This is a genomic window from Maribacter aestuarii, assembly GCF_027474845.2.
GTDB lineage: Bacteria > Bacteroidota > Bacteroidia > Flavobacteriales > Flavobacteriaceae > Maribacter > Maribacter aestuarii.
This window is the reverse complement of sequence record NZ_CP107031.2, coordinates 1741904-2203276: the sequence shown is the minus strand read 5'-3', so window position 1 is coordinate 2203276 and position 461373 is coordinate 1741904. Positions and strand designations below refer to the sequence as shown.

The following is a 461373-nucleotide window of genomic DNA, read 5'->3' as shown; positions in this document are numbered from 1 at the left end:
TAAAATTAATTTCTAAATTTGCACCTCCTTAGAAAACAGGGACTTCCAAGTCTCTAAAAGCAGCCAAGGACACAACATTCTTAATTATGCCGTACCAAGTTCCCGAGCCTAAAATTTTTGCATGCACACAAAGTATGACTTTGGGTAAAAAAATTGCCGATGCTTATGGTATGGAATTAGGAAAGGTTCTTTTTTCAAGGTACAGTGACGGGGAGTTTCAACCTTCTTTTGAGGAGTCCATAAGGGGCACTAGGATTTTTATTATAGGTTCTACCCATCCCGGACCTGAAAACCTGATGGAGATGCTTTTAATGATAGATGCGGCCAAAAGAGCATCCGCTAGACATATAACGGCAGTTATGCCCTATTTTGGTTGGGCTAGGCAAGATAGAAAGGATAAACCTCGAGTCCCGATAGCGGCAAAACTCGTTGCTAAAATGTTGGAAGCCGCTGGGGCAACACGTATTATTACGATGGACCTGCATGCGGATCAAATACAAGGATTTTTTGAAAAACCTGTTGATCATTTATTTGCTTCCACCCTGTTCCTACCTTACCTGAAGAACTTAGAACTGGAAAACTTGACTATTGCGTCTCCAGATATGGGAGGTTCTAAAAGGGCCTATGCCTACTCGAAGGCATTGGAGAGCGATGTAGTGGTTTGTTACAAGCAAAGGGCCAAGGCCAATGTAATATCCCATATGGAACTGATTGGAGATGTACAGGGAAAAAATGTGGTTCTGGTAGATGACATGGTAGACACGGCCGGGACTTTGACCAAAGCCGCGGATGTTATGATGGAGAGGGGGGCGATAAGCGTCAGGGCAATTACCACACATGGTTTGTTATCTGGAAATGCCTATGAGAAAATTGAGAAATCGCAATTGAAGGAATTGATCATTACGGATTCTATTCCTATTGAAATAAAAAGTGATAAAGTAAGAGTCTTGAGCTGTGCCAATTTGTTTGCAGATGTAATGCACAAGGTACATAACAACAACTCTATTTCTTCCAAATTCTTGATGTAACTGGAGGAAAAAATTATTCAGAATTATTAATTTTTAATATATAAAATGAAGTCAATTACAATTAAAGGATCAGAAAGAGAAAGCGTGGGCAAAAAGGCAACGAAGGCCCTACGTAATGCTAGAAAGGTTCCTTGCGTGGTATACGGAGGGGATAAACCATTACACTTTTCAGCAGATGAACTAGCGTTCAGGGATTTAGTGTATACCGCCGCCGCACATACCGTAAAGGTTGACTTAGGTGAAGGAAAAGTAAGGGCGATAATGCAGGATATACAGTTTCATCCGGTAACGGATAAAATTTTGCATATCGATTTTTACCAACTCTTCGACGATAAGGAAGTTACTATGAACATTCCCGTTCGCCTTCAAGGTAACGCACCGGGGGTTAGAAATGGTGGACGTTTATTGTTCAGAAAAAGAAAATTGGCCATTAAAGCCCTACCGGACAAATTGCCGGATTTCTTTGACGTTGATATTTCGAAACTGAAAATAGGGGATAATATCACCATTGAATCTTTGTTGAGCGATGATTTCACAATCTTACATCCAGAGACAATGGTAGTAGTTCAGGTGAAAACACAGCGTGCGGCCATAGTTGTTGACGAGGATGAGGAATTAGAAGGTGAAGAAGGAGCAGCGGAAGGTGCTGAAACTGCAGCTGAGGGAGCTGAAACTCCAGAAGCTACCGATGGTGGTGAAAGCAAGGAATAATAATTTCCAGCGATTTTAATAGCAAAGCATCCCGATAGCAATTTCGGGATGCTTTTGTATTTTTGAGTTTTGCTAGACCCACCCGCATGCTACAATTATTGAAATCTCTCTTTAAGTCGGATAAAGCTATATTAGACACAGAAGAACCCATGAAAAAATTCTTAATTGTAGGTCTTGGAAATATTGGTGCTGAATATTCAGAAACCCGTCATAACATAGGGTTTAAAATTTTGGATGCCTTGGTCCTTGAAGAGGATCTTACATTTGAAACCGCAAAGCTGGGTGACATTGCCACACTTAAAATAAAAGGTAGGAGTGTGCTTTGTTTAAAGCCGTCCACCTACATGAACAGAAGCGGTAAGGCTATAAAATATTGGCTGGACAAGGAAAAAATACCCTTAGGAAACTTACTGGTCATTACAGACGACATCAACTTGCCATATGGTACCATCCGTATTAAGACCAAGGGAAGCGATGGAGGACACAACGGCCTTAAGGATACACAGGAATACCTACAAACCACAAATTATAACAGATTTCGTTTTGGTGTGGGTTCAGATTTTGGAAAGGGTAGACAGGTGGAATATGTGTTGGGAAAATGGAACGATGAGGAACTGGCCCTTATGGATGAACGCCTTAAAAAATCCATTGAAATAATTAAATCCTTTGTGCTTGCCGGAGTGGCTCGTACCATGAACCAATTCAACGGAACGTAATTCAGTGAAACTGATAAAGATTACAGTACCTTGAAACTGTAAATTCCCGACTCCGAGGTATTTCCTTCTGAATCTTTCGTCACGACATTCCAATAATATACCGTATTCGAAGCCACGCTAACTTTTAAAGAATTTGAGCCGCTTGATACCGTGCCCACTAAATTTATCGGCGTAGTCTCTACAGAAAAATAAATTTCATAGCTGGTGATATCATCGTCTAAATCTGATCCGGTCCAAGAGAGTACCACTTCATTATTAATATCCTTAAATACATTATCGGACATCCTAGGAGAAACGATTTCTGCTGGAAAAGGTACGAAAGTCGTCCTTGAGCCTGCATTGTAAAAGCTCCAGACTTCACTGGAGACGGTTTGTGCCACTTCTGTATTCTTGGAACGTACCAACCAGGAAAATTGTTCCCCTTTTGCTATGGGCAATCTGGCCGTATTGCTAATCGTAGTAATAGTTTGCGTTGTTCCAGTACTCGTATTAGTGACACGCAACTCATACGAATCCGTATTATCCGCCAATTGCCACCTGAATTCCACTTGACTTGTAGTTGGGCCTAAACTCTGTCCCGTGGTACATTCGGAGTTTCTTTCAGGAAAAACCAATTGAACCGCTTCAGGAGGAGCCGGAGCCCTTTTCTTTTTACAACCCGATAGCATCATCACAATACACAGGGCCGTGAAAATATATCGTATCATTCCTTTATGATTTTTACCGTTGCTTTAGTACCGGGGCCTTCAACCTGCAAGTAATAGATACCTGTGCGCAGTTGGGTCAAATCCAGTTGTATTCGGCTGCCAGTAACTGTTTTTGTTTCGCTCCTTACCAATCTGCCATCAGTACTGAAAATCCGGATAGTCACCTTTTCTTGTAAGCTTCCCAAAAATACTTCCGCAAAATCGGATACAGGATTAGGGAACACTATGGGTTCTTTTGCCAGTATAAATTGTTCTTCAAATGTTCCTTGACAAGATAAGTTGGTGGATACCTTAAGGAAGTTCACTCCGTTCATCAAATCCAGGGTAAGCTCGGATTCTGCTGTTTGCAACAATTCCCCGTTAAGCTCGATGTTATAGAAATTTGAGCCCTCCAAATTCACCGTCAGTTGAGTACCATCTAAAGAAGTCCTTAAATTAACGCCCAATAGTTGTGGTTCGGATATTACAACCTCAAAACAGTATTCTTCATATTCGATTATACCATCCGTTCCGTTGATACAGACCGCATAGGTTCCAGCACTAAGTTCAGAAAGGATGTAATTATCCGTGAAACTTTGGATTACGTTCACTCCTACCCCGGATATGGTGACCTCATAATCTAGAAATGTTTTAGGTGTAATCTGAATTTGACCATCATTATTTCCACGGCACGTTTCACTCTCCAGACTTATACTAAAATTCTCATTCGGGAATCTGTAAATAGGACATCCGGAAGCATCAACCTCAAGACCTATCGGGGTATCTAGACAAAGATCGTCCCCGTCATCAAAAACACCATCCCCGTCAGCATCTGGCCTAAAGTCCCCTTCGACGCATACTTCAAGCGAAAACCGGTTCAACTGACCTCCATCGGAAGCGGCGTTATCCTGTATTTCCAAAATCCATTCTCCCAATATAGACTCTCCATTGAAAGAGCTTAAAGAGCCCAATGGTTTCACCATCCCATTAATTGCCGGAGTTCCTGAACAAGTAAAAGCATTTGCGTCATCATCAAAAATAGCGTCGATATCTCGGGCATCGCCACATGAATTAGAAGTAAGAACCACCGTGGTGCCGGCGGGCGAAGTAAGGCTAATGACAAGGTCCGCTAAAAAACTATGCTCAACATCCAATATGACATTAATATCCGCCAAAGGCAAATCCTCAAAAAAGGAAATTTTAGAGGTTATAGTTGGAGTTCCACTGGATGAAATCGCCAAAGGAAGACCAAAAGCATTTTTGGTGCTACAGTTGAACTGTATGGTCCTAAAACTGTTGGGTGAACTAAAAACACCCTCTCCACAATTATTTTTAGGCTTTACACGCCAAAAATATTCCGTATCGTTTTCAAGGTTGGAAGGTGGATACGAATTATCTAGAACGGTAACAGATTCAATGATAGTATTAAAGGAAGCATCCGAGGCAATTTCAACATCATAGGCCGTATTTTGAAAATTGTCCTCCCATTCCAATAACAAATCTTTAGAAGCGTCCTGAAATCCGTCTACCGGTGTAGTAAGCACAACTGGGCTGAAATTAGTGTCATACACGTTGAGCATTAATTCTACCTCTTTGAATGCGGTGGCGGAATTGGCACGTACCTGTAATGGATACTGCCCAACAGCCAAAGTAGCAATTCCTGAAATGGAGAGTTCAATCTCCGTTCCATTATCCGTTGCGGTGTTCGGGGTGAAGACGGCATTGAGTCCCGGTGGAAGTGATAGTATACTAAAGGTGCTCTCTTCAGCAAAACCCAAATAGGTCTCGTAGGTAAATGTAATCTCTAAATCTTCCGGTTTACAAACCTCGTACTCCAGCTCGGAAAAGTTCAGGACAATTTCAGCATCTGTGATGGTAAAATTTGCGTCGTTAACTGCAAAGAAAATATTATCCGAGGCCTTAACCATAATACGGGCAGCCGAAGTTGAAATCCCTGGAATAACAACGGGTTGGCTACCATCGTTAGGAACATTTTCATTGATTACAATAGGAAAGGTCAATCCTCCATCGGTAGATAATAATATATCCACGGTCGATGCTGAAATAGGTGATAAATTCGTGTTGGCTACATCCCATATTATGTTCTGTACCTGTCCCGCTTGAAGCGTGGTCGTCGTGCTTAACGATGTAACCTCAAATGGGCCCGCACCATTAATTACGGAGACCAAAACCTCATCTGAAACCAATTGGCCTCCCTCCAGTGCGTTGTCCCGAACCGTTAACGAAAAGTTCAGATCCCTTTCTGCCGTGGGTACCGTTTCCCAAGCCTCACCTATACTCGGCGTCGTCTGGGTCAAATTACCCGATAAAACCCGTTCTAGTTTAGGAAAATATCTTGTAGGAGCAATTGTAGGTGGCAAAGACCTGAACAAAGCTCCAGAGGGATTGGTAGGTCCAAATGTAGCTTGTGTCACTACCCCATTATCTATTTGTTCCCAGGCATAGGTTAGCACATCTCCCACGTCTAAATCAGAGGCATTACCGGTAAGGGCAAAGGCAGTTCCCTTTGGGATAATATAGTCCGGAACGGGGGTCAAGGTTGGTGGCGTATTCGTCAAGGAAATGGTTTCTCCGCAGGAAACCGTTTGCAAGTAATCACGGATCTGAACAATACTTACATAATGAAAATAGTCATCGCTATTTGCCAACACATTATTTACCCCGGTAATCCCTGCATAGCCCATAATCGTTGTTCCACTTGCAGGCTCTACTTGTACTTGGGTTCCTTCCGAGAGATGGGAAAAACTATGATTGGCCCCAAATTGATGTCCTATCTCGTGAGCTACGAGATCGATATCAAAAGCGTCTCCCTCCGGCGTACTAAAGGTAGTGTACCCACTACCTTTTCTATTGTCCCTACAAACCGCTCCGATAAACCCTGAATTTCCATCCAACGTATTTTCCCGTTGGTTAAAGAGATGGCCCACATCATAATTTTCCTCTCCTATCACACTCGTAAATGTATTCTGTGCCTGTGAGCTTAGGCTTCCCGAAAATGGGTCCGTTTCCGGGTCTAAATAAATTACCTCATCCGTATTGGCAATGAGTTCCAATGTAACCCCTAAATCCCTCTCAAAGACCCCATTTACCCTCGTCAACGTAGCATTGATAGCAGCCAGAGCATCACTCTTTGTACCGCCATGGTAGTCAGTATACTCTCCAGAAGCCGCTACGGCAAGCCTGAATTTTCGTAAGGTTTGATCATCTACAAGTTTGGCGGTAAGCGATGGTTCCCACTCCATGATCTTTGAAGTTGTCCTACAGATAAAGCCCGTTTCCTTTAGCGTATGGTCATCTCCCTTGTAAAGAATATAGGATTCTCCTTCTACTTTCTGCATGAATAAAGCGCCCCTTTTCTCAGGGGCGGTAATCATACTTTGAATTCCCTTATGGGATACACTAAATCGAATCCTCTCCTCTCTATTTTTGACTCCCCTACCCTTGTAGGATTTTATATTCGGATATTTTTTAGCTAGTTGTTCAGAGAATATTTGGACCTCTTCCACCTCATAAGCCACAAGGAACCCCTCTTCGTTTGGGAAACGAACGATACTACGCGATTTTCCAAGGATAGATTGCTTGTTAAGTTCCTCACGAAAAACACGCTCGTTCAAGGTAAAGGCGTGCCCTTCTTTCAGGTTAAAACGCTCTAAAACATCGTTTCTAAAAGTGCCTTTCAAATCCTGATCTCCCCAATAAGCGTCTTGCGCAGTTGCGTAAAAGGACAGAAATAATATGGTAATTGAGAAAACTAGGCGTAATTTTGTAACCATTAGGGGCTTTTATCTCTGAATCAAATATAAGTCTTTTTATTTTCTATCGTCGGTGATTACAGTCCATAGCATTTCAAAATATAATGAACAAAAGCCCATTGCCATTACCATTGGCACTTTTGATGGCGTTCACATCGGTCACCGTAAAATACTCGAAAAGGTCATAAACCATGCCAAATCATCAGACCTCCGTTCTGCCGTGCTTACATTTTTCCCGCACCCGAGAATGGTACTGCAAAAAGATGCCGATATTAAATTACTGAATACCCTAGATGAAAAAATTTCCATTTTAGAAGAAATGGGACTAGACATTCTAGTGGTGCATCCTTTTACCAAGGAATTTTCAAGGCTGTCGGCTACGGAATATGTTAGGGATATACTGGTAAACAAACTAAAATCAAAAAAATCATTATTGGTTACGATCATAGGTTTGGTAGAAACCGGAATGCCAACATCAATGATTTAATCGCCTTTGGCAACACCTTGGATTTCTCGGTAGAAGAAATACCCGCACAGGAAATAGATGATGTATCCGTAAGTTCCACAAAAATAAGAAAGGCACTGGAGGAAGGGGATGTGGAAACTGCAAACGCGTACCTAGGATACCCTTATATGCTTACGGGGACTGTTAAGAGGGGCAAGGGAATAGGACGACAGCTAAACTTTCCCACCGCAAATGTACACATCTCCGAATCGTACAAGCTTGTGCCTAAAAACGGGGTCTACATCGTTAAGAGCATGATAGCGGATAAGACTGTCTACGGCATGATGAACATTGGGTTCAACCCTACGGTAAATGGAAGGGAAAAGACTATAGAGATTAATTTTTTTGATTTTGAAGGGGATCTGTACGAGAAAGAGATTCAAGTACTTTTACTTCACCGCCTCCGGGATGAACAAAAATTTAAGTCGCTCGATGCCTTAAAAGCACAGTTATCAAAAGACAAACAGAAGTCCATTAAAATAATTTCTCAGTAAGATGTTGAACGCATTCTTTTTTAAAAGAATAGACAACAGTTCGCTTATCATTTTCCGTATTTTTTTTGGTATCCTAATCGCATTGGAATGTTTTGGGGCTATTGCAACAGGATGGGTGAGAAGAAATTTGGTAGCACCGGAATACACCTTTCCGTTTATAGATTTTGAATGGTTAAGTCCGTTGCCCGGTTATGGTATGTACCTGTACTTCTCCGTAATGGGACTATTGGGTATTTGCATTGCGCTAGGGTATCGTTATAGGATAAGCTGTATCGGCTTTACCCTTCTTTGGGCAATGGTATACCTAATGCAAAAAACAGCCTACAACAATCACTATTACCTTTTGATTCTAGTTTCCTTTCTCATGTGCTTATTTCCTGCGAATGCGAATAGCTCCCTAGATGCCAAGCAAAATCCTTCCCTGAAAAAAGATTCCATGTTAGCTTATGTTAAATGGATAATAATGCTACAATTATTCATCGTCTACGTTTATGCTTCCATCGCTAAACTTTATGGTGATTGGTTGGATTTTGGTATGATTAAAATATTGATGCTGCCCAAGGCGGATTACTACCTCATCGGAGATGTATTGCAACAACCTTGGGCGCATAAAATTATAGGAACGGCAGGTATTCTGTTCGATTTGCTTATTATTCCCGCACTTTTATGGAAGCCTACTCGAAAAATTGCTTTCATTGCTTCTATTTTCTTTCACTTGTTCAACTCCATAGTTTTTCAGATAGGTATATTCCCGTACCTCTCTCTGGCCTTTTCAGTTTTCTTTTTTGAAACCCGTACCATTCGGAAATTATTCTTTAAAGCAAAGCAGCCCTTTGTCTCCAATAGAATTGAAATACCTGGCTACAGACATTGGTTCTTAGTTGCTTTTTGCTGTTATTTTCTACTTCAGTTGACCTTACCCATTAGGCATCATTTTATTAAGGATGATGTATTGTGGACAGAAGAGGGACACCGCATGAGCTGGCGCATGATGCTTCGTAGCCGTGTTGGTCGGGGGCAGTTCAAAGTAGTAAACCATACGGAAGGAAAAACTATGTTCATCAAACCAGAAGATTATTTGACTAAACCCCAAGTGCGAAAAGTATTTTCTTATCCAGATTTTGCATGGCAATTTGCGGGCTATTTAAGGAAACAGTTTGAAAAGGAGGGCAACAAAGTATCCGTTTATCTGGTTAATTCAAGAATAAGTATAAACGGAAGACCTTACGCCCCTTTCATTGATTCCGAAACAGATTTAGCGAACACCCCTTGGCTACCCTACCAACATCATGATTGGATTTTACCCTCACAATTATCTAACCAACCATAACGCGCCCGTTTGATCATTATACCTACAATAGACGTCCGTTTAAATCAGAAGATTAGTTTAAATTTGCACTCTTAAACATCTAAACAATGCTCCAATTACAGGCTATACGAGAACATAAAGACCAAATAATTTCTGCGCTTAAAAAGCGAAATATCGATGGAAGTGCTTTACTTGAAGACGTACTCGTATTGGATGAAAAGAGACGTACAACACAAACACATTTGGACTCCGTCCTTGCCGAGTCCAACAGTCTTTCCAAGGAAATTGGCATATTGTACAAATCTGGCAAAGCACAGGAAGCCAATAGATTAAAAGAAAAAACGGCGTCCCTAAAGGAAGAGTCCAAACAATTAGCTGAAGATTTAAACAATGCTGCCGAAGCGCTTCAAACCTTGCTTTATACCATACCCAATGTTCCTCATGAATCAGTTCCTGCCGGGAATACCGAAGAGGATAATGAGGAAGTTTTTAGGGAAGGAAACATCCCAACGCTAGAGAAGGAGGCGCTTCCACACTGGGAGTTGGCCAAGAAATACGATATCATTGATTTTGAGCTGGGCGTGAAAATTGCCGGTGCCGGGTTTCCTGTTTACAAAGGTAAAGGTGCAAGGCTGCAACGCGCATTGATCGCCTATTTTTTGGATAAGAATACGGAAGCAGGTTATACCGAAATACAGGTTCCACATCTAGTTAATGAATTATCGGGCTATGGTACCGGCCAATTACCGGATAAAGAAGGGCAGATGTACCATATAACGGCAGACGACCTTTACTTGATACCCACAGCTGAGGTTCCGGTGACCAATATTTTTAGGGATGTAATACTCAACGAAACCGATTTCCCTATTTGCTATACGGGATATACGCCATGCTTTAGAAGGGAAGCTGGAAGTTACGGGGCTCATGTTAGAGGACTGAATAGGTTACATCAATTTGATAAGGTAGAGATTGTGCGGGTAGAACACCCTTCCAATTCATATTATGCATTGGACGGAATGGTAGAACATGTGAAAACCATATTGCGCGAACTCAACTTACCGTATCGTATTTTGCGTTTGTGCGGAGGGGATTTGGGCTTTACCGCCGCCTTAACCTATGATTTTGAGGTATTTTCTACTGCGCAGGATCGCTGGTTAGAAATCAGCTCGGTTTCCAACTTTGAAACGTATCAGGCCAACCGATTGAAATTACGTTATAAGGACGAGAACGGGAAAAGTCAATTAGCCCATACACTAAACGGAAGTGCTTTAGCGCTCCCCCGCGTTTTAGCAGGTATACTTGAAAACTGCCAAACGCCAAGCGGCATTAAAATACCGGAGGTTTTGGTCTCGTATTGTGGGTTTGAGATGATCGATTGACGTGGCAAGTTTTTATTCAAAACAAGTACTGGCCAATATTAAATAACGTGGAAGCAGGAAATTGCCGTAAAGCCTACAAAAAAACCAAAATTACACAATTTGAATCCCTGAATTTAAGCAAAGAGATTTCATTAAAAATTCATTAAAATCTGAGTACCATTACGAGACTCCCAAAATTACGTACCAAAAAGGGGCTAACAGTTGTTTTAGTTTAGAATATTCCTATCTTAAACGTAGCTAATTCAATACGCCATACTTTGCTCAGAATTCTATTTATTCTTACCCTCTGCATTTTTTATTTTAATCATAACATGGTTGCTCAATCCGAATTAGAAGCACAGACCATTATTACTGTGGACAATATAATTGGTTATGAAAACACGGGGCTGTTCAATGGTACGAGATATGTAGAACTATACCGGACCGCCAATGAGCGACATAAATTTTTTATAAGCAGTGAGTTCCAAAAAGGAAGCCTGATGTACAACGACCATTTTTATGGCAATATCCATTTAAAATATGATTTGGAGGCCGATGAAGTTCTTTTGGATATTGGCTACAAATACAAATTTCCAATTCTAAAATTATATAAGGAGCGAATAAGCGAATTTATTTTAGGCGGTAAGAAATTTATTAATATTGGGAATTCAGGGTCTGATATAACAAAGGGATTTCATGAGATTTTATGGACCTCTGACGATTTGAGACTTCTAAAGAAACACCGAAAGAAGAAATTCAGGAGAATTTTCCAAACACAGGTTTATTTTGAGTTCGAGGAAGACAATAGCTATTACTTCAACTACGAAGACAGGTTTTACCCGCTGGAGAAAAAAGGCGATTTAGCAAAAGTTTTTCCACAGTTCAAAAAAGAAATCAACCGACTATACAATAAAAAATTAATCAAAATTAATCCGGATGGCAACTTCATACTAATTTTTGGAGAGCTTCAAAAATTAATGGAAAATGAAAAGATTTAAAAAGCCATTACTGATTCTTTTTTTCTTCCTAGGGCTTATCCCAATGGCCGTTGCACAGAAAGGGCAGGAAAATAAGCTGATTTCCATAAATCTTCAAAATGTTACGTTGCAAGAGGCAATTAACCAATTGGAAAATGAAACAGGGATAACCTTTTTTTACGATGAGAGGTGGCTTAAGGATAAGAAAATTAATTTGAATGTCTCCAATAAGGCTCTCAACGAAGTACTGGATGATATTTTTGCTGAGACAACTATCAATTATTATCGTTATTCAAAGGAACAGATCATTCTTACGAACAACAATCTCGTATATGATGAATTGCCCAATACGTTCTTTGGAGCCAAACAACGTGACACCATTATTTCATCAGAATTCAAAAAAGAATACAGACCGGTTTTTTTTGATGAGCCCCAGCGAAGTAATAGAAATGGGGCAAATAGCGTACAAACCATACGTATCGGCAAGGAAACCTCCGGTAATTCGGAAGAATCGTTTAAGATAAATGGTTATGTCAGAGATGGTAAAACCAATGAACCACTACAAAACCTTACCATTACCTTGAATAATAGAAGAACTGGTACTACCACAGACAATGATGGGTATTATGAACTTCAAGTGCCCTCGGGTGAAAATTTTATACGTTATAGCTCCATAGGAATACAAAGTGCTACCAAACGTGCCATTGTTTACAATGACGGTCAATTGGATGTAATTTTGAACGAAAGCGTGGAATATCTGGACGAGGTGGTAGTTGCCGCAGATGCCAATAAAAATGTGGAAGATGCCTTAACGGGGAATACTTCAATCGTTGTAGAAGAGACCAAAAATATTCCTTTAATACTTGGCGAACGGGATGTACTCAAGGTTGCCACTACCCTTCCGGGTATTTCAACGGCCGGAGAGGGAGCTGCAGGTTTTAATGTTCGTGGTGGATCTACCGACCAGAACTTGATATTATTGGACAATGCGGTTATCTACAATCCATCCCACTTTTTTGGAATTTTCCAAGCAATAAATCCCTTTACAACAGAGGATGTACAGATTTACACTGGAGGTATTCCCGCCCAATACGGGGGTCGACTTTCATCGGTTTTTGACATAACCTCGAAAGATGCAAATACAGAAAAGTTTGCAGGAGAGGCCGCCATAGGTCCTGTAACTAGTAGTATTGCCTTGGAAGTGCCGATGGTGAAAGAGAAATCCGGTTTACTTCTTGGAGGCAGAAGCACCTATTCCAATTGGATACTACGCTCATTGGACGAGCCCGCCTTTCAAAATAGTCAGGCCTCTTTTTATGATGCAATCGCAAAATACACTCATAAGGTAAACGATAATAATACTGTAACGGCTACGGGTTATTACAGCAAAGATAATTTTAGCATTACCTCTGATTCCTTATACGGGTACAGCAACCGACTATTCTCAATTGATTGGGAGCATCAATTTAACGAGAAGAATACAGGTGAGCTAACGATTGCCAATAGCCAATACAAATTCAATATAGAATTTGATGGTAGCTCCAACAACGATTTTGATTTGGGATTCGCCATCAATGAAACCGAATATAAGTTGCGCTTAAAGTATCTATTCAGTGATAAACATAAGTTCGATTACGGTATCATGGCGAAATTTTACAATACAGAACCCGGCTACCTGAGACCTATTGGGGAAAGCTCCGAAGTTGAGGAAATCAATATTGCGGAGGAACGAGCCATGGAATCGGCGATATATCTATCCGATAGCTACAAGGTAAGCGATAAACTTTTATTGGATATTGGTTTCCGTTACTCCTTTTTTGCAGCTTTGGGTCCTAGGGAAGAACGTTTCTACGAAGAAAATGAACCTAAAAACGACCAAACAAGGACAGAAACCGTGCCCTATGAAAGTGGTGAGTTCGCTACGACTTACGGGGGCCCGGAAATACGTTTGGCCGCCCGTTATTTATTGCAGGAAGATTTCTCCTTAAAGGCCAGTTATAACCGCACCTACCAATACATTCACCGATTGTCCAATAATACGACCATATCTCCCGTAGATACTTGGAAGCTATCGGACAATAATATTGCGCCACAACTTGGAAACCAATATAGTGTAGGCCTGTTTAAAAATCTAGACGGCAATACTTACGAGCTCAGCATTGAAGGTTATTATAAAACCGCCGAAAATATGCTCGACTTTAAAGTGGGATCGGAACTACTACTGAACCAGACCATAGAAACAGAAACATTACAAGGCAATGGCAAGTCTTATGGTGTAGAGGTCCTTGCCAGAAAGAACAATGGTATTTTGAACGGTTGGGTATCCTATACCTATTCAAGATCATTTTTACAATTGGATAGCGAATTTGCCGAGGAACGCGTTAACGGGGGCGAATATTTCCCTACGAACTATGACAAGCCCCATGATTTTAGTGCGGTACTCAATTATAAGTTTACCAAACGCTTTAGCCTGTCTGCCAATTTTGTATACCAAACCGGTAGGCCCGTAACCTTCCCTTTGGGAAGATATAATTTTAATAATGGCGAGTATGTGTATTATAGCAACAGAAACGAATTTCGGATACCCGATTATTACCGTTTGGACCTAGGGTTTAATATAGAGGGTAACCATAAAATCAAAAAATTCGCCCATAGTTTTTGGAACATATCCATCTACAATGTGCTGGGTAGGAACAACCCGTATTCCGTTTTTTTTGTGACCGAAAACGGGGAACTGAAGGCATTGCAAAGCTCTATTTTTACCATACCTGTCCCTACTATCACCTATAATTTTAAATTTTGATGCAGGATTTACATATAAAACTTAAGTATGTCATAGTTCTGTCTGTATTGACAGTAGTATGCTGTACCGAGCCGTTCGATATCCCGAAAACCAAAACAGAGGGCATCCTGGTAGTAGATGCTCGGATTACCAATGAGAACAAACAACAGGTTGTACGACTATCCAGAACAGTCCCTTTGGACTCAAACGCCATTAACGGTGAAGCGCAGGCCCAAGTGCTTGTAAGTGATGATTTGGGAAATGAATTCCGGTTCAACGAGAGTGAATCCGGAACCTACTTGTCCGACGCCAATTTCGCCGTCGTACCTGGTAGGGTATATGAACTAAAGGTAGAGACTAGTGATGGTTGGTCCTATAGCTCCCAAAGGACACAGGCGCCACCAGCAGCACGAATAGACCGCCTGTATGCCGAAAAGGGTATAAGGGACAGTCTGGAACAGGGGGTTTTTATATATGTGGATAATGACGAACCGGCCAATGGCCCGTTTTACTATAAGTACGAGTATGAAGAAACCTATAAGGTATTTGCTCCTTATTGGGTTCCTGAGGAGGCCTATCTTGTTAATTTTGACCCTACTATTTCGGGTGCAGTCCCCACTGATGTGCGCCCAAAAATGCAAGAAGAGCAGGTTTGTTATCCAAGTGTGAAGTCCAAACGTATTATTCAAGGGAACACGGCAGGGCTTACGGGTAATAGCTTGGAGAAATTCCCTGTGCGTTTCGTTGCGCAGAGCAATTATATCTTGGCCTACCACTACACTATTTTAGTGCGACAGTACGTGCAATCTCCGCAGGCCTATACCTACTACGAAACCCTAGCAAAATTGTCTAGTGTGGAAAACGTCTTTTCCCAAATCCAAACAGGTTTTTTTGAAGGCAACATAACTAGCGATGTAGATGTTTTGGAACCCGTTTTGGGTTATTTTGAAGTTGCCAGTGTGGACGAGCAGCGTATATTCTTTGACTATGGGGATATTTTCCCAGGAGAACGTAGACCTAATTTCCCGTTCCTTTGTGAATTTCAAGCACCGTTGAGGGGATTGAGATCAGCAATTGAATTTGAAATTTTAGAATTTTACGATTATAACGACCCACCGGATCCTCAATATTCGGAACCAGGACCTTATATTATGGTGCCAAGAGTATGCGGGGACTGTACGGTATTGGGAAGCAACGTAATACCGGATTTCTGGACAGAATAAAAATAAATTTGGAATAAGCGATTGAAGCTTCTAAAACTAACATATAAAACATTTGTACTGGTATTTTTATCAGTGTTATTTGGCTGTACAGAACCCTTTCAATTCGAAGATCCTGTCTTTGAGAGTGCTTTGGTTATAGAGGCGACTATTACGGATGAGGACAAAATTCAAAGTGTTCATATTTCCCGCTCCTTTCCCTTGGATACCGTTGCAGCTAAGGGTGAACGAGGGGCCTTAGTTGAAATCACAGACGAGACGGGAAGGGTTTTCGGCTTTGATGACAATGGAAATGGTACATACAGCTCAAGAATGGCCTTTGCAGCACAAAACGGAAGGTCATATCAACTTTCCGTAAGAACATCCTATGGTAAATCTTACCAATCGGAAACTGTTAGTATAAGGGCCAGCTCCACTATTGACGAAATCTACGCTGTGCGTGAGTTCAAGGACGATTTGGAAGAGGGTGTCTTTATTTATGTGGATAGTTATGATGCCAGTAATAATAGTCTTTATTATCGATATGAATATGAAGAAACTTACAAAATCATAGCTCCATTCTATTCTGGTTTTGAGGCCTTTGTATTTTCGCCATTACCAAGTACTTCAGTAGGGTTTAGGGCATCAGATAGTGTAGGCCAGGTTTGTTACGCTACCGATAATTCCAGAAGGATAATTCAGACCACAACGACCAATCTAGGAGAGGATAGAGTGAGCAGATTTGCCGTAAGGTTTATAAATAGGGAGAACTATATCATCTCCCATCGTTACAGCATATTAGTTAAACAATATGTACAGAGCAGAGAGGCCTTTTCCTACTATAAAACCTTGGCAACATTATCAGGTTCAGAAAGTCTATTTTCCCAAATACAGACGGGCTTTTTGGACGGGAACATAAGCTCACAACAAGACAGTTCTGAAAAAATCATAGGTTTCTTCGAGGTTGCCTCGGTAACCGAAAAACGTTTGTTTTTTGATTATGAGGACTTGTTCCCAGGGGAAGCTTTACCAGACTATATCATAAATTGTCAATTTTTATCACCTCCTTTGATTGGCTTAAGCGGCCAAACATTTCCCCTATATGACGCTGTATATTTCGGTTTTGTTGATTTTTATGATGAATATGACACAGAAAGAAACCCCTTAAATTTTGGTCAATACGGTCCGTACCTAATGACCCCCGCAGGATGTGGGGATTGCACCAAATTTGGCAGTAGAACAGTCCCAAGTTTTTGGACGGAATAAAAATTGAAATGAAAAAAGTAATAATCTATTTTGTAGTGTTATCCTGTTCGACGAACAGTCTTGTTTCCCAAGCAACAAAAGCAGTATTAGATAAAATTCCTCAAGAATCTGTGTATCTCCATACCAATACCAACCTCATATTTGCAGGGGAGTATCTTTACTATCAATTCTATTGTCTCTTACCGGAAACCAAAAAACTAAGTAACATAAGCACCATTGGATATGTGGATTTAATAGACCAAAATAAAACCACTGTTTTCCAACATAAACTTAGACTCACAGATGGAACCGCTTCCAGCGAGTTCTTTCTACCTGCCGATATTCCTTCAGGAAATTACAAGCTTATTGGCTACACGAACTGGATGCGTAGTTTTGGGCCTACTACCTTCTACAAGAAAGACCTTACCATTATAAATCCTTACATGGGAGACCAAAAAGTATTTTTGAAAGATAGTACCCAATCCAACCCTACTAATAAGAAAAGAGGATTGAGTCAAATTAGCACGGCCCCTTTTGACATCCGAATTGGAAAAAGTCTATTTGAAAATCGGGAAGAAGTAGAACTTAGTATAGTATCGAAGTCGGGCAGCAAGCTCAATGGTACCTATTCTCTTTCTGTTAGAAAAAAGGCGGAAATAAAAACTATTGATAATGAGGGCATGGAATATGCAATCACACCCGTCCAACAGCGTACAAATCCTGTTTCCTATGACCATTTGCCAGAGACTAAAGGGCCATTTATCTCGGGAATAGTTGAAATGGAACCCAATGCTTCCAAAAGCGGTCAAAAACTCATGATCTCATTACCCGGAGACAACAGTGTATTTAAAATTGCCACTACGGACACCACGGGAGCTTTTAAAACACAATTAGAGCATACCGCTACTAGAGAAACAATGCTGCTGAGAACTTTAGACGCCACAGAAGAAACTCAAAAAGTTCAATTGGACACTAATCGCATTGTGGATTACGGTGAAATTGACTTCTATAATTTTAGACTTAGTGAAGAGATGAAAGATTATATATTGGAACGGAGTATCCATAACCAGATAGAGAACGCCTATTTTGGCAACCGACCCGATTCGATCTTACAACCAGAGCCCATTAAACCCTTTTATGATGGTCAAGTTGCAACTTATGACTTGGACGACTACACGAGATTTTCCACTTTAAAGGAAACGATTATTGAAATATTGGACCACGTGTGGATTGATGAAAATAGTGAAGGAAAACTCGAATTTAAGGTAAGGTATTTTTATCCACTACAAGATTCAGGCGATAGGCCTTTGGTTTTTTTAGATGGGGCCTATATTCACGATCATGAAAAATTACTATCACTTCCATCAAAATCCATTAAGACAATTAAAGTTGGTCGGGATCAATATTTATATGGGTCACATGTTTTTCAGGGAATCATAGATATCTCCACCTTTGAAGGAAATTCATTCGAAGCCTATTTAGATACTAACACACAGGTCATTTCATTTGACCAGCCTAGGATAAAGAAGAATTATTATAAGGAAGATTATGCCGAAGCTATGAGAGATACTAAAAAAAGACTTCCGGATTTCAGAAGCCAATTATTGTGGCTCCCAGAAATACGGCCAAATGCAAGTAGTTTCAGTATTAACTTTTATACCTCGGATGTATCTGGAGAATTTGAGATTATTTTGGAAGGGGTTTCCAATTTAGGAGTTCCAATCTCAATAACAGAATCGTTTACAGTAAAATAAATAATGGCCGAACTACCCTATAAATCATTATACTTGAATTCATAGGATTCCCATTGGTATCCCATTTGCACACGTCTAAAAGAAAAGATTTTCTCGCCATCGGTTCTAACATTTATAATGCCTGGAAGTATTTTTTTAAAACGCTGCCTTGCCTCGGAATTGGCGTTGGAATTAGAGAAATCCAAGTCATCCAACGTAGTTACTTCCGTATTAGCATGGGCTACGGCATCCGTGTCTCCTGCATCTACGAACAGTGCAGAAAGTTCCGTAGAAAAAATGAGCGGCAAACGCCCCCTACCGGCTAGACCCAGTCCTCCCAAAAACACTGCACGTGGATGACCATGATCTGGGGTTTCGCCGGAGGATACTACCGTCACCATAGGATGAACGGCATGCAAGAATTCTTGTGAAAATTCATGACTCCCATGATGTGGCGCTTTAAAAATATGAGCATTTGCCCTAAGATTATTACCAGGAACCGATAGAAAATGCTCACTACCCTCAACGTTTAAATCTCCTGAGAAAAATGTTCGGACATGTTTATGATCCAATCTAAAAATTACGGAATGCCCGTTTATAGTGTGGGATTTTCCACCAAACCATTTAAGGGTATTGCCGGGCTCCAAAATAGGCCCCAATACCTCTAATTGAACACTGGCATCCCCAATAGGCAAGAAACCTGTAGAGGCGTCCAAACGTTTATAGGTAGCACCACTGGCAACTACCGCATCAATCCAATTTCTAAAATCACTTTTTAAGCTTTCACCCGCCAAATCTTGAACCGAGCTATGCAGCGTCAGTAATTTATCGCTTAGCATCGTTCCCAATTCCGTGTTATGGCCACTCTCGTATAGACCGATTCCGTTGTGGTAAATATGCCTTACCTCTATTTTAGGATGGTTAAGAAGTGGAATCAACCCCACCACGTGATCTTTATCGGCGTGACTTAAAAAAAGATGGTCGATGACGACACTGTTTTGGGCTTGGTCCAGTCGGTATTTCCATATTAGGAAACCAAGGGCCCTATCCTTTAGACCACCGTCAACCAAAATTTTGACGTTATCAGGTGTTACTATAAAAGAAGCATCTCCTTGACCAATATCCAGAAAATAAAGTTCAAGACTGCGTTTTGTCAATAATTTGGTATTGGACGCTATGGTGCCCTGCCTGCCTCTATAAGTGGCATCTCGTCTGGTATTTGTAGTATTGTCTTGTGCGGGGTCTACCAGCAGTTCGTCTCCGTGTATGGCCACATAACTCGTATCCTCAACGCCGTTATTAAAGTAGAACCGTTTTGTTTTATTGGCAAGAAATCTTTTTTCCATAACGATATAAATTAATATCGAATCACTAATTACTTCTTAAAGCTACTACTTAAAATTGCTTTTATACGGAATATACTTACAGGTGGATAAAAAAATTGTATGGCTAACGCTTTTACCGCTTTTGTATTACAAACTTCCAAGCAGTTGGGGGAATCGTCCGTTAGTATCGAATTAGCGAACACTTAACAGATTCTTTTCCTAGGCTTACGTAAATTTGATAAATTTCCTTTATGAGATTTTTTTATTGCATTGCATTCCTGCTTTTTTCTTTGACGCTTTGCGCCCAGGATGATTTTTTGGCCAAGCAATATTTTTCTGACGGTGATTTTGAGAAAGCGGTAGTTTTTTATGAAAAGCTGGTGGAGAAGAACCCGCGGAGAACGGATTACGTTCAGGGACTCATCGCCTGCTATCAACAATTGGAACGCTATACGGATGCGGAACAGTTCCTCTCCGAACAATTGAATATGCGTAGCCCACATCCAACACTTTTGATAGAGATGGGTTACAATTACAAGTTGCAGGAGCGAACGGAGAAAGCGGATAGTTACTTTGATCAAGCTATATCCGTTATTGAACAAAATCCCAATTTTGGGTACGCCCTGGGATATCAGTTTCAGAAATACAGCCTATTGGACCGGGCCATAATAGCCTATCAAAGGGCTATGGAAATGAATCCGGCTTTGGATTACAACTATCAATTGGCACGTATTTATGGGGAACAAGGAGATGTAGAGCGTATGTTCCGTTCTTATCTAAACCTTATCAGTACGGGAAAAACTTCCAAATCCAATATCTTAAGAAGTATAGACGATTTTGTAACTAGTGATGCAGAGCAAAAAGAACAACTTATTGTTGAAGCAAATACTCTTGGAAAAAGCACAAAAGAATCCCGAGCTTATATGGAACGAACTTTTAAGTTGGTTGTTTGTGCAGCAAAATCAATTCAGTAGCGCATTTCGGCAAGAAAAGGCCATTTTTAAAAGAGCGGAGGGGAACAATGTGCAACGCCTAGAAAATTTAGGCGACATGGCCTTGGAAGCTAATGAAGCAGGCGTCGCCAAGGATGTTTTTGAATACATTTCTGAAAATACGAATGATGAGATTACCCGACTTAACGCACAACTGAATCTAATAGATATTGATTTACTAGAGGCAAATGAAAAGGAACTGGACGCAATCCAGAAAAAATATGAAGAATTGGTTGCTATTCATGGATACAAAGGTCAAACCTTACAGCTACAGGTGGCTTATGCCAATTTCCTGACCTTTAAACGCAACAATCCGCAACCGGGGGAGAAGCTGCTAAAAAATAGTCTGGAACTTCCCCTTAATGAACGGGGCACCGCATATATTAAATTGGCACTCGGGGATATTTTGGTATACAATAGAAAGTTCAACGAAGCACTTATCTATTTTTCGCAAATTCAACAACAGCTTAAAAACGATGTTCTGGGACAGAACGCTCGCTTCAAGGTTGCCCAAACTAGTTTTTATAAAGGTGATTTTGATTGGGCATTGACACAACTAAAAGTGTTAAGAGGTTCCACTTCACAGCTCATTGCCAATGATGCCATGCAGTTGAGCTTATTGATTTCGGATAACTCTTTGGAAGATTCTACCCAAACGGCATTAAAGATATATGCCAGGGCCGATTTTTTAGCCTATCAGAATAACACAAACGAAGCGCTTTCCGTATTGGAGGATATCCTTCAAAACCATAAGGGAGAAAAAATCGAGGACGAAGCTCTGTTTAAGCAGGCCCAACTTTATGAGACCCTTAAAAAGCATGAGGAAGCCAGTCTCAATTACGAAAAAATTATAACGTTTTATGGCAATGGAATTTTAGCCGACGATGCCTATTTTGCCTTGGGCGAGCTCTACCGAAAAGTATTTAACGAACCGGAAAAAGCAAAAAATTATTACGAAAAAATCATTTATAACTATCAGGATAGCTACTATTTCCCCCAGGCCCGTAAGAATTTTAGAATGCTTAGAGGGGACGCCATAAATTGAAAATCCTGAATACTAACCATTGATTATTGACTACCGAAGAAAATGTACATCTATAACGTAACCACCAATGTTGATAGCTCCTCCCATAAAGATTGGGTGCATTGGATGCAATCCAAACATATTCCCGAGGTTTTGGCGACCGGTAAATTTCTAAGCGCAAAAATGACCAAGGTGCTTGTAGAGGAGGATATGGGCGGCGTCACCTATTCCGTACAGTTTACCGTTAAGGACAAAGCAGCGTTGGACCGTTATTACCAGGAAGATGCCCCAAGGCTAAGGGAGGATGCGCAAAAATTATTTGCTGGGAAGGCAATTTCTTTCCGGACCGAACTGGAAGTGCTGGACGAGTTCTTTGTGCGAAGACCAACCGCTACGCACCATCTTTTCGCTTATGGAACCCTGCTGGAGAAAGACGTGCAAGTCGGTGTTTTTTCAAGGCCGTTAGGTGGATTAAAAGACGTACTCTCCAAATACAAGGTTTCAGATTTTAAAGTTGCCGATAGGTATCCAACCTTGGACCACACCGGAGATGAGCAAGATGTAATCAAGGGGGAGGTTTATGCGCTAACCCCAGAAGAGCTTAAAATTGCTGATCAATATGAAGGTGATGCCTATGAGCGAATAGAAGTTGAATTGGGATCCAGCAAAAAAGCTTGGGTGTATATCGCCAAAAAATAAACAAATCAAATTAGGGGAGATGGGTAAGAAGTGGAAAAAGAGGAAAGATGATTATACCTATAAAAAATCAGCCGAAAAAGGGCCTGTAAAAGCCAAAAAATATTTAGGCCAGCACTTTTTAAAAGATGAGGATATAGCTCAAAAGATAGCTGATACACTATTGCTCAAAGACTATAAAAACGTCATAGAAATAGGGCCTGGAACCGGGGTACTCACCAAATATCTTTTACTTAAGGACCTCAATTTGGTGGCAATGGATTTGGATGCAGATTCCATTATCTACCTAAATCACAGTTTTCCGTTGGAGCACCCCAAAGTTTTACAAGGAAATATCTCCTTTCAGGTGATTGAAGCAGACTTCCTCAACTACGATATGCAAACCCTTTTCGGTAAAGAACAGTTTGGGATCACTGGTAATTTCCCCTATAACATCTCTACCCAAATCGTGTTCAAAATGCTGGAAATGCGGGAACAGGTCCCTGAATTTTCGGGCATGTTCCAAAAAGAAGTTGCCCAACGGATTTGTGCTACGGAAGGCAATAAAACCTATGGCATCCTTTCGGTACTGGTACAAGCGTTTTATACGACGGAATACCTCTTTACCGTGCATCCACAAGTTTTTGACCCCCCGCCTAAGGTACAATCCGGTGTCCTTAGATTGACCAGAAAATCCGATTTTGAGTTGGGTTGTGATGAAAAGCTTTTTTATCGCGTTGTAAAGACAGCTTTCAACCAAAGAAGAAAGACCATTCGTAACAGTTTAAAAACCTTTTCCCTCTCAGATAATCTAAAAGAAGATGTTATATTTGACCAGCGCCCGGAACAACTGTCCGTAGCCGATTTTATAGCATTGACCAAGAGGATAGCAAATGACACCGTTTAAACTTACTGAAGAATTTGTAGGGGAGATTGAAGTACTCATAGAGCAGAAAGAAGACGCAGGTTTACTAGCGCTTTTGGAGGATGTTCATTATGCGGATGTCGCCGAAATCATCAACGAGCTTAATGATCAGGAGGCCACCTATCTTATTAAATTACTGGATAGCGATAAAACCTCCGATGTACTTACCGAGCTGAACGAAGACGTTAGGGAAGCCATTCTGGGCAACCTTTCTTCCAAGGAAATAGCAGGAGAGTTAGAGGAATTGGATACCGATGATGCGGCAGATATCATTGCGGAACTTCCACAAGAAATAGTACAGGAGGTTATCTCCGAAATAGAGGACCGTGAGCATGCCAAGGACATCGTAGACCTGCTCCGTTATGATGAAAACTCGGCTGGTGGTCTTATGGCGAAAGAGTTGGTGAAAGTCAACGAAAATTGGACCGTACTTAACTGTGTAAAGGAGATGAGGGCACAGGCGGAAAATGTTACCCGTGTGCATTCCATTTATGTAGTGGACGATGAGGAAAAGCTTAAGGGACGTCTTTCCCTAAAAGACTTGTTAACGGCTCCTACCAAAGCTTATATCAAGGATGTATTTATCGCCAACGTGGATTCGGTTAACGTCAATGAAAAACCCGAGGAAGTAGCCAAGATTATGAGCAAATATGACTTGGAAGCTATCCCCGTAGTAGATGAAATTGGAAGATTAGTGGGTCGTATTACCATTGATGATATTGTGGACGTTATCAGGGAGGAAGCTGAAAAAGATTACCAAATGGCTGCCGGTATCTCTCAGGACGTTGAGGCAGACGATAGTATATGGGAGCTTACACGTGCACGTTTACCATGGCTCATTTTAGGCCTTTTTGGCGGGGCCGCAGCTGCTGTGATTATGGGAGGTTTTGAGGAGATGTTCCGAAAATACACCATATTATTTTTGTTCACGCCTTTGATAGCGGCCATGGCGGGCAATGTGGGTGTGCAATCCAGCGCCATTATTGTTCAAGGGCTTGCCAATGATGATATCAAGGGAAGCATTGGCAACCGTTTGATTAAAGAAATGCTCTTGGCCCTTTTGAACGGCACCATTTTAGCGGTGCTCTTGTTGTTCTTCACTTGGATTTGGAAAGGGGATTTCATGACCGCCTTGGCCATATCAGTTTCGTTGATTGCCGTAATTGTAGTTGCCGGTTTTATAGGAACCTTTACACCTTTGTTTTTACATAAAAGAGGTGTTGATCCGGCCATTGCTACCGGACCTTTTATCACAACCAGCAACGATATCTTTGGTATACTCATTTACTTTATGATCGCAAAAGTGATACTTGGTATTTAGGGCACTCCCCTGAAATCAGGGTCGGGCTTTCCGCGCTATACGATAGCTAGCTCCAATCCCTAGTGCAAAAATTGATATCTTTAGATTAAATAATCCTCCCTATGAAACCCATCAACCTTAAAGAAAAACATGCCCTTTTTACCAAACAATGGCATCCTCATCAAATTGCCACAGTTGACGATATGCAGGTGATATTGGCAAAAATTCAGGGCGAATTTGTATGGCACGCCCATGAGCATGAAGACGAGCTTTTTCAAGTTTTAAAAGGTACGATGTACATGAAATTTCGGGACCGTACCGAGGTGGTAAAAGAAGGGGAGATTATTGTGGTTCCCAAAGGTGTGGAACACTGCCCATCTACCAAAAATGGTGAAGAAGTACAGCTCTTACTTTTTGAAAAACAGAATACTGCACATACTGGTGGGGTAAAGCATGAACTTACGCAAACGGAATATCCAAGGATATGAGCCGATTAAAAGGTGTTTGTATTTTTTTTAGCTGCCTGCTGTTTTATTGCGGGACTACTCAAGAATTGAGTAAGTCCGAAAAGTCCTTTACAAAAATTAAGGTAAGCCAGGGCATACAGAATAAAACGCTCAGTAACCATTATGGGAATAAGTATCAGGTAATACTAGACTTTCCAGATACGAACCTTGATAAATATCAGCTGATCATAGCGCTCCATTGGGCAGGTGGTGGAGATACATACAAGACATTTTTTGAATGTTTGGCGTTGCCTGGTCTGGAAGATGATAAAACCGTAATCATTGCCCCAGAAGGAGAAAATCAGCTATGGAGCACAGAAAATAACGTGACAAAAGTAATCAACTTGGTTACATATGCCATCAAATACTGGAACGTAGACCCGGAAAAAATTGCGGTCATGGGTTATAGCAATGGTGGTAATGGGAGTTGGTACTTTGCCGAACACCATCCAGAAACTTTCTCTGCGGCAATTCCCATGGCAAGCTCCTACGCCATCACCGAAAAAATTGGTATTCCGCTCTATGTCATACACGGTGAGCGCGATGAGCTATTTAGCGTGACAAAAACCTCTGAATGGGTCAGAAAATCAAAAGAGGCCGGCAGCGACATTACCTTTGTTAAAAATGAATCGCTCTCCCATTTTCAGGGGTGTTCCTATGTTGGGGAACTTAAAAGAGCACACGAATGGTTACAAAACTTATGGAAGGACAAATGAAAGTATTACATGTAGACATCAACCACCCGCTTATTATAGAGCAATTCAATGAACTTGGTTTTGAGAATGATGAAGATTATACAGGCACAAAAGCCGAAATCGAGACAAAAATTCCTGAATACGACGGACTCATTATCCGTAGTCGGTTCTCCATAGATGCCGAATTCTTGGATAAGGCAACCAATTTAAAATTTATTGGGAGACTGGGCGCAGGGTTGGAAAATATAGACGTCCGGTATGCGAAGGCCAAGGATATATTTTTGGCCGCCGCTCCGGAAGGAAACCGCAATGCCGTTGGCGAACATACCTTAGGTATGCTTCTATCTTTATTCAACAAGCTGAACAGTGCCGATGAAGAAGTGCGGAATGGTAAATGGGACCGAGAGGGAAATCGCGGAGTGGAACTGGAAGGAAAAGTGGTAGGTATCGTCGGCTATGGAAATATGGGAAAGGCCTTTGCCAAAAAACTTAAAGGCTTCGATGTGGACGAAGTGATCTGCTACGATATCGAAGGTGGCGTTGAGGATGAAAACGCACGTCAAGTGGGTATTATGGAGCTTCACCAACGAACCGATGTTTTAAGCCTGCACGTACCGCAAACAGAACGGACAATAGGTATGGTAAATACCGAATTCATAAACAAATTCCACAACCCCTTTTGGATTTTGAACACCGCCCGGGGAAAATGTATCAAGACAACGGATTTGGTCGCTGCATTAAAAGATGAGAAGGTTTTAGGTGCTGGATTAGATGTGCTGGAATATGAAAAAAGCTCCTTTGAGGATATGTTCACCGATAAAAAACTTCCTGAAGCTTTCCAATATCTTATTGATGCAAAAAATGTTCTGCTAACTCCCCATGTGGCCGGCTGGACGGTTGAAAGCAAAATAAAACTGGCGCAAACCGTGGTAGATAAAATAAAAGCTAAGTTTTGCTAAATTTATGTAGTGAAAAGAACGGTCTACATATTCAGTGCGCTTATTATAGTGCTGCTATTACTTTTTCAAATTAGCAAATATGCCATTTACACCAATGACCTAACCCTAGAGTTTACCATCGCTTTCGTTGCTATCGTTTTTTTCTTCATTGGCGTTTTACTCAACAAAAAAAGTTCCACTAAAACACAGATATCCCAAGAGGACGTCGATTTGAAAAAATTAAAGACGCTCTCCCTAAGTGATAGGGAGTATGAGGTCTTAAAAGAAATTGCTTCCGGTTTATCCAATAAGGAAATTGCCGAAAAACTATTTCTTACGGAGAGTACCATCAAGACCCATGTATCTAATTTATTCGTAAAGCTAAATGCCAAAAGAAGGACGCAAGCCATACGAATGGCGAAAGAGATGAGAATAATTTAAAACTTTTCGACACCATTAAACTCATTTTGGAACTTTAGTATGAGTCTGTCTTTTAGCAAAATGCATACTTTGGAGAAACTTAAAATACTTTTCCATGAAAAAAATAATCATACGAAATGGCACATACGCTTTTTTATGCGCCTTCCTATTATTCATAGTTGTTCTTTATGCAGGACTAGGTTTAGATTTTGGGCTACAAGAGGTATTGGGCTACCTTACCATAATAACATCACTGGCCTTCATATTTCCTGCCATAGAAAGCTATAGGGAAAATGTAAACAACGGGGTAGTCTCCTTTAAAAATGCCTTACTTATAGGACTTGCCATTTCGGCGTTAGCCGGAATCGGGTTTGCAATTGCGGATACCTTATATGTTGTGTTCATAAATCCAGATTTCGCACAGCAATATTTTGAATATTCCCTGGAAAAAATGGAAAACGAACTTCCATTGGAAGAATTTGAAATTAAAAAAGCCGAGCTGGAGGGTCAGATAGCACAATACAATAATCCTGCTTTTAACGCCATAGTTATGTTCCTGACCGTTTTTTTAATGGGGACCTTAATTTCCATAATATCAGCATTCATTTTACAACGAAAGAAATTAATCCATCGCCAATAGGTATTCCATTTTTAGAGCAACAAAAAAAATCGAGTTTATTCATTAAAAATTATCAAATATGCAATTAGGAACATTTTCAGTAAGTTTAAGCGTCAAGGATATCAAAGTATCCAAAGCATTTTATGAAAAGTTGGGCTATGTCGTCTTTCATGGGGATATAGATCAAAATTGGCTTATAATGAAGAATGAAACATCTACCATTGGATTGTTTCAGGGTATGTTCGAAAAGAACATACTCACCTTTAACCCAGGTTGGGATGAAAATGCCCACCCCTTAAAATCCTTTACCGATGTCAAGGAACTACAAAAGCAGCTCAAAAGTAAGGGGATAGAAATAGTGACGGAAGCAGATGAAAGCACAATGGGACCTGCAAATTTTGTGATTACGGATCCAGACGGAAATCCTATTTTAATAGACCAACACGTATAAGATGAACTATAAAGCGGATTCACCCGAAGACTATTTGAAACAATTACCAGAGGAGCGACAAAAAGTGGTCTCCAAATTAAGGGAAACCATTCTCCGCAACCTACCCAAAAGTTTTGAAGAACAGATGAGCTACGGTATGTTAGGCTACGTTGTACCGCATAGTATTTATCCAGATGGGTACCACTGCGACCCTAAATTGCCCCTGCCTTTTATTAATCTTGCGTCACAAAAGAATTTTGTGGCCTTGTACCACTCAGGAATATATGCAGATAAAAAGTTGCAAGATTGGTTCGTCAACGAGTATCCAAAACATTGCGAACGAAAATTGGATATGGGAAAAAGTTGCGTTCGTTTTAAATACATGGATGATATTCCGTATGATATGATTGCAACACTTTGCACTAAAATGACCGTTGAAGAATGGGTAACACTTTATGAGAAGACTGTAAAGCGATAGCACCTGGTTAATTATTACACTATAATAATTTAAAACTCATTGAACATGAAAAACAGAGTAACCGGATTGGGTGGATTCTTTTTTAAGACCAAAGAACCCGACAAAATAAAAGATTGGTACAAAAACCATTTAGGGCTTAATACCGACGAATACGGTTGTACTTTTTGGTGGAAAGATAAGGAAGGGAACGATTGTTCCACACAATGGAGTCCTATGAAAAATGACACTTCATACTTTGAACCTAGCAAATCGTCATTTATGATGAACTTTAGAGTAGAGAACTTGGTAGAACTCCTAGAAGTTTTAAAGGATGAAGGAGTGACCATCGTCGGTGAAATTGAAGAATACGACTACGGCAAGTTTGGGTGGATATTGGATCCGGACGGGAACAAATTAGAACTCTGGGAACCTGTTGATAAAGCATTTTTATAGCTAACGAATTATTTGTTACATTTAGTAATGATTTAACCACCAAAAACAAAGAACATGTCAGAAGAAAATAAAGATTTAGGAGATGAGGCCAACGAGGCTATGAAAAATGCGAAAAAGAAAGCGGAGAACTTAGGCGACAAGGCCAAAGACTCCTTTGATAAAGGAAAAGAAGAAACTAAGGACCTTGGGGATAAGGCAGAAGAGGCCTTTGACGACGCTAAGGAAAAGACCAAAGAATTTACGGAGGATACGAAGAAAAAAGCAAAGGAGTTTACGGAAGACACCAAGAAAAAAGCTAATGAATTTGGAGATAAAGCCGAGGAAGCTGCCAAAGACTTTAAGGAAGATGTCAAACAAACTTTCGATCCTAAAAGCCCGGATAGCGGAAAAACTGTCGCTATATTGGCACATATTACAATTATCGGCTGGATTGTAGCCATAATTATGAACAGTCAAAACAAGACGGAATTCGGGAGCTATTATATACGTCAGACCCTCGGTATATGGATAATCGCAATTATTCTCAACTTTATTCCGGTAGTGGGTTGTTTCGCTTCACTAATTTGTTTGGTGTTGATAATTATTAGCTTGGTAAATGCAGCTAATGATAAGATGGTACCTACAGTAGGAGTAGGCCACCTGTTCCAGGACTGGTTTAAAAGCTTATAGAACATCAAAAAGTCAGATTTTATTGGTCTGACTTTTTTTATTTCATTTATTATCGTAATATTGCAATATATAAATATGAAATGGGGATTACTAAAACACAAATATTTAACGCAAAGCAGAACGAACTGGCCACGATTTTCAAGGTACTTTCCAACCCGGCCCGTATTGCGATCTTACAATACATTAGCAAGCAGGATGCCTGCATCTGTAATGACATTGTGGACGAAATAGGTTTGGCGCAACCTACGATTTCACAACACTTAAAGGAGCTTAAAAGCATTGATTTGATAAATGGAGAGATAGAAGGCAAAAAAGTATGCTATTGCATCAACCTAAAAAAATGGTCCGCCATTCAGGACCTGTTTAATTCTTTTTTCAATACTACAAAAACCAATTGTTGTTAATTTAAAACGATACCGATGAAAACACACGAATTTCTATCCTTACTAAAGGAAAATCCCAATAAGAATCTACTCTTTGAATATAAGCCAGGAGCTTTGGTAGGAGCTAATTATCACATTACAGAGGTAAAAAATATTACCATTGACGCGGTGGATTGTGGTGCCAGTACAGATTTCTGGAAAGAGACCATCATACAACTTTGGGAAAGTCCAGAAGAAATTGGCAAACGAGATTATATGTCGGCGGACAAAGCACTAGCTATTTTAAACAGGGTAGATAAAATAAAGCCTATGGAAAAGGACGTAGAAGTGAAATTTGAATACTCCAACACCAGTTTCCATACCGCACAGTTATTTGTAAATGCCCATCAAGTAGCGGGAGAAAATTTAGTCTTTCATCTAGGTGTAGAACAGACCGACTGTAAAGCAAAGGAAACTTGTGGCGAACCTGTAGCGGCCTCAGCTCAAGAAACTTCCAATTGTGCGCCTGGAAGTGGTTGCTGTTAATTAATAGTTCTGTTTTCTATGGCCTCTATCCAAATAAGACCTATGAAACCTGAAGACTGGGATTCCGTTTCAAAAATATATGAAGAAGGAATTGCCACCGGGTTCGCAACTTTTGAAACCAGTATCCCTACGTACGAATCTTGGGACAACGCCCATCTAAAAACGTGTAGGTTAGTTGCTGAAAGAAATGGAGAAGTACTGGGTTGGGCCGCACTTTCACCGGTTTCAAGTAGATGCGTTTATGGTGGTGTGGCAGAGGTAAGTGTGTATGTTGGACAAAATAATCGAGGTTTAGGCTTGGGAGAATTATTGATGAACAGATTGATTTCTAAAAGCGAGGCGGACGGCCTATGGACTTTACAATCTGGTATATTTCCAGAAAATGAGGGAAGTATCAAACTTCATAAGAAAGTTGGTTTTCGTTGTATAGGAAAACGCGAACGGGTGGGTAAACTGGCGGGAGAATGGAAAGATAATGTCCTTTTTGAACGTAGGAGCACCACTGTTGGTATTGATTAGGATTCCTCTTCTTTTAACTGCATCTGCGACTCCGCTAATTTTCTTTCCAGTTCGGCCTGAAACTCTTCCATTACTGGTTTTACGGTGCTTTCCGGTAAATCCGCAATCTTAATATACATCAATCCATCCACGGAATTGTTAAATAGGGGGTCCACATTAAAGGCTACGACTTTTGCATTTTGCTTAATATACTTTTTAATCAAAACTGGGAGGCGCAGGTTTCCAGGCTCTACCTCATCGATCAAACGGTCAAATTTGTTCAAATCGGCTTGGGTCTCATCAAAGACGAATTCTTTATCGGCATCCTTTAATTTTACCTTAAATTCCTTTTTGGGCCTTATATATTGTGCCACGTATGGATCCCAATAATTAGACTTCATAAATTCAATCATCAAGGACTTGGAAAAATTGGAAAACTGGTTACTTATACTAACCCCACCGATTAAGTATTTATGTTCCGGGTGTCTAAGGGTGGTATGCACGATTCCTTTCCAGAGCAGGAAAAGCGGCATCGGTTTTTGTTGATATTCTTTGACAATATATGCGCGTCCCATTTCAATCGAATTACGCATCATTCCATAAAGCTCCGGCTCAACACGAAACAAATCCTGAAGGTAGAAACCATCTATTCCGTACTTTGGGAATATTTCAGACCCCATACCCATTCTATAGGCGCCCACAATGCACTTATCGTCATCGTCCCAAAGAAAAAGATGATGGTAGTAGGAATCAAAAACATCCAGGTCGATAGCCTTGTTCGTGCCCTCCCCTATGGCCCTAAACGTCACCTCTCTTTGCCTTCCAATTTCTTTAAGGATAAAAGGCATGTCCTTTTCCTTGGCCAGGAAAACCTCATAATTTTTACTTTGTAAAAGCCGGCAATCTTTTTCGCGAAGCTTATCTATTTCTCCCTGCATTACCTCCTTTCGCATTGCTGAAGCAATTTTTTTAGGCGGCTTCGGAATTTTTAAGGAAGTGGGGATTTGATCAATCAACCGTTCCTTCTCATAAGCATTGGCCAGGATGTATGTTTTTCTGCGCAGCAAATCCGTGAACTCCTCTAAATTTTCCTGTTCCTTCTGTAATTGAACAGAAATAGGCTGCCCTATCCTGACTTTAATGGGCCTATTTCTCTGAGAATAAACCTGAGAAGGAATCAGTGCGGTCCTAAATACATCCGCCCATCGAGAAAGACGGTAGAATAGTTTACTGTTTTTAGCATGAAAATAAATAGGAACCACTGGCACCTCGGCTTTTCGTATCAACTTTAAAGCGGCCTCTTCCCAAGGTTTGTCCACAATTAGTTTTTCTTCCCTGTGGGTAGACACTTCCCCAGCAGGGAAAATTCCTAGAGGGTGACCGTCCCTAACATGTTGCAGGGCATTTTTGAAACCAGCAATACTACTTTTAGCACCTTTGTGCTCTTCGAACGGGTTAACCGGTAATATATAGGGCTCTAGCGGCACCATCCGCTGAAGTAAAAAATTGGCCATTATTTTAAAATCCTGCCTTTGGGGCAACATCAGTTTCATTAATAAAATACCATCTATAGCTCCTAGCGGATGATTACTTATAGTGATAAATGAACCGTCCTTGGGCAATCTTTTAAAGTCGTCTTCGGGAATTTCATAATCTATCTCAAAATGCTCCAAGATGGCGTCCGCATATTCCTTACAATCCAGATGCGCAACTTTATCATAAAATTTATTGATGCTGGATAACCGAGTGACCTTCATCAATAGCCAAGCTGTTAAAGTACCTAAATAACCATATTTGGATAAATTAATGGCTTTTGCCACTTCTTTTGCGGTCACTAAACCCATAAATCGAAAAGATTAAAGTGCCGTAAATATAGGAAAAAGCCTAGTGGAGCAGGCTATTTTAACATTAGAAAAAAGATTGTACGCAACTACTTGACCACCAATTGAACCGTCTCTTTTCCACGTTGTTCCAACAAGATTTCATGACCGTTTTGTAAAGATTCCAAAGCTTTTGAATTAAAATGTCTGATGGTATACAGGGAAACTCCTTCTTGGTGCACCACTTTGAACTTACTTTTCAATTGATCTAGTAAGGCTTGTAAACCTCCGAACTTGTTGTCTACGCAAACCGAAAAACTAATGGCCGAATTCTGAATCAAATCCACCTTCATTTTATGCTCATGAAAAAGTTTAAAAAGTTCGCTTATGCTGTCTTCAACGATAAAAGAGAAATCCAAAGAAGACAATTTCATCAACACTTGATTTTTTTTGACGATAAAACAAGGTACTTCGGGCTCAATCCCTACCCCTTTTCCTACCGTGGTTCCGGATTCCATAGGGTTTAAAAAAGATTTAACGTGTAAGGCTATTTCCTTTCTTTGAAGCGGTTGTAATGTCTTAGGGTGAATAACCGATGCACCGTAAAAAGCAAGTTCTATAGCTTCCCTATAGGAGATATTATTCAATAATTGTGTCTCTTTGAAATACCGTGGATCGGCATTCAGAACACCCGGAACATCCTTCCAAATGGTTACGGAATCTGCATTTAGACAGTAGGCCAGGATGGCTGCGGAGTAATCGGACCCTTCCCTGCCTAGCGTAGTGGTAAAATTATTTTCATCACTGCCTAAAAAACCTTGGGTTATATTAAGAATACTCCGATCAATTTTGGAAATGTGCTCTTGGGTCTTTTCCCAAATAACCGTGGTATCCCTATAACTGCTATCGGTTTTTATAAAACTTCTTACATCCAGCAATTGGTTTCTAATCCCAATTTCTTCAAAATAGGCACTTACAATGGCTGTAGATAAAAGTTCTCCATATCCTACTACCTGATCATACACAAAATTGTATTTGGGCGATTTGTTCCATGCCAAAAAACCTTTTACTTCTTCTATTAGCGTTTTTACGTCTTTGTAGACTTGATGTTGATGATTGGGAAACAACTCTTTTAAAATTCCGTTGTGATACTCCACAACTGCATCGATTTTGTGCACGATTTCCGTTTTGTCATCAAAATATGCATCCACGATTTCTTCCATGGCATTAGTGGTTTTACCCATAGCCGAAATCACTAACAATGTATTTTCGTGACCAACCTCTTTAAGGACCTTAACCACATTCTTTACGCCGTCCGCATCTTTTACGGATGCACCTCCAAATTTGAATACCCTCATAAAATTCGTATCAATTCAATTTGAAATATTTCCTATTGTTCCATGTTTTTCAAAAAATCCGCAATGCCCTGTTCGTTCAACTGAACCACATCCCAATCACGCATTACCCTAGCGCCTTTACTTTCATAAAAGTTGATGGCGGGTTCGTTCCAGTCCAATACTTCCCAGCTGATACGTTTTACACCTAAACCATGACCGTATTGCACCACTTTATTTAAAAGTGCTGTTCCAAGACCTGATCCCCGCATATTTTCCGTAATGATCAAATCCTCTAAATGAATGACGGGTCCTTTCCAAGTGGAATACCGAGGATAAACCAACGCCATGCCCACTATATCAGTTTCAGATTCAGCCACAAAGCATTGGAATTTTTTAGGATCGGAAAATCCATCCTTTACCAAATCCTGCTCTGTTACCTCTACTTCATCTGGTTCTTTTTCAAACACCGCAAGTTCCTTTACCAATTTTAGAACTTGGGACATGTCTTCTGGCAATGCTTCTCTTATTAAATATTCCATAATTGTTACAATTATAACACAAAGTTATATATTTTAAAAACGAAAGTAGGACGAAATCGATATAGTTTCACAAAATACCCGATATTTGTGGTCAAATTAACCACCCTTCATGATTAGAAAAAGAAATCAGACCCTTGGGGAGTTCATTATTGAAAACCAGGATTCTTTCAAATACTCATCCGGAGAACTTTCCAAGCTGATAAACGCCATACGCTTAGCGGCAAAAGTAGTTAACCACGAAGTAAACAAAGCAGGTCTTGTCGATGTTATTGGGGCTGCCGGAGACACCAACATTCAAGGAGAAGATCAACAGAAATTGGATGTTTTCGCCAATGAAAAGTTTATCCAGACCCTTAAGAATAGGGAAATAGTCTGTGGAATAGCCTCGGAAGAAGAGGACGATTTTATCAGTATCAATAGCAATGATGAACAGCATCAGAACAAATATGTCGTTCTAATTGATCCCCTGGACGGTTCTTCTAATATAGATGTCAATGTTTCCGTTGGGACAATTTTTTCCATTTACCGAAGGATCACCCCTGTTGGAACACCTGTCACACTGGAGGACTTTTTACAGCCTGGTAGCAAACAGGTTGCCGCTGGCTATGTGGTATACGGCACGTCCACCATGCTGGTATACACCACTGGGGATGGTGTTAATGGCTTTACCCTAAACCCGGCATTGGGTACCTTTTACTTGTCCCACCCCGATATGAAGTTTCCGGAAACCGGTAAGATATATTCGGTCAACGAGGGCAACTACATACATTTCTTACAGGGTGTTAAAGACTATATCAAATACTGCCAAGAGGAAGAAGACGACAGACCTTATACTTCCAGGTATATTGGTTCCCTAGTATCGGATTTTCATAGAAATATGATCAAGGGAGGTATTTATATGTATCCCAAAAGCAGTATTACGGAAAGTGGAAAGCTTAGACTGCTATATGAGTGTAATCCAATGGCGTTTATAGCGGAACAAGCGAACGGATTGGCAGTAGGCGGTAAAACCCGTATTCTGGACATTGTTCCCACGGAACTACACCAACGTGTACCTTTCTTTTGCGGAAGTCGAAAAATGGTAGAAAAACTACAACAATTTTTGGATAAGTATCATTAAAAAGAGAGACTAAAAGTCTCCCTTTTTTTAATGCAATTCAATTTAACGTTTCAATAAGTAGCTGTAATCTTCAAAATCAATTTTCCCACTAAATATTTTGACGGAACGTTTTATAATTTTGTCCGCAGTTTCAGTAGAATACCCAAGACCGATGGCATATTTTCTCAACAGCACCATTTCTTCGTCATCTATAACACTATCCGCAAAAATAATCGTAAAAAGGTCATATAGTCGCTCCAATCTCTTTTCTGAATCGATGGGTGGTTCAATAGGATATTTATTGGTGGGTTTCATTACCTCCTTATATTCTTCAACAGAGATATTCAACTTAAGTGCAAACCTGTCCAATAACTCTTTTTCTTGCTCGTCTATTACCCCATCAGAAGCCGCCAAAGTAGCCATGGCTGCAAAATGCGCTAAATTTCTTCTGTGTTCACTATTACCGTATAAATCTGTAAATGACATATAATATTAATTATTAGGACACAAATATAAATTTTTTAGAGGTCATAGTTTATATACTTACGAACTTTGTTTTGGGTTCAAATTCGTATTTTCACAGGGCTATGAAAGACCCACTTTTAGAATTTACAGATAAAGGAATTTACTGCAGTGCCGCCAAGGTATATTTAGACCCATGGAAACCTGTGGACAAGGCCATAATTTCGCATGGCCATGCGGATCACAGTCGCTGGGGGCATAAACATTATATTACCCATCACAGAAATGTACCCATAATATCTCACAGACTGGGAGAGATAAACGTCGTTGGAAAAGAATGGGGCGAGACCTTTATTATAAACAATGTGAAATTCAGCCTGCATCCTGCTGGGCATATCATTGGATCGTCCCAGATTCGTGTGGAGCACAAAGGTGAAGTATGGGTATTTACGGGCGATTACAAAACGGAAGATGATGGTATCTCAACACCTTATGAGCCCATAAAATGCCATACCTTCATTACTGAATGTACTTTTGGGCTACCGGCCTTTAAATGGACTGCCCAAGCGTCCGTTTTGGATGATATAAATCAATGGTGGAGTGAGAATAGAGCAGAAGGAAAAACATCCGTATTATTCGGGTATAGTCTAGGTAAGGCACAGCGCTTGTTAAAATATCTGGACACTGATATTGGAAAAATATATACGCATGGTGCCATTGAAAATATGACTCAGGTCTTGCGCCCTTTGGTCGATTTTCCTGAAACTACTTTAATCACAAGGGAAACCAAAAAAGACGAACTTTTGGGAAATATAGTGCTTGCCCCTCCCAGTGCCCATGGCTCCACATGGATCAGGAAGATGGTGCCTTTTGTAACGGCTTCCGCCAGTGGATGGATGACCTTTCGCGGTGCCAGAAGACGTAGGGCAATTGACAAGGGCTTTGTGCTTAGTGACCATTGTGATTGGCAAGGACTTTTGGACAGTATTGAAGCAACAGGTGCTGAAAAAATTATTAGTACCCATGGCTATACAGAAATATTTTCTCGCTATTTAAGGGAGCAAGGTTATGATGCCCGTACCGAGGAAACACAGTACGGGGAAGAAGAAATTGAAGCGAATGTCGCTAAGGAAGAAGTTGAAGCATGAAGAAATTTGCAGCACTTATCAAAGCCTTGGACAGTACGAACAAGACGAACCTTAAAGTTAGTGCGTTATCAGCGTATTTTAAGAATGTGGATGATAAGGACAAAGTATGGACTATTGCCATCCTTTCCCACCGCCGTCCACCCAGACCCGTGAATACGACACTTCTACGAGAATGGGCTTCTGAGTTGGCCGACATCCCTTTATGGCTTTTTGAAGAAAGTTATCATATCGTGGGTGATTTGGCAGAGACCATCGCACTGATAATTCCATCCTCTAAAACATCCACGGAAAAAAGTTTGACCCAGTTCCTTGAGGAAATGATTTCATTAAAGAAGAAATCCGATGAGAAGAAAAAGGCCTACCTCTATGATAATTGGAAAGTACTGGATTACTATGAGCGATTCGTTTTCACCAAATTGATTACTGGTGGATTCCGTATTGGTGTGAGTCAAAAATTAATGACGAGGGCCCTCTCCAGCGCAACGGAGATTGACGAGGATATTTTAGCTTATAAACTAATGGGTAATTGGGATCCCAATATCATCAGCTTTCAAGAACTAATACTTGAGGAGAACGAAAGTGATTATCTATCCAAACCTTACCCATTTTATCTAGCCTATGCCATTGAAGATGAAGTGGAAGATCTGGGACCGGTAGCCGACTGGTCCTTAGAACATAAATGGGACGGTATTCGTTCGCAGGTTATCCTAAGAAACGACGAAATATTCGTTTGGAGTCGTGGCGAGGAATTGGTCACCGATAAGTATCCTGAATTCAATTCCTTCATAGGCAGCATTCCCAACGGTACGGTAATCGACGGAGAGATACTACCTTTTCCTAACCAAGCAATTGGCACTTTTAACGAGTTACAAACAAGAATCGGCAGAAAAACGGTTTCAAAATCACTCTTGGAAAAGGTTCCCGTAATCCTAAAAGCTTACGACCTTTTGGAATGGGAGGGCCAGGATATACGGAACAAACCTTTTTTAGAAAGAAGGCGTTTACTGGAAACTTTATTTAAATCGATAGGTCGTACTGAGGAAATTCAAGGTACAGACTCTCAGCACAGTCGAAGTGTGGTCCCTGAGAGGAATCAAATTGTGGTCCCTGAGCGGAGTCGAAGGGACATTCCCTTTCACCTCTCTGAAACCATGTCCTTTAATTCATGGGAAGAAGTGGCCAAAGAGCGGGGACGGTCCAGGGAAATGCGGAGCGAGGGATTGATGTTGAAGCGTAAGGATTCGCCCTACTTGGTCGGCAGGAAAAAAGGGGATTGGTGGAAATGGAAGGTAGACCCCTTAACTATTGATGCCGTACTTACCTACGCCATGAGAGGTCACGGTCGAAGAAGTAATTTGTTTACCGATTATACTTTTGCGCTTTGGGACGAGAACGAAGATGGAGAAAAAGAACTGGTCACTTTTGCTAAGGCCTACTCCGGATTGACCGATGCGGAATTCAGAAAAGTGGATGCGTGGATAAAGAAAAATACACTTGAACGTTTTGGACCGGTCCGCAGCGTGACGCCGCATCATGTTTTCGAAATCGCTTTTGAAGGCATAGCGTTATCCAAACGCCATAAAAGTGGTGTGGCTACCAGGTTTCCTAGAATTTTACGGTGGAGAAAAAGACAAGACCATCCACGAGGCGGATACTTTGGTCACCCTAAAACAAATGATTGAATAGGGTTGGTTATGACCAGAGACGAACTTTACCAAATTGCTAAAGACTGGTTCAATGAACAGGGATGGAAACCTTTTCCGTTCCAAAAACAAACCTGGAAGGCTTTTTTGCAGGGTAAACACGGACTTCTAAACGCACCCACGGGCAGTGGTAAGACCTATGCGTTATGGTTTCCCATTGTACTGAATTACATTAAACAAAACCCTGACTATAAAAACAATCACAAAAAGGGTTTAAAAGCGGTGTGGATTACTCCTTTACGTGCACTATCCCAAGAAATAAGGCAATCGGCACAGCGTGTAACTGCGGATTTGGGCACCCAAATGACCGTTGGCATAAGAACAGGCGACACCACTACAAAACAAAGGGCCCAGCAAAAAAAACAGATGCCGGATTTATTGATTACCACTCCGGAAAGCCTACAACTTTTGCTTGCAACTAAAGGGTACGATAAAATTTTTAAGGATTGTAATGCAATCGTCGTAGATGAATGGCACGAGCTTTTGGGTACTAAAAGGGGTGTGCAGATGGAGCTTGCCTTATCTCGATTAACAAACGTCTCCAAAGACCTTCGTATTTGGGGAATATCCGCCACCATCGGCAACTTGGAACAAGCACGAGAAGTTTTACTGGGCCCTGATACTAAGGCTTTGGAGAACTCGGTTATGATCAAAGCCAACATCAATAAGAAAATTACGGTACGGAGTATCATTCCTGATAAAATGGAAACTTTTCCGTGGCGCGGGCACTTAGGCCTTCATTTACTGGAATATGTAATACCCATCATCAATAAAAGTAAAACCACACTGCTTTTCACCAATACCCGGAGCCAATGTGAGATATGGTTCCAAAAGATATTAGAAAAACATCCGGAATTTGCCGGAGAAATAGCCATGCATCATGGCAGCATTAATAAAGATACGCGTGTTTGGGTAGAAAATGCTATTCGTAATGAAGAGCTAAAGGCCGTGGTTTGCACATCCAGTCTAGATCTTGGTGTCGATTTCGCTCCTGTGGAAACTGTGGTCCAAATTGGTGGTCCAAAAGGGGTTGCCCGTTTTTTACAACGTGCCGGAAGAAGCGGACACAGACCGGGAAAAGAAAGTGTAATTTATTTTCTTCCCACCCACGCCATAGAGTTAATAGAGGCATCGGCGTTGCAAGAAGCCGTAAGGCAAAATGCGGTGGAGGACCGCATGCCCTATCTCAATAGTTTTGACGTTTTATTACAATATCTGACCACCTTGGCTATATCTGACGGATTTTATCCCGATGAAATATACAATGAGGTCCGTAACACATTTTGCTATCAAGCGCTGTCCAAAGAACAATGGCAATGGTTGTTGAATTTTATAGTCATGGGTAGTCAGAGCTTACAGACTTATGATGAATACAAAAAAGTGGAGATTGAAGCTGATGGCAAATTCAAAGTAAATAACAAAGGGGTAGCAATGCGGCATCGGTTTCAAATTGGTACCATAGTCGGTGATGTTAACCTTACGGTACGTTATCAAAAAGGTGGCTACATTGGCTCCATAGAGGAATATTTTATTTCCAAGCTCAACCGTGGCGACGTTTTTACGTTTGCGGGAAGAAACTTGGAATTTATCCGAATAAAGGACATGCAGGTTCATGTAAAGAATTCCACTAAAAAAACGAATAAAATATCTAGTTGGATGGGCAGTCGTTTAACGCTTTCCGCCCAAATGTCGAAGTTACTCCGTGAGGAAATGTACACTGCAAATGACGACCCAAAGAACCAATCGGTTGAAATAAGATCATTGTCCCATTTATTCGAGCGACAACGAAGGGAAAGTATCGTACCTGGACCCGATGAATTTCTGATAGAATCCTTTAAAACAAGGGACGGGTACCACCATTTGTTCTATCCTTTTGAAGGAAGATTTGTACATGAGGCCATGGGCAGTCTTTTAGGCTACCGTATAAGCCTTTTATCACCCATAACATTTTCGCTCGCGTTCAACGATTACGGTTTTGAGTTGTTGTCGGATAAGGAAATAGATATTCAACAAGTATTGGACAACAATCTCTTTACTTCTGATTATCTTTTGGACGACCTTCAAAAAAGTCTGAACGCTACAGAGATGGCTCGACGTAAATTCAGGGACGTCGCGATTATCAGCGGAATGGTCTTTACGGGGTATCCAAACAAGGGTATAAAAATGAAGCACTTGCAAAGCAACTCGCAATTATTGTTTGAAGTTTTCCGAGATTATGAGCCGGAAAACCTTCTGTTTCAACAGGCTTTCACCGAGACTTTTCAACATCAACTAGAGGAGGGGCGTTTGCGACTTTCCATGGAGCGTATTGCCACACAGAAAATCATCTGGAAACAATGTGAAAAAGCAACACCGTTCTCTTTTCCACTTATAACAGATAGGCTGAGTAGGGAAAAATTATCCAGTGAAAAACTGGAGGACCGCATTAAACGTATGGCCGCATTGTTGATGAAGAAATAATCACCGGGCTGCGATGATCAGCATAAGGCCTGCTATGTAAATTAATAACATCGCATTTAACATCCCTCCTACCCCTTTAGGAGCTCCTTTGAATTCTTTCCATACAAAAATCCCCCAGAGGGCTGCGACCACGGTTGCTCCTTGTCCAAGACCATAAGAAATCGCCGGGCCGGCCTTATCAGATGCCAAAATGCTAAAAGACATTCCAATACACCAGATGACTCCTCCCAAAATACCCATCACATGAATTTTCCTGCTGCCTTGAAAATAATTTCGATAGGAAACAGGCGCGCCCTCAAAAGGTTTTCGCATGAGAATTGTATTGAAAACGAGGTTACTTCCAAGAATTCCCAAGGCAAAAATGAACACTGCTGTGTACGGACTAAGCTTTCCGTCCACGGGAACGGTAAAATCTGAAAACATAGAATTGGCTACGTACTTATAAAACAATCCCATGAGAAGTCCCGCTACTACGGCCAATATTAATCCCTTCGTAGGCACCTTCTGCTGTACTTTGGTCAGCTTCCGGTATGCATTTGCATTTAACAATATAGCCAAAACAACCATGCCAACCCCGGCGAACAAAAGCTTAGAATCCCCCACAGGAGCATCCAAATAATTCACGATAACCCCAACTACTAGAGCAAGACCGATACCTACCGGAAATGCCACGGACATACCGGCCAGGGTAATCGCAGCTACCAAGAGAATGTTCGCTAAATTAAAGAGAATACCACCTAGAAAGGCCGACCACAAGTTACTGGAGTCCGCCTGCATTAAATCTGTCCAAAACGGTCGCCCCTCTGAACCGATGCTTCCAGCTGATAGCGCAAATAATAGTGCAAACAGGACGATACCGAATACGTAGTCCCAATAGAATAGTTCAAAACGCCAGTCTTTGGCCGCTAGTTTTTGAGTATTTGCCCAAGATCCCCAGGCCATCATCGTTATAAAACAGAAGGCAACTGCCAGTCCGTACGTTTCAATAATGAACATAGTATTTAGTGTTGGTTGATTTCTTCTTTGTAAGGCGCAGAACCTTGTGCGCCCATCTTGGTCACGGAAAGTGCCGCCGCCTTATTGGCATAAGAGATACTTTCCTTCCAAGACAAACCTTCGGACAAACAGACTGCCAATACCCCATTGAATACATCGCCTGCCGCGGTCGTATCCATGGCGGTCACTTTTTCCGTTGGTACTACCAGCTGCATATCTTCGTTCATAAAAAAAGCACCCCGCTTTCCTAAAGTAATAATAACGTTCCTTACTCCTTTGGACAATAAGGCCTTACCAGCAGCTTCCATGGATGCGTCATCATCAATGGTTATTCCCGTCAAAATTTTTGCTTCCGTCTCATTGGGCGTAATCAAATAAAGACCATCTAAAACTTCATCTTCCAAAACCTGGGCAGGAGCGGGGTTGATGATAAGCGGCTGATCGGTCAGTTTACTATAGCGGGCTAAAAAGGAAATGGTTTCCAAAGGTATTTCCAACTGGGTCAATATTAAGGCATCATTATCCATTTCCTCCATAACCTCAGATACATATATTGGAGAAAGCAAAGCATTGGTTCCTGAGGCTACCACAATTTCATTTTCACCCAGCTCATTCACTGTTATTAAAGCTACACCGGAGGCTGCACCCTTCACTATTTTGGCCTTGGAAATATCAATCCCTTCTTCTTCGTATCCTGAAAGCGCATTTTTACCAAACACATCATCTCCTACTGAACAGATAAAAAAAACTTCTCCGCCAGCCCTAGTGGCCGCAACGGCTTGGTTTGCACCCTTTCCACCAGGGAACATAAAGAAATCCCCGCCAATAATAGTTTCTCCCGGTTCCGGGAAACGTGGGGTTTTAACTACCATATCCGTATTGGAACTTCCAATAACGATTATTTGGGCCATTTTTTATGAGTTGTATTCCTGTTACAAAGTAGGCATTACCGGAAAATAAAACAAGCCTCAATTCTTACCTTTGTCATTGTGAACACAGCTTCTATTCTTCTCCAAAATCAAAATTTCGTCATGCACCCCTCGGGTGTACTCTTTTGGCAAGAAAGGTCCACCCTCATCATAAGTGATGTGCATCTAGGAAAAATATCCCATTTCCGGAAATTTGGAGCGGCCGTTCCTCAAAAAGCGGTTGGTCAGAATTTTATGGTCATGACGGGGGTTATCCAACATTTCAAGCCGACGGTCATCATTTTTTTGGGTGATTTATTCCACTCTTCCGTTAACAAGGAGTGGCAATTCTTTGAGAAATGGATTGCAACACTTACTGCAAAAATTATTTTAGTAAGTGGAAATCATGATATTATTTCTCCTCTACGCTATGAAGATATAGGGGTTCAGGTGTCCAAGGAGATTATATGGGAAGATTTTCTGCTTACACACCACCCGGAAGAAAGGGAAGGTCTCTTTAATTTTTCAGGTCATGTGCATCCCGCCATACGGTTGCATGGGATTGGGAGGCAGTCGGTTCGTTTACGGTGTTTTTTTAGAACTAAAAATCAAATGATTTTGCCGGCTTTTGGGGAATTTACAGGTAATTACACTATGAAACCTACACCTGGATGCGAGGCCTATGCGCTACTTGGAGATACGGTGCTTCAAGTACCATTAAAGGAGACAAAGCGACGCAGAAGATTTTAGAAAAGTCCGTATTGTGCTGGTTTGAGACAAATCAATACACTTAAAGGCTATATTTTAGCGAAAATAATGTCCTATGAAAAAGCTTGCGGTTCTCAACTTATTTTCAGTGGTTTTAGTAATTGCCGTTAATTATATTTCACAGGCACTTAGGCTGAATAATACTACTATTGGGGAAATTAGTGCCAAATACGATAATCTATTTACTCCTGCCTCATACGCTTTTGCCATTTGGGGAATAATATTCATTAGCTTATTGGCGTACGGAATATTTCAAGTGCGTCGGGCTTTTTTTAGCGACAAACAAAGTGAATTTATTCAAGAAACCGGTTATTGGTTCCTAGCGTCCAACCTTTTGAATGCAGCCTGGGTGTTTGCTTTTGTATACGACTTTACGGGACTATCGGTAATAATCATGCTTGGAATCTTGTTCTCCTTGATAAAAATAATTTTGAACATGAACATGGAACGATGGGATGCCCCAATAACTACAATCGCTTTTGTTTGGTGGCCCATCTGCATTTATAGCGGTTGGATTGCGGTAGCGACCATTGCCAATATTGCTGCTTATTTAAGCAAACTCGGGTGGAGCGGAAACCCGTTATCCGAGATTAGTTGGACCATAATAATGATTGGAATAGCAACCCTACTAAACCTCTTAATGGTTTGGATGCGTAATATGCGGGAGTTTGCATTCGTAGGAGTTTGGGCCCTATTTGCTATCTATATACGCCACAAAGAAACTTTGGAAAACATTGCCTACAGCGCTTTAATCGGCAGTATTTTGCTCTTGGGCGCTATCCTAGTACATGGCTATAAGAATAGGCATACCAACCCTTTCGAAAAATTAAAAGAAAGATTGGCGAGCGACTAGACCATACTTTTAATGTCATTGACCCATGATGGATACGTGAAAATCGTACTCTGCAAATCATCGGCGGTCATTTTGGCATTGATGGCCATGGTCAGAATATTGATAGTCTCCCCAGCATCAGGGCCTAAGATATGAGCTCCAACAATTTCTTGAGTCCGTTCGTTCAAAATAATTTTATAGCTGTATACTGGTGCGTTGATTCTTTTGGCGTTAAACCAATTGGGAACCGAAGCTTGTTTGACCAGAATACTTTTATACCTGCTTCTCGCTTCCTCCTCGGAATATCCAACAGAAGCCAAATTGGGCAATGTAAATATCACCGACGGGATAACCGGGACGTTTATTTTTTTAGAATTTCCGTTCAAAATGTTAGTAGCTACTACATAACCCTCACGTCCGGAAAGTGGGGTAAGTGGTAATCCATTGGCAGAGACGTCGCCACATGTATATACCTTAGGATTACTTTTACTCTGCAAGAAAGCATTGGTCTCTATGCCACTCTCGCTAAAAGTGACGTTTCCTTTTTCCAACACAAGTTCGGATAGTGCTGGAACCCGACCGGCCGTATTAAATACAGCTCTGGACTTCAAAGATTTGGTAGTCCCGTTTATATCGTATTTCAGTTTAAAATTCTTCCGTAATTTTTTGACCGCTGCGGTCTTGGCGCCAAAAATGAATTCTATACCCAGTTTTTTTGAGTATTTGGTGAGCTCCTTTACCAACTCGGCATCAAAAGCGCTCAAGGGACGTTCGCCTGTTTCCAAGACCGTAACCTTGGCTCCTGCCCTGACCGCCATATGAGCAAATTCCAAACCCACATAACCGGCGCCAATAAACGTAATATGTTTGGGCATTTTTTTTAACCTTAAAAAATCGTCACTGGTTAATAAATGCTCATGCCCCTTAAAGGACAATTTGCGTGGTTCATAACCCGTGGCAATAACAATTGTTTTTGCGGTCACTTTTTTCCCTTCTACCTTTAAGGTATCCTCGTTCAGGAATTTTGGGGATTGATGGTACAGTTGAATGCCCAGACCCTTTAAATCCTTTTCTGTGCTTTTTGGAACGGCAGCGGTAAATTCTTTTTTAAACTTCTGAAGTTTTTTCCAGTTTATTTTGGGGAGTTTTGTAATACCCTTCCCTTGTAATTGACGAGCAGCTTCAAGAACTTCCGTAGTCCCTAAGAGTACTTTTTTAGGGTCGCAGCCTCTATTGGCACAGGTACCCCCGTATTCACGTTTGTCGGCAATGGCCACTTTTTTACCTGCTTCGGCACATGCCTTGGCCACCGTCTGACCTGCGATACCGCTGCCAATCACGAAAACATCAAATTGATTTTCTTTCATCACTTTAAGATATAAAAATTAAAGATGGGGCGTTAATGGGGTTATCATTGATGCAAATTAGACAACTTTGAACGCAATACGTTTCGCATGGTTATGTATCTTTGCATTTCAAATTTTTAGCGGTTGACGCATTCCTCCATTCAACAACTATTCGCACAGTCTTCCAACACCGGAAAACTAGTAAATGCTATTGCCCAATCCGAAGGTTCGGATGATTCCAAAGTTTATATAAAGGGTCTTACAGGTTCGTCTCTTTCCTTTGTGCTTTCACATGTCTTCAAGGAAGCAGACGCTCCATTTTTATTGATTTTTAACGATAAGGAAGAGGCCGCCTATTATCTGAATGATATAGAAAGACTTGTAGGTGAAAAAGACGTGCTTTTCTATCCGGGCAGTTACCGCAGGCCCTATCAGATAGAGGAGACGGACAATGCGAATGTCTTGCTCCGTGCCGAAGTACTGAACAGAATCAATTCCCGAAAGAAACCCGCCGTTATTGTCACCTATCCGGATGCGCTTTTTGAGAAGGTGGTTACCCGTAAGGAACTGGATAAAAACACCCTTAAGATAAAGCTCAACGATACACTTTCTCTGGACTTTCTAAACGAGGTGCTTTTTGAATACAAGTTCAAACGCGTGGATTTTGTAACGGAACCAGGTGAGTTTTCGGTACGCGGCGGAATTGTAGATGTATTTTCTTTTTCACACGATGAACCTTATCGGATTGAATTTTTTGGGGACGAAGTAGATAGTATGCGAACCTTTGATGTAGAGACGCAGCTTTCTACGGAAAAGGTGAAAAAAATCAGTATTATTCCTAACGTAGCCAATAAAATGCTACGGGAAAAACGGGAGGGTTTCCTCAAATATATAGCATCTGAAACGGTAATTTTTTCCAAAAACACCGATTTTCTTTTTGACCGTTTGGACGACTTTTTTGTAAAGGCCAAAGAAGCTTTTCAAAAATTATCCAAAGAAATAAAGCATGCCGAACCAGAGGAATTATTCTTAAATTCAGACCAGTTCAAAGAACAAGTAGAACATTTTAGATTGATTTCTCTCAACGCTACCCAAAATGGAGGTACCGTAATTAAATTCAATACAAAACCGCAACCTTCTTTCAATAAGAAGTTCGATTTATTGATAGAAAACCTCAACGAGAATCACTCTAAAGGATATTCCAATTATATTTTCTGCGCATCGGAACAACAGGCAAAACGCTTCCATGATATTTTTGAGGAAGTCGGGCAACAAGTGCATTATAAGACCATTGTTTTTCCCTTGCACCAAGGATTTATAGATGATGACCTTAAACTGGTCTGTTATACGGATCATCAAATATTTGAACGCTACCATAAGTTCCATCTAAAGAATGGGTATGCCAAAAAGCAGGCTATTACCCTAAAAGATTTGAACAAACTGGAAATTGGGGACTACGTCACCCATATAGACCATGGTATCGGAAAATTTGGTGGACTTCAAAAAATAGATGTAGAGGGCAGGAAACAAGAAGCTATTAAGTTGATGTACGGGGAACGTGATATTCTCTATGTGAGCATTCATTCCCTACACAAAATATCCAAATTTAATGGAAAGGACGGTGCAGCACCCAAAATCTATAAATTAGGTTCAGGGGCTTGGAAAAAGGCGAAGGACAAGACCAAATCCAGGGTAAAGAAAATAGCATTTGACCTTATAAAAGTGTATGCCAAAAGACGGTTGGAAAAAGGCTTTCAATATGACCCGGACAGCTATCTGCAGAACGAACTGGAAGCCTCCTTCATCTATGAGGATACACCAGATCAGAGTAGCGCAACGGACGATATTAAAAAAGACATGGAAAGCGAACGCCCCATGGACCGTTTAATTTGTGGTGATGTAGGCTTCGGCAAGACCGAAGTTGCCATCCGTGCCGCTTTTAAAGCCGTGGATAATGGCAAACAGGTTGCCGTATTGGTGCCCACGACGATTCTGGCATTCCAACATCACCGCACATTTACCGAGCGATTAAAGGATATGCCCGTTTCCGTAGATTACCTAAACCGGTTCCGTACAGCAAAGGAACGTAGGGAGACCTTGGAAAAACTGGAAGCCGGAAAAGTGGATATTATCATCGGTACGCATCAATTGGTGAACAAAAATGTGAAGTTTAAGGATTTGGGGCTTCTAATTGTTGACGAGGAACAGAAATTTGGCGTGGCCGTAAAAGATAAATTGAAATCGATTAAAGAAAACGTAGATGTACTAACCTTAACGGCAACCCCAATTCCTAGAACGTTACAGTTTAGTCTTATGGCGGCTAGGGACCTCTCCGTTATCAACACCGCACCACCCAACCGATATCCCATAGAAAGTAGTGTAATCAGATTTAACGAAGAAACCATACGGGACGCGATCAGCTATGAAATTGAACGTGGTGGACAGATTTTCTTTATCCATAATAGAATAGAAAATATTAAAGAAGTAGCGGGCATGATCCAGCGTTTGGTACCTGATGCCAAAGTAGGTATTGGACATGGCCAAATGGAGGGAAAACGGTTGGAAAATTTAATGCTAGGCTTTATAAACGGTGAGTTTGACGTTCTCGTTTCTACGACCATCGTAGAAAGCGGCTTGGACGTTACAAATGCCAATACCATTTTTATAAACAATGCGAACAACTTTGGACTCAGCGACCTACACCAGATGCGCGGCCGCGTAGGTCGTGGAAATAAAAAGGCATTTTGCTATTTCATAACCCCGCCCTATGACGTGATGACGACCGATGCCAGGAAACGAATTGAGGCACTAGAGCAATTTACGGAGCTGGGAAGTGGTTTCAACATTGCCATGAAAGATTTGGAGATTCGTGGTGCCGGGGATTTGTTGGGAGGTGAGCAGAGCGGGTTTATTAATGAAATTGGATTTGAAACCTATCAAAAAATTCTAGCGGAAGCCATTGATGAGCTCAAGGAAAACGAGTTCAAAGACTTGTATGAGGAGGTAGAAGGAAAGACCGATAAAATTTTTGTGAAGGAAACTCAAATCGATTCTGATTTTGAGCTGCTATTCCCAGACGATTACATTAACAACATCACCGAGCGCTTGACTTTGTATACCGATTTGAACCAGGTTAAGAATGAAGAGGAACTCCAGAAGTTTGAAGCACAACTCGTGGATCGTTTTGGTGAACTTCCTACAAATGCAGAGGATTTGTTGAATTCCGTCCGTATCAAATGGATAGCGAGCAACATTGGGCTTGAGAAAATAGTGATGAAAAAAGGCAAGCTTATTGGATATTTCATCGCGGACCAACAATCGGATTTTTATCAAAGTCCAACGTTTACCAAAGTACTTCAATTTGTACAGAGCCATCCACAGCACTGTAAAATGAAGGAAAAAAATACCCGTAAAGGACTCCGACTTTTATTGACCTTTGAACATATCACTTCGGTTGATAAAGCCCTAAAAGCTTTGAAGCCTTTTGAGACTAAAAAGGCAACTGCCGTTCAAACCAGTTAGCTGAATTATTAGTGAAAGATCGGCTGCTAAAAAGACTTCAAAAACAGCCACAGCACCGGTATTTCATGGAAATGCCGTGATAATGTCGGGTCAAATTTCAGAAAGTTCGTAGGTTTGGTTTTATCTTGATTGTATCATTGTGGAAACATGTTAAATGCAACATCATGAAACAACCATTATTAGGAATTAAAATCACGGAACTCCGCAAGCAAAAAGGATTTACGCAAGAAGAATTGGTGGACTTGTGCAATATAAATGTCCGCACCCTACAGCGCATTGAAAATGGAGAAGTAAGTCCAAGGAGCTATACGATCAAAACAATTTTGTCAGCGCTTGATCAAGATTATGAAGAATTATATGAGAAGGATGCCGAAATATCTGAAAAATTAAACCTCGATTCTCCCAAAGAGGCAACCTCGGTTTATAAATTATTGACGTTCGCATGGATAGCCGGTATTATCTACTTTCTTTTTGGTGTCCCGGAAGGCATTGCAGATTGGTTTCGATTTTCGGAGGATGAATTGGTCTTTGGTACCACAGGGCATCTGGCCTTAAAAATAGGGTCCTTTATTTTTTACGCCTTCACCATTTATGGTTTTTTAATAGCGGGAAGACTGCTGAAAAATTATTTGATGAAAATCATTTCCATTTTGATGCTCTTCGCGCTATTCTTTTTTTACCTTTTTGATGGTATCTCACTATTTTATCCCTCCATCGCCGTAGAAGCCATTTTCGTGGCAGAAAGTATCCTTACCGGAATATTGGGAGTTCTCTTCGGTATTGCCATCATCAAGTCCCAAAAGCAATTTGGGTCGGTGGCCTATGTGGCCGGAGGTATGGAAATTTTGGCGGCCTTCTTTCTTTTAACTATCGTTCTTGCTCCTCTGGGTTTGATATTGTTACTCCCGGCCATAATTCTGGAAGTGGTGCTGCTTTATAAGTTAAGCGCCATGGTAAAGGAGTACAAAGGCTAATGATTGGGATTTAGTCTTCGTAATTATGTATCTTCATGTCCTTCTAACCCACAATTAGAAAAATGTCTATACCCACACTATCCTTCTCACTGGCGGAGAAATCGGCCATTGTCAAATTGATGTATGCTGTAATCCTGGCCGATGGATATTTGCATCCCGGAGAAATCAATGCTTTTAAGCATTTCATGTACGCCTTTGATTTTGACAGTAATTTTATACAACAGGCAAATGCCATAAGTAAAGAACAAGGAGAAATGATTCTTCTACAAATGCCGGCAGAAAAAAAGAGACATTTCCTTCAACTTCTAAAGGACATGGCAAAATCAGATGGTTTTGTGCATAAAAAGGAAATAGCATTGATTCTAAATTTTTGCGCCACCATAGGGATTGAGTAACAAAGAAAGCAAAGAGGAACAGTACATTTTATACCTAAAGGAGACTCGAAATAAAGGATTATATTTAAGTATCTTTAAATATTATGGTCCAACCATTTATAAATTTTAGATATCATGAAACGCATATCCTTCATATTGTATTGTTTTATACTGATTGTCTCCTGTAAAAGTGAGCCGAAAGAGAATTCTGTTGACCGTTCAACGATTATTACGGATCAAGCCATAGCACGATTGGATTCCGTTTTGCAAAACTTTGTAGATTCTGGGAACGTTGCCGGAGTTTCAGCCCTCATATACGAAAAAGACAAAGAGGTCTATTATAACGCTTTCGGTTATGCGGATAGGGAGTCAAATAAAAAAATGGATCGTAACACGATTGTACAAATATATTCGATGACCAAACCGATTACGGGAGTGGCCTTAATGACGCTCTATGAAGATGGAAAATTTGACTTGGATGACCCACTGTCTAAATATGCACCGGAATTTGCAGACATGAAGGTTTACGTGGGCGAAGATACTAATGGGAACCCAATACTGGAAGATGCCAACAGGGAGATTACCATAAGGGATATTACACGCCATACTGCAGGTTTTAAACGCAGTGCGGATTCAACCTATGTAGGTCAACTCCTAGCGAAGGCCGATCCTCTGAATAGAGAGAATACCTTGTCGCAGATGGCAGAAAAAATGGGGGCTATACCCTTGGTCTTTCACCCGGGGAAGCAATGGGAATATGGACCTTGCGTAGATGTGCAAGCTTTTATGGTAGAGCGTATTTCTGGAATGCCCTATGCCGACTATGTTCAAAAAAACGTTTTGAACAAATTAAGGATGAACGATACCCGTTATTTTATTCCCGAGGAAGATCGCAAGGATTTCGCTGCCATGTACATAAGAAAAGAAGAAGGGGAATTGGTACGGGATTCCCTTACGTACGAAAACTACACTAAACACTGGCCATTGACCCGCGGGGGTTCGGGACTCACCTCTACGCTAGACGATTATATGAAATTTGCCCGAATGCTTTTAAACAAAGGAACATTGGACAGCACTACTATTCTTAATCCTGAAACCATAGAACTTATGGCCACCAACCAATTGGCCGACAGCGTTACGGAACGCTCTTTTCTTCCTAGCAAAGGGCAGGTGGGCTTTGGAATCGATTTTGCCATAAGAGTGGCGCCGCCCGCATCTGCCGATGAGAATATGGGAGAGGTAGGTGAGTTTTTCTGGGACGGTGCCGCTTCAACACTTTTTTGGGTAGACCCTAAAAACGAACTTACAGCCGTTCTTTTTGTTCAACTGTTCCCATATGATCCCATAAGACTCCATAAAAGTTTTAGGGATGCAGTTTATGGGCTTTATGAATCCGATTCTACTTCCAAAAAGCTGTGATAATCATAACAGTAAGTCGCCATATAAGTTTATAAAACTTATTTTTAAAAAATACTTATAAACTATGCTAAATTCATATTGGAGAACTTGTTCTGTTATGCTCGCTCTGGCATTTACCATGCTTTTCACGGCATGTACGGATAAGGAATCCCCGGTAGATTTTATCGTTTGGAACGCTACTATTTGGACCGGCAATAGTGAACTAGCTACGGCCAAGGCCATGGCAATATCTGGGGATACCATTATAGATATTGGGGCGGATATTGATATTCTCACATTAAAAGGGCCAAATACGAAGCTATTGGACATGGAGGGTGCATTTATTACACCTGGGTTTATTGATAGTCATGTGCATTTAATGATGGGTGGCAATGCGTTACTTAGTGTACAATTACGAGACGCCGCAACCCCGGAAGAATTCACCAAACGCATTGGAGATTATACAGCTACTTTACAACCGGACAATTGGGTTCTAGAAGGAAATTGGGATCATACCCTTTGGGGAGGAGAGCTTCCTAAGAAAGAATGGATTGATGAGGTTACGAGTGAAAATCCAGTAGCCTTGTATCGTTTGGACGGCCACATGCTTTTAGCAAATTCGCTAGCATTAAGACTCTCAGGAATCGATAAAAATACCCCTGACATCGAAGGTGGGCAAATTGTAAGATATCCAGATGGCACACCGACGGGCATCTTAAAGGATAATGCAATGAACTTAGTCTTGGAAAATATATCTCCCATGACAACTGAAGAAAAAGAAAGTGCCTTAAAAGCAGCGATGAATTACCTATTATCTCAAGGAGTTACCTCCGTTCATGATGTGGATAGTTTGGGCACCTATTCCGTAGCCAAAAAATTAAAGGAAGATGGAAAATTAGGCATTCGGATTTACGCAATAAATCCCCTAAATTATTGGAACCGAAGATATGACAGTAGCTTGGAAAGTGACCAATGGTTAAAAACAGGCGGGCTAAAGGGCTTTGTAGATGGTTCCTTAGGTTCGCATACCGCGGCCTTCATGGCCCCTTATACGGATAAACCAAACGACAACGGATTTTTGATCAATTCAGAAGAAAATCTTTACGAATGGATTGCTATGGCGGACAAGAAGGACTTACAGGTTTTGGTTCATGCCATTGGTGATAGGGCCATCCATGAACTATTAGATATTTTTGAAAAAGTAACCAATGAAGAAGGAGTGAAAGATCGACGATTTCGAATGGAGCATGTACAACACATTACAGCCAAAGATGTCCGAAGACTTTCCGATTTAAACATTATCGCCAGCATGCAGCCATATCATGCTGTAGATGATGGCCGGTGGGCGGAAAAATTAATAGGCCCTGAACGCATAAAGACCACCTACGCCTTTAGGGATTTGTTAAATGCGGGAACGGTACTTGCATTTGGTAGTGATTGGCCTGTGGCTCCTGCCACTCCTTTGGAAGGAATCTATGCTGCGACAACACGACGTACGCTAGACGGTAAAAATCCGGATGGATGGGTGCCCGAACAAAAAATTACTGTAGAGGAAGCCCTACTGGCTTACACCAAGAATGGTGCTTTCGCATCCTTTGAAGAAGCCATAAAAGGGACACTGGAGCCAGGTAAACTGGCCGATTTTGTGGTTCTAGACAAGAATATTTTAGGGGAAAATCCAAATCAGATAAAAGATATTAAAGTATTGAAAACTTTTGTGGGCGGACAGAAAGTATATGAAGCTACATCAAATTAGATTGGTTCGAATTTTTGGTTTTGTCTTTGTGCTATCGTTATTATGAAAAAAATATTCTTCCTCTTCTTGATATTTGTGATGAACATTGGTTTTAGCCAATATTCCATTTCTGGAAATTTGACACCCACGAAGGATTTCAAATGGCTAATCGCTTATAAATTAACTCCAACAGGGCAAAACTATATAGCGGATACCGAGGTCAGCGAAGGTTATTTTAATTTAAAACTACCGGTTACAGCTCAACCAGGAATGTATCGGTTAGTCTATGCCGTTCCCCAAGATGAGTACTTTATCGATGTTATTTATAATAAAAAAGAGGATATCGAATTCAATTTCGATTTAGATCAGGGCATCAATTTTATCAAATCCGAGGAAAATTTGTTGTACACGAATTATTTAGATGAAATAAATAGTGCACAAAATGAATTGTTGGATTATTACTCGACCGGAAGAATATCTCAAAATGAATTCAATGAGATTACTGATCAGCTTAGGAATGTCCAAAACAGATATGAAGCTATTGCTCCGGAGTCTATTGCGCATCAATTCATAAGTTCAAACAGAAATTACGTTCCCGAAAGTCAGGTGCCCTTGGAAACTTTACTTCAAAACAAAAAATCGTCTTACTTTGAACATTTGGATGTGGACAATCGCATTTTACAGAGTTCGGGTTTTCTAACCGATAAAATTACGAACTACGTGTTTTCTGCTCTTTCACCGAGTATTTCTACCAAAGTTGAATTGGAAAAAGCGATTAATGAAAACATAGCGGTCGTACATCAAAAAATTTCATCTACACCTGAAGAATATAAACTAGCCGTTTTTCATAAACTCTGGAACATGGCACAAGATAATTCCCTCTCTACTGTAGGCGATTTGATTTATGAAAACTATTTGAAAGTCTTAGCCCTGGAAAACGGAAACACAACAATAATCGATGAGATAGAAACTACATCAAGATTACGGTTGGGCACTAAATCCCCTGAAATTACCTGGGAAAAAAATGGAAAAACCTATTCTTTGTCAGATTTGCAAGGAGCGGAAAATTATGTACTTGTATTTTGGAGCAGCACCTGCTCCCATTGTTTAAAAGAGGTTCCACAACTTCATAAAGAACTTGAAAATTTCAAGAATGTAGCGGTTTTAGGCGTTGGTTTAGAGGTTGATGACATCAAATGGAAAAAGGAAGTAGCCCGTTTACCGAACTTTGAACATGCCATTGCTCTTGGGAAATGGGAAAGCGATTACGCCAAGGTTTTCGCTATTGACAAAACACCTACATATTTTATCCTGGACTCGGAAAAAAGATTTATCGCACAACCAGAAAGTGATAAAGAGCTGATAGAATTTCTTAGAAAGAAGGAATAATTTTAAAGCGTCTTCAAATCTTTGATGGTCTTAAAAGCGATATCTACCTGATCATCGTTGACCAAAATGGTGAATTCATTGGTCGTAGAGATAACCTCATAAAGTACGATTCCCTCCCATGCCAATCTTTGAAATATGAAATAGTAGATTCCCGGAACCGATACATTCTCGGCTGGCAGTTTAACGGTAATTGAAGATAATTCTTCTGCCTTTTGAGTACACCTTTCATCCTTGAACAACTTCTCGACCGTTTTGTCCATAACATTGCTGATGACAATATTGATTTCGTTAACACCACGGGAAGATGTATAGAACACATCTTGTTTATTATTTATTTCTTCCAGCAGCTTAGCTTGTTTTACCAAAATATCGTCCGATGCTAAAAAGGTATAATCAGTGAGCGAAGACCTTACGGTAATTTCCCCAATATTTTTGAGAACCTTTATAATCTTATGGGTAGCGCGGAATTCCAAATCGTCCGAAAGACGTTTCAAGGCCATAACGATAGCCCCGTTACGGATGTCCTTACCCAGTTCCTCTTCAATTTCCGGTTTTACTATTCTTGACAACGATGTAAGGTTGATGATACCTTGCGCCAAAGCACTTTGCAAAAATGGTTTTTTTCTTATGTACTGCTCTACAATGGATGAGATTGTTTTCATGATTGATATATTATATTCAAATATAACAACATGTTACAAATAAAACAAATTGTCTTAAAAATTCAATTTTTTGATTTAGTAGAATAATCAGAAATGAAAGAAGGCATTTTCTAAATGTTCCATTTCAAAACTTTGTTTGTTCTTTAGAATAGTAATAATATCGAAGCGGACTTCAACGTCAAGATTTGCCTCGGTCACATAATGGTCCGCAGCCATGACCAACAATTTTATTTTCTTGGGCGTTATAGTATCGGCAATATTTTCTATAAAGTTAGAGCTACGGGAACGTACCTCAACAATGGCCAAAATTTTCTCTTTTTGTGCGATAATATCAATTTCTGCTTTTAAATACCTATAATTCCTATAGGTAATTTTATATCCCTGTTTTAATAGATAATCCACCGCAATTTGCTCACCCTCCTTACCAAATTCATTGTGTTTGCCCATAAAATTAGCCAGATATAGTGCAGTTCATCGAAAATATAGGCAAGTGAACGGCTTTTTAGAAATTTGCGCTTACTTTCGAATGTCAGTTGACGAAAGTACACGGATTAGTATACTAAGCCAAATTTCGTGACGTTAAATAGAAGCCCCAACTCTATGAACGTAATATACTAACGCCTTTTAGACTATGGAATATTTCATTAATTGTAATACTTCTACTCTTGCGCCTTATAATGCTCCACTAGATCAACTTAGAGCTTCGCATTTGTATAGAAGATTAGGATTTAGTGCATCCGTTGACACCATTAACCAGGCAGTTGGTCAGAATGCAGGTACGCTGGTTGATGCCTTGGTAGACCAAGCCATCAACATGCCTCCACTTGCGGCCCCTACTTGGGCTGACTGGACCAATGCCAACTATCCGGCAGACGATGATGCCCGAAGACAATTAAGAAACCAGCAACAGAGCGAGTTTCGACTGGCTTATGCCAATGGTTTATTAAACAACAACCTCCGAGATCGGTTAAGCTTCTTTTGGAGCAACCACTTCGTTACAGAATTGGATGTTTACGACTGTAATTCGTTCTTGTACTACTACATTAATTGTTTACAACGAAACGCCATCGGTAATTTCAGAGATTTTACCAGCGAAATTGGTTTGACCAGTGCAATGCTTTACTATTTGGATGGGGTATTCAATAATGGTAACAATCCAAACGAAAATTATGCTAGAGAACTCTACGAGCTTTTCACGCTGGGAGAAGGAAATGGTTATACGGAAGAGGATGTGATTGAAACCGCACGCGCGCTCACAGGTTATGTGGAACGTGGCGAAGTAGGTTGTACACCGGTAACGTTTAGGGCAGACCGACATGATGCCGGCACAAAGACCATTCTTGGTCAAACGGGGAACTGGGGTTACGATGATGTCATTACCATTTTGTTCCAGCAACGACCAAATGAAATTGCAGAATTTATCTGTAGGAAATTATACGAGTTTTTTGTTCACCCGGATTCAAAGGACGAAGCCAATAATGCACAGGTCATTATCGATGGTTTGGCAGCTACTTTTTTAGCCAATGACTTTGAAATAGCTCCTGTCCTAAGGCAATTGTTCAAGAGTGAACACTTTTTTGATGATGAGGCCATTGGGGTGATCATTAAAAGTCCAATGGACTTTTATTTTAATACGTTGAAGGAAACCAGCTTTGCCTACACGGATACTACCGTAAGCGAAATGCTGAACTATAGCAGATTACTGAGCCAGGAATTATTTGACCCGGTTGACGTTGCCGGTTGGCAACGCGATAGAACGTGGATCAATACGAACTTCATTATTGGCCGCTGGTTGACGATTGAAAGTATGTTGGAAGCATTTTATCAGGCAAACAACGAACAGTTCCGGTCTTTGGGCCTTTCTATCTCCGGAAATGTTGGACTCACCAGTAACAATCCTGATGAAGTTTCTAGACTAATCATTGATTTTATCCTACCCAAAGGTCTTTTGGACGATGGGGAATATCAAAAGGCTTACGACATCTTCAGAAGTGATGTCGAAGACGTATACTATGAAGGAGGAAATCAAGAATCATGGACCCTGGCTACATGGCCGGCAGCTCCCTTCCAAGTCTACTTACTACTACAATATTTGGCAAGACAACCTGAATTTCAACTAAAATAATACCTACGATTATGTGCGATATAAATCACAATTCTCCTCATAAAGGCCTTCAACACGATGGTCACGATCACGAACACCAATATTGGAGCCGTCGTTCCTTTTTACAGGCATTGGGTATAGCCGGTTCTGGCTCTATGATGTTGGGCGCCAATATGCTCACGGCCTCTGCCCCTTCCCCATTATCTGCGGGTATTGCGGCAGCTGAAACCGATAATATTTTGATATTGATACGCTTATCCGGAGGTAACGACGGTCTAAGTACGGTAATCCCTATTGAGCAATACGATAGTTATGCCAATGCAAGACCTAATATCTATATTCCGGAAAGTAAAGTCTTAAAACTTACCGATGAATTTGGAGTTCCTTCCTACATGAGTGCTTTAGAACCCATGTGGGGAGAAGGTCAGTTCAAAGCTGTGCACGGGGTTGGATATGAAGGTCAAAGTCTTTCCCATTTTACGGGGTCAGATATCTTCGCAAACACCGATTTGGCTACGACCGGCTTTAGTGGTTTGAATACAGGCTGGATGGGTAGGCATTTTGAAAACATCTATCCAGATTACTTAGTCAATCCACCAGCGGCCCCTGCGGCCATTCAAATTGGTCAGTTTGGTAGTTTAGTGTTTCAGGGAGAGGAGACCAATTATGCTTTCGTGACTTCTAATATCAATCAATTGGAAGAAATTGCCGAATCCGGAGTTGTATACGGTTTGGACGATTCTCTTTTTAACGATTGTATGTACGGTGACCAATTGAAATTTTTAAGAGGAGTTGCCAACACGACCTATGAATATTCCGGCTTGATTCATGAAGCATACGAACGCGGTGACGCATTAGGATGTGGTGTAGAGTATCAAGATAACGGCTTTGCAAGACAACTATCCGTCATTTCCAAGCTTATAAAAGGAAATTTAGGGACCAAGGTCTACATGATTTCCATGGGTGGTTTTGATACACATGGTAACCAACCTCTGGCCCATGAGCGACTTATGTCCAATCTATCCATAGGTATCAATAGTTTTTATGAGGATTTGGCCTGTACACAACAGGATAATCAGGTTTTGAGTATGACTTTTTCCGAGTTCGGTAGAAGAATATTTGAAAACGGTTCCAATGGTACCGATCACGGTAAAGCGGCACCCACCCTATTCTTTGGTTCTGGACTAAACGGAAGTGCCTTCGTTGGAGATCACCCAACTTTGGACAACCCGGATGGTCGTGGAAACCTGGAATATACCATGGATTTTAGAGATTTGTACGCAACCGTCCTTGCAGAATGGTTGTGCGTAGATATACCCCTAGTGGAACAACATTTGTTGGATCACCCTTACGCCCCTGTAAATCTTGGATTTAACTGTAGTGGTGTTGACTTTCCGGACATTGTTTACAGTGATGGAGATGTCACCCCACCAACACCACCAGACGGCGAAGGGATGGATCCAGCGCCATTTGACCCAGATTTACTGAATGCTATAGTTCACAAACCGTTCTATCCTACGGATAGTACACCCCACATTTACTTGGAAATGCCGTTCACGGCCCAAGTAGACATCCAATTATATAACATTCTTGGACAAAATGTGGGCACCGTCTTTAACGAGATGATGCTAGAGGGCTCCACAGAAATAAACATACGAGAGCGCATGCCCAAGCACCTATCTACTGGCAAGTACATTTATCGTATAAGTGTACAGAATCAGAAAATGAGTAAGTCAGTTATGGTAGCTTAATCTGTTTCCCCACTATGCAACTTGGCCTTCGGCGGTATCTATTAGATATGCCGAAGGTTTTATTTTTAGGGCAACACGCAATTCTTAGGTATAAAAATCTTTATTTTTGTGGCCTAATTCGAATACATGTCTACCAAAATAGAAGTTCCTAACCGGTATACCATTACAGCCGCATTACCTTATACAAATGGTCCTATACACATTGGTCACTTGGCCGGGGTGTACGTACCGGCAGATATATATGCACGCTATTTAAGATTGGTAGGTAAGGACGTCGCCTTTGTGTGCGGAAGCGATGAGCACGGTGTGGCTATTTCAATGAAGGCCAAGAAAGAAGGCATTACGCCCAAGGATGTCATTGATAAGTATCACGGAATTATTAAGCAGTCTTTTATTGATTTTGGAATCACTTTTGATAATTATTCAAGAACGTCTGCTCCCGTACACCATAAGACCGCATCGGACTTTTTTATTAAACTATATGAGAATGGTGACTTCATTGAAGAAACCACTGCGCAATTATATGACGAGGATGCCCAACAGTTTTTGGCCGATCGCTTTGTCATCGGAACCTGCCCCAAATGTGGAAATGAGGAAGCCTACGGCGACCAATGTGAAAATTGTGGGTCCTCGTTAAATGCTACCGACCTCATAAATCCTAAATCTACCATAACCGGAAGTATCCCAACCACCAAAGAGACTAAACATTGGTTCTTACCCTTAGACCGTTATGAAAATTTTCTACGGGAATGGATATTAGAAGGGCATAAAAACGATTGGAAATCCAACGTTTATGGGCAATGCAAATCTTGGATAGACGGCGGGCTGGAACCAAGGGCGGTTACTAGAGATTTGGATTGGGGTATTCCAGTACCTGTTAAGGGAGGGGAAGGCAAAGTACTTTACGTATGGTTTGATGCTCCCATCGGTTATATTTCTTCCACAAAAGAATGGGCCGAACGTGAAGAAAAAGATTGGGAACCCTATTGGAAATCAAATGATACTAAGCTCGTACACTTTATAGGCAAGGATAATATCGTTTTTCACTGTATTATTTTTCCGGCAATCTTAAAAGCCCATGGAGATTTTATACTTCCGGACAACGTACCTGCCAATGAATTTTTGAATTTGGAAGGCAACAAATTGTCGACCTCCAAAAACTGGGCGGTCTGGCTCCATGAATACTTGGAGGAATTTCCAAATATGCAGGACGTACTTCGTTATACCTTAACCGCAAATGCTCCAGAAACAAAGGATAACGATTTTACCTGGAAAGATTTTCAAGCAAGAAACAATAACGAGTTGGTTGCCATCTTAGGAAATTTCATCAATCGCGTGGTGGTATTGACACATAAGTATTATGGTGGAATAGTTCCTAGTCCCAATAGTCTAACAAACGTTGACTCGGAAACCTTGACGGCCCTTAAAAACTTCCCAGAAATCATTTCGAGTTCTATAGAGCGTTACCGTTTTAGGGAAGCAGGACAGGAATTGATGAATCTTGCCCGCTTGGGGAACAAGTATTTGGCGGATGAAGAGCCCTGGAAAGTCGTTAAAGAAGATGAGGAACGGGTAAAGACAATCATGTTCGTTGCTTTACAGATTGCCACTGGCTTAGCGGTATTGAGCGAACCCTTTTTACCTTTTACTTCAAGCAAACTAAAAGATATCTTAAATGTCAGTTCGAGTGATTCGACCTTGGAGAATCGTATCGAGAACAAATGGCAAGATGTTTCTCAAAAAGAGACCCTGCTCCCTTCCGGACATCAAATTAACGAAGCGTCACTACTTTTCAGAAAAATAGAAGACTCGGAAATTCAAGCACAATTGGATAAACTTGCAGCCACAAAAAAAGACAACGCAAAAATGGACGTATCTCTGGAACCACAAAAAGACACCATAAGTTTTGATGATTTTACTAAATTGGATATGCGGGTCGGAACCATCGTAGAAGCCGAGAAAATGGCCAAGACCAAGAAATTATTGGTCCTCAAAGTGGACACCGGGCTTGATAAAAGAACTATAGTTTCAGGTATCGCAGAGAGTTTTAGTCCAGAAGAAGTCATTGGTAAAAAAGTTACTGTCTTAATTAACTTGGCACCTCGTGCACTTAGGGGTGTAGAAAGCGAAGGCATGATTTTGATGACCGAGAACACAGACGGAAAATTAGTCTTCGTTAATCCCGATGAGGAAGATGTTGATAACGGAAATACAATTAGTTAATTGGAACACCCTAGCGACTTAAAACCCTAGGGTCATAATCATCCTATGCTAAAAATTGCCTTCCATCCCATTTACAAGCATCCCTTACCGGAAGGCCATCGATTTCCCATGCTGAAATACGAATTGCTACCCAAGCAATTATTGCACGAAGGTACCTGTACGGCCGATAATTTTTTTGAACCTGAACTACCCAACGACAAGTACATCGTTGCCGTCCACGATCCTGAATATTATTACGATTTGTTGAATATGAAAATTCCTCACAGGGAAGCCCGTAAAATCGGATTCCCTTTATCCGAGGTTCTCGTGGAACGCGAACGTATCATAGCCGATGGTACTATGAAAGGCTGCGAATTCGCCCTTGAAAACGGAATTGCCATGAACATTGCTGGTGGCACCCACCATGCCTACACTAACAGGGGTGAAGCATTCTGCATGCTGAACGATCAGGCGATTGGCGCACGATACCTTCAGAAGAACGGTCTTGCCAAAAAGATTTTAATAGTAGATTTGGACGTACATCAAGGCAACGGAACTGCAGAGATATTTCAAAAAGACGCTTCGGTCTTCACTTTTTCTATGCACGGAGCCGGCAACTACCCTTTTAAAAAAGAAAAATCCGATATGGATATTCCTCTAGTAAAAGGGACGGGTGACGATACCTATTTATCCATCCTTAAAGAAACTTTGCCCAAGCTCATAGCTACGGAAAAGCCCGACTTCATCTTCTACCTATGTGGCGTGGACGTCATCGCTACTGATAAATTGGGAACTTTAGGGCTGACCGTAGAAGGGTGTAGGCAACGCGATAGGTTTGTTTTGGACACTTGCCATAAATTACAAATACCGGTTCAATGTAGTATGGGCGGTGGCTATTCACCAGAAATAAAAGTGATCGTGGATGCACACGCAAATACTTTTCGAGAAGCCAACGAAGTTTATTTTTGATATTTCTCACCAATAATGGTTTCAAAATGAGCTATTATTTCTTCGAAACGAATCCATTTTCCACAGAAGTAATATTAATTTTATGACATGAAAAGATATCTCCTAGTACACCTACTACTTCTCGGAAGTTTCCAGACTATTTATTCCCAAGACAGCTTAAGCATTAAAAATCCCGATACCCGATGGGAAATGTTTACTTATGATATAGGCAACGTATTTACTGGAGTAGGTTATTCCTATGCCCGTCCTTTTCATTGGCAGGGCAAGCAATGGGCCCATTTCGGAGCAGTGGTTGGCGGAACCGGCCTGGTATATCTAGCTGACGATAATACTTCCAGATTTATTAGAAACAATAGGGAAAGCGTTCCTTCCTGGTTAAGGGATTACGGCGAACTTTACGGTAGCCCGGAAAATAATTATATAGCCACTTCCGGGGTATATCTTGCAGGTTTGATAACGAAAAATGAAAAATTACGCCGTACTGGGGTATTATTGATATCATCAGCTACTTCCGCGGGACTTTTACAACAGGTCTTAAAATCTGTGGTAGGAAGGGCTAGGCCATTAGCAAACTTGGGCAAAGACACTTTTGATCCTTTCAACTCAAGCAGGAATTTTCATTCCTTTCCCTCAGGACATGCACTTTTAGCATTTACCAATGCCTATGCTATAGCAAAGCAATTTAAAAATCCATGGGTAAAAGCAGGGATTTACACCGTTGGGGCGATTCCGGGTTTATCCAGAATATGGGACGGCCAACACTGGTTAAGTGATTTCGTTTTTGCCTTAGCAATTAGTGTCGCAACCGTGGAATCGATAGACCGATACCTGGACAGGAAATACGATGAAAAATATAACAACCAGCAAAAAATGGTCAGTTGGAATCTCAACTTTGGTCCAGGTCAAGTGGGCCTGAACATTCGTTTCTAATTTTTTAGAAAATAATATAGGTGCTAAGTACCAAGGCCGTAACCAAAGCGCCTGCTATCCAAGCATATTTCCAGGGAGTTGTGTCGATTACCTCCGTTGTTTGGGGCACATAGATTTCCGTTTTCGGCTTAATGGCTCCTATTATAAGCATGATTACCACATTGATGACGAACAATATTCCCATGATGTGTAAAAAATGAGGATAGGCCTCCGCCTCTATAATTGCTAGTTGACCGGCATCAGTAATACCGTTTGCCTCTGCTTCGGCAAGCGCGGAACCAATCATTTTTGGCCCTAGGTACAGCAAACTTACGAGATACATCAACACACCCCCGATCAACACAATTTTGGCACCTATTGCCGGAACTTTCTTGGTCAATATCCCAATAGCTACTACAGCTAAAATTGGGACACTTAAACTTCCCAAAGCCTGCTGAATGTAAGAGAATAGACCATCTGGGGCATAGCGAATAAATGGGGCTATCGACATGGATACTAATGCCAATCCAAACCCGAAGAATTTTCCAGCTTTTACCGCTTTGTGTTCCGAGGCTCCGTGATTAAAGAATTTCTTGTAGAGATCAAATCCGAAGAGGGTAGCACTACTGTTCAGTAAACTATTGAACGAACTCAGTACGGCACCAAATAAAACGGCAGCAAAGAAGCCCAATAGGCTGGCTGGCAAAACACGGCGTACCAGCTCTGGGTAGGCAGCGTCGGCATCGTTAAGCTCGCTTCCAAACAGATGCCAAGCAATGATTCCCGGAAGCACGACGATTACCGGTATTAAAAATTTGACAAATGCTGCAAGCATCATTCCCTTTTGACCTTCGGCCAGGCTTTTAGCTCCAAATACACGCTGTAAAATAGCTTGATTGGTCCCCCAATAATACATTTGCGCAATCATCATTCCTGTGAAAACCGTACCGAAGGGAATGGACGAAGTGGTGTCTCCTATTACGTCAAACTTATCTTGATTTTCCGTCCAGAGGGTGCTTAGCCCATCGACTAAACTACCGTCTCCCACAAGGGCCAAGCCAAAAATCGGGATGAGCAATCCACCAATAAGCAGACCTATTGCATTAATTAAATCGGAAACGGCGACGGCTTTTAGGCCTCCGAAAATTGCGTATACGATACCGATTGATCCGATACTCCAAACACAAATCCAATAGGAAGTGGTTTCTGAGATACCGAGTAGCTCTGGAAGTTCGAACATTGTAATAAATGCCTTAGAACCAGCATATAGAATAGTTGGCAACAGGACAATTCCAAAAGCTATCAAAAACAGAACGGAGAGTATGGCCTTTGTGTTTTCGTCAAAACGTTCTTGTATAAATTCGGGTATGGTGGTAATACCCTTGTTCATATACTTTGGGAGTAACCAGACCGCGGTAATCACCATAGAAATTGCCGCTAGGGTTTCCCAGGCCATGACCAAAATACCTTCTGAAAAGGCCTGCCCGTTAAGTCCCACAATTTGTTCTGCGGATAGGTTAGTTAACAATAAAGATCCTGCGATCGTAACAGCCCCTAAACTTCTACCTCCAAGATAAAAACCATCTGCGGAACTTTCATCCGTTCCTTTTGTAGCATACCATGCTACTCCTGCAACCAAAAGCGTGAACCCAATGAAAGTAATTATCGAAAGCATAGATTATAATTTAAAGTTAGTTGGTGGTTATTTTTAATTGTCGATTTCTTTCAAAACTTTACATGGATTTCCAGCCGCCACAACATTCTCGGGTATATCTTTAGTGACCACGCTTCCTGATCCTATAACACTATTTTTCCCAATGGTTACTCCTGGATTTATGATGGCTCCGCCGCCAATCCAAACATTATCCCCAATCGTTATGCTTTTTGCAAATTCCAGTCCCGAATTTCGTTCTTTGAATTCAATTGGATGGGTTGCAGTCAACAATTTTACCGATGGGGCCATCATGACATTTTCCCCAATGTACACAGGGGCGGCGTCTAATATAATACATCCAAAATTAGCATACGAATTTTCACCCCAATAAATATTGGAGCCATAATCGCATGTAAAAGGGTTTTCTATGTAAAATTTTTGACCTGTTTTACCCAACAATTCTTTAAAAAAGTGCTTACGTTGCCGTTCCTTATCCTCAGGTATTTCTGCAATTTTTCTCAAAAGTAAACGAGCTTTTAATCTGCCAGATACTAATTCTTTATCACTAGGATCGTACATAAGACCCTTGATCATTTTCTCTCTTTCCGTCATATCCTGCTCTTAGTTATTTTTTTGCTATCATAATTCCGCAAGGTGGAATTGAAATCTCCAGTAACCCCTTCCTATATTCTATTTTTTCATTACTTCTAGGTTTACCCTGACAATCAAAAATTTCACATTGATAAGTCCCCATATCCTGTAAAATTTTCAGGACTACACTTTGGGTTGTTTTACCGTTGATAATATGAATCTTTGACCTATCATTTTTAATAGGCACAACATAATCCTCATAAACCCCAATGATATGATAAACCGAATCGGAGACCTCGAGCAGCGGATAATTGGCAAGTGGTCTTGAAGGCATAAAATATCCATTGACTAAAACATCGGCATAGGTTTTCCAGTATGTTGTCCAAAAATTGATCATTTTGATGTAAGATGGTCTCGCCTTATTGAGTAGTATCGATAATTGTGGAACTCCAAATAGAGTATTCACCATTTGCAACGCAGCAATCTCCAAGGGCTCATTTGGATGCCAAGTAATCATATCCGAATGTACCGCAGTGTTGCCGGCCAACATTCGTATATCGGTAATACGCACTCTGTTCATAGTGGCATCTCCCGGACAGTCAAAAGCCCGGAACATGTTCCCGTATTTACGCATCGCCGGACCCGTATATTTTTGTCTGAACTCTATGATTACTTCTGGATTTATTTCCTTTAGGGCATTTTTAGTATCTGCAAGTAGTCTGTCAACTGCCGTATTTATGGAATCGTAGTCCATGCCTTCGATTCTACCGGAAGTGTTTTCATACCAGTGAAAATCATCAATGAAATCCAATTTAAAGCCATCCAGGTTCCAATCCCTAACAGCACTGGTGTATATATTGATAAGGTGTTCCCGTACCTCTGGATATCTAGGATCAAAAACAGGTGCCCATCTGTGCTCTTCGGTTAAAAATTTTCCTTTGAATTTCTCATAGGCCTTAGATTTTTTCCCACAAAAAGGAACCGAGTACCATAGTGCTACCTTCATTCCTAGGTCGTGGATTGTTTTGACAAATTCTCCCATTTCTGGAATACGTTCCGGGCGCCAATCTCCCGTAAAATCGTACCCTCGGTTAGAATCCTTTGTCTGCCATCCATCATCTAGAATAATTACCTCGTATCCCATTTCTTTAGCCAGTTTACATTCCTTTAATAGTAATTCTGGCTCTAAATTTTGGTGAAATTGGTACCATGTAGAATAAACCGGTTTTTTCGCTATCTCCGGAACATAGGCGGGCTGAAGGTTTTTAAAAGATTCCCACCATCTGGAGACATCCCTGATACTTTCGGAAAAATGGACACTTCTTGAATCTAATCTTAATTGGGCATTGAACCCGTCTAAAGGATAATGCTGCTCCGAAAAAAAAGTGATATTACAGTAAATCAAATTATCCTCCTCTCGTAAACTTGCGTTCATTTCAAGTCTATCAATGGCATTGGAGCACGAGAAAGTGAAAATATTTTCATCCTGGCTTCCGAAAAGACAAATTACAGGAGCATTTATGGATATTCTTGATTCCATTTGTAGCAATTCCCAATCTGCCTGTATCCTTTTGTTGAAATCAGCCGTTGGTTTCCAAATTCCCTTTACGTTTATCCCAGGTACTTTCCATTTCAAACTAATCGTCTCACAAGGAACGAATAATTGTCCTATTATCTTAAAATCAAGGATAGTGACTCCCTTTTCATGGTGAACCTCGGTAATTTTAGTTTCAATATTTGGATTATCGTTTACTATCTGAACATTCCATCCATTTTCCACCTCAAAACTTACTGCCATATGGCTAATATTATGTTCATAAAAAACAAATCAAAGAAAAAATACCTAAATCCATTCAAACTAATAATTTAAAATTAACAAAAGCCAAGCAAATGTTTTTACTCGGCTTTCAAATTCTAGGATAGAAAACAACTAACTCAACTTAATTATTATATACTATGCTATTTTTGTAAAAATAATTAAAAACCCGTTGTGAATTACTAATGACATTAAATATTCGCAAGTATTATATATGAATACTGTGTTTAATTAACAATATAATTAAAAGACCAACAATTTAACTACCATTAAATTAAAGAATAGAGATTTTTTTTTATTTTTAATCAACCTATGAGTAGATTTAATGCATACATTTGTTTGTAGCATAGAGTATCATAATACAGTTTTGAAACAGTACGTTTCTTTATTGTACATAGCTCTTACGAGAATAACTAACTTAAACTAACCGATTATGGAACACAATCTTAAAAAGCAAAGTGGATGGAAAATTATTACAATCCTATTTGTTTTCCTTTCATTTCTTACAGCAAGTTCAGCAATCGCCCAAATTACCGTTTCAGGTACTATAAGTGACAATGTTGGACCCCTTTCCGGTGCTAGTGTGGTGGTCAAGGGAACGACCAATGGAACGGTCGCCGATTTTGATGGCAACTATACCATTGACGTGCAAGATTCCAATGGCACCTTGGTTTTTTCTTACGTAGGCTATGCCAGACAAGAAGTTGCCATTAACGGTAGGACAACAATTAACGTGACCCTGCAAGAGGACACCGAAGCTTTGAGCGAGGTCGTCGTGGTCGGTTACGGCACCCAAAGAAAAGCGGATTTAACTGGAGCCGTGGGTTCAATAGGCGCTGCGGAAATTATCAAACAGCCTATTGTAAGTCCAGACCAGATATTGGCGGGTACCATATCGGGTGTTAACATAACGAACCGTAGTGGTGATCCGGGCGCTCCCGTTAGTGTTAATATACGTGGTGTTGGAACCTTGAGTGCAGATGCCAATCCGCTTTATGTTATTGACGGTGTTCCGTTAGTTGGCACCAACAACATTACCGTAAACACTTCATCGACTACAGATTCGAACCCATTAGCCAGTATTAATCCCAGTGATATTGAAACAATAGATGTTTTAAAAGATGCGGCTTCAGCTGCTATATATGGTGCAAGAGGCGCAAATGGTGTTATAATCATAACTACTAAGAAAGGTTCTGCCGGAGACCCTAAAGTGACCTATGACGGATACGCATCCGTTGCCTCTGCGAGAGATCAATTAGATGTGCTTAATGTTCAACAATTTATAGATATACAAAGTGAGCTTGGTAGGGATTTTTCACAATTTAGTGGTCAGCCAACCGTAGACTGGCAAGATGCTATTTTTCAGAATGGCTTTGTACAAAACCACAATGTTGGTGTTAGTGGAGGTGGTGAAAATGGAACGTATTATATTTCCGGATCTATTTTGGACAATGAAGGTATTCAGAGAGCACAGTCATTTAAACGATATTCCTTAAGGGCGAATTCGGAATTTAGGGTAGGTAAAAGACTAAAATTCGGTGAATCTTTGCAAATTAGCCAGAGCGATAGATTAACGCAGAGCGAAGGCGCATTGAACGCCGGTTTCAATGCGGCTTTGAACGCTCCTTATTTTGAAGTATTCGGTGATGGACCCTTCGGCTATAATCTAGCAAATCCAAGCACTTTAGGAGGGGCAAGTGGCTCAAATTATGTCTTACTAACTGATGAACGAATAAACAGTACTACCATTCAGAACAGAAAAGTATTGGGGCATTTTTACGGAGAACTGGAAATCATAGACGACTTAAAATTAAGACCTTCTATAGGAATTGATTATAATGTAGGCTCCGGTGATTTCTTCCAAGCAGCAACTACATTGGATGGAAACTCAGAAAGGCAATCTTTATTAGTGCAATCGAGACCAATTGAATTTACCCTAACCACGGGTGCAACACTTTCATATGACAAAACTTTTGGAGACCATAATATTGGAGCATTGATTGGGGTTGAACAAACAAAATTTAGATTTAATAAAGTTAGACTACAGGGAAGGAATCTTTTTAATGATAATTTTGCCGCTAGTGGTACGGCCGTAGCCGGGGCGAACGAAGCTGATTTATGGACTTTACAGGGTATTATAGGTCGTATAACCTATAATTACCAAGGAAAGTATTTAGCAACTGTCAATGTTCGTAGGGATGCAACCTCTAAATTTGCTGATGGTTTCAGGGATGATGTTTTTCCATCTATATCAGTAGGTTGGCGTATTTCACAGGAGGATTTTATGAGTGATTACGATTTCATAGATGACTTAAAACTAAGAGTTGGATACGGCGAACTTGGAAACCAAAACTTGGGCGATGGGACAGCCAATACTTTTCCTTATTTGACCACGCTTAACAATAATATTTTCTATGTAATAGGCGATGGTCAAGGCACAGTAGTAGGTCCCGCTCCAACAACCTTCGCTAACCAATCAATTGGTTGGGAAACTTCCAAACAAATTGATATTGGTCTGGACTTTAGTTTGCTAAAGGGTAAGATTACAGGGGTGTTTGATTATTACAAAAAAACCAATCAAGATGCATTAGTACAACTTCCATTACCCTTCGCCAGCGGGTTTTTCTTACCAGCTCCGACCAACGCGGGTGAGATAACCAACTCTGGTATAGAATTGGCATTGAACTACAAGAATAGAATTGGTGATTTTGAATACGGTATAGGTGGTAACCTAACAACAGTAAAAAACGTTGTACAAAGTTTAGGTCCCGTAGAACAAATTATTTCAGGCGTCGGTGGCGCTGGTTCACATAGAACAATAGTAGGTGAAAGCCTTGGGCACTTTTTTGGATATAAAACCGATGGGCTCTACCAAAACGCCGCCGAAGTTGCAGCGGCTTTACCTGATGCAAATGGAACTCCGTCTCCAGGTGATATCCGTTTTGTTGATGTTAATGGTGATGGCGTAGTAGATGCCAATGACAGAACCATTTTAGGCAGTCCGTATCCAGGATTTTTCTACGGGGTTAATTTTCAGGCTGCATATAAAGGTTTCGATTTTTCCATGTTGCTGAGAGGTGTAGGAGACAGACAAATTTTTAATTCATCCAGAATCGCCTTGGAAGGTTTGACGGGAACCAATAACTTTAGTACCTCAGTTTTAAATAGATGGAACGGTGAAGGTTCGACAAACTCAAGTTCAAATCCAAGATTGGCAGCTGGGGATCCAAATGGAAACAACAGGGTTTCTGATCGTTTTATAGAAGATGCAGATTATCTAAGGATTCAGAATATCCAATTGGGGTACACGTTACCTCAAGATAAGCTACAAAGCTGGACTGGGGATTTTGTATCCAATATGCGGTTTTACCTTAGCGTACAGAACTTAGCGACTTTTACCGGCTATTCCGGATTTGATCCGGAAGTTGGACGGGCTCAAAGTTTCCAAAAGGGTAATAATCCACTTGCCACAGGGCAAGATGACGGACAGGCTCCCTTGCCAAGGATAGTTCAATTAGGTTGGTCCGTAAGCTTTAATTAAAAAATTGTTATTTTAAAATATAAAAGAGAAATTATGAAAAGTAAAATTTTATTTCTTGTCGCCTTATGTACGATGACAATATTCTCGTGCACTGATGAATTAGATTTACAACCTTTGGATAGTATAACCATTGATTCCTTCTATAATACCAGAGGTGATTTCGACGGCGCAATTTTTGCCGCCTATTCTTCCATTCAGGATTTTTGGGGAACAAGTACCGAAACACTCTCCGAAAGAGGTGAATTTTGGAAATTGTCCATGGTGATTACAGATGACGTTACAGCTGATCCTGTCACGGCAGCTGGAGATCAGATTTCCATAGATATCGATAATTTGCAGCTAAGAGCGGCAGATACTCCATATGCGGCCGTATACACTCAAATTTACGAAGGTATATATCGAACAAACCTAGTGCTCAGCAATTTGGATGGCGATAATGAATTAACGGAAGAAGACAAATCGGTATTGGAAGCCGAAGCAAAATTCTTAAGGGGATGGTTTCATTTCCAAGCACTTAAACTCTTTGGCACGCCTCCCATTGCATTAGAGGTGCTTACCGACATAAATAACTTGGCTTTGCCGAACGCTACCCAAGATGAGCTTTATACAGCAATTCTAAGTGATTTTGCAGCTGCGGAAGCGGGACTTCCCGAGTCTTGGGACTCAGGGAATACAGGAAGGGCGACATCCTGGGCCGCAACTTCGTTTATTGGAAAAGTAAATGTTTTCAAGGAAGACTGGGGTCCTGCGATTACGGCATTAGGTAGGGTTGTGGACAGTGGCCCATATAGCCTTGTTCCAAACTACGAAAATGTATTTTCATTTGAAAACGAAAACAATTCCGAGTCCATTTTCGAAGTGCAGTATGGTGGCCCCCAATCTGACGATAATCTCTGGGTATTTGATGATACACATTCAGAAAATTTTAAAGCATCACAAGGAACCGGCAGAGGTTGGTATTGGGATGCAGGAAATGGAGCCCCTGGTGGTAAACTGGGCTGGTGGGCACCTACTCAGGATTTACTCGATGCCTTTGAGGATGGCGACAGCAGAAAACAAACTATACTCTATGAAGAAGGCGATATGTATTTTACAACGTTTACTTCGTTGCCATATGATACAGAATGGTCCTCTACGAACCTAACTTTGAAAAAGTATCGTGGTGAAACAAATACAGTTCCGGCAAACCATGCACCTAATCAACAAGCAGATTTTAATAATGAAAGATGGTTCAGATTTGCCGAATTAAAGCTGCTCTACGCAGAAGCTTTAATTAGAGGTGGTGGAGATTTAGGAGTTGCAAGAACTCAAATAGATGATATTAGGGACAGAGCTGGCCTTGCTCCTACTACAGCGGCTGATGGTGATTTACTAATGGCCATGATGCAGGAAAAAAGGGTAGAACTGGCATTCGAACCTCATCGTTGGTTCGACATCGTAAGATGGGACCTTGGACCAACTATCTTTGGCTCAACTTGGAACGATAATTATCGCGTATTCCCTTTTCCACAATCTGAGGTAGATCGTTCTAACGGGCTTTTAACTCAAAATCCAGGATACTAAACACATCCATTCTTATAAATTCCGTATTTCAAACGGCTTACAAGGAATCCAATCAATTTTTCAGATTGGATTCCTTTTGTTTAACCCATAGTCAGTATATTAGTTCTATGCTCCAAAAAGAGAAAATCTATCTGCTCGCGCTACTAATTTTATCGAACTTTTTCTTTTTTTCATGTTCAGAAAGAGATGCTACCCTATTTGAAAAAAAATCTAAAAAAGAGACCGGTATAACCTTTGCCAACAACCTGGACCTAGATGGAGATTTGGTCGTATTGGATTTTGAATACATGTACAATGGTGCAGGGGTAGCAGTTGCCGATTTTGACAATGATGGGCTACAGGATATCTATTTTACCGGAAATATGGTAAGTAATAAACTGTACAGGAACCTTGGCAACTGGGAATTTAAAGATATAACACAATCCTCCCGAACCGGTTCGGCTAATTGGTCCAACGGCGTTGCGGTCGTGGACATAAATCAAGATGGCAAAAAGGATATCTATGTGTCCAGGGGTGGTCCGCGCGGCTCCAGTTCACAAGCACGTAAAAATTTGTTGTTTATTAATCAAGGAGTTATTGATGGCCAATTAATATTTGAGGAGAAAGCTGAGTCCTGGGGTCTGGCGGATGATAGTTACTCTGTACAAGCCAATTTCTTTGATTATGATAGAGATGGTGACCTGGACCTCTATTTACTGAGCAACGCCTTGGTGGATTTTAATAGGAATACTTCTCGCCCAAAGGACAGAAGCGGAAAAGCCCCATCTATGGATAAGCTGTTTAGGAACAATGGTGATGAAACCTTTACGGATATTTCCAAGGAAGCAGGTATCCTAATTGAGGGTTTTGGATTAGGTGTTGAGATATGTGACATGAATACGGACGGTTGGCCGGATATTTATGTTTCTAATGATTTTTTAACGGATGACCTTCTCTATATCAATCAAAAGGATGGAACTTTTCAGAACCAGATTGCCGATTACTTCAAACATTTGACATTCAATGGTATGGGGAACGATATTCAAGATATAAATAACGACGGATTAATGGATGTAGTCGTATTGGATATGTTGCCTCCCGATAACAAGCGTTGGAAGCTGACCATGATGGGCAACAATTACGACGAATTCCAAAGCGGTTTGGCAAACGGATATCAACCGCAATACATTAGAAATACCTTACAAATTAATAACGGAAACGGTTCATTTAGCGAAGTAGGCCAGCTGTCCGGCATCTCCGCTACCGAATGGAGTTGGAGCGCGCTATTGGCAGATTTTGATCATGATGGGTTAAAAGATCTTTGTATAACGAATGGATATAGGCAAGATATTACCAACTTAGATTTCATGGTTTACGGCAATCAAGCCTTAACAATGGGTACCGAAGAGGCCAATAAAAAAGAGAGGCTTGCAGCCCTGAATAAATTGGAGGGTATAAAAAAAACGAATTATTTCTTCAAAAATAAGGGCAACCTTCAATTTAAAGATATTTCTAAAGAAGCTGGTTTTACAGAGCCGACTTACTCCAATGGTATGGCCTACGGGGACTTGGATAATGATGGGGACTTGGACTTGGTCGTCAACAATATAGATGACCCTGCAGGATTATTTGAAAATACTACGAAGCTAAACGATACTAACCACTACTTGCGTGTAAAATTTCAAGGTGACAAGCCTAACCGGGAAGGAATTGGAAGTGAAGTTGTCATTTATTACAACGGAGTATCCCAAAAACAATACCTTACTCCTTTTAGAGGTTATTTATCCACTGTGGAATCATCACTTCATTTCGGTTTAGGAACGGAGACTATAATAGATAGTTTGAAGGTAAGGTGGCCGGATGGAAGAATTCAGGAATTATATGATTTGGAAACGAATAAAGAGATTGTATTAAAACAAGAGGAGAGTATTGAAAAAGCTATCAAAATTACATACAATGCTGATTCTGTGCCTTTGTTTTTTCAAACGGATAGTTTAGGAATAGATTTTAAGCATGAAGAGGATGATTTTGTGGATTATAGAGTCCAAGCGCTCTTACCCCATATGCATTCAAGGAACGGTCCCGGTATTTCGGTTGCGGACGTTAATGGTGACAAAAGAGAGGACTTTTATATAGGTGGCGCGGCCGGACAGGAAGGAGCCTTGTTCATTCAAAATTCCGCGGGCAGCTTCGACCAACAAATCCTAAAAGATTTTAAATCTGAGGATATGGGCAGTCTCTTTTTTGATGCGGACAATGACGGGGACCAAGATTTATATGTAGTTAGTGGTGGTTCTTCGTTTGGGGTGAACCATCAGTATTATCAAGACAGATTGTATGAGAACGACGGTAAAGGTAATTTCAGCAAAATCGAGGGAGCATTACCAACTAATTTTGTAAGCGGATCGGTAGTTTCTGCTTGCGATTATGATAAGGATGGGGATTTAGACCTGTTCGTTGGCGGAAGAGTTCGTCCCGGTGAATATCCATTACAAACTAAAAACGTATTGCTCCAAAATAATTCTGCTTCTGGAGAACTTGTGTTTATAGAAGACCCCCAACATGTACAAAGTATTTTTTCTGAGTTGGGCATGGTTACTTCAGCTTTGTGGACAGATTATGACAACGATACATGGCAAGATTTAATTGTTGTGGGGGAATTTATGCCCGTACGTATATTTCACAATATTAAGGGCGAATTAAGAGAAGTTACAGAAGAGACGGGTCTGAATCATACTTCAGGTTGGTGGAATAGCATATCAGGAGGTGATTTTGATAATGATGGTGATACAGATTACATTCTGGGCAATCTAGGTTTGAACAGTCGGTATAGAACAAGCCCACAAGAACCCCTATGTATTTATGCCAAAGATTACGATAAAAATGGTCAAATAGACCCTGTCATGTGTTATTACGTTGATGGAAAAAATTACATTGCGCACTCCCGTAATGATCTTATTGATCAGATTAATGCCATGAGAGGTCGGTTCAAGACCTATTCAGATTATGCCAATGCCACTTTTGAGGAGTCTTTTTTAAAAGATGAGATTAGTGATGCCTACATTCTTAAAAGCGAAACCTTTGAAAGCAGCTACCTGCAAAATTTAGGCGGTGGAAAATTTGCGTTGACACCCCTGCCACTGTTTGCACAAACGGCACCTATCTACGGTACGCTTGTAGGCGATTACACGAAAGATGGGAATTTAGACATCCTAGCTGTTGGTAATTTTTATAGTGGAGAAGTTTTTGCCGGCCGGTACGATGCTTCCATTGGATGGTTAATGATAGGAGATGGAAAGGGGAATTTTACGAATTCTGATGTAAGAGAAAGTGGATTTTACATTCAGGAAGACGCTAAAGGACTTGCCAATCTCATTACCAGCGGTAAAGAATTGATCATAACCGGAGTCAATGACGGGATGTTAAAAACACATACATTTTTAAGGCCTGACAATAATGTTTATAGACCTATGCCTTATGACATCTATGCAGTTATTACGCTAGAAAATGACAAAAAACAAAAAATAGAATTTCACTATGGGTCGGGCTATCTCTCCAGCTCTAGTCGATCTCTTTTAATTCCGTCTACGGCAAAATCAGTCATCATAGGAGACAGTTCGGGAAATGAAACTGAAATTCTTGCAGTAAAATGAAAAAATCGATTTTACACATCTGCATCTTCATTGTTTTGACTGGTTTAGCATCTTGCAACAAACAAGAGTCTAGGCAATTTACACTTTTGGACGCTTCTCAGACCGGAATTGATTTCAACAACAAAATTCAGGAAAATGATAGTGTAAACGTTTTTGGATTTATGAACATTTATACCGGTGCTGGTGTAGCAGTTGGCGATGTTAACAACGACGGACTTGTAGATGTATATTTTAGCGGGAATATGGTTTCGGGTCGTCTGTATCTGAATAAGGGGGATATGCAGTTTGGAGAGGTGACCAGAGAGGCAGGTCTCATGGATAACAAATGGGGAACTGGAGCGGTCATGGTCGATATAAATCAAGATGGTTTTCTGGATATCTACGTCTGTGTATCTGGCGGAGGTGATGTCAAAAATCGTGCTAACATGCTCTATATTAACAATGGTCCATCAGAGGGTTCCGGGCAGATAACTTTCACAGAAAAAGCCGCAGAATATGGCCTTGCCGATACCAGGCAATCCATGCATGCTGCTTTTTTTGATTATGACAAGGACAATGATTTGGATATGTATCTTTTAGTTAACCCGGCGGCCTACGAGTACCAAGTAAATACGAGCCTTCCAAGAAAACTGAACGGAGAATCTATAAGCAACGACCGGCTCTATGAGAATAACGGCAACGGTACGTTCACGGATGTATCTATGGAAGCTGGCATCTTAGTCGAGGGCTATGGTCTGGGAGTTGGCATCTCAGATATCAATGATGATAATTGGCCGGATATTTACGTCTCCAACGATTTTATAGGAAATGATATCATGTATATTAATCAAAAAGATGGCACGTTTAAAGATGAGATCTCTAAGCACATAAACCATACCTCCTATGCCGGAATGGGCAATGATATTGCCGATATAGACAACAATGGCAAGCCTGACATAATGGTCTTGGATATGCGTCCGGAAGACAACGAAAGACAAAAATTAATAATCTCCTCAACCGGATATGATCGGTTTCAATTGATGTTAGAGGCAGGTTATGACCCGCAGTACAGCAGAAACACTTTACAGCTTAATCAAGGTGAAGGCAAATTTAGCGAAATAGGGAACTTGGCCGGAGTAAGTAGTACAGACTGGAGTTGGAGCGCACTCTTGGCGGATTATGATAATGATGGATACAAGGATATGTACATTACGAATGGTTTTTTAAGAGATTTAGGAAATCTGGACTACATTCATTATCAGGGTATTTACGATAATCCTTTGGGGGAAAGGGAAGTAAAAATTCAACAAAAATTAGAATCAATTACCCATTTACCGCCTGCTAAACTTGTAAACTATGCTTATAAAAATGAAGGTGGAATTACCTTCAAAAAAGTATCTGAAAATTGGGGAATAGTAGATGCCAGTTGTTCCAATGGAGCCGCCTATGCGGACTTGGACAATGATGGAGATTTGGATCTTTTAGTCAATAATGTCAACCAAAAAGCATTTGTTTATCAAAACAATGCGAAGAAGAATCATTTTTTAAAAATCAAACTCAAAGGTAAACCTGGAAATCACAACGGTATCGGGACCAAAATAGAGTTAAGTTCAAGAAATAATACACAACACTACCAACATTATTTAAGCAGGGGCTATGAATCCAGTGTGGAGCCGACAGCACATTTCGGGTTGGGTAAAGATTCCATTATCGAGCGTATAAAAATTCAATGGCCAGATGATTCCATACAAATCCTGAATAATGTTAGAGCCAACCAAACTATAATGGTTTCTCAAAAAGATGCTGGGATAATAATCTCACCAGTAGAGAAAATGAAATCTAAAGAAGTTCTGTTCAGTGATGTGACGGACAGTTTGGGGATTTCTTTTAAACATCAGGAAGATGATATGGTAGACTTTAAACTGCAACCCATACTTCCACATATGCACTCCCGTAATGGCCCAGGTATTTCCGTTTCCGATATTAACAATGATGGGTTGGATGACTTCTTTGTAGGTGGAGCTACCCAGCAGTCGGGTCAAATATATACGCAAGAAGCAAATGGAAATTTTACGGTGAAGGAATTAGGATTTGACCTTGAGAAGGAAGATATGGGCAGTCTGTTTTTTGACGCAGATAATGACGGAGACCAAGATTTATATGTGGTTAGCGGTGGCGTACTAATCGCACCCGACACTTCCGTCTATCAAGACAGACTGTATATGAATGACGGCAAAGGAAATTTTACTCAACCAAAAATTATGCTGCTGCCCAGCATAAGTGGTTCTCTGGTAACGGCTTCCGATTTTGACAAAGATGGTGATTTAGACCTTTTTGTTGGTGGAAGAATAAGTCCAGGTAAATATCCTCTCCCCGTACAAAGCTTTCTATTGGAAAATAGAACAGTAAAAGGGGAAGAACCAATTTTTGTGCATGTAGGGAACAGAATAGACGGCTGGGATAATTTGACCATGGTTACGGCTGCAAACTGGACGGATTACGATAATGATGGATGGTTGGATTTAATCGTTGTGGGCGAGTTTATGCCAATTACTTTGTTCCATAATGACAACGGAACTCTGAAACATGTGCAAAATCCCAAAGGATTAGAACATACGGAAGGGTGGTGGAACAGTATCTCCGGAGGAGATTTTGATAATGATGGGGATATAGATTATATCCTAGGGAACCTTGGACTAAATACAAAATTTAAGGCAACTGCAGATGAACCGCTTTGCATTTATGCAAGCGACTATGATAAAGACGGAAGGATAGATCCGGTTATGTGTTATTACATAGAAGGGAAAAACTATTTAGCACATTCTAGGGATGAAATCATAAGTCAAATCAACGCTATGAGGTCACGTTTCAAGACCTATGAATCTTATGCAAAGACACCCTTTAAAGAATCCTTTCTTCCTGAAGAAATTGAACAGGCGTATATTGTAAAGAGCCATTTGTTCAAAAGTTCTTATATGGAAAATTTAGGTGATGGGAGCTTTAAGTTGAAAGGGTTGCCATTGGAAGTGCAATTAGCACCTATTGAAGGGATTCTTGTAGAAGATTTTAATGAAGACGGCAATCTAGATATTGCCCTAACCGGAAATTCTTATGGCACTGAAGTAGCCACCGGACGTTATGATGCCCTATTGGGTAGTATTCTGATGGGAAATGGAGATGGCACTTTTAACAATTTATCGCTAGAAGAAAGTGGTTTTCTTAATAATTTTGATGGTAGCGGGCTTGCTAAACTCAAAAATGATTCAGGTAGAACCTTAATTATTTCAGCAAACAATAACGGTCCGTTGAAAACTTTTGCCCTAAATAATTATTCAAGAACTGTGCGATTAGGAGACGATGTGATCTACGTGGACATATTATATGAAAACGGTGAAAAAAGAAAGCAAGAATTTTCCCGTGGCACAGGTTATTTATCACAAAGTTCAAGAAGGCTAACGATAACTAACAATATAAAGGAAATACAGGCCATCAATTATAAAGGGGATAAAAAAATAATTTACTCCAAATGAAGAAATCGATTACAGGATTGCTCTGCATACTCTTTGCTTTTGCTTGCAAGGCGCCTCATAACCAGGCAGCATTGGACGCCTATTTTGAGGATGGGATAATGCTTTATAACCGTAAGCTGACCGATGTAATCGTAGCCGATATTTTTACTCCACCCGTTGCCAGTAGAATTTATGCTTACAGTAATATTGCGGCCTACGAAGGCATCCGTTTTATGGAGCCTCAAAAATTAAGTTTGGCCGGTCAACTTAACCATCTGGATTCCATACCCACACCGGACCCTAATAGAACCTATTATTATCCCTTGACTTCTTTGATTGCATTTACGGAGGTTGCGAAGAAGTTAGTCTTTGATTTAGAGCGAATGGAAAAATTACAAATGGATTTGATTTCTGAAGTTCAAGAAATTGGTATTGATAAGGATATCCACGATAACTCGGTTGAGCTGGGCAAGTCAATTGCAGAAAGTGTATTGGCAAGAGCAAGCGAAGATGGGTACCTAAGGAGAACTGCATTACCTAGATATAGCGTAAGCGATGACCCGGGTAGGTGGCGCCCTACCCCACCAGATTACATGGAGGCTATAGAACCTCATTGGAATACCATAAAACCTTTTGTCTTGGATTCCGCTGGTCAGTTTGATCCTGGTCTCCCAACAGAATTTGAAATTGATGAAGACTCACAATTTTTCAACGAGGCTAGAGCAGTTTATCAAGCTGTTCTGGAAGTACGGCCGGAACAATTGGAAATTGCCAAATTCTGGGATTGCAATCCAAACATATCCACTACAAAAGGTCATGTCATGTATTTTCAACAACAGATATCCCCTGGTGGACATTGGATTCATATTGCAGCACAGGTTTTGGAAGCTGAAAATAAAAGCATAGTCGAAGAACACGCCATTTTAGCGCAAACCAGCATTGCAATTGCAGATGCCTTTATTAGCTGTTGGGATCAAAAATATAAAAGTAGTCTTACAAGACCAGAAACCTTCATCAATAACTACATTGATCCAAATTGGGAACCTTTATTACAGACCCCTGCTTTTCCTGAACACACATCCGGTCATAGTGTTGCCTCAACCGCCGCCGCTACAGTCTTAACCAAATTGATTGGAGAGAACTATAAATTCACAGATTCTACAGAGGTACCTTATGGATTGCCTACTAGAACCTATAATTCCTTTCTTGAAGCTTCCCAAGAGGCTGCCATCAGTAGATTTTATGGCGGAATACATTATAAACCGGCCATAGAATTGGGAGTGGAACAAGGAAGGAACGTCGGAGAATTTGTATTAAATAGTCTAAAGTTTTAGAGCGAGTTTCTTTTTATAAGATCAATGGCCATTATTTCTTGGGTGAGAACAGGATTTTTCACGTAATTAGCCGCTTTTACAGCCATCTCCCTAAAATCCGTAGAAATAGTGGTGATACCACCAAATACAATTTCTTTAACAATATGGTCATCACAAGATAATATACCCACGTCATTCCCAACAATGTATTCATTGCTTCTGCAATCTTTTAAAACCTCCCAAAGAAAACTATCTCCTATAAAAAAGTAAAGGTTTCTCTTCCTTAAAGTGCCCCTAACATAACTATGCTGAATACTACCTTTCACGTCAAAATCATCCAAAAACCTTTGGAAAGCTTTTAAAGTCCCTTGCGGATAGTAACTATCCTCTGACGCTATCAACAACATCTTTTTATAACTCTTTATTTTAGGTAATAGCTCCACAAGCCTACTGTACATGCTGTCCTCAAAAACTTGTGAAATATAGGAATAGGTCTCAGGCAACGAGAAGTAACGGTCTATAATTAATAATTTAGAGGGTTCAATACTAAGCAATAATGGTTTAATGGAAATATCCGGTATCGGAGCAACCACATACATACCATATTTACCGCTAATATTATTGAAAATGGTTTCAAAAACCGAAACATTGTTGTGATGGAAGAATACATCGATCTGAAATCGTTTTCCAAGTTCCTTACGAAAAGTATTATAGAACTCCTCCTGAAAATTTTTGAAAGCGAATAGCAGTAAGGCCACTTTTAACTTTACTTTGGTTTCCTGACTTATGATGAAGTACCCTTTTAATCGCTTAGATTCTACAAGTCCCCTATCCTTAAGTTCTTCATAGGCCTTAACAATAGTCTTTCTAGCAAAACCTAATTCCGCGACCATGGCATTTATAGACGGTAACTGATCTCCGATTTTCAAATCTCCAGCATCTATAGTTTCCATTATTCCTTGAACCAACTGCTCGTGCTTTGAAAGAGTATTAACCCGCTCCAACTGCTTAATTTTCTGAATTAATGACATGTGTCAAATGTATGAAGTAGCAATTAAACTTGAGGAATCCTTTCCATAATAATACGAAATAACTGATAAACAGCGAATAACGGTTTCAATTAATCCAAACGAATAAAATCATTCCTTATACTTAATAGAAATACTTATGTTACTACCCACGACCTTATATCCTCCGGCAATGGATAATTTGTTAAATGATTTTAGCGAAGTTCTGAACCATATTATTGAAATTTACCACAACGAAATTGGCACGGAGGAAATAAAAATTAAGATAGCCTCCATAAGTTTGTCCAATCAACTTTTGAGCGATATTAAGAATCATTTTAGGTCCAAACTCCGTATCTCTCCTAAAATTGAACTGACCACGTTGAAAGAAATTCAAATACTTCAGGCGTCCAAATTGGGCCAAAAACCTATAAAAGTAATCGATAAAAGGATTTGATTATGAGCCTTTTGAAATTAACAAGAAGCAGGAACTGAAATTTTTAAACATCTTTTCCTACTAACTTTACATACTTTTCCTACACTTTTACAACAAAAATTCTTAGGATTATGCATTTCAGACCATATTTAGCTCATAATTGGGTCATATGCCATTCTCAAAATTTACAATCTTTTATACTGTTTTAGCTTTTTTCGTAGGATCCTTTACCTATGGTCAAGTTAAGATAGGTGATGATGTCAGCACCATACATGACACTTCGCTACTAGAATTGGAAAGTACAACCAAAGTATTGGTACTTACCAGGGTGACTACCACCCAAATGCTTTCTTTGACCCCATTATCCGGAGGGATGGTCTTTAATACCGATACCGGCTGTGTTCATTCTTATACCGGTACGAACTGGGTAAGCTTGTGCGACTCCAATTCCGGTATGTTTTCCTTTGTCGATAATAACGATGGAACCTTCACCATCAATTATGCAGATGGATCTGATTTCACCTCTAGTGATTTAACCGGACCACAAGGTGAAAAAGGTGAAACTGGCGATACAGGTGCCACAGGACCCCAAGGAGTTCAGGGAGAAACTGGACCACAGGGAATACAAGGTGAAAAAGGTGATACAGGAGACACAGGCCCAACAGGTCCGCAAGGAATACAAGGTGAAACAGGACCACAGGGAATACAGGGAGAAACTGGTCCGCAAGGACCGCAAGGGATTCAAGGGGAGACCGGAAATACTGGTCCACAAGGACTTCAAGGCATTCAAGGGGAAACCGGACTTCAAGGACCGCAAGGAATTCAGGGTGAAAAAGGGGACACTGGAGATACCGGAGCAGCAGGACCCCAAGGGATTCAAGGAGAAACCGGAGATACGGGCCCACAGGGAGTGCAGGGCGAAGCTGGACCTCAAGGAATACCAGGTGCAAAAGGAGATACCGGAGAAACTGGGCCACAAGGAATTCAGGGTGAAACTGGACCTCAGGGCGCAACAGGTCCACAGGGGGAAAAGGGTGATACTGGCGATACTGGGGCAACAGGACCACAGGGAATTCAAGGTGAAACTGGTCCTCAAGGACCGCAAGGGATTCAAGGGGAAACTGGGCCACAGGGAATACAGGGAGAAAAAGGAGATACCGGAGATACTGGACCTCAGGGTGCAATAGGTTCTCAGGGAGAAAAGGGTGATACTGGCGATATTGGGGCAACAGGTCCACAAGGAATCCAAGGGGAAACTGGGCCACAGGGAATACAGGGAGAAAAAGGAGATACCGGAGAAACAGGGCCTCAGGGCATCCAGGGAGAAACTGGACCTCAGGGCGCAACAGGTCCACAGGGGGAAAAGGGTGATACTGGCGATACTGGGGCAACAGGACCACAGGGAATTCAGGGGGAAACTGGTCCGCAAGGACCGCAAGGGATTCAAGGCGCAAAAGGAGATACTGGCGATACAGGTCCGCAGGGAATACAGGGTGAAACTGGACCTGAGGGTCCTTCAGGTAATGATGGAACCAATGGAGAAGATGGCAATAACAGCTTAATAGTAAGCACAGATGAGCCTATTGGTGCTAACTGCACCAATGGAGGTATCCGTGTTGATAGTGGACTGGATGACAACAGCAACGGTACGCTTGAAGCTAGTGAAATAGATGTCACAGAATATGTATGCAATGGAGGTAATGGAGGAAATGGCGCTAATGGAATGAACTGTTGGGATACCAACGAAAATGGCACCAATGACCCCTCGGAAGATACCAATGGAGATGGTAATTTTAATTCGTTGGATTGTAAAGGGGACAAAGGTGATAACGGGCCCAATGGTCCGAAAGGAGACAAGGGTGACAAAGGCGATCAAGGACCACAGGGAAATCCCGCAACGGATGACCAAACGCTAAGCACAAACAATTCACCGGGAAACATTTCTATCTCCGAGGGTAATACGATTGTCTTAAATGTGGATGATGATGATGCTGACGCATCCAACGAAATCCAAGTCTTATCAAAATCTGGAAACACCATAACCCTAAGCAATTCGGGTGGAAGCATTACCGAAACCAAAACATCAATTGCACAGAATATAAGTACAGGTGTAATTACTCATAATAGCGAAGATGGAGCTTCACAATCCGTGAACGTTATAAGTGCCAATACCAATAACGGTATCTCCGTGGGAACAGATGGCGGCGCGTATTCTTACAATCCTATTAAAGCCTATGGCAAGTTTGATTCTTCAACAGGAGTTGTTAATTCTTCCTTTGGTATTACAAACATAGTTGTTATAAGTACCGGTAAGTATAGAATAGAATTTAGTGAATCTAGGGCAAGTTCAAATTATGTAGTTCAATTAACCGTACACAAAACATCTACCGACAATATTTCCCTTTACGTAAATGCTCAAACAACTACTTACTTTGAGGTAAATATGAGAAATTATACGTTAGGCATGCCTGCTAGCTCCAACCATGATTTTTCATTTACTGTCCTAGAATAAAATGATTGATGAACAATAAATATTTTACGCTTTTAATGGTTCTGTTATCCTCACTTTTGTGTGGACAAGAAGTTCGCAATTTCGGCGACTTGGAAATCCACGAAAACGCCCAATTGGGTTTTTATTCCGCAGTTGAAAATGACGGAAGCTTGTTTGCATCATCTGGTCTGGTAGGCTTTTATGGGACTACTTCGTATTCGTTTTCCGGGTCCTTTATTCCGAATATATATGATTTAGAAATTGCCAATGAGGAAGGCGTTTTCCTAGAATTACCGATTAGCGTAAGCAACCACATGAATTTCATTTATGGGAATATCGCAACCGATAGGGACCAAGAATATAATTTTCTGGAACTTGGCAATCGAGCGACCTATCAAGGAGAATCTAATTTTTCTAAGATAAACGGCTTTGCACAAAGCACGGTCAACGAATCCTACATATTTCCAGTTGGAGATGCGTTCTATTTCCGCCCATTAGCCTTAAAAACTAGCGCAGATAACACGGTCTTTAAATGTGCTTACTTCTTTGAGAATCCACTTGCCCAATATTCCGATAATAGAAATTCGGGTAGTGACATACTTGCCATAAGCCAGAATGAATTCTGGAAGCTTCGGGGTAGTTCGCCGGTTTCGGTCAGCTTAATTTGGGACAATAGAAGTTCGCTATTGGCCTTAAGCTCCATAACCCAAAACATTACCGTAATAGGCTATCATAAAATACAGAAGGAGTGGGTGGACCTTGGAGCATCGGAAATTACCGGAACTATATACGAAGGGTGGGTAACCTCAGAAGATTTTATCCCAGACGAATACGAAGTCCTGACTTTTGGTTCAGTGGAAAGAACGGCCCCGCTTGCGAACAAAAGATATAATTATATATTGACACCGAACGATGATGGGCTCAACGATTTCCTATATATCCCTGAACTCGAAAATTACCGGCAGAACAAGCTTATGGTTTTTGATCGTAACGGTTTAAAAGTGTTTGAAGTAGAAAACTATACCAATGAATTTACGGGCATGTCAGGCATTAATATTCCATCCTTGAATAGGGATGCCGGATTACCACAGGGCATTTATTATTATCTGGTGCATCTAAACAATGAAGAGCTTAACATGCAGGGCTTTTTATATCTGCAACGGGAATAATCAAAACAAAAAAACCCCATACACCTTTTCGGAGTATGGGGTCTTTATTTTATTTGATACTTAACTATTTCCCAAGCATCAAGAGCTCATTGCATCGTACCTCGGTAATATATCGCTTCTCCCCTTCTTTGGTTTCGTAGGATCGGTGTGTTAATTTCCCCTCTACGGCAACCTGTTTCCCCTTGGTTAAAAAGTTCTCTACGATTTCGGCTGTTTTACCCCAGGCCACGACATTGTGCCACTGGGTATCCTCAACTTTTTCACCCTTGGCGTTTTTGTAGCTATCCGATGTAGCTATGGAAAATTTTGCCAATTTAGTTCCCCCGTCAAGGTTTACAATTTCTGGGTCCTGACCCAAGTTTCCAATCAACTGTACTTTGTTTTTAAGTGCGTTCATAATAATTTGTTTTATCGTTAAACAGTTAATACTATCAAGCCTCCTTGACTTGACACTGCAAACATAAAACCGACTTCCAAAGTTATTCGGTTATAAATTATTTACTTTCGTTTGTAATCATTTGTAGTCGTTTAAAAATGTTTATTATATTGAATATTAATTTATTATGTTGTACATAAAATATTAAATTTTTGAAAAACAATTTATATGAGGCCTATTTCCCTTCGAAAATTTCTTTTCCTTATCTTAAAACTTTATTTAAAAAAACACCCATGAGTATAGCATTAGACGTTCAGGACAATCCCTCCGCCAAACAATATGAAGCCCATATTGAAGTTGTGACCGCCAGAATTGAATACATTAAAGCAAAAGACAAAATTTACCTTACCCATACGGAAGTACCCCAAGCCCTTAAAGGAAAAGGAATAGGTTCCGCCTTAGTGTTAAAAGCCCTCGAAGATATAGAGGAAAAAGGATTAACCTTGGTGCCCTTATGCCCATTTGTGGCCCTCTACCTTAAAAGACATCCGGAGTGGAAAAGATTAGTAATGAAGGGTATTAATATTGAATAGAATCCCATGAAAAAAGACATCAGAAAGGAATACTCCAATGGCGAACTGACGGTGATATGGCAACCCGCCAAATGCATTCACGCCAAGGAATGCATCAAAGCCTTACCGGAAGTTTACAAACCCGAAGAGAAACCTTGGATTAACCCAGAAAATGCAAGTACCGCAAACTTGAAGGCACAGATTAAGAAATGTCCATCCGGGGCATTGACCTATACGATGAACGGAGAGGAAGAATTCCGATTGGATGGTAAAATGGTAGAAGTAACAGTGTCCGAGAATGGCCCGCTGCTCGTAAAGGGAAAACTCCGTATTAAGGATATATCCGGCAATGAAAAGGAAAAGGATGGCCCGACCGCCTTTTGTCGTTGTGGAGCATCCAATAACAAACCTTATTGTGACGGATCTCACAATTCCTCGGGATTTAAAGGTTGAGTTCAATCAAACTCATCTGTACGTCCTAGAGCAAAAGGAAATTCCGTTTTTTTCGATTATCTTACTAACTGTAAGCATAAAACCACCTACCACTAATGAAATTAGCGATACACAATTGGATGCGGGCGGAATCCTTGGAAAGCACCCTATCCCGGATTGCCGGCATGGGCTACTCCCATCTCGAAATCCAAGGCACTCCAGAAAGTTATGACACCAAAGCTGTAAAAGCACAGATGGATTCCTATGGCATTCAATGCTGGGGCTCCGTTACGTTGATGCTCGAAGAACGCAATATGTTGGCCAAGGATAAGGGGCAGCGCCGGATGTCCGTTCAATACGTTCTGGACCTCGCCAAAATGGTTAAGGAATTGGGTGGTTCCGTCATTTCATTGGTTCCCGCAACGGTCGGTAAAATCATCCCTGATGCACGCCCAGAGGAGGAATGGGAATGGGCCGTGGAGGGCATCAAAGAAGTATATGCCTATACCGAAGCCAACGGTTTAAAAATAGGTATTGAACCTATTAATCGTTTTGAAACGTACTTTATCAATCGTGGGGCGCAGGCACTTGCTTTGGCAGAAGCCGTAGGTCCCAATTGTGGGGTGTGCCTGGACACTTTTCATATGAATATTGAGGAAGAGGATATGTTCACTACCATCAAAAATATTGGCGACCGACTCGTTAACTTTCATGTGGCGGACAATAATCGCATGGCACCAGGTATGGGACATTTGGATTGGAACCGTATCATGTCCACCCTTAAAGAAATAAATTACGACGAAGTTTTATCTGTGGAGTTTTGTGCGCCTATGGACCGTACCCCTGCCAATCCCTATCCGAATTCGATTGACGAGGCACCGGTAGGGTTAAGTGATGAACAATTGAAATTTCTACAAGATCACGGTAGTTCTGCAGTTACTGAAGAATTCTACACCATGCTGACCCAAAAATCAATGGACACCTTAAAACCTTATTTATAGATGCAGATTACGAATGTAGAGGCCTTTTGGCTCCGGTGTCCTATCCCAAAGGAGAAACAGCATTTCTCGGATTATGGCCTCCTGACCAATTTTGATATGACGCTTGTGGTCATCACAACAGATTCCGGACTCAAAGGTTTTGGGGAAGCGAAAGCTGCGGTAGGTTCCTCGGGTTCCTGTGCAAGCATTGTAAGTTGTATCGAGAATGAAATCAAACCTATATTACTGGGTAAGGATGCACGGCATATCACGCGCATCTGGGAACATATCTATAACGGTACGCGCGACCATTATTCCCTGTCCAGAGGACGCAAATTTCCTATTTTGGGAAGGCGCGGTTTAACGATATCCGCTATGAGCGGGGTCGACACCGCTCTTTGGGACCTAAAAGGAAAAGCGCTTGGGGTGCCAATCGTAGAACTGTTGGGTGGTAGCTGCAGGGAAAAAATGCCCGCGTATGCCAGTGGTGGTTGGGCCAAAGCGGATGCCATTGGCGAACAATTACTAGGCTATACCTCAAAAGGATTTTCCGGCGTAAAAATGCGTGTCGGGGTCATGGACGAAACCGTTCAAGAAAGTGTAAAGAGAGTACAGGCCGCACGGGAAGCTTTGCCAGACCATATCAAGTTGATGACCGATGCCCATGGTACTTTTAGTGTACCGGAAGCCAAACAATTTTGTAGGGGCGTGGCTAATTGCAATCTCTATTGGTTCGAAGAACCCATCAGTCCGGATAATAGAACCGGAACTGCAGAAGTTAGGGCGAGTACCCATATTCCTATAGCAGCCGGGGAAAGTGAATATACCGCTTTTGATGTTCGTGATATGATCGCCGAGCGGGCCTTGGACGTTGTGCAACCGGATTGTGCCATAATTGGTGGAATTACAGAGGCGATGCGCGTTTCGCAGTTGGCACATACGTACCAACTGGAACTGGCCCCACATTGTTGGGGATCTGCCTTTTCGTTCATGGCGGGGGTATCGGTAGCCTTTGCTTCGCCCTCCGCTAACGTTATTGAGTTCTCCTTGGGCGGTAATCCGATGATGTATGATCTGGTCGAAGAGCAAATAACCGTAGATGCCAACGGGATGCTTTCCGAACCGGAAAGACCTGGCCTGGGCCTAACCCCAAATTGGGATTTTGTAAACGAATTTAAACAGTAGATTATGGCAAGAGCAGTGAAAATAAACCATGTGGCCCTTGTGGTAAGCAACCTTGAGGAAGCTTGTAAATTTTACGAATACGAACTGGGCCTAGAACCCATCCCTGCATTCTTATTCGATTACCCGACGGCCTTTTTCAAATTTAACGAAGAACAGCAATTACACTTAACGGAGTGGGAAGATGCCTATTCCTTCCGTGGGCATATTTGTGTTCAAGTGGACGATATCAATACGATTTTCTTCCGGATGAAAGAATTAGGTGTTATTGACATTGAGCCTTGGGGGAATGTGCGCCAATTGCCCGATGGGGCCATACAAATGTTCGTACGTGACCCTTCGGGAAATTTAGTAGAACTGTCTTCCGAACCGGGTACACATATTGATCCTAAGATTTTTGAAGACGAACTATTTAAACCGGGAATTTATGTCTCTGGCAGAAACGATTTTAGGGGTTACAAGTCCAAGGATGCTACCTTATACCATAAAAAATAGATGGCCTATACCGTTCTGCTCTTAGAGACAATTGCCGAAGAAGCCATGCAACTTTTAGAGGATGCCAAGGACATTAGCGTCCGTACCGGTTATGATGAACAAACGCTTCAATCCCAACTTAATGCTCATGAGATCGATGCCATAATTACCCGCGGCAAAGGTCAGGTGAGAAGTAGTTTAATGGCCAAAATTCCATATTTAAAAGTGATTTCCAGATGTGGGGTCGGTCTCGATAATATTGATGTAACGGAAGCATCACAACGAGGCATTAAAGTAGTGAACGCTCCAAACTCCAATGCCAATACCATTGCAGAACACACCATATCCTTGCTTCTACTGTTGCAACGAAATCTGTACAATGCCATTACCATGGTTAAGGAAGGTCGTTGGCAAGAGCGGGGCACTTACGTAGGCGATGAGGTACATGGAAAGACCTTGGGTATTCTAGGCCTTGGCAACATCGGAAAAAAAGTGGCTAAAATTGCCGATGCTTTGGGCATGAACGTAATTTACTGGAGTGCTCAAAAAGAGAATGTCCCCTACCCTTTCGAATCCTTGGATACCGTTTTGAGAACATCGGATTGCATCAGTCTTCATTTGCCTTTAACCCCGGAAACCGAAAACTTAATCAATACCGAGGCACTGGCCAAAATGAAGTCGACGGCACTGCTCATCAATACGGCAAGGGGAAAAATAATTGACCAAAAAGCCTTAAACGATGCCCTATCGAACAAGAAGTTGGGAGGCTTTGCAGCCGATGTCTTGGCTACCGAACCCCCTGAAGAAAATGAATCGCTCATAAAACACCCCAGCACCTATATCACCGCCCATGTTGGGAGTTTAACGGCCACCACCTATACTCAAATGTGTGTTATGACGGTGGAGAATACGTTAAACATCCTTAGAGGTGAGCAACCTAACGGTAACTGTATTTTCAATCGGGACCAACTAACTCAAAATTACTAACACTTATGAAATTTTTATCCTTCGCCCTTTTTCTAGTTGTATTTTCAACAAACTCTTTACTACTTCAGTCCCAGGTTAAAGTCGATCAGAATCGACTGGAAAAGCGAATTATGGATTTAGCAAAATTCGGACTTCAGGAGAATGGAGAAACCGAACGTGTTGCTTTCAGTGATGCCGATGTGGCCGCGCAACAATGGGTGATTTCGCAACTAAAGGGCATGGGCCTCGCCACGACTGTAGATTACGCGGGCAATGTAATAGCCAAGCGCTTCGGAAGCGATAAAAATGCAGCCCCCATTTCTTTTGGCTCCCATATTGACCGTGTCCCCAACGGTGGAAATTATGATGGCTGTGTAGGTTCCATGGCCGCATTGGAAGTCATTGAGACCCTAAATGAGAATGATATCGTTACGAAACATCCCTTGGAAGTCATCATTTTCTCCAACGAGGAAGGGGGCGTAATGGGGAGCAGGGCCATCGCCGGACATTTAGGAAAGGAGGCCTTAGCGATTAAAAATTCTAGTGGGTACACTATGGGCGAAGGTATCATACGCTTAGGTGGGGATACTACCAAGATTACCGAAGTGGCCCGCAAAGAAGGAGACATTGCAGCTTTTCTGGAACTTCATATTGAACAAGGCGGAACCTTGGAAAAGGAAAATATAGACATCGGCATCGTAGAAGGTATCGTTGGCCTTAAATGGTGGGACGTAGAATTTAACGGTTTTGCGAACCATGCGGGCACCACCCCTATGAATGCTAGAAAGGATGCGCTTTTAGCCGCTTCTAGATTTATTATCGCAGTAAATGAAGTCGCCAATAGTTTTGAGGGTGCGCAAGTGGCTACAGTTGGTCGTATTCAGGCAGCGCCTGGAGCACCTAATGTGATACCAGGAAAAGTAATCACTAGTTTAGAGATACGGGATTTATCCTCAGAGGTTATCGAAAAAGTATACTCGGCAATTAAAGAACGGGGCAATGCTATCGCCAAGGAATCCGATGTCAAAATCACCTTCGCCCCTCTGGATACCACGGCAGATCCCGCCATTATGAACGACTTGATTCAGCAAGAAATAGCGGAAACCTCAAAAAAACTAGGATTGAGTTTTAAATATATGCCTAGTGGTGCCGGTCATGATGCCCAGGACATGGCCTTGATTGCACCCACAGGAATGATATTTGTCCCCAGCAAAAGTGGCATAAGCCATTCCCCAAAAGAATTCACATCGGCTGAAGATATGGCGAACGGAGCCAATGTCTTATTGCACACCATACTGTCTTTAGATAAAAATCTTAACTAATTTCCGTATGAAAAATACAGACCCGATAATCGTTACGCAACTTTTAAAAGCACCTATCAAAACTGTATGGAAAGCTATTACAGAATTGGAACAAATGCGACAATGGTATTTTCCAAATATTCCCGATTTTAGACTAGAAGTCAGTTTCGAAACACGGTTTCTTGTTCAAAATGAGGGAAGAGATTTTACCCACATCTGGAAAATCAAAGAAGTTATACCCCATAAATTGATTGGCTATAGCTGGAATTTTGAAGAATACTCAGGAGAGGGCTATTCTACTTTTGAATTGACGGAGAAAAGCGATGTGACGGAACTTACCCTTAAAAGTTATGTAATTGAAGCGTTTCCCGCGGATCTTCCAGAATTTAAAAGGGAAAGTGGTCAGGCCGGATGGGAATATTTGATACAAAAAAGTCTACCGGACTATCTTGCCAAACAAAATGGGTAATGGCTGTAAAATAACAAACTTCCCCGCTTTAATCAGTATATTAGTTACTTTAATAACCGAAGAATATATAAAAATGAAAAAAGGAATACTCGCCTTCGCTTGCTTGTTATTTATTACCGTTGGATTTACACAAACTACAGAGGATATTGTGGCCGCTATAGAAAAAGAGGCCAATGAAAACTCCCAGTTGGAACAACTCGCCTATGAACTCATGGATGTGAATGGCCCAAGATTGGTAGGCACACCACAAATGAAAACGGCGCATAATTGGGCCGTAAATACCTATAAAAAATGGGGCATTTCTGCGGAGAATCAGCAATGGGGAACTTGGCGGGGTTGGGAACGGGGAATTACCCATGTAGACATGGTCTCGCCCAGAATAACTTCATTACATGCGACCCAGTTGGCATGGAATCCGAGCACAGGCAAAAAAGGAATAACGGCCGAATTAATCACACTACCCATGGTTTCCGATTCAATGGCCTTCGTCAATTGGCTTCCCAACGTAAAGGATAAAATTGTAATGGTAAGTATGTTGCAGCCTACAGGGCGACCCGACTATAATTGGGAGGAATTTGCCACCCCCGAATCTTTTGAGAAAATGAAAAGCGAGCGGGAGGGACTTGAAAAGAAATGGCGCGAAAACCTTAACAACACAGGCTATACCAGTCGTAATATTAACGAAGCTTTAGAAAAAGCGGGAGCAGCAGGAATTGCACAGTCCCGATGGTCCGAGGGTTTTGGTGCCAACAAAATATTCAGTGCCGGCACCGAAAAAATTCCAGTGGTAGATATATCCTTAGAAGATTATGGCATGCTGTACCGTATGGTGGAAAAGGGCGCTAATCCAAAAATAAAAATAGTTGCGGAGTCAAAGGATTTAGGAGAGGTACCAACGTTCAATACGATTGCGACGATTCCGGGGACGGAGTTCCCGGATGAATATGTAATTCTCTCCGCACATTTTGACTCGTGGGACGGGGCAACAGGAGCAACAGATAATGGGACGGGAACCATTACCATGTTGGAGGCTGCCAGGATACTTAAAAAGGTATATCCCAATCCAAAGCGCACCATTCTCATTGGACATTGGGGAAGCGAGGAGCAGGGACTTAATGGATCTAGGGCTTTTGTAGAGGACAACCCAAAAATTGTTGAAGGGCTCCAAGCTTTGTTCAATCAGGATAATGGAACCGGACGCGTAGTCAATTTATCCGGACAAGGGTTCTTGCATGCCTACGATTATTTAGGTCGCTGGTTGGAAGCGGTTCCCGAGGATATTACAAAACACATTGAAACTAACTTTCCCGGCACCCCTGGGGGTGGCGGTTCTGATTACGCATCTTTTGTGGCGGCAGGAGCACCAGCATTTTCACTGAGTTCGTTGAGTTGGAGTTACTGGAACTATACGTGGCATACCAATTTAGATACCTATGATAAAATTGTGTTCGACGACGTGCGGAACAATGCCATCTTAACCGCGATTCTTACCTATATGGCTTGTGAAGACCCTGAAAAAACATCCAGGGAAAAAGCTACGCTAATTGGCAAAAGCCGCTGGACCGGAGAACCGTTGACATGGCCAGAAACAAGAAGCCCAGAAAGAAAAGGAGGGCAAGATTAGGAACACTGTCAAACATGGTAGGGCGAGATTGGTAATTACCAAACTGTTCTCAGTTTCGCCCAAACAAATCAATAAATTTAAGATAATTGCGAACCACAAATAGACCAATTCATGAAAACCATACGCTTACTACTTCTTTTTGCTTTACTAATTCCTTTCGCCACAGTCTCACAACGTAGAAAAACCAAAAACCCCGCCCCTTTAGTAAAAATTGAGGATTCCTTATTTCAAGGGTTGAAATGGCGCAATATTGGTCCGTTTAGAGGCGGGCGAAGTGTCGCTTCCTCGGGTGTAGTTGGGCAGCCCATGACTTATTATATGGGAACTGTAGGTGGTGGCATTTGGAAAACTACCGACGATGGCATCAGTTGGAAAAATATTTCAGACGGCTTTCTAAAAACTGGTACGGTGGGTTCCATTGCGGTTTCGGAGAGCAATCCAAACATCGTCGTTGCCGGTATGGGCGAACATGCCGCTCGCGGAGTGATGACCTCCATGGGTGACGGTGTTTACAAATCTACCGATGCCGGTAAAACATGGTCCCATATAGGTCTTGATGAAACGCGCCATATCTCTGATGTGGTCATTCATCCCACCAACCCCGATATCCTTTTCGTCGCTGCACAGGGTGCCCAATACGGACCAAGTGCTCAACGCGGTATCTACCGATCTCTTGATGGTGGGACTACTTGGGAGAATGTTTTGTTCATAGATAATACCACCGGGGCATCCGATTTATCCATGGACATGAAAAACCCGTTAATTCTTTATGCGGCCATGTGGGAGCACAGGCGCTATCCGTGGATTATGGAATCTGGAGGGAAAAATTCAGGTATTTATAAGTCAGTCGACGGCGGAACTACTTGGAAGCGGTTAAAAGAAGACCTGCCCAAGGAATTTGGAAAAGCCGGTATTTCAGTCTCAAGAGCCAACCCGGAACGCGTTTTTGCGGTCATCGAGGCCGAGGGTGAAAAAGGAGGCGTTTACCGTTCCGATGATGCAGGAAAAAAATGGACGCAAGTGAACAAGGACCGCATTAACATCGCACGGTCTTGGTACTACATGGAGATTTTGGCGGATACCCAGGATGAGAATATCGTTTACGTGCTAAATGCACCTGTGACTAAATCTATCGATGGGGGAAAATCCTTTACCCCATTACCTACACCACATGGTGACAACCATCATTTATGGATTCACCCTGATAACAATCAGGTGATGATCAATTCCAATGACGGGGGCTCCAATGTTTCCAATAATGAAGGGAAGAGCTGGAGCACTCAGGAAAATCAAAATACGGCACAATTTTACCGTGTTATTACCGATAATCTTGTTCCCTACAACGTCTATGGAGGGCAACAGGACAACTCCACCGTTGCCATTGCATCCCGTACCAACGACCAAGGAATAGATTGGAAGGATTGGTACCCCGTAGCTGGTGGGGAGAGCGCGTTTTTAGCTTTTGACCCCGACAATCCAGAGCTTATTTATGGCGGCACCTATCAGGGAAATATTGATAAGTGGGACGCCAAGACCAAGGAGTCTAAACCCATAAAACAATATCCGGAACTGGGCTTGAGCGTAGCGCCTAAGGATTCGAAATATCGCTACAATTGGAACGCACCTATTATTACATCGCCCCATAACCGAAAAACCATTTATCATGCCGGGAACGTGGTTTTTAAGTCCACGGATGAAGGATATAGCTGGACTACCGTAAGTCCGGATTTAACGCGAAACGAAGAAGAGAAACATGGTCCGGGTGGTGGGCCCTATACCAACGAAGCTGCCGGTGGTGAAAACTACAATACCATAACCTATTTGGTAGAATCGCAGCACGAGGAAGGTGTTCTATGGGCGGGTACGGATGATGGTTTGCTACACATCACAAAAGATGGAGGCCAAAACTGGTCTAACGTCACCCCTACGGGAATCCAGGATGGGATTATTAATAGTATCGAGGTCTCTCCCCATAATCCCGCAACCGCATACGTTGTCGTCATGCGCTATAAATCCATGGACCTGAACTCCTATATTTTTAAAACGACCGATTATGGTGCCACATGGACCAAAATCACCAATGGAATTACAGGAGACCATACCTTTACAAGGGTGGTACGGGAGGATAGAAAGCAAAAAGGATTGCTCTATGCCGGTACGGAAACCGGATTGTTCATCTCATTGGACGATGGACAAAACTGGCAACCGTTTCAACTTAATCTTCCGGTTGTGCCGATAAATGACTTAACCATCCAAGACAACGATTTGGTCGCCGCAACGGCAGGACGTGCATTTTGGATTTTGGATGATATCGCAACGATTCAGAATATAATGACCCCAAAGAGTAAAGTAACTTTATTCAAGCCCAAGGATACTTATCTGTTCTTTGGAGGCTCTAGTGAAAAACCGATTCCCGGATTGGGCTCCAACCCACCCAGTGGGGTCACGTTCGACTATTATTTAGAACAAAAACTGGACAGCACAGAGCTCAAATTAGAGGTGTTACAAAACGGGAACATAATCCGGACCATCACCAACCAAAAGCCAAAGGACTTTAAGACTTGGCCAGGTGGCCCGTCCAAAGCTCAAGTGCTTCCTTCCAAGAAGGGTTATAACCGATTTACGTGGGATTTTAGGAAGGATAACCTTCCAACGGTCGACAAGGTTTTTGTATTGGGGGGCGACCAAGGTTCCAATATTGCACCGGGCACCTACACACTAAGGCTAACCATGGAGGATAATAGTTCGGAGACCATGGTCACGATTTTACCTAATCCAAAAGTTAAAGGAACTATGGCGGATTATGAAGAACAGCAAGAAGTATTGAACAAGATTGAAAATGCGGTAACAGAAATACATACTTCCGTAAACGCCATGCGCTCCGCTAAAGCTCAGTTAAAACAATATTCCGATTTACTGAAGGATAACGAGCAAGCCGAAGCTTTACTGGAAAAAGGAGATTCTTTGGTAAAAAGAATTACGAAATGGGAAGAAAACTTAATACAACCCAAACAAAAAACTTTTCAGGATGTCATTAATTTTACCAACAGGCTTAATGCGCAATTATTGAATTTAAGAGGATATGTAGATGTAGCGGAGCCCAAGGTAACCGAAGGTGCAAAACAGCGCCTGCAAGATCTTTTGGGACAATGGAGTACTTTCAAAAAAGAGCATGATGCAATCATCAATACGGAAATGAAAGCATTCAATGACTTGTACGATGAATTGGGAATACCGGCAATAATCATGACGAAGGAATAACTCATTTTTAAAGTAAAATTTAGCGTATGCCGGGCTTCATATCCGATCAATTGTTTGAAGGGGCAAATTTTGTAAAGGAGCGGTTGCCCAAAGGTGAGTATGAAAACTGCACTTTTGAGAACTGCGATTTTTCCAATGGCTATCTGGACAACCAAAACTTTATGGAATGTAAGTTTCTAGAGTGCAATCTAAGTAATACCAATATTGCCCATAACCAGTTCAACGATGTGCTGTTTGACCATTGCAAAATGATGGGGTTAAAATTTGAGGAATCCAATGATTTTTTGATGGATTTCGCCTTTAAGCAGTGCATGTTAAATTTTAGTTCCTTCGTTGGACTTTCCCTAAAGAAGGAACATTTTTTCAATTGTAAACTCATTGAGGTCGATTTTACGGAAACCGATTTAAGGAACGCCAAATTTGAAAAATGCGATTTGGAGCGGGCCATTTTCCATAACAGTATTTTGGAGGGCGTAGATTTTTCCTCTGCTCAAAATTTTAATATAGACCCGGAGAAAAATCGGTTAAAAGAGGCAATCTTTACCTCAAAAGCATTACCAAATTTATTAAGAAAGTATGAGCTTAAAATTTTGGATTGACTGAGTCAACCTGTTTGATTAAAAATTAATTAAATAGGCCAAACTAGTACTAACCGTTTGTAAACGGATAATTTGTAACTTGTTGTAAACAAATGATTATGAAAAATCTGCTTTTGATCGTATTACTCATAGGTTTCGGACTACAAGGCCAAAACACGATGACCTTTTTGGAGGATACCGTTTCCGCCGATGCTTCAATTTCTCAGATGGAATGGATGACGGGTCATTGGAAAGGCGAAGCCTTTGGGGGAGTTACCGAGGAAATATGGAGTCCGCCAGCTGCAGGGGTAATGATGTTCGTTTTTAGACTGATTGCCAAGGGAGAAATCAATTTTTATGAAATAGGTCATATTCGGGAAGTGGATAACACCTTGGTTTTTGAACTGAAACATTTTGACAAGGACCTGAAAGGTTGGGAGGAGAAAGATGAAGTGCAGCGTTTTAGGTTGATAAAAGTGGCCGAAGACCGACTCTATTTTGATGGCTTCACTTTTGAGAAGGTTGGGCCTAACGAAATCAATATTTACGGCCTGATCCATCAAAACGATGGTTCGGCAGAGGAAATTAAGTTCAACTACAAAAGGCAATAAATGAAGAAAAAATGCTTGGAGTGCGGGACTGAAATTATAGGCAGAGTAGATAAAAAATTCTGTAATGATTATTGCAGAAATGCTTACAACAATAAGGTAAATAAAGACAGTAAGAACCTGATGCGCAACATTAATAATCGCTTGCGCAAAAATTACCGCATCTTGGACAGTTTTAAACTTACCCAAGGAAAAACTAGGACTACCAGGACCAGGTTATTGGACAAGGGTTTTGATTTTGATTTTATTACCAACCTGTACACCACCAAAAAAGGGACGACCTATTATTTCGTGTACGATTTAGGCTATTTGCCCTTGGATAATGATTACTACATGATAGTGAAGCGGGAATAACATCCTCTTGACCCCATAATTAAAAACTTCTTTCGAATAAAATCCCTAAGAATTATAGTGTGAGCTCTAGTTCAACAAACAAAAAATGCTCCCCCTTTGGGAAGCATTATCTTTTATTACTATGAATAGCCCCTTCTGGGACTAAAAACCTATTTCCAATTATGCCCACTTAATTTTAAGGCAGCCACTACAATATCCTTACGACTTATTTGGCCAACAAGAATATCGTTTTTCATTACGGGTAATCGTCTTCTATTGTGCTGAGCAAAAATACCGGCCGCATCGAAAATTGAAATGTCATGAGGAATGGTCTCCACATTTTTTGTCATAAACTTCTCCACACTTTTATCCAGTATAGGTTGGTTAAAATAACGACTTTCGGAAATTTGCTTCATACAATCCGCTTCCGAAATTATTCCTACCAAAAACCCATTACTATCCAAGACGGGTCCTCCGGAAATGTGATGTTTAGCAAACTTCTCCATCACTTCTAAAATAGACTGTTCCGGACTAAAAGTTATCAATTTGGTCGTCATGTAATCGGAAACCAATATTGGAGCTTTAAATTCCTTCTTTATCGCCTTTCGTATGCCCTGAAAACTTTTGATTCCCATAACTATTTATTTTGGAGGTTAATTACTAAAGATAGAAAAAAATACTGGATATCTTAAAAAAACCCGATGTACGGGGAATAGCCCTTAATATTTCCTAATTTTAGGCCAGAACCTGAACCAATGAAAAAAACGACCACCGTACTCACCCTGCTACTTCTTGTTCTGGCAATTTATTGGAGTTTCAAGGCTTTAATGCCCCAATACAATCCGGATATAAGTGCCCCTGAAACTTCATTTGCCACAGATAGGGCCATGGCCCACGTTAAGAACATCTCTAAAGAACCCCATGGCGTCGGCTTTCCAGGACATTCGAAAGTGCGATCGTATATTATAGCTGAGCTGGAAAAATTGGGGCTCACAACTAGCGTACAGGAAGGCTATACCGCAGGGGACTGGGCCAATTTAAGCAAGGCCACCAATATTTTGGCCCGTATTGAAGGGAAGGAAAACGGAAAAGCTTTATTGTTATTATCCCATTATGATAGCAGTCCCCACTCTTCTTTCGGTGCGAGCGACGCGGGAAGCGGCGTTGCCACCATACTTGAAGGTCTAAGGGCTTTTTTAGCTAACGGGAAGCAGCCAAAAAATGATATTATTATCCTGATTACGGATGCGGAAGAGTTGGGACTTAACGGGGCAGACCTTTTTGTTAAGGAACATCCTTGGTCAAAGGATGTAGGTTTGGTCCTCAATTTTGAAGCGAGAGGAAGTGGCGGTGCATCCTATATGCTCATGGAGACCAATAGGGGCAACGCCAATCTTATTCAAGAATTCATAAAAGCCAATCCGAGGTATCCCGTCGCAAACTCCCTGGCGTATAGTATCTACAAGATGCTCCCCAACGATACGGATCTAACCGTTTTTAGGGAAGACGCCGATATAGAGGGCTTCAACTTAGCCTTTATAGATGACCATTTTGATTATCATACGGCAATGGACACCGCGGATAGATTAGACCGAAATACACTGGCACATCAAGGGAGCTATTTAATGCCATTACTAAATCATTTTAGCGAGGCCGATTTATCAACGATGAAAAGCCTCAGCGATAACGTTTATTTTAATATTCCTTTCTTCAAAATTATCACCTATCCGTTTGAATGGATTTGGCCCATGTTCGGTCTGGCTTGTCTACTTTTTGTGATTATCCTCATTCAGGGGTTCAGAAAAAATGTCTTAAATGCCAAAGATGTCTTTAAGGGATTCGTACCGGTTTTCATTGCCTTGGCGATAAACGGTTTCGTAGGGTTTTACAGTTGGAAAGTGCTTAAATGGGTCTATCCCTCCTATAAGGATATGCTCCATGGATTTAGCTATAACGGACACGCCTATATTTTTGCCTTTGCCTTTTTCTCGGTCGCCGTTTGCTTCTACGTGTATCATAAATTCAGGGTGGTTAAAAATCCAAATCTGTTGGTTGCCCCCATACTCATTTGGTTGATTATATGTGGAGCCGTTGCACAGTATCTTCAAGGAGCTGCATTCTTCATAATACCGGTATACGCGGTTCTCGTCGCTTTTTATATCCTTATCAATCAGAAAAAACCAAACCCGTTCCTGTTAGTTTTTCTAGGACTCCCCGCTATTTTTATTTATTCGCCCTTTATTCAAATGTTTCCCGTTGGCCTTGGGTTAAAAATGATGGTGGCCGCAACTGTTTTTGCGACCTTGCTCTTTTTTCTACTGCTACCGGTTATTACGAACTACCGCAATAAAGGCGCATTGGCGACACTGTGTTTTTTACTTTTTATAGGTTTTTTGGTTTCCGCACAACTAAATTCAGGTTTTGGAGAAGATACACCCAAACCCACCAGTCTACTGTATGTTATGGATGCAGATGCCAACGAGGCCAAATGGGCCACTTATGAAAATGAGCCCTCGGAATGGACCAAGCAGTACATTGTGAAAGAAAGGAGTACACCTGAAAAATTGACCGAAAACACTATAAGCAGCAAATATAGTTCCGGTTTTACTTATTCGGCGGAAGCTCCATTAAAGAAAATAGCCCCGCCTAAAGTAGAAATCCTGACCGATACCGTAGTTAAGGAAACCAGAAGATTAAGACTCTGTATCACCCCACAGCGCAACGTTAACAGGTTGGAAATATTCAGTAACGAGACACCTATAAAAAAGGCCACCGTTAATGGTATAGAATTGTCCGATTATTTCCTTAAAAATAGAAGAGGAGGAAAATTAATTACTCATTATATCAGTGATAACGAATTTACTGAACTCCTTTTGGAAGTGCCTAAGGATTCCTCTTTAGAGCTCGTTGTATATGAGGCATCCAACGATTTACTGGATAATCCCTTATTTTCGGTTCCCAAACGCCCAAAGGATAACATCCCGATGCCCTTTGTTCTAAATGATGCGATTCTCACCATTCAAAAACTGAGCTTTGACTAAATCAGTAGGGGTCCTAGGCTGTGGATGGTTAGGCCTTCCCTTAGCAAAAAATTTGGTGGGTCAAGGTTACTCCGTAAAGGGTACTACAACTTCCAAAAACAAACTCGAAATCTTAAGAAACGCGGGGATTGTTCCCTATCAGGTATCACTTTCAGAGGAAAACATACGAGGGCCTATTTCCGATTTTTTGAAAAATCTACATGTACTTATTATCAATGTTCCGCCCGGTTTCCGTGGTAAAGGACCAAAGGAAAGTTATGTGAAAAAGATGGGGTTACTTCATAAGGCGACTAAACAATCCCCTATCGAAAAAGTGATTTTTGTAAGTAGCACCTCAGTGTATGGTGATATTAAAGGTGAAGTAAACGAGGAAACAACACCGAAACCTGTGACGGAATCCGGAAAGCAACTTCTTGACTGCGAACGTTTATTCAAAGAAGATGAAAATCTACAATGTACTATTATTCGTTTTGGAGGTCTTATCGGTCCCGATAGACACCCGGTAACCATGTTGTCCGGAAAGAAAAATGTAAAAGGTGGCAATGCACCGGTAAACCTAATTCATTTGAATGACTGCATCAATTTAATTAGCACCATCATAAAAGGTGAGCAATGGAACCAGATAATAAATGGGGTATTTCCTGATCATCCTCTAAAGAAGGATTATTATACAGAAGAAGCTAAAAAGAGAGGCTTGGCACCTCCGCAGTATAAAGATGATGAAGGTGAATCCGACAAAAAAATTGATACTTGTAAGTTATTTCTTATTAAAAATAAAGTTCTTTTCACCCCTATTCGCTCTTAATTGACCACAACTTCTGCTATTTTCACAACAAAAACAGCTCTCCCACTGTTAATATACTACTGATTTTTAAGTACTTATCGATGAAATACATACCTTTAAGTAATCATTAAAATCAAAAAGTTATGAAAAAGTCTAAGTTGAGGGAGAGGATTTTGATGGAATTAGAAAATCTTATCTCCCTAAGTTGTAAAAACGCGCAGAGATCAAAAAAATATGAGCAATTACATATCGCTCTACTTAAAAAGTATTACAATGCCACGGAGGTAAGTATTGATTATCACAGACATCGAATTGAGATGGATATTGTTATGGACGATAAAGTTTACAACCCAAAAGAAGTAAACACGTATTTGCCAACGCTACATACCAATTTATTGTTCCACAATTTAAAGAAATTCTTAAGGTCCTGTATTGAAAAAGACGATAGGAGCATTGGGTTCTATGCGCAGCTTTTAAACAGCTTTACGCCTCAGGAGAGTAAATACTCCCTCGCCTAGCATATTGCAATAAAAATTACCCTTTTTTGAAAAGACGCTCTCGGGCGTCTTTTCCTTTTTAAAGGATTTAAGGCTTTCCTTAACAGGGTTATATGGAATATTTTAATAGTTTAGCGCACCAAAAAATAACTAAACGATGAAAAAATTAATTTTTGCGCTTTTCGTATGTACCTGTTTTTATGGAACTGCGCAGACCACTACCGAATTACAAAAGCACTATGAAGCTTTCTACAATCAGATGCGCCTACAGGGTGATATCGATGGCGTCATAAACGCACTCACCCATCTTAATGTGTTATCCCCATCCAAAGAAAGAATGGACACCTTGGCATATATCTATGCCAACGACAATCAGCATCTACAAGCCTTAAATACCATTGGTATTGAAAAATTGGCTACCGATTCCGATCTTGCCGTACAGGTAAAGGCAATTTCCCTAAAGGCTTTAAACCAGCCAAAAAGAGCTTTGGAGCAATTTGAGGTTTTAAATACGAGGGAACCCAATGCCTATTTAGCCTACGAATTGGCGGATTTAAAGATTCAGACCGGGGACAACGCCGGAGCATTGACCCACATTGAGTACGGTATAGCCAATGCCACCGATGAAATGAAATATGCATTTTACGAACGCCAACAACCCTATGAAGTTTCGTTGAAAGCAGCTTTTATGCACCTCAAAGGATTAGTACAGTTCAATATGGACAAAACAAATATTGACGCAGCGATTGCTATTATAGATGAAGCCTTAAAAATGGACCCCAACTTTAATTTGGCAAGTTTAAGCAAGCAGGCACTGGAGTCTAGAAAAGAGGCACCTGCCGAACCAAAGCAATAGTATGCTAAAAAATTATAAGAAACTGAAAACGGGCTAATTGCCCGTTTTTTTATGATTTAGATTTTCCAGAAGGATATTGTCCCTTTCCTTTTTAATCTCGATAAGTTCCGAAACATGTTCATTGGGTACGGCTATGGACAGCACATAATGCCCAATTTTCCATTTTCCATCTACTTTTTTGAGTATGCCAGAGCCACGACAAATCTTCATTTGCGTATTCAGTAGCTCATCGAACCAAGCAAAATTTTCGGAAGTATTTACATAAACATTGCGCTCCACCAGAGTGAAATTCCAGGCCTTACCCTTATCAAAATGTGGCTTGGAATAGGCTTTGAACTCGGTTAGGTCCCAGTTTTCCGTGGCGTCCGTTCCAATGAAGACCGCATCGTCCGACATCAAACTAAAATAGGTATCAAAGTTTGCTTCGGCCGCAGCGTTGTGCCAAGTGTCTAATACCGCATTAATTTCTTGTTGCGGTTGCTCCTGTGCAATGCAAGCTATGCTCCAAAATAACAGTAAAAATTTAGCTTTTCTCATTTTTGATTAGGTCCTCTGGCAAAGTATTGTTTACCACTACGTTAAATTGTTCCCTTAAAGCATTAAATGCCTGTATCACCTCCTTTAAGGAGTCCTCTGGATTTAGACGATATTCTAAATCTCCCTTTGTTTTTAAAATGTAGGTCTTCAAGACTTTTTGCCTTCCCTTTATTTGCGGGATATCAAACTCCGAAGGATATACGGATGCTTCCAGCACTTTTTGTTTTTCCACCAAATCCTCCGTAACCAATATTAAATCTTCCCTATTCTCACTCGTGTATAATCGGTCGAACGTTGTTTCGAACATACTGAACTCCTTCCATTTATTAAGAATTGCAGCAGCTTTGCCGTTCACCGCACTTTTTCTAGGCAATTCACTCGAGTCCAATGTCCAACCTATACCCTGCGAATCCGCAGTAGCAGCCGGTGTATCTTTGCAGGCCATTAAAAGCAGTGATAGCATCAGAAAAACAAACATTTTTGACATGTGGCGAATGTACAAATTTTAGGAAAGGGTATCTTTATGGCAGAATTCATTTAACTTCTTTTTAATGGAGAAATATATTTTGATTATTGGAGCGTGTGGACAAATAGGTACAGAGCTAACCTTTGCCTTGCGAGAGAAATACGGATCTAATAATGTCATCGCAAGCGATATCCGGGAAGGAAGTGAGGAAATGATGGCCTCGGGACCTTTTGAAATTTTGGACGCGACCGATTATGATGCGCTGGAGGAGGTGGTAGCCTATTATGAAATTAACGAGGTATATTTAATGGCGGCCATGCTAAGTGCTACAGCGGAAAAATTTCCCATGCGGGCTTGGAACCTAAACATGAACTCCCTTTTAATGTTCTTAACCTAGGAAAAGAAAAGAAAATAGATAAGATTTTTTGGCCATCTAGTATTGCGGTTTTTGGCCCCAATACGCCCAAGGAAAATACGCCACAAAACACTATTATGGAACCCAGCACCGTCTACGGCATAAGTAAACAGTCCGGAGAGCGCTGGTGTGAATATTACCATAACAAGTTTGGAGTAGATGTCAGAAGCATCCGTTATCCCGGTTTGATCAGTTGGAAAACCATGCCAGGAGGTGGCACTACCGATTATGCAGTTGAAATCTACCACAAGGCCTTGTCCAAGACCTCCTATACCTGTTTTTTAAAAGAAGATACGGCCTTGCCGATGATGTTTATGGATGATGCCATTAGGGCTACCCTACAGATTATGGAATCCCGTGCAGATGACATAAAAGTGCGCTCTTCTTATAACCTTTCCGGGATGAGTTTTACACCAAAAGACATCGCAGAAGAGATTAGCAGAAATATTCCAGATTTCAAAATTTCGTACGAACCTGATTTTAGACAAAAAATTGCAGACTCATGGCCCAGTAGTATAGACGACTCTAACGCCCAAGAAGACTGGAACTGGAAAGCTGAATACGATTTGAGGGAAACTACAAAAGAGATGTTGAAAAATTTGAAAGGCTAAGGTTAAATTATATAGTTAGATTCAATCTAGCTTTATTGGAATCGGGCATTTTGCAGGAAATATGACGCCATGTCATCTTATCTATCCTTTTATAGGAATTGAAATGCCTAATGCAAATGCTCCGGCATATTGTTGGACACTCGGTTGAAAATAGTAAGCCAAACCCAAATCAATATTATTTTTTCGTCCTACTTCCAATCCGAAGGCAAATGGTATGTGGTAAATAAATCCACTTTTATTAATGTCATCAAACGCCGTAAAGGTTTCAAATTTTCCAATCGATGCACCAATTCCAATCTCCACATACGGGGCAACCCAAGGAATTGGAGCACTAATTCTTCCTTTCCCTCCAATTAAAAAAGCTTTGGTTTCTGCCTTTTCCACGGTTGGATTACCATTAATATCATCTCCATTGGAACTTGTTAAAATCATACCAGCATAGGGTCTCAGTTCAAACCAGGAAGCGATTCCTAGAACATATTCACCTTGAAGGAACAAACCGTCATCGACAATTTCATCCACACTATTATAAGGGGAACTCAATCCAAATCCTATTTGTGCGTTAATAGATTCGTTTTTGATGAATTGCGCTCCGACGAGCGTTGACGTTAGTCCTATTATCAATACAACCAAAGAATTCTTCATAACATATTCATATTTCCTATGGATAAAGGGATTATTTGTAGATATCTACTATTTTGGGCCTGATGATAAACGAGGAACTATCCCTGAGTAAACTTCAATTTTTTCTCTATGGCCAGGATCATTTCATTGGCAATATCTTTTCCCGTAGCATTTTCAATACCTTCCAGACCAGGAGAGGAATTGACTTCTAATAACAAAGGTCCTTTATTGGAACGGATAATGTCCACGCCAGCCACGGCCAAGTTCAGGACTTTGGCAGCCTTTTGTGCCAATTTACGTTCCTCCGTCGTAATTTTTATCCTAGAGGCTTTTCCTCCTTGATGAATGTTGGCCCTAAATTCTCCCTTTGCCGCTTGGCGCTGCATTGAGGCAACAACCTTCCCATTGACCACAAAGCAGCGGATATCCTGCCCGTTGGCTTCTTTTATGAATTCCTGTACCAAAATATTTGTATTAACACTTTTAAAGGCGTTGATAACACTTTCTGCCGCCTTATTGGTCTCCGCTAAAACCACACCTTTACCTTGTGTGCTTTCCAGTAGCTTTATGATCAACGGGGCGCCATTAACCATTTTTATCAAGTCTTTAGTATCCATAGGTGACTTGGCAAATCCGGTAATCGGGATATGAATGTCATAATTGGAAAAGAGCTGCGACGCAAAAAGTTTGTCCCTGGATTGGGTTATGGATTCCGCTGAATTTTGACAGTAAACCCCCAAGTTCTTGAACTGACGTATAAGGGCACATCCATAAAAGGTAACCGATGGTTTTATACGCGGTATTACAGCATCGAAATCCTTTAAGATATTTCCACCACGGTAGCGTATTTCTGGGGAACGAGCATCTAGTTTCATGTACGCCAGTTCAACGTTCAAAAAAACGATTTCATGCCCCCTGGCCTCTGCCGCTTCCATAATGCGTTTGTTACTGTATAAATTAGGATTGCTAGCTAATAGCCCAATTTTCAGGCCTGTTTTTTCCTTAAAATAAGGTTGGTACTTCTCTTCAATCTCCTCTTCAACAAATTCCTGCACGGCATAGTTGATTGCCGGATTTACAATAAACCGTTCGTTAAGTGCTTCACGCCCTAAAAGCATGCGGAACTCCATTGTATCCCGGTTGGCCAAGGTCAGCTCTATATCAAAAGTATGATCACCTATGGTCACCGGGGTCTTTACCACTAATCGTTCTTCAGAAATGCCGGATGAGCTTTTAACCATACGGCGGTCTACCAGCTGCGCTTCACAGGAAATTCCGATACTTCTATTTTCCGGTAAAGGATTAACTTCAAATTTTACCCATTCCTTAGCTCCTTTGTTGAATACTTTAAGATTAGTTGCCTGAATAGATGAGGTTTTTGCCCCGGAATCTACACGCGCTTTAATGGCAGGAATGCCTAATTCCTCAAAGACACACCATTCTTCACTCCCTATAATCTTTAAATCCAAATCCTTTATCTTTTTCTAAGTTCAAAAATATCGGTACGCCTATCCTTTAGATTCCGCACGGCACCGAATTGGTTCAACTCCCGTAGCAAATCGATATCCACATCGGCAATTAAAATCATCTCTGTGTTGGGTGTAGCTTCCGCTTTTATACCATTTGTCGGAAACGAAAAATCACAAGGTGTAAATACCATGGATTGTGCAAATTGGATATCCATGTTCTGGACGTTAGGTAAATTTCCAACACTCCCAGCAATGGCCACATAACACTCGTTCTCTATGGCTCTTGCCTGAGCACAGTTCCGCACTCTGGAATAGCCGTTCTGTGTATCAGTCAAAAATGGAATAAAAAGAATATCCATTCCTTCGTCTGCCAAAATTCGACTCAATTCCGGAAATTCAGAATCATAACAGATGAGGATTCCGATTTTACCGCAGTCGGTATCAAAAGCTTTTAACTGATGTCCGCCCTGCATTCCCCATACTTTAGCTTCGTCCGGAGTAACATGTAATTTTTCATAACGCTCCATACTCCCATCCCTTCTACACAGGTAGCCAACGTTATAAAGCCGTCCCTCAATCATTTCCGGCATACTCCCGGTGATGATATTGATGTTGTAGGATATGGAAAATTCCGAAAATTTTTGAACGATGGCTTCCGTATGTTTTGCCAGTTCCCGAATTGCATCTGGCGTGGACAAATGATTGTCCTTAGCCATTAAGGGAGCATTAAAAAATTCAGGGAAGAGTGCAAAATCCGATCGGTAACCACTTACCGCATCTACAAAATACTCCGCTTGCTGTAACAGTTCATCTAAATCCTTATAGGGCCGCATTTGCCATTGAATCAAACCCAGACGGATTATCGTTTTTTTGGTGGCCGCTTTTTTAGATGGTTTTTGGTAATAAATATTGTCCCACTCCATCAAAATCGCAAAATCATTCGATTCCGCATCGCCTTCCAGATAGCCCTTCATGACTTTGGCAGGGTGAAAATCGTTACTGATCTGAAAGTTTAATACAGGGTCCTGAATTTCTTTGCGGCGTACTTTGGCAATGTACTCTTTTGGAGTTAGTTCATCTGCATATTCGTGATAATTGGGCATGCGTCCCCCAAAAACTATACTTTTCAGGTTCAGTTTTTCGCAGAGCTCTTTACGATAATCGTACAATCTACGTCCCAATCGTAGCCCACGAAACTGTGGCTTGATAAAGACTTCTATACCGTAGAGAACATCCCCATCGTTATTATGAGTGTTAAAGGAATAATTACCGGTAATCTGCTCGTAGGTATGTTCATCATCATAAGCATCATAGTCTACGATTATTGATAGGGCAACACCTGCCAATTGTCCGTTTATTTTTATAACGACCTGGCCTTCCGGGAATTTTTCTATGAGTGATTTGATATGCTCCTCCTTCCAATAAGCCCAGGGCATATTAATATACGCGGCGAGCATGGCAATTTTAAGTTCTTGATAATCATCAAGACTCAAGAACTTTAATTCAATATTTTCAATTTCTTCTATTTTCATTTTTGAAATAGTATGATAGCATTAAGTTGGTTATGAAAGGCAACGAACAATACGCACCAGTTCACCTAAAGGGATGGAATAAGTTTAAAGTAGATTTAGAAATGCCAGGGCGCGGTAAAATTTAGTCTTCATCCCCGTCCACCATATCTTCCGGGTCGGGTTCCACTACTGCCTCTGGATCATCGTCCTCAAAATCCTCGTAGTCATCCTCATCGTAGTTTTCCATGGTATATTCCAGTTTGGCACTGATCTTAACCAGGTATTTAGTGTCTTGAGTGAGTACCTCAACGGCTTCAATACGTTCGCCTTGGCCATTCTTAAAGGTGATGATATTGCGGTCATCATACCCATCGGGATAACGTTCTACCAAAAGTTTCAATACTTCTGGAGTAAGCTTTTTAAAGTCTACGATGACTCTTTTCAAATGTGCGTTCTTGTCCATATTTATAAGTCCAAAAGGTAAGCAAAAATTAGGGGAGCAACAATTGTCGCATCACTTTCAATTATATATTTTGGGGTATCAATGTCCAATTTCCCCCAGGTAATCTTTTTCATTGGGTACGGCACCCGAATAGGAACCGTAACTGGTAGTACTATCACTTATTTGACAGAAATAACTCCAGAAAGGTGTATCCGTCCGCTCCATATCCTGATACAACATAGGAACTACACAAATAGGGAAATCTCCAGCGATTCCTCCACCAATTTGAAAAAACCCTATACCGTTTTGAGAGTTGTCCGTGTACCAATCAGCTAAAAAGGTCATATATTCTATACCCGATTTCATGGTACTGGCCTTAAGTTCATCCTTCAAAACATACGAGGCAAAAATATTACCCATGGTGCTATCTTCCCATCCGGGACAGATAATTGGGAGATTTTTTTCGGCAGCGGCGTACATCCAAGAATCCTTTAAATCAATTTCGTAATATTGCTCCAATACCCCGGAAAGTAACAGTTTGTACATGTACTCGTGCGGTAGATACCGTTCTCCTTTGGCTTCGGCATCTTTCCAAATTTTTACGATATGTTCCTGTATTCTACGGAAAGCCTCTTCCTCCGGAATACACGTGTCCGTAACCCTGTTCAAGCCTTTTTCCAACAAGTCCCACTCTTCTTGAGGCGTAAGATCTCGATAATTTGGTACTCTTTTGTAATGCGAATGTGCCACCAAGTTCATTATATCCTCTTCTAAGTTAGCCCCGGTACAGGAAATGATCTGTACTTTGTCCTGACGTATCATTTCGGCGAATATCTTACCTAATTCTGCGGTGGACATAGCTCCAGCTAAGGACACCAACATTTTGGCGCCATTGTTCAGCTGCTCTTCATAGCCTTTGGCAGCATCTACTAGGGCTGCCGCATTAAAGTGTAAATAGTATTTTTCAATAAAATTGGAGATTGCCCCCTTAGTCTTCGTCATCCTCGAATTTTGAATTTGTAGAACCGCCTTTATATTCTATATCATACGTGTTATCATAATTATCATCCACATCCTGTCCCATAAACTTATAGCTCAACATTTTATAGTATAATTTGGCAGCCAAGAAGTCAGAAGATTTATCGGCTGGATTGGGACATAGCTCCACCATATCAAAACCTACCACATTCTTCTCTTCAAATACCTGCTTTAAAAACTCCAAAGTCTCGTACCAAAAAAGTCCGCCCGGTTCAGGGGTTCCAGTAGAAGGCATAATGGATGGGTCAAGTGCGTCCAAATCAAAAGTTATGAAAACATTGTCCGTTAGGGCTTCAATTACTTTATCCATCCAATATTCATCATTGGCCATGTCATGGGCGAAAAAGGTTTTTTCTTCATCCATATAGGTCTTTTCAATAGCATCCATGGAACGAATACCAACTTGGACCAAATTGGTAGTCTGGCTTGCCTCATGCACGGCACAGGCATGGTTGAATTTTGTACCCTCGTAAGACTCGCGCAAATCCGCATGGGCATCAATATGCAACACGGTCAAATTATCAAAACACTCATTGAACGCACGAATGGTCCCGATAGAAACCGAATGTTCCCCGCCAAGAAGGGTTACAAATTTATTGCGCTTTATAAAGTCTTTTGTGACCTTATGCACACTTTTGACCATTGCCTCTGGTGAGCTATCCTCCGTTATCGCATCCGCTAAATAAATACCTTGTTCGTAAACCTCACTATCCGTCTCGATGTCATAAAGCTCCATATTTTCGGATGCGTCCAAAAATGCCCTTGGACCTTTGTCCGCACCTTTACCCCAAGTACTGGTGCCGTCGTAGGGAACAGGGATTAAAATAACCTTCGCAGTTTCTAACTGCGCGAATTTATCGGGAATTCCCGCGTAATTCTTTGTGCTCATTTTTATAAAAATTAATTTCTCAGTTTAAATATATATGGTTTTTTAGGGAAAATGCATCCAAAAGAAGGAATTTGTATGATCAGTCTATAACCCCGTCCTTAACTTTTTCTCTCTTTTCTTTCTTTATTTCTGTTTCGCCATACCCGAGAATCTTTAATAAATCCTCCGCCTTCTGCTGTGGGTTAAAAAGCTGGGTCGTTATGTTACCATTCGCATCCTTATCTATTAAAATATGCTTTGGCTGCGGAATAAGGCAATGCTGTAAACCACCGTAACCACCTATAGTCTCCTGATAGGCACCTGTATTAAAAAACCCTATATATAATGGCTTGTCTTTTTTATACTTGGGTAAATATATGGCGTTCATGTTCTGCTCACTATTGTAATAGTCATCACTATCGCACGTTAGGCCGCCCAATAGCACTCGCTCGTATTCATCGTTCCATCTGTTTATGGGCAACATGATAAAACGCTTATTGATGGCCCAAGTATCCGGTAGGGTCGTGATAAAGGAAGAATCGATCATATTCCATTTTTCCCTATCGTTCTGTTGCTTTTGATACAATATCTCATAAATGGCCCCACCGCTTTCACCTACGGTAAAGCTACCAAATTCTGTAAATATATGAGGTACGGGCACATCGGCCTCGGAACAAGTAATATTGATTTGATTCAAGATCTCATCGATCATATACTGATAATCGTACTCAAAGGCCAGTGAATTCTTAATAGGAAATCCCCCACCGATATTCAAACTATCCAAAGACGGACATATTTTTTTCAATCGGACATAAACCTTTAAACATTTCACCAATTCGTTCCAGTAGTAAGCATTGTCCCGGATGCCGGTATTAATGAAAAAGTGGAGCATTTTTAGTTCTACCTTATCATTGTCCTTTATCTGGTTTTCATAAAACGGGACAATATTTTTATATCCGATACCTAATCTGGAGGTGTAAAATTCAAAAGTTGGCTCTTCTTCAGATGCGATGCGTATACCAATTTTAAAGGTATCATTAATACTTTCGGACAAAAGGTCTATTTCCTCGTAGTTATCAATAATCGGAATACAGTTTCTATGTCCGTTATTTATCAACCTCGCAATATTTTCAATATACTGGGAGCGCTTAAAACCATTGCAAATGATGTAAGCGTCATCCTTTAATTTACCATCGGCCTTTAGCTTTTCAATAATATTGATGTCAAAAGCGGAAGAGGTCTCCATATGTATATCGTTCTTCAACGCTTCGTGCATTACATGCTGAAAATGGGAGCTTTTAGTACAATAGCAATAGTTGTATTTACCCTTATAATCATTCTTTTCAATAGCATTTGCAAACCAATTTTTTGCCCTTTTAATATTTTCAGAGATTTTTGGCAAATAGGTAAACTTTAAAGGACTACCGTATTCGGCAACCAATTCTTTAAGTGGAATGCCATGAAACTGAAGATTGTCTTCTTTAAGTGTAAACTCTTCTTGAGGAAAAAAATAGGTTTGATCTATTAAATCTATATATTTTGTATTCATGTAAACGGATTATCGTAAAATTTCAATGTAGAAAAATTTAAGGTATTTGCAAGATGTATTGCGTCAAGTAACACAACTAAACCTAAAATCAAATTTGAAACTCCCGTTGGGTTGTAGGTATAAAGAAATAATCGTGTTGGCTTTCCACGATGGTAGTAACAAAATTGGAAGTTAGCTTTAAAATTCGGCGACCTATCTGATAGACTACTATGGGGTTTGACTTCCTAATTCCCAATAGTCCGAACATAAAAACATTTGGCATGATGTTCAGCTAAAAGCCATATCCAAAAGTAAAAATAAAATTCTCAAATTTGGAGCGCAAAAGAAAACAAAATATTTGAAAAAACCTGGTTTTAGAAATCAAATTACGACGAAATGCAAAAAATAGTTTTACAAAGCTTTTATACTATTTTAAAGATGCTATAACCTGTTCATTTGTAAGGTTTTAATTTTTATATTTATTACTAAATACTTTATAATGAAATTGAAAAAATTAAACATTTTTACCATCCCCCTATTTTTCGTTTATGGAATTGGAATTATTAATTCTCAAATACAGCCAGGAGTATACGTTACCGAAGTAGACAATGTTCGTCATGAACTTAAACTAAGTGATGAATATTTGATCCACTCGGTGTATAAAATGGCACCGGCCGACTTTAAAGAAACCCATGGCGGATTTTATCAAATAAAGGATGGGGTGCTACATGTAGACTTAGAGTTTAATTCCAATTACGAAAGCGATGGGGTAAAGAAACTTACCATTCCTTTTTCCCAACAAGATGAAGAACTCATACTGAAAACCGACCCACAACTCACCTTTTTTCGTATGGAATCTACTGAACAAGATTTGGACGGGGCCTGGCTCTTTGCGACCAGAGGTCCGGATACGGGTCAAGAAAGAAGGGGAGAAGAAAACCCCAGGAAGACCTTAAAATTCCTGATGGACAATCGTTTTCAATGGATAGCCTACCAGACCGAGACCATGAAGTTTTCTGGTACGGGTGGTGGATCCTATACTGCGGAAGATGGGGTCTACACCGAAAATATAGAATACTTTTCAAGAGATAACTCGCGCGTAGGTGCAAGTCTGGAATTCAATTATGAAATTAAAGGCGATGACTGGCATCATACCGGAAAGAATAGTAAAGGGGAGCCCATGTACGAGATTTGGAGTATGAGGCCATCAAAGAACAAATAAAGGTTAAAATGTTTTTTAGGGTTAATTGATCAAATATTCTATTTTTGCCCATCTTATCGGCCTCGTAGTTCAATGGATAGAATAGAAGTTTCCTAAACTTTAGATGCAAGTTCGATTCTTGCCGAGGCTACAAATTTTAAAAAAGGTAATGACTTGGCTTAGACTGCAGAGTAAATGCTTCGAAATCTGTATAAGTACCAGATAAGCCTTACCCCTATTTCATTTCTTATGAGTTTTATTGTTTAAAAGCCCCTTTTTTCCTTGGAGTTGCTAATAATCAATAAAGTATTTCATGGCTGGTTAGGAACCTTATTTTGAGCATTTATTTTATTTCATTTTTCAGTTCGTTGTTTTTTTCAAAAGCTGTAATATTTTCTAGGGTGGTTGTGGTTATCTCATCCATTGCTTCTGTTGTGAAATAAGCTTGATGAGAGGTAATAAGAACGTTCGGGAAACTATTCAATCTTAAGATTAAATCATCTTGGATAATATGTTCCGATAAATCTTCAAAAAATAGATTCTCTTCTTGTTCATAGACATCGATACCCAAGAAACCTACTTTCTTTTCTGTAAGGCCTTTTATAACATCAACTGTATCTATAAGAGCACCTCTACTAGTATTTATAATCATTACACCATTTTTCATTAATCCAATACTACGCCCATTGATCATATGTTTTGTGTCCTGGTTCAATGGACAGTGCAAGGACAAAATATCCGCTTCTTTAAATACTTCATCCAACGGTAAATATTCAACTCCTAAATCAATTAATTCTTTAGATTTGATAATATCAAAAGCAATAACCCTACATCCAAAACCCACAAGTATTCTACTACATTTTGCCCCAATTTTACCTGTTCCAATAACACCCACTGTTTTACCTGAAAGATTAAAGCCGATAAGATTATTCAAAGAAAAATTTCCCTCTCTCACTCTATTATAGGCTTTATGTGTTTTTCTGTTAAGGGTTAAAATTAAAGCAAGTGCATGTTCTGCAACAGCTTCTGGTGAATATGCTGGAACACGAACTATGGTTATTCCATTCTTCTTTGCCGCTTTAAGGTCTACGTTATTATATCCAGCACAGCGCAATGCAATAAGTTTAATTCCATTCTTTGCAAGGGCTTGCATTACCACTTTATCGATTTGGTCATTCACGAACGCACAAACGCAATTAAAACCTTCGGTAAGACCTACAGTATCTTTTTTTAAAGCGGTTTCAAAAAACGAAAATTTATGATTGTGCATCCCTGCGTGCTTTTCAAAATATTTTTGGTCATAAGATTTTGTACTGAATACGGCTACTTTCATGTTCAAATTTTTGAGCTAATTAAAAAAACTGAATAACGTACGATGACTTTTTAAACTTTGATTTCTTGTAGACACCTTTATTTATTTTACAAAAAAATTTATTGGACAATCCCATACGGTTGCAAAATAGGGTCACAACTTTAGTTTTGCCGCAAATCTCAACACATAGTTAAACATAATATTTTAGTGTCCATTAGATTATGCACAACACTACACGTTGCTGGCCAAGGATTCATTTTCGTACTTGTTATGAATTACAATTATAGTTAAGCCAAATAGTACGGCAACGACTATAAGGACAGTGCTTGTTAAGCCACTAACTCCAAAGGACAAACGAATTAAAATTGTAGAGATGACAAATCCTGAATTCCTTATTATTTTGTGAAATTGATTAGTATAAAAAAATGATATCAACAATAATATAACATCCACTAAAATCAAAATCGTAAAGAACTGGTCAAAAAAGAGATTATTTATACTATTAAACTCAAGTATCTCATCGGATGCCATAGAAACGGCAAAAGACCAATTCATGAACGTATATACCGCCATAATCAGGAATAACGGCACTAAAATTACCGCTATGATTTTTTTACTTTTTATAAAGCGTTCAATAATAGGTTTATCCTCCAACTTATTATTTAATTTTTTCTTCCCTTGCCTTTCAAACAAAAAAATGAGATAAAAAAGTAGTAATGATGCTATTAGGTCATAAGTGAATTGCAAGTCCCCTTTTATTTCGAACCAATTAGATGTTAGTTCCAAGGCTGAAAGGTCGTTGAATAATTTACGGATGATAATAAGCGTAATTATTTCATATTGCTTTGTTATATACGTGGTAAATGATTTAGGTAGATAAAAAATTAATAAATAAACTTCATAAACTAAAATGAAAGAAAAAGGCGTGTAAATAGAAGATATAGGATTCTGCAGTAACTCGGATTCATTAAAATTTGGGATAATATCCATTTTTACTAAATAGATTAGTATTAAATGGACAAAAAAACTAAAAAGGGCAATGGATAGAATCGTTTTTTCTATTTTCTCACGCGTATTTTCGGATAGAAGTGCAGCATATAGTGTGGTGAATAAATTTTCTAAATATATCATGTTCCTGTAAAGAGTTTAAACTTTAGAAATATCTATTCATATTACTAACAGCCAGAAATGCTCAGAATAGCTGTCCTATAATTGAGTTTCCAATGTTTCTAACACATAAATGGAATTTGGGTAGTAAATAACTAAAACGAATTATGAATTAATTATTGATTCCATAGATTTTCTTACTAGCTCGATTAAAGTATTGCCTTAAATTTAAGACTTTTTGTTTAATATTTTAGTATATTTAATGAACAAAATTAAAATCATGGATTGGATAGAAAAGGCATGCGAGTTTGAAAAAAGGAAAATGTCTCACATGAGCACAAGTGATAGGGTAAGTGCTTCGCGAGAGGCAAAAAAAATTGTTTTAGGTTTAAACGAGATATATAAAGCCAATAAAGACAAAAACCTAATGGATTGGATGAAGCGCGTCACGATTAAAAAGCGCAAAATAGATAAGCGTATTAAAGGCAGGTTGGAAATATAAATTTCTTCGAACTCACTTTTCTTTATTATATGGCTTTTTAATAGCTGCGCTCTGCGCTTCAAGAAAATGCATTATTTCAGATGGACTTGTAATCTGAAAAAAATGCTTATTGACGACCAGTATAGGTTGTTTCAAAATATTTGATTCATTTTGAAGAATACGTACCCAATCGTTAAAATCAAAATCGACCGAATTTGAACCGAATTTCTTTTTGAAATCACCATGATTTTTTTGAACAATCTCGCCCATCATCTTATCAAGCCCTTTGGCTACTTCCGCCCATTGCGTTCCTGTCAAAGAAGCTTTAGAAATGTCAAAAGCCTTTATTTCCTTTTTAGTAGCCTGTAAATAAGCTAAAGCTTGTTTCCCTATAGATGTATTTGAATCATATATAATAGTAATAATTCTGTTATTCTTTGCTATTGCACTCATATTCTAAATCAATTTAGTTTTAATTTTTTGTTTCTTAACGATACTTAAGCATTGTACATCAATTGGTAAAGATTATAATATTTACAATCGCTTATCATTTTAATATATTCATATTTCAAACTCAGTACCCATTTTACCTATTGCAACGGTCAAAATAGCAATACCTCCGGTAAAAATTTTCTTGTACTTTTTAAAGATAAGGTATTTTGTTTAACTTTATAAAAAAAATATTAAACAATAATTAGAATAAAACAGTTATACGACATAAAATATGAAAAAGACAAATATGAAAAAGGGTGTGGTTATACTTTCCGGAATATTAAGTTTAAGCGTATTGGTGATTTCCTGTGGGGATAACGCTACTAAATCAAAGTTAGAAACAAAGGGTTCTGTATACTCAACCTCCTTAGATTTTGAACGTTCTGTAATGCAGATTTTAGACCAGTCTCCCGTTTATAACAGTTTTCTGAAGCTAGTAAATGCAGCCTCATTTTTTGATGAAATCAAGGAGATGAACAATATCATAGTTTTTGTGCCTACTGATGAGGCATTTGGCCCTAGTAAATACGCAATTAACGATCTTACAGCTCCCGACAGTTTATATAGACTCCCGAGTATTCTAAAATATCATTTTGTTGAAAGTGAAACCGATGTAGAAACATTAATTTCAAGTTTAAAAATTGGAGGAAAACCAATGCGTCTAAAAACACTACATGGAGGATTTCTTGCGCTCCGCTTAGAAAATAACAAGCTTAAAATATTGGATGAAAGTGGAACTTTAGCTACAGTGAGTTCAAAAAGTATTAGAGGTTCTAATGGAATTGTTTATACCATTGATAAAATATTGGAGCCTAGAAGTCAAATGAACATGACTAACTCAACAAAGTAAAATTTATGAACCGCTATTTTTTGTGCAAAGTATTTTGAAACTAAACTTTTAAAGCAGTAATTGCCTTCATAGGTCTTGAAATATTATTATGTGAAGCATATGGCGCTGAAACTTTGATTCATCCTTTATTTTCAATTCTATGTAGTATTGCACAATACTAAAAAGTATAAATTTTTCATTTTAAAAGTGTAAAATGGATGCGTCCACTTCGATTTATTAATTAGCTTAAAACCTGGGCAATCCAAACATTTCCTATTTTAGGGGTAACGAACCAATGTAAACCAATACATGACACTTTCCCTATGGGATATTGGAATTGTACTAGCCTATGTGATAGGCGTCTTGGCCTTAGGTTTTTATCTTTCCAAAAAATCTTCCAAAAATCTTAACTCCTATTTCTTGGGTGGTAATGAGCTTCCCTGGTATTACTTAGGACTCAGCAACGCCTCTGGCATGTTCGATATTTCGGGTACCATGTGGAGCGTAGGAATCCTTTTTGTTTATGGATTAAAAAGTGCTTGGCTTCCTTGGCTTTGGCCAGTATGGAACCAGGTTTTCGTATTTGTCTATCTGGCTATTTGGATGCGCCGCTCCAATGTTATGACCGGAGCAGAATGGATTACTTTTCGCTTTGGTGACGGTAAAGGGGCCAAGTTATCACATATTATTATCGTCATTTTTGCGGTCATTAGTGTCCTTGGTTTTATCGCGTATTTTTTTGAAGGCATTGGAAAGTATTGTACGGCCATTCTACCTTGGGATTTTGGTTTTGATTTTTTCGGATATCAAATTTCTTCTGCCAGAAGTTATGCGCTTCTCATTTGCGGGCTCACCTCTTTGTACACGGTAAAAGGGGGCATGCACAGTGTTGTGGCCACGGAGGTCATGCAGTTTGTCATCATGACCATTGCCTGCGTTGGGGTGGGAATCGTTGCCTATACTATGGTCTCGGCTGAGCAGATTGCTGCGGTTGTTCCAAAAACTTGGGACAAACTTTGGTTTGGGTGGAATCTGGACTTGGATTGGAGCAATACCACCTTCCCACAGGTGAATAATAAAATTGCCTCAGACGGATTTGACCTTTTCGGAATACTCTTCATGCTCATGGTGCTTAAGGGCGTCTTTGCTTCCATAGCGGGACCTGTTCCCAGTTATGACATGCAACGTATTTTAGCCACTAAAACCCCGGCCGAAGCGGCCAAAATGAGTTTTTTGACCATTTGTGTTTTATATGTTCCAAGGTATTTCATGATTATCGGCTTTGCCGTACTTGCCTTAGTTTATTTAGGCCCTGAAATGGCCGCAATGGGCGATAATATAGATTTTGAACAAGTGCTTCCCATGGCCATCAATAAATTTTTGCCTGTGGGGCTAAAAGGCTTGATGCTTGCCGGTTTTCTCGCGGCTTTCATGGGGACTTTTGCCGCGTTCGTAAACTCTGCTCCCGCCTATATTGTCAATGACATTTACAAAAAATATATAAACCCCGGGGCTCCTGACAAGAAATTAGTACAATTAAGCATCCTATCATCATTGGCATTGGTAATGGTAGGTATTGCTTTTGGCTTCAACGCTGGTTCGCTCAACTCTCTAATCCTTTGGCTAAGTTCTTCCCTTTATGGTGGTTATGTTGCGGCCAATATCCTCAAATGGATTTGGTGGCGATTTTCAGGAAATGGTTATTTCTGGGGAATGCTTTTTGGATTGATAGGGTCGACTGTCAAGTTCATTTTTTTTCCGGAGTATGTCGATATTTTTGTGTTCCCTATTATTTTCTTCTTTGCATTGATAGGATGTATCGTCGGTACATTTCTTGAACCATTGCCTAATCGTGAACAGGTCAAATCTTTTTATCAGAAGACGAAGCCATGGGGATTTTGGGGGCCAATTAAATCAGAAGTTATGACGGAAAATCCGAACTTTAGGCCTAACATAGATTTTAAAAGAGATGCCTTTAATATCGTAATCGGAATCATTTGGCAAATGGCTCAAGTGGTCATCCCCTTATATTTTATGCTTCGGCAGAATACAGAAATGGTTATTTGGAGTGCGGTCTTGATATTGACAAGCGTCTTATTGAAAAGATATTGGTGGGATAATTTGGAGAAGGTATAGTATGAAGATAACAGGAACATTTATAGACGAAATCAGCCATGACATTCCCCATCAAAATTGGGGCGCAAAAGAATGGGACATGGACTTTGCCCTCATGAAAAAAATGGGGATTGATACCGTGATTTTGATACGCTGCGGATATCAACAATTTTTGACCTATCCATCTTCTTATCTTATAAAACAACGCAACTGTTTCAGACCTCCTTTAGATTTGGTCAAATTGTACCTTGAACTTGCTGAAAAATATGGTATGACCTTTTATTTTGGAACTTACGATAGCGGTGTCTATTGGGAAACCGGAGATATGCACCAAGAAGTAGACTTAAATCTTCATGTTGTGGAAGAAGTCTATAGAACTTACGGACATTATAAAAGTTTCGGAGGTTGGTATTTAAGCTTGGAACTGAGCCGAAGAACAAAAGGAGCAATAACTTCCATTGTCAAATTAGGAGACAAATGTAAAGCTGTGAGCAACGGATTGCCTGTTTTGATATCACCGTGGATAGATGGGAAAAAAGCAGTTTCGACAAGCTCAGATCAGCTTACGAAAGAAGCAAGTGTATCACTCAAAGAACATGAAGAGGAATGGGATGAAATATTCAGAGGAATTAAGAACAGCGTAGATATCGTAGCTTTCCAGGACGGTCATGTGAGATACGATGATTTAGAGGATTATTTAAGGTTAAACAAAACCTTGGCCGATAAATATAAACTGGAATGTTGGACGAACTCGGAATCCTTTGATCGCGATATGCCCATTAAATTCCTTCCCATAAAATGGGAAAAATTATTACTGAAGCTGAAAGCTGCAAAAAGAGCAAGTTGCACAAAAGCGATCACTTTTGAGTTCTCACATTTTATGAGTCCGCAATCGGCTTACAAGCAGGCAGGGCATTTGTATAACAGATATATGGAACATTTTTCTATATAGCTAAAAGGAATCGCTACCGTCTTGGCTCTGTTTAGGAACGAGAGGAAGAAATAACGCCAGGGATATAACCAAAGACTGGAAAACCTTTTATAACATAAAGATACATTTTGAACGCATACGCAGAAATTTACAAGGACGAGCTTTTAAACGAGGTCATCCCCTTCTGGGAAAAATATTCGTTGGACAAGGATTGTGGAGGATTCTTTACTTGCCTTACCCAAAATGGGGAAGTGTACGATACGGATAAATTTATTTGGTTACAAGCAAGGCAAGTTTGGATGTTTTCGACTTTATACAAGTCCGTTCAAAAAAAGGAATCTTGGAAAGAAATGGCCGTCTCTGGAGCTGATTTTCTTGAAAAGCACGGTCGGGACCAAAAGGGTAATTGGTATTTTTCCTTAAATCAAAGCGGTCGGCCTTTGGTCCAACCCTATAATATCTTTTCCGATTGTTTTGCAGCAATGGCATTTGGAAAATTGTATGAAATTGCACCTGAAGAGCGGTATAAGAAAATTTCAACGAACACCTTTGCAAATATTCTAAAGAGACAGCACAATCCAAAAGGCAATTACAATAAAGCTGTCCCTGGCACTCGCAATCTTCAGAATTTTGCCTTACCCATGATTTTGTGCAATCTGTCTTTAGAGCTAGAACCACTATTAGGCTCTGATAGCGTCACAGAAATCACCGATTCTGTAATTGATTTGGTCATGAATACCTTCTATGATGAAACGAGCGGTTTAGTTCTTGAAAACGTTTCGGATATGGGGGAGTTCATAGATTGTTTCGAGGGTCGTCTCTTAAATCCGGGGCACGCCATTGAAGCCATGTGGTTTGTTATGAACCTTGGAATTCGTAAAAATGACAAAGCATTAATTGAAAAAGCGGAAAAAATCATGTTTCAGCAATTAGAACACGGTTGGGACGATGAGCACGGAGGTATTTTTTATTTTATGGACGTAAAGGGTTACCCGACCCAACAGTTGGAACACGACCAGAAACTATGGTGGGTACACTTGGAAACACTGGTAGCGCTCGCAAAAACGTATGCCTATAACCAAAACCCGAAGGCAGCCAACTGGTTTAAGAAAGTTCATGACTATACTTGGGAACATTTTAGAGATACTAAAAATGGAGGTGAATGGTTTGGCTATCTGAATAGGGAAGGGAAAGTGTTGCTAGACCTTAAGGGCGGAAAATGGAAAGGGTGTTTTCACGTTCCAAGAGCCTTATTGGAAGTTTGGAAAACTTTGAAGAATACAGCTATATGAAAACAATACATCTGGTTTTAATTACTCTTTTATTCTCGACTTTAGGCGTTGCGCAAAATCAAATTGATATTGTAATCATCGGCGGCGGTGCAGGCGGCACATCTGCGGGTATACAAGCAGCTAAAATGGGGGCTAAAGTTCAAATAATAGAAGCCACTCCATGGTTAGGCGGAATGTTGACGTCGGCAGGTGTATCGGCAATTGATGGTAATCACCAACTGCCATCGGGAATTTGGGGCGAGTTTAGACAAAAGCTCCGTGACCATTATGGCGGAGCAGAAGCCTTGGCAACGGGCTGGGTAAGTCATACGCTATTTGAGCCTTCCAAAGGAAACAAAATATTGCAGAAAATGACCGAATTTCCAAATTTGACCATTGCCTTTAACGCCAAGTACACAAGTATTGAAAAGCTAGACGACGGCTGGTCGGTTAGTTACCAGCAGAAAGGCAAAACGTATGTTACAACTGCTAAAATTCTTATCGATGCTACTGAAATTGGTGAATTGCTCCCCTTAGTAGGGGCGGATTTCAGGTTGGGTATGGATGCAAAATCAGATACTGGAGAAAATGAAGCGCCCGATAGTGCAAACCAAATTGTCCAAGACCTGACTTATGTGCTTATTTTAGAGGATAAAGGCGATACTCCAGAAAAAAAAGGATTAGTAAAAAAGCCGAACGATTACAATCCTCAAGCATATGAATGTGCTTGCAACCGAGAAAGTGGTGAAATGTTCGGTGGCGTTTCCAGTTGTGAACAAATGCTGAACTACGGTAAACTTCCAAACAATAAATACATGATAAATTGGCCCAATTGTGGGAATGATTTTTATTTGAACTGGCCAGAACTTACCACTGATGACCGGCAAAACAAATTAAAAGAAGCCAAGGATTTTACCCAAGGTTTTGTTTACTATATCCAAAATGAACTAGGTTTCAAAAACTTAAGAGTGGCTGAAGAATTTCCTACAGGCGACAACTTTCCTATGATTCCCTATGACCGAGAGGCAAGGAGGATAAAAGGGAAGGTCTTCTTAACGGTGGATCATTTAGAACATCCCTATGATTTCAACCTCTATAGAACGGGCATTGCCGTAGGGGATTACCCTATAGATCATCATCATGATAAGAATCCGGAAGCACCTGAAATCGATTTTATAAATATAAAGATCCCTAGCTATAATATTCCCATAGGTAGTTTGGTTCCAGAAAACGTAGATAACTTCCTTGTTGCTGAAAAGAATATCAGTGTTTCCAATATCGTTAATGGAGCTACACGATTACAACCCGTAGTACTAGGAATTGGTCAGGCCGCTGGTGCTTTGGCGGCCATAGCTATTTCCGAGAATAAAAAGCCTTCAGAGATATCCATTAGAAAAGTCCAGAATACGCTACTGGAATACAATGCTTACCTGATGCCCTTTATAGATGTCAAAATAGAGGATGTAGCTTTTGCAGCAATGCAGCGTATTGGCGCTAGCGGAATTCTAAAAGGAACTGGCATCCCCTTTAAATGGGCAAATCAAACTTGGTTTTATCCAGAGCAAATCGTATCCGAATACGAATGGAAAAATGGTCTCCTCCCATACTTTTCTCAATTGGAAAATTTACCTGCATCAGGAAAAGGGGTAACACTAAAATTTGTTATAGAAATTATGAAAACATTGAATCCCAACTATCAAGAACAAAGCTTACTTGAAAATTGGGAGTCTTGGGGCATTAAGCAATCTGCAGACGGGAACACCAAATTAAACCGACGAACTATCAGTATTATAACCGACAGATTATTGAATCCGTTCGACAAAGAAATTGACTGGCAAGGTAATATTATTTCAAATTAGCGTCCTGTCATTATTCCCAAACCTCCACGATCATTTCTACCTCAACGGCCATGTTCCCGGGTAAAGAGCCCATACCAACGGCAGCGCGTGCATGCTTACCATTTTCACCAAAAACCGCTACCATTAAGTCGGAATAGCCATTGATAACTTTGGATTGGTCAGTAAAATCGGGAGCGGCATTTACCATTCCCTTTACTTTTATAATGCGTTTAACGCGGTTGAGGTTCCCAAGCATGTCTTTGAGTACCGATAATTGATTTATTCCAACTTCACGTGCGGCGGCGTACCCCTCCTCCACCGTCAACTCAACCCCTAACTTACCTATAATATTCTCTCCATTGGCTTGTTTGGGACCTTTCCCCGCCAAAAAAATCAAATTGCCAGTTTGTACGCCATGTACATAATTGGCAACTGGAGTGCCCTGATCTCGAAACTCCACATCTAACTTTGCAAGGTTCGCCTCTGGATCATAACCCTTTGGGATAACGGAGCCCTGGGCGGACTCTCCCATTTTTTTATCCTCAGTATTGGATACAGGGTTACAGGATACTATAAGAAACGTAAGTAACACTATTGAATATAATTTCATGCTATACTTTATTTATATTAGTCAAACTTAAAGCATTCATATTATGTATGAAGATATGACGCTTTTATTAATTTACATAGTCCAGAAATCCGTATGTCGTATATTTAAAAATCTTCTAACCGCTGAAATTTCATGAGTTCTACTATCAATACCAAGTATCCATCCATAGATGACCTAAGAAAGCTGGCAAAAAAAAGGGTGCCCGCTTTTGCATTCGAGTATTTGGATGGAGGGTGTAACGAAGATGTAAGTCTGGCTCGGAATACTTCAGAAATAAGAGAGATACAATTACAACCTAGATATCTAAATAATTATGGGAACAGTTCTACAAAGACCAAGGTACTGGGAATGGAGTTTGATGCGCCTTTTGGAATTGCGCCCGTTGGTTTGAGAGGTTTGATTTGGCCCAATTCGCCCGAAATCCTGGCAAAGGCCGCACATGCCCACAACATACCATTTATTTTAAGCACCGTGGCCACCATGGATATTGAAAGAGCCAGCGAACTGACCGAAGGAAGGGCTTGGTTTCAATTATACAATCCGGTAGAGGATGCAATAAGAAACGATCTATTGGACAGGGCGGAAGCAGCCGGATGCCCTGTTTTGGTCTTATTATGCGATGTCCCGACCTTTGGTTATAGACCCCGTGATATTCGTAATGGCCTTGCCCTTCCACCAAAAATGTCGGCTAAGAATATTCTTCAAATCCTTGGAAAACCCACTTGGGCCTACAACACGTTGAAATACGGTCAACCCACTTTCGAAAATTTGAAGCCCTATACCCCAGAGGGGTTAAACCTAAAACAACTGGGACAGTTTATGGATAAGACTTTTTCAGGCAGGTTAAACGAGGAAATAATAAAACCTATTCGGGATAAATGGAAAGGGAAATTAGTACTGAAGGGGGTGGCATCACCACAGGATACGGCCGATGCCATACGCTTGGGTTTTGATGGCATCATCGTTTCAAATCACGGTGGCAGACAATTGGATGCCGCGCAATCCACCATACATTCCCTAGAAGGGATAGTGGCCAATTATGCCGACAAAATAGAAATCATGATGGATAGCGGACTACGTTCAGGTCCGGATATTGCCAGAGCAATCGCGAGTGGAGCTAAATTCACCTTTATGGGTAGGGCATTTACCTACGGTGCTGCCGCATTGGGAAATGAGGGAGGGGAACATACTATTGCCATCCTTAAGAGACAGTTTAAACAGGTCATGGACCAGTTGTGCTGCGAACGGGTGGAAGATCTACCTAAACACCTGCTTCCAAGGCAGTCTTAACCTTTTAGAAGAACACTAAAAGCTTAGAATTCAACAATTAATTATACGAAGCAATATGATTTCGATAAAAAATAAGTAAAATAATTTCATTTTTAGTAGATTAGCGTGTTAACCAAAGCAATAAATAAACCCAATAATTTATGGAAAGTTCAACGACTAGCCCAAATGTAAATGCCAACAGACTATTTTACGGTAGCTGTTTTGCATTGATAACCACCGCTTTCTCCTTCGCTATTGCAGCTGGAATTTTGGATCAATTGAAAACTGAATTGGAATTAACCGCAAGTCAGGCGGGATTAATTACATCTATGTGGTTCCTAGGTTTTCCCATTTCTATGGTTATTGGTGGCCTCATTTACCATAAGGTAGGTGGTAAAGCCATTATGCAATTTGCTTTTTTCGCTCATGCTGTAGGTATATTGTTATTGATTTTCTCAGGTAGTTATATGGGTTTATTGATAGCAAATCTACTAATAGGGTTAGGTAATGGCTGTACAGAAGCAGCTTGTAATCCGATGATTGCTGATGCATACAAAGGGACAAGAATGAGTAAGATGCTGAATCGTTTTCATATGTGGTTTCCAGGCGGTATAGCTGTAGGAAGTTTGCTTTCAGGTTTAATGACTTATTTTGGAATATTAGGGCAAGATCAAGTATGGTTACTTTTAATTCCTGCTCTAATTTATGCCTATTTGTTTTATGGACAGGATTGGCCTAAAGCAAAAGTACAGGAGGCAGCAACACTAAGTAGCAATTTGAAAGCTTTGATTACCCCATTATTTATTTTTATTGGTATATGTATGGCCCTAACAGCTATTTCTGAATTCGGACCTAACCAATGGGTTAGTCTTATTCTAGCGAAAAGCGGTGCAAATCCTTATTTAATTTTGGCGCTAACTGCGGGTTTAATGGCAGTTGCCAGATATTTTGGTGGAGATATGGTAAAAAAATTCGACCAGACTGGAGTACTCCTGGGCTCTGCTATCTTAGCAACAATCGGGATTTACTTGTTCAGTACGCAAACAGGGGCTATGGCCTATGTTGCAGCTATTATATTTGCACTTGGTATTGCCTATTTTTGGCCCAATATGATTGGTTTAGTAGCCACCAAAGTGCCCAAAAGTGGTGCCTTGGGTATGTCCATTGTCGGTGCCGTTGGCATGTTCTCATCGTCAATTTTCCAACCCATCATCGGTGGGTGGATTGATTCTGATAGAGCCGACGCCTCGGCACAGGGTTTAACTGGGGATGAACTGGAATTAGTCTCTGGACAAGCAACACTAGAAACAATGACTATTTTTCCCGCAATACTGATTGTACTTTTTACTATTTTGTATTTCTGGATGAAGAATAGAAAAAGTGAGGTAGAGGTGGAAGTAGCCTAATCGATCTTTATTCAATAAAAATGGCCAAACTAATATATGTTTGGCCTTTTTTAATTCAACTTTTCTATTTTTCCGATATTAATAATTCTAATATCTCTATTGCGGCGTCACTGATTTTAGTCCCGGGCCCATAAACAGCTGTCGCCCCTGAATCCAACAAATATTGATAGTCCTGTTTGGGGATAACACCTCCTACTATAACCATGATATCCTCACGACCATAGCGCTTAAGTTCTTCTATTACTTGAGGCACCAAGGTTTTATGACCCCCGGCCAAAGAAGAAACCCCAAGAATATGCACATCATTTTCCACCGCTTGTTTTGCCGCTTCCTTTGGGGTCTGGAATAACGGTCCAATGTCTACATCAAATCCTAAATCCGCATAACCCGTAGCAACTACTTTGGCTCCGCGGTCATGACCGTCCTGTCCCATTTTAGCGACCATTATACGGGGTCTACGACCATCTCGTTCCGCAAACTTATCTGCTAGCCCTTGCGCTTTTTTAAAGCTTTCGTTATTCTTGATTTCTTTGGAATACACTCCCGTAAATGATTTAATTTCTGCTTTATGGCGACCAAAGGCAGCCTCTAGGGCATCACTAATTTCGCCTAAAGTTGCTCTTTCCTTTGCCGCGGTTACTGCTAAAGCTAGCAAATTATCTTCAGATACTCTCGAATTGATTTTGGCTTTTGCTGCGGAAGTCAACTGCGCTAGTATCTCATTTACGCGCTGCTGATTTCGGTTATTCTTAACCTCCGCCAGCCTGTTTAACTGTTGCCTACGCACCTCTTGGTTATCCACTTCCAAGATGGACATCTCATCCTCAGTCTCTAAACGGTACTTGTTAACCCCCACGATAACATCTTGTACACCGTCGATACGCGCTTGTTTACGGGCAGCTGCCTCCTCAATACGCATTTTTGGGATACCAGCTTCGATGGCTTTTGTCATTCCACCCAATTCCTCTACTTCTTCCATTAACTGCCATGCCTTTTGGACGAGTTCGTGGGTCAGATGTTCTACATAATAACTACCTGCCCAAGGATCGACCGTTTTTGTTATTTTGGTTTCCTCCTGCAGGAATAATTGTGTTTCGCGGGCAATCCTTGCCGAGAAATCTGTGGGCAGGGCAATGGCCTCGTCCAAAGCATTGGTATGCAAGCTTTGGGTTCCTCCAAAAACTGCGGCGGCAGCTTCAATGGTAGTCCTTGCTACATTATTGAACGGGTCCTGCTCCGTAAGGCTCCAACCACTGGTTTGGCAATGTGTCCGAAGCATTGAGGATTTCGGGTTTTTCGGATTAAATTGCTTCACCACTTTTGCCCATAGCATTCTTGCCGCCCGCATTTTGGCGACTTCCATAAAATGGTTCATCCCGATACCCCAGAAAAAAGATAATCGGGGGGCGAATTCATCAATTTTAAGTCCAGCCTTCAGTCCGGTTCTAATGTACTCCAATCCGTCCGCCAACGTATACGCCATTTCGATATCCGCTGTAGCACCTGCTTCATGCATGTGATATCCGGAAATACTGATACTATTGAACTTGGGCATGAATTTACTGGTGTACTCAAAAATATCGGAAACGATTTGCATGGAGGGTTCTGGTGGATAGATATAGGTATTCCGCACCATAAACTCCTTTAAAATATCGTTCTGAATCGTACCTGATAGCTGGTTTAAGGAAGCGCCTTGTTCTTGGGCCGCTACAATATAGAATGCCATTATGGGTAAAACCGCTCCGTTCATGGTCATAGAAACCGACATTTCGTCTAAAGGAATACCATCGAACAAAATTTTCATGTCCTCTACCGAATCTATGGCTACGCCGGCCTTGCCTACGTCACCCACTACCCTTTCATGGTCACTATCGTACCCTCTATGTGTGGGTAAATCAAATGCAACCGATAGTCCTTTTTGACCTCCCTTTAAATTTCGGCGATAAAAGGCATTACTTTCGGCTGCCGTTGAAAAACCGGCATACTGTCGTATCGTCCATGGGCGTCTTACATACATCGTGGAATAAGGCCCACGCAAATAAGGTGGAAGTCCGGCGGCAAAGTTTATATGTTCCGCTGCTTCAATATCCTTCGGGGAGTAAGAGGGTTTTAGAGAAATGCCCTCGCCTGTATCATAGCTCGTTGTTCGACGCTCTTCTTGATGCCCTAGGCCTTCTGATTTCAAAGTGATATGTTGAAGGTCTTTTCTACTCATCCTTCAATCGTTTTTGCTCCATAGCTTCAGCCAATCGTTTTTCAAAAATTGGTGCTATAAGTGTTTTTCTTGTATTCGATTTGAGAAAAGGATAAAGTTCCAAGTTGTCCTTCATTCGGTCATCAGAATTTACATATGTATTGGTTCCTACCAACACTTCAGTCTTAGTATTAAACCGCTCCTGTTCCTTTGCAGCACTCTCATTAATCTGCTTTTGAATCACGTGTGCCTTCAACTGCTTTAAAAAGCCTCCCTGTTTTTCCAAATTTTTAAACAGCTGTAATGCTTTTTCTGCAATTTGATGAGTAAGACTTTCTATATAAAAGGTGCCATCCGCAGGGTTTCCCACTTTATCAAAATGACTCTCTTCCTTTAACAGTATCAATTGATTTAGAGCAATCCGATCACCAAATTCATTGTTCTTGTGATAGATGGCGTCATAAGGCAAGTTGAACACAACATCCGCGCCTCCTAAAATGGCCGACATACACTCAGTAGTTGAACGCAGCATGTTCGTATTATAGTCGTAAAGTGTCTTGTTTCTCTTGGTAGGATACGCACTTATATGACAAGCCGTAGTAATTCCATACTCGGATGCCAATGTACTCCATAAAATTCGTAACGCCCTTAACTTGGCAATTTCAAAAAAATAGTTTGTTCCTACAGCTACCTTAAAGTGCATGGTGAACCCACTACTATTTTCAAGTCTTGATTGAAAATGGTTCAGGTATTCGTTGGCATGTGCCAGTCCATAAGCCAACTGCTGGGTTATAGTGGCCCCGGCATTTTGATATAGGGACAAATCTACCTGAAGCGTGTTTCGCAAATCCATATCCAAGATACTTGTCAAAGTACTATGGTCTTTCTCCAAACCCTCGAACCAGTTCCCTGATCTGGCCAAATTTCCTATGATATCGATGTTTAAAAAAATAGGTGAAGCAGCGTTTCCTAAATGGGACTTAATTCCGTTTACATAATCTGCGGATAGAAAATGAAGTTCAAAATAGATTGGTGTATTTTCAAAATTAAGGTTCTTTAAAAGCTCCTCTATTTTTATAGCTGCCGAGGGTATTTGAAATAAAATACATTCTGCACCTTTTTGCAAAAAGTCCCTTGCTTTTGCATTGGCCATGGCGGCATTTCCGGCATAAACAACTTGACCTATTTTCCAGTCTTTGTTATTTACCGATTGTAAATTTAATTTAGAAATATCCTCTTGATGGTAGAAGGGTTTCACTTTAATACCTTCCGGGGATTCCCAGACCAAGGTTTCGTTGTAATCCGCACCTTTCAAATCATACTGTATTTGCTGTTTCCAAGCTTTGGCGGAAACCTCAGGGAAATCACTAAACAACTTATCCGACATTGTACTGATTATTCATTTGAATATTCTTGCTCCTTTACCAAGGAGCTACACAAGCCTAAAATTAGGTATTTAATAAGACAAATAGTGATAAGTAAACACTTAGATTATGGTGCTTATTGAAATCTAGCCCTTTGCAGGTTCTGATGTTGTTGTGGAACTATTCTGGGCAATATTTGCAGTAGGTTTTTCATAAATCTCCTTTATGATTTGACGTAAATCCGGAATAACCGTTCTCGCCAATCTGGAATTACTGTTCAAAAGCACACAAATTCCCAAATCATCCTCCGGATATACTGCAATTTCGTTCCTAAAATTATTCACGCTACCTCCATGGTGCCAGATGGTTTTTTCATCTGGAGACAATTCATCGGAAAATTTGTGGATTCGCCATCCAAAGCCGTAATATGATTTTATGTGACCTGGCCAGCGGTGGTAGTACTTGTTCCGCCCAGGAATCTCTATAAATGGCTCAAATGCCTGATCAAATGCGGATTGAGCCATTACTTCGGAATCATGGCCTAATAAGAAACGCATCCATTTACCCATATCGTGGGCGCTGGCGTTTATTCCGCCTGCCGCAATTGCATTAAAATAACTATCTGAAAGTGATAAGGTTCTATATCCCCGTTTCCTTTTTACATGTGGAAGGGCCACATTTTCCCTTTCGGAAAGCGTTTTATAATCCATAGAAACGGAACACATCCCCAATGGCTTAAATATCCGTTCATACAAACCTGTTGCCAAGTCTTTTCCAGTCGTTGCCTGCGCTATTTCTCCGGAAAGGGCGAAGAGCGCATTTTGATAACTATATTGCAAGCCGGGTTCGCTAATGGGTGTTACCTCCTTAAAACGGGCAGCAATTGTTTCAAGCGAAAGGTCCGCTTCTACAAGATTGGTAAAACTATGGTAGGGCGCTCCCGTACTATGTGATAAAATATGCGAAAGATTTATCTTGTTCGTATTATTTCTATCCCCTAACTTGAATTCAGGTAGATAATCTACAACCTTATCCTCCCATGTTATTTTGTTTTCATGTTCTAGGTTGGCCATGTAAACTCCGGCAAAACCTTTGGAAAGCGATCCAAGTCTAAAGACGGTTTCCCCGTCCACCCGGGCAGTACCATTAGCACCTCGTTTACCGTATCCTTCTGATAAGATGATAGCACCTTTCTTTACAATACTCAATCCCGCTCCAACTATTTTTCCTGAAGCTATAGCCCTTTCAAAATAGGATTGGAGTGCAGTACTTAGTTCTTGTTGCTTAGCGGCGTCTGGTATAATCACCTCTAAATCCTCTCCATTTTTTGCCAGTGTCTGCTTAGCTAACACCTTCTCTGGTGCCGGATTACTTGCACTTGAAATAGTAATGAAAAATAAGAGTAAGACAAGTAGATATCCTACAAAGATTTTAAATCGATGCACGAGCAAAGTGGAGATAGGTTTTGGGAATAAATGCATAGAATTTGGGACGTAATGCATATATAACGGATGAAATGCACGTTTTGGTATAAATCCATACCCTTTTTAACACTTAAAAAATAATGGAGCCTATTAAGTCATGAAACAAAAAAACCTCGAAGAATATTATAGATCCCGTTTAAAGCTCCATCACTTTGACCAGCTTCGACCGAGCTTAGCATAAACTTCTAGCAAAACAATAACAAAAAAAAGACCTTACATTGCTGTAAAGTCTTTTTAGCTCCTCCTCTTGGGCTCGAACCAAGGACCCTCTGATTAACAGTCAGATGCTCTAACCAACTGAGCTAAGGAGGAAAATTACCCGCTTTAATCTCTTAAAGCGGGTGCAAATATAATCGTTTTTTCAAATACCCCAAATAATTAAAATGTAACTTTTTGTTTTTTGGTAAAATAAAAAGCCGAACCCAACGGCTCGGCCCTAACTTTTAAAAGTTACTCTTAGTTTAAAGTCAATTCAAAATCTAATGAGGTTTCATTTGCAACTACGATAGTTACTACTTCTACACTCGCCTCAGCGTAATTTAAAGCTTCAACAACTACTCTGTAACTGCCAGCCTCAAGACCAAGAATTGTATAGCCCCCTGTTGCATCTGAAAATGCAGAGGTCACTTGGGTATCGCCAGAAAAAACACTTATCATTGCGCCTTCTAAGGGCATACTAACTTCATCCTCAACAGTGCTTATCATACCGGACAAGCTCCCCGCCATACTCATATTGGAAGCTCTAATAACAGGTTTAAAATTGAATCCAGTGATACCGGACACAGCATTTACGTTTCCTTTCGGCACAAACGATTTATTTACATCAAAATCCAAAAGTAAATCGCTTGATAATTGGGTTACCACTTCAATAGATGGTTTTATGAAGACCTTAATCCCGGTTTGTTCTCCACTAGGAACTTTTAAATCATAAATAGTTCCATCCGTCAATAGTACATTTCCATTAGAAACGTAAACCCGTACTAAATCATAAGTGCCCACGGGAACTTCAATCTCACCCATACTCTTGGTTACTCCGTTTGTAAGCTCCAAAAGATTAACGGTCATTTCACCTTCAAAAAGGGTTATAAAATTTGAGTTATCATCCAGATTTTCAGTGTCAGAAGGATTCTTATGACGTGCATCTATTTTAAATATGGTGACATTGGCCTCAGATACAAAGTCGTAGGGAAAGGGCGCATCCGTAAGTTGTACCGAGAGTGTGCCATACTCCACATAGGATAATTCATTACCATACTTGGAACATGCAGCTAAAGTAATAACAACAGAAGAGAGCACAAGAAGTGCTATTTTGTAGGTTTTCATAGGTAGTATACATTTGGGAAATTGTATTGCTACAATCTTATTTTACTCTAAGGTAAGTGGATAGGACTATTCTAAGATAAATTCTCGATATACTGCCAAAAAACGTGGGCTAGTTTCCTTCTTGGTGGGCTAACGATCAAAAATCCTATTTAAAAAGCCACTTATAGACATCGTTACCATTGGCGAACAATAAAAGTGCTATCAACAAGAAAAAGCCAATCATTTGCGCATATTCCAAAAACTTGTCGCTTGGCTTTCTACCCGATACTATTTCATATAATAGAAACATAACATGACCGCCATCCAGCGCGGGAATGGGCAATATATTCATAAAAGCCAAAATGATGGAAATGAATGCCGTAGCACTCCAGAATGCGGGCCAATTCCAACCATCTGGAAAAAGACCACCAATGGCCGCAAAACCGCCGACACCTTTATAGGCACCGGTAGACGGATTGAATATCTTTTTCATCTGCTTTACGTAACCCGTAAGGGTACTTACCCCCATCTCAATACCTGCGGGAATAGATTCTAGAAAGGAATAGGTAGTTGTTTCCAATTTCAGTATATCCCTATTTTCAAGATCTTCAAAACTTAGTCCTCCAAGACCAACGCCAATAGTTGCAGAGTCACTTATAATTACAGGAATCTGAAGTTCTCCAGCACCTTCTCTTTTTATCTTCAAATCAATCTGCTGTCCTTTGTATTTTTCAAGTATTTCCTTTGCCTCATCAAAGTAGGTAAAGGTATCGCCGCCTATGGCAATGATTTCATCCTTTACTTCTATCCCGGAATCCTTGTTGGAAGACTCCTCGGGAATAGAACCTATAACGAATGGATATCTGGGACTTAGAAAACGCATTTTTTCTTCATCTTCCAATAAAGTAGCGATAAAATCTACGGGGATTTCCTTCTCTATTACCCGGCCATCTCGTTCGATGGTAAACGTATTACCATTGATCAGCTCAAGGATAATTTTATTAAAATCATCTATAGGCTCGCCATCTACCGAAAGTATTTTATCCCCAGTCTGAATACCCACTTTATCTCCTATAGCAGTCTCATTGACATAAACACCATCCTTAAGACTGTCGTTGGCTATAAATTGATCTCCGTAGGCATAAGCCAATCCGATGTAGATGATGACCGCCAAAATGAAGTTCACCGTAACGCCACCCAACATAATAATGAGTCGTTGCCATGCCGGTTTACTACGAAACTCCCAAGGTTTGGGCTCCTCTTTCATGGCCTCGGTATCCATACTCTCATCTATCATCCCGGCTATTTTTACATAACCTCCCAAGGGTAACCACCCAATACCGTAGACTGTTTCTCCTATTTTCTTTTTGAACAAGGAAAACTTTACATCAAAGAAAAGGTAAAACTTCTCTACTCTAGTCTTGAACAATTTTGCTGGGATAAAATGTCCCAACTCGTGCAAAACTATAAGTAGTGAAAGACTTAAAAAGAATTGTATCGTCTTTATAATAATGGGGCTCATCAGCTTCTTCTAAAATTAAAATCGGACAAAAGTACGTTTTTACATAGTCTTAAAAAAAGAAACCGTTCCAGCCACCTTCATTTTAAGAATATTTTGGCAGCTATTACATTCCCCAATATTGATACACTCCAAAGGGTAGCTTATCTTTGTGCAAAAATTGATGCGCTCCTTTTTTAGTAAATACAAGTTTTTCGGGATGGTGCTTTTTGGGCTGTCCGTAGTAATTGTTTACTTGTTCTACAACGCCCTTCAACCTCAACAAATTCTCCCGGTCTATTCACCTGCCATGGTCAATTCTGAGCTGGTTCCCGAAGAAATTCAACACATTCGTAAATACCACACGATTGCCGACTTTTCATTAATAAATCAAAATGGCGAGGAAGTAACTCAAGAAGATTACAAGGACCGTATTTATATTGCCGATTTCTTTTTTACGACCTGCCCTACCATCTGCCCCATAATGACCAAGAATATGGCCGTTATCCAAAATGAACTTCACGATGATCAAGAGGTTTTATTGTTATCGCATTCCGTAACCCCTGAAATAGATTCGGTAGAACAGCTAAAAAAATATGCGTTGGAAAAAGGGGTTGATGACAAAAAATGGAATTTGGTTACCGGCGATAAAAAGGAAATTTATGAACTCGCCAGAAAATCGTACCTAGCCGTAAAAACCGATGGGGACGGTGGTCCTTTTGACATGATACATACAGAAAATTTTATTTTGGTGGATAAGGAGCGCCGTATTCGAGGCTTCTACGACGGCACCAAAACTGAGGATATTGAAAAACTGATGGAGGACCTTAAAATTCTTAAGGCTTCGTATACCGATTAGTTTATACCCGATAGGTGGAAAGAATTAGAAAATCCCTGCAGCTTCGTAGTTACTTAACTTTAAATTGATTCGAGTAGCCATTTTAGTTGAGGAATTACTCACAGCGACGCGCACTACCAAATACCCCTGAAAACTGTTCGGTTTTTTTAAATATTATCATGAACATTTCAAGATTTTTCCCTTACTTTTGTTCTTACTTATAATCAATCTAAATAAAAATTGGAGATTACAGTAGCTCATTTGCGACGTGGACAGAAAGGAATCATCAAAGAATTTTCTGGGGATATCATTCCCATAAAATTACTGGAATTGGGTTGTTTACCAGGAAATGAAGTCGAAATGGTGCAGGTAGCTCCCTTAAAGGATCCAATATATATTAACGTAAACGGGACCCATATTGCCATCCGCAGAAAGATGGCATTACTCATTGCATTGGATATCGTTGATGAGGCAGTTGGACTATGAGCAAGGAGATAAAAGTTGCGCTCATAGGAAACCCCAATACCGGCAAGACTTCGGTTTTTAACCAGCTTACAGGTCTTAAACAAAAAGTAGGTAACTACCCAGGCATTACGGTCGAAAAAAAGAGGGAGTCTGTAAACTTCCCAGAGGCGTTAAGGCGCATATATTAGACTTACCCGGCACCTACAGTCTTAACACCACTTCCCTTGATGAAAGTGTTGCGGTAGAACTACTGCTGAACAAGAATGCAAAGGACCACCCAGATGTAGCAGTGGTAGTGTCCGATGTAGAAAACCTCAAAAGAAATTTACTTTTATTTACGCAGATAAAGGACCTTAAAATTCCTGCAATTCTGGTCATTAATATGGCCGATAGGATGTCCAGAAAAGGAATTAGTATTGATATATCCTTATTAGAGGAAAAGCTAAATGCCAAGGTTGCCCTGGTAAGCACAAGGAGAGGTACCGGAATTGAAAGGCTAAAAGAACTGATTGGAGATTTTAAAAATTTATCCAAAGTTCCTAACGTGGATACCACGGTTATTGATCCCAAATATTTTGAGCGTCTTAGGACCACATTCCCAAAAGAGGACTTGTATAAGCTTTGGCTGGTTATCACTCAGGATGTGAACTTTATGCCTATTGAGAAAAAACTGATAAAGGACACTTCTTCCTTTGCCACTAAATCCAAATCTGAACTAAAACGTTTACAACAAAAGGAGACCATTCTCAGGTACCAGTTCATAAACGGAATTTTAAAGGAAACTTATAAAGTAGATGCGAATGCCGCTAAGGGGTTCCGTGCAGGCCTGGATAAAATACTAACGCACAAGGTTTTTGGATATCTTATCTTTTTTATTATCCTGCTTACTATATTTCAAACCCTATATAGCTGGAGTGAGTACCCGATGGACTTAATTGATGCATTTTTCGCCTCAACAAGTGAGTGGGTAAAAGACAATCTTCCCGCTGGGGTTTTTACCGATTTAATTGCAGAGGGTATTCTAATCGGTATAAGCGGCATAGTCATCTTTATACCTCAAATAGCTTTTTTGTTCCTTTTTATTTCTTTGCTTGAGGAGACAGGCTATATGAGCAGGGTGGTCTTTCTTATGGACCGGATTATGCGTCCCTTTGGACTAAGTGGCAAGAGTGTCGTGCCCCTAATTTCAGGAACTGCTTGTGCTATTCCAGCGATTATGGCAACAAGAACTATTGAAAGTTGGAAAGAACGCCTCATAACTATTTTGGTTACTCCCTTTACGACTTGCTCCGCCAGACTCCCTATTTATGTCATCATTATCGCCTTAGTAATTCCCGAAGGGCGATTTTTAGGATTAGGCTACAAAGCACTTACATTAATGCTTTTATACTTATTAGGATTTGCAGCGGCCATTCTATCCGCTATGATCTTAAACAGGATTCTCAAGATTCAGAGTAGACCGTTTTTTGTAGTGGAAATGCCCAATTACAAGCTTCCCCTACTAAAAAATGTTGGTTTTACGGTCTTAGAAAAGACCAAGAGCTTTGTTTTTGGTGCAGGTAAAATCATACTTGCTATTTCAATCATCCTTTGGTTCTTAGGCTCTAACGGATTTTCAGACGATTTTAAGAATGCCGAACAGATTGTTTCCGAAAGAGTAGAAAAAGATGGATTTAGCCCTTACAGCCAAGCATACATTCAGAGTAAACTCCAAGATTCCGAAGCCCTTGAAAAAACCGAATTAGAAGAACGTGCCATAAACCAAGAAATAGCCAGTTATAAACTGGAACATTCTTATATGGGCTACATGGGTAAAGCAATTGAGCCCATTGTACGTCCGTTAGGATATGATTGGAAAATAGGGATTGCAGTACTGACCTCGTTTGCGGCAAGGGAAGTCTTTGTGGGAACTTTAGCCACGATTTATAGTGTTGGGAATGATGAAGAAGAAACCATAAAATACAGAATGGCGGCAGAGGTAAATCCCAATAACGGAAAGCCTTTGTTCAACCTTGCCTCTGGGATATCGTTATTATTATTTTATGCATTTGCCATGCAATGCATGAGTACCTTAGCAGTGGTGAAGCGCGAAACAAATTCTTGGAAATGGCCTGCCGGGCAGTTGGTATTCATGAGTCTTTTTGCTTATATTGTAGCTTTAATAGCATATCAAATCTTGAAATAAAATATGGACATTTTGCAACATACTTTGGTTTATATTACTTTGATACTTTCCGTGGGATATATTGTAAAAAAGTTCTTTCTTCCTAAATCGTTGTTCGCATCTAAAAAGTCCCATCAAAAGGTCTGCGGACAGGATGACTGTGGCTGCCACTAGAAGTACTTCATAAATTGATATAAAGTTCAGATCCAATCACAGGTCTTGTAACAAATTCATAGGCCAAAGCGTCATTTCTCAAAACTTAAGCCTTCCGGGCGTTAAAGAAATAATAAATACATCCTAATGAAATCAAAAAGTATATGGTTTTGATAATAGGTATACTTTAGTTTGTGCTGTCAACCCAATTGTATGAAAATCAATTCCAAGTCGTTATTCTATTTAATTTTTACCTGTTTCGTATTCAACTTTCTCCAAGCGCAAACACTTACCTCGGTCGTACTGGACTCGTCTACACAAAAACCCATTCCTTACGTAACGGTTTTATTGAACAACAGCGGTGTCATTACCAATGAAGAAGGTAGATTTTTGTTTCAATTAAATGGTGACGTTACTGAGAACGACTCCCTTAGAGTATCCTGTATAGGCTACGAATCCATTGGAAAACCATTGAACGAGTTTGACGGAAAAGTAATTTACCTAAGCCCAAAGGCTATAGAACTTAAAGAAGTAATCGTTTCCAATAAGAACTATACCCCAAGGGAAATTATAGATTTGGTGGAAGAGAATCTAGAGAAAAACTACCAATACGGATACACAAAAAAACGTTTATTTCTTAGGGAATCTTACCAAAACACGATTGATAAGACCAATTACTCCATAAAAGAATCCACAATAGATGCGTTCAACAAATCATTTTTGGATAGTGTCTTGCGCACGGTTCCAAAGAATGACACCTACTATACCGAGAGTCTTGGAGACTTATATGGCAACGAAGATGATGATGAACAAAAACTGAGCCTGATCAAAGCCTCAGAACTGTATGACAAAAGCAAACGTCTGGATTTGGAAAATTTGGAAGAACGTTTTAATCAAATCATTAAAAAGAATGTAAAAACCGATTCTTATTTTAAGGTAAAGTCGGGTCTTTTCGGGACGAAAGTAGATGCCGATGAACTTTTTGAGGCGGATATTGATTCTACCGATGTTAATGCCTTGAACAAGCAGCTAGAAGAAAAGAAAAAGGAGAAAGAGAATCAAAAAGAATTCTTCGCCAACTACAAACGAAGAACATTGGGAAATCTGTATTCCAACCTTCCCATTTTTAAGGACACGGACTATAATGTCCTGCAACGACCTGGACGTTATGATTTGACTTTGGAAGATTTTACCTATATCGGGGACAAAGCCTTGTACGTAATAAGCTTCAGCCCAAAGCGTTCAGAGGAGTTTAAGGGAAAATTATACATTAATTCAGATGACTTTGCCCTGGTGAAAATGGAATTTGAAAACGTAACACCACTTCGCAAATTTAAATTGTTAGGGGTTTCATTGAACGAGTATTTGGCAAAAGGAAGCATCCTTTTCGGAAAAGGCGACAATGGCCTTTACAGCTTAAAATACTATGAAATTATTAAAGGGAATAAAGTTGGCTTCAAAAGACCGGTACGCATTATAGAGAAAAATAAAAATGTTAGAGGTAGGCGAAAACAGAACGAACTACACTTAAAAATTGATGCCGCTTTTAGTGGTATTAACAGGTATGAAGTTGTGGTTTTTGACACAGAGCCCATAAACGAAGCGCAATTTGAAAGTCTTTCAGAAGATAACAATGTGCTCCCACAATACATGCCCAACTATAATGCAGATTTCTGGAAAGGATATACCATCATGGAGCCTAATACAGCTATTAAGGAATTCACCTCCGAAGTACAGCTAGAGAAATAGATTTACCCAAAATCATCACATAAAAACTTAAGTTCAAATCGCCCTATTATGAAACGGGGCGATTTTTTTTATATCCTGATGTAACCTTTTGTAATTTTCTGACTATATATGAATGTACACTAACTAAAGCGTGTCCTTTTGAAGGAATTAACCAACGAGGAATTGATGACCACTGTGGCTAAGGGAGACTTGGATATGCTCAAAATTCTCTTTGAAAGACACCACGTTCACGTTTTTAATTTCTTATACAAAATGTGTGGGGACAAAATGTTGAGTGAGGATTTGACCCAAGAGGTTTTTTATAAACTTATGAAGTATAGAAATTCTTATAATGGCGGCAATTTCATTTCTTGGCTATTTACCATCGCCAGAAATTGCTTAAGCACCCATTTTAGAAAAAACAAGGAATATCACGAGGATATAAATGCAGTTGCATACAAATTTCCTTCCAAGCAGGAGGATGATGTTGAAACGTATTCCCAACTCCAAATGGCACTATCGAAATTAAACCGGTCGGATAGAGAGCTTATTGTCCTTAATCGCCTTCAGGAAATAAAATATAATGAGATTGCCGAAATAATAGGAAGCACCCCTGGCGCTGTAAAGACCAGGGTAAGCAGAGCTATCCAAAAATTGAAAATAATATACTTTTCTAATCTATGAAGAAAGACGAAAACCATATCGTAGCATTAATTCAGGCATATTTAGACGATGAACTAAGCGTTAAAAAAAGAGCCTCGGTGGATAAACATTTGATTGCTTGTGAATCTTGTAAGGAGAAGCTTTTAAGGTTCAAAGAATTGTTCCAATCTTTAAAGGAAGAAGCCGTCCTGCAACCTTCAGATGAACTTAGAGATAATTTCCTTGAGGCTTTGGAACAAGAAAAAAGAGCTCAGGTCAATTTACTTACACTAAATGAATCGAAAAAGGGAAGCAGTTGGACAAGTTCGTTCCTTAGAATTGCCGCAGGCATTGCGCTACTTGTCGGTGCATTTGTGTTGGGAAGCTATCAGCAAAAGCAAAAATTCGATAGGGATATTGCACTTCTAGAAACGGAATCCTTGACAATGAAGCAAACCGCCATGCTATCCCTAATGGACAATCAATCCGCTCGAAAACGAATCCAGGGTGTGAATTTTATAAACCAATTTGAAAGTCCGGACGAGTCCATTATCAAAGCTTTGACCGATAGGATGCTATTTGACCAGAATACCAACGTTCGCTTAACCGCTGTGGATGCCTTATCCCGCTTTACGCGTTCAGAAACCGTAACATCGGCCTTTATTGAGGCGTTGGCCACGGAAAAAAATCCAAGTGTACAAATCGCAATTATTGAAAATTTAGTGCGGATTCAAGAAAGTAAGGCTACTGCTCCAATGCGCAAGCTAATGGAACAGGAGGATACCCAGCCTTTTGTAAAAGAAGAAATAAATAGAGTACTATCAGAAATCATATAAAACGAAAATCATGAATAAATTATCATTACTTGTAATCCTAAGTTTTTTTGCTTGGAACCTCCCGGCACAAAATGATTATTCAAAATCATTGGATGGTGTAGAATGGGTTAAAATTGAATCCAAATCCGAAATCATTTTAAAAACGCACGATAAAAACGAATTGCTCATTAAAGTTTTTAATCAAGAACCTAAACCTGAAAAAGCCCAAGGACTTAAGCTTGTGGGTGTAGGTGGTGAAGACAATACCGATGTAGGCTTTAATGTAATTCAATCTGGAAACAACCTCGTTGTAGAGAGTGTTAGGAAATCTGGCGGTGCAGAAATATACTTGCCCAAATCCCAAAACGTTTCTGTGACCAATACTTGGGACGGGGATATTTATATTGAGGGTTTTAGTGGTGAAGTAGAGGCCAATGCCAATCTTAACGGAGGCCTTAATTTAACCAATTTATCAGGTCCAATAACCGCCTACTCCTTGAACGAAGGAATACGGGTAGAGTTTGACAACATAAACCAAAATTCCCCTATTTTGATTCGAACAACTAACGGGGAAATTGATGTCACCTTGCCCGCTAACACATCGGCAAATTTGGAATTAAGTTCTTGGAACGGGGACGTATATTCCAACTTCGATCTAAAAAGACCAAAAAAAGATGGTTTAACATCGCTGTCCAGAAAGGACATAAAAGGAGCTATCAATAATGGAGGAGTAAATATCACATTGAAGTCCACCAATGGAAATATCTACCTCAGAAAGAAATAAAACAATTCAAAAACGAACAGTCATGAAAACTTTAAAAATTACTTTTTTGTTAGGCCTCATCAGTCTTACAATAAATGCGCAGAAGATTATAGAAAAGAACATAGATTTTAAAAATCAGTACGTAGAGGTAGACCTAAAATTCGCTTCGGAGATAGCAGTAAAAACATGGGATAAAAACACGGTATATTTTAAGGCCGAAATCAATACGAAAGATGGAAAATTTTTGGATGCTTATAAGCTAGACCTAAAAGAAACGTCCGATAGAATTAGTATAATTTCAGAAGCTGAAGGTGTATTCAAAAAATTCCAAGATGAATGGAACGCCAATAATAAAGACAAAAAAAAACGGTACTATAATTCAGGAGATTGGTATACTTTTAATTATGCCCTTTATGTTCCTAAAAATGCCAAATTTAAGGTCAGCAGTATCAATGGGGATTTAAGTTCAGATATTCTAGAGGGTGATTTTACTGCAGATCTCATTAATGGAAATATTAGCATAAAATCCTATTCCGGGAATCTAAACTTGACCACTATCAACGGAGAAATTGATTTAAAAATGGTCAATGCCAATTTAGTTGCAGAAACCATTCATGGAGATATTTACGCAGATGAAAAGTTGAAATTTAATTCAGAAGATCGCCATGTGGGGCAAAAAATCTCAGGGCAAATCGCGGAAGGAAAGAATAGGCTGCGCCTTAACACGATTAATGGCAACATGTATTTAAGGCTCTAAGTTAATCCATGACAAATATTTCAAAAATCTATCTGATTTTTTTCATGATATTCTCCTGTTCATCAGAAGAGCAGCAAGTTCAAAAGGATATCCAAAAATTATTAGATCAATGCGTTCTAGCCGTTACGACCAAGGATATTGATTTGTATATGCAAGGTATACCAGATGATTTTGTAATTAAGGATGAAAATGGGAACTATATTACCAAGAAAATGCAGCGGGAATATGCCTTGCGAGACTGGGCCATTATAGATACAACATTATCCAATAATTATGTAGTAGACAGCCTAAGAGTCTATGGTGACAGTGCCATGGTTTTTACTTCGCAAAAATGGAAACGTATCATGTTTCAAAAAGACGGAGTTACCACAGACACGGTTTTAACAGCCCAAACTCATCGTGAAGTATGGAAAAAAAGAAAATCGGTTTGGATAAACTATAAAATTGATGAACTGGGTGGTGATATTTTTGTTAATGGACAAAAATATAATCCTTAGCTATTCTGCTCTTTAAGATTATAAAAGATTTCTTATAATAGAGTACAGTAACATACTCCAGCCCATAACCAAGAACAAACCGCCAATAGGTGTAATTGGGCCTAAAAACTTTAATTTCCTACCTTTTGATGCGCTTAAACACAGACCATAAATACTGAATGAGAAAAGGAAGGTCCCGATTACAAAACAGTAAATCATATACTTCTCTAAATCGGTATCTAGGTTTAGATTAAAACTGAGCATCAGCAATACCAACGAGTGATACATTTGATATTTTACGCCCGTTTCAAAACTTGCCAATTGCTCCGGAGTAAAAGATTTTTTCAGCATATGTGCGCCAAAAGCGCCAAAGATAATTGCCAATAAACCGTATAATGCCCCTATGGACTGCGCTAAAAGAACCATTTTTTAAATTTTGGGCCTAAGATAGGTATTCAAATGACATCAATAGGATTATTACAGCATAAGGAAACATGGTTATTTGGGTTGAACACCTCATACGTGTAAAGCAAAACCCCGTTGGAATAACCAACGGGGTTTATTCATGTCAATTTTAATTTATGCCTCATCATAAAAAAACTGCTCTTTCACAATTTTGCCTTCTTTGACCTCATAAACTGCTATTTCCGACATTGTCGATCGATGTCCGGATGGTTTGTGCGTAGTATCCATTTCAAAGCGAAGCGAAAACCAGTTGTCCGCAACTATAGGTTCGGACACGGAAGTGTTATGTACTTCAAAATTCTCTTGCCACCACTCCCCTTTTTTCTGTATGCCTTCAAAGCCTTCAACACGACCACCTTCCGAGGTTCCATCGTTTTCAATACTCACGATGTTTGGACTGTACAGTTCTTTATAGGGCTTTTCAAAATCTCCGTCTTTACACCATTTTACGAGTTTTTCAGCAATCTCTTTTGTTTCCATATATCTTGATTTTAGATTGTTAGGTTCAAATTACAAAATTTGTGAATCGATGCTCATAGATTAACATAATATTAAAATCTGGTTCACGTGTTGATAAAGTTGCCTGCTCTATCAATTTTCGATACTTTCATGGCTCAACACAATCCACCTGTTATGAGAACCATATTCATGCTTTTTCTGCTTTCCATTTCAATACAAAGCAATGCCCAAGGCACCCAATTACTACGTCAGCCCACGGTTTCGGATACTGAAATCGTATTCGTCTACGCCAATGACCTGTGGAAAACCAATATAAATGGTGGCACGGCAATTCGACTTACCAGCAACGAGGGTTATGAAATGCTGCCCCATTTCTCTCCTGATGGAAAACAAATTGCCTTTACGGCCGAATATGATGGTAACATCGATGTTTTTGTAATCCCATCAGACGGCGGGGAGCCCAAACGATTGACCTATCATCCCAGCAACGACTTTGTGCAAGGTTGGACACCCGAAGGTGCCGTTTTGTTCCGTTCGGGAAGAACAGCCAAACCGACCCTCACCGATAGATTTTACACCGTACCGGTTAGCGGTGGTTTTCCAACCGCCATTGATTTGCCCAATGCGGCCTTTGGTGAAATTTCACCTGATGGCAAACATATGGCCTATGTACCATTAAGAGCTTGGGATGCGGAATGGCGCAATTATAGAGGCGGGCAAGCCGTACCCATCTGGATCGTGAATATGGAGACCAAAGAATTGGAGAGGATTCCACAGCCAACGAAGGAACGTCACTTGGATCCGGTATGGTTTAAAAACAAAGTATTTTACTTGTCCGAGCGCGATTATGCGAGTAACATCTGGTCTTTTGATATAGATACACAAGAGGAGAAGCAAATCACCTTTCACAAAAAATTCGATGTAAAAAGTTTGGATGCAAGTTTACGACATATTGTTTACGAACAGGGAGGCTATCTCCATTTATTGAATCCCGAGACCGGAGCTGCAAAAAAATTGAATATAACGGTAAACGGGGATATGAATTTTGCCCGCCCACGATGGGAAAACGTAACTGCAGGACAACTTTCAAATCCAAACCTGTCCCCTACCGGAAAACGTGCCATTTTTGAACATCGGGGGGAAATTTTTACAGTCCCAAAAGAAAACGGTACTTGGCGTAATTTGACCAGTTCTCCTGGTATTGCGGACAGAGCACCGATATGGTCGCCCAAGGGGGATAAAATAGCTTGGTTTTCCGATAAAAGCGGTGAATACCAATTGGTGGTTTCCGATCAAGACGGAGCAAATCAAAAATACTATCCACTTCCAAACCACACTTTTTATTTTCAGCCCGATTGGTCGCCTGATGGTAATTATATTGCCTATTCCGATACACATTATAATATTTGGGTCATCGACTTAGCTAGTGGAGATGTAGAAAAAGTAGCAACCGATAATTATGCCCATCCTAACCGGACCATGAATCCGGTTTGGTCTCCAGACAGCAAATGGATCGCCTTCCCTAAGCAGTTAAAAAGTCACTTTAAGGCTATTTTTGCCTATAATATCGGAACAAAACAAACCGTGCAACTAACAGATGGCATGGCGGACGCCATTAGTCCGGTATGGGACGAGAATGGAAAATACCTTTATTTTCTGGCCAGTACCAATTATGGATTGCAGTCCGGTTGGCTGGATATGAGTTCTTATGATACCGACCTTACTCGAAGCCTCTACACCATCGTTTTATCAAAAACTGATGCAGCTCCCAGCCTGCCAAAAACCGATGAGGAAAAAATTGATAAGGAGGCCATATCGGACAAGAATAAGAAAAAAGATAAAAAGGACGAAGAAGAAACTCCAGAGCCGGTTACCGTAAAATTAGATGCGGATGGTATATACAACCGCACCGTTGCTTTGAAATTGGACAGCCGAAACTATCTCTCCCTCGCCGTGGGACCAAAAAATATAATTTTCATAGCGGAGCAGATTCCTAACGAAGAAGGCGTAAAGGTCCATAAATATGATATCGAGAAAATGGAACCCGAAGAATATGCTACCGGTGTTTCTGAAATGGTGGTTTCTTCCGATAGAAAGAATATACTATTGAGGCAAAATGGTTCTTGGATGCTTTCAGCCACCGACGGCAAGCCAGATCCGGCTAAGGACAAACTTTCCATTAACATGAAAGTAAAAGTAGACCCTGCGCAAGAGTATCAGCAAATCTTTAAAGAAGGCTGGCGTTTTATGCGCGATTTTCTATATGTAGATAACGTTCATGGCGCGCCTTGGGATACTGTATACGAATGGTACTCCCCTTGGATTCAGCACGTAAGACATCGTACGGACCTTAATTACGTAGTGGATATTCTCAGCGGTGAAGTAAGTATTGGACATTCCTTTGTCTATGGTGGTGATTTCCCGGATGTAAAGGAAGTACCCGTTGGTCTTTTAGGAGCCGATTTATCCATTGAAAATGGCTTTTATAAAATTGATAAAATATACAATGGGGAAAACTGGAATCCTGATTTATATGCTCCATTGGCCCAACCCGGAATAAATGTAAAGGTCGGGGATTTTATTACTCACATCAATGGAAAAGAACTTAAAGAAGGTGTAAATCCTTACCAATTATTAGAACAGACGGCAGATCGGGAAATAACGATCAAAGTGAATTCAACACCTAGCCTTTCGGGCTCAAAAGATATTCTTATTAAGCCTGTGGAAAGCGAACGTGGTCTAAGAACATATGATTGGATGGAAGGAAACCGAAGAAAAGTTGATGAACTGTCCGGCGGAAAATTGGCATATGTCTATGTGCCGAATACCGGAGGAGGTGGTTTCACCTCTTTTAACCGCTATTATTTTTCTCAACAAGATAAAAAAGGGGTCATTATAGACGAGCGAAATAACGGAGGAGGTTCCGCTGCCGATTATATGATCGACATTATGTCCCGGGAACTCTTCGGATATTTTAATAGCAGAACGGAGACCAATAGACCGTGGACCACCCCAATGGCGGGAATATGGGGGCCTAAGGTGATGCTGATTAACGAAAATGCAGGTTCTGGTGGTGACTTGTTACCCTATATGTTCCACGCAAAAGAGATAGGCCCTTTGGTAGGAACACGAACCTGGGGCGGACTTGTAGGCACATGGGACACTCCCAATTTTATTGATGGTGGCAGAATGGTAGCACCCCGCGGTGGTTTCTTTGATGTGAATGGCCAATGGGCTGTTGAGGGAGACGGAGTCGCGCCCGATATTGAAGTTATCCAAAATCCAAAACTGGTATTGCAAGGTAAAGACCCACAGCTAGAAAAAGGCGTTGAAGAAGCAATGCGTTTATTAAAAACCGAAGAATTTGAAATGAAATCTGAGCCTGCACCGCCCCTTAAATGGAAACGACCGGAAGGTTTTGATGAAGAGTAAGGTCCATTTGTTTTTATAAGAGTTTTATTCGTCTTGCTTTTATAATAAAGATGATACCCGACATAAAATGAGGTTTCCTATTTGTAGGTTTTATATCTTATAAGAATTAGAAAAAACAAAACATGAAAAAAGTATTGATCTTCTTTACAGTACTAACGCTACTATCCTCTACAGGTTGTAACTCCTCCAAACAGACCACTACTTCAAAATCCAATTTAAATAGAGAATTAACGGAGACGAACAAGGGCAATATATCTTTATTGCAAAGAATAAGTCAGAAAAGAGGAATTATTGTTAGAAACGGGGTTCCAATCATTAATAAAACGGCAAATTCTCTTTCCTCTAGCGCTACGGAAGAACCTCTGTATGTGCTTAATTCACAAATTATAGGTAGCTCCTTTAAATCTATAGATGCTATTGTTGATAATTTTGTTGTAGAGAGTATTGAAATATTGAGCGGAGCCGAGGCAGCTTCCTACGGGACCCAAGCAGCAAACGGGGTCATCCTCATAAAAACATACGACTAAAATATATCACTTCTTTGTAGCTTTGCTTTTACTGCAAATTAATATGAATATTGGTATTGGAGACTATTTCAAAAGCACATTCGTCAAACTTAGGTGGTCCGAACATTTTCATTTTTGCCCTTGAAAATGCTATTGCTTCCTTAGGTATGCCCATAAAGTTGGTATCGAGTTTTTCGTTCCCATTTTCATCATGAAAAATGGCAACAGCATACTCCCCTACAGGGATATCATCAATCTCTATATGGGTACTCCCCTTCACCGCCCTTTCCGAGCCTATCTTAAAAACCTTATCGAACTTTAAAAAGGAATTCTGGTCTTGATAAATGGCCACGCATACGTTACCATTATCTGAACTAACACCACTAATATCCAAACTAAGCTTATGCTGACCAAACCCAAACGAACAGGTTAGAGAAACAATGAGCAAAAGCAATGATTTTTCAATTTTCATAACCAACTATTAACTGTATTAGAAAACTATAAATTACGATAAATAGTATTGATTCGGTTCTTTTTAATTTGAGGAATAAATATTAATCGGGCAAGACTTCACTTTCCAGTTTTTTATGAAGAAAATCGAATAATCCCAAGGTTTTTAGAGAGTCCTTATGATTTACATACAACTTAATCGAATCCCTATAGACTAATTTTATTTTCTGTTGTGAAATGTTGTCCACGAATACATACACCTTTTTATCCGTCAAAGAATCTTTAAATTCCTGAAAGATACCTTTTTCCTTCTCTAGCGCAGAAAAGCCGTTTAATCTCTGCATTGGTGGAATTTTTTCTATGAGCTTCACACTATCTAGATCAGCATAGGCGACATCTACCTTGTAAAAACCCGATAAAATCTGAACTTGTTCCGGCTTTAGTTTAATCCAATTCTTATAATGCATTACCAGTGCCGAGATACAAACGATTACGGTTATCACCATCAGCAAATTCCAAAACCAATGCCTTTTTTTAACGGCCATACTATTCTATGGGTTTTTTATACTTGTCCAGCCAAGCCAAAGTATGTGCTATTTTAGTAATTAAGTTGCTAGGTCTGTTGGCGATTCCGTGGCTTGCCCCTGGAATTTCTACAAGGACCGTTTCCACCTTTCTTAGCTTCAAGGCATGATACAATTGCTTAGCTTCACTAGGTGGTGTACGCAAATCGTCCATTCCTACCAATACCATGGTAGGAGTCTCTATATTACCAACGAGAGAAAGTGGCGAAAATTTCCAATAGCCCTCAAAATTTTCCCATGGTTGACCAGGATATCTGGAATTGGCATAACCAAAATAGTTGTCCGCTACCAAAGTCTTACTTATCCAATTCATTACCGGCTTGGCGACCACAGCTGCCTCAAACCTATTGTTCTTTCCAATCATCCATGCGGACATGATGCCACCTGCGCTACCTCCTGTAACGAACAACTGGTCTTCATGGGCAATTCCTTTTGAGATGCAATAATCAACGCCGTCCATAACGTCATTGTAATCTTCCCCGGGATAATTATTGAATAACAAATTACCAAACTCTTCACCATAACTGGTACTCCCACGTGGGTTTGGATAGAAAACGATGTAACCGTTTGCAGCGTACAACTGCATTTCTGCAGAAAAACGATCTCCATAGTTTAAAATAGGTCCTCCATGGTTTTCCACCAAGAAAGAATATTTCTTATTGGGGTCGTAATCCGGTGGATAAACCACCCAACCCTGAATATCACGTTGGTCAAAAGTAGATTTATACCAAACCTCCTCCACTTTTCCCAAGTTCTTGTAATCCAACAAGGCGATGTTTAAGGCAGTTATCTTGGATGGAGTTTTTCCTTTAGGTCCTAAAATTGCCAACTCTGATGGATATTCAGGTCTAGTTTGTGTAAAAGCGATGGTACCACCTTTCGAAACCGTAAACGAACCTCCGGCATAGGGTCGTCCTATCGAGGTACCTCCAATATTGTCTGCCAATTCATCTACCTTACCACTTAAACTTATATGGGCAATTTTACTGTTGCCATTATTGTCATAGGAAAAATAGAGTCCGTCACTCTTTGCGTTCCAAACAATATTGGAAACTCCCCTGTCCAAAGTATTGGAAATAACGTGTTTATTGCTTCCGTCGCTGTTCATGACATGCAATTGTCTCACTTGATAGGCCTGTACCTTATCTTCAAATCCGATATAGGCAATGTATTTTCCATTGGGCGAAACCACAGGGTTCGTATCGGGCCCATTTCTTTCCGTTAGGGCCTTGATGGAACCGTCATCAACGTTCACGGTATACACTTCACTGTTCCTAAAATCGTATTCCCAATCTTCATTTCTATTCCCTGAAAAAAAAATCTGTTTACCGTCAGCACTCCAAGAAAGCGTTCCCCTATGGTGATAGTCTCCAGAAGTAATTTGTCTTACCGCTCCTCCACTTGATGGGATGGTGAAGATGTGATTAAAGCCGGGTGCAATGTAACCCCTGCCGTCCGCCTCGTGATAGAGCCTATCCGTAATCCTGGGACTGTCTGCCCATTTGGCGTCTTTTGGTTTCTTGGGCATTTTGGCCAGTACCGGAGGGGCTTTTTCAACGTTCATGGAAAAGGCCAACTGTTTGCCGTCCGGTGACCAGGTCAAAGAACTAGGACTAAAAGGTAATTGTGAAATTTTTGCGATTTTCCCAGAACCTATCCAAAAAACAAATATCTCCGAACCTTCGTCCGTGTTACTCGTAAATGCCACTTGGTTTCCGGAGGGCGACCAAGTTGCATTGGATTCACTTTCTTCCCTGGACGTTAATTTTTGATGTTGGGAACCGTCGCTCTTAACCATCCAAAGATTTCCGGTAGCCTTATCCTCCATGATATCAAATCCCATTCTACGATAAACTACCCAATCACCGTTAGGTGAAATTTGAGGGTCGGATACGTACTGCAAATCATAGACATCCAAATACGAAAAGTTTGTCTTTTGGGCGTTTAGACCAAAAGTTGAAAGCACTAGAACGAAAAGAAAAATATAGTTTTTCACAATAAAGGGTTTTATGATTTTAAAAGTAATTGAAAACATTAAGGCTTCAAAGAGATATTTCGAAAGTCACACAATGTCTTCTGAAATTTGAAAAGGGAACCAACGCGTAAATTTGTTATCTTAGGGAATAATTTTATGACTAAACTTGTTTCCATAGCGATTTCAATGCTCATTTTGTTCCAGAGCTTCAATGTTCATTTAAACGATCTTATTGAACTGGATGAATTAATAGAGCATGCACAATTCCATGCGGAGGAATACGGTGACAATTTCCTTGTTTTCATTTCTAAACATTATGGGGAATTAAAAGCGGAGCATAATGAACAGCATCAAGAAGAAAAAGAACAGCACGAGCAATTACCGTTTCAACATCAGACGCAATCAGCATCGCTTTATGCCTTCGTATTGAATACTCCGATTGAAACCTCATCCATGCCGGAAATTGGTGCTTATGGTTCAGCAAATTACTTTTACCAGGCTTCGTACCACTCCTTGGCCCAAGAAGGCCTTTTACAGCCTCCCAGACAGGGCTAATCCACTTTTTACAGACTAGTTATGCGGTAAAATTTAGGTTTTATCGTGTTTTTCACAACCGTTAGTTCTATGGATTATGCTTTCATACATTATCAATTTTAGTATTCGTAACAAGTTCATTGTACTCTTGTTCACTGCCTTTATTATAGGTTTTGGTATTTATTCCCTCACACAGATTCCCATAGGTGCCGTACCCGATGTTACTAACAACCAGGTGCAGGTCATTACCACTTCCCGCAATCTTTCTACGCAGGACATGGAGCAGTTTATCACCTATCCCGTTGAACTGGAAATGGCCAATTTACCGGGAGTGACGGAAATCCGCTCAGTGACCAAATTCGGTCTTTCAGTGGTGACGATCGTTTTTGAGGATGACTTGGGAACCTATCTCCCACGTCAATTGATTGCCGAAAAAATAAAATCCGCTTCGGAGAAGATTCCCAATGGTTTTGGCTCACCGGAAATGGGTCCCATTACTACCGGACTTGGCGAAATCTACCAATACATTCTCGATGTAAAACCGGGATATGAAGACCGCTATGATGCTACCGAACTGCGTACCATACAAGATTGGATCGTAAAGCGGCAATTATCTGGAATACCAGGTGTGGTCGAAGTAAATACTTGGGGCGGTTATTTAAAGCAGTACGAAGTGGCCATAAAGACTGAAAAGTTGAACGCCATGAACATTACTGCCCACGAGGTTTTTAATGCATTGGAAATGAACAACAATGTTGCTGGTGGTGGTTATATTGAAAAAGTAAATCAGGCCTATTTTATTCGCGGAGAGGGCTTGATTACCGATTTAAAGGATATTAAAGATATCGTCATCAAAACCGTAGATGGTATTCCCGTTTTGGTAAAGGATGTAGCAGAAGTGGGCTACGGAAGCGCAATTAGATTTGGAGCTATAACGGGTAACGGGCAGGGTGAAAAAGTGTTAGGCCAAGTCATGATGCTAAAAAACGCCAACTCAAAGCAAGTCATAGATGCGGTACATGAACGCGTTGCAGAAATCTCCAAGTCCTTACCTGAAGGCGTATATATCAATGCCTTTTTGGACAGGAGCGAGCTTATTGCGAAAACCACTTTCACGGTGACGGAAAACCTCATTTTGGGTTGTTTAATCGTCATTTTCGTTGTGGTACTGTTGTTGGGAAATTTCCGATCGGGATTAGTAGTTGCCTCAGTTATTCCCTTATGTCTGCTTTTTGCGCTATCCTTAATGTACATTTTTGGTGTTGATGCAAACCTTATGAGTTTGGGAGCCATCGATTTTGGAATCATCATTGACGGTGCGGTCATTATTGTAGAATTCATCGCCTTTCAGATTGCGGCGAAAAGTACCGAATTGTCCTCGCTTTCCCCAACCGCATTACAAATACAAAAAGATGAGATAACTACTGAAAGTGCTGCAAAAATGATGAATTCCGCCATATTCGGACAACTCATTATTTTAATCGTATTTATTCCGATTTTATCGCTGACAGGGGTTGAAGGCAAAATGTTTAAACCCATGGCCTTGACCTTTAGTTTTGCACTCATCGGTGCCATGTTGCTCTGCTTTACCTACGTTCCTGTAGCGGCATCTTTATTTTTGATACCAACAAGACCCTCTGAGAAGAATGTTTCGGTTCGATTGATGCGATGGTTAGAAAATCGCTATAGCCCAATAATACATTGGGCGTTACAGCGCAAAAAGATTGTCTTAGGTCTGGCCGTTATTCTGTTGATCGGCACAGCATTTCTCTTCTCAAAAATGGGAGGCGAATTCGTTCCTACTCTGGATGAAGGTGATTTTGTCATCCAACCGGTGCTTAAAACGGGAACATCCCTGAGCAAAACCATTGAAACCACTACGGAAATTGAAAAGATTCTACTGGAAACATTCCCTGAGGTAGAACAGGTGGTTACCCGTATCGGTGCTGCGGAAGTGCCCACAGATCCGATGTCCATGGAAGAAAGTGATGTCATTATTACCCTTAAACCAAAAAGTGAATGGGAATCGGCCGATAGTAAAGATGAATTGGCAAATAAGTTCAAGGAAGCACTTACTATTATTCCCGGAATGGAGGTCGAGTTTACCCAACCTATTGAAATGCGTTTTAATGAACTGATTACCGGAGTGCGCGCCGATATCGCCATCAAAATATTTGGCGAAAATCTTGATATCCTCAGTGAAAAAGGAAATGAAATAAAAGACCTCATACGTGATGTTGAGGGCGCATCCGATGTAACGGTCGAAAAAATAGTAGGGCTACCGCAAATGAACGTAAACTATGACCGAGCAAAAATCGCACGCTACGGACTGAACATTCAAGACCTCAACGAAATGGTTTCCATGGGGTTTGCAGGACGCACCGTAGGTAATATATATGAAGGAGAAAAAAGGTTCGACTTGGTCGTGCGTCTTGACCAAGAAAATCGCAAGGACATTGATAACCTGAAAAATTTATATGTTGATATTCCCTCAGGAGGTAAAATTCCCTTAAACGAACTTGCCAAAATTAGCTATCAAAAGGGTGCTGCCAAAATTAGTCGCGATGATACCCGAAGACGAATCGTAGTCGGCATAAACGTCCGAAATCGTGATTTGCAATCTGTTGTTGATGATGTACAGCAATTGATAAATACCAACGTAAAACTACCTGTAGGCTATTCAATTACTTACGGAGGGCAGTTCGAAAACTTGCAAAGCGCCAAAGAACGTTTATGGTTTGCAGTTCCTATTGCTCTGTTACTCATTTTTATTCTATTGTATTTTGCCTTCAAATCCGTGAAGCAAGCACTGATTATTTATTCCGCAATTCCACTTGCAGCAGTGGGTGGGGTTTTACTTCTATGGATTCGTGGAATGCCCTTTAGTATTTCGGCAGGCGTAGGTTTCATTGCCCTTTTTGGTATCGCTGTTCTCAACGGCATCGTATTAATAGAACATTTTAAAGAACTCAAAAAACAATCTTTTGAAACTATGGAAGCTCTTATTAAACAAGGCACCAAAGACCGTTTGCGCGCCGTACTCTTAACCGCATCTGCCGCGGCCCTGGGTTTTCTGCCCATGGCTATTTCCACCAGTGCTGGAGCCGAAGTGCAACGTCCTTTGGCAACGGTGGTTATTGGTGGGCTGGTCACGGCAACGATATTAACCTTACTGGTACTGCCCGTCCTCTATTCGATTTTCAATTCGGATAGCTCTCTGGAGGATACTCATTGGAGAACACCTAAAAACAAAAAGCTGACCATGCTTTTGATTTTGGTTACGCTTTCCTTTTCCTTCACAGTAAACAGTCAAGAAAAAGCATTAGGATTGGAGGAATTAATTCCGCTGGCCATTGAAAATAATTCGGGGCTTAAAGCCGTTGATTTGAGCGTAGACCGCTCGGATGCAATGATAGGAAACGCTTTCGACTTTGGTAAAACAGGAGTATACTATCACTATGACCAGAATAACCTGAGCATGGGCAATTTACCCTTGAACGTTTTTGGTGTACAGCAGGATTTTGAATTTCCCACAGTATACTTTGCTAAAAGGAAAGTGAACAAAACCAATTACAATCTAAATACAATCGCTTATAATATACAACAAAAAGTATTGAAACGTGACATAACGGCTTCCTATTACCAATTACAATATTCTAAAGAAAAGGAGGCTATTTATAATCACTTGGACAGTCTATACCAAAACTTTGCCTACATGGCGAAACGACGATTTGAATTGGGGGAAACGAACTACTTGGAAAAAATAACGGCGTCTTCCAAGCAAAGACAAGTGCAAATTGCTTTGGAACAAGCACGGCAAGATGTTTTTATCTCCAGAAACAAATTAATCCAAAAACTTCAAATACCGGGCAGTATATTAATTAAACATATACCGATTGGTCGGGTTCCCTTAAGCCCCACTCAAATTGATGAGTCCAAGGAAATATTGTACTACGATAACAGTATTGATTTAGCGATGGCCAAACGTAAATTGGAAATTCAGCAATTACTTCCAGATGTTAGTTTGACCTATTTTCAAGGTACTAACAGCGCTGTGCAAGGCAATCTTTATGGCTATCAGGCAGGACTAAAAATCCCGTTATTCTTTGGAGCGAACGCGTCCCGTATCAAAGCTGCAAAAATTGCGGAACAAATTTCATCCGAAGAGTCGAAGGATTATAAAATCCGTTTGAACGCACGAAATTCAGAATTACAAGCACAATTAGAGAAATATGATAAAGCACTATTATATTATGAAAATGAAGGCACGCAACTTTCGGAAGAAATTCTGAAAACAGCCCTGATCAGCTTCAAAAATGGCGAAATTGACTTTTTTCAATATATCCAAAGTCTTGAGAACGCTTATCAGATACAATTGGATTATTTGGACAATCTCAATCAATACAATCAAACCGTCATCAATCTTAACTATTTAACCATATAAAATCTTCGTTATGCGACGTACATCATATATCATCTTTTTAATCTTATTAAGCTTGGGATTGTCCGATTGTGGCAATTCTGAAAAGAAATCTGCAGAAGCCATGGAATCTGAAACGGATGCCGTCCTAGGGCTTATTCAATTAACCGAAGAACAGTTTGAAAACAGCGGTATGGCTTTGGGAAACATGGAAGAAAAACAATTCCCGATAACCGTACAGGTTAATGGAATGATTGACGTTCCACCAGAAAACAAGGCCGTTGTAAACGCAACCATGGGCGGTTATATTACAAGAACCCCTCTGCTCATTGGCGATGTGGTTAAAAAAGGACAACTTTTGGTCACTCTTGAAAATCCGGAATTCGTGCGTCTGCAGCAAGAATATATGGAAGTAAAACAACAACTCGCGTACCTGCAATCGGAATACCAACGCCAGACAACATTAATGGACGAAAATATTACCTCTCAAAAGAGTTTCTTGAAGGCAGAAAGCGAATACAAAAGTGCTAACGCCCGCTATAACGGACTCAAAAAACAACTGGAAATGCTCCATATTTCTACATCGGAAGTAGAAAAAGGAAATATTAGCAGCATTGCCACTATTTACGCCCCAATAAGTGGAAGTGTCACCAAAATTAACGTTAGCAAGGGTACCTATGTTTCCCCGGCAACGGCTATTCTCGAAATCATCGACAATGACCATATTCATTTGGAACTTTCGGTCTTTGAAAAAGACATCATGAAACTCAAAAAAGGGCAACCGATACACTTTAAGATTCCAGAAGCCTCTGAGAAAGTCTATGAAGCGGAAGTACATTTAATTGGTTCTTCCATTGGAGAGAATCGCACGATTAAAGTTCATGGTCATCTGCACGATGAAGCCCAGAACAACTTCTTGACGGGTATGTTCATAGATGCTGAAATTGAAACGGATTCACAAGCAGGTAAAGCTCTTCCCGAAACCGCTATAGTGGAAATTGCAGGTGCCTACTTTATTTTACACCTTACGAATGAGGCGAACAGTACGTACGAATTTGAACAAACGGAAGTGGAAATTGGTCCAACGAGAAATGGGTTTACGGAAATCAAAAATCCCGATAAATTCAAACCCTCCGACCGATTCTTGACTAAGGGAGCTTTTGACTTGTTGGGGGAGTAAATGAGGTAATTGATGTTCTACTTTCAAACATTCCAAACATATTAGAATCATTGTTCAATCCATTTTCTGAACTCCTTGGTTATGGAAGAACTTGTTATTACGTACTCCTTAAATCCTCGAATTTTTAGGGCAAGCCGGTTTTTAGCATACGATTCAATTTTTTCAATGTATTCAATACTAACGATTTGGCTTCGATTGACTTTATAGAAATTCTTTGGATTCAGCTCATTGACAAGTGAACCTATACTCTGTGGAATACTGTGGAGTTGGCCATGCGAATCGATTATCTTACAAAAATCACCACTGGCTTGAATCAAAGAAATCTCCGCCACCTCTAAAAGCTTTATGCCCTGCCGTTTCTTTATTGCAAACCGTTTCTTGTAGGTTTCGTTCCCATTGTCAAGTATATTATTAAGTCTCTTGAAAATATCCTTCTCAAGCATTTTTGGTTCAAAAAAGTCTTTAAACTTCTTTAACGCTTTGTCAAAATCATCTTTAAGGTAAGGTTTTAGAATATAGGCGATACCGTTTGTCTGAAAGGCTTCTAACAAATGTTCATCATATGCCGTACAAAAGATAATTGGAGTAGTAGTTGCGACATTCCCAAAAACTTCAAAAGAATTACCATCCAAGAGTTTGATGTCCGATAATATTAAATCATAGTTATTTAATTTTAATAATGTAGTACCTTCTTCCACAGTTCTTGAACTATCCATGGTACAGGACCCCTCGAAAAAATCAAAAAGATAGGATACCAATTTCTTATGGGCGGGAGTTTCGTCTTCTAAAATAAGAATATGCATAAAAATCAGTTTAATCCAAAACCTTTAACAAAGGTAATTTGATATTGAAAATACCATCGGTTTCCTGGATCTCAATTTTTTTATCGCTCAAAAGCTCGTATCTTTTAGACAGGTTGTCTAAGCCTGTTCCCAACGTATTATTTTTAGTTAGCCTTTTTGCTTTTGTGTTCGTAACCAAAATGGTTTCCTCTTCTATTATAATCGCCGTTCTAATACTATTGCCATCTAAAGCCTTGTTATGCTTGACCACGTTTTCAAGGACGGCTAGAATAGCTCCATTAGGCAAGTAGTTGACCTTAGGGATGCCCATATCTATAATTTCAAAATGATAATCGTTTTCAAATCGGGTTTCAATCAAATAAAAATAATTTCTGGCCAATTCTAGTTCATCTTCTAAGGTTACGATATCGAAATCTTTAGTTTGGATTAAATGCCGATAAAGTCCAGCTAAATGGGATAGGTACTGTTTAACTATTTCTTTTGGGGAATAGTCTATAAGCGCATCTATCGTATTTAGACTATTATACAGAAAATGCGGATCGTATTGTGAGCGCAAAACTTTCAGTTCCAACTCTTTTTGAGCATTTTGTAGCTTTACGTAATCCAACTTATTTTCATAATATTTTTTACCTAATATTATGCCTAAGGGTAGCGCAACATCGGGTGTGGAATTGTAAAAACTGTTAACCAGAATGATATCTAAAGAAGGGTTCCATTCCCAAGAAGGGTCTGCAGTAAAATAATCTCTTAGAAGATCTAAATATCCAACAAGTCCTAACGTGGTAAACGCGAGCAGGAAGAAAAGGAAATAGTTTTTCTGGGATACGATAAACCTTTGTATGAGCCAAGTTAGTACAACTATCAATACGAGCGTTTTAAGAATGAACCCCAATAATCCCGTAATGATTTCAAAATTAGTATATTCTTCAACCGTGTAACGAAATGCTAGCCAAGCAGTAGCAATCAAAAAATACATTGCAGTAAGTAGGTAATCAGAATTATTGAATCTAAAACTGTTCATTGTCCTTTTTTGGATGGCATTATACACTAAGTTAGCCAATACACTTGCTTTATGGATTCATTAAATATTGCAATAGTGTCAAAGGCAATTTTGATTGATTCGCATTGGTAAAAATAACATACCCCCATTTCATATCAGGCGAAATTGCGAACAAACTACTGTAGCCTGGGTTATTTCCACCGTGACCATAGGCCGAGCCGAAAGGAAGAGTAGCCTTGGCAAAACCTAATGTCCAATCTGTTATGCCTTCTTGTCTTTGAAGATGGTCCTCTGGTAATTCAACTTGAGTTTCAAAAAGCTGTCTATAGCTTTCCTTGGTGAGTCCTTCTTCATCCAAAAGGGCTATAAGCCACTTTGAAAAATCTAATGCTTCTGAATGAACTGAAAATGCCGCCCCAAAAATTGCAGGGTCATCATCTTCTTTTACGGCTATTCCCTCGATATATCCTTTGGCCTTGTTCTCCATGTTTTTGCCGTCCTGAAGATACTTAGTAACGTTTAACTTTAAAGGGCGGGCTATTCGCTTTTGATAAATAGTTTCCAAACCAGCATCATCTGTTTTTAGTATGTGGGCCAAAACCTTCGCTAAATATTGATAACCTTCTCCGGAGTACTCGAAGCTGCTTCCTGGTTCAAATTTTAGGAACAATTTATTGTCTTTAAAATCAGAATCTCCAATTGGGCAAACCCGTCGTATGGGAAAGTACCATTCTTGCGGTAATCTTTTTATAACGTTCATCATTCGCAATGTCATCATAGGGCAAATACTCATATAGGGGTCTGTCCAAATCTAATTTACCCTCTTCAACAAAACCCATAACAAAATAGGCAAACAATGGTTTTGAAAGTGAAGCTCCTTCAAAAATGGTCTTTTCGTTTACTTTCTTCTTGGTCTCACTGTCGGCATACCCCTTAACAGTGTGGTAAACTACCCTTCCGTCATTGATGATTGCGACTGAGACTCCCGGAACGTCCAATACTTTCATTTGGCCTTCCAAAAAGATATCAAGCGAGTCAGATGAGATTTTTTTACCTATCAAATTCGTCAAAGTTTTACTTTGCCCCGTTTGCTGCCCTTTGATTATTTTACAGGACATATGCATGACTAGGATGAGGATAATTGGAATGACTTTTCTTACTTTGAGTTTCATACTGTTCGTTTTTTAATTGATTGATTACGAAAATGTAAAAATCAAAACAGTATGGAAACAGAAAAAAGTAGAACGGGGTGTATTCGAGGACGAAGAGGTATAAAAAGAGGTTAGTAAATAAATATACTTCTTACCCCAATCCTACATCCAACGTCATCATCACTATGAAGCCGCCAATGAAACCCATTACGGCTACATCGGAATGTTTGTCCTGTTGCGTTTCCGGAATCACCTCCTCTACCACTACGAATATCATAGCCCCTGCCGCAAAGGCCAGTGCATAAGGTAATATGGGCTGAAAGGTAATGACGGCCCAAGCTCCGATTACTGCTGCAATAGGCTCCACAGCTGCAGAAGCTTGACCGTACATAAAACTTTTCCGGCGAGTTAGTCCTTGACGCCTTAAGGGCATCGCGACTGCGAATCCCTCGGGAAAATTTTGTAGGCCGATACCTAGAGCCAAGGCAACCGCCCCCCCAATGGATGCCCCTTCAAAACCGGCCGCAACTCCACCGAACAAAACACCTACTGCAAGACCTTCGGGAATATTGTGTAGGGTGATTGCCAGCGTAAGTAGTGTGGTCCGGTGCCATGGGGTTTTAACACCCTCCGCCTCACTTTCCTTAAAATTGATATGTAGGTGGGGCAAAACCTTATCCAATCCAAACAGAAAAAACGCACCTAATAAAAATCCGACAGCAGCAGGTATCACCTTTACAAAACCCTCTCCCGGGCTCAGTTCTATTCCTGGTGCCAGCAGGCTCCAAAAACTAGCGGCGACCATAACTCCTCCCGTAAAACCAAGCATCCCATCCATTACTGCCCTATTTGGGCTTTTAAAAAAGAAAACTAAACTTGCTCCCAAGGCCGTTAATCCCCAAGTGAAAAGCGTGGCGTACAAAGCTGCCAAGATTGGATTTATAGACTCAAAATAATCGATTACTTCTAGCATTGTTTATATTCTTTTGTTATTACTACTATTGATTTTCAGAAACTTCTAAAAATAAGTTGGACGCGATTTGAGAAGATATACGGATGTTGCCATGAGGCGTTTTTAATTGCACGGAGCCATCAAACTCTTCCTTGTCCAATATTTGAAACGAATCTCCCAATGCAATTTTGTTTTTATCCAGAAATTTTAAAAACGCGGCGGAAGAATCGTTTACTCCTACACATATACCCTGGCTCCCGACCGGAAGTTCGCTGACCAATTTCTTAACCGATGTTTTAAATTTTCCGTCCTTGGAAGGAATTGGATCGCCGTGCGGGTCCACCTTTGGAGAGCCCAGGTAACCATCTAATTTATCAATGAGCTTTTCACTTTTTATATGTTCCAATTGCTCTGCAATACTGTGAACTTCATCCCAGGCAAAATCCAGCTTATCAACCAAGAAAACCTCCCATAGCCTATGTTTTCGTATGATGGCCAAAGCAGACAATCTACCGGTTTCCGTTAAAGAAACCCCCTTATACTTCTTGTAAAAAACAAGGTCTTTATCGGATAGTTTTTTTATCATGTCCGTTACAGAAGAAGGCTTAGTATCCATCTGAGCAGCAATGGCATTTGTAGAAACAGGAGTGGTCTCACCCTTACCAAGATGATAAATCGCCTTTATATAGTCCTCTTCCGAAAGTGTCATCCAATCCTTTTAAAAATTTATGCTAAAATACATTTTTATATGTAAAAACATATTTTTAGATTTGTCTAAATTATAATTTTGATTTACTTAAACAATATTTTGGTCGTTTCATGAAAATAATAAGGCTTTTTGGACTCCTATGCTTCTTTTCATTTCTATGCAATGCTCAAGAAACCACTATTATGGGTACTGTTTCTTCTGAGGGGGAACCGATACCTTTTGCCAATATCTATCTAAAAGGTACCCAAATTGGTACCTCTTCAGATGAGAACGGCTTCTATAACTTATCAGGTATTAGCGAAGGAACACACAAAATAGTGGCTTCGATAATTGGGTATATCCCGTTTAGCAGTACTATATCTGTAACTAAAGGAGAAATGAAGGTGATGGACATTGAGCTTTTCCCGTCGACCCAAGCCCTGGATGAAATGGTAGTCACTGGAACCCTTAAAGCGGTTTCCCGTTCAGAAAGTCCGGTTCCGGTGGAGGTCTACAGTCCTACGTTTTTGAAAAAGAATCCAACCGCAAGTATCTTCGAAGCTTTACAAAATGTGAACGGTGTCCGTCCACAAATAAATTGTAACGTGTGTAATACAGGAGACATACATATAAATGGACTGGAAGGACCTTACACTTTGGTTTTAATAGACGGGATGCCCATCGTAAGTGGCTTGGGAACGGTTTACGGCCTTACCGGAATACCAAATTCCCTAATTGAACAAATAGAAATTGTCAAAGGCCCGGCATCTAGCTTATACGGTAGTGAAGCGGTTGGCGGCCTAATCAATATCATTACCAAAAATTCGTTGGAAGCACCGGAGTTTTTTGCGGATGCCTTTGCTACGGGATGGGGAGAATACAATATGGATGTAGGAGCAAAGATAGAAGTTGGTAAAAATACTGATGTGCTCCTAGGCATTAACTATTTTAAATACGATGAGCTTATTGATAACAATAGCGATAATTTCACGGACCTTACCCTTCAGGACCGAATTTCAATTTTTCAAAAATGGAATTTTAAGCGGGATAAGGATAGGGTTCTTTCTCTTGCCGGACGTTTTTTCTATGAAGACCGATGGGGTGGAGAACTTCAATGGACACCTGAGTTTAGAGGCGGAGATGAGGTATATGGAGAGAGTATTTACACCCGTAGATGGGAAGTCTTGGGAAAATATCAGCTTCCAATTGATGAAAAAGTGATGCTCTCGTTCTCCTATAATGACCATGATCAAAACTCAGTCTACGGGGACATTCCCTATCTGGCCGATCAAAGAATAGGTTTTTCCCAGCTTACGTGGGACAAAGAAGTAGGAAGGCATGATTTATTGTTCGGTTCTGCGGTGCGCTATAATTATTATGATGACAACACCACGGCAACGCTAACGGCAGATGAAGTGGTCATACCCAGTATTTTTGTTCAGGATGAAATTGCACTGGCCAAAAAACACTCGCTGTTACTTGGCCTACGCTATGATTATGATAAAAGGCACGGGAATATTTTTACTCCAAGAACGGCATATAGATGGAAAATCACCGACAATGACATTCTTCGCCTCAATGCGGGTACAGGCTTCAGGGTGGTGAACCTGTTTACGGAAGAACATGCTGCCCTTACCGGAGCACGTGATGTAGTGGTGACCGAAGATTTAAATCCGGAGCGCTCATTTAACCTCAACCTAAATTACCTCAAAAAGATATATGCGGATGACGGCACTTTTATCAGTTTGGACGCTTCCGCTTTTTATACCAATTTCAGCAATGCCATTTTACCGGATTATGATACCAACCCCAATCAAATTATATACGACAACTTAAACGGCAAATCTGTGTCGCAAGGTTTAAGTGCCAACGTAGATTTTGTTTTTCCTAATGGGTTTAAGTTTTTAATCGGTGCCACATTTCAAGATGTAGCCCAAACGGAAGATGGCATCAAAAGGCGCCAAATCCTAACAGAAAGTTATACTGCTACATGGAATGTTGGGTACACCTTTAGAAATCTTAAGCTAAGTGTTGATTATACCGGAAACCTTTATGGCCCAATGCGTTTGCCTGTCTTGGGAGAAACCGACCCACGAAGTGATTTTTCACCAACATGGAGCATTCAAAACATACAGTTCACCTACAAGGGATTAAATGGATTTGAGTTTTATGGTGGCATAAAGAACTTATTGGATTGGACGCCGAATAGGGGAAATCCCTTTATAATTGCCAGGGCAAACGACCCTTTTGACAAAGAAGTATTATTTGATGGTAATGGTAACGCCATTGCCACGCCCAATAACCCCAACGCACTTACCTTTGACCCCTCTTACGTTTATGGCCCCAACCAAGGTATCCGTGGGTTTTTTGGTATCCGCTATCGCATCAATTAAATAAACTTGAGTATGCTTTAAAGGCATACAGCTATTAATTCCTATTTTTGGGGGATGGCCATATTGCATTATGATTACATCATTATTGGAGCAGGTGCTGCCGGACTTATGCTAGCGGATACTATGGGTAAGGATGATTTTTTCTCGGATAAATCTATCCTGCTACTGGATAAGGACACTAAAAAAGAAAATGACCGCACTTGGTGCTTTTGGGAAAAAGGAGAAGGACAGTTTGATGCTATCGTACACAAAAAATGGCATCACATCTACTTTGCCGGGCAACAGTTGGCCAAAAGCTACAAAATAGCCCCCTATATATACAAAATGGTCCGTGGCATTGATTTCTACACTACCTATTTGGACCGTATAAAAAACTACTCGAACATCACCTTTAAGCAGGACGCGGTTACATCAATAAATGAATCTCATGATGCCGTAAAGGTTCAAACTTCAAAGGAAACCTATTCTGCTGCCAGCGTGATGAATAGCATTTTTGATTACGATATGGTCATGCATCAAGACAAGTACCCCGTGTTACAACAGCATTTTATTGGTTGGGTCGTGAAGACCGATAAGCCGACTTTTGAAATTGACCTAGCTACTTACATGGATTTTTCCATCCCACAAAAAGGCAATACTAGATTTATGTATGTACTCCCCTTTAGTAACGATACAGCCTTAATAGAGTACACGCTGTTTTCCGAAAAACTGCTGCCCAAAGCGGAGTATGAGGAAGCTATCAAAACCTATCTGAAAAGTGAATTTGATTGTACCCAATATGAAATCTTGGACAAGGAGAAAGGAAGTATTCCAATGACCTGTTACGATTTTATGGAACACCATACGGATAGGATAAGATACATTGGCACTGCCGGAGGATGGGCAAAACCAAGTACAGGTTACACCTTCTTAAGTACTTCCAAAAAAATACCTAAACTGGTTTCGTTTCTTAAGACAGGGAAACCATTGAAGGCATTGCACTTCAAAAATCGATTTTGGTATTACGACATGTTATTGCTGGATGTCTTACATCATAATAATGCGATAGGACATAAGATTTTTGAACGTATTTTTAAGAAAAGAAAACCACAATTATTATTTAAGTTCTTGGACGAGCAAACAAGTCTAGCAGAGGATTTCTATTACATTATGGGTTCTCCAAAATTTCCGTTTTTAAAAGCTTTACTAAAGCGATTATTCTAGACTGTTCTGCGCATCAAATTCTCCCCGAAAGTTCTTAATATTCCTTTCTTCTCATTGGACAAATCCAGTTCATCCAAAATGAAAAAAGCCTTTTGGGTGTAATTTTCGATAGCTTCTTGCGTTGCTGTGGCCGCTCCAGTTTCATGAAAAATATTCCTTACGGCACTTACTTTGCTATCGGTTTCTTTAGGTTGTATGGAGTAAAGGTCTTGTAACTGTTTTCTATTTTCTTCTGTTCCGGATTGCATCGCCTTTATATACAGGTAGGTTTTTTTGTTTTCGATAATATCACCCCCTACTTGTTTGCCAAACGTTTTTGGATCTCCAAAAACGTCTAGGTAATCATCCTGTAGTTGAAAAGCAATACCCAAATTTAATCCGAAGGAATAGATATCCTCTTGGCATTTTGGTGAGGCTTCCGCAACGATAGCACCCATTTTCATGGCGGCTGCCACCAATACTGCTGTTTTATACTCAATCATTTTAAGGTACTCGGGCAGGGTAACATCGTCCCTAGTTTCAAAATCAACATCGTACTGTTGGCCTTCGCAAACCTCCAGTGCCGTTTTGCTGAATAATTTTGCCAAGGCCTTAAAAATCTCGACTTCATAATTTTCAAAAAGTTGGTAGGCCATAATAAGCATGGCATCACCCGATAGAATTCCTGTGTTTACATCCCATTTCTCATGTACCGTAGCCTTGCCCCTTCGTTTGGGTGCGTCATCCATAATATCATCATGAACCAAGGAGAAATTATGGAACACTTCAATGGCCAAGGCGGCGTCCAATGCTTCCTTATAATCTTTTTCGAAGAGTTCGGTGGTTAGTAGGACCAATACAGGTCGCAACCTTTTTCCCCCTAAATTTAAAATGTAATTAACCGGTGCATAGAGGTTTTTAGGCTCTTTGACTTCGGTTCTGGATTCCAAGTAGGAGATAAATTCACTACGATACTTTTCTATGGAGTGCACAGTTCTATTTTTTTCAAAAATACATCCATTGTTACAAATACCTTTTATAACCGTCAAACGATATATAGAAAATTAGCAGAAAAATGCAATAGATTTAAAAACCGTCGTCTTTAAAAATGAAGACAACCTAAAGACCTTTAATGGTTTCTAAGAAACAACAGCATAGCAACCTAAACAATTTCTTTAAAGATGAATACCATGCTTTAAAAGGTTTCGTACGCTCAAAAATTGAGCATACTACGGAGAGCGATGCGGAGGATATTATTCAAGATGTGGCGTTGAAAATTTTCTCAAGACCTACTGATGCGCTTCCCATCAACAACATTGGAGGCTTTGTGTACCATGCCATTAAAAATAGGATTATTGATGTAATGCGAACAAAAAAGGAAAGAATACACAGTGAAATGGATATAGAGGAACTTTGGACGGATTTTACCGCCATGTTCTATGAAGATACCCAGGACACGTATCCTGAACATATTAAAGAACAGTTAAAATACGCGATAACAGAATTGAAACCGGCCTATCGTGATATCATTGTAGCGGTAGACTTTGAAGGCTATACTTATCGGGAAATCTCGGAAGAAACAGGTATTTCTCCAGGAACCCTTATGTCCAGAAGACATAGGGCCATATCATTATTATTAAAACATTTAGAAAGCAACCAGTAAAAAAAATGAATCATGGAAAATAAAGATCACATTGAAAGACACGTAGAGCAAAAAGTAAAACACTATGTAACCAAAGCAGTTAAAGTACTGTTCTTTATAGTACTTGGTATCGCCATTGCCTTTTTAGTAGGGTACATCGTTATGCGCTTATGGAATTGGCTAATGCCAGAACTATTTGGACTACCAATGTTAGGGTACTGGCAGGCAGTAGGAATTCTTATTTTGGCCAAAATCATTTTTGGCTTTGGTGGTGGTGATGGTCCTGGCAAAAGTTCGAAATCGAAAAGAAAAGCAATTTCAGAAAAATGCGGCCCCATTAGAAAAGACTTTTCCGAATGGAAACATTACGACGCCTTTTGGAAAGAAGAAGGAGAAGAGGCATACCACAATTATTTGGAAAGAATTAAAAAAGAGAACTGATGACCCTTTACAAAAACAATTCAAAGAAGCGAAAGTACAACTATCCTTACCGGCCATTTTTCTGGAGCCTTCATATGAAGGCTACGGATACGACTATTGGTGATGGAAGTGCAGGTAAAAACAAAAGCCCTGGCGAAGACGGTTCGTAATCGAGAAATAAATGTTAAATAATTGTAAAACTCAGGAAACTTTTAATGTTTTTAAAGTTTCCTGATGTACATTTGCCGTCGATTATGAAGGAAAATATCTTAACGAAGGCGACAGAACTATTTTTGGAACAGGGTTTCAAAAGTGTGACTATGGATGATTTGGCGAATGAAATGGGTATTTCCAAAAAGACCATTTACGCCCACTTTGACAACAAGACCAAATTAGTACAAGAATGTACCCTTGAACTTTTCCATTTTATAAGAGGAGGAATCGATGAAATCATAGCTCTTAAAAAAAACCCGATCGAGGAGCTTTACGAAATTAAAAAGTTCGTAATGATGCATTTGAAAGGAGAAAAATCTTCGCCAGAATATCAATTACAGAAATATTATCCGGAAACCCACATTGCTTTAAAAACCAAACATTTTGAGATGATGCAGGAATGTGTTTTGGACAATGTGAAAAGGGGAATTAATTTGGGGATATACAGGGAAAACCTAAATGTTGATTTCGTTTCCAGAATTTATTTTTCAGGGGTTACCAGTGTTAAGGATCAAAAGCTTTTTCCAGTAAGCCTATTTCCAATTTCGGAACTTATGGATGTTTATTTGGAATACCATTTAAGGGGAATCGTAACACCTAAGGGTAGAAAAATATTAAATACTATCATCAACTCAAACCAGGAATAAATGCAATCATTTAAATACGTACTTATAGCTATGCTTGTTAGTAGCTGGTCCTTTGGTCAGGAACAAAGCTATAGTTTCACCTTACAGGAGGCTATTGACTTCGCATTAGAAAATAATTATAGCGCCATAAACGCAGATAGGGATGTTCTGGACGCCCGTAAACAGAAATGGGAAACCATAGCCACCGGACTACCTCAAATTAGTGGAGCTGTTAGTTATCAGAACCAATTAATTCAGCAAGTGGTACAATTGCCCGGGGAGATTGCAGGTGGGGAACCCGGAACTTTCGTTGAAGTGGTCTTTGGGCAACCCCAGCAGGTGAATGCAGCGGCAACCTTGAAACAACAACTCTTTGATGGTTCATATATCGTAGGGGTCCAAGCAACGAAAGCTTTCTTGAATTATAGCGCAAATAACAAGGAGAAAACCGAACAGGAGGTTAGAAAGGCTGTAGTTGAGGCCTATGGCAATGTATTACTGGCAGAAGAAAGTGTGGTGATTCTTGAAAAGAACAAAGCGACTTTGGAAAAAAATCTTTTTGAAACGACGAAGATTTATGAAAATGGGCTGGGAGACGAGGAGAGTGTAGATCAGTTACAGATTACACTTTCAGGCATAGAGAATCAGCTTAAAAATGCTATTCGCCTAAAGGATATTACGCATCAAATGCTCAATTTAGTGATGGGAATTGCATTGGATGCTCCTACCAAGCTGGAAGAAAATTTGGATAACCTTGCACAAAAACAAATAGACCTAAATCTTCTAGAGAGTGAATTGAACATAGAGAACAATGTAGACTACAAATTAATTACCAACCTGAACGAACAGCGTTATTTTGAATGGAAACTGGCAAAAAGCAGGGCCTTGCCCACATTGAATGCTTTCGCTACTTACGGAGGCCTTTCCTTTGGAGAGGAGTTCAGTTTTTTTGACAGGGACCAGCAATGGTTTGAATTTTCTACCGTAGGGGTAGATTTGAGTATCCCTATTTTCAGTTCGTTTAAACGAAGCGCAAGTACACAACGTGCAAAAATCGCCCTTGAAAAGGCAAAAACCCAATTGACGGAAGCCGAAGAGCAAATTCGTCTCCAATTGGAAAACGCCAAAAGTAATTACACCCTGGCTATTGAACAATATGAAACCTCCAAGAGTAATTTGAATCTCGCGGAGCGTATAGAAAATAAAAACCAGATTAAATATTTTGAAGGCATAGCCTCTAGTTTTGACCTCAGACAGGCACAAACACAACTTTACACTGCGCAAAACGAATATCTGCAATCTATGGTGGAGGTCATCAACAAGAAAACAGAACTTGAAATTATACTGAACAACAAATCCTAAGTATCGAACTAAATAATTATTAAGAATGAAAAACATAATCTACCTATTCACTTTTACACTACTCCTTTCCTCTTGTGGAAGTTCTTCGGAACCAACTATTGGTGATTTAATCGCAGAAGGTGATTTGGAAACGCTAAGGGCCAAAAAAACAGAAATTTCGGAAAAGCAAAAAGCTATCAACGAAGACTTGAAACAACTAGATTCTGCTATATCTGTCTTGAGTGGTGAAGGAAATCTTCCATTAATAACTACAATTACCGCTAAAGCAGAAACCTTTTATCATTTTCTTGAATTGCAAGGCGATGTCAAAACAAAGCAGAATGTCCTTATTTATCCGGAAATGGCTGGAACGTTGGAACGTGTTTATGTGAAAGAGGGGGAAAGAGTTTCCAAAGGCCAACTGTTAGCATCTATAGATGATGGCGGAATGGGTAGCCAATTGGCCCAATTAAAGACACAGGCCGCCTTGGCTAAAACAACGTTCGAACGTCAAAAACGTCTTTGGGATCAAAAGATCGGTTCTGAGATACAATACCTGCAGGCCAAGTCAAATTACGAGGCTACTGAAAGTGCCGTTAGACAAGCACAGAGTCAATTAGGGAAATCAACTATCCGAGCACCTTTTTCAGGAATTATCGATAATGTCATTAAAGACCAAGGTACGGTCGTTGCTCCAGGACCCGGATCCGAGATTTTTAGGATTGTAAATCTTTCGGATATGTACATTGAAGTAGAAGTGCCTGAAAATTATTTGAGCAGTGTCAAAGAAGGTAAAGAAGCCATCGTCTATTTTCCTGTTTTAGGGGATACGGTTACCTCCAAAATAAGACAGACAGGAAATTTCATCAACCCAAGTAACAGGGCATTTACCGTAGAAGTTGCGGTACCTAATAAAAACGGTAACATTAAACCTAATCTTACTGCCAAAGTGAGCCTTAACGATTATACAAGTGAAAATGCCATTTTAGTCCCACAGAGCATTATATCTGAAAATGCAGATGGACAGCAATATTTGTATGTGGCTAAAAATATTGAGGATGACAAGGCTTTGGCTTCTAGGCAAATTATAACCACTGGAAGGACACAAGGCAACATGGTTGAAATACTTTCCGGAGTTTCGGAAGGTGATGTGCTGATAAAAGAAGGGGCAAGGAGCGTTAAGGAAGGCCAAAATGTAAAAATTTTAAGTAAGTAGACGAAAATGCATCTTCATCTGCAGACAATGGGACTTTTATACATCAAAAATCAAACTAAAGACTAACAACATAATGAGTAAACAGAAAAAAAACGCTGATAAAGAATTTGCTCTCTCTTCATGGGCGATAGACAACCCCTCTGTCATCTTCGTAATGATAGCCCTTCTCTTATGGGTGGGTTATAGTGCTTACCAATCGATGCCCCGTGAAGATTATCCAGAAATCGTTGAGACCAAGATCTATGTGAGTACGCCCTATCCTGGAAATACAGCTGAGGATATTGAACGTTTAATTACGGACCCACTGGAAGATCGGTTGACAAATGTGAGTAACGTAGTGGAAACGACCTCAACCTCACAAGAAGATTATTCTATAATAACCATAGAATTTGATGAAGACATCACGGTGGAACAGGCCAAACAAAAGGTAAAGGACGAGGTTGACAGCGAAAAAGCGAGCGAGGACTGGCCAACCTTTAACGGAGCCAAAGTGGAACCTAATGTTTTTGACTTGAACCTTGCCGAGTCCTTCCCCATTATGAACATCAATTTTACAGGAGATTATCCCGTTGAAAAACTGAAGGATTTTGCAGAATACCTTGAAGAAGAAATTGAGAATCTACCACAGATTAAAGAAGTAGATATCCGGGGAGCACAAAAGAAAGAAGTGGAAGTGGCTGTTGACGTTTATAAAATGATGGCGGCAAAAGTTAGTTTCCAAGATGTAATCGGAGCTATTGCGAATGGCAATATGACCATGTCCGCGGGTAACCTCAAAACGAGCGAACAGCGAAGAACGATAAGGGTTTTGGGCGAAATTGAAGACCCGAAGGAACTGAACAATTTTGTCGTCAAATCTGAAAAAGGTGCAGTATACCTTAAGGACATTGCCAAAGTAACTTTTGATGAGGAAGATAAAACCACCTTCGCACGGGAGTTCGGTGAAAGTGTGGTTATGTTGGATATCAAAAAACGTTCTGGAAAGAATACGATTGAGGCTACACAGCAAATACGGGAAATCGTAAAAAAAGCGCAAGCCGAATATTATCCTGCCGACTTGAATATATCCATAGCAAACGACTCTTCGGAACGTACATTGAACCAAGTGGATGACTTGGTCAACAGTATTATTTTCGGAATCATTTTGGTAGTAACAGTTCTTATGTTTTTCTTAGGATTTAGGAACGCCTTATTCGTAGGTTTCGCCATACCCATGTCCATGTTCATATCATTCTTTGTACTGGATACTTTGGGTTACGTCGTTGACGGGGTCAGCTTTACGCTGAATACCATGGTCCTTTTTGGGATGATTATGGGTCTGGGCATGTTGGTGGACAACGGTATCGTTGTTGTAGAAAACGTATATCGCTTAATGAGCGAGGGCATGTCCCGCACCGAAGCGGCAAAAAAGGGAATTGGTGAAATCGCCTATCCTATTATTATCTCTACGGTTACCACGGTGGCGGCTTTTGTGCCGTTAGGACTGTGGCCTGGGATTTTTGGTCAGTTCATGATCTATTTTCCCGTAACCTTGTCCGTTGTACTTGGTTCCTCCCTATTCGTGGCCATATTCATGAATTCGATGTTGGTATCCAGATATATGGAAATTGGGGATAAAGAAATCAGTAAAAAAGGACTTATCAGAACTACTGGCATACTAGTGGGTCTTGGTATACTCATTTTAGTTATAGGCGGACCCGTAAGAGGTTTAGGAACCGTGCTTATTTTTACAGCTTTACTGTTTTGGGCCTATAAATACGGTATCAAAGGATGGGCCAATAAGTTTCAAAACAACGTTATGCCTCGCTTTGAAAATTGGTATGAGCGCAGAATAAAACACTCCTTGCGAGGAAAAAACGTTTATTGGTATTTCGGCTTAACGGTGTTGCTTTTGGTAGTTACGTTCATGTTATTTGGTCTATCTATTAACTCTGGCCGTACAAAAATTGAATTCTTCCCTGAGAATAAGCCTAATGAGATTTACGTCTACATAGAATATCCTGAGGGCACGTCCATTGAAAAAACTAATAAAATCACCAAGGATATTGAAAAACGTGTATATGAAGTAATTAACCGCGACAAATACAAAAGAGATGAGGACTATAACTATCTCGTCGAATCAGCGGTATCCCAGGTAGGTGAAGGCGCAGGGAATCCACAAACAGATGGTGGCTCTGCCTCAGAAATGCCACATAGGGGAAAAGTTACAGTATCTATGCGAGAATACAAGTACCGCAACGGATTGGACACCGAAGAACTTAGGGGATCCGTGCAAGAACATGTTACTGGAATATATCCGGGAGTTTCCATTTCCGTAGAAAAAAATGCGGATGGCCCACCAGCAGGGTATCCGGTGAACATAGAACTTGAGGGTAAAGATTACGACCAGTTGATAAGTACCGCAGAGGATATCAGGAATTACATTAACAGTAAGAATATCGCTTTTATTGAGGAATTAAAAATAGACGTTAATAAAAGTAAGCCTTCCATGCAAGTTGTCGTTGATCGCGAGAAAGCGGGGGAATTAGGTGTCGCTGTTGGCCAAGTGGGAAATCAACTAAGGCGCTCACTTTTTGGTGAAAAAGCTGGGGTTTATAAGCTAGATGGTGACGACTACGACATTAATGTTCGCTTTAACAAAGACTTGCGTTTTGACCAGAATGCCCTTTTTAACCAGAATATTATTTTTAGGGATCAGGCCACGGGACAGATTAAGGAGATTCCCATATCTGCCGTTGCCAAGCAAAGAAACTCCTCGGGTTTCAGCTCTATTAAGCATAGGGATGGTAATCGTGTGGTTACGGTCTACTCTGGTTTAAAGGCCGGTGGTAACCCGGCGCAGGTCGTTGATGAAATAAAACGTGAAATGGAAAACTTTGATGGTATTCCAGATTCTGTAAAAGTAGATTTTACGGGAGAAATTGAAGAACAGAACAAACAAATGCAGTTCCTAATCGGTGCCTTTTTTGGAGGACTCTTTTTAATCATGCTCATCTTAATATTCCAATTTGGAAGCATTTCAAAACCATTGATTATCATGATCGCTATCTTTTTGAGCTTCATTGGTGTTTTTGGCGGACTGATGATTACGGGGTGGTCCTTTGTCATTATGATGACCATGATGGGTATCATTTCATTAGCCGGTATTGTGGTGAATAATGGTGTTGTACTGCTGGATTATACACAGATTCTTATCGACCGTAAAAAAGTGAAATTGGATTTAGAGGATAACGATTTATTATCCTTAGAGGAAGTTACAAAAGTCATTACGGAAGCGGGTAAAGCAAGGTTACGCCCTGTTATCCTAACGGCAATTACAACGGTCCTGGGACTTATTCCCTTGGCTATTGGATTAAATATTGATTTCTTTTCCTTATTCTCGGAGTTTGACCCTAAGATTTATATGGGTGGGGACAACGTGATTTTCTGGGGCCCGTTGGCATGGACCGTAATTTTCGGGCTGATTGTAGCCACATTCCTTACCCTCATTATTGTACCCGTTCTATTTAATATCGTATACCGAATTAAATTGGCCGTACGGGGAACAAAGGACAGGGAAGAAAAAACGACGGAAGATTTAGAAACTGCTGCATAGTTAAAAATTGGAATATTAAAAAGCCCGAGTCCTCTAAGGATTCGGGCTTTTTAATTTTAGGTCCGTACTATTATTTGTTCACCACTACTGGTTTCTTGTTTTTAGTATTTGTGACAGCAGCAATTCTATTATTATCGAAATCTACTTCTTTAACGATATCGCCTTCCCAAAATAACCATTTCCCAGTTTTCATACCGTTAGTATAATTCCCCATGGCAATTTTTTCACCTTCTTCGTTGAACATCTTCCATTGCCCTTCTAGCTTTTCGTTCAAAAAATATCCCTGTTGAGATATCTCCCCATTAGCATGAAAATAAGTAGCTTTCACTTTATCACCTTCTTTCTCAAACTTCGGTTCCACCTCCTGTGCATAAACTCCAAAAGAAAGGGCGAATAACGCTATAAATAGGAATTTTTTCATAATCTATAAATTCAAAATTTGTACTACATTACATTAACGTTACAAAGTTAAGATTATTTTACAATAATTCAATTATTACCTAACATTTAATTTACATTAAATTTACATTAAATCTTTATATATTTGATTATCAAAACTTTAAGATATTAACTTTAACATTGTCCAAAGCACTCTTCTACTTACAAAACACCGAGCTTCTATACATATTTAATGGATTAGACTTCTTAAATTTGGCCATTATTTAAAGCAATTATCATGTATAGAAGCCATTCCTGTGGTGAATTGAGAGAAACACATATAAATACGGTTGTAACCTTGTCTGGATGGGTAGCAAAAACTAGGGATAAAGGTTTTGTGGTATGGGTAGATTTGCGTGACCGGTATGGTATTACGCAACTTGTGTTTGATGCGGATAGAACCGCTGCCCCTCTTTTGGAACAAGCAAGAAACCTGGGACGCGAATTTGTTATCCAAGTAAAGGGTAAGGTCATTGAAAGAGCCTCAAAAAATGATAATATCCCTACTGGGAATATAGAAGTATTGGTGGAGGAACTACAGATTTTGAACGAATCCAAGACACCTCCTTTTACCATTGAAAATGATACGGATGGCGGTGAAGATTTGCGTATGAAGTACCGCTATTTGGACATTCGTAGAAATCCGGTAAAAAACAACCTTATCTTCCGGAGTAAAGTAACCATGGAGGTTAGAAAATATCTTTCTGATCAAGGTTTTATTGAGGTAGAAACACCCTATCTTATTAAATCCACCCCAGAGGGTGCACGGGACTTTGTAGTACCCAGTCGTATGAACGAGGGGCAGTTCTACGCCCTTCCCCAATCCCCGCAGACCTTCAAACAATTATTGATGGTGGGCGGCATGGATAAATATTTTCAAATCGTAAAATGTTTTAGGGACGAGGACCTTAGAGCTGATAGACAACCTGAGTTCACCCAAATAGACTGCGAAATGGCCTTTGTGGAGCAGGAGGATATCCTGAATGCCTTTGAGGGTCTGACCAGGCACTTGCTTAAGGAAATTAAGGGAATCGATGTTGCTTCTTTTCCAAGAATGACCTATGATAAAGCCATGGCAAAATATGGTAACGATAAGCCAGACATCCGTTTTGGAATGGAATTCGGAGAGCTCAACGCCGTGGCCCAGCATAAAGATTTCAACGTTTTTAACTCGGCCGAGCTTGTTGTAGGTATAGCAGTTCCCGGAGCCAATACCTATACTAGAAAAGAAATTGATGCGCTAGTGGATTGGGTAAAGCGTCCGCAAGTAGGAGCTTTGGGCATGGTTTATTGCAGGTACAACGAGGATGGTAGTTTTAAATCTTCCGTAGATAAATTTTACGACCAAGAGGATTTGGCCAAATGGGCGGAAGCCACGAACGCCAAGCCAGGCGACCTAATTTGTGTGCTTTCTGGGGAAACCAATAAAGTACGGGCACAATTAAGTGCTTTGCGTATGGAACTGGCCACAAGGCTTGGCTTACGTAATGCCAATGAATTCGCTCCTTTATGGGTCGTGGATTTCCCATTGTTGGAGCTGGACGAAGAAACGGGTCACTACCACGCCATGCACCATCCTTTTACATCTCCAAAACCGGGACAATTGGAATTACTGGATTCAGACCCAGGTGCTGTACGTGCTAACGCCTATGACTTGGTTTTGAACGGCAATGAAATTGGAGGTGGCTCAATCCGTATTCACGATAAAGAGACGCAGTCAACCATGTTCAAGCATTTAGGTTTTACTCCGGAAGAAGCAAAAGCACAATTCGGCTTTTTAATGGATGCTTTTCAGTATGGAGCACCACCACATGGCGGAATCGCCTTTGGATTAGATCGTTTGGTCGCAATTCTTGGGGGGCAGGAAACCATCCGTGATTTTATAGCTTTCCCGAAAAACAATAGTGGTAGAGATGTGATGATTGATGCTCCTGCCCCTATTGATGAGGAACAGCTAAAGGAACTGAATCTGAAGTTGGATTTATAAAGGTTAGATTTGTTTGTTATATTATTGAGGCTCTATGCCTTGTAAGCATTTTTGACAAGCGAAAAGAGAATTTGAAATAAATCGTATTGAACGCCTTATTCCTTGTGTATGAAAAAGTGGTATCAAACGTCGTTATTAGTTTTATTGATTTGTATCGTTACACTCAGTGTGTCTTTCTCTAAGTATCAAAATCCTTTTAATAGTAATCATGAAGGACATATAGGCTATTTGAACCCGACCAATCCCGATGCCTCTTCTAATTTTAAACGCTGTAGTGATAAATTACCTATAGGATTCTACCACAGTTCTGCCTCAAATATTTACAAAGGAGGGAAACCCACTTTCAGAAAATTGATAGAATCCAGTTTTTCAAAAGAAAAATACAATGACAGCGGGTTTTTAAATTTTCGATTTCTAATTGATTGTAATGGAAATATCGGTGATATTGAAACAAATGAGCTGGACGTTGATTTAAACCCAACTAAGCTGGACTCAAATTTAGTTCAGGAATTATATAAACTTTCCTTTATAAAAGAAAATTGGAATTTAGTGGAAGCGAAAGAACCTCGTGATATGTATATGTATTTAATCTATAAAATTGAGGATGGAAAAGTGGTTGAAATTATTCCTTAGTGCCTTATTGGTCTTTTCTTGTAATGAAAAGAAAATAGAGCAAAAAAGTGAATTAAACAGAGAGCTGGCTGAGCTTAAATTTAAGGAAGAGCATAATTTTCTTCAAGGCTCACCCCAGAGCATGAAATTATTAGAAGAAGCCATAGAATTGGATTCAACATATGCCGAGGCGTTGAGGGAGTATTCTGTTGCTAATTTAAAAAGGGGTATGCCCCTTGAATGGAAACCAAAATTTGATAAAGCGGTTTATCATGATCCAAAAACATGGCAGGGATATAGAGGCTATTTATATTTATGGTTTTACCGCGATTATAAAAAGGCTATAGCTGATTTTGACGCAACGGATACCTTAACTCCACATTTAGATTATCCCCAAGGGCATAGTGTGTATTTTTGGCGTGGCATAGCCTATTTAGGACTAAAGGACTATGATAATTCCATTGCATATTGGGACAAACATATAACGAAAGAAACCGAGGATACAGGTGAGGATTGGGTAGAACTAGAAGCATTTCTCTACAGGGGAATCGCTTATCATGAATCTGGGAACAGCGAAAAAGCGCTGGAAAATTTTGATAAGGTTATTCATTACTTTAAACAATCGGCGGACGCTAAATATTACAAAGCCCTAGTATTCATGGAGCAACAAAAATATGAAGAAGCTTTGGCCTTAGTCGATGAAGCAATTCTGGACTTTGAACAAGAATTTTATAATAATCGTGCCTACGTAGAAACACTCCGTCAGATTTACAGGCAAGATTTAGAGGAACTTAGGGATGCCATAGTAAAGGGGAATTAAATACCTTTACTCATCTTTAAGTTATTTAGCACCAATGCCAACCCGACAGCAAAAGCTCTTCACCAAATTTATAAAGTGGAGATATAAAAATATCTCCAACAAGACTTTTATCCATATCATGGCGGTGGTAGTTGGCTTGTTGGCTGGACTAGCTGCGGTTACGCTTAAAAACCTTACCTATTTTATCGAGTCTTCCCTAGAAAGTGGAATTATAGTTTCTAGAAACCAATTGTACTTTATCCTTCCCATCATAGGGCTTACCTTGGTTTTTCTATATGTAAAATTTGTACATAAGGAAAGACTGGAGCATGCCATTTCATCCATATTGTTTGCGCTTTCCAAAAAGAAGGGTCTCATTGACCTCAAAAAAATATTCACGCCTTTGATTACAGCCCCCCTCACTGTAGGGTTTGGAGGGTCGGTAGGCTTGTTAGGGCCAGCAGTAGCTTCAGGCTCTGCCATAAGCTCAAACCTGGGGCGTTTTTTACACATAAATGCAAAAACCCGCTCCCTATTGATCGCTTGTGCATCCGCTGGTGCCATAGCCTCCATTTTTCAATCACCCATAGCCGCTATTATTTTTGCAGTTGAAGTCTTTAGCATGGATTTTACGATGCTGTCCATGCTCCCATTACTATTAGCCTCCATATCTGGCGTACTTACATCCTATTTTTTTCTTGGCAACGAAGTCCTCTTCTATTTTTCCCTAACAGATAGTTTTCAGATAGCCGATACTTTTTTCTACATTATTTTAGGTGTAGGTACGGCTATAGCCTCCATTTACTTTACTAAAATGTACTTTGGAATATTTCGGTTATTTGAACCTTTAAAAAGTCCTAAATACCGGTTACTAGTTGGGGGTATAGCCATAGGAATCATGTTGTACTTTATCCCTCCGTTATACGGGGAAGGTTTTGGTTTTATAAACAACCTCCTCAAAGGAAATCATATCGAAGCCTTGGGAACTACTCCTTTTGAAACGCATATGGATAACATCTGGGTGGTAATTGCATTGCTTTTCGGCCTTACGATTTTCAAGGCAGTGGCCATGACCACTACGTTCGCAGCCGGGGGTGCCGGTGGAATTTTTATACCCACCATGGTTATGGGCAGTGCCTTGGGTAATGTTGTAGCAAAGGTCATAAATAATTCTGGCCTCGGGTTTGCCGTATCCGAAAGTAATTTTACACTAATCGGTATGGCTGGTTTAATTGCCGGAGTACTTCATGCGCCATTGACGGCTATCTTCTTGATTGCCGAAATAACCGGTGGATATGAACTTTTTGTTCCTTTAATGATTACTGCCGCCATCTCCTACCTCATTACCAAAAATACCTTGGACCATACAATTTATACCCGTGAATTAGCCGAAAAAGGGGCCTTGTTAACACATGACAAGGATAAAAACGTGCTGACGGTTATGCAACTTGACGATGTTATTGAAAAGGATTTCAAAGTCGTTCATCCTGATATGCTTTTAGGAGAAATGCTACATGATTCGGTATCCAAATCCACTAGAAATCTTTATCCCGTAGTTAACGAGGCCAACGTTTTGGTCGGTATTGTTCTTTTGGACGATATTCGGGAGTTCATGTTCGACACTGCCTTATATGACACAACAACCGTAGCCACCTTCATGAACCAGCCCCCAGATGTCATTTTTTATGGTCAGGATAGTATGGAAAAGGTTATGGAAAAATTTCAAAAGAGTGGCGCTTGGAACCTACCCGTAGTGAAAAAAGGAAGCTACTATGGTTTTGTCTCCAAATCGAAATTACTGACAGCCTACCGTAGGGAATTGATCAATTTTACGGGAACTTGAGACCTATTTCCTAAATTTGTGGTATGAAGTATTTTATTACACTTTTGGTCCTACTATCCTTTGGCCTGATGATTTATGGTTTCTCGCTGGATGAAAATCAGGAAGATTTGGCCAATAAATATATTGGTTCAGGAACCTTATTATTATTCCTTGTTGCCATGCCTTTATTTTTGATCAAAGAGAGCAAAGGCAAGAAGATGAAGGACTATATGTTGACGGATGAAAACGTTCGTAAAATGCAAGGAAAACCGCCTAAAAAAGAGGGTTTCGAATAATTTGAAGCCATTTAACTCCCTCATTACTAGGTCTATTAAGCAATTTTTATTAAATTAGAGATATTAACATCTAATCTTTAATTGAATGACTGGCACAGTTAAATTTTTTAATGAATCCAAGGGATATGGCTTTATTACCAACGACGACACCGGGAAGGACATTTTTGTTCATGCGACCGCTCTTAACGGAACTGAGATACGAGAAGGAGACAAAGTAGAATACGTAGAAGAAGAAGGAAGAAAAGGAACTGTTGCAGGACAGGTACAGGTCCTGTAATCAAAGTATTATATTTTGAAGAATTTTAAACCACGCTGCAGCGTGGTTTTTTATTATAATCAGTTAAGGTCTTCGGCAAAGTATATAGTATTTCTAGCCTGTCAATGAAGTAAATAGGTTGCAAAAAACGTCGTTTATTTGATGCCACTTCAAGATGTTTCACAATTAATAATAAAAAAAGACCCTTAAGAGGGTCTTTTACTTTAGAAATGAATTTAAGGATTTAATTGCCCTCGCTCAAAGAAAAACTTCCGTCCCCAGTGAAAGAGTTAACCGTAATTGTTACCGACCATACCCCAGATGTTCCTGCATCGGTTACCCCAGAAAAGGAATCAGGCTCAACCGCTCCGTCCAAAGATCTGTTCAAAACGGTATTGCCATCGGCATCCAACACAACCATGTTGAAAGTGCCCTGGACAGTAGCGGTAATGTCGGCATTATAGTCCGCGGTAGTCAAATTGTTGAACCAGACGAACGTTCTAGTGGCGCTTCCACCGTTTCCTGTGAAGTCGCCATCCACGTCACCATTGAAATCGTCGCCATTATCGAATACCACCCCATTTACCCGTATTTGAGCCATGGTATTATCATCATCATTACTACAACCAACAAAGGTTGTGGCTATAGCAACTGTAAGAATCGTAAAGAATAACTTTGTAAGTTTCATACTCATTGTAAGATTTGATTACTGACTTATTGTAACAACTGGAACGCAAAGAACCCTACTTTATTTTACAGGGATGATTTGTCTTTGCCCATAAATTGTTACTCTTATAATCCAATTAATAATACAATTATTCCTAGTTACTGCGGGACGGTAAGAGTTTCTTTAATTGTCTATTTTATAGGAATACTTTGACAAGAAATTTCTTAAGAGTCCCATTTCCGGTCTTTTTTAAAAGTTTTATTGAGTAACCTGTTACGGAGCCAAATTAGATAAACTCTTTAGAGGTTATTATAGCTCAAGAATCAATGGATTTTGGGAATTACTAAAGGCTAGCATTACTTCCGTCTTTTTTCAAAAAAACGAAGTAATAATTCAGAAGCTTCCTGATCTAGTAGCCCTCCTATTATTGTTGTTTTTGGATGTAGCGTTGTTTTCATAGCGATACAACCGCGCTGCGGATCGCTAGCACCAAATATGATTTTCCCGATCTGACTCCAATAAAGGGCCCCTGCGCACATCTGACAAGGTTCTAACGTAACGTACAACGTGCAATCCTTTAAATATTTGCCCCCAAGAAAATTTGCTGCTGCGGTAATGGCCTGCATCTCCGCATGGGCGGTAACATCATTCAATTTTTCGGTTAGGTTGTGTGCCCTGGCAATAATCCTATCCTTTACCACGACTACAGCACCCACCGGAATCTCATCATTTTCAAAGGCGTACTCCGCTTCTTGAAGGGCTTTCTTCATAAAATAAGTGTCATCGTAGGGAATTATCATAATTTCAAAAATACGATAATAGTACACTTGAGAAGAAGGCTGAAAAACAATTGTTTTGCTTTTTAAAAGAAGTATTTTTGTGGCTTATCCAGTTTTCATGAGCAGTCTTTTAGACCATATCAATCTGCCCAAAGACCTTAAAAAGCTTAAACCAAAGCAGTTACCTCAGCTCGCACAAGAACTTAGGGATTTTATCATTGATATTGTTGCTACTAAAGAAGGTCATCTAGGGGCGAGCCTTGGCGTCGTTGAATTGACCATTGCCTTGCATTATGTATTTGATACCCCGTACGACAAACTCATTTGGGATGTTGGACACCAAGCCTACGGACACAAGATATTAACTGGCAGAAAAGACATTTTTCACACCAATAGGCAATTAAATGGTATTAGTGGTTTTCCTAAAAGGGAGGAGAGTATGTATGACGTTTTTGGAACAGGACATAGTTCTACATCCATTTCCGCTATTTTGGGTATGGCCATCTCAGCTCAACAAAGAGGGGACGGCAAACTACAGCATGTAGCCATCATCGGAGATGCATCCATTGCCAGCGGAATGGCATTTGAAGGTCTTAACCATTTAGGCGTTACCAAAGCCAACGTGCTCATTGTACTGAATGACAACGCCATAGGTATTGACCCTAGTGTGGGTGCGTTGAAAAAGTACTTGACCAACGTTAAAAAAGGTACGGCAAAAGACGAGAATATCTTTGAATGTCTAAACTTGAACTATACAGGGCCAATAGACGGTCATGATATGGACAAACTGCTTAATGAGCTAGAAAGATTAAAGTCGGTACACGGACCAAAATTGCTCCATGTTATCACGAAAAAAGGGAAAGGTCTTCAAAAAGCAGAAGAAAATCAGGTTACCTATCATGCGCCAGGCAAGTTCGATAAGCTGACAGGGGAATTGGAGAAAAAATCGTTCGAAAAATTACCTCCAAAATATCAAGACGTATTTGGAAGAACTATTGTAGAACTTGCCCGTAAAAATAAGCACATTGTAGGTATTACCCCAGCCATGCCAACGGGAAGTTCTTTAAAGTTTATGATGGAAGAAATTCCGGAACGGGCTTTTGATGTGGGTATTGCCGAACAACATGCTGTAACCTTGGCGGCAGGTATGGCCGCAGATGGACTTCTTCCTTTTTGCAATATCTATTCTACCTTTTTACAACGGGCCTATGATCAGGTAATACATGATGTAGCCCTCCAAAACCTTCCTGTAATTTTTTGTTTGGATAGGGCCGGTCTTGTTGGAGAAGACGGGCCAACGCACCATGGGGTTTTTGATATTGCGTATTTACGCTGCATTCCAAACCTTATCCTTTTTTCGCCAATCAACGAGATCGCCTTGAGGAATATCATGTATACGGCACAATTAGGCTTAAACAACCCCATCGCTATCCGCTATCCAAGAGGTAGAGGTACGTTTGAGGATTGGGAAAAACCGATGCAAAGATTGGAAATAGGTCTGGCAAATGAACTCAAAAAAGGGGAAAAGATAGCCATTTTGAGTCATGGCCCAATTGGAAATACAATTACGGAAATCTTAGAGGAACTCCAAAACAGCAAGAAAATTGGCCATTATGATTTTCCGTTCGTAAAGCCCCTAGACGAAGACAAATTGAGATTTATCTTTAATGATTACGAGTTTGTAGTGACCGTAGAGGACGGGGTAGCCATAGGTGGGTTTGGAAGCGCAATTCTAGAATTTGCAAACGCAAACAAAATAATAAAGAATATCAAGATATTTGGACTGCCGGATAGGTTCATAAGTCATGGCAAGGTTGATGAACTCTATAAGTTAGGAGGTATAGATAAGGAATCCATTAAAGACTACTTACAAAGTATTTTATGAGAAACTTTGTTTTATTACGCAGTATATTTTGCTTGTGCATCCTGTTTGTTACAAAATCGGTATTATTCGCACAGGACAGTATTCCTGAGCCCATAGTTCCGGATACCACTGTTATAGACACTATTGTCATCCGAAAAACCCAAGATAAAATAAAGCATATCCCAAGGGGTGTTAACCTCACCAATCCGGTAATTTCCTTTAAAAAAACTAAACCATTAAAAGACCGCTATAATCGGTTCCGAGTGCCTTCATTTTGGACCAAAGAGAATTTATTAGGGTTAAATGTAAGTGAAGTTGCCTTCGTTAATTGGAATGCCGGTGGTGATAACGCCATAAGCGGTTTGGGGTTTTTCAAATTTGTCCGGAATTATAAGTTTAGATATTTCCAATGGGACAACAATTTGGAGATGCGCTACGGATTAAATGCCCAAGAAGGAAGAAAACTAAGAAAGACCGAGGATGTAATTCGTTTAAGTTCCAATTTGGGATATAGACGCGATACCATTAGCAACTGGTACTATTCAGTCCAGTTAAATTTTAATACGCAATTCTCCAATGGATACAAATATCCAGATAGGGAGACCCCAATTTCACGATTCATGGCCCCGGGTTATCTCTTTTTTGGTGCAGGTACTTCTTACATAACCCCAGATCAAAGTTTTAATCTATACCTATCCCCCTTAACGCAGAAATCAACGTTTGTATTAGATCAGCGACTGGCGGACATTGGTTCATTTGGTGTTGAAAAAGCTGTTCAGGATGCTGAGGGAAATGTAATTACTCCAGGAGAAAACCATCTCTTGGAAATTGGGTTCTTAATAACCAATAATTGGAATTGGAACATAGCAGAAGACATCGAATTGAAGAGCAGGTTAAGTCTTTATACGGACTACCTCTCCAGTTTTGGAAACATAGATGTGGACTGGGAGCTGAATTTAAAACTTCGGGTAAACAAATACATCCTCACGACATTGGGAACACAGGTCATTTATGACGATAATATTCTATTTGGTGAGGTTAGGGACGAAAATGGTAACATAACAGATCCAGGCGAGCCGCGCATCCAATTCAAACAGGTCTTGGGTATTGGTGTTGCATACGATTTTTAAAGTTGTTTTCCCTTTATTTTATTGTGGATATGAACCGCTGAACTATCGGAGAGGCTAGCTACATAACAACAGGTATTCAACAAAATATCATAAAGCGGGATATCCGTCCTTTGATAGAATTCCGGAAGGGTTTTAATTATCAATCTATGGTAATTGGAGTCGTTCCCTTCAGTGGCCCGCACAAGAGCATTCACATAAACGTCCAGTATATCTGAGATGATGGTATAGCCGGCTATCTCCTTCTCTATGACCTCTTGGCATTGATATACCTTTTGAACGCTTAAACTTATGATATCCCTTATCTGGGCGTCATACTTGCTTTTATCCATTAGTGAGATATCGAATTCACCTTGCATTATCTTCTCCTCATTCTTCATAAAGATGGCTACCGCATCCTGTATTAAGGTATTAATGGCCAACGCCCTTAGATAACTTAGCCGATCCTCTTTATACGCCAGCGAATTGTATTTTTTGGTGTTAATGGTATCCTTGACCAGTTTTATGAGGTATTCCAAGGCATAGTCCTCAGAAATCAGGCCCAAATTTATACCATCCTCAAAATCGATTATCGTATAGCAAATATCGTCTGCAGCCTCCACTAAAAATGTCAACGGATGTCTAGAAAATGAAATATCGTCACCCTTTCTGGTTTGTAGAAGGCCTAAATCGTTAGCCACCGATGTGAAGGATTGTTTTTCGGACTGAAAAAATCCAAATTTCTTATCGGCTATATGCTTGGAAGGTTTTTTAGGGAGCGATTCTTTCGGGTATTTCATAAAGGCCCCAAGCGTGGCATAACTCAATCGAAGCCCGCCCGGGACTCCCGCCCTATCTTGTGTCATAAGTTTAAAGCCATTGGCGTTGCCCTCAAAATCGATAATATCTTGATATTCCTTCTCGGAAAGTTTGTCCTTAAAAACTTGACCGTTACCCGTTTTAAAATATTCCCCTATAGATTTTTCACCACTATGCCCAAAAGGCGGGTTACCGATATCATGGGCCAAGGCCGCGGCAGCCACAATGGCCCCGAAATCATTGAATTTATATCCATGTATTTCACTTAAATACGGATGTTTTTCCAAAATCTTCTCTCCGGCCAATCTGCCCAAACTTCGTCCTACAACGGAGACTTCCAAACTGTGGGTAAGTCGGGTATGAACAAAATCGGTCTTAGAAAGAGGTATGACCTGGGTTTTATCCTGTAGGCTTCTAAAAGCAGACGAAAATATAATTCTATCATAATCCACGTCAAAACCTAAGCGGGTTTCGGCTTGCTCGTTTCTAAGTCTTTTATTGGTATCTCCGTGTCTTCTTAACGATAGTAATTGTTCCCAGTTCATGTAAGATAATTAATGAACGCAAGATACATCTTTTGATTTCCCGATAACAGTCAATTGAATGCCTGTAGCGTCGAATTGAAACCCCATTCTTAACTTTTTAAAAATATATAAATAACTTGGGATTAACCTTAACTTTACTTTGCTTGTTTTTATTTGCAGTGCAAATAAAACGCAGTATGAAAAGAATATTAATTACTCTACTGATGCTGGTAACGGCATTTTCTTATGCACAGTCCACTGGCGTAGTTGGTGGTAAAATATTGGACGCTGAATTATTCAACGAACCTCTTGCAATGGCAACAGTAAGCCTACAAAAAACAGACTGGAGCACTCAGACGAACTTCAACGGAAATTTTGAAATTTTAGATGTAGCTCCGGGATCTTATATTTTAGAAATTCGATTTTTGGGTTATGAAAGTACAACCTTACCAATTGAAGTGAGCGCGGATAAAAAAGCAGAAGTTTATCAATCCATAAAGGCGAAAGCTTTACCTCTTCAACTAATTTCAGAGTCTACTGAAAAAGAAATAGTAGGAGAATTGACTTCTGACCCAAGCAATTTTAAACTTCACAAGTAGTTTTTGAACTTGAATAGTTCATTAGCATTATCAACTTTAAGTTTAAGCAATTCTATCCTAAATAATTTTAGTACTTTCAGCCACTAAAATGAAACTATTATTCAGTTGGTTAATACTTTGTGTTTACTTTACAAGCCATTATTAACCTTAATCTGTAATTATAACCTCAATTTTGTCATTATCTATCTTGATGGGAGAAAATATTTATCTGTTCATGATCATCGCCTTGGCCATATTGGCGATTACAGATCTGGTCGTAGGTGTTAGCAACGACGCCGTAAATTTTCTTAACTCAGCTATTGGTTCCAAAGCCATATCCTTTAGGACAATTATGATTGTGGCCAGTGTGGGAATTGCATTTGGTGCTATTTCCTCTAGCGGAATGATGGAGGTGGCAAGGAAAGGTATTTTTAATCCTAGTGAATTTGTCTTTGCAGAAATTATGATCATTTTCATGGCTGTCATGATTACCGACATACTCCTCCTAGATTTCTTCAATACCTTAGGAATGCCTACTTCGACGACGGTTTCTATTGTTTTTGAACTTTTAGGCGCAGCTGTCGCAATTTCCTTGGTCAAAATATATACTTCGGGCAACGGATTCATAGACCTTCCCAATTACATCAACACAGATAAGGCCACCGAAATCATCATTGGTATTCTCTTATCTGTAGTCATTGCGTTTACGGTGGGTGCCTTGGTACAGTTTGTATCCCGAGTTCTTATTTCTTTCAAATTTGAGGAAAAGCCTAAATGGGTTGGTTCCCTTTTTGGGGGATTGGCCATTTCGGCAATCATATATTTTATTTTAGTTAAAGGTCTAAAAGGAACAGCAATCCTAAGTCCTGAAGTTTTGACTTTTATTGGCACAAAACCAGAGCTTTTTATTCTTGCCAATATAATCCTATGGACAGTTCTATCCTATATAGTTACAAGATTCCTAAATTGGAATATATATACCATAATAATTGTACTGGGGACTTTTGCTTTAGCAATGGCCTTTGCGGGTAATGACCTCGTGAATTTTATTGGTGTTCCCCTTGCCGCACTAGAATCTTATAATAGCTGGCAAAGTTCTGGTATTCTGGCTTCAGAATTTAATATGAGGGGATTGACTACGGCGGTTCAAACACCGACGTATTTATTACTGGCATCCGGGGTCATTATGGTCATTACTTTATGGTTTTCGTCCAAAGCCAAGAATGTGGTCAAGACCAGTGTGGACCTTTCCAGACAAGATGAGGGAGATGAACGTTTTGAACCTAATTTTTTATCACGTCAAATCGTAAAGTTTAGTATTCAAGCCTCAGAAAACCTCGCTGAAATATTGCCTACAGGTCTTAAAAAACGAATAGACAGGCAGTTCGATAAACCTTATGTATATATGTCCAAAAGCAAGGTTAGAGACCTTCCTGCTTTTGACCTGGTACGAGCATCCGTGAATCTTATGGTGGCAAGTGTTCTCATATCTTTGGCAACGTCCATGAAATTACCACTATCAACAACCTACGTAACCTTTATGGTTGCCATGGGAAGTTCGCTTGCTGATCGTGCGTGGGGGCCTGAAAGTGCGGTTTATAGGGTAGCAGGAGTGCTCAATGTTATTGGCGGTTGGTTCTTTACAGCTTTTAGTGCCTTTACCGCCGCTGCAATAATTGCATATATTATTCATCTGGGAGGTGTAGTCGCCATTATAATCTTACTGATTTTGGCCTTTGGATTGATAGGTAAGAACTACTTGTCCCACTCAAAAAAAATTAAGGAGACCAGACTAGAAGAAAAGCTTCAGAAAGCAGAGAGTAAGACTATTATCGGAATTATAGAAGAAAGTGCCTCCAATATTGCCTTGGCTATGAAAAGAGGTAATAAAATTTATTCTCAAAGTATTGATGGACTCGCCAGACATGATTTGAATACGCTTAAAAAAGGTAAAAAGGGTATTTCAAAATTGGATAAAGAAGTAGAGGAACTACGGGATAATATTTTCTATTTTATTAAGAACCTGGAAGAATCGAGCGTAGATACCAGTAACTTTTACATAACGGCCCTGAGCTATCTTCAAGACATGACACAGTCCCTCGAATATATTTCGAAAGCAGGTTATAAGCACGTGAACAATAATCATAAAAAACTACGGTTTAATCAGATTAAAGATCTTAAGGAGACTGACCAGTACGTAGAAAATTTATTTGCCGAAGTAGAAACCATATTTAAATCCAATAATCTTCAAGGACTTACTGCCTTACTAATGGGTAAAGAGGAATTATTGCGTAAAGTAGATGATAAAATAGCGAAACAGGTAGAAAGAACCAGAGCAGATGAATCCAGCCCTAAGAACACGGCACTCTACTTTAGTATTTTATTAGAAACTAAAGATTTATTACTGGCAACCATGAACCTTATAGAAACTTACGAGAAATATGCCACTAAGTAATCGTTTTTTATTTCACTCTTGTTTATTATTTGCTGGTCTTTTAGGATGCATAGCTACTGCTCAAGAAATTACCGGTAACGAGCTATTGGAAAGCGCCATAGCTTATCATGACCCAAATGGGAAATGGAAAAACTTCAAAGGGAAAATGTCCATTACGATGAAATCCCCTAACGCGGAAGACCGTAATACCCTTTTGTTTATGAATTTACCTGCCCAATATTTTAAATCGGCAGTTAGAAAGGGAAATCATACCATTGAATCCCTCATTGAAAAGGATAGTTGTACTCTAAAATTGAACGGGAGTACCAATATTGCCCAAGTTTACCGGGACAGTCTACGTATTAGTTGTGAAAGGGCCAGAATGATGAAGAACTATTACACTTATCTATATGGGCTACCAATGAAGTTGAAAGACCCTGGAACCTTGATTAACCCTAACGTACAAAAGAAAACGTTCAAGGGCAAGGAATACCTAGTTCTCAAAGTAACTTATGATGAATCTATAGGGAACGATACATGGTACTTTTATTTTGACCCAAAGACCTATGCCATGGAAGTATACCAGTTTTTCCATGATGAGTCAAAGAATGACGGCGAATACATTCTACTCTCAGATATGATGGAGTTAAACGCACTAAAAATACCTAAAATTAGAGCTTGGTATTATAATAAAAACGACAAATATCTTGGCACTGACAACCTGAACAAACTGGGAGCCCTCTAATTAGTAGTCGACAACCCAGAAACCATTATCAGTACTTAATTCAAACCTCTTGTCGTTTCAATTCCCTTTCTATTAGTTCGTTAAATTTTAAACATTCCTTAATATATTTTGTAATTTAGAAGATATATGCCTAACAATCAATGTCTTCTAAAATTAATAAAACGCTGATCAGAAAGCACGATTTAAAGATCGGGTCGTTTTATTATTATGAAAATTATATGGTAGCCGAGGTAAAGGAGGGTATTGCCGTTTCTTTGGAAAATTCTATGGAAATGCTCAAACTTACAAAAATGTACTATGGGAATTCTACGCCGTTCGTATACATTACCAATAGAAAAAATTCCTATTCCTTTAATCCTACGGCACATTTTAAAACGGCACAAATGTTTCCCAATTTAAAAGGTTATGCCGTTGTTATCTACGACCATATGAACAAGGACATTGCAGAAATGGAAAAATCGTTTTTGAATACGAATGTTAGAATTTTTGATAGTTTGGTCGAAGCGATCAACTGGGTAGAGGAACTGATTGTGCTTGATTAATTCACTTTCTATAAAAGTTCATTTCATCCATATATCTCCAAACTGAGTAGGGCAACATTGGACGAATGTTTTTGCCTTTTTTATGTTGGGTACGGATAAAGGTGGACGAAATTTCCATAATCGGGGCGTCAACCTTGCTTATACTGGCGTGATTTTCAAATTGATGCACCACCTCCCCGTCAGAAATTCTAGGATAGACATAAAGTTCATAATCCTCAAGTATGGCTTCGTAATTCTTCCATTTATGAAAGCCCTTTAAATTGTCCTCGCCCATAATCAAACAAAACCGATGCCCATCTGGGTACTTCTCCATCAAATGGGCAAGCGTATTAATGGTATAATTGGGCTGCGGAAGGTCAAACTCAATAGTACTTGCTTTCAGTTTAGGAAAGTCTTTTGTGGCCTCCTGTACCATTTGAAGTCTATGATGGTTGTCCAACAAGGTCTTCTTGACCTTAAAGGGACTTTGCGGCGTTACCACGAACCAAACCTCGTCCAGATCAGAAAACTCCACCATATGATTTGCAATCACCATATGGCCAATATGCACAGGATTGAAAGTTCCAAAATAAAGACCAACCTTTTTCATGGTCATTCTTCTTTTTCAGCTCCGACAAAATCCGCTACCAACTGCTCAGCCTCTTTAAGGGCAATGTCCAAATCGTAGTTTTTAATAATCTTGTCAAATTGCGGGGCGGTGGCCAATTCTACCGATGCCTTGGCAATTCTCATGTTTATCTTATCATCGCTCTCCGTACTCCTTTTTTTCAACCTTATTTTAAGCTCGTCTACGCTAGGTGGCTTTACAAAAACGGCTAATGTTTTATCTGGGAATTTGCTCTTAATACGGAGTCCACCCACAACATCGATATCAAAAATCACGTTCTTTCCTTGCTTCCACAATCGCTCCACTTCACTCTTTAGCGTACCATAGAAATTATCCCTGTACACTTCCTCCCATTCAATAAAATCCTCGTTCTTGATATGCTTCTTAAATTCCGAAACCGACATGAAGTAATAATGCTCTCCATTTTTTTCCTTTCCCCTTCTAGGTCTTGATGTTGCCGATACCGAAAATGCCAAATTTAGCTCCGGTCTGGACAATAGATGTCTTACGATGGTTGTTTTTCCACTTCCCGATGGGGCCGAGAAGATTATTAATTTTCCTCCCTTCATCTAAAGGACATTTAACATTTGTTCCTTAATTTTTTCCAATTCATCTTTCATCTGCACTACTAGCTGCTGCATTGGGGCATAATTGGCCTTGGACCCTATCGTATTAATTTCCCTACCTATCTCTTGGGAAATAAAACCTAACTTTTTTCCGTTGCTGTCATCGGATTGTAGGGTTTTGGCAAAGTAATCCAAGTGATTGGCCAGGCGTACTTTTTCCTCTGTGATGTCGTATTTTTCCAAATAGTAGATCAGCTCTTGCTCAAAACGATTGGCATCGACATCTGTTTTGATATCCTCCACAGCTTTCTCCAAACGTTCCCGGACCGTTGCCTGCCTTTCTGGATCCATCGCCACTACTCTTGCGAGTAATTCCTGCAATTCCTTTATACGTTGTAAAAAATCCTTTTCAAGGACATTACCTTCCTCAGATCTGAATTTGTTTATTTCAACTAGTGCTCCGTCCAAAACCTTCAAGATGGTAGCGTATTCCTCATCATCAATATCTTCCTTGTCCGTGCGCATGGCATCCGGAAAGCGTAATGCCATTTCTAATAAGCGAAGATCGTCCCCGTCCGCGATGGATTTTAACTGCTTCATATATTGCCTCACCGCTGCTTCGTTTACTTGAGCGGAAGTTTCATCGCCGGTCAATTCTATGTAAAGGCTAAAATCTACTTTACCCCTTTGTAAGGAGTTGGCAATCAATTTCCTGATTTCCAGTTCCTTTTCCCTATAGGCAGAAGGCATCCGGGCATTCAAATCGATGCTTTTACTATTAAGCGATTTAATCTCTACCGTTATTTTTTTTGTGGGAAGCTGTATTACATGCTTTCCAAATCCAGTCATGGATTGAATCATAGGTTGAATTTATATGGTGCAAAGGTAATTCTTTTACTAAAGAAATAGTAAGGCTACAATTCCCTGACCCATATATTACGATAACTTACACGACTATTATCCCCGTGATCCTGTAATTGAATCGGAGCTTTACCGTGTGCTTCATAAATTGGCCAACCAACATGTTTAACAGAGCCCTCTATCTCAAAATGATTTTGGATAAGTACACCATTGTGAAGAATGGTCACATAAGCGGGTTTGACTAGTTTTTCTCCATTAAACTCTGGAGCTTCAAAAATAATATCGAAAGTATTCCATTCTCCAGATGGGGCGGAAGCCATTGCCAAAGGTACTGCCTGTTTATAAACAGAACCAACTTGACCATTAGTGTATGTAGCGTTGTCATTATTATCCATAATCTGGATTTCATAGCGTTGTTGAATGAATATTCCGCTGTTTGCCCTACTTTGTCCCTCATTAATCACCTCGGCAGGAGATTTCCATTCAATATGCAACTGCATGCTCCCAAAATTCCTTTTGGTTCTGATGTCACCAGATTTGTCTTTCACCATCATACTACCATCTTCCATCACATGCCATTGAGCGGCCGAACTATCCGATACATATACCCATTCCTCCAGCCCACTCCCGTCAAAAAGCACGATAGCATCACTGGGCACATAGTTGTCATTCAAAAAGATTTTGGGAGGGATAGGCTCATAAGTTTCCGTTGCCTCTGGTGTCGTAGGTTCCTCTCCTACGTATTTCTGACTTATGCCTTCGAGATCAGAAACAATTTCTTTCGCGATTATATTCTTGCCTTGTTCTTGACAACCGCTTAACATAAATAACACTGCAATAATTACAATATGGTGTCTCATTCGCTGTACCTAAAATTTTCCAGTAATATCTTCTGACAGTAAAGTTTCAAAGCTATAATTCCCTTACCCAGATATTACGATAGCTTACACGGCTGTCATCCCCATGATCTTGAAGCATAAGTGGTCCCTTTCCGTGCGGTGGATTTTTAGGCCAGCCTATGTATGGCGTAGTTCCCTTAATTTCAGTATGATCTTGAATTAACACACCATTATGTAATACCGTTACTGTAGCCGATTTAACCTTGCCACCCTCTTCATTAAATTCCGGGGCATGGTAAATGATATCATAGACGTTCCATTCTCCCGTAGGAACAGAAGCCATAGCCAAAGGCGGACCCTGTTTATATATTGAACCCACTTGCCCGTTTACATAAGTGTCGTTGTCATTGTTATCCAAAACCTGAACTTCATACATGCCGTTCAAGAACACTCCGCTGTTCCCCCTGTTTTGACCATCACGTTGTACGGGTAAGGGTGATTTCCACTCAATGTGTAATTGAACATCCCCAAATTCTTGCTTGGTTCTTATATTTCCAGTTTTGTCCGCTACGGTCATGCTCCCATCTTCGTTCAAATGCCATTTGACCGCTGTACTATCTTGAGTATGCATCCACCCGTCAAAGGAAATCCCATCGAACAAAATAATGGCATCGCTTGGCGGAGCGCCATTTTTTCCAGGCTCTACAACTGGTACCTTAGGTTTATAATACTCGGTTTCCTCGGGCGTTGTCGGCTCCTCTCCTGCATATTCGGAATAGGTGATAACACCGTCATTTTCCGATTCTATTTCCTCTAAAGGTTCTACCGCTACTTTTTCCTTGCAAGAAAAAATGAATACCGATAAAAAGATGAACAATAGACTAATTTGCTTCACTCTCATTTTTATAGTTCTTTTATTTTAATATTTCTAAAGGCTACTTTATCGCCATGATCTTGAAATCCGATTTTACCGGTCTTGTATTTTCCAAAGTGTTCCCAGTCTGCAAATTTGGATGTACTTACCATTTCGCTCCATCCCGGATCATTCACGGGAAAATTTACAATTTCAACATCATTGAGGACAACACTCCCCTCATTTGTTTTATGGTTGATGGTAATTTCAATAGAGTTCCACTCTCCAACAGGCTTTGTCACATCCGCTGACGGTGCCACCATATCATATAATGCGCCTGCTTGATGTGTTGTGCCATTTTTACCATCCGGATGTTTGTCGTTATCCAACACCTGAATTTCCGGTCCCGTTTGATAGGCTTCGGGTAGATTAGGATCTTCATGAACTCCCCAAAAAATACCACTGTTTCCTGCTTCCGCTATTTTCCAATCCAAGGACAGTATAAAATCGGTATACTCTTTCTTGGTAACCAGATTATGGGCCTCTCCTTTTTTCCTGTCCTTCGGCGGATAAAATACCATGGCCCCATCTTCTAATTTCCATTGTTCGGAAACCTCATCGGCTAAATAACCTTTTAGGTTTTCAAAAGAAGTACCATCAAAAATAATTTCCCAATCGTTTTCAATAGTCTTTGTTTCCATTTCTGCAACTTGCTCCGAGGCGACTTCCTCCTTGTTATCCTTTGGTTTATCCTTGCATGCAAAGAATACTAAACAGGTAAGCAAGCTTAAAATAACGCTTTTCATTTGGTCCGATTTTATTTTTTGTTAGAGTCCCAATATTTTTTTTAATGCTTCCTTGTCAATTTCTGCTCCGGCAAAATCGTCAAAGGTTTTCTCCGTAGCCTCTATAATACGGTCTTGGATAAAAATAGCTCCTTCCCGTGCTCCTTGCTCCGGACTTTTTATGCAACATTCCCATTCCATTACGGCCCATACATCACAGCCGTATTGCGTTAGCTTTGAGAAAATGGTCTTGAAATCTATTTGGCCATCACCCAAGGAACGATATCGACCGGCACGATTACCCCAGTCATTATACCCTCCAAAAGCTCCTTTTTTTCCGGTAGGATTAAATTCTGAATCCTTCACATGGAACGATTTTATAAACTCGTGATAATGGTCAATATACTCTATGTAGTCAAGTTGCTGTAGCACAAAATGACTGGGGTCGTATAGTATGTTCACACGTTTGTGATTACCGGTCGCTTCCAGAAAACGTTCAAAAGTATCTCCATCATGTAAGTCTTCTCCCGGATGAATTTCATAGCAAACGTCTACACCTTCCTTGTCAAAATGGTTCAAAATCGGCATCCACCGTTTGGCAAGTTCCTCGAACCCCATTTCAACCAGTCCGGCAGGCCTTTGCGGCCATGGATGCATAGTGTGCCATAATAGTGCTCCGGAAAAAGTGGCGTGTGCTTTGAGTCCCAACCTTCTACTGGCCGTAGCAGCTTTTTTCACTATATCTACCGCCCATTCCGTTCGCGCCTTTGGGTTGTTTTTCACCTTGTCTGGAGCAAAATTATCGAACATTAAATCGTAAGCCGGATTCACTGCCACCAACTGCCCCTGAAGATGTGTGGATAGTTCAGTAATTTCCAAGCCGTAAGAATTGATTTTTCCTTTTAGCTCGTCACAGTAGGTCTGGCTTTCAGCGGCCTTATCCAAATCGATTAGAAAATGTTCCCAAGTAGGGATTTGAATGCCCTTATACCCTAAATCTGAGGCCCATTTACACATACCATCTAATGAATTGAAAGGGGCTTTGCTATCCACGAACTGGGCTAAAAATACAGCGGGTCCTTTTATTGTTTTCATACTTATTAATAGTTTAATTATAAAGAAACGTTACGTCAATATGCTTTGAGAAATTTAGGAATTAACCCTATATTTAGAGAATTGTAATGGATACTTCAATATTTCCGAGGTTAAGTTATAAATATAGGGAATACCGATATAAAATGATAAATATTCCGGAATGAATCAAAACGAAATCTATGACGCCATTGTAGTGGGCACAGGAATAAGTGGCGGATGGGCTGCCAAAGAGCTGTGTGAGAATGGTCTAAAGACCTTGGTCTTGGAACGTGGCCCCATGGTAGAACATATAAAAGACTACAAAACCATGAACGATGATCCTTGGGATTATCCGTTAAAGGGTGAATTATCCAAAGAGGATAAGAAAAAATACTATGTTCAAAAAAGGGTGAACTGGGCCCCAAAAGAGGATGTGAAACACTTTTTCGTCAACGATTTGGAACACCCATATGAGGAAATAAAACGTTTTGATTGGATAAGAGGTTACCATGTAGGTGGCCGTTCACTTACATGGGGAAGGCAGAGCTACCGTTGGAGCGATTTGGATTTTGAAGCCAATAAGAAAGAGGGTATAAGCGTAGATTGGCCGGTACGTTACAAAGACATTTCGCCTTGGTATGACAAGGTAGAGCAATATATTGGTGTAAGCGGTGAAAATTTAGGATTACCGCAACTGCCAGACGGTAAGTTTCAGCCGGCAATGGAACTGAATTGTGCGGAAGTGGATTTTAAGAACGCCGTCGCCGATAAATTTGATGACGGCAGATTAGTTACCATTGGTAGGGTAGCACACATAACGGACAAAGATGCCAAAGTAGAAGGCAGAAATCCTTGCCAGTATAGAAATAGATGTTGGAGGGGTTGCCCGTTCGGGGGATATTTTAGCAGTAATTCCTCTACATTGCCCGCTGCTGAACGCACAGGAAATATGACACTCCGCCCAAACTCCATTGTTCATGAAGTTATTTATGACGACCAGACCAAAAAAGCAACCGGGGTTAGGGTAATCGATACTGAAACCAATGAAAAAATGGTATTCAATGCCAAGGTAATTTTCCTCTGTGCCTCCGCCATGGCTTCTGTGGGCATTTTGTTACAATCCAAATCTGAGCGATTCCCCAATGGATTAGGGAACGATTCCGATGCTTTGGGTAGAGGCATTATGGATCACCATTATAAATTAGGAGCAACTGCTAAAATAGATGGCCATCTGGACAAATACTATAAAGGAAGAAGACCAAACGGATTCTACATTCCTCGGTTCGTTAACCTAAACGAGCAAACCAAACGTGAGGGTTACTTGCGTGGGTTTGGATATCAAGGAACTGCAAGTAGGGGAGATTGGTCCAGCTCTGTTGCCGAAATGGGTTATGGAAGCGGACTTAAGCAAGCAATTTTAAAACCCGGTCAATGGCAAATTGGCGTAACCGGATTTGGAGAGTTCCTGCCCTATGATGATAACAGAGTACTATTAAGTGAAAGCAAAAAGGATAAATGGGGGCTGCCCCAATTGGCCTTTGATGTGGAATTCAAGGAAAATGAGTACAGGATGAGAGAGGATATAAAAAAGGAAATTGTGGCTATGTTCAAAGCATCTGGTTTTAAGGATGTGCAATCCTACGAGGAATCCTCGGGACCTGGATTGGGCATTCATGAAATGGGTGGTGCACGAATGGGTCATTCCGCCAAAACCTCTATCGTTAACAAAAATAATCAGGTGCACCTTGTTCCTAACGTATATATGACCGATGGAGCCTTTATGACCTCATCCAGTTGTGTAAATCCCTCTCTAACCTATATGGCGTTTACGGCAAGAGCAGCAAATCATGCAGCGGAACAGTTTAAAGCTGGTAAGTTCTCTTAGAAAGACCCGTATAACGGAAAGTAGTGAAAACGTAACGATTTAATTATGTTCTTTTTTGAGCATTTCCTTAATTCAAAATCCGAAAATTGGAAGTTATCTAAAAGCCTATGGAAAATACATCTGCCAGAAATATGTGGGGAGATTATCTGGATAAACATTTGGAACATGCTTTTCATGAAGCGCCGGAAGTAATTCATTTTTGCGATAACGAGGAAGATGCGAATGCGTGCGCCGACTTGACCAAAAAAGAAATTAAAAGGGCAACATCAGATTCACTATTGGGACTACAGTACAGAAATGAACCATTACCAAAAATTGGTGATTTCAAAGTGATTACAAATTGGGACGGAAAAGCACAATGTATTGTTCGGATTAAATCCGTTACTCTTAAACCTTTTTTTAGCATTGACGATAAATATGCCCAGCTGGAAGGAGAGGGAGACAAGTCTTTAGAATACTGGAAAAAAGTGCATTGGGACTACTACACAAGGGAACTAGAACCTTTTGGCAGGGTTCCCAGAGAAAGTATGATAATCGTATGTCAAGAATTTGAGAAAGTTTTTTAATCGGACAATTTGAATAGTAATGAATTAAAAAAGCCGCTTTAAAGCGGCTTTTTATTTTTTAAAATTATCGAAAGGGTTTACTTCTTCAACTTCACCCATACATTTCCCCCTTTGTGGGATTCAACCGTAGCTTCAATGAAATTCATTCCCCTAACTCCATCTTCCATGGTAGGAAACTCACCGTCGTTGTATTTTTTTCCTCTAATCGCTTTTGCGGCACCTAAATAAATGTTAGCCATAGAATCAAAAATACCCTCAGGATGACCTGCCGGTAATTTGGTGCCCTCCAGTGATAATTTTGAATTATAGGCATGGCCAGGTTTATAAATCTGTGTAGGTTCAGTATCACTTAGTTTGTAAAGAAAATTTGGTTTTTCCTGTTCCCATCTAAAAGCTCCTTTTTCACCATAAATGGCTATGGCTAGTCCGTTTTCTTCTCCGGTCGCTACTTGGCTTCCGCGAATAACTCCTTTTACATGTTCTCCAATTCTAATCAGTACTGTTCCATCAATGTCCATTTTATTATCCTTATACAAATAATTGAAATCGCATAACAAGGAGTCTATTTTGAGACCAGTCGTATACTCGACCAAATTAAAGGCATGCACCCCAATATCTCCCATACACGAACTAATCCCTGCTTTTTTAGGGTCTAAACGCCATACCGATGAACGTTTTTTCTTATCATGGATGATGGTATTTATCCACCCTTGATAGTAACGGGCATCTATTTTGTGGATTTTTCCTAAAGCACCTGCCTTAATCATTTCCCGCATTTGACGTACCATGGGGTAACCCGTATACGTATGTGTCAACGCAAAAACGGTCCCCGCTTTTTTATGTGCCTTTTGGAGGATTTTGGCCTCTTCGTATGTAGTGGTCATAGGCTTTTCACATATTACGTGAAATCCATTGTCCAGCAACTTTTTGGCCATTGGAAAATGCAAGAAATTGGGAGTAAGTACGGAACATACCTGAATACGCTCACTCTCAGGAAGTTTCATTTCTTCCTCTATCATGGTATCAAAATCTTGGTAGATTCTGTCTAGAGGCACATCTATCTCCCGAGCAAAGGCCTTGCTGTCTTTAAAATCTGGGTTGAAAACTGCCCCCGTAATCTGATAGTTATCATTTATATGAGCGGCGACCCTATGCAAAACTCCAATGAGGGAGTCTCCGCCCCCGCCTAATATTCCTAACCTAATCTTCTTTGGCATGGTATAATTTTATTTTGAATTTCAATTTATATAAAAAATTTAAGAATTGTAATCTACTCTTTCTTTTTTGAATAAAAGCGCGAACAAAACCAACACTACAACAGCGAAACCAGCAGGATATAACCAAATTGATTCCCATATATGAGTACCGTCACTAAGAATGTAAGTTTTAGAAATTTCTCCCGCGACCCCAAACCCTATGAGCATACCTACCCCGTAAGTTGCTAAAGTTATGAGCCCTTGAGCGGAGCTTTTGTACTTCTCACCAGCCTTACTATCTGTATAAATTTGACCTGATACAAAGAAAAAATCGTAGCAAATACCGTGAAGTGCAATCCCGATAATAAGCATGAATCCAAGTTCACCAACATCTCCATAGGCAAATAAGAGATACCTAACTACCCAAGCTAGCATGGCAACCAGAGTCGTTTTCTTAAAACCGAATCGAGTGAAAAAATAGGGAAGTAAGAGCATAAATAAAATTTCGGAAATCTGACCTAATGTCATTTTACCCGTAGGATTCTCCATACCTATTTCCACCAAAAAAGGATTCGCATTTTGATAATAAAATGCCAAAGGGATACATATCAAAATTGAAGAGATAAAAAATATGAGAAAATTTTTATCCTTTAAAAGTTTTAGTGCATCTAGGCCAATAATTTCCGATAGTTTTAATTTGCTAGCGCTCATAGCCCTTGGTGGAGTTTTCGGTAGCGTAAAACTAAAAACGCCCAAAGCAAACGATGCGATGGAGGTCATCAAAAACGTATTTTTTAACAGGCCTTGGGAAATTCCCGATTCGGAATCCCAATGAAAGATATAACTAATTAAAAGGCCTGCCACTATCCAACCCAATGTACCAAAGACCCGGACCACAGAGAACTCCTTTGCCGGATTCTTCATTTGATTAAAGGAAACCGAGTTCACCAAGGCAAGCGTTGGCATGTATAAAACCATGTATACAAGTACATAAGGATAGAAAGCAGAAAACGCTGTAGTACCGTACATCAAATATAAAAGGACACCTCCAAGGATATGGAGTATCCCCAATATCTTCTCAGCATTAAAATAACGATCGGCGATCAGTCCAATTACAAAGGGAGCGATAATAGCTCCCCAAGATTGCGTAGAAAAAGCTAATGCAATTTCCCCATCGGATGCATTTATATTATTTCCCAGAAAAGTTCCTAACGTAACGAACCAACCACCCCAAATAAAAAATTCTAAGAACATCATGAGGCAGAGTTGAAATCGTATGCGTGTACTCATGCTCCCAAATTTTTATCTCTTATAGTATACGTAGTCCAAAACAACAGGTTCCAACTTGTTATTCCTGAAATCTACGGCAATTTGTCCCCTGTGATTAGTTGAATGGTTAATAATATGAAACAACATGTCCTGTAACGTATTCGTGAATAGCCTGCCTTCTGTATTTTCGTAATCGATGCGTTTATCGAACCCATCCGCATTGGTTGTAATTTCAAAGGAGCTCCTCTGATTTTCATAGTGGATATCCGCCCAATCTTTAATAGGATGCATTTGCCAAACTTCGTATTCCGATGGTTTTCCAAGAATTCTGCAGTTCCAAATATGGTGCGCATTTAAGATGTGGCTAAACAATTTTTGGCTATTTTCAGGCACTTTGTCCAGGTCTATGGACAAATCGATTATCTTTTTATTACAATAGAAATTATAATCGAACAACTCGTTAAAAAAGACTTTCATAAACGATTCTTACTTAGTTTTTAGACTTCTTTAGCAGCCTTCAACAATAGTTCTTTTGTGGCGATTATACCTTGCTCCTCGCCCAGTATGTTTCCTTCGTATTCAACTCCAATATATCCAGTATAGTCATGATCTTTTACGATTTTCAACATTCGAACATAATCAATACCGGTATCATTGCCATCTTCGTCAAAATCATTTGATTTGGCGCTTACGGCTTTTGCGTAAGGCATTAATTCTTTGACGCCTTTATATTTGTCATAGGAGACCTCGCAGTCCCTACTATCCGGTTTTCTGGTTATACAGAAGTTCCCAAAATCCGGTAACGTACCGCAATTTTCCATACCCACGGTCTCCATTACCTCTGCGAGCAATGCACCGTTGGAAGATAATCCACCATGATTTTCTACAAGAATATTAATGTTCTTATCCATTGCATATGTTGCTAATTTCGTAAGACCATCTACCGAGTTGCTTTTCCATTCTTCAGGCTCATTGCTGCCGTTGAGATTAACCCGTATGGCGTGGCAACCCATGGCCGCAGCGGCGTCCACCCATTTTTTATGTTTTTCAACGGTCTCGTTCCGTTCTGCCACATCATTTACGGCGAGATTTCCTTGACCATCGATCATAATAAGTACATTTTTAAGACCATATTTCTCTGCTTCGGCATTTGATTTCTCCACAAAGGCAGCCATGGCTTCATCAGAATAATTGGCATCGGACAATTCTGGATTATAAAGCTGACTTACGTACTCTAGGCCTTCAAAACCCCAGTTCTTAGCTTTTTCAGCGAAACTGTACGGATCTACGCCATCTTCCCTAATCATTTTATGCATTGACCATTGGGCAAGTGACAGTTTAAAGAACGGGGACGCCATTTCGGGCTCTTGATCAGCTGTTTCCAATTCTTTCTTTTTGGTTTCCTTACACGCATAAGTTCCTAGTATGGAAACACATATTCCAGCAGCGGAAGCGTTTCTTATAAATTTTCTTCTTTTCATGGGTAAATAGTTGTTTGTTGTATTATGATTTTTTAATGATGTGAATCACAGACTATTCTTAGGTAAATCTAAGAAATCTTCCAAATAGTTGGTATACGGTATTCACAAGAAGAATAGGGATTAAATGTAGAGAATTAATTTTATATTTAATAAATTTAGAGAATAAACAATTTCTATGAGTAAATTTTATTACAATCAAGAACAGGAGTCGTATGATGCGATTGTTGTGGGTACCGGTATCAGTGGTGGCTGGGCCGCTAAAGAATTATGTGAACAAGGATTAAAAACCTTGGTCTTGGAGAGAGGACGCATGGTAAAACATATTGAGGACTATGTAACGGCCAACAAAGATCCATGGGATTTTCCAAATGCTGGCGAGCCCACTAGAGAAATTCTTGAAAAACAACCAAAACAGAATAGAACGGGTTATACTACGAGTCAGGCAAATCACATGTGGTTCGTTAACGACCTTAAACATCCTTACAATGAAATTAGACGTTTTGACTGGATGCGTGGCTATCACGTAGGCGGGCGTTCTTTGCAATGGGGGCGTCAGAGTTACCGTTGGAGTGACATTGATTTTGGTGCAAATAAAAAGGATGGTATAGCAGTAGATTGGCCAGTACGATACAAGGATATTGCACCTTGGTACGCAAAGGTAGAGGACTACATAGGCGTAAGTGGCGAGGCACTAAACCTGCCGCAGTTGCCCGATAGTAATTTTTTACCACCAATGGAATTGAATTGTGTTGAAGAGGAATTCAAGGAAAAAGTGATGCAGGGCTTTGATGGACGCCCCGTAACAATAGGAAGAGTTGCCCATATTACTGGTACAAAAAATTTCGACGGGCGCTCTAAATGTCAATATAGAAATAGGTGTATACGTGGATGTCCTTTTGGGGCTTATTTTAGCAGTCTGTCTTCCACGTTGCCTGCTGCAGAGTCTACCGGAAACATGACACTTAGACCAGACTCCATTGTTCACGAGGTTATTTACGATGCAGATACCAAGAGAGCCACTGGAGTAAAGGTGATAGATCGTGTTACCAAAGAGGCCTATGAATTTAAGGCCAAAGTGATTTTTCTGTGTGCCTCTGCGATTGCATCCACTTCAATATTAATGCAATCCAAATCAGATCGTTTTCCAAATGGAATGGGTAATGATTCGGATCAGTTGGGACGAAATATAATGGACCATCATTTAGGAGTGGGAGCTTCTGGAAAATTCGATGGCTTCGATGATAAATACTATAAGGGAAGAAGACCCAACGGCGTCTATATACCCAGATTTAGGAATTTAGGAGGAGCATCCGATAGAACGGATTACAAGCGTGGTTTTGGTTACCAAGGTGGTGCCAGTAGAGGTGATTGGGAGGAAACCGTTGCAGAACTATCCCATGGAAAGGAACTCAAAGACGCCATTCTAAAACCAGGAGGTTGGACAATGGGAATCGGTGGTTTTGGCGAAGTATTGCCTTATGAAGATAACAGAATGACTTTGGATTATGACAAAGTTGACGATTGGGGACTCCCCACGGTAACTTTTGATGCCGATTTACAAGAAAACGAATTCGCCATGCGAAAAGATATGCAGGAATCAGCGGTGGAAATGTTGGAAAAGGCAGGGTTTCGCGATGTAAAAGGTCATGATGGGCCAACTGGACTAGGTCTGGGAATACACGAAATGGGAACTGCACGTATGGGACGAGACCGTAAAACATCAGTATTAAACGGCAATAATGCCCTACATGACGTTCCTAATGTCTATGTCACTGATGGGGCTTTTATGACCTCTGCCGCATGTGTAAACCCATCATTAACTTATATGGCCTTTACTGCCAGGGCTGCAGACCATGCGGTTAAAGAACTTAAAAAAGGAAATATATAATGAATAGAAGAAAAGCACTTAAAAATATGGGCTTGTCACTAGGTTATGTAGTGGCAACGCCAACATTGATTAGTATTGTACAAAGTTGTAAAGGTGAGCCCGCAGTGGTATGGACACCGGATTTTTTCTCAAAAGAAGAAGGTTCGACCATTACCAAATTGGTAGATTTAATTTTACCAAAAACGGATACCCCATCCGCATCGGAAGTTCAGGTAGACTTATTCATTGATAAGTTTGCCAACGAAGTTATGGAAAAGGAACAGCAGGATTTTGTAAAGATGTCTATGGGGAAATTTATAGATAAGGCAATTCAAGATTCCGGAAAGGAAAAAATAGAGGATTTGACTGCTGACGATTTGGAACCTGTACTAGCAAGCGCCTTAAAATACTCTAAGGATGACCAAACAAAAATGTTCGAATCCATTAACTCTTATACCGAGGCCATAGCAAATGGAGAACAGGTAGAACTTGATGATGAGACTTCGCGATTTGCGTTTGCAAATAACCTAAGGGGCATGACAATATGGGGCTACAAGGCTTCCGAGTACGTTGGAGAAGAAGTTTTGGCTTATTTACCTGTTCCAGGGGAATATATTGCCTGTGGGGATGTTCAAGAATTAACGGGAGGCAAAGCTTGGTCCTTGTAATATGGAGCGAAGAAGTTTTTTACAAAAAACGGCGCTGACAAGTGGGGCTATTTCACTTGGCGGCATTTTCTCGTATGCAAATCCTTTTGAGCTCAAAGGAAAATTGGCTCATAATTTTAATCTTAAGTATGCCCCACATATTGGTATGTTCCAGAATTTGGCTGGTGCTAATCCTATAGACCAACTGCATTTTATGGCGGACCAAGGCTTCACTGCCTTTGAGGACAACGGTATGCGAACAAGGAACATTACCTTACAAGAGCAAATGGCTAAAACGATGCGCGAACGTAATCTGCAGATGGGCGTATTTGTTGCCCATGAAATCTATTGGACAGAACCTAATCTTGCCTCGGGAGATATTGAAAAGCGTGAAGAATTTCTGGATTACATTACGAAATCCGTTGAGGTTGCCAAGCGCGTAAATGCCAAATGGATGACCGTTGTCCCTGGTCATGTAGATTTGAAGTTAAATATGGGCTACCAGACAGCAAACGTCATTGAATCGCTCAAACAGGCCTCTGGAATACTTGAACCTCATGGCATTACTATGGTTTTGGAACCTTTGAATTTTCGCAACCATCCAGGTCTTTTTCTTTCAGAATCCCCTCAAGCCTATGAGATTTGTAAAGCGGTGGATTCTCCTGCCTGTAAAATTCTTTTTGATATTTATCACCAACAAATCCAAGAAGGAAATCTTATTCCGAATATGGACGCATGCTGGGACGAGATTGCCTATATACAAATAGGTGATAACCCTGGACGGAAGGAACCGACTACAGGTGAAATTAATTACCGGAATGTATTCAAGTTTATTCATGAAAAGGGTTATAATGGAATCCTAGGGATGGAACATGGCAATTCCAAACCAGATAGGGCCGGGGAACAAGCGGTTATAGATGCCTACAAAAAAGTTGACGATTTTCTATAAATTCTTATTTTCTGAAAATTAAAATCTACATCTACCGTAGTTGCTTTTGTACTTTTTCACATTTCTCGAGATTTTGGGAAGTTACCATGTTTAGCTACAACTTTTGATATCTATATTTAATTCAAACTACGTAGTTCATCGAATAAAACAAACATTTCGCTGAACCGTATTCGTCGATTGTAAGATTTTACCTGCTTATTCGTTTATTTGTGTATGTTCCCCTATCTATACCTTCTTATCGTCTATATGGCATTATTTTGCCTTTCTAAAGTAATTTTCTATTTATATCAAATAAGGAAAGTGAGAAAAGTTAAGAATGACCATATACCAAGTAATTCTTTTGCATTTCAAGAAAAAAATAGATTTACATGAACTTTTAACAATTTTTTTAACTATTTGATAAAATTTTGGTAATCCATTTACGTTATTCATACGTACCTATATTAGGTTACTGAGACTTTTGCCATGGACAAACATATAATTATTTTAATGATATACGCAGTAGCGCTTGTGTTTACAGGGGTTTTAAGGCCCTACATTAAAAACAAGGAATAGCATTTCAAAAAATATATAAGTAAAAAAAGAACCGCCTTATGGGCGGTTCTTTTTTTACTTATATACGATCCGATTCCTTAACCTTACCTTGGTTACGATCCACACATCAAACAATCGTCATCCGCTTGACCTTCCTTAGCCCTTGCAATCATTGCTTTCATCTCAGCAGGTGTCATAGGTTGAATATCCACCTCAGCTTGTGCAGTAACCTGCTTAGCCGACACGGCCATAGACGATGTAGTTTCCTTAGGTGATGCCGCTATTACTTCTGCTTCGGCGGCAATACTAACCGGAACTTCTTTCTTCTTCGTATTATCTAAAGTAAATTTAATGGCATCCACAGCGGCTTTAGTCCTTAGATAATACATCCCTGTCTTTAGCCCACTCTTCCATGCGTAGAAGTGCATAGAGGTTAGTTTGGAATAGTTGGCATTTTCCATAAACAAGTTCAATGACTGACTTTGATCAATGAAGTATCCTCTGTGTCTAGACATATCTATGATGTCCTTCATACTCAACTCCCAAACCGTCTTATAAAGTTCTCTTATGTCCTGAGGAATAGTCTCAATATGTTGAATGGATCCATTGGCACGCATTAATTCTTGCTTCATATTCTCGTTCCAAAGCCCCAATTCAACCAAATCCTCCAACAGATGTTTATTTACTACGATAAACTCTCCGGACAGTACTCTCCTGGTATAAATGTTAGAGGTGTACGGCTCAAAACACTCATTGTTGCCCAAAATCTGAGAAGTAGATGCAGTCGGCATAGGTGCGACCAAAAGTGAATTGCGCACCCCATTTTTCTTTACATCTTTTCTCAATTTTGCCCAATCCCATCTACCGGAAAGCTCTTCATCTTTAATACCCCAAAGGTTATGTTGAAATTCACCTTTTTCAATAGGAGAACCTTTGTAAGATGAATAAGCACCTTCTTGCTTTGCCAACTCCATGGAGGCGGTTACCGCAGCAAAATAAAGTGTTTCAAATATTTCTTGATTCAGTTTCTTTGCCTCATCACTTGTAAAGGGCAAACGCAACATAATGAATGCATCTGCCAGTCCTTGAACGCCGAGTCCAATAGGTCTATGGCGCATGTTTGAATTCTCCGCCTCTTTTACTGGATAGTAGTTCCTGTCTATAACACGGTTCAGGTTCTTGGTTACACGTTTGGTCACTTTAAACAATTCCTTGTGATCAAATTCACCATTTTTTATGAACATGGGTAGGGCGATAGACGCCAGATTACAAACCGCCACCTCATCTGGAGAGGTATATTCCATTATTTCAGTACATAGGTTAGAAGATCTAATAGTTCCCAAGTTCTTCTGGTTACTCTTGCGGTTAGCTGCATCCTTATACAACATGTATGGCGTACCTGTCTCGATTTGGGATTCTAATATTTTTTCCCATAGCTCTCTTGCCCTTACCGTTTTTCTTCCTTTTCCTTCTGCTTCGTATTTGGTGTACAATTTTTCAAATTCCTCACTATGGCTTGTAAAAAGACCTGGACATTCGTTGGGGCACATTAAGGTCCACTCCTCATTGGCCTCCACTCTTCTCATGAACAAGTCCGAAATCCACATAGCATAGAACAAATCGCGTGCGCGCATTTCTTCTTTACCATGGTTCTTTTTCAAATCCAAGAACTCATAGATATCCGCATGCCAAGGCTCCATATAAATGGCAAAACTTCCTTTACGCTTACCGCCTCCCTGGTCTACATACCTAGCCGTATCGTTGAATACCTGCAACATCGGTACGATTCCGTTAGACGTTCCATTGGTTCCTGCAATATATGAGCCAGTGGCCCTCACATTGTGTATAGATAGCCCTATGCCGCCAGCTGATTGGGAAATCTTTGCCGTCTGTTTTAAAGTATCGTAAATACCGTCAATACTATCATCCTTCATTGCTAGTAAGAAGCAAGAAGACATCTGAGGCTTAGGGGTACCCGAATTAAACAAAGTTGGTGTCGCATGCGTAAAATATTTTTTGGACATTAACTCGTATGTTTCGATGGCAGAGTCCAAATCACTTAAATGAATCCCTATGGAAACACGCATTAACATATGCTGAGGGCGTTCTGCTATTTTCCCATTCAATTTTAAGAGATAGGAACGTTCCAATGTTTTAAAACCGAAATAATCGTAGCCAAAATCACGGTTATAAATAATGGTTGAGTCCAATTTTTCAGAGTTCTTGGAAATCACGTCGTAAACTTCATCAGATAAAAGGGGAGCCTTTTTACCAGTCCTAGGATTCACATATTCGTGAAGATCCTTCATAGTCTCCGAAAAGGATTTTTTTGTATTCTTATGTAGGTTTGAAACCGAAATACGTGCAGCTAATTTGGCGTAATCCGGGTGTGTCGTAGTCATTGTTGCAGCAATTTCCGCAGCAAGGTTGTCCAGTTCAGAGGTCGTAACCCCGTCATACAGTCCTTCAATCACTCGCATAGCGACTTTTAAAGGATCTACCAAGCCGTTAAGGCCATAGCATAATTTACGAACTCTTGCGGTAATCTTATCGAACATGATAAGTTCCTTTCTCCCGTCTCTTTTAACTACATACATTGGCAACTACTATTTTAATTGTGATTAATAAATTAATTCATTGTTAAAAAAATTAACATTTTTTATAAAGGTCACAAAAACCCCTGATCTATATGACCAGGGGTCCTAGTGTTCTTGTGTTTAGAAATCTGCGTCGAAACTTATCTTTTGCGCATCTTCGTCTTTTTCTTTATTCAAAACTCCGGCCTTCTGATATTCCGAAACTCTTTTTTCAAAGAAATTGGTCTTTCCCTGTAGCGAAATCATATCCATAAAATCGAAAGGGTTGGTAGCATTGTATACCCTATCACATTCCAACTCTACCAAAAGTCTATCCGTTACAAACTCCAAATACTGGGTCATCAATTTTGAATTCATCCCAATAAGGCTTGCAGGCAGGGATTCCGTTATAAATTCCCTTTCAATATTCAAGGCATCTGTCAAAATTTCGGTAATTCGTTCCTTTGGAACTTTGTTGATTAGGTGCTTGTTATGAAGATGTACGGCATAATCGCAGTGCATTCCTTCATCCCTTGAAATTAATTCGTTGGAAAAAGTAAGTCCTGGCATAAGCCCTCTTTTCTTCAACCAGAAGATGGAACAGAAAGCCCCTGAGAAGAAGATACCTTCTACTGCTGCAAAAGCAATCAATCGTTCCGCAAAACTTGGTGACTCTATCCAGTTTAGTGCCCAATCCGCTTTCTTTTTAATGGCAGGGAAATTCTCTATTGCTTTAAAAAGCATGTTTTTTTCCTTCTCGTCCTTTACATAAGTATCTATAAGTAAAGAATAAGTTTCGGAATGAATATTCTCCATCATAATTTGAAAACCATAAAAGAATTTTGCCTCTGCATACTGAACTTCGCTGACAAAATTTTCTGCTAAATTCTCGTTCACGATTCCGTCTGAAGCTGCAAAAAATGCTAAAATATGCTTAATGAAATACCGTTCGTCGTCATTCAACTTGTTGTTCCAATCCGTTAGGTCTTCATGCAAGTCAATTTCCTCTGCAGTCCAAAAACATGCTTCGCACTTTTTATACCATTCCCATAAATCGTCATGCTTGATAGGGAATATTACAAAGCGGTCGTCATTTTGTTCCAATATAGGCTCTAAGGCTACGGACATAATTCTTAATTTTTAAAAAAGTTAGTGATAAGAGGACAAATATTACCCTCTTGTAGGGACTAACAAAGATTCAAAATTAGAAGCGATCTGTAAAGGATGTTTAGCCTTTTCCGTTACAAAGTTTTTAACACAAAATGTTGAAATCTAGGTTGGCAAGTGATGTTCATTGCCTTCTGAGACATTAAAAGCTCCTGAGTATTTTTCCCCATAATGCAACACAAAAAAAATAAACCAAAAAGTATAATAAATACCTTTTGGTTTATTCGTGGAATATTCTTTTTTAATGTAGTTCACATCAAATGTACGGCTCTCCAATGTTTCTTAACTGCCCACCAAGTTCTAATTCAGGTAGTTCCCCCGAAACCTTTCATTAGACTTGCGACCCTAATTGGTCACTGTTTTGGCGCCAAAACAATGGACGGAAATATACCTTACGCATATGTCTTAAGCCGTACGTCTTTATTGATGTAAATCTTTTCTATAATAATTCAGCTTCAAATTTTCCCACTATTCTAATTGTGCTTCCATCTCCATTTGACAGGGTCATGTTCATTCTGCCGGCAATATTATTTTCTTCCATTTTTAAGATATGTATCGTGCCATCGGCCGCAAAAAATGGTCTCTCCCCCATTGAACTAATATTCGCAACACCAAAAACGCCGTCAAAGTGATTGATAAAACCATCTATTGGATTCACTTGATAATGTCCAACAGGAAGTCTGGCTATTTCATCTTCTTTAGAAATTATAAATTCCACATCGTTTGGAACTTGCCCTGAATTACTTTTTAATCTCAATTTTAGAGAATTAAAGTATTGACCATCTTTAAAATTCTCGCTGGTATGCTCAAATGACATTTTGCCATCGAGTTCCTGAACGGAATCCTTAACAACCAGTTGTATCCAATTTTCTTCCACAAAATCTTTTTCAGCACCCTGATCACTATCTATACTTGAAATACATAGCAACGGCAAAAAACCCAAGAAGATAAGTTTGAACGATTTAATCATTAATTGATACATACTATTTACACTAGGTGATTATAATCTTATTCCATAAATAATTCTGGAGCGTCAGTTTTGGCCTCTACGATAGTTTGATTATTTATTGATTTGCTATCCGATATTCCAGCCAAAACAGCCAAAATCAAAACTAGAACCAGTAACCCGAACATTAACAAACACTTTTTCATTATATCCTTGTTGAATACTTAATAAATAGACCATAATTAAATTATATCCACTAAATTAGGGTTAGGAAGAGGGAGGATTAAGGCATAATGTATAATTTGTCCGTTTTACTGTATAATTGGACAAATGCTTCCAAACCCCTATATTCATTGAGATTATATTGTAATCCTTTTCTTTCATTTCATGTATTAATTTAATTCCTGTAACTCTTGTCGGTTTATTTACCGACTATACGTAATTAACATCCATTGATACAAAAGTTTTCCTCAAAAGATTCTTAAGTCTATTTTTTAATTAACTTTCTATTTTATTCCTGTGCATTATGTTAGAAGCGGTTATTGTTGATGATGAAATCAAAGCGCTCCAAAGCCTATCTTGGGAGCTGACGAATTTCAGCGACGAAATACATGTTTCGGCCTCGTTTACGAATCCATTAGAAGCCCTGGAATATCTTGAAAAGAATACCCCTGATTGTCTTTTTCTTGATATTGAAATGCCTACTATGGACGGTTTTCAGTTCATACAAAAACTGAAGAACAAGAATTTTCCTGTTGTTATCACTACGGCTTACAACCAATACGCTATAAAGGCCCTAAAAAATGAAGCTATTGACTATCTACTTAAGCCGATAGATACCGACGACCTTCAGGAAACAATCGTAAAAATCAAAAAATTCAATTCCAAGAACTTTACGGCAGAACGGCTGGAGAAAATTCTTTTGAACTTTAATTCCAAGTCCCTGAATAAAAAGATTACCTTAAATACCGATGGCAAATTACTTTTTCTTGAAAGCGATGAGATTCTATACGCGGAATCAGATGGAAACTATAGTACCATATTCCTAGCCGATGGACAAAAAATAGTATTGACTAAAAAATTAAAAGAAGTAAACGCGCTTCTACCGGAAGATTCCTTTTTTAGGATACATAATTCCTTTATCATCAACTTGAATAAAATAAAAGAGTTTTTAAAGACCGATGGTTACGTTGTTCTTAAATCCAATCATAAAATTCCTGTATCGCGTCAGAAAAAATCGGATTTTCTGGATTTGCTTTAATTAATCTATGCAATCCCATCACAGCAATACCCTAAAAAGCAATTACCTATTATTTGCTGTTATGCGAAAGAGTGCTTGTCTTGCTTTCCTTTTCTTGATTTCAGTACAGTGTTGGTCCCAAGAAATTCCTCAAACATTTAGTATAGCCGTAGATAGTTTGTTGAAAAATAGACCTAAAACCTACAAGGAATTGGACAAGGTTTTAAGACCAGTTAGAAAGGATACATTTTTGATGCGTCAATTTGTAATACTGTCAGCAGAAAACAATTATCTAGACGGGCAGGCCTATGCCTTAAATCAATTAGGTAGGGCTTATAGAGACGTTTCAGAATTTTCAAAAGCCCTAAAACTATTCCAAAAAGCATTAATAGTTTCTGAAGATGCCAACAATACTGAGTTTAGGGTATACAGTCTAAACATGATCAGTGTTGTTTTTAGGCGTAGTGATGCCATAAAATCTGCCTTGGACTATAGTCAAGAGGCACTAGAATTGGCCGAAACGGTTGAAAATCCCTCCGATGGTTTAAAAAGAAGTATAAACGTTTCCTTGAACAGTATTGGAAATATTTACCAAGTTTTGGAACAATATGATTTGGCTATTGACAAGTTTTCCCAGTCCATGGCTTTGGAAAGCGAACTGGGCAATAAGTTGGGCTTGGCCATAAACCATCAGAATATAGGGGAATGTTATGAAGCCCAAGGCAAATTGGATTTGGCTTTGAACAGCTTTGAGACGTCGCTAAAGTTCAACAAGGAAATCAATTCAAAAAGAGGAATAACCATTTGCAATTATAGCATTGCCCATGTTCTAGTACACCAGGGAAAAACAGATGAAGCTATCGCAATCCTCAAAAAAACGTTGGAAGAAGCAAAAATATTAGGTGATCAAAAAATCATTACATCTATCTACGTAAATCTGGGATTCGCCTATATCAAAAATGAGAACTATATTGACGCCGAATATAATTTAAACGAGAGCCTGTCATTGGCCAAACAGTATAACTTACCAGCGGAGATTGCAGAGTCTTATAAATTTCTGTCCGAGTTACAAATCAAAAAAGACAACTTTGAAAAGGGAATGAAATTCTATAAAGAGTTCAAGAAATATGAGGAGCAAATAACAAGTAATCTCAACTTACGTTATGTAAACGATATGATTGTGCGTTATGAATCCGAAAAAAGAACTAACCAAATTGAAACGCTTGCCAAGGAAAATGAAAGCGTCCGCCAAAAATTACGCAAGAACAGGACCATGTTGCTAATAAGTGGGATAGCCTTAGCTCTCTTAGCGGGAATTTTATATATTCTCTACAGACAATATCAATTAAACAGCGAAAAGAAATTGTTGACTTTAGAACAGACCATGTTAAGAAGTCAGATGAATCCGCATTTCCTGTTCAATTCCCTAAATTCTATAAAGCTGTATATCATTAACAACGAAAAGAAAAATGCGGTACATTATCTAAACAAGTTTTCAAAGTTGGTTAGGAAAATTTTAGAAGCTTCCTCACAGCGAGAAATATCTTTAGCCGAAGAGTTGGAAACAGTTGAACTTTATATGAACATAGAAAATATAAGATTCTCCAATGAAATAAATTTCAAGATCAATATTGCCGCTGAATTGGATGTACATAACATAAAAATACCTTCACTGATACTACAGCCTTTTTTGGAAAATGCCTTATGGCATGGACTTTCATTAAAAGAAGGAGAAAAGAACATTACGCTAGATGTAGAAAAAGGTCAGAACGGTTTTATAAATATCGCTATTACCGATGATGGTTTGGGCCGGGACGCGGCAGAAAAAATTAAAGAAAGCAAAGTCTTAAAAAGAAAATCAGTGGGCATTGATATTACCAAAGAACGACTTGCCAACTTTTCCAGAGATTACCAAAACTCATTTCATGTCGAAATTATAGATTTATTTGATGAGAAAAATAAAGCCAGTGGTACGAAAATAGTACTGCACATTCCTACTATTTAAGGTACTCATTGGCCACCTCTTCCAACTCGGCATACCAAGCCTCTCCAAATTTCCTTATCAATGCCTCTTTTACGAACTTATAGATCGGGACCTCTAGTTCATTCCCCAAGGCACAGGCGGGATCGCATATTTGCCATTTATGGTAATTCACCGCTGTCAATCCGGTATATTCACGAATCCTTACAGGATACAAATGGCAGGATACGGGCTTTTTCCACGTTATTTTCCCTTGATTATAAGCCTCTTCTATTCCACATTTAGCAATGCTCCTCTCGTCAAATATAACGTAGGCGCATGCGCTACCTCCTACTAAGGGCGTTTCCCATTCACCATCCTCGCCCTTCACAAATGCGCCTTGATCCTCTATAACGGCAATCCCCTCTGGACTAAGAAAAGGTTTTACTTTGGAATAAATATCAACTAATATTTCTGTCTCCTTATCTTCCAGAGGTGCTCCGGCATCCCCATCAATACAACATGCCCCTTTACAGGCGGTTAGATTACAAACAAAATCATGTTCTATAATTTCTTCAGAAACAATGGTCTTTCCTAATTGGAACATTCGTTTTTTTTGAGGAAAGATACATTTTTTAGGTCTTTATTCGCCGCAATTATTTTTAAATTAAGCTAAGAATGCCTTCTTATAATCTTAGCTTTGCAAAAAAATTTCAGTCATGGAATTTCATTTTAACTTTAGGGAAATTGCCACTGCAAGTATGGTTCTTTTTGCAGTGATCGATATATTAGGGAGTATTCCCATTATCATAGGGCTACGGAACAAAGTGGGGCATATTCAATCTGAAAAGGCTTCAGTAGTGGCTGCCTGTATTATGGTGGCGTTCCTCTTTTTAGGCGAAGAGATATTAAACCTTATTGGGATAGACGTAAACTCATTTGCCGTAGCGGGAGCCTTTATCATCTTTTTTTAGCTATAGAAATGATTTTGGGGATATCACTGTATAAGGATGATGAACCGGAAAGCGCTTCCATTGTACCCATAGCCTTTCCTCTAATAGCTGGCGCCGGGACTTTGACCTCTTTGCTTTCCTTAAGGGCAGAGTACTATGTGGAGAATATTATCGTAGCCATAATCGTGAATATTATTTTCGTGTACTTGGTATTAAAATCTTCCGTAAAGTTGGAGCGGATTCTAGGCAAAATTGGTGTTAGTGTTATAAGAAAGGTTTTTGGCGTAATACTTATGGCTATTGCGGTAAAATTGTTTACTTCGAACATTAATCAACTTTTTTAATAGTCCCAATGACTTTATCTTTGTAGAAAATCATGTTATGAGCAGAACACTCACAATTATTTTAATTCTTTCAGCGCTTGGGCTTATCGTCTATAACGTGACCTTGATAGACTTTGAGAACCTGTTAGAGGGCAATAGTATAATTGCGCTCATTGGAATTATGGCATCATTTTGCGCAATAGTTCTTTTATTAATTTTCAACGCCAGTAAGAAAGTTCAGAAAAAAATTGAGGATTAGTTAGCACTCTGAATAACCTGGGCTTTTCCCTGCTTAACAGTGGGATTGTCCAGTTGTAAAACTTTCTTTAGCATAGGATCTTCGCTGCTTTTTATTTTAGCATGGATATTGGCATCGAACAACTGCTCCGCTAGAGCCGCTTTTAGATAAAGCTTAATATTATCCTCATAGTCGTAAAAGCTCATCTTTAGATTTCTCTTTACGGAATAGTCCACGAATTTTTCGAAGAGAATATCATCAACCCTAAAATCATTTATAAATTCCTCCCTACTATATTGGGAATAGCGCGTTCTATCCTCGTCTAAATGCTCAAACACGAAAAATGAAAGAAACCCTAGGCTATCCATACTCTCTACGGCCTCTTCCTCGTTAGTACCAATCGGCACAAATACATCCGGAATGATACCGCCACCCCCATAGACGATTTTTCCTTTCGGGGTGGTGAACTTAAGAGAATCAGCAACTTTTATACTATCCACGGAAATCATTTCCCCACTATGGTACCGCTCCGTAAAGCGTTGGTAGTAATCCTTGTTCCCGTTCGCATACGTTTTCTGAATGCTCCTTCCGGACGGCGTATAATATCTAGAAACAGTAAGCCGCACCGCGGAACCATCCCCTAAAGCCATCTCCCGCTGTACCAATCCTTTCCCAAAAGAACGTCTTCCTATAATAGTACCGATATCGTTGTCTTGCAATGCCCCTGCAATTATTTCGCTCGCGGAGGCGGAACGTTCATTAATTAAAACGTAAATAGGCTTATCTTCAAAACTACCATCATCAGTGGCGTACGTTTTATCCACTTTGCCTTTTTTATTCTTTGTAAAGAGGATTAGTTTTCCTTCTTTGAGAAATTCATCGGCCATTTGTTCTGCAACCCCCAAATAACCACCCGGATTATCCCTTAAATCCAATACCAATTTTTTGGCCCCTTGTTTTTGCAAAATGCTAAGTGCGGACTTAAATTCCTTAAAGGTTGATTCAGCAAAGCGATTTACCTTTATGAAGCCAATATCATCGCTAAGCATGTAACGGGCCTCCACACTTTTTATGGGTACAATTCCACGTTTTAAGTTTACAGTTATTACTTTATCCTCGCTTTTTCTGTAGACCTTAAGTTTTACGGGGGAACCAGCTTTTCCCTTAAGCTTTTCCACGATAACATCACTTGGAATTCCCTTGCCGTATAAGGTGTCATTATCGGCCATAAGGATTCGATCACCCGGCTTTATACCTTTCAGATAACTTGGACCATTTTTTACGGTCCTGATAACGGCAATCGTATCGCGATAAGGATAAAAATTTATTCCGATTCCTACAAAATCGCCTTTCATGTTTTCAGAAACCCTTGTCATCTCTTTTTTGGAAATATAAACCGAATGCGGGTCTAGTTTCTCCAAGATACTGTTTACGGTAACGTCCACAATACTGTCCGTATTCACCTCATCCACATACTCATAGTCAATATAATCTATCAATCTGTTAAGTTTGTCCTTCTTAGAATTGGTCGTGAAAAGTCGCTCCGGGGTATCATTAAAATGTAACTTTCCACCCACAAAAATGCCCAAGGCTAAAGCTGCTGCAATGAAAGTCGGTATGAGAAAACTATATTTTTTCATTCTTCTTTTAAAATTTTTTATGCCCCTATCTTAGACATATGCATTAATTCAACTCCGGCCTTCTCCAAAAACTTCAATCCGGAGTCATCCTTGTAGGCTACTTGATAAACAACACGTTTTATGCCAGATTGATGTATGAGCTTACTACATTCTCTACACGGGGACAGGGTTATGTACAAAGTAGCTCCCTGACAGGATTGAGTAGAGGAGGCAACTTTTAAAATGGCGTTAGCTTCCGCATGTAGAACGTACCATTTAGTATACCCTTCTTCATCCTCACAGTAATTTTCGAACCCGGTTGGGGTACCGTTATAGCCGTCCGAAATAATCATGCGACCCTTAACAATAATGGCCCCCACTTGCTTGCGTTCGCAATACGAGAGTTTACCCCACTCTTGCGCCATGCGAAGATAGGCTTTATCGTATTTTTCTTGTTTGGATTTCTTCAAAATGCCGAAGGATAATTTACTAAGATACCGGCTTTAAAAACCACCTACAACCACATAAGGTTAATTTTAACAAAACGGGCTACCATGGAAACGTTTGATACAACATCGGTATTGTAATCAACAGGACAATTGCACTGGCGACCCAAATAAAAATAGCCTGCTTAATCTTGAATACGGACAGCGAAACGTAAGTCAAAATCAAAATGGATAAAACGATAATTACTTGCGACACTTCAATGCCCGTGGCAAAACCAATTAATGGTATTATCTTTTCCTCTTCCCCTGCCACTAACATCTTAAAATAATTGGAAAAACCGAAACCATGGATAAGTCCGAAAAAGGCAGTGGCTATACTATGCAGAGCAATCGTTTTTTTTGCCTGAAGCATGTTTTGGTATGCTATATTAAAAATTGCGGTTAAGGCAATCGTCACAGGAATTAAGAACTCGATCAAGGAAACATCCATTAAAACTATCTCATAGACCGAAAGCATCAAAGACAGGCAATGGGTAACGGTAAAAACAGTGGCTAAGATCAATACTTTTTTCCACTGATTAAAGGTAAAAGGTATCGCCAAGGCAGAAAGGAAAAGTATATGGTCATAGGCACCAAAATCCAGCACATGGTCCAATCCTAATTTTATATAAAACCAAAATTCTTGCATTCTATAGTTCTATTAAATACTTGCAATAATACCCGTAACATTATTAACCGATTCCACGTTCCTTCTGAATGGTCTCATAAGCCAATTGCACCTGTTTAAACTTCTCTTCGGCTCCATTTTTAATGGCCTCATTTTGCGTATTTACACGATCTGGGTGGTACTTTTTCGCCATTGTCCTATATGCTTTTTTTACTTCTTCATTGGAGGCAGACTTCTCTATTTCCAAAATTTTATAAGCATTATCGGCAGATTTTATGAACATGGCCATTATGCTCTCAAAATCACTGAGGGATACTCTTAAGTACCTGGCAATTTCCCTAATCTTGTTTATTTCTGGGTTAGTAACCCTGCCATCTGCTTGCGCTATCCCAAATAAAAAATGGAGTAATTGCAACCGAACTTCGTATCGGGTCCGTTGCGTAAGGAAATTACAGATATGCTGTGCAGAAATCTCCCTTTTCTTATTGATTTCATTGAACGTCCTAAAAATGGCATTCGCCTTTTCCTTACCGTAAGTGCTTACAAAATATTGCCTTACGTAATCCATTTCGGATTGGCTCACTTGCCCGTCCGCCTTAATTACGATAGAACAAAGCGACAATAAATTCAATTCAAAATCGGCCGGTGAGACAGATTGTCTAGTAAAATCACTGAAAACCGTTCTAGCACCCTGATTATTTGAACCAAATAATCCGTCTAAAACGCTTCCCGCAAAAAAACCCAATATAGCTCCTGAAAGTCCTCTCAAAAAAAAGCCAATTAAGGCCCCAACCCATTTTATCATACCCTCTTTTTCATATTTGCCAAAGATATTACAAAGAACCAAGAAATTAGAGGCTATGGCTAACACCTTTATCACTTACACTTTTAAATCTTGATTAGTTTTAGTCTTAGGTTTTGTCTCAAGCTGAGAAGTCAATATAGGCTACTATAAATTCATAGAACGTGACTTAATCAATTTGCTCCATAAATGTGCCCTCCTTAAAAGTTAAGGTCTCAAAAAAAAATACGACAAATTGGTTATCTTTGTTAATCGGATTTTAATTTAAAAAATAAACTATGTATCCTGCGGAATTAGTAAAACCTATGAGAGATGACTTGGCTTCTGCCGGGTTTGAAGAATTATATACGGCCGAGGCGGTAGAGAAAGCTATAAAAAAAGATGGTACTACCTTAGTGGTGGTTAATTCTGTCTGTGGCTGTGCTGCGGCCAATGCACGACCGGCGGCTAAAATGAGTTTACAAAACGAGAAAACTCCAGACCATACCGTCACAGTCTTTGCCGGCGTTGACACAGATGCCGTGAACGCTGCTAGAAACCTTATGGTTCCATTTCCTCCATCATCGCCATCAATGGCTTTGTTTAAAGATGGCGAACTAGTTCACATGATAGAACGTCACCACATTGAAGGGCGTCCTGCGGAATTGATTGCAGAGAACTTGGTGCAGGCCTATAACGAGTTTTGTTAAGCCATTCTTAACCTTAAGCAAATCAAAAATAATTGATATTAGACCACTCTAAAGGAGTGGTTTTTTATTTTTGTACTATGCAGAAAATGCTCTCCTATATCGTTACGCCTATTTTCTTTGTAGCTTTTGGAGCCTGCCTTCTTTTCTTTCATCCAATACAATGGCTAGGTTTACGGCTATTTGGTTATGCTGGACTTAAAAAAACCGTTAGTGTTCTTAATTGGTGTCTCATGCGATGCACCAATATTCTGGGCACAACTTATAGATTTACCAATCCCTATACCATTCCAACTAATCGACCCTTGATCATCGTTACCAATCATCAAAGTATGTACGATATTCCACCCATAATTTGGCATATGAGAAAACACCATCCCAAATTCGTAAGTAAGAAAGAATTGGGAAGGGGAATACCCAGTGTTTCCCATAATCTTCGCCACGGCGGATCTGTTTTAATCGATAGGAAAGATGGTAAGAGTGCCCTAATGGAAATAGGGAAATTAGGTACATATATCGAAAAGCATAACAGGAGCGCGGTAATATTTCCGGAAGGAACCCGCAGCCGTGACGGATATCCCAAACCTTTTAAACCCATGGGGCTTAAAATGTTATTGAAAAAAGCACCCACCGCCCTTATTGTACCCATTAGCATCAACAACTCCTGGAAATTGGTACGTTACGGGAAATTTCCCATGGGATTGGGCGCCAAAGTATCTTTTGACGTACACGAACCTATAGAAAACAAAGGGGATGCAGATGCACTTATCCATAGAACCGAAAAAGCTGTAAACTCAGGAATAAATTCTTTTAAATGACCGATGCCGAACTTGTAGAAGAGACCATAACCTTCGTAAAAGAAACACTGCAACATGCCGAAGGCGGGCATGATTGGTTTCACATTCAACGTGTTTTTAACAACACCATGCTAATAGCCAGGGAAGAGAAGGTAGATATACTCGTGGTTAGTTTAGGGGCACTTTTACATGATATCGCCGATGCCAAATTCCATGACGGAGATGAATCCATAGGTCCAGAAATGGCCACTAATTTTTTGAGTTCATTAAAGGTACCCAAGAAATTAATAAAGCATGTAGTGAATATTATCAACAACATTTCCTATAAATCTGGTCTGGACGATGGGAAGAGAAAAAAGAAACGGTTCAATTCCAAAGAACTTCAGGTAGTCCAAGATGCGGATCGTTTGGACGCAATGGGCGCAATTGGTATTGCAAGGGCTTTCAACTATGGGGGTTTCAAGAACAGGACGCTTTATGACCCCAATATTCCTCCCAATCTTAAGATGACCAAGGAAGCTTATAAGAAATCAACCTCCCCGACTATAAATCATTTTTACGAAAAGTTGCTACTGTTGAAGGACAAAATGAATACTAAAACCGGGAAGAAATTAGCACAGGAACGCCATGAATATATGCTAAAATACTTGGAACAATTTTATAAAGAATGGAATCCGTTGAGTGTTCCCGTTAAGGTCTAAAGCAAAATGCCGTTAATGAATTCATTAACGGCATTTTGCTTTCCCTCAATAGTTCTATGTTTATTTCTTTTCTGCTAATCCTCTGGTCAACCAACCCCTCCTATTGGCAGTTGCAATGGCGTAGGGGGTTATCCAGAATAGACCAAATGTGTATAGAATACTATAGGAATACGCCCAGAAAGACTCCTGAAAATTATAGCGTTTCGCATAAAAGATTACAGGAAACGTTGACAAAACCAAAATACTCAGTAAGGTTGAACTTAAGAATAGTAAAGGATGCGTAAGAACAAAGAAAAACATGAATATCATGAATGGATAACTCATGACAATTTTGGTTGCTTGACTAAAGAACAATAATCTAACTCCGGCCTTATTGCCTTCCCTGAAATTCTTAAAGACATATTTTGACATTTGAATATTCTCACGCACATTACTTCTACCCCATCTTATAAACATTTTGTAAAGCCCTTTATACTTTTCTGGCACATTGGTATACGCGTAGGCATTTCTTTGGAACAAAACGTGGTACCCTTGTTTTAAAATCATATTTGTCATGGCGCGATCTTCACCAATGTCAGAAGGTTGTCCCATAAAAGTTTGATTGATCCATTCCGGAAGACATGCGAAAACAGCACTAGCGCGGTAGGCAGCCAATGCCCCTGGTGTACAAAGTACCGTATTCAGACTACTTTCTGCAGAACGCACAAATTCAAAACTCAATACGAAACTTACGTCCAACATTTTGGGCAGTAACGCTTGCTCATTGTTAAGCACACGAATGTTACCGGCAACCGCACCACATTTCTCATTGGCGATGAACGGACTTACCAAATTACGTAACGTATCTTTTTTTACGATCGAATCACTATCGACCGTTACAAAAATCTCACCTGTACCCTCATTAAATCCACGGTACAACGCATGACGTTTTCCTTTATTATTAGGCTGTTGATAGATTGAAACACGATCCCCTAATTGTTTTTTAGCATCCTTCATCCAATGCCATGTATCATCTTTACTACCATCATCAATAGAAAGAAGTTGTAGTTTTTCTTTAGGAAAATCACTCTCCGCCAAGCTCATCAACGTGGCCCAAACCTGTTTCCCTTCATTATACGCGGGAACGATAACCGTTACTGTCGGTAAATCGTCATCGCTTACAGAATTAATGGCCTTGTAACGGAAATACCTGTAAAGAGTATACAAGAAGAACCCTGCCTTAAAAACGAACAAACCTGTCGCTATAATCATAAAGGTTAACCCAAAAGTACTGCTAATACGATCCGCTCGGAACTGTTCAAAGTCCGTTTGCAATACGTAAACGACGTAAATAGAGGCAAGCATTAGTACAAAAGTACTTCCCATAACAAACACCCCCCAGGCATTGGCGGTAGCTAAGAACGTCTTTATCGTCTTAAAAAAATGGAACCTTTTAAGATTTTTATCTTCCTGGTTGTTTTCGTTCGAAAAATTGGATGGTGTTGTGGTAGTATTTTCAACCTTCATATAAGTAATCTTATTTTTGATTTGTTCTGGTAGACTTACGTGTTATAGCCTAGTTTGGATTGCGTATTGTGATATTTTTAGGCTATTAAGTCATCTTTAACACTTCCTTTTGATTAATGGTAATTAAGGAAAGGTCAAAATTACTATTTAACAATTACTCACCAGTCTTTAAATTGATGGAAATTAAAATATCAAGCTTGTTAAGGACTTCACGTATTGCACACTTTTTGTATCTTCCTTGCTAAGACCAAAATTTAATACCCATGCAGAGAAGAAAATTTATTAAGAATGCCACGGCAGCCTCCACTGCTTTCACCATTGTCCCCAGTTTTGTATTAGGAAAGACGCATACGCCCCCCAGTGATACCCTTTACATGGGAGCTTTTGGAGTTGGTGGACGAGGGGCAGGGGTTATCCAGGGATTGAATGCCACGCAAAAAGTGAAATTCGTAGCCTTATGCGATGTTGATGATAGGCGTGCCGCGGAGACCTATGCGGCATATCCCGATGCAAAGCAATTTAAAGATTACCGAAAAGTATATGATAAACATTTAAAGGATATTGATGCGATTATGGTCGCAACACCAGATCATATGCACGCCTCAATTGCCCTACCATTTATGCGCGCCAAAAAGCACGCTTATGTAGAAAAACCTTTGACACACAATATCAATGAAGCCAGATTAATGACCAATGTGGCCAAAGAAAACGGCATCGTCACCCAAATGGGGAATCAGGGCGCCTCCAGTGATGGCAGTCGCGAGGCAAAGGAATGGATACAGTCCGGAGTAATAGGTAAGGTCTACAAAGTTGATTGTTGGACCAACAGACCCGTATGGCCACAGGGTGTTCCCGTTCCAACCGGTAAGGACCCTATTCCAAAAGGATTGGATTGGGACCTATGGCTGGGTAAAGCTGAGATGCGCGATTATAACGATGCCTATCTCCCTTTTAAATGGCGTGGCTTCTGGGATTTTGGAACCGGCGCTTTGGGCGATATGGGTTGCCATATTATGGAAACACCATTTGGAGTTTTAGATTTAGGCTATCCTACGGAAGCCGAAGCTAGCTGTTCTACCAATTGGATAGGTGATTTTGTAGAGGCAGATTATAGTGAATCGTGCCCCGCCTCCTCAATCGTAAGACTAAAATTCAATACCGAAGAACATGGTGATATTGCCCTGAACTGGTACGATGGTGGATTACTCCCTGATTTACCGGATGAACTAAAAGATGGCGAAACCATTGGTGATGGCGGTGGAGGAAGTATTTTCTATGGTAACCGAGGTATTTTGGTCTGTGACGCTTATTCCAGAAACGCTAGATTGTTGCCTTCCAGCACCATGAAACTTTTGACACCTCCTAGCCCCTACCTAAAAAGGATTGAAGGTGACACTGGTGGACACCAACGAAATTTCGTAGAAGGGTGTTTGAACGGCACGGAAACCTCCTCCGACTTTAAGCGCTCCGGCCCTCTTACCGAAGCTGTACTCATGGGGAACTTGGCCATAAAAGCCTATCAGTACAAAAAACTGAAAGAAGGCAAGAAACTTGGTGATTGGGATCCGTTCGAGTATCCTGGAAGACGCAAAATCCTTTGGGACGGCGCCAATATGAAAGTGACCAATTGGGATTTGGCCAATGATTGGGTAAAAGGAAATTATCGTAAAGGCTGGGAATTAAGCTAGGTGTTTTAGCTAAAATTAATAATGAAAAAAATTATTGGAATTGGAATTTTATCCTTCTCGATTATTTCTTGTGGATATCTATTTCAACTTGAGAATGACAAAATTCTGACTGAAAAAATTGAAGCGGAATTATACTCAAAAAATAAAATAATTGATTTTGCGAAAGTTGCCGATTTTGAATGGGATGCTCTATTTATCCTTGGACCTTATTCGCAAGTGGAAGAGATTGAAGAAGAATTAAATTTAAATCTTATAAACATAAGGCAAAACGGAATTGAATATTCTGATTTTTACGATTTAGTAGTTTTTTTGAAAGACAGAAAGGCTATAAGAATTATTGAGCTTAAAAGAGCAATGGATCCTGTAAGGACAATAATCGACAAAGAAAAAAGTAGCTTTATAAAAGGGAATGATGGTATAGTAAGATTGGCGGAATAAAAAACGTTTATTAACTATGTATATTAATAATTGCTCAGTTACGAGCTAAACTGCTTCTTGGTTGTCTTATGTTCGCTCCGCCAGGAACACCTGAGGTGAAGTTTACAGCAAATGCTGTCTTTTTCAAAAGCTATAAATTCAAAATTCTATTATTCATTAGAAAGAGAGAATAAAGCGAACTGAATTCAATAGAAAATCATAAATTCAATTTTCTTAAAACCAACATTGATGAAATTTCAAACTTCTATTTTCTGGAGCCTAACGGTTTGCATACTCCTAATTGCCTCTTGCTCAGGCCCTGAAAGACAAACTGCCACTTTACTTATTCATGGTGGACCCATCTATACTGTAGACTCTACGCAGGCCATGGTAGAGGCTGTGGCAACAAAAGGAGATACTATTCTTTTTGTGGGAACATTAGCAGAAGCGGAGCAGTTTAAGACAGAACAGACCCAAGTCATCGATTTAAAAGGTAAAACCATGACTCCTGGTTTAATTGAAGGTCATGGCCATTTTATGGGATTGGGCTATAACGAACTGAACCTGGATTTAATGAACACGACCAGCTATCAGGAAATAGTGGACGCCGTAGCCGAAGAAGTAAAAAAAGTGGAACCTGGTGAATGGATAACCGGTAGAGGCTGGCACCAAAGCAAGTGGGACGAAATGCCCTCCGATACCGTACATGGATTCCAAACGCACTATAAACTTAGCGAAGTATCCCCCAATAATCCCGTATACCTACGCCACGCAAGTGGTCATGCAGGTTTTGCCAATGCCAAAGCCATGGAGATTGCCGGTCTAGAAATCCTTTCCAAGGACGGCATAGACAAGTTTGAAGTAGAAGGTGGAGAAGTTATGCGCGATGAATTGGGAAGACCCACGGGTATTTTCAATGAACGTGCCATGACACTCATTACTCAACATATCCCCGAGTCTACACCGGAAAAAAATGTTAAAGCTTTTGAACTGGCGGTAGCCGCCTGCCATAAGAATGGGATTACAGGTTTTCATGACGCGGGTATAGGAAAAGAGACGATTCAACTTTACAATGGAATGAAAGGTGCGGACAAAATGAAAGTCCGTATGTATGGCATGCTCACAGGATGGGATAAGGATTTGCTCAGCGATTGGTATGAAAAAGGTCCGATGGTAGACCCCGATAACCTGTTTACCATCCGTTCCGTTAAACTCAATTGCGACGGTGCCCTCGGTTCACGAGGTGCCTGGCTTCTGGAAGATTATACGGATAGACCTGGACATTTTGGACACGAAACCTTACCCATGGAATTCGTGAAAGAAACGGCATTGAACGGATTAAGGAACGGATTCCAAGTTTGTTCCCATGCCATAGGCGACCGTGCCAACCAAGAAATATTGAACCGTTATGAAGCCGCGTTTACCGAACTGCCAGAATTAAAATACGACCATAGATTTCGGATAGAACATGCGCAACATTTACATCCAGATGATATTCCCCGTTTTGCCGAGTTAGGTGTTATTCCTGCAATGCAAGCGGTACATATGTCTTCGGACAGGCCTTGGGCCATTGACCGTCTGGGTGAAAAGCGGATTAAGGAAGGTGCCTATATGTGGCAAGCCCTTTTAAAAAGCGGTATCCCAATCGTAAACGGAACCGATGTGCCCGTGGAACCCTTAAACCCTATTGCAAGTTTTTACGCCAGTGTAAGTCGTAAAACTTTAAAAGGAACACCGGAGAATGGTTATGAACCTGAGCAAAAAATGACTCGGGAACAAGCGTTACGTTCTTATACTTTGGATGCCGCCTACGGTGCTTTTGAGGAAGACATTAAAGGATCTATTACCGTTGGTAAAATGGCAGACTTTACGATTTACAATCAAGATTTGATGCAAGTCCCCGAAGAGGAACTCCTTAAAACTGAGATAGAAATGACCATCTTTGATGGGGAAGTTGTTTATGATAAGGGGGATTGAAAAAGTTTAAAATAATTTCAACTGGCCGTCCTTAAAAGCTTCGTGAAGATCAGTCCTTAGCTTGGGTAAATTCTTTTTTTGAAATAGGTCCGTTTGGCCAATTCCATTAAATCATGGATTTGGGTGGCAATTTTACCTTCGCCCCGACTTCGAATTCCAAAGCGACTGTCATTTAGTGTTCCACCATGGCATTCTTGTATCTGATGTAAAACTTTATCCGCTTTGTTGGGCATGGTCTTTTTTATCCAATCTGTAAAAATTCCTCCTATGGCACCGTTCAACCTTACCACTGTAAAGGCAAAAGAACTTGCGCCGTTTTCCGATACCGCTTTGGCGAGATTCATTATTTCGTGACTGTTAATTCCAGGGATAATAGGAGCTAGCATGGCATTTACGGGAATATTGTTTTCTGATAAAATACGTATCGTTTCCAATCGCTTTTTAATCGTAGCAGTTCTGGGTTCCAAGATTCTCCTTGTATCCTCGGATAGGGAAGTAATGGAAACGTTGACCCCAATCAATTGATGCTCGTTAAGTTTTTTCAGGATATCTAAATCCCTTAATATCAATGCATTTTTTGTAATTATCCCCACGGGATGCCGGTATTTTAAGAACACTTTTAAACATGCTCTGGTAATTTTAAATTTCTTTTCTGCCGGCTGGTAGCAATCCGTATTACCTGACATGACAATGGTATTGGCTTTCCAAGTTTTGCTCTTTATTTTAGATTCAAGGAGCTTTGGAGCGTCCTTTTTTACCAAAATTCTTCGTTCAAATTCCAGTCCGGGACTATACCCCCAAAATTCATGTGTATTTCTGGCGTAACAATAAATGCATCCATGTTCACATCCCTGATATGGATTCATGGAATATCGCATCCCAACGTCAGGGCTCGTGACCTTATTTACAATAGTTTTGGGGAAAATAGGAATGTATTGGGTTCGATTATTAGCGGCATCCTCACCTTCAATACGGCAAAATTCCAAAAAATCATCCCGTGTTTCATGTACGTGCTGGAAAAATTTATTTGGGGTATTTAATTGAGCTCCTCTCCCTTTTAAGGATAAGTTTTCGAACATAAAATGGATTTATTCCAAAAATATGGAATAAATCCTAATTCTATAATTATTTAACACCTACATGAACAAGCTGTTTCTTTGTTCCGCGTTTGGCATAAAATAGTAATTTATCCGTAGTGGCATCAACAAGTGGCATAGAGACCATTAAGGGTAACCTTGCTTCGGTATCATCTATTACCTTATCGTAATTCATATGCCCGTTTTCATCCAATTTGATTAAGAATATATTTTTATTTCTGCCCAATCCCTGTTTGAACATTATTCGATCTGCACCTAATTGTTGTGGATTCTCCGATGCCGTACTAATAAAGAAATATGTATTACCACCTTTTGTATAGGCACTATAGGAAGTGTAAGCCCCGTCTCCTTGTGTTACCTCGGTCTTGTTAATATTACGTGCCCAGATCATATCGCCTTCAGGACTGAGCTTTACACTAACAATATCGTTGTAATGGTATCGCGTTACGAGTAAACGCCCGCCACTGGAATTGGCTTGAGTGCTTGTGCTGGTAAAGTATTCCTCTGCGTTGAATAGGATGTATCCGTCATTGGTAATGTCCATACTTTTAAACACAAGGTCTTTAATAGTCTTATCGTCCTCCCGTCCAAATTTATCCATCATAAACTGGCTGGAAAACGGATTGAACTTCTGGGATTCTATATTAAGTGAATTGGGATTCAATTTAAAATAGGCTATGCCATTGTACCGATTATCTTTCCGATCCGCATAAAACCCTATACATAACAGCTTATCATTTTTGAATATGGGTTTAAGTGCCTCAGGAAATTTTCCTGGGGTGTAGAATGATTGTGTACTTCTACCTTGCTGAGAAATACGGACCAATTCGTATTGAAACTTTCTTTCGGTAGCATTAAATCGTTTCTTTTTAAAGTAAGCCTTACCAACCAAATAAACATTCCTTAAATCCTCAGAAAAAACAATATTTTCAAAGGCGTAATTTTTTTCCTCTACCTCATCAGAAAAATCATGCTCCATTAATTTTCGCAGACTGGCATCAAATACATGAATTATATGTTGATTTTCTTTTCGTTTTTTAAAATGGGTAGTTATCGCAAAAGCAGACCTGTTGTCATTGAACAAAACTGAAGTCGTGAATCCAGAAGTAAAATTCCTATTGTAATAGTTACGGTCCAACGGTTGCGAAACAGGTTCGGATGGAATGGATAAAAGAACCTCTTGCGTAAAATTAAATTCCGAAAAGGGACTACGGTGTACGATATATTCGTAAGAAGCCTTATTGTAATCGTACTCTAAAAATAGTAAGTACACTTGACCATTTTTCACGTAGGCCTCAACAAAGTTAGAATTCTTTAACTTGTAATTGTACTCGGAAAGCAGTTCAAGATCCTTGTTATAATGCTCCACCAAATATCCTTTAGGTCTTAAAACAATGCCGGAATAATAGGAACGAACTACGACGGTACCTCCGTTGCCATCATCCGCTATGGACAGTAAATTGGAGTATTTGTGTCTATCATTATACTTTTCCCCTATGGTATACGCTATTTCTTCTTGTTGGGCAAATATGCCCAAAGTAGCCATAAAAAGAATTAAGAAAGCTACACTTTTGCTAAACATATTAAGTCCGGTTAGGTGTTACGAACCGGGAAAATCTGCTTTTCGTTTTTCAAGAAATGCAGTCGTACCTTCGGCAAAGTCGTCCGTACCAAAACAAGCGCCAAACGAATCTATTTCCTGCTCGTAACCGTTTACAGTATTCTTAAAACCCGCATTTATGGCTTTTATTGCATGGGAAATGGCTACAGTTGAGTTATTGCAAATTTTGCTTGCCATTTTTTTACAAAATGGAAGAAGTTCTTCTTGGGCGACTACATGGTTCACTAACCCATAGGTGTATGCCTGTTCGGTTGAAATCATACCGGCCGTCATGATCAATTCCATAGCCCTGCCCTTGCCTATCAATTGTGGTAAGCGCTGCGTGCCGCCATAACCAGGGATTACCCCCAATGAGACCTCTGGCAGCCCCATTTTAGCATTGTCACTGGCAACCCTGAAATGACATGCCATTGCCAGTTCCAGACCACCACCCAAAGCGAAGCCATTAACTGCTGCAATGACCGGTTTTGAGAAGTTCTCTATAAAATCGAAAAGTAATTTTTGTCCTTTGGATGCAAGTTTTTTGCCTTTATTAACCGAAAAATCGGCAAATTCTAAAATATCCGCTCCAGCCACAAAAGCTTTTTCACCACTACCGGTGAGTATAATCACTTTTACCTCCTTGTTTTTTTCTAGACTTGAGAAGGCGTTGTGCAATTCCTTAATGGTTTCTGTATTAAGGGCATTTAATTTATTGGGGCGATTAATGGTTATTAAACCTATTGCAGATTCATTCTTGACTAGAATATTATGATAACCCATAGTTTTATTTTAGTGATTAATTTTATTCGAAATTCGCTATCACACAACCTTTTTAAAGAATCTTTATCGATTATTTTAGTTGAAATAAAGCCTACTTAATATTTTTATACACAAATATAGAATTGTTATGTCAAATGTGCGTGTTATATACTTTTTGCTGGCGATATTAGTACTTAGTGCCTGTAAAAAAGATGACGATTTTTACAATTTATCAAATGTAGAAATCGCTAAAACCTATAGTTCAGAAGTCGTTGTGGATTGGTACGAGCTTATAAAAACTCTGACTAAGGAGACTCCTGGTTTTACGCCTCCAGTAGCAGCAAGAGCCTTTGGATATATAGGAATAGCTTTATATGAAGGCGTGTCGATTGGGCTTCCCAATAAAACATCGCTCTCAGGTAAATTAAACGGTTTACAATACACAATTCAAACCGAAGATTTAGAAATGTATCATTGGCCAGCAGTTGCCAATGCCATATTGAATCAGACTACACTATATTTTTATAGTAATACTTCGGATGAGAGGATGGAGGCTATTATGGATTTAAATAACGAGTATACTTCTAAATATCAATTAGAACTAGTACCTGAAGTTTTTGAAGCATCCCAAGTTTTAGCTAAGGAAGTAGCGGATAATATCATAGAATGGTCCGAGACGGATGGCGGTATGAATGGTCAATTTAATAATTTCCCAACCGATTATATATTGCCTTTAACAGCATCTTGGAAACCTACAGCACCCGATTTCAGCGGCCCCTTGCAGCCTTATTGGGGAACAAATAGACCTTTTTTATTAGCTAATGTTGATGCCGTACAACCAGTTGCACCCCCTATTGCCTCTACAGATGAAAATTCACTCTGTTATGAGCGGGCTACGGAAGTATATAATGTCGTTAATAATATAACTTCTGAACAAATTAAGATAGCTGAATTTTGGTCGGATGACCCTGTTACTACCGCAACCCCTCCTGGACACTCTATTGCCATTGCAAATCAGTTAATCGTTGAGAATAATTCCAATCTCGGAGAAGCAACAGAAATTTTTGCAAAGCTTGGCATTGCAATTTCAGATGCTTTCATTTCCTGTTGGAAGACTAAGTATGAGACTCTTTACGTACGACCAATTACCTATATCAATGAAAATATAGACCCAAATTGGGAGCCAATTTTATCTACCCCTCCTTTTCCAGAGTATACCTCTGGACATTCAGTGCAGTCCGGTGCACTAGCAGAGGTGATGATTTCATTTTTTGGAGAAAATTATGCTTTTGTTGACCGTACCCATGAGGGAAGGACAGATATCGACGGCACGCCGCGTGCCTATGACAGTTTTATAGATATGGCGGAAGAAGCGGCAGTATCAAGACTTTATGGTGGCATTCATTATCAAGAAGCCATTTATCTTGGATTGGAACAAGGGTACGCTATCGGCAGGAATGTTAGTAATTTAGATTTAGACAATTAATTCCGTGTTCTAGGATATGAAGTGAAGCGATAGTCTATAGAGCGCGGGGAAATCTTACACAAAAAACCGTTCCTTTACCAGGCTTTGAGGTAAAATTGATACTTCCTTTATAGGTTTCTACTATATTCTTCACCATACCAAGTCCAAGACCCATACCACTGGTTTTGGTAGTGAATTTAGGTTCAAAAATTTTATCCGAATGCTCATCTAAAATACCCACACCGTTGTCCGCCACGGATATTTTCACCATATCTTTTTCCGATGCTACAGAAACCAATATTCTAGGTGAACTGACCTCAGGTACCGCTTGAATAGCATTTTTTACCAAATTGGTTACGACCCTTATCAATTGCGTACGATCTAATTTAGCTATGATTTCCTCCTCCTCGGCTATGAAATGGATGTAATCCTCGTTAAAGATATCTAGTGCCAATTTCACGATTTTAACCACGTTAAGCGTCTCGTTCTGCTGCGCTGGCATTTCAGCAAAATTAGAGAATGCCGAGGCTATACTGCTCATGGTATCAATTTGCTGTATCAGTGTTTTGGAATACTCGGCCACCTTTTCCTTAATTTTAGGGTCCTTTGGGTCAAACTTCCGTTCAAAGCTTTGAACGCTTAAACGCATGGGGGTTAACGGATTTTTTATCTCATGTGCTACTTGTTTGGCCATCTCCCGCCAAGCTTGCTCCCGTTCGCTCCTTGCCAACTTAACGGCACTCTGTCCCAATTCATCAATCATAGCGTTATAAGAGGAGATCAATTTTTCAATTTCCTCACCAGGACTATCAATAAATATCTTTTCATTCCGTCGCGTTAAATCAGTTCGTTCCATCATATCGGAAATGGTCTCTAAAGACCTTGTAATGTATTTAGAAATGAAAAAGGCAAATGCAATTGCAATCAATAACATCAAAAAGTAAACTCCCCCCAAACGCCATAAGAACTCCCTTAGCTCCTTATCATTAAAAGAATTATCCTCAAAATACGGAAGGTTTAAAATACCTATCGGTTTAAATTTGTTATCTGAAATGTAGGTATAGGATGCTTGATACTTATCCCCTGCTGCAGCCCGCTCCTCCACATAGCGCTTATCGACGCTCGCCTCCAATTTGTTGAGTATTTCAGCGTCCAAGCACATGGAAATAGAATCATTTTCAAACTTAGGTCTAGAACTTTTGATGAGTTGACCGTCCAAACTGTATAAGTTGAAGTTCATATTTTGAACTACGGCAATCTCGTAAATTTCATTTTTGAAAATTAATCCCAAATTTTCAGGAGTAACGGGATAAGTCGTTTTTTGGATTGCAAGATCAATGCTTTGTCGAATCTGCTCTTCCTTACGCTCCATCCTGTCCTGATGATAATCCTTGTTTATTTCCTGAAATTGAAAAATAGTAGTGACCAAAATCAAGACGGACGCCAGTACTACCAAAAAAATCATGGCTAGGAAAATACGTGACCTTAAGGATAATTTTTTAAGCAAGGAATTGGTGTTTCGTTCAAAGTTAACAAATATCGCACCAAATATTTTTAACTCCACAGACAAGCATTAAACATAAGCTCAAAAACAAAATAACCTCTACGGTCTGAATTTTGAATTGCGCTAGGCCTCTGGATTTTTTTGACGTATACGCTTGTAAAGTTTTATGCCCAGCATTAATAAGACACCCAAAACAAGAATACCGATAACCCCATAAATCCAATTGAAGGCACTTTTTAAAACGACCAAGAAAATGACTGCGAACAAGATGAGGGTTGCACCCTCGTTCCAGATACGCATATAATTGGAAGAATACCTAATATCATCTTTCTGAAATTTCTTAAAAATTAGATGATTCCTGAGATGATAGGCAATCAGTAATACTACAAATCCCAGTTTTACATGCATCCATGGTTGTTGCAGCCAATACGGAGCTAGAATCAGTAGCCAAATCGCAAACAAAGTAGCCAATATTGCCGAGGGCCATGTAATGATATACCAGAGCCGCTTGGTCATCAATTTGAGTTGCTTGCTTAAAATTTCCTTTTCCGGAGAGGATTTTTGGTTAGCCTCAATGTGATAAATGAACAACCGTGGAATATAAAAAAGCCCAGCAAACCATGTAATTACAAAGATGAGATGCAGTGCTTTAATATAATTGTACAACAGAATTCTAGTTTAGATTTTCAAGTTCAAAGTTAGCTAAAACTTTAAAGCCGTAAAGCTCCAATACCGGCTTCCCATAGTTTCTTGTTGAAGGAAGGAATATCAGTGTTCATTAAATTATCTGACCTGGATTTTAATCCGTTCCATTGTTGGTCCAGCTCTTGCTTTCGTTCCACATTAGATTTGTTTACCCTAGGTATACTTCCCGACGTTTGATTGATTAAAAACAAATACTCCGCCGTAAACTTATTTGGGAAATTTTCCACATCATCATAGGCTTGTGATTTACGTTGGATCATGTCTTCATCCCAGGCGATCAACTTATCCAAAAGCTTTTGACCTTCTTTTTTTAGTTCGTTATCATCGATTTCTTTCAGCACTTCTTTTAAATCCTCCTGAACACCATAAAGCTTGTTCACCCTATTATGCATCATGGTCACTTTTTGCTCCATCTCCGACATGAGTGTATCATATTCCTTATACTGCTCTGAGCTAATCCCAAAGGTAGGTACTGCCTCTATCTCTCCCTTGGTCACGACCATTTCTCCTCCAACTTTTAATTGAATGTCATAAGTTCCAGGGATAGCCTTATGCCCTCCAAAGCCGGCTTCAATGTAAGTTCCTGGAATACCCGGCATTGTTGAATGACCCATGTCCCAAACAAAACGGTTAAGACCTATTTCTTTAGAAAGTAAGGGCTCTGGTGATGGCCCACCACCGTTATGTGGTTTGTAATCGGGGTCCTTTTCTGAGCTAAATGTTCGGATTAACTTTCCTTGGCCATCGCGAATTTCCATAGATAATACTGTAGAGTCCTTAAGCTTTGGAAGTTCATAGTAAATTACTAATCCATTTGCCGGGTTAACACCATCAAAGGGGTCGGTTCCTTTAAATTTATGTGAATTTCTGTTTAAAGGGCTTCCCCATGAACCGGCATAGGCAGGCTTGGGTTTCAGTATTTTCAATCCTTTTTGAGAAGGTTGATATTGTGACAATGCAGTCAAATCATCAAGAATCCAAAAGGAGCGCCCAGAGGTAGCCACTATTAAATCTCCACGGTGCACTTTTAAATCCAAAACTGGAGTTATGGGAAGATTCAGCTGAAAAGGCTCCCAGTTTGCGCCGCCGTTGAATGAGATATACATTCCCTTCTCCGTACCTGCGTACAAAAGATTTTTTTGTTCTTCATCCTCCCTAACGACACGTGTAAACGAACCGTAAGGAATTCCAGAACTAATATTCGTCCATGTTTTTCCATAATCACTTGTCTTATAAATAGCAGGCGTATAGTCATTGAACTTGTACCGTGTGGTAGCAATATATGCCGTTGCCGGGTCAAATGGCGAAATTTCGATAGCATTAATCAGGCATTCTTTAAGACCCTTAGGCGTTACGTTCTCCCAATTTTCTCCGCCGTCCTTGGTAATATGAACAAGACCGTCGTCACTCCCCGTCAAGAACACCCCCTTTTCATGGGGGGATTCTATCATATAGGCCAGTGTGCCATAATTTTCGGCCCCAACCGCTTCATTCGTATACGGACCACCACCTTTACCTTGTTTTTCATCAATATCTCTTGTAAGGTCCGGTGAAATTTCCTCCCAGGTCACTCCCATGTCCCTAGTTCTCAGAACCAACTGTGCTCCGTGATAATAAGTTCCCGGTTCATGCTTAGATCCAATTATAGGAGCGTTCCAATTGTAGAGGTATTTCATATTTCGGGCTTCACGCCCCAGATATTGAATAGGAGCGGCCATTATGTTGGTTGACCCCTTGGTCTCCATGTCCAAGACCTCTATGGTTCCCAAATAGCTGCCTCCCAAAACATATCTTGGATCGTCCGGGTCAAATGCCAAGAAGGCGCTTTCGCCGCCTGCAGCATAGGTCCAATCCTGTTCGGAAATACTACCCCTTCCCATCGATAAGCTTGCAATACGCACAGAAGTGTTATCCTGTTGACCCCCGTATACGTTATAAGGAAATAGATTGTCCACACTGATTCTATAAAATTGCGCCGTTGGCATATTATCCTGAGTAGACCAAGTTTTTCCGAAATCGAACGAAACGGCAGCGCCACCGTCATTGGCAATGACCATGTTTTTGGAGTTATCCGGATTAATCCAAAGGTCATGATAATCTCCATGCGTGCCCGTTAGCCGTTCCCATGTTTTTCCACCGTCCGTGGAACGCAAAGCTGGTGCGCTAAGGACATACACCGTATCCTCGTCGTTAGGGTCTAAAAAGACTTCTATGTAGTACCACGCCCGTTGAACTAAACGATTATCTCCACTGATCATAGACCACGATTCTCCTGCATCGTTAGAAACAAAAAGCCCCCCTTTATCTGCATCGGAATCACTTTCTATGAGCGCATAGACTTTATTGGAATTGGCCGGACTCACGGCTATTGCCATCTTTCCCTTCTCCTCTGGCAAACCTTTATAAATTTTGGACCACGTTTCCCCTGCATCCATAGATTTGTACAATCCACTACCCTCACCTCCACTTATAACCTTATTGGGTTTTCTTTGATGTTCCCACATGGCTGCATACATAATTTCCGGATAGTTGGCATCCATGGACAGTTCGGCCGCACCCGTTAAATTATTGACGAACAAAGTATTTTTCCAAGTCATGCCTCCATCAACAGATTTGTAGATGCCACGTTCCGCTGTACCCTCGTGCAATGCACCTTGAGCTGCTACGTAAACGATATCCGGATTAGAAGGATGAATAATGATTCTGGAAATATGTTGCGTTTTTTCTAGCCCCATCTTTTTCCATGTTTTTCCCGCATCGGTAGACTTATAGACCCCATCCCCGTAGGAGGTCATCACTCCCCTTGGAGCATGCTCTCCCATACCCACATATACAATGTTGGGATTGGACTTAGCAACAGCCACAGCACCAACGGAACCGGTTTCAAAATAACCATCTGAAATGTTCTCCCAGCGCTGTCCGGCGGTCTCGGTCTTCCAAAGGCCTCCTCCCGTACTTCCCATATAATAGGTCATTGGGTCACCAACCACTCCGGTTGCCGTTACCGACCTCCCGCCTCTAAAGGGCCCTATGTTCCTATATTTTAAGGGTTGAAAATAGTCATTCACTGTCTGGGCTAAACTTAAAGTACAGACTAACAGTATAAGTAAGGGAAATGATTTCTTCATTATTTGAATCAATATTATTATATCTACTGGAACTACTGACCAATTTTACAATCTCTTAGAAATTGGCAATTCCATTTAATCTTCAACAAATAAATAATCCAATTTAAGTTCGTTAAAAGCCTGATTGAACTCTTGGAGTTCTTTTGAATTTACCTCATCAAAAATCTTTAGTTCCGCATTAATTTTAGAGGTCAGTTCGTTTTTGACAGCAATATCCTGTTCCGTGGGTGGAAAATCATCAATGGCAACCAAACTATTTAAATGACCCAATTTATTGGTCAATTTAATTGGAAAATTTAAAGGGTCCTGACCACTTCTATTTTGGGTTTGATATAAGGCCTTTTCTACCTCTCCTAGTCGCTCTTTCATAGCTTTCGCTTTCTCCACCAAATCCTTTGTCGCCTCATTATCCTTGTACTGCTTGGTAAAAGCATCCAACTGGGTGTTAATCTTTCGAATTTTTTTAATGGATTGATGTGCATTATCAATAGTGGTATTAATATCGGTAATGAAATCATACTGCTTTTGCATCTCATCAACCGATGCCTCGGCCCTAGGGTCGGGAATAATTTTAAAGGTTTCGGTTTTTGTGTCTCCATTCACATTTAAATGAACCTGATAATTGCCGGGTACTGCTTTCGCCCCGTCCAAGCTGGCCCACCAAAGAATCATACCCTCCAGTTCTTCTGCTCCTTTACCTCGGGTATCCCAAACAAAAGTGTTTCCTCCTTTTTTAACCTCTAGCTTCTTGTCCTTTTTCTTAGCACTATTACTATAATTTGCCAAGGTATCCCCTGCCATTGAGGTAAAAGTGAGATTGATGCTGTCCTTTTCTTTTAAATCTTTCAAGTAAAAATGCGTCACTACCCCATTAGGGTGATTTTGACCGGCTGTTTTTGAGGGTGTCTTCGCAGCTCTACCTTTGGTTCTGTAAGAATCCTTTGGCTTGTATAAGATTGAAGTTGCCGATTTTCTGCCCTCATCCAATTGATGCAGGACCGTTAAATCATCTATTATCCAAACGCTTCGCCCTTGGGTTGCTACTACTAAATTATTATCCTTGATGGTCAAATCCGTAATAGGCACAATTGGTAAATTCATTTGAAACGAGCTCCAGTTGGCACCATCGTCAAATGAAATATACATACCTGTTTCTGTTCCGGCATATAACAATCCTTTTCTTTTAGGATCTTCCCGAACCACCCTGGTAAAATGCTCGTTATTGATACCGTTGGTAATCTTGGTCCATGTTTGACCATAGTTGGTCGTCTTGTATAAATACGGCTCAAAATCTCCCAATTTGTAACGTGTCGCCGCAACGTAACAGGTTCCTTCGTCAAAGGCCGATGGTTCAATGCTATTTACCATACTCCACTCGGGCATATTGGCTGGAGTTACGTTTTCCCAATTGGCGCCGCCATCTTTGGACACATGAATTAAACCGTCATCACTACCTACCCAAAGTAAGCCTTCTTTTAATGGACTTTCGTTAGCGGCAAAAATGGTGCAGTAATATTCCACACTGGTATTGTCCTGGGTAATGGGACCACCACTGGAACCTAATTTGGTCGGGTCGTTTCTTGTGAGGTCACCGCTCAAAACCCTCCAGCTTTGACCCTCGTTTTCTGAAACATGAACATGCTGTGAAAACGTATATAATTTATTAGGGTCATGACGACTGAACATGATAGGAAAATTCCACTGAAAACGATATTTCATAGCTTCCGCTCCGGCACCCATAGGATTATCCGGCCATACATTCACACCTCTAACAGTACCTTTATCATGGTTTACCCGGGTTAAGAACCCGTCATAGCTACCGCCGTAGACAATGTCATTATTTTGAGGGTCCACCGCAATATGAGCCGATTCACCTCCAGCTGTTGGCTCCCAATCGGACTCATCAATACTACTCCCATCACTTCGGTGATTAATGCGTAATGTAGAATTATCTTGTTGTGCCACATAGATGCGATACGGAAAAGCATTATCCGTGGTTACTCTATAAAATTGCGCGGTAGGTTGATTGTAATAAGTGCTCCAGGTCTCACCCCCATCATAGGAGACCTGCGCACCACCATCATCACCGATTATCATGCGCTTGGAATTTTCTGGGGCAATCCATAGATCGTGGTGATCTCCATGGGGAGCATTGAAGGTATTGAAGCTTTTTCCACCGTCCGTAGACTTATGATAACGGACATTGAGCACATAAACTACATCCTCATCTTCAGTATCAGCATAGACACGGGTGTAATACCATGCCCTTTGGCGTAATTTTCGTTCGCTATTTACCTGTGTCCATTTTTTTCCACCATCATCGGAACGGTATAAACCGCCCTTTTCCTTATTTTCAACAATGGCCCAGACCCGTTCCGAATTTTTTGGAGAAACGGTCACACCTATAATACCCAAAGTATCCTTTGGAAAACCTTCATTTTTTGAAATCTCTGACCAGGTTTCCCCACTATCGGTACTCTTCCATAGGGCAGAACCCTCCCCGCCACTACTTAGGCTATAAGGAGTTCGCTGAGCACGCCATGTGGATGCATACAAAATTCTTGGATTGTTAGGGTCAAATGTCAGATCTACGGCTCCTGCTTGGTCGTTGACGAACAAGACCTGCTTCCAATTCTGACCACCGTCCGTGCTTTTATAAATACCTCTTTCCGTGGTTGGCTTATAGATGTTTCCAAGAACTGCGGTGTACACCGTATTGTAATCTGTTGGGTGCACTCGGATTCTGGGTACATGGCGACTATTTTTCAAACCGGCGGAAACCCATGTTTTACCTGCATTTTCAGTTTTCCAGATACCATATCCAGAGGATACGTTACCTCGTAATGTTTTTTCACCTCCACCCACATAGATGACATTAGGGTCACTTTTTGCCACCTCAACGGCGCCGATACTGCCGCCGAAATAACCATCGGAGATATTCTCCCATGTTCGGCCTCCATCCAGTGTTTTCCAAACTCCGCCACCGGTTGCACCGAAATAAAATAGATTGGGTTCTCCGGGCACTCCGGTAACCGCGGCAGAACGTCCACCCCTGAAGGGACCTACTAATCTGTAATCCAAACTTGAATACAGTTCCTCCGGATACGAAGTCACGGTCTTTTGCGATTTACTTTTTCGCTGAGCTATGATAGATAAGGGTAAAAAAGAAAGTGCCAGTAATAACATACCGGCTCTGGTAAGTAAAAATTTCATTTCGTATGTGTTGAATTAGTCAAGCTTAAAAGTAAGGAAAACAGTAACAGTAGTAAAGAATTTGGAATAAAAACACTTGAGGATTTAAAGAATACTATTTATGGTTTCATATTTTTAGTAGAGTTATAAAAGGAAAAGCAATTTGCCTACCTTTAATATAAACACATATGCGTAGAATGAAAAAAATATACATCTTTAAAAGCCAGTTTATTACAGCAATTATACTCCTATTTTTTATTGCTCCCATACAAACCCGATCTCAAGAATTCCTGTACGGTGACGCCCTACCAGATGCTCCCGAACTTGCGCAAAGAGGTGACTATTCAGTTGGTGTTCGTACGCTGAGCTTTATTAATAGCGACCAAATAGATATTCTCAATTCCAAGGATGGAAAAGACCCCGTATATGACCGGCCACTAAAGATTGAAATTTGGTATCCAGCCGAGTCGGACCAAAATAGTACTCCAGTTATTTACGACGAGGTCATGGGTACACGAGGGGATTCCTTACGGCCATTGATTCCATTTAACTTCAAAGGGAGAGCCTTTCGTGATGCAAAACCGATAACCAATGAGGGTAAATTTCCATTGATTATCGTTTCCCATGGCTATGTGGGCTCTCGCTTTTTGATGACGTATTTAACCGAAAATCTTGCCTCAAAAGGCTATGTAGTTGCCGCCATTGACCATACTGATTCTACCTTTAAGGATGCCAATGCATTTCAGAGTACATTGCTGAACAGACCAAAAGATATTCGATTTGTCTTAAATGAAATGGAACTACTTGGCAAAGCTAATAGCGAAGATGCCCTACAAGGAATTATTGATGCTGACAATGTTGGCCTTATAGGATATTCTATGGGGGGCTATGGCGTCCTTAATGTTGGAGGTGCTGGTTACAGCGATAATCTTACGGCATTCTTTGGTCAGATGACAGGTGGTAGTGCTGCAATCAATGAGCACAACGCAAACAATCCAGAATATCTGAAAAAGACGGATAAGAGAATTAAGGCAATTGTCGCATTCGCACCATGGGGCATGGAGCGAGGTGTCTGGGACAAAGATGGATTAAAAGGATTAAAAACGCCTACGTTTTTTGTGGCGGGTAGTCAGGATGATATTTCGGGTTATGAAAATGGTATCAAAGCCATTTACGAAGGTTCTGTAAATGCTGACCGTTATTTATTGACCTATGAAAACGCACGGCACAATGTAGCGCCTAATCCACCTCCAGCAAATGCTTTAGCCCCAGGACTTCATATTGATGAGTATTATCGGTATGCCGAGCCTTCATGGGATGAACGTAAATTGAACAATATCAACCAACATTTTGTTACTGCTTTTTTGGGTATTCATCTCAAAGGGGAAGATTTTATAAAATATCTTGAACTACAAGAAAATTCTAATGAAAAAGATTGGACTGGTTTTAAACCAAGGTCTTCCACAGGTATGGATTTGCGGCATTCCTTACCATTAAACTAGTTATGTTTCATTATTTGAATAGAACATAATGGAGAGAATTATTTTCTTAAATTTTCTTCTCCACTAACTATGTGTTTATAATGCGCCATAGATTTAAATACTTCTCTTGCAGTTAAATACAATATGAATAATGATAAAAGAAGCAAAAAAGAAAATAAATAAATCATGGTATCAGTTTTATGGATGTATAATACTTACGGAGAAAACTAGAAATGGTTTTAAAAGTAATGTTAACCAGTCGCTACAAGATTGGTCCTAACCTCTTTCCTTAAATATAAACCCGTGACAATGGTAGCCAGGACATCGGCAATAGGAAAGGAAATCCATACCCCGAGTTCCCCCAAATAATTAGGAAGAATTAATATTAACGGGATAAAGAAGAACCCTTGTCGGGTGAGTGTCAATAAAAGGGCGGGGACAGCCTTCCCAATAGCCTGAAAATAAGCTGCTCCTATCAATTGCAGGGCTATAATTGGGGTTGCCGCAAATACCCATCGCATGGCAGCAGGTGTATTTTCTAAAACAAAGACGTTCGTGTCCAATTCCAACTGCGACATACCTTCTTTGGAGCTCAAAAATAAACCTGCTATTTCACCAGGAAAGGTAAATAGTCCAAGAAACACAATGGTCGCTAAAATACTCGCATATAATATGGCGGTATTGATCACTTTTCGAACTCTTTCATATTTTTTCGCGCCAAAATTGTAGCCGGCGATAGGAAGGAAACCCTGTGTAATCCCAAATACGGGGAACAAAGCAAACATGAGCATACGTCCAATTATGGCGTATACAGCTACCATTGGCTCACCGCCCAAACCAAATAGGATATTGTTCATCAACAGATAAACAACACTGGTAGTGGCTTGCCTGGCCAAAGTAACAAAGCCCAAGGACCCAATTTCCTTAACAATGGGCAAGCTTAGGTTAAAACAATTTGGCGTGAGTTTTAATTCAGAGTTTTTTGAAAGAAAGAAATAAAGGATATAACTAAAACAAAGTACATAACCAATGGTCGTAGCCCAAGCTGCACCATGCATGCCCCAATCAAAAACATAAATAAAAACGTAATCCATCAACAGGTTTCCTACGGAAGGAATAATCATGGCAATCATGGCGAATTTCGGCTTTCCTTCGGCACGTATGACCGTGTTCCCCATCATGCAAAGTGCAAGAAATGGAATACCGTAAAGCACAATAGTGTAATATATTTTCGCTGGAGCAAAGATGCCACCCTTGCCTCCAAAGGCAGGAATTAGGGAATCTACGAAGTAAAGGCCCAATAAGGCCATACCTATAGTTACGAGAAGGGTTAGGGTAATTTGATTTCCAAAAACTCGAACTGCCTTAGCATGATTATTAGACCCGAGTGCCCTAGAGATGATGCTAGAGCCCCCAATTCCAATGGCCATTCCCAATGCGCCAATAAAGAATGAAACCGGTAGTACCACATTAATTGCAGCAATGGCGATAGAACCTATCCAGTTACCTACAAAAATTGAATCGACAAGAATGTTCAGGGACATCACCAATATCCCGATACTAGCAGGAACCGCTTGACTTACCAAAAGCTTGCCTATAGGCTCTGAACCAAGTTGTTCTGAAGATACTCTTGCCATTTGTGGTTTATACCGGAAGTAGTTCTTTCTGCTCCCAGGTGGTTATCCATTTTGCCATCGTTTGCACCCAAGCATCGTTGTCGTTCAGACATGAAATATGTTTGTAATCCTCACCTCCCGCTTCTTCAAATTGCTCCTTGCCTTCCATTGCTATCTCTTCTAATGTTTCCAAGCAATCACTCACAAAAGCCGGTGTTACAACCGCCAAACGCTTTTTACCGTCCTTTGCCAAACGCTCAAACTCATAATCGGTATAGGGCTTAAGCCACGGATCGCCCGCAAGGCGTGATTGAAAAGAGGTACTGGTCTGTTCTTCCGATAAACCCAAATAGGCTTTTACCATTTCGGTCGTATCGTAAACCTGGTGGCGATAACAAGTATTGTGTGCTACCGAATTTATCTTACAGCAATTACCATCTATTTTACAATGAAATCGGGTAGGATCACTTTTACGAATATGCCTTTCTGGAATACCATGATACGAAAATAGTATATGGTCATATTCAAAATCTTTTAGACCCTCCTTAATGCTCTCCGCTAAAGCCTTTATATAATCCGGATTCTTATAAAAAGCCGGTAATGTGGTCAATTTCATTTCGGGAAAGAACTTCTGTTGGTCCTCCATGGTCTTAACCACTACGGTCTCGTAGGAGGACATAGCATAATGAGGGTACAATGGAACTAGCAACACATCGTCCACACCCTTGTCATCCAGTTCTTTCAAAGCATTTTTTATGGACATGCTTCCATACCGCATTCCCAATGCTACCGGCAATTTAGTGTGTTCTCGTAATTTATCTGCAAATCGCTCAGAAAGCACGATTAAAGGAGAACCTTCTTCCCACCATATTTTGGCATAAGCCTTTGCCGATTTTTTTGGTCTAGTTTGAAGAATAATCCCTCTTACTAAAAGCGTACGCAACCATTTTGGAGCATCTATTACGCGCTCATCCATCAAAAACTCGTCCAAATAAGGCTTAACGTCTTTAGGGGTAGGACTGTCCGGGGAACCCAAATTAACTAATAATATTCCTTTCATCTGATGCTCTATTTTTTGTTTTCCGTCGAATATAATTCGAAAAGAACTTCGCCGACGTTAATTAAAAGTGGTTATGATTTATCTCATAACTGCTATTTTCATTATACAAAAATAAGGCTTGGGGCGTATTCAAAACTATTGCGGTAACAATACTTTTTGATGATGAAATAGGTAGCATCGATTTTTACCAGGAGATAACTTGTACTACGCCTAAATTTTAGTATGTTGGGGCTACATAACCAAATTTACATATGAATTCCATTTCTGAAGTTTTTATACCAACCCCCACCCTTTACTTTCTGGGCTCGGTCATTGGCATTTTAATACTTTACGGGATAATATCCTATCTATTCAGAAGACTTGGGAAGAATCCCAAATTCTTACTCCCCGAAGGCGCATTTAAAAGGCTTAGCTGGCCCATATTTACCATTTTAACTTCTATTCTTCTACGATCGGAATCGCTCAGGACAATATTGGACATGGAAGACTCTGCCTATTACTTTAGGAAAGCAAGTACCCTTTTGTTCATATTCGCCTTTACTTGGCTCTTGCTCAACGTAATTAAAATTGTAAAGGGCGTAATCATTCAAAACTACAATGTAGAAGCAACCAACAATTTAAAAGCACGGAAGATATATACCCAGTTCAATATTCTGGAGCGTATATTCATATTCGTAACGATCATTCTAGCCGTGGGCGCCGCATTGATGAGTTTTCAAGAAATACGTGATGTGGGTGTAGGTATATTTGCATCAGCTGGGGTAGCCGGTATCATCATAGGGTTTTCCGCACAAAAAATGATAGGTACTATTTTGGCGGGAATCCAAATTGCGATTGCTCAACCTATAAAAATGGATGATGTGGTCATCGTGGAAGGCGAATGGGGCCGTATCGAGGAAATTACACTCACCTATGTCGCCGTAAAAATTTGGGACAAGCGTAGGTTGATTTTACCGACGCCTTACTTTATTGAAAAACCTTTCCAGAATTGGACCAAATCCTCTTCGGACATCATTGGAACCGTCTTTTTGCATATGGACTATCGGGTTCCGTTTGACGAATTGCGCACAGAGCTGACCAAGATTCTGGAAAGCTCAGATTTGTGGGACGGGGAAGCCAATAATATTCAAGTGACGGATAGTAAAGCAGGATTTGTAGAAGTGCGTGCAATGGTAAGTGCAAGGGATGCCTCAGATGCTTGGGATCTAAGGGTTTTGGTGCGTGAAAAACTAATTTCCTTCTTGCAAGAAAATTATCCGGAGAGCATTGCCAGAAATAGGCATATAGTAGAGACAAACGAAAACTTAAAGGACAATTCTTAATTTTGAAGCATGAGAAAAACTTTGGCTGTTCTTTTATTACTCACGATTTCCGTAAGTATTCTTCATGCACAAAACATCACTTGCTCCCCAAAAGATAAGCAAGCGGTGGAGGATAAGATTATTGAAATCGACGGACTTGTGGAAACGGATTTTGGCCAGACCATTGTCTCCATCGGGAAGACTTTTCAAGGCACTCCCTATGTAGCTAAAACCCTAGAAATAGGCGACAAAGAATCCTTGGTAGTAAATCTACATGGACTCGACTGTACCACTTTTGTTGAAAACGTATTGGCTTTTAGTTTGATGCTAAAAAATGAACAGACGGAGTTTGAGGATTTCACGAAAGCATTGGAAAAAATTCGGTACAAAAACGGGGTTTTAGACGGGTATGCCTCTCGGCTTCATTACTTTTCTGAATGGATCCGGAACAATGAGTCCAAAGGATTGCTAAAGGACATCACGGCTGAAATAGGTGGAAAGGAAATAAGGAAGGATATCAATTTTATGAGTACACATCGGGACCTTTACCCGTTTTTAAGTGATACCGATAATTTTCTGAAAATAAAGGCCTCCGAGGACTACCTCAATAATGAAATTATATGGGTGCTTGCCCAAGAAGACATTGCTAAAAATGAACACCTGATACAATCCGGGGACATTATCGCTTTAACTACCAGCATCAAAGGGTTGGATGTTACCCATACTGGGATTGCTACCCGAGAAGAAGACGGCCGCATTCATTTATTACACGCTTCTACGGTTGGTGAGGTCGTTGTTTCCGACGTCCCGTTGACGGATTACCTGAAAAAGGTAAAAAGCAACACAGGTATTATGGTGGCCCGTCCCACTTTTTAGGAAATTGTCATGATTCATATCTAAACTATGTATTCGCCAAGGCCATTACGTATTTTTTAGGCGTAGTACCATACTTTTTGCGGAAAGCCGCAATAAAATGGCTGGAAGTACTGTAACCTATCTTAAGACCTATTTCACTTACGTTATATTGACCGGATTCTAAAAGTCTTCTGGCATAATCCATCTTGTAATCAAATAGGAAACTGTAAACGGAATCCCCGTAAATTTGCTTAAAACCTTCTTTTAGTCGTTTAAGGCTAAGCCCTATTTCCTTAGAAAGTTCAGGAAGTGATGGTGGTTCCGCCATATTGGCAATAATAATTTCCTTTGCCTTACGTATGCGTTTCACATTATCCTCATCAACCAAAAATGGACATTGCTCAATATCCGCATCGGTGCTTTTGTTAAAATATAAGGAAACAAGTTCATATACCTTTCCCTTTATATACAGCTTCTTTACGGTGGGATGTAAATTGTAGTTTATAATTTGGCTTAAGACCACAGCAATGGCCGGGGACACCCCTTCCTGCGCATAATACTTCTTTTCTTGGTTTTCTGCATTTAAGAAAGGAATATAGCTGGCCTCGTCCGAAAAAAGGGAATGAAATTTACGTATGGTCATCACAACGGAAACCATCCAGGAGCCTGGCGACAAAGCCAAATTTAATGGGAGGTCCAATTGCGTATTGTACAGTAGTAATGAATTTTCCTCGGAAACCTCTAACGCATAATTACCCTCGTTGAAAATGAATTTTCCCCCACCTTTCAAACAAAAATGAAATTGGATATACCTCCGGTTTATTTCTCGCTTTACCTGTTCAATCTGTGAACTATCGTTCTGAATTTTGAGCACGTAAAAACCGTCATCTATTAAAATTTCTTCAAAAGAACCTGTAGCGACATTTTCTTCTTTCATCAATTTGAAATTTAATTTTACCTTATTTAGAAACAGTCTAAATAATTATCTTGTTAGTCCTTGTATTTCCTATAAAATTAAGTCATTTGAACCGAAAAATAACGATACACGTCCAAAAATACTTCAATCGATGGTAATTGTTCCTCTAGCGTTATTTTTATCGTTTAGATGGATTTATTTTTGTCTCGCTTTATGAAGGATTACCATATTTCCAGACATAGTTCCTTTTATACCATTGGCCTCAACTACAAAAAGGCCGATGCTGAAGTTCGCGGTAAATTTAGTTTGGACGAAACCGCGATGAAGGAAATTCTGCTAAAGGCAAAAGAGCAGGGCATAGATGGCCTTTTGGCTACTTCTACCTGCAATAGAACGGAACTCCACGGTTTTGCCCAGCACCCCTTTCAACTGATTAAATTGCTCTGTGACCATTCCAACGGCACCGTAGAAGAATTTCAGGAGGTGGCGTATGTATACAAAAATAACGAAGCCATTGTCCATTTGTTTCGCGTGGGCACTGGTTTGGACAGTCAAATATTAGGAGATTTTGAGATTATAAGTCAGTTGAAACAAAGCTTTAATCGCTCCAAAAAATTAGGGATTGCGAATCCTTTTATTGAAAGACTTTGCAATGCGGTCATTCAGGCCAGTAAACGTATAAAGAATGAAACTGAAATCTCTTCTGGGGCCACTTCAGTAGCTTTTGCTTCTGTACAGTACATTCTAAAGAACGTAACTGATATTACGGAAAAGAATATCCTCTTGTTCGGCACCGGAAAAATCGGAAGAAATACCTGCGAAAACTTAATTAAGCATACCAAGAATCCGCATATTACCTTAATTAACCGCACCAAGGACAAGGCTGAGAAAATAGCAGGCAAATTTAATCTTACGGTGAAGGATTACGGCGATTTGCAGACCGAAATTCGAAAGGCCGATGTTCTTGTAGTAGCTACGGGAGCTCAAAAACCTACAGTCTGTAAGGAACTTATTTATACTAAAAATTCATTATTGATACTAGATTTGTCCGTTCCCAAAAATGTGGACGACAACGTATCCGAATTGGAAAACGTAAAAGTTATTCATCTGGATCATCTTTCCCAAATGACGGATGATACCTTAGAACGCAGGAAGCAGTTCATTCCCCAAGCGGAAATTATCATTGAAGAGGTCATGACCGATTTTATCAAGTGGCTAGAGACAAGAAAATTTGCGCCAGTGATAAAGGCCCTTAAAAAGAAATTGAAGACCATGAAGGATGAGGAGTTGGACTATCAATCCAAAAAAACAGCTGATTTTGATTCCGAACACGCCGCTATCATTTCTGACCGTATCATTCAAAAAATTACAAAGCAATTTGCCAATCACCTGAAGGACGATTCGGTGGACTCCGATTCCAGTCTGGAACTGATTCAAAAAGTCTTTCAACTAGAATTGGGCCAGCAATGAACAGAATTATCAGAATAGGCACACGCGATAGTGAGTTGGCACTATGGCAAGCCAATACCGTTAAAGATCAATTAGAAGCGCTCGGTCATAAAGCCGCCTTAGTTCCTGTAAAATCTACCGGGGATTTGGTATTGGATAAACCCCTTTATGAAATGGGAATTACAGGGATTTTTACCAAAACCTTGGATGTCGCCATGCTTAAGGGAGAAATTGACATTGCCGTCCATTCCATGAAAGACGTTCCCACATCACTCCCAAAGGGCATAGTACAAGCTGCCGTTCTAAAAAGGGGTAATTATTTGGATATTTTGGCCTTTAAGGGCAACGAAGAGTTTTTAGGTCAAAGGGAAGGTACCATTGCCACCGGAAGTCTCCGCAGAAAAGCACAATGGCTAAATCGCTACCCAACCCATACTGTAACGGATTTAAGGGGTAACGTAGATACTAGGTATCAAAAACTTAAGGACAACGATTGGAACGGGGCAATTTTTGCAGCAGCTGGTCTGGAACGTATTGGTCTTGAGCCCGATAATACCATTGGACTAACGTGGATGCTGCCCGCACCTGCACAGGGTGCCGTTATGGTCGTCGCCATGGAGTCCGATACAGAAATCCGTGAAATTTGTGAATCGTTAAACCATACCGAAACTGAAATTTGCACAGGATTAGAACGGGAATTCCTAAGAGAATTGGAAGGCGGATGTAGTGCACCCATTGGCGCTTTGGCCTATATCAACAAAGAAGAGGTGGTTACTTTAAAAGGAGTTCTACTAACAGTTGACGGTGCAAAAAAATTAGAAGTAGAACTTACCGCCCCACTGGGAAAACACCAAAAATTGGGTATTGATTGCGCCAATAGTATTTTGAGTCGGGGAGGGAAGCGTTTAATGAACGAATTACATTACGACAGTTTAAAAACTACCATTTTTTCTACAAAACAATTAACGGAAGCACAGTTAAGACATTTTGATAGTGCTGTTCGTGTGGATTCTGAAGATTTTATTAAGATAAGCCCGAACAGGATATCACCCATACCCTTCAGAAAAAAATAAAGAATGTTGTTTTCACCAGTAAAAATGGGGTGGAAAGTCTCCTGACCAATGTTAGTCCGGCCGAATTACAATTTGAAAACATTTACTGTGTTGGGAGAAAAACGCGGCGACTCATCCAGAAAAAAATTGGGAAAGTTGCCCATTTTGAGAACAACGCAAGGGATTTAGCAAATTACTTGGTGGAATTTATTGAAGGTACGGAGGTTACCTATTTTCACGGAAACCTAAGCCTGGAGGAGCTTCCCAAGATATTGGAAGAGAACAACATCACGGTAAACGCGATTGAAGCTTATCAAACTAAACTATCTGGGAAGCAAATTGACGATACGGTAGAGGGAATCTTATTTTATAGTCCATCTGCGATAGAAAGTTACCTGATTAACAACAAACCCGATAAAGTGGCCTACTGTATTGGCGAAACCACGGCTACGGAAGCGCGTAAACATTTTAAAGAGGTTAAAGTGGCCAAAATTCCAGATGTGGAAAGTGTTATTGATTTGGTGAACGAAGATTATAGGTGATAGGTGATAGGTGATAGGTGATAGGTGATAGGTGATAGGTGATAGGTGATAGGTGATAGGTGATAGGTGATAGGTGATAAATATAAAAAACAATTAATAGCCAAAGGCTAACAACCAGAAATGATAAAAAACGACCTTTTCCTGAAAGCCCTAAAAAGGGAGACTGTAGATAGACCTCCTGTTTGGATGATGCGCCAAGCGGGTCGGTATTTGCCGGAATTCATGGAAATCAAGCATAAGTATGATTTCTTTACCCGTTGCCAAACCCCGGAACTTGCATCCGAGATAACGGTACAACCAATCCGCAGATACGGAATGGATGCAGCCATTCTTTTTAGCGATATTCTGGTTATTCCTCAGGCCATGAATATTGAAGTGGAGATGAAACCCAATTTTGGGCCATACTTACCAAACCCAATTCGTTCCAAGAAAGATTTGGACAGCGTAATTGTCCCTGATGTAAATGAAGCGTTGGATTATGTGATGCAAGCCATAAAGGCCACGAAGGAAAAACTAAACGATGAAGTCCCCTTAATCGGTTTTGCAGGGTCTCCGTGGACCATATTATGCTATTGTGTTCAGGGCCAAGGCAGTAAAACTTTCGATAAAGCCAAAGAACTTTGCTTTACCCAACCCCTTGTAGCCCATGAGCTATTGCAAAAAATCACGGATACGACGATCGCTTACTTAAAAGCAAAAGTAAAGGCCGGCGTAGATGCCGTTCAGGTTTTTGATTCTTGGGGTGGAATGCTTTCTCCGGTGGATTACCAAGAATTTTCCTGGGTGTACATTCAGCAAATTATAGATGCGCTAAAAGATGATGCTCCCGTAATTGTTTTTGGGAAGGGATGCTGGTTCGCTTTGGGAGACATGGCAAAATCCGGAGCATCGGCTTTGGGCGTAGATTGGACCTGCTCTGCGCGAAATGCCCGTTATTTATCTGGAGGTAAGATTACACTCCAAGGTAACTTTGACCCAGCACGTTTGTTATCACCACCTTCGGAAATCAAAAAAATGGTCACCCAAATGATTAATGAGTTTGGAAAAGACTACTATATTGCTAATCTAGGTCACGGTATTTTACCCAATGTACCCGTAGAAAATGCCAAAGCTTTCATTGATGCGGTGAAGGAGTGGAAAGCCCAGGAATAGGGGTTAAATTGAGGCTATAGGAAACAGTCCATGCAATTTGAATTTGACAATTATATCATAGACCCTATCCATGAAAAATACGCATGGCGCATCTGTGATTTGGTTACGGTCAATTCAGACAGGTTTAAGCGCTTTTTCCCTTTTACCCTAGCGCAAAACCTAACGCCTACCCTCTCCACCTACTTTGTCAATCAAAAAGTCCGGCAATTTCATAACAAAGAGGAGTTTCTGTATGTACTAAAGGAACTGGAAAACAGGACCGTAATAGGTCTCGTTTATATTAAAGAACTTGACTGGGCGAAGAAAAAGGGCGAGCTTGCCTATTGCATCGGTTATCAATATGAAGGCAAAGGATATACTACGCAAAGTGTTCGGGTACTTTCTAACTATGCCTTCGAGGAATTAGGGTTAAGGACGCTACAAATTATTGTCCATAAATACAATTACGCAAGTATCCGTGTAGCTGAAAAATGTGGGTATATTTGGAAAAAGACTTTATCTAAAGCATTTACGCCACCCAACGAGAATCCATTGGACATGGAACTTTATGAACTTGACTATGAAGGATAAATTTTACACCTACATTCAACAATTACAGGACACCATCACCTCAAAATTGGAAGAAGTAGACGGCAAAGCCTCTTTTAAGGAGGATATTTGGGAACGTCCCGAGGGCGGTGGTGGCAGAACAAGGGTCATAGAGAACGGTGATGTTTTTGAAAAAGGCGGTGTTAATATTTCAGGAGTGCATGGGGAACTACCAAAAAGCATGCAAACCTATTTTGGCGTGGCAGATGCCGATTTCTTTGCCTGTGGCTTGAGTCTTGTTTTACATCCTAAAAACCCTATGGTTCCCACGGCTCATGCCAATTGGCGATATTTTGAAATGTACGACAAAACAGGAACTATCGTAGATCAGTGGTTTGGCGGGGGACAAGATTTGACGCCCTACTATTTGTTTGAAGAAGATGCCAAACATTTTCATACCATATGTAAATCGGCCTGCGACCCACATCACCCAGATTTTTACGATACCTACAAAAAAAGATGCGATGACTATTTCTGGAATGCGCATCGTGATGAAGCTAGAGGTATTGGTGGACTCTTTTTCGATTATTGTAAAGCCACCAACGAGATGACCATGCAGGACTGGTATAATTTTGTCACTGCGGTTGGAGATAGTTTTTTGACAAGTTACATACCGATTGTTCTAAAAAGAAAAGACCTCGAATATTCAACCGTACAAAGGGATTGGCAGGAAATACGCCGTGGAAGGTACGTGGAATTCAATCTGGTCCACGATAAAGGAACCTTGTTCGGGTTAAAGACCAATGGACGGATTGAAAGTATATTAATGAGCTTACCGCCACATGTCCAATGGCGCTATGACCACCAACCAGAAAAAGGAAGCGATGAGGAACGGCTGATTCAGGTTTTAAGGCATCCAAAAACATGGATTTAAAATATAAGTTCTTAATATGTGCCTTGTTGTTCCTTAAACTAGGCATGGGTCAAGATAGCACCTACATAAGAACATTTCCTGAAAAAATTACCGTTAGACTTGGGTTACAAAATACAGCGAACAGTTTTACACTACAAGATTCGGAAAGTAATATAACTACAGAATTTATACCCAATGACAAGACCTACCTGGGACTGTCCTTACTCTTCAGGTCAATAGAATTGGACTTGGGCTACGCCCCAAGTTTTTTATCCGAAAATCAGGACAATGAAGGGTCCAAGCTCTTTACCCTTAATTTCAGGATGTTTCTGGGACAATGGATGCAGACCTTGGATTTTTATAACCAAGAAGGCTTCTTTATTGAAAGTGGGGAAGAAATTATTTCCTTTCCGGAGCTAAATACGCTGAAAATAGGCGGTTCAACCTCTTATATTTTTAACAGAAGATTTTCGTTCAGGGCCATAGGGTTTCAAAATGAATGGCAAAAAAAGAGTGCAGGTAGCTTTATTCCCAGATTAACTTATTACTACACGCGATTTGGGATAGATGGCTCGTCACTTAAGGAAACCAACGACCACTCTATTGATATCGCCATTGGGCCGGGATACTATTATAATTTAATAATTGCAAAACACTTTATAGCTTCGGCAGGGGCGACTGTAGGTATAGGATTGAACTTTTCAACGTCCCAAGGGGAAACTACAACCTCTGAGCTCGCGCAGTTCGCCTTTAGGACAGCTTTGGGCTATAATTCCGAAAAGGTTTTTACCGGCATAAATCTAAATGCCCAAGTATTGGCCCATGCCGAGGATGAAACCACTCAAGTAGATGATAACATCGCTTTTGTTGAATTGTATTTGGGATACCGATTTAACGCTCCCAAGAAATGGGTGCAAAAGGCGGATAACTTCAATAAAAAGTTTGGGCTGGACTAGAAACAGATAAGCAATTCAAATTTTTCTTAATAGCTTTAAGCTATGAAACAAAAAATCTATCAAATAGATGCCTTTACAGATACCGTTTTCGGGGGTAATCCTGCGGCGGTGTGCATTTTAGAAGCTTGGCTTCCCGACTCCCTAATGCAACAAATTGCTGCGGAAAACAATTTGGCCGAGACCGCTTTTGCCGTACCCCATGGAAATGATTACGAGTTGCGTTGGTTTACTCCGGAATTAGAAGTAGACCTCTGTGGACATGCCACCTTGGCAACCGCCTTTGTCCTGTTCAACTATTACGGGTTTGACAAAGATACACTTCGGTTTATTTCACCTAGAAGTGGTGAGCTTTTGGTTACAAAAAGCTCCAACGGCACTATGACCATGGATTTTCCTACGGATGAGTTAGTAACGGTAGCATCGCAACCGAACATCAATGAGGCCATTGGTAAGATTCCGCTGGAAACATTTAAAGGAAAAACCGACTATATGATCATTTATGATGCACAAGAAACTATAGAAGCCATCCGTCCCAACTTTCATTTGTTAAACCAACTGGATTGTAGAGGTGTCATTGTTTCCGCACCTGGAAAGGAGGTAGATTTTGTTTCCCGATTTTTTGCGCCGCAGTGCGGCATCCCTGAAGACCCGGTTACTGGATCGGCCCATACTACCTTGGCACCCTATTGGTCCAGAAAATTGGATAAAACAGTAATGTCCGCCAAACAGCTTTCGGTACGGGGCGGTGATTTAACCTGCGAATTCCTTGGAAATCGAATTAAAATCTCAGGGAGCGCCGTTTGCTATTTGATCGGGGAAATTACTATTTAATCTTCCAAACTTATTTCCAAGTAATCGTCTCCTCAGGAACTTCCTCAAACTGATATCGCATGTGTGCAAAACGTGCTTTAAGTAATTGTTTTCTACCTTCTATGTTTCGAGTGAATAGTATTTTGGAACCATCTACGTGCGTATTCCAATATTTTTTAAAAACCAGGGCATCCTCCTTCCTTCTAGCAAATTGGCCTGGCACAACGTAGTAATTACGAAAGCCTAATTTTCTTTTCAGCCAACTCTGGTTTACTAATAGATATCTGGGATTTTCTATCGGTGCAATAATCTCATTCAAAATTCCAACGAATAAATTACCGTTATGTTGATTGGCACCTTCCAGGTAAATCATAAAAGTACCTGTGGACCTTTGCTCGGAGATAATTTTGATTTCCTTAGATGCCTTGGTAAATAAATTTTGACTAATTAGATGAGCAAGCACTGCATTGGCGATCTTTTTGGTTTTTTTAAATTGATTACCGAAGAGGAAGTATACTTTTAAGGCTTTTATAGTTTTTGGCCCAAATCCAAGTATAAGGGCACTCGCTAATAAATACATAAATGAAAGCCAACCCTTGTTCAAAATAGTACCCAAATTCTTCGCTAGAAATTCTGGCAAAAAGAAGGATACACCAACTATAATTTGAACCGATAGATATTTTACGGCGTTCAAGCCCGCTAAACGCTTGGTTTTATCATATGGTATTTCTTTTTCGTAAGGCACCTTTAAAGATCGAATAAGCAAATTACCCTGATCTATAGCTGTATGCCATCGTTCTTTTAATCCCGAACGATTTTTAGCTTCCTGTAGCATTTTGCCGTTTAAGGCAACAATATCTAAATCGGCATTTAATGTTTCGGGCAACCCTAATCGTGTTATCCCATTTTCTATAAAAGGTTCGTTTCGCAATGAGACTCCATTAAATGCTTTGAACCGTTGTTTCAATTTTTCCATATCCTTACCTCCATCTTCGGCTGTAGGGTCCAAGCAGGCCAAATGCCAAATAGCACCTGTTTTATCGGCAATGTCCGCATCAACACGAATAGCCCTTCCACGCATTTGATTAGAAGAAACAAAAGAACCTACATAAGAGGCCAATACCAAGTTATTAATACTTGGTGCGTCCCAGCCTTCGCCTAATAAAGCTTTGGTACCAATTAGTACATTAATAGTTCCGTTTTCAAATAATCTAGTCACAGCAGCTACAATTTTATTTTTACCACTTTCCGGAACCTTAATAAAATAAAAGTCATCTAGAAAATTGAGTTCCTGCATTTTAAAATTACTTCCGGGTATTAATAGACTTAATGCCTCCAAAGCAGAACTGTTCAAGATGACGAGTGAGCCAGTAAGAACCCCTATTCGCCTTTCGAATCTATCTTGTGCCATCAAATAGTGAAAAATGGATATAACACCAAGTTTATTGAGTTTTGTAAGGTCTGATCCATGAAAATCTAAAAACTCTTTTCGGATATAATCGGTTAAGACTACGGCTCTTGTTTCCGATTTTAAGTCTTCTAAGGTGTCTTTTAGTATCTCATAGATACTTTTCAATTTACTAGGGCTATTGGCCAGGTTCCTATATAAATGTTGGTTTCCAATAAAATCCACCTTCTGTCTTTCCAGCACCCCAATACTGCGTAATTCTTTTTCTATGGGCATTAAAATAGCTTCTTGTTCAGCAAAGTTCTCTCTTTGCTTTACCAAAATTTCCTGTAACAAACATTGGGACCATTCATACGTGAAGGAAGGGAAATTTATATCCTTGGTCTTAAACCCTAGGATTTTAAGCTTATCTGGTTCAATTTCGTTACCGGCGGCTTTCAAATAGATAAGTATAGAGGAGAAGAATTGAGGATTCTCATAGATAAGCTCTAAGGATGTTTCTATGCTAGCGTAGATGTCCAGTCCCTTTAAAAAAGCTTGAAAAGCAGTATTTGCCGATAGACTTTGCATGAAATCTATTATCTGCTCTCTATACTTTACGATATACTTAATCTGTGCATTATCCGGTCTGGAGAAATAAATAAAATCCTGATGCGGACAGAGGTCGCCATTTTTAATCAAATCTGGTACCGCGATTTCGTCGTCTATAGGGCCGCACAATTCAAAATAGCGACTAATCTCCAGGGCAGAACTATCATAAGGCGGGGTTGCCGTTAAAGAAACTATAGTCAAGTTTTTTATTGCTTTTAGTTCAAAAAGGCAGTTCCACCATTCATTTTTTAAATGATGGGCCTCATCCAAGACCAAGGTTTCAATATTGTGCGCTACAATGAATTCCACTAATTGCTGACTGGCATTTTCCCCAAACGATTTTTGAAGTGCAAACAGGGATTGGTAAGTAGAAAACGTAATGAGTTTAGGTATTTTAATAGAAATTGAAAGTGTCTCTTTGTGCGGAGTAGGTTCAAAAAAATCTACAAGCCTGGCCTTCCATTGATTTCGAATAGTAAGGGTTGGGGCCAACACCAAAGTTGGTTTACCAATACGCAGGAGCATCTCTAAACCTAGTATCGTCTTGCCAGAACCTGGAGGGGCAACAACATGAAGGTGATTATCTATAATGTGATCTTGAAAACCATCTAGAAATTTCCCTTGATACTCCCGCCATGGAAATTTAAAAGTTAACGGTGTTCCGAATAATGCCAATAGCCTTCCTTTTTCTAAAAACTAAAAATACTACAACCTATAAGCGCAAAGTGCTTTAAATATGATAAAATAAAATTTAGTACACTCCAACAACCCACTAAATTCTATATCTTACTCCTCTATAACAATCAAATTATCATCAGAATTACGATCAATGAGCTTATTGTAGGGGTCAATTCCTGCTTTTAAAGGCTTTTCACTGGTGATGATAGTAAAGGTATTATCTCCGGGAGATAGCCATTTTAAATCGAATGAAAGTGGGTTCTTAATCGTTACGCCATCATCGTTGGTAATGTCCTCTCCAAAAAGTCCCACATCGACCAAATTCTTTTTATCATCCACCATTTTTTCCTTACCGGTGTCATCGTAATATATCTTTTTGGAGTTTACGGTGAATTTGGTCTCCCACTTACCATTGTCCAATGCTTTGGTCTTAGCCTCCATCACCCTGTTTTCATACAGGACAATCTCTTTAAACCCATCGTCCACTTTATATTTCAGGGAATCCGGCGTCACCGCATAAATAGCTTTATACAAATCTTCCGAGGTGGCGTAGTAGCCTTTCTCAAAGTATTTGAATTCGTTCAAGAAATTTCGCAGCGCCCTATTTACGACGTCTTCGCCCATAACATCCTGCAAATCGTACATGATCATTGAACCTTTTTCGTACCAAATATACTGACCGGTTTCCACATCCATTAAAGAACGTTCCGGCTTAAAACTGAACTGTCTATTGGATAAATAATCGTCCAAGGAATTTTTCAGGAAGGATTTGATCCCGTTTTCCCCATATTCCTGTTTCATGGTCATAAGCGATACGTATTCCGCCAACGTTTCCGAAATAATATTGGCCCCGGAAGTCTTGCTCGGCGTTACGATATGACCCCACCATTGATGCGCCACCTCATGAGACGTTACCCGAAAAGCGTAGTTGTAATCCGCTGCCCTTGAAAAATCGGCCACAAAACCAAAATCCTCTGAATAGGGTATCGTCGTGGCAAAAGACTGTGCAAAATTGGAATAGGCCGGGAATTCGATAATACGTATGACCGAATACGGGTACTCCATGTAGTTTTTGGAATTATAATCCAATGATATTTTAATGCCTTTTATAAAATATTCCAAGTTTCTATCATGTTTGGGAGAGTGATAGATTTCAATAGCTACATTTTTACCGCTAGGAGCCGTCCAGATATCCTTTTCCACAGTATATTCGGCACTTACGAAGTTGAAGAAATAGTCGGTCTTTTCCTCTAACTTATACGTGTAGTAACTACGGTCACCTTCTTCCCATTTTTTAATCAATGTTCCCGGAGCAATTGCTATTTGGTCTTTTGAAGTACTTACCGTTGCCTCAAAAGACATGTAATTACTGTCCTCATTAAAAAGGTTCTTTTTAAGTGCGGTACTGTCCGTTCTTGGTGGGTATAGAAAATCCAACTCTTCCAATCCGTATTTTTTACGCACTCCATTATCACTCAAAGCCCGGTCGTAATGAAAGGTTGGGAAAATAGCATCCCTAAAAAAGGTCCCGTTATTCAAAATCGCTGTTTCCGTATCGTTAGAAAATCCGTGGGTACGCACCTTGGTTTCAATAACCAGATTGGCCGTGTCCTTGGGTTGTAATGGTTGCGGTAATTTGTAAATAAACAATCGGTATATACTGTCGTTCAAGAAGGGTTTTATCTCGACACCATTATATTGTACTTTACTGATTTTGGTGTCAGCGATGGGAAATTTAATTTCCATCAGAACCGTATCAATAGGTTTTTCCGATGGGTTTATTACCCTAAAAATACCCTGTGCATCTGCTTTACGTTCTTTGGGATAGATATCAATGTTTGCCTTTAAATCTATAACCTGAATGTGCGGTTTACCAATGTACTTTCCATAGGCCTTCTCCGCATCGGCGTTTACTTTTTCCCCATAATCGCCATCCTCCAATTGATTCAAAACTTTAATGTTGTAATAGCTGTAGGCGGCTACCGAAGCAAAAGCAAAGATGAACAATAGCGTATAGGCCACTGTTTTTCCCTTAAACCTTGCCTTCGCCAGTTTTAGACGTTCCTTGGCAGAGGAAAAGAAGCCCCTGTTCCAAAAGATTTTTCCAATCGCCGCAAATATGCAGGTAAGCAAGACCCAATACAAATTCAACCAAAATTCACCGTACAAATAGTGCCCAAATCCATTGAGGTCGCTTAAAAAGCTTCCCGTAGTATCTCCAAAAATTAGTAATGGATTGTTTAATTTAAATGCCAAATTCAATAATAAAGGCAGACCTACGTAGATGGCTACCACAATAAAATGACCCAAAAATTTATTGTTGACCAGCACGTGTACAAAAAATGCCAGTAGTAATGTCATTAGATACCCTGGGAATATCTTAGAGAAATTATAAACGAAGTACATCCCCAGTTCGTAGTTGAAATATCCGTTTAAAGTTTGATATATAATACCGACCAGTATGCCTACTAAGGTCAACAAAAACGCTACCCCAACTAGGGAAATGATTTTAGAAAGGTATAAGGTATTATTGCTTACCGGGAGTGCGTCGTAAAACTCAAAAGTTTTGTTTTTCCGTGTTCTATGCACAGCCTCCCCTGCATAAATAATTAATATGATGACCGAAAACAGTGAGATACCCCCTGCAATCTGCACGACCATGTACCGTGTTAGCGGTAAGGAGGGTGTGCCGTAGATCTGATTGGATTGATAGGCCACAAAACCGGCTATGAGTATTCCGATGACAATCAATACCAAAAAAACGGATTCCTTTACGATGGAGAGAAATTCAATCTTGCTAAGCGACCAAAGATTCTCTCGTTGCGATTTTTTGGAAAAACTTTGTACTACTGAAGTTATGTTCCCAGCCTCATAAACCTCCTTATCCTCTTTGACCGACTTTTTCTTTTTCGAGGACAAAAAGCCTTTGTATGAAAATTTAAATAGTGTAAAGAAAAATATGGCGGTTGCTATTCCCAACCATAACAGCCGGTTGATCATAAACTTCCCGCTTAGGGAGAGTTGGGTAGTATTCAATTCGTCAACCGACCAGTATTTTGTAAGGTATCCATGCGCGGTTTCCCCAAAAGGATCCACATAAACGCTTAACCATTCGGTATCCAAATTGGATAGTAATTGACCCGAAACTATGGTGGCCAACAGAATAACAATTCCGCCTAGATATAGTATGGGCATCCGTTTAAAAAACGTCATTAGACTAAAGAAAAGGCTTCCCACAAAGAACGCATTGAACGTTAATAGGTAAATAAAGGGAAGGAAATAGGACCAAAAATTAAAATCGGTATACGTACCGTAGTCGGGCCTATCCAAAAGCGCTCCCAAGCCATACCCTATCATAGCGCCGAATACCGCGGCCAAATTCATGAGGGTAACAATGGTAAAACTTCCCAAAAAGCGGCCCAGGATATAATTTTTCTCGGGTATGGGGAACGTAAAATAGGTCTGTGCGGTCTTATGCTCTTCATCTCTGAATACAGGAACACCCATGATGGCCGCATAAAAGAATAGCGCTAATATGCTCATCCCTCCAAGAACGCTAACAATGGCATTTGGGCTATTGGTATACTGCGCGGTTATGGATTTATCAAAGACCGCCAATAAAAGCGGAATCAGGAACATGAGGAAGATATAGATGTACGTTGCCGGCCTTCTAAGGCGGTACTTCAACTCAAACAAGAATATTTCCTTCATTAGGCCACGGTTTGAGGTTGATTGATACTATAAAAATAAAAGTCCTCCAAATTATTGTTTACCGGTTCAAAACCATCCCCCGGATGACTATCACTGTAAACGTTCACATTCAAATTACCGCTCCTCAAATAGGTGGACAAAACTGTATATTCCGTTTGGTATTTTTCAATATCCTTTTTAGCTATCTTTTTTCTGAAAACCTTGTTATCCAATGTATTGGATAAGGTCTGTGGATGTCCTTGTACAACTATCTTACCTTCATTGAACACGGCCATATTGGTACATAGGTTAACCACATCGTCCACGATATGGGTAGACAAAATAACCACGGCGTCTTCTCCAAGTTCACTTAGCAGGTTGTGAAAACGATTACGTTCCAAGGGATCTAGCCCGGCTGTGGGTTCATCTACAATAATCAATTTTGGATTTCCTATCAATGCCTGTGCAATTCCAAAACGTTGCCGCATTCCGCCCGAATAATCGCCCAGATTACGTTTCCTGAATTTGTAGAGGTTTACCTTGTTCAGCAAATCTGAAACATAGGATTTGCGTTCGTTCTTATTTTGAATCCCTTTTATTTTGGCAATATGGTTCAGCATCATTTCTGCCGATACTTTTGGGTACACCCCAAAATCCTGTGGCAGGTAACCCAGTATCTTCCGCAACTCGTCCGGCGCTGAAAACACATCAATGTCATTGAAAGTGATAGTGCCGCTATCGGCCAATTGCAAGGTGGCGATGGTGCGCATTAACGTTGATTTTCCTGCGCCGTTAGGGCCTAACAATCCGAACATCCCCGTACCTATTTCTAGGTTTACATCGTTTAAGGCCTGTGTTCCGTTCGGATACGTCTTGTTCAAGTTTGCTATGGAGAGCATATGCTGATTTTTGGTTGGTTTCTAATTTTTAGGAATAAGTAGGAATTCCATTCCATTTGTTACGAATTAACGGATAAATATTGTAAATCATTTGAGAACAGGACCGCAATGCTGTTATAGAATCCTAGGCGTACCGTATATTTGTGTAAGCTCATTTTTTAAAATGAACATATTGAACCTAGAAAAACAAACACGTGTATCCACTTATAAGAAATAGAAGACTCAGAAGCTCGGACGCCATAAGGCATTTGGTCCGCGAAACCATCATTACCCCTAGTGATTTCCTCGTTCCGCTTTTTGTGGTGGAGGGTAAAGGTGTTAAGGAAGAAATAAATTCCATGCCCAATTATTACCGGTTAAGTTTGGACAACTTGGAGAAAGAAGTAAAAGAACTCTGGAATATGGGACTTTGCGCGGTACTCCTATTCGTAAAAGTTCCGGAAAATCTTAAGGACAACGCCGGTTCCGAAGCTTTAAACGAGAATGGTTTGATGCAATTGGCCATTAAAACTGTAAAAAATGCCTGTCCTGAAATGTTGGTGATGACCGATGTTGCCCTGGACCCCTATTCTTCTTACGGGCATGATGGTATTGTATCGGACGGACAAATAGTAAACGATGAGACCGTGGAAGTGTTGGCGGAAATGAGTATTTCCCATGCCAAGGCCGGAGCAGATTTTGTGGCGCCCAGTGACATGATGGACGGTCGAATATTGAGCATACGGGAAGCCCTGGAGGATGAAGGCTACACCAATACCGGCATCATGAGCTACAGCGCCAAATATGCCAGTGCTTTTTACGGACCTTTCCGGGACGCCTTGGATTCTGCGCCTGTGGACCAAAAAAATGTACCGAAAGACAAAAAAACCTATCAGATGGACTCGGCCAACCGGTTCGAGGCAATTCGGGAAACACAACAAGATATTGATGAAGGTGCGGACATTGTGATGATAAAACCCGGTCTTTGCTATTTGGATATTGTGCGGGAAATTAAGAACGAGGTAGACGTTCCGGTTGCGGTTTATCAAGTATCCGGCGAATATGCCATGGTGAAGGCCGCTGCGGAAAAGGGTTGGTTGGACCACGATGCCGTAATGATGGAGCAACTCATTGCCATAAAACGGGCTGGTGCCAATATCATAGCCAGTTATTTCGCCAAGGATGTGGTCCGGTTAATGTGAACCTAGGTTTATGAAACAGCTCCAATTATTTTTCTTCTGTCTCTTCCTTTGCCAATTAGGGGCACAAGAAATCATTCCAGATAAGATGGCGCTACGCAATGCTTCGGCACTCGATAATTCCTTGTTATCGGAGATTGATTTACTTTCCGTAAACGCAAAGGTAGACTCCATTATAACAAATGGTATAAAAAACGAAGCATTCCCTGGCGCGCAGGTGCTGGTTGCCGAAAAAGGAAATATCATCTTTCATAAGGCCTATGGCTATCATACCTATGACAGCCTGCAACCAGTTGGGCTCAGCGACATTTACGATTTAGCTTCTGTTACGAAAATCCTAGGCCCCTTGCCTGCTTTGATGAAATTGGTGGAGGAAGGAAAACTTGATTTGGATGCGCCCTTTAGTAATTATTGGACCCCGTGGCAACGAAGAAAGGATAAAAGGGATATTACCCTCAGAGAAATCCTGGCGCATCAGGCCGGGCTGGAACCCTATATCTTATTTCTGAGTAAGGTTTTGAAGAAAGATGGTCACTTAAAACATCGATTTGTAAAAACCTCCAAAAGAAATCGGTTTGAAAATGAAGCCTATGACGGACTTTACGTAAAAAACCGTTTCAATAGAAAAATGTACCGTATCATTAATCGCTCCGATGTATCCGAAGATAAAACCTATCGGTATTCCGGGTTAACCTTCCTCATTTTCCCGGCATTGATTGATCAACTCACCGGTGTACCCTATGAAAAATATATCACGGAAAACTTTTTTAAGCCCGTAGGTGCAAAAACATTGGGTTTTCTGCCTATGACCAAAGGTTTTCCGAACAAAATAGTTCCTACAGAGGAAGATACTATATATAGGAATACCATGACCCAGGGCTGGGTACACGATGAAAATGCATCCTTACTTGGTGGAATTTCCGGTAATGCCGGACTATTTGGTTCGGCATCGGACTTGGCCAAGATGATGCAGCTCTATGTACAATTTGGAAATTTTAACGGGGAACGCCTACTATCGGAAAATGTGGTGAAAGAATTCATCAAAATACAATATCCGGATAATGATAATAGACGCGGCTTGGGCTTTGACAAACCACTTTTGAACAACGACACCCTCTCCCTATCCGAGGCCTATCCTGCCCCAGAGGTGAGTGCCAAAAGTTTTGGACATAGCGGATTTACGGGCACATTCGTATGGGCCGACCCAGAAAACCAATTGGTATATATTTTCCTGTCCAACCGGGTCTACCCTACCCGGGCCAATCGTAACCTGTATGAAATGAATATCCGCCCGGCAGTACAGCAGGTATTTTATAACGCCTTAACCCGTATGGAATAAGGTAAGGCTATTAGCAATTTATTGGTATCTTAGGCGCACAAAATAACCACATGGGATTACTTATTTTTTACGCACTTATCTCCATCTTTTTTTCGTTTCTCTGCTCTATTCTAGAGGCAGTACTCTTAAGCATAACCCCAACATTCGTTAACGTTAAAAAACGTGAGGGAAAGTCGTACGCCCATACCCTGGAAACCCTTAAAAACGATGTGGATGAACCCCTCATTGCCATCTTGACCATAAATACCATTGCACATACGGTAGGTGCCATTCTTGTGGGGGTACAGGCTAAAGTTGCTTATGCCGAGCTATACGGCTCCACTACCAGAAGCGTATTGGGGATGGAGTTTACGGAAGACTTGATGGTAGGGGCGGTATCCACCGTTATGACCATTCTGATACTCGTCGCTTCGGAAATCATCCCAAAGACCATTGGGGCCACTTATTGGAGGCAATTAGCCAATTTTAGTGCAAAAACGCTGAAAATCATGGTAGTGGGTCTAAAATATACCGGTTTACTATGGCTGTTACGTCTATTTACTAAGCTTGTTGGCGGAAAAGGGCATCACGGTAGTGTGTTGAGCAGGGAGGATTTTACGGCCATGACGGACATGGCCCATGAAGAAGGGGTTTTTGAAAAGTCCGAGTCTACCATTATCAAGAACCTATTGCGTTTTGACGAAGTCCTCGTTAAGGATATCATGACGCCAAGGGCGGTCATGAAAATTGCCTCTGACCAAAAGACCATACAAACCTTTTTTGAGGAGAATCCAAAGCTCCGCTTTTCCCGGATTCCTATTTTTCACGAAAAAATGGACAACATTACCGGATTTGTGCTAAAGGACAACGTTTATGAGGAAATCATCAACAAGAACGGCGATATGCTCTTGGGGGAACTAAAACGCGATATTCTCGTTACCCGCAGAAGCACCCCCATACCCAAATTATTTGACATTCTTATCGCCAAAAGAGAGCATATTGCCCTTGTAGTGGACGAGTACGGATCAGTAGCCGGGCTGGTAACCATGGAAGATGTAATTGAGACCCTTCTGGGACTTGAAATCATGGACGAGAGCGATAATATTGCCGATTTGCAGACCTTTGCGCGTAAAAACTGGGAAAACAGGGCCAAACAGAGCGGCGTCATTGAAAAAGATCCACCAACCCCCAAAGAGAAATAAAAAAGTTAGTTATGGATCGTGCTTTTATTAAAACACCTTTGGGCGTCGCCAAATTAAAAGGTAATGCAGATGGCCTAAGCTCCATAACAGTTTTAAATACCGATGAAACCGTAACGGACATTGTTCCGGAATCATTGGAAGATGCTGTTTATCAACTCAACGAATATTTCCAGGGAAAGCGTCAACAGTTCGATTTGACGTTGAACCCTGAAGGCACCGATTTTCAACAACGTGTTTGGCAGGCCTTAGAAGAAATTCCCTTTGGTAAAACCGTATCCTACCTACAACTCTCCAAAAATTTGGGCGACCCCAAGGCCATACGTGCCGTGGCGGCAGCAAACGGTAAAAATCCGCTGTGGATCGTGGTTCCTTGCCATAGGGTCATTGGCAGTGATGGTTCCTTGACCGGTTATGCCGGCGGACTACACCGAAAAAAGTGGCTTTTAGCGCATGAAAGTCCCGCAAAACAACAATCTCTCTTCTAGTTTAACCGACCGTTTGGTCGGTAGGTACCCCTTGTCTCTTGGATTAGTGCTTAACGGTTACTTTTTATCCAGAATTGTGGCTAAACAACTGAAATTCACGATTTCCATATCAATGAGAGGTTGTAAAAAACAAACTGGATGGTCGGTATGGCCCTATTATAAAATTGAAGCTCTACAAGACTAAAGATTGCTGGAAAAAAGAAGATTAATCCTCATCTAAGCTGATAGCAGATCAGATATATAAGGATGATTACAAGAAGTCCAACGGACTTTTTACTTGTAACATACTTCTTTTGGAAACGTGGGTATAAAGCATGGTGGTTTTGATACTGTTATGCCCCAAAAGTTCCTGTATGAGGCGTAAATCTGTTCCCGACTCTAAAAGATGTGTTGCATACGCATGTCTAAGACTGTGCAACGTAACCTCTTTTGTAATTCCGGCCCTTTTTACAGCTCCTGAAAAAACCGCCCTAAGGCTGGCAGATGCGTATTTATTTTTTTGACCCTCGAACAAATAAACCCTAGGCTCGTATTGTTTATAATATTTTCGCAACAGTAGTTTTAAAGATTCTGGAAAAGGCAGCTGCCTATCTCTCTTTCCTTTGGCTGCTTTAATGGTAACTATATCCCTGTGCTTATCTATATGGGATAATTTTAGGTTAATAAGTTCACCACTCCTTAAGCCCAAGGCATAGATAGTGGTTAGCATCGCTTTATGCTTTAAATTCTCTGTAAGATCAAGCATTTTTTTTACCTCTTGCAGCGAGAGAATATCTGGCAACACCCTTTGCGGTTTTCTAGGTCGTACCGTATCTAAATCTAAATGCGTTCCGTACATCTCTTTCATATATAATACCAAGGCACATAGCAACTGTTTTTGGGTTGTATATGCGTAACTCCTTTTTGAAATAATATTACGGATGTGCTGCAACAAGAAAGGGGTTTCTAATCGATGGATTTCTTGGTTCTCACCAATGAAGGTATCAAATACGGATAACAAGCCTACATATGCATTTATAGTGTTACTGCTATACCTTTTAATGGTTAAGAGTTGTTCAAAATCTTTAAACCTGTTCATATACGTCTACTGTTTTGTATAAAGGAAAGTTACATTATTTATGATTATAAACATTCGATAGCAGGAGGTTATGCATACATTTTTGTTATTTTAGCTTTATAACCTAGTTGAATTTCATTACTCATATCCTCTCTACTGTTTTTTATAGGTATTCATGTGTTCGCTGCGCTCGTGACGGCTATGCCGACCTGCGTTGCTCTATTTTTGATACTCAAAAACCCCGCCCCACAGGTAATGAAATTCAACTACAGTGTGCCTTTCTCTCGTGCGTTGTACGCACTCGTCGAAGGCAGGACCGGATAACTTATTGTCCGATAACCATTCCACGGCATACACCAGACCAGAGATAACCCCTTAGATGAACGAAAGTCAACAACGACGCTATAAGTAATCCGGCACGACCCTGTACGTATTTTTATCCTTATCACTATCTTCGATAGCGAACAAACAAAAATCCGAGGTATGCCATGTCCACGACTCGCCCATTGCTGAAGCAATGTCGTGTATAGCGCTTCCGTTGTGCGTAATTAACCGAAAGATGAAAATCATACCAGAAAACAAAATTGAATTGTATTTAAAATTGGGGAGAAAACTATCCTGTTTTGTGAAAGTCGACTCATATTTTGAAAGTAGAACTTGTGATTGGATAAAACTTGAAAAATATGATTCGAATTATAAGGCTACTTTGGTTCGAAGCTTTGATGAAGGAGACGAGTTTTTTAATGATGTTTTGAAGTTTGAAACAGTGAATGAACTTGACGGAGAAGTTGAGTTTATTGAAGGAGATATTCAAACTATTAAAAAATGGGTCTTTGAAAATTATAATTTGAAAATGGATGGATTTTATCAGATGAATGACTTGAAAATAAAATATATGGAACTTGTAAAAGAAAAAAATTGGGAAGTCAACTTAATGATGAACATATTTAAAACTAAGAATGAAAATAATAACAATTATTGCAATATTGCTATTAAAAGTAAATTGTAATGGTCAAAATCAAGAAATGAAAACACCTACTGAAATAACAAAGGAATTTATAATTGACTATAAAAAATGGAATGACTTTGCCTTCGCTGTAAAAGAAAATAAAGATGAAAATGGCCAGTATAAAATTGGTAAAATGTATGATGACTTAATACTCAAATTTTGTAGTCCTGAAAAAAAATATCAGGGACTTGCTTATGGAAGTGATTCTGACCATTGCCCTAAACAAGAATTAGTAATTGAAGAAATAATTGATGCTGCAAAAGCAATTGTTAAAACAAAATTTACCAATGAAAAATTCAGTTTTATAGAACATGATTATGAATATCATTTTACTCTAATTGAGAATAAATGGATTTTAGAAGAATTGTATTTAGTGGATGATGATGGAAAATATAAGTCGCTGTAAAAACTACGCACAACTCAACCTATAAACAATACTGGCTTAGGTTTTAAACGCAATGGTTTGCGTATTTTCAGAGTGTCGCCAAATCTTTGGGATTTCGCTTTGGACAAAAAAAGAAAAAACAAAACCAAAAATTTTTGCTTCGCGCTTAGCTGGAAATCCGCTGGATTTTTGCGCCGCACTAATCATAGCCCAGCCGTTGAATTTCATTACTCATATCCTCTATACTGTTTTTTATAGGTATTCATGTGTTCGCTGCGCTCGTGACGGCAATGCCGACCTGTGTTGCTCTATTTTTGATGCTCAAAAACCCCGCCCCACAGGTTATGAAATTCAACTACAGTGTGCATTTCTCTCATGCGTTGTACGCACTCGTCGAAGGCAGGACCGGATTACTTAGTGTACAGTAACCATTCCACGGCATACGCCGGACGAGAGATAACCCCTAAGATGAACGAAAGTCAACAACGACCCTATAAGTAATCCGGCACGACCCTGTACGTATTTTTATCCTTATCACTATCTTCGATAGCGAACAAACAAAAATCCAGGGTATACCATGGCCACGACTCGCCCATTGCTGGCGCAATGTCGTGTATGGCGCTTCCGTTGTATGCCAGGTAAAAATTGAACTGTAAGCCAAAAATCCAACTTGGAAAACCTTCAGAAAGTGTGCTCTCCAATGGATATAATGCTATTTTGAGTAGAATAAGAATATTTATTAGACATTTAGTAAGAAAAAAATGAAACAGATATCTTTTTGGCCAATAGGGGTAGCGTTAAGCTTACTGATGGTGATGCCCGCAATAGTCACAGCACAGCAAAGCAAGCTCACGCTTGACGACCTATTCGCGACAACAAAACTGACGGGAACAACCCCATCCCGGCCTACGTGGGCACCGAACAGCGAGCACTTCGCCTTTTCCTGGAGCGAACCAGGAAATCCTGGACGTGGCCTCTGGCTATCCACAAGCGACGGAAAGGAAGTACGCCTCATTTCTAATACGGCATCCGAAGCAGTGAGCGAAATTGTCTGGACCGACGCAAACACCATCATGAGCCTGCGAGGGAACAACTTATGGCAAACAACGCTAAATCAAGTAGACGATCTCCAGTATATGCCCGTAGAGACCGGTGCACATAACCTATCGATATCACCAAGCAGCAAGCAGGCGGCATACATACGTGATGGTGACCTATGGCTTGCTGACTTCGCTTCCAAAGAGAATCGACAGCTTACAGAAATCGGCATCGCCAGTCTCTCGAGCCTACCGAAGGGGCGTTATAGCCGACCGGAACGTGAAATCGGTCCGGGCATCTGGAGTGGGCCAACGTACAAGTGGTCCCCAGATGGCCAAACAATCGCGTTTCACGTTGTTGACCGACGCGAGATGCGAAAGGTGCCCTTCCCGGATTATCTGGCAGCCGAAACCAACCCCAATGAGGTACGCCGAAGCTACCCGGGCGATCCTAACGAGATTCGCAGGGTTGGCCTGCTCGATGTAGCAAGTGGTAATATTACGTACCTGGATTTGCCAGACCCACACGCCAAGCAGATTATCGACTTCAACTGGTCACCAAGCGGTGCTTTCCTGGTTGATACCGCATCCGACACAGCAGTTGAGCGTAAGTTGTACGTTGTGGCACCTGGAGAAAGCAAACTGCGCGAGATTTGGCGAGGTGTTAGAGCGAACCGCATGTACACATCGTTTGGATCTACTTGGCATCCGGATGGGCAGCAGGTCGTTTTCTTAAGTGATATGGGTGATAGATATGGCCTCTATACGATTGATTCCTCACCGTCTAAGGATCGTCCGCAGCTATTGACTGATCCGTCCTACGATGTATTGTCTGCCCCAGGTATTGCTGGTGATGCACTGTTTTATACTGGCAACGGTGTTAATCCGTACGAACAACACGTGTATCGCCTGAATACGTCCAGTGGCGTGCCCGAGCAGCAAACGCATCTTGCAGGCCGAAACGATGGCTACCCCTCACCGGATGGCCGGCACCTGGTGTTCATGCACAGCAACGACACCTCTCCACCCGAGCTTTATGTGCTCAACAGTACGGGTGGTGACGCCACACGAATAACCCATTCTCCGCTGCCTGCCTTCACGGAGAGAAGCTGGACCGCCGCAGAATATGTTAATTTCCCCAGTCTTGTTGATGACTATACCCTGCATGCCCGAATCCTGAAACCTTCCAACATGCAGCCCGGCCAGAAGTATCCAGTGCTGTTTGGACCCGTGTATTCTAATACAGCGAGGAACCGCTGGGCCGGTAACTACAGCCTCATACAACAACTGTTGGTTCATAAGGGATACATTATCGTGCAGGTAGATTCACGTGGTAGCAACGGTTATGGCAGGGCATTCCGTGAAGAGTTCCTGCTGGGCTTTGCCGACCAGGATATTGAGGATTATGCAAGTGCCGTTGCCTACATGGAGTCACTGGATTATGTAGATCCCGATCGCATCGGCATCTGGGGCAGCAGTTACGGTGGAACGCTCTCCGTTTATTCGCTCTTGATGAAGCCCGGCCTATTCCAGGTGGGTGTTGCGGCAGCGGCAGCCGTTGACCCGATATTCTTTGGCACGGACGACGTGGCCATTGTTCGTCGCCCACGGACACATCCGGAGATTTTCGAGAGAAAGGCGATTAAGTATGCAGCGAATCTGGAGGATAAACTTCTGTTCATCCATGGGATCCAGGATCATGTGGTACCCTTCAAGACGACGGCCGTGTTGGCTGAAGAACTGATTAAACAAGGCAAGGACTTCGACTTTGCGTTTGCCCCGGGTGCGACGCACGGATGGAGCCGTCAGCAGCATTACGATCGCTACTTATTTGGCAAGATGATCGAATACTTTGACCGACACCTAGCTGTGCCGTCTGAGTAGATGTTTGCTGGTGTCTTGTTGCTAGGCGTAGAATAACGCCGCATAACAAACGATATACTACATGCCTCATCTGAGTTATCTGACAGTGAAACGTAACAAAGAAACATTACCGATATTTGAAAGCCCAGAGGAACGTGCCATATCTGGGCGTTCAGGTCAATTAGCTAGACACTTCGTGGTCGTCGTATGTTCACTCCGCTCGGTGGCCCTATAATTTACAATCCCAATACCACAAAATCCCGCAAGGGTACATCCGCCAACTCGCACCCCTTCAAGAACTCTGGAGCGAATTCAATCGGAAGACAGCTATCCGCCCCATAGTTGAACGGTTTTTGCTATATTTCCGTAGAAATCAATGCCAACGCAACCCGCCCACTGCTCACGCAGCTGTCGTGTTTAGCGCTGTAGTTAGGCAGAAGCGAACGAAATTCGAAATATTAATACAAATGAATTCAAGAGTTCACTTTCTAAATTTTGGATTTATATGATATTTAAATCAAAATTGTTACTTATTGTTACTTTGCTCTTCTCAATTCATAAAAGTATTGCACAAGATGTATTTACGGAAGTTGGTATAGGACTTGGAAACGTTATCGGAAAAGAGCATCAAAAAGGTAAAGCAGAAATCTATTTTAATATATTCAAATCATATAGATTTGGTGAGATTGGATTGGATATCTCAACTGGTGGAAATTTCATACCTGGAAATATAAGTGGAATTGAAGATAACACTGAAACTTTATCACCAAATGACGCAAAATTTACTTCCATATCAGCTTTTTATAGATTACCAATAATTAAGAAAATATACTTTGAACCTAGATTTGGCTACTCTACATTATTTTATTTTATCAATGCTGATAATGAAAGAAAAATAAATAAGTCAAATATTACATACGGACTTGGAATTGGCACAACTCTTTTTGAAAATCTCTCATTATCCTTAAGGTATCAGCATTTAGGAAACACACCTAATTATGAAGGAAGTAAAGAATCAACTACGATTATTTCAAAGTCCGAGCCCTTAAATTTGGTGTTTTTAAGAGTAGCATACCGATTTAATTGGGATTCAATATTTTAAAATTAGAAATTATAATAAATCATTTAGATTAATTTAAATAAAACTGGAATTGATAATAAATTCTAAAAGCCACTGCCTAACAATGTAAAAAAATTATCGTGGTTTAATCACTAAAACAAAAGTGAAATTTATAAATTAAACAACAGTAATAAACGTAATGGTAAGTATATAAAATCCACTACTATTCTTATACGAACCGTTGAATTTCGTTACTCATATCCTCTATACTGTTTTTTATAGGTATTCATGTGTTCGCTGCCCTCGTAACGACTACGCCGACCTCCGCAGCTCTGTTTTTGATGCCCAAAAACCCCGCCCCACAGGTTATGAAATTCAACTACAGTTTACCTTTCTCTCATGCGTTGTACGCACTCGTCGAAGGCAGGACCGGATTACTTAGTGTACAGTAACCATTCCACGGCATACGCCGGACGAGAGATAACCCCTAAGATGAACGAAAGTCAACAACGACCCTATAAGTAATCCGGCAAGACCCTGTACGTATTTTTATCCTTATCACTATCTTCGATAGCGAACAATTAAAAGTCCGGGGTATGCGATGGCCACGACTCGCCCACTGCTGACGCAATGGCGTGTATAGCGCTTCCGTTGGCAACAAGCTAAAGAAACATCTGAACTTCAAATCAAAAAACGAACAAATGAACAAGACTGTCCTACTTTTATTTCTGACTTTTGTAATAATTTCTTGCAAACAACCAACTGAAAAATCTAACAAATTAAAAAAAGACTTTTCAGCTGTTAAGGACACATTAACTACAAAATTAGAGGAATCAAATAAAGATGGGGAAATAGTTGGTTTTTCAGTAGCTATTATCGCTGAAGACAATGTGATTTATAATAAAGGATTTGGATTTTCTGATTCCAAAAATAATAAGGAATATAAAACGAATACCATTCAGAATATAGGTTCGATTGCAAAAACTTTAATCGGTATATCCTTATTGAAAGCTCAAGAATTGGGAAAACTAAATTTAGATGACCCAATAAATAAACATCTACCATTTGAAGTAATAAATCCTAATTATCCTGACGTTCCAATTACCATAAGGCAATTAGCAACACATACGTCATCAATAGTTGATGATGAAGAAAATTATTTAAAAGCATTTATTCTCGAAAACGATGAGGTAAAAGAAGAGGAAGAAACCGCTTTCACTCATTTTCAAAAATCTGACAAAAGAATTTCTCTCAAGGATTTTTTACAAGCTTGTCTTTCACAAGATGGCAAATGGTTTACAAAAAAAATGTTTTCCGAGAATATACCAGGTACAGAATTTGAATACACAAATTTTGGAGCAGATTTATGCGGTTTAGTAATTGCAGAAGCTACAGGAATGTCATATAAAGATTTTACCGAAAGATATATCCTAAACCCATTAAGTATGAACGATTCTGGCTGGTCGATTAAAGATGTAGATTCTCTAAAACGTTCAAAATTTTATCTCTACAAAGGTCAAAAAATTGCTGATTATACTGCAATTACTTATCCAAATGGCGGATTGTTTACTTCAAGCGAAGATTTAGGAAAATTTCTATCTGAACTTATGAAAGGATTTGATGGTAAAGGAACATTACTTAATAAGAAAAGTTATACCGAGTATTTTAAGAAACAATTTGAAAACCCTTTAAACGAAAGTGGTAGAATTAATCTTGGGCTTTTTGTTGAATATAACAACGACTTTGTGGGTTCTAATGAACTATTTATAGGTCATAATGGTTCGGATTTTGGCTCGTTTGCAATTATGTATTTTAATCCAGAAACAAAGATCGGAACAATTGTAATGTCAAATACGGACATTGATTACAAAGATAATGTTGTACCAGTATTAAAAAATATATGGAAAAATACATTGGAATACAAAGACAAAATGAACTAAAAAAGCCAGTTGCCAACAACGTATATAATTAATTGTTCGTTCTATGTGTACTCGGAAAATTCTTGTGGAATTTTCAGTAGGTTCGTTACCTTTTACTAAATTAGACCTGGTCAACACAACTAATCATATACAAACACGTTCAGGTCAATTCACCTGCGGTGAACTTTAATCGCTCCGTGCTGGGCACTCCCGCCCTCAAAGTTAATTGACCTGAACTACAGCGCAAAACCGGATTACCTAACGGGAAGCCCTAAAGGACATCACCTCCAGAGGGCATCGAGCCAAAACTGACACGAACGGCCACTAAAAGTAATCCGGCCCCACAGGTTATGAAATTCAACTACAGTGTGCCTTTCTCTCATGCGCTGTACGCACTCGTCGAAGGCAGGACCTGATTGCTTAGTGACGATAACCATTCCGCGGCATACGCCGGACATGAGATGACCCCCTAGATGAACGAAAGTCAACAAAGAGGCTATAAGTAATCCGGCACGACCCTATCCGTATTTTTATCCTTATCACTATCTTAGACAGCGAACAAATAAAAATCCGCGGTATGCCATAGCCACGACTCGCCCACTGCTCACGCAATGTCGTGTAGAGCGCTGCCCTTGGCAAAAATGTATTTTATAAAATAATGAATATGAAATATCTATTTGTATTGACAATGATGGCCCTAATTATCTCAAGTTGTGACCCCGTATCAGATATGGAAGCGGATATAGAAAATTTAACATCTCAGACTCTAACAATTCAATTTATCTCGTCAGATGAAAGTTTAAGCAAAACCTTGCAAATACTTCCTAATGGAATTGAACTCTTTCAGGAAGGTTTTGATATTGGTAGCACTTTTCTTGAACCTTCACTCGTAGATTATGATTCTGTGGTTATTAAAAATCAAACTGAACAGATTCTTAAAGTCTATAAAGAAAATGATACTGGGAAAAATATTTATAACATAGATGACTATTGGATAGCAAGTGAACCATCAAAAAGATTTTTTGATTACAAATATATAATTGAGAGCGATGATATTGAATAAGCGCTTTTGCCAACAATGCCTATAGCAAATAGCGCATGAAGCACGATATTTAAAGGCTTTGGTTGGTTTGCTAAGTCCGCTAAATCTTTTGGTTTGGCTTTTAAAATGATAAAGATAGAAACAAAACAAAAAGCTCTGCCTACTAGCGCAGAAGTAAACGAAAAAATTTACTTGCCGCCCCACTTCCCATAGTCCAACCGTTAGGCGAAATATTCTAATCTTATGTCTTACAATAGAAACAAAACAGAAATTTTTTGGGGTATTGCTGCTCTGACACTCTCTTTATTTCTTGCCTCATTTATTTTTGGTTTTCGTAGCCTTTTCAGTTGGACAACAGATATCAATGTTTATGATACCTTCCTCGTGACAGATTCCATAAACGGATTCATTCTGATATTGACACTGCTCACATTTTTGATATATCTAGTTAGGGCAATTAAAACCAAATTCAATAATCAAATTGTCAATTATATACTATTGTTTGCCAATGGTTATTTGATTTACTTAAGTAAGATGGTTGTGCTTATTGGCATAATGATTTCATCTGTTTTACAGCGAGATGGGGAGTCAAATGGCCAAGGTTGGTCTATAGAGCCGCCGTATAGTGCCAATACAGATTCCATCGATGACAATAGTTCAATAGTTGTGATAATCCAGTTGGCCTTAATAATTATTTTTGGTTATATCGCCTATCGAACTGGAGCAAATAAAAATAAGCGCCGCTCCTAACAACGGCTCTACCGGATCACTTATTGTTGGGTAACCATTCTACGGCATACGCCGGACGAGAGATAACCCCTTAATTGAGCTAAAGTCAACAACGACGCTATAAGTAATCCGGCGCGAACCTGTCCGTATTTTTATCCTTATCCCTATCTTAGATAGCGAACAAATGAAAATCTGCGGTCGCACTACATATAGTGCTTCCGTTGGCCGTATAATCAAACCCAATCTATGAAACGTTTATTAAGCTTATTTACCCTATTAATCTTTGTTTCTTGCCAACAAAATGAAAAAAGCCAAATCATTGAAAGCCCGAATAAAGAAATATCCGAAGCGATTGAAGTTTTAATAATTGGAACATTTCATTTTGAGAATTTTAATCCAGAAAACAACGGAGATGTAATAGAGGTTAATCTTCCAGATGTTCTTACAATAGAAAATCAATTAGAATTAGAAAAAATTGCAAAAGCGATAGTAAACTTTAATCCCAATAAAATATTTTTAGAATATCCATTTGCAGCACAAGAAAAAGTAGATTCAATTTATAAAAATTTTACATCAACTGATTTTTCAAAAGTTAAAAGGGACGAAAGATATCAGTTAGGTTTTAGAGTAGCTAAAATGATTGACCATGAGAAAGTGTATGCAATGGATTTTAGGACTCATTTTCCGTTTGATAGCTTAATGACACAAATGGAAAAGGCAAAGCAATATGACCTAATAGCGAAAGACAGCCTAGAAGTTTTAAAAATTGAGGATTTTGAGAACGAATTATATTCTTCGAATAAAAATTTATCCGAAATGCTATTTTACCAAAATGACAACAAAAAACGAAAAGAAGATATAAATTGGTATCTAAGCTTAGCAAATAAGGGAGGTGAAAAAGGAAACTTTGTAGGTGCTTATTTGACATCGGAATGGTATCGAAGAAACCTATACATGTATTCAATAATTCAAAAGGAAGTTGAACAAGAAGATAACAAAATTATGATTTTAGCCGGCGCGAGTCATATAGCCATGTTCAAAGATTTTATGGACTATAATCCCGAATGGAAAACTATTGAATTAAAAGACATAATGAAAGAATAACTATGGCTAACACCGGATGTTATTTATTACTAGTTCTACTCCGCTTCCGAAAATCCTCCCAGATTTTCTATTCGCTTTATATCTGCTAAATTAGGTGCTTGAACACGCAACTGACCATATAAAAATAGGTTCGTATCAATTAAATAGCCCAATTCGTGGTCATCGTGTCTTCGCTCCCGTCGGTGACCCCGTAGTTTATACTCCCAATAGCGCAAAATCTCGCAAGAGTACGTCAGCGAAAGCGGACTCCTTGGCGAACTATGAAGCGGATTGGACGGGAATACAGCTATTCGCCTCATGATTGAAGGGATTTTGCTATATTTCCCTTGAAATCAATGCCAACGCAACAATTCTCCCACTGCTCACGCTGCTGTCGTGTTAAGTGCTGCGGTTAGGCGTAAGGTGGAAAAACATATGATAAAGTATACAGCGATAATGTGTTCTTTAATAAGAATTCAATTTGTTAGCTGCAAATCAAATGGAAATAACACAAAAATGGAACAAGAGGAAAAACAAATCATTCAAATGTGCCAAGAGTTTGCATATAAAGCAGACAAATTAGAAACTAAAGCGTTCGGTAATTCTGACTATAAGGCTAATGCATTTGTTAACGACTTTAATTTATTGTTTGAACAATATGCGTTTGGAAAACAAAACAGAACGTTATCTGGCTTAAATTTTAGAAACCCTCCAAGATATTCCCATGTTGAAAAAGCAGCCTCTATTGAAACAGTAAAAGTAAATAAGTCTAAATATGAAATAATTTTTTGGGCTGATAAGTCATTCAATTCTCTAAAATTTATAGTCCAGAAAAAAGATGATGGATGGAAGTTAATAAAATTTCAAACTTGCTTAACAGCAAATCCTAATGAAAGGGACTGTAGCTGGAGAACTCACAAACTCTAAAAAATCTTCACAAAACATATACTATAAACAAAACGGGCTTCGGGCTTTACGAGAGGTTTGTGTATTTTTATGAAGTCCGCAAAATCTTTTGGATTTTGCTTTGGCCAGAAAAAGAAAAAAAATTACTATGTGTGTGACGGAAAGCAAACGTTAGTTTGCTCCCGTACTGTTCATAGTTCAACCGTTACCAAAAGGCTGATGAAACAAAATGAATAAACTAAATACAGGAGAATTTTACGGAACACATTACCGAAAATCAGCTTTTGAAAATTTAATAATCACAGATACAGAATACACACACAGAAAAGTTGATTGGCATTATCACGAAAATCCATATTTTACTTATTTACTTCAAGGCAAATTATTTGAATCCAACAAAAGGGAATCCTACTATTTACAGCCAGGAAGCTTACTATTCCATAATTGGCAAGACGCGCACTATAATACAAAGCCACCTGAATTTACAAGAGGTTTTCATATTGAAATGAATGAGGATTGGTTTTCAAATCTTGATATTCAAATAACGGATTTTGAAGGGAGTATCAATCTACAGAATGCAATAATTAAGAATCTGATGAATCAGATATTTATTGAAACTAAAATTAACGATCAGTATTCAAATTTAAGTATTGAGAGTAATTTGGCCGATATATTTCATACGATAAAGGAATCTAAAAAAGGGAGCTTCAAAAAACCAATTTGGGTAAAGCAACTTGAGGAATTACTAATTGAGGAAAAAATAGACTATTCTTTAAAAAGTTTAAGTTCGAAACTAAGAATCCACCCTGTACATCTATCTAGAGAATTCAACCGATATTTTGGAACAAGTCTTGGCAATTACATTCGATTGATAAAGCTTAACCAAGCTCTTTGCTTGCTAACTTCTAATAAATATTCATTGACAGAAATTTGTTATCAATGTGGTTTTTACGACCAAAGTCATTTCATTACTAGCTTTAAGCGTATCTACAAGACGACACCTTCAAAACTATTGAAGAACATTTCGTAATGTTAATTCTATACAATTTCTGATAGTTTTTTAATCTCATCTTTACAATTCATCATAAATCAATCAAAAAATGAGAATTAAAAACATCCTCTTTCTAGTCTTTCTTCTTTTTACATTTTCAACCTATGCCCAAAATATGGCAGAATATACAAGCGGTTGGGAAGGAAAAATAGAAAATACAAAAACATTTGTCCTAAAAGTAGAAATAGAAAATTTAGGACTTGAAAATACCAAATTCAAAATTTCGAACAAGCAAACTATAATCGATTATCCTTTTGATTCAACAAGCCCTTCAATAATAGAAATACCCTTTGCCCAAAACTATTCTTTTAAAGGCCAATTATCTGAAAATGGTAAGGAAATCAATGGGTTTATTAAGTCTGGAATGCTTCTTTATCATTTAAAACTAACACAATCAAGGAATAACTCTTTCACAGGCACTTGGAATATTTTAATTATCGATGAATTAAAATCTCTTGATTTCTATTTAAGTCTTGAAAATGGAGAAGGAAATGACTATCAAGCTTATCCCATTTTTGGTGACAACAGATTTACAGGAACCTGGTGTGATAATTTTCAAAAAGAAAATGATTTGATTTCATTTACTGACTTCAAAACAGGAATGCAGTTTAAAGGGAAGTTAATGGCTGAAAAAATCCTTTTGACTGTCTTTTTAGGCGAAAACGCCATTACAGAAATAAAACTAAAGAAATCTAAAACCGATTGGGAAATTGGCGGATTTCATAATGAGAATAAAACTTCTATTCTTAACCTAAAAGAAATAGAAGAGCTCATTTCCAAGGATTCACTACCTAACACACATTCCGTTTTAATTTCAAAAAAAGGAAAAGTAGTTTATGAAAATTATTTTGATGGCTACAATGCCAATATCCCTCACGATATGCGTTCAGCCTCTAAAAGTATTTCATCTGCTATCGTTGGTATAATAAAAGATAAATCACTTTTCTCAAGTGTTGAGCAATCCATTTTTGACTTTTTACCCGCTAAATATCAAACACTGAAAGACAGCTTAAAAGAAGAAATTGACATTCAGAGCCTTTTAACAATGAGTTCTGGACTAGATGCAGACGATTATACAAGCGTGAGAAAATCATCAGCATCAGAAAACAATTACCAACCTACTAGAGATTGGGTAGAAACCGTTTTAAAAGCAAGAATGATAAACGAACCCAATACAGAGGCAAATTATGGTTCAGCAAATCCATTTTTACTTGGCGTTGCAATGGATTCGGTTATTGCTGAACCTTTAGAATTGTTTATGGATAAATACCTTTTTCAAAAACTTGAAATCTCGAATTATATCATACAAACTGACAGAAACGGAAGGCCATATTTTGGAGGTGGAATGTACCTCACACCAAAAGATATGTTGAAATTTGGGGAACTCTATCTAAATAAGGGGAAATGGGAATCAAAACGTATTTTATCTAAAAAATGGGTTAAAAAGTCAATTAAGAACTACCGTAATTTAGACAATGTTCCAGAAAAAAATGGCTATGGATATTTGTGGTGGCACCACAATTATCGAATAAACGGAAAAATTATAGAATCAATTGAAGCCAGAGGAACTGGTGGTCAATATATTTTTGTTGTTCCTTGCTTAAAAACAGTTGTTGTTATCACATCTGGAAACTATAGAAATGGAAAAACACAACAACCAGAAATGATTTTTGAGGAGAATATTTTACCTTACCTCATTAATTAAAAAAAGCAGTTGCCAACATTGGTTATAAGTAATGGCGCCGTTCTTGCTTACCCTTCAGCAGGCTTAGGGCATGCTTTTGAGAATTCCAACGGATTTTCAGTTTGGTGTGTACTAGTAAAATTAACCGCTAAGACAAGCAACTGCTCATAGACGAGACCGTTCAGGTCAATTCACCTGTGGTTAGCCCTTATTGTGAAAAACTATTAGCAACTACCCAAACTCAAAATAAACAATGGAAAAACCAACTAAAATTTTCTTAATCATATTGGGAATTGTAGCAGTCGGAGTTGGAATTTGGTCTTATATCTCGGAAAAGGATACTTTCAACACTTATTCCGCAATATTTATCGGAATCGCGCTAATTGGAACTGTAATTTCAATACCGCCGAAAAATAAAAATAATTAACTGTTTTCGAGCAAGTTTACGAATAGACTTCTTGCTAGGGCGGAATTGACTAGCTAAACATACTTGAAAATGAAAACGCTGGAATTCCATCGCCTACGGAATTATAAAAACTATTTCAAAACGCAACGGAGACGGTGTACTCATGTGGTAACCGCAAACGATAACAGAGTCTAAAATTTATTGCTTGCAGATTTCCCAAACGGAAATCACGCACAAATACTATCTTTAGGTTCGGCTGGATGTCAGCGGAATAATGCTGAGTATAGTTCCACATCGTAATCATAGCCGAGACCATTAGCAATAATTTTATCTAACTTTTATCCGCAGCAATTTTAAAATTCGACCTTATGATAATATTAAAAAAAAACATGCTATTCCGACAAATTCTCCTTTTATGCCTTCTACTATTAACAATTTTCTATGGACAAGGGCAAGAAATATCAGTACCTAATCTAATCAACACGAGTCCCATAGATAGTTTGCCACCATATACAAGGCTTGTAAGCGGTTTTGGAGAACGTCCGGATTGGTCTCATGACGGCCGCTTCATTCTATTTTTGGACAAGCCAATGGGCGAAGTATATGAAATGGAATTAGCAACCGGAATAATACGTCCAAAAACCAGACATTTTAATCATTACGGTTTTACCAGAGCGATGTATTTATCAAACGGAGATATTCTACTGTCCGGTCCAAAGGAGCTTTTTGATCCTACTGACAATGCCGAAAGGGACAAGGCTCGTGACCTTACCTGGTTGTACGTCATGGACAAAAGTGGTGAAACACCCCCGGTTCCTTTAAATACCCTTTGCGCAGAAGGGCCGGCCGTTTCCAGAAATAGGACGAGAATAGCCTGGACACATCGAGATCGCCAGTTACCTGAGCTTGGGAAAAATAGGGCAAAGCTATTAATGGCCGAAATCATTTATCAGGACGGAATACCCAGTTTAGCCAACGAAAGAACAATTTTTGATTCAAAACAGTTGCCATTTTCACTGGGGCACGCAAGTCTTGAAACACAGAGTCTTGTTCCTCCTGAGGATATAAAAGTAACATTTGCCGTCTATACCATTAACAATGGAAATAATACGGATGTTTATATGGTTGATAGCGAAACAGGGAAATATAGAACCATCACTAATTCTCCCTGCTGCTACGATGAGCCTGAAGGAATATTCCCTGATGGGCAGCACACACTAGTAGAACACGGGCCCTCCGAGAAAAATGCCTGGCCACTGCTTGACCTGTACAAATTAAAATTAGATGGGTCCGGGGAAATGCAAAGATTAACGTATTTTACTAACTATAAAGGCTACAAGGCCAATCAAGGAGTAATTTCAGACGATGGGAAATATTTATGTTTTCAGATAGGGAAAGATAATACAGAACCTGGTGTAGGTTTTGGTTTTCTGATAATGGATTTGGAGGAAGCCGCAAAACACTTGGAGGGTTTTAAAACTTACGATGAATGATTATACTAAAATAATCGCTATTATGGCGTATAGTAATAACTGGTCCAGTGTTATTTTGAAATATAAATAGACGAATCAAAGTTCAGCATTATCTGAGAGGTTGGTGGTTTAAATTCCACTACTACTCATCCACAAAACCTTTGTATGTAACATTAATCAATTAAGAAAAGTATGAACTTAAACCAAGTAACGGTTCCCTCATTGGATTTGACAAAATCAGTCCCTTTTTATGAAAAACTGGGACTTAAATTAATTGTAGAAGCTCTACCCCACTACGCAAGGTTTGAATGCCCTAATGGAAATTCGACTTTCTCAATTCATAAAACGGAGGAATTACCAAAAGGAGAAGGAATTTATATTTATTTTGAATGTGAGAACCTTGATGAACAAGTTGAAACAATAAAAAGACACGGAATTGAATTTGACCATGAACCAACTGACCAAAAATGGTTGTGGAGGGAAGCAAGACTGAAGGATATTGACGGAAATCAATTGATACTTTTTTATGGTGGAGAAAACAGGTTGCATCCACCTTGGCGAATAGAATAACAAGGAATAATAAAAACTGTATTTCCTACCATAAATCACCACAATTTATTTTCAAAGGTGTTCATCGATTGGTCTCCTCCGGTCCGTGACTGGACTACCCCAAGATTAAGCTCAGAACAGGCTAAAATCCAGTCGGTATAACTAATTTAAATACCGAACAAAAAATTAACGTATGATAACCCTTAACTGAAGTTTATGCGAGACCCTTCAATTTCATATGGCCTTTATGTTTTTACGTACCTTCGAAACAGGAACCTAAATTCCACGGTTGCACTAAGTATAGTGCTTCCGTTAAGCGCAGGCTGAAACTAAACTTTAACAAGAATCCAATTTTTTAATCCTTAAATGAAACCAATAGAACAAATGAAAAAATTAGCCGTAGTATTTGTTATAGCAATTACTCTTTCATCTTGTAATCAAAGTAAAAAAAATACCGACAATTTAATAATAAGTGAAAACCAAATTACAAAGGATTCTTTAACAGCGGAATTGGATTCCATTCAAAAAAATGGGGAAATAATTGGATTTGCAGTTGCTATGGTCAACCAAGACGGCGTGCTCTATGAAAAAGGCTTTGGATTATCTAATCTTGAAACAAAAGTGAAGTATGACGAAAACACCATCCAGCATATTGCTTCGGTTTCTAAAACCCTAATTGGTATTGCCTTAATGAAAGCTAAAGAAATGGGGAAGCTAGATTTAGAGGACCCGATTGAGAATTATTTGCCCTTTAAAGTAATAAACCCAAATTATCCAAATGAAACGATTACTATAAGACAATTAGCAACACATACTTCTGGAATTAATGATACGGAACAATATATGAATCGAGCTTGGATTCTTACAGAGAATCAAGACTTGACCAATGTAAGTACAGATTATCCCGCTCAAAGATTGAATCCACCTGAACTAAATATTCCAATGGAAGAATATTTAAACGGATATTTAGCAGTAAATGGTGCATATTATCAAGATGATAATTACATCAACTTCAAACCGGGAGAACGATATAACTATTCAAACATAGGTGCTACATTGTGTGCATTGGTTATCGAAAAAGCAACAGGCCAATTATTTGATTCATTTACGGAAGAACATATCTTAAAACCATTAGGGATGAATTCATCAGGTTGGTCACTAGAAAATGTGGATATACAAAAGCATTCAAGATTATATAGAAATGATAATACATTGTTGCCTTTTTATACCGCTATAACTTTCCCTGATGGAATGTTGATTTCATCAAGTAGTGATATGGCAAAGTATTTAGTTGAATTGATTAAAGGTTATTCAGGAGAAGGTACATTACTAAAAAAAGAAAGCTACAGAGAACTCTTCACCGAACATTTAGAAGAACAGAACTTTGAATCACGAAATGCTGGGAATCCCTATAATGGCGATTATAGTCCTGCCCTATTCATTGGACATAGCGCATTGGGTTATATAGGACATTCAGGTGGTGACGCTGGAGTTGCTACTTGGATGTATTTTGACAAAGAAAAAAAGATTGGAAGATACATTGTAATCAACTGTGATATGGGAAATGACGAGAGAGCTAGAGAATTAGAATATTATGCAGTTTGGGATAAAATGAATGAATATTTTGATAAACTGAACGTAGAATAGCCAGCATATAAAGAATAGTGGTTTCTTGGTGCTTAAAGCGAAGATAATGAACCAAAAATCAGTACTTAATATCCGCTAATTTTCATCTACAAAACCATATTAAAGCATTTAAAAAACGAAAATAGATTATGATTAAAGGACTTTATGAAACCCATTTGTATGTTGAAAATCTAGAAAATTCAATCGAGTTTTACACTAAAGTTCTTGGACTAAAACAATGTCGTTTTGGAGCGGAACGTAGAACTGCCTTTTTCTGGATAGGAAAAGATAAACAGGCGATGCTTGGATTATGGGAAAAACCAAAGGAAGAAATTGATTTACGACATTTCGCTTTTGAATGTGACCCCGATTGGATTATAAATGAATCTATAGATTTTTTAAAATCTCATGACTTAAATTATTGGAACTTTCTACAGGACGACAATGAAAAGCCAATGGTTTTTTGTTGGATGCCGGCAGTATCCATATATTTTAGCGACCCGGATGGGCATTATCTTGAATTCATTGGACTTTTACCTGGAAAGACTAGAGGAAACGAAGAAAAACGAGTCGTTACTTATGAGCACTGGCTTAAGATAAATAATGAATAAAAAAATTGCTCTATTTTGGCCTTAATCAAAGGTAGTTGCAAGTTTACTACAGCTGAATTTTCTACTGAAATTCCTCGCATGTAAACCCGTAACTATTCTTAAACGAGTCGTTGTACCTAATTATAACCAACCATTAACTAATGATAAAATTCTTTAGAAAAATTCGACAAAATCTGCTTTCAGAAGGAAAAACTGGAAAGTACTTAAAGTATGCCATAGGAGAAATAATCCTTGTAGTTATTGGAATTCTCATAGCACTTCAGATTAATAATTGGAATGAAGACCGAAAATCAGAAGCAAAGAAGCAAGATTATTATGTGCAATTATTAGACGATTTAAGTAATGACATTAGCGCTGTCCAATATACCATTGAAGAATTCAGCAATCACCAAAAAGAATATAATAAATATTTAATTTCATATAACAATGAAGGCTTGACCCCGCTTAAAGCCTATGGACAGATTTCTAAACTTACTTTAATATCACCCCGCTAATATTTAATACCAATACTATCGAGTCGCTTCACAACACGGGTGACATTGGCTTAATTCCTTCACTCATACGAAATAAGTTAATGAATCTAGAACGTCTACAAGACCTTACCATAAAACGTTTTGAAGACACGAGTAAAGGACAACAGGAGATTACGCAAAAATTGAGTTCTTTACTGGGTGCGACAACGCTGCCAAAACGCTTGGAAAATCAACCTGAGATGAAAGAATTTTTAAATATTGATAAAAATTTAAAGGAATTGATTTTAGTTTATGAAGGGATACATCGTTGGAAAAGTATATCTCAACTTGAAACCATAGAGAGATTGGAAAAAATGCAAAAGGAAATAGGTGTTATTATCGAACTAATAAATAAGGAACAAAATAAATAGCGAAAGCACATCAACCACTAACCAATGATAAAATTCTTTAGAAAGATTCGACAAAGATTACTGACCGAAAACAAATTCAGTAAATATCTTATTTATGCAATTGGAGAGATAATTCTTGTAGTGATTGGGATTTTGCTTGCCTTCCAATTAAATGCCATTGTAAAAAATCGCGAAAATAGCTTTGAAGAAAAAAGAATTCTCCGCAATCTATCGGAACACGATTTAAAAGATGATATCATATTTTTAGATCAACTAATAGATTCCGCCAACACTACTACTCAAATCATGACAGCTCTAACCGGCGACAAATTAGATTTTATCAACAAAATGGAGGCCTTCATTAATGATTTTAATTTTCAGGCCAACGACGGCACTTTCAATGAGGCCGTTTCTACGGGAACAATGAGATTGATAAAATCAGATAAATTACGGAGCCTAATTTTTAAATACTATAAAGAGGTTGAAAATAATAGATTTTTAAGTGAACAAAGTGCATTTGTTAACAATCATGAAATTACCGGACCCGAGACTTATGAGAAAGTAATAGGTACCGCAGAAAGTTTTGCGCGCTATAATATTACCTTACCATTACCTAATCTAAACTTAGAAAATCTCATTAAAGATCAAAAATTTATGGGATCCCTGTTTAGCAGAATGGCCTCCTTACAAAACCAAATATCATCTTGGAGGCGATTAAAACAGAATGCCGAAATGTTATCAAAAGAAATAACAGCTGAGTTAAAGTCGCATTAATATTATTATAATTTTATTAGCATGTGAACACAGTCAATCCCAATTGTATCTAACATTGGCCTTTATTAGAAAGTGTATTGAAAATTGCAATTTTAGTACATAAAATTAAAGCCCGACAACAGAAAATTGGCTCTGTAGTAGCCGGAATAATAGTGCAATTAAGCCATTGCTTTTTTTACATCAAACCATTGTCATTATTATAACACATGTTACCGTAAAAAAATATGAAAAACAAACTTCAAATTATGTGTATAATCACTGAGATAGTGGGTGCGGTCGCAAGTATTTTTTCATGGTATACTGAAATGAGCAATAAAACGCAATCAAGTGGATTATTCTGGAATTTCATGGCAGACCCTGAATCCACAACTTCGGAAGAAAGATTTCAGATTATTGTAAGTCTACATGGACTGTTTTTGACATTTCAAAATAGTTTATATTTAAATCAGCCGGGAACACTCGATTCACACATTCAGGAATCTATTACTAAGACGGCAGTCGGCGTTAAAGACGAGCCAAAATTTAGGCTGTTATGGAAATTGCTAAAAGAATTATTCTTTCCTGAATTTCAAAAACAGATTGATGAAATTGTAGATACAGAAATAGATATTTCTACAGAATTAATTTTCAACGAGAAGACTTGGGCATTAATCCAGTAGTTATGGTAAGTAGCGTTGTGGTTGGACATATTTTTATTAACCGTTAATTGATTAAAAAAAGCAGTAATGAAAGAAGAAAAGAAAGATGATATTTATGATGATTTTTACGATAATGTAAATATGACACCCTCTGAATTGGCGGATTGGCTGGATACTGAAAAATCTAAGTCGGTAGGGCAAGATAGCGGCGATGGGGAATCCATTGGTCACAAAAGCGGTCGCAAAATCATTAAAATAAAACGAACAAAAAAGGCAGAATTAACCGATTCCAATTATGGACATATGCAAAAAGTTAATTCCTATATTGCCCGACACAAAGCTCAAAAGCCGAGTGGTGATCTAAAGGAATCTGACTGGCGCTATTCGCTTAAAAATTGGGGGCACGACCCATTAAAATAAGCTTGTAGGTCCAATAATATAATTCGATATTGGAATTGCCTTCAGCTTCCCTCTGTTATAAGGGAACTAAACCTTTTGAGAAATTTACGAAAGTGATTTATTTAATGAAGTAGACAGGGATAAAGGGCACCTCGGCATTGGCTAAAAGTTCTCCATTTTTAGAAATGGCCAGAACTCCTCCTTCTAGTGTTTGTGTAGTATTGAATTTTCCGTACGAAACTAGGAAAACATCTGCCGTCTCATCATATTGGCTAGCAATTATATAGATTGAGATTCCCTGCTCATTTTCCAGCCTGTTCTTAATTCCTGCTACATCTAAAATGAAGTTTTCACCAGTATCAATATTAAATACTGCTGGCCCGTTAATAAGCTCAAAAGGTTGTTGATATTCATACTCGTAATAGAATTCTGCCCCGATAAGGTTCCCATTTATTGGTCCGGTAGGGAGCGTTTGCTCAAATACCAAAGGGATTTCCTCTATCACAGTGAGGTCATCAATGTCCCGTCTTTCCAAAATGGTTACGGACTCGTCAGAAAAACGTAATACCGCTAGATTACCATTTTCATCAATTAACAGACTTGGTGATGCAGTACCATAATTCAATGTTGAAATCAGTACCCCGTTATCGGTGTCATAGACAGCAATTTTATACTGTAGGTCATTTGATCTGTAGGTTATAAAAAGGCGCCCGTCTGCATAAAGCGGTTGGTACAACGCATCTATATTGAACTCCAAGGGAAGGTCGGCTCCTTCCAAGTCGCCCAAGGTTAACTTGCGTACGGCAAGATTCCTAGTGCCTTGAGGATTATAGAACCCGAAAAAAACAGCTTCTTCATTATTGGTGCCCCAAACGATGCTACGTTGCGGGGTATTGGTATAGAAACTAGGAAAACTATTGGTTGCACCTGTTACCACATCTTTCTGATACAAGGAAAAATCACCGAACGCAAAGGAATAGAAAGAAATAACACTCCCAACCTGTCTTATGGTCAAGAATTCTGAAGGCACACCAATTTCGTCTGTTAGATTAAATACGGTACCCATTTCTGTAGTACCGTCATAATTATATTGATAGGTAGCCTCCAAGTCTACCCCTACCACTTCAAAACTAGGCTGAATGGCTGTAATTTCCTGCCTACTATTATCATCTTCCTTAGAGCAAGCTGCAAAAAGGAGAATGGCCCATAATATAGATGTAAAATACGCGCTCTTCTGTAACGTGTTGTTGGGGCTCATTTCATAGCAAAAATTTGTCCTTAAGCAAGGTACAACTTTATTTGATGGTGCACTGGGGACATCGTCTCGAAATAATATCCTAAATTAAGGGCACGAACAACAATCCGGTGGCCATGCTTACCAAACTGCACTTAGAACATATCTTATTCTTGGATATCGAGACCGTACCAGAACTGGAACATTTCAAGGATTTGGACGATACTAAAAAAGAACTGTGGGAACAAAAGACCAAATACCAGCGAAAAGATGAATTTACACCGGAAGAGTTTTATGACCGCGGTGGGATTTGGGCTGAATTTGGGAAAATAATATGTATTTCCGTAGGATATTTTAAGCTTGTCGGAGAAACCAAAAACTTTAGGGTAACCAGTTTTCATGGTGATGAAGCCAAGCTGCTCAAAGATTTTAAAAACCTTTTGAACGGGCATTTTAGTCAGGCCAAAAACTTACTTTGCGCACATAATGGTAAGGAATTTGACTTCCCTTATATTGCCAGAAGAATGATTATTCATGGTATCTCTTTACCCTATAAGCTGGACCTTTTCGGCAAAAAACCATGGGAAGTTCCCCATTTGGACACCATGGATCTGTGGAAGTTTGGAGATTACAAACACTATACTTCTTTAAAGCTTATGGCGCGTATCCTTGGAATCCCTTCCCCAAAAGAAGATATAGATGGCAGCATGGTACGTGATGTTTACTATAAGGAAAAGGATATAGATCGTATCATTACCTACTGTGAACTGGATGTGGTAACCACGGCCCAAGTTTTTCTCAGACTGCGGAACGAGGCACTTTTGGAAGAAAGTGAAATAAAAAAAGTAATGGTAATTTGAAATGCTTATTTTATTCCTTTACAAATACGATTATACAAATAGAACCAAATAGTAGGGTGATGCCATAGTTTACTCTCATTTGTCATTGGAGAAATTGTTCTTAAATTTCCAGCTAGTTCATCACTAATCGCATTTTTCATTATTTTAATGCCCTCACCTAGTTGCAAGTAAGTGTACGTAATAAAATTATCCTTTTTTTCAGGCCGAATTAGAGCTTGATAAATGACTTCTCCTGTATCGATTCCTTTGTCTACCAAATGAACTGTTACTCCACAATGACCTATATCATTGTTAACCAAAGACCAATATCCGCCATGACATCCTCTATACTTTGGGGTGATACCTGCATGTGTATTAATAAAGGTTGCATTTATATTTTCCAATACATTCTTGCCAATGATTCTCGTTCCATTAACTATAATAATATCCGGGTTCAATTCCTTAAGTAATTCTATTGAAGCATTGTCATTTATAGAGTTGATTTCAACAAGTTTTTCTCGTCTTGGAGGTGTAGAATCAAAACCATATTTTTCAGTAATCTCAGCTATTCTCTTCTTAGAAGTCATATTTAATATTTTCTGAGCTATTGCTTGAAATAAAACTTGACCAAATACCTTGAAATAACCTAGCCTTTTTGCTCTTCGTGCTAGGAACTTTTTTGTGCTTGGATTATTTTCAACAATTAACATTTCAATATTAAATCTCAGGTTTAAGGCATTGTATACTTTAAATGTGGAACTGCCCTTACCAGCAATCATTATTATTCTCTTATTCATGACTTATTTCAGTTTCTCTATGCGTGCGGTTATCTCGTTCATTGTCATACTCTCAAAATTATATTTACTTGATAAAAACTGGTAATGCTGTAATATAGCTTCCAGAATTTTGAAATTCATTTTCTGATTTTGTCCAAAGTTATGAGGATGCCACCATAAATGATATACTTTGCTATTCTTTGCTGCATAAGTCATACTCCTTTTTATGCGAATTAATCGCAGAATCTCGAAAAGGCGAAGTTTACTATTATATGGTCTTAAAAATCGGCTTGATGGAATATTGTAGGGAAATGTCTTTGAAATTGTGCCTAAATCTGATAGGTTATGACCCGATAAGTTTAAATACATGTCCACAATTCTAATTATTTTTTTAACCATAGTATCTCCAGCTCCAGGGACAGCTTTGTAGTATTTGGCATTTTCATTACCTCTAAAACTCGTAATACCTAAATTAGAACATATTTTTAAATAGTCCTTGTTAAACTGATTTCTAGGAAAAACCAAGCTTTTAAGGTTTACTTGATTCTTCCTTGCGATTGCAATAGCAGATTTTAAATCTTCTTCAAAAGCTTTTGCTGTTTGTCCAGGTTCCAAGCAGTAATAATGAGAAAAGGTATGAGATGCTATCTCTTGTTCTGGATATTGTTTTAACATATTAATTAAAGAAAATCCATAATGATAATTATCTTCAGATTCAGAATTTTTTAGTAACTCAAAATATCCATTATAGGGTGAAAGATTATTATTTGCGTAAGCTGGTTTGTTAACTGGCACATATGCCAATAACTCCTTTTTTGTCTTTGCGAATAAAAATCCCACAGTGGCAAAAGTGGCTTTGATATTATATTTCCTAAAAAGTTCAAGCATCATAGGAAGGGCAATTCGAACACCTTCAACATTTGCTCCGTAGCTATCAATAGTTCGATTGTCCCTAACTCCCCACATTAACTCAAAATCCAGCGATATTACAAAAGAGCCGTTATTCATTTTATTTTACTTTTGTAAAGTAAAGTTATATAAAACGAGAAATGAACCTCATAATCTTAGTTGAAAAACAGAGTAATTTGTTGTATTGACAATTGCACTAGTCGTATAGGAGTTTTGGCTGTTTAAAAACCAAACCAGATTTACAAACAGATAAAATTATCCTATTTATTTTATCAGAATATTTGAAAAGTAATTAAAGTTTATTGTAAGAAATAAAAGACTACACTATTACTAGTCACTTCTTTAATGGCTCGGTAATTATATGATTGTGATACCAAAACTGAGAATTAATATTTTAGAAATTCAGTTGTGAAAAAAATCATGTGAAGTTTTAAAAATTATAAAAGAATTTGGCAAAAAACCAATAGAAACCTTATCGGGTCCATTGGTAACTGGTTATTTTATAAAAAGGTATCGAGGGAACTAACAGCTCTTTTAATTTTTATAGAACTTCGCACTTTTTTTAACTCCGAAATCCTGTATTTGTAGTATGTATATACCCGTAGCTAAATCGGACACATTAATTTTTGCCGACTTGGCTTCACCAAGTTTTAGTTCAATTCCAGAGGCGGATATAATCCGATACATAGCCGTATCACTAACCTCAGTATTTAAGGAAATCTGGTTTACTGCGGGATTAGGGTACACGGAGAAATTAATTTCCGAAGAAAGGTTTAATACTTCATTGTTGTCCAAAGGGCCTACAACAGTTTCTTCTCCTAAAAATTTAAATTGATATTCCTGGGTATATTCCGAGGCTATGTTCTGTGAGCAAAAGGTTCTAAGTCGTACTACATAATCTTGATTTTCAACCAAGTCGTTTAATAAGAAAGTGTTGCCCCCGGCATAGTCCGTTACCCAATTTTGATCTGTTGCCTTTTTGTATTGTACTTCGTAAAGACCGTCAACAATTTCTCCCCAATTTATGTGAAGCCCTTCGGTTGAGGCATCGCTAAGGGTAATATCCTCCGGAGCAATTACACTACACTGGGTAACGGCCACACCAGAAACGATTAACGAAAAGTCTTGAGTACCATTTGTAATCGCCCCCTTGTGGGTAATTTCAATCGTATAAGAACCTTTGGCGTTAGGTATTTCAATACGTTCAAAAGGATCGACCAGATTATCTCCTTGTGTAGCCGGTGCACTGGCTTGAGCGGGGTTCAATTTCCATGGAAAAAATGTTTTGCCATCTTGGGAGATACGGATGTCCAAATCATTCACAAGAGCGGCGGTTTTGTCGTTAAGTGTACCTCTATTGATGAATTCAGACTCAGGATCTGTCCAAGAGATCGAGGCCATCAATGTTTCGTTCCCATTCGCCTCTACCGTCATTGTAAAAGTATCCCCTTCTATCAATGTTTCCTCAGAAATATGGGTCGTGAATTCTTTGTTCAACAAAACTTCCGCAGCTGTCTTAACATTTATAACTCCCCATCCCATTTTGTAATCAGGTCCTTTGGTAGTAACATCATCGGCAGTATGTAAAGCAAGTCCCTTTAACGTAGCCGCTTTTAAATAGGCTTCGTAAAGCTGCTCGTTGTACTGCTGTAACAATAACAATGAACCCGTGACGCCCGGGGCTGCCATGGAAGTACCGGAAGACACGTTATAACTTGTATTGTTGGTTGACGATGTGGATAGAATTGAAGAACCGTTCCCCGCCAAATCTGGCTTAATTCTACCATCGTCCACGGGACCAAAACTGCTGTAGGCAGATACATCGGCCTCCTTTAAATTTCCATTACGATCAATCTTGGTATTCGCACCAGCAACGGTAAGTCCGTTTTTTGCCAAGGTAAAACCCAATAACACATCAAACCCATCTCTACTGGTCCCGTATATAGGAGTTTCGTTATCATTTCTATGTTGTGCATTACCTGCAGCGGTAACCATTAAATAGTAGGGAGCATTAAACATTATTCTGTCCCAGTCCCGCGCTACTTTGATATAAGAACCAAAGTACCAATCCGGTACCCTATCCGTTTTGATACCGTAGGAGTGGTTGGAAAGCAAAAGTCCGTTAGCAGCTGCCTCGGTAACTTCCAATTTATCCCTAGTCCAGTCATGTGATAATACATTTGCCCTATATGCAACACCCTTTGCCTCTTTTTTAATACCCGAAGAAATGATACTGCCAGTAACCAAGGTAGCGTGCGCGTCTATATCTTCACTCCCGTCCGCGATGATAGCACGTACGTCGTACTCTTGATGGGTAGCTCTAACAACCCCGGCATCCCATACGCCCACCTGCATTCCTGCTCCGTCCAAATCCAATTCCATAATACCATTGGTATGAAGTGTGTTTGCCCTGGATACTTGACTGGCATCATCAGCATAAGTTTCATAAAAGATAGGAGTTCCGTCCTCACCGACTTCTTGAAGCTCTATTTTTTTTCCGCCAGGTAAGGTCTCCTTTAGCTTCCAATTATTATGCTTGGCCAGTTCCAAAGTTTTTGCCCTGTTGCGCTCATAGTCAAACTCAAGGTCAACATGCATTTTACCTATTTTGGTAAAGTCGTAATCCTTATTAATAAGAGTCTTTAATTTATCCGACTGTGACCATGTTAAGGAAGAAACGAAAAAAAAGAACAATGGGACGCTTAAAAATCTAATCCCATTGTTCGTAGGTTTTTGGTAGTCCATAGGTTATCAAGTTAATTTGTAAGATTTGGACTACAAACATAAATTATACCTACGATTCAATCGACTAAAAGTTTTAATTATTCGACGAAATACCTAAACAGACCCGGTTTGTTGTTGTGAAAGTGCTGATTTCTGATGTTTGTAAGTAATTTCTTATAAAATTAGACTAAGGATTACCTGGAAGTATTCAATTATCATTATACTTTAAAATGATGTAAACTGGAAAATGATCACTATACCCTCCCAGATATTTACGTCCCGCATAAGTTCTAAAAGGACTTCCCTCGTACTTCCCGTCGTGTTCTTTCAAGTGTACCTCATCATAGATATTGGCTTCTCTAAAACTGTGCGTTCGTTTTTGATAATTGAGAAAGCTATGCGAAATTATTATCTGATCAAAAAGACTCCACGTCTTTTTATAATTGGAGCTTCCCCTTTTGCCAGGTGCATGTAGTTTCTCCATGGGGTTATAGAGACTGGAATCTGCAATTAGTTCTTGAATGCTGGCCGAATCTGGATCGTCGTTAAAATCACCCATAATTATAAAATTGGGCTCCTTGTAGTGGTTGTCAATACCCTTCATTTTCCCTCGAATAACCTCCGCTGCCCTGATTCTTTTATATTCCGTAGCTTCATTGCCTTCCCATCTAGACGGCCAATGGTTTACGAACACGTGCATTTCTTCACCGTTCAGTCTTCCTTTTACATAAAGTATGTCCCGAGTGGTATCCCTTACTCCGTCCAGGTTTTTGATCATTAAGGCCATGGGCTCGGCATGTATTACCTCAAAATATTTAGGATTATACAATAGCGCCGTATCTATACCCCTTTCATCAGGCGATTCGTAATGCACAAACTTATAGGAAATGGGATTCAAGGGGTGCTTCTGCACCAAATCTTGTAGGACGGTTTTATTTTCAGCTTCTGCAACACCTACCAGTACGGGAGGATTCGGATTATTTGGCTTCCCTATCCCGAATATGGTTTTGGCAACTTTGGACAGTTTTTTTTCATAACGCTTAGGTGTCCATTTTTTAAAACCTTCGGGCGTGAAATCATCGTCCAGCGTCCTTTCATTATTTTCCGCATCAAACAGATTTTCCAGGTTGTAAAATGCCACAGTATATAACTGCTCATTTTTTTTCATTTTCTTAAATAAGGAAAAACGCATGTGGGTTTTATAAGGTCAATAAATTTAATAAAATAGCTTGGGTGATTTTGCTTAATTTTGCGCTTTACCATACTATGTTAGAAAAGACAACTATAGATTACGAGAAGGCAGTCCTTGTTGGTATTATCAACAAGGAACAGAATGAAGAAAAAGTAAGCGAATATCTGGATGAGTTAGAATTTCTGACCTATACCGCCGGTGGGGAAGTAACCAAACGCTTCGTGCAACGCATGGACATTCAAAATCCTAAAACACTTATAGGTAGTGGTAAGATGGAAGAAGTTGAACAGTATGTGAAAGAGCATGAAATCGGTTCGGTTATTTTTGATGATGAGCTTACTCCCGCACAGCAACGTAATATTGAAAAACAGCTCCGCTGTAAAATTATTGATCGTACCAGTCTGATCCTAGATATTTTTGCGCAGCGTGCCCAGACGAGCTATGCCCGAACGCAGGTGGAGTTAGCGCAATATGAGTATTTGTTACCTAGACTAACCGGCCTATGGACGCACTTGGAGCGCCAAAGAGGGGGTATTGGTATGCGAGGTCCCGGTGAAACGGAAATTGAGACGGATAGGCGTATTGTACGTGATCGCATTTCCCTGCTAAAAAAGAAGCTCTTAAAAATAGACCGGCAGATGGAGACGCAACGGGGCAACCGTGGTGCCTTGGTAAGAGTGGCGCTTGTTGGGTATACGAATGTGGGCAAATCAACCCTAATGAACGTTATCAGCAAAAGCGATGTATTTGCCGAAAACAAACTGTTCGCAACTTTAGATACAACCGTGCGAAAAGTGGTCATAGGCAATCTTCCCTTTTTATTGAGTGATACCGTTGGTTTTATCCGAAAACTGCCCACGCAACTCGTAGAAAGTTTTAAAAGCACGTTGGACGAGGTTCGGGAAGCGGACCTACTCTTACATGTGGTGGATATTTCGCATCCACAGTTTGAAGAGCATATAGATTCTGTGAATCAAATTCTTGTTGAAATAAAAAGTGGGGATAAAAAGACCATAATGGTTTTTAATAAAATTGACCAATATCAGAACGAAGAAATAGACGAGGACGATCTGATTACGGAACGCACATCCGCACATTTTACCATAGCCGATTGGAAAAAGACCTGGATGGAAAAGGTTGGGGACAGGGCGCTATTTATTTCTGCTTTGAACAAAGAAAATCTGGACGAATTTAGAAAACGGGTCTACGATGAAGTCAGGGAGATACATGTAACTCGTTTTCCTTATAATAATTTTCTGTACCCCGAACATTTGGACGAATATTAACGGCAATCGAAGTATCATTTCTTACCATTCATCGGAGAAATTAAACCGCTTATATTTTTCACCACATTTTAGGATATGTTCACAACATAAATTGTAGAAAAGCGAAATGTCGCCTTAAATTTACAGTGTGTTTAAGTGATAGTGTTGACCCCAAATTGATATTTAACTTAGAAAAGCTAGAAGTAAAACCCCAAATTTTACGATAACTACTTAACCTTAAAAAGCCCTCCTAGAGAGGGCTTTTTTCATTGGTTGAACCTAATTCTACGGATATACAGTCCTCTTCTTTTCGGAGTCCTACAAAGTATTAAAGCCTTGTTCAATTTAATAGCAGACCCTACGCATTATTCCAGCATATAAAAAACCCGCCTAAATGGCGGGTTCGTATTAATAGATTTACTTATCAGATTAGAAAGCGTAGTTCAAGCCTACCAAGAAGTATGTCTGCAGATCATTATCTATTGAATCAAACGTCGCAGTGGGATCAGGTGTTGGTCCATTTTGTGCAAAATTCAATGCTTCTTGCTTATTATTTCTTAAACCGAACTCGGCTCCTATTCCTATTCCGTTCCACAAGGTGTATCCAAAAGAATTTATCCAAGTGTAATTGGAAAGGTCACTACTCTCATAACTTTGAAACATAGAAAGGTTGGTCTTAAAATTAATAGCACCAATTTTTCTAGTATAATCTGCTACTATCTTAGCACCCAAAGAAGATTGAAAAACTGCATCATTATCACTGAATACGAAGTTGTAGTTTAAGGGATGGATAACCACCACCAAATCTGTTATAGGTGTCCAAGTGGCACCCACACCCAAATCTAAGTAACCTGGGTCATTGAAGTTGTTCAAGATGGTAGTTCTATATTCCCCTAATCCAGATATGGCGAATTTTTCAGATAATTTTCGACCATAAAGTGAAGAGATATTAAATACATCGGTCGCTTGTCTAAAACTGTCATCATCATTTGGGTCATTTTTATCATCAAACTTTACCCATCCTAGGTTTATGTTAGCTGAGTTTCTCCAAAAGAACTTTTCTTTCTTAAGATTTGCGAAACCATTTGCGGTTACAGCTATATTTCCCGAAGATACATCTGGGGTACCCTGGCCGTACCAGTTATTAAAACTGCTGAGGTTTACACCAATAGTACCAAATGCACCCATTTTCCATCCAGGCAGTGCTGCAATTTCTGCCTTAATAGCATCAACCCTGGCTTGTATGGCCGCAATAGAATCTTTTTTGGGACCCAATTGTGCCTTCAATTCCTCTTCTGTTTGAGAAAACCCTAAAGCACAAGTCAGCATAAGGGCCGTAGTAAAAATAATTTTTTTCATGATATAGTGTTTAATTTATAGAAATGCTAAAGTAAGAATAGTCGCATATATTGCGAATATTTTTCCATTATTTTCTCTTGAAGAGGGGTACGGAAGAGCAGGCTTCCCCGTACATGATAGACTTTACAACGGTTTGTAAGCGTTCCGTAAGAGCTAGATAGGCATTAGGAGGAACAGGCTTGTTGCTACATCCTTTAATAATAACCGATTTATCCTTAAAACTCGAAATATCCAGATTGTCTATTATAGATTGATATAAAATTGTCTCCAAATCCTGTAATGAGCCTTGCACCACCTTCATAGCAAAAGGTTGCAATTTTGTGGTCAAAAGCATGTAGGCCCATCCTGGAACAATAGCGTCTGTGGAACAGGTTATTGCCACAAAGGAATCTTGATATTGCGCCCAATCGTGATTTTCCAAATGGGTACGGAACTCCTTTTCCCTTAAAATGATACCGTCAAAAAGCCAGTCCTTTATATCGAGTGTTATTCTGGTGCCTTTAGGATAATAATCTTCCAAGTCAAACGTGACAAGTTTGCTCTGGGTGACTCTATTTATTATTTCAGACATAAGAATTCAGTTTTAAGTTATCAGGGCTTTTGTAAATGCTTAATAAGTCCAAAAATTGTTTTAGAAATTTCATCACAAATACAAAATAATGGTTCAAATTCTAGTTTTGAAACATATCCTATATCCAAAGCCAGATATAATTGAGATTTAACTTCATAACACGAGGCCTGAGCAACATTAAGAAAGTAAATGAATTCTTTGTTGGTTTTTCTTCCGAAACCTTCAGCAATATTTGAAGATATGGATATAGATGCTCTTCTAATCTGATCTCTTAAAGCAAAATCTTTTGAAAACTCTGTTGCAGTGGTGAGTCGATAAATTTCTTTATTTAGCTCTCTCGCTTTCTTCCAGGAAATAATTTTTTCAAAACCCTTATCGGCTTTCATCTTATATCTTACTTCTTAAATCTATAATAAACCAAGTTCCAGTTTGGCCTCTTCGCTCATTAAATCCTGTGTCCAGGGTGGGTCAAAAGTTATTTCTACCTCGGCATCTTTAATAGCGTTTAATGACTTTACTTTTTCCTCTACTTCTACCGGTAAGGTTTCCGCAACAGGGCAGTTTGGTGAAGTTAAGGTCATTAATATTTTGACCTCGTTGTCCTCATTCACCAAAACATCATATATGAGCCCTAGCTCATAAATATCCACAGGTATTTCAGGATCATAAATGGTCTTTAATATCTTTACTATTTTCTCGCCTAACTCGGCACTGTCTTCCGCTGTACTTATATCACTCATAACTTAATTCAATTGTGTTTGGTACGCTACTGCGTACAGTTTAAGTTGCTTGATCATGCTCACCAAGCCGTTGGCCCTTGTTGGGGACAAGTGTTCCTTCAATCCGATCTCATCAATAAATTCAGTGTCCGCATCAATGATATCTTGCGGTTTTTGGTTGCTAAAAGCTCTAATCAATATGGCAATGATTCCTTTGGTAATTATAGCATCGCTATCGGCTGTAAAGACCAACTTATCCTCCTCAAGTTCTGCATGGACCCAAACCTTGCTCTGGCATCCTTTGATAATATTGTCATCGGTCTTAAATTCTTCGTCAATTAGCGGAAGTGATTTCCCGAGTTCTATCATATATTCGTATCGCTGCATCCAATCCTCGAACATCGAAAATTCATCTACTATATCTTCTTGTATTTCTTTAATACTCATATGGACAATTTGATATGGTAAAATTAATACATCTTATCTCCTTACTCAACTATTTCAGAAAGTGTTATGATTTTATTGACCAATGCTTCCAGTTTTTTGGGAGGATTACCGTGGTCAAAATCAAATTGGTAGCTTTTCCCTTTGATGGATAGATTTAAACTAGCCATCGCCGCTGCGTCATAAGTGCTTTTTGAACTAGTTGAAGTTTTTACATCATCCAAATCCGTAATGGCAAGCAAGGTTTTTAATTCCTCAAAATCTAATTCGGAAAGTTCTCGTTCTTTTACTTCGCCATCTCTTTCGCTAATAACCGTTAAGACTTTGGACTTGACAACAATTTTAAGAAAAAAACCACGAGTTTGAGCTACATAAAGCAGCTCCATATTTTCTTGCCCACAATTCAGAACGCTGAGAAGAAGTAATAAACTACCAAGTATCGATTTCATAGGGACTAAAACTACAAAAAGGACATCTTTAAAGATGTCCTTTTATCAAAACCTTATGAATAGCTTATTAATTTACAAAATCAGCTTTGGGTCCTTCAGGTACAAAGAGCGCACGCATTCTATCGCTTTGTCCGTTAGTGAACATGTACATGCAATCGTCTTGTACATAATCCATATAATTCATAGTCATATCAGCCGAGCGACAGTGGACTGTAGGGTAACTAGGACAATTGTAATTTGCCCTATCGGAGAAGGGAGTATCCGCTACAAAATCGTCTCGATTACATCTTCCATCTCCCCAGATGTGGCGAAGGTTGAGCCAGTGACCAACTTCATGGGTACCTGTTCTTCCTTTTCCATATATTCCTCCAGCCGAGGTTTCACCAAAAAAATCGGTTCCAATAACAACTCCATCAGTGGCAGAGGATCCTCCTGGGAACTGTGCATATCCTAATATTCCTCCGCCTATTTCACAAACCCAAAGATTTAAATTGTTTGCGGGGTCGGTTGGCGCAATTCCTCCTTGCGTAGGAATTTTCATCGCGTCGTTCGTGCCCCAAGAAGATCTAGAATCTACTTTTCTATTTGTACTTCCCAAGACAAAGCTGATATTCAAGTTAGCCACATCTGCAGCAAATTCAGCCGGTATGTTACTCGTATTGGTGTTGTTATTCTGAAAATCCTCGTTCAAAATTCTAATTTGTGAATTAATTTGAGCCTGTGTTACTTGTCCTGAGAATTGCTCAATGATATTTACTACTACTGGAATGCTAATCGCCCCTTCATAAATGGTTGGGGTATCACCGCCTCCGCCATTTCCGCCTCCACCAGGTTTTCCTCCACCGTTTCCAGGTTTAAGGGCTATTGCTTTACGCGTGTTGTACTCAATATCGTACATTTTTTTGGCCAAACCTTTGTTTTTAGCAAGGCGATACTCCAAGTTTTTCATGGATACACATTTTTCAAAACCCTCTGCAGATTTTCCGGTGAGATTATCGTTATCTGCGTAAAGAGTGAAATCACTCATGTCCACTGTGATTTCTTGGGGGGACTGACTTTCCTCTAAGTTAACATTTTGCTCTTTTTCACAAGAAGTTAACCCTGCCAATAAAATAGAAAGTCCTAGAAATACTTTTTTCATAAAATTTAAAATTATAATGGTTATTAATGCGGCAGAAGATACTAATATTTAACAATTTGTGAAGGCATTGTTAAAAACAATCGATAAGCTACAAAAGAAATGTTAGAGGATTACATTTATGTAAGCATTGCCTTAGCTCGTTTTACTCCGGCGACAAGTACATCTACCTCTTGTAACGTATTATAAAAGCTAAAACTGGCTCGTACGGTACCTGGTATTTTGTAGAAGTCCATGATAGGTTGGGCACAATGGTGGCCCGTACGTACGGCAATACCCAATTTGTCTAAAATGCTGCCAATATCATAAGGATGTAGTCCTTTGATGTTAAACGAAATGACCGAAGTCTTGTTTTTTGCAGTACCGTAAATTTTGAGTCCCTCAATTTTCAGCAGCTCTTTGGTGGCATAGGAAAGCAATTCATGCTCATAAGCCGCAATGGAGTCGAAACCAATAGAGTTCATATAGTCCAACGCGGCTCCAAAAGCGATTCCGCCACATATATTGGGTGTGCCTGCTTCAAATTTATGGGGTAAATCTGCATAGGTCGTTTTTTCAAAAGTAACCTCTGCAATCATTTCTCCCCCACCGTGATATGGTGGTAGCTTACCAAGCCATTCTTCTTTGCCATAGAGCATTCCTACTCCGGTCGGCCCACAAATTTTATGTGCGGAGATTGTATAAAAATCCACATCCAACTTTTGAACATCCGCTATCAAATGGGGTGCTGCTTGTGCACCATCAATTAAAACAGCTGCTCCTACACTGTGTGCTTTAGTAATGATTTCTTCAATTGGGTTAATTGTTCCCAAAGCATTTGAAATATGGTTGCAGAATACCAATTTGGTTTTATCGGAAAGTAAATTATCATAGACATCCATCAATAGCTCTCCCTCCTGATTCATCGGAATTACCCTTAAGGTAGCATCCGTCCTTTCACATAACATCTGCCAAGGAACGATATTGGAATGATGTTCCATAGCGGAGACTAAAATTTCATCTCCCTTCTTTATCAATGATGCAAATCCGTTCGACACAATATTGATGCTATGAGTAGTGCCTGACGTAAAAATTATTTCACGGGATTTGGCTGCATTAAAATGCTTCTGGATTTTCTGTCTGGCCTGTTCATATTTATCCGTCGCCTCTTGTGACAATGCATGCACGCCTCGATGGATGTTTGCATTGTAGTTTTGATAATAATCCACAATAACATCTATGACCTGCTGCGGGGTCTGTGAGGTAGCGGCATTGTCCAGGTATACTAAGGGTTTGCCGTTTACTTCTCTTTGGAGAATTGGGAAGTCTTTACGGATTTTTTTGACGTCGTACATAACAATTCTATTGAACTGCAAAGATACTTGATATCCCTATGAAAATAGTAGAGAAAAAGGGAATTTCGTCTCACTAGAACCTTAGACCGACACCTATTTTTATATTATTCAATTTGTCTGTAAAATCAGTTCTTACAGCTTCACCATTAAAGAAAATATCGTCCCTGACTTTTAAACTAATGAAATCATATTGTGCTTGCACGAAGAATCGACCAGTGATATCATAGGATATTCCGAAATTAGCATTAAAACCACTATTTGTATTATCTGAAGAAAGGTCTTCCCCATTAAGAATTAAAAAAGAGTCCGTATTAACTACAGAATATCCCAAGGCTATTGATGGCTTTAATTTCGGAATTCCAGGTAATTTGATTTCTGAAAAAATCCTAGGTTGTATATAATAATTTGTAGTTTTTGATTCAAAACCGAATTCCTCCAAATCATCTCCAGATTTTTGAGTTGAGAAACCCGTATTTACGCTTAGACCGAGATTAAAAAGTTTGAAATCCAAAAATCTGTATTTAAGGCCTATCTCAAATATGTCATCATCACCACCAATTCCTTCCGCTGGAATTATACTATAATTTGCCTCTACGCTCCATTTTTTGTCCTGGGCAAAAGTGTAAACCGATGCACAAAGAAAGATTCCTAAGAGTAGTTTTTTCATCATATTAAAAGCTTTAGTTAAATATTAATTTAGCTAAGCTAATTTAAAAGGTCTGTAGAAAAATAAAACGGTTAGTTAAGAATGACTTAACTAACCGTTAATTATAGCACAAGTATTTCTTAAAAATATTCTATAAATCAAAGCCCAAATTAACGCCCAATTTTTTGGCAATCAACTTGTTGATCCGTGTCTTTAGCTCAGGTATCCTTACGCTTTCTAAAACGTTATTGGCAAAAGCATACATCAACAGTGCACGCGCTTCTTTTTTGGGGATTCCCCTCGACTGCATATAAAACAATGCGTCCTCATCCAACTGACCTATGGTACAGCCGTGCGAGCATTTAACGTCGTCCGCAAAAATCTCCAGTTGAGGTTTGGTATTTATTGTGGCCTTATCACTTACTAAAATATTGTTGTTCTGCTGAAAGGCATTCGTCTTTTGAGCGATTTTATCCACGATAATTTTACCGTTGAAAACACCGGTTGAGTTTTCGCCATAAATTCCCTTATAATCCTGATGGCTCTCACAGTTGGGCTCCATATGATGCACCAAAGTATGATGGTCCACGTGCTGCTTTTCCCCTAAAATCGTAACCCCTTTCATAGTGGAATCCATATACTCACCGTTCTGATAGAAATTCAGATTATTTCGAGTCAGTTTTCCGCCAAAAGAAAAGGTATGAACCTTTACGTGACTTTTGCTTTTTTGGTTGATGTAAGTGTTGTCTATTAGAGAGGCTGTGCCCGCGTCATTCTGAATTTTATAATAGTCCACAATGGCACTTTCAGCAGCAAAAATTTCCGTAACCGAATTCGTCAGTATTTCGTTAGTCGTTAAACTTTGGTGTCGCTCTATAATCTGTACTTCTGCATTCTCTTCTACAATTACCAAATTTCTTGGTTGAAGTAAGAGTGATGCCTCATTGCCTGTAGCGAAATTCAAGATTTCCACAGGTTTTTTAGGCATTTTATTTTTTGGAATATAGATATAAGCCCCCTCTCTACTAAACGCCGTGTTAAGTGTGGTTAGAGATTCATCCTTGGAAGCGACTTGATTAAAATATACATCTATAATCTGCTTGTACATAGGCTTAGTTAAAGCCGAACTCATCAAGCAAATATCGACACCATCATGGGTAGTCTCAGAAAGGTAAGAACTATAGATTCCATCAATAAAGACTATTTTATAAGTATCCATCTCATGAAGAAAATAGCGCTTTACATCTCTATATTCCAATGCATTTTCTTCTTTTGGAAAAATACTAAAGTCTACTTTTTGAAGGCTATTGAGCGATGTATATTTCCAGGATTCTTCTTTTTTAGAAGGGAATCCTTTTGCTTCAAAATTCTTTATGGCTTCCATCCGAACATCGTGGACAGGATGTTCAACATCTACGTTGTTTTCAAACGCCATAAAGGAAGAAATCAATTTGTCTTTTAAATCCATCTTTAATTTTCTACTTCTTTAGACTACCGCCTCGTTCTTGATCCAGTCATAACCCTTCTCTTCCAATTCCAAAGCCAGTTCTTTGCCTCCGGATTTTACTATTCTTCCATTATGCAGCACATGAACAAAGTCTGGTACAATATATTCCAATAAACGTTGGTAGTGGGTAATTACAATTACTGCATTGTCTTTACTTTTTAATTTGTTTACCCCATTGGCAACTATACGTAGTGCATCGATATCCAAACCAGAATCGGTCTCATCCAAAATGGCAAGTTTAGGTTCTAACATGGCCATTTGAAAAATCTCGTTCCTTTTTTTCTCCCCCCGGAAAATCCTTCGTTCAAGGAGCGGGATAAAAATTTCCTGTCAATATCCAACAATTCAGATTTTTCACGAATCAATTTCAACATCTCATTGGCCGGCATATCTTTTAAACCGTTTGCCTTTCGCGATTCATTAATTGCCGTTTTCATGAAGTTGGTTACGGATACGCCAGGAATTTCTACAGGATATTGAAACGACAAAAATACGCCTTTATGCGCCCTCTCTTCAGGAGCTACATCTTCTAAATCTTCACCGTTTAGGACGACGGATCCTTTGGTCACTTCAAATTCCTCTTTCCCCGCAATGACAGATGCCAAAGTACTTTTTCCAGAACCATTAGGCCCCATAATGGCATGAACCTCACCTGCTTTCACTTCAAGGTTTATTCCTCTCAATATTTCTTTATCTTCTACCTGAGCATGTAGATCAGTAATTTTTAACATCGTATTTATTTTAAGTATTCTGGTGCCTTCGGCATTTGATTAAAATCTTCTTTATGGTGTTGTATATATACTTTTGCATTCTTTTCTTTTGCAAAAGCTTCAAAGTCTTCCATACTGGCCAAGGTTTGATCAACATCAAAATTAAAACTTGGTACACGCCTATGTTCGCGGTTTTCATCTAAATGGTATAAATCTCCCGACAATAACATAGGGCCACTTTCCGCTAAGTCCAAATATAAAACCTGATGTCCGGGCGTGTGACCTGGCATCGATTTAATGACGACGCTTCCATCCCCGAACACATCAAAATCACCCTGTAGCTTTTGAACATTTTTTAATTCTGCTATAGCGCCATAGATGTCGGCATTGTTCTTTTGGGCTTCCTCGCTGGTTATAAACTCATACTCCTTTTCCTGTACCAACCATGTAGCATCCTTCAAAGTATTTGCATGTCCGCTATGATCAAAATGGGTGTGAGACAAAGCCAAAAATTTGATATCGTCCGGCGACATGCCGATTGTTTTCAATTGATTTATGACCGAATCCTTTCTCGAAACCGTAAACGCACCACTTGGGTCGGTATAGGGTTCTGGCGTGGGCACCAACATTTCCGGAAGTCCCGCGTCCCACATAAGATTTCCTTTAGGGTGACTAATGACATAAAACGGATCGGAGAACTCCCTGGTTTGACCCCGATAGGTGGTATCTTGGGAAAACAACTCCAAATTATTAACGAATACGGTTCCTCCGTTGAACGTATATAATTTCACTTCTGGTTTGTTTTCTTCAGCTACCTCTTCCTTAACAGCTTTTTTCTCGTCTTTACAAGAGATAAAAGCGAACATTATAAAAACAACAAATAGTATTCTTTTCATTTTCTAATATTTTACTCAATGTGACTTCGACTATGCTCAGTCAACATGCTTGTCAATTTGTTACGCTCTTGCTTACCTACCATACCTAGTAGTTCAGCATAGCCGAACTATCCTACTGAACCTTCTAGGCTTATTTCCAGTAATTTTTGTGCTTCAACGGCAAACTCCATTGGGAGCTTGTTCAAAACCTCCTTACTAAAGCCATTTACAATAAGGGCAATCGCCTTTTCCGTATCAATACCTCTTTGGTTACAATAGAAAATCTGATCCTCACCAATCTTACTGGTCGTAGCTTCGTGCTCTACCTGAGCGGATTTATTCTTGGCTTCGATATAGGGAAAAGTGTGTGCGCCACATTCATTCCCCATCAGCAATGAATCACATTGCGAAAAATTACGTGCATTTTCGGCCCTAGAGCCTATGCGAACCAATCCTCTATAACTATTTTGGGATTTTCCAGCGGAGATTCCTTTTGAAATAATAGTACTCTTGGTATTTTTCCCAAGGTGAATCATTTTAGTCCCCGTATCTGCTTGCTGATAGTTATTGGTCACGGCAATGGAGTAGAATTCACCAACGGAATTATCCCCTTTTAAGATGCAGGAAGGATATTTCCACGTTACTGCGGAACCTGTTTCTACCTGGGTCCAAGAAATCTTTGCATTTTTCTCACAAAGCCCTCTTTTGGTTACAAAGTTGTACACCCCACCTTTACCTTCCTTATTCCCTGGATACCAGTTCTGTACGGTTGAGTACTTAATTTCCGCATCATCCAAGGCAATCAATTCCACTACGGCGGCATGCAATTGGTTCTCATCCCTAGAAGGTGCCGTACAGCCTTCCAAATAACTCACATAACTATCTTTTTCCGCAATTACTAGAGTACGTTCAAACTGTCCCGTGCCTCCTTCATTAATCCGGAAGTAGGTAGACAATTCCATTGGGCATTTCACCCCTTTTGGAATATAGCAGAAAGAACCGTCCGTAAAAACGGCAGAATTCAATGCTGCGTAAAAATTATCGGTTTTGGGCACTACGGTTCCCATGTATTTTTTCACCAATTCCGGGTGTTCCTGAATAGCCTCGGAAATAGGCATGAAAATAATTCCTTTTTCTGCCAAGGTTTTTTGGAACGTGGTAGCCACAGAAACCGAATCCACAACGATGTCCACTGCAACGTTTTGAAGTTTCTTTTGCTCATCTATAGAAATACCCAGTTTCTTATACATGGCCAACAACTCAGGATCTACATCGTCCAATGATTTGTTAGGGTCTGCCTTTTTAGGAGCGCTGTAATAACTTATCGCCTGAAAATCAGGTTTTTCATAACGCACATTTGACCACTCCGGCTCCTTCATCTTTTCCCAACCACGATAGGCCTCAATTCGCCAATCGGTCATCCACTCCGGTTCGTTCTTCTTTTTAGAGATTGCACGGACAATGTCCTCGCTTAATCCTTTAGGAAAAGTGTCCGACTTAAGGTCCGTATAGAAGCCATACTCATACTCCTTGGTCTCCAATTCTTTTTTTAATTCCTCTTCTGTATATGCCATATTTTCTTTTTCAAAACTTTAATTGAACTGAAAGGTATCAACTATCAATCCTATAAGGAAAAACTCTCGCCACAACCGCAAGTGCGCTGCGCATTTGGATTGTTAAAAACAAATCCTTTTCCGTTTAATCCACCCGAATACTCCAAAACAGTTCCTACTAGATATAAAAAGCTTTTTTTATCTACAATAATCCGTACTTGGTTGTCTTCAAAGACCTTATCGGTTTCACCCAGCTTGTTATCAAAATTCAATTCATAGGATAATCCACTGCAACCACCGCTCTTTACACCCACTCGAACATAATCCCTAGCCGCATCAAAACCCTCTTCCGTCATTAGGTTGATGACCTTCTTTTTTGCCGTTTCCGAAACTTGAATCATAGTTAAATAGATTTAATCTAAATAGTTTACAAATATACTGTATAAGTAGGGTTTTACCATAAAACCTAACATTATTATAACGTATGGAATAATAGGGACTTTCTATTGAGGATTGAATAATGGGTATTACTTGATTTTAAGTACTATGAGGTCCGATTTGCCTTTAGAAGTAATAGATGGAAAATCAGTGCTGGAAGATTCTCCAACGACCAAGATATTGCCCTGGGAATTTTCGACTACGTCAAATCCAAAATCGATTCCCGTTCCCCCAAATGATTTCTGCCATACGAGATTGCCCTGAGCGTCAGTTTTTATGACCCAAATGTCGTTTTCTCCACTATTGAAGTTGGCATCCAAGTCGGAACTCTTTGAATTCCCTACCACCAAAAAACCCCCGTCCGAACTTTGGACCACTGCTTGGGCAGCGTCAAATTGGGTTCCGCCATAAGTTTCTTCCCAAATCAAACTTCCAGCATCATTCACTTTGATGAGCCAAAAATCCGATTCACCTTGGTTTTGGGAAATATCTCCATCGTTACTGAAGGTGTTTCCGGCAACAATATAGCCGCCATCATTGGTGTTTTCTATATCAAAGGAAATCTCTATGCCTGAGCCACCAAAAGAACGTTCCCAGAGCAGATTACCATTATCATCCACTTTTACCATCCAATAATCATAACTTCCTTGACTATTGCTAATGTCATAATCAGAACTCTCCGTAAATCCCACCATTACAAAACCTCCATCATCCGATTGTACGACCGCATGTGACCGATCGTTGTTAGTGCCTCCAAAATAACCCCGCCATTGCAGATCACCTGTTTCGTTGATTTTTGTGCCCCAAAATTCACCCACTCCGTGACTGGTAAACGTATTGCCCTTCTCCGTATTACCATCGGCCCGAGCTGATGTAATATCCAGGAAGCCGGTAAAAAAGAATCCGCCGTCTTGGGTCTGCAGAATATCGTAGGAGTGATCATGGCCCGAAAAACCAAAACTCTTTTCCCACTCCATATTCCCAAAGGCATCTAGCTTTAAAATCCAATTATCATGAAACCCATTGTTTAGCGAACCATCTCCATCATCGCTCATGGCATAGCCCGTAAGGGCATAACCCCCATCCGAAGTTTGCACCAAACTCTGACCACGGTCATCTTTGCTTCCACCGTAAGTTTTATTCCATTGTAGATTTCCATCAGCATCCAATTTCAAAAGCCAGTAGTCGTTTACCTCCAAGTCTTTGTCCGTGACATCCCCATCCACACTATTGGTAAAACCTAAAATGGCATATCCCCCATCCGAGGTGGCGACAACAGCTTGTGCGGTTTCCTCACCGCTCCCACCAAAATTCTTGACCCAATCCACTTCCCCAACAAAGTTGGATTCGGAAGCCTCAAAAGGAATGGGAGTATCCTCTTTCGCGCAGGAAAATATTAAAATAGCAACTAAGGGTAAAAGAACTTTTCGCATATCCTTATTCCGATTTTTTAATAACAAAGAATCCCCTATTAATATCACTCACCAGGATTTTACCGCTTTCAAAATAGGGATAAACACTCCAGACTCCATCAAATTGGGTATTGTTACTAGCAGGAAACGTATCAAAAAAACCGGTTTCGGTTATTGTCTTTCCTTCAATCTGGGAAATATCTAGAACGCGAACTCCGGCAGTATAGTTAGCCAAAAAGAATTCATCTCCAACTACATACCCGTTATGGTCAATAGCACTTGTTGGACCTAAGTAGGTATCGTGTAGCACGGGGTTATCCAAATCGGTCATATCAAAAATTAAGGTCCTGGAACGAAAACCGGAATTAATTTCGTCCAATTCGTCTCCTAGAATAAAATAACGCTGATCTTCCGTGAACCAACCTTGATGGGTATATCCGATGTTGGGATAGGGTAATGTAGATAATTCAATAGGTGATTCTTTGTCCGTAATATCCACCACAACCACTTGATTCTCGTTGGCACCCACGAAAATCTCCGACCCGGCATAATCCATATCCGTACCACTATAACTTATAACCTGTGCGTCATGCGTATATCCATTGTCACCCCATCCACCCGCTAAAATAGGCGCTGTTGGATTTTGTAAATCCAAGAAATGAACGCCACCATTGAAATCGTCGTCACGAGCCGTTCCTACAGGATAGGCAAATCCGGTCAACTCGTTGATTACAATATTGTGCGCATTGCCAATGGCGGTATAGCGCCCATCCGACGAGAATGTTCTTGGTGCATCGCTCACATCTCTCAATTTTTTTAAATCAAAAATCTGAACTCCGTGATTATCGGCTTCTGATACAATGTAGGCATAATCATTATGGACTTTAATATCTCTCCAAGTACTGGAACCGGTAGCCGTTGGCAACTTTCCGAGATAGATTAAATTTTCGGTATCTGAAATATCGATAAAAACTGTTCCATCATTCAGACCCATAAGGGCATATTCCTTTCCGGTGCTGGTATCCGTCCATCCCCAAATGTCATTTCCTGCTTGGGATTGAAAAGTAGCTAAGGGTATAAAGCCCAGTAAATCGTATCCGTTACATGGGTATTCGCCCGCCATCCCGTTTTCGCAGGGTATTAATCCCGTAACTGGGTCGTCTATAATTTCCATTTCGTCCATGTCAGAAGGCGAGTCATCATTCTTAGAACAGGCCATTGCAAGAACAATCATAAACAGTAGTGAAGTGTATTTCATAATCAGTGCGTATCAAAAATTATACCCGAAGTAAAGATACGATATAAAATATCCTGATTACTTTTGCCAAACGTAAAAGAACCTTGCTTTTCAAGCCCTCAAAGGGGCATTATATTCAAAGGTGCAACGCTAAAAAATGTACTATGTTAAAAGATAAAAATACGGAAAAAACCGATTTGGAAAAATTAGGTGAGTTTGGGTTGATAGACCATCTGACCAAAAATTTTACAATCACCCAAAAGTCCACGGTCAAAGGTATTGGGGATGATGCCGCTGTCTTAGATCATAACAATAGCAAGACGGTCGTAACTACAGACCTGTTGATTGAAGGCGTACACTTTGACCTGAGCTATATGCCCTTAAAACATTTAGGTTATAAAGCGGTGATGGTTAACCTCAGCGATGTCTATGCCATGAACGCTATGGCAACGCAGCTAACATTTTCCATTGCAGTTTCCAACAGATTTCCTCTGGAAGCTCTTGAGGAACTCTATGCCGGAGTTCAACTTGCCTGTAAAACCTATGGTGTGGATTTGATTGGTGGGGATACTACTTCATCCAAAACGGGCATGTTATTAAGTGTTACGGCTATGGGCCAGGCTAAGGAAGACGAACTTACCTACCGCTCCGGGGCAAAACCAAATGATCTTTTGGTAGTATCGGGAGATTTAGGCGGAGCATACACGGGACTCCAAGTTTTGGAACGTGAGAAAGAAGTTTTTAAAGTGAACCCGAACAGCCAACCCGATTTAGAGCCCTACTCCTACATTGTGGAGCGCCAATTAAAACCCGAAGCACGGAAAGACATTCCAGAATTACTTAAAAAACTTGAGGTAAAACCCACTGCCATGATCGATATAAGTGATGGGCTTTCCTCAGAAATATTGCATTTGTGTAAAAGTAGTAATGTGGGTTGCAACCTTTTCGAAGACAAGATTCCATTGGACCCTACCGTAATCTCGAGTTGTGAGGAATTTAAAATAGATAGCACTTTGGTAGCCTTAAGTGGTGGCGAGGATTACGAACTTCTTTTTACCATCGATCAAAATGATTTTGAGAAAATTAAGGGGAATCCCAATTTAACGGTCATCGGCCACATGACCGATGCATCTTCCGGAGCTCATATGATTGCCAGGGGTGGGGCACAAATACCGTTGACTGCGCAGGGTTGGAATTCGTTTTCCGAAGGAAATTAAATTGCGTAGTTTGTAGTTTCTTTACACATACTGCTAATATGGAATTTATCTTAAATGCCGGATTGGGAATCGGTGTCCTCATGGTATTGCTCCTGCTTTTTAAGAAAAACAAAAGCCAGAGCGATTATCTATTTTTAGGATGGATTTCAGTCACCTTGGGCCAAATCGCCTTTTATGAGGTGACCCTATTTCAATTTCCAATTCATGGATTTTGGTCTATTCCATTTTTTAGCCTGCCATTGCTCGGCGCACCCCTGCTATTTCTTTATATTTCATCGCTGACCGGGCATCGTGTTTCATGGAGAACTGCTTTTTTGCATTTGGGAGTCTATGTGGTTTATGTTGCCATGTTTTATGTTTTGCAACAAAAAGACAATGTTGCCCTCACGGCCAATAATGGGTACTTTGATCTCTCAAAAAGTCCGCCAAAATGGATGCAATACTACGCCATTCCATTAGCGATTTCAGGATTAGTCTATTGTGTTTGGGACTTATTGTTGCTAAGAAAACATAGACGTAACATTGTAGCCCTTTTCTCATTTGATGAGAAAATCAATTTGAAGTGGTTGAGCTATGTCGTGTATGCCTATTTGGTACTTTTTGTATTGGCATCCTTTCTGATTTTTGGAGCAAGTCAATTTCAACTTTTCCCTATTGAAAATGCTTTTGCTCTTGTAGGAATCATTTTAAGTCTAATGCTAATTGCTTTTGGCTTTTATGGATTTCGACAAACAGCGATTTTTTCAAATATGGATTCGAAAGCAATTGCCGGTTTGGACATTGAGGCCAATAGTTCAGAAAGGGTATCCTATTCAAAATCGGGCCTTACCTCAGAAAAAATCGAAATTATGGCAAGTCGATTATCCAAATTCATGGAGGTTGAAAAGCCCTTTTTAAATGATAACCTTAACTTATCGCAACTTGCCGAACAAAGTGGAATCTCACAGTCGCATCTCTCACAGGTCATCAACCAGCATTTTCACATGAACTTCTATGACTTTGTAAATCGCTATCGTGTTGAAGAGGCCAAAAAGAAACTGTCCTCAACCAATTTCGATCATTTATCCGTTTTAGGAATTGCCTTCGAGTGCGGGTTCAAATCAAAATCCTCGTTTAACCGGTACTTCAAAAAATATACGGGCCTCCCACCCTCCGCATTCAAGAAAATATAGGCCAAACAGGTTTCAGCCGATGGGCTGGGGCGTGTTTCTTTTCCATTTTATAGAGATTTGAACAAAACCTTTAAACATGGACAATCAAATATCACTTCACTCTGTCAATATACTCATTCACGTTATCTGCGGACTAATTGCTTTACTTCTGGGGATAGTAATATTGGTTGCCAAGAAAGGGAATAAAACCCATATAAAGTTTGGACGAATATTCTTGGTGTTTTTAGCTGTAGTGATATGTACAGGTCTTGTAGGAGCAATAGTTTTTAGGGGGAACCCTTATCTTTTAGTGTTGACCATTTTAGCCGGCTATAATGGATTTTCCGGATTCAGAACCATGAAAACAAAATCTAATAAACCAAAATTACTGGATGTGTCGGTCGCTTTATTAAGTCTCGGCATAGGTCTCTATTTTATGGACTATTTAAAATCTACTGAACTTTTTTGGAATCCAACAGTGATTTATTCAACTTTTGGGGCGTTGTTCTTGATCGTAGGGTATGATTTAATTCGATACCTGATTCCATCAAAATCCTATAAAGCACTCTGGCTTTACGAGCATATATACAAAATGATAAATGCCTTTACCGCATTACTAGCGGCGGCGGTTGGCACTATGTTACCTAATTACAAACCTTACAGTCAATTATTGCCCTCTATTTTTGGTACGTTACTGGTCATTGGTTTTATGGTCTATTTCTATAGAAAAAGAAACGTGCGTCAAACTAGTGCTTGAACAAAAAATTCCCGAAAACAAGGGCAATCTTTACTTATCCGTTGTGGGGCATACGACAGCTAAGAATAAAAAATACTTACTTAATTTACGGGAATAGTAGTTAAATTCCATCGCCGACCATGGGTTGGAATTTAGTAACCTAAAAAAGGGTTTACGCTACTTGTTGTGCGTTGTGCCTTCTTTGGTAAATATGTTCTAGGGTTCTGTTGATGTCCTGTAACTCCGGTGTCAAAATAGAAAGGTTGCCGCTAACATCCGTAGTGACTTGCTTTTGACAGTGAATACACTTGTATTCTTTAATGTGGGAAGTTACTTTTTTTGAAATTGAGTAGTGGTGACCAAAAATATTACAGAATATTTTTTTCATGATGTAGGGTTTTTAGGTTGCATTGGTCGGATTTGGGAATCGGAAAAATGCCAAATTTCTATGTTGTTTGTTTTTTGGGTCGACGTAAAAATGTCGTGCTTTAAATAATTATTGTTAAAGTATACCTTTTTAAAGGACTGAGCCATAATTTGTTGTGATGTTCCCTATTCCTGTTGTTAACTGGCCATTTTTATAGGTGATGGTTTTTAAAAAGATTTCAATTACAGATTTTCGGCTATCTTTCGGCTTATTTTAAAACGATGTTTAAAACCAAAGAAACCCTAATAACCGCCTTTGCGCTTTTCTCTCTCTTTTTTGGTGCCGGCAATTTAATTTTGCCGCCACAATTAGGCTTCAAATCCGGAGTACTTTGGTGGTTGGTAACCCTAGGTTTTTGTCTTTCTGCAGTGCTTATTCCCATCTTGGGAATCTTGGCCCATGCAAAACTGCAGGGGACCATTTTTGACTTTGGTAAAAAAGTATCCCCAACTTTCAGTTTGCTATATTCCTTTATTATCTATGCCATCTCCATAAGCCTACCTTCTCCAAGAACAGCTTCTGTTACCCATGAGATGGCCATCCAACCTTTTTTTGATAGTCCGTCATGGCTTACCAGTGTGTTTTATTTTGTACTGGTTTTCGTCTTTGTCATGAACCGTTCCAAAATCCTGAATATCATCGGTAAACTATTGACCCCGGGTATCATCACCATCCTGCTATTATTAATTGGTATTACCGTATTTTCATTTGAATTTGATTTCACGTCAACCCAATTTACAAGTCCGTTTACAGATGGTATCCTGGAAGGCTACCAGACCTTTGATGCTATTGGTGCCGTGGTCGTAGGAGGGGTTATCATTGTTTCCATTAACATCAAACATAAAAGTGGTTCCTATGAGGCTAAGAAAGCTTTGATACGTCGGGCTGGCTGGCTGGCCGGCCTGGGACTTTTCCTTATTTATGCTGGACTTATCCTCTCTGGCGCATTGGTCCACAGTGCTTTTGATGCGGAAATTTCACGAACCGCTTTGCTTTCGGGAATGGCACGTATGACCTTAGGGAATACCGGCAATCTATTTCTAAGTATTTTGGTGAGTTTGGCCTGCTTTACCACGGCCGTGGGGATTGTTACCGGAACGGCCGACTTTATAAAATCCCGTTTTGCGGATTCACAACAAGCGTATTTGATTACCGCGATTATTGGAAGTGTTTTGGGAGTGCTTATGGGACAATTTAACGTAGACTATATCATTGCCGTGGCACTCCCCGCTTTAATGTTTATATACCCTATTACTATTGTCCTTATTCTACTTAATGTAGTACCTGAAAAATTTGCTGCTCCTAAAGTATTTCAGGCTGTTGTACTCACGACCATATTATTTAGCGTTCCAGATTTTTTAGGAACCATTGGATTAGGGGATTCCATTACTGGAATACAAGCCTATATTCCCTTAAGTAAATTTAGTTTGGGGTGGGTACTGCCGACTTCGGTGGTTTTTATGCTGACCAATTTCATTTTTAAAAAGCAAAGTGAGTGAGAAATCTGTTCGACTCTTTCAGCTTGTTTATCTGTATTCTGATGTGCTGAAATTTTAAATAGCATGTACCTTATTGCATCAACTCCTCTATTTCCTCCACCTCAATAGGAATGTTTCGCATCAGATTAAATGGTTCACCCTTATCTTGAATCACGACATCATCCTCCAAGCGAACGCCCATTTTCTCTTCGGGTATATAGATGCCCGGTTCTACGGTGAATACCATATTGGCCTTCATAGGTTTTTTAAGTTCTCCGTAATCGTGGGTGTTCAAACCAATATGGTGACTTGTGCCGTGCATAAAATATTTCTTATAAGCTGGCCAATCCGGATTTTCATTCTGTACATCGGCTTTGTCCAAAAGGCCCAATCCTAACAATTCTGACGTCATTAATTTACCGCATTCTTTGTGATATGCGGCCCATAAGGTTCCCGGTACCAACATTTTGGTCGCTTCGTTCTTCACCCGTAAAACGGCATTGTAAACATCCTTTTGTCGCTGGGTAAACTTTCCGCTAACGGGAATAGTACGGGAAAGGTCACTGGAATAATTGGCATATTCGGCGGCAACATCCATCAATATCAAGTCTCCGGCTTGGCACTGCTGGTTGTTCTCCAAATAGTGCAATACGTTCGCGTTATTTCCGGAAGCGATAATGGGGGAATACGCAAACCCTTTGGAGCGGTTACGAACAAATTCGTGGAGCAACTCCGCTTCTATCTCATATTCCCACACTCCTGGTTTTACAAAACCCAGTAACCTCCTAAAACCTTTTTCGGTGATGTCACAGGCGGTCTGCATCAAATCGATTTCCTCCGGTTCCTTTACCCCACGAATTTCTTGTAGAATAGGATTGCTTTTGGCAACCTGATGCGCCGGATATTCTTTTTTACATTTTTGAATGAAACGATCCTCACGGGTTTGGGTTTCCACCGCCTGCCGATAATGTTCGTTGGTGTTGAAATAGATGGTCTCCGCCTCGGTCATCAAATCAAAAAATACATTGTCAAAATCCGTTGACCAATAGACGGTTTCTATCCCGGAGACTACCGTAGCTTTTTCCTTGGTCAATTTCTCCCCTTCCCAAACGGCGATATGGTCATTCGTTTCCCTTACGAACAAGACCTCCCTGTGCTTTTTGTCCATCGCATCCGGAAACAACAATAAAATGGTTTCCTCCTGGTCCGCACCGCTCAAATAAAAAATATCCCGATGCTGCTCAAAAGGCAAGGTGCTGTCCGCACTAATAGGATAAATATCGTTGGAGTTGAATGCGGCGATGCTCTTAGGCTTCATCCGCGCCATAAACTTTTTGCGGTTTTTTATAAAAAGGGTATTGGGAATTTGATCGTATTTCATTTTATTTCTGGATTTCCCCAAAAATAGCAATTTACGCACGGACTTTTCCCATTAAAACTTTATGCTGAAGGAAGACTATTTCCTAAGTCTTACTCTTTGAACTTTTTTTATTTATCCTCCAAAGTTTTGTTTCCACTACGATGAATATAATCGCCACACCACTTAAAAAACTGATAATGAAGAGGTCGTCACTGTCCATAAACTTTTGCTCCGTATTGATATAAAGTAAAAGGGTCATCAAAATACTTACACCCAAAAATATACGGGAAGCAAGTTTATTGGAGACCTCCCAATTCCGATCATTTTTAGTGGAAGAAGGAGTTCTGTATCCATAAACGTGATTAATCCCTTTTGGTGGGAAAAAGAAATAGGCTAGCCCTACTACCAAAAGTATCAACGAACCTAGAAGAAAAAGTCTTTCATATTTAATTAAACACTTACCTATCAAATTAAAGAATTCTAGTTGTTTTTTTGGTAAAAGTTGCTTAGAATTATAAGATTAACATAAATAATTTCGCTGCTAATTCAGCTCTAATTAACTAACTTGGGCGACCATAAACAATTATTCATCATTAGATTTCCTTTATGAAAAAACTATCATTTCTATTTCTTTTCGTCATGGCCTTTCAGTCCTGTTCCGAAGCCGAAAAGCAAGAGTCTCAAGCAGAACTATTTGCGCGTATCGATACTGAAATAAAACAAAATGCCAAAGGATATAGCACCTTAAAAGAGGCTACGGAAACTATTGGCCACCGACTAACCGGATCGGATAACGGGGCAAAAGCTGAGGAGTACACCTTTAATAAGTTCAAAGAATACGGTTTTGAAGATGTGGCCTACCAAACCTTTGAGGTAGAGGCCTGGTCCAGGGGCACCGTTTCCTTGGAAATTAACGGAGAAGCTATTAAAGTAGTCACTTTAGGACACTCCCCTGTTAAAGCGGAGGTCACTGGAGAAGTAGTGGACATGGGTAACGGGCTGGAAGCGGATTACGAAGCCCAACCGGGAGCTGTAGAAGATAAGATTGCCTTGGTATACATTAACCTACTTGAAGGAAGCCCCGAAGGATTGAGCAATTTACACCGTAGCGAAAAAACGGCCTTGGCTATCAAATATGGGGCTAAGGGGATTATTATTATCAATCAAGTTCCCAACGGAGTTTTACTTACAGGAACGGCTTCTGTAACCGGCGAACTAATTCCCATACCTGCCGTTTGCATTGGAATGGAGGATGGAATGGCACTAAAAGAGACCCTAAAAACCGGTTCTGCCACTGCAACTATAGAAATGACCAACAATAGTGATGTAATTAAAGCACGTAATGTTGTGGCAACTTTGCCGGGAAGTGAAATTCCACAGGAGGAAATTGTTGTAGGGGGCCATTTGGATTCTTGGGATTTGGCGACTGGTGCCATTGATAATGGTATTGGTTCCTTTGCGGTTTTGGACATCGCTAGGGCCTTTAAAGCAAACAACCTTCAACCGAAAAGAACCGTAAAGTTCATCATGTTCATGGGAGAGGAACAAGGTCTATTGGGCTCCAAGCATCTTGTTGAGGAAGCTATTGAAAATAACACTATAGACAACATAAAATATATGATGAACTTGGACATGGCAGGTAATCCCATTGGCATGAACGCCGGAGGAAAATTGGATAATGAAGCCTTTTACAAGGAATTAGGAGCTACAATACAGCAACAGGATTCTATATTTGAAAATACGTTTTCCAACCGCTCCGGACTACATAGCGACCATCAGCCCTTTATGCTGGAAGGTGTTCCCATCTTATCGGTACATAGTAATTTGGACCGCTCCATCTATGGTTGCTATCATTCGGACTGTGACGATTTTAATTTGGTAAATGAGGAACACATGACCAACACGGCCCGTTTTGGTACCATGATACTATATGCTTTGGCCAATGCCGATACCTTGCCTGCCACCAAAATGGATAGCGAGACTACGAAACAGTTCATGATTGATAATGATTTAAAGGAAAAACTGATCATAGGAGGCGATTGGAAATGGGGAGAGTAAAAAGTTGTTTTTCAAAATTATTTGCAACAAAGGTTTTATCAGCATTTCTCTTATTTGCTTTTTTAATAGGGTGTTCCCAGAGTTCACAAGAAAATACAGTTGATTATTTTGACATCATACGTCCAAAATTTACAGGAGAGTTGGCGTACAAAACTACTGAATTTGTGGAGCAATATTGGCGGGTGGCCGGTAACACGGGATTCAATAAGAGTGTGTATTGGATAGCCGACCATTTGGAGAAAGCGGGCTATGTTCTGGAAAATGCTGCTAAAGAAGATGATCGACTCACCTACCGCATCGAAAAGCGACCGATGAAAAACCCTACTTGGGAACCAGTATCGGCAAGTTTACAAATAATTGGGAAGGAGGAGCCCCTATTGGTTTCGGAGCGTAATCGAAACATGACCTATCTCAATTCCGCATCCACTCCCGAAGACGGGGTGAAGGCTGAAGTTGTTTACGTAGAAAATCCCGAGGATGTGCCCGACCTTGACCTTAATGGTAAAATCGTATTTACAGAGAAGGGTGCAGGGCCATTTTACGACAGTTTAGTTTCTAAAGGGGCTCTGGGCATTATCACCTATAACAACCCGTCGTATTTACAACCAGAAAAAAATTCCGCCTCCATCCAATTTAGAAGCTTGCCTCCCCAAACTGATACGAAATTGTGGGGTATCGCATTGTCCTTTGCTGCCAAAGAAAAATTAAAAGCGGCTTTAAAAAAAGGTAAGACCCAAGTACAGGTAAACATCCAAACTAAAATTTATCCGTCAGAAGAACTAACTGTAGTCGCGAATATTAGAGGGCTCAAGAACCCGAATGAACGCCTAATATTCAGTGCCCATATCCAAGAACCTGGAGCAAACGACAATGCCACGGGAGTTGGGGTACAGTTGGAAATGGCTACCCTTGCCGCTAAACTCTTAAAGGAGAACAGCATACAAGCCGACCGAACCCTAACTTTTTTATGGGGAGACGAAATTATATCGACAAGAAGGTATATTGATGAGGACCAAGAACGCGCCAAAGGAATTAAATATGGGATTAGCTTGGATATGGTGGGAGAAAACACAGCGGTCACTGGGGGTTCCTTCTTAATCGAGAAAATGCCGGACCCCAGCGCCATTTGGACACGGGGAGATGACAAACACTCGGAATGGGGTGGGGATGTAATGACCTTGGACGAAATGAAACCACATTTCCTGAACGATTTTATCATCAATAACTTTAAAGCACAAGGGGACTTTGCCAACTGGGAAGTGAACACCAATCCCTTTGAAGGCGGGAGTGATCATACTCCATTTTTAGATGCTGATATTCCGGGCTTGTTATTATGGCATTTTACGGATCAATTTTACCATACCGATAATGACCGTTTGGACAAAGTCTCCCAAGAAACTTTAAAGAATGTTGGAACGGCCGCCTTGGTCAGTGGGCTACAGCTGGTAAATTCAGATGTGACTACGGCGCGTAGTGTATTGAAGGAAATAGAGCTTTCCGCGAACAAAAGACTAGCTGCCGAATTTGAGCTAAGCAAAAAAGCGATTTCAGAAAATAAATCGATTGCGGAAGAAAAGGAGATACTTAAGGCATGGGAGGATTGGTATCTCCAAACATTTGAATCTGTCAAAGATATGACCACCTCAACAGACGGAAAACTGAATACAGAAATTGACAAGGCAAAAAATTCCCTCAAGGATTTAAATGAAAAACAACTATCGAATTTGGAACAATAAGAAAGGGAACGTAAAGGCCGAGATTTAGTATCTGGTTAATAAATTTTCCTCAGTTGAAATCCCGTTCGCTCATTTTCTTGCCGAGGGTAAAACTTATTGTTAACTTCCACACATTAAACGAATACAAATTTATATGAAACTCTTTTCCTTCCTTAGTCTCTTTTGCATCACTCTTTCTATCGCTCAGGTATCCACCACTTCGGCAGAGGATGTATTGATGTCCCTAAAAGATAAGGCGCAATTAGAACAAACTTCCCTGGTCAAGAATATTCCCTTAAAAAATATTGGGCCCTCGATAATGAGTGGTCGCGTAGTGGACCTTGCCGTAAATCCCAACAATCCGACCGAGTTTTACGTAGGTTACGCTTCTGGCGGGCTCTGGTATACCAACAATAATGGTACGACCTTCACTCCGATCATGGACAATTCACATACTCAAAATGTGGGCGATATAGCCGTTGATTGGAAATCGGGCACCATATGGGTAGGTACGGGCGAGAACAATGCTTCCCGTTCTTCATATGCAGGTATTGGTATATTAAAATCCTCTGACAAGGGAAAAACATGGACCAACGTGGGCCTGCAGGATTCACATCATATAGGTCGTATTTTAATCAATCCCACTAATCCGGATGAAGTAGTAGTGGGCGTAACGGGCCATTTGTATTCGCCAAATGAGGAAAGAGGTATTTACAAAACAACTGATGGAGGAAAATCCTGGAATAGAACACTGTTCGTAAGTCCTGAAGCAGGTATTATTGATGTGGCTTTTGCCCCGAACAATTTCAACATCATGTATGCTTCAGCTTGGGAAAAAGATAGAAAAGCATGGGTATTCCTAGGAAACGGAACAGATTCAGGAATATATAAAAGTACCGATGGCGGCAGCTCCTGGACCAAAGTTTCTACTCCCGAGAGTGGATTTCCTACTGGAGACGGTGTGGGTAGGATCGGACTGGCCGTTTTTGATGAAAATACGGTTTACGCCGTTCATGATAATCAATCCAGAAGGCCAAAGAAATCTGAAGAGAAGAAAAAATCTGACGGTCTCACCAAGGAAGATTTTAAAACAATGTCTTCCGAAAACTTCTTAAAATTATCGGACAAGGAATTGAACAACTTTTTGAAGAACAACAACTTTCAAGAAAAGTACCGTGCAGAGAACGTTAAACAGATGGTACGAAGTGGAGCTGTAAAGCCAACAGATTTGGCCAAATATCTGGAAGATGCCAATTCCATGCTTTTTGATACACCAGTTATAGGCGCCGAGGTTTACAAAAGCACGGATAGTGGTAAAACTTGGAACAAACGGAACGAAGATTTTATAGATGATCTGTTTTATAGCTATGGTTACTATTTTGCTCAAATTAATGTAGACCCTTCCAATGTTGATAAAATCTACTTGGCCGGAGTGCCCATAATTAAATCGGACGATGGCGGAAAAACTTATACCTCTATTAACGGGGATAACGTACATTCGGACCATCATGCACTCTGGATAAACCCAAAAATGTCCGGGCACCTTATCAACGGTAACGATGGTGGGGTAAATATATCTTATGATGATGGTAAAAATTGGAGCAAGAACAATGCGCCTTCCGTGGGGCAATTTTATGCCATTAACGTGGACAATGAAGAACCCTATAATGTTTACGGAGGGTTACAGGACAATGGGGTATGGAAAGGTCCGCATGACGCCGAAGAAAACAGTGAATGGCATCAAACAGGACATTATCCATGGAAATCTATCATGGGAGGTGACGGGATGCAAGTTCAAATAGATAATAGAAATTCAGATATCGTTTACACGGGATTTCAATTTGGAAATTATTACCGTTTAGATTTAAAAAATGATAAGCGCAGCTATATACAGCCCAAACATGAGCTGGGAGAAACGCCTTACCGTTTTAATTGGCAAACACCAATATTACTTTCCCACCATAATCAGGACATTATTTATTTGGGAGGAAACAAACTACACCGGTCCTTAAACCAAGGTGACGACTGGGAGACCATTTCGGGTGACCTGACGCAAGGTGGAAAGGAAGGCGATATCGCCTATGGTACGCTGACCACAATTTCAGAATCACCTTTTAAATTTGGGCTTATCTATACGGGTAGTGATGATGGTTTGATACAAATCACCAAGGATGCAGGTGGAAGTTGGACGAACATTAGTAATTCCCTTCCAAAAAACCTGTGGGTGAGTCGGGTGGCGGCGTCCAAACACAAAAAAGAACGGGTCTACGCCACGTTAAACGGATACCGTTGGGATGATTTTACCTCCTATATCTTTGTCAGTGATGATTATGGAAAAACATGGAAATCTATTTCCAATAATATGCCAAGCTCACCGGTCAACGTTATCGTAGAAGACCCAGAAAATGAGGATTTATTATTCGCAGGTACGGACAATGGGCTGTACATCTCTTTCAATCGCGGAAGTTCTTGGGAAGTTTTCCAGAATGGTATGCCCAATGTCGCCGTGCACGATTTGGTCATACAACCCAAAGCGAAGCATCTTTTAGTAGGAACACACGGGCGCAGTATTTATAAGGCCGATATTTCAACGCTACAATTGATGGATTCGGAGCTAATGGAGAAGGACCTACATCTTTTTGACTTGGCTTCGATAAAACACAATAAGAATTGGGGAAGTTCATGGAGCTCTTGGTCCAAACCACAGACCCCAGGATTAGATATTACTTTTTATACAAATGAAGCCGATGCGTTTGAGGCGACCATTTTAAGCTCGGACGGAATCGAAGTAAGTGCCACGGAAATAGCCGCCGATGAAGGGTTAAATGTGTTATCATTTGACGTTGCATTTTCTAAAGCCGGAAAAATGAACTATTTGAAAAAACATAAAACCGAATTGACAGAAGCTAAAAACGGCAAGACCTATTTACCAGAGGGTACTTATTCCATAGTGATGAAGAGTAATGGCGCAGAAGAGAAAAAGGAGTTTACAATTGAATAAATCCTAAAATGGAACTATCCCTGAGTATTCCCGCGCTTTTATTTCCGGCCATCTCACTGACCATGCTGGCCTATAATGCCCGTTATTTGACCATTGCTGCACTTATACGGCAATTGCATCAAAAATATCAGGAAACGGAATCAAAATCCATAGGACTACAAGTACAACAGTTAAGAAAAAGACTTATTATTATTAAGAATATGCAGGCGACCGCGATATTCAGTTTCCTCTTAGCGGTCATTACCATGTTCTTAATCTATGTAGAACTTGGTTTTTGGGCCAATCTTATTTTTGTCATTAGCCTTTTGGCGCTCATGGTTTCCTTGGTTTTATCGTTTATTGAGGTTCAACTATCCACAAAGGCGCTTTCCATTCAACTTAGAGATATTGAAGAATAGCGACTTATGTAAGAATCTTCAGTTTTTATTGCCATAGTTTACTTTCCATCGAATCCCAATATAATCCCTATATTTAGGGGCTATTTAAAACATTAACTATCATGAAACGGGTAAAGGACCTGGAATTCTTTAAGAACATTAGAGAAGTCAGGGAATTCGAATTCGGTATCTTTTATTACTTCGACGGTTTAGTAATCTCGGAAGTGAAAGAGGGCGTGGTCTTTGGTTGGGACATGGCCGAAAAAGCAGTTAGGGCCTCTCGTGAAATCTTTGGGGCAGACAAACCTATTGCCTATATCTCCAATAGGATCAATAAATATTACGTTCTTCCAAAGGACTGGGCAAAATTTTATAAGAATAGAGGGCAGTTAAGCTTTTATGCTGTAGTAGGACAAACCCAGGGAAGCTTTGCAAGTCTAGTATTAGAAAGAATGTTCTTTAAGAATTCAATCCAACAGTTTTCTGATATTGAAAAGGCCATAGCTTGGAGCCTTACTAAAATTGCGAGTGCCAAAGAGTTGGCTTAGGGAAATTTCTTCTCTTAAATTCAATAATCATTTCATTTCCATTTATAAGTAGAATTCTCTATTATATTCCATGAGCGTATGTGATTTTCAAGAAAAGTGACTAACTCATTTTTCAACTTCTTGATGCTTACGGAAATCCAATTTCACGAACTAGGCACACCGATTAGGAAAAAATGCAAGGTCCTGTTTGTTTAATAATTTTTCTTAAAATATACTATTTAGGGCTTAAATTCTAAACAGCATTTGCGGTATGATTAAAATGGGTCTAAATAATATACTAAACCCATTGAAAACTTGTTAATAACTCGTCCTTACCGTAAATTTGTCACGCTAAAAAATCAACAAATGAGTGGATTGCTAAAATCTTCAATAGCCCGAAAAGTAGTAATGGCGCTTTCCGGTCTTTTTCTGGTCCTTTTCCTCGGCCAACACTTTGTCATCAATATTACCTCTGTCATTGCTCCAGATACTTTTAATTCTTGGTCCCACTTCATGGGGTACAATCCATTGGTACAATTCATCCTACAACCTATTCTAATTGCGGGTGTAATCGTCCATTTTGCTATGGGAATTGCTCTGGAGATTCAGAACAATAGAGCTAGGTCCACAAAGTATGTTAAATACAAAGGGGGGCGAACGCGTCCTGGATTTCAAGAAACATGATTATTACCGGCTTGGTGGTACTCGCTTTTCTAGGCTTGCACATGTACGATTTTTGGGTACATGAAATGGCTTATAAATATGTTGAGGCCAACCCAGAGGACCCGACTAGATACTATGAGGAAACCGTCCATAAATTTGAACCTATATGGAGAACCGTTCTCTACGTTCTAGCTTTTGGTCTTTTAGCCTTGCATCTCTTGCATGGATTTGCTTCCTCATTTCAGACGATGGGAGTGAACAATAAGTACACACCTGCAATACAAACATTTACAAAAATATATGCTATAGCCATCCCATTGGGATTTGCATTCATAGCTATCTATCATCACCTTAACCCAATAACACATTAAGTATGGGCATATTGGATTCTAAAGTTCCGTCAGGGCCATTGGCCGATAAATGGACCAACCATAAAAATCACATTAATCTGGTTAACCCAGCCAACAAGCGCAATATTGACATTATTGTTGTGGGAACCGGTCTTGCTGGTGGTTCCGCCGCGGCGACCTTGGCCGAACTCGGATACAATGTAAAAACATTTTGCTACCAGGATTCTCCAAGACGTGCGCACTCCATTGCGGCGCAGGGAGGTATCAACGCATCAAAAAATTATCAAGGAGATGGTGACAGTAACTATCGCTTGTTCTATGATACCGTAAAGGGTGGGGACTACCGTTCACGCGAGGCAAATGTATATCGGTTGGCAGAAGTATCCGGTCACATTATAGATCAGTGTGTTGCCCAAGGTGTACCCTTCGCAAGGGAATATGGTGGTCTATTAGACAACCGTTCTTTTGGTGGAGTATTGGTCTCAAGAACATTTTACGCCAAAGGACAAACGGGGCAGCAATTACTTTTAGGTGCCTATTCCGCTATGAACCGTCAAATAAACAGGGGTAAAATTAAGCCTTTTAACCGTCATGAAATGATGGATTTAGTAAAAGTCGATGGTAAGGCACGCGGTATTATTGCACGAAATTTGGTTACCGGTGAGATTGAAAGGCATTCGGCGCATGCCGTTGTATTGGCAACAGGAGGTTATGGGAATGTATTCTTCCTTTCTACCAATGCTATGGGAAGTAACGTAATGGCTGCATGGCGAGCTCATAGAAGAGGTGCCTTTTTTGCTAATCCTTGTTACACGCAGATTCATCCGACGTGTATTCCGGTATCTGGAGATCATCAGTCTAAATTAACCTTGATGTCAGAATCTTTACGAAACGATGGGCGTATCTGGGTTCCAAAAAAATTAGAAGACGCTCAAGCCATTCGCGAAGGGAAATTAAAACCAACGCAGCTGAAGGAAGAAGACCGCGATTATTATTTGGAAAGACGTTATCCAGCTTTTGGAAATTTAGTTCCACGTGATGTTGCTTCTAGAGCAGCTAAAGAGCGTTGCGATGCCGGATTTGGTGTGAACAAAACCGGAGAGGCCGTTTACTTGGACTTTGACGCTGCCATAATGCGCTATGGTAAAGAAAAAGCATTGACTTCAGGAATTAAGGATGCCGATGATAGAACCGTAAGGGCTTTGGGCGAAGAGGTTATAGAAACCAAGTACGGAAACCTTTTTCAGATGTATGAAAAGATAGTAGATGAAAATCCGTACAAGACACCTATGATGATTTACCCTGCCGTACATTACACCATGGGTGGACTTTGGGTAGATTATAATTTACAGACCACCGTTGAAGGCTGTTATGCTGCCGGTGAAGCTAACTTTAGTGACCATGGTGCAAACAGGTTAGGAGCCTCCGCGCTTATGCAGGGTCTTGCAGATGGGTATTTTGTACTTCCCTATACCATAGGTGATTATTTATCCAACGACATTAGAACGGGTAAGATCCCGACCGACTCTCCCGAGTTTGAAGCTGCGGAGAAAGAAGTGAGGGACCGTATGGAGAAATTGATGAACGGAAGTGGAACACATTCCGTTGATTATTACCACAAAAGACTTGGAAAAATAATGTGGAATAAGTGTGGAATGTCCCGTAACGCAATTGAATTACAGGAAGCCATTGACGAGATTTCCGATTTACGTAAAGACTTCTGGGAAAATGTGCGTGTGCCAGGATCAACAGATAGTAAGAACCAAGAATTGGAGAAGGCCGGGCGTGTTGCTGATTTCTTAGAGTTAGGTGAATTGTTTGCCAAGGACGCTTTAACACGTAACGAGTCCTGTGGAGGGCATTTTAGAGAGGAATACCAAACTCCAGAGGGTGAAGCATTAAGAGACGATGAAAACTTTAAGTTTGTGTCGGCTTGGGAATATAAGGGTGAACCCAAAGACGCTGTTCTGCATAAAGAAGAGTTGAAGTATGAAAATATTGAGTTGAAAACGCGTTCATATAAATAACAATTTCAGCATGAAATTAAACTTAAAAATCTGGCGTCAAAAAGATGCCACTTCTAAAGGAAAAATGACTGATTATACCATAGACGGTATTGATGGTGATATGTCCTTTTTGGAAATGATGGATGTTCTTAATGAGGATTTAATCAATAAAGGAGAGGAGCCTGTGGAGTTTGATCACGATTGCCGTGAAGGTATTTGTGGTTCTTGTTCTTTACAAATAAATGGCGAACCGCATGGCCCCGATAGGTTGGTCACAACCTGTCAGTTGCATATGCGCAAGTTCAATGATGGAGATACTATTGTCATTGAGCCGTTTAGAGCCAGAGCATTTCCTGTGATTAAAGATTTAATCGTTGACCGGTCTGCTTTTGATAGAATTCAGCAAGCAGGCGGATATATTTCCATTAACACCTCTGGAAATACCCAAGACGCTAATTCCATTCCAATAGATAAACATGATGCAGATGACGCTTTTTATGCTGCTGCCTGTATCGGTTGTGGGGCCTGCGTTGCAGCTTGTAAAAATGCGAGTGCCATGCTGTTTACCTCTGCTAAGGTATCTCAATATGCCTTGTTACCCCAAGGAAAGGTAGAGGCTACGGAACGCGTACAAAATATGGTTCGACAAATGGACTTGGAAGGTTTTGGAAACTGCACCAACACAGGAGCCTGTGAAGTAGAATGTCCTAAAGGAATCTCCTTAGAGAACATTGCGCGCATGAACCGTGAATATTTAGCAGCCAATATTAAGGGATAACACGATACAGTCCAAAATAGATTCAAAATCCTAAACTTGTAAGTTTAGGATTTTTTATTTTTAATCATGCCCAAAAAGTATTCTGAAGAACGTATTATCGTACCGCGCTTTAATGAAGAATCTGGATTTTATACTACTCCAGAGCGTTCCAAGATTATGAGCAAGATACGGGGCAAGAATACCAAGCCCGAACTCGCCTTTAGAAAAGCTTTATATGCCGCCGGATATCGATATCGCATCGATTACAAAAAGTTGATAGGGAAGCCAGATATTGTCTTAAAAAAATATAGAACTGTCATCTTTATTGATGGAGAATACTGGCACGGACGTAACTGGGAAGAACGAAAACCTAAGATAAAAACAAACCGTGACTTTTGGGTCGCCAAATTTGAGCGCAACATACAGCGTGATAAAGAAGTGAATGCGGAATTAAAACGTTTGGGATATACCGTTTTTCGTTTTTGGGAATCCGAAGTTAAGAAAGAATTGGAATTCTGTATCGAGAAAGTCATCCAACACCTGAAAGTGGATGAAACGAGCTGATATTAGCTTCCTTTATGAAACCTTTAACCTTTGAATCCCTATATTTATAAGGGCTTTAACGCATTTTTTGGCTTATCTTCTTTATATTAAGTATAGAAATTAATTATTAACCTTAAAAACAAAAATAAATGAAGAGGATTGCAATTTTAGCAACAAATGGATTTGAAGAAAGTGAATTAAAGTCTCCAAAAGAGGCAATGGAAAATGCGGGATTTAAAGTAGATATCGTAAGCCCAGAGAACGGAGAAATTAAAGGTTGGGCTAACGGAAATTGGTCAAACTCCTATAAAGTAGATAGAAATTTAAAAGAGGTCAAAGCGGAAGAATATAATGCGCTAATGTTACCAGGAGGAGTAATCAACCCGGATAAATTGAGAACAAATGAAGATGCACTGTTATTTGTCAGGGATTTCTTTAAAATGAAGAAGCCGGTAGCAGCCATATGCCATGCACCGCAAATTTTGATTAGTGCGGACGTTGTAAAAGGAAGAAAATTGACTTCATTCAACTCCATAAAAGATGACTTAATCAATGCCGGAGCCAATTGGGTAGACCAAGAGGTAGTAGTAGATGAAGGATTTGTAACCAGTAGAAATCCAAATGATTTACCAGCTTTTAACTCCAAGTTAATTGAGGAGATAAGAGAAGGTAAGCATGAAGAACAACATGCATAATATTTGAATTAGTTCGATGAAAGAGCCTGACCATTTGGTCGGGCTCTTTTTATTCATCATAAGGTTCAATTTTTATTATTTTTAAACAATGTCCGATAATCCAATCCATTTCAACTCCAAATTACCTAAGGTAGGTACAACCATCTTTACCACAGTGGGCAATCTCGCTAGAGTACATCAGGCTCTTGATTTATCCCAGGGATTTCCGAATTTTGAAGCGGACAAAAAGCTTATGGAACTGGTTTCTAAGGCCATGGTTCAGGGTCATAACCAATATGCGACCATGCCTGGCTATTATGGTTTACGTGAAGTAATCTCTCGAAAAATCGAAAACTTACATGGGGCTTCCTATGACGCAGAGACAGAGGTTACCGTTACTGTTGGTGCCACTCAGGCAATTTATACAACAATCACGGCATTCGTGCATCCATCGGATGAAGTTATTGTGCTAAAACCTGCTTACGATTGTTACGAGCCCGCTATTGAGGTAAATGGTGGTATTCCCGTCTATTTGCAACTAAAAGCGCCCAACTATCAAGTTAACTGGGAAAATTTCCAACAGTTAATTACAGCAAAGACCAGAATGGTCATCATCAATACTCCGCACAACCCCAGCGGACGCATTTTTTCCAAAGCGGATATGATGAGGCTTCAGGAAATATTGAAGGGTACCAACATAATTTTATTAAGCGACGAAGTCTATGAGCATATTATTTTTGACGGACGTGAACATCAAAGTGCCTCACGGTTCAAGGATTTGGCATCACGCAGTTTCGTCTGTGCTTCCTTCGGGAAGACATTTCACGTGACCGGATGGAAAATAGGCTATTGTGCCGCTCCCGCTTCGCTTATGAAGGAATTCCGAAAAGTACACCAATTTAATGTTTTCAGCGTAGACCACCCGACACAACGTGCAATGGCTCAATACTTGCAAAATGAAGCGCATTATAATAACCTCAGCAGCTTCTATCAAAAGAAAAGGGATTTTTTCTTAAAGGGATTGGAAAATTCTAGATTTAAATTTGAACCTTCGGCCGGAACGTATTTTCAGTTGTTGGACTATTCCCAAATTACAGATGAGTCCGATGAAAATTTTGCAAAAAGATTGATTAGTGATTATAAGTTGGCCAGTATTCCTATATCTTCCTTTAACGTAAACCGTAGAGATGATAAAGTACTTCGGTTTTGTTTTGCAAAAAAAGAGGAGACTTTAGTTCAGGCCTTGGAAATTCTTATGAAGCTTTAGTTCAGGGCGGCATTCAATTTAGTCATAAACTCCCCAATTTTATTAGGTTCTAACCACCGGGTAACCACTACCATGTCGTTCTCCTTATCCACTATAATGAAATTACCCCCAAAGCCGGCGGCATAATAAATAGTCTCCGAGAGACCTTCCCAATGCCTGTTCCCCTTTTTATTTAGCCACCACATATATCCGTAGTTCTTATTGGGTACTGAGGGCTCAACAGCCATCTCAATCCATTCTTTGCTTATGAGTTGCTCATTTTTCCATTTACCGTTGTTCAAAAATAATAGACCAAACCGTGCCATGTCCTCCGTGTTGATAAAGAGTCCAGCACCGGAATGACCTCCACCCGTAACAGACTTCATTTTTAATCCATCTATCTCTGTCCAAGCATGGTCGTAACCATGCCATCGCCAAGAAGTTGACGCTCCTATCCTATCCATTATTTTTTCTTTCAGGACAACTGGCATTGGCTTTCGCCATAAGTGTGTTAGTGCATAGGCCAGAACATTTACACGTACATCATTGTATTCCATGACCGTTCCCGGCTCCGCAGGCCGCTGAAATTTCCAATCATCAATGCCGCCTTCTTTTGGTGGTCTATCCGCCCAATCCTTACCGCCCCAAAGTTCACCGGACCAAGCGGAATTTTGTTGCAATAAGTGCTCCCAGCTAATTTTTGAATTGTGCGCCCCTGCAAAATTTCCATCCCATATATAACCCACTACCTTATCATCTAAGTTTGCAATAAGCCCTTCATCAACTGCCAGACCGGCCATTGTACTTAAAAAACTTTTGGTAACACTAAAGGTCATATCCACCCGTTTGGTATCTCCCCACTGCGCCACTATGTAGCCATTTTTTAAAATCATTCCGGCTGGACCACCTCGCTTTTTCGTTGGACCAAGAATTTCATGAAAGGGTTCGCTTTCAAATCCTTTTAGAATGGCAATCCTTAAATCTCGTGAACCTGAGTATTCATTGGCTTCAGCAAAACTTACGGCCTGTTTAAGTTTCTCTGCATCAATTGTAAAATCTGAAGCAGATTTTTGAGACCAATCCGCATTTCTTTCAGGAAAATAATAATTTTCTTGAGCGCTCACCGCAGTCAGAAAAGCTAGTGAAAGGATAAGTGGAGCAATGTTTTTCATTGATTGATTGTATTTGTGAAATTTACTGGAAGTTACTCAAATCGTACCGCATTAACCAATCGGTCTGTTTATCGTTTCCAATGTAGTATGGGTGGGTGCCGAACTTTTTAAAACCGTATTTCTGATAAAATCGGATAGCAGCCACGTTCTTCTCCCAAACACCCAACCATATATATTCCTTACCTTTTTCAGCACCAAGTTTTACTGCATGTTGTAAGAGCTTTTGACCAATTTTTCTACCCTGAAAATCATTTAAAACGTAGATACGCTCCAATTCCACATTGTTCTTATTTTTAATATCTGTCTGGGCATCGTTCTCGTTCAGTTTAAAATAACCTACTAAAGCCTTATCTAGAAAACTAAAATAAAAGGAAGAATTTGGGTTTTCAAGTTCACTCTTAATTTTCATTTCGTCAAAAGCAAAATCAATATAAGTCTTAAAGTCCTCTGGGTCGTTATCCTTTTCAAAAGCATCTATAAAGGTTTTCCGAGAAATATATAGCAATTCCTCAATATCCTTATTCTCACATTTCTTAAATTGAAGTTCCATAAGCCTAAAAATAGAAAAAGGAGCAAATAAATTTGCTCCTTATGGGGGAATTCTACGCTTTAGTCTTTCAAAGCATAAACAAACTCTTGGCAAGTTGTAAGACGGCCTTATTCGAAATTCTCAAATCCGCTGTGAGCTCTTCGATAAGGTCTTGTCATTGTCCATTTCTGGTAAGCATATGAAGTAGGTATTTCGTTATAATCTCCTTAGTCCTGTTTTTCAGCAAATAATTTACCTTCCGTTCTCATTAAAATAATTCCTTCGGCTGTTTCTTCCATTTTTACGTAATCGTCTGGAAAATCGGTTCCAGGGTACGAAACTTTATAGATACCGTTATCTGCGCTCCAGCTAAAATCGGTCAGAAAGATAACCTCTCCGTTTTTGTATCCGTGAAACCTACCCAGGTATACATCGTTAAAAATCCATTCTTCGGAGTCAACTACCAACTTATTGGTATTGGTAGCTGTTTTTACAGTATGGTGCCAAATTCCAATAATAGGATCATCATTAATCTCAATTTTTGAACAAGAAGCAAAAAGAACGCACAATAGCAAACATTTACAAAAGGTCTTCATTTTAGGTTAAGTTTTAAAAGCGATTTGGGTTTCACTTTGGTTACTCAACAAATATATGAAAGAATTTTCCTACATCTTTAAATATGTGGTGAAAATACCTTTTTTTGATGTTTACAATTATAATGTAGTCAAATATCCGACAAAAAGCATTATTTTATCGACAAAATGTAATGTGCTTCAATATTTTTAATCAATTACCTAATATAAATTCCTTTTGTACTGAAAATCTATATCCTCCAAAAAAATGCATTACTTAAAATTAGGGCATAAAAAAAGAGCAACTTGGGAAGTTGCTCTTTAAAATAATTTTTTGAAAAAAATCTATAACATAAATAGTTTTTTGGTCAAGAGTACAATACCGCTAAAAAAATCATTTCGATACACTTGTACTTTTTCTTCTGGCGCGATGTGATTCATTTGGGAGTTCATTGGGGTTAATTTATTAGGTTAATCTGGGGTGTCTCATTTTTACATGGTAAATATAATATCAAAAGCAAGTTCTTATTTAATTATTGTTGTGAACCCATTCCAGAATGTTGTGAAAAAAACAATCGGTCCCCTTTCATCGATAAATTGACGGCAAAAGCTAATTTAAAATCATTTCCGGCACATCCCCAGGAACCACCAATTTCCCTTCAGTTGCCTCCGTTATTTGTTCGACACTTACCCCAGGTGCCCTTTCCAGCAATAAAAAACCTTCGTCGGTGACTTCCAGTACGGCCAAATTCGTTACTATTTTTTTTACACACTTTACCCCTGTCAACGGTAAGGAGCATTTTTTCAAAAGTTTAGACTCCCCTGCCCTGTTGGTGTGCATCATGGCCACAATAATGTTCTCGGCGGATGCTACCAGATCCATAGCCCCTCCCATTCCCTTGACCATTTTTCCTGGAATCTTCCAATTAGCAATATCCCCTTCCTCAGATACTTCCATCGCACCAAGTATGGTTAAATCTACATGTTGGCCTCTGATCATCGCGAAGCTCGTAGCAGAATCGAAGAAAGATGCTCCCGGCAACGTGGTAATGGTTTGTTTTCCGGCGTTTATAATATCGGCATCCTCTTCTCCTTCAAAAGGAAATGGCCCCATGCCTAGCACTCCGTTTTCACTCTGAAACTCTACGCTAATATCATCCCGTACAAAATTAGCAACCAAAGTGGGTATACCTATTCCCAAGTTTACATAATACCCATCCCTTACCTCTTTAGCAATTCGTTGGGCTATTCCATTTTTATCTAACATAATTATTTTCTTTCCCTCACCGTTCTTTGTTCAATTCTCTTCTCATAATCCTGACCTTGAAATATGCGTTGGACAAAAATACCCGGGACATGGATTTGATTTGGGTCCAGTTCTCCAGCAGGTACAAGTTCTTCTACCTCAGCTACCGTAATCTTTGCGGCTCCACACATACACGGATTAAAATTTCTTGCAGTTCCCTTAAAAATGAGATTGCCCGCTTCGTCACCTTTCCAAGCCTTTACAAAAGAGAAATCGGCCTTAAAAGCCTCTTCCAGCACGTACATTTTGCCATCAAATTCCCTGGTCTCTTTTCCTTCGGCAACCTCTGTACCGTAGCCTGCAGGCGTAAAAAATGCCGGGAAGCCTCCTTGTGCGGCCTTGCACTTTTCTGCCAGGGTACCTTGGGGGGTAAGTTCAACTTCCAGTTCCCCGCTCAACATCTGCCGTTCAAACTCGTCGTTTTCACCAACGTAGGAAGAAATCATTTTTTTTATTTGATGTTTTTGTAATAGAAGGCCCAAGCCAAAATCATCCACGCCAGCGTTATTTGAAATACAGGTTATATCCTTAATATTCAACTTAACCAATGCATTAATGGCATTTTCCGGTATACCACAAAGACCGAACCCGCCTAGCATAAATGTCATTCCGTCCTGTACCCCTTCTAAAGCTTCGTTGACGTCAGCTACTGTTTTTTTAATCATAGTTCCACATTATAATTGTCTCCCCAATTTACGGTTTTTTAACCGTTTTCATCTTAAAAAAAGACCCCACAATGTGCGAGGTCCTATATTGATAATCCTTTCTGTCCTGAAATCGTGTTTAGAAATCTAAATCCTCTAAATCCTCCTCGATATCGGTATCCTTTTGCTGATTCGCAAAGAATTTATCACAATCTACTATAATGGACATGTTCTCCGGTTTTTCAAAATCTTCCGTAGAAACATCCAACTCCTCGTCAGCATAATTCTTTTTCATATATAAACCCCAGATGGGCAATGCCATAGAAGCTCCCTGACCATAGGCGGTTCTATTAAAGTGTATAGGTTTGTCCTCACCTCCTACCCAAACACCGGTTACCAAATTTGGTACCATTCCCATAAACCAACCATCACTATTATTTTGAGTAGTTCCTGTTTTCCCAGCAATTGGGTTTGTAAGTTCATAAGGATAACCTGTAACAACTTCTTTGTACACCGTGTTATTTATATTGAAACTATGGCGTAATCTGGCACCAGATCCACTTTGTGTTACTCCTTTCATTAATTCTATCATGGCATAGGAAACTTCCTTGCTTAGCACATCCTTTGTTTCTGGAACATATTCATAAAGTACTGTGCCGTTCTTATCCTCTATACGGGTTACCATGACCGGTTTTACATAAACCCCTTCATTGGCAAACATACCATAGGCCCCAACCATTTCATAAACGTTTACATCCGCCGTACCCAATGCAATAGATGGCACCGAAGGAATTTCCCTAGAAAAACCAAGATTGTTCGTAATGTTTACCACAGATTTTGGACCTACCCTATCTATAAGCTGGGCCGTTACGGTGTTTACCGAATTGGCCAAAGCGTATTTAAGTGTCATATTTTTACCGGAATAGGTACCATCCGAATTTTTTGGACCCCAAGCCTCCATATTTCCATGTTTGCCCGCCTCAATCCAATATTCGGTATCTGGCAGCATTTCACAAGGCGACAAACGTAGCTGGTCAATCGCGGCAGCGTAAACAAATGGCTTAAAGGTAGATCCTGCCTGTATGGCACCTTGAAACACATTGTCATATTGAAAGTGTTTATAATCAATGCCCCCGACCCAAGCCTTAACATGTCCGCTCTGAGGCTCCATGGACATCATTGCGGTTCTCAAGAAGGTCTTATAGTATCTAATGGAATCCAATGGTGTCATGATGGTATCCTTTTCTTTGGTATCACTCTTCCAATCAAAGACCGTCATTTCGGTCTTTTTTGTAAAGGATTCACGTATTTCCTCTTCAGAACTACCTTTCTCCTTCATAATCCTCCACCGTTCCGATCTTTTCATGGCCCTTTCCATTATTTTATCAATTTCCTCCTGCGGAACGTCTAAAAAAGGTGCTGTTCTATTACGCTCAGGGGTGTTCTGAACAAAGAATTCGGCTTGGAGTCGCTTCATATGTTCACTTACCGCTTCCTCGGCATTTTTTTGCATGCGGGAATCAATCGTTGTGTAGATTCTTAATCCGTCTAGGTAAAGGTTCCAACGATCACGTTCGCCTTCCAAGGCAGGTTTTGGATTCTTACTTATCCAATCGTTCATGTAGCGCTGTAAGTACATTCTAAAGTAGGTTGCCAATCCTTCCCTATGGTTTTCAGGGTTAAAATTGATATCCATTTTTAAGGCCTGTAGCGAATCCTTTTCCTGTTCCGTGATATAATCGTATCGTGCCAATTGTCCAAGCACGATATTTCTTTTATTCTTTGTCAGCTCCTCCCGACGCAGTGGATTATATAATGAAGAGTTTTGAAGCATCCCTATCAGCATGGCCGATTCCTCAATTTTTAACTCCATGGGTTCCTTGCCAAAATAAATACGAGCAGCAGAACGTATACCGTCCGCATTGTTGCCAAAATCATAAATGTTCAGGTACATACTGATGATTTCCTCTTTGGTATAGCTGCGTTCCAATCTAATCGCCAAAACCCATTCCTTGACCTTTTGTTTAAACGTCTCAAATTTATTCCTGGACCTTACTCCAACAAAGAGTTGCCTCGCCAATTGCTGTGAAATGGTACTAGCTCCCCCTCTTTTTCCCAAAAAGAAAGCAGCTCTTAGCGTACCTCTGGCGTCTATTCCCGAGTGCTCTTGAAAACGTATATCTTCACTTGCAATTAATGTATTGACCAGGTTTTCTGGAAGGTCATCATACTTTAGGTTGGTGCGATTATCATCCAAATAGAACTTACCTAAGGTCTGCCCATCCGAGGACAAGATTTCAGAGGCCAGGTTGGTCTGGGGATTTTCCAGATATTCATATGGAGGGAGCTCTCCAAAAAGACCCCAAGACGCCGACAGGAAAATCAACGCCACAAAGACGATACCGGATACAAATAATATCCAAAACCACTTAATGTATTTGAAAAATCCAGTAGATTCCTTTTTCTTAACCGCTTTTGCCATATTCTAAGGGGTACTTTTTGTTATTTCTATTCCTACATCCGTAATACCTTCCAGACCTACAATCCCGGAAACGTTACCGTTTTTACGCATAGCATGCATTACCTCTAATGTATATACGCCGGACGATGGAAAAACGATGTTTTCTTTGTACCAGAGCTTGTTTTCCTTAATACTGCCATTTCCGCGACCCAACCAAGTACCATCTGATAGTGCCATATTGTACTCTAAGGTATCTTGCAGTACCTCTCCCTTCGGGGTAGTGAGGGAAGTAATTAAAAAAAGATTGCTAAAAGGGTAATTATCATCATTTCTAACGTTGATAAATACGTCATATTGCTGTACGGTATCCAATTCCTGAAAAGTAAATCGCAGCGTATCCTCCTTGCTCCATATCCCGCCACTAAGTGTTTGGTATTTCGTATTAACGATATCTGTCTTACATGATGACAACCCTAAGAGTAGTGCTATAATATATGCCGTGTTACGCATTCTTTTGGTTCCTCCTTTTGTTATTGGAATTTTTCCGTCTGTTTCTGTTCTTGTTCCTATTGCTCTTCTTGCGTTTGGGTTGGTCAAATCGTGTAAGACTGTCCTGACCAACAACATTTTCAAAAACAACCTTTTCCTCCACAGGGTTCTCCAAAGCGTACATTTCCAAGCTGGCAACCTTTTCCTTCTTTTTGTTCATTGCCAAAATTTCATTTACTTGATCTTTCGAAAGAACATGCCAATTGCTGGGTTCATCTTTATACGAAAACCATAACATTTCCTTAAAAATGTCCGTTTTTTGGCAGAAAGCAAGACCTTTCTCCGTGAATAATTTGGTGTCCTGTGGTGGAAAATCCTTTAGAGCGTCAAGGTAGACATCTAGCTCATAATTGAGGCAACATTTAAGTTTACCACATTGCCCGGCCAATTTTTGCGGATTTAACGAAAGTTGCTGGTATCTAGCCGCCGATGTGCTTACGGACCTAAAATCCGTTAACCACGTAGAGCAACAAAGTTCCCTTCCGCAAGACCCGATTCCGCCCAAGCGCTGGGCTTCCTGTCGGTATCCGATTTGACGCATCTCTATACGGATACCAAAGGCCTTCGCCATGTCCTTTATGAGCTGCCTAAAGTCTACGCGCTCCTCTGCCGTATAGTAGAAGGTAGCTTTAGAGCCATCTCCTTGAAACTCAACATCGGAAATCTTCATCTGTAATTTCAAGATAATTGCAATCTCCCTAGCGCGTTTTTTTATTTCCTCTTCCCTATTCCGGCATTTTTGCCAAACATCTATATCCTTTTGGGAAGCTTTTCTGTAAACTTTAGGAAAATCGGCGGCCTTAAAATCTACTTTTTTTCGCTTCATTTGTACTCGGACGAGTTCGCCCACAAGCGTTACCATGCCTATATCATGTCCCGATTGTGCTTCCGTGGCAACAACATCCCCAATGGAAAGTGAAAGGTTTTCTGTGTTTTTGAAGAATTCTTTTCTGCTATTTTTAAAACGGACCTCAACAAATTCAAAAAGCTTTTCCCCGTTGGGAGGCGCCATGTTGGAAAGCCAATCAAAAACTGTTAATTTATTGCAACCATCTGTACCGCAAGTGCCGTTATTCTTGCATCCCTTTGGTTGTCCACCTTTACTGGTAGAACAACTACTACAACCCATATGTTATATATTGACTCCGAAAAAAATTTAATTTTATCGGAAAAAGGTTCATAAAAACTTAAAGGTAAAGATACTAATTTTTTAGTGCGATGTAAAGGTAAGTTGACGGTATGCGAATTCCATCAACATGTAAAAAGCTTGATGATAATGTAGAGGACTGTTTCAAATTTCCAATCTTTGGGAGATACTATTTATCTTTCAACTAGCCGTAAGGATACTTCTACTAAGTGCTACTGAAACCCTTCTACTTTTTAAATTTCAGGACTTCGGAACGTCCTTTTTTAAAAATCTTGTTACTGACAACTTTACCCTTCCGGAGCTTTTTTTGCTCTTCGTAGGGTAAAGCGTGTATTTCCTGACATGCAATGGAACAACAATTATCCAATTTCTCGGCACAGGATTCGCATTGTATAAACAATAAATGACAGGCTTCATTTGCACAATTTACATGTTCGTCGCAGGGTTCGCCACATTGATGACATTGAGCGATAACATCATCCGTTATGCGCTCTCCCCGCCGATGGTCAAATACAAAATTTTTGCCCATGAATTTATTTTCCAGATTTTTAGCTTCTACCTGCCTTGCATACTCAATTATGCCCCCTTCCAATTGATAGACTTGTTGAAATCCTTTGTGTTTGTAATAGGCACTGGCCTTTTCGCACCGGATACCACCCGTACAATACATGACCAATTTCTTATCCTCCTTATGGTTTGCTAAATCCTTTTCAATGATATCAAGTGAGTCCCTAAAAGTATCAACATCCGGAGTTATCGCATTTTTAAAATGTCCTATCTCACTTTCATAATGGTTGCGCATATCTACCAGGACCGTGTCCGGGTCGTCTATGAGTTGATTAAACTTTTCTGCATCCACGTGTGTTCCCTTGTTGGTAACGTCAAAAGTGGTATCGTTTAGTCCATCCGAAACAATCTTGTTACGAATTTTTACTTTCAATTTTAAAAAGGATTTGTTGTCCTGCTCTATGGCAATGTTCAAACGCACATTTTCCAGGAAGGAAATACTGTCCAAGTGGGTTTTAAAGGCCTTAAATGAATCCGCTGGAACCGATAACTGCGCGTTTATTCCCTCATGAGCCACATAAATACGGCCAAGGACATCCAGTTCGTTCCAGTGAATGAATAGATGGTTTCTAAAGATTTCGGTATTGCCGATATGTGCATACTTATAGAAAGAGATGGTAAGACGGTCTTTCCCAGCCTCTTCAATTAAGGCCGCTCTTTCTTTAGCACTTAAGGTATTGTACAGTTGCATGCTATACTAATAATTTAAGTTAAAGAATTGTTGTAAGTGCAAAAATAGGGAAAATCAATAAGGACACCATATTTAGGCCATCTTCTATTTAATTTCCACGAAGCACATAACCTTTAAAAAGGTAGGCTACAGTAGAAAAAAAGAGCCTTGATATGTCAAGACTCTTTATCGGCTATTCCATTTTTTCTTCTTCATAGCATTCTTTCAGAATACTTAAAAAGGAAGTAGCCATCGCTGCCTGTTGCCACTAAAAACAACAGATTATAACACACTAACCAATCTTATTTTTTTAATAGATGCTAATTTTTACAAAGGGTTGCGTTATACCATACATTATTCTTCTTTTCCAAAAAGAAATATTAATTTAGCGTTCCGTAAAATTTCTGAAAAGCACTTAAGAATTAGGTCAATTGTAAGGAGATTTTACGACCGCTCCACAAGTTGTGGCGAATAGCAATTTTTTAAAAAAGATAAACAGATGAGCTCGGAAAAAGACGCAAAATTAAAGGCCCTAAAACTTACGTTGGACAAGATGGACAAGACCTATGGTAAGGGTGCCGTAATGAAGATGGGAGACAGTGTTGTCGCTGATGTTGAGGTTATACCTTCTGGTTCTTTAGGACTTGATATTGCGCTCGGAGTTGGTGGCTATCCAAGGGGTAGGGTTATTGAAATATATGGTCCGGAATCCTCCGGTAAAACAACCTTGACGCTTCATGCCATAGCCGAAGCTCAAAAAAATGGCGGAATAGCGGCCTTTATAGATGCCGAACACGCTTTTGATCGTTTCTATGCCGAAAAGTTGGGGGTGGATATTGATAACCTCATCATTTCACAACCGGATAACGGTGAGCAGGGTTTGGAAATTGCGGATAATTTAATCCGTTCAGGAGCCATAGATATCGTAGTCATAGATTCTGTAGCAGCATTGACTCCTAAAAGTGAAATTGAAGGTGAAATGGGTGATTCTAAAATGGGATTGCACGCACGTTTGATGTCGCAAGCGCTACGAAAGCTTACAGGTTCTATTAGTAAAACCCACTGTACGGTAATATTCATTAACCAGTTAAGGGAGAAAATCGGTGTCATGTTCGGGAATCCAGAAACGACGACAGGTGGAAACGCCCTAAAGTTTTATGCTTCCGTACGATTGGATATTAGAAGATCTACTCAAATAAAAGATACTGACGGTAATGTGAAGGGCAACAAGACCCGGGTTAAAGTTGTAAAAAACAAGGTAGCTCCGCCCTTTCGTACGACCGAATTCGATATCATGTACGGCGAAGGTATTTCCAAAGTTGGAGAAATCATTGATTTGGGCGTGGAATACGAAATCATTAAGAAAAGTGGTTCATGGTTCAGTTATGGCGATACCAAACTGGGTCAAGGAAGGGATGCCGTTAAAGCATTGCTGCTAGACAATCCCGAACTTTTTGAAGAACTGGAAGGAAAGATTAGGGAAGCCATTGACGCGCTTCAATCATAATAACAGAAGTACTTCCTTGTTTTTTTCTCGTACGCAACCTTTCCCCTTTCTTTGCATCTAACAAGTAAAGAATTATTATGAAGGGGAACGTTATTATTTTCTTGTTTATATGTTCAGCGTTACTGTTTAGCGGTTGTTCCATAGACGATGATGAGCCTAATTTTCACTTTACCGCTTTAGAGATTACTGCTGCCGAATTACCGGAATCCTTTGAACTAAATCGTACTTACCGTATTAGTTTTACCTATGTTCTGCCGGATGGCTGTACATACTTTGAACGCCCGGACGTAACTACAGCTGATACTACCGTAAGGAACGTTGTGGCAATAGGCGTGGTGAGGACGGACGATGAAGCCTGTACTCAGGCAATTGTAGAAGGGGAGGGATTCTTTAACTTTAGTGTAATTTACAACGAGCCTTACACCTTTAGATTTTTCCAAGGTGAAGACAGTAACGGCGAAGCACAATTTCTAGAGGTGATCGTTCCCCTGGAGTAAATCACCTTATTAATTTAACCGACCTTAAGTGAGTCAAGAAGAACTCATAGAAAATTGCAAAAAAGGCAATAGAAACGCACAGGAACTACTGTATAGAAAATATGCGGCAATACTCTATGGCGTCTGTCTAAAGTATTCCCGTAATAAAACGGAGGCCGAGGATAATCTACACGATAGTTATATGACCATTTATGAAAAAATAGGACAGTATAAATCAAAAGGGTCCTTTGAAGGCTGGTTGAAGCGGATTACGGTGAATACCGTACTGCAGAAGTACAGAAAGGAGGAGCCCCTGAACGTTGTACACGAGAACACGGAGGACGAGATAACAGTAGATTCAATTTATAATGACATAAGCTTACAGACCTTATTGGAGTATATACGGGAGCTGCCCAATAAGTATCGTACAACCTTCAACCTATACGTTTTAGACGGGTATACGCATAAGGAAATTGGGGAATTGTTAGGAACCACCATTGGAACCTCTAAATCCAATCTTGCTAGGGCAAGAGCTCTTTTAAAGGAAAAAATAGAAACTAAGGTTTCTCAGTCCATCATCGGAATGATTATGGTTGTTGTGGGAAACTATTTATGAATTAAAAAATCATAGACAAAACATATAAGTCTTTAAAGATGAATAAAAAGAAATTAGACAAACTGTTCCAAGATAAATTCTCGGACTTTAAGGAAATGCCGGACGAAAAAGTCTGGAACTCCATTGAAGCTTCTTTGGACAAAAAGAAGAAAAAAAGAATGCTTCCCATATGGTGGCAATTAGGAGGTGTCGCAGCGCTAATATTGATTGGATTAATCGTCTTTAATCCTTTTGCAGCAACCGATACTCATGACGCCATTATTACCGATGTAGAAAAATATAGTACTGTACTTGATTCTACCAAAGTAGATGCATCCGAAGAAATTTCACAAGAAGAGGTGAAAGTGGCCGTTGAAGACGAAAAAACATCAGATATCAATGAGCATAACGAGGGAATCGTCGACACTTCCGAGAAAACTATAGAGGAGAATGAAGCTAAATCGAACCAATTGAGAAAAAACTCCCATCTAGTTGAAAAAGGTTCACGTGCAGAAGACAAAGGCCTGGCCGTAACCGAGGAGGGCATGGATAGTACCAAAGAAACAAAATCTCAGTCAGAAATCGATATTGTAAAAAGTCATATCGACAAAACCGAGGTAGCGGTGACAGATGTAGAATCCAATAATGAGAATCCCAGAAGATTCACGGAAAACAGCCTCAATAAGGAAAGTGATCAAAAAGAGGCGGTTGCAACCCTTATGAATAAACAAAATGATATTGCCGCTACGGAATCTAAAGAACGAAAGGAAACTATTATTGGTTCCGAAGGAAAGTCAATTTTTGAGGAAATAGAAAATCAGGAGGAGAAGGCCGTTACTGAACAATCTGCCAATAAATGGTCCGCCGGACCGAGTATTGCCCCGGTGTATTTTAATGCTATTGGAGACGGGTCTCCCGTACATTCCATATTTGTCCCCAATTCCAAGTCCGGGGACGTGAATCTCAGCTACGGTCTTTCCGTTGCATATGAGGTGAGCAGCAAGCTTAAAATTCGCTCAGGAATCCATAGGGTGGATTACGGCTATAACACCAACGACGTGGAGTTTTCGTCTTCATTGGCCTCCTCCACTAACGGACAAATTAATTCCATAAACTATGCGGCCAATTCAAAAAATCTCGTGGTAACCAGTAAAACAGGTGATAGTAGAAATTTGGATGTATCTAATAGTGCCATAGATGCATCTGCACAAAATTTGGCGAGAGAGGGTATCATGTCCCAACAGTTGGGCTATTTAGAAGTTCCTTTAGAATTGAACTATGCTTTACTGGACAAAAAATTTGGCGTAAATATCATTGGTGGGTTTAGCTCGCTATTTTTAGTGGACAATTCGGTTGCCCTAACATCGGGTGAGTTAACGACCGAAATGGGTGAGGCCAATAACGTAAATAGCACCAATTTTAGTACTAACATCGGGTTGGGCGTGAACTACAAATTCTCTTCCAAGATTCAGCTGAACGTAGAACCCATTTTCAAATATCAGTTAAACACCTTTTCTGAAACTGCAGGCAATTTTAGACCTTATTCCATAGGCGTATACAGTGGCCTTAGTTTTAAGTTCTAGTATTGGTCAGTTCGTTTAAGATAACGGTGCGCACTTCTTCTCTAAGGGTAGATTTGTCTTCCTCGGCCAAAATTCCGGTCTCGAAGAATTCATGAACCCTTACCCTACATTTTCCTGGGCCGCCCTTGAACAAGGTAAAGGGAAATCGCTTTTTATTATCGTAAAAAGTCATAGGAACCACGGGTATATTATGCGCTATGGCCATTTTAAAGGCTCCGTCCTTAAAAGTATCCAAAATTATGTCCTCTTCCGGCACCCCTCCTTCAGGAAATATACAAATGCTCAACCCTTGTTTCAATCTCTTTTGTGCCCGCCTGTAAACCCCCGTTCTGCTTTGCGTACTATCCCTGTCCACCATAATGCAGACACGTTTATAAAAAAACCCGAAAACAGGGATATTGACCAATTCTTTCTTGCCCACGAAAACGAATGGGTTTTTGCTTACGTACAGCATCAACATGATGTCTAGCATGCTGGTGTGATTGGCGACCAGCATATAACTCTTATTTTTCCTTAAATCTTGCTCATATTCTACGGATGGGGGGCAACCCATTCCATATAGAATCGGTTTGGCCCACAGGTTTCTGGCCATCCAAAAGAATTGTGGATACCAGCTTTCTTTTAATACGGAAAGAAGAAGAAAAGGAAAGAAGATGAAAATAGGAACCGCCACCAAAATATAAAACCAAATCCTATATAGCAGTTGGAAGGGACGTTTTGCAATATCTAGCATGAATCAAAAATAGGAATTTGCCCTCATTAAATGGGATTTGTTTTACCTTTGCCTCCTTAGATATGCAAGCAAATGGCTAGAATTTTAACAGGTATTCAAAGTACCGGTACACCACACTTGGGGAACATTCTTGGGGCTATCATCCCCGCGATACAGATGGCACAAAATCCAAAGAACGAATCGTTCCTTTTTATTGCGGACATGCATTCGCTCACCCAAATTAAAAACGGTAAGGAACTGCGTAACAATACTTACGCTACCGCAGCCACGTGGCTAGCTTTTGGTCTGGACATTGAAAAAACTGTGTTTTATAGACAGAGCGATGTCCCACAAGTAGCGGAGCTGGCTTGGTATTTGAGTTGCTTTTTCCCGTATCAACGATTAACGCTAGCCCATTCCTTTAAGGACAAATCAGACCGGTTGGAGGATGTGAACGCTGGGCTCTTTACCTACCCGATACTTATGGCGGCCGATATTCTTTTATACGACGCCAATATCGTTCCTGTTGGGAAAGACCAGTTACAACATTTGGAAATGACCCGCGATGTAGCTTCCCGTTTTCATGCCCAATTAGGGGAGACCTTTGTATTGCCCGAAGCCAAAGTGCAAGAAGAAACCATGTACGTTCCCGGTACGGACGGAGAGAAAATGAGCAAGAGCAAGGGAAACCTCATCAATCTTTTCCAAACGGACAAGCAACTGCGAAAACAAATCATGGGCATCCAAACGGACAGTACGCCTATGGAAAGTCCAAAGGACCCTAATACTGATAACGTCTTTGCATTATTTAAGCTACTTGCCACGGTTCCAGAAATTGAGGAAATGAGTGCTAATTATCTAGCAGGCAATTATGGCTACGGTCATGCCAAACAGGCCTTGTACGAAGTTATTTTGAATAAGTTCGAACGTCCCCGTGAAAAATTTGAATACTACATGAACAACCTTCAAGAGGTAGACGACGCACTCGCCATTGGTGCAGAAAAGGCCAAAAAAGTAGCCGATGGGGTTTTGAAAAGGGTGCGGGAGAAATTAGGGTACTGAATTTGGAAAACAAACCAAGTAGTCTGTATTTTCTACTCCGTTTCAATTAAACTTAACCAAACTTGGGGTTTAAAAAAGTAAAACCTCGACGAAATACACGTTTAGCCAATTAGTGACCCTGTGAAAAAGCCTTTCACAATCTACTTAGTTTGTAAAATACTAGATAGCCTCGAACAATTTTCCGGGCAAAGGCCGTATTACTCCTTTCATTTCCATCCCTAAAAGTGTGGATGAGGCTTTGAAAATGGGAATCTTACAAGCTAAGGCTATACTGTCCAACAATTGCTTTCCTTCTTTTTGCAAATAGGTATAAATTGCTTGTTCAGTATCATTCAAGTCCACAAACAATTGTTTTTGAATCAATGGACTTTCCTTTTGGTCAAGTTCCCAATCCAATAGATAAATTAAATCTGCAGCCGATGTCAACATATGGGCTTTTTGCTGCTTGATTAAATTATTACAGCCCAAACTATACTTGTCCGTACTTCGCCCCGGGACGGCAAAAACATCCCGATTATAACTGTTAGCGATATCTGCGGTAACTAGGCTTCCACCTTTTTCTGCAGATTCTACAACTACCGTGGCTTCGCTCATGCCCGCAATGATTCGGTTACGCTTCAAGAAATTCTCCCGTTCTGGACTACTACTGCTCCAGAATTCAGTAAAAAAACCACCATGTTTTAAAATATCGGACTGATATTTAGCGTGCACCTTAGGGTATATTTGATTTAGACCATGGGCCAAACAACCGATGGTTTGCAAACCCTGCTTTACGGCCTCTCTTTGAATACAGATATCTACCCCGTACGCAAATCCACTAACGATGATGGGGTTCAAAGGGGCAATGTCCGCAATGAATTCCTCACAAAAGGCCATGCCATAGCTAGTAATATTACGCGTGCCCACCACGCTGATAATCTTTCGCCCGTCCAAATCAATATTTCCCTTTTTAAAGAGCAGTATGGGGCCATCGATACAGTGTTTTAAATAATGGGGATATTCGGCATCCAAAAAATACGTCCATTCGATATTATTCTTAGCGATGTAGGCATATTCTGATTCGGCAGCTTCCAAATGTGCTTTTTCAAAAAGATTTCTAATCGTTTGCGTTCCTATCCCGTCAATTTTTAAAAGCTGATTCCGTTTATCCTCAAAAATTGCAGCTGGACTACCACATTGTGAAATTAGTTTTTTTGCTAGGACATCCCCGATATTCGGCACGTGTTGCAACCTTAACGTTGCAATGAGTTCATCTGTAGTCAATTGGGAATCGGTCATGGTTATCCACAAAAAAGGGTGGCTACAATGTTAATAAAAAGTTATGGCATTCGTTTTTAAGCCCCCGAATTTTTTTAATATTTGCCATCAATGGTATTAGAACACTATATAGCCGATTTATTATATCGATACAATTGTGTGGTCGTTCCTGGGTTTGGCGCATTCTTGACACAGAAGGCATCTGCGTATATCAACGATACCACAAATACCTTTTATGCCCCTACGAAATCCATTGCCTTTAACGAACAGTTGACGACCAATGATGGTCTTTTGGTTTCTTACATAGCCGAATCCGAAAAAGATTCATTTGACAATATCCTTGCGAAAACCGAAGTGGTGGTGAAGGAATGGAAAAGAAAATTGGGAAAGGGAGAAAAGTTAAACCTTCAAAATATCGGGCTTCTTTGGACCAATTATGAAGGAAGTGTTCAATTTCAACCGTCCCAAGAAGTAAATTATTTGACTTCTTCCTTTGGTTTAGCAACGTTTAAAACGGTCCCCGTGACCAGGGAAATCCTAAAAGAGGAAGTTGTTGCATTAGAAGAAAAAATACCGTTCATTATAAGCCCTGAACGCCGTGATTCCAACCGTTTTAGACCCTACCTTAAATACGCCGCTATATTTCTTTTGGCCTTATCTTCGGGCTTGACCGGATACCGACTTTATCAGGATGGCATACTAACGAATCAGGTTGCCCGTCAGGATGCAAACCAACAAGTAACCAAACAGATTCAAGAAGCTACTTTTTTTGATACATCGCCTTTAGAACTTCCCACGGTAAACGTTGATGCCGTTTCTATTTCTATTTCTAAAACCCCTATCCGTGGAGCGGGCATACATCATATTGTGGCTGGCGCTTTTCGTATTAAGGCAAATGCGGAACGAAAAATCCAGTCCTTGAAAAATCAAGGTTATAATGCGGCATATTATGGCACCAATGCTTACGGCTTGCATATGGTGACCTATGATCGGCATGACAATGCGGAAGATGCCTTAATTGCGTTACGAGAAATCAAACGTAGCCAATCTTCGGACGCATGGTTACTTTCAGAAAAATAATTACCTAGATATAGCCCTGTCTTCTAAAGAGGCCTATTCGAGTCCCAAAGTCGTATTATTAGATTTTTGATAGTTCAGGATTATATCCAAATAAGCCTTTTTCACCCCCATTATCTTTTTTTTGACGTGTATCTTTACGCAAAATAATCTTTGATGCAAACAAAAGTACCTTCAGACTCAAGAACAACAATGACCGATATGGTGCTCCCAAGCGAGACCAACCCTTTGAACAATTTATTCGGGGGAGAATTATTGGCGCGCATGGATCGGGCTGCCAGTATTGCAGCCAGAAGGCATAGCCGCAGGATTACCGTCACTGCATCGGTAAATCACGTAGCATTTAACAGGGCAGTTCCCCTAGGAAGCGTCGTAACCGTTGAGGCTGCCGTGTCAAGGTCGTTTAAGACCTCAATGGAGGTATATATCGATGTTTGGATGGAAGATCGCTTTAGTGGAGAGCGGACGAAGGCAAACGAGGCCATTTATACTTTTGTAGCGGTAGATGAGACTGGAAAACCAACGGAAGTGCCAAAACTGAAACCGGAGACCAAGTTGGAAGAAGAGCGCTATGCCGGAGCACTACGGAGAAAACAATTGAGTCTGGTGCTAGCCGGCAAAATGAAGCCTAACGACGCTACGGAACTAAAAGCTTTATTTACGGGTAATTAAAAATCAAAATGGTCCGGATGCGCCCCAATACGTTCCCCTCTATCCAAACTATCCAAATAGGCCACATCTCCGTTGGATAGTTCAAAATCAAAGATATCCGCATTAGTAGCAATGCGATTACTATGTACAGACTTTGGAATGGTTACCACTCCTTTTTGCAAATTCCATCGGAGAATAATTTGAGCTACAGATTTATTGTACTTTTTGGATAGTTCCTTACATATATCTAAATCGAACACCTTGCCCTGCATAAAAGGTGACCAAGCTTCATACTGAATGGTATTTTTATTGCAAAAATCGATTAAATCCTGCTGCACCACGTAAGGATGGAACTCCATTTGGTTCACCATGGGGATTACATTACAATCCGTTAGTAAATCTTCCAAATGATGTTGAAGAAAATTACTGACACCAATGGCCCTGACCTTTTTCTGGTCATATAAATACTCCAGGGCTCTCCAAGTTTCCTTATACTTTCCTTTCACTGGCCAATGAATCAAAAACAAATCCAAATAATCCAATTGCAGTCGTTCTAGACTATCCTCAAAGGATTGCAAAGTGGAATCATAACCCTGCTCCGAGTTCCAAACTTTACTCACTACGAAAATATCCTCTCGGGCCACCGGGCTCTCCTTAATACCCTGACCCACTCCCGCCTCATTTTCATAAACCGATGCGGTATCTATGTGCCTGTATCCAATTTCCAAGGCATCCTTAACGGAATCAATCACTTCTTGGTCATTATCTGCTTGATAGGTTCCTAAACCTAAATAGGGCATTTTAACGCCATTATGTAGCTTAAAACTTCCACCAATATCCGTAATCTTTTTATGCTCCATTCTTTCAGATTAAAGTTGATAAACCCATTCCTCTGGATTCAATTTAGAGGTGTCTTGGTACAAATAGAATTTTAAACGGGTCTGTCCGTTAGACCGATTGGTATAAACTATACCTAATTCCTCTTTGGCACTTACCTTATCTCCCTTTTTTACAAATAGTTCCGACAAATTATAATACGTGCTTATGAAATTACCGTGCTTAATCTGCACTCCTTTGTTTCCTCCCGGTACAGCTAAAATAGCGATGACCTCACCTTCAAAAATAGACCTTGCCCTGGCCCCTTCTTCCGTAGCAATAATTACGCCGTTACTCTGGTGCTTAATTCCTGGATAGACGGCATCGTTGTAAATGCCAAATCCTTGACTTTTAATGCCCTTTTCCACAGGCCAAATCAGCTTCCCCTTATTGGAAGAAAAATTGTTGGCTACAATGGTTGCCTCCGGGGTCAATACAAATTTACTTGAGTTTTTTGCGGTGACCGTTGTGCCGGTTTTCTTATTGGAGGCAGCGATGGCATTGCGTATCAATCGTTCAATTTGCTGATCGATTTTGCGTGCTTCCCGTTTTTTCTCTTCAATGGCACTGGCATATTTGCTTTCGTTCTTACGGATTGTTCCCAAAAGAGCTTTTTGCGACTGAATTTCCGCAAACAATTCGTCCTTTGCTTTACGATTTTGTCTTAGCAATACTTCCTTTACTTTACGCTCCTCGTTGAGATCGCTATTCAATCGCCCCAGTTCTTCCGTTTTAGCTAAAATCTTATTCCCTTGCTCCTTTCTATAATCCGTGTACTGCTTCATATAATGTAGCCTCTTAAAAGCTTGGTAAAAACTTTCGGAGGACAATAAAAACATCAATCTATTCTGTTTGGATTTATTTTGGTAGGACCGTTGGATCATTGTAGCGTACTCTTCCTTTATTTCTTCCAGCTCGTCCCTCAACTTCGCAATATTTCGAATATTGGTATTGATTTGCCTATTAAGTAAATTGGATTGTTGATTAGTGACCCGTATCAATTGTTGGCGTACCGTAATTTTTTTGTCCAACGCTTCCATTTGGTCCAAAACATTGCCTTTCTCCTTCTTTTCAGCGAATAATAATCGGTTGATATCCCTTATTTCATTCTGAAGTTGTTCCCTTTTTTCCTCCAGCGCTTTCTGTTCCTCTGTTTGGCCAAAAGAAAGCTGAACCATTAAGGCCAGAACCAAAAAAAGCAATACCCTTTTCAAACGTTTATAAATCATCTTTGTTCAAAACTAACTCTTTAAAACCTTTCGGTATTTTATATGGAAAATTAACCGATTTATTGAGCTCCAAGTTTCTAAATTCTAGCATGATTTCGTTTTCCGTCTCTTCCTGTTGGGCCAGAATTCGAATCTCATTGGGCAGCACACGCTGTTCAATACTTTGATAATTATTATATCTAATTTGTAAAAAGCGTTTCTTTAACGGCTGTGACAACTGCTGTACGGCCATTTTAAAATTCTTGGGCTCTATTTGAAAGAGCGATTTAAATAGTACTCCAGGATTTTTTGGCACCAGTCTGTAGGTATCGTCGGAAATTGAAATTATGTATTTTTCATTTCTCAGATCCACAATAGCTTGACCCATAAGGAGGTTTTGCAACACATCAAAATCTACCTCTGTTCCCAATAAATCACTCAAATACGAAAAATCCCCATCAAAATATTGATTTTCCATTTTATTATAAAAGGAAACACGGCTCGGCGTTATATAAGCTTTTACGATTCCTAAAGGAGCGCTTATCCAAATGGCCTTATCCTTTTGCATACGTAGGCTTACGGTAAAACCTTGGGAGTCCTCACCGTCTGAATAATCTATTTTAATCCTACCGCTTAAGGTCTTGAAATCCGTAGCCTGTTGGTAATGTGATTTTATTACCGCTTTTGATGAGAGTCGGCTATCCACCGTGCCATCAGAAATTACTTTCGCACTTTTACAGGAAAAAACCAATAAAGCCATTATGCTGAGAAAAACGGGCTTAAGTACTGGCCAATGTTTTCGTAAGGTCATTTAAAATCCGGGTTTAATTTTACTAAAATACATATTCGCCTTGGACGGGTTGTCTAAAGCATTGTAGGCATCCGATAGCTCTTTGTAAATTTTGTTGGCCAAAGCGACATCATCAATCAGATAATCCAAAGCGGTCTCCAGAACCTCAATGGCATCCTTGTAATCTCCTAATTTATTCAAAGCATATCCATTAGCATAATAAAAATAGGGTTGTGATGGATAATTCTCCAAAGCCTCTTCGGTTATGCTCAACAATGAACTCATATCGCCATTTAACAATAGACTTGAAATTTTACTTTTATATTCCTCTAAGTCATTTGTTACCACGGTATTCTCTGCGTTCGTTACTACTGGCGACAGATTGCTTTCTTTTTCCGCTTCTCTTTTTGCGATGGAGTCCGTTATTTTTTGTGCCAAATGCTTGTTAGAATCCCTGTTCCCAAGGTCTTTTAACGTTTTTAACGCCTCCTCTAATTTTCCATTCTTAAAATAAATCGTGGCCAGGTTTTTTTGTAAAATCTCATTATCCCACGGTATCCTGTCTTTAAAACTGTCCTTTGAGATTCCTTGATCTGCGGTATTTGTAATTAAAGTGTTTAAATACCAATAGTTTTCAGGGTCCGAGGAGACTGCCTCCATCGCATATTCTTGGGATTGAATATACTTTTTGTCCAAGAAATAGGTTTTTGCAAGTTCATGGGCCACTACCACGTTATTCGGTTCCAATCGTTTGCATTCCAATAGGTAGTTTATGGCCTTATCGTAATTTTGGATTCCCTTCTGTTTTAGGCCTTCAAAAAAATTCTCCTGAAATTCATCCGAATAATCCTCCAGAAATACTTCGGCACTTTCTTCTACTCTAATTTCTTGTTCCTCTTGGGCATAAAAGAGGCTTGGGACAAAAAATATTCCCAGAAACAAAAAATAAGTAAGAAAGCTTAATTCTTTCATTTTAGCTTCAATAATGTCATTGCCACTTTGGAGTTTCGAGCATCATCATTTTACTCCTGTACTCCCAAATCCGCCTTCGCCCCTTGCCGTTTCGGAGAGTACCTCAACCCTCTCCCACTCGGCACGTTCGTGTTTTGCAATGACCATTTGTGCAATTCGCTCGCCATTTTCGATGACAAAAGACTCGTTGGAAAGATTCACCAAGATAACGCCTACTTCTCCCCTGTAATCCGCATCAATCGTGCCAGGCGCATTCAATACCGTGATTCCTTTCTTTGCGGCCAGACCACTCCTAGGACGCACCTGTGCTTCGTAACCAACAGGAAGCTCAATATTAAGTCCCGTTTTTATAATAGCCCTTTCTAAGGGTTGCAATGTTACACTTTCCAAAATATTCGCCCTTAAATCCATTCCAGCGGATGCTCCGGTTTCATAATGTGGCAGTTCGTGAGATGATTTATTAACAATCTTTATTTTCATAGGTCAGGTCATTTGTTTGCAATTATCCTTTTAAGATTATCTTTTTCCAATTTATAGGTCAATCCTAAGAAAATAGAAAGTAGTATAATGCCAACAATCAAATTCCTATCAAAAATATAAAATGAGACTATGGAAAAGAAGGTAGACAATCCTAAATAAAAACCAATTTTTCTAAAGTTATAGGGGATGGGATAATACATGCGCCCAAAATAAAAAGAAAGGAACATCATAGTGCCGTAAGCTACCAATGTGGCTATTGCAGACGCCACATAACTGAAATATTGTATTAGTGCAAGGTTGATGATGATGGTCAACACCGCACCTATCATAGAAATATAGGCCCCGAATTTGGTACGGTCCGTAACCTTATACCATACCGATAGGTTGTGATAGATTCCAAGAAAAAAACTGGCCAACAAAATGATAGGCACGACAGACATGGCGTCCCAGTAGGCTTCGTCCCTTACAAATAGTTCCTTGAGTAAATCAGAAAAGACCACGACCGCCAAGAGAATTACACTTCCCAAAACTACAAAGTAGTTCGTAATCTGTGCATAAGCCTTTTGCGGGTTTTTTGTTTCGGAATGGCTAAAGAAAAAAGGCTCGATCCCCATTCTAAAAGCTGTGGCGAACAGGGTCATAAATACCGCCAATTTTATACAGGCTCCATATTTACCGACCTCAGCCGTCGCAATATCCACAGGTAAAAGTCGCTCCAATAAAATTTTATCCAATACCTCATTGATGGTAAACGCTATACCGGCAATCATTACGGGCATGGCATATTTAATCATTCTTCTCCATAAGGCAACATCAAAAACGTAAGGTTTTCTCAAATACACCCTCAACATTAAAAGTAGGGTTATACCACTTGCAATTAAATTTGAAATTAGGATATAGGAAATTTCGAAGTCCGGCTTATACATGGATCCGAAAAACGAGGTCGAATTTGATTGTGCAAGTTTAGGCAGTAGCAACAAAAAGAAAACGTTGAAGCCCAGATTCAGTGATACGTTTAAAATTTTGATTATCGCATACCGGCCCGGTTTTTCCTGCGCCCTTAATAAAGCAAAAGGGATAATGACCAAGGCATCTAAGGCTAGAATACCAATCACATATCCCATTAACTTATACTCTATAAGCAACTGTTCCGAGATGGATGATTTAAATAAAATGCCCACCAGCACGAAAAACAGGGTCGAGCCTAAAATGGACAATAAAGAGGTGGTTACTACTTTTTTTCTATTATCCGCCTCCTTATAAAACCTGAAAAAAGCGGTCTCCATGCCATAGGCCAGAAATACGTTGAAAATGGCGAAATAGGAGAAAATTACGATAACCTTACCATAGGAACCAGGTGGCATAACCTCCGTGTAAAGAGGCACCATGAGCACATTCAGCATTCTGGGCAATACCGTAGCCAAGCCGTAAATTGCCGTTTGCTTAAAAAGTTTTTTGAGTGGATTCAATCACCATGGATTAAGACCTCAAAAGTACCTAATTACGGTGGTAATACAAATTTAGTTTTTGAGCTTACCGATGTCCATGATTGGCTGTTTGTCTTTTATACCCGCATCCTTTACATGCCCAAGGTTTCCGTTTTCCATATAACTTCGAACAGCCTTTGTGCCTCTATCTATATAAAGTCTATCTCAGGGGAGCCTTCTGTAGAAATTGGATTTTCAGCCATTGTCACTCTGCTTTAATCGTTTTAATTCTGTAAGCTCCCTTCGTATTTGAACTACAATAAAACTTCCCAGAACAAATAACACTACTATGGATGAAATTACGATATAGGTATAAAACCCTGATGAGAGCGAAGCCTTAAATAAGGGCAGCAATAATATAAAACCAGAGCAATAAATAGCTATGATTAGCGGCGTGAATACATAATGTACTAACGTTCTATTCTTATAATACGAAGTGAGTTCCGATTTATATTCCCTAGGCTTCAAGAGTACGTTGAGCGACTTTAGTTTTTTGATACTCAAGACCTCGATTCCAATACGAACAACAAGACTGCCAATCATTAAGGAAAGTCCTATGATTACCGTATTATTTTTATACCCAGAAATATAGATGAAAAAGAAACATAGCACCAGTAGGGTTATTCCTAAAATTACGTTGGTAATCCGTTGCTTGTTCTTTATTGTCTTTATTCTTTTGAGCATAGTTTGGAAATCATCCTGCGAAGGTTTCATCTCGGGCTGATTGCCCCACTCAGATTTTAATTCGTTAAAACTTGTCATTTTTTGCACATTTTGAAAGTTGATTTTTGATTCTGTGTATACGGGTTCGCAAAGCTTCATGACTAATTCCCATAATTGATGCGATTTCGTTCTGTGGTAAGTCCTCCAGTTCCAGTAAAATAATAGCCTTGTTCGTCTCGGACAGTTCATTTATGCAAGCATAAAGTGTTGATAGCATCTGCTCCTTATCAATTTCGGATTGATTGTCTATAGGATCACTAGCGGTTTCTAGACGGATGTTTTTTATTTTTTTCTTATCCTTTCGTAACTGTCCCAAACAGGTATTTACCGTAATCCTGTAAATCCATGTGGCTATGTTACTCTCTTCTCGGAATTGATGAAGATTGTCCCAAACTTTTATAAAGACTTCTTGGGCCAAGTCCCTTGCGATATCATAATCTCCGTTTACATACCCTAGACAAAGACGCATAACCTTAGGGTAATTGGATTCGTAGGTCTCTTTAAATTCCAGTTCTTTCTCTTCCATGGCTATTTTAAACTTTCCAAAACCTTCTCCATAAACCACTCGGGATTATCGTACATAATAAAATGCGCGGCATCGTCCGCATATTCAATTTGATAATTTGAAAGATTTTTATATTGAATTTCATAAGTGGATTTAACCATGTCGCGGCCATACGGGAGGGTTGCTGCCAATATGACGACAGGAGTCTTTATTCTTGCCAAATCTTCCCTTAGGTCCAATTTAAGTAAATCTGTATAGCCGTACACATAGGTCTTCCTATCCGCTTGCATCATCCAATTTACCAATTGTGGTCTTTTTTCCGCGTTCATGGTCATTCCCTTTGCCATTTGTTCCGCCATTGCCTTAAAATCAGATTCGCCCATCGCCAATAATTGTTCATTGTAGGAATTGTCATAGACCACATTTTCACTCTTAAAATTAGGAATCATCAACGCCCCGATTGATGGTAGGGCGTCCACCACGATTACTTTTTTAAAGTTTTTATTTTCCTCCGTTGCCAACCACAACCCTAATGTGCCTCCTAAGCTGTGTCCAATTAGGGTCGCGTTCTCTAACTTATTTGTATCAATGTATTCAGAAATACCTTCCATTACTTTAGGGAGCCATGGCCCTTCAATGGGCTCCACCTCCCCAAAGCCCGCAAGCGTAAAAAGATGACATTCGTTATTTTTTGACAGTTCCGCTACCGTATCTTCCCAAACGGTATCGGTACAGGTAAAACCCGGGAATAAAAGGATTGGGTCTCCCGTTCCAACCACCTTTACATCAAATGGTCTTTCTTGAGAAATAAGGATATTGGAAAAAATAAGAAATACTAAAATCGATAAATTCTGAATCGTTTTCATAAAGAGATTTTTAAGTTATTTTCCCTTTAGATACAATTCTCTTAAAATGTTACATCCATTTCAGAAAAATAAATTGCAGGTAGAAATTTGTTCGGTTTTCTCAATCTTTTAAAACCCTATTGTTCCTCTTCTAGCTGTATTCTCTTCATCGCTAAGGAAGCAAAAAGAAATGCCAGTAGAAGAAAAAATGCTGCTAGGGTATAGGGTGCCCCTGGGTAGTAAACATTCCCTTCCGGGCGAATAAAGAAATAGAATACGGGAGAAAATATGAGTTGGCCCAAAATTGCGGTCACACTGACCAGTCCCGTAATAGAACCCTGCAGGTTTCCTTGTTCTTTTTCGGATACTTGGTTTGAAATTAAACCTTGTACCGTAGGCCCTGCAATACCACCTAAAGCATAAGGAATTAGGAAGGCGTATAACATCCAAGGTTCTGTGGCTAGCGAAAAGAGGAACATTCCCACCGTCCAGAGCAGAAATCCTACGGTAACTACTACCCGCTTACCAAATTTTTTGACCAAAACCCCTACCAAGAATCCCTGTACCACGGCCACAAGTAGCCCGACTACCATGAGCGAAATCCCTATTTCCTTTGGACTCCAATTATAGCGTTCTATCCCATAATAAGACCAGGTGGACGGTAATGCTTGGCCGGCCAAGTTAGCTAAGAAAAAAGCAAAAATTAGTAATAAAACTCCCTTATAGTTTCTAAGTGCAACCAAGGATACTCCAGGTATCATCTTAAGAAAATTTATCTTTCTTCTGTTCTCTTTAGTTAAGGACTCTGGAACAAAAAGCCACCCAAAAAGAAAGTTGGAAAAGGTAAGTCCCGCCGCAATGTAGAATGGTAATCTGATATCGATTTCTCCAAAAAACCCACCAATTCCCGGGCCTATGATAAATCCTAGTCCAAAAGCCGCGCCGATTAGCCCAAAATTCTTGGCCTTATTTTCTTTGGTGCTAATATCCGCAATATAGGCGGATGCTACCGTAAAGCTTGCCCCAGTAATACCCGCTAAAAATCGTCCCAAGAATAACCAAGTGATTGTCGGTGCCCAAGCGTGTATCAAATAATCAATACTTAATCCTAAAAGCGCTATCAAGAGTATAGGACGTCTTCCGTATTGGTCCGAAATCTCCCCCAAGACAGGAGAAAAAAGAAATTGCATCCCAGCAAAAGCCGTAGTCAACCACATACCGTAGAGGACTGCCATATCTATTCCCTCTCCTGTCAATTCCATTATCAATTCTGGAATAATAGGAAGGATAATTCCAATCCCAATAACATCAACAAGAATAGTGACGAATATGAAAAGTAATGCGGTTTTCTTTGGTTGCATAAGAGCGACAAAAATCGGTTAAAAAAAGAAACCACAGAAAGAAATATTCCTCTAGTCGAATACAATTTTAGTATATTGAACTGAAAATCTTGAAACTACACCATCCTTATGAAAAAAGTGATTCCAATCGTTTTAATTTTGATGCTATGTATTGCGTTTTCTTGCAATGAGCAGGTAGTAGAAGAAAAAGTGCGGGAAAAACCGAACATTATTTTTATCATGTCCGATGATCACGCTTATCAAGCTATTAGTGCTTATAACGATAAACTCATACAGACTCCTAATATTGATAGAATCGCAAAAGAGGGCATCACTTTTACAAATGCCAGTGTCACAAATTCAATTTGTGCACCTTCAAGGGCAACAATTCTTACCGGAAAACATACGCATATCAATGGAAAAACGGATAATCAACGCCCTTTTGACACCACACAGGTAACCTTCCCCCAATTATTTCAAAAGGCCGGCTATCAAACAGCTATGTTCGGGAAGCTCCATTTTGGAAACAACCCGAAGGGAGTGGATGATTTTATGATTCTTCCCGGGCAAGGGAGCTATATCAATCCCGATTTCATTACCAAGGATGGGGATACGACGATTACCGGATACGTGACCGATATTATAACCGATGTCACTTTAGAATGGTTGGATACCAAAAGAGACCCAGATAAACCTTTTATGCTCATGTACTTGCACAAGGCACCGCACCGTCCGTGGTGGCCAAGTCCGGAAAAATTCGAGGAATTTTATGGCAAGACATTTCCAGAGCCTGACAACCTTTTTGATGATTACAGTAATAGGGGAACCGCAGCGAAAACGGCAGAAATGAATTTATTACGTCATATGATGTACAATCATGATAGCAAAATTCGTCCTGCACTGACTAAAAGGATGAACCCAGAACCCTTTGTGCCAGAATATGAAGGTTCGTTTGACAACCCCTATACTAATAGAGTCAATGAGGATCAAAAGGCCTTATACGAACCCATATTGGATAAGATAAATGAGGACTTTGAAGAGAATTGGCCGAAAATGACCAAAAAAGAAAAAATGCAATGGAAGTACCAACGTTACATGCAGGATTATCTAGCATGTATTTCCTCAGTAGATGATAATGTCGGACGGGTATTGGACTATCTGGACACAAACGACTTAACTGGGAATACCATGGTAATCTATACCTCGGACCAAGGTTTTTACCTCGGTGAACATGGTTGGTTCGATAAACGGTTCATATATGATGAGTCCTTTAAAACGCCATTATTGGTTAGATGGCCCAATGAAATTAAGCCTAGCATCACCAACGAAGAAATGGTTCAAAACCTGGACTTTGCCCAAACTATGTTGGAAGCCGCACAAATTGATGCTCCAGATGATATGCAAGGCGAAAGCCTTATGCCTCTACTGACCTCTAACGACGCGGAATGGACTAGAGATGCGGTTTACTATCATTACTACGAATATCCCGCGGTACACCAAGTGAAAAGACATTACGGGATTGTTACAATCGACTATAAACTTGTTCACTTCTACTACGATGTAGATGAGTGGGAGCTTTATGACCGTAAAAAAGACCCTAATGAAATGAACAATGTCTTTGACGAACCTGAATATGCCGATGTAGTGACTGATCTAAAAATAAGGCTAGAAGAACTTAGAAAACAATATGGCGATTCGGATGAATTAAATCAAAAGTACATTGATTTGCATCTAGAAAATGATATTAAGTCACCGCTCGACTCCGAATAGTAAAAAAGAAAAAGGCTCCCTAATCGGGAGCCTTTTTAATAAATGAATAATGTTATAATTAATTGTTGAGTGCCTTAGCGCGATGATGGATTTGACCTCCCTGTAGTTCGGTCTAATTGTTCAGCGCTTCCGCTCCCGATGGATTTGACCTCCCTGCCGTTCGGTCTAATTGTTCAGCGCTTCCGCTCCCGATGGATTTGACCTCCCCGCCGTTCGGTCTAATTGTTCAGCGCTTCCGCTCCCGATGGATTTGACCTCCCCGCCGTTCGGTCTAATTGTTCAGCGCTTCCGCTCCCGATGGATTTGACCTCCCCGCCGTTCGGTCTAATTGTTCAGCGCTTCCGCTCCTGATGGATTTGACCTCCCCGCCGTTCGGTCTAATTGTTCAGCGCTTCCGCTCCACCAACAATTTCTAAAATCTCGTTGGTAATAGCTGCTTGTCTCGCTTTGTTGTAGGTCAGCTTCAACTGATCTCTAAGCTCTGTAGCATTGTCAGTTGCTTTATGCATGGCAGTCATACGAGCACCGTGCTCACTAGCAAAAGAGTCTCTTATACCTTTATATAGTTGGGTCTTCAAAGACTTCGGAATCAATTGCTCTACAATCTCTACTTTGGTCGGCTCAAAGATATAATCTGCATTAGCATTCTCGGCACCTTCCATAGGCACTATTGGAAGAAACTGCTCCGTCATTACAATTTGTGTAGCAGCGTTTTTAAACTTGTTGTAAACAATATCGATTCTATCATAGTTCCCATTGGTGAACTGCTCCATCAAATCCTCGGCTATCGCCGCTACATTATCAAAAGTCAATTCTTCATAAACAGAACTATGGTTTGCGATAACAGTAGATTTTTTTCGTAAAAAATCATTGGCCTTTTTTCCAATGGCCATAAAATCCACTTCTTTTCCTGCGTAAGCGGTTTCGGCGAGATAGGTGCACTGTTTCAAGATATTTGTATTGAACGCTCCGCACAACCCTCTGTTAGAAGTAATCCCAACTACCAATACTTTGTTCACAATTCTATTATCGGAATACTTACTACCGGAATCCCCATCCAAGCTTGCACTCAAACTTTGTAAAAGTTCCGTTAGTTTATCCGCATAAGGACGCATCGCCGTAATGGCATCTTGAGCCTTCTTCAGCTTGGCAGCAGATACCATTTTCATGGCACTGGTAATCTGCATGGTTGAAGAGACCGATGCTATTCTATTACGTATTTCCTTTAAGTTTGCCATTTTTATAAGTATATGGTAAACAGTATCAATTAGTAAAGAACTAAATGGTACTTATTACGCTTTACTATTAACTTCTGTATTTTCCCGATAGATCCTTAGCAACGGCCGTTAACGTATCTGTAACCTCATCCGTTAGTTTTCCTGCTTTTAAGGTATCTAGAACATCTCTATGCTTGGCGTTCAAAAATTCCAAATAGTCGCGTTCAAATTCTTTTACTTTTTCAACTGGAACGTCACGCAACAGGTTTTTAGAACCTGCATAAATTATTGCAACCTGATCTTCCACCGTGAAAGGGTCGTTCTGTGCTTGCTTCAATATCTCCACGTTACGACGGCCTTTTTCAATTACGTTCAATGTGGCTGCGTCCAAATCGGAACCGAACTTAGCAAATGCTTCCAATTCACGGAACTGTGCCTGGTCCAATTTTAAAGTACCCGCTACTTTCTTCATCGATTTAATCTGAGCATTACCCCCAACACGTGATACGGAAATACCTACGTTAATCGCAGGACGTACCCCTTGGTTGAACAAATCCTGCTCCAAGAATATCTGTCCGTCCGTAATCGAGATTACGTTGGTTGGAATATAGGCTGATACATCTCCCGCCTGTGTTTCAATGATTGGAAGGGCTGTTAAAGAACCGCCTCCTTTTACCATCGGTTTCAAAACATCCGGTAAATCGTTCATATTCTTTGCAATCGAATCATCATTAATGACTTTTGCCGCACGCTCCAATAATCTAGAGTGAAGGTAGAAAACATCACCTGGATACGCTTCACGTCCCGGTGGCCTTCTTAACAACAATGATACTTCTCGGTAGGCTACCGCTTGTTTTGATAAATCATCATAGATAATTAAAGCTGGTCGACCGGTATCCCTGAAGTATTCTCCAATAGATGCGCCGGCGAAAGGAGCATAAACCTGCATAGGTGCAGGGTCGGAGGCGTTGGCGGCTACGATAGTCGTATAGGCCAAGGCTCCTTTATCTTCTAAAACTTGTGCAATATTCGCAACCGTAGAGGCCTTTTGGCCAATGGCTACATAAATACAATAAACAGGCTCACCTGCATCGTAAAATTCTTTTTGATTAAGAATGGTATCGATACAAACCGTAGTCTTACCTGTCTGACGGTCACCAATAACCAATTCCCGTTGACCCCGTCCTACAGGTATCATGGCATCAATCGCCTTAATTCCAGATTGTAGTGGTTCGGTTACAGGCTCACGGAAAATTACCCCTGGAGCTTTTCTTTCCAGTGGCATTTCGTAAGTCTTACCTGAAATAGGACCTTTTCCATCAATAGGAGTTCCTAACGTATTTACAACACGGCCAACTATCCCTTCACCAACATTAATAGAGGCAATGCGTTGGGTACGTTTTACCGTTGCACCTTCCCCGATCCCTCTAGATGGTCCTAGCAATACTACACCTACGTTATCTTCCTCGAGGTTAAGAACGATTCCTTCCAAACCGCCTTCGAACTCAACTAATTCTCCGTACTGCACATTGGCCAATCCGTAGACTCTAGCGATTCCATCACCTACCTGTAATACAGTGCCCACTTCGTCCAAGGTTGCGGTTGCATCGAACCCTGATAATTGTTTCTTTAAAATTGCTGATACCTCAGCGGCTTTTACTCCTGCCATTTTTATAAGACGTTAGATGTTAGACAATAGACGTAAACGTCTATTTACCCTTCTTATTTATAAACTATTTGTAAACTCTCTTTTTAAATTGTTCAATTTGTTGGCAATACTTGCATCATACTGCAAATCCCCAACTCTTAAAACAAATCCGCCGATAATATCCTCATCGACTTTATTCTCCAAGGTAACCTCATTACCTGTTAAAGAGGTGACCTGTTTTAAAACTTTCTTCTCCAAAGCGGCGTTCATGGGAACGGCCGTTGTTACATAGGCTACATCTTTCCCTTTTAGTTGTTCATTGAGGATTATGAACTTAAGTGCCACTTCATTTAAGATTGAAATCCTTTTGTTGTCGACCAACATACTGGTCAAACCCTCAGATATAGCGTGACTTCCCTTAAAAATCTTCCCTAAAACCTCTTTTTTAGCGGTACCGGATATTACTGGACTACCCAACATATCCTTTAGTTCCTTGCTATCCGATATAGTAGATACGATAGACCGCATATCTTTCTCTACCGCAGCAGTGGCTTTATTCTCCATGGCCAAGTCCAAAATGGCTTTGGCATATCGTATGGCCGCTCTAGATTCGCTCATAGTTTTAGTTCAATTTTATGTCGGTCAACATATCGTCCACTAATTTCAATTGCTTGTCCTTATTGGATAATTGTTCTTTAATGATTTTCTCTGCAATACTTACAGATAACTCTGCAACTTGACTTTTTATATCTGCCACCGCAGCCTTCTTCTCGCTCTCAATAGTCGCTTGCGCTTGTTTTACCATTTTATCCCCTTCAATCTTGGCCTGCTCCTTAGAATCCGCTATCATCTTATCCTTAATCTCACGGGCTTCCTTTAACATAGCTTCACGTTCTGCGCGTGCTTCTTTTAAAAGCTTCTCACTATCAGCGGTAACATTCTGCATTTCTTTCTTCGCGCTTTCCGCAGCAGCCAATGCAGCCTTGATACCGTCTTCCCGGTCGTTAACTGCATTTAAAATTGGTTTCCATGCAAACTTGCGAAGCAATAACAGTAATCCGATAAACAATAAGGTCTGCCAAAAGAACAATCCTAATGAAAACTCATTCAATAACTTTTCCATATTCTAAATTGTATTTGTCTTTTAATTTTTAAGAAACATTGACCGTAACCAACCGTTACGGTCAATGAACTTTAGATTTGTTAAGATGCAAATATTGCAGCGAAACCAATCCCTTCAATAAGTGCTGCCGCTATCAACATTGCTGTCTGAATCTTACCGTAAGCTTCTGGCTGACGGGCGATAGCATCCATGGCAGAGCCACCGATTCTACCAATACCCAAACCTACTCCGATAACCGCTAAACCTGCACCTACAATTGCTGGAATTTCCATAATATATCTAGTTTAAAAATTAAAAATTCAATCCTATAAATGAGCCAACTCCGGCTCTTCTTCATGACCGTGGTCATGATCATGCTCTTCTGCCGCAAATCCAAAATACAGGGCCGATAACATGGTGAAAATATATGCTTGCAATACCGCTACTAAAATTTCAATCAATGAAATCGCAAAGGCCAGTCCAAAGGATAACGGACTGCCAATCCAACTCTTAAAGATGAACATTAGACCTATTAAACTCATCAATACAATATGTCCCGCCTGCATGTTGGCATACAAACGTATCAGTAGTGCAAAAGGCTTAATGAAAATGCCCAGAATTTCAATAGGGACCAATATAATGTATATGGGGATTTTACCATACCACGGCATGGTATCGCCCAATGGATCAAAAATATGTTTCCAATAGTCCTTGGTGCCCGTTAAATTAGTCAATAAAAACGTTATCAAAGCCAAGGCAACCGTTACTGCGATGTTTCCAGTAACATTGACGCCTAGTGGCGTTAATCCAAAAATGTTCAAAAACCAGATGAAAAAGAAAACCGTTAGCAAGTACGGCATATACCTGGCGTATTTTTTCTCACCGATATTTGGTTTAGCGATATCATCCCTAATGTAAACTACAATAGGCTCAAAGAACCTACCCACCCCGACCGGTACACTTCCATTCTTTGCATAAGAACTTGCCAGACTTCTGAACAACCAAAACATCAACAAACACGTAAGAAAAATCATTACCACGCTCTTGGTTATAGAAAAATCTATGGGCTGTACATTAGTAGGATGATTTTCTTCGTCATAATTGATGGTACCGTCAGCATCGGTCTTGTAAATCTTGCTGTGGTATAACTTATAGTAATTTCCGTCAACTTCAGCCAAGGTTCCACCGTGATGGAATTTAGAGGAAGAAAAAACTTTTAAACCGTCATCCCATAAAATAACGGGGAGCGGAAATCCTACATAATGGTGCTCGCCTGCTTCGTCCGTATAGGAAAACAGTGAAAAATCGTGAGAATCCTGAAGGTGATGTTGAATATATTCCTTAATCTCGGTTTTAATATCTTGTTTTGGCTCATCGGAAGATGCTTCGCTTTCTGAAGCAAAATTATTCGTGCTAACAAGTAAGGCTATGGCTATTAGAACTTTGAAAAAAAGTGTTTTTCGCATATTGCTCAAAATATCGGTCTCTAAAAATCGGTGCAAATGTACGGTATTATCACAAAAAGAAAAAAGCAATCTAGACTTTATTTCAAAGTAAAAAGAAGCTAGTATTTTAATCCAATTTTTTAAGCATTTGAGCTATGAAAAAGGTCTCTAAAATCAAAGAGAGCAGGTAAGGGACAAAGAAAGCGGCAAATTCTATCTTATCCATATCTCCATCAGCACTATACGTTGGATAAAAAAGTAAAAAGAAGAAAATGAACTTTAAGAAACTACCCCCCATAAAAAGAAATCCTATGTGGTTTTTGAGTTTTTTACGAAAGGCATAAAGACCTATGTAAATACTGGAGGCCAATAATCCATTTACAATATAGGATTGTAAAATGAGGTTGCCATATTTTGGCATACCATAGGCACTAAGTAAATAAGAGTGTAAAAAAAATATCGATAATAAACTTACTGACAAGACTAGAAGGAAAGCAATAATGGGAAGCGTTTTGACTTTCAATATTTAATACTTTTTTAGTTGTCGCAAAACAACCCATATGGCAATTGCCACACCTAATATAGTGGCAATTGCCGTAAGAACTCTTTTTTCATTACCATAATACTCGTCTAGCCAAATACCGCCTTTGGCCGCCAAGAATATAATAGCACCCATTTCAAAAGCGATACCGGAAAGAACAGCAATGTTTTTGAGATTGTTTTTTTCTTAGGAGGCTTTTGCTGGCTCATTTTTACCGTTAGGGGTTCCGCTCAGTGATGATTTAAAACCTCCTGAATTCTGGGTACTGGAAGACGAAGAAATTGATCCGCCTTTACCTTTCATGGTACATGAAGCGTTGAATGTTGCACCAGGCTCAACAGCTAGTTTGGTAACGGAAACCGTTCCCTCTATCACAGCCGACGATTTCAAGGATAGCAAATCGGAAACCAAAAGCTCGCCATTAAAGCTGCCCTCTATGTCCGCATTTACACATTCTACCTTTCCGTGTATGTAGCCATCCTTTCCAATTACTACTTTGCCGGAAGTCTTAACATTACCATCCAATTTTCCATCGATACGGAAATCGGCTTCAGAGATAATATCTCCTTTAATTTTAGTGTTCTTCTCAATTCTGTTGGGTTGTCCTCCTGTTTCGTTCATACTTCTAGGTTTTTGTTTGTCTGAAAACATTACTCATGGTTTTGGGGTTAAAAGTGTATCTCTATAATCCGATATGTTCTTGTGCACTTGAACAATCTTATAGTTCTCCGATAAAATTACAAAATTCTCATTAGCAACCTTATAATCCTTATTGTTTTTTAATAGCTCGGAGTAGCCAAGGGCAAAGTCCTTGGACTTAAATCCGTGCACCACTACAAATTGATTTTCCAAATCATAGATATCCTTGGATACCGTATTCTTATATCTTAAATCCGTAATGGATTTTTCCAGCAGTTCCATCAACTTTAAGGCTTTCTCATTATTGCTTCTCTTAAAGGGGAAAACTACTTTCCAATTGGAGGTTCCTTTGGAATCTGTTTCCGGTGAAAAATCCTTTGGTTCTAGTTTTGGTAACTGTTCGGCAACCATCTGTTCGGCCTTTTTCCCTTCGGGATTATTGGGATAGGTCAGCGCCACATAGTTCAAAGCTTCCTTGAAGTCATTGAATCCCTGTAGCCTACCTATGGCATTGGCCTTCAACATCTCAAACTTTGGGACGATAGGGTCTCCGGTATATCTATTAATATTTGCTTCCGCACCGGTAATTACTTCTAAGAACTCCTGATTATTAAATTTTTTGAATAATTCTTCATACCTCCTTTCCGGACTATCGGAATTATCCGATAATACAGCTTGTGGATTCAGTAAAATTTCCGCATAACGAGAATTCCTGTGGTTGGCGATAATATCCGCTTTCATCGAAGCCATTAATGGACTACCCACTTCCTCATATATCTTATACAGATTGTACTTTGATGGCAAGACCAAACGCTCCTCTGGGTTTGAAGCTAATACCTTTTCCAACTTTTCTACGGCTAAAAGGTTCTCTTTAAACTTCTCCTTATAAATAAGCCCCAATTGATAATTGGCGAAATTCCGTTCCGTTTTTAAGCTATCGATTATAGTGATTTCCGTGGGAATCCTGTCCATGTAATACGCTAAGGAAAACTTCTCATCCTCGGTAGGAAGAACGTCAATTTCCGTACCGGATACTACGGGAGCCCCAGTAGCTTCGGAAAAACTGGAAACCGCTTTATTGGACCAACGCCAATCGTCTGCCAACTCCCGGTTACCCCATCTGTTCTTAAACTCATTCTGACCGTAACCCAAACTAGTAATATTATAAAAATAGAACTTTCCCTTGTTCTCCTTACCACCTTTACTTTTGGAGAATGCCGCAAAACCTGCCGTAATCTTATCCTTTTCTTTTTTCTGGGAAGCCTCCTGCTCCTCCTTTAATTTTTGGATATGATTTTCGTAATAAGCAATTTGGTCATCCTTGGGTAATTCGTAGACCGTTATAACACTATCTGCATACTGGACGATATCTTCGTATTTTATAACATCTTCCAGATTGTCCAACTTCTTTTTAATAGACCTATATTTTTTAGCGTTCTCATTTAAATTGGTCAAAACACTATCATAATATGCCCCAGCGACCTTGTACCCATTTTGGTCAAAATTATACTCGGCCAAATTTTCGTAGTTGAGTGCATTTAACTTGGGTTCGTTCCGGGTAGCCCGAAGCGATTTATTAAAATAGGCCAAGGCCAGGCTATCCGACCCTTGATCCAAATGAAACTCCGCTACCTGCCTGTATATTTTATCCAAGAAAGGCCTATTTTCCCTGTTTTCTTCCAAATCGGTTAGGTATTCGAGCATTTCCTCCTGATTTTCAGCAGTAAGTGCTGTATTTTTTAATTTCTGAATTTCCGCATTGATCATGTAAACGCGTGGTGATTTCCTATTCAAATCGATGACCTTATCAAAGGCATAGTTGGCGCTGTCCTTATGGCCCAACTGATTGTATAATTGCCCAATGATATAGTAGTACCGTCCCTTCTCCGGGTTCTTCTTGGTATAATAAGAAGCTATTTTTAGGTTTTGGAGTGCGGTATCCGGAATATTGAGATTAATGTAGGCTTGGGCCATCATGGCACGGGCATCCGCATATTCTTGATCCTCTAATTGTTCTAGTCTTATAAGGCGCTTCAAATTCTTAATGGCTAAATCCTCGTTTTGTAATCGAATGTTTACTTTTTCCCGCCATATATTGGCTTCGTTCAGCTTGTCACTTTCGTAATATTTGTTGAGAATATAGTTGAATGCTTCTAGGGCAGGAATATAACGCTCGTCAAAATAACGGGCTTTCCCTAATAAAAGAAAGGCTTCGTCCGTTTGCGGGTTGCGCTCTATGTCCTTAATGTCCATACTATGGCGCTGAATGGCTTTGGTCGCCTTTTCTTCGGCTATTAGAAAATTGGGGTTATTGTCCTCTGAATCCAGTTTTATTTCCCCGGAAACTTCCAAGCGTTCAACGGGCAGGATTTCCCAATAATCATCTTGATATGAATCATTAAGGGTTGTCCTTCCTTCCTCAAATGCGATATTACCATTGTACAAGGTATTGTACTTGGTGTTTAATGCGTGCCAATTACGGTTAATGAATTTGTCCTTTTTTACCGAGCAGGCATTAAAAAGCAACGTTCCAAAAAGTATGGCAAAAATGTATCTGAGTTGAACCTTCAAAATAAAGTGTATACGTATGTATGGTTAACTTAAAAACAGCCATATTATTATGTAGTTCATCGGTAAAAGGTGAATTTATTCAAGGTAAATGGGAAAGTGTAAACTCGTAACTATCGTAAATTACCGACTAGCCGGTTTGCTTAACCTGTCTTTTATCGATCAAACACCGTTGTTAATGCGGCTTAACGATACTATTACGATACGCATCGATAGGAAAATGGATGCTGTTTAAGATTCTAAACCCAAAAACCGACTGATGAGTCGGTTTAAGGTAATTTTATTACAAATTGATAAAGTGCACGAAGTACATGTGCTTGATGCTTTACCCAGCAAAGAAAGTTTCCAATTCCCTTAGTGTTTCCGTTGAGGTTTCAATGTCCTTCACTACTTCACCTTTATTCAGTACCACGATACGTTCACAGACCTCCGTAACGTGTATCAAATCATGACTGGATACCAACACGGTAACATCCTGTTTATTGGCTAGGTCTTTTATAATTGCCTTAAGACGTATTTGTGTAGTAGGATCTAAATTGGCAAAAGGTTCATCCAAAACAACTACTTGCGGGTTTCCGATAAAGGAGGCCACTATTCCGGCCTTTTTCTGATTCCCTTTGGATAAATCCCTCAGGTATTTCTTTTGACCCAAAATCTCTCCATGAAAAAAATCCGAAAACTGCCCTAGGAGCGCGTCAACATCGGCTTTATTGGCCCCCCTTAGGTCCCCAATAAAATAAAAGTACTCCTCAGGCGTCAAATACCCGATTAAAAAGGTTTCATCTATGAAGGAGGATGTAAACGGTTTCCAGGCTTCGCTCGTGTTTACCTGCACCTCATTATTGATAATATGACCGGAAGTGGGTTGAATAAGGTCCAACAGTAAGCTGAAAAAAGTTGTTTTCCCAGCACCGTTATTTCCCACCAAACCAAAGCTCTGCCCCCTGGGAATTTTCAAATGCTCTATATTCAAGACGGTTTGTTTACCGTACTTTTTTGTTAGGTTCTCAGTTATTATCATAGTATAATTTCAATTTGCGTATTAATTATTTTGGATTAGCCATTCTTTTGTTTAAAACCAGCAATCATCCCGTATTTCTTTCTTCTGTACTGTTCGGTTATCAGGTTCAATAAATAGTTTTTCATGGCGAAGCCGATAATCCCCAGTACGGAAAGAACAATTACGGCAACCTCAAAAGAGATGAGATAATAAAATATAGTAAACAGTATAATTGGCAACACAAGAACGGGTAACATAATCAAGAACTGTGTGGCACTGGTACCTTGCATATTCCCGAATGGACTTTGATCCAATTCTATCCTTTTTTTATTAAATGAGCCAAAAAATAAAATGACCGGTATATTTACTCCTAAATTATACAATGCGCATGCCAGATTAATAGCCAATGCCTCCCAACCAAAGTAAACATAGGGTATGGTAAGTAGGAACATGACAACTACACTAACAGATATCAACATCGCCTTCGACTCCAAATACTTGCGTAAAGGAATATTTTGAGACATCATCATGGAATAATAGCTGCTATCCCAGGCCGGGATAAACTGACCAAAATTGCTCAAAAATATCCCCGTCATAAACACGCCTAAAAAGGCTTTCATGGGCATCATCTCCGCATAGATATCTTGGGTATAAAATATCAATCCGTAGAACACAAAAAGAAGAGAAATGAACACCTGCGATTTGGTTCTTTTATTGCGCCATATCATTTTTAAGTCCAATTGTAGAAAAGTACCCAATTCCCCGAACCGTTTGGTCCAAGCCAAATCGGAAGTATTGGCCTCCTTGGCTTTTGTTCTTAAACTGGCATCCAAATAAATCTTATCCCTCAAAAATTTATAGTTAACATAATAAACTAGGACCGCCAAGCCTAAAGGAATAAGGACCGTTACGGGATAGGCATATAGCGCGTGAAACATAGGTCCGAAAAATTCCTTCACCGAAAAAACCTGAAAATAGTCTAGCGCATATCCTACCAAAAGAATGCTAACGATAGCTATTAATGCCTTGTCATTTTTATTGATCAATAAGTTGACATAATTAACACAAAGGACAATCGCAAATATAGCGACCACCCACAGCAACACGTTCAAAGCGGGATAGCCATTGAACATGAGAACGATGGCAAAAGGCACAAAAAAGAACAAGGAAAGTAAATTATAAACCGAGGCTGCAGAACGGCCCAAGATGTAGTGGGCAATGGCGCTTTTCTTTACTGGAGTGGCTAAGAAAGGTTTTATATCCATCACCGGTAGTTTTTGCATAAAATACCGCAGAAAAAGCTCTATTAATATCCAATAGATAAAATACTGTCCTATAATCCACATAGGATTTTGATCGGGAAAAATTTTCCTTAGGATAAAGTACATCCCCCCTCCTGCTGCTAAAAGGTACAGCAGCATGATAAATCCAAAAAAACCCATGATGATTTTTACTCCTAGACTTTTTCCAAAATTGGCGGATCTAAAGAACGACTTCCATTGAAGTCCTAGAAATTTTTTGAACATTAGGGTTGGTTTACGTTATTACAGGTAATTGGTATCGTGAAAATTGATTTTGTTACAAGGAAGTCATTTTTTTTCAAAATGCAATTTTTTATCCCTAGTCCAATGCGTAATTTTGCGTTCCATTCTAAAGAAGAAGAAATATGGCAGATTTTTATGCCCTAACGGTAAAGTCAATAAGAAAGTTAACCCCTAGTTCCGTTGCCGTAACCTTAATTATTCCCAAGGAATACATCCAGACCTTTGCTTTTACCGCCGGACAGTACATCACCATAAAAAAAGAAATTAAAGGGAAAGAACTGCGACGAGCCTATTCCATTAGTTCCTCTCCGAAAGCAGCAGATATAACTATTGGCATAAAAAAGGTGGATAAAGGCGGATTCTCGGATTACGCCAATACTAAACTTCAAGTTGGGGATGTTTTGGAGGTCATGCCACCGGAAGGCCGGTTTGTGTTTAAACCTTCAAATACGGAACAAAACATAGCTGCTTTTGCCGCTGGCAGTGGAATAACACCCATTATGAGTATTGCCAAAAGTGTTATGGATGCCAATCCTAAGAATAAATTCGTGCTGGTCTATGGAAATAAGTCATACGAAGAAACCATGTTTTATATAGATTTGGTAAAACTGGAACTGGATTATACCAATAGGTTTTTTGTTTATTTCACCAATAGTCAGACCAAAGAAGAAGAGGCTTTGTTTGGTAGGATTGATACCGCAACCGTCAACTATGCCCTTAAGAACAAGCATAAGAACCTATCCTTTAATGGCTACTACCTATGTGGTCCCGAGAAAATGATCCATTTGGTGACGGATACCTTAGTGGACAATGAGGTGCCCAAAGACGATATTCATTTTGAGCTCTTTACCCCTACAGAAATTAAAGATGAAATGCCCATTGCCGTAGAAGGGCAAACGAACCTTACCGTTGTCCTTGATGATGAGGAATTTCAATTGACCATGGACAAAAGTACATTGGTGTTAGATGCCGTACTCAAAGAAAATATTGATGCTCCCTATTCTTGCCAAGGTGGGGTTTGTAGTAGTTGTATTGCGAGAGTTACGGAAGGCAAGGCCGAGATGGTAAAGAACCAGATTTTAACGGATGGGGAAATAGCCGATGGCTTTATTCTTACCTGCCAAGCGCATCCCATAACTCCTACTTTAAAGGTGGATTATGATGATGTTTAGGTAGAATTTCTGATTCAGTCTACTGCTTGGCATTCATGAGCTCAAATTGATTTACAGCCGTCTCATATCCCAAGGCGTAGGCTTTTTCAATACCTTTTCTATCAAAAATTCCGATTTTTTCCAACTCTTTGGGTTCAAAGACCAAATCGCATTTCGCTATTTTCTCCCTATTGATGGCATAAATCATTAAGCCCGTTACGCGACCGGTTAGCTGAATGGAATTATTTAAGTCCTTCCTCTGAAGTTTGGAAACAAGGGAAACATTACTTCCAATCACATATTCTGCCCTATCAAACACCGGTTCCGCGGGAAAGTTGTTCATAATCCCACCATCGGCATACAGCATTCCCTTATAACTGACTGGGCTAAAGACGGGTGGTAATGCCGCCGATGCCAGCAACGGTTTTATCAATTCTCCCTTCGTAATGAATTCTTCCTCGCCAAGTTCAAGATTGGTGGCAACAACATGTAGCGTTTTCTTTAAGGATTCGAAACTATCATGCGGGAAATAGGCCTTAAAAATATCGATATAGCGCTCCGTATCTATAAGTCCCGGTTTTGCCAAGGCAAAGAAATTGTATTTGAACAAGGGTGTTTCCTTAAAGAACCGCAGCATATCGTCAACTGTATTTCCGTTCGCATATAATGCCCCCACTAAAGCTCCCACACTACTTCCGGCAACAACATGGGCGTTTAATCCAAATTCTTCCATGGCTTTAATAACCCCAATGTGGGCCATGCCACGAACGCCGCCGCCTGAAAGGACCAAGCCTAAAGATTTGGATTGTAAATCGGTTATCATGGTTGTTTAAATTAAAGAACCGCACTGAAGTTGAGGTACAGTGCGGTTCAAAATTAAACTATTCCTTATATCTATGAGATTAAGAATCCATTCCAAAGGCATAATAACGCTTTTCCGGTTGCCCTTCATAGATACCTTCTAACATAACACCACCTTTTTTATCCTCGAGCATTTCCGAAATATCATCAAGATCAGTCACTTTCTTACCATCTATATGGGTAATGATAAAGCCTTCCCTCATTTGGGTCTCCTTACGGATTTTACCAGGATAAAGCCGTGCTACTTTTACACCACCGTCGATATTTAATTTCTTAATCTCCTCCTTGGATAAGGTTTCAAAATCGGCTCCAAGCAGGTTCAGCACTTCCTTTTTCTCGAGCTTCGTAATTTCGGTGGTTCCATTGGAATTCTCCAATACCACGTCAAATTGCTTTTCCTTTCCTTTTCTGTTTACGGTAACTACGACCTTATCCCCAGGTCGGTGTCCCGCAATAATTTCCTGTAACCTTGGGGACGTGTTGATAACGATATCATCGATTTTGGTTATGATATCCCCAGATTCAAGACCCGCTTTATCGGCGGCACTTTCTTCACCAACATTTTCTACCCAAACGCCCTTTGCAAAGTCTACGTCTTTTTCCTTGGCCAAATTACCATCCATTGTTCTAATGGTAACGCCCAGCATACCACGCTGCACGCTTCCATATTTTAAAAGGTCCTCGACCACTTTGGTAACAATATTGCTCGGTACCGCAAAACCATAACCGTTATACGTACCTGTCCTACTCGCAATCGCCGTATTTACTCCTATTAAATTACCTTCAAGATTCACCAAAGCACCACCACTATTTCCGGGATTAATGGCAGCATCTGTCTGGATAAAACTTTCAACAGCAAATTTTTCCTTGTTGATATTGATATTTCTAGCTTTGGCGCTCACAATACCTGCGGTTACCGTAGAATTCAGTCCCATTGGATTTCCAACGGCCAATACCCATTCCCCTACCTCAACATCATCTGAGTTTACTAGGGCCATAGTCTTCAGGTTGTCTGCTTTAATCTGCAAAAGAGCCAAATCTGTGGTAGGATCTGTTCCTATCACCGTTGCCTTATAACTCTCATTATTATAAAGGGTAACCTCTACCTCATCTGCATTATCTATGACATGATTATTGGTGATGATGTAACCGTTTTCGTTAATGATGACACCAGAACCGGTACCGTACATAGGCTGAGGTTGCATTCCTCCCTCGGGGATTTGCTCCTTGAACATATCTCCGAAAAAATCTTTGAAAGGATCCGGCAATTGACGACGTTCAAATTGCTGCATGTTACCATACCCTCTGGTTTGCGTGGATCTAATGTGAACTACGGCATCCAAAACTTTATTAGTAGTTTCGGTAAAGTCCAAGGGTTTGATGTTCCCATCCTTATCTGCGGTATACAAGACATTATGCCCCTGTACACCACTAACTTGTTGAATTATTATAGGATCCTCTTTTAATAATTGATAACCTCCTATTGCCCCAAAACTGACCAATAGCGCTATAATTGCGGAAAAAAGATATATTTTCCAAACTTTCTGTTTATTCAAATCATTTTTCATATTTCTAATCTATTTTTAATTAATTCTGTTTTTCTTCATCCATCTTAAAACCATTAAGACGATTAATGTTAACATGTGCGTAATAATAGTTGATATCCTTTTTTTAAAGGGCGGGAAGGGTAATTCCTGTGTTAATCTTGGTGTTGGACCTAAAAATGATATCCTTACCTAACCATTCGTCTATCCAAGAATTTAAGCTAGGTCCGCTTACAGTATCATTTTTGGGCAAGCTCACTAAAGTGCTCATAACTACATAAATTTAAGGTTAAACAACTATCTATCAATTATTTGTAAAATACTATAAATGTATTTTACCATGAAAATTTGACATTTTAATCGCTGTCAAAATGACAATTTTCTATTTTCATTTCTTTATGGGTTTCTCTGCCGGTGGCCGCTTTTCTTTTTTTACGATTGAAAAGGAATTGTGTTTTCCTTTTAAGATATCCTGTCCCAGTAATTTTACCGTTAGGTATAAGAAAGCGATATAAACCACCATCAAAAGCGAAAGCCCGTAAGCTAACTTTTCCATAGTGACAAAATTTTTAAAGAACTATTACCGTTGCGTTTTAGACAAATCCTATGCCAGAAAATGATCAATGAATGCTAAATTATTTTTAAAATTTCATGGATTTTAAGAAGGTTTTTAGACTTGTTGGTTGGTTAAATCTCTTTAAGCGACCCCTAATAATTTAGATTAGCCCGTTTACCGATGTATTTTGATAGTTCATACGTGTTTCAACTATGCATCAATAACTATAGCGTTCAACAAATCGACTAGCCGGTCAGTTCCAAAAGGAAATTTCCAATACCCGTAATCATCTTTTATGAACTTCGACCAAACCTTTATATAGTATTTATCGTAAGTTTGTTAGAGAAAATAAAAGTGCTTTGAAATTCCCCGTTACAACTGCTGTTCTGGTATTTGCCAATTCTTCCCATGAGGAATTGTTGCATAAACCTATGCTTAAGGGGAAGCTTTTATTTGATAGGCTTACACATGAAACGCTGGCAAAGGTTCGAAAATCAGGGCTTCCTTATTTTCATGTTTCGGAAAAAGAACAAGTAGGCAAGTCTTTTGGCGAACGTTTTTCGAATGCCATTCAAACCGTATTCGACCAAGGCTTTGAAAATATCATTACCATTGGTAATGATACTCCCCAATTACAAACAAGACATTTAATTGAAACGGAAAAAGCTTTAAAAGCAGGAAAAACCGTTTTGGGCCCTTCCTTGGATGGTGGATTCTACCTCATGGGCATTCATAAGTCAAAATTCGATGCTGAAAATTTTAAAAAGCTACCATGGCAACGTTTTAGCCTTTTAAACCGTATTTCAGTCCTTTTGGACCAAACAGAGGCACTTGTCTATAAATTGCCTGCACTGGGCGATTTGGACAATCTAAATGATGTAAAGCGATTGACATCTTTTAGAAAGTCTATTTCGTCAACGTTAGTACATCTACTTGCACTTATTATCGGGCTTGAAAACAAAATTATAGATGCAGTTAGTGGTCAGTTTTCTTCCATCTATCTTCACCAGATTTTTAACAAAGGCTCTCCCATATTACTTCATTCTTAGTGCATTTTGAACGGATTGTAGCTATCGATCCGAATTGTTAATTCATTCACTGTTTTTAAATGAAGTATCTATTGTTGGTTGTGAGCCTATTCATAACTACTATCACGTTAGCCCAAGAAACCATTTCTGGTTCGGTAAAGGATACCACCGGGCAACCTATTCCTTATGTAAACGTACAATTATCGGGAACGAATAAGGGTACCATTACCAATGAGGCAGGCAAATACAGTATAGAAGTCCCTAATCTATCAGGTGCCTTAAAATTTTCAATTTTAGGTTACGAAACTAAAACTGTACCCATTAACAATGTAAGTATATTGGACGTTACGCTTTCGGAATCTTCAGAACAACTGAATGAAGTCGTTTTGACCGCCCTAGGCCTTAAACGGGAGACCAAAGAATTGGGATACGTTGTGCAAAGCTTAGATGCGGAAGGAATCACCGAGGTCAAATCAGTTAACTTTTTGGACAACTTGAGCGGTAAACTTGCAGGGGTGACCATCAATCAAGGTGCTACAGGAGTAGGATCTTCCTCCAAAATTACCATCCGAGGAGAGGCATCGTTCTCGAACAATAATCCGCTATTTATTGTAGATGGGGTTCCCATTAACAACAATTCAGTCTTCAACTTTACCAATGAAGCCGCCGCTGGCTTCCAAGAAGTCGATTTTGGGAACGGCGCCATGGAGGTAAATCCCGATGACATTGCCGAAGTTTCGGTACTAAAAGGACCTAGCGCAGCGGCCCTTTATGGTACGCGTGCCGCAAATGGTGTCATTGTTATCGAAACTAGGGACGGCTCCAAGAGTAAAGGGCTTGGAATAAGTTATAATACCAGTTTTTTTGTGGATTCCGCCTTCAAACTCCCCGACTTTCAAAATGAGTACGGTCAAGGTCAGGCTGGCGTATTTGAATTTGTAGACGGTCTTGGCGGCGGTACCAGCGATAATATCACCTACAGTTGGGGGCCACGTCTGGATGTTGGCAATTTAATTCCTCAATTTGATAGTCCGGTAACCTTACCGAATGGAACTATAGTACGTGGTGGAGATACCTCCGTATACAATGGTTTGCCCATTACACCAACGGAGTTCCGCTCCCATCCAGATAATCTTAAGAACTTCTATGAAACGGGAACTACGTTCATAAACAATCTGGCCATCTCATCTGGTTTCGACAAAGGTAACTTTAGACTCTCGTTTACTGATTTACGAAGTGAAAGCATCATACCAGGGGTTAATTTGGATAGACAAACCGTCTCAGCGCGCTTAAACTTTCGTCCCTTGGACAAGCTGCGCGTTAATTCCAGTATTAGCTATGTAAACTCTCAAAGTGATAATAGACCGTCCAATGGATATGGTTCGGAGAACGTAAACTACTCTTTGGTAGCTTGGGGACCTCGATCTTTGGACATAAACAGTTTGCGTAATTATTGGCAGCCCGGTCTCGAAGGTCTACAGCAGTACTCCTTCAACTACACATTTTTTGACAATCCCTATTTTATTTTGTTCGAAAATCGAAACTCATTCAATCGGGATAGGGTTTTTGGAAATGTTTCCGTTTCTTATGATATAGCTGATAATCTGACCGCTAACATCCGTACCGGAATGGATTACTCCAGTGAACTACGCCAGTTCAGAAGGGCGTTTAGTTCCAATCGTTTTTCAAATGGCGGATATGCGGAACACGATGTTTTCTACAGGGAGATCAATACCGATTTCCTTTTAAACTACAACAATAGTTTTGGGGATTTTGAGGTGGATGTCTCACTGGGTGGTAACCGATTGGACCAAAAAGCGTTCACTGCACAATCCCAAACAACAAGTTTGGCGCAACCTGGAATATTCCGATTGAGTAATGCCGCTTCACCCGTTGAAGTATTCGAGTTTGAATCCAATAAACGAATCAATAGTTTCTATGGTTTGGCAAAAATTGGTTACAAGAACTATCTATATCTGGATATTACGGGCAGAAACGATTGGTCCAGCGCATTGGCCACTCCTTTCTCCGTGGATAACGTTTCCTTCTTTTATCCCTCCGTTTCGAGCAGCTTAATCCTATCGGAAATCATAGCTATGCCGCAAGAAGTGTCTTTTGCAAAGCTCCGTGCCAGTTACGCCCAAGTGGGTAATGATACCAATCCGTATCAGACTACAGGTGCGTTCATAGCGCAAACACCTTTGAACGGACAACCAACGTTTAGTGACCAGAACATCATTGCAAATCCCAATTTAAGGCCCGAGCAGACAGCCGCAATTGAAGTAGGGGCAGATGTTCGCTTTTTTGGTGATAGATTGAATCTGGATATCTCTTATTACAATGCCGTTACCAAAGATCAGATTATTTCGTTACCCATTGGAATTTCATCAGGTTTTACCCAACAGGTAGTCAACGGCGGAAAAGTGCGTTCCATAGGGGTGGAAATCATTCTGGGAGTTACACCTTTGATTACCCAAGATTTTAAATGGAACAGTACCCTTAATTTTAGCACCAATCGTTCTACTGTGGAAGATTTACCACAAGATGATGGACGTTTAACCTTGGCATTTTCTAGGATTTACGACAGTCAAAACCAAACGGTATTTGTGCAGGTGGAAGAGGGCGGACGTATTGGCGATTTGTACGGAACGGGTTATTTGAAAAACGAAAATGGTGATTTTATCCTAACCGATGAAGGACGTTACATTCCGGACAACACCTTACAAAAATTAGGAAATTTCAATCCTGACTTTATGTTAGGTTTCAACAACCAGTTCAATTACAAGAGTTGGGATTTGGGCTTTTTATTCGATTGGCGCCAAGGCGGAATCATTGTCTCGCGAACAAGGGCGTTAGGTAATGTTGGTGGACAATTGGCTGAAACCGCTTTTAGGCCAGAAGAAGGAATTGTCCCGCAAGGCGTTGTAAACACAGGTACGGTAGAAAATCCTGTTTATGTGCCCAACACCATAGCCGTAACAGCGGAAAGTTATTACCGTCAATTTTATGATAGGAACCATGAGGAAAACAATACCTATGATGCCTCCTTTTTAAAATTGCGACAGTTTTCCATTGGTTACACCTTTGATAACCTGAAATTTTTACAGCAAGATGCCAGTTTGAGACTTTCACTTATTGGTAGAAACTTGTTCGCAATTACCGAAAATCCACATTTTGATCCGGAGCAATTGGCAGTACAGGGACAAGGTTTTGTAAGTGGTATAGAGGATATGTCCTACGCCACCACAAGAAGTATCGGTTTTAAGGCGGGGTTTAATTTTTAAGAAGAAGTAAAATGAAATATATAAAATCGTATTTGAGTTTAACATTTGTACTTGTGTTTTTTGCCTCTTGCACCAAAGACTTTGAAGAAATCAACACCAATCCAAATCAACCTGTTTCTGTGCAGCCCAGTTTGTTATTACGACAAGTAATCTATGATTATGGTGAACAAATGTCGTATGAAGGTTTTACCGCTGGGGATTTATTGGGGCAGTACAGAACCGCACTAGATTTTAACCTTTTTGATAGGCACGACTTAAAATCGCCCCAGTTGGGTGGTAATCCTTGGCCCATATTATACACCAACCTTCGCGACAATGAAGAAATTTTACGCTTAGCCCAGGAGAACCCGACCTTTGCTGTCTACGAGGGTCCTGCTCGGATTCTAAAAGCCTATATGGCGGGAGCTTTGACCGATATGTTTGGGGATGTTCCTTATTCTCAGGGTTTCAAAGGAAAAATAGGGACCGTTACCCCGGTCTATGATGCACAGGAGGATATCTATCTGGCGGAAGGCGGTATTTTCGATAATCTTGAAAAAGGAATAGCAGCTATTGAAGACTATTCCGGCACCATTCCTTTAGAGGGCGACATTCTGTTTGATGGCGATTTAGAAGCGTGGTTGCGTTTTGCCCGCTCACTCCAGATTAAATTTTTGATACGTACCTCTAGTGTTCGGGACAATGCCAGTGCATTGCAATCACTGTTTGATAGTAATGGATTCATACGTGAAAACGTGCAAAATGCCACCTTCGATTTTAATAATGGGGAGCCCAATAATTTTCGCTTAGCCCGATTAAGAATTGGCGATTTCAACAATTTTGTGCTATCGGAGACCATGGAGGAAATTTTGACAGACCTAAACGACCCCAGATTATCCGTCTTGTTCCGTCCATTTTCTAACAGTACATCAGCACAAGAGTTCAATGGGCTTTTGAACGGTGTTGACGCCACACAAAATGCCGTTGTTTTAGCGGACTATTCTTTGGCCGGAAGCATCTTCAGGGAAAGTACGAGTGCTTTAGACGCCAATTTTATGACAAGTTGGGAGACGTATTTCCTATTGGCAGAAGCCGCGGAACGTGGTTTAATATCTGCCGATGCACAGGACTTGTATGAAACCGGTGTTGTACATGCTTTTGAGTACTGGAACACAACATTGCCCGCAGATTATCTACTAGCAGAGGGTGCATATGGCAACGGGAATCCCTTAGAAAATATCATTACCCAAAAATGGATCGCAAATATCATTAATGGATATGAAGGCTGGATAGAATATCGAAGGACCGGATTTCCACAATTAAAGACAATTTCAGCGAGTTTAAATAACGATTTAATTCCAGTGCGTATGCCCTATCCGGCAGAGGAGCAGGCGTTAAATTCCGTCAATTATGAAGCAGCGGCAGCTAAAACGGATGGGAATAGCATAAATTCACCTGTGTGGTGGGACGAATAGATAATACTAATGACTGAGGTAAAAATTTGGCAATGGAGTTTAATAATAGTGTCCAGTTTGGCATTGTTCCTGCTCTCCCCATTAGCAAAAAATACCAACCAGTTTTTTAAGGCGGTACAAAAGAAAAGAACACCCAGCACCTTTATGCTAATGGGTAGTTTAATCATCTCTTGGATTTTTGCCAAGAGCATCACCAATGCAGCCAATTTAGGATTGGATTACGGTATAGTGGGAGGAGTGGCCTACGCAGGATACTATGTTTCCTTCGCCGTGGCCGGCATTGTAATTTATAAAATGAGGTTACACGGTAAATATCAGAGCATTCATCATTTCCTGACCTCGAAATTTGGACAAGGGGCGGTGGCGGTATTTTCCATTTTAATAGCAATTCGCCTTTTTAATGAGGTATGGAGTAACACCATGGTTATCGGCTCCTATTTTGGGGATATTGGCTCTAGTCCCTATTATTGGTCCATTTTGGTATTTACCGCACTTACATTGGCTTATGTTCTAAAGGGAGGAATGAGCAGTTCCATATTTACGGATGTCATTCAAATGGGCCTGTTCTCGGTCCTTTTGTTGGTAATTTTGGGCGCAATCTTCACTACTGAAGACGGTTTTACGGCAAGTAATTCAGGGGTTTGGTCTTTTGAAATGGGACTGAACCTATTGTTCGCCGCCATTCTACAATCCCTAAGTTATCCCTTCCATGACCCTGTTTTAACGGACAGAGGGTTTTTAAGCAGTCCGAGGGTGACGCTGAAAAGTTTTCTCTTAGCTAGCATCATTGGCGGGCTTTGTATTGTACTTTTTAGTATAATCGGTGTGTATGCGCAATCGCAAGGCATGAAGGGGCAAGCGGCAGTTGAGGTTGGAAAAGCTTTCGGATTAGTATTGTTACTGATTATCAATTTTATTATGATAACCTCGGCAGCCTCCACCTTGGATTCGACCTTTTCGTCGTTTTCAAAATTAGCCGCTATCGATTTAAAAATGGGTAATTCGTTAAAATTTGGTCGGTGGTCCATGGTAGCCATCGCCATTTTGGGTACAATTCCTGTATTTCTTGATGCCGAAATATTATCGGCCACTACCATAAGCGGAACGATGGTCATTGGTTTGACCCCAATTTTTCTTTTTTGGGGGGAAAAGCCCCTAAAATCAGTTTTCACCTAAGTGTATTTTGTGGGATTTTATTCGGATTTTTGCTGATTTTCAGTTGGTTTCCGGAATCTATGATATTTACCACTGGAAAATATGCGGATTTACTCTGGATTAATTTCTGGGGTATCCTAACCTGTATTTTACTCTATTTTATACCCACATGGATAAAGAGATAAGACATATCGGGACAAAAACTGGTAAGCTATTGCTTTTTGGGGGCGTGTATGGCAACCTACAGGCATTGGAGCAGTTAATTTCAATTGCTAAAACAGAAGGTATTGCCCCGGAGAACTGCATTTGTACGGGTGACATTACCGGATATTGCGCACAACCGGAGGAAACCATTCGATTATTTAGAAAATGGGATGCTCTTAGTATCGCTGGAAACGTAGAATTACAACTAGCAAACGATAGTGAGGACTGTGGGTGTGATTTTAAAGCCGGTGGGCGATGCGATAGTTTTTCCAAACTATGGTTTCCATATACCAAAGGGCGGTTATCGAATGAATCCTTACAATGGATTTCTGAAATTCCGGAAAATATAGGTTTTGAATACAATGGAAAGAAAATTAGCGTGGTTCATGGTAATTACGGGAATACGTCAGAATTTATATTCAAATCCAATGCCCATGACAGTAAGGAAAAATGCTTTGAAAATACCCAAAGTGATGTGATTATAGCTGGACACTGCGGACTCCCATTCCATCAATCCCTAAAAGATAAGTTATGGCTAAACCCAGGGGTTATAGGCATGCCTGCAAATGACGGCACGACCAGAGTGTGGTATATGGTATTGGAAACGGATGGTGAAGAAATAAAATATACTCATCGGTCTTTTGAATATGATTATAAGACCGCTCAACAGTTGATGTTCAGAAATCACTTACCTGAAGCATATGCGGACACCTTGTCCTCCGGTATTTGGGACAATATGGAAATACTTCCGGAACTGGAAAAAATGGAACAAGGTATCCCGATCAATTTAGACAAATCGAGTACAGCAAATAAAGAACTTAAAACACAAAAAAAGATGGCAGATTCTTATTACGATCCAAAGGACCTCAGAAAATTTGGTAAGATTACGGAATGGAGCGAAGAGCTCGGCACCAAATTCTTTGATTATTATGGTAAGGTTTTCGAAGAAGGCGCACTAAGTGCTAGGGAGAAATCATTAATTGCCTTGGCAGTTTCCCATGTAGTAAAATGTCCTTACTGTATTGATGCCTATACCAAAGATGGTTTACAAAAGGGCATTACCAAAGAAGAAATGATGGAAGCCGTGCATGTTGGAGCCGCTATTGAAAGTGGTGCAACCTTGGTACACGGAGTACAGATGATGAACAAGTATGATAAATTATCGATGTAAATAGTTGATCGTTTTCTGTTGTTAGTTGTTGGAATTAGAAGGACAACGATTAACGGAAAACCGTGAATCAAAATAAAAAAAGAAATGGCTACAAAATCATTAAAAGCAAAAGGAAACGAGCTAGCAGAAAGCAAAAGACAGCTCGATATTTTAAACGGAGGAATCTTTGCCGATGGGGAACTCCCCTATTTCAAGGATAAGATTTCAAAAATTGGACACTTTCCGTTGCGGCCAAAAAAGCTTGAAATACTACAGATAAACGTGGGGTATATGTGCAACCAGGTCTGTGAACACTGTCATGTGGATGCAGGACCTGACCGAAAAGAGATTATGACCCGCGAAACCATGATGCAATGTTTGGAGGTCATTAAGAATACCGAGGCGCATACATTGGATTTAACCGGAGGAGCTCCTGAAATGAACCCTGATTTTAGATGGTTTGTAGAAGAGGCCGCCAAAGCAGGCATCAAGGATTTTATTGTAAGGTCCAACCTTACCATAATCCGTGCGAATAAAAAATACTACGATTTACCGGATTTCTTTAAGAAGCATAACGTTCATGTTATTTCCTCCATGCCACATTATACCCGTGGTAAAACGGATAAACAACGTGGTGATGGCGTTTTTGACAAATCGATAAAAGCCCTGCAAGAACTCAATAAACGTGGATACGGTATGCCGGGAAGTTCGTTGAGATTGGATTTGGTCTATAATCCCTCTGGCGCGTACCTGCCAGGAGACCAAGCGGCCATGGAAAAGGACTTTAAAAAGGCATTGGATGAAGATTTCGGCATTCAGTTCCATAATCTATTTGCCATAACCAACCTCCCTATCGCACGTTTCTTAGATTATTTGATTGCTTCCGAGAACTATGAGGACTATATGTATGCCCTGGTTGAGGCTTATAACCCTTCCGCTGTGGCAAACGTCATGTGTACCAACACGATTTCCATAAGCTGGGACGGTTGGTTGTACGATTGTGATTTTAACCAAATGCTGGACCTGAAGGTGGCGAGCAAAGTAAAACACATTAAAGATTATAACGAGGATTTGTTAAACGACAGGAACATCATTATTTCACAACATTGTTATGGCTGTACGGCTGGAGCTGGAAGTAGTTGTCAGGGTACGGTAGCGTAGTCCTAATCGACCTCTTTTGCCATTTTAAACACTGACCTGTATTTAAAACTGCGTATGATGCTTTTCGGGAAACTGTTTTGGAATGTCATCGGCCCCTTCTCCTAAATTCTGTCTTAGGTCAATCTCAATTCCTCTTGCTATGGTGGAGATAGGCACATCATTAGCAGAACCTTCGAAAGGGTTCTCACCAGTTCGTCCAATCCTTTCCATAGTGTGAAATATCCAGGCAACAATTACATAAAAGGGAATGGTTGCCCAGACAAAGAATTTACCAATAACTGGATTTGATGTAGCTATTTTACTGCCAATTTCTCCAAATTGCGGGACAAGCGCCAAAGGGAGTACCAATATAAAGACCCACATAAAATAATGATTAAGTGTAGCAAAATGCCTAGGATAGGGAAAATTCTTAATTCTTTCGCTTTGGCCTTGGAGCGTAAATAGTTTCTGAAGAACACCTTCTAACTCTAAAAAAGAAAATTCCCAAATAAGCCCTTTCTCCTTTAATTTTCTAAGATGATGCGATTGTAGGTAGAGCAAAGCGGTCTGTTTATTGCTTTTTTGTAAAATGGAATTTAAGTCCTCTTTTGAGATGTAAAGCTCCAAATCGTTTTCCAATTTATTTTCCATTTCTGGCGGAAGCAGACCCCATTCACGATCAGTTCGTTGCTTCAGTATCGTTTCCCAAGGTTTAGGGGCTCGCATAGCGTAGCGCAATGCAGTCATCCATGCGATATGACGATAGGTCAATATCTTAATTTCCTTTTCCAATTCCCCTTGGGAAACTGTTGTTTGACAATATTCGTTTGTTATCATGTCCTGTAGGAACATGCCGAACGTTCTAGAGGTATTTACAATACCTCCCCATATTTTACGCGCTTCCCAAATTCGACCATAGGACGAGTTGTTCTGAAACCCGATGACGAAAGCCACCGCTGTTCCTATCAAAGCCAACGGTGTCCAAGGTATTTCTAACCATTGCAGGTCCAAAAAGAAGTAGCCGGCAACGCAAATACTAATTATTGCAATAAATAGTAATGTTTCAAATCTGGTCCATAGGACCATTTCTAGAATGGAATACTTCTTTTTTGTGTGCATAAGGATATGGTTTAACTGGTCTATTCAAAAATAAGGATAGTATTGGTTATTTCATCTCCCACATTATCCTAACATTATAACCCACTAGAATCAAACTATTGTTTTTACAAAAGGTTTTTAGCGCAAAAGTTCTACACTTTAACCGACTACCCAGTCTGTAACCACTTTAAAAATTTAGGTAATACATCGAGAATATGAACTTTGACCGATTTTTTCCGTAAGTACAACTAAAGAAACCATGTTTAACATTCATCCATGGGTTCTTTGTATAGACCAAATGGTCGGATTAACCCAAATCTTGAAATAATGGACAAAACTTTAAAACGCATGGCTACCATGCAACGCATGCAAGTAACCGGATTGGAATTGTTTTATACGAAAGGATACTTCAATACCAGTGTAGACGATATTTTAAAGAAATTATCCCTCTCCAAAGGAGCTTTCTATTATCATTTTGAATCTAAGGAGGATTTCTTCCTACAGATCGTTCAAAACTTAATGGCTAGAAAAGTTTACAGTACATTAATTGAACCGATTGAAGGTCATGATAATCCGTTAGAACTTATAACGAATTGCTTTGATGATGCCCTTGAAACGGCTGTGCACAATGAGATGGATTTTGGATGTATATTAAGTAACTTCCTAACAGAATTTCAGGGGAAGAATGAGAATATTATGAAGCATTTGGGTGATATTGTTTCCATTTGGGAAGTAAACCTAGTTTCTACACTACAAAAAGGAAAATATAATGGTTATATAGATAGGCATGTGGATTGTGAAGCGGTAGCTACCTATCTCATAAGTTCCTATTTTGGCATACGCACTTTAATGGTGGGCACAGCTCCGAGCGCAAGGAAATATCGCTTCATGGCTCAACTAAGACAATACTTTAAATCGATAGAAGCAAAACCAATCGCGATATAAACTACTTTTTATTACTAAGTGTTTGCTGTATTGTTTCTACTACTTGCTCCGGCGTAATGGTTTCCATAACCTTGTCGTAACCATTTGGAAATTTATTCCCGTAAACGGATGTTGGTATTAACGGAAACTTTTGCCTATCGGAAAGAATTGTATTATGCGCTTGCCCGTACGGACAAAACCCGGCGTGGGGATGCGTAACTCCCCATAAGGTTATGGTAGGAACACCATACACAGCAGCAAGATGCGCATTACCACTATCCATGGCGAGCATCAAATCTAAATTAGAGATTAGTTTTAATTCCTCAGAAAAAGAAATCTTACCGATTACACTAGTACAATTGACGAATTGATTTTCCCATAGTTCCAGTTGCTGTTTCTCAACTGCACCGCCACCGAATAAGAATATCCTATAGGTTTTTATACCATTCAGTTTATGAAGTACCGTCTCCATAAGATGTAAAGGATATGTTTTTCCCGAAAAGGCAGCAAATGGGGCCACTCCTATGCACTGTTTTCCATCAAAAACTAAGCGCTCTTTTACATCTTCAGATAAAGGTTGTTTTGACTTAACACAACCGCTATCCAACGTAACTGGATAACCTAATTGTTGAAAGACCTCGGTATATCTTTCATGCGTAGTCTTTAGCGGTTTGAATATTTTATTTGTTTCAGAGGTCAATGCCTTTTTTTCCGCACGGCCCTTATCGATTTGTATTACTGGGACACCTCCAAGCCAGAAAAACGTTTTGAGTATGGAACTTCGTAGCACATTGTGCAAATCCGCAACACTCGTGATATCCAGCCTCATTAATTCTTTATATAATGTCCAAAGTCCTAGCAAACCTTTATGTCTACCTTTTACATCCGCCCCGTAAACTAATACGTTTGAGATTTGGTCCAATATGGGTTCATAAAAGGATTTGGTGAGTACCGTTATTTTAAGTTCAGGATATTTCTGGGTAAGGGCAATTAATACCGGGACCGTCATGGCGACGTCACCCATTGCGGAGAGTCGGATGACCAATACATGTTGCGGTTTATTTTTGACCACGGAGGATGGGGTTTAATTCCTCATCATTATACATCTTCATTTGTTTATAAACCTTCATATACTTGTCACCGGCTTCAATGTCGGCCAAAAGTTGGTCTATGGCTATGGAAAGGTCTTTCTTTTGCTCCAAAAGCACCTGAAGCTTTTTGTTGCATTTTTCGCGGTGTTCCTCGGAGGCATTAATTCTGGTGGCTTCCTCACGCATATGGTAAATCTTTAATGCTAAAATCGAAAGCCGGTCTATGGCCCAAGCCGGGCTCTCCGTATTAATGGTGGCATTTTTCTTTTTTTCTACCGATTGGTACTTATCTAAGAAATAGCTGTCAATATATTCTACTAAATCCGTTCTATCCTGATTGCTGGCATCAATCTTTCTCTTTATGACTAAAGCTTCAGAAGGGTTTATTTTTGGGTCCCTGATGATATCCTCATAGTGCCACTGTACCGTGTCTATCCAATTCTTTCGGTACAATAGATGTGAAATTTCTTTCTTTGGATACGGGTTCTCAAAAGATTGATAAACATCATCCTCTACATGGTACTTTTGAATACTTTCTTCGAATATTTTAAATGCAAAATCGCTGAACATATGCCTATTTTTTACAAAGATACCCCGAATTATGAAATCATTAGTTTAGAAACGAACACTACAATAGGCAGAAAAATACTTAAAATCAATATTACTTCAAGTAAGTTCTGTTTTTTAATGGATTCTATGTAATTGGTAACAAATATTACGCTGGGGAAGAAGGTGACCATAATAGCAAGGGTCGTATCTGTAGCTACTAAAATATTTACCGCTAAACCTATTGCGAAAGATAGTGCGATTAATCGCATAGTTACAATCTTTCCAACGCCAGACTTACCCAATCTCAAAAATGCAGCAAAAGCCAGTAAAATGTTCGCTAGCACGTATAGGGTCAACTTAATGCTAGACCACCATTTGGGGGGATAAATCGCCTCCAAGTCTATGGAGAATGTATAATGGGCCTCAAAAAAATCGACCCTCCCTATAAGAATAAGCATTCCGAAGAGCAATAGAAAAAAACAAAATATACCCGAAAAGATAACCAACCAGTTCCTTATGTTTTTAGGGTCATAGATATAAATAGCGGCAAGCACCAGAATGATATACAATACGGCCCAATCATAAAAGAGACTGGAAATCATAATCCATAGTGTAGCATCGAAAATTTTGAGCTTACTATTTTTTAAGGATTTAATACTGAGTAGTCTTCTTGTGGCAAGTAATAAAAAAAAAGTGCATAGTATAGTGTTCGTATCACTCAATGTTTCTGGAAAAACCACCACCAGAAGGGTAAAGAACAACATGGCATAGGAGTTGGTGCCGGTTAGTTTGTTCCTTTTAACTACAAAGTCGACCACGAAAACACTGAATAGTAAAATACCGCAAACCAACATTCCTACCAGAACTTGCGGAGCTTCTAAATCTTTATGCAAGAGGTAATATTGTACACACCAGTAGAAAAAAAACAAAAAACCTAGTAAGATAATGAAATTGATAGGTTTTGTTTTTCCAAAAATGCTTGAAATCATTTATGATTTTTATATTTTTGTGCTGTAAATATAGGAATTAGATGAAGTCATTTTTTGAAGGTATAGAGGATTTATTCGTGAACGTACTTTTTGCACCGTTCGATTTTTTAAGATTCGCAGAAAGCTGGACGTTTTCAAATATTCTTAATTGGATTTTTATGCTCATCGGTTCTGTAGCATTCGTGTACTGGATGTTGCAATTGAAGAAGTACAATGACAATGGTGAAGAAGATAAGTCCATCACTTCACATTCGTACTTATAATATTCGATTTTTTTCAAATTCTTACAAATCGAATCCCAAGTCTTTACGGTAATTCATACCCTCAAAAGATAGTTGTTCCACGTTGTCATAGGAAATCTTTAGGGCCTCTTTGAAATCCTTTCCAAAAGAGGTAATTGCCATCACCCTTCCTCCGTTCGTAATTACATGACCTTCCGGACTTATAGTAGTGCCTGCATGAAACACCAAAGAATCGGTGATATCATCTATGCCATTTATTTGTTTTCCTTTGGCGTATGCTTCGGGATAGCCGCCAGATACGGTCATGACCGTGGCTGCCGTTCGCTCGTCCAATTCTAAAGTTATGGTATCCAAAGTCTGATTCCCAATGGCTTCAAAAATCTCTACCAAATCGTTTTTAATCCTCGGAATTACTACCTCTGTCTCCGGATCTCCTAAACGCACGTTGTACTCGATTACCTTAGGGTCGTTGCCAACTTTTATAAGACCGATGAAAACAAAGCCCTTATAAGGCAAATTATCCATTTTAAGCCCTTCTACGGTAGGTTTTACAATTTCCTTCTCTATCTTGTTCATTAACTCCTTATCAGCAAAAGGAACAGGGGAAATAGCGCCCATTCCGCCTGTATTGAGTCCAGTGTCACCCTCACCAATGCGTTTATAGTCCTTAGCGGTAGGTAGCACTTTATAATTTTTACCATCGGTAAGTACGAAGACGCTAAGCTCTATGCCGTCTAAAAACTCCTCTATGACCACGGTAGTACTGGCCTTACCAAATTTTTCATCCAAGAGCATTGACTTAAGCTCTTTTTTTGCCTCTTCAAGCGTATTCAAAATAACGACTCCCTTACCAGCGGCCAATCCATCTGCTTTAAGAACGTAAGGAGCTTTCAAAGTTTTTAAAAACTGATATCCCTTTTCAATGGTGCTTGCCGTGAAGCTTTCGTACTGAGCTGTAGGTATTTCATGTCGTATCATAAACTCTTTGGCAAATTCCTTACTACCTTCCAACCTAGCCGCGTTCTTTTGCGGTCCGATTACAGGTATGTGCTTCAACTGCTTATCTTCCAGAAAGAAATCGTGAATACCATTTACCAAAGGATCTTCCGGACCAACAACTACCATATGAATCCCATTCTTCAAAACTAAATTCTTGATAGATGCAAAATCATTTACACCAATAGGTATATTTTTTCCGATTTTTGATGTTCCCGCATTTCCAGGAGCTATAAAAAGTTTTTGAAGTTTAGGACTTTGGTTCAATTTCCATGCTAAGGCGTGTTCTCGCCCACCAGAACCTAAGATAAGAATGTTCATTTTTCAAATTTTTTTATGCGATTGAAAACTTACGCTTTTGTTTGAGAGAAATTTCGATGCTCTTTTCTTTGTAACTCCTGTGGGGAAAACGATTTGAAATAATCGTATACGATTTTAAGTCCTTCTGAACGTTTAATTTTCGGTTCCCAGCCTAAAATTTCTTTAGCTTTTGTAATATCAGGTTGTCTTTGCAACGGGTCGTCCTTAGGTAAAGGCTTATAGATAATCTTCTGATTAGTTCCTGTAAGTGCAATTATCTCTTCCGCAAACTCTTTAATAGTCGTTTCATGCGGATTTCCAATATTTATAGGTTCTGGATAATCACTAAATAATAATCGGTATATTCCTTCCACCTGATCGTCAATATAACAGAAAGAACGTGTTTGGGAACCGTCGCCAAAGACGGTTAAATCCTCTCCTCTTAGAGCTTGACCCATAAATGCAGGAACCACACGCCCATCGTTAAGTCGCATTCGGGTTCCATAGGTATTAAAAATTCGTACTATTCTTGTTTCCAAGCCGTGATGACGATGATATGCCATTGTAATGGACTCCATAAAACGTTTAGCTTCGTCATAAACCCCTCTCGGTCCTACGGGACTAACATTACCATAATACTCCTCATTTTGCGGATGAACTAATGGGTCCCCATAAACTTCAGATGTAGAAGCAACTAATATGCGAGCTTTCTTCTCCATAGCAAGCCCAAGCAAGTTCAAAGTACCAAGAGAACCAACTTTAAGGGTTTCAATAGGAATTTTTAAATAGTCTATTGGACTGGCGGGTGATGCAAAATGTAGGATATAATCCAATTCCCCATCTATATGTACAAAAGTGGAAACATCATGATGGTGAAATTCGAAATGTTCCAATGGGAACAAATGCGCAATATTCTTTAAGTCGCCCGTAATAAGGTTATCCATTCCTATTACCTTGAAACCCTCTTTGATAAATCTATCGCATAGATGAGAACCTAGAAAACCCGCTGCGCCTGTAATTAAAACTCTTTTCATTGAACCCATTTAAATCCCTCGAGAAAACAAAACTGTCGTAACGGTTTTAAAAATAATACGTAAGTCTAACATGATAGATCGGTTTTTGATATAATACAGATCATACTCTAGTTTTTTAATGGAATCTTCCATATTTTGTCCATATTTAAATTTTACCTGTGCCCACCCCGTAATACCCGGTCTGATAAGATGTCTAGTACCATAAAATGGGACAAGTTCATTAAGTTGATTCACAAAAACTTTTCGTTCAGGTCTTGGCCCAATAAATTGCATGTCTCCTTTAATGACAGATATTATCTGAGGTAATTCGTCAATTCTGAAAACCCGGAGAATCCTACCGAAAGGGGTAATTCTTGCATCATTTTTTACCGCCATTTTGGCTCCTTCCTTTTCAGCATCCGTTACCATTGATCTAAATTTATAAATCTTGAATTCCTTTCCATGAAGACCAACTCGTTTTTGTGTATAAAATAGAGGACCCTTGTTAAAAAAGAAATTTAATACTAAAACCCAGGGGATACATAAAATTAATATCAAACCCAACAAAACAGATAAAGTAGAATTAATGAAAAAACCAAATATCGTTTGAAGGTACCTAATCTTTCTATTACGAAGTTGCAGAATTTCATAAAAACTATCGTTATGCGATTGAATAGGCAAAGCTTCATAAGTATTTTCATAAAAGGAAGTATATGAAATAACTTCTTTCCCTCTCAATATAGAACGTAAAAGGACCTTTTCCAAGTCCTCGGGTAATTCATTATAGTTCTTCAAATTGAGTATCCAGGCATCCACTTTTTCAACTGCACTCAAAAACTTTTTCCTTATTTCGACATGTTGGCTGACATTATAGGTCAGTTTTACACGATAAAATGTTTCTACAGCATTTCCGTCAATAATTGATGTTACCTTTTTAAACTCTTTTTCCGTCTCTTGGTCATACATAAGCAGCACGTTCTTGGTATTGGGCAAAACTCTAAAAACGTTGACAAAGAAAAGCCTCCATAGCGCTATCTCCAAGGGGGTTAAAATTAAAAACACCAATAATGGGATCCGCCAAAAGCTAGCATCGAAGAACAAAACAGTAAATAGGAATACACAAAAAACGTATAATGCTGTGATATAGAGCGCCTGAGAAAGGACATGTTTTCGTTTTAAATTGCGTTGAATATTATAAAGATCTAGAATATATGCTAGTGTCAAAAATGAAATAATTCCAAATGAGCCTACTACAAACTTAAGTTTAAGGGAAACGAATTCAATGTCTATAGCATGGCTTATAAAAACATTTAAACTAGAACTAACAATAAGTAAATCCCCAACTAATAGTATAAACTTACGTTCTAAAGAGTTAAGAATGGAGGGTCTTGACATTTCTACGAAAAGTTATTCTTATCAAAAATAACTTTTCAATTTTAGAACAATGGCAGAAACCAAATAAAATGAAGATTTAAAGAATGAAAAGCCTTCAACATCCCTGTATATTTTCCATTCATACTTGAGCAAGTCTAATTTATTGGCTGAAATAGAGGGGTTGCCCACACGATAACTAGCTAGGCATTCGTTCAAACCATACCCATTGGTTTTTTTCAATAGTTTTAACCAAAGTGCATAATCCTGACGTTTCCGAATAGACGGCATATACTGTTTTCCAAAAAAGTCAACATTATAAATAACTGTTAAACAGCCAATAGGGTTTTTATACAATGCCCTACTGTAAGTTACAAGGGGCTTGCACTTCACATATTTTGGAAGCTTTATACCCTTTTCATCCATAATGTCATAATCAGTAGATGTAAAGTGGTAGCCATTCTTCTTCATAAATAGCAGTTGCTTCTCTAGTTTTTCTGGATACCACAAGTCATCACTATCTAAAAAAGCTATGTAATTACCCTTCGCGAGTTCTATAGCCCTATTTCTCGCTACGCCTGCGCCACTATTTTTTTCTAGACGATGGTATTTAACCCTTTGGTCCTTTGAAGCACATGCCTTAATAATTTCCGCACTACTATCATTAGAGCAATCATCAACTAAAATATGCTCCCAATAAGCGTAGGTTTGGTTTTGTACTGACCTTATGTTCTCCGAAATATACTTTTCGGAGTTATAGACCGGAGTAATAATAGAGATTAAACTCATTTTGTTAGGCCTGTGTTTAGTCAACACAGAGATTTTCAGTCACTGACTATTATTCAGATAGAATGATATTGTTTACTTTGAATTCTTCACTTTTGGCACATCCTCTGAAAATACCAAAAGAAAACTCACTATATTTTTTTAAGGTTGGGCTGAAATCTTTTACGACAAACAAAGATTTTCCATACTTCAGTGTATTATTCTCATTTACGGTAAAATCCCACCCCTCAAAACCGTGTTCGATTCTATCCTCAGGTAACTTAGCTAGGTCCCCCTCATACGGCTTTGCATGAAAGTAAAACCTGCAACCGTTCCAATCTTTGAATTTAGTGGATAAAACATCGAACTTCAAGTAAATTCTATTCCCGTTTTGGATTTTAATTTCACGTAAAATCAAATCCTCCCTTATTACAACAGAATCTTTTAAAATGGATTGAGCGCTCGTGTCATTAAATCTTTCGCTTATTTTTTGAAACTGTTTGTCTTTACCAATATCGTTATAAAAAACAAAATATTTGTCAAATTGTCTGTTTGTATTAAAAATACTGGGAAGCACATATGTGGTCAACTGCTTATTGTTATTGATTTCTGAAATTAGTACAACATCATCTGATTGAAAATTTCCAATACTGTTACTAAGAAAATCTTTAAAGTTTTTACCATTGGTAGGAATAGCTGATTGCAACTCTTTTTTTGAGGAAAAACCTATAAATTCATCCTCAAAAGGATAATCGATTGTAACCAATCTCCTCATTTTCTGGTTACTAATTTCTTCTATTACATTCGTAATATTACTCTTTGTACTAGGAAATATTTTTCTTAAATAATTTTTAGAGTACCCCCATATTGGGAGGAAAATCAACGCTATTATAATTACGTATAAATACGCAGGCTTCGTCTTTTTCTTTAATCTATCAATCTTTAGAACATGATTTACCATATTATCCAACATAACACCGGTGATTAGAACCAATGCAGTCAGAAACGGAAGTATATTTCTATCAATATATACGTGTTGCTTAACGATAAGGGCAATAGACAATAATGTAGAAAAAACGAAACCAGCCCAAACCCAAACTGATTTCTTAGAAAAGCACCTAAAGCCCAAAAATAGAATAACCGGTAGTAGGTAAACCAACCCTCCTAGGGAATAAAAAACCTCTGAGACCATATTCTTTAAATTATATATTTTATTGTTTTCTACTACCTGGCCTTTATTGCCTGTGGCATATTGCCAAAAATTAGAAAAATAATCGTGAATAACCATATTGAATACTTCTTTACTATAAAAAATATTCCAGTTAATCAAAGAAAAGAAAAACAAAGAACAAACAATCAATAGAGCACCTGCGCTCAATCTTTTCTCAAGTGTTTTAAATTTGCTCAAAAGCAATATGGCGATTAAGACTATTATGAATAGAGACGAAAATTTAAGGGATATTGTTATAGCAAAAAGAAATGATGAAAAAACAATCCAAAACCAACCTATAATTTTCTTTTCGGCTATAAAAAAATATAGCCATATCAATAGATTCATCATGGCCATTAGTAATGGTTCAATATAGAAAAGACTGCGCTCTTCAAGTGCCAGAAGGTTTATTCCAACCAGGGTTGCAACCATGAACATGGCAACATAATATTTCTGTTTCCATAGTAAGTAAACAAGCGGAATAAAAGAAAGAAACAAAAAGACAATGGCTTGTAGCTTTAAATAGTAATGAAAATACCGAAAATTAGGATCCTCCATATTTTTTTTTAATCCGCTAGACGATGTTTTGTAGTTGTTCACAAAATAGTTATGCCCAGGGTACTTCCAGCCATCTTCATAAATATTACCGCCCATATGGTTTATCATTCCAACCATTGCTCCAGGATAAAATAAATACGTGAACATTCGGGGTCCATTTAATGCTCGATGTATTGTTTTATCCGGAGTGAGTTTAGGATGGACAGTGGTAATAGTAAAATACTCGTCAACTGTATAATTATGCATGTTATTCTTATTATAATTTACCTGCAATAGAACTACAGAAACAAACAATAATAATAGTGCCAAAAACAATAATCTATACTTTGTCAACAAATCAAACACTTCGCCTTTTTCCATTTAAGAATTGTTTTTGGCTTTATAAACAATACAATACGCAAAAAATAATTGTAAAAATCCATTCAAGTCATTTTCGAAAATTACATCCTCAATGAACTCATCATAATCTCCAATGAACTCCTCCGTTATTTTTTTTATTTCAACATCTAGAATGGTCCCACTTACATTCATCACTTGATTACTCACACCATAGTCATGTACAATCTGAAGCGTTGTGATCATGTTCAAGCTATCCAAAAGATCATTAATATCAATATTATTTTCCAACTCAATACGAAGCGCTAAGTCTACTTCTTCGCCATTGCCAATCTCGGCAAAATCGGTAGAAGCATAATAAGATATCTTAATGTCAGAAAATGGGGCTTGAGAACGAATATATTTATTGCTATCCTCTTCTCGAAGTTTAAGTTGATGCAGCACCTTTTCCTTAGTATAATTTCTTTTTTGTATATCACGACTAATTTTCCAATGTAATCTTAAACTTTCCTCCGGATCTACGAATACCTTCAAATCAAAAAGGTTACGTTTTGCGGAAATATAAAAAGGGTGCAGCCCTTCAAATACTGTTATTTTATTAGGATATACCTTTGAAGGTTCTGTAAACTTACCTGAACCGTGGTCATAAAATCTTCGCAAAATTTTCTTGCCATCCTTTAGGTTTTTCAAATGCCTTATATCTTCATGTAAATGGTTTGCCTTAGGTGACAAGTGGGTAATTTCTTCCCATTTATCATGACCTCTCTCCCATTTATGCATATCATCTCCCCTAATGATAGTCATATTTTCCTTTCCAAAAAGATTGGTCAATAATTCGGTCAATGTAGATTTTCCAACTCCAGAGTCACCACCTATACCTATTAAGAAAGGCTTGTTCTTAATCTTTTTTTCTAAATTCTTTTTGATTCCCCATTTATAAATCCAATAGACATTAAGAAGTAAACAGGTTTGAAGAAATGTCAATGCTAAGCTTGCCAAAACATCAGGAGATATCCATCGGTTTTTTTCAAAAAAGCGGTAAAACGAAAAATCGTTTTCACTGAATAAATAGGCTGAAATAAAATCTGAATCCGGTAATAGGATAAAGTAGACCAAAAATGCAAGTTGTAAAACCAAAATAGGCAAAAACGAAAATTTGTTTTCGCGAATGGCGAAATACACGAAAAAGGGAAGAATCCAGAAATACCATCCTGGTTGAGGCGGAATAAATATTAGGAGCACAGAAAAGGAAAATCCTGTGAATATCAAAAAAAGATCTTTACTAATGCGTTTAAACCGGGTGGCCGTTGCCAATAAGATAATATAGACAGCAGGAATAATATAATATTTCAATTTGCCAATCATGGCAAAACCAGCATTCAGAACTTTCGATTGCTCACTATTTCCATATACCATTTTTAAAAATGAATCGCTGTCCAAATAGGGTGCATTAAAAACAAAAATCACCAACAAAGCAATAATAGCGGGTATAGCTAGCTTTGACAACTTTTTGTCATTATTGTTTTTCCAGATGAACAGCACATAAAATGGAATAACAATGACAAGGTTGGTTTTGGCCGCTATACCTAAACCTAATACAAAAGCGGAGGGAATGTTCTTCTTTTTAAAAAGTAAATAAGAAGACGCTAAAAGAAACATAATAGGAACAACATCTAACTGACCGTGGATGTATGTAATATAAATCAAGACCGGAGACAACCAATAGTACTTTAATAATTTAGCTGCCTTGCCCTTTAAAAGTCTACTTAAAACTAGTAAAATAGCTATGTCAGCCAATAGCATTGGTACCCTTATTAGAAATGGGGTAATGTTAGAAGCAAAGCCCCCTAAAAACCCCAAAAAGTACAGCATTAAAGGCGGATAGGGGAAAGCGTCTATAACGCCTGAATTGTAAAAGTACTCATACGGGTTGTTAAACCCGGATTCAAAAAAATAAACGACGAAAGGTATAAAAGCCTCTCTCAAAAACTTTCCTGCAAATAAAAAAGATAGTCCCACTTTTATCACTAGACCTATCAAAAAAAAACGATCTATTAGTATTTCGAGCTTGAAAGCCCCCTTATCGTCTTTTAAAGAAAATAATACGCTATCCTTTACTGCCATCTCGAAACGTTATAGTGTTTGGTACAAATTGCGTCGAAGACTATTTCTTGTTCCCTTAAATACGTTTTGTACTTTTCGATATCGGTATCACGACCTTGTAATTCAGGAGATACCAAACATAGTTTATATTTCATTTTCTTGAATTGCAAGAACAATTCATGGTCCATGGGTAGTTTTGTAAAACAATCGATCCATATCCAATTAACCTTGCCTTGCATAGCCTTTAAGGTGTCAATACCTTCAAACTCGGAATAGCGCAAAGCGACATTTTTTTCTCCTATGCTCGCAAGTGTTTGAATCATTGGAAAAGAGGAGTCTAAAAAGAAGTATTTAGTTATGCCATACTTTTTGATCAGTTCAAGCACCTTAAATTCTATTCGCTCACTTTTAATATTCAAAATTATGGTGCCGTGCTCGTAATGTTTTAAATATGTTTCAAAACTCTCACCTTTCACGAATGGATCATGAGCGATATGGATATTACCATCAAGGGCATCTCTTAAATCAATTTCAACACCATACTTACCCGGTATCCCTTTCAGTTCTGATAAAGAATTGATGCGATGCGCTATATACTCCATATTATTTTAGACTCTTCTTTAGTTTTTTGCTAAAATCCAGCGTTCTTTTTATGAACTTCTTTTTTTGCCGCAAGCCCTGTATTCCAGCTTGAGGCACCATGAATTCTCTCAGGAAACAATACATTGAATCTGATAACTTTTAACTTCTTCTTTTTGGCAACATAAAGCGCGTATAAATCCAATGCAAAATCATAAGGGGGATTTTTCCAATCAGCAAAGAAAGTGCGATGAAAAATGTTCGGCTGCGCATTGATATCGTGTAATTTCTCCCTCATATAGATAGTTTCGAAAAGACTCATGCCCGAGGTAAAGAACTGGTCAAAAAAGGGCCGTCCCTTGCGGTCTCCTTTTACATATATGTTTTCTTCATTTGGTTCATTCTCTATAATTTCCAATGCTCTAATCACATCTTTAGGGTCTGTTTGCATGTCCGCGTGTGTCCACCCGATAAATGTTCCCTTCGCTTCTTGTAAGCCACATATAATACCATATCCATAACCTTTGTTCACAGGTACATTTACTATTCTCGCAAATGAATATTTCGGTACTAATTCGTGAAGCACTTCAGTGGAGTTATCCGTAGATCCGTTATTTACTAGAACGGCCTCAATGTCTTTGCGCTCGATAACTTCATCAAAACGAGAGAGTATTAAAGGAATGTTCTTGCTCTCATTATAGCAGGGTATTATAATTGACAATTTCATGCCGTTCATTTACAGTTTTTTAATGGTCTATTTTTTAAAAACCCAGAACTTCTGCCCCAGAAAGTTCAATATGGTACTCGCTCCTGTAGCACACAAAAATCCGAATAACACATTATTAAATAAATTCAAAATACCCTTGTTAACTAAAACATTGACTGCCAAAGTAGTAACATATAAAAAGAAAAAGCGAAACAATTGTGTTCCTGAAAATTCTTTAGTATGAAAGGTCCAAAACTTGTTCAATACATACGCTACAATACTTCCTGTCAAAAATGATATTCCCTTTGCTACGTTATGTCCTGTATAATTGTTCAAAAGGAAATAAGTGCTAAAATCTACTACAACCGCAATTAGTCCGGAAACAACGAATTTTCCAAGCTGTTTTTTGGTGGTCGTATTTATCTCCATTCTTGGTTAAACTGGCTATACTCTTTATCCAAAGAGGCTATTTCAGATACTTTAACTGTGATATCCTTTTCCAAACGGTAAGGGTGCCAATCAACCTTATGAAAAAAGCTTTGCCAATAGACAAAGGTCTTATAATCATTTGGAGTGCCCCAACCGATGTAATGATCAATTTCAAAAACTTTGACATTTAGGTTCATTTCGACCAATTCATTCAGGCAACTGTCTACGTAAAATTCGCCGTTGACCCGTATATTTTTTTCGTAAAGGCGAGATAATGCTTCTAAAAAGTAGCTTGTTTTCCTAAAATAAAACGTACCAACTATGGCATGATCCTTTCTTGGGGTGTCACTAATTGCCTTTTTGACACTTACACCAGTTACCGTATTATTTTCATCTGTTTTAATCCAGCCATACATTTCAGGGTTTCGTTCACTACTAGGATGATTTCTAAATGACCAAGCGATAGCATCGACAGAAGAATCATTTAATAATTCTTTATACTTTACTTTGTCAAATAACATCCCGTTGTCGCATGCGGCAATCAATAACGGACTATTGGAATCCACGTCCTTCAACCCAATTTCACAGGTGCAGGCCTGCCCTTCCGTTGTTTTGTTCAAGGATACTATTTTTGCATCGGTGTAGGTTATTTTAATGTTACTTTCCAAAGGATAATCCTTTAAATGATCTTCTAGACAAACAAAGATATTTGTAGGCGCTTTTGGTAAATAATTCGCTGCTTGAACAATCATGGGTTTCCCTGAAACCGAAATTAAAGGTTTGGGGTCTACATAACCTTCTTTATAAAAACGACTGCCAAGCCCAGCAAGTGGTATTAGATTAATGCCTGTTTCCTTGTGGATTTCCGTGTTCACCTCTTCATTGCAAACCGCCCTAAAATAATCCGAAAAGCCATTATATTCCTCCACATCTTGCGGTGTGCCCCATTGTAGCATGTGCTGTATGTCATAAATAGAAACTTTGAGGCCGTCATTAACCAAAAGATTATAAATAAGGCTTACATAATACTCTCCGTTCAAGTTAATGTCTTGCTCCATCAACTCTTTGAAGTATTTTTTTACATACGCCCCTTTTTTGAAATAGTACATGCCTATCGAAGCATATTCTTGCATTCTGTTGTCTGTGAAGGGTTCTTTTTCCTTGATTTCCAACATCCACTGTTTTTCATCTCGCATAAAAGCATAGTTGGTCGTGCCCAACATATGCGGATGAAAACCCTTGTAAGCTGGTACGGCTCCATCGGCATCTCGCGAGCGTGTATGGGCCAAAAAATCGGCATAGTCCCAATAGCAGGAAAAATCACAATAGTTTACAATAACTTCTTCCTCATCATCCACAAGATTTTCAACATACTGAACGGCGTATACCGGTCCTTTTTTATGTGGCGGAATCTCAACGATTTTACCTTTTGGAGCAATTCGCTGAAGGATTGCCCTCATATTGGTTTCCTTGAGATGTTTGCTGTTGCAAATAAAAATAAAGTCTTCCTCTAAAGGAAACATATGTACCACATGATCAATAATGGGCATGCCATCTATTTCAATCAAAGGTTTCGGGGCTGTATAGCCAGCTTCAACGAAACGATTTCCCATACCGGACATAGGTATTACTATCTTCATAAATTATAGACTAAAGCTTTGAACACTATATATACTGTTTTTTTTATCTTTCCAAATCGGTATATACTTCTCAAATGCGTAGTTAAACTTGTTTTCTATCAAAATATAATCCAATTGGTATTTTTTTGAAATCTCCAAGAAATCATTTGGTTTTAGATTTCTGTAAAAGTCAATTCCATGAGATTCTTGATATCTAGAACCAAATATCATTTTCCACCTTTCTCCATACTCGGCAATATATTGTTCTGCGAACGGAAACTCATCACTAACGAAAACCCCTCTTCGGCCAATAAGCCTCATATCGGTATTCATTGGTCTTGAATACGTAACAAAAATAGCATCTTCTGATGTATTTTGAATAAAGTCGTAATACCCCTTTCGGTTATTATAAAATGTTTCTTTTGGATTGTCTATAAATAAAATTCCTACAAAAATCAAACTTATTATGATAACAACGAAATTTTTCATCCCAAGACTTGGAAAATAAACTGTCTTCTCTGATTTCATAAAGTCTGAGAGGGGAATAGCCCACACAACAACCAGCATCCAATACCCAAAAGTCGTAAATCTTGAAATGCCCATGTAGGCGATAACTTTTAGCGGTAGGACTTCAATAAAAAAGTATTGGAACGCAATAGCACCGGAATAAGAAATCAAGGCGAACAAAGAAAGTTTCCATAGTGCCTTATTCTTCTTTTGTATGCCATAAAGAAAAGGTATTAGAAAAAACACGCACATTCCCACAAAGAAGATTTGCCAATCACCTTTGAGGTTCCCGAAATCCGGAACACTATAATGCCAAGAATGTCTCTCCTTCACATAAATATCAACGAACTCCTGTACAGGTAAGGTCTGCTGCGCAGCAAAAATGATCTTTATAGCCAATACGGCGATAATACCGCTCGCCAAGATGAAAAGGATCTCCCTAAGTTCTTTCTTAAAATCTGGCATCAACAAAACCAGATAAAAACCAATCGTGAACAAGCCCATAGCTGGATGCACTAAACAGCTCACAAAGAAGAAAGCCAAATACCAGGACATTTTTCGGCCACCTTCTTTTAAAAGGATGCCCAAAAAACCAAAAAATATAGAAATGTTATACGCGTGCAACGCTGGGGTATAACTCAACCATGATGCTACGGAAAAATAGTATCTATACTCTTTCAAAATGACCATAAGCACCAAGCATAGCAATACAAAAGGCGCCGCCCGATTGAGGGCTTTTTCTGAAATATACCTTCGCAACAACGCTAGTAGTATTTTGAAGTAAAGAACAGGAGTACAAATTAGTAGCAATAATTTTAAAATATAGAGCACCTTATACCAAGGTAAGGTCGTCACCCATGAGATCGCTACTACCAAATACCCATAAACCCATCTCGGATTCTTGGTCATAGTGGTATTGGTAAAAAAATCATTGGAGAGATATTTCGCATCGAAAATACGTTCAAAGAAAGGCATCATGTCTTGCTCTGCCCAAGTATATGCCGTCGGTTGCATCATGAACCCCACAAATCCAAAAATGGCCGCTATAGCCAGATAAGAATAGTTTCGAGACGGATCTAACTTCGATATCATAATTAAATCAAGTTTTGAATTTACTGCCGATAAGAACTTTTGACCTATCTCTATAATTTCTGTCTGTACTTCTCTGCTTCCCAATTGCTTAAATATCTGATTTCACAATCCTCTAAAAATTGTAAATCTGTTTCAAGGGTATCCGCTATGAGAAGATTGTTCTTAAAGACATCCTCTATCATTTTGGCTTTCTTCAAATCTGCCGCAATGATGTATATGAAACCATTGTACCTGACAATTTTTGGAGTATCAAAATAGAGTTCTTGATACTTTAAAAAAACCTCGGCGTTTAATTCGTCTGCATTGCATATAGTATACCCGCAGAATACATACCCATCAGGAGAAAAGGGTTTTTTCAACTGATCCGCATTTATCTGATTCAAAAGTTTAGTAATCGTTGCATCTTCGGATAGGTAGGCGATATCATCACGATTGAAAGTTTTGTTATAACAATTTGCAATATTGGTTGTATCGCGATATCGCGAAAAATCCACCCCCGCTTTTTTCTCGGCAGCCACAACCACTTTTTCATTAAACGCCTCAATATCATCATAGTTATTAGAGCTAATAATCAACCCATGGTTCTGCAGAAAAATTACATTTGGGAGACGACCAAAGGTACTTTCGTAGTGCTCCATTTGCTTTTTCAATTCTAGGGCAAGCTCAATGCCTGGGGTTTCGTATTTCACGCAGAGTGCCTTATCATCCAGCTCCTCCATTTTTTGCAACCAGTTTTTATGCGAAGTGAACATATTCACTGAAATGGAATGCACATGCAGCGTATACTTGTACAATAAGGCATGCAAATACGTTTCTATAGAAGGTCTAGGACCCTCAGAAACCTTTGCCAATTGTAGCTTTTTTGATGCCGTAGCGTCTTTTCCTTTTTTATCCGCAATTTCCAATACGTCGGCATCATCCAATATCGCTACAACATTATCCGTTTCTACAATGGTATGCCCTGTATTTTCGGTTAATTCGGAGAGGAGAAAGCCCGATGCTTTGATATACATCTGGTTTCCAAATTTTACGGAAGTATTGCCTCCACCAGCTTGAACCAGGTCAAAACGCTGCCCGGCATATTTTGACATTTTTATCAAGGCATCAAGGGCTTCTTTATTTTCCATCGGTTAAGATATTTGCAAATCGGGAAACCTCCCTTATATTTTCTGTGAGCAACTGCGCTTCCTTTTTATGATTGATCCAAAAACTCGGTATGCCCATGGCGTTTGCACCGACAATATCCTTGCTCCAGCTATCGCCAATCATGAGCGCCTCAGAAGCCTTACAATCGAGTTTTTGCAGTGCTTTAGTGAACATCGCAGCATCCGGTTTTTCAATCCCTACCTCTTCACTGGTCACTAAAAAATCGACATATTTAGCAAGACCTAGTTTTTCGATTTTTCGAAATTGTATGTGGGCCGTTAAATCGGTGAGGATACAAATTTTGCCTCCTTTTGCTCTACAGTTTTCCAAATAGTCAATGACCCCTTCAAAAAGTGTCATGTGTTTCAAAAAGGTGCCCCAATACAGTTCGTAAAACTCCAAAGCATAGTGCATGCTATTTATAGCATTGTATTCCAACATTTTTTGAACATACAATAACCTATTGTGCGATGCGGCCCTTTTCGGTAATTCTAGATGGGTATTTTGTCTACCCTTATCAAAGCTCTGCTGTGCAAGTTCTTCGGAGATATTGAACTTAGCAGAAAATCGTTCCAACACTGTTGACAAGGCTATTTTATGAGGAATATCATAGCCGTACAGCGTATTGTCAAGGTCAAGGATAAGGTTTTTTGCGGTCATTGCTATCAGTTGGACTGTATCAAAGATAAAACCTTAAGGATATTTGTGATGCTACTAGACTCTAAAAAAGACTTCAGTTTATTGAAAACCATTTCAAAAATAATTTTAAACTTGTTAATTAAATTAAATTTTTATACCTCCTGAGTAACTTTTCCTCTTCAGAAGCCCAACTGTATTTTTTATTAACTGCGCGTTGCCCATTTTCTCCCATTTGATTTACCAAATCAGGGTTTAGAATCAATTCTTCTATGCTATCGGCTAGTTCGTTTGAAGAATAGGGTTCTACACAAAAACCGCAATCATATCGCTCCACTACTTTTTGATAGAGGGGAAAGTTTGATGTGATAACAGGTAAACCAATGGCCATATATTCAAATATTTTTGTGGAATAGGATTCGACATAATTCTTAATCGGTTTTAAGACAGAAAGACCGACCACACATTTTTTTGAAACCTCAAAGCCTTCTTTCGAGTCCATTCTACCATAAAATTTGACATTTTCCTTAATCTCCCTTATAGGCAGTTCAACTATTTTCTCCTCCGAAATAGGCCCGATATAATGCATAAAGAAATCAGTTCCCCTAGATTTTAAAATCTTTAGTGCCTCAAGGGTGACATCAAGGCCACGCTCATTGGAAATGCCGCCAATATAGAATATTTCATTTCCTGCTCGATTGTTGTTAATGTAGGGTTCAAAGTGCCTTAAATCAGGCATGTTCAAAACCGTAGTCAACGATCTACCTTTATTGGTATATACATGCTGATACGAATGTTCAGCGATGATTAAATGAAAATATTTTAAATAATACTGCTCTACTTTTTTGTAGACGAGTGAAACCAAACCCCTCAGAAACTTTGGAATGTAGGTTTTGTCTAGTATCTGAACTGTTATATTTTCGTGTATATCAAATACAACAGGAATCTGAAACTTTGAACTTAATTGCTTTCCGACAAACATAAGTTCAGGGTCGTGAAAATGCACTAAGCTTGGTTTTAATTCTTCTACTTTCTTTCTAATTTTAGAGCCGCTTTTGAAGAAGTTTTTTATTCTTGAACTTTCTAAACCGATATCTAAAACTTGTACGCCTTCAACAAGTTCATCTCCTTTGCCATCGGCCACCAAAAGATAAACGTCGTAGCCACTTTTAAATAAGCTTACACACTCCCGATAAAAAATTCGAGTATCTCTTCTCGGGTGCACTGTCGATATGTGAAATATTTTATGAATAACCTGTGCTATTTTTTCGTCTTAGTACAAGAAGGGTCAAAAGTATCAAGATAATTCCACCATGAGTCACCAAAACGGTAGAAAATGTAGTGGTAAATATGTTATAAATAAAGAAAAAGAAAATCCCATAGAACCGGCTATCCACATTGCTGTTTTTCACAACACTAAAAAAGGTGCCTAATAAGAAAATATTTAGAATCACCCCTATGAAGCCAGCGTTAGTAAATCCATCTGAAATTATTCCGTTATTAGCTGCCATATCCGGTCTGTCGAAGTATATTTCACCTATTAATCGCGCTGGTGTTTCGTCATACGGATATTCGATTAATCCCTTTAAAAATCCGCTGGACCAATACAAATGATTGCCATCAAAAAAATCATAATAGGCATAATCAAGAAGACTAGGAATGAACATTAACCTTCTGAATATAATTACAGCAACCATATTGTTATCTGCATCAAAGAAAGGTATCGAAATTATAGCTATGAGCGCTAAACCTAGTAACCCGCCAACTACATAATTCATCAGTTTTTTTGATGGTAAAAAGTAAAATAAAACTACCAACAAGCTCCCAAGAAGTACCGACTTAACAGCTCCCATTAGATAGAGCATTAACAACACCAAAAAATTGAAGAACGCAAGTAATCTAAGACGGAATTTTAGAGCAAAAACAAAAATCACAGGTATGATTACCCGTGTAAACCATGAATGTGAATAGCTCGAATAGGTATCAAACAATGCTCTAAACTTAAATCTGGTTGAATAGATATCAATCAAGAACAAGTTTTTAATATTTATGTGATGTATGTATCTTAAAAATGGAAAGACTCCTATTATCGTAATTGCTACTAATAAAAAAAGTGATTGTTTTTTACTTAGAATGGGCCAACTGATATCATATCTGATTTTCAATGTGAAAAATAGTGTGAAAAATAGCGAGATATGAGCTAGGTAAATAATCGGGCTGGCATTTGTACTTGAAAAAAAGATAGAACTAGGTATATAATATACTGCTAAAATAATACCAATAGTATTTTTACTGAAAATATCGAAATTCGCTCTCTTGTATAAGCGAATTGTGATAAAAACGAAGATACTTACAACAAGATATTTGAGTAAGTTGAAGTTATATTCGATTTCAATTTTTTGATTCAATTTGCGAAAGAACCAAGTAAACCGTACCACTAAAAAAAAAGTATGGAAATAAGAAAGTAATATATCTCGAAGAGGTATTTGCCTAGTTTAATCTTCATCTCTCAATACTCTAACTTCATTAATAATTATTAAAAAATATATTGTATACAAAGTGGCAGCGCCATAAGCGTACCACTTTACAAAAGAGAGAAAATCCAAATTGAAAAAATAGACCAGACTTAGCATATATAATAACATAATAACAAACCTACCATACTGCCAAAAAGCATTAAGTTTGATTTTTTTCAGAGAGATAAGAACGATACTAATTGGTCCTACAATTATTTGAGATAAAAAAACAACGGCCAGTAACTTTGCAATAATTCCAGTAATCTCCCAATCGAATCCAAAAACAAATGGGAAGAGATAAACACTACCGAAATACAAAACTAAAAAGGCAGGGATGCCAATTGCAGCTAACATCCCTAACGTTTGCTTAAAAGTTTTCTTTGCCAGTTTTCCTTGCCCTTTGTTTATATATTCGCTCATTTTTTGAAAGAAAATAGTGCCCACACTTTGTGTAATAAAAGAAATAGGCAATAATACGACCATATTTGCCAATCCAAAATATCCTAGTTGTTCTTTCGAATAATATATTCCAATAAAAAGTATGAGCATTTGAAGGCTCATTACGTTTACAAAACTCGAGGGCATGTAATGAAGCGGAAATTCTTTATAGTCAACTAAAAGATCTTTGTATGTGTTCCATTTATTTCTCTGGAATTTTAACTTGGAAAAAGCAAATAACAATGCCATGGCCACACATACTCCGACAAACTTACCTAAGGCTAGGCCCAATTCATTCTGTCCTTTTAAGTAATAAATCGAGCACGCAAAAGCAACATAACTACCATTTTCTATGATTTTAGAATATGCTTTTAGCTTAAATTTTTTAATTCTGACAAACCAGAAATTTATGATGTTAAGAGCTGACAAGAACAAAACATAAAAAGGCACAAAATTAATTACGTTTTGGATTTTAAAACTATTTCCTAATCTATCACTAAAAAAATTTACCAAAAAAATAGTCACAATCGAAAATAATAAAGCAATACCAATACCTAGTACCATCAATTGGTTTGCTCGATTATCATCTTTCTCCGTAACCACCGCGTTTTCCAATTTAAAAGTGGAAAAGACCAAAAGAATGCTACTAAGCGCCATTAGACCAGTGATTTCGGCCATGGCGTTCTGGTCATATATTCTCGACAATAATGGACTAGAGACCACTGGAATCAACTGGGCTGCTATAACTAAGCCGGCTTGACTGAATATATCTTTAAAGTATCTAGATGTGAAGAAACTCAATAAATTTATGGTTTTAGTTGTCTTTATTTTTTTTAAGTATTAGTCGATTCAAGTCAGTCTGTAAGTAAATGAAAGTAAAGAAAACGAAAATAAAGCATCCCCACAGTCTAGATAGATAATTTTCAAAAATCGTATTCGCAAAAATCACTAACAATAAGATTAATAACCGACTAAGATTTTGCCTAGATGCTAAAGAAAATAACTTTGCCCAAAGACCTATGAATAAAAATAGTCCTATTATGCCTCCAGAGATAAGATAGTTCAATAGTTGAGAATGCGTGTTATATTCTCTCCTTACTTCGCTTAAACCAGGCCATTCATCACTTGGCAGACACGAGTTTAGGTACGATTGAACATCGCCCTTGCCCATTCCAAATAAATAGTTATCTGGAATTTTATTCACACTGCAACTATAAACATGATATCTATAAAAATCAATTATTGCCGTTTCCTTCGAAATTAAATTCTCTTTTTCAATAAGTTTTATAGTTGATACTTTTTCTCGTTCTTTATAAAGCAAAAAACAGGATGCAATTAATCCAACGATCGTTAAGTATATCGCTGTTCTTTTTCCAAAGGAATGGTAAATGAAAATCGGAATAGCGGCCAATATTATAAGCTGATTCATTTTAGAGGGTAAATAAAATACAAACCCTAGGAATATTAAGGCCGGAACAAACATTAAAAACTTCAAGACCATATTTTTAGCATAAATAATAATGTTGAGTGCCGCATAAAAAGCCACTACGAAATAGGAAGCCACATAATTATGATGTACAAATAACTTAATCTCCACGTTAGCCAAACGATATCCTCGAATCGAAGAGCCCGAAATCCAATAAAACCCTTTTGATATGAAATAATCAATTTGCTCAAACAAAGAATATTCCTTAATTGGCAATTCCTCTAACCTTAAAACTTGATAATGGCTTACTCCAAGAAGGTACGACCGATACCAAAGAATTAAATAGATTAGCATTGCAAACACAAAAACCAACTGAACGCGTTCAGTTATATTTTTGGTTAAAGGAGGGTGAAAAAAAGAAAAATGAATGGAAAAAGTAAAAGGACAATATTTGATTGAGAATCTGCAATTGAGGCTACTAAATCCTCTGACCAAAATGACGAAAGTAGATACCAAATATAGTATCCCGTGAGAAGGAAGAATGTAAAAACTAAGTTTCTGTTTTTAATCCTTTTGGAGAAGTTATTCCAATAAAGTAAAACTGAAGCCAGACAAAAACCAATAATTAAAATTGATTGAAATGCAGGTCGAAGGATGGGGAACAATGACAGGGAAGCTAAAAATAGTCCTGTAATATTAATTTTTTTTCTTCGCTTAGTGCTATCATTGAAATTATCCTTGTTGAAGCTAAGCCTGGAAACTTTATGAATTAGACCATTCTATTCAAGGCAACTATTCTTCGGCCTCCTCGCAAAAGTACGATAATTCTTAGCCTTGTCAAGTTTGACTTTCCCTTGCATGTTATGTTCTTTTAGGATTTTTTGCGCGAAACCGAACCACGTCATGACCTCGCCATCTGTAAAATGATGAATGCCATAATCTTTACTTTTGCTTGCTATCAAACTCAAAATAAACTGCGCTAGATGATTCGCATTTGTGGGGCAGCCTATTTGGTCGTTGGTTATTTGCAAATCTTCACCGGCTCGCGCCTTTTTCAAAATGGTTTTATAGAAGTTATTTCCGAATTCTGAATAGAGCCAAGAGGTTCTCACAATGAAATAGTGCTTCAGTATCTCTTGAATATGCCCTTCGCCCTTTAACTTAGACTTCCCATACTCGTTGATTGGATTCGTTTGGTCACTCGGAAGGTAGGGCGTTACTTTCTCGCCATCGAAAACATAATCCGTCGAAATATGGATGAGCGTCATCTTATTATTAGCACAAGCAATAGCTAAGTTTTTCACGGCTTCCGCATTGACCTCAAATGCTGGTTCCGGAGTTTTTTCTGCCTGTTCTACATTGGTGTAGGCGGCACAATTGATGCAATAATTGAAATTTCCTTTAGAAAAAACAGATGAAATTTTTTGAATATCGGTGATATCCATTGTTTTAGAAGTATGGAATTCAAATTCCATTTCTATAAAGTCATCTGAAATTTTTTGAATGCATCTGCCCAGTTGGCCATCGGCACCTGTAACCAAAACACGTGTCATAAACACCATTCTTTAAAGGTGGCAAGCTTGGAATCTTTTTCAGAGAGCAAAATTTTATCTTGGGGATATTCCCAATCAATATTTAAGGTGTCATCACTGTAAATTATCCCACTTTCAGACACCTGATGATAGTATGCATCACATTTATAGGCAAAAACTGCCTCGGCACTTTTCACTAAAAATCCATGCGCCATACCTTTTGGTATAAAAATTTGTTTTCTGTTGGTATCGGAGAGCTCAATAGAAATATGTCGCCCAAAAGTCCGACTCTCAGGGCGTAAATCGACGACCACATCCAAAACTTCGCCTTTGATTACATGAACCAACTTAGCTTGGGCATGCTCCCCTTCCTGAAAGTGTAATCCTCTTAAAACTCCTTGCCTTGAAGTAGATTGGTTGTCTTGTACGAAATTCAAGCTAAGCCCTAAAGCTTCCTCCAGCTTTTTCTTATGAAAAGATTCAAAGAACTCCCCTCTTTCATCTAAGAAGACTTTAGGTTCAATGATAAAACAACCTTTTAAATTGGTCTCGGTCACTGTCACAGGATGTAGTTACTTTAATAGCATTAAATATTCTCCATAACCACTCTTTAGCAAGGGTTTTGCCAATCGGTGTAGTTGCTGTTTATCAATGTAACCCATGGTATAAGCGACTTCCTCTATAGCGCCCACTTTAAGTCCTTGACGCTCCTGAATGACTTCAACCAATTGGGAAGCTTGCATGAGCGACCCAAAAGTACCGGTGTCTAACCATGCGGTGCCGCGATCTAATATACTGACTTGTAGCTTTCCTTTTTCCAGATAAGCTTTGTTGACGTCAGTAATTTCCAACTCACCTCTTTTGCTTGGTTTTATATTTTTCGCGATTTCTATGACGTGATTGTCATAGAAATAGATACCTGGAACCGCGAAGTTGGATTTCGGATTTTCAGGTTTCTCCTCTATGGAAATAGCTCTACCTGAATCATCAAATTCAACCACCCCATAACGCTCTGGGTCCTGAACATGATAGCCATAAATAACTCCACCTTCCGGATTATTATTGGTTTGCAATAATTTTGCAAGCCCGGAACCGTAAAAGATATTATCTCCTAAAATCAATGCGACTTTATCATGCCCAATGAAATCCTCCCCAATAATAAAAGCCTCGGCCAGTCCATTTGGGTTTTCCTGAACTGCAAACTGATAATTGCAACCCAACTGAGCGCCATCACCTAGTAATTTGCGGAACAAGGGTGCATCTTCAGGTGTTGTAATAAATAGTATCTCTCGAATACCCGCGGACATCAATGTAGCCAACGGGTAGTAAATCATCGGCTTATCATATATAGGCATCAATTGTTTGCTAACCGCTAAGGTAATTGGGTGCAACCGAGTGCCGGAGCCTCCTGCCAAGATGATTCCTTTCATTTTAAGCTTTTTGATATTTGGTTGTATACCAAGCGATAGTCTTCTCAAGCCCTGAATCAAAATTTTCAGCCGGGGACCAACCTAATTCAGTCTTGATTTTCGTAGCATCTATGGCATAGCGTTGGTCATGACCAGGCCGATCCTTAATGAAATTAATCTGTTCGAAATAGCTTCCTTCCGTTTTTGGGAATTTTTCATCTAGCAAACTACAAATGCGTTCTGCAATATAAAGGTTGTTGTGCTCATTGTTGCCGCCGATAACATAAGTTTCACCAGCCTTTCCCTCATTAAATACTAGTTCGATACCTTGGCAATGATCTAAAACAAAAAGCCAATCACGTACGTTGGATCCATCACCATAAATTGGAATATTTTCACCATCCAGAGCCTTACGAATAATCGTTGGAATCAATTTTTCGTCATGCTGTTTGGGGCCGTAATTGTTTGAACAATTGCTAGTGACCACATTTAAGCCATACGTATAAAAGTAGCTTCGCGCCAAAAAATCAGCAGAAGCTTTTGAAGCACTGTAAGGACTGTTGGGTGCGTAAGCAGTTTCTTCCGTGAAAAAGCCTTCTGCGCCTAAGCTCCCGTAGACTTCGTCCGTTGAAATATGGTGAAATCGGGCATGTTCGCATCCGGGCTTTACTTTGTTTGGCCCATCCATCCAATATTTTCTAGATGTCTCCAGTAATATAAATGTACCTTCAATATTTGTTTTTATAAAACTTTCGGGGCTTTCAATCGAATTGTCAACATGAGATTCGGCCGCAAAATGGATGACTCCATCAATTTTTAATTCCTCAAAAAGCTTGTCGACCAGGTTTTTATTACAAATATCTCCCTCCACAAAATGATAACGCGCATTTTCGACCACATCCATCAAATTGGCCAGATTGCCAGCGTAGGTCAATTTATCAAGGTTGACTATTTGATACAATGGATTTTTATTTAAATAGAATGGAATAAAATTACTGCCTATAAAGCCAGCACCACCAGTAATCAGAATAGTTCTATTTTCTCTTGGAAGCGACAACATAATTTACGGAATAAGCTTCGACTTATTATTTAGAAAGGATAAAAATGAATATAAAAAGAATAGACTTATAAGCAATAAGGGTATTAGAACAATATTTTTGCCAAAAAATGACTTTTGAACAACTTGTTGCTTTCCAAAGTTGATAATACTTATAGGTTCTAGGCTTTCTTGCAATTCTAATTTTTTTGTTTCAATATCACGAATTAAACGGTTTTTATATTCAAATATATCAGCAATATTTACTTGCTCTTGATTATCTAGCACAATACGATCATTTGTAAAGTTATTCTCAGAAGCCAAATTTTTAGTGTAATTAATAATAATTTCATCCACTTGTTTAAGTAATGTCTGGTTTTTATCAATCCTGCTTTGGGCATTATTTCTGTAAACTTCAATAAGGCCTAAAAAGTATTGGTTTGAATTAATGTATCGCAAGGCTTTTTTTGCAAATTCTTCCCCAGATTTTTTGTTTTTATAGTAAAACGTAATTCTATGGTTAAAAGAGCTTTTATTCTGTAACTCGGCCCTTACAATATCGGCTATCGAATTTGTATTTTCAAAACTTTGTAATAATTCCAAATATTTAGTGTCATCCTCTGAACTTAATGTCCTAGAATCTACCGGTGCAATAGTAACTTCCAAACCGTAAAAGTCAATATTACCAATTCCTATGTTTTTGAAAAAGGTAGAATCCTTTGCTTTGACATTGGCCTGAATTTCATCAACTACATCATACAGATAGTTTTTGCTCTCCATGTTCGGTTTTACGATTACTTCGGTTTTATGTTTTTTCGTAATAACCTGATTCAGCCCGTAGCCTATTGCCAAGCCAGCTAAAATCAAACCTAATAAGATTAGAGCATTCCTTTTTAGATAAATGAATAATCTAAGAATGCCTCGGCCTATTCGATTGAAACCTTTTCCAATCAAATTAAGTAATTGACCCAAATCTATTTCATCGAAACTATTTTGATTAGCTGGTGTTGGATTTTCTGCCATTTTATTAATTGAATATTTGCTTTAATATTTTGTCGGTTATCAAATAAGTGGGTTTTACCCCTGTGGTTCCCAATCCGCCAGATGCCAATGTGCTTCCGGTTTCTAGGGGATTGTCAGAAGCGTAATATGCGTATCGTATTTTTACGTTTTCTCGAATACTTTTCCTAATCTTAGATGCGGACTGTATTGCTTTTTGGTAATGTACTCCTTCCATTTCCAATCCTATTACGTTCCAAGTGGACTTATGAAAGAACTTTAAAATATCCCTATTTTGTAAGGACGTTCCCAAAACGGTAACCATCGTTCCTTCAAACACCTTTAAACCGTGGCCCTTGAAATCCTCTGCACAAAGTTCGTTTTTAAAAGGATAATTATCCGCAGTGCCTTCAAAGATATGGGCTGAAGGAATCATTAAATCACCCTTGCCCCCTTCTAGTATACCTGCTTTTCCCATAATGGATACCGATGCAATATTTAAAAAAACATCCTTCTTCTTTTGATCCTCATAAGGTTTAAGAAGCTCATCTATAGTTTCATAGGCTTGCTCACCAAATGCGTAATCCATTACAAATATAACAGGTTTTTCGCCATCAGAAATGTAGCTGAAATCGTAACAACAGGCATCTTTGCTAAACTTGGCCGTATCAAATATCTGAACGTCAATGTTAGTTCCGGAAGTATCATCCAAAGCAATCATTCCATTATTCTCCGCCATTTCGATTACGCTGTTCCTTAAGCCCGAGCTTCCTGGGACACTGAGTGCCTCATAAATTTTTAGTGAACTGGAATCCGGGAACTCTTCCTTTAGGGCATTTCGAGCAAAAAGCGAATTCATAACACTATGCATGTTCGCCGAAATAATATGGATGGGTCTGTTTAAGAGATTATTCTTTTTTAAAGCATCCTTTATGTTGTTCGCCCATCGCTCCCCATGGATATGATGACCCAACCTTTCTCTCAGTAATGCGCTGAACGTAATCGTCCTTTTGTCGCCTGAGATTTCTTCCTCTAATGAAAGTTTTCCTAACCAGTACACAATTTTGAGAAAACGATCAGGATTGGTCTTGGTACTTAATTTTTCGTAAACCACTAGAATTTCTTCAAAAGATCTTCCAAGGATATTTGCGGTATGAATTATAGCTATTTCTCGCTCTGCCAAGGACAGTTCTTCTTCTTTGATACTGCTTACTAGCTTTTGCCAATCCCTAATCGTTTTGTCCGTATCCGGTATTAGGACGCGTTTACATATTTTTTCGGATTCTATGAATAAAAATGTGAGATGTGTAAGGATATCGTATATGTCCGATCTTCCCCTAGTTATCTCTATGTTCATCTGCTCATCATCAATGCGATAACAGTTGCGCCTTCGTTTAGGGGGTATAATGGGATTTAAATGGGAAACCCTATATCCTTCATCCGAAGTTAAGTTGATAAATCTACATTGCTCAATACCTTCAGGAAGCCTTTCCAAAACGTATATGAGACCGTTGAGTTCTGCTTTTTCTTCTGCCACAGAACCATATATTTCTGGTCGTAACAACAACAGTGCATTCTTCAGGGCCTCACCAGAAACTCCATTAGGCTTGTAAAACCCCCTGTTGAAAAGGTGCCGCATAGTAATATATAAGCGTTCAATGGCATTGGTGGATTCCTGAGCGCGGGTGGTTGTAACTGCTTTTCCCAATTGAAGAATTTCGAACAAAACTACGATTTAAATTTTTAAAATCTAAGCTGGCCCTACCCCACTTTTTGGCCGCGTAGACCATCTGCCAAAAGCCTGTCGTTCGAGAGACGTTGAATCTTGTTTTGCCCTCCTAGCTTCCCTAATTTCTTCATATACTTCCTAAAACCGCCAACTCTTATAGGAGTTATTTTCAATGGTTGAAGTATTTTGCCTGATATTAAATCATTATAGTAGCTATTTTGCCTTTGTAAAGATTTATCAAGAATATCAATAAAGGCCTTCAAATCGGTTGGTGCTTTCTCAAACTCGATCAGCCATTCATGATAAGGCAATTCATCATTATCAGGCGTAATTTGTGGAGCTACCGTAAATTCGTTAACCTTGGCATCTGTCTGTTTTATTGCTTCGGACATAGCTTCTTCAACTTCCTTTGCAATTACATGTTCCCCAAAAGCCGAGATAAAATGTTTAATTCTTCCGGAAACGATTATTTTATAAGGTTTTTTTGAAATAAACCGAATGGTATCCCCAAGATTGTATGCCCAAAGCCCTGCATTCGTGGATATGATCATGACATAATCTACATCTAGTTCAATATCCTGCAAGGTCATTCTTTTTCTTTTTTCATTGAAAAATTCCTCCGCTCTTACGAATTCATAAAAAATACCTGAATCCAAAAGAAGCAGCATGCCCTTTTCTGTTTGTGAATCCTGATATGCAAAAAAACCTTCGCTGGCCGGAAATAGTTCTATGCTTGCCACTTTTCTACCAATTAGCTCGTCGAACTTTTTCCTGTAGGGTTCAAAATTGACACCACCATATATAAAAAGCTCAAAATTCTTGAAGAGGTCGCCGATATCCCGATTGGTATTTTCCTTTAGTTTTTCAAAGTACATTTGCACCCAGGAAGGAATTCCCGCGATAACTGTCATATTCTCATCTTTGGTCTCTTCAACAATTGCACTAACCTTTGTTTCCCAGTCCTCTATGCAGTTGGTTTCCCAGCTTGGCAGCCTATTTTTTTGAAGGTAATTGGGTACATAATGAGCAGAGATTCCTGAAAGCCTTCCTAACTTAATTCCATTTTTTTCTCGAAGTTCGGGACTCCCTTGTAAAAAAATCATTTTCCCGTCAACAAAAGCTGCCTTGCCGGTTTCGTGAATGTAGTTGAGAATTGCGTTTCTGGAGGCTTCTACTTGATGTTTTATTGATTCCTTGGTAATTGGGATATACTTGACTCCAGAGGTGGTTCCAGACGTCTTTGCAAAATAAATTGGCTTTCCTGGCCAGAGAATATCCTCTTTTCCATCTACAACGTAATTTACATAAGGTTTAAGTTCTTCATAATCACGGATGGGCACTTTTTCCGCAAAATCTTCAAATGACTTAATGCTCTCAAAGTCGTGGTCCAAACCAAATTTGGTCTTACTGGCAGTTTCAATGAGCACTTTAAATACCTTTTTTTGGGTATCGATGGGGTGGTCTACCCATTTGGATGTCTTTAATGCTGTTCTTTTTGCGAAAATTTTTGCTGCTAAAGCTTTTAGTGACATTCTTCTTAGTTAAAGTCTATGAAATCTAGGGGATTTAAATGGTTGCCATTATCCCACAATTCAAAATGCAAATGTGGTCCCGTAGTAAATTCTCCCGTATTTCCAACAGAAGCTATCACCTCACCTGCACGCACGATGGAGCCTTGTTCTTTTGCCAAGGAGCCATTATGTTTATAGACGCTTAAGAGTCCTCCTTCATGTTCAATGATGATTACATAGCCTGTTTCTGTAGTCCATTCCGAAAAAATAACTACTCCGTTGGCTACGCTTTTGACCGGTGTATCCTTTGGCGCCACTACGTCCACCGCGTAATGTCTTTTTTCCGCATCATAATTCATGGATACGGTTCCAGAAATAGGCGGAAAAAGTATGAGGTTCCTATTGTCGGTGTTGCGTTCAAATAAGTTATACTTATCCTCCAAGGCTACCTCCGCCCTAAGTAAAGAATCTTCCTTTATGGGAGTTAAATCAATTGAAGATGGATCTAATTTAAACTGTTGGAACAAGGAGTCCCTATTGGTTTCACTATTTTCAATATCCCCCTTAAGTACCATTCGAATATTATCTAAATACCTATTGGTATAATTTAAGGTTCTTACCAATGAATCGGTCTTATACGTAAGTTCTGTCGCTTCTTTTTTCAACTTAGTGGATGAATATCCAGGGATATATTCTCGCAACGGAGTAAAGGCGATTAATAAGATAGTGAGCCCAATTAAACCAATCATAAAAAGGGAACCCGTTACAAAGACGTTTAACCGACTTAGCTTGAAGGATATTTTCTCCTCAAAAGTATTTTCGTTCAGGATTACCAAACGATACTTGTGCAGAAGTTTCCGCTTTATTTCCTTTCTTTTTTTAACTTTTTTGGCCATTGCTACAAAGATAGACTTACCGACTAATATAGGAATACTTGGATATAAAAATATGCTCTTAATAGAATAGTTACAATCTTTAAGTTTATACGTACGGAAGCACCTTTTTAGGTTAAGGCAATTAATATTTTAGGCTAACGTTAATATTCTAGCAACCTAATCGAGTTTTTTGTACCTTTGATAACCTTAAATTGATATCTCTATGACTATTTTAAATATATTTTTGGCGATTGGTCCATGGCAAATAGCCATCGTAGTTCTTGTTGTTCTCTTATTATTCGGAGGCAAAAAAATACCTGAATTAATGCGAGGTCTCGGTAGTGGCATCAAAGAGTTTAAGGATGCATCAAAGGAAGATGAAACCATTGAGGAAAAAAAGAAAGAATAGTTTCTTTAAAATTATACATTTTACAAAACGCCTCATAATTAGTTATGGGGCGTTTTTTTGGATGCAAAACCGATTCACAAATCAGGTTCACAATTTATTTTCCTTCCTCTTTTCTTAAGTTCTAATGTCCAGGCCTATAGGGCCTTTTTCTTGTAAGTTGCAGTACAGATTAACAGTATGTAGGCGTACACGACAAAAATACTCTCTTTCACAACAAAAAATAATCCACTTTACAGATTAGGCTTAATTTCGAAATACTAAGATTGGATAAACACCCTTAGCTATGCGCTTTAATTTCAAACAAAATCCTTTGTCGGCAATAAACAATCGACAAAACCTGATAAGCATGAAGAACTATATCACCTGCTTGATAGTGTTGTTTTCCCTAAATATCGGGGCACAAAGTTTCCAAGATGAACTGTCCTCGGAAATTAGTGTAGCCCAACAATCTCAAGAAAAGGAATCCATCACCTTATCGCAAATAGATTCTGAAAATGAATCTTTTGAAAAAGCCGCTAAGATTCAAGACATACCGCATCGTACTTTTGATAACCTAGACGGTGTAGAAGTTGGCTATTATGTTGTTATAGGAGTTTTTAGTAAGACCGGCAAGCTTGGAAAACAAGTAAGGAAATTCAAAAGAAAGGGTTTCGAAGCTGGATATCTTTCAAATCCTACAACAAAATTGAATTACCTGTACTTAAATCGATATGATTCATGGCGAAATGCTTTGGAAGACTGCAGCACAGAATTTGATGGTAGGTTTAATAAGGATTTATGGATTCTTGAGGTAACCAACGAAAGAAAGAATAAAAGTTCCATCACAATTGAAGAAATTGATTACGATACGCTACAACAGGCAGCTATAGAAAATTCTAAAAACAGCTTAGAGAAAACTAGTGCTATAAAAAATACCATAAATTCTCCCCAAAGTAAGCTAATCAAGCGAGCAGATGAATATTTTAATAAAATGTGGTATGCAGAAGCGGCAAAATTATATGAGCAGGCACTTACCAAGGAGAAGGCCAATTATTCATTTGAAACCCTTCAAAAGGCGGGTGATGCACACTACTTTAATACCAATATGGAGAAGGCACATAAATGGTATACTATTCTTTATGATAATTATGAAAAGGAAATGTCCGCCGACAACATTTTTAAATATGCACACGCTCTAAAAGGTACTGGAAATTACGGTCGTTCTAAGCGATTGATGCGACTTTACAACAGAAAGCTTAAAGATGACAATGCAAGCTCCCCTGCACTGATTTCTGAATTTCAGCGCAATGAAGCTGTTTTAGATAATATTTTGAGTACACCCAAACAATTTGAAATTAAGAATTTAGCCGTCAATTCAGAATATTCAGAATTTGCTCCCATGTTTCATAATGAAGATGAAGTTGTATTCGCTTCTGCCATGGATTCTTCCTTCTTCCATACCAGACGGTATAAATGGAACAATCAACCGTATTTAGACTTATATACGGCCAAACTCAACGAAGAATCCTCTGAACTAAAAAACGCCTTAAAGTTTTCAAAGAAAATTAATACCAAGTATCACGAGGCCGCTGTAACTTTTTCTCCGGACAATGAAACCATGTACTTTACAAGAAATAATTACGGTAAGAAGCTGAGAAGGGATAAGAAAGGAATAAATAACCTTAAAATTTATAGATCACAGAAAATTGATGGGGAATGGACCGAGGCGACAGAAGTTTCTTTTAATAGTGATGAATATTCCACCGGACACCCAGCCCTTAGCAACGATGGCAAACAGTTATACTTCGTGTCAGATATGCCTGGAAGCATAGGTGAAACCGACATTTTTGTCGTGGATGTTCTGGATGATGGCAGTTTTTCCGAGCCAAAAAACCTGGGGCCGGAAATCAATACGGAACAGAAGGAAATGTTTCCTTTTATAAATGACAAAAAACTTTATTTCTCATCCAACGGACATGTTGGGTTGGGCGGCTTAGATGTCTACGAAGTAGCTTTTGGGGAAGAAGATGGATTCTTAGAAGTGCGCAATCTTGGGGCTCCTGTCAACAGCAATAAGGATGATTTCTCTTACATCGTAAACGAAGAGACCCAAAAAGGATTTTTTGCCTCCAATAGAGCGGGCGGCAAAGGTGATGACGACATCTATTCCTTTAAGAAGCTCATGATAGAGGAAATACCTGAAAATTTAAACGCCATAGCCGGTGTCGTTACAGAATTGGTTACGGGCGATGTAATGCCAAGAGCACTTGTAGAGCTGTTGGATGAAAACAATATTAAGCTCAAAGAAATAGAGACTTCAGAGGATGGCAGTTTCATATTTGAAGATTTGGATTCAAACACCAAATATACTTTGAGAACGGTAAAGGGCACTTATTTTGAGGACACAAGAGAAGTCACTACCAAGGATAACGAAACCGTTAACGTGAATACAACCTTAAGGAAATTCAATGAAATGATAGCTGTTGAAGACGGCATTCGCAAACTTAAGACCGAGATGATTCATTTTAACTTTGACAAGTCTTTTATTAGAAAGGATGCTGCGGAAGAATTGGATAGATTAGTCTCCGTGATGAACGAATATCCGGAAATGGTGATTAAGATTGAATCCCATACGGATTCTAGAGGTAGCGCGGTCTATAATAAATACCTTTCCGATAAACGTGCCAAGTCTACCAGGGATTATATTATCGCCAAAGGTATTGACGAATCCCGTATCGAAAGTGCTAAGGGTTATGGTGAAGAGCGACTTTTAAATGAATGTAACGGTAGAATTCCATGTAGGGAAGAGCAGCACTACCTCAACCGTAGGTCCGAATTTATTATCGTAGATATGTAAACCATTCATATATGAATTTTAAAGCCTTTGATATACTAATATCAAAGGCTTTTTTATTTAATGACCTCATGCCTAATAATAAACCATTTGGTATTAATTATGGGTATTTCCATTGGGAAGACTCCCGAAAGGGTTTTCAAAAATAGCTCTTTTGACAAACCAGTAAGTCATCGTGTTAAACCGCACCTCATCGATCATTTAAAATATCAAATTCCATTCATAGTGAAAATATTCCCTTCGACTAAAGAATTGAGATTTGAAAAGATGAGTAGCGATATTTGTCCCGAATGAAAAATTAAAAGAATCAGGTATGGATAAAATTTTACTCTTAAAAGAAATTTATGTTGAAGCCTTTAGAAATTGGAGGTATATAATATTGGAAAATTACTTCAGAATATTTTCCTGGATTTGCTTTATGCTGTTGGCAATCACTATTTACGCATTCGCCTTCAGGGTATCGACCGGATTTTCCTTTAGTAATCTCTAAAGATTCTAAAGGTTGCCAAAATATAAAAGGCCTAGAGATACATCTCTAGGCCTTTTATATTGATCCGATACAGACTCTTATTTGTCATTGAAGCGCACGGTTTTCAATATGGCTTCCAACTCAAACATGTAATCACGCTTATTAGTAGCAGGTGCAAAAGTAAATCCTTCCAACACTAACTTTCTGTTGTTCGGCTTATCGTTAATAATAAAGGTTAAAAACGGCCCTGCCATGGGATATCCAGACATTTCCCAGACACCTCTAACCTCTGCTGCTTTTCTTCCGGCAACCTCAGCAGGAAAGATATAGGGTGAAAATGCCCTTTCGGTAATCATATAATTCTCTTTGCCCGGAATATCCTCTCCAGGTATAAAAAGTTTGCCGATAGAGTCTCTCATTTTAACAATATCCTCCACAAAAGTCGAATCGTTTTTAAAAGTATCCCACGGCACACTATAAGCTATAATATTCATGGTGCCTTTTTGGATCTGTCTATCGATCCAAACAAAATTGTCCTCTTCACGCCCAACTTTATATACAGATGGGATATCCATAGAAATCTCTAAATGCTCTTCCAAGGCCTTCTCCTTATTAAGTGACCGTAGAAAACGTTCTTGAGCCTCCTCCAATTCCATTTCTTTAAAGGTGGAAACAAATTCGTCCTTCTTGGCCTCTACATTTTCTATGATTTCCTCCTTATTCCTTCCCTTAATTACACCTACCCTCTGAGGTTTCGCATACATGTTTTTCTTCATATGCGCTATGTCAACAGAGTCCTCCATAACGTAAAGGACCGACCTCGTGTTGCGTACCGCTCCTGAGAAGACCTGAGGGGGTATCTGAGTAATACTAAACATGGCTTCATCCCAAGTTAATCCTGGAATTGGGGCGGCAAAGCTTTCGCGAATCACGTCCCCGACTTTACTTTTCCATAGTTCATTGTCAATAACTATTGTTAGGGTATTAACTGCGCCGACGGACTCTGGTAAGTAATCTGGCTTAGTGGTTTCTCCGCAGGAGATAATAAGAAGGATAAGTAGAGATAGTGTTGCTAATTTCTTCATTTTGAAATTCAAATTTACGATGAACAATCACACAATTTAAGTTTTGTGCCCGGTTTTAGATTGTTACCGCTAATACCGTTCCATTTTCGTAAATTTTCAATACTAATTCCAGGATATTTTCTTGAGATGGTCCAAAGCGAATCTCCACTGCGTACTTCATGAACCTTAATATTCCCCGCAGCTGCCGTTCTTGTTGGCGTATCCTTAGGACTAACCGTTGACTTTACATTTTTTCTTGGGTAAATCGTTAACCGTTGGCCTATTTTTAAATTATTGCTTCTAAGCCCGTTCCAGCTTTTAATTTGGCTTACCCCCACTCCATATCGTTCAGCAATCTTACCCAGATAATCCCCGCTGCGCACTTTGTAGCGGATCCTGTCCTGCTCTGCTTGTTTTACCAATTGTGGCAATGGACTTTCCTTACTTTTAAGTTCTTTTTGCACATGTGCGTAAATTGCCTCCTCATTCTGGACAAATTTCCCCATTAAAGAAACCGGCAATCGTAGAACATGATCCTTGCCCTTTACATAAGGGATTGCGTTTAATTTATAAGAGGGGTTGAGTAGTTTTAACTCCTCTTTGTCTATGCCCGTTATTTGCGAAATCTGGTCAAAAGTTATCAGGCTTTTTACGTGAATCGTATCCGTTTCAAAATATGCACGCTCTGCCTTCTTCCCTTTCAACCCATGTTCATCGGCATATTCAAAAATATACATAGTGGCTAAAAATGCAGGAACATACCCTGCAGTTTCCCTAGGCAAGTTTCTCCTGATATTCCAATAATTTTTATACCCTCCGGATCTCCGTATTGCTTTGTTCACATTACCAGGTCCAGAATTATAGGCTGCCAAAGCTAAATCCCAATCTTCATAAATGCTATACAATCTATTCAAATACTTACATGCGGCCGCTGTTGATTTCATTGGGTCACTACGTTCGTCAACATAGCTCGTAATGTCCAACTTCATCTCCCGCCCAGTACCGTACATGAACTGCCATAGTCCGGTTGCACCCACTCTAGAACGGGCCCTAGGATTCAGAGCGGACTCTACAATGGAAAGATATTTCATCTCCAACGGAATATCATGATTGTCCAACTCCTGCTCAAACAAAGGGAAGTAAAACTGGCTTACCGTTAACATGCGCTCCATTAAATCCCGTTTTCTGGTCAAGAAAGATCGTATTACGTTCTCTAAAGAAGGATTATAAGCTACATTGAAAGGTGTCTTTTGATTTAATCTTTCCAACCTGAGTTTTAACGTATCCGTATTCAGGTCCAACTCATAAGTCGTAGATGTTTCCAAGTTAGCCACTTCTTCATAAATCTCATCAAAGAGGGGAGCGGCATTAATAAGCTCTTTCATCCAAAGGCTGTCATACCTCGCTGCAAGTTCATTGTCCAGTAGATTGTACGCTCCGGTAGTCTCTGATTTATATTGCGCTAATCCAGTGTCTATTGGTGATTTTGTGTCTTCCAATTGCCCCACTTGGATAACCTTTACCTCATCCAGTACCAGAGTGTCCAAGGGTAATGTTTTTAGGCTTGTAGTTATAGGAGTTTTTGTAGAAACGGATTCGCTTTCTTGTGCCAGAATGAAATAAGGCAATATGAAAATTCCTAGTAGGTAAAAACGATGTAGTCGTATCTGATTCATAAAAACGCTAATTTCAAAAGCAGGGCTAACGAAAATCGTACATTTTTTTGTGAGAATAAAATTTTATCTCTTAAAATACACAAAATATCGATATAACCCGTTTATCGATAACGCCTTTACTACGCTATTATTGCGGCAATTCCAGGGAGTGTTTTACCTTCTAAACTTTCCAGCATAGCACCACCTCCGGTAGACACATAACTTACCTTTTCCTCAAATCCAAATTGTTTGACGGCCGCCACAGAATCCCCACCGCCAACTAATGAAAATGCGCCATTTTGGGTGGCTTGGTCAATATAGTTTCCTACAGCAATAGTTCCCTTGGCAAAATTTTCCATCTCGAAAACTCCCACAGGTCCGTTCCAAAGTATTGTTTTGGCATTAAGGATTACCGATTTGAAGTTCTCCAGTGTCTTAGGACCGGCATCCAGTCCTTGCCATCCATCGGGTATCTTATCTACATCTACAACCTTCGTGTTTGCTTCGTTGTTAAAGTCATCAGCAGCAACTACGTCTAAGGGAATATGAACATTTACTCCCTTTTCCTTGGCCTGCTTAAGTATATCCATGGCAAGATCCATCTTATCGTCCTCGCAGATAGAATCGCCTACCTTACCACCTTGCGCTTTGACAAAGGTATAGGTCATCCCACCCCCAATAATCAGGTCATCAACCTTATCCAGAATATTTTCGATAATGGTTATTTTAGAAGATACCTTGGCTCCTCCCAATATGGCTAATACCGGTTTTTCTCCGGTTCTCATCACTTTCTCAATAGCTTCAATTTCTTTTGCCAATAAATACCCAAAGCATTTAGCGTCAGGGAAGTATTTTGCAACTATGGTAGTGGAAGCATGAGCTCTATGGGCAGTCCCGAAAGCATCGTTAATATAGACGTCGCCTAATTTTGATAGTTTTTTCGCGAATTCCTCATCGCCTTTTTCCTCCTCGTCATAGTATCTTAGGTTTTCTAACAAAAGTACTTCTCCGTTCTGTAGTTCAGCAACCGCCTTCTCCGCCTCATCGCCAATACAATCCGGTACAAATTTTACGCTTACACCAATTACTTCCGAAACAGTATCACAAATATGTTTTAGGGATAAATCTGGATTTTTTTGACCTTTGGGCCTCCCAAGGTGACTCATCAGAATAGCGCTTCCTCCGTCTTCCAAGACCTTTATAATGGTTGGTTTTGCTGCCTCTATTCTATTAGTGTCAGTTACCTCAAAATCTTCGTTTAATGGAACGTTAAAGTCCACTCTTATCAAGGCTTTTTTATCTTCGAAATTAAAATCGTCCAATGTCTTCATACCATACTACTTTTATGCGTTGCAAATGTAAAGATTTAAAGAGTGGCGTTAAAAAAGTCCGTATGTTAATTTATCGATGCATTCCCAACCCCAAAACGGCTCAAAAAAACTATATTTGAATACATGTTGTTCAGCGATATCTTAGGGCTTCCCCATATTAAAAAACATTTGACCTCTAGTGCCGACGCCGGAAGGATACCGCATGCACAATTGTTCGTAGGGCCAGAAGGTTGTGGCCTGTTACCCATGGCTTTAGCCTATTCGCAATATGTGGTTTGCAACAATCAGGATGGGGAGAATGAAAATGGTAGTATCGCATGCAATCTAAAGTTCAATTCCTTTTCCCATCCAGATGTTCACTTTGCCTTTCCAGTTTCAAATTCGGATAAAGTAAAATCACATGCCGTAAGCAATCATTATATGCAAGAATGGCGGCAATTTATGACCGAGCAGCCTTACGGTAATCTGTTCGATTGGTACAGACTCATAGAAATAGAAAAAAAGCAAGGGCAGATTGGCGTAGACGAGGCGCTTGATATTGTTAAAAAGCTCTCTTTGAAGTCCTATGAAGGCGGCTATAAGGTTATGTTAATATGGATGGCTGAAAAAATGAATACCTCGGCCGCGAACAAGCTTTTAAAGCTCATTGAAGAACCACCCGAAAAAACAGTATTTCTTTTGCTGTGTGAGGATGAAGAACAAATCATACAAACCATAAGGTCTAGATGTCAGATATTACATTTTCCGCCCCTGCCGGAAGACGCCATTGCGGCTGCCTTACTTAAAAAGGAGGTTCCAAACAAGAGGCGCAACGCATTGCCCACGAGGCCAACGGGAATTTTAACAAGGCCCTGGATTTGCTCAATAACGATTCCGAAGACTTGGTTTTTGAAAAATGGTTCGTGCAATGGGTACGTAGCGCATTCAAGGCCAAGGGCAATAAGGGAGCCATTCATGAGCTCATTCTTTGGAGTGATGAGCTTGCAAAAACAGGTAGAGAAACGCAAAAAAAATTCTTGGACTATTGTATAATGGTGATGAGACAGGCCTTGCTGATCAATTATGGAGCAGAAGAGTTGGCCTATATGAAAATTCATGCGGACGGGTTTAAACTAAAGAATTTTGCCCCTTTTGTCCATGAAAATAATATTCTAGCAATTACAGAGGAATTGGAAACTGCTATATATCACATAGAACGTAATGGAAACGCGAAAATAGTTTTTACGGACTTATCCATAAAGCTAACCCGCCTTCTTCACAAAAAGACCAGTACTATAGTAACAGGATAAAAAACATGGCCTAATCTGAACCTCTACTAAAAAACCTTATATGGAAACCCTTCTGAAAAACGCAACCGAAATTCTACTCCTCCTTTTTTTGATAATAACCTTCTTGCAAAGTGGTATAGACAAGGTATATGATTGGCAAGGGAATTTAGGATGGCTCAAAGGGCATTTTGCAGAAACCCCATTAAAGGGGCTGGTTCCTTTGTTATTGGGTATTGTTATGTTAGTGGAAATTATTTCTGGGATATTATGCCTAATCGGTATATATCAACTCCTGATATTAGATGATGGAACCATGGCATTTTATGGCGCTATTCTGTCTTGTTTAGCCCTTCTAATGTTGCTTTTTGGGCAGCGGATGGCCAAGGATTACGAGGGAGCCAAAACTATCGCTGTTTACTTTGTTCCTGCTATTTTTCTGGTATTTCTATTACAGGTTTAAGTATAGAACAATTAAAATCTTCAAAGTAGCTGTAGGGCTCCTTGGGTTTTGAAATATTTGGCGTAGGACTTCTATGCTTTATTTCTAATCATAGCCGTTGTGAAATTAAATCCTACTAAAAGATACAGTTTACCCCTAACCACCCAAGGAGCCAGAATAAATAGCCTAAAAAAGAAAAACCTTCCGCTATGGAAGGTTTTTGAGGCATCGAGCGGATTCGAACCGCTGTACAAGCTTTTGCAGAGCTGCGCCTAGCCACTCGGCCACGATGCCGTTTTATCGACGTCAAAAATAAGCATTAATTTAATCCTAGGAAGAATTGTGGGTTAAGAATAACTATCCCTTTTTAATTTTATCGCAGATTATAAATAGGTACTTAGAGGCATCGGGTGGACTCGAACCACCATAAAGGTCCTTGCGAGACCTCGTCTATCCAATTCGACCACAATGCCTTATTTATCCTGCAAAGATAAAATGAAGTTGAACTCTAGCAAATGTATATTAGCTTATTCTATTAAATTTTAGACAAACGGTTACTTTCTCCACGTCGCCGCCAATAGGGGGGTTTATTTTAGACACATAGATTTTGATTTTATTTACAAGATCAATTTCTGTAAATATACGGTCACTTATTCGCTTTGCCACATGTTCTAAGAGTTTGGAGGGTGTCGCCATCTCTTGTTTGACGATTTTATTGATATGAACATAGTCTACCGTATCCGACAATTTATCTGAGTTGGAGGCTTTTTTTAAATCGGCGCTTACAGTAACGTTGACGGAATAGTAGCTTCCAATCCTTGTTTCCTCGTTAAGACAACCGTGATAGGCGTAAATTCTGATGTTTTCAACCCGGACTGTTCCCATGTACCTGTTAAAGTTTGGGCAAACTTAAAATAAAGAAATGGGATTTAATAGGTACACCTACAATTACTGATGCCTTGAAACAGGTCCACACCCAAAGTCACCACATGCGTACCGGAACTATAACCTAAAATCTCGTTAAGAATAATCTGATAGGAATAGCCAAAATAGAAATTACTTTTCTTTAAACCGGCTATAGGAGCTATGTACAATGGATCTCCTATTTGGTCGTTCAAAAAACGATAAGTCACGCCCGCATAGTAGTAGTCCTCAAAATCGTACCATCTGAACTTTACATTCAAATCTGTAACTGATCGGCCATCACTTTCAAAAAGCTGAAAGAAGATTGATGGTTCTATCTCCAGGTTACTGCTCTTGCTTTTAGTATACCTGTAGCCTGTATACAAATAGTAGTTTCTAAGCCTGTTCGGCTCAAATATGGGGTTGAAAGCAGAAAGGTCCTTGTCCAACAAGTTGGATGCATTTGCACTAATGTAGAATTTATCATACCTGTACAGTACGCCCACGTCAAAGTTATGGTTTGTGGTCGCCCTGTCATCAGTTACACTAGGGTCAAGTGCATCAAAATTCTCAATGTCTATACGAAACTGGTTGAAGTTGTACGAGATACCAAAAGAAAGGAACTCGTCATCATATCTGTCTAAAGTCAGGTGGTGCGCAAAGGAAACCCTTGCCCCTCTTTGTTTCGTCTCACCGTTACTATCATTATATAAAAGTGCACCAAGACCAGATTTTTCACCTATCCGCATATCAGCCGCTAAAGACTGTGTATCCGGCGCGTCCTTGATACCCACCCATTGGGTAAGACCATTAATCCTAATTTTCACATGGTCTCCAATACCGGCATAGGTTGGCGACATTACAAAAGGGTTATCCGCAAGGTATTGCGAGAGCTGCGGAATCGTAAGCTCCTGACCTCTTAGGGCGAAGGCACTTATCAAAAAGGCCAAGGTCATTAGTCTATTACGCATAGTTTTTTTAGGTTAAGTTCTTATCTGTACAGTGTAAAATGCCCTACGAATTCTCGATCGTCCTCAGCTCCGTTTAACTGAATCACATACCAGTAGTCTCCCGTAGGCAATTCGTTGCCTGCATATTTACCGTCCCAGCCCTGCGAATCAAAGGATTGTTCGGATACCACTCTACCATAACGATCAAATATTTTTATTAGTATTTCCGGGAACTGTTCCATGTTCCTTGGTATCCAGAAATCGTTCTGTCCATCACCATCAGGTGTAAAGAAGTTAGGGATTTCTATATCAATGAATTCCATGAAAATACTTGCCGCCGCTTCACAACCATTCTCATCTACTACGATTACCTCATAGGTATCCGTTCTTGTAATGTAGAAGGTGTTGTCATCCTCATTGTTTCTGCCGTCAAAGTAGAACGTGTAACCTTCTCTACCTCCTTCTGCAATCGCCGTAATCTCATTGAGATTTCTTTGTTCCAATATAAGCGTCAGTGGCTCGAAAGCTTCAATAGTAAAGTCTACGGTCTGTATACAGCCATTGGCATGAGCTATGGCAATAAAATGATTGCCGGGAGCTATATTTCGGAAATCCGGATTTAACTGCATAGCCGATGAGTCGGTAGAATCCAATGCATACAACACATCTCCAATGACTGATGGGTCCTCCAAAGTAATGTTTACATAATTGTCCGGAATATTTCCAGAGCACTCGTAAACAGGTTCAACAACTGCATTAAGGTTTACGCCTGATTCTATGTCAACAACGACATTTATCTCACAACCGTTAGCATCCCTTATGAATATCAAATAGTTTCCCGCGGCCATATCCATAAAGTCTACCCTGTCCTGTACAAAATCCGCATCATCGTTGGAATTTAAAGCAGTACTATACGGGGCAGTCCCTCCGGAAATATTCAAGGAGATTGTTGCGTCTTGACTATCAACACAGATTTCAGGTGTAGTCGTGGCATCTACCATAAGCATGGTCGGCTCTGTAATTGTATATTCCAGGTACTCGAAACAACCATTTTGATCTTGGGCAATAACAGTGTAGTCTCCAGGCGCCAAATCTGTAAATGTATTAATTGTATCAAACTGATTTAGGTTAGGAGATATCGCATACTGATATCCACCAGCACCACCAGATAAGGTTACGGTAATACTACCGTTCTCCTCCCCTGCACATGTGATGTTCACAATATCTTCTGTATAACTTAAAGGAGTAGGCTCAAGTATAACTACTTCTTCCGGTGTTGTTACACAATCCTCGCTAGTTACCGATACATAATAGGTTCCTGCAGGTAGGTTTCTGAACTCTCCAAAAGGTTGGGGCCCGGATATTCTCGAGGCAATTGACAAGGAAGCGTCTGTAAATAACTCGTATTGATAATTTCCAAGTCCACCATCTGCCTCCGCGTAAATTATCGCGGTACTTTCTCCTGTACAGTTGATAAATGCCGCACTATTATCCACGACCAAAGTCAATGGAACTATTGGGTCCTCTGTAATTGCATTGGAAACTACAGCCTCACATCCGTTAACCGCATCCCTCACAAAATATTGATACGTACCCGCTGGGAAAGTTCCTGTAGCTGGCAATCCAATCGGGTTGCTTGTCATTGGAAGGAACGTAACATTATCTGTACTATATTCGTATGTGCCGCTTCCTCCCGTTGCCGATAACTCAAATTCCACTCCTGTGGCACAGGTTAATGGGTCGGTTCTAATTAGTAGGGCCTCGACCAAGGTCGGCTCCCTAACTTCAACGGTATTGGTCGTTACGTCGCAGTTCCAACCATCCGATACAGTTATACTGTAGATACCAGCGCCAAGATCATTAAAGTCTGGACTTAGCTGTTGTCCGGTGGTAAATGTTATCGTGGTACCCGAAGGGTCATAATAATTCAATTGGTACTCATACGAACCGCTTCCTCCTCCCGTAACATTTGCTGAAACCATTGCTCCATTATCTCCGTAGCAAGCCAAATCGGTTACTAGAGGAGTCGCATCAGCTACAATGGGAGTGGCCGGATTCAATACTTCGGTATCATTATAAACACAACCGGAAGCATCGGTAACGGTGATATCGAAATTACCTGCTGAAAGTCCATTGAAGGAAATCGCTTGAACATCTGTAGCACTGTAGGTCTGACCAGTGGTCGTATTTGTCATATCGATGTCGTATGGGGCGTAGCCGCCACTTGGATCAATTCGAATTTCACCTTGGTCGTCCGTACATGTGGGTTCTGCCAAAACGTCGACTACAGCCGTAAGCGGCATATCAGGCGATGAAATTGTTACTGTGTTTGAATCTTCCGAACAGAATGGAACGGCAGTCTCCGTAATTCGCACGTAATAGTTTCCTCCAGATAGCCCTCCAATTGGTCTTGGGTTCACAGAAGTATCGGTATTTACTAATCCACCAACTATGTTGCCGGTACTATCAAACACTTGATAGCTGTACGTACCCGTATATCCTGTAATATTAACTTCCAATGCTCCGTTACCATCTCCAAAGCAAGTTACCGGTGTTGTAGCGGTTGCGACAACATCAATAAAGTTGAAAGGAGCTATTTCGTAAGGTGCCGTATCTACATAGCATCCCGTATCTACATCAGTAACCCTAAACGTGTAGTTTCCTACGGCAATCAAGTCATACGTTGCCGTTGTGGCTGTTACTGCTGTTTGTGTTCCAAAAGGATTCCCAATTGGCAACAGCTCAAAAGTATAGTTATGTGGGTTTCCGTCATCAGTGACGGTAACTAAAACTTCTTCTGGGTTTATACAGGATATTGCTACATTTTGAGTAACAATTGCGGTAAACGTGTTTAAAGGTGCAATGGTTTGTGTTGGTAATGGGAACGGACAACCGTTTTGGTCCCTTACAACAATATCATAATTACCCGCAATAGTGGTTTCGTAGGTAAAAACATTTCCTCCAGTTGGACGGAAGGTTCCTCCATTTACACTGTAGAAATAGTTTGGTGTTCCTGTACCCGAACTAATCGTTACTTCAATAGTTGCTGTTTGAGTGCTGTTATCTACATCACAAGACAATTGTGTAATGTTGGTAACCGCAGCATCTAAGGCAAGTGGTTCTTCAATGATTATTTGATCCGTAGCAATACAGTTTCTATTAGATGTGACTGTTATATCATACGTTGCGGCAGGTAGACCAGTAAATAATCGCGTATTTTGGGTAAATGTGTTTGTCCCATCTGTAATTTCATACACGTAGGGTGGGTTATCATTTACCCCTACACTTGTTGGAGCCAAGTTAATTGTGATACTTCCGTCTGAAAGTCCAGCACAAGAGACATCCGTTTTATCCGTAGCCAATAAAGTTACAGGTGTCGGTTCTTCCAATGAAACTGGTGCATCTGCAAAACAGTTTGGTGTCCCTAATGTATTGTCGGTTACTCTAACTATATAATTTCCAAAAGCTACACCCAAAAACTGATTTCCTGTAGGTACAAGCCCAGTATCGGATAAATCTGATCGCAATAATTGAACAGTTGATGCTCCTGAACCTCCAGTAATTGAAAAGTCAATTATACCATCATTGGTAATACAGCTTGGCTGTGCATTTACTGATGCGCTAATCTGTAATTCAGGTTCAATGGTTATGTTCTCGGTCTCCCCGCATCCGTTGGCGTCCACGATGGCTATCGTGTGCGCGCCCGATGACAGGTTGGACACCGTTACTACGTCGCCCGCGGAAACCCACCCAGGGGCGGACTGCGGGGAACCGCCGTCGACACTGATCCGGTAAGGGCCGACTCCGGCTACGTCCATCGTAACCTCCACCTGGTACGTACCCTCGGAAACACACTCGTCGACTATCGACAAGGATATGGCCGGGGTAGGGTCCATGGCTATGGTGACCGCCAATGGCGCTCCTATGATACAACCGTTACTGTCCCGTACATAGATGTCCCAGTTAAGGTTCACCGATGGGTCCAGTTCTATCGTACTGTCAAAGGTAAAGGCGCCGGGAACTCCCGCTCCGCTCTGTGACGCACCGTACGTATATGCCGGTGTTCCCCCGTTCGCAAGAACAGTTACCACCGCATCGGATACGTTACAGTTCGCGTTCACCACATCCACCAAGGTAAGTGCCAATGGCTCTGGGGCATCTATCGTAACCGTGTTCGTTACCGCCGTACATTCTGGGTAGGCGGTTGCCGTAATTGCCACCGTATAGGTGCCTGCGCCGAATGTACTTGGTACAGTGAACACATATGGGTCTGCCGTGGCATTGTCCGTAATAGTGGCGGTTACCGCAGTACCCGAACCATCACGTACCTCATATTCGAACGTTCCAACATAGCCCGTTACCGTAACCTCAATCGTACCGTCGGTACTATCGCTACAGGTAGCGTCATTCGTTGCGGTCGCAACGGCATCGATAAGGTCGTATGGCGCCACGTTGTGCTCCACGGTCACCGAACAGTTCGTTGTCGTGTCCGTTATCTCGTATACATAGTTGCCAGGTGCGGTGATCACTATATTGGTCGGGTCCGCTACCACATTGCCACTAGGTAATTGTGTATAGGTATAGTTCCCTGAGCCGTTGGATGCTACGATCTCTATGATCTCTTCTCCATTGGTACAGTCTATTATCTGCAATTGGTTTATTACCGCGGTTACCTCCTGCATCACGGGGACCGGTACCGATACGGTATCCTGGCATCCGTTGCTGTCCTCCACCACTACATTGACCGCAGCGGAACCATAGGCCGCCTGGTACGTGTTGTCTGTACCAAAGTTGGCGCCATTGTCAAAACTATATAGGTATGGGCCGGTTCCCGATGGGTTGCCCGTTCCGTCATTGTCTATCGTTACCGTTATCGTACTTGCCGTATCGTCACAGGTATATGCCGATGCACTGGCGGAAATCGCCAATAAACTTGGCTCTTCTACGTCTATGGACATTGTATCCTCACATCCCTTGTCGGAGATAACCGTAACATTATAGGTGTCCGCAACCAAGCCAGTGAACACGTTCGTTGGCTGTGTAGTGGTCCCGCCGTCAAGACTATATAAGTACGGCGTATCTATATTGCCCGGGTCCAAGGTTACCGTAATCGTGCCGTCGTTGCCGCCGAAACAGCTAACGTCAGTGGCCGACAAGGTAAAGGTAGGCAACTCAGGTGCCGGTAGGGTGATAGTTACAGGGACCATACAGTTCGTTGACGTGTCCTCTACCTCGAAGGTATAGGAAACAGAATGTGTCAAGCCCGAAAATACACCGGTTCCATTGGAAGGTCCCGCAGGACTTGTCTGCGTAAAGGTATACACTCCGGATCCGCCATTGGCGCTGACCGTTACCTCGCCCGTATTGGCAGGGTCACAGTTCTCGTCGGAGCTCACAACCGCAAGGGCCGTCAACGGTGGGAATATCGTTATGTTCTCGGTCTCCCCGCATCCGTTGGCGTCCACGATGGCTATCGTGTGCGCGCCCGATGACAGGTTGGACACCGTTACTACGTCGCCCGCGGAAACCCACCCAGGGGCGGACTGCGGGGAACCGCCGTCGACACTGATCCGGTAAGGGCCGACTCCGGCTACGTCCATCGTAACCTCCACCTGGTACGTACCCTCGGAAACACACTCGTCGACTATCGACAAGGATATGGCCGGGGTAGGGTCCATGGCTATGGTGACCGCCAATGGCGCTCCTATGATACAACCGTTACTGTCCCGTACATAGATGTCCCAGTTAAGGTTCACCGATGGGTCCAGTTCTATCGTACTGTCAAAGGTAAAGGCGCCGGGAACTCCCGCTCCGCTCTGTGACGCACCGTACGTATATGCCGGTGTTCCCCCGTTCGCAAGAACAGTTACCACCGCATCGGATACGTTACAGTTCGCGTTCACCACATCCACCAAGGTAAGTGCCAATGGCTCTGGGGCATCTATCGTAACCGTGTTCGTTACCGCCGTACATTCTGGGTAGGCGGTTGCCGTAATTGCCACCGTATAGGTGCCTGCGCCGAATGTACTTGGTACAGTGAACACATATGGGTCTGCCGTGGCATTGTCCGTAATAGTGGCGGTTACCGCAGTACCCGAACCATCACGTACCTCATATTCGAACGTTCCAACATAGCCCGTTACCGTAACCTCAATCGTACCGTCGGTACTATCGCTACAGGTAGCGTCATTCGTTGCGGTCGCAACGGCATCGATAAGGTCGTATGGCGCCACGTTGTGCTCCACGGTCACCGAACAGTTCGTTGTCGTGTCCGTTATCTCGTATACATAGTTGCCAGGTGCGGTGATCACTATATTGGTCGGGTCCGCTACCACATTGCCACTAGGTAATTGTGTATAGGTATAGTTCCCTGAGCCGTTGGATGCTACGATCTCTATGATCTCTTCTCCATTGGTACAGTCTATTATCTGCAATTGGTTTATTACCGCGGTTACCTCCTGCATCACGGGGACCGGTACCGATACGGTATCCTGGCATCCGTTGCTGTCCTCCACCACTACATTGACCGCAGCGGAACCATAGGCCGCCTGGTACGTGTTGTCTGTACCAAAGTTGGCGCCATTGTCAAAACTATATAGGTATGGGCCGGTTCCCGATGGGTTGCCCGTTCCGTCATTGTCTATCGTTACCGTTATCGTACTTGCCGTATCGTCACAGGTATATGCCGATGCACTGGCGGAAATCGCCAATAAACTTGGCTCTTCTACGTCTATGGACATTGTATCCTCACATCCCTTGTCGGAGATAACCGTAACATTATAGGTGTCCGCAACCAAGCCAGTGAACACGTTCGTTGGCTGTGTAGTGGTCCCGCCGTCAAGACTATATAAGTACGGCGTATCTATATTGCCCGGGTCCAAGGTTACCGTAATCGTGCCGTCGTTGCCGCCGAAACAGCTAACGTCAGTGGCCGACAAGGTAAAGGTAGGCAACTCAGGTGCCGGTAGGGTGATAGTTACAGGGACCATACAGTTCGTTGACGTGTCCTCTACCTCGAAGGTATAGGAAACAGAATGTGTCAAGCCCGAAAATACACCGGTTCCATTGGAAGGTCCCGCAGGACTTGTCTGCGTAAAGGTATACACTCCGGATCCGCCATTGGCGCTGACCGTTACCTCGCCCGTATTGGCAGGGTCACAGTTCTCGTCGGAGCTCACAACCGCAAGGGCCGTCAACGGTGGGAATATCGTTATGTTCTCGGTCTCCCCGCATCCGTTGGCGTCCACGATGGCTATCGTGTGCGCGCCCGATGACAGGTTGGACACCGTTACTACGTCGCCCGCGGAAACCCACCCAGGGGCGGACTGCGGGGAACCGCCGTCGACACTGATCCGGTAAGGGCCGACTCCGGCTACGTCCATCGTAACCTCCACCTGGTACGTACCCTCGGAAACACACTCGTCGACTATCGACAAGGATATGGCGGGAATTGGATCTTCAGTTATAGTTACTTGTAATACCGGGGAAATACATAAGTTAGCATCTTGCGCATATATATCCCAATCCAAACTAACCGAAGGATCCAATGTAAACGTTTGTCCTTCTGGGAATGAACTAGGTACAGGTGATCCATTTGCAACATAAGCATAGGTATATGGTGCTGTTCCACCACTAGCCCGTACCGTTACTTCACTGTCTGAAAAGCAATTAGCATTTGTACTGCTAATTAAACTTAGCACTGTTGCAGAAGGTTCCGTTATTCTAAAAGTGGTGGTGGTAGTACAGGAAGGAGCGGATGCCTCTCTAACCAATAAAACATAATCCCCTGGTGGGATTTGGTTTACCGTCAAACTCTGAGGGCCTCCAGCCGGACCTGGACCAATATTTCCTGAATAGGTGCCCGTGCCAGTAACACTTGTATTTGTTATGGCGTTTAAAATTTCCCAATCTATATTGGTAACACTGGCATCATAATTATCCACAGTGAAGTTAATTGTTCCATCATCGGAACCAAAACATGAGATATTGGTAAAAGTATCTACAACAGCTGATATGGTAGACAATGGCGGAATAACCACTTCTTGATAACTCGTACATAGGTTAACGTTGTCCGTCGCCTCTATGATATATGTTTGTCCTGGATTAAGTCCGTTAAACGTTGCCTCTTCCGATGTTGGGCCTGTGGAAACCTCGGTATTTGGAAGAGTTCCAATATCAAAGATTTGAAAACTATAGTCTCCAGAACCACCTGAGGCCGTAATAATGGCCGTACCACCTGTTGGGCAGTCTGGTGGTGGAATATTTGATGTTAACGTCAAATACGGGTTAGATCTTACCCTCACGGAACCTAAATCGCTCTCGCATCCATTCCCATCAATAATTCGTACGTAATAATCACCAAAATCGACACCGTCAAAAGAATGCGTTGTACTAGCAGAAATGGCCGGGTTCGGATCTCCACTATCAAGTACTACGATATTATTGGCACTATCATAAAGAGTATAGGTGAAATTAGCAAAACCTCCTTGCGTAATAGTTACATCTATTCCTCCTAGAACATTACCTCCTCCGGGAACATTACTACAGGTAACATCCCTTGAGGTCATGGAAGAAAGTATCTGTAACGGTTCGTTTACAACGGCATTTCCGTTAAATTCACAACCTTTATTATCCCTTACGATATATGGGTAGTTACCAGCAGCCAAACCGGAATAGGTTGTAGTTAAAGAAAAAGCACTCCCATTAAAACTAATGGTATATGGCGCTAATCCAAAATTTTCATCAACATCTATAAAAACAGAACCATCTGCTCCCCCAAAACATGCAACATCAGTTACTAAAGGAGTCGCTTGAGGTATTACGGTAGGTTCAACAATTACTTCATTTGTCTCAATTGTACAACCTCTAGCATCCGTTATCAAAAATTGGTATGTACCTGCGGCACTTGCACCATTATAGTTAAATGTATTTCCTACAATTGGCGTTGTTGCTCCATAACCACCACCATTAAATTGAACTTGATAGGTAGCATACGGGAGGTAACCACTAGCAATGGTCACATCGATAATGGCATTTCCTGTACACAACAAATCTTGGGTCAAAACGGCATTTGCCGTTAATTGCGGCTCAATAGTTTCTGTTATCGTATTGGATGTACAGCCAAAGGCATCTGTAACTACAATGTTATATGTGTTTGGAGTAAGGTTCGCAACTGTAAACTGACTGCCAGTAATTATGTTTTGGCCACCTCCGTTAATGCTATATGAATAGGGAGCTACACCATCTGTAATGTCAATGGTCAACGAAGCTTGGTCTGTGCTATCATAACAAAAATCAGAGGTTCCTAAAGCTATGGACGGTGTTTCGGCAGGGTCTAAAGTTATAGGCTTGTCTACAATACATCCGTTTAGATCCCTAACATAAATAGTATACGTGCCGGCAGGAACGTTGGAGAACACATTGTTGCCATTATAGGCATAAACAATTGCAGGGCCGACAGTGTTTTCCAATTGGTACTCGTAACTTCCCCAGCCACCAGTTGCAGTGACTGTAATCTCGGCATTTTCTATACATGAAACCGGTGTGTTGGTAAACGTAAAATCTAAAGCAACAGCTGGCTCAGAAATTAATGCCGAAGTGGACACATCGCAATTTGTAGTATCATCTACTACATTAACGACGTAGGAGTCCGCAGCTAAACCGGGAACAGAGATTGGTGTTGTAGTATTGATATTATTTGCAGATTGAATAGGATTACCTAAACTATCTTCTACTGTATAACTGTACGTACTCACAAAATCAGAGACTGTAAATACAAATTCCCCATCAGTGTCCCCAACACAGGTTACGTTACTAACTAATTGATACAAAACACTAACCTGAGGTATTGGGTTTATGGTATAATCTTCATCTACAAAACAGTCTTTGGCATCGGTTACCCTAAAAGTGTATGTGCCCGGTGCCAAGCCTGTAAATACATTGTTATTTGAATTATTAGTAGCACTTGCAGCTGGTGCAATAATTTCATAGGTAAAAGGTCCGTTTCCATCTGTGACAGTAACCGTTACATCACTTACTATTGCAGGGCAAGTTGGTGCAGTCTGGATAAATGAAAGATCGGTAGGTTCGTTTAATGGATCTATTACCTCAATACTTGCTGCCGTACAAAGGTTCGCGTCCCTTACAGTTATTGTATATGTTCCATCAGTTAAACCAGTGAAATCTGTAGTGCCGACAAAATTAACACCATCTATGCTGTACTCGAATGGGCCAGTACCTCCATTTACATTTGTTACGCTTATAGTGGCAGAGCCTGTTGTACAATCATAATCTGTAGTGATACCAGTCGTAAGTATTAAAGCATTAGGCTCACTAACTACGGCTGTACCGTTGGTTACACATCCTTTACTATCTGTAATTGTATAGTTATAAGAACCAGCTGCTAAGTCAGTGTATATTTCTTGTGCTGATGGTGCACTACCATCAAAGATAATACTATAAGGCACCGAACCGCCAGATATGTTTAAGTCCACTACTCCATTAGTATCTCCATTACATCTTACATCGGTAATAATAGGAAGGCTTGCAGGTGGTAAAGCGGGTGTTACAATAACTTCATTTGTTTCAATTGTACAGCCTCTAGCATCCGTTATCAAAAATTGGTATGTCCCTGCGGCACTTGCACCATTATAGGTGAATGTATTTCCTACAATTGGTGTTGTTGCTCCATAACCACCACCATTAAATTGAACTTGATAGGTAGCATAAGGCGTATATCCATTAGCAATGGTCACATCGATAATGGCATTTCCTGTACACAAAAGATCCTGGGTTAAAACGGCATTTGCCGTTAATTGAGGTTCTATGGTCTCTGTAATCACATTCGAAATACAACCATAAGCATCCGTCACCTGAATATTGTACGTGTTTGGAGTAAGGTTGGAAACCGTAAACTGATTTCCAACAATAGCATTTTGACCTCCGCTGTTAATGCTATACGAATATGGCGCCACCCCATCTGTAATGTCAATGGTCAACGAAGCTTGGTCTATACTGTCATAACAAAAATCTGAAGTTGCCAAAGCTAATGTTGGCGCAACAGCAGGTGTAATAGTTATTGGTCGTGTAACGATGCACCCATTGGCATCCCTTACATAAATATTGTAAGTGCCTGATGGAACATTCGTAAACTCGTTATTGTTGCTATAAGCGTACACAATTGCGGGGCCAACAGTATTTTCCAATTCGTATTCATAGTTACCCCAACCACCCGTTGCCGTAACCGTTATTGTAGCATTTTCAATACATGTAGCCGGTGAGTTGGTAAAGGTGAAATCTAAAATTGCCGAAGGCTCAGCAATTACAGGGTTAATTGTTGTACTACAGTTTGTTGTATCGTCTATAACATTAACCACATACGTATCTGCAGCCAATCCAGGTACTGAAATAGGTGTTGTTATACTAATAGTAGTTGCTGACTGAATAGGATTACCTAGACTATCTTCAACCGTATAACTATACGTGCTTACAAAATCAGTCACCGTAAACGTAAATTCACCATCACTGTCCCCAACACAAGTTACATTGCTTACTATTTGAGAAACAGCCGTAACCTGATCAATAGGTGCTATAGTATAATCCTCCTCAATAAAACATCCTTTATCATCAGTTACCCTGAAGGTGTAAGTACCTACAGCCAATGCATTGAACACATTGGAATTTCCGTTGTTGACAGCATCCCCTGCAGGGGCAACAATTTCATATATAAAATTTGGATTGCCATCGGTAACTGTAACCGTTACATCACTTGTTAATGCAGGGCAAGTAACTGCAGTCTGTGTAAATGAAAGATCGGTAGGTTCGTTTAATGGAGCAATAATTTCGTTGCTTGTTGCCGTACATAAGTTGGCATCTCTAACAGTAATTGTATAAGAACCATCCAAAAGACCTGTAAATGCAGTTGTTCCATCAAAATTAACACCATCAATACTGTACTCAAATGGACCTATACCACCGTTAACACTAATGACACTTATGGTTGCTGCACCTGTTGTACAATCATAATCCGTAGTGATATCGGTGCCAAGTACCAATGCATTTGGCTCACTAACTACGGCTGTACCGTTGGTTACACATCCTTTACTGTCTGTAATTGCATAGTTATAAGAACCAGCTGCTAAGTCAGTGTATATTTCTTGTGCTGATGGTACACTACCATCAAAGACAATGCTATAAGGTGCCAAACCACCAGATATGTTTAAGTCCACTACTCCATTAGTATCTCCATTACATCTTACATCGGTAATTATTGGAGTGCTGGTAGGTGGTAAAGCATCGCTTACAATAACTTCATTTGTTGTAATTGTACAAGATTCATTATCGGTTATTACAAACGCATATGTACCGGAAGTAGTAGTCGTATATGTAAACGGAATACTTGGGGCCGCTATATTTGCTTGAAAAGAAGTTCCGTTCAAAAAGACTTCGAAACTAAAGCTTGGGTTACCTCCTGCAATCGAAATTTCTATTTGGGCATCAGGTGATGCAGTACAATCTAAATCCTTTATTAAACTGGCTGAAGCACTCATGGTGGGAAAAACATCAATTGATGTTGTTGCCGTACAATTTTTACTGTCTATTACCTCAACAGTGTAACTTCCAGGACCTAAGCCTGTAAAGTCCGTTTGACTTTGATACGGGCCACCGTTCAAACGATATTGAAAAGGTGCTTCCCCTCCAGAAGTGACATTCGCCGTAAGAATTAATCCTGTTGTACTATCATAACACAAACTATTGGCAGTAACCTCCAAAACGGGTGCAACTGTTGGGTTTAGGTTAAAGGTCTGGGTTACTTCACAGCCTCCCGCATCACGAACTGTAACTGAATAATTTCCTGAAGTGTCTGTTAATCCTGTAAAAGAATTTGTGCTCTGTGGGCCAGTTACTGTCCCAGCAGGATCCTCTAATTCATATTCATATCCACCCCAGCCATCTGTAGCCGTAACAACTACAGAACCAGGTACGGTTCCAGAGCTAGAACATGTTAGGTCCGTAACATCCAAATCAGATATAAGGAGAGCTGCCGGAGGAGCCTCTACCGTTACAGATGCCGTATCAGTACAATTAGTGTTGTTGTCGGTTACCTCTATTGTATAGGTTCCGGCCGCAAGTCCGTTTAATGAAATACTGTTATTTGTTTGTGCCGAATCAGAAAAGGTCGCTGGACCTGTTACTGTATAATCGTACGTGCCGGAAAAATCGGCAACGGTATAGGTTATAGCGCCATCCGACAGACCAAAGCAAGTAACATTGTTATCTAAAATTCCCGTAGTGCTTATTCTATCCACTGGGGCAATTGTGAAATCCTCTTGGATAGCACACCCTTTGTTATCCGTAACCCTAAAAGTATACGTACCAGGGGCCAAAGCGGTAAACACGTTGGAATTGCCGTTGTTCACGGCATCCCCGGCGGGAGCTATAATCTCATATGTAAAAAGTGGGTTCCCGTCTACTACGGAAACTGTTACATCCGAGGTAAGATCAGGACAATTAGGTGCTGTTGCCGCAAAGGTTAGATCAGTTGGTTCATTGAGGGGGTCAATGGTGATGGGGTCGGTCGGAAAAGTACAGCCCGCAGCGTCCCTAACCGTTATAATGTAAGTCCCCTCGGTTAAGTTTTCAAAACGATTGGCATTTGGAGTAGTGTCCGGTATAAAATTGATGCCATCAATACTATATTCGTAGGGTGATGTACCGCCAGTAACACTTTGCGCTTCTATGATTGCCTCTTGTAAACAGGTGTAATCCTGAATCAAGACCGATGTCGCGTCCACCGCATTAGAAGGAGCAGCAATAGTATAGTTCTCTTCATAATCACAGGAAGAACTTCCTTTCCTTTGGTTGATTATAATGGAATAGTCTCCCGCTGGAAGGTTCGGGAAAAATCCTGAACTATTGGTCGCTAATTCCACGCCGTTCTCATCATAGAGAAAAAAGGTAAGCTGGTACCCATTGTCGTCTATTAGGTTAAATTGAATTGTACCACTTGAATCGCCAAAACAAGCAACATCAATAACCGAAGTAGGGTCGAATTCCGCAGCAGGCCTAAATTCTATACTAACCGTATTTGAAAAAGCAAAACAATTGTTTCGGTCTACGACTACAAATGTGTAATCCCCTGGATCTAGTATATCAAAAATTTGACTCGTCTGAAATTCGGAAGAAGGTATATCCTGTGGGGTCGCATAGGAAGTAACGTTTGTCCCTAACTCATCTACATATGACCAGATAGCGTAAGTATGCGGAGTTTGTCCACCTCCTGAATCCATTAAAATATTTCCTTCCCTACAGGTAATATGTTGAGAAACCCTGGCATCTAGCGTAAGGTCATTATTGTTCAATATCGTAACCTGTTCGGTATACGAACAACCATCGGCAGTTCTTGCGATTGCGATATAATTACCCGGGGATAAATCGGTAAACGTAAAGTTGTTGTCCGGTTGTGCAGTTTCATTGTCTATTAAGGTGCCGGCGCCACCGTTACTACCGTCGTCAAGTCTAATTTCATATTCATAATTTGCATCGGCATTATTAACTTGAATATTTATGGTCCCTAATGCAAAACAAGTTGCTGGAGTTACGTTGACCGCATAAGTTACGTCCCTCTCCAAAATTCCAATCACCGGAGTTGTAAAGACACAAGCGTTCGCTATGGGGTCACCATTTCCATCCAGTGGAGTAACTTCTACTCTATAAGCACCGTTTTCGCCAGAATTGAAATCAAAACTAGGTCCGTTATTGTCACTAAAAGGAACAATTATATTGTTGTTTGAATCATCTATAAGTTGGTACCCGTACCCGTTGCCCAGATTGGTAATGGAAATATTTCCGGGAGTAGCACAAACAATATCCCTATTGGTGTATTGAAGGTCCAAATTGTTTTGGAAACCGTTAAAATAAAATCGGCTTGTACATCCATTCTGATACGTGACGGAAAGACGATATTGACCCTCGGAATTTAAAATATAATTACTACCCGTTCCTACTTGGTTCCAAGTACAGGTAAGCGCTTTGTTGGCACAATCATCCCCTGATGGTGTACAACTACCCTCATCTAATTGCTCCCATACGATACTTTGTGCGTCTACGATGTTAACCTGAATCTGATGGGAGTCGTTTATTCCGCAAAGGAAAAGTTTTGGTAGTAAATCATTGTCAACACTACAGGAAACTATTTCTCCTGGAATGTCATTGGATGGGTCCGCATCGCCATTTACTTCATTAAAAAATTCGATAACCGGGTGAGGAAGGGTACCAGAGCCAAAAGGTTCAACAACAATAATCTCTTTAAAGCCTTTACAGGGGTCCGCAACGATTTTATCCACTATATAGGTTCCTATTGCATTCACTACTATAGTGCTCGGGTCATTATCCGGATCACCATCGTTTATAACGGTATCAACAGCATCAATATCATTATTTCCGTTGTTGTCCCTATACCAGATATACTCATCAAAACCATCACCAGCATTTAATATAGCACTGGCCCCACATAATTCTACAGTTCTGTTAAAGTTACAATCGGAAAGGTCGTCCAATAAAAAGTTGGTTGCACCCGGTACGGTAAATCCACACGAATTGAAATCGGTAACACTAGGGTCGTCCGTGACCATTGCGCTATTCTGAACGCCTTGATAAGTGCCATACGCCAAGTTTTCGATAAGGTCGGAACAGGCATTAATAAAATCAAAGCAATTTTCTGCCACTTGTACCCTCATTCTAATAGAATATTCAGGATCTTCATCCTGTACCAAATCGTCAGGAACCGTAAAAACCACTTCTCTAGTAGAAGGGTCATAAGTATATGTTACACCTGGGGGTAATGAAAAGTCAGTTGCATTAAAGAAGTTACGCCCGTCTGGGGGAGAAACATTTACTGGTAAGACGTCTCTTATGGTGTAATTGGTACCGTCATCATTGCCAATATTGTCAAAGGTGAGCACATAATCTAAGATTTGACCAAGGTTAACGCCTTGTCCAGTAATATCAACACCTCCTGGCGTATTTACACGTTTTTCCAATATAATGTTGGGTGCAATTATCTCCACATCAAATGAAGCGAAGAAGATATCATATTTATCCTGAGAAGAAAAAGCCCTTAAGTTGGCACTTGTTGCGTCATTAGGTATTGTCCTGTTATTGGTGTTCGGTATCTGGAACAAATCCACATCCCATCCGGATGTGTTTACACTATTCGGTGTCCTCGCTGTAAAGGGAGCGTCATTTATAGTGATGCTGGAGTTGAAAAAGTTATTTGCAGGGTTTTCCGTATTGAATAAAATTGGTGTGTCCACTCCATTTGCGTCTATCTCTAGTCCATCTCCTCCAATTCTATTATCACCTTCTAAAGCCGCTACTCCCATGTTTGCTATAACCGGGAAAGGAGCTGGTAGGGTAGTAAAACCATTAACGGGTATAGTAACCTCTTCACCTGATTTGATACCTGCGTATCCATCAAAAGTGGTTATGTATTTGCTTCCCGGTAGATTAGGGTTTTCGTATACAACGACCATGGACCATCCTCCAGATATACCTCCGGAAATACCACCGCCATTACTAGCCAATACATTGGCTACAAAATAATCTCCGTTAGGATTGGTCATGCCAGTTACAATAGAAGTAACATCGGCATACATGGCATAAGGACTGTAGTATCCAAAGTCTGCATCGCCGTCACCATCAAACAAAACCTCGTCAGCCGTAATATCCTGATAAGCACCACCTGGTACTCTAAACATAACTTGATCTATATTACTACGGTCTGGATTTACATAAACCGCAGACCAATAGAGTCCCGCATATCTTACCAGAGAACAATCTGGGTCTGGAATATTCAAGGTTGCACTACTCGAACTGAAGGTGGTATTGTCACCATCAATGTCAATGTATTGCATGTTGAGATTATCGTTGAACTGCGACTCACTACCTGTATAATCGTAAGGGTCATTAGGAGTTTGGTCTGGATAACAAATCCTATTTCTACGCCTTCCTGTACAATAAGCATCATATTCGGGTGCTACGATAGCATTCGCGATGAAAGTTAATTCTCCTCTTATATCCGCTTCGTAACGTACATCAAAGTCGTTTTTTACCTGTGAAAAAGCAGTAAACGTTGTAAAAAAGAAAATGCAGGCTAGAAAAAAGCCTTTTATAGTGAGTGGTTTCATTTGATCAGCAAGTTTGGCCCTATCTGAAAAAGTAAAATTCTTGGTCATAGTCGAGTATTGCGTTGGTATTCCTAAACAGTCCCTTTGTTGAAGTCCTGATTACGGAATTTTCCAATAACAAATATTAACCTTACTTTTTAGGTGCAGAATTATATGTTGTAGCCTAGCTCTTATATGTTGTGAAATGGCGTTTAATAAAGGTCAAATTTTTCAAAACCCCTGTGTTTTCAGTACCGACCGAGTGGTCGGTTTTTTTTCGGATACTTTTAAAAAGCTATCGTAAACAACAAAAAAGCCCAAAAACAGAGTTCTGTTTTTGGGCTTTTCTAGACCTTTTAGTCATCAAAAAAGAGTTAATTCTTTTACTATAATTTATGCCATTTGATTTGGATTTACCTTCATTATCCACATCTTGTCATCATAGGCATCATTAAGTCTGGAATAGTATGAAATAAGAGCATTGTTCCAAGAGTCGTGACGCTTAAGGTAAACGTACCTGTAATTGTTTTCCGGGTTAATAAAATAACTTGCGCTAAGCCCATAGGAGTTTAATAGTTTTACAAAACGATTTGCGTTTCTAGGATTGGCAAATACATTGGCGATGATGTAATACCCCGAACCTAGACCGTCCACTTTGTAAGTCTTAGGTTTGGATTCGCTAGCCGCAACCTTATCCCGCGCCACAACATTCTTTTGGAGAACGTCTGTATCATATTTGGAAGATTTCTCCTTAAGTTTATTCACATTAGCGGCATATGCTTCGTTAGTGTATCTATTTTCTACGTTCATGATCCACGTAGCACCATCGTATGCTCCATTAAAATTGCTTTCCGTGGCTGCAACAGCATCCGCCCAACTATCGTAACGTTTTAGGTATACATATTTTAAGCCATTATTAGGGTTATCCACATAGTTTGCGTCAATACCATCGGCATTCAGTTTATTTAAGAATTTATCCAAGTATTGACCCCCTTTGTAAACATTGGCCACTACATAGTAACCATCTGTTACCCCGGGCAAATCCCTGAACTTGCGACTCTTAACTTTATCTTGTTTTACATCAGCTTTAGAAGTCTTAGAAGAGTTGTTTACTTTTGGTGTAGCCACCGCGACTGCATCCTTAGTTTGTACAGTTTCTGGTGTATTCTCTTTTACCTCATCCTCTATATCCTTAATTGTTAGTGCTTTCTGTTTACCATTTTGATTGGAAACTACAGCATCTCTGGAAATTTCATTCCGATTGGTATTTTGAGCTCCAACACCGCCATCATTGCTGCTATTTTTAGCCGTTGCAATAGCCGATTCGGAATCATCACCCAAGAAAAGCTCCTTGGCTTTTTGCTCCAAATCCGGTCTTTCACCTTGTGTTTCACTACGTACCATCCGCATCACCATTTCAAACCTACGTTCTAGGTCTTTTTGTCTGCCGGATTCCAATGAATCCTGACGGAACATTAATTCCTCAATAATGGCATCGTTTTCGGCAAGTTTACGCTTCAGCTCTTCTATTTCCTCATTGGTGGCGATATTGTCCGGTTCCAACTGATTTTCAACCAAATCGTCTGTATCATCTTCTAACATTACACGGTCCTCAGTAAGATTTGGTGAGAACGAATAGGCAAATGAGATTTCGTGCGTTAGTCCAAAGTTGTCAAAATTATTGGACAACCCCTTTTCCATGGTATACCCAAGGGAAATTCTTCTGTTTAAGTTAAATCCAACACCGGCGGCAGCTCCGTAAAAACTATCATAACCACCTTGTATCCAGCCTAACTTAGGAAGGTCTAAAATTAGACTTCCTCCTAAAGTAATCTCCTCTTCCCCAACCTTTCTAACCCGTGCTAGTGGCATCAATCGACCTTCTTCAAATACCCCTGATTCATTACTAAACTCATGGGTATATTGTAGGTGTCCTGAAAATGTCTTGTCTTTAAATTCAGTAAGGGATTCACTGGTCTTTAAATTATAGTCAAAAAGATTCTCAGCAAATACTCCCACATCAAACTTTCCATAAGAAAGGTTTAAACCAGGCTGAACCGAAAGCAAGTTTTGATCTTGCAGTCCTGCTAAAAACGGGTCTTCTTCCACGGTGGTAGCCCTATTCTGGTCAAAGCCACTATTGTAGTAAGAGAGATTTGCCCCAAAGGTAAGGTTGCTCTTATCGCTTAATTTTACCCCATAGGCATAGTTTGCCAAAACCCCATAATTACTTAACGCCCCTAATCGCTGGGTGTATAAACTTAATCCCAGACCGGTCCGGTCACTAATACGGCCACTGTAACTTAAAAAGTAATTCTGATTGTTGTCATCAAACTGTACCGATTGGTTTCTGTGTAAAAGGTTAATATAAGACTTGTCCTCCCGAACTGTTGAGAAGGTTGGGTTTATTAAAAATCGATTATACTTCAATAAATTCTGAGCCGGGACGTCATAGGCAACAAAAGGATTATCCTCCTGTGCCGATACTTTCAGCACGGCAAGCGTAAATAGTAGTAAGAATAGAACACTTTTTTTAAGCATGGTAGTTTTAGCGTATTACGGTGATCGTACCCTGTTTGAGTACCTCACTGGCATTTCTAATTTTATAGTAGAACACCATATTCTGTTTGGTAAATGCGGTCGACGTTTGCGGCCAGTTATTTTTATAGTCAAATTCGTTCAATACTTCCTCCCCGTTGTCATTATATATAATAACGTTGACATCTGCTTTATTAGAGTATGAATTTGGAATGATCCATTGATCATTGATGCCATCTCCATTAACCGTTATAACATTCGGCACTTTAAATGTATCTAAATACAATACCGATACTTGTCTAACAATTTCACAATTATCAATACTGGCGATTAAAGTATACGTGCCCTCTTCGGTAATGGTCACACTATCGGAATTGCTCATTTCTGCGTTGTTGCCGTCCATCCATCTATAAGCTGTACCACCGCTTGCGGTTACTATTCTCGAAGTTCCTTCTGGGATAACAATATCTCCTGCAGGGTCTAAGGTTATTAGATTCTCATCCAACGGTGAAACTGTTATCTCGTTCGATATCAGCGAACAACCATCTCTATCTAAAACCAAACGGTATGTTCCGGTAGCGTTCACGTCCAAGGACAGCCCTGTTGTACTAACTACAGTTCCATCACGCTGCCATTCATAATTTTCAGAAGTCAAATCAGTGGACGTGGTAATGGTGACAATATCACTTGCACTACAATAAACCGTGCTGTTACTACTTATGGCCAATGTTTCGCTGGTAAGTAATTGTACGGAAAGGGTATTCGTGGTTTCGCTATAAGAATCCAAACTAGCATTTAACACATAATCCCCGTTCTCTGTAGTGGTAGTCAAACTGATGTTTTTTCCAGATTCTCCGGCAACATCAACACCGTCTTTTTGCCATTGATAGGTAAAGGCATCCACTAAATCAGTCGTAACATCTGTTTTAGCTCCGTCGTCCGCAACGGCATTTATCTGTGTAACCTCTAATACAGTACTGGTGCTGACACAACCTGTGTAAGTGCCGGAGTAATCAATCACAATTTCGAAAGAAGCAGGGGAAACAGCAGTAGTCGTTTCCGAGTTTTTTGAAGAAATTGCACAAGAACCTCCGGTTTGCGATACTTCGGCATAGTACTCCCCGTCTTGATCAATATCTAAAGTAGCATTGGTCTCTCCGGCTATTTCAACACCGTTCCTAAACCATTTATACGCTGGACTGTTTGCCGTAGTACTTACGCTTAAAGTTTGCGTTTGTGATGGTAGAACCACTACATTGGCAGGGTTGTCCCTTGTAACTGTAAATGCATCGGCATTGGTTATGGTGACGGCATCCGATCGCTCGGTACAAATACTGTTGCCAGAAATTTCCACCGCATAATCACCTTCAAATCCACTTGTTGAGGCATCCACCGTGTATGATGTGGCCACTGCCCCTAGTATGGGATTCCCATCCTTATACCATTGATAGCTCCAGCTAGGATCTGTTAAATTTATGGCAAGCGTCTCAGCATCCGTACTACAGAGTGCGGTTTTGGAAGGAGGGTTGATTGCTATACCAGTGCCGGTTGCACCAATGGTTACATCTACAATATTGGAATCTGTATTACCCGAGCCGGTACAAACAGGGCCATAATTTACAAATGCACTATACATTCCGCTTTGAGAAACATTTAAAGTATGTCCGTTTTCTCCGGCGATTTGAGTTCCACTACGAAACCAAATATACTGATAGGTTTCAGGATTGGCGATATTATCGACTTGTAGGGTAATCGCGCTGGTAGCACAAACGCTGCCAGGAGGTACGCCATCACCTAGTTCACTAATGTTCAAATTGGACGTTACGTCCATGAAGTACATATTGTAAGCTGAGGATTCAGCCCCTATCTTAACGGGATCTGTACTCCTCACTCGCATTTTGTAGCCCTGTCCCCTTGTGTTAGCTGGCACTGCAAAATCGACATCAAAATCCATATTCGTATTCTGGTCGGTTATCGTTGCCAGTGTCGTTGGACTTGCAAAACTTCCGCTGGCGTCCGAAAGCTCTAAAATAAATTCGTTTCCTGCATTGGCAGTCCCGGCCCAAGTAATATTTACAAAATATTCGTTGAACCCTCCATTACCGGCACAAATGGCCGTCCAAGGAGAGTTTCCTGCCAAGTTTGGATTATCGGCAGGTTCGGGAGCATTGATTACGATGGCCTGTGCGCTCAGCTGTAGGAAGCAGAACAACAAGAACATTGTGGTTAAGGTGTGTGTTTTGTGACTAGTTTTCATAATGATGTGTAGTTTTGGGCCCCTACTTTTTATGAATGTTGAAGGTCTTTCATTTAAACCTAGTATCCGAAAACAAATATGTGACTTATAACACGCGTACGAAATTTAATGTTGTAGGGCGGTTTAAATCTGTTGTGAAACGCATTTTATACAGGGTGAACCTTTTTTAAACTCAGGGATTACTGCATTTTTGCTACTTTTGTAGCTTGAAAAAACATGACATGAGCGAGACATCCAGGTCTTTGAATTTTATAGAACAGATAATCGAGGAAGACCTAGAAAAAGGTTTTGCAAAAAAGGACTTGCGCTTTAGGTTTCCTCCAGAGCCAAACGGCTATCTGCATATTGGCCATGCCAGTTCCATTTGCCTAAATTTTGGGCTTGGTCTTCGCTATGATGCCCCAGTGAATCTTAGGTTCGACGATACTAATCCCGCAAAGGAAGAACAGGAGTTTGTAGATGCTATAAAAAAGGACGTAGAATGGTTGGGTTTCAATTGGGATACCGAACGGTATGCATCCGATTACTTCCAGCAGCTGTACGACTGGGCGAAAAAACTTATTAAGGATGATAAGGCTTATGTTGATAGTCAATCATCCGAGGAGATGGCGAAACAAAAAGGCACCCCTACCGAAGCTGGAGTAGCAAGTCCGTATAGAAATCGCTCTGTAGAAGAAAATTTGAAGTTGTTCGAAGGAATGAAAAATGGTGAATTTGACGAGGGTACCCATGTGCTTCGAGCGAAGATTGATATGGCCTCTGACAACATGTTGATGCGCGATCCTATTATGTACCGTATTCTGCATAGGGCCCATCACAGGACAAATACCGATTGGTGTATTTACCCTATGTATGATTGGACCCATGGTGAGAGCGATTATATTGAGCAAGTATCCCATTCCTTGTGTACGCTTGAATTTCTCCCGCATAGGGAGCTTTATGATTGGTTCTTGGACCAAGTATACGATTCCTCAAAAATACGGCCCAAGCAAAGGGAATTTGCGAGAAGGAACTTGAGTCATACAGTCGTAAGTAAACGGAAGCTGGCCCAATTGGTTGAAAACAACGTAGTCAATGGGTGGGACGATCCGCGTATGTCCACTATTTCGGGTTTAAGGCGACGAGGTTACACTCCAGAATCACTTCGCAATTTTGCGGACACTATCGGCATTGCCAAACGGGACAACCTTATTGACGTTTCACTATTGGAGTTCCACATTCGCGAACATTTAAATAAAGTTACACCAAGAGTAATGGGTGTCTTGAAACCCTTAAAATTGGTCATTACCAATTATCCGGATGGACAGGAAGAATGGTTGGAGGCCGAAAATAGTCCGGAAGATGAATCAGCCGGCTCTAGAGAAGTACCGTTTTCAAGAGAATTATACATTGAACAGGAGGATTTTAAAGAGGAGGCCAATAAGAAGTTCTTTCGCCTTAAATTAGGTGGCGAAGTACGTCTTAAGAACGGATATATCATAAAAGCCGAAAGCTGTACAAAAGATACCGATGGGAATATAACTGAAGTGCAATGCACCTATGACCCCAAAAGCAAGAGTGGTAGTGGCACTGCTGAAAGCCTACGGCGTGTTAAAGGAACCCTACACTGGGTTTCCATTGCCCATGCCCTTACAGCAGAGGTTAGGTTATATGATCGTTTGTTCACCCATGAAAGTCCGGATACTCAGAAGGATAAAGATTTCATGGAATTTATTAATCCAAATTCGCTGGAAGTTATTACCGGATTTCTAGAACCAAGTCTAAAAAATGCTAAAGTTGGAGAAAGATTTCAGTTCCAACGTATTGGTTATTTCTGTGTAGATAAGGATTCAACCGATGAGAAATTAGTGTTCAACAGGACCGTTGGTTTGCGCGATTCTTGGGCCAAAATTCAGCAAAGTAGCTAATAAAAATACTTTTCGGTATTTTAAAAACAGGGCTTCTTAATTAAAACAAAAAGCCCCGAACAGAAAACTGTTTGGGGCTTTTTTATAGAATAGGCTTATTTATTCCTTTTTCTTTACGTTGGTCTTCTTCATCGACTCACCTATCATGTTGCTCGCCGTAAAGGAAGCCACCATATTATTCAACATGTCACTTCCGGCCTGTGGCGAATTGGGCAATAGAATTAAGTTGGTGTTGGTTTCTTCTCCAATACTTTGCAGCGTATCGTAGTGTTGGGTCACTACAATCAAAGCAGAAGCCTCTTGAGAATTTATCCCAACTTTGTTCAATACTTCTACGGATTCCTCTAAACCACGCGCAATTTCACGTCGCTGATCCGCAATACCCTGACCTTGTAAGCGTTTACTCTCAGCTTCGGCCTTAGCTTTCTCCACGATAAGGATTCTAGCGGCATCACCCTCAAACTGAGCGGCAATCTTTTCACGCTCAGAGGCGTTAATTCGGTTCATAGCGGCTTTTACTTGGGCATCTGGATCTATATCCGTAACTAAGGTTTTTATAATATCAAATCCGTAGTCAGACATCGCGTCGTTCAATTCCGCTTTTACGGCCAATGCTATATCGTCCTTCTTAACGAATACATCATCTAGCTTCATTTTTGGCACTTCAGCACGTACCACATCAAAAACGTAGGAAGTAATCTGTTCATGGGGATAGTCAAGCTTATAAAAGGCATCATAAACCTTCTCCCTGATTACTTTGTATTGCACGGACACTTTAAGTCGCACAAACACGTCGTCCAGTGTTTTCGTTTCAATGATTACATCCAATTGTTGAATCTTAAGACTTAAACGTCCTGCAATGCGCTGAACAAAGGGAATCTTGAACTGCAGTCCCGATTGTCGTATACTACTGAACTTCCCAAAAGTCTCAATAATAGCTGCTGTCTGCTGCTTGACAATAAAAACAAAAGACAAAATTAATAACCCCAAGAAAATTAAAATCGGAATCCAAATAAAGCTACCCATACTATACTGATTTAAGTTAATGTTTCAAGTTACGAAAAGGCTGTATGATATTAGTAGCATAATAGCCGGAATTGTTACAGCGCAAACACCAAAGTGTGCTTTAATAGCATTTTAAGCTCAAATGTTGCCATTAGAACATAAAAAAAGCACCTCCACAACAAGCGGAGGTGCTTTTAATTTTCACGGTTTTAATTACTAGGAATCGAAACGATCTAAGTTCATTACCTTGTTCCAAGCCTTTACGAAATCCCGAACAAATTTTTCTTTTCCGTCATTTGTTCCATACACTTCGGCCAAAGCACGAAGTTCCGAGTTAGATCCAAAATCAAATCCACCCTTGTCCCGGTCCACTTAACCTTACCTG

At 39.8% G+C, this 461373-nt stretch carries 388 protein-coding genes, 4 tRNA genes and 11 pseudogenes (1 of these 403 running past the window's edge); 209 read left to right on the top strand and 194 right to left on the bottom strand.

Going from position 1 to position 461373, the window contains the following annotated elements; all coding sequences use genetic code 11:
• Window positions 1-86 precede the first annotated feature (86 nt).
• The 3 genes from N8A89_RS09945 to pth all read left to right on the top strand — a co-directional run bounded on the left by N8A89_RS09945 (window position 87) and on the right by pth (window position 2455).
• Window positions 87-1028, top strand: a complete 942-nt coding sequence (locus tag N8A89_RS09945; RefSeq protein WP_289644254.1) for a ribose-phosphate pyrophosphokinase — start codon at window positions 87-89, stop codon at window positions 1026-1028.
• A gap of 45 nt (window positions 1029-1073) precedes the next feature.
• Window positions 1074-1739 (top strand): 50S ribosomal protein L25/general stress protein Ctc, encoded by a 666-nt coding sequence (locus tag N8A89_RS09940; RefSeq protein WP_281542131.1) that lies wholly within the window; start codon window positions 1074-1076, stop codon window positions 1737-1739.
• A gap of 86 nt (window positions 1740-1825) precedes the next feature.
• On the top strand, window positions 1826-2455 hold the full coding sequence (gene pth / locus N8A89_RS09935) for an aminoacyl-tRNA hydrolase (protein ID WP_281542130.1): 630 nt from the start codon (window positions 1826-1828) through the stop codon (window positions 2453-2455).
• A 20-nt stretch (window positions 2456-2475) separates the two neighbouring features.
• Here pth and N8A89_RS09930 read toward each other — a convergent pair whose 3' ends face one another.
• Together N8A89_RS09930 and N8A89_RS09925 are read right to left on the bottom strand one after the other, a co-directional pair.
• A complete protein-coding gene (locus N8A89_RS09930) occupies window positions 2476-3162 on the bottom strand; it encodes a hypothetical protein (RefSeq protein WP_281542129.1) in 687 nt (228 codons plus the stop codon).
• The gene (locus N8A89_RS09925) at window positions 3159-6935 is read right to left on the bottom strand and encodes a reprolysin-like metallopeptidase (RefSeq protein ID WP_281542128.1); all 3777 of its coding nucleotides are present in this window, start codon (window positions 6933-6935) and stop codon (window positions 3159-3161) included. The genes N8A89_RS09930 and N8A89_RS09925 overlap by 4 nt, the downstream gene beginning before the upstream one ends.
• Window positions 6936-6987: 52 nt before the next feature.
• Here N8A89_RS09925 and N8A89_RS09920 point away from each other — a divergent pair.
• The 8 genes and pseudogenes from N8A89_RS09920 to N8A89_RS09885 all read left to right on the top strand — a co-directional run bounded on the left by N8A89_RS09920 (window position 6988) and on the right by N8A89_RS09885 (window position 18537).
• Window positions 6988-7913: pseudogene (locus N8A89_RS09920) on the top strand (bifunctional riboflavin kinase/FAD synthetase).
• A 1-nt stretch (window position 7914) separates the two neighbouring features.
• Window positions 7915-9243: an HTTM domain-containing protein gene (locus tag N8A89_RS09915; RefSeq protein ID WP_281542127.1), complete on the top strand. Its 1329-nt coding sequence runs from the start codon at window positions 7915-7917 to the stop codon at window positions 9241-9243.
• Between the two features lie 86 nt (window positions 9244-9329).
• A complete protein-coding gene (gene serS / locus N8A89_RS09910) occupies window positions 9330-10601 on the top strand; it encodes a serine--tRNA ligase (protein ID WP_281542126.1) in 1272 nt (423 codons plus the stop codon).
• 257 nt (window positions 10602-10858) lie between these two features.
• The gene (locus N8A89_RS09905) at window positions 10859-11578 is read left to right on the top strand and encodes a hypothetical protein (protein ID WP_281542125.1); all 720 of its coding nucleotides are present in this window, start codon (window positions 10859-10861) and stop codon (window positions 11576-11578) included.
• Window positions 11565-14360: a TonB-dependent receptor gene (locus N8A89_RS09900; protein ID WP_289644253.1), complete on the top strand. Its 2796-nt coding sequence runs from the start codon at window positions 11565-11567 to the stop codon at window positions 14358-14360. The genes N8A89_RS09905 and N8A89_RS09900 overlap by 14 nt, the downstream gene beginning before the upstream one ends.
• Window positions 14360-15562: a DUF4249 domain-containing protein gene (locus N8A89_RS09895; RefSeq protein ID WP_281542121.1), complete on the top strand. Its 1203-nt coding sequence runs from the start codon at window positions 14360-14362 to the stop codon at window positions 15560-15562. Before N8A89_RS09900 ends, N8A89_RS09895 begins: the two co-directional genes overlap by 1 nt.
• Window positions 15563-15583: 21 nt before the next feature.
• A complete protein-coding gene (locus tag N8A89_RS09890) occupies window positions 15584-16804 on the top strand; it encodes a DUF4249 domain-containing protein (protein WP_289644252.1) in 1221 nt (406 codons plus the stop codon).
• 8 nt (window positions 16805-16812) lie between these two features.
• Complete coding sequence (locus tag N8A89_RS09885) at window positions 16813-18537, top strand: hypothetical protein (RefSeq protein ID WP_289644251.1); 1725 nt, start codon at window positions 16813-16815, stop codon at window positions 18535-18537.
• A gap of 17 nt (window positions 18538-18554) precedes the next feature.
• On the opposite strand, the gene N8A89_RS09880 is transcribed toward N8A89_RS09885, so the two are convergent.
• Window positions 18555-19862, bottom strand: a complete 1308-nt coding sequence (locus N8A89_RS09880; protein ID WP_289644250.1) for a ComEC/Rec2 family competence protein — start codon at window positions 19860-19862, stop codon at window positions 18555-18557.
• A gap of 230 nt (window positions 19863-20092) precedes the next feature.
• On the opposite strand from N8A89_RS09880, the gene N8A89_RS17720 reads away from it, so the two are divergent.
• The 17 genes from N8A89_RS17720 (at window position 20093) to N8A89_RS09795 (ending at window position 31371) form a co-directional block, all read left to right on the top strand.
• Window positions 20093-20815 carry a tetratricopeptide repeat protein gene (locus N8A89_RS17720; protein WP_347343921.1) on the top strand — a complete coding sequence of 241 codons (723 nt, stop codon included), beginning with the start codon at window positions 20093-20095 and terminating at the stop codon, window positions 20813-20815.
• Window positions 20718-21878, top strand: a complete 1161-nt coding sequence (locus N8A89_RS09875; protein ID WP_347343920.1) for a tetratricopeptide repeat protein — start codon at window positions 20718-20720, stop codon at window positions 21876-21878. Before N8A89_RS17720 ends, N8A89_RS09875 begins: the two co-directional genes overlap by 98 nt.
• 42 nt (window positions 21879-21920) lie before the next feature.
• Window positions 21921-22556, top strand: a complete 636-nt coding sequence (locus tag N8A89_RS17715; RefSeq protein ID WP_347343919.1) for a DUF4286 family protein — start codon at window positions 21921-21923, stop codon at window positions 22554-22556.
• Between the two features lie 19 nt (window positions 22557-22575).
• Window positions 22576-23439 (top strand): 16S rRNA (adenine(1518)-N(6)/adenine(1519)-N(6))-dimethyltransferase RsmA, encoded by an 864-nt coding sequence (gene rsmA, locus N8A89_RS09860; protein ID WP_289644249.1) that lies wholly within the window; start codon window positions 22576-22578, stop codon window positions 23437-23439.
• On the top strand, window positions 23426-24778 hold the full coding sequence (gene mgtE, locus N8A89_RS09855) for a magnesium transporter (RefSeq protein WP_281542116.1): 1353 nt from the start codon (window positions 23426-23428) through the stop codon (window positions 24776-24778). Before rsmA ends, mgtE begins: the two co-directional genes overlap by 14 nt.
• Before the next feature lie 101 nt (window positions 24779-24879).
• Window positions 24880-25245, top strand: a complete 366-nt coding sequence (locus tag N8A89_RS09850) for a cupin domain-containing protein (protein ID WP_281542115.1) — start codon at window positions 24880-24882, stop codon at window positions 25243-25245.
• On the top strand, window positions 25242-25979 hold the full coding sequence (locus tag N8A89_RS09845) for a carboxylesterase family protein (protein ID WP_289644247.1): 738 nt from the start codon (window positions 25242-25244) through the stop codon (window positions 25977-25979). The genes N8A89_RS09850 and N8A89_RS09845 overlap by 4 nt, the downstream gene beginning before the upstream one ends.
• Complete coding sequence (locus N8A89_RS09840; RefSeq protein WP_281543367.1) at window positions 25976-26917, top strand: 2-hydroxyacid dehydrogenase; 942 nt, start codon at window positions 25976-25978, stop codon at window positions 26915-26917. The genes N8A89_RS09845 and N8A89_RS09840 overlap by 4 nt, the downstream gene beginning before the upstream one ends.
• A gap of 9 nt (window positions 26918-26926) precedes the next feature.
• Window positions 26927-27337 carry a response regulator transcription factor gene (locus tag N8A89_RS09835; protein ID WP_281542113.1) on the top strand — a complete coding sequence of 137 codons (411 nt, stop codon included), beginning with the start codon at window positions 26927-26929 and terminating at the stop codon, window positions 27335-27337.
• Window positions 27338-27431: 94 nt separating this feature from the next.
• Window positions 27432-27956 carry a DUF4199 domain-containing protein gene (locus tag N8A89_RS09830; RefSeq protein WP_281542112.1) on the top strand — a complete coding sequence of 175 codons (525 nt, stop codon included), beginning with the start codon at window positions 27432-27434 and terminating at the stop codon, window positions 27954-27956.
• A 58-nt stretch (window positions 27957-28014) separates the two neighbouring features.
• The gene (locus tag N8A89_RS09825) at window positions 28015-28386 is read left to right on the top strand and encodes a VOC family protein (protein ID WP_281542111.1); all 372 of its coding nucleotides are present in this window, start codon (window positions 28015-28017) and stop codon (window positions 28384-28386) included.
• A 1-nt stretch (window position 28387) separates the two neighbouring features.
• Window positions 28388-28843: a DUF1801 domain-containing protein gene (locus N8A89_RS09820; RefSeq protein ID WP_281542110.1), complete on the top strand. Its 456-nt coding sequence runs from the start codon at window positions 28388-28390 to the stop codon at window positions 28841-28843.
• 45 nt (window positions 28844-28888) lie between these two features.
• The gene (locus tag N8A89_RS09815) at window positions 28889-29275 is read left to right on the top strand and encodes a VOC family protein (protein WP_281542109.1); all 387 of its coding nucleotides are present in this window, start codon (window positions 28889-28891) and stop codon (window positions 29273-29275) included.
• Window positions 29276-29329: 54 nt separating this feature from the next.
• A complete protein-coding gene (locus N8A89_RS09810; RefSeq protein ID WP_281542108.1) occupies window positions 29330-29944 on the top strand; it encodes a YtxH domain-containing protein in 615 nt (204 codons plus the stop codon).
• A gap of 80 nt (window positions 29945-30024) precedes the next feature.
• A complete protein-coding gene (locus tag N8A89_RS09805) occupies window positions 30025-30348 on the top strand; it encodes an ArsR/SmtB family transcription factor (protein WP_281542107.1) in 324 nt (107 codons plus the stop codon).
• Window positions 30349-30363: 15 nt separating this feature from the next.
• Complete coding sequence (locus N8A89_RS09800; protein ID WP_281542106.1) at window positions 30364-30852, top strand: DUF6428 family protein; 489 nt, start codon at window positions 30364-30366, stop codon at window positions 30850-30852.
• Window positions 30853-30894: 42 nt separating this feature from the next.
• Entirely contained in the window at window positions 30895-31371 is a 477-nt protein-coding gene (locus N8A89_RS09795) for a GNAT family N-acetyltransferase (RefSeq protein ID WP_281542105.1), read from the top strand.
• Here the strand turns inward: N8A89_RS09795 and N8A89_RS09790 are convergent.
• From N8A89_RS09790 to N8A89_RS09780, 3 genes are all read right to left on the bottom strand, one after another.
• Entirely contained in the window at window positions 31368-33194 is a 1827-nt protein-coding gene (locus N8A89_RS09790; protein ID WP_281542104.1) for a lysophospholipid acyltransferase family protein, read from the bottom strand. The genes N8A89_RS09795 and N8A89_RS09790 overlap by 4 nt on opposite strands.
• An 86-nt stretch (window positions 33195-33280) precedes the next feature.
• Window positions 33281-34528 (bottom strand): aspartate kinase, encoded by a 1248-nt coding sequence (locus N8A89_RS09785; protein ID WP_281542103.1) that lies wholly within the window; start codon window positions 34526-34528, stop codon window positions 33281-33283.
• Window positions 34529-34560: 32 nt separating this feature from the next.
• On the bottom strand, window positions 34561-35046 hold the full coding sequence (locus tag N8A89_RS09780) for a GNAT family N-acetyltransferase (RefSeq protein WP_281542102.1): 486 nt from the start codon (window positions 35044-35046) through the stop codon (window positions 34561-34563).
• Window positions 35047-35155: 109 nt separating this feature from the next.
• Here N8A89_RS09780 and fbp point away from each other — a divergent pair, with 109 nt between their 5' ends.
• The gene (fbp, locus tag N8A89_RS09775) at window positions 35156-36166 is read left to right on the top strand and encodes a class 1 fructose-bisphosphatase (RefSeq protein WP_430681973.1); all 1011 of its coding nucleotides are present in this window, start codon (window positions 35156-35158) and stop codon (window positions 36164-36166) included.
• Between the two features lie 42 nt (window positions 36167-36208).
• Here fbp and N8A89_RS09770 read toward each other — a convergent pair whose 3' ends face one another.
• Window positions 36209-36631, bottom strand: coding sequence for a tellurite resistance TerB family protein (locus tag N8A89_RS09770; RefSeq protein WP_281542101.1), 423 nt, complete (start codon window positions 36629-36631; stop codon window positions 36209-36211).
• A gap of 101 nt (window positions 36632-36732) precedes the next feature.
• Here N8A89_RS09770 and N8A89_RS09765 point away from each other — a divergent pair, with 101 nt between their 5' ends.
• From N8A89_RS09765 to N8A89_RS09755, 3 genes are read left to right on the top strand one after another with little or no spacing between them, the layout of a single operon-like run.
• Window positions 36733-37755: a ligase-associated DNA damage response exonuclease gene (locus N8A89_RS09765; protein WP_281542100.1), complete on the top strand. Its 1023-nt coding sequence runs from the start codon at window positions 36733-36735 to the stop codon at window positions 37753-37755.
• Complete coding sequence (locus N8A89_RS09760) at window positions 37752-39437, top strand: ATP-dependent DNA ligase (RefSeq protein WP_430681972.1); 1686 nt, start codon at window positions 37752-37754, stop codon at window positions 39435-39437. Before N8A89_RS09765 ends, N8A89_RS09760 begins: the two co-directional genes overlap by 4 nt.
• Window positions 39438-39449: 12 nt before the next feature.
• A complete protein-coding gene (locus N8A89_RS09755; RefSeq protein WP_281542099.1) occupies window positions 39450-41918 on the top strand; it encodes a ligase-associated DNA damage response DEXH box helicase in 2469 nt (822 codons plus the stop codon).
• On the opposite strand, the gene N8A89_RS09750 is transcribed toward N8A89_RS09755, so the two are convergent.
• Both N8A89_RS09750 and rbsK read right to left on the bottom strand, forming a co-directional pair.
• A complete protein-coding gene (locus N8A89_RS09750; RefSeq protein WP_281542098.1) occupies window positions 41919-42914 on the bottom strand; it encodes a GRP family sugar transporter in 996 nt (331 codons plus the stop codon).
• Window positions 42915-42919: 5 nt separating this feature from the next.
• Window positions 42920-43825, bottom strand: a complete 906-nt coding sequence (gene rbsK / locus N8A89_RS09745) for a ribokinase (RefSeq protein ID WP_289644245.1) — start codon at window positions 43823-43825, stop codon at window positions 42920-42922.
• A gap of 78 nt (window positions 43826-43903) precedes the next feature.
• Here rbsK and pdeM point away from each other — a divergent pair, with 78 nt between their 5' ends.
• Together pdeM and N8A89_RS09735 are read left to right on the top strand one after the other, a co-directional pair.
• The gene (gene pdeM / locus N8A89_RS09740; RefSeq protein WP_289644242.1) at window positions 43904-44572 is read left to right on the top strand and encodes a ligase-associated DNA damage response endonuclease PdeM; all 669 of its coding nucleotides are present in this window, start codon (window positions 43904-43906) and stop codon (window positions 44570-44572) included.
• A gap of 73 nt (window positions 44573-44645) precedes the next feature.
• Window positions 44646-45443: a tryptophan-rich sensory protein gene (locus N8A89_RS09735; protein ID WP_289644241.1), complete on the top strand. Its 798-nt coding sequence runs from the start codon at window positions 44646-44648 to the stop codon at window positions 45441-45443.
• On the opposite strand, the gene N8A89_RS09730 is transcribed toward N8A89_RS09735, so the two are convergent.
• Window positions 45440-46789: a dihydrolipoyl dehydrogenase family protein gene (locus N8A89_RS09730; RefSeq protein WP_289644240.1), complete on the bottom strand. Its 1350-nt coding sequence runs from the start codon at window positions 46787-46789 to the stop codon at window positions 45440-45442. The genes N8A89_RS09735 and N8A89_RS09730 overlap by 4 nt on opposite strands.
• 123 nt (window positions 46790-46912) lie before the next feature.
• Here N8A89_RS09730 and mfd point away from each other — a divergent pair, with 123 nt between their 5' ends.
• From mfd to N8A89_RS09700, 6 genes are all read left to right on the top strand, one after another.
• Window positions 46913-50290 carry a transcription-repair coupling factor gene (gene mfd, locus N8A89_RS09725; protein WP_281542097.1) on the top strand — a complete coding sequence of 1126 codons (3378 nt, stop codon included), beginning with the start codon at window positions 46913-46915 and terminating at the stop codon, window positions 50288-50290.
• A gap of 164 nt (window positions 50291-50454) precedes the next feature.
• Window positions 50455-51264, top strand: coding sequence for a helix-turn-helix domain-containing protein (locus N8A89_RS09720; RefSeq protein WP_289644239.1), 810 nt, complete (start codon window positions 50455-50457; stop codon window positions 51262-51264).
• Between the two features lie 62 nt (window positions 51265-51326).
• A complete protein-coding gene (locus N8A89_RS09715) occupies window positions 51327-51659 on the top strand; it encodes a TerB family tellurite resistance protein (protein WP_281542094.1) in 333 nt (110 codons plus the stop codon).
• 114 nt (window positions 51660-51773) lie between these two features.
• Window positions 51774-53057, top strand: a complete 1284-nt coding sequence (locus tag N8A89_RS09710) for a serine hydrolase domain-containing protein (RefSeq protein WP_289644238.1) — start codon at window positions 51774-51776, stop codon at window positions 53055-53057.
• A gap of 64 nt (window positions 53058-53121) precedes the next feature.
• On the top strand, window positions 53122-54792 hold the full coding sequence (locus N8A89_RS09705; RefSeq protein WP_289644237.1) for an amidohydrolase: 1671 nt from the start codon (window positions 53122-53124) through the stop codon (window positions 54790-54792).
• A 42-nt stretch (window positions 54793-54834) separates the two neighbouring features.
• Window positions 54835-56160 (top strand): TlpA family protein disulfide reductase, encoded by a 1326-nt coding sequence (locus N8A89_RS09700; protein WP_281542090.1) that lies wholly within the window; start codon window positions 54835-54837, stop codon window positions 56158-56160.
• A gap of 2 nt (window positions 56161-56162) precedes the next feature.
• On the opposite strand, the gene N8A89_RS09695 is transcribed toward N8A89_RS09700, so the two are convergent.
• Together N8A89_RS09695 and N8A89_RS09690 are read right to left on the bottom strand one after the other, a co-directional pair.
• Window positions 56163-56822, bottom strand: coding sequence for an aspartate kinase (locus tag N8A89_RS09695; protein ID WP_281542089.1), 660 nt, complete (start codon window positions 56820-56822; stop codon window positions 56163-56165).
• Between the two features lie 87 nt (window positions 56823-56909).
• The gene (locus N8A89_RS09690; protein ID WP_281542088.1) at window positions 56910-57269 is read right to left on the bottom strand and encodes a YraN family protein; all 360 of its coding nucleotides are present in this window, start codon (window positions 57267-57269) and stop codon (window positions 56910-56912) included.
• A 184-nt stretch (window positions 57270-57453) separates the two neighbouring features.
• Between N8A89_RS09690 and N8A89_RS09685 the strand changes: the two genes are divergently transcribed.
• The 5 genes from N8A89_RS09685 (at window position 57454) to N8A89_RS09665 (ending at window position 64778) form a co-directional block, all read left to right on the top strand.
• Complete coding sequence (locus N8A89_RS09685; protein WP_281542087.1) at window positions 57454-58947, top strand: DUF1800 domain-containing protein; 1494 nt, start codon at window positions 57454-57456, stop codon at window positions 58945-58947.
• An 11-nt stretch (window positions 58948-58958) separates the two neighbouring features.
• Entirely contained in the window at window positions 58959-60677 is a 1719-nt protein-coding gene (locus N8A89_RS09680) for a DUF1501 domain-containing protein (protein ID WP_281542086.1), read from the top strand.
• Window positions 60678-60803: 126 nt separating this feature from the next.
• Entirely contained in the window at window positions 60804-62900 is a 2097-nt protein-coding gene (metG, locus tag N8A89_RS09675; protein WP_281542085.1) for a methionine--tRNA ligase, read from the top strand.
• A gap of 45 nt (window positions 62901-62945) precedes the next feature.
• Window positions 62946-63848, top strand: coding sequence for a histone deacetylase family protein (locus N8A89_RS09670; RefSeq protein WP_281542084.1), 903 nt, complete (start codon window positions 62946-62948; stop codon window positions 63846-63848).
• An 87-nt stretch (window positions 63849-63935) separates the two neighbouring features.
• Window positions 63936-64778 (top strand): phosphatase PAP2 family protein, encoded by an 843-nt coding sequence (locus tag N8A89_RS09665; RefSeq protein WP_281542083.1) that lies wholly within the window; start codon window positions 63936-63938, stop codon window positions 64776-64778.
• A 4-nt stretch (window positions 64779-64782) separates the two neighbouring features.
• Here the strand turns inward: N8A89_RS09665 and N8A89_RS09660 are convergent, their stop codons facing one another.
• From N8A89_RS09660 to N8A89_RS09650, 3 genes are read right to left on the bottom strand one after another with little or no spacing between them, the layout of a single operon-like run.
• A complete protein-coding gene (locus N8A89_RS09660) occupies window positions 64783-66432 on the bottom strand; it encodes a solute:sodium symporter family transporter (protein ID WP_281542082.1) in 1650 nt (549 codons plus the stop codon).
• A gap of 33 nt (window positions 66433-66465) precedes the next feature.
• Window positions 66466-67023, bottom strand: a complete 558-nt coding sequence (locus N8A89_RS09655) for a sugar O-acetyltransferase (RefSeq protein WP_289644236.1) — start codon at window positions 67021-67023, stop codon at window positions 66466-66468.
• A gap of 13 nt (window positions 67024-67036) precedes the next feature.
• Complete coding sequence (locus tag N8A89_RS09650; protein WP_281542081.1) at window positions 67037-68800, bottom strand: glycoside hydrolase family 36 protein; 1764 nt, start codon at window positions 68798-68800, stop codon at window positions 67037-67039.
• Between the two features lie 451 nt (window positions 68801-69251).
• Here N8A89_RS09650 and N8A89_RS09645 point away from each other — a divergent pair, with 451 nt between their 5' ends.
• From N8A89_RS09645 to N8A89_RS09625, 5 genes are all read left to right on the top strand, one after another.
• Window positions 69252-72359: a SusC/RagA family TonB-linked outer membrane protein gene (locus tag N8A89_RS09645; RefSeq protein WP_289644235.1), complete on the top strand. Its 3108-nt coding sequence runs from the start codon at window positions 69252-69254 to the stop codon at window positions 72357-72359.
• Window positions 72360-72392: 33 nt separating this feature from the next.
• Window positions 72393-73922 (top strand): RagB/SusD family nutrient uptake outer membrane protein, encoded by a 1530-nt coding sequence (locus tag N8A89_RS09640; RefSeq protein WP_281542078.1) that lies wholly within the window; start codon window positions 72393-72395, stop codon window positions 73920-73922.
• Window positions 73923-74029: 107 nt separating this feature from the next.
• Window positions 74030-77554 (top strand): VCBS repeat-containing protein, encoded by a 3525-nt coding sequence (locus N8A89_RS09635; RefSeq protein ID WP_289644234.1) that lies wholly within the window; start codon window positions 74030-74032, stop codon window positions 77552-77554.
• Complete coding sequence (locus tag N8A89_RS09630; RefSeq protein WP_281542075.1) at window positions 77551-81063, top strand: VCBS repeat-containing protein; 3513 nt, start codon at window positions 77551-77553, stop codon at window positions 81061-81063. The genes N8A89_RS09635 and N8A89_RS09630 overlap by 4 nt, the downstream gene beginning before the upstream one ends.
• Entirely contained in the window at window positions 81060-82376 is a 1317-nt protein-coding gene (locus N8A89_RS09625) for a vanadium-dependent haloperoxidase (protein ID WP_281542074.1), read from the top strand. Before N8A89_RS09630 ends, N8A89_RS09625 begins: the two co-directional genes overlap by 4 nt.
• Here N8A89_RS09625 and N8A89_RS09620 read toward each other — a convergent pair.
• Window positions 82373-83386: a GntR family transcriptional regulator gene (locus N8A89_RS09620; protein ID WP_281542073.1), complete on the bottom strand. Its 1014-nt coding sequence runs from the start codon at window positions 83384-83386 to the stop codon at window positions 82373-82375. The genes N8A89_RS09625 and N8A89_RS09620 overlap by 4 nt on opposite strands.
• A 136-nt stretch (window positions 83387-83522) precedes the next feature.
• Between N8A89_RS09620 and N8A89_RS09615 the strand changes: the two genes are divergently transcribed.
• The 3 genes from N8A89_RS09615 (at window position 83523) to N8A89_RS09605 (ending at window position 87458) form a co-directional block, all read left to right on the top strand.
• The gene (locus N8A89_RS09615) at window positions 83523-83819 is read left to right on the top strand and encodes a hypothetical protein (protein WP_281542072.1); all 297 of its coding nucleotides are present in this window, start codon (window positions 83523-83525) and stop codon (window positions 83817-83819) included.
• A gap of 148 nt (window positions 83820-83967) precedes the next feature.
• Complete coding sequence (locus tag N8A89_RS09610; protein ID WP_281542071.1) at window positions 83968-86310, top strand: DUF7151 family protein; 2343 nt, start codon at window positions 83968-83970, stop codon at window positions 86308-86310.
• 8 nt (window positions 86311-86318) lie between these two features.
• On the top strand, window positions 86319-87458 hold the full coding sequence (locus tag N8A89_RS09605; RefSeq protein ID WP_281542070.1) for a T9SS type B sorting domain-containing protein: 1140 nt from the start codon (window positions 86319-86321) through the stop codon (window positions 87456-87458).
• Between the two features lie 64 nt (window positions 87459-87522).
• On the opposite strand, the gene N8A89_RS09600 is transcribed toward N8A89_RS09605, so the two are convergent.
• A complete protein-coding gene (locus tag N8A89_RS09600; RefSeq protein WP_281542069.1) occupies window positions 87523-87855 on the bottom strand; it encodes a single-stranded DNA-binding protein in 333 nt (110 codons plus the stop codon).
• A gap of 272 nt (window positions 87856-88127) precedes the next feature.
• Here N8A89_RS09600 and N8A89_RS09595 point away from each other — a divergent pair, with 272 nt between their 5' ends.
• From N8A89_RS09595 to N8A89_RS09535, 13 genes are all read left to right on the top strand, one after another.
• Window positions 88128-88427, top strand: a complete 300-nt coding sequence (locus N8A89_RS09595) for a GNAT family N-acetyltransferase (RefSeq protein ID WP_281542068.1) — start codon at window positions 88128-88130, stop codon at window positions 88425-88427.
• A 6-nt stretch (window positions 88428-88433) separates the two neighbouring features.
• Window positions 88434-88859, top strand: a complete 426-nt coding sequence (locus N8A89_RS09590) for a (4Fe-4S)-binding protein (protein ID WP_281542067.1) — start codon at window positions 88434-88436, stop codon at window positions 88857-88859.
• Between the two features lie 95 nt (window positions 88860-88954).
• Complete coding sequence (locus tag N8A89_RS09585) at window positions 88955-89839, top strand: sugar phosphate isomerase/epimerase family protein (RefSeq protein ID WP_281542066.1); 885 nt, start codon at window positions 88955-88957, stop codon at window positions 89837-89839.
• Window positions 89840-91003 carry a mandelate racemase/muconate lactonizing enzyme family protein gene (locus tag N8A89_RS09580; protein ID WP_281542065.1) on the top strand — a complete coding sequence of 388 codons (1164 nt, stop codon included), beginning with the start codon at window positions 89840-89842 and terminating at the stop codon, window positions 91001-91003. It abuts the gene before it with no gap.
• Window positions 91004-91006: 3 nt separating this feature from the next.
• Window positions 91007-91495, top strand: a complete 489-nt coding sequence (locus tag N8A89_RS09575) for a VOC family protein (protein ID WP_281542064.1) — start codon at window positions 91007-91009, stop codon at window positions 91493-91495.
• Entirely contained in the window at window positions 91496-92461 is a 966-nt protein-coding gene (locus N8A89_RS09570) for an NAD(P)-dependent oxidoreductase (RefSeq protein WP_281542063.1), read from the top strand.
• 5 nt (window positions 92462-92466) lie between these two features.
• Complete coding sequence (locus tag N8A89_RS09565; protein ID WP_281542062.1) at window positions 92467-93762, top strand: Zn-dependent hydrolase; 1296 nt, start codon at window positions 92467-92469, stop codon at window positions 93760-93762.
• 7 nt (window positions 93763-93769) lie between these two features.
• Window positions 93770-94210: an SRPBCC family protein gene (locus tag N8A89_RS09560; protein ID WP_281542061.1), complete on the top strand. Its 441-nt coding sequence runs from the start codon at window positions 93770-93772 to the stop codon at window positions 94208-94210.
• A gap of 73 nt (window positions 94211-94283) precedes the next feature.
• On the top strand, window positions 94284-95834 hold the full coding sequence (locus tag N8A89_RS09555) for a M20/M25/M40 family metallo-hydrolase (protein WP_281542060.1): 1551 nt from the start codon (window positions 94284-94286) through the stop codon (window positions 95832-95834).
• Between the two features lie 111 nt (window positions 95835-95945).
• Window positions 95946-99095 (top strand): VPS10 domain-containing protein, encoded by a 3150-nt coding sequence (locus N8A89_RS09550; RefSeq protein ID WP_289644230.1) that lies wholly within the window; start codon window positions 95946-95948, stop codon window positions 99093-99095.
• Between the two features lie 26 nt (window positions 99096-99121).
• A complete protein-coding gene (locus N8A89_RS09545; RefSeq protein WP_281542058.1) occupies window positions 99122-99694 on the top strand; it encodes a pentapeptide repeat-containing protein in 573 nt (190 codons plus the stop codon).
• Between the two features lie 98 nt (window positions 99695-99792).
• Window positions 99793-100284 (top strand): DUF6265 family protein, encoded by a 492-nt coding sequence (locus N8A89_RS09540; protein ID WP_281542057.1) that lies wholly within the window; start codon window positions 99793-99795, stop codon window positions 100282-100284.
• A complete protein-coding gene (locus N8A89_RS09535; protein WP_281542056.1) occupies window positions 100285-100635 on the top strand; it encodes a hypothetical protein in 351 nt (116 codons plus the stop codon). It begins immediately after the preceding gene.
• Between the two features lie 149 nt (window positions 100636-100784).
• Here N8A89_RS09535 and N8A89_RS09530 read toward each other — a convergent pair whose 3' ends face one another.
• Window positions 100785-101249, bottom strand: coding sequence for a CBS domain-containing protein (locus N8A89_RS09530; RefSeq protein ID WP_281542055.1), 465 nt, complete (start codon window positions 101247-101249; stop codon window positions 100785-100787).
• A 120-nt stretch (window positions 101250-101369) separates the two neighbouring features.
• Here N8A89_RS09530 and N8A89_RS09525 point away from each other — a divergent pair, with 120 nt between their 5' ends.
• The 4 genes from N8A89_RS09525 to N8A89_RS09510 all read left to right on the top strand — a co-directional run bounded on the left by N8A89_RS09525 (window position 101370) and on the right by N8A89_RS09510 (window position 105792).
• Window positions 101370-103655: a M20/M25/M40 family metallo-hydrolase gene (locus N8A89_RS09525; protein WP_281542054.1), complete on the top strand. Its 2286-nt coding sequence runs from the start codon at window positions 101370-101372 to the stop codon at window positions 103653-103655.
• Window positions 103648-104460: an SDR family oxidoreductase gene (locus tag N8A89_RS09520; RefSeq protein WP_281542053.1), complete on the top strand. Its 813-nt coding sequence runs from the start codon at window positions 103648-103650 to the stop codon at window positions 104458-104460. The genes N8A89_RS09525 and N8A89_RS09520 overlap by 8 nt, the downstream gene beginning before the upstream one ends.
• Before the next feature lie 122 nt (window positions 104461-104582).
• Window positions 104583-104957 (top strand): hypothetical protein, encoded by a 375-nt coding sequence (locus N8A89_RS09515; RefSeq protein WP_289644229.1) that lies wholly within the window; start codon window positions 104583-104585, stop codon window positions 104955-104957.
• A 136-nt stretch (window positions 104958-105093) separates the two neighbouring features.
• Window positions 105094-105792, top strand: a complete 699-nt coding sequence (locus tag N8A89_RS09510) for a hypothetical protein (RefSeq protein WP_281542051.1) — start codon at window positions 105094-105096, stop codon at window positions 105790-105792.
• 33 nt (window positions 105793-105825) lie between these two features.
• On the opposite strand, the gene N8A89_RS09505 is transcribed toward N8A89_RS09510, so the two are convergent.
• The gene (locus N8A89_RS09505) at window positions 105826-106329 is read right to left on the bottom strand and encodes a nuclear transport factor 2 family protein (RefSeq protein ID WP_281542050.1); all 504 of its coding nucleotides are present in this window, start codon (window positions 106327-106329) and stop codon (window positions 105826-105828) included.
• Window positions 106316-106792, bottom strand: coding sequence for a hypothetical protein (locus N8A89_RS09500; protein WP_281542049.1), 477 nt, complete (start codon window positions 106790-106792; stop codon window positions 106316-106318). Before N8A89_RS09500 ends, N8A89_RS09505 begins: the two co-directional genes overlap by 14 nt.
• Before the next feature lie 88 nt (window positions 106793-106880).
• Here N8A89_RS09500 and N8A89_RS09495 point away from each other — a divergent pair.
• Window positions 106881-107821, top strand: a pseudogene (locus tag N8A89_RS09495) (NAD-dependent epimerase/dehydratase family protein).
• Window positions 107822-107902: 81 nt separating this feature from the next.
• Here N8A89_RS09495 and N8A89_RS09490 read toward each other — a convergent pair.
• The 7 genes and pseudogenes from N8A89_RS09490 to N8A89_RS09460 form a co-directional block, all read right to left on the bottom strand.
• Window positions 107903-108466, bottom strand: coding sequence for a hypothetical protein (locus tag N8A89_RS09490; protein WP_281542048.1), 564 nt, complete (start codon window positions 108464-108466; stop codon window positions 107903-107905).
• 77 nt (window positions 108467-108543) lie between these two features.
• Window positions 108544-109914 carry a 30S ribosomal protein S6--L-glutamate ligase gene (gene rimK, locus N8A89_RS09485; RefSeq protein ID WP_281542047.1) on the bottom strand — a complete coding sequence of 457 codons (1371 nt, stop codon included), beginning with the start codon at window positions 109912-109914 and terminating at the stop codon, window positions 108544-108546.
• Window positions 109915-109919: 5 nt separating this feature from the next.
• Window positions 109920-111446 carry a bifunctional GNAT family N-acetyltransferase/carbon-nitrogen hydrolase family protein gene (locus N8A89_RS09480; RefSeq protein ID WP_281542046.1) on the bottom strand — a complete coding sequence of 509 codons (1527 nt, stop codon included), beginning with the start codon at window positions 111444-111446 and terminating at the stop codon, window positions 109920-109922.
• A 121-nt stretch (window positions 111447-111567) separates the two neighbouring features.
• A complete protein-coding gene (locus N8A89_RS09475) occupies window positions 111568-111888 on the bottom strand; it encodes a hypothetical protein (RefSeq protein WP_281542045.1) in 321 nt (106 codons plus the stop codon).
• A gap of 2 nt (window positions 111889-111890) precedes the next feature.
• A pseudogene (locus N8A89_RS09470) lies at window positions 111891-112869 on the bottom strand (deoxyhypusine synthase family protein).
• Complete coding sequence (gene speB, locus N8A89_RS09465; RefSeq protein WP_289644228.1) at window positions 112856-113794, bottom strand: agmatinase; 939 nt, start codon at window positions 113792-113794, stop codon at window positions 112856-112858. The pseudogene N8A89_RS09470 and the gene speB overlap by 14 nt, the downstream one beginning before the upstream one ends.
• Window positions 113795-113873: 79 nt before the next feature.
• A complete protein-coding gene (locus tag N8A89_RS09460) occupies window positions 113874-115322 on the bottom strand; it encodes an arginine decarboxylase (protein WP_281542043.1) in 1449 nt (482 codons plus the stop codon).
• A 478-nt stretch (window positions 115323-115800) separates the two neighbouring features.
• On the opposite strand from N8A89_RS09460, the gene N8A89_RS09455 reads away from it, so the two are divergent.
• Complete coding sequence (locus tag N8A89_RS09455; protein WP_281542042.1) at window positions 115801-116523, top strand: hypothetical protein; 723 nt, start codon at window positions 115801-115803, stop codon at window positions 116521-116523.
• 58 nt (window positions 116524-116581) lie between these two features.
• A tRNA-Arg gene (locus tag N8A89_RS09450) sits at window positions 116582-116653 on the top strand.
• Between the two features lie 192 nt (window positions 116654-116845).
• Here N8A89_RS09450 and N8A89_RS09445 read toward each other — a convergent pair.
• Complete coding sequence (locus N8A89_RS09445) at window positions 116846-117835, bottom strand: 2-hydroxyacid dehydrogenase (protein ID WP_281542041.1); 990 nt, start codon at window positions 117833-117835, stop codon at window positions 116846-116848.
• A 210-nt stretch (window positions 117836-118045) separates the two neighbouring features.
• Entirely contained in the window at window positions 118046-118945 is a 900-nt protein-coding gene (locus N8A89_RS09440) for a hypothetical protein (RefSeq protein WP_281542040.1), read from the bottom strand.
• 238 nt (window positions 118946-119183) lie between these two features.
• On the opposite strand from N8A89_RS09440, the gene N8A89_RS09435 reads away from it, so the two are divergent.
• Complete coding sequence (locus N8A89_RS09435; RefSeq protein ID WP_430681970.1) at window positions 119184-119423, top strand: hypothetical protein; 240 nt, start codon at window positions 119184-119186, stop codon at window positions 119421-119423.
• A gap of 12 nt (window positions 119424-119435) precedes the next feature.
• Here the strand turns inward: N8A89_RS09435 and N8A89_RS09430 are convergent, their stop codons facing one another.
• Window positions 119436-119855 carry an arsenate reductase family protein gene (locus N8A89_RS09430; protein ID WP_281542038.1) on the bottom strand — a complete coding sequence of 140 codons (420 nt, stop codon included), beginning with the start codon at window positions 119853-119855 and terminating at the stop codon, window positions 119436-119438.
• 271 nt (window positions 119856-120126) lie between these two features.
• On the opposite strand from N8A89_RS09430, the gene N8A89_RS09425 reads away from it, so the two are divergent.
• From N8A89_RS09425 to N8A89_RS09405, 5 genes are all read left to right on the top strand, one after another.
• Entirely contained in the window at window positions 120127-120744 is a 618-nt protein-coding gene (locus N8A89_RS09425) for a fasciclin domain-containing protein (protein ID WP_281542037.1), read from the top strand.
• A 288-nt stretch (window positions 120745-121032) separates the two neighbouring features.
• Window positions 121033-122859: a sodium:solute symporter family protein gene (locus N8A89_RS09420; RefSeq protein WP_289644227.1), complete on the top strand. Its 1827-nt coding sequence runs from the start codon at window positions 121033-121035 to the stop codon at window positions 122857-122859.
• Window position 122860: 1 nt separating this feature from the next.
• Window positions 122861-123790, top strand: a complete 930-nt coding sequence (locus N8A89_RS09415) for a DUF4434 domain-containing protein (protein WP_289644226.1) — start codon at window positions 122861-122863, stop codon at window positions 123788-123790.
• A gap of 107 nt (window positions 123791-123897) precedes the next feature.
• Window positions 123898-125061, top strand: coding sequence for a n-acyl-d-glucosamine 2-epimerase (locus N8A89_RS09410; protein ID WP_430681969.1), 1164 nt, complete (start codon window positions 123898-123900; stop codon window positions 125059-125061).
• Window positions 125058-126899, top strand: a complete 1842-nt coding sequence (locus N8A89_RS09405; RefSeq protein WP_289644225.1) for an FAD-dependent oxidoreductase — start codon at window positions 125058-125060, stop codon at window positions 126897-126899. Before N8A89_RS09410 ends, N8A89_RS09405 begins: the two co-directional genes overlap by 4 nt.
• 10 nt (window positions 126900-126909) lie before the next feature.
• On the opposite strand, the gene N8A89_RS09400 is transcribed toward N8A89_RS09405, so the two are convergent.
• On the bottom strand, window positions 126910-127488 hold the full coding sequence (locus N8A89_RS09400; RefSeq protein WP_281542032.1) for a RidA family protein: 579 nt from the start codon (window positions 127486-127488) through the stop codon (window positions 126910-126912).
• 132 nt (window positions 127489-127620) lie between these two features.
• On the opposite strand from N8A89_RS09400, the gene N8A89_RS09395 reads away from it, so the two are divergent.
• The gene (locus tag N8A89_RS09395) at window positions 127621-128778 is read left to right on the top strand and encodes an alpha-hydroxy acid oxidase (RefSeq protein ID WP_289644224.1); all 1158 of its coding nucleotides are present in this window, start codon (window positions 127621-127623) and stop codon (window positions 128776-128778) included.
• Window positions 128779-128918: 140 nt separating this feature from the next.
• A complete protein-coding gene (locus tag N8A89_RS09390; RefSeq protein WP_281542031.1) occupies window positions 128919-130163 on the top strand; it encodes an MFS transporter in 1245 nt (414 codons plus the stop codon).
• A gap of 64 nt (window positions 130164-130227) precedes the next feature.
• Here the strand turns inward: N8A89_RS09390 and scpA are convergent, their stop codons facing one another.
• The 6 genes from scpA to rseP all read right to left on the bottom strand — a co-directional run bounded on the left by scpA (window position 130228) and on the right by rseP (window position 138029).
• Window positions 130228-132378: a methylmalonyl-CoA mutase gene (gene scpA, locus N8A89_RS09385; protein WP_289644223.1), complete on the bottom strand. Its 2151-nt coding sequence runs from the start codon at window positions 132376-132378 to the stop codon at window positions 130228-130230.
• A complete protein-coding gene (locus tag N8A89_RS09380) occupies window positions 132371-133744 on the bottom strand; it encodes a methylmalonyl-CoA mutase subunit beta (RefSeq protein WP_281542030.1) in 1374 nt (457 codons plus the stop codon). The genes scpA and N8A89_RS09380 overlap by 8 nt, the downstream gene beginning before the upstream one ends.
• A 123-nt stretch (window positions 133745-133867) precedes the next feature.
• Window positions 133868-135202, bottom strand: coding sequence for a serine hydrolase domain-containing protein (locus N8A89_RS09375; protein ID WP_281542029.1), 1335 nt, complete (start codon window positions 135200-135202; stop codon window positions 133868-133870).
• A gap of 241 nt (window positions 135203-135443) precedes the next feature.
• Window positions 135444-135517: transfer RNA gene (locus tag N8A89_RS09370), tRNA-Asn, on the bottom strand.
• Window positions 135518-135661: 144 nt separating this feature from the next.
• On the bottom strand, window positions 135662-136528 hold the full coding sequence (locus N8A89_RS09365; RefSeq protein ID WP_281542028.1) for a DUF4382 domain-containing protein: 867 nt from the start codon (window positions 136526-136528) through the stop codon (window positions 135662-135664).
• Between the two features lie 145 nt (window positions 136529-136673).
• Window positions 136674-138029 (bottom strand): RIP metalloprotease RseP, encoded by a 1356-nt coding sequence (rseP, locus tag N8A89_RS09360; RefSeq protein WP_281542027.1) that lies wholly within the window; start codon window positions 138027-138029, stop codon window positions 136674-136676.
• 160 nt (window positions 138030-138189) lie between these two features.
• On the opposite strand from rseP, the gene N8A89_RS09355 reads away from it, so the two are divergent.
• From N8A89_RS09355 to N8A89_RS09315, 9 genes and pseudogenes are all read left to right on the top strand, one after another.
• Window positions 138190-138864 (top strand): SCO family protein, encoded by a 675-nt coding sequence (locus N8A89_RS09355; protein ID WP_281542026.1) that lies wholly within the window; start codon window positions 138190-138192, stop codon window positions 138862-138864.
• A 219-nt stretch (window positions 138865-139083) separates the two neighbouring features.
• Window positions 139084-139329, top strand: coding sequence for a FeoA family protein (locus tag N8A89_RS09350; RefSeq protein ID WP_281542025.1), 246 nt, complete (start codon window positions 139084-139086; stop codon window positions 139327-139329).
• Window positions 139326-141493 (top strand): annotated as a pseudogene (gene feoB / locus N8A89_RS09345) (ferrous iron transport protein B). Before N8A89_RS09350 ends, feoB begins: the two are co-directional and overlap by 4 nt.
• Window positions 141494-141838: 345 nt before the next feature.
• Window positions 141839-143374, top strand: coding sequence for a carboxypeptidase-like regulatory domain-containing protein (locus tag N8A89_RS09340; RefSeq protein WP_281542024.1), 1536 nt, complete (start codon window positions 141839-141841; stop codon window positions 143372-143374).
• Window positions 143375-143512: 138 nt separating this feature from the next.
• Window positions 143513-144037: an RNA polymerase sigma factor gene (locus N8A89_RS09335; protein ID WP_281542023.1), complete on the top strand. Its 525-nt coding sequence runs from the start codon at window positions 143513-143515 to the stop codon at window positions 144035-144037.
• Window positions 144034-144831, top strand: a complete 798-nt coding sequence (locus N8A89_RS09330; protein ID WP_281542022.1) for a zf-HC2 domain-containing protein — start codon at window positions 144034-144036, stop codon at window positions 144829-144831. Before N8A89_RS09335 ends, N8A89_RS09330 begins: the two co-directional genes overlap by 4 nt.
• Before the next feature lie 10 nt (window positions 144832-144841).
• Entirely contained in the window at window positions 144842-145594 is a 753-nt protein-coding gene (locus tag N8A89_RS09325; protein WP_281542021.1) for a DUF4097 family beta strand repeat-containing protein, read from the top strand.
• Window positions 145595-145616: 22 nt separating this feature from the next.
• Complete coding sequence (locus tag N8A89_RS09320) at window positions 145617-146330, top strand: DUF4097 family beta strand repeat-containing protein (protein ID WP_289644221.1); 714 nt, start codon at window positions 145617-145619, stop codon at window positions 146328-146330.
• A gap of 44 nt (window positions 146331-146374) precedes the next feature.
• Window positions 146375-146827 (top strand): hypothetical protein, encoded by a 453-nt coding sequence (locus N8A89_RS09315; RefSeq protein ID WP_289644220.1) that lies wholly within the window; start codon window positions 146375-146377, stop codon window positions 146825-146827.
• Between the two features lie 18 nt (window positions 146828-146845).
• Here the strand turns inward: N8A89_RS09315 and N8A89_RS09310 are convergent, their stop codons facing one another.
• Both N8A89_RS09310 and N8A89_RS09305 read right to left on the bottom strand, forming a co-directional pair.
• Entirely contained in the window at window positions 146846-147232 is a 387-nt protein-coding gene (locus N8A89_RS09310) for a DUF423 domain-containing protein (RefSeq protein ID WP_281542017.1), read from the bottom strand.
• Between the two features lie 153 nt (window positions 147233-147385).
• Window positions 147386-147751 (bottom strand): nuclear transport factor 2 family protein, encoded by a 366-nt coding sequence (locus tag N8A89_RS09305; protein ID WP_281542016.1) that lies wholly within the window; start codon window positions 147749-147751, stop codon window positions 147386-147388.
• A gap of 153 nt (window positions 147752-147904) precedes the next feature.
• Between N8A89_RS09305 and N8A89_RS09300 the strand changes: the two genes are divergently transcribed.
• Entirely contained in the window at window positions 147905-151162 is a 3258-nt protein-coding gene (locus tag N8A89_RS09300; protein ID WP_289644219.1) for a S41 family peptidase, read from the top strand.
• A gap of 122 nt (window positions 151163-151284) precedes the next feature.
• On the top strand, window positions 151285-151689 hold the full coding sequence (locus N8A89_RS09295) for a TonB-dependent receptor plug domain-containing protein (RefSeq protein WP_281542015.1): 405 nt from the start codon (window positions 151285-151287) through the stop codon (window positions 151687-151689).
• 28 nt (window positions 151690-151717) lie between these two features.
• Here N8A89_RS09295 and N8A89_RS09290 read toward each other — a convergent pair whose 3' ends face one another.
• The 3 genes from N8A89_RS09290 to N8A89_RS09280 form a co-directional block, all read right to left on the bottom strand.
• Window positions 151718-152140 (bottom strand): DUF2141 domain-containing protein, encoded by a 423-nt coding sequence (locus N8A89_RS09290; protein ID WP_281542014.1) that lies wholly within the window; start codon window positions 152138-152140, stop codon window positions 151718-151720.
• A gap of 82 nt (window positions 152141-152222) precedes the next feature.
• Complete coding sequence (locus N8A89_RS09285) at window positions 152223-152663, bottom strand: hypothetical protein (RefSeq protein ID WP_281542013.1); 441 nt, start codon at window positions 152661-152663, stop codon at window positions 152223-152225.
• A gap of 1 nt (window position 152664) precedes the next feature.
• A complete protein-coding gene (locus tag N8A89_RS09280) occupies window positions 152665-154698 on the bottom strand; it encodes a S9 family peptidase (RefSeq protein WP_289644218.1) in 2034 nt (677 codons plus the stop codon).
• Between the two features lie 135 nt (window positions 154699-154833).
• Between N8A89_RS09280 and N8A89_RS09275 the strand changes: the two genes are divergently transcribed.
• The 3 genes from N8A89_RS09275 to N8A89_RS09265 all read left to right on the top strand — a co-directional run bounded on the left by N8A89_RS09275 (window position 154834) and on the right by N8A89_RS09265 (window position 160811).
• A complete protein-coding gene (locus tag N8A89_RS09275; protein ID WP_281542012.1) occupies window positions 154834-155232 on the top strand; it encodes a hypothetical protein in 399 nt (132 codons plus the stop codon).
• A gap of 76 nt (window positions 155233-155308) precedes the next feature.
• Entirely contained in the window at window positions 155309-159655 is a 4347-nt protein-coding gene (locus N8A89_RS09270; protein ID WP_281542011.1) for a CusA/CzcA family heavy metal efflux RND transporter, read from the top strand.
• 10 nt (window positions 159656-159665) lie between these two features.
• A complete protein-coding gene (locus N8A89_RS09265) occupies window positions 159666-160811 on the top strand; it encodes an efflux RND transporter periplasmic adaptor subunit (RefSeq protein WP_281542010.1) in 1146 nt (381 codons plus the stop codon).
• A 47-nt stretch (window positions 160812-160858) separates the two neighbouring features.
• Here the strand turns inward: N8A89_RS09265 and N8A89_RS09260 are convergent, their stop codons facing one another.
• The 6 genes from N8A89_RS09260 to N8A89_RS09235 all read right to left on the bottom strand — a co-directional run bounded on the left by N8A89_RS09260 (window position 160859) and on the right by N8A89_RS09235 (window position 165426).
• Window positions 160859-161614, bottom strand: a complete 756-nt coding sequence (locus tag N8A89_RS09260; protein ID WP_281542009.1) for a LytR/AlgR family response regulator transcription factor — start codon at window positions 161612-161614, stop codon at window positions 160859-160861.
• Window positions 161615-161624: 10 nt separating this feature from the next.
• Complete coding sequence (locus N8A89_RS09255; protein ID WP_281542008.1) at window positions 161625-162635, bottom strand: sensor histidine kinase; 1011 nt, start codon at window positions 162633-162635, stop codon at window positions 161625-161627.
• A 49-nt stretch (window positions 162636-162684) separates the two neighbouring features.
• Window positions 162685-163284: a serine hydrolase domain-containing protein gene (locus N8A89_RS09250; RefSeq protein ID WP_289644216.1), complete on the bottom strand. Its 600-nt coding sequence runs from the start codon at window positions 163282-163284 to the stop codon at window positions 162685-162687.
• A 16-nt stretch (window positions 163285-163300) separates the two neighbouring features.
• Complete coding sequence (locus N8A89_RS09245; protein WP_289644215.1) at window positions 163301-163786, bottom strand: serine hydrolase domain-containing protein; 486 nt, start codon at window positions 163784-163786, stop codon at window positions 163301-163303.
• Window positions 163787-163916: 130 nt separating this feature from the next.
• Window positions 163917-164738, bottom strand: coding sequence for a ZIP family metal transporter (locus N8A89_RS09240; RefSeq protein ID WP_289644214.1), 822 nt, complete (start codon window positions 164736-164738; stop codon window positions 163917-163919).
• Between the two features lie 25 nt (window positions 164739-164763).
• Window positions 164764-165426, bottom strand: a complete 663-nt coding sequence (locus tag N8A89_RS09235) for a metal-dependent transcriptional regulator (RefSeq protein WP_281542006.1) — start codon at window positions 165424-165426, stop codon at window positions 164764-164766.
• Window positions 165427-165536: 110 nt separating this feature from the next.
• On the opposite strand from N8A89_RS09235, the gene N8A89_RS09230 reads away from it, so the two are divergent.
• Both N8A89_RS09230 and N8A89_RS09225 read left to right on the top strand, forming a co-directional pair.
• Entirely contained in the window at window positions 165537-167798 is a 2262-nt protein-coding gene (locus tag N8A89_RS09230; RefSeq protein WP_281542005.1) for a TonB-dependent receptor, read from the top strand.
• A 54-nt stretch (window positions 167799-167852) separates the two neighbouring features.
• Window positions 167853-169001 carry a lycopene cyclase family protein gene (locus N8A89_RS09225; protein WP_289644213.1) on the top strand — a complete coding sequence of 383 codons (1149 nt, stop codon included), beginning with the start codon at window positions 167853-167855 and terminating at the stop codon, window positions 168999-169001.
• Here N8A89_RS09225 and N8A89_RS09220 read toward each other — a convergent pair.
• A complete protein-coding gene (locus tag N8A89_RS09220; protein ID WP_281542004.1) occupies window positions 168998-169972 on the bottom strand; it encodes a polyprenyl synthetase family protein in 975 nt (324 codons plus the stop codon). The two genes, N8A89_RS09225 and N8A89_RS09220, sit on opposite strands and share 4 nt — an antisense overlap.
• A 140-nt stretch (window positions 169973-170112) precedes the next feature.
• Between N8A89_RS09220 and N8A89_RS09215 the strand changes: the two genes are divergently transcribed.
• The 7 genes from N8A89_RS09215 (at window position 170113) to N8A89_RS09185 (ending at window position 178033) form a co-directional block, all read left to right on the top strand.
• On the top strand, window positions 170113-170643 hold the full coding sequence (locus N8A89_RS09215) for an RNA polymerase sigma factor (RefSeq protein WP_281542003.1): 531 nt from the start codon (window positions 170113-170115) through the stop codon (window positions 170641-170643).
• Between the two features lie 12 nt (window positions 170644-170655).
• A complete protein-coding gene (locus N8A89_RS09210) occupies window positions 170656-171063 on the top strand; it encodes a hypothetical protein (RefSeq protein WP_281542002.1) in 408 nt (135 codons plus the stop codon).
• Window positions 171063-171212: a hypothetical protein gene (locus tag N8A89_RS09205; protein ID WP_281542001.1), complete on the top strand. Its 150-nt coding sequence runs from the start codon at window positions 171063-171065 to the stop codon at window positions 171210-171212. The genes N8A89_RS09210 and N8A89_RS09205 overlap by 1 nt, the downstream gene beginning before the upstream one ends.
• 84 nt (window positions 171213-171296) lie before the next feature.
• Window positions 171297-171902 carry a TetR/AcrR family transcriptional regulator gene (locus tag N8A89_RS09200; protein ID WP_289644201.1) on the top strand — a complete coding sequence of 202 codons (606 nt, stop codon included), beginning with the start codon at window positions 171297-171299 and terminating at the stop codon, window positions 171900-171902.
• On the top strand, window positions 171903-173243 hold the full coding sequence (locus tag N8A89_RS09195) for a TolC family protein (protein ID WP_281542000.1): 1341 nt from the start codon (window positions 171903-171905) through the stop codon (window positions 173241-173243).
• A 25-nt stretch (window positions 173244-173268) separates the two neighbouring features.
• Window positions 173269-174438: an efflux RND transporter periplasmic adaptor subunit gene (locus tag N8A89_RS09190; RefSeq protein WP_281541999.1), complete on the top strand. Its 1170-nt coding sequence runs from the start codon at window positions 173269-173271 to the stop codon at window positions 174436-174438.
• 73 nt (window positions 174439-174511) lie between these two features.
• A complete protein-coding gene (locus N8A89_RS09185; RefSeq protein ID WP_281541998.1) occupies window positions 174512-178033 on the top strand; it encodes an efflux RND transporter permease subunit in 3522 nt (1173 codons plus the stop codon).
• A gap of 70 nt (window positions 178034-178103) precedes the next feature.
• Here N8A89_RS09185 and N8A89_RS09180 read toward each other — a convergent pair whose 3' ends face one another.
• Window positions 178104-178454 carry a toxin-antitoxin system YwqK family antitoxin gene (locus N8A89_RS09180; protein ID WP_281541997.1) on the bottom strand — a complete coding sequence of 117 codons (351 nt, stop codon included), beginning with the start codon at window positions 178452-178454 and terminating at the stop codon, window positions 178104-178106.
• A 255-nt stretch (window positions 178455-178709) separates the two neighbouring features.
• On the opposite strand from N8A89_RS09180, the gene aspS reads away from it, so the two are divergent.
• From aspS to N8A89_RS09150, 6 genes are all read left to right on the top strand, one after another.
• Window positions 178710-180458, top strand: coding sequence for an aspartate--tRNA ligase (gene aspS / locus N8A89_RS09175; protein ID WP_289644200.1), 1749 nt, complete (start codon window positions 178710-178712; stop codon window positions 180456-180458).
• Between the two features lie 108 nt (window positions 180459-180566).
• Window positions 180567-181091 (top strand): hypothetical protein, encoded by a 525-nt coding sequence (locus N8A89_RS09170; protein WP_281541996.1) that lies wholly within the window; start codon window positions 180567-180569, stop codon window positions 181089-181091.
• Window positions 181063-181890 (top strand): tetratricopeptide repeat protein, encoded by an 828-nt coding sequence (locus N8A89_RS09165; RefSeq protein ID WP_281541995.1) that lies wholly within the window; start codon window positions 181063-181065, stop codon window positions 181888-181890. The genes N8A89_RS09170 and N8A89_RS09165 overlap by 29 nt, the downstream gene beginning before the upstream one ends.
• A 34-nt stretch (window positions 181891-181924) precedes the next feature.
• Complete coding sequence (locus N8A89_RS09160; RefSeq protein WP_289644199.1) at window positions 181925-183712, top strand: chloride channel protein; 1788 nt, start codon at window positions 181925-181927, stop codon at window positions 183710-183712.
• 23 nt (window positions 183713-183735) lie between these two features.
• On the top strand, window positions 183736-183987 hold the full coding sequence (locus N8A89_RS09155; RefSeq protein ID WP_281541994.1) for a hypothetical protein: 252 nt from the start codon (window positions 183736-183738) through the stop codon (window positions 183985-183987).
• 85 nt (window positions 183988-184072) lie between these two features.
• Window positions 184073-184264 (top strand): cold-shock protein, encoded by a 192-nt coding sequence (locus N8A89_RS09150; protein WP_281541993.1) that lies wholly within the window; start codon window positions 184073-184075, stop codon window positions 184262-184264.
• Window positions 184265-184487: 223 nt separating this feature from the next.
• Here the strand turns inward: N8A89_RS09150 and N8A89_RS09145 are convergent, their stop codons facing one another.
• Together N8A89_RS09145 and N8A89_RS09140 are read right to left on the bottom strand one after the other, a co-directional pair.
• Window positions 184488-184931 carry a hypothetical protein gene (locus N8A89_RS09145; protein ID WP_281541992.1) on the bottom strand — a complete coding sequence of 148 codons (444 nt, stop codon included), beginning with the start codon at window positions 184929-184931 and terminating at the stop codon, window positions 184488-184490.
• Window positions 184932-185266: 335 nt separating this feature from the next.
• Window positions 185267-185710, bottom strand: coding sequence for a nucleoside deaminase (locus N8A89_RS09140; protein ID WP_281541991.1), 444 nt, complete (start codon window positions 185708-185710; stop codon window positions 185267-185269).
• A gap of 97 nt (window positions 185711-185807) precedes the next feature.
• Here N8A89_RS09140 and N8A89_RS09135 point away from each other — a divergent pair, with 97 nt between their 5' ends.
• Window positions 185808-187574 (top strand): 1-deoxy-D-xylulose-5-phosphate synthase, encoded by a 1767-nt coding sequence (locus N8A89_RS09135; RefSeq protein ID WP_281541990.1) that lies wholly within the window; start codon window positions 185808-185810, stop codon window positions 187572-187574.
• Window positions 187571-188683, top strand: a complete 1113-nt coding sequence (locus N8A89_RS09130) for a DUF3078 domain-containing protein (protein ID WP_281541989.1) — start codon at window positions 187571-187573, stop codon at window positions 188681-188683. Before N8A89_RS09135 ends, N8A89_RS09130 begins: the two co-directional genes overlap by 4 nt.
• Here the strand turns inward: N8A89_RS09130 and dgt are convergent.
• The gene (gene dgt, locus N8A89_RS09125; RefSeq protein ID WP_281541988.1) at window positions 188680-190023 is read right to left on the bottom strand and encodes a dGTP triphosphohydrolase; all 1344 of its coding nucleotides are present in this window, start codon (window positions 190021-190023) and stop codon (window positions 188680-188682) included. The two genes, N8A89_RS09130 and dgt, sit on opposite strands and share 4 nt — an antisense overlap.
• A gap of 176 nt (window positions 190024-190199) precedes the next feature.
• On the opposite strand from dgt, the gene N8A89_RS09120 reads away from it, so the two are divergent.
• The 4 genes from N8A89_RS09120 to N8A89_RS09105 all read left to right on the top strand — a co-directional run bounded on the left by N8A89_RS09120 (window position 190200) and on the right by N8A89_RS09105 (window position 194301).
• Complete coding sequence (locus tag N8A89_RS09120; protein WP_281541987.1) at window positions 190200-190601, top strand: carboxypeptidase-like regulatory domain-containing protein; 402 nt, start codon at window positions 190200-190202, stop codon at window positions 190599-190601.
• A gap of 190 nt (window positions 190602-190791) precedes the next feature.
• Entirely contained in the window at window positions 190792-193035 is a 2244-nt protein-coding gene (locus N8A89_RS09115; protein WP_289645558.1) for an inorganic phosphate transporter, read from the top strand.
• Window positions 193022-193759, top strand: a complete 738-nt coding sequence (locus tag N8A89_RS09110; protein WP_281541986.1) for a DUF6503 family protein — start codon at window positions 193022-193024, stop codon at window positions 193757-193759. Before N8A89_RS09115 ends, N8A89_RS09110 begins: the two co-directional genes overlap by 14 nt.
• A 140-nt stretch (window positions 193760-193899) precedes the next feature.
• On the top strand, window positions 193900-194301 hold the full coding sequence (locus N8A89_RS09105; protein ID WP_281541985.1) for a hypothetical protein: 402 nt from the start codon (window positions 193900-193902) through the stop codon (window positions 194299-194301).
• Window position 194302: 1 nt separating this feature from the next.
• Here the strand turns inward: N8A89_RS09105 and nadD are convergent, their stop codons facing one another.
• From nadD to N8A89_RS09070, 7 genes are read right to left on the bottom strand one after another with little or no spacing between them, the layout of a single operon-like run.
• Window positions 194303-194890: a nicotinate (nicotinamide) nucleotide adenylyltransferase gene (nadD, locus tag N8A89_RS09100; RefSeq protein ID WP_281543363.1), complete on the bottom strand. Its 588-nt coding sequence runs from the start codon at window positions 194888-194890 to the stop codon at window positions 194303-194305.
• Between the two features lie 2 nt (window positions 194891-194892).
• On the bottom strand, window positions 194893-195477 hold the full coding sequence (gene gmk / locus N8A89_RS09095; RefSeq protein ID WP_289644198.1) for a guanylate kinase: 585 nt from the start codon (window positions 195475-195477) through the stop codon (window positions 194893-194895).
• Entirely contained in the window at window positions 195478-196335 is an 858-nt protein-coding gene (locus N8A89_RS09090; protein WP_289644197.1) for a YicC/YloC family endoribonuclease, read from the bottom strand.
• Between the two features lie 53 nt (window positions 196336-196388).
• Window positions 196389-197195: a 3-keto-disaccharide hydrolase gene (locus N8A89_RS09085; protein WP_281541984.1), complete on the bottom strand. Its 807-nt coding sequence runs from the start codon at window positions 197193-197195 to the stop codon at window positions 196389-196391.
• Window positions 197196-197247: 52 nt separating this feature from the next.
• The gene (locus N8A89_RS09080) at window positions 197248-198075 is read right to left on the bottom strand and encodes a 3-keto-disaccharide hydrolase (RefSeq protein WP_281541983.1); all 828 of its coding nucleotides are present in this window, start codon (window positions 198073-198075) and stop codon (window positions 197248-197250) included.
• Window positions 198076-198077: 2 nt separating this feature from the next.
• Window positions 198078-198833 carry a 3-keto-disaccharide hydrolase gene (locus N8A89_RS09075; protein ID WP_281541982.1) on the bottom strand — a complete coding sequence of 252 codons (756 nt, stop codon included), beginning with the start codon at window positions 198831-198833 and terminating at the stop codon, window positions 198078-198080.
• A 21-nt stretch (window positions 198834-198854) separates the two neighbouring features.
• Window positions 198855-199907, bottom strand: coding sequence for a sugar phosphate isomerase/epimerase family protein (locus N8A89_RS09070; protein ID WP_289644196.1), 1053 nt, complete (start codon window positions 199905-199907; stop codon window positions 198855-198857).
• Between the two features lie 160 nt (window positions 199908-200067).
• Here N8A89_RS09070 and N8A89_RS09065 point away from each other — a divergent pair, with 160 nt between their 5' ends.
• On the top strand, window positions 200068-201771 hold the full coding sequence (locus N8A89_RS09065) for a GMC oxidoreductase (RefSeq protein WP_281541980.1): 1704 nt from the start codon (window positions 200068-200070) through the stop codon (window positions 201769-201771).
• A 107-nt stretch (window positions 201772-201878) separates the two neighbouring features.
• Window positions 201879-202337: an ASCH domain-containing protein gene (locus N8A89_RS09060; RefSeq protein ID WP_281541979.1), complete on the top strand. Its 459-nt coding sequence runs from the start codon at window positions 201879-201881 to the stop codon at window positions 202335-202337.
• Between the two features lie 77 nt (window positions 202338-202414).
• On the opposite strand, the gene N8A89_RS09055 is transcribed toward N8A89_RS09060, so the two are convergent.
• Genes N8A89_RS09055 through N8A89_RS09040 form a run of 4 tightly spaced genes read right to left on the bottom strand, consistent with a single transcriptional unit; the run spans window position 202415 to window position 206283 of the window.
• Window positions 202415-203554, bottom strand: coding sequence for a Gfo/Idh/MocA family protein (locus N8A89_RS09055; RefSeq protein WP_281541978.1), 1140 nt, complete (start codon window positions 203552-203554; stop codon window positions 202415-202417).
• 39 nt (window positions 203555-203593) lie between these two features.
• Entirely contained in the window at window positions 203594-204823 is a 1230-nt protein-coding gene (locus tag N8A89_RS09050) for a nucleoside permease (RefSeq protein ID WP_281541977.1), read from the bottom strand.
• Window positions 204824-204835: 12 nt separating this feature from the next.
• Window positions 204836-205279, bottom strand: coding sequence for a DinB family protein (locus N8A89_RS09045; protein WP_281541976.1), 444 nt, complete (start codon window positions 205277-205279; stop codon window positions 204836-204838).
• A 20-nt stretch (window positions 205280-205299) separates the two neighbouring features.
• Window positions 205300-206283: a sugar phosphate isomerase/epimerase family protein gene (locus N8A89_RS09040; protein WP_281541975.1), complete on the bottom strand. Its 984-nt coding sequence runs from the start codon at window positions 206281-206283 to the stop codon at window positions 205300-205302.
• Window positions 206284-206458: 175 nt separating this feature from the next.
• On the opposite strand from N8A89_RS09040, the gene N8A89_RS09035 reads away from it, so the two are divergent.
• Genes N8A89_RS09035 through N8A89_RS09025 form a run of 3 tightly spaced genes read left to right on the top strand, consistent with a single transcriptional unit; the run spans window position 206459 to window position 209746 of the window.
• The gene (locus N8A89_RS09035; protein WP_281541974.1) at window positions 206459-208171 is read left to right on the top strand and encodes a GMC oxidoreductase; all 1713 of its coding nucleotides are present in this window, start codon (window positions 206459-206461) and stop codon (window positions 208169-208171) included.
• On the top strand, window positions 208171-208818 hold the full coding sequence (locus tag N8A89_RS09030) for a gluconate 2-dehydrogenase subunit 3 family protein (RefSeq protein WP_281541973.1): 648 nt from the start codon (window positions 208171-208173) through the stop codon (window positions 208816-208818). The genes N8A89_RS09035 and N8A89_RS09030 overlap by 1 nt, the downstream gene beginning before the upstream one ends.
• Window position 208819: 1 nt before the next feature.
• Window positions 208820-209746, top strand: coding sequence for a hydroxypyruvate isomerase family protein (locus N8A89_RS09025; RefSeq protein ID WP_281541972.1), 927 nt, complete (start codon window positions 208820-208822; stop codon window positions 209744-209746).
• 647 nt (window positions 209747-210393) lie between these two features.
• Here the strand turns inward: N8A89_RS09025 and N8A89_RS09020 are convergent.
• From N8A89_RS09020 to N8A89_RS09005, 4 genes are all read right to left on the bottom strand, one after another.
• Window positions 210394-212877: a ribonucleoside-diphosphate reductase subunit alpha gene (locus N8A89_RS09020; RefSeq protein ID WP_281541971.1), complete on the bottom strand. Its 2484-nt coding sequence runs from the start codon at window positions 212875-212877 to the stop codon at window positions 210394-210396.
• 120 nt (window positions 212878-212997) lie between these two features.
• Complete coding sequence (locus N8A89_RS09015; RefSeq protein ID WP_281541970.1) at window positions 212998-213984, bottom strand: ribonucleotide-diphosphate reductase subunit beta; 987 nt, start codon at window positions 213982-213984, stop codon at window positions 212998-213000.
• Window positions 213985-214462: 478 nt separating this feature from the next.
• Window positions 214463-215005 carry a hypothetical protein gene (locus N8A89_RS09010; protein ID WP_289644195.1) on the bottom strand — a complete coding sequence of 181 codons (543 nt, stop codon included), beginning with the start codon at window positions 215003-215005 and terminating at the stop codon, window positions 214463-214465.
• Window positions 215006-215031: 26 nt separating this feature from the next.
• Window positions 215032-215175: a hypothetical protein gene (locus N8A89_RS09005; protein ID WP_281541968.1), complete on the bottom strand. Its 144-nt coding sequence runs from the start codon at window positions 215173-215175 to the stop codon at window positions 215032-215034.
• Between the two features lie 320 nt (window positions 215176-215495).
• Here N8A89_RS09005 and N8A89_RS09000 point away from each other — a divergent pair, with 320 nt between their 5' ends.
• Together N8A89_RS09000 and N8A89_RS08995 are read left to right on the top strand one after the other, a co-directional pair.
• Window positions 215496-216230 carry a LytR/AlgR family response regulator transcription factor gene (locus tag N8A89_RS09000; protein ID WP_289644194.1) on the top strand — a complete coding sequence of 245 codons (735 nt, stop codon included), beginning with the start codon at window positions 215496-215498 and terminating at the stop codon, window positions 216228-216230.
• Window positions 216231-216291: 61 nt separating this feature from the next.
• Window positions 216292-218214, top strand: a complete 1923-nt coding sequence (locus N8A89_RS08995; protein WP_289644191.1) for a tetratricopeptide repeat-containing sensor histidine kinase — start codon at window positions 216292-216294, stop codon at window positions 218212-218214.
• Here the strand turns inward: N8A89_RS08995 and N8A89_RS08990 are convergent.
• Complete coding sequence (locus tag N8A89_RS08990; RefSeq protein WP_281541965.1) at window positions 218207-218776, bottom strand: DUF3109 family protein; 570 nt, start codon at window positions 218774-218776, stop codon at window positions 218207-218209. The genes N8A89_RS08995 and N8A89_RS08990 overlap by 8 nt on opposite strands.
• A gap of 112 nt (window positions 218777-218888) precedes the next feature.
• On the opposite strand from N8A89_RS08990, the pseudogene N8A89_RS08985 reads away from it, so the two are divergent.
• Window positions 218889-219466, top strand: a pseudogene (locus tag N8A89_RS08985) (MarC family protein).
• 37 nt (window positions 219467-219503) lie between these two features.
• Complete coding sequence (locus N8A89_RS08980; protein WP_281541964.1) at window positions 219504-219704, top strand: hypothetical protein; 201 nt, start codon at window positions 219504-219506, stop codon at window positions 219702-219704.
• Here the strand turns inward: N8A89_RS08980 and N8A89_RS08975 are convergent.
• The 4 genes from N8A89_RS08975 to N8A89_RS08960 form a co-directional block, all read right to left on the bottom strand.
• On the bottom strand, window positions 219701-221323 hold the full coding sequence (locus tag N8A89_RS08975) for a S41 family peptidase (protein ID WP_281541963.1): 1623 nt from the start codon (window positions 221321-221323) through the stop codon (window positions 219701-219703). The two genes, N8A89_RS08980 and N8A89_RS08975, sit on opposite strands and share 4 nt — an antisense overlap.
• Before the next feature lie 17 nt (window positions 221324-221340).
• Complete coding sequence (locus N8A89_RS08970; RefSeq protein WP_281541962.1) at window positions 221341-221772, bottom strand: deoxycytidylate deaminase; 432 nt, start codon at window positions 221770-221772, stop codon at window positions 221341-221343.
• A 79-nt stretch (window positions 221773-221851) separates the two neighbouring features.
• Window positions 221852-222436 (bottom strand): HupE/UreJ family protein, encoded by a 585-nt coding sequence (locus N8A89_RS08965; protein WP_281541961.1) that lies wholly within the window; start codon window positions 222434-222436, stop codon window positions 221852-221854.
• Window positions 222437-222479: 43 nt separating this feature from the next.
• Window positions 222480-223220, bottom strand: a complete 741-nt coding sequence (locus N8A89_RS08960; RefSeq protein WP_289645557.1) for a TerB family tellurite resistance protein — start codon at window positions 223218-223220, stop codon at window positions 222480-222482.
• A gap of 275 nt (window positions 223221-223495) precedes the next feature.
• Between N8A89_RS08960 and N8A89_RS08955 the strand changes: the two genes are divergently transcribed.
• The 3 genes from N8A89_RS08955 (at window position 223496) to N8A89_RS08945 (ending at window position 225401) form a co-directional block, all read left to right on the top strand.
• Window positions 223496-223906, top strand: a complete 411-nt coding sequence (locus N8A89_RS08955) for a BrxA/BrxB family bacilliredoxin (protein WP_281541960.1) — start codon at window positions 223496-223498, stop codon at window positions 223904-223906.
• A 77-nt stretch (window positions 223907-223983) separates the two neighbouring features.
• A complete protein-coding gene (locus N8A89_RS08950; RefSeq protein ID WP_289644190.1) occupies window positions 223984-224721 on the top strand; it encodes a lysophospholipid acyltransferase family protein in 738 nt (245 codons plus the stop codon).
• On the top strand, window positions 224718-225401 hold the full coding sequence (locus N8A89_RS08945; protein WP_289644189.1) for an HD domain-containing protein: 684 nt from the start codon (window positions 224718-224720) through the stop codon (window positions 225399-225401). Before N8A89_RS08950 ends, N8A89_RS08945 begins: the two co-directional genes overlap by 4 nt.
• Window positions 225402-225461: 60 nt before the next feature.
• Here N8A89_RS08945 and N8A89_RS08940 read toward each other — a convergent pair whose 3' ends face one another.
• Window positions 225462-226907: a glycosyltransferase family 2 protein gene (locus N8A89_RS08940; RefSeq protein ID WP_281541959.1), complete on the bottom strand. Its 1446-nt coding sequence runs from the start codon at window positions 226905-226907 to the stop codon at window positions 225462-225464.
• A gap of 263 nt (window positions 226908-227170) precedes the next feature.
• Between N8A89_RS08940 and N8A89_RS08935 the strand changes: the two genes are divergently transcribed.
• From N8A89_RS08935 to N8A89_RS08925, 3 genes are all read left to right on the top strand, one after another.
• Window positions 227171-228595, top strand: coding sequence for a Gfo/Idh/MocA family protein (locus N8A89_RS08935; RefSeq protein WP_281541958.1), 1425 nt, complete (start codon window positions 227171-227173; stop codon window positions 228593-228595).
• 21 nt (window positions 228596-228616) lie between these two features.
• Window positions 228617-229033 carry a hypothetical protein gene (locus tag N8A89_RS08930; protein WP_281541957.1) on the top strand — a complete coding sequence of 139 codons (417 nt, stop codon included), beginning with the start codon at window positions 228617-228619 and terminating at the stop codon, window positions 229031-229033.
• Between the two features lie 228 nt (window positions 229034-229261).
• Window positions 229262-230989, top strand: coding sequence for an amidohydrolase (locus N8A89_RS08925; protein WP_281541956.1), 1728 nt, complete (start codon window positions 229262-229264; stop codon window positions 230987-230989).
• 6 nt (window positions 230990-230995) lie between these two features.
• On the opposite strand, the pseudogene N8A89_RS08920 reads toward N8A89_RS08925, so the two are convergent.
• From N8A89_RS08920 to N8A89_RS08910, 3 genes and pseudogenes are all read right to left on the bottom strand, one after another.
• Window positions 230996-232068: pseudogene (locus N8A89_RS08920) on the bottom strand (PA0069 family radical SAM protein).
• Between the two features lie 46 nt (window positions 232069-232114).
• Entirely contained in the window at window positions 232115-233668 is a 1554-nt protein-coding gene (locus N8A89_RS08915) for a hypothetical protein (protein WP_281541955.1), read from the bottom strand.
• An 18-nt stretch (window positions 233669-233686) separates the two neighbouring features.
• Window positions 233687-234469 carry an enoyl-CoA hydratase/isomerase family protein gene (locus N8A89_RS08910; RefSeq protein WP_281541954.1) on the bottom strand — a complete coding sequence of 261 codons (783 nt, stop codon included), beginning with the start codon at window positions 234467-234469 and terminating at the stop codon, window positions 233687-233689.
• A 127-nt stretch (window positions 234470-234596) separates the two neighbouring features.
• Here N8A89_RS08910 and N8A89_RS08905 point away from each other — a divergent pair, with 127 nt between their 5' ends.
• Window positions 234597-235934 carry a vanadium-dependent haloperoxidase gene (locus N8A89_RS08905; protein ID WP_289644188.1) on the top strand — a complete coding sequence of 446 codons (1338 nt, stop codon included), beginning with the start codon at window positions 234597-234599 and terminating at the stop codon, window positions 235932-235934.
• A gap of 34 nt (window positions 235935-235968) precedes the next feature.
• Here N8A89_RS08905 and N8A89_RS08900 read toward each other — a convergent pair whose 3' ends face one another.
• From N8A89_RS08900 to N8A89_RS08885, 4 genes are all read right to left on the bottom strand, one after another.
• Window positions 235969-237378 (bottom strand): sensor histidine kinase, encoded by a 1410-nt coding sequence (locus N8A89_RS08900; RefSeq protein WP_289645556.1) that lies wholly within the window; start codon window positions 237376-237378, stop codon window positions 235969-235971.
• A 162-nt stretch (window positions 237379-237540) separates the two neighbouring features.
• A complete protein-coding gene (locus N8A89_RS08895) occupies window positions 237541-238089 on the bottom strand; it encodes a CopD family protein (RefSeq protein WP_281543362.1) in 549 nt (182 codons plus the stop codon).
• 38 nt (window positions 238090-238127) lie between these two features.
• Window positions 238128-241250, bottom strand: coding sequence for a WD40/YVTN/BNR-like repeat-containing protein (locus N8A89_RS08890; RefSeq protein WP_289644187.1), 3123 nt, complete (start codon window positions 241248-241250; stop codon window positions 238128-238130).
• Between the two features lie 75 nt (window positions 241251-241325).
• Window positions 241326-244463, bottom strand: a complete 3138-nt coding sequence (locus N8A89_RS08885; RefSeq protein WP_289644186.1) for a WD40/YVTN/BNR-like repeat-containing protein — start codon at window positions 244461-244463, stop codon at window positions 241326-241328.
• Window positions 244464-244639: 176 nt separating this feature from the next.
• On the opposite strand from N8A89_RS08885, the gene N8A89_RS08880 reads away from it, so the two are divergent.
• Window positions 244640-245944 (top strand): alpha/beta hydrolase family protein, encoded by a 1305-nt coding sequence (locus tag N8A89_RS08880; protein WP_281541950.1) that lies wholly within the window; start codon window positions 244640-244642, stop codon window positions 245942-245944.
• Window positions 245945-246174: 230 nt separating this feature from the next.
• Here the strand turns inward: N8A89_RS08880 and N8A89_RS08875 are convergent, their stop codons facing one another.
• Window positions 246175-247560 (bottom strand): MATE family efflux transporter, encoded by a 1386-nt coding sequence (locus N8A89_RS08875; protein ID WP_281541949.1) that lies wholly within the window; start codon window positions 247558-247560, stop codon window positions 246175-246177.
• Window positions 247561-247567: 7 nt separating this feature from the next.
• Window positions 247568-248599, bottom strand: a complete 1032-nt coding sequence (gene hemH / locus N8A89_RS08870) for a ferrochelatase (protein ID WP_289644185.1) — start codon at window positions 248597-248599, stop codon at window positions 247568-247570.
• Between the two features lie 251 nt (window positions 248600-248850).
• Here hemH and N8A89_RS08865 point away from each other — a divergent pair, with 251 nt between their 5' ends.
• Window positions 248851-249921 carry a mechanosensitive ion channel family protein gene (locus N8A89_RS08865; protein ID WP_281541948.1) on the top strand — a complete coding sequence of 357 codons (1071 nt, stop codon included), beginning with the start codon at window positions 248851-248853 and terminating at the stop codon, window positions 249919-249921.
• Between the two features lie 9 nt (window positions 249922-249930).
• Complete coding sequence (locus N8A89_RS08860) at window positions 249931-250776, top strand: N-acetylmuramoyl-L-alanine amidase-like domain-containing protein (protein ID WP_281541947.1); 846 nt, start codon at window positions 249931-249933, stop codon at window positions 250774-250776.
• Between the two features lie 25 nt (window positions 250777-250801).
• Here the strand turns inward: N8A89_RS08860 and N8A89_RS08855 are convergent, their stop codons facing one another.
• Window positions 250802-251692: an AraC family transcriptional regulator gene (locus N8A89_RS08855; RefSeq protein ID WP_281541946.1), complete on the bottom strand. Its 891-nt coding sequence runs from the start codon at window positions 251690-251692 to the stop codon at window positions 250802-250804.
• Window positions 251693-251884: 192 nt separating this feature from the next.
• Between N8A89_RS08855 and hemA the strand changes: the two genes are divergently transcribed.
• The 8 genes from hemA to N8A89_RS08820 all read left to right on the top strand — a co-directional run bounded on the left by hemA (window position 251885) and on the right by N8A89_RS08820 (window position 259094).
• Complete coding sequence (gene hemA / locus N8A89_RS08850) at window positions 251885-253141, top strand: glutamyl-tRNA reductase (protein ID WP_281543361.1); 1257 nt, start codon at window positions 251885-251887, stop codon at window positions 253139-253141.
• The gene (hemC, locus tag N8A89_RS08845) at window positions 253138-254193 is read left to right on the top strand and encodes a hydroxymethylbilane synthase (RefSeq protein ID WP_347343918.1); all 1056 of its coding nucleotides are present in this window, start codon (window positions 253138-253140) and stop codon (window positions 254191-254193) included. The genes hemA and hemC overlap by 4 nt, the downstream gene beginning before the upstream one ends.
• A complete protein-coding gene (locus N8A89_RS17710) occupies window positions 254166-254714 on the top strand; it encodes a uroporphyrinogen-III synthase (RefSeq protein ID WP_347343969.1) in 549 nt (182 codons plus the stop codon). The genes hemC and N8A89_RS17710 overlap by 28 nt, the downstream gene beginning before the upstream one ends.
• Before the next feature lie 120 nt (window positions 254715-254834).
• Window positions 254835-255866 carry a uroporphyrinogen decarboxylase gene (hemE, locus tag N8A89_RS08840; RefSeq protein WP_281541945.1) on the top strand — a complete coding sequence of 344 codons (1032 nt, stop codon included), beginning with the start codon at window positions 254835-254837 and terminating at the stop codon, window positions 255864-255866.
• A gap of 30 nt (window positions 255867-255896) precedes the next feature.
• Window positions 255897-256436 (top strand): GNAT family N-acetyltransferase, encoded by a 540-nt coding sequence (locus tag N8A89_RS08835; RefSeq protein WP_281541944.1) that lies wholly within the window; start codon window positions 255897-255899, stop codon window positions 256434-256436.
• Window positions 256426-257328, top strand: coding sequence for an oxygen-dependent coproporphyrinogen oxidase (gene hemF, locus N8A89_RS08830; protein ID WP_281541943.1), 903 nt, complete (start codon window positions 256426-256428; stop codon window positions 257326-257328). Before N8A89_RS08835 ends, hemF begins: the two co-directional genes overlap by 11 nt.
• Window positions 257319-258263 carry a DUF4421 domain-containing protein gene (locus tag N8A89_RS08825; RefSeq protein WP_281541942.1) on the top strand — a complete coding sequence of 315 codons (945 nt, stop codon included), beginning with the start codon at window positions 257319-257321 and terminating at the stop codon, window positions 258261-258263. The genes hemF and N8A89_RS08825 overlap by 10 nt, the downstream gene beginning before the upstream one ends.
• A gap of 42 nt (window positions 258264-258305) precedes the next feature.
• Entirely contained in the window at window positions 258306-259094 is a 789-nt protein-coding gene (locus N8A89_RS08820; RefSeq protein ID WP_281541941.1) for a PhzF family phenazine biosynthesis protein, read from the top strand.
• Window positions 259095-259104: 10 nt separating this feature from the next.
• On the opposite strand, the gene N8A89_RS08815 is transcribed toward N8A89_RS08820, so the two are convergent.
• The 3 genes from N8A89_RS08815 to N8A89_RS08805 all read right to left on the bottom strand — a co-directional run bounded on the left by N8A89_RS08815 (window position 259105) and on the right by N8A89_RS08805 (window position 266339).
• Window positions 259105-261747 carry a DEAD/DEAH box helicase family protein gene (locus N8A89_RS08815; RefSeq protein ID WP_281541940.1) on the bottom strand — a complete coding sequence of 881 codons (2643 nt, stop codon included), beginning with the start codon at window positions 261745-261747 and terminating at the stop codon, window positions 259105-259107.
• Between the two features lie 111 nt (window positions 261748-261858).
• A complete protein-coding gene (locus tag N8A89_RS08810) occupies window positions 261859-265461 on the bottom strand; it encodes an ABC transporter permease/M1 family aminopeptidase (protein WP_289644184.1) in 3603 nt (1200 codons plus the stop codon).
• On the bottom strand, window positions 265461-266339 hold the full coding sequence (locus N8A89_RS08805; protein ID WP_281541937.1) for an ABC transporter ATP-binding protein: 879 nt from the start codon (window positions 266337-266339) through the stop codon (window positions 265461-265463). Before N8A89_RS08805 ends, N8A89_RS08810 begins: the two co-directional genes overlap by 1 nt.
• A 194-nt stretch (window positions 266340-266533) precedes the next feature.
• Between N8A89_RS08805 and hemB the strand changes: the two genes are divergently transcribed.
• From hemB to N8A89_RS08785, 4 genes are read left to right on the top strand one after another with little or no spacing between them, the layout of a single operon-like run.
• The gene (gene hemB, locus N8A89_RS08800) at window positions 266534-267520 is read left to right on the top strand and encodes a porphobilinogen synthase (protein WP_281541936.1); all 987 of its coding nucleotides are present in this window, start codon (window positions 266534-266536) and stop codon (window positions 267518-267520) included.
• A 10-nt stretch (window positions 267521-267530) separates the two neighbouring features.
• Window positions 267531-268856 (top strand): serine hydrolase domain-containing protein, encoded by a 1326-nt coding sequence (locus tag N8A89_RS08795; RefSeq protein WP_281541935.1) that lies wholly within the window; start codon window positions 267531-267533, stop codon window positions 268854-268856.
• A gap of 50 nt (window positions 268857-268906) precedes the next feature.
• Window positions 268907-270037 (top strand): CNNM domain-containing protein, encoded by a 1131-nt coding sequence (locus tag N8A89_RS08790; protein WP_281541934.1) that lies wholly within the window; start codon window positions 268907-268909, stop codon window positions 270035-270037.
• 11 nt (window positions 270038-270048) lie between these two features.
• Window positions 270049-270522, top strand: coding sequence for a methylated-DNA--[protein]-cysteine S-methyltransferase (locus N8A89_RS08785; RefSeq protein WP_281541933.1), 474 nt, complete (start codon window positions 270049-270051; stop codon window positions 270520-270522).
• A 250-nt stretch (window positions 270523-270772) separates the two neighbouring features.
• Here N8A89_RS08785 and N8A89_RS08780 read toward each other — a convergent pair whose 3' ends face one another.
• Window positions 270773-271600: a tyrosine-type recombinase/integrase gene (locus tag N8A89_RS08780; protein ID WP_289645392.1), complete on the bottom strand. Its 828-nt coding sequence runs from the start codon at window positions 271598-271600 to the stop codon at window positions 270773-270775.
• 381 nt (window positions 271601-271981) lie between these two features.
• On the bottom strand, window positions 271982-272149 hold the full coding sequence (locus N8A89_RS08775; RefSeq protein ID WP_281541930.1) for a hypothetical protein: 168 nt from the start codon (window positions 272147-272149) through the stop codon (window positions 271982-271984).
• Between N8A89_RS08775 and N8A89_RS08770 the strand changes: the two genes are divergently transcribed.
• Both N8A89_RS08770 and N8A89_RS08765 read left to right on the top strand, forming a co-directional pair.
• Window positions 272139-272588 (top strand): hypothetical protein, encoded by a 450-nt coding sequence (locus N8A89_RS08770; RefSeq protein WP_281541929.1) that lies wholly within the window; start codon window positions 272139-272141, stop codon window positions 272586-272588. The genes N8A89_RS08775 and N8A89_RS08770 overlap by 11 nt on opposite strands.
• Window positions 272539-272994, top strand: a complete 456-nt coding sequence (locus N8A89_RS08765; protein ID WP_289645390.1) for a hypothetical protein — start codon at window positions 272539-272541, stop codon at window positions 272992-272994. Before N8A89_RS08770 ends, N8A89_RS08765 begins: the two co-directional genes overlap by 50 nt.
• Window positions 272995-273030: 36 nt before the next feature.
• Here N8A89_RS08765 and N8A89_RS08760 read toward each other — a convergent pair whose 3' ends face one another.
• On the bottom strand, window positions 273031-273201 hold the full coding sequence (locus N8A89_RS08760) for a hypothetical protein (RefSeq protein ID WP_281541927.1): 171 nt from the start codon (window positions 273199-273201) through the stop codon (window positions 273031-273033).
• Between the two features lie 263 nt (window positions 273202-273464).
• Entirely contained in the window at window positions 273465-273674 is a 210-nt protein-coding gene (locus tag N8A89_RS08755) for a hypothetical protein (RefSeq protein WP_281541926.1), read from the bottom strand.
• A 60-nt stretch (window positions 273675-273734) separates the two neighbouring features.
• On the opposite strand from N8A89_RS08755, the gene N8A89_RS08750 reads away from it, so the two are divergent.
• The 7 genes from N8A89_RS08750 (at window position 273735) to N8A89_RS08720 (ending at window position 281727) form a co-directional block, all read left to right on the top strand.
• Window positions 273735-275894 (top strand): S9 family peptidase, encoded by a 2160-nt coding sequence (locus N8A89_RS08750; RefSeq protein ID WP_281541925.1) that lies wholly within the window; start codon window positions 273735-273737, stop codon window positions 275892-275894.
• Between the two features lie 484 nt (window positions 275895-276378).
• Window positions 276379-276975: a hypothetical protein gene (locus N8A89_RS08745; RefSeq protein ID WP_281541924.1), complete on the top strand. Its 597-nt coding sequence runs from the start codon at window positions 276379-276381 to the stop codon at window positions 276973-276975.
• Between the two features lie 357 nt (window positions 276976-277332).
• Window positions 277333-277458 carry a hypothetical protein gene (locus tag N8A89_RS08740; protein WP_289645386.1) on the top strand — a complete coding sequence of 42 codons (126 nt, stop codon included), beginning with the start codon at window positions 277333-277335 and terminating at the stop codon, window positions 277456-277458.
• A 176-nt stretch (window positions 277459-277634) separates the two neighbouring features.
• On the top strand, window positions 277635-278873 hold the full coding sequence (locus tag N8A89_RS08735) for a serine hydrolase domain-containing protein (RefSeq protein ID WP_289645384.1): 1239 nt from the start codon (window positions 277635-277637) through the stop codon (window positions 278871-278873).
• A gap of 643 nt (window positions 278874-279516) precedes the next feature.
• Window positions 279517-279915: a hypothetical protein gene (locus N8A89_RS08730; RefSeq protein ID WP_281541921.1), complete on the top strand. Its 399-nt coding sequence runs from the start codon at window positions 279517-279519 to the stop codon at window positions 279913-279915.
• Between the two features lie 222 nt (window positions 279916-280137).
• The gene (locus N8A89_RS08725) at window positions 280138-280644 is read left to right on the top strand and encodes a hypothetical protein (protein ID WP_281541920.1); all 507 of its coding nucleotides are present in this window, start codon (window positions 280138-280140) and stop codon (window positions 280642-280644) included.
• A gap of 225 nt (window positions 280645-280869) precedes the next feature.
• Window positions 280870-281727, top strand: coding sequence for a DUF5694 domain-containing protein (locus N8A89_RS08720; RefSeq protein ID WP_281541919.1), 858 nt, complete (start codon window positions 280870-280872; stop codon window positions 281725-281727).
• Window positions 281728-281762: 35 nt separating this feature from the next.
• Here the strand turns inward: N8A89_RS08720 and N8A89_RS08715 are convergent, their stop codons facing one another.
• Window positions 281763-282026 carry a hypothetical protein gene (locus N8A89_RS08715; protein WP_281541918.1) on the bottom strand — a complete coding sequence of 88 codons (264 nt, stop codon included), beginning with the start codon at window positions 282024-282026 and terminating at the stop codon, window positions 281763-281765.
• Between the two features lie 196 nt (window positions 282027-282222).
• On the opposite strand from N8A89_RS08715, the gene N8A89_RS08710 reads away from it, so the two are divergent.
• The 12 genes from N8A89_RS08710 to N8A89_RS08655 all read left to right on the top strand — a co-directional run bounded on the left by N8A89_RS08710 (window position 282223) and on the right by N8A89_RS08655 (window position 292705).
• Entirely contained in the window at window positions 282223-282633 is a 411-nt protein-coding gene (locus N8A89_RS08710) for a hypothetical protein (protein WP_281541917.1), read from the top strand.
• A gap of 208 nt (window positions 282634-282841) precedes the next feature.
• The gene (locus N8A89_RS08705) at window positions 282842-283642 is read left to right on the top strand and encodes an AraC family transcriptional regulator (protein ID WP_281541916.1); all 801 of its coding nucleotides are present in this window, start codon (window positions 282842-282844) and stop codon (window positions 283640-283642) included.
• A gap of 136 nt (window positions 283643-283778) precedes the next feature.
• Window positions 283779-285368: a serine hydrolase domain-containing protein gene (locus tag N8A89_RS08700; protein ID WP_289645380.1), complete on the top strand. Its 1590-nt coding sequence runs from the start codon at window positions 283779-283781 to the stop codon at window positions 285366-285368.
• A 753-nt stretch (window positions 285369-286121) separates the two neighbouring features.
• Window positions 286122-287246 carry a TolB-like translocation protein gene (locus N8A89_RS08695; RefSeq protein WP_281541914.1) on the top strand — a complete coding sequence of 375 codons (1125 nt, stop codon included), beginning with the start codon at window positions 286122-286124 and terminating at the stop codon, window positions 287244-287246.
• Window positions 287247-287417: 171 nt separating this feature from the next.
• On the top strand, window positions 287418-287795 hold the full coding sequence (locus N8A89_RS08690; protein WP_281541913.1) for a VOC family protein: 378 nt from the start codon (window positions 287418-287420) through the stop codon (window positions 287793-287795).
• Between the two features lie 345 nt (window positions 287796-288140).
• Window positions 288141-289421: a serine hydrolase domain-containing protein gene (locus N8A89_RS08685; protein WP_289645378.1), complete on the top strand. Its 1281-nt coding sequence runs from the start codon at window positions 288141-288143 to the stop codon at window positions 289419-289421.
• Between the two features lie 128 nt (window positions 289422-289549).
• Window positions 289550-290011, top strand: coding sequence for a VOC family protein (locus N8A89_RS08680; RefSeq protein ID WP_281541911.1), 462 nt, complete (start codon window positions 289550-289552; stop codon window positions 290009-290011).
• Between the two features lie 140 nt (window positions 290012-290151).
• Window positions 290152-290505, top strand: coding sequence for a DUF6090 family protein (locus N8A89_RS08675; RefSeq protein ID WP_281541910.1), 354 nt, complete (start codon window positions 290152-290154; stop codon window positions 290503-290505).
• A gap of 80 nt (window positions 290506-290585) precedes the next feature.
• Window positions 290586-290894: a hypothetical protein gene (locus N8A89_RS08670; protein WP_281541909.1), complete on the top strand. Its 309-nt coding sequence runs from the start codon at window positions 290586-290588 to the stop codon at window positions 290892-290894.
• 24 nt (window positions 290895-290918) lie between these two features.
• Complete coding sequence (locus N8A89_RS08665) at window positions 290919-291647, top strand: DUF6090 family protein (RefSeq protein ID WP_289645375.1); 729 nt, start codon at window positions 290919-290921, stop codon at window positions 291645-291647.
• A gap of 245 nt (window positions 291648-291892) precedes the next feature.
• Window positions 291893-292306, top strand: coding sequence for a hypothetical protein (locus N8A89_RS08660; RefSeq protein ID WP_281541907.1), 414 nt, complete (start codon window positions 291893-291895; stop codon window positions 292304-292306).
• 66 nt (window positions 292307-292372) lie between these two features.
• Window positions 292373-292705, top strand: coding sequence for a DUF3140 domain-containing protein (locus N8A89_RS08655; protein WP_281541906.1), 333 nt, complete (start codon window positions 292373-292375; stop codon window positions 292703-292705).
• Between the two features lie 97 nt (window positions 292706-292802).
• Here N8A89_RS08655 and N8A89_RS08650 read toward each other — a convergent pair whose 3' ends face one another.
• Window positions 292803-293942: a hypothetical protein gene (locus N8A89_RS08650; RefSeq protein WP_281541905.1), complete on the bottom strand. Its 1140-nt coding sequence runs from the start codon at window positions 293940-293942 to the stop codon at window positions 292803-292805.
• A 113-nt stretch (window positions 293943-294055) separates the two neighbouring features.
• On the opposite strand from N8A89_RS08650, the gene N8A89_RS08645 reads away from it, so the two are divergent.
• Window positions 294056-294778: a 3'-5' exonuclease gene (locus N8A89_RS08645; RefSeq protein ID WP_281541904.1), complete on the top strand. Its 723-nt coding sequence runs from the start codon at window positions 294056-294058 to the stop codon at window positions 294776-294778.
• Between the two features lie 5 nt (window positions 294779-294783).
• On the opposite strand, the gene N8A89_RS08640 is transcribed toward N8A89_RS08645, so the two are convergent.
• From N8A89_RS08640 to N8A89_RS08625, 4 genes are all read right to left on the bottom strand, one after another.
• The gene (locus N8A89_RS08640) at window positions 294784-295554 is read right to left on the bottom strand and encodes a formyl transferase (protein ID WP_281541903.1); all 771 of its coding nucleotides are present in this window, start codon (window positions 295552-295554) and stop codon (window positions 294784-294786) included.
• 3 nt (window positions 295555-295557) lie between these two features.
• Entirely contained in the window at window positions 295558-296541 is a 984-nt protein-coding gene (locus tag N8A89_RS08635; RefSeq protein ID WP_281541902.1) for a polysaccharide deacetylase family protein, read from the bottom strand.
• Between the two features lie 435 nt (window positions 296542-296976).
• On the bottom strand, window positions 296977-299187 hold the full coding sequence (locus N8A89_RS08630; protein ID WP_289645370.1) for a S8 family serine peptidase: 2211 nt from the start codon (window positions 299185-299187) through the stop codon (window positions 296977-296979).
• 187 nt (window positions 299188-299374) lie between these two features.
• Complete coding sequence (locus tag N8A89_RS08625) at window positions 299375-300334, bottom strand: endonuclease/exonuclease/phosphatase family protein (RefSeq protein ID WP_289645368.1); 960 nt, start codon at window positions 300332-300334, stop codon at window positions 299375-299377.
• 98 nt (window positions 300335-300432) lie between these two features.
• Here N8A89_RS08625 and hflX point away from each other — a divergent pair, with 98 nt between their 5' ends.
• Complete coding sequence (gene hflX, locus N8A89_RS08620) at window positions 300433-301644, top strand: GTPase HflX (protein WP_281543360.1); 1212 nt, start codon at window positions 300433-300435, stop codon at window positions 301642-301644.
• Window positions 301645-302052: 408 nt separating this feature from the next.
• On the opposite strand, the gene N8A89_RS08615 is transcribed toward hflX, so the two are convergent.
• From N8A89_RS08615 to N8A89_RS08540, 16 genes and pseudogenes are all read right to left on the bottom strand, one after another.
• Window positions 302053-302982 (bottom strand): DUF3078 domain-containing protein, encoded by a 930-nt coding sequence (locus N8A89_RS08615; protein WP_281541900.1) that lies wholly within the window; start codon window positions 302980-302982, stop codon window positions 302053-302055.
• A 67-nt stretch (window positions 302983-303049) separates the two neighbouring features.
• Window positions 303050-303553 carry a DUF2480 family protein gene (locus tag N8A89_RS08610; protein ID WP_281541899.1) on the bottom strand — a complete coding sequence of 168 codons (504 nt, stop codon included), beginning with the start codon at window positions 303551-303553 and terminating at the stop codon, window positions 303050-303052.
• Between the two features lie 20 nt (window positions 303554-303573).
• Complete coding sequence (locus N8A89_RS08605) at window positions 303574-303939, bottom strand: four helix bundle protein (RefSeq protein ID WP_281541898.1); 366 nt, start codon at window positions 303937-303939, stop codon at window positions 303574-303576.
• 21 nt (window positions 303940-303960) lie between these two features.
• Entirely contained in the window at window positions 303961-304293 is a 333-nt protein-coding gene (locus N8A89_RS08600) for an SUF system Fe-S cluster assembly protein (protein WP_281541897.1), read from the bottom strand.
• A gap of 3 nt (window positions 304294-304296) precedes the next feature.
• On the bottom strand, window positions 304297-304719 hold the full coding sequence (locus N8A89_RS08595) for a SufE family protein (RefSeq protein WP_281541896.1): 423 nt from the start codon (window positions 304717-304719) through the stop codon (window positions 304297-304299).
• 41 nt (window positions 304720-304760) lie between these two features.
• Window positions 304761-305165, bottom strand: coding sequence for a hypothetical protein (locus tag N8A89_RS08590; RefSeq protein ID WP_281541895.1), 405 nt, complete (start codon window positions 305163-305165; stop codon window positions 304761-304763).
• Window positions 305166-305232: 67 nt separating this feature from the next.
• On the bottom strand, window positions 305233-306306 hold the full coding sequence (locus tag N8A89_RS08585) for a zinc metalloprotease (RefSeq protein ID WP_289645363.1): 1074 nt from the start codon (window positions 306304-306306) through the stop codon (window positions 305233-305235).
• 116 nt (window positions 306307-306422) lie between these two features.
• Window positions 306423-307637 carry an aminotransferase class V-fold PLP-dependent enzyme gene (locus N8A89_RS08580; protein ID WP_281541893.1) on the bottom strand — a complete coding sequence of 405 codons (1215 nt, stop codon included), beginning with the start codon at window positions 307635-307637 and terminating at the stop codon, window positions 306423-306425.
• A gap of 73 nt (window positions 307638-307710) precedes the next feature.
• A complete protein-coding gene (locus tag N8A89_RS08575) occupies window positions 307711-308307 on the bottom strand; it encodes an outer membrane beta-barrel protein (RefSeq protein WP_281541892.1) in 597 nt (198 codons plus the stop codon).
• A 127-nt stretch (window positions 308308-308434) separates the two neighbouring features.
• Window positions 308435-309751 (bottom strand): Fe-S cluster assembly protein SufD, encoded by a 1317-nt coding sequence (sufD, locus tag N8A89_RS08570; protein ID WP_281541891.1) that lies wholly within the window; start codon window positions 309749-309751, stop codon window positions 308435-308437.
• An 18-nt stretch (window positions 309752-309769) separates the two neighbouring features.
• Window positions 309770-310521 (bottom strand): annotated as a pseudogene (gene sufC / locus N8A89_RS08565) (Fe-S cluster assembly ATPase SufC).
• 5 nt (window positions 310522-310526) lie between these two features.
• A complete protein-coding gene (locus tag N8A89_RS08560) occupies window positions 310527-311396 on the bottom strand; it encodes an N-acyl homoserine lactonase family protein (protein ID WP_281541889.1) in 870 nt (289 codons plus the stop codon).
• A gap of 107 nt (window positions 311397-311503) precedes the next feature.
• Window positions 311504-312949: a Fe-S cluster assembly protein SufB gene (sufB, locus tag N8A89_RS08555; protein ID WP_281541888.1), complete on the bottom strand. Its 1446-nt coding sequence runs from the start codon at window positions 312947-312949 to the stop codon at window positions 311504-311506.
• Window positions 312950-312999: 50 nt separating this feature from the next.
• The gene (locus N8A89_RS08550; RefSeq protein ID WP_281541887.1) at window positions 313000-313329 is read right to left on the bottom strand and encodes a HesB/IscA family protein; all 330 of its coding nucleotides are present in this window, start codon (window positions 313327-313329) and stop codon (window positions 313000-313002) included.
• A gap of 126 nt (window positions 313330-313455) precedes the next feature.
• Entirely contained in the window at window positions 313456-314799 is a 1344-nt protein-coding gene (locus N8A89_RS08545) for a hypothetical protein (protein ID WP_289645359.1), read from the bottom strand.
• Window positions 314800-314803: 4 nt separating this feature from the next.
• Window positions 314804-316036: a choice-of-anchor B family protein gene (locus tag N8A89_RS08540; RefSeq protein ID WP_281541884.1), complete on the bottom strand. Its 1233-nt coding sequence runs from the start codon at window positions 316034-316036 to the stop codon at window positions 314804-314806.
• A gap of 143 nt (window positions 316037-316179) precedes the next feature.
• On the opposite strand from N8A89_RS08540, the gene thiL reads away from it, so the two are divergent.
• From thiL to N8A89_RS08525, 3 genes are all read left to right on the top strand, one after another.
• On the top strand, window positions 316180-317232 hold the full coding sequence (gene thiL, locus N8A89_RS08535; protein ID WP_281541883.1) for a thiamine-phosphate kinase: 1053 nt from the start codon (window positions 316180-316182) through the stop codon (window positions 317230-317232).
• 38 nt (window positions 317233-317270) lie between these two features.
• Window positions 317271-318404 carry a helix-turn-helix domain-containing protein gene (locus N8A89_RS08530; RefSeq protein WP_281541882.1) on the top strand — a complete coding sequence of 378 codons (1134 nt, stop codon included), beginning with the start codon at window positions 317271-317273 and terminating at the stop codon, window positions 318402-318404.
• A gap of 76 nt (window positions 318405-318480) precedes the next feature.
• Window positions 318481-319140, top strand: coding sequence for a DUF2306 domain-containing protein (locus tag N8A89_RS08525; protein ID WP_281541881.1), 660 nt, complete (start codon window positions 318481-318483; stop codon window positions 319138-319140).
• Window positions 319141-319291: 151 nt separating this feature from the next.
• Here the strand turns inward: N8A89_RS08525 and N8A89_RS08520 are convergent, their stop codons facing one another.
• On the bottom strand, window positions 319292-319507 hold the full coding sequence (locus N8A89_RS08520) for a DUF1660 family phage protein (protein WP_281541880.1): 216 nt from the start codon (window positions 319505-319507) through the stop codon (window positions 319292-319294).
• A 260-nt stretch (window positions 319508-319767) separates the two neighbouring features.
• Between N8A89_RS08520 and brnQ the strand changes: the two genes are divergently transcribed.
• On the top strand, window positions 319768-321045 hold the full coding sequence (gene brnQ / locus N8A89_RS08515) for a branched-chain amino acid transport system II carrier protein (RefSeq protein ID WP_289645355.1): 1278 nt from the start codon (window positions 319768-319770) through the stop codon (window positions 321043-321045).
• A gap of 70 nt (window positions 321046-321115) precedes the next feature.
• Here brnQ and N8A89_RS08510 read toward each other — a convergent pair whose 3' ends face one another.
• Window positions 321116-322405 carry an aminopeptidase P family protein gene (locus tag N8A89_RS08510; protein ID WP_289645353.1) on the bottom strand — a complete coding sequence of 430 codons (1290 nt, stop codon included), beginning with the start codon at window positions 322403-322405 and terminating at the stop codon, window positions 321116-321118.
• Window positions 322406-322487: 82 nt separating this feature from the next.
• Window positions 322488-322853, bottom strand: a complete 366-nt coding sequence (locus N8A89_RS08505) for an SdpI family protein (protein WP_289645351.1) — start codon at window positions 322851-322853, stop codon at window positions 322488-322490.
• A gap of 137 nt (window positions 322854-322990) precedes the next feature.
• On the opposite strand from N8A89_RS08505, the gene N8A89_RS08500 reads away from it, so the two are divergent.
• The 11 genes and pseudogenes from N8A89_RS08500 to N8A89_RS08450 all read left to right on the top strand — a co-directional run bounded on the left by N8A89_RS08500 (window position 322991) and on the right by N8A89_RS08450 (window position 336322).
• A complete protein-coding gene (locus N8A89_RS08500) occupies window positions 322991-324442 on the top strand; it encodes a M20/M25/M40 family metallo-hydrolase (RefSeq protein WP_281541878.1) in 1452 nt (483 codons plus the stop codon).
• Window positions 324430-326178, top strand: a complete 1749-nt coding sequence (locus N8A89_RS08495; RefSeq protein ID WP_281541877.1) for a M28 family peptidase — start codon at window positions 324430-324432, stop codon at window positions 326176-326178. Before N8A89_RS08500 ends, N8A89_RS08495 begins: the two co-directional genes overlap by 13 nt.
• Window positions 326179-326311: 133 nt before the next feature.
• Complete coding sequence (locus N8A89_RS08490) at window positions 326312-329158, top strand: WD40/YVTN/BNR-like repeat-containing protein (protein ID WP_281541876.1); 2847 nt, start codon at window positions 326312-326314, stop codon at window positions 329156-329158.
• Between the two features lie 8 nt (window positions 329159-329166).
• Entirely contained in the window at window positions 329167-329556 is a 390-nt protein-coding gene (locus tag N8A89_RS08485) for a DUF2721 domain-containing protein (protein WP_281541875.1), read from the top strand.
• Window positions 329557-329657: 101 nt separating this feature from the next.
• Complete coding sequence (locus N8A89_RS08480) at window positions 329658-330083, top strand: hypothetical protein (RefSeq protein ID WP_281541874.1); 426 nt, start codon at window positions 329658-329660, stop codon at window positions 330081-330083.
• A gap of 345 nt (window positions 330084-330428) precedes the next feature.
• A pseudogene (locus N8A89_RS08475) lies at window positions 330429-331096 on the top strand (succinate dehydrogenase cytochrome b subunit).
• Between the two features lie 2 nt (window positions 331097-331098).
• On the top strand, window positions 331099-333102 hold the full coding sequence (locus tag N8A89_RS08470; RefSeq protein WP_289645347.1) for a fumarate reductase/succinate dehydrogenase flavoprotein subunit: 2004 nt from the start codon (window positions 331099-331101) through the stop codon (window positions 333100-333102).
• A 10-nt stretch (window positions 333103-333112) separates the two neighbouring features.
• Window positions 333113-333859 (top strand): succinate dehydrogenase/fumarate reductase iron-sulfur subunit, encoded by a 747-nt coding sequence (locus N8A89_RS08465; RefSeq protein ID WP_281541873.1) that lies wholly within the window; start codon window positions 333113-333115, stop codon window positions 333857-333859.
• Window positions 333860-333925: 66 nt separating this feature from the next.
• A complete protein-coding gene (locus N8A89_RS08460) occupies window positions 333926-334402 on the top strand; it encodes a very short patch repair endonuclease (protein WP_281541872.1) in 477 nt (158 codons plus the stop codon).
• 128 nt (window positions 334403-334530) lie between these two features.
• Window positions 334531-335076: a type 1 glutamine amidotransferase domain-containing protein gene (locus N8A89_RS08455; RefSeq protein WP_281541871.1), complete on the top strand. Its 546-nt coding sequence runs from the start codon at window positions 334531-334533 to the stop codon at window positions 335074-335076.
• An 88-nt stretch (window positions 335077-335164) separates the two neighbouring features.
• A complete protein-coding gene (locus tag N8A89_RS08450) occupies window positions 335165-336322 on the top strand; it encodes a methionine aminotransferase (RefSeq protein ID WP_281541870.1) in 1158 nt (385 codons plus the stop codon).
• Here the strand turns inward: N8A89_RS08450 and N8A89_RS08445 are convergent.
• The 9 genes from N8A89_RS08445 to trhO all read right to left on the bottom strand — a co-directional run bounded on the left by N8A89_RS08445 (window position 336319) and on the right by trhO (window position 345939).
• Window positions 336319-337473, bottom strand: coding sequence for a serine hydrolase domain-containing protein (locus N8A89_RS08445; protein WP_281541869.1), 1155 nt, complete (start codon window positions 337471-337473; stop codon window positions 336319-336321). The two genes, N8A89_RS08450 and N8A89_RS08445, sit on opposite strands and share 4 nt — an antisense overlap.
• Window positions 337474-337495: 22 nt before the next feature.
• Entirely contained in the window at window positions 337496-338023 is a 528-nt protein-coding gene (locus N8A89_RS08440) for a GNAT family N-acetyltransferase (protein ID WP_281541868.1), read from the bottom strand.
• A 206-nt stretch (window positions 338024-338229) separates the two neighbouring features.
• The gene (locus N8A89_RS08435) at window positions 338230-338598 is read right to left on the bottom strand and encodes a hypothetical protein (protein ID WP_281541867.1); all 369 of its coding nucleotides are present in this window, start codon (window positions 338596-338598) and stop codon (window positions 338230-338232) included.
• 586 nt (window positions 338599-339184) lie between these two features.
• On the bottom strand, window positions 339185-339841 hold the full coding sequence (locus tag N8A89_RS08430) for a CoA transferase subunit B (protein WP_281541866.1): 657 nt from the start codon (window positions 339839-339841) through the stop codon (window positions 339185-339187).
• Between the two features lie 2 nt (window positions 339842-339843).
• Window positions 339844-340545, bottom strand: a complete 702-nt coding sequence (locus N8A89_RS08425) for a CoA transferase subunit A (protein ID WP_289645343.1) — start codon at window positions 340543-340545, stop codon at window positions 339844-339846.
• 118 nt (window positions 340546-340663) lie between these two features.
• Window positions 340664-343006: a penicillin-binding protein 1A gene (locus N8A89_RS08420; RefSeq protein ID WP_281541865.1), complete on the bottom strand. Its 2343-nt coding sequence runs from the start codon at window positions 343004-343006 to the stop codon at window positions 340664-340666.
• A 3-nt stretch (window positions 343007-343009) separates the two neighbouring features.
• Window positions 343010-343495 carry a gliding motility lipoprotein GldH gene (locus N8A89_RS08415; RefSeq protein WP_289645341.1) on the bottom strand — a complete coding sequence of 162 codons (486 nt, stop codon included), beginning with the start codon at window positions 343493-343495 and terminating at the stop codon, window positions 343010-343012.
• Window positions 343488-344663, bottom strand: a complete 1176-nt coding sequence (locus N8A89_RS08410) for a PSP1 domain-containing protein (protein WP_281541864.1) — start codon at window positions 344661-344663, stop codon at window positions 343488-343490. The genes N8A89_RS08415 and N8A89_RS08410 overlap by 8 nt, the downstream gene beginning before the upstream one ends.
• 244 nt (window positions 344664-344907) lie before the next feature.
• Complete coding sequence (gene trhO / locus N8A89_RS08405) at window positions 344908-345939, bottom strand: oxygen-dependent tRNA uridine(34) hydroxylase TrhO (protein WP_281541863.1); 1032 nt, start codon at window positions 345937-345939, stop codon at window positions 344908-344910.
• A gap of 478 nt (window positions 345940-346417) precedes the next feature.
• Between trhO and recA the strand changes: the two genes are divergently transcribed.
• From recA to N8A89_RS08385, 4 genes are all read left to right on the top strand, one after another.
• A complete protein-coding gene (recA, locus tag N8A89_RS08400; protein WP_281541862.1) occupies window positions 346418-347425 on the top strand; it encodes a recombinase RecA in 1008 nt (335 codons plus the stop codon).
• 77 nt (window positions 347426-347502) lie between these two features.
• Entirely contained in the window at window positions 347503-347922 is a 420-nt protein-coding gene (locus N8A89_RS08395) for a hypothetical protein (RefSeq protein ID WP_281541861.1), read from the top strand.
• Window positions 347923-347950: 28 nt separating this feature from the next.
• Window positions 347951-348517, top strand: coding sequence for an RNA polymerase sigma factor (locus tag N8A89_RS08390; RefSeq protein WP_281541860.1), 567 nt, complete (start codon window positions 347951-347953; stop codon window positions 348515-348517).
• Window positions 348518-348555: 38 nt separating this feature from the next.
• A complete protein-coding gene (locus tag N8A89_RS08385) occupies window positions 348556-350079 on the top strand; it encodes an outer membrane beta-barrel protein (protein WP_289645337.1) in 1524 nt (507 codons plus the stop codon).
• Here the strand turns inward: N8A89_RS08385 and N8A89_RS08380 are convergent.
• Window positions 350069-350812, bottom strand: a complete 744-nt coding sequence (locus N8A89_RS08380; protein WP_281541857.1) for a lysophospholipid acyltransferase family protein — start codon at window positions 350810-350812, stop codon at window positions 350069-350071. The genes N8A89_RS08385 and N8A89_RS08380 overlap by 11 nt on opposite strands.
• A 72-nt stretch (window positions 350813-350884) precedes the next feature.
• On the opposite strand from N8A89_RS08380, the gene trpS reads away from it, so the two are divergent.
• Window positions 350885-351853: a tryptophan--tRNA ligase gene (gene trpS, locus N8A89_RS08375; RefSeq protein WP_281541856.1), complete on the top strand. Its 969-nt coding sequence runs from the start codon at window positions 350885-350887 to the stop codon at window positions 351851-351853.
• A gap of 159 nt (window positions 351854-352012) precedes the next feature.
• Here the strand turns inward: trpS and dprA are convergent, their stop codons facing one another.
• Entirely contained in the window at window positions 352013-353116 is a 1104-nt protein-coding gene (gene dprA / locus N8A89_RS08370; RefSeq protein WP_281543359.1) for a DNA-processing protein DprA, read from the bottom strand.
• Window positions 353117-353221: 105 nt separating this feature from the next.
• Here dprA and N8A89_RS08365 point away from each other — a divergent pair, with 105 nt between their 5' ends.
• Both N8A89_RS08365 and N8A89_RS08360 read left to right on the top strand, forming a co-directional pair.
• Window positions 353222-354190 carry an HU domain-containing protein gene (locus N8A89_RS08365; RefSeq protein ID WP_281541855.1) on the top strand — a complete coding sequence of 323 codons (969 nt, stop codon included), beginning with the start codon at window positions 353222-353224 and terminating at the stop codon, window positions 354188-354190.
• Window positions 354191-354343: 153 nt separating this feature from the next.
• Complete coding sequence (locus N8A89_RS08360; protein ID WP_281541854.1) at window positions 354344-354859, top strand: acyl-CoA thioesterase; 516 nt, start codon at window positions 354344-354346, stop codon at window positions 354857-354859.
• Here the strand turns inward: N8A89_RS08360 and N8A89_RS08355 are convergent.
• The 10 genes from N8A89_RS08355 to N8A89_RS08310 all read right to left on the bottom strand — a co-directional run bounded on the left by N8A89_RS08355 (window position 354856) and on the right by N8A89_RS08310 (window position 364085).
• Window positions 354856-355698, bottom strand: a complete 843-nt coding sequence (locus tag N8A89_RS08355; protein WP_281541853.1) for an aldo/keto reductase — start codon at window positions 355696-355698, stop codon at window positions 354856-354858. The genes N8A89_RS08360 and N8A89_RS08355 overlap by 4 nt on opposite strands.
• 9 nt (window positions 355699-355707) lie before the next feature.
• Complete coding sequence (locus N8A89_RS08350; RefSeq protein WP_281541852.1) at window positions 355708-356943, bottom strand: murein hydrolase activator EnvC family protein; 1236 nt, start codon at window positions 356941-356943, stop codon at window positions 355708-355710.
• Window positions 356933-357733 (bottom strand): lipoprotein insertase outer membrane protein LolB1, encoded by an 801-nt coding sequence (gene lolB1 / locus N8A89_RS08345; protein WP_281541851.1) that lies wholly within the window; start codon window positions 357731-357733, stop codon window positions 356933-356935. Before lolB1 ends, N8A89_RS08350 begins: the two co-directional genes overlap by 11 nt.
• Window positions 357734-358684, bottom strand: a complete 951-nt coding sequence (locus N8A89_RS08340; RefSeq protein WP_289645333.1) for a tetratricopeptide repeat protein — start codon at window positions 358682-358684, stop codon at window positions 357734-357736.
• Between the two features lie 45 nt (window positions 358685-358729).
• Entirely contained in the window at window positions 358730-359164 is a 435-nt protein-coding gene (gene dut / locus N8A89_RS08335; protein WP_281541848.1) for a dUTP diphosphatase, read from the bottom strand.
• Window positions 359165-359172: 8 nt separating this feature from the next.
• Window positions 359173-360633 carry a lipopolysaccharide biosynthesis protein gene (locus N8A89_RS08330; RefSeq protein ID WP_289645330.1) on the bottom strand — a complete coding sequence of 487 codons (1461 nt, stop codon included), beginning with the start codon at window positions 360631-360633 and terminating at the stop codon, window positions 359173-359175.
• A 213-nt stretch (window positions 360634-360846) separates the two neighbouring features.
• The gene (locus N8A89_RS08325; protein WP_281541847.1) at window positions 360847-361413 is read right to left on the bottom strand and encodes a hypothetical protein; all 567 of its coding nucleotides are present in this window, start codon (window positions 361411-361413) and stop codon (window positions 360847-360849) included.
• A complete protein-coding gene (locus tag N8A89_RS08320) occupies window positions 361400-361900 on the bottom strand; it encodes an RNA polymerase sigma factor (RefSeq protein WP_281541846.1) in 501 nt (166 codons plus the stop codon). The genes N8A89_RS08325 and N8A89_RS08320 overlap by 14 nt, the downstream gene beginning before the upstream one ends.
• 2 nt (window positions 361901-361902) lie before the next feature.
• Complete coding sequence (locus N8A89_RS08315) at window positions 361903-362745, bottom strand: alpha/beta fold hydrolase (RefSeq protein WP_281541845.1); 843 nt, start codon at window positions 362743-362745, stop codon at window positions 361903-361905.
• A 116-nt stretch (window positions 362746-362861) separates the two neighbouring features.
• Complete coding sequence (locus N8A89_RS08310; RefSeq protein ID WP_281541844.1) at window positions 362862-364085, bottom strand: TCR/Tet family MFS transporter; 1224 nt, start codon at window positions 364083-364085, stop codon at window positions 362862-362864.
• 108 nt (window positions 364086-364193) lie between these two features.
• Here N8A89_RS08310 and N8A89_RS08305 point away from each other — a divergent pair, with 108 nt between their 5' ends.
• Complete coding sequence (locus N8A89_RS08305) at window positions 364194-365834, top strand: sulfatase family protein (RefSeq protein ID WP_281541843.1); 1641 nt, start codon at window positions 364194-364196, stop codon at window positions 365832-365834.
• A 377-nt stretch (window positions 365835-366211) separates the two neighbouring features.
• Here N8A89_RS08305 and atpG read toward each other — a convergent pair whose 3' ends face one another.
• The 12 genes from atpG to N8A89_RS08245 all read right to left on the bottom strand — a co-directional run bounded on the left by atpG (window position 366212) and on the right by N8A89_RS08245 (window position 377520).
• Entirely contained in the window at window positions 366212-367072 is an 861-nt protein-coding gene (gene atpG, locus N8A89_RS08300) for an ATP synthase F1 subunit gamma (protein ID WP_289645327.1), read from the bottom strand.
• Between the two features lie 67 nt (window positions 367073-367139).
• Window positions 367140-368720 carry a F0F1 ATP synthase subunit alpha gene (atpA, locus tag N8A89_RS08295; RefSeq protein WP_281541842.1) on the bottom strand — a complete coding sequence of 527 codons (1581 nt, stop codon included), beginning with the start codon at window positions 368718-368720 and terminating at the stop codon, window positions 367140-367142.
• A gap of 57 nt (window positions 368721-368777) precedes the next feature.
• The gene (gene atpH, locus N8A89_RS08290; protein WP_281541841.1) at window positions 368778-369317 is read right to left on the bottom strand and encodes an ATP synthase F1 subunit delta; all 540 of its coding nucleotides are present in this window, start codon (window positions 369315-369317) and stop codon (window positions 368778-368780) included.
• 4 nt (window positions 369318-369321) lie between these two features.
• Window positions 369322-369822 (bottom strand): F0F1 ATP synthase subunit B, encoded by a 501-nt coding sequence (locus N8A89_RS08285; RefSeq protein ID WP_281541840.1) that lies wholly within the window; start codon window positions 369820-369822, stop codon window positions 369322-369324.
• An 80-nt stretch (window positions 369823-369902) separates the two neighbouring features.
• On the bottom strand, window positions 369903-370094 hold the full coding sequence (atpE, locus tag N8A89_RS08280; protein WP_281541839.1) for an ATP synthase F0 subunit C: 192 nt from the start codon (window positions 370092-370094) through the stop codon (window positions 369903-369905).
• A gap of 33 nt (window positions 370095-370127) precedes the next feature.
• Window positions 370128-371267, bottom strand: coding sequence for a F0F1 ATP synthase subunit A (gene atpB / locus N8A89_RS08275; RefSeq protein ID WP_289645555.1), 1140 nt, complete (start codon window positions 371265-371267; stop codon window positions 370128-370130).
• A 106-nt stretch (window positions 371268-371373) separates the two neighbouring features.
• Complete coding sequence (locus N8A89_RS08270) at window positions 371374-371667, bottom strand: DUF6168 family protein (RefSeq protein WP_281541838.1); 294 nt, start codon at window positions 371665-371667, stop codon at window positions 371374-371376.
• 105 nt (window positions 371668-371772) lie between these two features.
• Window positions 371773-371922 (bottom strand): AtpZ/AtpI family protein, encoded by a 150-nt coding sequence (locus N8A89_RS08265; RefSeq protein WP_289645323.1) that lies wholly within the window; start codon window positions 371920-371922, stop codon window positions 371773-371775.
• Between the two features lie 51 nt (window positions 371923-371973).
• Entirely contained in the window at window positions 371974-372438 is a 465-nt protein-coding gene (locus tag N8A89_RS08260; RefSeq protein WP_281541836.1) for a bactofilin family protein, read from the bottom strand.
• A 3-nt stretch (window positions 372439-372441) separates the two neighbouring features.
• On the bottom strand, window positions 372442-374997 hold the full coding sequence (gene porW / locus N8A89_RS08255) for a type IX secretion system periplasmic lipoprotein PorW/SprE (protein ID WP_281541835.1): 2556 nt from the start codon (window positions 374995-374997) through the stop codon (window positions 372442-372444).
• 322 nt (window positions 374998-375319) lie between these two features.
• The gene (locus N8A89_RS08250; RefSeq protein WP_289645321.1) at window positions 375320-376015 is read right to left on the bottom strand and encodes an ABC transporter ATP-binding protein; all 696 of its coding nucleotides are present in this window, start codon (window positions 376013-376015) and stop codon (window positions 375320-375322) included.
• Between the two features lie 35 nt (window positions 376016-376050).
• Window positions 376051-377520 carry a DUF5687 family protein gene (locus N8A89_RS08245; RefSeq protein WP_289645319.1) on the bottom strand — a complete coding sequence of 490 codons (1470 nt, stop codon included), beginning with the start codon at window positions 377518-377520 and terminating at the stop codon, window positions 376051-376053.
• 140 nt (window positions 377521-377660) lie between these two features.
• Here N8A89_RS08245 and N8A89_RS08240 point away from each other — a divergent pair, with 140 nt between their 5' ends.
• On the top strand, window positions 377661-378710 hold the full coding sequence (locus tag N8A89_RS08240; RefSeq protein WP_281541834.1) for a ferredoxin--NADP reductase: 1050 nt from the start codon (window positions 377661-377663) through the stop codon (window positions 378708-378710).
• A 19-nt stretch (window positions 378711-378729) separates the two neighbouring features.
• Here the strand turns inward: N8A89_RS08240 and N8A89_RS08235 are convergent, their stop codons facing one another.
• From N8A89_RS08235 to N8A89_RS08220, 4 genes are all read right to left on the bottom strand, one after another.
• Window positions 378730-379512 (bottom strand): patatin-like phospholipase family protein, encoded by a 783-nt coding sequence (locus N8A89_RS08235; RefSeq protein ID WP_281541833.1) that lies wholly within the window; start codon window positions 379510-379512, stop codon window positions 378730-378732.
• A gap of 79 nt (window positions 379513-379591) precedes the next feature.
• Window positions 379592-381118, bottom strand: coding sequence for a Do family serine endopeptidase (locus N8A89_RS08230; protein WP_281541832.1), 1527 nt, complete (start codon window positions 381116-381118; stop codon window positions 379592-379594).
• 103 nt (window positions 381119-381221) lie between these two features.
• Window positions 381222-381365, bottom strand: a complete 144-nt coding sequence (locus N8A89_RS08225; protein ID WP_281541831.1) for a hypothetical protein — start codon at window positions 381363-381365, stop codon at window positions 381222-381224.
• A 117-nt stretch (window positions 381366-381482) separates the two neighbouring features.
• Window positions 381483-381650 (bottom strand): hypothetical protein, encoded by a 168-nt coding sequence (locus tag N8A89_RS08220; RefSeq protein ID WP_281541830.1) that lies wholly within the window; start codon window positions 381648-381650, stop codon window positions 381483-381485.
• Between the two features lie 359 nt (window positions 381651-382009).
• On the opposite strand from N8A89_RS08220, the gene N8A89_RS08215 reads away from it, so the two are divergent.
• The 7 genes and pseudogenes from N8A89_RS08215 to arsS all read left to right on the top strand — a co-directional run bounded on the left by N8A89_RS08215 (window position 382010) and on the right by arsS (window position 391086).
• On the top strand, window positions 382010-382699 hold the full coding sequence (locus N8A89_RS08215; protein WP_281541829.1) for a TIGR04282 family arsenosugar biosynthesis glycosyltransferase: 690 nt from the start codon (window positions 382010-382012) through the stop codon (window positions 382697-382699).
• A 59-nt stretch (window positions 382700-382758) separates the two neighbouring features.
• On the top strand, window positions 382759-385962 hold the full coding sequence (locus N8A89_RS08210; RefSeq protein ID WP_281541828.1) for a SusC/RagA family TonB-linked outer membrane protein: 3204 nt from the start codon (window positions 382759-382761) through the stop codon (window positions 385960-385962).
• A gap of 11 nt (window positions 385963-385973) precedes the next feature.
• Window positions 385974-387416: a SusD/RagB family nutrient-binding outer membrane lipoprotein gene (locus N8A89_RS08205; RefSeq protein ID WP_281541827.1), complete on the top strand. Its 1443-nt coding sequence runs from the start codon at window positions 385974-385976 to the stop codon at window positions 387414-387416.
• A gap of 9 nt (window positions 387417-387425) precedes the next feature.
• Window positions 387426-388756 (top strand): annotated as a pseudogene (locus N8A89_RS08200) (sodium:solute symporter).
• Window positions 388741-389373 (top strand): annotated as a pseudogene (locus tag N8A89_RS08195) (metallophosphoesterase family protein); the annotation flags it as partial. The pseudogenes N8A89_RS08200 and N8A89_RS08195, both read left to right, overlap by 16 nt.
• A gap of 237 nt (window positions 389374-389610) precedes the next feature.
• Window positions 389611-389946, top strand: a complete 336-nt coding sequence (locus N8A89_RS08190; RefSeq protein ID WP_047417834.1) for an arsenosugar biosynthesis-associated peroxidase-like protein — start codon at window positions 389611-389613, stop codon at window positions 389944-389946.
• Between the two features lie 84 nt (window positions 389947-390030).
• Complete coding sequence (gene arsS / locus N8A89_RS08185; RefSeq protein WP_281541825.1) at window positions 390031-391086, top strand: arsenosugar biosynthesis radical SAM (seleno)protein ArsS; 1056 nt, start codon at window positions 390031-390033, stop codon at window positions 391084-391086.
• A gap of 42 nt (window positions 391087-391128) precedes the next feature.
• Here the strand turns inward: arsS and N8A89_RS08180 are convergent, their stop codons facing one another.
• Window positions 391129-392184 (bottom strand): bestrophin family protein, encoded by a 1056-nt coding sequence (locus tag N8A89_RS08180; protein WP_281541824.1) that lies wholly within the window; start codon window positions 392182-392184, stop codon window positions 391129-391131.
• A 306-nt stretch (window positions 392185-392490) separates the two neighbouring features.
• Between N8A89_RS08180 and N8A89_RS08175 the strand changes: the two genes are divergently transcribed.
• Complete coding sequence (locus tag N8A89_RS08175; RefSeq protein WP_281541823.1) at window positions 392491-393108, top strand: TetR/AcrR family transcriptional regulator; 618 nt, start codon at window positions 392491-392493, stop codon at window positions 393106-393108.
• Window position 393109: 1 nt separating this feature from the next.
• Here the strand turns inward: N8A89_RS08175 and N8A89_RS08170 are convergent, their stop codons facing one another.
• The 3 genes from N8A89_RS08170 to N8A89_RS08160 are packed head-to-tail and all read right to left on the bottom strand — an operon-like array spanning window position 393110 to window position 395620.
• A complete protein-coding gene (locus N8A89_RS08170; RefSeq protein WP_281541822.1) occupies window positions 393110-394159 on the bottom strand; it encodes a glycosyltransferase family 9 protein in 1050 nt (349 codons plus the stop codon).
• Complete coding sequence (locus tag N8A89_RS08165; RefSeq protein WP_289645313.1) at window positions 394146-394748, bottom strand: DUF4254 domain-containing protein; 603 nt, start codon at window positions 394746-394748, stop codon at window positions 394146-394148. Before N8A89_RS08165 ends, N8A89_RS08170 begins: the two co-directional genes overlap by 14 nt.
• A 29-nt stretch (window positions 394749-394777) precedes the next feature.
• A complete protein-coding gene (locus N8A89_RS08160) occupies window positions 394778-395620 on the bottom strand; it encodes a DUF6427 family protein (protein WP_430682115.1) in 843 nt (280 codons plus the stop codon).
• Window positions 395621-395757: 137 nt separating this feature from the next.
• Here N8A89_RS08160 and N8A89_RS08155 point away from each other — a divergent pair, with 137 nt between their 5' ends.
• The gene (locus N8A89_RS08155; protein ID WP_281541818.1) at window positions 395758-395979 is read left to right on the top strand and encodes a DUF6341 family protein; all 222 of its coding nucleotides are present in this window, start codon (window positions 395758-395760) and stop codon (window positions 395977-395979) included.
• Between the two features lie 21 nt (window positions 395980-396000).
• On the opposite strand, the gene purD is transcribed toward N8A89_RS08155, so the two are convergent.
• The 25 genes from purD to N8A89_RS08030 all read right to left on the bottom strand — a co-directional run bounded on the left by purD (window position 396001) and on the right by N8A89_RS08030 (window position 424816).
• Window positions 396001-397275 carry a phosphoribosylamine--glycine ligase gene (gene purD / locus N8A89_RS08150; RefSeq protein WP_281541817.1) on the bottom strand — a complete coding sequence of 425 codons (1275 nt, stop codon included), beginning with the start codon at window positions 397273-397275 and terminating at the stop codon, window positions 396001-396003.
• Between the two features lie 29 nt (window positions 397276-397304).
• Window positions 397305-398288: a UDP-glucuronic acid decarboxylase family protein gene (locus tag N8A89_RS08145; protein ID WP_281541816.1), complete on the bottom strand. Its 984-nt coding sequence runs from the start codon at window positions 398286-398288 to the stop codon at window positions 397305-397307.
• Window positions 398289-398297: 9 nt separating this feature from the next.
• Window positions 398298-399308 carry a sugar transferase gene (locus N8A89_RS08140; RefSeq protein WP_281541815.1) on the bottom strand — a complete coding sequence of 337 codons (1011 nt, stop codon included), beginning with the start codon at window positions 399306-399308 and terminating at the stop codon, window positions 398298-398300.
• 375 nt (window positions 399309-399683) lie between these two features.
• Window positions 399684-400427 carry a glycosyltransferase family 2 protein gene (locus tag N8A89_RS08135; protein ID WP_281541814.1) on the bottom strand — a complete coding sequence of 248 codons (744 nt, stop codon included), beginning with the start codon at window positions 400425-400427 and terminating at the stop codon, window positions 399684-399686.
• A 49-nt stretch (window positions 400428-400476) separates the two neighbouring features.
• Window positions 400477-402531, bottom strand: a complete 2055-nt coding sequence (locus N8A89_RS08130) for a hypothetical protein (protein ID WP_289645308.1) — start codon at window positions 402529-402531, stop codon at window positions 400477-400479.
• Window positions 402532-404631, bottom strand: coding sequence for a glycosyltransferase 87 family protein (locus N8A89_RS08125; protein ID WP_289645306.1), 2100 nt, complete (start codon window positions 404629-404631; stop codon window positions 402532-402534).
• Window positions 404622-405212, bottom strand: a complete 591-nt coding sequence (locus tag N8A89_RS08120; protein ID WP_281541809.1) for a PI-PLC domain-containing protein — start codon at window positions 405210-405212, stop codon at window positions 404622-404624. The genes N8A89_RS08125 and N8A89_RS08120 overlap by 10 nt, the downstream gene beginning before the upstream one ends.
• 29 nt (window positions 405213-405241) lie before the next feature.
• Window positions 405242-405916 (bottom strand): glycosyltransferase family 2 protein, encoded by a 675-nt coding sequence (locus tag N8A89_RS08115; protein ID WP_289645304.1) that lies wholly within the window; start codon window positions 405914-405916, stop codon window positions 405242-405244.
• 27 nt (window positions 405917-405943) lie between these two features.
• Window positions 405944-406324, bottom strand: coding sequence for a GtrA family protein (locus N8A89_RS08110; protein WP_281541806.1), 381 nt, complete (start codon window positions 406322-406324; stop codon window positions 405944-405946).
• The gene (locus N8A89_RS08105; protein WP_281541805.1) at window positions 406315-407964 is read right to left on the bottom strand and encodes an NTP transferase domain-containing protein; all 1650 of its coding nucleotides are present in this window, start codon (window positions 407962-407964) and stop codon (window positions 406315-406317) included. The genes N8A89_RS08110 and N8A89_RS08105 overlap by 10 nt, the downstream gene beginning before the upstream one ends.
• Before the next feature lie 3 nt (window positions 407965-407967).
• Window positions 407968-409542, bottom strand: coding sequence for a hypothetical protein (locus N8A89_RS08100; protein ID WP_281541804.1), 1575 nt, complete (start codon window positions 409540-409542; stop codon window positions 407968-407970).
• 50 nt (window positions 409543-409592) lie between these two features.
• Window positions 409593-410669 carry a class II aldolase/adducin family protein gene (locus tag N8A89_RS08095; protein ID WP_281541803.1) on the bottom strand — a complete coding sequence of 359 codons (1077 nt, stop codon included), beginning with the start codon at window positions 410667-410669 and terminating at the stop codon, window positions 409593-409595.
• Complete coding sequence (locus tag N8A89_RS08090) at window positions 410659-411348, bottom strand: HAD family hydrolase (RefSeq protein WP_281541802.1); 690 nt, start codon at window positions 411346-411348, stop codon at window positions 410659-410661. Before N8A89_RS08090 ends, N8A89_RS08095 begins: the two co-directional genes overlap by 11 nt.
• Before the next feature lie 118 nt (window positions 411349-411466).
• Window positions 411467-412549 (bottom strand): glycosyltransferase, encoded by a 1083-nt coding sequence (locus N8A89_RS08085; RefSeq protein ID WP_281541801.1) that lies wholly within the window; start codon window positions 412547-412549, stop codon window positions 411467-411469.
• A 19-nt stretch (window positions 412550-412568) separates the two neighbouring features.
• Window positions 412569-413102, bottom strand: coding sequence for a hypothetical protein (locus tag N8A89_RS08080; RefSeq protein ID WP_281541800.1), 534 nt, complete (start codon window positions 413100-413102; stop codon window positions 412569-412571).
• Window positions 413103-413819: 717 nt separating this feature from the next.
• Complete coding sequence (locus N8A89_RS08075) at window positions 413820-415079, bottom strand: lipopolysaccharide biosynthesis protein (protein WP_281541799.1); 1260 nt, start codon at window positions 415077-415079, stop codon at window positions 413820-413822.
• Between the two features lie 13 nt (window positions 415080-415092).
• Window positions 415093-415980, bottom strand: a complete 888-nt coding sequence (locus tag N8A89_RS08070; RefSeq protein ID WP_281541798.1) for an O-antigen ligase family protein — start codon at window positions 415978-415980, stop codon at window positions 415093-415095.
• 503 nt (window positions 415981-416483) lie between these two features.
• Entirely contained in the window at window positions 416484-417257 is a 774-nt protein-coding gene (rfbD, locus tag N8A89_RS08065) for a dTDP-4-dehydrorhamnose reductase (protein WP_281541797.1), read from the bottom strand.
• Complete coding sequence (gene rfbC / locus N8A89_RS08060) at window positions 417254-417793, bottom strand: dTDP-4-dehydrorhamnose 3,5-epimerase (RefSeq protein WP_347343963.1); 540 nt, start codon at window positions 417791-417793, stop codon at window positions 417254-417256. The genes rfbD and rfbC overlap by 4 nt, the downstream gene beginning before the upstream one ends.
• A 15-nt stretch (window positions 417794-417808) precedes the next feature.
• On the bottom strand, window positions 417809-418666 hold the full coding sequence (gene rfbA / locus N8A89_RS08055) for a glucose-1-phosphate thymidylyltransferase RfbA (RefSeq protein ID WP_281541795.1): 858 nt from the start codon (window positions 418664-418666) through the stop codon (window positions 417809-417811).
• Window position 418667: 1 nt separating this feature from the next.
• Window positions 418668-419705 (bottom strand): dTDP-glucose 4,6-dehydratase, encoded by a 1038-nt coding sequence (rfbB, locus tag N8A89_RS08050; RefSeq protein WP_281541794.1) that lies wholly within the window; start codon window positions 419703-419705, stop codon window positions 418668-418670.
• A gap of 3 nt (window positions 419706-419708) precedes the next feature.
• Complete coding sequence (locus tag N8A89_RS08045) at window positions 419709-420704, bottom strand: hypothetical protein (RefSeq protein ID WP_281541793.1); 996 nt, start codon at window positions 420702-420704, stop codon at window positions 419709-419711.
• A gap of 4 nt (window positions 420705-420708) precedes the next feature.
• Window positions 420709-422319 (bottom strand): DUF6909 family protein, encoded by a 1611-nt coding sequence (locus N8A89_RS08040; protein ID WP_281543358.1) that lies wholly within the window; start codon window positions 422317-422319, stop codon window positions 420709-420711.
• A 122-nt stretch (window positions 422320-422441) separates the two neighbouring features.
• Window positions 422442-423941 carry a GH3 family acyl-acid amido synthetase gene (locus N8A89_RS08035; protein WP_281541792.1) on the bottom strand — a complete coding sequence of 500 codons (1500 nt, stop codon included), beginning with the start codon at window positions 423939-423941 and terminating at the stop codon, window positions 422442-422444.
• A 5-nt stretch (window positions 423942-423946) separates the two neighbouring features.
• Window positions 423947-424816 carry a M23 family metallopeptidase gene (locus tag N8A89_RS08030; protein WP_281541791.1) on the bottom strand — a complete coding sequence of 290 codons (870 nt, stop codon included), beginning with the start codon at window positions 424814-424816 and terminating at the stop codon, window positions 423947-423949.
• Window positions 424817-425018: 202 nt separating this feature from the next.
• Between N8A89_RS08030 and tatA the strand changes: the two genes are divergently transcribed.
• The 3 genes from tatA to N8A89_RS17705 all read left to right on the top strand — a co-directional run bounded on the left by tatA (window position 425019) and on the right by N8A89_RS17705 (window position 428527).
• A complete protein-coding gene (tatA, locus tag N8A89_RS08025; protein ID WP_281541790.1) occupies window positions 425019-425204 on the top strand; it encodes a twin-arginine translocase TatA/TatE family subunit in 186 nt (61 codons plus the stop codon).
• Window positions 425205-425550: 346 nt separating this feature from the next.
• Window positions 425551-428040 carry an OmpA family protein gene (locus N8A89_RS08020; protein ID WP_281541789.1) on the top strand — a complete coding sequence of 830 codons (2490 nt, stop codon included), beginning with the start codon at window positions 425551-425553 and terminating at the stop codon, window positions 428038-428040.
• 310 nt (window positions 428041-428350) lie between these two features.
• The gene (locus N8A89_RS17705) at window positions 428351-428527 is read left to right on the top strand and encodes a DUF6747 family protein (RefSeq protein ID WP_347343962.1); all 177 of its coding nucleotides are present in this window, start codon (window positions 428351-428353) and stop codon (window positions 428525-428527) included.
• Between the two features lie 77 nt (window positions 428528-428604).
• On the opposite strand, the gene N8A89_RS08015 is transcribed toward N8A89_RS17705, so the two are convergent.
• The 3 genes from N8A89_RS08015 to N8A89_RS08005 form a co-directional block, all read right to left on the bottom strand.
• The gene (locus N8A89_RS08015) at window positions 428605-429591 is read right to left on the bottom strand and encodes a DUF4837 family protein (RefSeq protein ID WP_281541788.1); all 987 of its coding nucleotides are present in this window, start codon (window positions 429589-429591) and stop codon (window positions 428605-428607) included.
• Between the two features lie 14 nt (window positions 429592-429605).
• Window positions 429606-431246, bottom strand: a complete 1641-nt coding sequence (locus N8A89_RS08010; RefSeq protein ID WP_281541787.1) for a LysM peptidoglycan-binding domain-containing protein — start codon at window positions 431244-431246, stop codon at window positions 429606-429608.
• 119 nt (window positions 431247-431365) lie between these two features.
• Window positions 431366-432556 (bottom strand): phosphoglycerate kinase, encoded by a 1191-nt coding sequence (locus tag N8A89_RS08005; protein WP_289645294.1) that lies wholly within the window; start codon window positions 432554-432556, stop codon window positions 431366-431368.
• A gap of 123 nt (window positions 432557-432679) precedes the next feature.
• Between N8A89_RS08005 and N8A89_RS08000 the strand changes: the two are divergent.
• Window positions 432680-433845: pseudogene (locus N8A89_RS08000) on the top strand (DNA polymerase III subunit).
• Between the two features lie 40 nt (window positions 433846-433885).
• Entirely contained in the window at window positions 433886-434284 is a 399-nt protein-coding gene (locus N8A89_RS07995; protein WP_281541786.1) for a DoxX family protein, read from the top strand.
• 202 nt (window positions 434285-434486) lie between these two features.
• On the opposite strand, the gene N8A89_RS07990 is transcribed toward N8A89_RS07995, so the two are convergent.
• The 7 genes from N8A89_RS07990 to N8A89_RS07960 form a co-directional block, all read right to left on the bottom strand.
• Window positions 434487-434557, bottom strand: a tRNA-Cys gene (locus N8A89_RS07990).
• 107 nt (window positions 434558-434664) lie between these two features.
• Window positions 434665-434736, bottom strand: a tRNA-Ala gene (locus N8A89_RS07985).
• 49 nt (window positions 434737-434785) lie between these two features.
• Window positions 434786-435148 (bottom strand): dihydroneopterin aldolase, encoded by a 363-nt coding sequence (folB, locus tag N8A89_RS07980; RefSeq protein WP_289645292.1) that lies wholly within the window; start codon window positions 435146-435148, stop codon window positions 434786-434788.
• A gap of 44 nt (window positions 435149-435192) precedes the next feature.
• Window positions 435193-436137, bottom strand: a complete 945-nt coding sequence (locus N8A89_RS07975; RefSeq protein WP_281541785.1) for a PorP/SprF family type IX secretion system membrane protein — start codon at window positions 436135-436137, stop codon at window positions 435193-435195.
• Window positions 436138-436157: 20 nt separating this feature from the next.
• Window positions 436158-453350 (bottom strand): T9SS type B sorting domain-containing protein, encoded by a 17193-nt coding sequence (locus N8A89_RS07970; RefSeq protein ID WP_289645289.1) that lies wholly within the window; start codon window positions 453348-453350, stop codon window positions 436158-436160.
• A gap of 324 nt (window positions 453351-453674) precedes the next feature.
• Window positions 453675-455822, bottom strand: coding sequence for a PorP/SprF family type IX secretion system membrane protein (locus tag N8A89_RS07965; RefSeq protein WP_281541782.1), 2148 nt, complete (start codon window positions 455820-455822; stop codon window positions 453675-453677).
• Between the two features lie 7 nt (window positions 455823-455829).
• A complete protein-coding gene (locus N8A89_RS07960) occupies window positions 455830-458076 on the bottom strand; it encodes a T9SS type B sorting domain-containing protein (RefSeq protein WP_281541781.1) in 2247 nt (748 codons plus the stop codon).
• 221 nt (window positions 458077-458297) lie between these two features.
• On the opposite strand from N8A89_RS07960, the gene N8A89_RS07955 reads away from it, so the two are divergent.
• Window positions 458298-459983, top strand: coding sequence for a glutamine--tRNA ligase/YqeY domain fusion protein (locus N8A89_RS07955; protein ID WP_281541780.1), 1686 nt, complete (start codon window positions 458298-458300; stop codon window positions 459981-459983).
• A 99-nt stretch (window positions 459984-460082) separates the two neighbouring features.
• Here N8A89_RS07955 and N8A89_RS07950 read toward each other — a convergent pair whose 3' ends face one another.
• On the bottom strand, window positions 460083-461009 hold the full coding sequence (locus tag N8A89_RS07950; protein ID WP_289645286.1) for an SPFH domain-containing protein: 927 nt from the start codon (window positions 461007-461009) through the stop codon (window positions 460083-460085).
• 239 nt (window positions 461010-461248) lie between these two features.
• On the bottom strand, window positions 461249-461373 hold the 3' end of the coding sequence (gene katG / locus N8A89_RS07945; protein WP_430682113.1) for a catalase/peroxidase HPI. The gene runs 2071 nt beyond the window's last position; 125 of the gene's 2196 nt are visible here — the last part of the coding sequence; its start codon lies off the right edge, out of view — the gene reads right to left on this strand; its stop codon occupies window positions 461249-461251.

What these genes read in the sequence shown, in the direction of transcription:
- N8A89_RS09945 (WP_289644254.1), top strand. Translation starts at nt 87, where the DNA reads ATGCCGTACCAAGTTCCCGAGCCTAAAATTTTTGCATGCACACAAAGT.
- N8A89_RS09940 (WP_281542131.1), top strand. Translation starts at nt 1,074, where the DNA reads ATGAAGTCAATTACAATTAAAGGATCAGAAAGAGAAAGCGTGGGCAAA.
- pth (WP_281542130.1), top strand. Translation starts at nt 1,826, where the DNA reads ATGCTACAATTATTGAAATCTCTCTTTAAGTCGGATAAAGCTATATTA.
- N8A89_RS09930 (WP_281542129.1), bottom strand. Translation starts at nt 3,162, where the DNA reads ATGATACGATATATTTTCACGGCCCTGTGTATTGTGATGATGCTATCG.
- N8A89_RS09925 (WP_281542128.1), bottom strand. Translation starts at nt 6,935, where the DNA reads ATGGTTACAAAATTACGCCTAGTTTTCTCAATTACCATATTATTTCTG.
- N8A89_RS09915 (WP_281542127.1), top strand. Translation starts at nt 7,915, where the DNA reads ATGTTGAACGCATTCTTTTTTAAAAGAATAGACAACAGTTCGCTTATC.
- serS (WP_281542126.1), top strand. Translation starts at nt 9,330, where the DNA reads ATGCTCCAATTACAGGCTATACGAGAACATAAAGACCAAATAATTTCT.
- N8A89_RS09900 (WP_289644253.1), top strand. Translation starts at nt 11,565, where the DNA reads ATGAAAAGATTTAAAAAGCCATTACTGATTCTTTTTTTCTTCCTAGGG.
- N8A89_RS09895 (WP_281542121.1), top strand. Translation starts at nt 14,360, where the DNA reads ATGCAGGATTTACATATAAAACTTAAGTATGTCATAGTTCTGTCTGTA.
- N8A89_RS09885 (WP_289644251.1), top strand. Translation starts at nt 16,813, where the DNA reads ATGAAAAAAGTAATAATCTATTTTGTAGTGTTATCCTGTTCGACGAAC.
- N8A89_RS09880 (WP_289644250.1), bottom strand. Translation starts at nt 19,862, where the DNA reads ATGGAAAAAAGATTTCTTGCCAATAAAACAAAACGGTTCTACTTTAAT.
- N8A89_RS17720 (WP_347343921.1), top strand. Translation starts at nt 20,093, where the DNA reads ATGAGATTTTTTTATTGCATTGCATTCCTGCTTTTTTCTTTGACGCTT.
- N8A89_RS17715 (WP_347343919.1), top strand. Translation starts at nt 21,921, where the DNA reads ATGTACATCTATAACGTAACCACCAATGTTGATAGCTCCTCCCATAAA.
- rsmA (WP_289644249.1), top strand. Translation starts at nt 22,576, where the DNA reads ATGGGTAAGAAGTGGAAAAAGAGGAAAGATGATTATACCTATAAAAAA.
- mgtE (WP_281542116.1), top strand. Translation starts at nt 23,426, where the DNA reads ATGACACCGTTTAAACTTACTGAAGAATTTGTAGGGGAGATTGAAGTA.
- N8A89_RS09850 (WP_281542115.1), top strand. Translation starts at nt 24,880, where the DNA reads ATGAAACCCATCAACCTTAAAGAAAAACATGCCCTTTTTACCAAACAA.
- N8A89_RS09845 (WP_289644247.1), top strand. Translation starts at nt 25,242, where the DNA reads ATGAGCCGATTAAAAGGTGTTTGTATTTTTTTTAGCTGCCTGCTGTTT.
- N8A89_RS09840 (WP_281543367.1), top strand. Translation starts at nt 25,976, where the DNA reads ATGAAAGTATTACATGTAGACATCAACCACCCGCTTATTATAGAGCAA.
- N8A89_RS09830 (WP_281542112.1), top strand. Translation starts at nt 27,432, where the DNA reads ATGAAAAAAATAATCATACGAAATGGCACATACGCTTTTTTATGCGCC.
- N8A89_RS09825 (WP_281542111.1), top strand. Translation starts at nt 28,015, where the DNA reads ATGCAATTAGGAACATTTTCAGTAAGTTTAAGCGTCAAGGATATCAAA.
- N8A89_RS09820 (WP_281542110.1), top strand. Translation starts at nt 28,388, where the DNA reads ATGAACTATAAAGCGGATTCACCCGAAGACTATTTGAAACAATTACCA.
- N8A89_RS09815 (WP_281542109.1), top strand. Translation starts at nt 28,889, where the DNA reads ATGAAAAACAGAGTAACCGGATTGGGTGGATTCTTTTTTAAGACCAAA.
- N8A89_RS09810 (WP_281542108.1), top strand. Translation starts at nt 29,330, where the DNA reads ATGTCAGAAGAAAATAAAGATTTAGGAGATGAGGCCAACGAGGCTATG.
- N8A89_RS09805 (WP_281542107.1), top strand. Translation starts at nt 30,025, where the DNA reads ATGGGGATTACTAAAACACAAATATTTAACGCAAAGCAGAACGAACTG.
- N8A89_RS09800 (WP_281542106.1), top strand. Translation starts at nt 30,364, where the DNA reads ATGAAAACACACGAATTTCTATCCTTACTAAAGGAAAATCCCAATAAG.
- N8A89_RS09795 (WP_281542105.1), top strand. Translation starts at nt 30,895, where the DNA reads ATGAAACCTGAAGACTGGGATTCCGTTTCAAAAATATATGAAGAAGGA.
- N8A89_RS09790 (WP_281542104.1), bottom strand. Translation starts at nt 33,194, where the DNA reads ATGGGTTTAGTGACCGCAAAAGAAGTGGCAAAAGCCATTAATTTATCC.
- N8A89_RS09785 (WP_281542103.1), bottom strand. Translation starts at nt 34,528, where the DNA reads ATGAGGGTATTCAAATTTGGAGGTGCATCCGTAAAAGATGCGGACGGC.
- N8A89_RS09780 (WP_281542102.1), bottom strand. Translation starts at nt 35,046, where the DNA reads ATGGAATATTTAATAAGAGAAGCATTGCCAGAAGACATGTCCCAAGTT.
- fbp (WP_430681973.1), top strand. Translation starts at nt 35,156, where the DNA reads ATGATTAGAAAAAGAAATCAGACCCTTGGGGAGTTCATTATTGAAAAC.
- N8A89_RS09770 (WP_281542101.1), bottom strand. Translation starts at nt 36,631, where the DNA reads ATGTCATTTACAGATTTATACGGTAATAGTGAACACAGAAGAAATTTA.
- N8A89_RS09765 (WP_281542100.1), top strand. Translation starts at nt 36,733, where the DNA reads ATGAAAGACCCACTTTTAGAATTTACAGATAAAGGAATTTACTGCAGT.
- N8A89_RS09760 (WP_430681972.1), top strand. Translation starts at nt 37,752, where the DNA reads ATGAAGAAATTTGCAGCACTTATCAAAGCCTTGGACAGTACGAACAAG.
- N8A89_RS09755 (WP_281542099.1), top strand. Translation starts at nt 39,450, where the DNA reads ATGACCAGAGACGAACTTTACCAAATTGCTAAAGACTGGTTCAATGAA.
- N8A89_RS09750 (WP_281542098.1), bottom strand. Translation starts at nt 42,914, where the DNA reads ATGTTCATTATTGAAACGTACGGACTGGCAGTTGCCTTCTGTTTTATA.
- rbsK (WP_289644245.1), bottom strand. Translation starts at nt 43,825, where the DNA reads ATGGCCCAAATAATCGTTATTGGAAGTTCCAATACGGATATGGTAGTT.
- N8A89_RS09735 (WP_289644241.1), top strand. Translation starts at nt 44,646, where the DNA reads ATGAAAAAGCTTGCGGTTCTCAACTTATTTTCAGTGGTTTTAGTAATT.
- N8A89_RS09730 (WP_289644240.1), bottom strand. Translation starts at nt 46,789, where the DNA reads ATGAAAGAAAATCAATTTGATGTTTTCGTGATTGGCAGCGGTATCGCA.
- N8A89_RS09720 (WP_289644239.1), top strand. Translation starts at nt 50,455, where the DNA reads ATGAAACAACCATTATTAGGAATTAAAATCACGGAACTCCGCAAGCAA.
- N8A89_RS09715 (WP_281542094.1), top strand. Translation starts at nt 51,327, where the DNA reads ATGTCTATACCCACACTATCCTTCTCACTGGCGGAGAAATCGGCCATT.
- N8A89_RS09710 (WP_289644238.1), top strand. Translation starts at nt 51,774, where the DNA reads ATGAAACGCATATCCTTCATATTGTATTGTTTTATACTGATTGTCTCC.
- N8A89_RS09705 (WP_289644237.1), top strand. Translation starts at nt 53,122, where the DNA reads ATGCTAAATTCATATTGGAGAACTTGTTCTGTTATGCTCGCTCTGGCA.
- N8A89_RS09700 (WP_281542090.1), top strand. Translation starts at nt 54,835, where the DNA reads ATGAAAAAAATATTCTTCCTCTTCTTGATATTTGTGATGAACATTGGT.
- N8A89_RS09695 (WP_281542089.1), bottom strand. Translation starts at nt 56,822, where the DNA reads ATGAAAACAATCTCATCCATTGTAGAGCAGTACATAAGAAAAAAACCA.
- N8A89_RS09690 (WP_281542088.1), bottom strand. Translation starts at nt 57,269, where the DNA reads ATGGGCAAACACAATGAATTTGGTAAGGAGGGTGAGCAAATTGCGGTG.
- N8A89_RS09685 (WP_281542087.1), top strand. Translation starts at nt 57,454, where the DNA reads ATGGAATATTTCATTAATTGTAATACTTCTACTCTTGCGCCTTATAAT.
- N8A89_RS09680 (WP_281542086.1), top strand. Translation starts at nt 58,959, where the DNA reads ATGTGCGATATAAATCACAATTCTCCTCATAAAGGCCTTCAACACGAT.
- metG (WP_281542085.1), top strand. Translation starts at nt 60,804, where the DNA reads ATGTCTACCAAAATAGAAGTTCCTAACCGGTATACCATTACAGCCGCA.
- N8A89_RS09670 (WP_281542084.1), top strand. Translation starts at nt 62,946, where the DNA reads ATGCTAAAAATTGCCTTCCATCCCATTTACAAGCATCCCTTACCGGAA.
- N8A89_RS09665 (WP_281542083.1), top strand. Translation starts at nt 63,936, where the DNA reads ATGAAAAGATATCTCCTAGTACACCTACTACTTCTCGGAAGTTTCCAG.
- N8A89_RS09660 (WP_281542082.1), bottom strand. Translation starts at nt 66,432, where the DNA reads ATGCTTTCGATAATTACTTTCATTGGGTTCACGCTTTTGGTTGCAGGA.
- N8A89_RS09655 (WP_289644236.1), bottom strand. Translation starts at nt 67,023, where the DNA reads ATGACGGAAAGAGAGAAAATGATCAAGGGTCTTATGTACGATCCTAGT.
- N8A89_RS09650 (WP_281542081.1), bottom strand. Translation starts at nt 68,800, where the DNA reads ATGGCAGTAAGTTTTGAGGTGGAAAATGGATGGAATGTTCAGATAGTA.
- N8A89_RS09645 (WP_289644235.1), top strand. Translation starts at nt 69,252, where the DNA reads ATGGAACACAATCTTAAAAAGCAAAGTGGATGGAAAATTATTACAATC.
- N8A89_RS09640 (WP_281542078.1), top strand. Translation starts at nt 72,393, where the DNA reads ATGAAAAGTAAAATTTTATTTCTTGTCGCCTTATGTACGATGACAATA.
- N8A89_RS09635 (WP_289644234.1), top strand. Translation starts at nt 74,030, where the DNA reads ATGCTCCAAAAAGAGAAAATCTATCTGCTCGCGCTACTAATTTTATCG.
- N8A89_RS09630 (WP_281542075.1), top strand. Translation starts at nt 77,551, where the DNA reads ATGAAAAAATCGATTTTACACATCTGCATCTTCATTGTTTTGACTGGT.
- N8A89_RS09625 (WP_281542074.1), top strand. Translation starts at nt 81,060, where the DNA reads ATGAAGAAATCGATTACAGGATTGCTCTGCATACTCTTTGCTTTTGCT.
- N8A89_RS09620 (WP_281542073.1), bottom strand. Translation starts at nt 83,386, where the DNA reads ATGTCATTAATTCAGAAAATTAAGCAGTTGGAGCGGGTTAATACTCTT.
- N8A89_RS09615 (WP_281542072.1), top strand. Translation starts at nt 83,523, where the DNA reads ATGTTACTACCCACGACCTTATATCCTCCGGCAATGGATAATTTGTTA.
- N8A89_RS09610 (WP_281542071.1), top strand. Translation starts at nt 83,968, where the DNA reads ATGCCATTCTCAAAATTTACAATCTTTTATACTGTTTTAGCTTTTTTC.
- N8A89_RS09605 (WP_281542070.1), top strand. Translation starts at nt 86,319, where the DNA reads ATGAACAATAAATATTTTACGCTTTTAATGGTTCTGTTATCCTCACTT.
- N8A89_RS09600 (WP_281542069.1), bottom strand. Translation starts at nt 87,855, where the DNA reads ATGAACGCACTTAAAAACAAAGTACAGTTGATTGGAAACTTGGGTCAG.
- N8A89_RS09595 (WP_281542068.1), top strand. Translation starts at nt 88,128, where the DNA reads ATGAGTATAGCATTAGACGTTCAGGACAATCCCTCCGCCAAACAATAT.
- N8A89_RS09590 (WP_281542067.1), top strand. Translation starts at nt 88,434, where the DNA reads ATGAAAAAAGACATCAGAAAGGAATACTCCAATGGCGAACTGACGGTG.
- N8A89_RS09585 (WP_281542066.1), top strand. Translation starts at nt 88,955, where the DNA reads ATGAAATTAGCGATACACAATTGGATGCGGGCGGAATCCTTGGAAAGC.
- N8A89_RS09580 (WP_281542065.1), top strand. Translation starts at nt 89,840, where the DNA reads ATGCAGATTACGAATGTAGAGGCCTTTTGGCTCCGGTGTCCTATCCCA.
- N8A89_RS09575 (WP_281542064.1), top strand. Translation starts at nt 91,007, where the DNA reads ATGGCAAGAGCAGTGAAAATAAACCATGTGGCCCTTGTGGTAAGCAAC.
- N8A89_RS09570 (WP_281542063.1), top strand. Translation starts at nt 91,496, where the DNA reads ATGGCCTATACCGTTCTGCTCTTAGAGACAATTGCCGAAGAAGCCATG.
- N8A89_RS09565 (WP_281542062.1), top strand. Translation starts at nt 92,467, where the DNA reads ATGAAATTTTTATCCTTCGCCCTTTTTCTAGTTGTATTTTCAACAAAC.
- N8A89_RS09560 (WP_281542061.1), top strand. Translation starts at nt 93,770, where the DNA reads ATGAAAAATACAGACCCGATAATCGTTACGCAACTTTTAAAAGCACCT.
- N8A89_RS09555 (WP_281542060.1), top strand. Translation starts at nt 94,284, where the DNA reads ATGAAAAAAGGAATACTCGCCTTCGCTTGCTTGTTATTTATTACCGTT.
- N8A89_RS09550 (WP_289644230.1), top strand. Translation starts at nt 95,946, where the DNA reads ATGAAAACCATACGCTTACTACTTCTTTTTGCTTTACTAATTCCTTTC.
- N8A89_RS09545 (WP_281542058.1), top strand. Translation starts at nt 99,122, where the DNA reads ATGCCGGGCTTCATATCCGATCAATTGTTTGAAGGGGCAAATTTTGTA.
- N8A89_RS09540 (WP_281542057.1), top strand. Translation starts at nt 99,793, where the DNA reads ATGAAAAATCTGCTTTTGATCGTATTACTCATAGGTTTCGGACTACAA.
- N8A89_RS09535 (WP_281542056.1), top strand. Translation starts at nt 100,285, where the DNA reads ATGAAGAAAAAATGCTTGGAGTGCGGGACTGAAATTATAGGCAGAGTA.
- N8A89_RS09530 (WP_281542055.1), bottom strand. Translation starts at nt 101,249, where the DNA reads ATGGGAATCAAAAGTTTTCAGGGCATACGAAAGGCGATAAAGAAGGAA.
- N8A89_RS09525 (WP_281542054.1), top strand. Translation starts at nt 101,370, where the DNA reads ATGAAAAAAACGACCACCGTACTCACCCTGCTACTTCTTGTTCTGGCA.
- N8A89_RS09515 (WP_289644229.1), top strand. Translation starts at nt 104,583, where the DNA reads ATGAAAAAGTCTAAGTTGAGGGAGAGGATTTTGATGGAATTAGAAAAT.
- N8A89_RS09510 (WP_281542051.1), top strand. Translation starts at nt 105,094, where the DNA reads ATGAAAAAATTAATTTTTGCGCTTTTCGTATGTACCTGTTTTTATGGA.
- N8A89_RS09505 (WP_281542050.1), bottom strand. Translation starts at nt 106,329, where the DNA reads ATGAGAAAAGCTAAATTTTTACTGTTATTTTGGAGCATAGCTTGCATT.
- N8A89_RS09500 (WP_281542049.1), bottom strand. Translation starts at nt 106,792, where the DNA reads ATGCTATCACTGCTTTTAATGGCCTGCAAAGATACACCGGCTGCTACT.
- N8A89_RS09490 (WP_281542048.1), bottom strand. Translation starts at nt 108,466, where the DNA reads ATGAAGAATTCTTTGGTTGTATTGATAATAGGACTAACGTCAACGCTC.
- N8A89_RS09480 (WP_281542046.1), bottom strand. Translation starts at nt 111,446, where the DNA reads ATGAAAATAGAAGAAATTGAAAATATTGAATTAAAGTTCTTGAGTCTT.
- N8A89_RS09475 (WP_281542045.1), bottom strand. Translation starts at nt 111,888, where the DNA reads ATGGACAAGAACGCACATTTGAAAAGAGTCATCGTAGACTTTAAAAAG.
- speB (WP_289644228.1), bottom strand. Translation starts at nt 113,794, where the DNA reads ATGAGCACAAAGAATTACGCGGGAATTCCCGATAAATTCGCGCAGTTA.
- N8A89_RS09460 (WP_281542043.1), bottom strand. Translation starts at nt 115,322, where the DNA reads ATGAATACAAAATATATAGATTTAATAGATCAAACCTATTTTTTTCCT.
- N8A89_RS09455 (WP_281542042.1), top strand. Translation starts at nt 115,801, where the DNA reads ATGAAATTGAAAAAATTAAACATTTTTACCATCCCCCTATTTTTCGTT.
- N8A89_RS09445 (WP_281542041.1), bottom strand. Translation starts at nt 117,835, where the DNA reads ATGAAAGTAGCCGTATTCAGTACAAAATCTTATGACCAAAAATATTTT.
- N8A89_RS09440 (WP_281542040.1), bottom strand. Translation starts at nt 118,945, where the DNA reads ATGATATATTTAGAAAATTTATTCACCACACTATATGCTGCACTTCTA.
- N8A89_RS09435 (WP_430681970.1), top strand. Translation starts at nt 119,184, where the DNA reads ATGAACAAAATTAAAATCATGGATTGGATAGAAAAGGCATGCGAGTTT.
- N8A89_RS09430 (WP_281542038.1), bottom strand. Translation starts at nt 119,855, where the DNA reads ATGAGTGCAATAGCAAAGAATAACAGAATTATTACTATTATATATGAT.
- N8A89_RS09425 (WP_281542037.1), top strand. Translation starts at nt 120,127, where the DNA reads ATGAAAAAGACAAATATGAAAAAGGGTGTGGTTATACTTTCCGGAATA.
- N8A89_RS09420 (WP_289644227.1), top strand. Translation starts at nt 121,033, where the DNA reads ATGACACTTTCCCTATGGGATATTGGAATTGTACTAGCCTATGTGATA.
- N8A89_RS09415 (WP_289644226.1), top strand. Translation starts at nt 122,861, where the DNA reads ATGAAGATAACAGGAACATTTATAGACGAAATCAGCCATGACATTCCC.
- N8A89_RS09405 (WP_289644225.1), top strand. Translation starts at nt 125,058, where the DNA reads ATGAAAACAATACATCTGGTTTTAATTACTCTTTTATTCTCGACTTTA.
- N8A89_RS09400 (WP_281542032.1), bottom strand. Translation starts at nt 127,488, where the DNA reads ATGAAATTATATTCAATAGTGTTACTTACGTTTCTTATAGTATCCTGT.
- N8A89_RS09395 (WP_289644224.1), top strand. Translation starts at nt 127,621, where the DNA reads ATGAGTTCTACTATCAATACCAAGTATCCATCCATAGATGACCTAAGA.
- N8A89_RS09390 (WP_281542031.1), top strand. Translation starts at nt 128,919, where the DNA reads ATGGAAAGTTCAACGACTAGCCCAAATGTAAATGCCAACAGACTATTT.
- scpA (WP_289644223.1), bottom strand. Translation starts at nt 132,378, where the DNA reads ATGAGTAGAAAAGACCTTCAACATATCACTTTGAAATCAGAAGGCCTA.
- N8A89_RS09380 (WP_281542030.1), bottom strand. Translation starts at nt 133,744, where the DNA reads ATGTCGGATAAGTTGTTTAGTGATTTCCCTGAGGTTTCCGCCAAAGCT.
- N8A89_RS09375 (WP_281542029.1), bottom strand. Translation starts at nt 135,202, where the DNA reads ATGCATTTATTCCCAAAACCTATCTCCACTTTGCTCGTGCATCGATTT.
- N8A89_RS09365 (WP_281542028.1), bottom strand. Translation starts at nt 136,528, where the DNA reads ATGAAAACCTACAAAATAGCACTTCTTGTGCTCTCTTCTGTTGTTATT.
- rseP (WP_281542027.1), bottom strand. Translation starts at nt 138,029, where the DNA reads ATGAGCCCCATTATTATAAAGACGATACAATTCTTTTTAAGTCTTTCA.
- N8A89_RS09355 (WP_281542026.1), top strand. Translation starts at nt 138,190, where the DNA reads ATGCGCTCCTTTTTTAGTAAATACAAGTTTTTCGGGATGGTGCTTTTT.
- N8A89_RS09340 (WP_281542024.1), top strand. Translation starts at nt 141,839, where the DNA reads ATGAAAATCAATTCCAAGTCGTTATTCTATTTAATTTTTACCTGTTTC.
- N8A89_RS09330 (WP_281542022.1), top strand. Translation starts at nt 144,034, where the DNA reads ATGAAGAAAGACGAAAACCATATCGTAGCATTAATTCAGGCATATTTA.
- N8A89_RS09325 (WP_281542021.1), top strand. Translation starts at nt 144,842, where the DNA reads ATGAATAAATTATCATTACTTGTAATCCTAAGTTTTTTTGCTTGGAAC.
- N8A89_RS09320 (WP_289644221.1), top strand. Translation starts at nt 145,617, where the DNA reads ATGAAAACTTTAAAAATTACTTTTTTGTTAGGCCTCATCAGTCTTACA.
- N8A89_RS09315 (WP_289644220.1), top strand. Translation starts at nt 146,375, where the DNA reads ATGATATTCTCCTGTTCATCAGAAGAGCAGCAAGTTCAAAAGGATATC.
- N8A89_RS09310 (WP_281542017.1), bottom strand. Translation starts at nt 147,232, where the DNA reads ATGGTTCTTTTAGCGCAGTCCATAGGGGCATTATACGGTTTATTGGCA.
- N8A89_RS09305 (WP_281542016.1), bottom strand. Translation starts at nt 147,751, where the DNA reads ATGGAAACAAAAGAGATTGCTGAAAAACTCGTAAAATGGTGTAAAGAC.
- N8A89_RS09300 (WP_289644219.1), top strand. Translation starts at nt 147,905, where the DNA reads ATGAGAACCATATTCATGCTTTTTCTGCTTTCCATTTCAATACAAAGC.
- N8A89_RS09295 (WP_281542015.1), top strand. Translation starts at nt 151,285, where the DNA reads ATGAAAAAAGTATTGATCTTCTTTACAGTACTAACGCTACTATCCTCT.
- N8A89_RS09290 (WP_281542014.1), bottom strand. Translation starts at nt 152,140, where the DNA reads ATGAAAATTGAAAAATCATTGCTTTTGCTCATTGTTTCTCTAACCTGT.
- N8A89_RS09285 (WP_281542013.1), bottom strand. Translation starts at nt 152,663, where the DNA reads ATGGCCGTTAAAAAAAGGCATTGGTTTTGGAATTTGCTGATGGTGATA.
- N8A89_RS09275 (WP_281542012.1), top strand. Translation starts at nt 154,834, where the DNA reads ATGACTAAACTTGTTTCCATAGCGATTTCAATGCTCATTTTGTTCCAG.
- N8A89_RS09270 (WP_281542011.1), top strand. Translation starts at nt 155,309, where the DNA reads ATGCTTTCATACATTATCAATTTTAGTATTCGTAACAAGTTCATTGTA.
- N8A89_RS09265 (WP_281542010.1), top strand. Translation starts at nt 159,666, where the DNA reads ATGCGACGTACATCATATATCATCTTTTTAATCTTATTAAGCTTGGGA.
- N8A89_RS09260 (WP_281542009.1), bottom strand. Translation starts at nt 161,614, where the DNA reads ATGCATATTCTTATTTTAGAAGACGAAACTCCCGCCCATAAGAAATTG.
- N8A89_RS09255 (WP_281542008.1), bottom strand. Translation starts at nt 162,635, where the DNA reads ATGAACAGTTTTAGATTCAATAATTCTGATTACCTACTTACTGCAATG.
- N8A89_RS09245 (WP_289644215.1), bottom strand. Translation starts at nt 163,786, where the DNA reads ATGAAACTCAAAGTAAGAAAAGTCATTCCAATTATCCTCATCCTAGTC.
- N8A89_RS09240 (WP_289644214.1), bottom strand. Translation starts at nt 164,738, where the DNA reads ATGCTAGAAGTAATCGATTATTTTGAGTCTATAAATCCAATCTTGGCA.
- N8A89_RS09235 (WP_281542006.1), bottom strand. Translation starts at nt 165,426, where the DNA reads ATGACACTTTCGGAAGAGGACTATATAAAGGCGATTTATCATCTTGGT.
- N8A89_RS09230 (WP_281542005.1), top strand. Translation starts at nt 165,537, where the DNA reads ATGAAAATAATAAGGCTTTTTGGACTCCTATGCTTCTTTTCATTTCTA.
- N8A89_RS09225 (WP_289644213.1), top strand. Translation starts at nt 167,853, where the DNA reads ATGGCCATATTGCATTATGATTACATCATTATTGGAGCAGGTGCTGCC.
- N8A89_RS09215 (WP_281542003.1), top strand. Translation starts at nt 170,113, where the DNA reads ATGGTTTCTAAGAAACAACAGCATAGCAACCTAAACAATTTCTTTAAA.
- N8A89_RS09210 (WP_281542002.1), top strand. Translation starts at nt 170,656, where the DNA reads ATGGAAAATAAAGATCACATTGAAAGACACGTAGAGCAAAAAGTAAAA.
- N8A89_RS09205 (WP_281542001.1), top strand. Translation starts at nt 171,063, where the DNA reads ATGACCCTTTACAAAAACAATTCAAAGAAGCGAAAGTACAACTATCCT.
- N8A89_RS09200 (WP_289644201.1), top strand. Translation starts at nt 171,297, where the DNA reads ATGAAGGAAAATATCTTAACGAAGGCGACAGAACTATTTTTGGAACAG.
- N8A89_RS09195 (WP_281542000.1), top strand. Translation starts at nt 171,903, where the DNA reads ATGCAATCATTTAAATACGTACTTATAGCTATGCTTGTTAGTAGCTGG.
- N8A89_RS09190 (WP_281541999.1), top strand. Translation starts at nt 173,269, where the DNA reads ATGAAAAACATAATCTACCTATTCACTTTTACACTACTCCTTTCCTCT.
- N8A89_RS09185 (WP_281541998.1), top strand. Translation starts at nt 174,512, where the DNA reads ATGAGTAAACAGAAAAAAAACGCTGATAAAGAATTTGCTCTCTCTTCA.
- N8A89_RS09180 (WP_281541997.1), bottom strand. Translation starts at nt 178,454, where the DNA reads ATGAAAAAATTCCTATTTATAGCGTTATTCGCCCTTTCTTTTGGAGTT.
- aspS (WP_289644200.1), top strand. Translation starts at nt 178,710, where the DNA reads ATGTATAGAAGCCATTCCTGTGGTGAATTGAGAGAAACACATATAAAT.
- N8A89_RS09170 (WP_281541996.1), top strand. Translation starts at nt 180,567, where the DNA reads ATGAAAAAGTGGTATCAAACGTCGTTATTAGTTTTATTGATTTGTATC.
- N8A89_RS09165 (WP_281541995.1), top strand. Translation starts at nt 181,063, where the DNA reads ATGGAAAAGTGGTTGAAATTATTCCTTAGTGCCTTATTGGTCTTTTCT.
- N8A89_RS09160 (WP_289644199.1), top strand. Translation starts at nt 181,925, where the DNA reads ATGCCAACCCGACAGCAAAAGCTCTTCACCAAATTTATAAAGTGGAGA.
- N8A89_RS09155 (WP_281541994.1), top strand. Translation starts at nt 183,736, where the DNA reads ATGAAGTATTTTATTACACTTTTGGTCCTACTATCCTTTGGCCTGATG.
- N8A89_RS09150 (WP_281541993.1), top strand. Translation starts at nt 184,073, where the DNA reads ATGACTGGCACAGTTAAATTTTTTAATGAATCCAAGGGATATGGCTTT.
- N8A89_RS09145 (WP_281541992.1), bottom strand. Translation starts at nt 184,931, where the DNA reads ATGAAACTTACAAAGTTATTCTTTACGATTCTTACAGTTGCTATAGCC.
- N8A89_RS09140 (WP_281541991.1), bottom strand. Translation starts at nt 185,710, where the DNA reads ATGATAATTCCCTACGATGACACTTATTTTATGAAGAAAGCCCTTCAA.
- N8A89_RS09135 (WP_281541990.1), top strand. Translation starts at nt 185,808, where the DNA reads ATGAGCAGTCTTTTAGACCATATCAATCTGCCCAAAGACCTTAAAAAG.
- N8A89_RS09130 (WP_281541989.1), top strand. Translation starts at nt 187,571, where the DNA reads ATGAGAAACTTTGTTTTATTACGCAGTATATTTTGCTTGTGCATCCTG.
- dgt (WP_281541988.1), bottom strand. Translation starts at nt 190,023, where the DNA reads ATGAACTGGGAACAATTACTATCGTTAAGAAGACACGGAGATACCAAT.
- N8A89_RS09120 (WP_281541987.1), top strand. Translation starts at nt 190,200, where the DNA reads ATGAAAAGAATATTAATTACTCTACTGATGCTGGTAACGGCATTTTCT.
- N8A89_RS09115 (WP_289645558.1), top strand. Translation starts at nt 190,792, where the DNA reads ATGGGAGAAAATATTTATCTGTTCATGATCATCGCCTTGGCCATATTG.
- N8A89_RS09110 (WP_281541986.1), top strand. Translation starts at nt 193,022, where the DNA reads ATGCCACTAAGTAATCGTTTTTTATTTCACTCTTGTTTATTATTTGCT.
- N8A89_RS09105 (WP_281541985.1), top strand. Translation starts at nt 193,900, where the DNA reads ATGTCTTCTAAAATTAATAAAACGCTGATCAGAAAGCACGATTTAAAG.
- nadD (WP_281543363.1), bottom strand. Translation starts at nt 194,890, where the DNA reads ATGAAAAAGGTTGGTCTTTATTTTGGAACTTTCAATCCTGTGCATATT.
- gmk (WP_289644198.1), bottom strand. Translation starts at nt 195,477, where the DNA reads ATGAAGGGAGGAAAATTAATAATCTTCTCGGCCCCATCGGGAAGTGGA.
- N8A89_RS09090 (WP_289644197.1), bottom strand. Translation starts at nt 196,335, where the DNA reads ATGATTCAATCCATGACTGGATTTGGAAAGCATGTAATACAGCTTCCC.
- N8A89_RS09085 (WP_281541984.1), bottom strand. Translation starts at nt 197,195, where the DNA reads ATGAGACACCATATTGTAATTATTGCAGTGTTATTTATGTTAAGCGGT.
- N8A89_RS09080 (WP_281541983.1), bottom strand. Translation starts at nt 198,075, where the DNA reads ATGAGAGTGAAGCAAATTAGTCTATTGTTCATCTTTTTATCGGTATTC.
- N8A89_RS09075 (WP_281541982.1), bottom strand. Translation starts at nt 198,833, where the DNA reads ATGAAAAGCGTTATTTTAAGCTTGCTTACCTGTTTAGTATTCTTTGCA.
- N8A89_RS09070 (WP_289644196.1), bottom strand. Translation starts at nt 199,907, where the DNA reads ATGAAAACAATAAAAGGACCCGCTGTATTTTTAGCCCAGTTCGTGGAT.
- N8A89_RS09065 (WP_281541980.1), top strand. Translation starts at nt 200,068, where the DNA reads ATGAATCAAAACGAAATCTATGACGCCATTGTAGTGGGCACAGGAATA.
- N8A89_RS09060 (WP_281541979.1), top strand. Translation starts at nt 201,879, where the DNA reads ATGGAAAATACATCTGCCAGAAATATGTGGGGAGATTATCTGGATAAA.
- N8A89_RS09055 (WP_281541978.1), bottom strand. Translation starts at nt 203,554, where the DNA reads ATGCCAAAGAAGATTAGGTTAGGAATATTAGGCGGGGGCGGAGACTCC.
- N8A89_RS09050 (WP_281541977.1), bottom strand. Translation starts at nt 204,823, where the DNA reads ATGAGTACACGCATACGATTTCAACTCTGCCTCATGATGTTCTTAGAA.
- N8A89_RS09045 (WP_281541976.1), bottom strand. Translation starts at nt 205,279, where the DNA reads ATGAAAGTCTTTTTTAACGAGTTGTTCGATTATAATTTCTATTGTAAT.
- N8A89_RS09040 (WP_281541975.1), bottom strand. Translation starts at nt 206,283, where the DNA reads ATGAAAAGAAGAAAATTTATAAGAAACGCTTCCGCTGCTGGAATATGT.
- N8A89_RS09035 (WP_281541974.1), top strand. Translation starts at nt 206,459, where the DNA reads ATGAGTAAATTTTATTACAATCAAGAACAGGAGTCGTATGATGCGATT.
- N8A89_RS09030 (WP_281541973.1), top strand. Translation starts at nt 208,171, where the DNA reads ATGAATAGAAGAAAAGCACTTAAAAATATGGGCTTGTCACTAGGTTAT.
- N8A89_RS09025 (WP_281541972.1), top strand. Translation starts at nt 208,820, where the DNA reads ATGGAGCGAAGAAGTTTTTTACAAAAAACGGCGCTGACAAGTGGGGCT.
- N8A89_RS09020 (WP_281541971.1), bottom strand. Translation starts at nt 212,877, where the DNA reads ATGTATGTAGTTAAAAGAGACGGGAGAAAGGAACTTATCATGTTCGAT.
- N8A89_RS09015 (WP_281541970.1), bottom strand. Translation starts at nt 213,984, where the DNA reads ATGTCCGTAGCCTTAGAGCCTATATTGGAACAAAATGACGACCGCTTT.
- N8A89_RS09010 (WP_289644195.1), bottom strand. Translation starts at nt 215,005, where the DNA reads ATGTATCAATTAATGATTAAATCGTTCAAACTTATCTTCTTGGGTTTT.
- N8A89_RS09005 (WP_281541968.1), bottom strand. Translation starts at nt 215,175, where the DNA reads ATGAAAAAGTGTTTGTTAATGTTCGGGTTACTGGTTCTAGTTTTGATT.
- N8A89_RS09000 (WP_289644194.1), top strand. Translation starts at nt 215,496, where the DNA reads ATGTTAGAAGCGGTTATTGTTGATGATGAAATCAAAGCGCTCCAAAGC.
- N8A89_RS08995 (WP_289644191.1), top strand. Translation starts at nt 216,292, where the DNA reads ATGCGAAAGAGTGCTTGTCTTGCTTTCCTTTTCTTGATTTCAGTACAG.
- N8A89_RS08990 (WP_281541965.1), bottom strand. Translation starts at nt 218,776, where the DNA reads ATGTTCCAATTAGGAAAGACCATTGTTTCTGAAGAAATTATAGAACAT.
- N8A89_RS08980 (WP_281541964.1), top strand. Translation starts at nt 219,504, where the DNA reads ATGAGCAGAACACTCACAATTATTTTAATTCTTTCAGCGCTTGGGCTT.
- N8A89_RS08975 (WP_281541963.1), bottom strand. Translation starts at nt 221,323, where the DNA reads ATGAAAAAATATAGTTTTCTCATACCGACTTTCATTGCAGCAGCTTTA.
- N8A89_RS08965 (WP_281541961.1), bottom strand. Translation starts at nt 222,436, where the DNA reads ATGCAAGAATTTTGGTTTTATATAAAATTAGGATTGGACCATGTGCTG.
- N8A89_RS08960 (WP_289645557.1), bottom strand. Translation starts at nt 223,220, where the DNA reads ATGATAAAATGGGTTGGGGCCTTAATTGGCTTTTTTTTGAGAGGACTT.
- N8A89_RS08955 (WP_281541960.1), top strand. Translation starts at nt 223,496, where the DNA reads ATGTATCCTGCGGAATTAGTAAAACCTATGAGAGATGACTTGGCTTCT.
- N8A89_RS08950 (WP_289644190.1), top strand. Translation starts at nt 223,984, where the DNA reads ATGCAGAAAATGCTCTCCTATATCGTTACGCCTATTTTCTTTGTAGCT.
- N8A89_RS08945 (WP_289644189.1), top strand. Translation starts at nt 224,718, where the DNA reads ATGACCGATGCCGAACTTGTAGAAGAGACCATAACCTTCGTAAAAGAA.
- N8A89_RS08940 (WP_281541959.1), bottom strand. Translation starts at nt 226,907, where the DNA reads ATGAAGGTTGAAAATACTACCACAACACCATCCAATTTTTCGAACGAA.
- N8A89_RS08935 (WP_281541958.1), top strand. Translation starts at nt 227,171, where the DNA reads ATGCAGAGAAGAAAATTTATTAAGAATGCCACGGCAGCCTCCACTGCT.
- N8A89_RS08930 (WP_281541957.1), top strand. Translation starts at nt 228,617, where the DNA reads ATGAAAAAAATTATTGGAATTGGAATTTTATCCTTCTCGATTATTTCT.
- N8A89_RS08925 (WP_281541956.1), top strand. Translation starts at nt 229,262, where the DNA reads ATGAAATTTCAAACTTCTATTTTCTGGAGCCTAACGGTTTGCATACTC.
- N8A89_RS08915 (WP_281541955.1), bottom strand. Translation starts at nt 233,668, where the DNA reads ATGTTTAGCAAAAGTGTAGCTTTCTTAATTCTTTTTATGGCTACTTTG.
- N8A89_RS08910 (WP_281541954.1), bottom strand. Translation starts at nt 234,469, where the DNA reads ATGGGTTATCATAATATTCTAGTCAAGAATGAATCTGCAATAGGTTTA.
- N8A89_RS08905 (WP_289644188.1), top strand. Translation starts at nt 234,597, where the DNA reads ATGTCAAATGTGCGTGTTATATACTTTTTGCTGGCGATATTAGTACTT.
- N8A89_RS08900 (WP_289645556.1), bottom strand. Translation starts at nt 237,378, where the DNA reads ATGATTTTTTTGGTAGTACTGGCGTCCGTCTTGATTTTGGTCACTACT.
- N8A89_RS08890 (WP_289644187.1), bottom strand. Translation starts at nt 241,250, where the DNA reads ATGAAGAAATCATTTCCCTTACTTATACTGTTAGTCTGTACTTTAAGT.
- N8A89_RS08885 (WP_289644186.1), bottom strand. Translation starts at nt 244,463, where the DNA reads ATGAAATTTTTACTTACCAGAGCCGGTATGTTATTACTGGCACTTTCT.
- N8A89_RS08880 (WP_281541950.1), top strand. Translation starts at nt 244,640, where the DNA reads ATGAAAAAAATATACATCTTTAAAAGCCAGTTTATTACAGCAATTATA.
- N8A89_RS08875 (WP_281541949.1), bottom strand. Translation starts at nt 247,560, where the DNA reads ATGGCAAGAGTATCTTCAGAACAACTTGGTTCAGAGCCTATAGGCAAG.
- hemH (WP_289644185.1), bottom strand. Translation starts at nt 248,599, where the DNA reads ATGAAAGGAATATTATTAGTTAATTTGGGTTCCCCGGACAGTCCTACC.
- N8A89_RS08865 (WP_281541948.1), top strand. Translation starts at nt 248,851, where the DNA reads ATGAATTCCATTTCTGAAGTTTTTATACCAACCCCCACCCTTTACTTT.
- N8A89_RS08860 (WP_281541947.1), top strand. Translation starts at nt 249,931, where the DNA reads ATGAGAAAAACTTTGGCTGTTCTTTTATTACTCACGATTTCCGTAAGT.
- N8A89_RS08855 (WP_281541946.1), bottom strand. Translation starts at nt 251,692, where the DNA reads ATGAAAGAAGAAAATGTCGCTACAGGTTCTTTTGAAGAAATTTTAATA.
- hemA (WP_281543361.1), top strand. Translation starts at nt 251,885, where the DNA reads ATGAAGGATTACCATATTTCCAGACATAGTTCCTTTTATACCATTGGC.
- hemC (WP_347343918.1), top strand. Translation starts at nt 253,138, where the DNA reads ATGAACAGAATTATCAGAATAGGCACACGCGATAGTGAGTTGGCACTA.
- hemE (WP_281541945.1), top strand. Translation starts at nt 254,835, where the DNA reads ATGATAAAAAACGACCTTTTCCTGAAAGCCCTAAAAAGGGAGACTGTA.
- N8A89_RS08835 (WP_281541944.1), top strand. Translation starts at nt 255,897, where the DNA reads ATGCAATTTGAATTTGACAATTATATCATAGACCCTATCCATGAAAAA.
- hemF (WP_281541943.1), top strand. Translation starts at nt 256,426, where the DNA reads ATGAAGGATAAATTTTACACCTACATTCAACAATTACAGGACACCATC.
- N8A89_RS08825 (WP_281541942.1), top strand. Translation starts at nt 257,319, where the DNA reads ATGGATTTAAAATATAAGTTCTTAATATGTGCCTTGTTGTTCCTTAAA.
- N8A89_RS08820 (WP_281541941.1), top strand. Translation starts at nt 258,306, where the DNA reads ATGAAACAAAAAATCTATCAAATAGATGCCTTTACAGATACCGTTTTC.
- N8A89_RS08810 (WP_289644184.1), bottom strand. Translation starts at nt 265,461, where the DNA reads ATGAAGGAAATATTCTTGTTTGAGTTGAAGTACCGCCTTAGAAGGCCG.
- N8A89_RS08805 (WP_281541937.1), bottom strand. Translation starts at nt 266,339, where the DNA reads ATGCTCTCCATAGCAAACTTGAACAAGACGTATCCGAACGGAACACAG.
- N8A89_RS08795 (WP_281541935.1), top strand. Translation starts at nt 267,531, where the DNA reads ATGAAACAGCTCCAATTATTTTTCTTCTGTCTCTTCCTTTGCCAATTA.
- N8A89_RS08790 (WP_281541934.1), top strand. Translation starts at nt 268,907, where the DNA reads ATGGGATTACTTATTTTTTACGCACTTATCTCCATCTTTTTTTCGTTT.
- N8A89_RS08785 (WP_281541933.1), top strand. Translation starts at nt 270,049, where the DNA reads ATGGATCGTGCTTTTATTAAAACACCTTTGGGCGTCGCCAAATTAAAA.
- N8A89_RS08780 (WP_289645392.1), bottom strand. Translation starts at nt 271,600, where the DNA reads ATGAACAGGTTTAAAGATTTTGAACAACTCTTAACCATTAAAAGGTAT.
- N8A89_RS08770 (WP_281541929.1), top strand. Translation starts at nt 272,139, where the DNA reads ATGAAAATCATACCAGAAAACAAAATTGAATTGTATTTAAAATTGGGG.
- N8A89_RS08775 (WP_281541930.1), bottom strand. Translation starts at nt 272,149, where the DNA reads ATGATTTTCATCTTTCGGTTAATTACGCACAACGGAAGCGCTATACAC.
- N8A89_RS08765 (WP_289645390.1), top strand. Translation starts at nt 272,539, where the DNA reads ATGAAAATAATAACAATTATTGCAATATTGCTATTAAAAGTAAATTGT.
- N8A89_RS08760 (WP_281541927.1), bottom strand. Translation starts at nt 273,201, where the DNA reads ATGAAATTCAACGGCTGGGCTATGATTAGTGCGGCGCAAAAATCCAGC.
- N8A89_RS08750 (WP_281541925.1), top strand. Translation starts at nt 273,735, where the DNA reads ATGAAACAGATATCTTTTTGGCCAATAGGGGTAGCGTTAAGCTTACTG.
- N8A89_RS08745 (WP_281541924.1), top strand. Translation starts at nt 276,379, where the DNA reads ATGATATTTAAATCAAAATTGTTACTTATTGTTACTTTGCTCTTCTCA.
- N8A89_RS08740 (WP_289645386.1), top strand. Translation starts at nt 277,333, where the DNA reads ATGCGTTGTACGCACTCGTCGAAGGCAGGACCGGATTACTTAGTGTAC.
- N8A89_RS08735 (WP_289645384.1), top strand. Translation starts at nt 277,635, where the DNA reads ATGAACAAGACTGTCCTACTTTTATTTCTGACTTTTGTAATAATTTCT.
- N8A89_RS08730 (WP_281541921.1), top strand. Translation starts at nt 279,517, where the DNA reads ATGAAATATCTATTTGTATTGACAATGATGGCCCTAATTATCTCAAGT.
- N8A89_RS08725 (WP_281541920.1), top strand. Translation starts at nt 280,138, where the DNA reads ATGTCTTACAATAGAAACAAAACAGAAATTTTTTGGGGTATTGCTGCT.
- N8A89_RS08720 (WP_281541919.1), top strand. Translation starts at nt 280,870, where the DNA reads ATGAAACGTTTATTAAGCTTATTTACCCTATTAATCTTTGTTTCTTGC.
- N8A89_RS08715 (WP_281541918.1), bottom strand. Translation starts at nt 282,026, where the DNA reads ATGAGGCGAATAGCTGTATTCCCGTCCAATCCGCTTCATAGTTCGCCA.
- N8A89_RS08710 (WP_281541917.1), top strand. Translation starts at nt 282,223, where the DNA reads ATGGAACAAGAGGAAAAACAAATCATTCAAATGTGCCAAGAGTTTGCA.
- N8A89_RS08705 (WP_281541916.1), top strand. Translation starts at nt 282,842, where the DNA reads ATGAATAAACTAAATACAGGAGAATTTTACGGAACACATTACCGAAAA.
- N8A89_RS08700 (WP_289645380.1), top strand. Translation starts at nt 283,779, where the DNA reads ATGGCAGAATATACAAGCGGTTGGGAAGGAAAAATAGAAAATACAAAA.
- N8A89_RS08695 (WP_281541914.1), top strand. Translation starts at nt 286,122, where the DNA reads ATGATAATATTAAAAAAAAACATGCTATTCCGACAAATTCTCCTTTTA.
- N8A89_RS08690 (WP_281541913.1), top strand. Translation starts at nt 287,418, where the DNA reads ATGAACTTAAACCAAGTAACGGTTCCCTCATTGGATTTGACAAAATCA.
- N8A89_RS08685 (WP_289645378.1), top strand. Translation starts at nt 288,141, where the DNA reads ATGAAACCAATAGAACAAATGAAAAAATTAGCCGTAGTATTTGTTATA.
- N8A89_RS08680 (WP_281541911.1), top strand. Translation starts at nt 289,550, where the DNA reads ATGATTAAAGGACTTTATGAAACCCATTTGTATGTTGAAAATCTAGAA.
- N8A89_RS08675 (WP_281541910.1), top strand. Translation starts at nt 290,152, where the DNA reads ATGATAAAATTCTTTAGAAAAATTCGACAAAATCTGCTTTCAGAAGGA.
- N8A89_RS08670 (WP_281541909.1), top strand. Translation starts at nt 290,586, where the DNA reads ATGAATCTAGAACGTCTACAAGACCTTACCATAAAACGTTTTGAAGAC.
- N8A89_RS08665 (WP_289645375.1), top strand. Translation starts at nt 290,919, where the DNA reads ATGATAAAATTCTTTAGAAAGATTCGACAAAGATTACTGACCGAAAAC.
- N8A89_RS08660 (WP_281541907.1), top strand. Translation starts at nt 291,893, where the DNA reads ATGTGTATAATCACTGAGATAGTGGGTGCGGTCGCAAGTATTTTTTCA.
- N8A89_RS08655 (WP_281541906.1), top strand. Translation starts at nt 292,373, where the DNA reads ATGAAAGAAGAAAAGAAAGATGATATTTATGATGATTTTTACGATAAT.
- N8A89_RS08650 (WP_281541905.1), bottom strand. Translation starts at nt 293,942, where the DNA reads ATGAGCCCCAACAACACGTTACAGAAGAGCGCGTATTTTACATCTATA.
- N8A89_RS08645 (WP_281541904.1), top strand. Translation starts at nt 294,056, where the DNA reads ATGCTTACCAAACTGCACTTAGAACATATCTTATTCTTGGATATCGAG.
- N8A89_RS08640 (WP_281541903.1), bottom strand. Translation starts at nt 295,554, where the DNA reads ATGAATAAGAGAATAATAATGATTGCTGGTAAGGGCAGTTCCACATTT.
- N8A89_RS08635 (WP_281541902.1), bottom strand. Translation starts at nt 296,541, where the DNA reads ATGAATAACGGCTCTTTTGTAATATCGCTGGATTTTGAGTTAATGTGG.
- N8A89_RS08630 (WP_289645370.1), bottom strand. Translation starts at nt 299,187, where the DNA reads ATGGACTACCAAAAACCTACGAACAATGGGATTAGATTTTTAAGCGTC.
- N8A89_RS08625 (WP_289645368.1), bottom strand. Translation starts at nt 300,334, where the DNA reads ATGAAAAAAAATGAGCAGTTATATACTGTGGCATTTTACAACCTGGAA.
- hflX (WP_281543360.1), top strand. Translation starts at nt 300,433, where the DNA reads ATGTTAGAAAAGACAACTATAGATTACGAGAAGGCAGTCCTTGTTGGT.
- N8A89_RS08615 (WP_281541900.1), bottom strand. Translation starts at nt 302,982, where the DNA reads ATGAAAAAAATTATTTTTACTACGGCCCTTATGCTGACTTGTGCTTTA.
- N8A89_RS08610 (WP_281541899.1), bottom strand. Translation starts at nt 303,553, where the DNA reads ATGTCTGAAATAATAAATAGAGTCACCCAGAGCAAACTTGTCACGTTT.
- N8A89_RS08605 (WP_281541898.1), bottom strand. Translation starts at nt 303,939, where the DNA reads ATGAAAGCCGATAAGGGTTTTGAAAAAATTATTTCCTGGAAGAAAGCG.
- N8A89_RS08600 (WP_281541897.1), bottom strand. Translation starts at nt 304,293, where the DNA reads ATGAGTGATATAAGTACAGCGGAAGACAGTGCCGAGTTAGGCGAGAAA.
- N8A89_RS08595 (WP_281541896.1), bottom strand. Translation starts at nt 304,719, where the DNA reads ATGAGTATTAAAGAAATACAAGAAGATATAGTAGATGAATTTTCGATG.
- N8A89_RS08590 (WP_281541895.1), bottom strand. Translation starts at nt 305,165, where the DNA reads ATGAAATCGATACTTGGTAGTTTATTACTTCTTCTCAGCGTTCTGAAT.
- N8A89_RS08585 (WP_289645363.1), bottom strand. Translation starts at nt 306,306, where the DNA reads ATGAAAAAAGTATTTCTAGGACTTTCTATTTTATTGGCAGGGTTAACT.
- N8A89_RS08580 (WP_281541893.1), bottom strand. Translation starts at nt 307,637, where the DNA reads ATGTACGACGTCAAAAAAATCCGTAAAGACTTCCCAATTCTCCAAAGA.
- N8A89_RS08575 (WP_281541892.1), bottom strand. Translation starts at nt 308,307, where the DNA reads ATGATGAAAAAACTACTCTTAGGAATCTTTCTTTGTGCATCGGTTTAC.
- sufD (WP_281541891.1), bottom strand. Translation starts at nt 309,751, where the DNA reads ATGGATTTAAAAGACAAATTGATTTCTTCCTTTATGGCGTTTGAAAAC.
- N8A89_RS08560 (WP_281541889.1), bottom strand. Translation starts at nt 311,396, where the DNA reads ATGAAAAGAATACTATTTGTTGTTTTTATAATGTTCGCTTTTATCTCT.
- sufB (WP_281541888.1), bottom strand. Translation starts at nt 312,949, where the DNA reads ATGGCATATACAGAAGAGGAATTAAAAAAAGAATTGGAGACCAAGGAG.
- N8A89_RS08550 (WP_281541887.1), bottom strand. Translation starts at nt 313,329, where the DNA reads ATGATTCAAGTTTCGGAAACGGCAAAAAAGAAGGTCATCAACCTAATG.
- N8A89_RS08545 (WP_289645359.1), bottom strand. Translation starts at nt 314,799, where the DNA reads ATGCGAAAAGTTCTTTTACCCTTAGTTGCTATTTTAATATTTTCCTGC.
- N8A89_RS08540 (WP_281541884.1), bottom strand. Translation starts at nt 316,036, where the DNA reads ATGAAATACACTTCACTACTGTTTATGATTGTTCTTGCAATGGCCTGT.
- thiL (WP_281541883.1), top strand. Translation starts at nt 316,180, where the DNA reads ATGTTAAAAGATAAAAATACGGAAAAAACCGATTTGGAAAAATTAGGT.
- N8A89_RS08530 (WP_281541882.1), top strand. Translation starts at nt 317,271, where the DNA reads ATGGAATTTATCTTAAATGCCGGATTGGGAATCGGTGTCCTCATGGTA.
- N8A89_RS08525 (WP_281541881.1), top strand. Translation starts at nt 318,481, where the DNA reads ATGGACAATCAAATATCACTTCACTCTGTCAATATACTCATTCACGTT.
- N8A89_RS08520 (WP_281541880.1), bottom strand. Translation starts at nt 319,507, where the DNA reads ATGAAAAAAATATTCTGTAATATTTTTGGTCACCACTACTCAATTTCA.
- brnQ (WP_289645355.1), top strand. Translation starts at nt 319,768, where the DNA reads ATGTTTAAAACCAAAGAAACCCTAATAACCGCCTTTGCGCTTTTCTCT.
- N8A89_RS08510 (WP_289645353.1), bottom strand. Translation starts at nt 322,405, where the DNA reads ATGAAATACGATCAAATTCCCAATACCCTTTTTATAAAAAACCGCAAA.
- N8A89_RS08500 (WP_281541878.1), top strand. Translation starts at nt 322,991, where the DNA reads ATGAAAAAACTATCATTTCTATTTCTTTTCGTCATGGCCTTTCAGTCC.
- N8A89_RS08495 (WP_281541877.1), top strand. Translation starts at nt 324,430, where the DNA reads ATGGGGAGAGTAAAAAGTTGTTTTTCAAAATTATTTGCAACAAAGGTT.
- N8A89_RS08490 (WP_281541876.1), top strand. Translation starts at nt 326,312, where the DNA reads ATGAAACTCTTTTCCTTCCTTAGTCTCTTTTGCATCACTCTTTCTATC.
- N8A89_RS08485 (WP_281541875.1), top strand. Translation starts at nt 329,167, where the DNA reads ATGGAACTATCCCTGAGTATTCCCGCGCTTTTATTTCCGGCCATCTCA.
- N8A89_RS08480 (WP_281541874.1), top strand. Translation starts at nt 329,658, where the DNA reads ATGAAACGGGTAAAGGACCTGGAATTCTTTAAGAACATTAGAGAAGTC.
- N8A89_RS08470 (WP_289645347.1), top strand. Translation starts at nt 331,099, where the DNA reads ATGGGCATATTGGATTCTAAAGTTCCGTCAGGGCCATTGGCCGATAAA.
- N8A89_RS08465 (WP_281541873.1), top strand. Translation starts at nt 333,113, where the DNA reads ATGAAATTAAACTTAAAAATCTGGCGTCAAAAAGATGCCACTTCTAAA.
- N8A89_RS08460 (WP_281541872.1), top strand. Translation starts at nt 333,926, where the DNA reads ATGCCCAAAAAGTATTCTGAAGAACGTATTATCGTACCGCGCTTTAAT.
- N8A89_RS08455 (WP_281541871.1), top strand. Translation starts at nt 334,531, where the DNA reads ATGAAGAGGATTGCAATTTTAGCAACAAATGGATTTGAAGAAAGTGAA.
- N8A89_RS08450 (WP_281541870.1), top strand. Translation starts at nt 335,165, where the DNA reads ATGTCCGATAATCCAATCCATTTCAACTCCAAATTACCTAAGGTAGGT.
- N8A89_RS08445 (WP_281541869.1), bottom strand. Translation starts at nt 337,473, where the DNA reads ATGAAAAACATTGCTCCACTTATCCTTTCACTAGCTTTTCTGACTGCG.
- N8A89_RS08440 (WP_281541868.1), bottom strand. Translation starts at nt 338,023, where the DNA reads ATGGAACTTCAATTTAAGAAATGTGAGAATAAGGATATTGAGGAATTG.
- N8A89_RS08435 (WP_281541867.1), bottom strand. Translation starts at nt 338,598, where the DNA reads ATGAAGACCTTTTGTAAATGTTTGCTATTGTGCGTTCTTTTTGCTTCT.
- N8A89_RS08430 (WP_281541866.1), bottom strand. Translation starts at nt 339,841, where the DNA reads ATGTTAGATAAAAATGGAATAGCCCAACGAATTGCTAAAGAGGTAAGG.
- N8A89_RS08425 (WP_289645343.1), bottom strand. Translation starts at nt 340,545, where the DNA reads ATGATTAAAAAAACAGTAGCTGACGTCAACGAAGCTTTAGAAGGGGTA.
- N8A89_RS08420 (WP_281541865.1), bottom strand. Translation starts at nt 343,006, where the DNA reads ATGGCAAAAGCGGTTAAGAAAAAGGAATCTACTGGATTTTTCAAATAC.
- N8A89_RS08415 (WP_289645341.1), bottom strand. Translation starts at nt 343,495, where the DNA reads ATGCGTAACACGGCATATATTATAGCACTACTCTTAGGGTTGTCATCA.
- N8A89_RS08410 (WP_281541864.1), bottom strand. Translation starts at nt 344,663, where the DNA reads ATGGGTTGTAGTAGTTGTTCTACCAGTAAAGGTGGACAACCAAAGGGA.
- trhO (WP_281541863.1), bottom strand. Translation starts at nt 345,939, where the DNA reads ATGCAACTGTACAATACCTTAAGTGCTAAAGAAAGAGCGGCCTTAATT.
- recA (WP_281541862.1), top strand. Translation starts at nt 346,418, where the DNA reads ATGAGCTCGGAAAAAGACGCAAAATTAAAGGCCCTAAAACTTACGTTG.
- N8A89_RS08395 (WP_281541861.1), top strand. Translation starts at nt 347,503, where the DNA reads ATGAAGGGGAACGTTATTATTTTCTTGTTTATATGTTCAGCGTTACTG.
- N8A89_RS08385 (WP_289645337.1), top strand. Translation starts at nt 348,556, where the DNA reads ATGAATAAAAAGAAATTAGACAAACTGTTCCAAGATAAATTCTCGGAC.
- N8A89_RS08380 (WP_281541857.1), bottom strand. Translation starts at nt 350,812, where the DNA reads ATGCTAGATATTGCAAAACGTCCCTTCCAACTGCTATATAGGATTTGG.
- trpS (WP_281541856.1), top strand. Translation starts at nt 350,885, where the DNA reads ATGGCTAGAATTTTAACAGGTATTCAAAGTACCGGTACACCACACTTG.
- N8A89_RS08365 (WP_281541855.1), top strand. Translation starts at nt 353,222, where the DNA reads ATGGTATTAGAACACTATATAGCCGATTTATTATATCGATACAATTGT.
- N8A89_RS08360 (WP_281541854.1), top strand. Translation starts at nt 354,344, where the DNA reads ATGCAAACAAAAGTACCTTCAGACTCAAGAACAACAATGACCGATATG.
- N8A89_RS08355 (WP_281541853.1), bottom strand. Translation starts at nt 355,698, where the DNA reads ATGGAGCATAAAAAGATTACGGATATTGGTGGAAGTTTTAAGCTACAT.
- N8A89_RS08350 (WP_281541852.1), bottom strand. Translation starts at nt 356,943, where the DNA reads ATGATTTATAAACGTTTGAAAAGGGTATTGCTTTTTTTGGTTCTGGCC.
- lolB1 (WP_281541851.1), bottom strand. Translation starts at nt 357,733, where the DNA reads ATGACCTTACGAAAACATTGGCCAGTACTTAAGCCCGTTTTTCTCAGC.
- N8A89_RS08340 (WP_289645333.1), bottom strand. Translation starts at nt 358,684, where the DNA reads ATGAAAGAATTAAGCTTTCTTACTTATTTTTTGTTTCTGGGAATATTT.
- dut (WP_281541848.1), bottom strand. Translation starts at nt 359,164, where the DNA reads ATGAAAATAAAGATTGTTAATAAATCATCTCACGAACTGCCACATTAT.
- N8A89_RS08325 (WP_281541847.1), bottom strand. Translation starts at nt 361,413, where the DNA reads ATGACAAGTTTTAACGAATTAAAATCTGAGTGGGGCAATCAGCCCGAG.
- N8A89_RS08320 (WP_281541846.1), bottom strand. Translation starts at nt 361,900, where the DNA reads ATGGAAGAGAAAGAACTGGAATTTAAAGAGACCTACGAATCCAATTAC.
- N8A89_RS08315 (WP_281541845.1), bottom strand. Translation starts at nt 362,745, where the DNA reads ATGAAAACGATTCAGAATTTATCGATTTTAGTATTTCTTATTTTTTCC.
- N8A89_RS08310 (WP_281541844.1), bottom strand. Translation starts at nt 364,085, where the DNA reads ATGCAACCAAAGAAAACCGCATTACTTTTCATATTCGTCACTATTCTT.
- N8A89_RS08305 (WP_281541843.1), top strand. Translation starts at nt 364,194, where the DNA reads ATGAAAAAAGTGATTCCAATCGTTTTAATTTTGATGCTATGTATTGCG.
- atpG (WP_289645327.1), bottom strand. Translation starts at nt 367,072, where the DNA reads ATGGCAAACTTAAAGGAAATACGTAATAGAATAGCATCGGTCTCTTCA.
- atpA (WP_281541842.1), bottom strand. Translation starts at nt 368,720, where the DNA reads ATGGCAGGAGTAAAAGCCGCTGAGGTATCAGCAATTTTAAAGAAACAA.
- atpH (WP_281541841.1), bottom strand. Translation starts at nt 369,317, where the DNA reads ATGAGCGAATCTAGAGCGGCCATACGATATGCCAAAGCCATTTTGGAC.
- N8A89_RS08285 (WP_281541840.1), bottom strand. Translation starts at nt 369,822, where the DNA reads ATGGAAAAGTTATTGAATGAGTTTTCATTAGGATTGTTCTTTTGGCAG.
- atpE (WP_281541839.1), bottom strand. Translation starts at nt 370,094, where the DNA reads ATGGAAATTCCAGCAATTGTAGGTGCAGGTTTAGCGGTTATCGGAGTA.
- atpB (WP_289645555.1), bottom strand. Translation starts at nt 371,267, where the DNA reads ATGCGAAAAACACTTTTTTTCAAAGTTCTAATAGCCATAGCCTTACTT.
- N8A89_RS08270 (WP_281541838.1), bottom strand. Translation starts at nt 371,667, where the DNA reads ATGCCAAAATATGGCAACCTCATTTTACAATCCTATATTGTAAATGGA.
- N8A89_RS08265 (WP_289645323.1), bottom strand. Translation starts at nt 371,922, where the DNA reads ATGGGTGCTATTATATTCTTGGCGGCCAAAGGCGGTATTTGGCTAGAC.
- N8A89_RS08260 (WP_281541836.1), bottom strand. Translation starts at nt 372,438, where the DNA reads ATGTTTTCAGACAAACAAAAACCTAGAAGTATGAACGAAACAGGAGGA.
- N8A89_RS08250 (WP_289645321.1), bottom strand. Translation starts at nt 376,015, where the DNA reads ATGATAATAACTGAGAACCTAACAAAAAAGTACGGTAAACAAACCGTC.
- N8A89_RS08245 (WP_289645319.1), bottom strand. Translation starts at nt 377,520, where the DNA reads ATGTTCAAAAAATTTCTAGGACTTCAATGGAAGTCGTTCTTTAGATCC.
- N8A89_RS08240 (WP_281541834.1), top strand. Translation starts at nt 377,661, where the DNA reads ATGGCAGATTTTTATGCCCTAACGGTAAAGTCAATAAGAAAGTTAACC.
- N8A89_RS08235 (WP_281541833.1), bottom strand. Translation starts at nt 379,512, where the DNA reads ATGATAACCGATTTACAATCCAAATCTTTAGGCTTGGTCCTTTCAGGC.
- N8A89_RS08230 (WP_281541832.1), bottom strand. Translation starts at nt 381,118, where the DNA reads ATGAAAAATGATTTGAATAAACAGAAAGTTTGGAAAATATATCTTTTT.
- N8A89_RS08225 (WP_281541831.1), bottom strand. Translation starts at nt 381,365, where the DNA reads ATGAGCACTTTAGTGAGCTTGCCCAAAAATGATACTGTAAGCGGACCT.
- N8A89_RS08220 (WP_281541830.1), bottom strand. Translation starts at nt 381,650, where the DNA reads ATGGAAAAGTTAGCTTACGGGCTTTCGCTTTTGATGGTGGTTTATATC.
- N8A89_RS08210 (WP_281541828.1), top strand. Translation starts at nt 382,759, where the DNA reads ATGAAGTATCTATTGTTGGTTGTGAGCCTATTCATAACTACTATCACG.
- N8A89_RS08205 (WP_281541827.1), top strand. Translation starts at nt 385,974, where the DNA reads ATGAAATATATAAAATCGTATTTGAGTTTAACATTTGTACTTGTGTTT.
- N8A89_RS08190 (WP_047417834.1), top strand. Translation starts at nt 389,611, where the DNA reads ATGGCAGATTCTTATTACGATCCAAAGGACCTCAGAAAATTTGGTAAG.
- arsS (WP_281541825.1), top strand. Translation starts at nt 390,031, where the DNA reads ATGGCTACAAAATCATTAAAAGCAAAAGGAAACGAGCTAGCAGAAAGC.
- N8A89_RS08180 (WP_281541824.1), bottom strand. Translation starts at nt 392,184, where the DNA reads ATGCACACAAAAAAGAAGTATTCCATTCTAGAAATGGTCCTATGGACC.
- N8A89_RS08175 (WP_281541823.1), top strand. Translation starts at nt 392,491, where the DNA reads ATGGACAAAACTTTAAAACGCATGGCTACCATGCAACGCATGCAAGTA.
- N8A89_RS08165 (WP_289645313.1), bottom strand. Translation starts at nt 394,748, where the DNA reads ATGTTCAGCGATTTTGCATTTAAAATATTCGAAGAAAGTATTCAAAAG.
- N8A89_RS08155 (WP_281541818.1), top strand. Translation starts at nt 395,758, where the DNA reads ATGAAGTCATTTTTTGAAGGTATAGAGGATTTATTCGTGAACGTACTT.
- purD (WP_281541817.1), bottom strand. Translation starts at nt 397,275, where the DNA reads ATGAACATTCTTATCTTAGGTTCTGGTGGGCGAGAACACGCCTTAGCA.
- N8A89_RS08145 (WP_281541816.1), bottom strand. Translation starts at nt 398,288, where the DNA reads ATGAAAAGAGTTTTAATTACAGGCGCAGCGGGTTTTCTAGGTTCTCAT.
- N8A89_RS08135 (WP_281541814.1), bottom strand. Translation starts at nt 400,427, where the DNA reads ATGAGTTTAATCTCTATTATTACTCCGGTCTATAACTCCGAAAAGTAT.
- N8A89_RS08130 (WP_289645308.1), bottom strand. Translation starts at nt 402,531, where the DNA reads ATGGAAAAAGGCGAAGTGTTTGATTTGTTGACAAAGTATAGATTATTG.
- N8A89_RS08125 (WP_289645306.1), bottom strand. Translation starts at nt 404,631, where the DNA reads ATGGCAGTAAAGGATAGCGTATTATTTTCTTTAAAAGACGATAAGGGG.
- N8A89_RS08120 (WP_281541809.1), bottom strand. Translation starts at nt 405,212, where the DNA reads ATGGAGTATATAGCGCATCGCATCAATTCTTTATCAGAACTGAAAGGG.
- N8A89_RS08115 (WP_289645304.1), bottom strand. Translation starts at nt 405,916, where the DNA reads ATGAAATTGTCAATTATAATACCCTGCTATAATGAGAGCAAGAACATT.
- N8A89_RS08110 (WP_281541806.1), bottom strand. Translation starts at nt 406,324, where the DNA reads ATGGAGATAAATACGACCACCAAAAAACAGCTTGGAAAATTCGTTGTT.
- N8A89_RS08105 (WP_281541805.1), bottom strand. Translation starts at nt 407,964, where the DNA reads ATGAAGATAGTAATACCTATGTCCGGTATGGGAAATCGTTTCGTTGAA.
- N8A89_RS08100 (WP_281541804.1), bottom strand. Translation starts at nt 409,542, where the DNA reads ATGATATCGAAGTTAGATCCGTCTCGAAACTATTCTTATCTGGCTATA.
- N8A89_RS08095 (WP_281541803.1), bottom strand. Translation starts at nt 410,669, where the DNA reads ATGGAAAATAAAGAAGCCCTTGATGCCTTGATAAAAATGTCAAAATAT.
- N8A89_RS08090 (WP_281541802.1), bottom strand. Translation starts at nt 411,348, where the DNA reads ATGACCGCAAAAAACCTTATCCTTGACCTTGACAATACGCTGTACGGC.
- N8A89_RS08080 (WP_281541800.1), bottom strand. Translation starts at nt 413,102, where the DNA reads ATGAATTATGTAGTTGGCGGGTTACTAGGTTTAGCGCTCATAGCTATA.
- rfbD (WP_281541797.1), bottom strand. Translation starts at nt 417,257, where the DNA reads ATGACACGTGTTTTGGTTACAGGTGCCGATGGCCAACTGGGCAGATGC.
- rfbA (WP_281541795.1), bottom strand. Translation starts at nt 418,666, where the DNA reads ATGAAAGGAATCATCTTGGCAGGAGGCTCCGGCACTCGGTTGCACCCA.
- rfbB (WP_281541794.1), bottom strand. Translation starts at nt 419,705, where the DNA reads ATGTTGTCGCTTCCAAGAGAAAATAGAACTATTCTGATTACTGGTGGT.
- N8A89_RS08045 (WP_281541793.1), bottom strand. Translation starts at nt 420,704, where the DNA reads ATGGCAGAAAATCCAACACCAGCTAATCAAAATAGTTTCGATGAAATA.
- N8A89_RS08040 (WP_281543358.1), bottom strand. Translation starts at nt 422,319, where the DNA reads ATGCGGCACCTTTTCAACAGGGGGTTTTACAAGCCTAATGGAGTTTCT.
- N8A89_RS08035 (WP_281541792.1), bottom strand. Translation starts at nt 423,941, where the DNA reads ATGTCACTAAAAGCTTTAGCAGCAAAAATTTTCGCAAAAAGAACAGCA.
- N8A89_RS08030 (WP_281541791.1), bottom strand. Translation starts at nt 424,816, where the DNA reads ATGGCCAAAAAAGTTAAAAAAAGAAAGGAAATAAAGCGGAAACTTCTG.
- tatA (WP_281541790.1), top strand. Translation starts at nt 425,019, where the DNA reads ATGACTATTTTAAATATATTTTTGGCGATTGGTCCATGGCAAATAGCC.
- N8A89_RS08020 (WP_281541789.1), top strand. Translation starts at nt 425,551, where the DNA reads ATGAAGAACTATATCACCTGCTTGATAGTGTTGTTTTCCCTAAATATC.
- N8A89_RS17705 (WP_347343962.1), top strand. Translation starts at nt 428,351, where the DNA reads ATGGATAAAATTTTACTCTTAAAAGAAATTTATGTTGAAGCCTTTAGA.
- N8A89_RS08015 (WP_281541788.1), bottom strand. Translation starts at nt 429,591, where the DNA reads ATGAAGAAATTAGCAACACTATCTCTACTTATCCTTCTTATTATCTCC.
- N8A89_RS08010 (WP_281541787.1), bottom strand. Translation starts at nt 431,246, where the DNA reads ATGAATCAGATACGACTACATCGTTTTTACCTACTAGGAATTTTCATA.
- N8A89_RS08005 (WP_289645294.1), bottom strand. Translation starts at nt 432,556, where the DNA reads ATGAAGACATTGGACGATTTTAATTTCGAAGATAAAAAAGCCTTGATA.
- N8A89_RS07995 (WP_281541786.1), top strand. Translation starts at nt 433,886, where the DNA reads ATGGAAACCCTTCTGAAAAACGCAACCGAAATTCTACTCCTCCTTTTT.
- folB (WP_289645292.1), bottom strand. Translation starts at nt 435,148, where the DNA reads ATGGGAACAGTCCGGGTTGAAAACATCAGAATTTACGCCTATCACGGT.
- N8A89_RS07975 (WP_281541785.1), bottom strand. Translation starts at nt 436,137, where the DNA reads ATGCGTAATAGACTAATGACCTTGGCCTTTTTGATAAGTGCCTTCGCC.
- N8A89_RS07970 (WP_289645289.1), bottom strand. Translation starts at nt 453,350, where the DNA reads ATGACCAAGAATTTTACTTTTTCAGATAGGGCCAAACTTGCTGATCAA.
- N8A89_RS07965 (WP_281541782.1), bottom strand. Translation starts at nt 455,822, where the DNA reads ATGCTTAAAAAAAGTGTTCTATTCTTACTACTATTTACGCTTGCCGTG.
- N8A89_RS07960 (WP_281541781.1), bottom strand. Translation starts at nt 458,076, where the DNA reads ATGAAAACTAGTCACAAAACACACACCTTAACCACAATGTTCTTGTTG.
- N8A89_RS07955 (WP_281541780.1), top strand. Translation starts at nt 458,298, where the DNA reads ATGAGCGAGACATCCAGGTCTTTGAATTTTATAGAACAGATAATCGAG.
- N8A89_RS07950 (WP_289645286.1), bottom strand. Translation starts at nt 461,009, where the DNA reads ATGGGTAGCTTTATTTGGATTCCGATTTTAATTTTCTTGGGGTTATTA.